General features: G+C 66.6%; 345 protein-coding genes, 12 tRNA genes, 1 other RNA gene and 1 pseudogene (1 of these 359 cut by a window edge). 235 read left to right on the top strand and 124 right to left on the bottom strand.

Features of this window, described 5'->3' with window-relative positions:
- Positions 1–51 precede the first annotated feature (51 nt).
- Positions 52–711 carry a DUF1134 domain-containing protein gene (locus LV475_RS02580; RefSeq protein WP_247709474.1) on the bottom strand — a complete coding sequence of 220 codons (660 nt, stop codon included), beginning with the start codon at positions 709–711 and terminating at the stop codon, positions 52–54.
- A gap of 215 nt (positions 712–926) precedes the next feature.
- On the opposite strand from LV475_RS02580, the gene dcd reads away from it, so the two are divergent.
- Positions 927–1,508 (top strand): dCTP deaminase, encoded by a 582-nt coding sequence (dcd, locus tag LV475_RS02575; protein WP_250105711.1) that lies wholly within the window; start codon positions 927–929, stop codon positions 1,506–1,508.
- Positions 1,509–1,566: 58 nt separating this feature from the next.
- Here the strand turns inward: dcd and LV475_RS02570 are convergent, their stop codons facing one another.
- Positions 1,567–2,241 (bottom strand): histidinol-phosphatase, encoded by a 675-nt coding sequence (locus LV475_RS02570; RefSeq protein ID WP_136866396.1) that lies wholly within the window; start codon positions 2,239–2,241, stop codon positions 1,567–1,569.
- 419 nt (positions 2,242–2,660) lie between these two features.
- Here LV475_RS02570 and LV475_RS02565 point away from each other — a divergent pair, with 419 nt between their 5' ends.
- The 5 genes from LV475_RS02565 (at position 2,661) to LV475_RS02545 (ending at position 5,948) form a co-directional block, all read left to right on the top strand.
- A complete protein-coding gene (locus LV475_RS02565; RefSeq protein WP_136866395.1) occupies positions 2,661–3,239 on the top strand; it encodes an RNA pyrophosphohydrolase in 579 nt (192 codons plus the stop codon).
- The gene (gene ptsP / locus LV475_RS02560; RefSeq protein ID WP_136866394.1) at positions 3,229–5,520 is read left to right on the top strand and encodes a phosphoenolpyruvate--protein phosphotransferase; all 2,292 of its coding nucleotides are present in this window, start codon (positions 3,229–3,231) and stop codon (positions 5,518–5,520) included. Before LV475_RS02565 ends, ptsP begins: the two co-directional genes overlap by 11 nt.
- A gap of 143 nt (positions 5,521–5,663) precedes the next feature.
- A tRNA-Pro gene (locus tag LV475_RS02555) sits at positions 5,664–5,740 on the top strand.
- A gap of 18 nt (positions 5,741–5,758) precedes the next feature.
- Positions 5,759–5,835, top strand: a tRNA-Arg gene (locus LV475_RS02550).
- A gap of 37 nt (positions 5,836–5,872) precedes the next feature.
- Positions 5,873–5,948 (top strand) — tRNA-His (locus tag LV475_RS02545).
- A gap of 62 nt (positions 5,949–6,010) precedes the next feature.
- Here the strand turns inward: LV475_RS02545 and LV475_RS02540 are convergent.
- Positions 6,011–6,358 (bottom strand): EscU/YscU/HrcU family type III secretion system export apparatus switch protein, encoded by a 348-nt coding sequence (locus tag LV475_RS02540; protein WP_156574759.1) that lies wholly within the window; start codon positions 6,356–6,358, stop codon positions 6,011–6,013.
- The gene (gene fliK / locus LV475_RS02535; RefSeq protein WP_250105710.1) at positions 6,355–7,911 is read right to left on the bottom strand and encodes a flagellar hook-length control protein FliK; all 1,557 of its coding nucleotides are present in this window, start codon (positions 7,909–7,911) and stop codon (positions 6,355–6,357) included. Before fliK ends, LV475_RS02540 begins: the two co-directional genes overlap by 4 nt.
- A gap of 297 nt (positions 7,912–8,208) precedes the next feature.
- Between fliK and LV475_RS11020 the strand changes: the two genes are divergently transcribed.
- The 9 genes from LV475_RS11020 to LV475_RS02490 all read left to right on the top strand — a co-directional run bounded on the left by LV475_RS11020 (position 8,209) and on the right by LV475_RS02490 (position 18,208).
- Complete coding sequence (locus LV475_RS11020) at positions 8,209–9,648, top strand: sigma-54 interaction domain-containing protein (RefSeq protein ID WP_284047157.1); 1,440 nt, start codon at positions 8,209–8,211, stop codon at positions 9,646–9,648.
- Between the two features lie 89 nt (positions 9,649–9,737).
- Positions 9,738–10,091: a flagellar hook-basal body complex protein FliE gene (gene fliE / locus LV475_RS02525; RefSeq protein ID WP_197039112.1), complete on the top strand. Its 354-nt coding sequence runs from the start codon at positions 9,738–9,740 to the stop codon at positions 10,089–10,091.
- 50 nt (positions 10,092–10,141) lie between these two features.
- Positions 10,142–11,926, top strand: coding sequence for a flagellar basal-body MS-ring/collar protein FliF (gene fliF / locus LV475_RS02520; protein ID WP_250105709.1), 1,785 nt, complete (start codon positions 10,142–10,144; stop codon positions 11,924–11,926).
- A 5-nt stretch (positions 11,927–11,931) separates the two neighbouring features.
- Positions 11,932–12,972, top strand: a complete 1,041-nt coding sequence (gene fliG, locus LV475_RS02515) for a flagellar motor switch protein FliG (RefSeq protein ID WP_136866389.1) — start codon at positions 11,932–11,934, stop codon at positions 12,970–12,972.
- Positions 12,959–13,816 carry a FliH/SctL family protein gene (locus tag LV475_RS02510; protein WP_250105708.1) on the top strand — a complete coding sequence of 286 codons (858 nt, stop codon included), beginning with the start codon at positions 12,959–12,961 and terminating at the stop codon, positions 13,814–13,816. The genes fliG and LV475_RS02510 overlap by 14 nt, the downstream gene beginning before the upstream one ends.
- On the top strand, positions 13,809–15,173 hold the full coding sequence (gene fliI / locus LV475_RS02505) for a flagellar protein export ATPase FliI (protein ID WP_211238781.1): 1,365 nt from the start codon (positions 13,809–13,811) through the stop codon (positions 15,171–15,173). The genes LV475_RS02510 and fliI overlap by 8 nt, the downstream gene beginning before the upstream one ends.
- A gap of 14 nt (positions 15,174–15,187) precedes the next feature.
- Positions 15,188–15,655: a flagellar export protein FliJ gene (gene fliJ, locus LV475_RS02500; protein WP_156574748.1), complete on the top strand. Its 468-nt coding sequence runs from the start codon at positions 15,188–15,190 to the stop codon at positions 15,653–15,655.
- Positions 15,652–17,385: a flagellar hook-length control protein FliK gene (locus tag LV475_RS02495; protein WP_250105707.1), complete on the top strand. Its 1,734-nt coding sequence runs from the start codon at positions 15,652–15,654 to the stop codon at positions 17,383–17,385. The genes fliJ and LV475_RS02495 overlap by 4 nt, the downstream gene beginning before the upstream one ends.
- A gap of 499 nt (positions 17,386–17,884) precedes the next feature.
- Positions 17,885–18,208: an H-NS histone family protein gene (locus LV475_RS02490; RefSeq protein ID WP_156574744.1), complete on the top strand. Its 324-nt coding sequence runs from the start codon at positions 17,885–17,887 to the stop codon at positions 18,206–18,208.
- Between the two features lie 342 nt (positions 18,209–18,550).
- On the opposite strand, the gene LV475_RS02485 is transcribed toward LV475_RS02490, so the two are convergent.
- A complete protein-coding gene (locus LV475_RS02485) occupies positions 18,551–19,723 on the bottom strand; it encodes a hypothetical protein (RefSeq protein WP_250105706.1) in 1,173 nt (390 codons plus the stop codon).
- A gap of 131 nt (positions 19,724–19,854) precedes the next feature.
- On the opposite strand from LV475_RS02485, the gene rnpB reads away from it, so the two are divergent.
- The 16 genes from rnpB (at position 19,855) to ftsZ (ending at position 37,605) form a co-directional block, all read left to right on the top strand.
- An RNA gene (gene rnpB / locus LV475_RS02480) (RNase P RNA component class A) lies at positions 19,855–20,211 on the top strand.
- Between the two features lie 354 nt (positions 20,212–20,565).
- Positions 20,566–21,018, top strand: coding sequence for a division/cell wall cluster transcriptional repressor MraZ (gene mraZ, locus LV475_RS02475; protein WP_156574738.1), 453 nt, complete (start codon positions 20,566–20,568; stop codon positions 21,016–21,018).
- A complete protein-coding gene (gene rsmH / locus LV475_RS02470) occupies positions 21,015–21,938 on the top strand; it encodes a 16S rRNA (cytosine(1402)-N(4))-methyltransferase RsmH (protein WP_250105705.1) in 924 nt (307 codons plus the stop codon). Before mraZ ends, rsmH begins: the two co-directional genes overlap by 4 nt.
- Entirely contained in the window at positions 21,935–22,195 is a 261-nt protein-coding gene (ftsL, locus tag LV475_RS02465; protein ID WP_136866382.1) for a cell division protein FtsL, read from the top strand. The genes rsmH and ftsL overlap by 4 nt, the downstream gene beginning before the upstream one ends.
- Positions 22,192–23,973: a peptidoglycan D,D-transpeptidase FtsI family protein gene (locus LV475_RS02460; RefSeq protein WP_156574733.1), complete on the top strand. Its 1,782-nt coding sequence runs from the start codon at positions 22,192–22,194 to the stop codon at positions 23,971–23,973. Before ftsL ends, LV475_RS02460 begins: the two co-directional genes overlap by 4 nt.
- Before the next feature lies 1 nt (position 23,974).
- Positions 23,975–25,492: a UDP-N-acetylmuramoyl-L-alanyl-D-glutamate--2,6-diaminopimelate ligase gene (locus tag LV475_RS02455; protein ID WP_136866379.1), complete on the top strand. Its 1,518-nt coding sequence runs from the start codon at positions 23,975–23,977 to the stop codon at positions 25,490–25,492.
- Positions 25,489–26,943 (top strand): UDP-N-acetylmuramoyl-tripeptide--D-alanyl-D-alanine ligase, encoded by a 1,455-nt coding sequence (locus tag LV475_RS02450; protein WP_250105704.1) that lies wholly within the window; start codon positions 25,489–25,491, stop codon positions 26,941–26,943. Before LV475_RS02455 ends, LV475_RS02450 begins: the two co-directional genes overlap by 4 nt.
- On the top strand, positions 26,924–28,006 hold the full coding sequence (gene mraY, locus LV475_RS02445) for a phospho-N-acetylmuramoyl-pentapeptide-transferase (RefSeq protein WP_136866377.1): 1,083 nt from the start codon (positions 26,924–26,926) through the stop codon (positions 28,004–28,006). Before LV475_RS02450 ends, mraY begins: the two co-directional genes overlap by 20 nt.
- Positions 28,006–29,472 carry a UDP-N-acetylmuramoyl-L-alanine--D-glutamate ligase gene (gene murD, locus LV475_RS02440; protein ID WP_136866376.1) on the top strand — a complete coding sequence of 489 codons (1,467 nt, stop codon included), beginning with the start codon at positions 28,006–28,008 and terminating at the stop codon, positions 29,470–29,472. The genes mraY and murD overlap by 1 nt, the downstream gene beginning before the upstream one ends.
- Positions 29,469–30,725, top strand: a complete 1,257-nt coding sequence (gene ftsW, locus LV475_RS02435; RefSeq protein ID WP_136866375.1) for a putative lipid II flippase FtsW — start codon at positions 29,469–29,471, stop codon at positions 30,723–30,725. The genes murD and ftsW overlap by 4 nt, the downstream gene beginning before the upstream one ends.
- On the top strand, positions 30,722–31,852 hold the full coding sequence (gene murG, locus LV475_RS02430; RefSeq protein WP_136866374.1) for an undecaprenyldiphospho-muramoylpentapeptide beta-N-acetylglucosaminyltransferase: 1,131 nt from the start codon (positions 30,722–30,724) through the stop codon (positions 31,850–31,852). The genes ftsW and murG overlap by 4 nt, the downstream gene beginning before the upstream one ends.
- Positions 31,852–33,288, top strand: coding sequence for a UDP-N-acetylmuramate--L-alanine ligase (gene murC / locus LV475_RS02425; RefSeq protein ID WP_247709472.1), 1,437 nt, complete (start codon positions 31,852–31,854; stop codon positions 33,286–33,288). Before murG ends, murC begins: the two co-directional genes overlap by 1 nt.
- Positions 33,285–34,277: a D-alanine--D-alanine ligase gene (locus LV475_RS02420; protein ID WP_136866373.1), complete on the top strand. Its 993-nt coding sequence runs from the start codon at positions 33,285–33,287 to the stop codon at positions 34,275–34,277. The genes murC and LV475_RS02420 overlap by 4 nt, the downstream gene beginning before the upstream one ends.
- On the top strand, positions 34,277–35,092 hold the full coding sequence (locus tag LV475_RS02415) for a cell division protein FtsQ/DivIB (RefSeq protein ID WP_250105703.1): 816 nt from the start codon (positions 34,277–34,279) through the stop codon (positions 35,090–35,092). The genes LV475_RS02420 and LV475_RS02415 overlap by 1 nt, the downstream gene beginning before the upstream one ends.
- A 64-nt stretch (positions 35,093–35,156) precedes the next feature.
- Positions 35,157–36,401, top strand: a complete 1,245-nt coding sequence (ftsA, locus tag LV475_RS02410) for a cell division protein FtsA (RefSeq protein WP_156574716.1) — start codon at positions 35,157–35,159, stop codon at positions 36,399–36,401.
- Between the two features lie 46 nt (positions 36,402–36,447).
- On the top strand, positions 36,448–37,605 hold the full coding sequence (gene ftsZ / locus LV475_RS02405) for a cell division protein FtsZ (protein ID WP_231505758.1): 1,158 nt from the start codon (positions 36,448–36,450) through the stop codon (positions 37,603–37,605).
- 107 nt (positions 37,606–37,712) lie between these two features.
- On the opposite strand, the gene LV475_RS02400 is transcribed toward ftsZ, so the two are convergent.
- The 6 genes from LV475_RS02400 to yhbY form a co-directional block, all read right to left on the bottom strand.
- The gene (locus LV475_RS02400) at positions 37,713–38,165 is read right to left on the bottom strand and encodes an RDD family protein (protein ID WP_156574712.1); all 453 of its coding nucleotides are present in this window, start codon (positions 38,163–38,165) and stop codon (positions 37,713–37,715) included.
- Complete coding sequence (mfd, locus tag LV475_RS02395; RefSeq protein WP_250105702.1) at positions 38,162–41,626, bottom strand: transcription-repair coupling factor; 3,465 nt, start codon at positions 41,624–41,626, stop codon at positions 38,162–38,164. The genes LV475_RS02400 and mfd overlap by 4 nt, the downstream gene beginning before the upstream one ends.
- Before the next feature lie 240 nt (positions 41,627–41,866).
- Complete coding sequence (locus LV475_RS02390; protein WP_156574708.1) at positions 41,867–42,100, bottom strand: hypothetical protein; 234 nt, start codon at positions 42,098–42,100, stop codon at positions 41,867–41,869.
- 112 nt (positions 42,101–42,212) lie between these two features.
- Positions 42,213–44,210 (bottom strand): monovalent cation:proton antiporter family protein, encoded by a 1,998-nt coding sequence (locus tag LV475_RS02385; protein ID WP_136866367.1) that lies wholly within the window; start codon positions 44,208–44,210, stop codon positions 42,213–42,215.
- Between the two features lie 134 nt (positions 44,211–44,344).
- Positions 44,345–45,016 carry a leucyl/phenylalanyl-tRNA--protein transferase gene (aat, locus tag LV475_RS02380; RefSeq protein ID WP_136866366.1) on the bottom strand — a complete coding sequence of 224 codons (672 nt, stop codon included), beginning with the start codon at positions 45,014–45,016 and terminating at the stop codon, positions 44,345–44,347.
- Positions 45,013–45,330, bottom strand: coding sequence for a ribosome assembly RNA-binding protein YhbY (yhbY, locus tag LV475_RS02375; protein ID WP_136866365.1), 318 nt, complete (start codon positions 45,328–45,330; stop codon positions 45,013–45,015). Before yhbY ends, aat begins: the two co-directional genes overlap by 4 nt.
- Positions 45,331–45,433: 103 nt before the next feature.
- On the opposite strand from yhbY, the gene LV475_RS02370 reads away from it, so the two are divergent.
- The 21 genes from LV475_RS02370 to LV475_RS02270 all read left to right on the top strand — a co-directional run bounded on the left by LV475_RS02370 (position 45,434) and on the right by LV475_RS02270 (position 67,246).
- Entirely contained in the window at positions 45,434–46,093 is a 660-nt protein-coding gene (locus LV475_RS02370; RefSeq protein WP_169303539.1) for an SCO family protein, read from the top strand.
- Positions 46,090–46,566 (top strand): copper chaperone PCu(A)C, encoded by a 477-nt coding sequence (locus tag LV475_RS02365; protein ID WP_136866363.1) that lies wholly within the window; start codon positions 46,090–46,092, stop codon positions 46,564–46,566. Before LV475_RS02370 ends, LV475_RS02365 begins: the two co-directional genes overlap by 4 nt.
- Positions 46,567–46,712: 146 nt before the next feature.
- Positions 46,713–47,336, top strand: coding sequence for a 23S rRNA (uridine(2552)-2'-O)-methyltransferase RlmE (gene rlmE, locus LV475_RS02360; protein ID WP_136866362.1), 624 nt, complete (start codon positions 46,713–46,715; stop codon positions 47,334–47,336).
- Between the two features lie 93 nt (positions 47,337–47,429).
- Positions 47,430–49,442 (top strand): ATP-dependent zinc metalloprotease FtsH, encoded by a 2,013-nt coding sequence (ftsH, locus tag LV475_RS02355; protein WP_136866361.1) that lies wholly within the window; start codon positions 47,430–47,432, stop codon positions 49,440–49,442.
- Complete coding sequence (folP, locus tag LV475_RS02350; RefSeq protein WP_250105701.1) at positions 49,439–50,269, top strand: dihydropteroate synthase; 831 nt, start codon at positions 49,439–49,441, stop codon at positions 50,267–50,269. Before ftsH ends, folP begins: the two co-directional genes overlap by 4 nt.
- Positions 50,270–50,543: 274 nt before the next feature.
- On the top strand, positions 50,544–51,182 hold the full coding sequence (locus LV475_RS02345) for a c-type cytochrome (RefSeq protein ID WP_169303526.1): 639 nt from the start codon (positions 50,544–50,546) through the stop codon (positions 51,180–51,182).
- Between the two features lie 152 nt (positions 51,183–51,334).
- Positions 51,335–52,666, top strand: a complete 1,332-nt coding sequence (glmM, locus tag LV475_RS02340) for a phosphoglucosamine mutase (protein WP_169303527.1) — start codon at positions 51,335–51,337, stop codon at positions 52,664–52,666.
- Positions 52,667–52,908: 242 nt separating this feature from the next.
- The gene (gene rpsB, locus LV475_RS02335) at positions 52,909–53,649 is read left to right on the top strand and encodes a 30S ribosomal protein S2 (RefSeq protein ID WP_136866231.1); all 741 of its coding nucleotides are present in this window, start codon (positions 52,909–52,911) and stop codon (positions 53,647–53,649) included.
- 110 nt (positions 53,650–53,759) lie between these two features.
- A complete protein-coding gene (tsf, locus tag LV475_RS02330; RefSeq protein WP_136866232.1) occupies positions 53,760–54,635 on the top strand; it encodes a translation elongation factor Ts in 876 nt (291 codons plus the stop codon).
- Positions 54,636–54,815: 180 nt separating this feature from the next.
- Positions 54,816–55,559 (top strand): UMP kinase, encoded by a 744-nt coding sequence (gene pyrH / locus LV475_RS02325; protein WP_136866233.1) that lies wholly within the window; start codon positions 54,816–54,818, stop codon positions 55,557–55,559.
- Positions 55,552–56,109, top strand: coding sequence for a ribosome recycling factor (gene frr / locus LV475_RS02320; RefSeq protein ID WP_136866234.1), 558 nt, complete (start codon positions 55,552–55,554; stop codon positions 56,107–56,109). Before pyrH ends, frr begins: the two co-directional genes overlap by 8 nt.
- Before the next feature lie 6 nt (positions 56,110–56,115).
- A complete protein-coding gene (gene uppS / locus LV475_RS02315) occupies positions 56,116–56,889 on the top strand; it encodes a polyprenyl diphosphate synthase (protein ID WP_269321138.1) in 774 nt (257 codons plus the stop codon).
- Complete coding sequence (locus tag LV475_RS02310; protein ID WP_136866235.1) at positions 56,886–57,710, top strand: phosphatidate cytidylyltransferase; 825 nt, start codon at positions 56,886–56,888, stop codon at positions 57,708–57,710. Before uppS ends, LV475_RS02310 begins: the two co-directional genes overlap by 4 nt.
- A 1-nt stretch (position 57,711) precedes the next feature.
- Positions 57,712–58,959 carry a 1-deoxy-D-xylulose-5-phosphate reductoisomerase gene (gene dxr, locus LV475_RS02305; RefSeq protein WP_231505757.1) on the top strand — a complete coding sequence of 416 codons (1,248 nt, stop codon included), beginning with the start codon at positions 57,712–57,714 and terminating at the stop codon, positions 58,957–58,959.
- Positions 58,959–60,341, top strand: coding sequence for an RIP metalloprotease RseP (rseP, locus tag LV475_RS02300; protein WP_156574696.1), 1,383 nt, complete (start codon positions 58,959–58,961; stop codon positions 60,339–60,341). The genes dxr and rseP overlap by 1 nt, the downstream gene beginning before the upstream one ends.
- A gap of 114 nt (positions 60,342–60,455) precedes the next feature.
- Positions 60,456–62,798: an outer membrane protein assembly factor BamA gene (bamA, locus tag LV475_RS02295; protein ID WP_136866238.1), complete on the top strand. Its 2,343-nt coding sequence runs from the start codon at positions 60,456–60,458 to the stop codon at positions 62,796–62,798.
- 111 nt (positions 62,799–62,909) lie between these two features.
- Entirely contained in the window at positions 62,910–63,425 is a 516-nt protein-coding gene (locus LV475_RS02290; RefSeq protein WP_231505756.1) for an OmpH/Skp family outer membrane protein, read from the top strand.
- Between the two features lie 22 nt (positions 63,426–63,447).
- A complete protein-coding gene (gene lpxD / locus LV475_RS02285) occupies positions 63,448–64,527 on the top strand; it encodes a UDP-3-O-(3-hydroxymyristoyl)glucosamine N-acyltransferase (protein WP_247709466.1) in 1,080 nt (359 codons plus the stop codon).
- Between the two features lie 14 nt (positions 64,528–64,541).
- The gene (fabZ, locus tag LV475_RS02280; RefSeq protein ID WP_136866344.1) at positions 64,542–64,982 is read left to right on the top strand and encodes a 3-hydroxyacyl-ACP dehydratase FabZ; all 441 of its coding nucleotides are present in this window, start codon (positions 64,542–64,544) and stop codon (positions 64,980–64,982) included.
- Entirely contained in the window at positions 64,979–65,746 is a 768-nt protein-coding gene (lpxA, locus tag LV475_RS02275; protein WP_136866240.1) for an acyl-ACP--UDP-N-acetylglucosamine O-acyltransferase, read from the top strand. Before fabZ ends, lpxA begins: the two co-directional genes overlap by 4 nt.
- A gap of 102 nt (positions 65,747–65,848) precedes the next feature.
- Complete coding sequence (locus LV475_RS02270; protein WP_136866241.1) at positions 65,849–67,246, top strand: class II fumarate hydratase; 1,398 nt, start codon at positions 65,849–65,851, stop codon at positions 67,244–67,246.
- On the opposite strand, the gene lpxB is transcribed toward LV475_RS02270, so the two are convergent.
- Positions 67,243–68,424, bottom strand: a complete 1,182-nt coding sequence (gene lpxB / locus LV475_RS02265; RefSeq protein WP_250105700.1) for a lipid-A-disaccharide synthase — start codon at positions 68,422–68,424, stop codon at positions 67,243–67,245. The genes LV475_RS02270 and lpxB overlap by 4 nt on opposite strands.
- Positions 68,425–68,468: 44 nt before the next feature.
- Here lpxB and rnhB point away from each other — a divergent pair, with 44 nt between their 5' ends.
- Positions 68,469–69,077 (top strand): ribonuclease HII, encoded by a 609-nt coding sequence (rnhB, locus tag LV475_RS02260; protein ID WP_250105699.1) that lies wholly within the window; start codon positions 68,469–68,471, stop codon positions 69,075–69,077.
- Between the two features lie 30 nt (positions 69,078–69,107).
- Here the strand turns inward: rnhB and LV475_RS02255 are convergent, their stop codons facing one another.
- From LV475_RS02255 to LV475_RS02245, 3 genes are all read right to left on the bottom strand, one after another.
- On the bottom strand, positions 69,108–70,277 hold the full coding sequence (locus tag LV475_RS02255; protein WP_250105698.1) for an HD-GYP domain-containing protein: 1,170 nt from the start codon (positions 70,275–70,277) through the stop codon (positions 69,108–69,110).
- Between the two features lie 104 nt (positions 70,278–70,381).
- Positions 70,382–71,668 (bottom strand): alanine racemase, encoded by a 1,287-nt coding sequence (locus tag LV475_RS02250; protein WP_250105697.1) that lies wholly within the window; start codon positions 71,666–71,668, stop codon positions 70,382–70,384.
- Positions 71,669–71,671: 3 nt separating this feature from the next.
- A complete protein-coding gene (locus tag LV475_RS02245) occupies positions 71,672–73,237 on the bottom strand; it encodes an AMP-binding protein (protein ID WP_250105696.1) in 1,566 nt (521 codons plus the stop codon).
- Positions 73,238–73,486: 249 nt separating this feature from the next.
- Between LV475_RS02245 and aroC the strand changes: the two genes are divergently transcribed.
- The 7 genes from aroC to LV475_RS02210 all read left to right on the top strand — a co-directional run bounded on the left by aroC (position 73,487) and on the right by LV475_RS02210 (position 84,250).
- Positions 73,487–74,608 carry a chorismate synthase gene (gene aroC, locus LV475_RS02240; protein ID WP_250105695.1) on the top strand — a complete coding sequence of 374 codons (1,122 nt, stop codon included), beginning with the start codon at positions 73,487–73,489 and terminating at the stop codon, positions 74,606–74,608.
- Positions 74,605–75,813 carry an MFS transporter gene (locus LV475_RS02235; protein ID WP_250105694.1) on the top strand — a complete coding sequence of 403 codons (1,209 nt, stop codon included), beginning with the start codon at positions 74,605–74,607 and terminating at the stop codon, positions 75,811–75,813. The genes aroC and LV475_RS02235 overlap by 4 nt, the downstream gene beginning before the upstream one ends.
- A gap of 44 nt (positions 75,814–75,857) precedes the next feature.
- Entirely contained in the window at positions 75,858–76,664 is an 807-nt protein-coding gene (locus LV475_RS02230) for a class I SAM-dependent methyltransferase (RefSeq protein WP_250105693.1), read from the top strand.
- Positions 76,665–76,674: 10 nt separating this feature from the next.
- The gene (rnhA, locus tag LV475_RS02225) at positions 76,675–77,148 is read left to right on the top strand and encodes a ribonuclease HI (protein WP_250105692.1); all 474 of its coding nucleotides are present in this window, start codon (positions 76,675–76,677) and stop codon (positions 77,146–77,148) included.
- A gap of 90 nt (positions 77,149–77,238) precedes the next feature.
- A complete protein-coding gene (locus LV475_RS02220) occupies positions 77,239–79,947 on the top strand; it encodes an HAD-IC family P-type ATPase (RefSeq protein ID WP_250105691.1) in 2,709 nt (902 codons plus the stop codon).
- A gap of 92 nt (positions 79,948–80,039) precedes the next feature.
- Positions 80,040–81,125, top strand: coding sequence for an efflux RND transporter periplasmic adaptor subunit (locus LV475_RS02215; protein ID WP_136866251.1), 1,086 nt, complete (start codon positions 80,040–80,042; stop codon positions 81,123–81,125).
- Positions 81,122–84,250, top strand: a complete 3,129-nt coding sequence (locus LV475_RS02210) for an efflux RND transporter permease subunit (RefSeq protein WP_250105690.1) — start codon at positions 81,122–81,124, stop codon at positions 84,248–84,250. Before LV475_RS02215 ends, LV475_RS02210 begins: the two co-directional genes overlap by 4 nt.
- On the opposite strand, the gene LV475_RS02205 is transcribed toward LV475_RS02210, so the two are convergent.
- Positions 84,251–85,531, bottom strand: coding sequence for an MgtC/SapB family protein (locus LV475_RS02205; protein WP_136866253.1), 1,281 nt, complete (start codon positions 85,529–85,531; stop codon positions 84,251–84,253).
- Positions 85,532–85,585: 54 nt separating this feature from the next.
- Positions 85,586–86,761 carry a BaiN/RdsA family NAD(P)/FAD-dependent oxidoreductase gene (locus LV475_RS02200; protein ID WP_211238774.1) on the bottom strand — a complete coding sequence of 392 codons (1,176 nt, stop codon included), beginning with the start codon at positions 86,759–86,761 and terminating at the stop codon, positions 85,586–85,588.
- 133 nt (positions 86,762–86,894) lie between these two features.
- Between LV475_RS02200 and LV475_RS02195 the strand changes: the two genes are divergently transcribed.
- From LV475_RS02195 to thrC, 16 genes are all read left to right on the top strand, one after another.
- Complete coding sequence (locus LV475_RS02195) at positions 86,895–88,040, top strand: efflux RND transporter periplasmic adaptor subunit (protein ID WP_136866255.1); 1,146 nt, start codon at positions 86,895–86,897, stop codon at positions 88,038–88,040.
- Positions 88,037–91,147: an efflux RND transporter permease subunit gene (locus LV475_RS02190; RefSeq protein WP_136866256.1), complete on the top strand. Its 3,111-nt coding sequence runs from the start codon at positions 88,037–88,039 to the stop codon at positions 91,145–91,147. The genes LV475_RS02195 and LV475_RS02190 overlap by 4 nt, the downstream gene beginning before the upstream one ends.
- Positions 91,148–91,909: 762 nt before the next feature.
- On the top strand, positions 91,910–92,380 hold the full coding sequence (locus tag LV475_RS02185; protein WP_136866257.1) for a YaiI/YqxD family protein: 471 nt from the start codon (positions 91,910–91,912) through the stop codon (positions 92,378–92,380).
- Positions 92,381–92,382: 2 nt separating this feature from the next.
- Positions 92,383–93,090: a DNA polymerase III subunit epsilon gene (gene dnaQ, locus LV475_RS02180; protein ID WP_197039295.1), complete on the top strand. Its 708-nt coding sequence runs from the start codon at positions 92,383–92,385 to the stop codon at positions 93,088–93,090.
- A 194-nt stretch (positions 93,091–93,284) separates the two neighbouring features.
- Positions 93,285–93,866, top strand: coding sequence for an electron transport complex subunit RsxA (gene rsxA, locus LV475_RS02175; protein WP_250105689.1), 582 nt, complete (start codon positions 93,285–93,287; stop codon positions 93,864–93,866).
- Positions 93,866–94,468: an electron transport complex subunit RsxB gene (gene rsxB, locus LV475_RS02170; protein ID WP_250105688.1), complete on the top strand. Its 603-nt coding sequence runs from the start codon at positions 93,866–93,868 to the stop codon at positions 94,466–94,468. The genes rsxA and rsxB overlap by 1 nt, the downstream gene beginning before the upstream one ends.
- The gene (rsxC, locus tag LV475_RS02165) at positions 94,461–96,212 is read left to right on the top strand and encodes an electron transport complex subunit RsxC (protein WP_250105687.1); all 1,752 of its coding nucleotides are present in this window, start codon (positions 94,461–94,463) and stop codon (positions 96,210–96,212) included. Before rsxB ends, rsxC begins: the two co-directional genes overlap by 8 nt.
- Positions 96,209–97,252: an RnfABCDGE type electron transport complex subunit D gene (locus tag LV475_RS02160; protein ID WP_250105686.1), complete on the top strand. Its 1,044-nt coding sequence runs from the start codon at positions 96,209–96,211 to the stop codon at positions 97,250–97,252. The genes rsxC and LV475_RS02160 overlap by 4 nt, the downstream gene beginning before the upstream one ends.
- Positions 97,253–97,256: 4 nt before the next feature.
- Entirely contained in the window at positions 97,257–97,982 is a 726-nt protein-coding gene (locus LV475_RS02155; protein WP_250105685.1) for an RnfABCDGE type electron transport complex subunit G, read from the top strand.
- Positions 97,975–98,676 (top strand): electron transport complex subunit E, encoded by a 702-nt coding sequence (locus LV475_RS02150; protein WP_250105684.1) that lies wholly within the window; start codon positions 97,975–97,977, stop codon positions 98,674–98,676. Before LV475_RS02155 ends, LV475_RS02150 begins: the two co-directional genes overlap by 8 nt.
- 125 nt (positions 98,677–98,801) lie before the next feature.
- The gene (locus LV475_RS02145; RefSeq protein WP_250105683.1) at positions 98,802–99,536 is read left to right on the top strand and encodes a dienelactone hydrolase family protein; all 735 of its coding nucleotides are present in this window, start codon (positions 98,802–98,804) and stop codon (positions 99,534–99,536) included.
- Between the two features lie 389 nt (positions 99,537–99,925).
- A complete protein-coding gene (locus LV475_RS02140) occupies positions 99,926–100,915 on the top strand; it encodes a PDC sensor domain-containing protein (protein WP_250105682.1) in 990 nt (329 codons plus the stop codon).
- Positions 100,916–100,937: 22 nt separating this feature from the next.
- On the top strand, positions 100,938–101,999 hold the full coding sequence (gene nagZ / locus LV475_RS02135; protein WP_250105681.1) for a beta-N-acetylhexosaminidase: 1,062 nt from the start codon (positions 100,938–100,940) through the stop codon (positions 101,997–101,999).
- A 22-nt stretch (positions 102,000–102,021) separates the two neighbouring features.
- The gene (locus LV475_RS02130; RefSeq protein WP_250105680.1) at positions 102,022–102,597 is read left to right on the top strand and encodes a hypoxanthine-guanine phosphoribosyltransferase; all 576 of its coding nucleotides are present in this window, start codon (positions 102,022–102,024) and stop codon (positions 102,595–102,597) included.
- A gap of 35 nt (positions 102,598–102,632) precedes the next feature.
- Complete coding sequence (locus LV475_RS02125; protein ID WP_136866269.1) at positions 102,633–103,403, top strand: S-methyl-5'-thioinosine phosphorylase; 771 nt, start codon at positions 102,633–102,635, stop codon at positions 103,401–103,403.
- 165 nt (positions 103,404–103,568) lie between these two features.
- On the top strand, positions 103,569–104,735 hold the full coding sequence (gene thrC / locus LV475_RS02120) for a threonine synthase (RefSeq protein ID WP_250105679.1): 1,167 nt from the start codon (positions 103,569–103,571) through the stop codon (positions 104,733–104,735).
- A 350-nt stretch (positions 104,736–105,085) separates the two neighbouring features.
- Here the strand turns inward: thrC and cadR are convergent, their stop codons facing one another.
- Complete coding sequence (gene cadR, locus LV475_RS02115) at positions 105,086–105,493, bottom strand: Cd(II)/Pb(II)-responsive transcriptional regulator (protein WP_250105678.1); 408 nt, start codon at positions 105,491–105,493, stop codon at positions 105,086–105,088.
- Positions 105,494–105,588: 95 nt separating this feature from the next.
- On the opposite strand from cadR, the gene LV475_RS02110 reads away from it, so the two are divergent.
- Genes LV475_RS02110 through LV475_RS02100 form a run of 3 tightly spaced genes read left to right on the top strand, consistent with a single transcriptional unit; the run spans position 105,589 to position 108,312 of the window.
- The gene (locus tag LV475_RS02110; RefSeq protein WP_136866271.1) at positions 105,589–106,485 is read left to right on the top strand and encodes a cation efflux transmembrane domain-containing protein; all 897 of its coding nucleotides are present in this window, start codon (positions 105,589–105,591) and stop codon (positions 106,483–106,485) included.
- Between the two features lie 3 nt (positions 106,486–106,488).
- Positions 106,489–107,001: a signal peptidase II gene (gene lspA, locus LV475_RS02105; protein WP_004863699.1), complete on the top strand. Its 513-nt coding sequence runs from the start codon at positions 106,489–106,491 to the stop codon at positions 106,999–107,001.
- A gap of 21 nt (positions 107,002–107,022) precedes the next feature.
- Entirely contained in the window at positions 107,023–108,312 is a 1,290-nt protein-coding gene (locus tag LV475_RS02100; RefSeq protein ID WP_004574636.1) for an ISL3-like element ISPpu12 family transposase, read from the top strand.
- A 110-nt stretch (positions 108,313–108,422) separates the two neighbouring features.
- Here the strand turns inward: LV475_RS02100 and LV475_RS02095 are convergent, their stop codons facing one another.
- Together LV475_RS02095 and soxC are read right to left on the bottom strand one after the other, a co-directional pair.
- Positions 108,423–109,088, bottom strand: coding sequence for a c-type cytochrome (locus tag LV475_RS02095; protein ID WP_136866272.1), 666 nt, complete (start codon positions 109,086–109,088; stop codon positions 108,423–108,425).
- Positions 109,066–110,439, bottom strand: a complete 1,374-nt coding sequence (gene soxC, locus LV475_RS02090) for a sulfite dehydrogenase (RefSeq protein ID WP_250105677.1) — start codon at positions 110,437–110,439, stop codon at positions 109,066–109,068. Before soxC ends, LV475_RS02095 begins: the two co-directional genes overlap by 23 nt.
- Positions 110,440–110,849: 410 nt before the next feature.
- Here soxC and LV475_RS02085 point away from each other — a divergent pair, with 410 nt between their 5' ends.
- From LV475_RS02085 to LV475_RS02060, 6 genes are all read left to right on the top strand, one after another.
- On the top strand, positions 110,850–111,320 hold the full coding sequence (locus LV475_RS02085) for a molybdenum cofactor biosynthesis protein MoaE (RefSeq protein WP_250105676.1): 471 nt from the start codon (positions 110,850–110,852) through the stop codon (positions 111,318–111,320).
- Between the two features lie 16 nt (positions 111,321–111,336).
- Complete coding sequence (locus LV475_RS02080) at positions 111,337–112,530, top strand: molybdopterin molybdotransferase MoeA (RefSeq protein WP_250105675.1); 1,194 nt, start codon at positions 111,337–111,339, stop codon at positions 112,528–112,530.
- Positions 112,527–113,012: a cyclic pyranopterin monophosphate synthase MoaC gene (gene moaC / locus LV475_RS02075; RefSeq protein ID WP_156574638.1), complete on the top strand. Its 486-nt coding sequence runs from the start codon at positions 112,527–112,529 to the stop codon at positions 113,010–113,012. The genes LV475_RS02080 and moaC overlap by 4 nt, the downstream gene beginning before the upstream one ends.
- A 274-nt stretch (positions 113,013–113,286) precedes the next feature.
- On the top strand, positions 113,287–114,273 hold the full coding sequence (moaA, locus tag LV475_RS02070) for a GTP 3',8-cyclase MoaA (RefSeq protein ID WP_136866276.1): 987 nt from the start codon (positions 113,287–113,289) through the stop codon (positions 114,271–114,273).
- A gap of 171 nt (positions 114,274–114,444) precedes the next feature.
- On the top strand, positions 114,445–115,860 hold the full coding sequence (locus LV475_RS02065) for an NfeD family protein (RefSeq protein ID WP_250105674.1): 1,416 nt from the start codon (positions 114,445–114,447) through the stop codon (positions 115,858–115,860).
- A gap of 44 nt (positions 115,861–115,904) precedes the next feature.
- Positions 115,905–116,690, top strand: a complete 786-nt coding sequence (locus tag LV475_RS02060; RefSeq protein WP_430886858.1) for a slipin family protein — start codon at positions 115,905–115,907, stop codon at positions 116,688–116,690.
- A gap of 103 nt (positions 116,691–116,793) precedes the next feature.
- On the opposite strand, the gene LV475_RS02055 is transcribed toward LV475_RS02060, so the two are convergent.
- Positions 116,794–118,110, bottom strand: coding sequence for an Npt1/Npt2 family nucleotide transporter (locus LV475_RS02055; RefSeq protein WP_250105673.1), 1,317 nt, complete (start codon positions 118,108–118,110; stop codon positions 116,794–116,796).
- A gap of 106 nt (positions 118,111–118,216) precedes the next feature.
- On the opposite strand from LV475_RS02055, the gene LV475_RS02050 reads away from it, so the two are divergent.
- The gene (locus tag LV475_RS02050) at positions 118,217–119,140 is read left to right on the top strand and encodes a serine hydrolase (RefSeq protein WP_250105672.1); all 924 of its coding nucleotides are present in this window, start codon (positions 118,217–118,219) and stop codon (positions 119,138–119,140) included.
- A gap of 1 nt (position 119,141) precedes the next feature.
- On the opposite strand, the gene LV475_RS02045 is transcribed toward LV475_RS02050, so the two are convergent.
- Positions 119,142–120,422, bottom strand: coding sequence for a serine hydrolase (locus LV475_RS02045; RefSeq protein ID WP_247709467.1), 1,281 nt, complete (start codon positions 120,420–120,422; stop codon positions 119,142–119,144).
- A gap of 45 nt (positions 120,423–120,467) precedes the next feature.
- Entirely contained in the window at positions 120,468–123,464 is a 2,997-nt protein-coding gene (locus LV475_RS02040; RefSeq protein ID WP_250105671.1) for a PEP/pyruvate-binding domain-containing protein, read from the bottom strand.
- 256 nt (positions 123,465–123,720) lie between these two features.
- Here LV475_RS02040 and LV475_RS02035 point away from each other — a divergent pair, with 256 nt between their 5' ends.
- Entirely contained in the window at positions 123,721–123,963 is a 243-nt protein-coding gene (locus tag LV475_RS02035) for a hypothetical protein (RefSeq protein ID WP_136866281.1), read from the top strand.
- 78 nt (positions 123,964–124,041) lie between these two features.
- On the opposite strand, the gene LV475_RS02030 is transcribed toward LV475_RS02035, so the two are convergent.
- From LV475_RS02030 to LV475_RS02020, 3 genes are all read right to left on the bottom strand, one after another.
- Positions 124,042–124,845: a dienelactone hydrolase family protein gene (locus tag LV475_RS02030; RefSeq protein WP_197039105.1), complete on the bottom strand. Its 804-nt coding sequence runs from the start codon at positions 124,843–124,845 to the stop codon at positions 124,042–124,044.
- 68 nt (positions 124,846–124,913) lie between these two features.
- Entirely contained in the window at positions 124,914–126,491 is a 1,578-nt protein-coding gene (locus tag LV475_RS02025) for a BCCT family transporter (protein WP_250105670.1), read from the bottom strand.
- Positions 126,492–126,624: 133 nt separating this feature from the next.
- Positions 126,625–128,583 (bottom strand): methyl-accepting chemotaxis protein, encoded by a 1,959-nt coding sequence (locus LV475_RS02020; protein WP_250105669.1) that lies wholly within the window; start codon positions 128,581–128,583, stop codon positions 126,625–126,627.
- A 390-nt stretch (positions 128,584–128,973) separates the two neighbouring features.
- On the opposite strand from LV475_RS02020, the gene alaC reads away from it, so the two are divergent.
- From alaC to LV475_RS02005, 3 genes are read left to right on the top strand one after another with little or no spacing between them, the layout of a single operon-like run.
- Positions 128,974–130,182, top strand: a complete 1,209-nt coding sequence (alaC, locus tag LV475_RS02015) for an alanine transaminase (RefSeq protein WP_136866284.1) — start codon at positions 128,974–128,976, stop codon at positions 130,180–130,182.
- A gap of 29 nt (positions 130,183–130,211) precedes the next feature.
- On the top strand, positions 130,212–131,525 hold the full coding sequence (locus LV475_RS02010) for a homoserine dehydrogenase (protein ID WP_136866349.1): 1,314 nt from the start codon (positions 130,212–130,214) through the stop codon (positions 131,523–131,525).
- A gap of 4 nt (positions 131,526–131,529) precedes the next feature.
- Positions 131,530–132,966, top strand: a complete 1,437-nt coding sequence (locus tag LV475_RS02005) for an exonuclease domain-containing protein (RefSeq protein ID WP_250105668.1) — start codon at positions 131,530–131,532, stop codon at positions 132,964–132,966.
- 172 nt (positions 132,967–133,138) lie between these two features.
- Here LV475_RS02005 and LV475_RS02000 read toward each other — a convergent pair whose 3' ends face one another.
- Complete coding sequence (locus tag LV475_RS02000; RefSeq protein WP_169303531.1) at positions 133,139–134,653, bottom strand: bifunctional aminoglycoside phosphotransferase/ATP-binding protein; 1,515 nt, start codon at positions 134,651–134,653, stop codon at positions 133,139–133,141.
- 402 nt (positions 134,654–135,055) lie between these two features.
- On the opposite strand from LV475_RS02000, the gene mrcB reads away from it, so the two are divergent.
- The 6 genes from mrcB (at position 135,056) to rnt (ending at position 144,556) form a co-directional block, all read left to right on the top strand.
- Entirely contained in the window at positions 135,056–137,515 is a 2,460-nt protein-coding gene (gene mrcB, locus LV475_RS01995) for a penicillin-binding protein 1B (RefSeq protein ID WP_250105667.1), read from the top strand.
- A gap of 119 nt (positions 137,516–137,634) precedes the next feature.
- Positions 137,635–138,222 carry a tetratricopeptide repeat protein gene (locus LV475_RS01990; protein WP_250105666.1) on the top strand — a complete coding sequence of 196 codons (588 nt, stop codon included), beginning with the start codon at positions 137,635–137,637 and terminating at the stop codon, positions 138,220–138,222.
- Positions 138,219–140,216 (top strand): DNA repair helicase YoaA, encoded by a 1,998-nt coding sequence (yoaA, locus tag LV475_RS01985; RefSeq protein ID WP_250105665.1) that lies wholly within the window; start codon positions 138,219–138,221, stop codon positions 140,214–140,216. The genes LV475_RS01990 and yoaA overlap by 4 nt, the downstream gene beginning before the upstream one ends.
- Positions 140,217–140,379: 163 nt before the next feature.
- The gene (locus LV475_RS01980) at positions 140,380–142,941 is read left to right on the top strand and encodes a putative bifunctional diguanylate cyclase/phosphodiesterase (protein ID WP_250105664.1); all 2,562 of its coding nucleotides are present in this window, start codon (positions 140,380–140,382) and stop codon (positions 142,939–142,941) included.
- Between the two features lie 84 nt (positions 142,942–143,025).
- Positions 143,026–143,886 carry a bifunctional methylenetetrahydrofolate dehydrogenase/methenyltetrahydrofolate cyclohydrolase FolD gene (folD, locus tag LV475_RS01975; RefSeq protein ID WP_250105663.1) on the top strand — a complete coding sequence of 287 codons (861 nt, stop codon included), beginning with the start codon at positions 143,026–143,028 and terminating at the stop codon, positions 143,884–143,886.
- 7 nt (positions 143,887–143,893) lie between these two features.
- Positions 143,894–144,556: a ribonuclease T gene (rnt, locus tag LV475_RS01970; protein ID WP_250105662.1), complete on the top strand. Its 663-nt coding sequence runs from the start codon at positions 143,894–143,896 to the stop codon at positions 144,554–144,556.
- Between the two features lie 3 nt (positions 144,557–144,559).
- Here the strand turns inward: rnt and LV475_RS01965 are convergent, their stop codons facing one another.
- Positions 144,560–145,477, bottom strand: a complete 918-nt coding sequence (locus LV475_RS01965; protein ID WP_250105661.1) for an HPP family protein — start codon at positions 145,475–145,477, stop codon at positions 144,560–144,562.
- A gap of 269 nt (positions 145,478–145,746) precedes the next feature.
- Here LV475_RS01965 and LV475_RS01960 point away from each other — a divergent pair, with 269 nt between their 5' ends.
- The 10 genes from LV475_RS01960 (at position 145,747) to LV475_RS01915 (ending at position 155,660) form a co-directional block, all read left to right on the top strand.
- Positions 145,747–146,778, top strand: coding sequence for a metal ABC transporter solute-binding protein, Zn/Mn family (locus LV475_RS01960; protein ID WP_250105660.1), 1,032 nt, complete (start codon positions 145,747–145,749; stop codon positions 146,776–146,778).
- The gene (locus tag LV475_RS01955; RefSeq protein ID WP_284047153.1) at positions 146,775–147,590 is read left to right on the top strand and encodes a metal ABC transporter ATP-binding protein; all 816 of its coding nucleotides are present in this window, start codon (positions 146,775–146,777) and stop codon (positions 147,588–147,590) included. Before LV475_RS01960 ends, LV475_RS01955 begins: the two co-directional genes overlap by 4 nt.
- Positions 147,590–148,807 (top strand): metal ABC transporter permease, encoded by a 1,218-nt coding sequence (locus LV475_RS01950; RefSeq protein WP_197039100.1) that lies wholly within the window; start codon positions 147,590–147,592, stop codon positions 148,805–148,807. Before LV475_RS01955 ends, LV475_RS01950 begins: the two co-directional genes overlap by 1 nt.
- The gene (locus LV475_RS01945) at positions 148,807–149,733 is read left to right on the top strand and encodes a metal ABC transporter permease (protein WP_197039099.1); all 927 of its coding nucleotides are present in this window, start codon (positions 148,807–148,809) and stop codon (positions 149,731–149,733) included. Before LV475_RS01950 ends, LV475_RS01945 begins: the two co-directional genes overlap by 1 nt.
- Before the next feature lie 279 nt (positions 149,734–150,012).
- Positions 150,013–150,966, top strand: a complete 954-nt coding sequence (locus LV475_RS01940; protein WP_250105659.1) for an LbtU family siderophore porin — start codon at positions 150,013–150,015, stop codon at positions 150,964–150,966.
- Positions 150,967–151,083: 117 nt separating this feature from the next.
- Complete coding sequence (locus tag LV475_RS01935; RefSeq protein WP_250105658.1) at positions 151,084–152,184, top strand: imelysin family protein; 1,101 nt, start codon at positions 151,084–151,086, stop codon at positions 152,182–152,184.
- Between the two features lie 107 nt (positions 152,185–152,291).
- A complete protein-coding gene (locus LV475_RS01930) occupies positions 152,292–153,680 on the top strand; it encodes a di-heme oxidoreductase family protein (RefSeq protein WP_250105657.1) in 1,389 nt (462 codons plus the stop codon).
- Positions 153,681–153,962: 282 nt separating this feature from the next.
- Positions 153,963–154,274, top strand: coding sequence for a hypothetical protein (locus tag LV475_RS01925; protein ID WP_197039097.1), 312 nt, complete (start codon positions 153,963–153,965; stop codon positions 154,272–154,274).
- Positions 154,256–154,879: a C40 family peptidase gene (locus LV475_RS01920; protein ID WP_197039096.1), complete on the top strand. Its 624-nt coding sequence runs from the start codon at positions 154,256–154,258 to the stop codon at positions 154,877–154,879. Before LV475_RS01925 ends, LV475_RS01920 begins: the two co-directional genes overlap by 19 nt.
- Positions 154,880–155,006: 127 nt before the next feature.
- Positions 155,007–155,660 carry a DUF1614 domain-containing protein gene (locus LV475_RS01915; protein ID WP_250105656.1) on the top strand — a complete coding sequence of 218 codons (654 nt, stop codon included), beginning with the start codon at positions 155,007–155,009 and terminating at the stop codon, positions 155,658–155,660.
- A gap of 190 nt (positions 155,661–155,850) precedes the next feature.
- Here LV475_RS01915 and LV475_RS01910 read toward each other — a convergent pair whose 3' ends face one another.
- The 5 genes from LV475_RS01910 to LV475_RS01890 form a co-directional block, all read right to left on the bottom strand.
- A complete protein-coding gene (locus tag LV475_RS01910; protein WP_250105655.1) occupies positions 155,851–157,122 on the bottom strand; it encodes an O-acetylhomoserine aminocarboxypropyltransferase/cysteine synthase family protein in 1,272 nt (423 codons plus the stop codon).
- Positions 157,123–157,212: 90 nt separating this feature from the next.
- Entirely contained in the window at positions 157,213–157,845 is a 633-nt protein-coding gene (locus LV475_RS01905) for a YrbL family protein (protein ID WP_250105654.1), read from the bottom strand.
- A 61-nt stretch (positions 157,846–157,906) separates the two neighbouring features.
- Positions 157,907–158,914, bottom strand: a complete 1,008-nt coding sequence (locus tag LV475_RS01900; protein ID WP_250105653.1) for a 2-hydroxyacid dehydrogenase — start codon at positions 158,912–158,914, stop codon at positions 157,907–157,909.
- 94 nt (positions 158,915–159,008) lie between these two features.
- Entirely contained in the window at positions 159,009–161,186 is a 2,178-nt protein-coding gene (locus tag LV475_RS01895) for a tRNA(Met) cytidine acetyltransferase TmcA (protein WP_250105652.1), read from the bottom strand.
- Between the two features lie 26 nt (positions 161,187–161,212).
- Positions 161,213–162,775: an inorganic phosphate transporter gene (locus LV475_RS01890; RefSeq protein ID WP_250105651.1), complete on the bottom strand. Its 1,563-nt coding sequence runs from the start codon at positions 162,773–162,775 to the stop codon at positions 161,213–161,215.
- Between the two features lie 123 nt (positions 162,776–162,898).
- On the opposite strand from LV475_RS01890, the gene recQ reads away from it, so the two are divergent.
- The 4 genes from recQ to LV475_RS01870 all read left to right on the top strand — a co-directional run bounded on the left by recQ (position 162,899) and on the right by LV475_RS01870 (position 170,543).
- Positions 162,899–164,749, top strand: coding sequence for a DNA helicase RecQ (gene recQ, locus LV475_RS01885; protein WP_430886857.1), 1,851 nt, complete (start codon positions 162,899–162,901; stop codon positions 164,747–164,749).
- A 496-nt stretch (positions 164,750–165,245) separates the two neighbouring features.
- Positions 165,246–165,878, top strand: coding sequence for an AraC-like ligand-binding domain-containing protein (locus LV475_RS01880; protein ID WP_250105649.1), 633 nt, complete (start codon positions 165,246–165,248; stop codon positions 165,876–165,878).
- Positions 165,879–165,968: 90 nt separating this feature from the next.
- The gene (locus LV475_RS01875) at positions 165,969–169,112 is read left to right on the top strand and encodes an error-prone DNA polymerase (RefSeq protein ID WP_250105648.1); all 3,144 of its coding nucleotides are present in this window, start codon (positions 165,969–165,971) and stop codon (positions 169,110–169,112) included.
- Between the two features lie 519 nt (positions 169,113–169,631).
- Positions 169,632–170,543, top strand: a complete 912-nt coding sequence (locus LV475_RS01870) for an alpha/beta hydrolase (RefSeq protein WP_250105647.1) — start codon at positions 169,632–169,634, stop codon at positions 170,541–170,543.
- An 89-nt stretch (positions 170,544–170,632) separates the two neighbouring features.
- On the opposite strand, the gene LV475_RS01865 is transcribed toward LV475_RS01870, so the two are convergent.
- Genes LV475_RS01865 through LV475_RS01855 form a run of 3 tightly spaced genes read right to left on the bottom strand, consistent with a single transcriptional unit; the run spans position 170,633 to position 172,910 of the window.
- A complete protein-coding gene (locus LV475_RS01865; protein WP_136866307.1) occupies positions 170,633–171,043 on the bottom strand; it encodes a CBS domain-containing protein in 411 nt (136 codons plus the stop codon).
- Positions 171,033–171,380, bottom strand: coding sequence for a P-II family nitrogen regulator (locus LV475_RS01860; RefSeq protein WP_136866308.1), 348 nt, complete (start codon positions 171,378–171,380; stop codon positions 171,033–171,035). The genes LV475_RS01865 and LV475_RS01860 overlap by 11 nt, the downstream gene beginning before the upstream one ends.
- Positions 171,381–171,395: 15 nt before the next feature.
- Positions 171,396–172,910, bottom strand: coding sequence for a DUF1538 domain-containing protein (locus tag LV475_RS01855; protein ID WP_250105716.1), 1,515 nt, complete (start codon positions 172,908–172,910; stop codon positions 171,396–171,398).
- Positions 172,911–173,059: 149 nt separating this feature from the next.
- On the opposite strand from LV475_RS01855, the gene LV475_RS01850 reads away from it, so the two are divergent.
- The 3 genes from LV475_RS01850 (at position 173,060) to LV475_RS01840 (ending at position 175,627) form a co-directional block, all read left to right on the top strand.
- A complete protein-coding gene (locus LV475_RS01850) occupies positions 173,060–173,959 on the top strand; it encodes a universal stress protein (RefSeq protein ID WP_250105646.1) in 900 nt (299 codons plus the stop codon).
- Positions 173,960–174,096: 137 nt separating this feature from the next.
- Entirely contained in the window at positions 174,097–175,038 is a 942-nt protein-coding gene (locus tag LV475_RS01845; protein ID WP_250105645.1) for a histone deacetylase family protein, read from the top strand.
- Complete coding sequence (locus tag LV475_RS01840) at positions 175,028–175,627, top strand: uracil-DNA glycosylase family protein (RefSeq protein WP_250105644.1); 600 nt, start codon at positions 175,028–175,030, stop codon at positions 175,625–175,627. Before LV475_RS01845 ends, LV475_RS01840 begins: the two co-directional genes overlap by 11 nt.
- A gap of 55 nt (positions 175,628–175,682) precedes the next feature.
- Here LV475_RS01840 and LV475_RS01835 read toward each other — a convergent pair whose 3' ends face one another.
- Together LV475_RS01835 and LV475_RS01830 are read right to left on the bottom strand one after the other, a co-directional pair.
- Complete coding sequence (locus tag LV475_RS01835) at positions 175,683–177,410, bottom strand: potassium/proton antiporter (RefSeq protein ID WP_250105643.1); 1,728 nt, start codon at positions 177,408–177,410, stop codon at positions 175,683–175,685.
- Positions 177,411–177,543: 133 nt separating this feature from the next.
- Complete coding sequence (locus LV475_RS01830; RefSeq protein WP_156574573.1) at positions 177,544–177,858, bottom strand: hypothetical protein; 315 nt, start codon at positions 177,856–177,858, stop codon at positions 177,544–177,546.
- Positions 177,859–178,007: 149 nt separating this feature from the next.
- Between LV475_RS01830 and LV475_RS01825 the strand changes: the two genes are divergently transcribed.
- The gene (locus LV475_RS01825; RefSeq protein ID WP_250105642.1) at positions 178,008–178,886 is read left to right on the top strand and encodes a helix-turn-helix transcriptional regulator; all 879 of its coding nucleotides are present in this window, start codon (positions 178,008–178,010) and stop codon (positions 178,884–178,886) included.
- 21 nt (positions 178,887–178,907) lie between these two features.
- On the opposite strand, the gene LV475_RS01820 is transcribed toward LV475_RS01825, so the two are convergent.
- A complete protein-coding gene (locus LV475_RS01820; RefSeq protein ID WP_250105641.1) occupies positions 178,908–180,296 on the bottom strand; it encodes a GGDEF domain-containing protein in 1,389 nt (462 codons plus the stop codon).
- A gap of 222 nt (positions 180,297–180,518) precedes the next feature.
- On the opposite strand from LV475_RS01820, the gene LV475_RS01815 reads away from it, so the two are divergent.
- The 3 genes from LV475_RS01815 to LV475_RS01805 are packed head-to-tail and all read left to right on the top strand — an operon-like array spanning position 180,519 to position 185,488.
- A complete protein-coding gene (locus LV475_RS01815) occupies positions 180,519–181,595 on the top strand; it encodes an HlyD family secretion protein (RefSeq protein WP_250105640.1) in 1,077 nt (358 codons plus the stop codon).
- Positions 181,595–184,354, top strand: coding sequence for a ribosome-associated ATPase/putative transporter RbbA (rbbA, locus tag LV475_RS01810; protein WP_250105639.1), 2,760 nt, complete (start codon positions 181,595–181,597; stop codon positions 184,352–184,354). The genes LV475_RS01815 and rbbA overlap by 1 nt, the downstream gene beginning before the upstream one ends.
- A 15-nt stretch (positions 184,355–184,369) precedes the next feature.
- Positions 184,370–185,488: an ABC transporter permease gene (locus LV475_RS01805; RefSeq protein WP_430886856.1), complete on the top strand. Its 1,119-nt coding sequence runs from the start codon at positions 184,370–184,372 to the stop codon at positions 185,486–185,488.
- Positions 185,489–185,492: 4 nt separating this feature from the next.
- Here the strand turns inward: LV475_RS01805 and LV475_RS01800 are convergent, their stop codons facing one another.
- Complete coding sequence (locus tag LV475_RS01800) at positions 185,493–186,047, bottom strand: HD domain-containing protein (RefSeq protein ID WP_250105637.1); 555 nt, start codon at positions 186,045–186,047, stop codon at positions 185,493–185,495.
- A 202-nt stretch (positions 186,048–186,249) separates the two neighbouring features.
- On the opposite strand from LV475_RS01800, the gene LV475_RS01795 reads away from it, so the two are divergent.
- Positions 186,250–186,846, top strand: a complete 597-nt coding sequence (locus LV475_RS01795; protein WP_250105636.1) for a thioredoxin family protein — start codon at positions 186,250–186,252, stop codon at positions 186,844–186,846.
- Between the two features lie 105 nt (positions 186,847–186,951).
- Here LV475_RS01795 and LV475_RS01790 read toward each other — a convergent pair whose 3' ends face one another.
- The 7 genes from LV475_RS01790 to LV475_RS01760 all read right to left on the bottom strand — a co-directional run bounded on the left by LV475_RS01790 (position 186,952) and on the right by LV475_RS01760 (position 194,124).
- Positions 186,952–187,188 carry a GDCCVxC domain-containing (seleno)protein gene (locus tag LV475_RS01790; RefSeq protein WP_250105635.1) on the bottom strand — a complete coding sequence of 79 codons (237 nt, stop codon included), beginning with the start codon at positions 187,186–187,188 and terminating at the stop codon, positions 186,952–186,954.
- An 83-nt stretch (positions 187,189–187,271) separates the two neighbouring features.
- On the bottom strand, positions 187,272–188,630 hold the full coding sequence (locus LV475_RS01785) for an APC family permease (protein ID WP_250105634.1): 1,359 nt from the start codon (positions 188,628–188,630) through the stop codon (positions 187,272–187,274).
- 196 nt (positions 188,631–188,826) lie between these two features.
- Positions 188,827–189,612 (bottom strand): copper resistance protein B, encoded by a 786-nt coding sequence (locus LV475_RS01780; protein ID WP_250105633.1) that lies wholly within the window; start codon positions 189,610–189,612, stop codon positions 188,827–188,829.
- 20 nt (positions 189,613–189,632) lie between these two features.
- On the bottom strand, positions 189,633–191,537 hold the full coding sequence (locus LV475_RS01775) for a copper resistance system multicopper oxidase (RefSeq protein ID WP_250105632.1): 1,905 nt from the start codon (positions 191,535–191,537) through the stop codon (positions 189,633–189,635).
- A 51-nt stretch (positions 191,538–191,588) separates the two neighbouring features.
- Entirely contained in the window at positions 191,589–192,062 is a 474-nt protein-coding gene (locus tag LV475_RS01770) for a cupredoxin domain-containing protein (RefSeq protein WP_156574554.1), read from the bottom strand.
- Between the two features lie 286 nt (positions 192,063–192,348).
- The gene (locus LV475_RS01765; RefSeq protein ID WP_136866325.1) at positions 192,349–192,561 is read right to left on the bottom strand and encodes an SHOCT domain-containing protein; all 213 of its coding nucleotides are present in this window, start codon (positions 192,559–192,561) and stop codon (positions 192,349–192,351) included.
- A 60-nt stretch (positions 192,562–192,621) separates the two neighbouring features.
- On the bottom strand, positions 192,622–194,124 hold the full coding sequence (locus LV475_RS01760; protein WP_250105631.1) for a multicopper oxidase domain-containing protein: 1,503 nt from the start codon (positions 194,122–194,124) through the stop codon (positions 192,622–192,624).
- A gap of 169 nt (positions 194,125–194,293) precedes the next feature.
- Here LV475_RS01760 and LV475_RS01755 point away from each other — a divergent pair, with 169 nt between their 5' ends.
- Together LV475_RS01755 and LV475_RS01750 are read left to right on the top strand one after the other, a co-directional pair.
- Complete coding sequence (locus LV475_RS01755; RefSeq protein ID WP_156574550.1) at positions 194,294–194,977, top strand: heavy metal response regulator transcription factor; 684 nt, start codon at positions 194,294–194,296, stop codon at positions 194,975–194,977.
- Positions 194,978–194,979: 2 nt separating this feature from the next.
- The gene (locus LV475_RS01750; RefSeq protein WP_250105630.1) at positions 194,980–196,386 is read left to right on the top strand and encodes a heavy metal sensor histidine kinase; all 1,407 of its coding nucleotides are present in this window, start codon (positions 194,980–194,982) and stop codon (positions 196,384–196,386) included.
- A gap of 89 nt (positions 196,387–196,475) precedes the next feature.
- Here LV475_RS01750 and LV475_RS01745 read toward each other — a convergent pair.
- The 3 genes from LV475_RS01745 to LV475_RS11115 all read right to left on the bottom strand — a co-directional run bounded on the left by LV475_RS01745 (position 196,476) and on the right by LV475_RS11115 (position 200,648).
- Positions 196,476–196,552 (bottom strand) — tRNA-Pro (locus LV475_RS01745).
- 62 nt (positions 196,553–196,614) lie between these two features.
- Complete coding sequence (locus LV475_RS01740) at positions 196,615–198,243, bottom strand: bifunctional diguanylate cyclase/phosphodiesterase (RefSeq protein WP_250105629.1); 1,629 nt, start codon at positions 198,241–198,243, stop codon at positions 196,615–196,617.
- Between the two features lie 122 nt (positions 198,244–198,365).
- Positions 198,366–200,648: a response regulator gene (locus LV475_RS11115; protein WP_250105628.1), complete on the bottom strand. Its 2,283-nt coding sequence runs from the start codon at positions 200,646–200,648 to the stop codon at positions 198,366–198,368.
- Between the two features lie 97 nt (positions 200,649–200,745).
- Between LV475_RS11115 and cysM the strand changes: the two genes are divergently transcribed.
- The 4 genes from cysM to LV475_RS01715 all read left to right on the top strand — a co-directional run bounded on the left by cysM (position 200,746) and on the right by LV475_RS01715 (position 203,781).
- Positions 200,746–201,648 carry a cysteine synthase CysM gene (gene cysM, locus LV475_RS01730; RefSeq protein WP_250105627.1) on the top strand — a complete coding sequence of 301 codons (903 nt, stop codon included), beginning with the start codon at positions 200,746–200,748 and terminating at the stop codon, positions 201,646–201,648.
- A gap of 418 nt (positions 201,649–202,066) precedes the next feature.
- The gene (gene rlmD, locus LV475_RS01725; protein ID WP_250105626.1) at positions 202,067–203,413 is read left to right on the top strand and encodes a 23S rRNA (uracil(1939)-C(5))-methyltransferase RlmD; all 1,347 of its coding nucleotides are present in this window, start codon (positions 202,067–202,069) and stop codon (positions 203,411–203,413) included.
- Between the two features lie 122 nt (positions 203,414–203,535).
- A tRNA-Ser gene (locus LV475_RS01720) sits at positions 203,536–203,626 on the top strand.
- Between the two features lie 64 nt (positions 203,627–203,690).
- Positions 203,691–203,781: transfer RNA gene (locus tag LV475_RS01715), tRNA-Ser, on the top strand.
- A 95-nt stretch (positions 203,782–203,876) separates the two neighbouring features.
- Here LV475_RS01715 and LV475_RS01710 read toward each other — a convergent pair.
- A complete protein-coding gene (locus tag LV475_RS01710) occupies positions 203,877–204,710 on the bottom strand; it encodes a mechanosensitive ion channel family protein (RefSeq protein WP_250105625.1) in 834 nt (277 codons plus the stop codon).
- A 175-nt stretch (positions 204,711–204,885) separates the two neighbouring features.
- Complete coding sequence (locus LV475_RS01705) at positions 204,886–205,500, bottom strand: OmpA family protein (RefSeq protein WP_250105624.1); 615 nt, start codon at positions 205,498–205,500, stop codon at positions 204,886–204,888.
- 227 nt (positions 205,501–205,727) lie between these two features.
- Between LV475_RS01705 and mtnA the strand changes: the two genes are divergently transcribed.
- The 12 genes from mtnA to pyrF all read left to right on the top strand — a co-directional run bounded on the left by mtnA (position 205,728) and on the right by pyrF (position 220,497).
- Complete coding sequence (gene mtnA, locus LV475_RS01700) at positions 205,728–206,786, top strand: S-methyl-5-thioribose-1-phosphate isomerase (protein WP_430886860.1); 1,059 nt, start codon at positions 205,728–205,730, stop codon at positions 206,784–206,786.
- 335 nt (positions 206,787–207,121) lie between these two features.
- Complete coding sequence (gene gyrA, locus LV475_RS01695) at positions 207,122–209,698, top strand: DNA gyrase subunit A (protein WP_136866335.1); 2,577 nt, start codon at positions 207,122–207,124, stop codon at positions 209,696–209,698.
- A 123-nt stretch (positions 209,699–209,821) separates the two neighbouring features.
- Entirely contained in the window at positions 209,822–210,904 is a 1,083-nt protein-coding gene (serC, locus tag LV475_RS01690; protein WP_136866336.1) for a 3-phosphoserine/phosphohydroxythreonine transaminase, read from the top strand.
- Positions 210,905–210,949: 45 nt separating this feature from the next.
- A complete protein-coding gene (locus LV475_RS01685; RefSeq protein ID WP_136866337.1) occupies positions 210,950–212,113 on the top strand; it encodes a 3-phosphoglycerate dehydrogenase family protein in 1,164 nt (387 codons plus the stop codon).
- Positions 212,114–212,128: 15 nt separating this feature from the next.
- Positions 212,129–213,274, top strand: coding sequence for a prephenate dehydratase (pheA, locus tag LV475_RS01680; protein ID WP_136866338.1), 1,146 nt, complete (start codon positions 212,129–212,131; stop codon positions 213,272–213,274).
- A gap of 20 nt (positions 213,275–213,294) precedes the next feature.
- Complete coding sequence (gene hisC, locus LV475_RS01675) at positions 213,295–214,446, top strand: histidinol-phosphate transaminase (RefSeq protein WP_136866357.1); 1,152 nt, start codon at positions 213,295–213,297, stop codon at positions 214,444–214,446.
- Positions 214,446–215,351, top strand: a complete 906-nt coding sequence (locus LV475_RS01670) for a prephenate dehydrogenase (RefSeq protein ID WP_136866358.1) — start codon at positions 214,446–214,448, stop codon at positions 215,349–215,351. The genes hisC and LV475_RS01670 overlap by 1 nt, the downstream gene beginning before the upstream one ends.
- Before the next feature lie 42 nt (positions 215,352–215,393).
- Positions 215,394–216,749, top strand: coding sequence for a 3-phosphoshikimate 1-carboxyvinyltransferase (gene aroA, locus LV475_RS01665; RefSeq protein WP_250105622.1), 1,356 nt, complete (start codon positions 215,394–215,396; stop codon positions 216,747–216,749).
- Between the two features lie 19 nt (positions 216,750–216,768).
- Positions 216,769–217,437 (top strand): (d)CMP kinase, encoded by a 669-nt coding sequence (gene cmk, locus LV475_RS01660; RefSeq protein ID WP_136866340.1) that lies wholly within the window; start codon positions 216,769–216,771, stop codon positions 217,435–217,437.
- Between the two features lie 162 nt (positions 217,438–217,599).
- A complete protein-coding gene (rpsA, locus tag LV475_RS01655) occupies positions 217,600–219,273 on the top strand; it encodes a 30S ribosomal protein S1 (RefSeq protein ID WP_156574508.1) in 1,674 nt (557 codons plus the stop codon).
- 220 nt (positions 219,274–219,493) lie between these two features.
- A complete protein-coding gene (locus LV475_RS01650) occupies positions 219,494–219,790 on the top strand; it encodes an integration host factor subunit beta (RefSeq protein ID WP_250105621.1) in 297 nt (98 codons plus the stop codon).
- Between the two features lie 2 nt (positions 219,791–219,792).
- Positions 219,793–220,497, top strand: coding sequence for an orotidine-5'-phosphate decarboxylase (pyrF, locus tag LV475_RS01645; RefSeq protein ID WP_250105620.1), 705 nt, complete (start codon positions 219,793–219,795; stop codon positions 220,495–220,497).
- Between the two features lie 105 nt (positions 220,498–220,602).
- On the opposite strand, the gene mltF is transcribed toward pyrF, so the two are convergent.
- From mltF to LV475_RS01600, 9 genes are all read right to left on the bottom strand, one after another.
- Positions 220,603–222,072 (bottom strand): membrane-bound lytic murein transglycosylase MltF, encoded by a 1,470-nt coding sequence (gene mltF / locus LV475_RS01640; RefSeq protein WP_197039085.1) that lies wholly within the window; start codon positions 222,070–222,072, stop codon positions 220,603–220,605.
- Entirely contained in the window at positions 222,069–222,812 is a 744-nt protein-coding gene (ubiE, locus tag LV475_RS01635) for a bifunctional demethylmenaquinone methyltransferase/2-methoxy-6-polyprenyl-1,4-benzoquinol methylase UbiE (RefSeq protein WP_250105619.1), read from the bottom strand. The genes mltF and ubiE overlap by 4 nt, the downstream gene beginning before the upstream one ends.
- Before the next feature lie 34 nt (positions 222,813–222,846).
- Positions 222,847–223,275 carry a gamma-butyrobetaine hydroxylase family protein gene (locus tag LV475_RS01630; RefSeq protein WP_250105618.1) on the bottom strand — a complete coding sequence of 143 codons (429 nt, stop codon included), beginning with the start codon at positions 223,273–223,275 and terminating at the stop codon, positions 222,847–222,849.
- Positions 223,276–223,289: 14 nt separating this feature from the next.
- A complete protein-coding gene (gene hslU / locus LV475_RS01625) occupies positions 223,290–224,624 on the bottom strand; it encodes an ATP-dependent protease ATPase subunit HslU (protein ID WP_284047183.1) in 1,335 nt (444 codons plus the stop codon).
- The gene (hslV, locus tag LV475_RS01620) at positions 224,621–225,169 is read right to left on the bottom strand and encodes an ATP-dependent protease subunit HslV (RefSeq protein WP_156574496.1); all 549 of its coding nucleotides are present in this window, start codon (positions 225,167–225,169) and stop codon (positions 224,621–224,623) included. The genes hslU and hslV overlap by 4 nt, the downstream gene beginning before the upstream one ends.
- Positions 225,170–225,249: 80 nt before the next feature.
- Entirely contained in the window at positions 225,250–226,260 is a 1,011-nt protein-coding gene (locus LV475_RS01615) for a tyrosine recombinase XerC (protein WP_250105616.1), read from the bottom strand.
- A 5-nt stretch (positions 226,261–226,265) separates the two neighbouring features.
- On the bottom strand, positions 226,266–226,967 hold the full coding sequence (locus LV475_RS01610) for a DUF484 family protein (protein WP_156574492.1): 702 nt from the start codon (positions 226,965–226,967) through the stop codon (positions 226,266–226,268).
- A 115-nt stretch (positions 226,968–227,082) separates the two neighbouring features.
- On the bottom strand, positions 227,083–227,967 hold the full coding sequence (gene dapF, locus LV475_RS01605) for a diaminopimelate epimerase (RefSeq protein WP_347709470.1): 885 nt from the start codon (positions 227,965–227,967) through the stop codon (positions 227,083–227,085).
- A 172-nt stretch (positions 227,968–228,139) separates the two neighbouring features.
- Positions 228,140–230,230, bottom strand: coding sequence for a BCCT family transporter (locus LV475_RS01600; protein WP_250105615.1), 2,091 nt, complete (start codon positions 230,228–230,230; stop codon positions 228,140–228,142).
- Between the two features lie 491 nt (positions 230,231–230,721).
- Between LV475_RS01600 and LV475_RS01595 the strand changes: the two genes are divergently transcribed.
- Positions 230,722–231,951: a tyrosine-type recombinase/integrase gene (locus LV475_RS01595; protein WP_136867618.1), complete on the top strand. Its 1,230-nt coding sequence runs from the start codon at positions 230,722–230,724 to the stop codon at positions 231,949–231,951.
- A 215-nt stretch (positions 231,952–232,166) separates the two neighbouring features.
- On the opposite strand, the gene LV475_RS01590 is transcribed toward LV475_RS01595, so the two are convergent.
- Entirely contained in the window at positions 232,167–232,349 is a 183-nt protein-coding gene (locus LV475_RS01590) for a helix-turn-helix transcriptional regulator (RefSeq protein WP_211238828.1), read from the bottom strand.
- Positions 232,350–232,919: 570 nt separating this feature from the next.
- Between LV475_RS01590 and LV475_RS01585 the strand changes: the two genes are divergently transcribed.
- The gene (locus tag LV475_RS01585; protein WP_231505750.1) at positions 232,920–233,447 is read left to right on the top strand and encodes a hypothetical protein; all 528 of its coding nucleotides are present in this window, start codon (positions 232,920–232,922) and stop codon (positions 233,445–233,447) included.
- Positions 233,448–234,258: 811 nt separating this feature from the next.
- Positions 234,259–234,957, top strand: a complete 699-nt coding sequence (locus tag LV475_RS01580; protein WP_250105614.1) for a hypothetical protein — start codon at positions 234,259–234,261, stop codon at positions 234,955–234,957.
- 63 nt (positions 234,958–235,020) lie between these two features.
- Here the strand turns inward: LV475_RS01580 and LV475_RS01575 are convergent, their stop codons facing one another.
- From LV475_RS01575 to LV475_RS11010, 13 genes are all read right to left on the bottom strand, one after another.
- A complete protein-coding gene (locus LV475_RS01575) occupies positions 235,021–236,229 on the bottom strand; it encodes a molybdopterin molybdotransferase MoeA (protein WP_136867621.1) in 1,209 nt (402 codons plus the stop codon).
- The gene (mobA, locus tag LV475_RS01570; protein ID WP_136867622.1) at positions 236,226–236,861 is read right to left on the bottom strand and encodes a molybdenum cofactor guanylyltransferase; all 636 of its coding nucleotides are present in this window, start codon (positions 236,859–236,861) and stop codon (positions 236,226–236,228) included. Before mobA ends, LV475_RS01575 begins: the two co-directional genes overlap by 4 nt.
- Positions 236,858–237,781: a uroporphyrinogen-III synthase gene (locus LV475_RS01565; RefSeq protein ID WP_136867623.1), complete on the bottom strand. Its 924-nt coding sequence runs from the start codon at positions 237,779–237,781 to the stop codon at positions 236,858–236,860. Before LV475_RS01565 ends, mobA begins: the two co-directional genes overlap by 4 nt.
- A gap of 73 nt (positions 237,782–237,854) precedes the next feature.
- On the bottom strand, positions 237,855–238,697 hold the full coding sequence (locus LV475_RS01560) for a formate/nitrite transporter family protein (RefSeq protein ID WP_250105613.1): 843 nt from the start codon (positions 238,695–238,697) through the stop codon (positions 237,855–237,857).
- 87 nt (positions 238,698–238,784) lie between these two features.
- Positions 238,785–240,236 carry a siroheme synthase CysG gene (gene cysG, locus LV475_RS01555; RefSeq protein WP_136867624.1) on the bottom strand — a complete coding sequence of 484 codons (1,452 nt, stop codon included), beginning with the start codon at positions 240,234–240,236 and terminating at the stop codon, positions 238,785–238,787.
- Positions 240,237–240,246: 10 nt separating this feature from the next.
- Complete coding sequence (locus LV475_RS01550; protein ID WP_430886859.1) at positions 240,247–242,976, bottom strand: molybdopterin-dependent oxidoreductase; 2,730 nt, start codon at positions 242,974–242,976, stop codon at positions 240,247–240,249.
- Positions 242,973–243,368: a nitrite reductase small subunit NirD gene (nirD, locus tag LV475_RS01545; protein ID WP_136867626.1), complete on the bottom strand. Its 396-nt coding sequence runs from the start codon at positions 243,366–243,368 to the stop codon at positions 242,973–242,975. Before nirD ends, LV475_RS01550 begins: the two co-directional genes overlap by 4 nt.
- Positions 243,365–245,839, bottom strand: a complete 2,475-nt coding sequence (nirB, locus tag LV475_RS01540; RefSeq protein ID WP_136867627.1) for a nitrite reductase large subunit NirB — start codon at positions 245,837–245,839, stop codon at positions 243,365–243,367. The genes nirD and nirB overlap by 4 nt, the downstream gene beginning before the upstream one ends.
- A 55-nt stretch (positions 245,840–245,894) precedes the next feature.
- Positions 245,895–246,797, bottom strand: coding sequence for an ABC transporter ATP-binding protein (locus tag LV475_RS01535; protein ID WP_136867628.1), 903 nt, complete (start codon positions 246,795–246,797; stop codon positions 245,895–245,897).
- Positions 246,798–246,809: 12 nt separating this feature from the next.
- The gene (locus LV475_RS01530; RefSeq protein ID WP_250105612.1) at positions 246,810–247,814 is read right to left on the bottom strand and encodes an ABC transporter permease; all 1,005 of its coding nucleotides are present in this window, start codon (positions 247,812–247,814) and stop codon (positions 246,810–246,812) included.
- A 32-nt stretch (positions 247,815–247,846) separates the two neighbouring features.
- Positions 247,847–249,247: an ABC transporter substrate-binding protein gene (locus tag LV475_RS01525; protein ID WP_136867630.1), complete on the bottom strand. Its 1,401-nt coding sequence runs from the start codon at positions 249,245–249,247 to the stop codon at positions 247,847–247,849.
- Between the two features lie 252 nt (positions 249,248–249,499).
- Positions 249,500–250,756 carry a CmpA/NrtA family ABC transporter substrate-binding protein gene (locus LV475_RS01520; RefSeq protein ID WP_136867833.1) on the bottom strand — a complete coding sequence of 419 codons (1,257 nt, stop codon included), beginning with the start codon at positions 250,754–250,756 and terminating at the stop codon, positions 249,500–249,502.
- 9 nt (positions 250,757–250,765) lie between these two features.
- The gene (locus LV475_RS11010; protein WP_211238837.1) at positions 250,766–251,350 is read right to left on the bottom strand and encodes an ANTAR domain-containing response regulator; all 585 of its coding nucleotides are present in this window, start codon (positions 251,348–251,350) and stop codon (positions 250,766–250,768) included.
- 306 nt (positions 251,351–251,656) lie between these two features.
- On the opposite strand from LV475_RS11010, the gene LV475_RS01505 reads away from it, so the two are divergent.
- Positions 251,657–252,807, top strand: a protein-coding gene (locus LV475_RS01505) for an IS3 family transposase (protein WP_136867834.1) whose coding sequence is annotated in 2 segments (ribosomal slippage) — positions 251,657–251,906 and positions 251,906–252,807 — 1,152 coding nt in all. Because the reading frame shifts where the segments join, the coding sequence is not laid out codon by codon here.
- Between the two features lie 134 nt (positions 252,808–252,941).
- Here the strand turns inward: LV475_RS01505 and LV475_RS01500 are convergent.
- The 13 genes from LV475_RS01500 to LV475_RS01440 all read right to left on the bottom strand — a co-directional run bounded on the left by LV475_RS01500 (position 252,942) and on the right by LV475_RS01440 (position 271,136).
- Positions 252,942–255,095, bottom strand: coding sequence for a TonB-dependent receptor family protein (locus LV475_RS01500; protein ID WP_250105611.1), 2,154 nt, complete (start codon positions 255,093–255,095; stop codon positions 252,942–252,944).
- Between the two features lie 50 nt (positions 255,096–255,145).
- The gene (locus LV475_RS01495; RefSeq protein WP_250105610.1) at positions 255,146–256,042 is read right to left on the bottom strand and encodes an ABC transporter ATP-binding protein; all 897 of its coding nucleotides are present in this window, start codon (positions 256,040–256,042) and stop codon (positions 255,146–255,148) included.
- A gap of 3 nt (positions 256,043–256,045) precedes the next feature.
- Positions 256,046–257,083, bottom strand: coding sequence for a FecCD family ABC transporter permease (locus LV475_RS01490; RefSeq protein ID WP_250105609.1), 1,038 nt, complete (start codon positions 257,081–257,083; stop codon positions 256,046–256,048).
- A gap of 56 nt (positions 257,084–257,139) precedes the next feature.
- On the bottom strand, positions 257,140–258,171 hold the full coding sequence (locus LV475_RS01485) for a FecCD family ABC transporter permease (RefSeq protein WP_250105608.1): 1,032 nt from the start codon (positions 258,169–258,171) through the stop codon (positions 257,140–257,142).
- Positions 258,168–259,130 carry an ABC transporter substrate-binding protein gene (locus LV475_RS01480; RefSeq protein ID WP_250105607.1) on the bottom strand — a complete coding sequence of 321 codons (963 nt, stop codon included), beginning with the start codon at positions 259,128–259,130 and terminating at the stop codon, positions 258,168–258,170. The genes LV475_RS01485 and LV475_RS01480 overlap by 4 nt, the downstream gene beginning before the upstream one ends.
- A gap of 701 nt (positions 259,131–259,831) precedes the next feature.
- Positions 259,832–260,596 (bottom strand): HpcH/HpaI aldolase family protein, encoded by a 765-nt coding sequence (locus LV475_RS01475; RefSeq protein ID WP_250105606.1) that lies wholly within the window; start codon positions 260,594–260,596, stop codon positions 259,832–259,834.
- Complete coding sequence (locus LV475_RS01470) at positions 260,596–261,798, bottom strand: type III PLP-dependent enzyme (RefSeq protein WP_250105605.1); 1,203 nt, start codon at positions 261,796–261,798, stop codon at positions 260,596–260,598. Before LV475_RS01470 ends, LV475_RS01475 begins: the two co-directional genes overlap by 1 nt.
- Complete coding sequence (locus tag LV475_RS01465; protein ID WP_250105604.1) at positions 261,783–263,639, bottom strand: IucA/IucC family protein; 1,857 nt, start codon at positions 263,637–263,639, stop codon at positions 261,783–261,785. Before LV475_RS01465 ends, LV475_RS01470 begins: the two co-directional genes overlap by 16 nt.
- A complete protein-coding gene (locus LV475_RS01460) occupies positions 263,636–264,859 on the bottom strand; it encodes an MFS transporter (protein WP_250105603.1) in 1,224 nt (407 codons plus the stop codon). The genes LV475_RS01465 and LV475_RS01460 overlap by 4 nt, the downstream gene beginning before the upstream one ends.
- Positions 264,856–266,736 (bottom strand): IucA/IucC family protein, encoded by a 1,881-nt coding sequence (locus tag LV475_RS01455; RefSeq protein ID WP_250105602.1) that lies wholly within the window; start codon positions 266,734–266,736, stop codon positions 264,856–264,858. The genes LV475_RS01460 and LV475_RS01455 overlap by 4 nt, the downstream gene beginning before the upstream one ends.
- Positions 266,733–267,944, bottom strand: a complete 1,212-nt coding sequence (locus tag LV475_RS01450; protein ID WP_136867836.1) for an ATP-grasp domain-containing protein — start codon at positions 267,942–267,944, stop codon at positions 266,733–266,735. The genes LV475_RS01455 and LV475_RS01450 overlap by 4 nt, the downstream gene beginning before the upstream one ends.
- Before the next feature lie 1,152 nt (positions 267,945–269,096).
- A complete protein-coding gene (locus tag LV475_RS01445; protein WP_250105601.1) occupies positions 269,097–269,873 on the bottom strand; it encodes an ATP-binding protein in 777 nt (258 codons plus the stop codon).
- Between the two features lie 66 nt (positions 269,874–269,939).
- A complete protein-coding gene (locus LV475_RS01440) occupies positions 269,940–271,136 on the bottom strand; it encodes a RepB family plasmid replication initiator protein (RefSeq protein ID WP_169303674.1) in 1,197 nt (398 codons plus the stop codon).
- 618 nt (positions 271,137–271,754) lie between these two features.
- On the opposite strand from LV475_RS01440, the gene LV475_RS01435 reads away from it, so the two are divergent.
- The 18 genes and pseudogenes from LV475_RS01435 to LV475_RS01350 all read left to right on the top strand — a co-directional run bounded on the left by LV475_RS01435 (position 271,755) and on the right by LV475_RS01350 (position 298,200).
- Positions 271,755–272,009, top strand: coding sequence for a hypothetical protein (locus LV475_RS01435; protein WP_136867839.1), 255 nt, complete (start codon positions 271,755–271,757; stop codon positions 272,007–272,009).
- A 999-nt stretch (positions 272,010–273,008) separates the two neighbouring features.
- Positions 273,009–273,458, top strand: coding sequence for a helix-turn-helix domain-containing protein (locus LV475_RS01430; protein WP_169303675.1), 450 nt, complete (start codon positions 273,009–273,011; stop codon positions 273,456–273,458).
- Positions 273,459–274,402: 944 nt separating this feature from the next.
- A complete protein-coding gene (gene cas3 / locus LV475_RS01425) occupies positions 274,403–277,009 on the top strand; it encodes a CRISPR-associated helicase Cas3' (protein ID WP_250105600.1) in 2,607 nt (868 codons plus the stop codon).
- A gap of 6 nt (positions 277,010–277,015) precedes the next feature.
- Positions 277,016–278,617 (top strand): type I-E CRISPR-associated protein Cse1/CasA, encoded by a 1,602-nt coding sequence (gene casA, locus LV475_RS01420; protein ID WP_250105599.1) that lies wholly within the window; start codon positions 277,016–277,018, stop codon positions 278,615–278,617.
- Entirely contained in the window at positions 278,614–279,177 is a 564-nt protein-coding gene (casB, locus tag LV475_RS01415; RefSeq protein ID WP_250105598.1) for a type I-E CRISPR-associated protein Cse2/CasB, read from the top strand. The genes casA and casB overlap by 4 nt, the downstream gene beginning before the upstream one ends.
- Positions 279,174–279,830, top strand: coding sequence for a type I-E CRISPR-associated protein Cas6/Cse3/CasE (gene cas6e / locus LV475_RS01410; protein WP_250105597.1), 657 nt, complete (start codon positions 279,174–279,176; stop codon positions 279,828–279,830). Before casB ends, cas6e begins: the two co-directional genes overlap by 4 nt.
- Positions 279,831–279,866: 36 nt before the next feature.
- Positions 279,867–280,958, top strand: a complete 1,092-nt coding sequence (gene cas7e / locus LV475_RS01405) for a type I-E CRISPR-associated protein Cas7/Cse4/CasC (protein ID WP_250105596.1) — start codon at positions 279,867–279,869, stop codon at positions 280,956–280,958.
- Between the two features lie 2 nt (positions 280,959–280,960).
- A complete protein-coding gene (gene cas5e, locus LV475_RS01400) occupies positions 280,961–281,674 on the top strand; it encodes a type I-E CRISPR-associated protein Cas5/CasD (RefSeq protein ID WP_250105595.1) in 714 nt (237 codons plus the stop codon).
- Positions 281,675–284,237: 2,563 nt separating this feature from the next.
- Entirely contained in the window at positions 284,238–286,091 is a 1,854-nt protein-coding gene (typA, locus tag LV475_RS01395; protein ID WP_156574410.1) for a translational GTPase TypA, read from the top strand.
- An 83-nt stretch (positions 286,092–286,174) separates the two neighbouring features.
- Positions 286,175–287,530 carry a signal recognition particle protein gene (ffh, locus tag LV475_RS01390; protein ID WP_250105594.1) on the top strand — a complete coding sequence of 452 codons (1,356 nt, stop codon included), beginning with the start codon at positions 286,175–286,177 and terminating at the stop codon, positions 287,528–287,530.
- Between the two features lie 107 nt (positions 287,531–287,637).
- Positions 287,638–287,722 (top strand) — tRNA-Leu (locus LV475_RS01385).
- A 78-nt stretch (positions 287,723–287,800) separates the two neighbouring features.
- Positions 287,801–289,093, top strand: coding sequence for a trigger factor (gene tig / locus LV475_RS01380; RefSeq protein ID WP_136867813.1), 1,293 nt, complete (start codon positions 287,801–287,803; stop codon positions 289,091–289,093).
- A gap of 75 nt (positions 289,094–289,168) precedes the next feature.
- A complete protein-coding gene (gene clpP, locus LV475_RS01375) occupies positions 289,169–289,816 on the top strand; it encodes an ATP-dependent Clp endopeptidase proteolytic subunit ClpP (protein ID WP_136867812.1) in 648 nt (215 codons plus the stop codon).
- 120 nt (positions 289,817–289,936) lie between these two features.
- Complete coding sequence (gene clpX, locus LV475_RS01370; RefSeq protein ID WP_136867811.1) at positions 289,937–291,265, top strand: ATP-dependent Clp protease ATP-binding subunit ClpX; 1,329 nt, start codon at positions 289,937–289,939, stop codon at positions 291,263–291,265.
- A 225-nt stretch (positions 291,266–291,490) separates the two neighbouring features.
- Positions 291,491–293,839, top strand: a pseudogene (lon, locus tag LV475_RS01365) (endopeptidase La); the annotation flags it as partial.
- A gap of 446 nt (positions 293,840–294,285) precedes the next feature.
- Complete coding sequence (locus tag LV475_RS01360; protein ID WP_125197932.1) at positions 294,286–294,558, top strand: HU family DNA-binding protein; 273 nt, start codon at positions 294,286–294,288, stop codon at positions 294,556–294,558.
- Positions 294,559–294,908: 350 nt separating this feature from the next.
- Positions 294,909–296,837, top strand: a complete 1,929-nt coding sequence (locus tag LV475_RS01355; protein ID WP_169303671.1) for a SurA N-terminal domain-containing protein — start codon at positions 294,909–294,911, stop codon at positions 296,835–296,837.
- Between the two features lie 52 nt (positions 296,838–296,889).
- Positions 296,890–298,200 (top strand): dicarboxylate/amino acid:cation symporter, encoded by a 1,311-nt coding sequence (locus LV475_RS01350; protein ID WP_136867808.1) that lies wholly within the window; start codon positions 296,890–296,892, stop codon positions 298,198–298,200.
- 73 nt (positions 298,201–298,273) lie between these two features.
- Here LV475_RS01350 and LV475_RS01345 read toward each other — a convergent pair whose 3' ends face one another.
- Both LV475_RS01345 and LV475_RS01340 read right to left on the bottom strand, forming a co-directional pair.
- Positions 298,274–298,960 (bottom strand): DUF4395 domain-containing protein, encoded by a 687-nt coding sequence (locus LV475_RS01345; protein WP_136867807.1) that lies wholly within the window; start codon positions 298,958–298,960, stop codon positions 298,274–298,276.
- A gap of 195 nt (positions 298,961–299,155) precedes the next feature.
- Complete coding sequence (locus LV475_RS01340; RefSeq protein WP_136867806.1) at positions 299,156–299,947, bottom strand: enoyl-ACP reductase FabI; 792 nt, start codon at positions 299,945–299,947, stop codon at positions 299,156–299,158.
- 110 nt (positions 299,948–300,057) lie between these two features.
- On the opposite strand from LV475_RS01340, the gene LV475_RS01335 reads away from it, so the two are divergent.
- The 14 genes from LV475_RS01335 to LV475_RS01270 all read left to right on the top strand — a co-directional run bounded on the left by LV475_RS01335 (position 300,058) and on the right by LV475_RS01270 (position 317,674).
- On the top strand, positions 300,058–302,019 hold the full coding sequence (locus LV475_RS01335) for an extracellular solute-binding protein (RefSeq protein ID WP_136867805.1): 1,962 nt from the start codon (positions 300,058–300,060) through the stop codon (positions 302,017–302,019).
- A gap of 104 nt (positions 302,020–302,123) precedes the next feature.
- Positions 302,124–302,732 carry a hypothetical protein gene (locus LV475_RS01330; RefSeq protein ID WP_136867804.1) on the top strand — a complete coding sequence of 203 codons (609 nt, stop codon included), beginning with the start codon at positions 302,124–302,126 and terminating at the stop codon, positions 302,730–302,732.
- Positions 302,733–303,791 carry a microcin C ABC transporter permease YejB gene (locus tag LV475_RS01325; RefSeq protein ID WP_136867803.1) on the top strand — a complete coding sequence of 353 codons (1,059 nt, stop codon included), beginning with the start codon at positions 302,733–302,735 and terminating at the stop codon, positions 303,789–303,791.
- Positions 303,792–303,812: 21 nt separating this feature from the next.
- Positions 303,813–304,886, top strand: coding sequence for an ABC transporter permease (locus LV475_RS01320; RefSeq protein ID WP_136867802.1), 1,074 nt, complete (start codon positions 303,813–303,815; stop codon positions 304,884–304,886).
- A 253-nt stretch (positions 304,887–305,139) separates the two neighbouring features.
- On the top strand, positions 305,140–305,538 hold the full coding sequence (locus tag LV475_RS01315) for a winged helix-turn-helix domain-containing protein (RefSeq protein WP_250105593.1): 399 nt from the start codon (positions 305,140–305,142) through the stop codon (positions 305,536–305,538).
- A complete protein-coding gene (locus tag LV475_RS01310; RefSeq protein ID WP_250105592.1) occupies positions 305,535–306,371 on the top strand; it encodes a ferritin-like domain-containing protein in 837 nt (278 codons plus the stop codon). Before LV475_RS01315 ends, LV475_RS01310 begins: the two co-directional genes overlap by 4 nt.
- Before the next feature lie 244 nt (positions 306,372–306,615).
- Positions 306,616–310,146: a DNA polymerase III subunit alpha gene (gene dnaE, locus LV475_RS01305; RefSeq protein WP_250105591.1), complete on the top strand. Its 3,531-nt coding sequence runs from the start codon at positions 306,616–306,618 to the stop codon at positions 310,144–310,146.
- 63 nt (positions 310,147–310,209) lie between these two features.
- On the top strand, positions 310,210–312,000 hold the full coding sequence (locus tag LV475_RS01300; protein WP_250105590.1) for an ATP-binding protein: 1,791 nt from the start codon (positions 310,210–310,212) through the stop codon (positions 311,998–312,000).
- An 897-nt stretch (positions 312,001–312,897) separates the two neighbouring features.
- Positions 312,898–313,134, top strand: a complete 237-nt coding sequence (locus LV475_RS01295) for a DUF4160 domain-containing protein (RefSeq protein WP_250105589.1) — start codon at positions 312,898–312,900, stop codon at positions 313,132–313,134.
- A complete protein-coding gene (locus tag LV475_RS01290) occupies positions 313,115–313,354 on the top strand; it encodes a DUF2442 domain-containing protein (RefSeq protein ID WP_136867964.1) in 240 nt (79 codons plus the stop codon). Before LV475_RS01295 ends, LV475_RS01290 begins: the two co-directional genes overlap by 20 nt.
- 249 nt (positions 313,355–313,603) lie before the next feature.
- Positions 313,604–315,409: an AMP-dependent synthetase/ligase gene (locus LV475_RS01285; protein WP_250105714.1), complete on the top strand. Its 1,806-nt coding sequence runs from the start codon at positions 313,604–313,606 to the stop codon at positions 315,407–315,409.
- A gap of 163 nt (positions 315,410–315,572) precedes the next feature.
- The gene (locus tag LV475_RS01280) at positions 315,573–316,841 is read left to right on the top strand and encodes an OmpP1/FadL family transporter (RefSeq protein ID WP_136867287.1); all 1,269 of its coding nucleotides are present in this window, start codon (positions 315,573–315,575) and stop codon (positions 316,839–316,841) included.
- Positions 316,842–316,966: 125 nt separating this feature from the next.
- The gene (locus tag LV475_RS01275) at positions 316,967–317,203 is read left to right on the top strand and encodes an HP1242/YdcH family protein (RefSeq protein ID WP_136867286.1); all 237 of its coding nucleotides are present in this window, start codon (positions 316,967–316,969) and stop codon (positions 317,201–317,203) included.
- A gap of 75 nt (positions 317,204–317,278) precedes the next feature.
- Positions 317,279–317,674, top strand: a complete 396-nt coding sequence (locus tag LV475_RS01270; RefSeq protein ID WP_136867285.1) for a hypothetical protein — start codon at positions 317,279–317,281, stop codon at positions 317,672–317,674.
- Positions 317,675–317,816: 142 nt separating this feature from the next.
- Here the strand turns inward: LV475_RS01270 and purN are convergent, their stop codons facing one another.
- Complete coding sequence (gene purN, locus LV475_RS01265; RefSeq protein WP_136867284.1) at positions 317,817–318,482, bottom strand: phosphoribosylglycinamide formyltransferase; 666 nt, start codon at positions 318,480–318,482, stop codon at positions 317,817–317,819.
- Complete coding sequence (purM, locus tag LV475_RS01260; protein WP_136867283.1) at positions 318,482–319,531, bottom strand: phosphoribosylformylglycinamidine cyclo-ligase; 1,050 nt, start codon at positions 319,529–319,531, stop codon at positions 318,482–318,484. Before purM ends, purN begins: the two co-directional genes overlap by 1 nt.
- A 114-nt stretch (positions 319,532–319,645) precedes the next feature.
- On the opposite strand from purM, the gene LV475_RS01255 reads away from it, so the two are divergent.
- Positions 319,646–319,990, top strand: coding sequence for a putative signal transducing protein (locus LV475_RS01255; RefSeq protein ID WP_136867282.1), 345 nt, complete (start codon positions 319,646–319,648; stop codon positions 319,988–319,990).
- 132 nt (positions 319,991–320,122) lie between these two features.
- Entirely contained in the window at positions 320,123–320,467 is a 345-nt protein-coding gene (locus LV475_RS01250; RefSeq protein ID WP_136867281.1) for a high-potential iron-sulfur protein, read from the top strand.
- Between the two features lie 219 nt (positions 320,468–320,686).
- On the opposite strand, the gene LV475_RS01245 is transcribed toward LV475_RS01250, so the two are convergent.
- Together LV475_RS01245 and LV475_RS01240 are read right to left on the bottom strand one after the other, a co-directional pair.
- On the bottom strand, positions 320,687–322,402 hold the full coding sequence (locus LV475_RS01245; RefSeq protein ID WP_136867280.1) for a glutamine--tRNA ligase/YqeY domain fusion protein: 1,716 nt from the start codon (positions 322,400–322,402) through the stop codon (positions 320,687–320,689).
- 151 nt (positions 322,403–322,553) lie between these two features.
- Complete coding sequence (locus LV475_RS01240; protein ID WP_169303632.1) at positions 322,554–323,135, bottom strand: nitroreductase family protein; 582 nt, start codon at positions 323,133–323,135, stop codon at positions 322,554–322,556.
- Positions 323,136–323,329: 194 nt separating this feature from the next.
- Here LV475_RS01240 and infA point away from each other — a divergent pair, with 194 nt between their 5' ends.
- Positions 323,330–323,548, top strand: a complete 219-nt coding sequence (gene infA / locus LV475_RS01235; protein WP_058574334.1) for a translation initiation factor IF-1 — start codon at positions 323,330–323,332, stop codon at positions 323,546–323,548.
- Positions 323,549–323,988: 440 nt separating this feature from the next.
- On the opposite strand, the gene clpA is transcribed toward infA, so the two are convergent.
- The 5 genes from clpA to LV475_RS01210 all read right to left on the bottom strand — a co-directional run bounded on the left by clpA (position 323,989) and on the right by LV475_RS01210 (position 329,806).
- Complete coding sequence (gene clpA, locus LV475_RS01230) at positions 323,989–326,277, bottom strand: ATP-dependent Clp protease ATP-binding subunit ClpA (protein WP_136867278.1); 2,289 nt, start codon at positions 326,275–326,277, stop codon at positions 323,989–323,991.
- A 127-nt stretch (positions 326,278–326,404) separates the two neighbouring features.
- Positions 326,405–326,773 (bottom strand): ATP-dependent Clp protease adapter ClpS, encoded by a 369-nt coding sequence (gene clpS, locus LV475_RS01225; RefSeq protein WP_136867277.1) that lies wholly within the window; start codon positions 326,771–326,773, stop codon positions 326,405–326,407.
- 42 nt (positions 326,774–326,815) lie between these two features.
- Entirely contained in the window at positions 326,816–327,883 is a 1,068-nt protein-coding gene (locus tag LV475_RS01220) for a S49 family peptidase (protein ID WP_136867276.1), read from the bottom strand.
- Between the two features lie 89 nt (positions 327,884–327,972).
- Entirely contained in the window at positions 327,973–328,719 is a 747-nt protein-coding gene (locus LV475_RS01215; protein WP_136867275.1) for an HAD family hydrolase, read from the bottom strand.
- 31 nt (positions 328,720–328,750) lie between these two features.
- Positions 328,751–329,806, bottom strand: coding sequence for an RluA family pseudouridine synthase (locus LV475_RS01210; RefSeq protein WP_136867274.1), 1,056 nt, complete (start codon positions 329,804–329,806; stop codon positions 328,751–328,753).
- Positions 329,807–330,347: 541 nt separating this feature from the next.
- Between LV475_RS01210 and rne the strand changes: the two genes are divergently transcribed.
- Positions 330,348–333,215, top strand: a complete 2,868-nt coding sequence (gene rne, locus LV475_RS01205; RefSeq protein WP_250105588.1) for a ribonuclease E — start codon at positions 330,348–330,350, stop codon at positions 333,213–333,215.
- 126 nt (positions 333,216–333,341) lie between these two features.
- On the opposite strand, the gene LV475_RS01200 is transcribed toward rne, so the two are convergent.
- Positions 333,342–333,833 (bottom strand): low molecular weight protein-tyrosine-phosphatase, encoded by a 492-nt coding sequence (locus LV475_RS01200; RefSeq protein ID WP_136867272.1) that lies wholly within the window; start codon positions 333,831–333,833, stop codon positions 333,342–333,344.
- A 236-nt stretch (positions 333,834–334,069) separates the two neighbouring features.
- Here LV475_RS01200 and LV475_RS01195 point away from each other — a divergent pair.
- A tRNA-Ala gene (locus tag LV475_RS01195) sits at positions 334,070–334,145 on the top strand.
- Positions 334,146–334,226: 81 nt separating this feature from the next.
- Here the strand turns inward: LV475_RS01195 and LV475_RS01190 are convergent.
- Positions 334,227–334,751 carry a hypothetical protein gene (locus LV475_RS01190; RefSeq protein WP_250105587.1) on the bottom strand — a complete coding sequence of 175 codons (525 nt, stop codon included), beginning with the start codon at positions 334,749–334,751 and terminating at the stop codon, positions 334,227–334,229.
- 67 nt (positions 334,752–334,818) lie between these two features.
- Between LV475_RS01190 and LV475_RS01185 the strand changes: the two genes are divergently transcribed.
- Both LV475_RS01185 and LV475_RS01180 read left to right on the top strand, forming a co-directional pair.
- Entirely contained in the window at positions 334,819–335,319 is a 501-nt protein-coding gene (locus tag LV475_RS01185; RefSeq protein ID WP_250105586.1) for a CIA30 family protein, read from the top strand.
- Between the two features lie 57 nt (positions 335,320–335,376).
- Positions 335,377–336,063: a DUF2238 domain-containing protein gene (locus tag LV475_RS01180; RefSeq protein ID WP_250105585.1), complete on the top strand. Its 687-nt coding sequence runs from the start codon at positions 335,377–335,379 to the stop codon at positions 336,061–336,063.
- Positions 336,064–336,080: 17 nt separating this feature from the next.
- Here LV475_RS01180 and LV475_RS01175 read toward each other — a convergent pair whose 3' ends face one another.
- A complete protein-coding gene (locus LV475_RS01175; RefSeq protein ID WP_250105584.1) occupies positions 336,081–336,983 on the bottom strand; it encodes a sulfurtransferase in 903 nt (300 codons plus the stop codon).
- Between the two features lie 59 nt (positions 336,984–337,042).
- The gene (locus tag LV475_RS01170; RefSeq protein ID WP_250105583.1) at positions 337,043–337,552 is read right to left on the bottom strand and encodes a zinc ribbon-containing protein; all 510 of its coding nucleotides are present in this window, start codon (positions 337,550–337,552) and stop codon (positions 337,043–337,045) included.
- 434 nt (positions 337,553–337,986) lie between these two features.
- Here LV475_RS01170 and leuS point away from each other — a divergent pair, with 434 nt between their 5' ends.
- From leuS to kdsB, 19 genes are all read left to right on the top strand, one after another.
- Positions 337,987–340,461, top strand: coding sequence for a leucine--tRNA ligase (gene leuS, locus LV475_RS01165; protein WP_250105582.1), 2,475 nt, complete (start codon positions 337,987–337,989; stop codon positions 340,459–340,461).
- Positions 340,461–341,048, top strand: coding sequence for an LPS-assembly lipoprotein LptE (locus LV475_RS01160; protein WP_136867265.1), 588 nt, complete (start codon positions 340,461–340,463; stop codon positions 341,046–341,048). The genes leuS and LV475_RS01160 overlap by 1 nt, the downstream gene beginning before the upstream one ends.
- Before the next feature lie 6 nt (positions 341,049–341,054).
- Complete coding sequence (gene holA, locus LV475_RS01155; protein WP_250105581.1) at positions 341,055–342,080, top strand: DNA polymerase III subunit delta; 1,026 nt, start codon at positions 341,055–341,057, stop codon at positions 342,078–342,080.
- A 108-nt stretch (positions 342,081–342,188) separates the two neighbouring features.
- The gene (locus tag LV475_RS01150) at positions 342,189–343,457 is read left to right on the top strand and encodes a glutamate-5-semialdehyde dehydrogenase (RefSeq protein WP_250105580.1); all 1,269 of its coding nucleotides are present in this window, start codon (positions 342,189–342,191) and stop codon (positions 343,455–343,457) included.
- A 7-nt stretch (positions 343,458–343,464) separates the two neighbouring features.
- Positions 343,465–344,070, top strand: a complete 606-nt coding sequence (gene nadD / locus LV475_RS01145) for a nicotinate-nucleotide adenylyltransferase (protein WP_250105579.1) — start codon at positions 343,465–343,467, stop codon at positions 344,068–344,070.
- A gap of 116 nt (positions 344,071–344,186) precedes the next feature.
- Positions 344,187–344,600 (top strand): ribosome silencing factor, encoded by a 414-nt coding sequence (rsfS, locus tag LV475_RS01140; RefSeq protein WP_250105578.1) that lies wholly within the window; start codon positions 344,187–344,189, stop codon positions 344,598–344,600.
- 7 nt (positions 344,601–344,607) lie between these two features.
- Entirely contained in the window at positions 344,608–345,078 is a 471-nt protein-coding gene (rlmH, locus tag LV475_RS01135) for a 23S rRNA (pseudouridine(1915)-N(3))-methyltransferase RlmH (protein ID WP_156574344.1), read from the top strand.
- A gap of 52 nt (positions 345,079–345,130) precedes the next feature.
- Entirely contained in the window at positions 345,131–345,775 is a 645-nt protein-coding gene (locus LV475_RS01130; RefSeq protein WP_250105577.1) for a Maf family protein, read from the top strand.
- A 16-nt stretch (positions 345,776–345,791) separates the two neighbouring features.
- Positions 345,792–347,276 (top strand): ribonuclease G, encoded by a 1,485-nt coding sequence (rng, locus tag LV475_RS01125; RefSeq protein WP_250105576.1) that lies wholly within the window; start codon positions 345,792–345,794, stop codon positions 347,274–347,276.
- Between the two features lie 66 nt (positions 347,277–347,342).
- Positions 347,343–351,323: a YhdP family phospholipid transporter gene (locus tag LV475_RS01120; protein ID WP_250105575.1), complete on the top strand. Its 3,981-nt coding sequence runs from the start codon at positions 347,343–347,345 to the stop codon at positions 351,321–351,323.
- The gene (locus LV475_RS01115; protein WP_250105574.1) at positions 351,320–352,168 is read left to right on the top strand and encodes a carbon-nitrogen hydrolase family protein; all 849 of its coding nucleotides are present in this window, start codon (positions 351,320–351,322) and stop codon (positions 352,166–352,168) included. Before LV475_RS01120 ends, LV475_RS01115 begins: the two co-directional genes overlap by 4 nt.
- A gap of 107 nt (positions 352,169–352,275) precedes the next feature.
- Positions 352,276–353,364, top strand: a complete 1,089-nt coding sequence (locus LV475_RS01110) for a 3-deoxy-7-phosphoheptulonate synthase (RefSeq protein WP_250105573.1) — start codon at positions 352,276–352,278, stop codon at positions 353,362–353,364.
- On the top strand, positions 353,357–355,060 hold the full coding sequence (locus LV475_RS01105; protein ID WP_250105572.1) for a DUF4139 domain-containing protein: 1,704 nt from the start codon (positions 353,357–353,359) through the stop codon (positions 355,058–355,060). The genes LV475_RS01110 and LV475_RS01105 overlap by 8 nt, the downstream gene beginning before the upstream one ends.
- Before the next feature lie 98 nt (positions 355,061–355,158).
- Positions 355,159–355,791 (top strand): MotA/TolQ/ExbB proton channel family protein, encoded by a 633-nt coding sequence (locus tag LV475_RS01100; RefSeq protein ID WP_136867253.1) that lies wholly within the window; start codon positions 355,159–355,161, stop codon positions 355,789–355,791.
- Positions 355,788–356,189, top strand: a complete 402-nt coding sequence (locus LV475_RS01095) for an ExbD/TolR family protein (RefSeq protein WP_250105571.1) — start codon at positions 355,788–355,790, stop codon at positions 356,187–356,189. The genes LV475_RS01100 and LV475_RS01095 overlap by 4 nt, the downstream gene beginning before the upstream one ends.
- Positions 356,186–357,982 carry a lipid A export permease/ATP-binding protein MsbA gene (msbA, locus tag LV475_RS01090; RefSeq protein WP_250105570.1) on the top strand — a complete coding sequence of 599 codons (1,797 nt, stop codon included), beginning with the start codon at positions 356,186–356,188 and terminating at the stop codon, positions 357,980–357,982. Before LV475_RS01095 ends, msbA begins: the two co-directional genes overlap by 4 nt.
- Positions 357,982–358,974 carry a tetraacyldisaccharide 4'-kinase gene (lpxK, locus tag LV475_RS01085; protein WP_250105569.1) on the top strand — a complete coding sequence of 331 codons (993 nt, stop codon included), beginning with the start codon at positions 357,982–357,984 and terminating at the stop codon, positions 358,972–358,974. The genes msbA and lpxK overlap by 1 nt, the downstream gene beginning before the upstream one ends.
- Before the next feature lie 62 nt (positions 358,975–359,036).
- The gene (locus tag LV475_RS01080) at positions 359,037–359,270 is read left to right on the top strand and encodes a Trm112 family protein (RefSeq protein ID WP_136867249.1); all 234 of its coding nucleotides are present in this window, start codon (positions 359,037–359,039) and stop codon (positions 359,268–359,270) included.
- A complete protein-coding gene (gene kdsB / locus LV475_RS01075; protein ID WP_331281109.1) occupies positions 359,267–360,037 on the top strand; it encodes a 3-deoxy-manno-octulosonate cytidylyltransferase in 771 nt (256 codons plus the stop codon). The genes LV475_RS01080 and kdsB overlap by 4 nt, the downstream gene beginning before the upstream one ends.
- A 1-nt stretch (position 360,038) precedes the next feature.
- Here the strand turns inward: kdsB and LV475_RS01070 are convergent, their stop codons facing one another.
- Positions 360,039–360,227: a hypothetical protein gene (locus LV475_RS01070; protein WP_136867248.1), complete on the bottom strand. Its 189-nt coding sequence runs from the start codon at positions 360,225–360,227 to the stop codon at positions 360,039–360,041.
- On the bottom strand, positions 360,194–360,652 hold the full coding sequence (locus LV475_RS01065; RefSeq protein WP_156574324.1) for a cupin domain-containing protein: 459 nt from the start codon (positions 360,650–360,652) through the stop codon (positions 360,194–360,196). Before LV475_RS01065 ends, LV475_RS01070 begins: the two co-directional genes overlap by 34 nt.
- A gap of 42 nt (positions 360,653–360,694) precedes the next feature.
- On the opposite strand from LV475_RS01065, the gene LV475_RS01060 reads away from it, so the two are divergent.
- From LV475_RS01060 to LV475_RS01030, 7 genes are all read left to right on the top strand, one after another.
- The gene (locus LV475_RS01060) at positions 360,695–361,051 is read left to right on the top strand and encodes a DUF2288 domain-containing protein (RefSeq protein ID WP_136867246.1); all 357 of its coding nucleotides are present in this window, start codon (positions 360,695–360,697) and stop codon (positions 361,049–361,051) included.
- 126 nt (positions 361,052–361,177) lie between these two features.
- A complete protein-coding gene (locus LV475_RS01055) occupies positions 361,178–362,275 on the top strand; it encodes an alkene reductase (protein WP_250105568.1) in 1,098 nt (365 codons plus the stop codon).
- A 340-nt stretch (positions 362,276–362,615) separates the two neighbouring features.
- Positions 362,616–363,125, top strand: coding sequence for a GlcG/HbpS family heme-binding protein (locus LV475_RS01050; protein ID WP_136867244.1), 510 nt, complete (start codon positions 362,616–362,618; stop codon positions 363,123–363,125).
- A 251-nt stretch (positions 363,126–363,376) separates the two neighbouring features.
- A tRNA-Asn gene (locus tag LV475_RS01045) sits at positions 363,377–363,452 on the top strand.
- A gap of 2 nt (positions 363,453–363,454) precedes the next feature.
- Positions 363,455–363,531 (top strand) — tRNA-Arg (locus LV475_RS01040).
- A 5-nt stretch (positions 363,532–363,536) separates the two neighbouring features.
- Positions 363,537–363,612: transfer RNA gene (locus tag LV475_RS01035), tRNA-Glu, on the top strand.
- 95 nt (positions 363,613–363,707) lie between these two features.
- Positions 363,708–363,783: transfer RNA gene (locus tag LV475_RS01030), tRNA-Glu, on the top strand.
- A 74-nt stretch (positions 363,784–363,857) separates the two neighbouring features.
- Here LV475_RS01030 and LV475_RS01025 read toward each other — a convergent pair.
- The gene (locus LV475_RS01025) at positions 363,858–364,139 is read right to left on the bottom strand and encodes a hypothetical protein (protein WP_250105567.1); all 282 of its coding nucleotides are present in this window, start codon (positions 364,137–364,139) and stop codon (positions 363,858–363,860) included.
- Between the two features lie 218 nt (positions 364,140–364,357).
- On the opposite strand from LV475_RS01025, the gene LV475_RS01020 reads away from it, so the two are divergent.
- Positions 364,358–364,906, top strand: a complete 549-nt coding sequence (locus LV475_RS01020; protein WP_250105566.1) for a DNA polymerase ligase N-terminal domain-containing protein — start codon at positions 364,358–364,360, stop codon at positions 364,904–364,906.
- Entirely contained in the window at positions 364,903–365,793 is an 891-nt protein-coding gene (ligD, locus tag LV475_RS01015; protein WP_250105565.1) for a non-homologous end-joining DNA ligase, read from the top strand. The genes LV475_RS01020 and ligD overlap by 4 nt, the downstream gene beginning before the upstream one ends.
- 21 nt (positions 365,794–365,814) lie before the next feature.
- Here the strand turns inward: ligD and LV475_RS01010 are convergent, their stop codons facing one another.
- Positions 365,815–366,483 (bottom strand): META domain-containing protein, encoded by a 669-nt coding sequence (locus LV475_RS01010; protein ID WP_250105564.1) that lies wholly within the window; start codon positions 366,481–366,483, stop codon positions 365,815–365,817.
- Positions 366,484–366,543: 60 nt separating this feature from the next.
- Positions 366,544–366,843, bottom strand: a complete 300-nt coding sequence (locus tag LV475_RS01005) for a hypothetical protein (protein ID WP_136867239.1) — start codon at positions 366,841–366,843, stop codon at positions 366,544–366,546.
- Between the two features lie 166 nt (positions 366,844–367,009).
- Here LV475_RS01005 and LV475_RS01000 point away from each other — a divergent pair, with 166 nt between their 5' ends.
- The 4 genes from LV475_RS01000 (at position 367,010) to cfa (ending at position 374,367) form a co-directional block, all read left to right on the top strand.
- Positions 367,010–367,615, top strand: coding sequence for an NUDIX domain-containing protein (locus LV475_RS01000; RefSeq protein ID WP_136867238.1), 606 nt, complete (start codon positions 367,010–367,012; stop codon positions 367,613–367,615).
- A 198-nt stretch (positions 367,616–367,813) separates the two neighbouring features.
- Positions 367,814–370,396: a bifunctional aconitate hydratase 2/2-methylisocitrate dehydratase gene (acnB, locus tag LV475_RS00995; protein ID WP_136867237.1), complete on the top strand. Its 2,583-nt coding sequence runs from the start codon at positions 367,814–367,816 to the stop codon at positions 370,394–370,396.
- 190 nt (positions 370,397–370,586) lie between these two features.
- Positions 370,587–373,109, top strand: coding sequence for an EAL domain-containing protein (locus LV475_RS00990; protein ID WP_247709516.1), 2,523 nt, complete (start codon positions 370,587–370,589; stop codon positions 373,107–373,109).
- Between the two features lie 94 nt (positions 373,110–373,203).
- Complete coding sequence (cfa, locus tag LV475_RS00985) at positions 373,204–374,367, top strand: cyclopropane fatty acyl phospholipid synthase (RefSeq protein WP_136867235.1); 1,164 nt, start codon at positions 373,204–373,206, stop codon at positions 374,365–374,367.
- Between the two features lie 12 nt (positions 374,368–374,379).
- Here the strand turns inward: cfa and LV475_RS00980 are convergent, their stop codons facing one another.
- Complete coding sequence (locus LV475_RS00980; protein WP_156574309.1) at positions 374,380–374,628, bottom strand: hypothetical protein; 249 nt, start codon at positions 374,626–374,628, stop codon at positions 374,380–374,382.
- Between the two features lie 9 nt (positions 374,629–374,637).
- The gene (locus LV475_RS00975; protein WP_136867710.1) at positions 374,638–376,425 is read right to left on the bottom strand and encodes a GspE/PulE family protein; all 1,788 of its coding nucleotides are present in this window, start codon (positions 376,423–376,425) and stop codon (positions 374,638–374,640) included.
- 148 nt (positions 376,426–376,573) lie between these two features.
- Here LV475_RS00975 and LV475_RS00970 point away from each other — a divergent pair, with 148 nt between their 5' ends.
- Positions 376,574–377,035: a YcgN family cysteine cluster protein gene (locus tag LV475_RS00970; protein ID WP_136867709.1), complete on the top strand. Its 462-nt coding sequence runs from the start codon at positions 376,574–376,576 to the stop codon at positions 377,033–377,035.
- Here LV475_RS00970 and LV475_RS00965 read toward each other — a convergent pair.
- From LV475_RS00965 to nth, 3 genes are all read right to left on the bottom strand, one after another.
- Positions 377,032–379,365 carry a heavy metal translocating P-type ATPase gene (locus LV475_RS00965; RefSeq protein WP_136867708.1) on the bottom strand — a complete coding sequence of 778 codons (2,334 nt, stop codon included), beginning with the start codon at positions 379,363–379,365 and terminating at the stop codon, positions 377,032–377,034. The genes LV475_RS00970 and LV475_RS00965 overlap by 4 nt on opposite strands.
- 439 nt (positions 379,366–379,804) lie before the next feature.
- The gene (locus LV475_RS00960) at positions 379,805–380,239 is read right to left on the bottom strand and encodes a DUF1841 family protein (protein WP_136867707.1); all 435 of its coding nucleotides are present in this window, start codon (positions 380,237–380,239) and stop codon (positions 379,805–379,807) included.
- A gap of 2 nt (positions 380,240–380,241) precedes the next feature.
- Positions 380,242–380,919: an endonuclease III gene (nth, locus tag LV475_RS00955; RefSeq protein ID WP_136867706.1), complete on the bottom strand. Its 678-nt coding sequence runs from the start codon at positions 380,917–380,919 to the stop codon at positions 380,242–380,244.
- Positions 380,920–381,047: 128 nt separating this feature from the next.
- Here nth and LV475_RS00950 point away from each other — a divergent pair, with 128 nt between their 5' ends.
- Both LV475_RS00950 and LV475_RS00945 read left to right on the top strand, forming a co-directional pair.
- On the top strand, positions 381,048–381,620 hold the full coding sequence (locus tag LV475_RS00950; protein WP_136867705.1) for a hypothetical protein: 573 nt from the start codon (positions 381,048–381,050) through the stop codon (positions 381,618–381,620).
- A gap of 11 nt (positions 381,621–381,631) precedes the next feature.
- The gene (locus tag LV475_RS00945) at positions 381,632–382,222 is read left to right on the top strand and encodes a cob(I)yrinic acid a,c-diamide adenosyltransferase (protein WP_136867704.1); all 591 of its coding nucleotides are present in this window, start codon (positions 381,632–381,634) and stop codon (positions 382,220–382,222) included.
- On the opposite strand, the gene LV475_RS00940 is transcribed toward LV475_RS00945, so the two are convergent.
- Complete coding sequence (locus LV475_RS00940) at positions 382,195–383,580, bottom strand: YihY/virulence factor BrkB family protein (RefSeq protein WP_136867703.1); 1,386 nt, start codon at positions 383,578–383,580, stop codon at positions 382,195–382,197. The two genes, LV475_RS00945 and LV475_RS00940, sit on opposite strands and share 28 nt — an antisense overlap.
- A gap of 156 nt (positions 383,581–383,736) precedes the next feature.
- On the opposite strand from LV475_RS00940, the gene thiD reads away from it, so the two are divergent.
- Genes thiD through LV475_RS00925 form a run of 3 tightly spaced genes read left to right on the top strand, consistent with a single transcriptional unit; the run spans position 383,737 to position 386,205 of the window.
- A complete protein-coding gene (gene thiD / locus LV475_RS00935) occupies positions 383,737–384,597 on the top strand; it encodes a bifunctional hydroxymethylpyrimidine kinase/phosphomethylpyrimidine kinase (protein WP_136867702.1) in 861 nt (286 codons plus the stop codon).
- Positions 384,598–384,620: 23 nt separating this feature from the next.
- Complete coding sequence (locus tag LV475_RS00930) at positions 384,621–384,968, top strand: YqcC family protein (protein ID WP_136867701.1); 348 nt, start codon at positions 384,621–384,623, stop codon at positions 384,966–384,968.
- 31 nt (positions 384,969–384,999) lie between these two features.
- Positions 385,000–386,205 carry an O-succinylhomoserine sulfhydrylase gene (locus LV475_RS00925; RefSeq protein ID WP_250105563.1) on the top strand — a complete coding sequence of 402 codons (1,206 nt, stop codon included), beginning with the start codon at positions 385,000–385,002 and terminating at the stop codon, positions 386,203–386,205.
- A 29-nt stretch (positions 386,206–386,234) separates the two neighbouring features.
- On the opposite strand, the gene LV475_RS00920 is transcribed toward LV475_RS00925, so the two are convergent.
- Complete coding sequence (locus tag LV475_RS00920; RefSeq protein ID WP_250105562.1) at positions 386,235–387,356, bottom strand: hypothetical protein; 1,122 nt, start codon at positions 387,354–387,356, stop codon at positions 386,235–386,237.
- A gap of 168 nt (positions 387,357–387,524) precedes the next feature.
- Here LV475_RS00920 and gltX point away from each other — a divergent pair, with 168 nt between their 5' ends.
- Complete coding sequence (gene gltX / locus LV475_RS00915) at positions 387,525–388,928, top strand: glutamate--tRNA ligase (RefSeq protein ID WP_136867698.1); 1,404 nt, start codon at positions 387,525–387,527, stop codon at positions 388,926–388,928.
- Position 388,929: 1 nt separating this feature from the next.
- Positions 388,930–391,077, top strand: a complete 2,148-nt coding sequence (locus LV475_RS00910) for a hypothetical protein (protein ID WP_136867697.1) — start codon at positions 388,930–388,932, stop codon at positions 391,075–391,077.
- A gap of 98 nt (positions 391,078–391,175) precedes the next feature.
- On the opposite strand, the gene LV475_RS00905 is transcribed toward LV475_RS00910, so the two are convergent.
- The 6 genes from LV475_RS00905 to LV475_RS00880 are packed head-to-tail and all read right to left on the bottom strand — an operon-like array spanning position 391,176 to position 397,181.
- On the bottom strand, positions 391,176–391,511 hold the full coding sequence (locus tag LV475_RS00905) for a Na+/H+ antiporter subunit G (protein ID WP_136867696.1): 336 nt from the start codon (positions 391,509–391,511) through the stop codon (positions 391,176–391,178).
- A 13-nt stretch (positions 391,512–391,524) separates the two neighbouring features.
- Positions 391,525–391,794: a K+/H+ antiporter subunit F gene (locus tag LV475_RS00900; RefSeq protein WP_136867695.1), complete on the bottom strand. Its 270-nt coding sequence runs from the start codon at positions 391,792–391,794 to the stop codon at positions 391,525–391,527.
- On the bottom strand, positions 391,791–392,327 hold the full coding sequence (locus LV475_RS00895) for a Na+/H+ antiporter subunit E (protein WP_136867694.1): 537 nt from the start codon (positions 392,325–392,327) through the stop codon (positions 391,791–391,793). Before LV475_RS00895 ends, LV475_RS00900 begins: the two co-directional genes overlap by 4 nt.
- The gene (locus LV475_RS00890) at positions 392,327–393,937 is read right to left on the bottom strand and encodes a monovalent cation/H+ antiporter subunit D (RefSeq protein WP_136867693.1); all 1,611 of its coding nucleotides are present in this window, start codon (positions 393,935–393,937) and stop codon (positions 392,327–392,329) included. The genes LV475_RS00895 and LV475_RS00890 overlap by 1 nt, the downstream gene beginning before the upstream one ends.
- Positions 393,934–394,305, bottom strand: a complete 372-nt coding sequence (locus LV475_RS00885) for a Na+/H+ antiporter subunit C (protein ID WP_136867692.1) — start codon at positions 394,303–394,305, stop codon at positions 393,934–393,936. The genes LV475_RS00890 and LV475_RS00885 overlap by 4 nt, the downstream gene beginning before the upstream one ends.
- Positions 394,302–397,181: a monovalent cation/H+ antiporter subunit A gene (locus LV475_RS00880; protein ID WP_250105561.1), complete on the bottom strand. Its 2,880-nt coding sequence runs from the start codon at positions 397,179–397,181 to the stop codon at positions 394,302–394,304. The genes LV475_RS00885 and LV475_RS00880 overlap by 4 nt, the downstream gene beginning before the upstream one ends.
- 537 nt (positions 397,182–397,718) lie before the next feature.
- On the opposite strand from LV475_RS00880, the gene pcnB reads away from it, so the two are divergent.
- The 6 genes from pcnB to tilS all read left to right on the top strand — a co-directional run bounded on the left by pcnB (position 397,719) and on the right by tilS (position 403,848).
- Positions 397,719–399,074 carry a polynucleotide adenylyltransferase PcnB gene (gene pcnB / locus LV475_RS00875; RefSeq protein ID WP_250105560.1) on the top strand — a complete coding sequence of 452 codons (1,356 nt, stop codon included), beginning with the start codon at positions 397,719–397,721 and terminating at the stop codon, positions 399,072–399,074.
- A gap of 10 nt (positions 399,075–399,084) precedes the next feature.
- Positions 399,085–399,681, top strand: a complete 597-nt coding sequence (gene folK / locus LV475_RS00870) for a 2-amino-4-hydroxy-6-hydroxymethyldihydropteridine diphosphokinase (RefSeq protein WP_250105559.1) — start codon at positions 399,085–399,087, stop codon at positions 399,679–399,681.
- Entirely contained in the window at positions 399,678–400,460 is a 783-nt protein-coding gene (gene panB / locus LV475_RS00865; protein ID WP_250105558.1) for a 3-methyl-2-oxobutanoate hydroxymethyltransferase, read from the top strand. The genes folK and panB overlap by 4 nt, the downstream gene beginning before the upstream one ends.
- Positions 400,460–401,335 carry a pantoate--beta-alanine ligase gene (gene panC / locus LV475_RS00860; RefSeq protein ID WP_250105557.1) on the top strand — a complete coding sequence of 292 codons (876 nt, stop codon included), beginning with the start codon at positions 400,460–400,462 and terminating at the stop codon, positions 401,333–401,335. Before panB ends, panC begins: the two co-directional genes overlap by 1 nt.
- 157 nt (positions 401,336–401,492) lie before the next feature.
- The gene (locus tag LV475_RS00855; protein ID WP_136867686.1) at positions 401,493–402,452 is read left to right on the top strand and encodes an acetyl-CoA carboxylase carboxyltransferase subunit alpha; all 960 of its coding nucleotides are present in this window, start codon (positions 401,493–401,495) and stop codon (positions 402,450–402,452) included.
- Positions 402,433–403,848, top strand: coding sequence for a tRNA lysidine(34) synthetase TilS (gene tilS, locus LV475_RS00850; protein WP_250105556.1), 1,416 nt, complete (start codon positions 402,433–402,435; stop codon positions 403,846–403,848). Before LV475_RS00855 ends, tilS begins: the two co-directional genes overlap by 20 nt.
- Here tilS and LV475_RS00845 read toward each other — a convergent pair.
- The 3 genes from LV475_RS00845 to dacB all read right to left on the bottom strand — a co-directional run bounded on the left by LV475_RS00845 (position 403,845) and on the right by dacB (position 406,358).
- Entirely contained in the window at positions 403,845–404,144 is a 300-nt protein-coding gene (locus tag LV475_RS00845) for an Hsp20/alpha crystallin family protein (RefSeq protein WP_250105555.1), read from the bottom strand. The genes tilS and LV475_RS00845 overlap by 4 nt on opposite strands.
- A gap of 171 nt (positions 404,145–404,315) precedes the next feature.
- Positions 404,316–404,612, bottom strand: a complete 297-nt coding sequence (locus tag LV475_RS00840; RefSeq protein WP_250105554.1) for an Hsp20/alpha crystallin family protein — start codon at positions 404,610–404,612, stop codon at positions 404,316–404,318.
- A gap of 270 nt (positions 404,613–404,882) precedes the next feature.
- A complete protein-coding gene (gene dacB / locus LV475_RS00835; protein ID WP_250105553.1) occupies positions 404,883–406,358 on the bottom strand; it encodes a D-alanyl-D-alanine carboxypeptidase/D-alanyl-D-alanine endopeptidase in 1,476 nt (491 codons plus the stop codon).
- 299 nt (positions 406,359–406,657) lie between these two features.
- Between dacB and prfB the strand changes: the two genes are divergently transcribed.
- The 10 genes from prfB to LV475_RS11110 form a co-directional block, all read left to right on the top strand.
- A protein-coding gene (gene prfB, locus LV475_RS00830) for a peptide chain release factor 2 (protein WP_136867184.1) occupies positions 406,658–407,756 on the top strand; the annotation gives its coding sequence in 2 pieces (ribosomal slippage) (positions 406,658–406,732 and positions 406,734–407,756; 1,098 coding nt in all).
- A gap of 225 nt (positions 407,757–407,981) precedes the next feature.
- Complete coding sequence (gene lysS / locus LV475_RS00825) at positions 407,982–409,478, top strand: lysine--tRNA ligase (protein WP_250105552.1); 1,497 nt, start codon at positions 407,982–407,984, stop codon at positions 409,476–409,478.
- 96 nt (positions 409,479–409,574) lie between these two features.
- Positions 409,575–411,407 (top strand): hypothetical protein, encoded by a 1,833-nt coding sequence (locus tag LV475_RS00820; protein ID WP_136867182.1) that lies wholly within the window; start codon positions 409,575–409,577, stop codon positions 411,405–411,407.
- Between the two features lie 641 nt (positions 411,408–412,048).
- Positions 412,049–412,840 carry a M23 family metallopeptidase gene (locus tag LV475_RS00815; protein ID WP_211238810.1) on the top strand — a complete coding sequence of 264 codons (792 nt, stop codon included), beginning with the start codon at positions 412,049–412,051 and terminating at the stop codon, positions 412,838–412,840.
- A gap of 112 nt (positions 412,841–412,952) precedes the next feature.
- Complete coding sequence (locus LV475_RS00810; protein ID WP_136867180.1) at positions 412,953–413,711, top strand: ATP-binding protein; 759 nt, start codon at positions 412,953–412,955, stop codon at positions 413,709–413,711.
- Between the two features lie 7 nt (positions 413,712–413,718).
- Positions 413,719–414,306 carry a GDSL-type esterase/lipase family protein gene (locus LV475_RS00805; RefSeq protein ID WP_211238809.1) on the top strand — a complete coding sequence of 196 codons (588 nt, stop codon included), beginning with the start codon at positions 413,719–413,721 and terminating at the stop codon, positions 414,304–414,306.
- Positions 414,307–414,444: 138 nt separating this feature from the next.
- Complete coding sequence (locus LV475_RS00800) at positions 414,445–414,969, top strand: GNAT family N-acetyltransferase (RefSeq protein WP_136867179.1); 525 nt, start codon at positions 414,445–414,447, stop codon at positions 414,967–414,969.
- Between the two features lie 265 nt (positions 414,970–415,234).
- On the top strand, positions 415,235–416,551 hold the full coding sequence (locus LV475_RS00795; RefSeq protein ID WP_169303624.1) for a DedA family protein: 1,317 nt from the start codon (positions 415,235–415,237) through the stop codon (positions 416,549–416,551).
- Positions 416,552–416,760: 209 nt separating this feature from the next.
- Positions 416,761–417,072, top strand: coding sequence for a hypothetical protein (locus tag LV475_RS00790; protein WP_136867177.1), 312 nt, complete (start codon positions 416,761–416,763; stop codon positions 417,070–417,072).
- Positions 417,069–417,537, top strand: the 5' portion of a protein-coding gene (locus LV475_RS11110; RefSeq protein ID WP_136867176.1) for a PqqD family protein. The gene runs 761 nt beyond the window's last position; only the first 469 of its 1,230 coding nucleotides appear in the window; the start codon lies at positions 417,069–417,071; its stop codon lies beyond the right edge, outside the window. The genes LV475_RS00790 and LV475_RS11110 overlap by 4 nt, the downstream gene beginning before the upstream one ends.

Here is a 417,537-nt window from a genome sequence, read left to right as displayed (position 1 = left end):
GCCGGCCTCCGGGGAGGTCGGCGCTTTTCGTGGTCAGTGAGTCGGTGCGGGTCAGAACGGGTTGTAGGACTGTTCCTGCGTGAACTGCGTGTAGCCCACGCCGGCCCCCAGTCGCAGGCCGACGCCGACGCGAATCGGGGCGACCACGATCGACTGGCTGCGCAGGTACTGCATGCCGACCCCGCCGACGACGAACGCCGAGCCGTTGACGCCGGCGAAGCGCTGGAAGATCAGGTCCGGGCGCGGCAGGTTGTAGACCAGCATGAACACCCGGCCCGCATCGCCACCGAAGTCCCAGCCGACCGACGGTCCCTGCCAGTAGACGGTCTGTTTCTCGCCGGACTTCGCCATGAACTCGCCCATGCCGTAGCGCAGGCCGACGACGATCGCGCCGCCGCCTTCCTCGCCCTTGATGATGGCGTTGGGACGGCCGTAGTCGGCAAAGGCGCGGTCGACCGCCCGGGCGATGCCCTCGGCCGAACCGCCCAGGAAGTCGACCGCCTCCTGGGTGGTCTCGTACTTGTCGTAGCCCTCGGTCTGATCGCTGGACTGGCTGCCCTGGTCGGCGCCGCCATCGCCGTTCTGGGTTGTCGGCGCGCTCGCGCAGCCGCTCAGGAACAGAGCGACGGCCAGGGCCGCGATCGGCCCCATCAGGCGCGAGCGCGGTGCCGACGGAAAGAGACGGGGAAAGGTGAGGAGAGTGCCTTGCATGTTTCGCATAATCCCTTGTTCAGAGTGAAACGGCATGTCGAACGATATTCCTTCATGCAGACCGGGGGGGCTCGCAAAAGTTGCGTGGTCGCCTCGATCCCGGGCCGACCCGGGCCGGTTGACAACCCGCTGTTTTGTCGCAAGCATACGCGCTTTGCCACGGGAAGGCCCGACGGCATCGCCCCTTGAGGCAACTTCTGCAACGGGATGACCGAATGAGTATCAAGTCCGATCGCTGGATCCGTCGCATGGCCGAGGAGCACGGCATGATCGAGCCGTTCGAGCCCGGTCAGGTGCGCAGCATGCCCGGCCCGGACGGCAAGGCCGAGCCGATGGTGTCCTACGGGACCTCGAGCTACGGCTACGACGTGCGTTGCTCGAACCACTTCAAGGTGTTCACCAACATCAACACCACCATCGTCGACCCCAAGGCCTTCGACGAGCGCAGCTTCGTCGACGTGCATTCCGACGTCTGCATCATCCCGCCCAATTCCTTTGCCCTGGCGCATACGGTCGAGTACTTCCGTATCCCGCGTAACGTGCTGACCATCTGCCTGGGCAAGTCGAGCTACGCCCGCTGCGGGATCATCGTCAACGTCACCCCGCTCGAGCCGGAGTGGGAGGGCCACGTGACGCTGGAGTTCTCCAACACCACGCCCATCCCGGCGAAGATCTACGCCAACGAGGGTGTCGCGCAGATGCTGTTCCTCGAGTCCGACGAGGTCTGCGAGACCTCCTACAAGGACCGGGGCGGCAAGTACCAGGGGCAGCGCGGCGTGACCCTGCCGACCGCCTGATCGCCTCGAGCGCGCCACCGTCAACGCCCCCGGTGTGATGCCGGGGGCGTTTTTCGTCCTACCCCGCCGGTTCCTCGACGACGTTGAGTGCCAGCACCGGCCAGCCGCGCGCCTCGGCCTCGCGGCGCAGCACCGGGTCCGGGTCGACCGCCGCGGGATGGTCGACCTGCTCGAGCAGTGGCAGGTCGTTGCGCGAATCCGAGTAGAACCAGGTCTCCTCCGGGCGCACCTGCTGGGTCTCCAGCCATTCCTCGAGCGCGAGGATCTTGCCGTGCTGGAACGTCGGCGTGCCGGTGTAGCGACCCGTGTAGCGGCCATTACGGCGTTCGGGCTCGGTGGCCAGCAGGTGCGGGATGTCGAACAGCTCGGCGATCGGACCGGTGACGAAGGCGTTCGTCGCGGTGATCAGCATCAGGGTGTGCCCGCGGCGGCGATGGGATTCGACCAGCTCGCGCGCCGCCGGGGTGATCAGCGGGCGGATGTCCCTCTCGATGAACTCGGCCCGCCAGGCCTCCAGGTCCTCGGCCGGGTGCTCGGCCAGTGGTGCCAGCGCAAAGCGCAGGTAGGCGTCGATGTCGAGCGTGCCCTGCTGGTAGTGGCGCAGGAACTCGTCGTTGTGCCGCGCGTAGTCGTCGGCGTCGACAATGCCGTGTTCGGTCATGAAGGCACCCCAGGCGTGATCGGAATCACCGGCGAGCAGGGTGTTGTCGAGGTCGAAGATGGCGAGTTTCACGAAAGGCCTCCTGGCGGCAGGGCGCGGTGCGCCTGCCGTCATGATCGCGTTGCATCCCGGCCGTGGCCGGGTCGACGGGCGCGCATGATACCCCATCCCGTGTGGATCTTGGTCCGACGGGCGGCAAGGCGGTGCGGGGCCGGTCGAGCACGAGGGTTTCGGTCCGGCGAAAGGGCGCCGGCGCGGGGATCGGGAGGAGTGCCGCCGTCGCCGGGTGGCGGGGCGGACAGTCCCCCGGACTCGTCGTGACCCGCGCCTGCCTAGGCGCCCGGTCGCGTCGGTTTATCGCCCCGGGGTTTTGTGAAAGAATCAATGACACTTGGGTGACCGCGGACGGCCTCGTGCCGGCTCGGCGGTTTGCCCCTGCGGGGCCGCGCGCCCCGCCATTTCTGGCGACTGACTTTTGCAAGAGTGGAATCGTGATTGACCGTAGCGGCTTTCGACCCAATGTCGGGATCATCGTGTGCAACCAGCGAGGCGAGGTCTTCTGGGGCAAGCGGGTCGGGCATCGTTCCTGGCAGTTTCCGCAAGGCGGCATCAACGCCGAGGAGCGGCCGCTGGAGGCCATGTACCGTGAGCTGCGCGAGGAGGTGGGGCTGCTGCCCGAGCACGTCTCGGTGATGGCCTGGACCCGCGGCTGGCTCCGCTACCGCCTGCCGCGCAACATGGTGCGTCGTCACGTCCATCCCGTCTGCATCGGTCAGAAGCAGAAATGGTTCCTGCTGCGCCTGCGCACCGACGAGAGCGCCTTCGATCTCAATGCCTCCCACAAGCCCGAATTCGACGGCTGGGAATGGCGTCCGTTCTGGTCGATCCTGCCCGAAGTGATCTACTTCAAGCGCACCGTCTATTTCCAGGCGTTGCACCAGCTCGCCCCTTTCCTCGAGGGCGTGCCCGCCGAATGCCCGGACGAGTGCCTGCCCGAACAGCTCGAGCGGCGCATCGAGCAGGCGTCACCGGCCGGCTTGGCCGCGGCGGGGCATCGCGATGCTCGATGAACTCCGCCAGATCGTCACCGAGGTCTCGAAGTCGGCGGACCTGCGGGCGGCGCTCGACCTGATTGCCCGCCGGGTCCAGTCGGCGCTCGACGTCTCGGTCTGCTCGGTCTACGTGCTGGGCGGCGACGAGGCCGAGGCCGTCGAGCCCAGCCTGGTGCTGCAGGCGACCGAGGGCCTGAACAAGTCGATGGTCGGCCAGGTCTCGCTGGCCCTCGACGAGGGTCTGGTCGGCCTGGTCGCGCGCCGGGCGGAGGTGATCAACCTCGAGGACGCCTCGCTCCACCCGGCCTTCAAGTTCGTCACCGACATCGGCGAGGAGCCCTACCACGGCTTTCTGGGCGTGCCGATCATCCACCGCGGCGACGTGCTGGGCGTGCTGGTCGTCCAGGCCCGCGAGCGCCGCCGCTTCTCAGACGACCAGGAGTCCTTCGTGGTCACCTTGGCCACGCAGCTGGCCTCCGCCATCCGTCACGCCCGCGCCAGCGGCGAGCTGATGCGCACCGGCAACGAGCCGGGCGGCTTCGATTCGGCGTTCTCCGCCCGCGGCCTACCGGGCTCGCCGGGCGTGGTCTTCGGCACCGCGGTGGTGGTCGCCGACGGCCAGTCGCTGGAGATGGTCGAGGATCGCGAGGTCGACGACATCGACCACGAGTTGGGCGTGCTCGACAGCGCCATCGAGGCGGTCCGCCAGGAATTCGAGCAACTCAAGATCGATTTTGCGCGGGCCTCCGGTAGCGAGGAGGAGAACCTGCTGTTCGATGCCTACATCCGCATGCTCTCGGGTGGCTCGCTGGTCGAGGCGATCGAGCAGCACATCCGCGCGGGCCAGTGGGCCGGGGCCGCGTTGCGCGATGCGATCGCCGAGCACGCGGCGGTGTTCGAGCAGATGAGCGATGCCTACCTGCGTGAACGGGCCCAGGACATCCGCGATCTGGGCAACCGGGTGCTGCACAAGCTGCACGCCGAGAGTGCCGGGCCGACCGAGTGGCCGGATCAGATCGTGCTGGTGGGCAATGACCTGTCCGCCTCGCACCTGGCCGAGGTGCCCACCGAGCGGCTGGTCGGCATCGTCTCCTCGACCGGCTCGGGCTCCTCGCATCTCGCGATCCTCGCCCGCGCACTGGGTGTGCCGGCGGCGATGGGTGTGTCCGACCTGCCAATTTCCCGGCTGCGCAACAAGGAGGTGGTGGTCGACGGCTATCGCGGCCTGGTCGTGGTCCGTCCGCGCGGCTCGCTCCGTGAGGAGATGCAGCGGCTGGCCCGCGAGGAGGCGGAGCTGACCGAAGAGCTCGCCGCCCTGCGCGACGAGCCGGCACTGACCTCCGACGGCGTGCGTGTCGCCATGCACGTCAACATCGGCCTGCTCTCGGACATGGCGCCGTCGCTGACCGTCGGTGCCGAGGGCATCGGCCTGTACCGCACCGAGGTGCCGTTCCAGATCCGCAAGCAGTTCCCCGGCGAGGAGGAGCAGGCGCATATCTACCGCGAGGCGCTCGAGACCTTCGCCGGCAAGCCCGTGGTGCTACGCACGCTGGATGTGGGTGGCGACAAGCCGCTGTCGTATTTCCCCATCCGCGAGGACAACCCGTTCCTCGGCTGGCGTGGCATCCGGCTGGTGCTGGACCACCCGGAGATCTTCCTCACCCAGATCCGGGCGATGCTCAAGGCCTCGGCGGGCCTGAACAATTTGCATATCCTGCTGCCGATGATCTCGGCGGTCGACGAGCTCGACCAGTCGCTGGCCTACATCGCCCAGGCGTTCGACGAGGTGTCCGAGGAGGTCGGCGAGATCCAGCGGCCCAAGATCGGGGTGATGATCGAGGTGCCCTCGGCGGTCTACCAGGCCGACGCGCTGGCCAGCCGCTGCGACTTCCTCTCCATCGGCACCAACGATCTGACCCAGTACCTGCTCGCGATCGACCGTAACAACGAGCGGGTCGCCTCGCGCTACGACGCCCTGCATCCGGCGGTGCTCGCCGCGATCCGTGACGTCTGCTCCGCTGGCGCGCGCCAGGACTGCGAAGTGGCCGTTTGCGGCGAGCTTTCCGGCGACCCGCTTGGGGCCGTGTTGCTACTGGGGATGGGCATCCATTCGCTGTCGATGAGCGCCGGGTCGCTGCCGCGGATCAAGTGGGTGATCCGCAGCTTCTCGCACGCCGATGCCCAGGCGTTGCTCGAGGAGGCCATGCGCTGCGAACGGCCCGCCGAGATTCGCACCCTGCTGAACCAGGCGCTGGAGGATCGCGGCCTGGGCGGCCTGATCCGCGCGGGGCGTCACTGACCGCCGATCCGGGGAGATCGGTTCGGAGCTTCCCGGGGGCAATTGACTTGGCCCCGGTCGATGCCTATCATGGCGCACCTTCGTCACCGGCACGGGCCGAAACCGCTCCGGCGGACGAGGCGCGTTTGCGCGATGACGGCGAACGGAGTGTAGCGCAGTCTGGTAGCGCACCTGGTTTGGGACCAGGTGGTCGGGGGTTCGAATCCCTCCACTCCGACCAGTGAATTAGCCGAAACTTGCGCCTGTAGCTCAACCGGATAGAGCATCGGCCTTCTAAGCCGAGGGTTGCGGGTTCGAGTCCTGCCGGGCGCGCCATAAGCGCACCAGGATGAACGGTGAAAACCTTTCGATGGTGACTGTAGCTCAGTTGGTAGAGCCCCGGATTGTGATTCCGGTGGTCGTGGGTTCGAATCCCATCAGTCACCCCACCATAGCGTTGGAAAAGCCCGCCTCTCACGGCGGGCTTTTTCGTGTCCGGCGGCGTTGCGACTCACTCCTGGTCCCGATTGCGGTCGCGTTCATCCACCCGTTCGCGGGCGCGACGCAGTACCTCCTCATGGCGGTCGTTGACGTAGAGCGCGTAGCTGAGCACCTCGGCCACCGCCCGGAACAGGGCTTCGGGGATGCGGTCGCCCAGATCGATCTCCGCCAGGGCCCGAGCGAGCATCGGGTCTTCCACCGCCGGGACGTCGTTCTCGCGGGCCACCTCGATAATGCGACGGGCCAGCTCGTCCTGTCCGGTAGCCACCACCTGCGGCACGTCCGTGCCGTCGTAGGCCAGCGCGATGGCGCGCCGCGGTTTCGACTGGGTATGGCGCGTCTCGTCGCGTTCCGTCATGCCTGCTCACTCAGAAAGCCGTCTGGTGCGGACGTGCCTGCGGCCCCGTTCGTGTCGGGTTCGAGCCGTGCCCGCGCGCTCGCCGGTGGCGGGCCGGGGTAGGTGCCGAGGCGCCCGGGCGTGAGGCCCGAATCGGACAACGCCTGGGCCAGCGTCGGTCGCGTGGTCTCGAGGAGGGTGACCGTCTCTGGTTGATCGGCAAACAGGTCGACGTCGATCCGCTCGCCCTGCATCACCAGCGCCGCGTGCAGGGGCCCCAGCCGGGGCCATTCCATCGCCAGATCGATCCGCCACCGCCCGCCGCCGCTACGCGCCTCGCCCGATTCATCTTCCTCGCGGATGCCCAGGCGCAGCGCGTGGGCCTCGTTGGCCAGCTGCAGCGGGATCTCCAGCAACCAGGTCGGCTGGTTGGGACCGGTCTGCGTCCCGGCCGCCGCACCGGCCGCGCCCTGGGACAGGGCGGTGGCCAGCTGGCTGCGCTCGACCTGGTCGCCGATCCGCTGCATGAACTCGAGGGTGGCCTGGCGTGCGGCCGGGTCACGCGGGGCGAGGTCGGGCTGGGCGCGCAGGCTGCGCGCGGCCTGTTGCAGCAGGCTGCCGAGCGGGGTCTCCGTCAGCCCCTGGCCCGCGGGTGCCGGCATGGGGCCGCCGACCCCGGCCAGCGGGTTGGGTGGTCGCGCGGGGTTGTCCGCCGTGGCAAGCCAACCGGCGACCAGCCCCTGGATCAGGCGCGGTTCGCGTAGCGCCGAGAGCAGTGGCAGGAGGCCATTGAGGCCGGGCGGGACCGTCTGGGCAGAGGGCGACGAGACGGCCGGTGTCGCCAAGGCGGCGGTGGCCTGTGTCGCGGCACCGGGCCCCGTGGTCGCTGTCCCGCTGGTCACGCCCTGGCTGAGCGCCGTGCGCAGCATCGATTCGGTGGCCGCAGCACCGCCTCCGGGGCGGGTGGCCTGCAGGATCGCCGCCGGTATCGACGCGGTTGCCCCGCCCGCCGTGCCGGTTGCCTGGGACGGTGACGGGCTGGCCGGCGGCGCGGGCACCGCGGCGTTGCCTGGAGTGCCCCGGGCCGCGCCTGCCGCGGGCGAGGCCTGGGGGCTGGGCAGCGGGTTGGTCTGTGCCGGGGTGATCTGCGCCTGAGTGAATGGTGTTGGGGCGGTTTGCGCCTGGGCGAGACTGGCCGCCACGGATGTCGGGGTGGCCGGTGCGGCGGCCCCGGGGGTGTTGCTGGCACCTGCCGTGCCCACCCGCGCCAGGGCCTGGAGCAGGTTGCGGGTCAGCTGGGCCTGGTCGAGTTGACGAGGGTCCGGCGGCGGGCCGAGCGGGCGCAGGTGAACCTGTTCGCCCAATCGGGTGACCTCCAGGTCGATCGCCTGGCCCGCCTTGAGTGGGTGCTGGGTGGTGACCTGCAACTGGCCGCCGGCCACCGACAGGGTCGCGCGCTCACCCGGCCGGGCATCCGACAGCGAGATGGCGGCGAGGCGCTGCCCGGTCTGCAGGCGAAGGACCTGTCCCGCGGGGGTGGTCTGACCGGGCTGTTCGACCTTGAGAATCTTCATGCAGGCTCCGGTCGGGGGCGGTTACCGTCGATGGTAGGGCGCGCCGGTGTCGCTCACAAGCCACAGCGAGATTCACGGAATTTCCCTGTGAGTGACAATGTTTTGACATGCCACCAGGGTCACGCTAGTTTTCTCGGGAACTTTTTCGCTCCGTGATTGTCGTGGCTGCCCGCTCAAGGGTTGAGGCAGGCCGCGACGAGCGGATTGCGACAGTTTGCTCGGAACACGCACGAAGAGCCAACAAAAAACGACAAGAATCGGCGGCACCCACGACCGCCGAGCACCCAGGAGAAGAGCATGCCGCGGCCTCAACCCCTTTGCTGGATCGACAGCAAGGCGCCGGAGGCGTCGTTGCTGAACGAGCAACTGACGCTGCTCGGTTTCGACACCTGCGTCGGCTCCGACCCGGCGGGGAGCGACGGGCCGCTGTGTCGCCTGACCTTCGCGGCCGACGGCGTGGCGAACGACGACAAGATCGAGTGTGCACCCTGGGTGGTCCTGGGCGAGCTCGACGGCACCCCGACGCGTCCGCCGCAGGCCCAGCTGCCCTGGCCGGTCCCGCTGGAGACGTTGCAGGCCGTACTCGCGCCGATGAAGAGCCGTTGGCACGGCGAGCGGCTGCGCCAGGAGAACCGGGGGCTGATCGGCAGCAGCCCGGCACTCGAGGGGGTGCGTCACGAGGTGGCCCAGGTGGCGCCGACGGATGCCACCGTGCTGATCCTCGGCGAGACCGGTACCGGCAAGGAAGTGGTCGCCCGCATGATCCACATGCTCTCCGAGCGTGCCGACAAGCCCTTCGTGCCGGTCAACTGCGGCGCCATCCCCGGCGAGCTGCTCGAGTCCGAGTTGTTCGGCCACGAGAAGGGCGCCTTCACCGGGGCGATCACCCAGCGCAAGGGACGCTTCGAGCTGGCCCAGGGCGGCACCATCTTCCTCGACGAGATCGGCGACATGCCGTTCTCCATGCAGGTCAAGATCCTGCGCGTGCTCCAGGAGCGCAAGTTCGAGCGGGTCGGTGGCAGCTCCTCGTTCGATGCCGACGTGCGCATCGTGGCGGCGACGCACCGCGACCTGCTGTCCATGGTCGACGACGGCAAGTTCCGTCAGGATCTGTACTACCGCCTCAACGTCTTCCCGATCCAGACCCAACCGCTGCGCGCCCTGCGCGACGACCTGCCCGAGATCGCCAATGCCCTGGTCGAACGACTGCGGCGCGACGGGCGGCCAGCGCCCGAACTGACCGACGCGGTCATCTCGGTGCTCAAGCAGCACGACTGGCCCGGCAATGTCCGCGAGCTGGCCAACGTGCTCGAGCGCATCGGCATCCTCGCCGCGGACCGTCCGGCACGCGTGGCGGATCTGCCCGCCCACCTGCAGCATCTCGGCCCGGCCGAGCCGGAACCGGCCCCGGCCGCGCGGCAGGAGGCCGCCCAACCGGTCGATCCGCCGGCCGATTACCGGACCACCGAGCGCCTCGACCCGGACCCGCGCAGCATCTGGTCGCTGACCGAGAACATCGGCCCGCGTCTGCCGCTGACCCCGGAGGAGGTCGAGGATTGCGACCTGACCCTGCCGGAAGACGGCATCTCGCTGAAGTCGCAGCTCGAGGCGATCGAGCAGGCCTGGATCCAGGCCGCCCTGGCGCAGGCCGATGCCGTGGTCGCCCGGGCCGCGCGCCTGCTGGGCATCCGGCGGACCACCCTGGTCGAGAAGATGCGTAAGTATCAGATCGGCTGAGCCGCGATCGGTCGATCCCTTGGCCCTTTTGGCACACCTCGTGCAAGTGACTGCGCAAGTCAATCCGCGACAGTCAACGAGGTGGGTCCATGAGCGGCAACGACATGTCCGTCGACCAGATCCTTTCCCAGATGCAGCAGCTGCGTACTCAGGCCACCCAGCGCCCGGCCGGCCCGGAGGCCGTCAATCCGGCGGCGCAGGGCGTCAATGAGGTCGAACGCAGCAATTTCGCCGATGCCCTGACCCAGGCGGTCGGGCAGGTCAACGAGCTGCAGCAGACCACGGGCGATCTCAAAAACCGGCTGCAGGCGGGTGACGACCAGGTGACGCTCACCGAGGTCATGCTCGCCTCGCAACGATCTTCCGTGGCCTTCGAGGCGACCCTGCAGGTGCGCAATCGACTGGTTCAGGCCTACGAGAAGGTCATGAACATGCCGCTCTGATGCCTCGTTCTATCCCGTCACCCGTATTCTCCTGATTCGGACATAACGTCATGGCCCAAGGTTCTGCTATCACCACCACCCCGACCGGCAGCGGCGAGAGCCCGCGCTGGATCCGGCAGATGGATGCGTTCACGCAGTCGTCAAGTTTCCGACAGTTGCTGCTGCTGATCGCGTTGGCGGCGGTGATCTCCTTCATGGTCGGCTTCTTCCTCTGGGGCAGCGGCAAGTCGATGGTGCCGCTGTATCAGTCGCTGGACGCGCAGTCCTCCGCCGAGGTGGTCGAGGCACTCAAGACCGCGGGCGAGCCCTATGAGCTGGCCGCCGACGGCACGGTAATGGTGGGCGCCGATCGCCTGCCGGAGATCCGCATGCTGATGGCCCAGCAGGGGTTGCCGGGCGGTGATGGCGTCGGGCTGGAGATGCTCAACCAGGACCAGTCGCTCGGCACCAGTCAGTTCATCGAGCAGGCGCGCTACCGCCGCGCGATCGAGACCGAGCTGGCCCGTTCGATCCAGACGATCGGTGCGATCCGCGCCGCGCGGGTGCACATCGCCCAGCCGGAGAAGTCGGTGTTCGTGCGCGACCGCAAGACGCCCACCGCCTCGGTCGTGGTCGACATCAAGGGCGGCAGCACGCTCAGCCGAGGCCAGGTCAACGGCATCGTTCACCTGGTGGCGTCCAGCATTAACGACCTCTCGCCCGAGAACGTCAGCGTGGTCGACCAGGGCGGCAACCTGCTGACCAATACCGGCGACGATGCCGCCGGCATGGGTCTGACCAGCCGCCAGTTCCAGTACCGTCAGAATCTTGAACAGGCCTACGCGCGGCGGATCGAGTCGTTGCTCGCCCCGATCGTGGGCTCGGATCGCGTTCGCGCGCAGGTCTCCGCCGAGATCGACTTCTCCCGTCGCGAGGGCACCAGCCAGACCTACGGGCCGGGCGAGGGCGTGCTCCTGAGCGAGCAGGTCAACGAGACCGTCCGCTCGCTGGGGGGAGGCGATGGCGTGGTCGGCATGCCGGGGGCGATCGCCAACCAGCCGCCGGGTGGCGGCGAGGTCAACCCGGACGGTGGCGAGGGTGGCCTGGTGCCGCCGCAGGATCTGACCGTCGAGGAATTCCAGACCCTGGTGCAGACGCCGATCGACAGCGACCGTAACGAGACGCGCAACTACAACGTCGATCGCAACATCGAGCACACCCAGTTCGCCAGCGGCCAGATTGAAAAGCTCAGTGTCGCGGTCCTGCTCGACGAGAACGCAACCAGCGGCGAGGCGCCGGCCGATGCCGAGGACGAGGCCGCCGCGGAGGCGGCCGCCCAGGCCCGCACCGAGCGCCTGGAGAAGATGCGCGCGCTGGTGGCCCAGTCGGTGGGTATCGACGAGGCGCGTGGCGACCAGGTCACGCTGAGCACCTTCCCGTTCGTCGACCAGGACATCGAGCCGGTGACCACGCCGGTCTGGGAACAGGGCTGGTTCTGGGCGACCCTGAAGAACGCCGGCATCGGTCTGGCCATGCTGCTGGTCTTCCTGCTGGTTGCCCGACCGCTGTTGAAGATGCTGGCTGAGAGCCGTCGCGAACGGGTGGCTACCTCGACCGAGCTCACCGACCAGTCCGGACATCAGGGGCCGCAGTACACTATGCCGACGCAGTATCCGGACGAGCGCCGCGCGCAGCCCGAGGGCGAGGACTACGACGAGGATGATCTCTCCAACGTGCCCGAGCTGATCGGCAACGCCAGCTACACCGACAAGCTGCGCCAGCTGCGCAAGAGCGTCAACCACGATCCCAAGGCGGTCGCTGCCGTGATCAAGCAGTGGACCCACGAGGAGAACTGATTTCCATGGCCCAGGCACCCGACACCAACCTCCCGCAGGAAAGCCCGCTCTCCGGCCTGAAAGGCCCGGAAAAGGCGGCCATCCTGATGATGGCGCTGGGCGAGGAATCCGCGGCGCACGTTTTCGGTCACCTCGACCCGCGTGAGGTGCAGAAGATCGGCCAGGCGATGGCCGTTCTCAAGAACGTCACCCGCCCGCAGATCCAGGCCGCCCTGGACGAATTCTCCGACGATCTCGAGAACCAGACCGGTCTCGCGCTGGGCTCGAACGACTACATCCGCAACGTGCTCACCCGGGCGCTGGGCGAGGACAAGGCCGCCGGCCTGCTCGAGCGGATCTCCTCGCAGGGCAACCGCCGCAACCTCGAGTTCCTCAAGTGGATGGACGCGCGCTCGATCGCCGAGATCATCCGCTACGAGCACCCGCAGATCATCGCCATCGTGCTCTCGCACCTGGAAAGCGACCAGGCCGCGGAGATCCTGCAGATGCTGCCGGAGAACACCCGCACCGACATCGTGCTGCGGATCGCGCACCTCGAAGGCGTCTCGCCGCAGGCCCTCGAAGAGCTCGACGACATCATGGAGCGTCAGGCGTCCGGCACCCAGGGTGGCAAGTCCTCCAAGGTCGGCGGCGTGAAGATCGCCGCCGGCATCATGAACTTCCTCGAATCCAACGTCGAAGAGGAGCTGATGGGCCGGGTCAAGGAGACCGACGAGGACCTGGGTACCCAGATCGAGGACCTGATGTTCGTCTTCGCCAACCTGGTCGACGTCGAGGACCGCAGCCTGCAGATCCTGCTGCGCGAGGTGCCGGCCGACAAGCTGCTGCTGGCGATGAAGGGGGCCGACTCCGAGCTCAAGGAGAAGATCTTCCACAACATGTCCCGTCGCGCCGCCGAGATGATGCGCGACGATCTCGAGACCCTGGGTCCGACACGTCTGGCCGACGTGGAGGCCGCGCAGAAGGAAATCCTGCAGGTTGCCCGTCAGTTGTCCGACGAGGGCAAGATCGCCCTGGGTGGCGGAGGTGGCGATGAGTTCATCTGACGACGCCCCGACCCTGACCCGCCCGCTCGAGGCCACCGACTGGCAGGAGCTGGTGGATGCCTGGGAGCTGCCGGATTTCAGCGCCGAGCCGGTCGAGGAGGCGGGCGACCAGGTCGATCCGGCCACCGCCGAGGAACTGGCCGAGGCGCGAGCCGAGGCGGAGAAACGCGGTTACGAGACGGGTCTGAAGAAGGGACGCGATGCCGGCTACCAGGAGGGCCTGGCCGCCGCGCGTGAAGAGATCCAGGCAATCGAGAACCGCCTGCGCGGCTGGCTCTCGCACCTGGAGCGGCCGCTGGCCTTGCTCGACGACGAGGTCACCGAACAGCTCACGGCCCTGGCGACCCAGATCGCCCGGGTGATGGTGGCCCGCGAGGTCCAGGCCGACAACAGTGGCCTGCCGTCGATCGCCCGCGAGGCCCTGGCGGCCCTGCCGGTATCGGTCCGCTCGGTGACCCTGCGCTGCGCACCCGCCGACGAGGCGTCCCTGCGCGAGCTGATCGACGATGCGCGTTTCGAGCGCCTCGATCTGCGCGCCGATGCCACCGTCAGTGCCGGCGGGGTGATCGTCGAGTCGGGCGATGCCCGGGTGGATGCCAGCCTGGCCAATCGCTGGGCGGCCACGCTCGATCACCTGATCGGTCGGGTCTACCCCGGCCCGGACCAGCCCGTCCCGGAAACGGCCGCCACCCCATCGGGGTCGGCTCAATCCGACGAACCGGCCGAGGCCCCGGCACAACCCAACGAGACCTCGTCGGATGGGCCGGATGCCGATCCGGGTACCGATCACGACTCGGCACCCGCGAGCGATGCCCCGCGATCGGAGGAGCGCGACGATGACTGATCCCGGACTGCGCGATCCCAGTGCCGATGTCTCGCTGAACTGGGCGCGACGCCTGATGGGGACGACCGCGCGGGTGGATGCCCCGGCGGCGGCCTCCGAGGGGCGAATCGTGCGCGTGGTGGGCCTGGCGCTGGAGGCCCGCGGTCTCTCGGCGCTGATCGGCGATCAATGCGAGGTGACCGACCCGCAGGGGCGGCGCTTCGAGGCCGAGGTGGTGGGCTTTGCCGAGGAGGCGACCTACCTGATGCCGCTGGAGACCACCCAGGGCGTCGGTCCGGGCTGCCGGGTCAAGAACCTCGGCGCGGCCAGCCGCGTGCCGATGGGCGAACAACTGCTCGGCCGGGTGCTCGACGCCCGTGGCCGGCCGATCGACGACGGCGAGCGGTTGACCGGGGATGCCTCGGTCAACCTGCATGGCCGGCCGATCAACCCCTTGAAGCGCCGCGAGATCACCGAGCCGCTGGACGTCGGCGTGCGAGCGATCAATGCCCTGATGACGGTCGGCCGCGGCCAGCGCATGGGTATCTTCGCGGGCTCCGGTGTGGGCAAGAGTGTGCTGCTCGGCATGATGACCCGCTACACCCGAGCGCAGATCATCGTGGTCGGTCTGGTGGGCGAGCGGGGCCGCGAGGTCGCCGAGTTCGTCAGCGAGATCCTCGACGACGAGGCGCGCGAGCGCGCGGTCGTGGTGGCCGCGCCCGCCGACAGCTCGGCCTTGATGCGTTTGCACGGCGCGAACCTGGCCAGCTCGATCGCCGAGCATTTCCGCGACCAGGGTTTCGACGTGTTGCTCTTGATGGATTCGCTGACCCGCTACGCGCAGGCCCAGCGGGAGATCGGTCTCGCGATCGGCGAGCCGCCGGCGACCAAGGGCTATCCGCCCTCGGTGTTCGCGCACCTGCCCAAGCTGGTCGAGCGTGCCGGCAACAGCGAGAACCGCCAGGGCAGTCTCACCGCCTTTTACACCGTGCTCGTCGAGGGTGACGACCTGAACGACCCGGTGGCCGATGCCGCGCGGGCGATCCTCGATGGGCACATCGTGCTCTCGCGCGAGATCGCCGAGCGCGGTCGATTCCCGGCGATCGACGTCGAGGCCTCGATCTCCCGGCTGATGCCCAAGCTGGTCGACCCGGATCATCTATCCTTGATGCGGCGATTCAAGGAGTTGGCGGCGACCTATCGCGAGAACCGCGACCTGATCGCCGTGGGGGCCTATCGCCGTGGCCAGGACGCGCGCCTCGACCGGGTGATCGACATCCAGCCCGACCTCGAGGCCTTCCTGTCGCAGTCGATGAACGAGCCGGCCGACATGCCTTCGAGCATCGACGCACTGGTCGACCTGCTGCATTCGGATTGACGGGGTGAGCGAGCATGAGTGACACGCAACGTCTGAAATCCCTCGGCAATGCCGGGCGGGTGATGGGCCACCAGGCCGATCTCGCCAGCCGTCGCCGTCGTGAGGTGCAGCGGGAGCTTGACGCCCAGCGCCAGCGGCTGGCCGACCTCGAGGGCTACTTCACTGAATACACCAACAACCTGGGGTTTGCCGCCGAGGGGCGTAATCGCGCCTTCGCGCTGCAGAACTACCGGCAGTTCATGGCCCGGATCGAGGAAACCATCGAGCATCAGCGCAAGGTGGTCCGCGACCTGGAAGAACAACTGAGCCAGCGGTCCAATGATGCCCGCGAGGCGCATGCGCGCAACGAGTCGGTCGACCGTCTGAGCCAGCGCTATCGTGATTCGATCCGGCGCCGTGCCGATCGGGCCGAGCAGCAGGTAATGGATCAGCATGGCGCGGCCAAGGCCGCGCGCGGGGGCGGAACAGGGGGAATGCAATGAGTCAGATCGGCGAAGGCAAGACAGGCATCGAGGGGCTGGGCCGCCTGCTCGGTACGGGCGAGGGCAAGGCCGGCCGGCTGGCCGCGGGTCTTGGTGGCGGGTCGCGCGAGGAATTCGCCCGCCTGATGGCCTCGGCGCAGGGTCGTTTCAAGGCCGATGGTCCGATCGAGGGGGCGGGAGCCGCGACGAAGGGCGGCCCGGGCGCCTCGGGCGGCAAGGCGTTTGCCGAGGCGTTGGAGGGATTGGCCGATCAGCTGGCCAAGCTGCGCGAGGCGCTGGGCGGCGCGGCAGGGAAGGGGGCGTCCGCTGGCCAGGCCGGGGCGGATGCCGAGCCGGCCGGGATCGACTCGTTGCGCTCGGCGCTGGACGATCTGGTCGGTGAGCTTGAGGAACGTATCGCCCGCCTTGAGGGCGGGCCGGGAGCGGGTCGGATGCCGGGTGCCGGCGAGGACCCGGCCGGTGGCCGATCGTTTGTCGGGGGCTGGCCGGGGGCGGAAGGCGCCCGCCAGCCAGGAGTCCCAGATGGTGGCCAAGCTGGTGGCGAGGGTGATGCGTTGCTCGAATCGACGGCCGGGACGTCGTCAACGATGGCCGAACTCGGTGCCCAGGTGGAGGCGCTGACCGAGGCGCTGGCAAGCCTCAGGCAGTCATTCGACACGGACCAGGCGCAAGCGCCCGCTGCGCTGGAGGGCCTGATGGATCGCCTGGCGAGCCTGCGTGACGGTCTGGTCGATGCCCGGGCCGAGCTCCAGGGCGGCCGCGCCGGCGATGCCTCCGCGATGCCTGCCGGCCTCCTGGGGCAGATGCAGGCACTGGAGCAGGCATTGCAGCGGGCCCAGGCGGCTGCCGGTGGCGAGGTCCTGGCGGCCCGCGGCATGGCGGCGTCTCGTGGCGATGGGCAAGCCGGCTGGGACGGGAATTGGCGCTTTGCCGAAACGGGGCGTCGTGCGGCCGGGTCGAACGAGTCCGTGCGGCTGGGTGGTAACGCCGGCGCCGAGTCGGCCCGGAATGCGGATTGGACCGGCGGGCCGGTCAGTGCCGCGCTGGGCCTGACCGGCAGCGAGGCGAGTACCGTGGCACGCGAGCGCGCCCCGCTGACTCGCTGGTCGGCACTCAACGGGTTGCAGGGGCAGGGTGCCCCGCGTGGTGAGTCGGAGTCCGCCTTGAGTGGAAACCCGAATGCCACCACCGGTCTGGCTGGCAGCCCCGCGTCGATGACGTCCAGCGCCGCGCCGGGCTCGGGCATCTTCACCGGGCAGGCGGCGGCCGGGACCCCCAACCCCCAGATGCCGGCGCAGTTGGGCCAGCAGATCCAGTGGATGGTCGGCAAGGGGGTCTCCAAGGCGAGTATCGAACTGCGGCCTGCCGATCTCGGGCCGCTGAAGATCGCGATCGAGACCCAGGGAGACGAGACCCGCATCGCACTGACGGCCACCAACGCCACCGCGCAGGGCCTGCTCGAACAGCAGTTGCCTCGCCTCAAGGAATGGTTGCAGGAGGCCGGCCTTGCCAATAGCGAGGTCGAGGTCGATCTTGGTCAGGAAAGCGACTTCGGCCAGCAATTGGCCGATGCCGACGAGGGTGGCGAGTCCAACACGGGTGAGGCCGGCGGGGGCGCCGGCCAGTCCGGTGATGCGGATGCGGCCGAACTGGCCGCCGTCGGTGCTGACGGGGCGGATGGCAGCGATGATCGAGGCGCCGGGCGTCTGGTCCTCGACCTGTTTGCCTGACGCGCCCCGGGGCGACTCGAGCGGAAGATGGTCCGGTGATGGGGGCGGCGTGCAATACACGCCGTCCCGAGCCAGGCGGGTTTCTTCGGGTTGACTTGGCTGGGGGGGTGATTTACCCGAGTTGGCATGCGCGGGGTGGTTTTTTCCAAGGGGCCGCCAGGCGACCCCTTTTTTGATTCGCGCCCCTGCGGTCATTGCCCGTTCGAGTGGTGGTTGTTGCCGTTTGGAAATAATTCGGGATGCGTTTTCGTGTGTGTGGGGTTCGAAGAAACATGGGCGTTATCAACGTTGACGAGCCGAATGGGCTCGGGAGTGATCTTTCTATTCAACGGGTTTTATCTCCCGGGGCGTTGACCGGTCTGATTTAATGGGCTAGATTTCCGGGGTATCGGGCCGGGCCATGGAAAGCGCGGCTTTCTCCGTCGAGAGTGTCGATTCGATTGAATCCCATTCCGCCCATTACGTTTTCGCCCATTATTTTTCGGGGGTAGTTATCCAGATGAGCCAATTCGACGTAAAGAACCTGTCGGCCGACGAACTCAAGAAACTGGTCAATGACGCCGAGCAGGCCCTGCGCGAGCGCAGCAAGCAACGCGTGATGGAGTTGCGCCGCGAGGCCGAGGCCCTGGCCAACGAGCTCAACACCACCGTGGCCGATATCTTTGGCCTGGAAAAGGGCAGCAAGCAGGCGGGCAAGAAACTGCCGGCCAAGTACATGAACCCGGCCAACCCGTCGCAGACCTGGTCCGGCCGCGGCAAGCGCCCCAACTGGCTGGTCGACGAGCTCAACAAGGGCAAGAAGCTCGAGGACTTCCGCATCTGAGTTGTCGATTCCGGTCGATGACCGGAATGGCACGAATCGAGAGGGCCCTGCCGAACGGCAGGGCCTTTTTTTAAGGAAACTCTGCACGATTTGATGACGTCTCTGCGGGACCTCCAAGGGCCCAGATGCAAGGCGCAGTCCGCCGTGAAGGGCCGTGGGCCCTTTACTAGGGCTGCAACGCCGCAGATGGGGCCCTTGGAGGTCCGCCCGGATGGGGCTTGCGGGTTTGCGCGCACTCGTCGTTGCCGTCCCTCGACGGGCAATGAGCCCGTCTTCGGTTCGGCGCCTCGATTGCGAACAAACCCGCGAGCCAGAGGTGCCATAAAATCGTGCAGAGTTTCCTTAATTGCCTCGGCCTTCCTGCCCAAGATGTTTGACGAGCCATTCGGGTGGCTTGTCGATTTTCTCCAGGCAGTGTCGCGCGGCGCGGTCGATCACGCCGTGTTCGTGATAAAGCCCTTCCTTTTCCGCCCATTCGCGGATTTCCCCTTCCAGGATGCCGTGGTGCTTTGCCACACTGATTAACTGCACCACGCCATCCCGGTGCCACTTGGCCTGCGAGTGGCTTTTTTCTTCCTGGGTTTCGGCGACGGCCACCGACGCGGCGGCGATCAGCGGCGCGCCTTCCTCCTGGCGGGCGGCGTCGCTGGCCAGCAGTCGGGCGGCCAGCGGGCAGGTCACCTCGGCGGGTGCTCGCAATGCCAGCGCGGCGGTGAACGCGAGTCGTAGGCGTTGCGGGTCATCGCCGACCTGGTCGACGAGTCGGTTGAGCACGGTGCGATAGTCGCCTGCCTCGACCATCAGGGCCAGGCCACGCTCGCGCATCGCGGGGTCCAGGTGGCCGCCGAGCCCGTCGAGCACCCGCCGCCACAACCCGAGGCGGTTGTCGTCCAGATGGGGGCAGAGGATCTCGACCGCCTCCTCGGCACCGCCCTGTTCGACCAATTGCTCGATCAGCATCTCGGCCGCCTGCTCGAGCCAGGCCGGCTCGTCGCAGCGCGCGGCGGTTTCCACCGCGTCAGTCAGGGGTCGAACGGCCTTGAACAGGCTGCCCTGACGGCGCAGAAGCGTGGCCAGATCCAGGTGCACCTGGGTGGCGATCTCGGGCGGCAGCGCGGCAAACTCGGGGTGATTGACGAGCTCGCTCAGGCGGTCGATCGCCTCGGCTACCTCGCCCCGCGCGGCCAGGGCCAGCGCCAGGGTATGGGTCAGTCCCGGGTCCCAGGCCTCGGCCAGCAGGCTCTGGGCGAGCGCGGCGGCCTCCTCGAGCCGCCCTTCGCCGATCAACGTCACGGCAAGACCGTCGCCGATCTCGAAGCGGCGCGGGTCGTGGCAGCGGCGCATCCAGTCGAGCAGCCAGGGCATTTGCTCGCGTTCGAGGCGGTCGGCCTGCCAGGCCTGGTCGTAGAACCAGTCGATCACGCCGGCGGCTTGGTCGCAGTCCACGGCGCTGGCGGCGGGATCGGTCATCTGGCTGCGCAGGGTGTCGAGGGGAGCGGGGAGCGATTCGGGCATGGTCGGGCTCGAGGCAAGAGTGTGATTGGAACGAGTGAGGCGTTCGAAGTCTACCCGAGTCCCCCGCGGATGACGGGCTTCAAATCACGCTCGCCTCGACACCGCCTGCGGTTTCTTTATACTCCGCCGCCGGAGTTGGCTAGATTGTCGCGGCGTCCCTAGCGGACGTCGAGGAAAGTCCGGGCTCCATAGGGCACGGTGCCAGGTAACGCCTGGGCGGCGCGAGTCGACGGAAAGTGCAGCAGAGAGTAGACCGCCGATGGCCACCGCAAGGTGGTACAGGTAAGGGTGAAAGGGTGCGGTAAGAGCGCACCGCACGCGTGGTAACACGTCGTGGCACGGTAAACCCCACCGGGAGCAAGGCCAAATAGGGGAACGATGGCGTGGCCCGCGCTGTTCCCGGGTAGGCTGCTCGAGCGCGACGGTGACGTCGCGCCCAGATGAATGGCAATCCACGACAGAACCCGGCTTACCGGCCGACTCCACCCCATTTCGTGCTGCCGGCGGAACGATCCGTTTCCGTCGGCCGACGCGGCGGATCGCCGCCCAGGCGTCACGGCAGGAACGCTCGCCCCCCGACGTCCTTCCGTGCCCGATTTTTCTCCCACTTTCCCCCACCGGCATTCCCGTGCGGCCCGAATGCGGCCCCGCGCATCCTCGTGCGCTTTGTTATCTATGCGTGGTAACCCTCTGTTTTTATCTGAAAACAGGGTCCCGTTTTCTGTTTCTTTGTCGGCTAACTCCTTGTGGTCAAAAGAAAAATCCCGCCATTTGCTTGATCGCCCTGTTGGGTGGGGCTATAGTGCGCGCAGGTGTAGAAAAGTGGGAAAAAGTGGGAAAAAGTGTTCCGGGGCATCACCAACCTGAATCTCGACGCCAAAGGACGTCTGGCCATGCCCACGCGTCACCGGGAGGCGTTTGCCCAGGATGACAACCAACTGATCCTCACCATCGATACCCAGGAGCACTGCCTCCTTATCTACCCGCTGGCGACCTGGCTCGAGATCGAAAAGCAGATCGACGCCCTGCCGTCGTTCAACAAGACCGCCAATCGCATCAAGCGCATGCTGATCGGTCATGCCACCCAGGTGGAATTCGACTCCGCCGGTCGCATCGTCATCCCTCCCGCGCTGCGCGCCCACGCGAAGCTGGAAAAGCCGGCCGTGCTGGTCGGGCAGGGCAAGAAGCTCGAGCTCTGGTCGCAGCCGCTGTGGAGTCAGATGACCGAAGAATTCCTCGATCAGTCGGACGAGGACGACCAATTGCCCACGGCCCTGGAGACCCTGTCGCTATGACGGTCGATGCCAGCCACGACACCGTGCTGCGCGACGAGGCGGTCGACTGCCTGGTCACCGACCCGGCGGGCACCTACGTGGACGGCACCTTCGGTCGCGGCGGCCATAGCCGGGCGATCCTGGCCAAGCTGTCGGCCCAGGGGCGCCTGGTGGGCTTCGATCGCGATGCCGAGGCGGCCGAGCACGCCAGCCGGCTGGCCGACGAGGACCCGCGCTTTTCGTTCATCCGGTCGGCCTTCTCGGGCTGGGGCGAGGCCCTGGCCGCGCACGGAATCGACGAGCCGGTAAACGGGGTGATGTTCGACCTGGGCGTCTCCTCGCCGCAGCTCGACCAGGCCGAGCGGGGTTTCTCGTTCCGTTTCGATGGACCATTGGACATGCGGATGGACCAGAGTCACGGGCCGTCGGCGGCCGACTGGCTGGCGGTCGCCGAGGAAGAGGAGATCCGCGACGTGCTGTTCCGGCTTGGCGAGGAGCGTTTCGCCCGCCGGATTGCCGCGAGCATCGTCGCCCGCCGCGAGCAGGCCCCGCTGACCCGGACGAACGAACTGGTCGACTGTGTCGTCGCGGCCATTCCGAAGCGCGATCCCAACAAGCATCCGGCCACTCGCACCTTCCAGGCCATCCGGCTCTATATCAACAAGGAACTCGACGAGATCACCCAGGCACTGGAGCAGGCGCTCGAGCATCTGGCGCCGGGTGGTCGCCTGGTCGTGATCAGCTTCCATTCGCTGGAGGATCGGATCGTCAAGCGGTTCATCCGCGATCACAGCACCGCCGGCAAGGACTTCTTCGGCAACCCGGTCGGCGCGGTGGCGTTGAAGAAGATCGGCAAGGCCATCCGCGCCGGCCGCGAGGAAACCGCCAGGAACCCGCGGGCGCGCAGCGCGATCATGCGGGTCGCGGAGCGTGCGGCATGAGGGCGGTCAACTTTCTTCTGCTGATGCTGGTGGTCGCGAGCGCGCTCGCGGTGGTGATGCTGGTGGCCGAGGATCGCCGGCTGACCCAGGAGCTTGCCGTGGCCCGTGACGGCATTGAGCGTCTCGAGGGCACCTACGCCGAATTGCAGCTCGAGGAGGGCACGCTGACCGCGCAGGGTCGGATCGAGCGGATCGCGACCGAGGAGCTCGGCATGCTGCCGCCGGCCGAAGACCAGATCACGGTGGTGTTCCGATGAGGGCGGCCTGGGCATTCATCACCCGCTGGGCCTCCTGGCTGGGCGTACGCTGGCGCGCGGGCGTCGTGCTGATGGTGTTCGCGGCCGCGGCCGTGGTGCTGCTCGGGCGGGCGGTGCAGTTGCAGGTCACCGAGCGGGATTTCTACGCCGAGCAGGGTGGCGATCGTCATCAGCGCGTCCAGACGATCGCCGCGCATCGCGGCATGATCACCGATCGTCACGGCGAGCCGCTGGCGATCAGCGTGGCTATGCACGCGATCTGGATCGACCCGAAGGTGATCGGCGCCCATCCGGATGCCGTCAATCGACTGGCGACCATCCTCGATCAACCGGCCGCCGAGCTGCAGCGGCGGGTGCGCGAATACGGCTCGCGCCGTTTCCTTTACGTCGCGCGCCAGGTCCGCCCGAGCCTTGCCGAGGCGGTGCGCGCGGCCAAGCTGCCGGGCGTGGGCCTCAAGCGTGAATACAAGCGCTTCTATCCGACCGCCGACGTCACCGCGCCGCTGCTGGGCTTTGCCAATATCGACGACGAGGGCCTGGCCGGCATCGAGCTGAGTTTCGATGAACTGCTGGCCGGCACCCCGGGCAAGCGCCGCATCCTCAAGGACGGAGATGGCCGCGAGATCGCCGACCTCGGTGTCATCCAGTCCGCCCGGCCGGGACAGGACCTGGCGCTGTCGATCGACCGCCGCCTGCAGTACCTCGCCTACCGGGAACTCGCGCGCGCGGTCGAGGAACACGACGCCCTGGCCGGGTCGGCGACGCTGATGAACGTCGCGACCGGCGAGGTGCTCGCCATGGCCAGCGCGCCATCGTTCAACCCGAACAACCGCGCCTCCATCGATCCCAGCGTCACCCGCAACCACGCCGTGGTCGACCAGTTCGAGCCCGGATCGGCGGTCAAGCCCTTCACCGTGGCCACCGCGCTGGCCAGCGGCCGATGGAAACCCTCCGACACCCTCGACACCGCCCCCGGCTACCGCCGCGTGGGCGGCTTCACCATTCATGACCACCGCAATTACGGCACGCTGGACATGACCGGCCTGCTGGAGAAGTCCAGCAACGTCGGCGCCAGCATGCTGGCCGAGGATCTCGGCGCCCAGGTCATCTGGAACACCTACCGGGGGCTGGGCTTCGGCCAGGTGACCGGGGTGGGCTTCCCCGGCGAGGCCTCCGGTTCCTTGAGCCTGTGGCGCGACTGGCGCGTGGCGGATACCGCCGCGCATAGCTACGGCTACGGGCTGGCGGTCACGCCGCTGCAGCTGGCGACCGCCTACGTGGCACTGGCCAACGGCGGGCAATACGTCGCTCCCAGCCTGTTGCGCCAGGACGGTCCCCCCGATACCCGCGCGGTATTCGAGCCCGAGGTGGCCGATCGCGTGGTCGGCATGTTGCGTTCGGTGGTTTCGCCGACCGGCACCGCGCCCAAGGCGTCCGTGACCGGCTTCCAGGTCGCCGGCAAGACGGGCACCGTGCGGCGCCTCGGCAAGGGCGGCTACTCGCGCACCGATTACAACACCGTGTTCGCCGGCGTCGCCCCGGCAAGCGATCCGCGCCTGGCGCTGGTCGTCGTCCTGCATCGCCCCAATGCCGGCAAGGTCTACGCCGGCGACGTCGCCGCGCCCGTCTTCCAACGGGTGATGAGCGGGGCATTGCGGATGCTCAACATCCGACCGGACAACCTGCCGGAACTGCCCGCCGGGCAGATCGCCGGCGACCGGCCGCCGGCGGTGGCCCCGGCAGTGGCCGAGTCCACTCGATCCAGGGAGGCCGGCTGACATGGCGCGCGTGACCTTTCCCGAGATCGGCCTGAGAGAAATCGCCGCGCTTCGGCATGCCGGCGCCCCGGACCGACAGGTCCGGGCGATCAGCGACGACAGCCGCGACCTGGACGCCGGCACGCTGTTCTATGCCCGCGAAACCCAGTCGCATGACGCCGACCGCTTCGTGGCGGACGCCCTGGCGCGCGGGGCCGCCGGCGTGATCGGTGCCGGTCTGTCCCCGGCCGAGGGCGTGATGCTGCTCGACCGCCCCGAGGAGGCGATCGCCGATCTGATCATCCAGGCCAACGGTTGGGGGCACGAGGCGGTCTCGATTACCGCCGTGACCGGGACCAACGGCAAGACCACCGTCACTCACCTGATCGCCGGGCTGATCGGCCTCGACGGCGAACCGGTGGGCGTGATCGGCACGCTGGGCTGGGGGCTGTGGTCACCGCGGGTCGAGTACCAGTCGACCACCAACACCACCCCCGGGCTGATCGAGAACTGGCGTCTGATCGGCGAGCTGGTCCGCGAGGGCGCGCGAGAGATCGTCATGGAGGTCTCCTCGCATGCCCTGACCCAGGGACGGGTCGAGGGCCTGCCGATTCGCACCGCGGTGTTCACCAACCTCGGTCGCGACCACTTCGATTACCACGGCGACATCGAGGCCTATCTGGGTGCCAAGGCCCGTCTGTTCGCCCTGCCGAGTGTGCGCCAGGCCGTGCTCAACGCGGACCAGTCGGCAACCCGTCGGATGCTCGAGACCCTCGCCGCCCAGGAGGATGCCCCCCGGACGCTTTGCTTCTCGCTGGGCGCATCGGCCGCGCTGGCGGACTGCCAGCCTTGCCTGAACGGTCGACTCGAGGCGCCGGAGGCCGGCCGGATGCGCCTGTCGGTGAGCGGCCCGGGCGAGCGAGCCGAACTCGAGGCCGCGATGGCCGGACGCTTCAACGCCGAGAACCTGCTGGCGGCCCTGGCCGCCCGGCTGGTGGTGGGCGAGACCCTGGACGCCCTCGCGCGGCGTGTCGGTCGACTCAAGACCCCGCCCGGGCGCATGGAGACCTTCACGGTCGGCTGCGGCATGACTGCCGTGGTCGACTACGCCCACACCAGCGATGCCCTGGAAACCGTGCTCGCCAGCCTGCGCGACGGGTTGCCGAAAGGCGCCCGGCTGGGCGTGGTGTTCGGCTGCGGCGGCGACCGGGATGCCGGCAAACGCCCGCTGATGGGCGAGGTGGCCGAACGGCTGGCCGACTGGGTGATCGTGACCAGCGACAACCCGCGCAGCGAATCGCCCGAGGCGATCATCGAGGCGATCGTCGCCGGTATGCGCGCCCCCGAGGCGGTCGAACGGGTGGTGGATCGCCGCGAGGCCATTGCCGCCGGTATCCGCCGGCTTGCCGACGGTGCCCCCGGCGACTGCCTGTTGGTGGCCGGCAAGGGGCACGAGACCGGACAGGAGATCGGCGACGAGGTTCGGCCGTTCGACGACCGGCTGGTGGTGCGCGAGCAGGCCCGGGAGGTGGCGGCATGATCCGGGCCACGCTCGATCAAATCGCTCGTTGGGCCGAGGCGCGGTTGGCCGAGACCGCCGACGGGGCCCTGCCGATTGCCGGGGTGGGCACCGACACGCGCGCCGATCTCACCGGTCGGTTGTTCGTTGCCCTCAAGGGGCCGAACTTCGATGCCCATGACTTCCTCGACCAGGCACGCGAGCAGGGCGCCGTCGCCGCGCTGGTCGAACGCGAGATCGCCGATTGCGATTTGCCGCAGCTGATCGTCGACGATGGGCTCGCGGCATTGGGACGGCTGGCCCGGCGCTGGCGCGAGGCGGTCGACCCGACCGTGATCGGCATTACCGGCAGCAGCGGCAAGACCACCGTGAAGGAATTGCTGGCGGCGATGCTGGGCCAGATCGGCCCCACCGCCGCGACCCGCGGCAACCTCAACAACGACATCGGCGTGCCGCTGACCCTGCTCGACTGGGCCCCCGAAACGCAGTTCGCGGTGGTCGAGATGGGGGCGAACCATGTTGGCGAGATTGCCCGCCTGACCGAACTGGCCGCCCCGGACATCGTGGTGGTCACCATGGCCGGGCGCGCCCACGTGGGCGAGTTCGGGTCGGTCGAGCGGATCATCGAGGCCAAGGGCGAGATCTACCGCCATCGCCCCGCCTCGGCCCGGGCGCTGATCAACCTGGATTCCAACGGCGCCGACCAATGGCTGAAGGCCGCCCCGAACGCCGACACCTTCACCCTCGATGACCGCCATCGCGAATGGGCGACCTGGCTCGGGGAGTACGACGAGTCGGGCCATCAACTGTCGGTGACCGAGCGCGGTCAGCCGCTGTTCGAGCGGCTCCCTGTGCCGATTCCCGGGGCACACAACGCCGTCAACCTGCTGGCCGCCATCGGCCTGGCGCGGCTCGCCGGCGCCTCGGTGGAGGCGATCAACGCCGGTCTGGCGGGTTTCCGGGCGCCGGCGGGCCGCATGGGGCTGGTGGCGTTGGCCAACGGCTGGTCGCTGATCGACGACAGCTACAACGCCAACCCCGAATCGATGCGCGCCGCCCTGCGTTATCTGGCCGGCCGGCCGGGGGCGCGATTTGCCGTCCTCGGCAGCATGGGCGAGCTCGGCGACGAGTCCGAGGCCCTGCACCGTCAGCTGGGCGAATTCGCCGCGGGTCAGGAACTCCGCGGTCTGATCGCGGTCGGTCCGGGGGCCGCGGCGCTCGCCGCGGGCTTCCAGGCCGCCGGTGGTCTCGACACCCGGATCGACGTGGTCGAGGACAGTGGGTCGGCAACCGCCGCGCTACGAAAGCGACTGGCCGCCACCGATGAGGCGCCGGTGACCGTGTTGCTCAAAGGGTCGCGCTTCATGCACATCGAGCGGGTCCGCGAGGACCTCGAACGGGAGATCGGCATCGCGCCGGGGACCGGCAACGAATCGACAGGGAGAGGGCGAGATGCTGCTCTGGCTGACTGAATGGCTCACCCAATACGCCAGCTTCTTCGGCGTATTCGAATACCTCACGTTCCGCGCCATGCTGGGCGTGGCCACGGCGTTGCTGATCTCGTTGGCGATCGGTCCGTTCGTCATTCGCTGGCTGCAGAGCGTCAAGGCCGGCCAGCCGATCCGCGAACTGGGCCCGCAGACCCACCTGGCCAAGGCGGGTACGCCGACCATGGGCGGGGCGCTGATCCTCATTTCGATCGCGATCTCGATGCTGCTGTGGGGCAACCTCGGCAACGTCTACGTCTGGGTCGCGCTGCTGACCACCATGGGCTTTGGCCTGATCGGCGGCTGGGACGACTACCTGAAGCTCTCGCGACGCAACAGCGACGGCCTGGCTGCGCGCTGGAAGTACCTCGGCCAGTCGGTGATCGCGCTGCTCGCCGCCGTCTTCCTGTTCACCATCGCCGAGAGCCCGGCCGAGACCAGCCTCCTGATCCCGCTGGTCAAGGACGCCCTGATCCCGCTGGGTTTCGGCTTCGTGATTCTGACCTACTTCGTCGTGGTGGGCAGTTCGAACGCGGTTAACCTCACCGACGGTCTCGACGGCCTGGCGATCATGCCGACCGTGCTGGTCGCCGGCGGGCTGGGCGCGTTTGCCTACGTGACCGGGCACTACGAGTTCGCCAACTACCTCGGGTTGCCGTTCATCGCCGGGGTGGGCGAGCTGGTGGTCTTCTGCGCGGCGATCGTCGGGGCAGGGCTCGGCTTTCTCTGGTTCAACAGCTATCCCGCGCAGGTGTTCATGGGGGATGTCGGCGCGCTGGCGCTGGGCGCGGCGCTGGGCATCGTCGCCGTGATGGTCCGCCAGGAGATCGTGCTGTTCATCATGGGCGGCATCTTCGTGCTCGAGACCGTCTCCGTGATGCTGCAGGTCGCCTCCTTCAAGCTCACCGGCCGTCGGATCTTCCGCATGGCGCCGATCCACCATCACTTCGAGCTCAAGGGCTGGCCCGAGCCGAAGGTGATCGTCCGCTTCTGGATCATCACCGTGATCCTGGTGCTGATCGGTCTGGCAACGATGAAGGTGCGCTGATGAAACTGATTGTCGGCATGGGACAGACTGGATTCTCCGCGGGGCGCTTCTTCGCCCGTCGCGGTGAGCCGTTCGTCGCCGCCGACACCCGCGGTGCGAACGCCCCGCGGGCGCGCTGGATCGAGTCGTTCGGTCCGGGCACCGTCGTCGAGGGCGAGCTCGGTGCCGGCCTGCTCGATGCCGAGGCGCTGCGTGGCCTCGACGGCATCGTGCTCAGCCCGGGGATCGATCCGGCCGCCGAACCGGTTGCCGGCCTGCTGGCCGAGGCGGCTCGCCGCGGCATCGCGGTGGAAAGCGACATCGCCGTCGCGCTGCGGGAGGCCACCGTGCCCTACGTGCTGATCACCGGCTCGAACGGCAAGAGCACGGTCACGGCCCTGACAGCCGAACTGCTGACGGCCGCGGGCCAACGCGTGGGCATCGGCGGCAATTACGGCACCCCGGCACTGGACTTGCTGGCCGATCCGGTCGACGTGCTGGTGCTCGAGGTGTCGAGCTTCCAGCTCGAGGCCTGCGAGCCGGCCGCCATCCGAGCTCGCGCCGCGACCGTGCTCAACGTCAGTGCCGATCACCTCGACCGCCACGGGTCGATCCAGGCCTACGCCGCCCTCAAACAAAAGATCCTGGTCCACGCCGAGACGGCCGTGATCAATCTCGACGATGCCCGGGTGCGGGCCATGGCTGCCGATTGTCACGGCCGGCTGGTGACCTTCTCCGCCAGCGACGAGAACCCGGCCTTGACCGGCGAGCATCGCTATTACCTCGATGTCGACGGTGAATCGCTCTGCCGCGATGACCAGGTGCTGGTCCGCGGCGACGAGTTGGCCCTGCCGGGCGCGCACAACCGGCTCAACGCGTTGGCCGCCCTGGCGCTGGTCGAGGCTGTCGTCGGCCGGGCCGCGCTGGATCGGCCGGCCCTGCGGAAAGCCCTCGCGCATTTCACCGGATTGCCGCACCGCATGCAGGTGGTCTGCCGCTGGCCGGTCGACGGCGGCGAGGTTCGATTCATCAACGATTCCAAGGCGACCAACGTCGGGGCGGCCATCGCCGCGATCGACGGGCTGGCTGCCGCCGGCATCGCCGGTCAGGTCGTCATCGTCGGTGGCCAGGCCAAGGGACAGTCCTTCGATGAACTGGCCCGGGCCCTGAAGACCCATGCCCTCGGTGTGGCGTTGATCGGCGAGGATGCCGACCGGATCGAGGCGGCGCTGGACGCCTGCCCCGGCAACGCCCCGGCCACGGCGCGCTGCGATTCGCTGGAGCAGGCCGTGCGCTGGTCGGCCGAGCTGGCAGCGGCGCGGGTCTCGGCCGGTCGCGAGGTGGTCGTGCTGCTGTCGCCGGCCTGCGCGAGCTTCGACCAGTTCCGTGGCTACGCCGATCGCGGCGAGCAATTCGCGCGGGCCGCGGAGACGGTCTGCGACGCGGCCGACGTCGCCGCGCCGGTATCGGCGGAGGTGGCCTCATGAGCCTGTGGCAACTCAACAGCCGCGGATGGCAGTGGGTCGGCCGGGCCGGCCAGCAGGGACTGCAATGGCTGGCTGACCGCCGCCCGATCGATGCGGCGGCGGACGTCACCAGCGGCGTTTCCGTGGATCGGTCGTTCCTGATTGCCCTGTTGGCCCTGCTGTCGATCGGCCTGGTGATGGTCGCCTCGGCCACGCTCGGCATGGGCGATTCCGGCGCGGCCGGCCGTGGTCTGCTGATTCGCCAGTCGGGTGCGGTGGGCGTCGGACTGGTCGCGATGGTGGTGCTGATGATGATGCCGCTGCGTCATTTCGTCGCGCTCCGGAACCTGATCCTGTTGGCATCGCTGCTGTTGCTGGCCGTGCTGTTCATCCCCGGCGTGGCGCACACCGTCAACGGCGCGACGCGCTGGATCGATCTGGGTTTCGTCCGGCTGCAGGCCAGCGAGTTCGCCCGCCTGGGCATGATCGTCTGGATGGCCGCCTATCTCGGCGTGCACCTGGACAAGGTGCAGACGCGCATCCGCGGCATGGGCGCGCCCGTTGCCGTGATCATGCTGGCCTCGACCCTGCTGCTGCTCCAACCGGACTACGGCAATACCGTAGTGCTCGGCGCGACGCTGTTCGCCATGGCCTGGCTGATGCGTGCCCAGTTGCAGACGATGCTGATGCTGATCGCCGCCGGCGGCGCGTTGGCCATCGTCGGCGTGTTCTCGGCCCAGTACCGGGTCGACCGCTTGCTGTCGTTCTCCAACCCGTTTGCCGATCCGTTCGGCGACGGCTACCAGCTGGTCAACGCCCTGATCGCCATCGGCACCGGCGGCCTGTTCGGTCGCGGGCTGGGTGAGAGCGTGCAGAAGCTCGCCTACCTGCCCGAGGCGCATACCGATTTCATCTTCGCCGTCTACGCCGAGGAGTTCGGCCTGTTCGGCGTCATCGCCTTGTTGGGGCTCTACGGGGTGCTGGTCTGGCGCGGGTTCGTGATCGCGCGGATGGCCTGGGCGGTGAAGCACTACACCGGTGCGGCGCTGGCCTGGGGCATCAGCACCTGGGTGGGCATGCAGACCCTGATCAACATGGGCGTGAACATGGGGCTCCTGCCCACCAAGGGACTGACCTTGCCGCTGATCAGCTACGGCGGGTCGGCGATGGTCGCGACGCTGCTCGCCATGGGATTGATCCTGCGCGTGCATCACGAGGCCAGCCGGGCGATGGCCGAGGCCGGCATCGAGGACGTGCGGGAGGTGACCCGATGAGCCGCGCGGTGATCTACGTCATGGCCGGTGGCACCGGCGGGCACGTGTTACCGGCACTGGCAGTGGCCGGCATGCTGGCCGAGCGCGGCTACACCATCCGCTGGATGGGCACCGAGCGCGGCATCGAGTCCCGTCTGGTCCCGGAGGCCGGCTACCCGATCGACTACCTCGCCATCGGTGGCCTGCGTGGCAAGGGCCTGTCCACCCGGCTGGCCGCGCCGTTCCGGCTGCTGCATGCCGTCTGGCAGGCCGGCCGACTCCTGCGTCGCCACCGGCCCGCGCTGGTGATCGGCATGGGCGGCTTTGCCGCCGGCCCGGGCGGGCTTGCGGCCTGGTTGCTGCGCCGTCCGCTGGTGATCCACGAACAGAACGCGGTTGCCGGGCTGACCAACCGGGTGCTGTCCCGGCTGGCCCGCGTGACGCTGGCCGCCTACCCGAGAGCCTTCGGCAAGGCACTGCCGTCAGGCCAGATAGTGGGCAACCCGGTGCGTGCCGAGATCGCGGCCCTAGCGGCGCCGGGCAGCCGCTTCAAGGATCACGACGGCCCGGTGCGCGTGCTGGTACTCGGCGGCAGCCTGGGCGCCCAGGCGCTCAACGAGTCGGTGCCCCAGGCCCTGGCACGGATCAGCCAGCAAGCCGATCTGGTCGTTCGTCACCAGGCCGGCCCCCGCCACCTGGAGACGGCGCGTCGCCATTACGAGATGGCCGACTGGGGCGTCGGCAGCCGCCACGAGGTGGCCGGTTACATCGACGACATGGCCGAGGCCTTCGGCTGGGCGGACTTCGTCATCGCCCGGGCCGGGGCCATGACCGTCGCCGAGATCGCGGCGGCGGGTATCGGTGCGCTTTTCATCCCGTTCCCGCACGCCGTCGACGATCACCAACGATTCAACGCCGCCTGGCTGGTGGATCAGGGTGCAGCCCGGCTCCTCAACCAGCGCGAGGCCGACGTCGACACCCTGGCTCGCCTGCTCGGCCCGCTGTTGGCCGATCGTGCCGCCTTGCTCGACATGGCGACACGTGCCCGCGAGGTGGCCGTACCCGACAGCACCGCGCGGATCGCGGCGATCTGCGAGGACGTGGTCGCGGGCAAGACTCCAGACAACCAATCCGGGGAGGGCCGGTAATGGACGCAGTGACAGCCGATTTTGCCCCGGTCGCCCAGGTGCGCATGCGCAAGGTGCGCCACCTGCACTTCGTCGGTATCGGCGGGGCGGGCATGAGCGGTATCGCCGAGGTGCTGCACACGCTGGGCTTCGTGGTTTCCGGTTCGGACATGAACGAATCGCCGGCGGTGCGCCACCTGCGCGAGCTGGGCATCGAGGTGTTCATCGGTCACGCCGCCGAGAACCTCGCCGGGGCCGACGTGCTGGTGGTCTCCACCGCGATCAGTGCGGACAACCCCGAGCTGGTGGCGGCCAACGAGCGGCGCATGCCGGTGGTGCGTCGCGCCGAGATGCTCGCCGAGATCATGCGGTTTCGCATCGGGCTGGCGGTCGCCGGCACCCACGGCAAGACCACCACCACCTCGCTGCTGGCCGCGATCATGGCCGAGGCGGGCCTCGACCCGACCTACGTCATCGGCGGCAAGCTGCTCTCAAGTGCCTCGAACGCGCGCCTGGGTCGGGGCGAGTACCTGATCGCCGAGGCCGACGAGTCGGATGCCTCCTTCCTGCACTTGCAGCCGCACGTGGCGGTGGTCACCAATATCGACGCCGACCACCTCGAGACCTACGACAACGACTTCTCGCGGTTGCTCGATCACTTCGTCGAGTTCCTGCACAACCTGCCGTTCTACGGACTGGCGGTGCTCTGCGCCGACGACGATCACGCCATGAGCATCGTCGAGCGGGTCGGTCGCCAGGTGCTGACCTACGGCATCGATGCGCCGGCCGACGTGCGCGCCACCGATATCCACAGCGATGGCTTCGAGTCGAGCTTCAACGTCAGTCTGCCGGGCGGCGAGTCCTGGCACTGCCGCCTGGCGATGCCGGGGCGGCACAACATCCTCAACGCCCTGGCGGCGATCACCGTGGCGCACGATCTCGGCGTCGAGGGCGAGGCGATCGTCCGGGCGCTGGCGAACTTCAAGGGCGTGGGGCGCCGGCTCGAGCGTCGCGGCACGCTCGCCTTCCCCAACGGTCGGCGCATGCTGCTGGACGACTACGGCCACCACCCGCGCGAGGTCGCCGCGACCCTGGCGGCGGTGCGCGATGCCTGGCCGGACGAGCCGCTGCTCCTGATCTTCCAGCCGCATCGCTACACCCGCACCCGCGACCTGTTCGAGGACTTCGTCGAGGTGCTCTCGCAGGTCGACCAGCTGATCCTGATGGAGGTCTACGCGGCCGGGCAGCAGCCGATCGCCGGGGCCGACGGGCGCAGTCTCGCCCGCGCGATCCGTGCCCGCGGCCAGGTCGATCCGGTGTTCGTTGCCGAGCCGGCGCAGGTGGCCGAGGTGATCGACGACATGGTCCGGGAAGACGGCATCGTGCTGACCCTCGGTGCGGGGAACGTCGGCAGTCTGCCGGGGCTGCTGCTGGAACGCTGGGGGGATCGGTCATGAGCGATCGCACAGACAACCTGGGCCGCGTGATGGTGCTGATGGGCGGCTGGTCGGCCGAGCGCGAGGTCTCCCTCGCTAGCGGCCGGGCGGTCCACGAGGCGCTGGTCTCGCGCGGCGTGGACGCGATCGCCATCGACCTCGACCAGGCCGGTGCCCGCGGGCTCGGCCAGCGACTGATCGACGAGCGCATCGACCGGGTCTTCATCGCCCTGCATGGCCGCGGCGGCGAGGACGGCCAGGTCCAGGCATTGCTCGAGCTGGCCGAGGTGCCCTACACGGGCAGCGGTATGGCCGCCTCGGCGATCGGCATGGACAAGGTGATGTGCAAGCGCATCTGGCAGGGCGCGGGGCTCGATACCCCCGCCTTCGCGGTGGTCGGCGATCTGGCCGCGGCGCGCGAGGCGGCCGGACGACTGGGCTGGCCGGTGATCGTCAAGCCCACCGCCGATGGCTCGAGCGTGGGCGTGAGCAAGGTCGACGACGCGGACGGCATCGAGACTGCATTCCGCGAGGCGGCCGCCTTTGGGGAGGTGATGGTCGAGCAGTTCGTCAACGGCGGCGAATACACCGTGGCGATCCTCGGCGAGCGGAGCCTGCCGGCGATCCGGATCGAGGCGAGTGCCGAGCACGCCTTCTACGACTACCAGGCCAAGTACGAGGCCGAGGACACCGGCTACCGGATCCCCTGCGGTCTCGCCGAGGCGGAAGAGGCCCGGCTGGCCGCGGCGGCGCGTCGGGCATTCGCCCTGATCGGTGCGCGCGGCTGGGGCCGAGTGGATTTCATGCGTGACGCCGAGGGGCGTCACTGGCTGATCGAGGTGAACACGGTGCCCGGGATGACCAGCCATTCGCTGGTGCCCATGGCCGCCCGCGCGGTGGGCATGGACTTTCCCGAGCTGTGCCTCGCCATTCTCGAGCAGACCCTTGATAACCGGGCCCACCTGGTCGGGGCGTTCACGGGAGGTGAGTCGGCTGATGGAGCGCATTGATGGCAACGCGACGAGCCTCCCGGGTCCGGCCACGTGGGCCGAGCTGGCACGAGCGCTGGACGGCGTTCGTGTCCGGGCTGCGGGTGGCGCTGCGCTGGGCGTGGCGAATCGGCCTGTGGCTAGCCTTTGTCGCTGCGGTGGCACTGGTCTCGCAGCGGGTCTGGCTCAAGTTGCAATCGCCGGTCGCGGGCCTGGTGGTCGAGGGGGAGAACCGCTTCGTCACCGCCGAGCGGGTGCAGCAGGAACTCTGGCCCGCGCTCGGGCAGGGCATCTGGTCGGTCGACATCGCCGCGATGCGCGAGCGCCTGCTGGCCGATGGCTGGCTTACCGAGGTGCGCATCACGCGCCAGTGGCCGGATCGCCTGCTGGTGAGCCTCGAGACGCATCAGCCGATCGCCGCCTGGAACGGCGACCGGTTGCTGAGCGCCTCGGGCGCGGTGTTCGCCCCGGAGCGACGACCGGTCGATCTGAGCCTCCCCCGGCTGGCCGGGCCGACCGGCAGTCAATGGACGGTCTGGGAGCGCTACACCAGCTTGAAGCCGGTACTGGCCACGGTCGGACTGGAGCTTTCCGGCGTGACCATGAGCCCGCGCGGCTCGCTGAGTCTCGCGCTCGCCTCCGGGGCGGTGATTCACACCGGGCAGGAGTCACTGGAGGCGCGCCTGCAGCGGCTGCTGGACGTCTACCCGGACACGCTGGCCGGAAAGATGGACCGGGTCGAACGCATCGATCTGCGCTACAGCAACGGCTTTGCCGTGGCCTGGCGCGAGACGGACAGCGAAACGACCGACAAGACAACAAACGACGAAGACTGACAGCAGGGATGTTCCGGAGCCAGGACAGTTCGGAAACCATGGCAATCAAGGGCAGAAACACAGCATGAGCGCGTTGAGAAAAGGGGAGCGGGAGTTCGTTGTCGGACTCGACATCGGCACCAGCAAGGTGGCGGCCCTCGTTGGCGAATGCGACGGCGACGGGCGACTGAGCCTGATCGGCTACGGCTCGCATCCGACCAACAAGGGTCTGCGGCGTGGCTCGGTGGTCGATATCGAATCCACCTCGATGGCCATCCGCCGGGCGATCGACGGGGCGAGCGCCCTGTCGGACTGCGAGATCGGCTCGGCCTGGGTGGGCGTGGCCGGCGATCACGTGCGCAGCATGGACTCGCAGGGCATGACCGGCACCGGGGGGCGCGAGATCACCGACGCCGACGTCAGTCAGGTCATCCAGTCGGCGCGCGCGGTCAAGATCCCCGACGGCCAGCAGATCCTGCACTGCGAGCCGCAGGAATTCCGCATCGACGGCCAGGACGGCATCCGCAAGCCGCAGGGCATGAGTGGCCATCGCCTCGAGGCGAACGTCCACATCGTCACCTCGGCGGCCAACAACGTGCAGAACGTGATCAAGTGCGTCGAGCGCTGTGACGTCCACGTCGAGGGCACCATCCTCGAGCCGATCGCCGCGGCCCGCGCCGTGCTCAACGACGACGAGCGCGAGCTCGGGGTGGTGCTGATCGATATCGGCGGCGGCACCACCGATGTCGCGATCTACACCGGCGGGGCGTTGCGCTACGCCGCGGTCCTGCCGATTGCCGGCGAGCAGATCACCAACGACCTCTCCTACGGCCTGACCACGCCGCCGGCGGAGGCCGAGAAGATCAAGATCAACCACGCCAACTTAGGGACGCTGGACGACCGCGAGGCCTCGCGTGCAATCGAAGTGCCGGGCGTCTCGGGCCGCCCGCCGCGGCGCATCCCGCAGGAGACGATGATGCGCATCGTCCGCCCGCGGGTCGAGGAGCTCCTCTCCTACGTGCAGGAGGAGATCCGCCAGTCGGGCTACCAGAACCTGGTCAATGCCGGCGTGGTGTTGACCGGCGGCACGGCGCAGATGCCGGGCTTCGTCGAGTTGGCCGAAGACTTTCTGCAGATGCCGGCCCGCCTGGGCACGCCCCAGGGGGTGGTCGGCAATCTCGATGCCTTGGGGGACCCGGCAAACGCGGCCGGGATTGGCTTGATGCTGCACGGGCTGGAACAGGCCCGCGAACAAACGGCCCATGGACCGGCAACGGCCCATGGAAATGTTCTGGAACGCCTGAAGGGCTGGTTCCGTGACCACTTCTGATTCACACGATTCATACGAACGCCACGCGAGAGAAGGAGACGACACCATGAGCAACTGGACAATGGCTGAAATGCAGACCGAAAGCGCCAAGATCAAGGTCATCGGCGTTGGGGGCGGCGGTGGTAACGCCGTGGCCCACATGGTTCAGCAGCACATCGAGGGGATCGAGTACATCAGCGCCAATACCGACGCCCAGGCGCTGGTAAAGAGCAACGCGCCCTCGCAGCTGCAGATCGGCGCGAACATCACCAAGGGCCTGGGCGCCGGTGCCGACCCGGAGCTGGGCCGCCAGGCCGCGCTCGAGGACCGCGAGCAGATCCAGGAAGCGATCAGTGATGCCAACATGCTGTTCATCACCACCGGCATGGGCGGCGGCACCGGCACGGGGGCGGCCCCGGTGATCGCGCAGATCGCGCGCGACATGAACATCCTGACCGTGGCGGTCGTCACCCGGCCGTTCTCCTTCGAGGGCAAGAAGCGCACCGCCGTGGCCATGGAGGGCATCCAGGAACTGGAGGACAACGTCGACTCGCTGATCGTTATCCCGAACGACCAGCTCACCGCGGTGATGGGCAAGCAGGCCGCCCTGCGTGACGCCTTCGCCGCCGCCAACGAGGTGCTGTTCACCGCCGTGGCCGGCATCTCCGAGCTGATCACCCGTCCGGGCGAGATCAACCTCGACTTCGCCGACGTGCGCGCGATCATGACCGAGAAGGGCACCGCGATGATGGGCACCGGCATCGGCACCGGCGACAACCGCGCCGCCGAGGCGGCCGAGGCGGCCATCCACAGCCCGCTGCTCGACGACATCAACCTCACCGGTGCCGAGGGCATCCTGGTCAACGTCACCTCCAACGGCGATCTCTCGATCGGCGAGTTCATGGAGATCGGCGAGATGGTCCAGGGCCTGGCCGGCGACGAGGCCGTGGTCAAGGTGGGCACGGCAGTCGACGACGAGCTCGACGGCCAGCTGCGCGTCACCCTGGTGGCCACCGGCTTGTCGCGGATCAAGAACGTCAACGCCGAGTCGAGCAAGCCGCGCGTGGTGATCGACAACGCCCGCCGCGAGGAATCGACCGAGTCGAGCGAGCAGCCGCGCGCCGAGGCCCAGCAGGCCTACGCCGGCACCGCGCATCGCGGCAACACCGCGATCAACCTCGACACCATCGACATCCCGTCGTTCCTGCGCCACCAGGCGGACTGAATGACGGCCCCCGGCTGATCGCCGGGGCAACACTCGCGAGGCAAACCAAAGGCCCCGGGACATACGTCCCGGGGCCTTTCTTTTTGGCTCGTTTCCCTTGGGGTGGGTCAGCCGCCGGGCAGCAACTGCACCACCCGCATGGCCTGTCGGTCGTCGATCCAGCTGCGGCGTTGCGGGTCGCGGACCGTGATGAAGAACAGCAGGCCCAGCGTGGCGAGGCTCAGCAGGCCGAAGCCGAAGCGCGCGAGCATCGGGCCGATGCAGGGGCCGGCACGCTCGCGGATCAGCAGCAGGCGCCAGACCTTCATGCCCGGCGTCTGACCGAAGCGGCACCAGAAGAAGACGAAGTAGGCGGCGATCCAGGCGAGCAGGTAGAGGCGGAACAGCCACTGGAGCGGCCCCTCCGGCGGAACCGGCTCGCCGCCCGTGAAGACCAGGGCGATGAACGTCGCCAGGATCACCACGGCGATCACGAACAGCGTGTCGTAGAACAGGGCGGCGGCGCGTCGCCACAGGGGCGCGGTGCGCGCCGGGCGCTTCGGGGGCGTTTCGGTCGTCATGCCGTGGTTTCCTCGCGCTCGGGCAGGGCGATGTCGGCCAGGATGACCTCGATGGTCTTCAGGCGGTCGTCGAGCGTCGCCATGTCGCGGGTAAAGCGCAGCGTGTCGGCCGACAGGCGATAGGTGTCCGGGGCGGCCTGCACGGCGGCGACCAGCTTGGCCGGGTCGATGCGGGCATTCTCGCCGAAGATCAGCCGGCCGCCACGGGCGGTCAGCTCGATCTTGGTGATGCCGATCCGGCGGGCCCGGATGCGCAGTCGGTGGGTCTCGACCAGGGCGACGACCGGCTCGGGCAGCAGGCCGAAGCGGTCGATCAGTTCCACCTTGAGCTCGTCGAGCGCCTCGTCGCTCTCGGCGGTGGACAGGCGCTTGTAGAGGGTCAGGCGGGTGTGCACGTCACTGACGTAGTCCTCGGGGATCAGGGCTGGCTCGCCCAGGTCGACCTCGGTGCTCGAGGGGGGCAGGGGGGCATCGAGCGCCGGCTCGCGTCCCTCGCGGATGGCGGCCACCGCCCGGTCGAGCAGTTGCATGTAGTAGCGGTAGCCGACCTCGTGCATCTGCCCGGACTGACCCGAGCCCAAGAGCTCGCCGGCGCCACGGATCTCGAGATCGTGGGTGGAGAGCGTGAAGCCCACGCCCAGGTCCTCGAGCGCGGCGATCGCCTCGAGGCGTTTTTGCGCATCCGGGGTGAGCTGACCCGGCTCCGGGGTGATTAGGTAGGCGTAGGCGCGGTGGTGCGAGCGACCCACCCGGCCGCGCAGCTGGTGGAGCTGCGCCAGGCCGAACTTGTCGGCGCGGTGGATCAGGATAGTGTTGGCGGTGGGGATGTCGATCCCCGACTCGATGATCGTGGTCGAGACCAGCACGTTGAAACGCTGGTGGTAGAAGTCCGACATCACCTGCTCGAGCCCGCGTTCGCCCATCTGCCCGTGGGCCACGCCGATGCGCGCCTCCGGCACGATCTCCTCGACCAGGCGCGCCATGCGGTCGATGCTCTTGACCTCGTTGTGCAGGAAGTACACCTGGCCGCCGCGCTTGAGTTCCCGCTGGATCGCCTCGCGGATCTGCACCTCGTCCCAGCGCAGGATCACGGTCTTGACCGCCAGGCGCTCGCGCGGCGGGGTGGCGATGATCGACAGGTCCCGGATGCCCGAGAGCGCCATGTTGAGCGTGCGCGGGATGGGCGTGGCGGTCAGGGTCAGGAGATCCACCTCGGCGCGCAGGGCCTTGAGGCGTTCCTTGTCGCGCACGCCGAAGCGCTGCTCCTCGTCGATGATCACCAGCCCGAGGTTGGCGAACTCGGGCGAGTCGCGCAGCAGCTTGTGCGTGCCGATGACGATGTCGACCTGGCCGGCCTTGATGCGCTCGCGCAGCTCGCCGGTCTTCTTCCCGCCCGACAGGCGCGAGAGGCTCTCGATGGTCACCGGCCAGTTGGCGAAGCGGTCACGGAAGTTTCGCATGTGCTGCTCGGCGAGCAGGGTGGTCGGCACCAGCACGGCGACCTGCGCGCCGTTCTGCACGGCGACGAAGGCCGCGCGCATGGCCACCTCGGTCTTGCCGAAGCCGACGTCGCCGCAGACGACCCGGTCCATCGGCTGGCCGGCCGCCATGTCGGTGAGTACCTGCTCGATCGCCAGGCGTTGATCGTCGGTGGGTTCGAAGGCGAATTCCTCGGCGAACTGGCGATAGTCGGCCTCGTCGGTGGTCAGCGAGGTGCCCTTGCGCGCCGCGCGACGGGCGTGGATGTCCAGCAACTCGGCGGCGACGTCGTGGACCTGCCTGGCCGCGCGTTTTTTCGCCTTCTCCCACTGCCCGGAACCCAGGCGGTGCAGCGGCGCAGTCTCCTCGGAACCACCGGTGTAGCGCGAGATGCGCTCGAGGCCGGAGACCGGCACGTAGAGCTTGTCGTCGTCGGCGTAGGTCAGCAGCAGGTATTCCTGCGGCTGGTCGTTCATCTCCAGCGTGACCAGCCCCTGGAACCGGCCGACCCCGTGATCCTCGTGGACGACGGGTGCCCCGATGGCGAGGTCGTCGAGGTTCTGGATGATGGCATCGGCGTCTCGGCCACGACGGGACTTCGCGCGCCGCTGGGCGACCCGCTCGGCGAACAGGTTGGTCTCGCTGATCACCGCCACCGGGCGACCGGTGGTCGGCAGGATCGCGCCGTGCTCGAGTTCGGCCACCGCGACGGTCACCGGCGCCCGGTCGGCCTGCTCCCAGCCGGTAATGGCCTGCGGCTTGAGGCCGGCGGCGGTGGTCTGCTCGACCAGGGCCTGGCGCCGACCGCTGCTCTCGGCGACCAGCAGGGTGTGGCCGTCGAACTCGCGCGCGAACGCGGCCAGGCGCTCGATCACCGCCGCCTGGGCCGCGCTGCCGCCGGCAAGATCCGGCAGCGGGCGGTCGCCGATGTCGGCGGCCTGCGGGAAGCGCTCGTCGCCGCCGGCCACCAGTTGCCAGCGCGGCAGGCGCTTCAACCGTTCACCGAATTCCCCGGGTGTCTGGTAGAGCGCCTCGGGGGCGAGAATCGGGTGATCGATGTCGCCGGCACGCTGGGCAAAGCGCTGGCTGGTCTCCTCGACGAAGGCGTCGATCGACTGCTCGACCCCGTCGAACAGCAGCAGGCGCGCCGAGTCGGGCAGGAAGTCGAACAGGGTCGCGGTCGAGTCGAAGAACAGCGGCAGGTAGCTCTCGATCCCCGCCGGGACCAGTCCCTCGGAGACCTGCTTGTAGATCGGCGCGCGGCTCGGGTCGCCGGCGAAGGTGTTGCGCCAGTTCTGTCGGAAGGTGGCGATGCCCTTGTCGGTCAGCGGGTACTCGCGCGCCGGTAGCAGGGTGATCGCCTCGACCGTCTCGGTGGAACGCTGCGATTCGGGGTCGAAGTGACGCAGGGTCTCGATCTCGTCGTCGAACAGGTCGATGCGCACCGGCTCGCTGGCGCCCATCGGGAACACGTCGATCAGTCCGCCGCGTAGCGCGTACTCGCCGTGCTGCTCGACGGTGGAGACGAGGCTGTAGCCGGCCTCCTCGAGTTGATGGCGGTAGGCCTCGCGATCCAGCCGTTGCCCGACCTCGAGGACCATGCCCTGGCCGGTGACGAACGCCGGCGGCGGCAGTCGCTGGAGCAGGGTGGGCGCGGCGATCAGGGTCAGCCCGTTCGATTCGCCGGGCAGGCGCCAAAGGCGGGAGAGCCGGTCGGAGATCAGGTCCTGATGCGGCGAGAAGCGGTCGTAGGGCAGTACTTCCCAGTCGGGGAAGACGCTTGCCTCGATGCCGAGGAAGGCGAGCGCCGCGCGGGTGTCGTTGACCACCCGGCTGTCGGGCAGGACGGCCAGCACCGGTCGATCCGCGGCCATGGTCGCCAGGCGCGTGGCCAGTGCCCGGCCGAGCTCGGTGTGCACGCGCAGGTAGATCGGGTTGCCGGGATCGGCGGGTTGGGCGATGGACTGCTTGGCGTCGCTCATGGGGTCGAATCAGGGATCGTGGTCGAGGCAGGCCGTGGCCGGCACGTGGTCGGGAGGCGGGATTGTCGCCCATTTGCCGCGTGCCTGCACAGGGAGGGCTGGCCGGGACGAGACGAGGACGAGTCCGGTCATGGCCCGGGGCATGGCTCGGGGCTGTCAGGAACGGGTGGACAAAAAAATGCGGGCCGGAGCCCGCATCCCGTGGCAGCGCCGGCGCTGCCGTGAGCCGATGTATCCGCGTCAGGCGCGCACGTCGATCATGCTGCCCGGCCCGCCGTCCTGTTGCTCGTCGCCGGCGCGGTTCTGGGTGGCCGTGGTCGGCTCGCCGCCGTTGACGCGGTTCTCGACCGGGTTCTCCACCGGCGTGTTGCGCGTCTGGGCGCTCGGGTTGACCGTCTGCTGGTTGGTCGGCGTGGAGAGCACGCCGTCGGCGGCCGAGATGTTGCTGTAGCCGCTGTCCACATTCGCGATCATGTCGCTTGCCTCCCCTGACCTCGGGATCAGGTCGTTGTCGTTGATAGGCCTATCCTAGTGAAATGCCGCCGGATTTCCAATCTCGCCCGTCTTGCCGAGGGTTTGCCGGCGGTCAGTCCGGTCGGCCGGTCAGCAATAATTGCTCGGCGGTGTCGAGTGCCTCGGGCGAGCCGTAGAGCGTCAGCACGTCGCCTTCCTGGAGTTCGACGTCGTCGCTCGGGCTCTCGCCGCGGATGCCATGGCGGTTGATCGAATCGACCACCACGCCGTCGTGATCGGTCAGGATGACGCCCAGCTGCTTGCCGATGCCCGCGGCCCCCGGCACCAGTGCCACGTTCTTGAGGGTGCGGGGAGCGAGCAGGGCGAAGTCGTCCTCGTCACGGGCGCGGTCGCCGTGGAAGGTGTGACGCAGCGGGGCGTAGTCGGCCTGGCGGATTTCCTGGATCTGGCGCAGGATCTTGGCCAGCGGCACCTCGAGCGTGCGCAACACGTGCCCGCCCAGCGCGAGGCTCATCTCGTAGACCGAGGCGACCACCTCGGTGGCGCCCGCCTCGTGGATGCGATCGAGGTGCTCGTCGGTGCGGGTGCGCACGATCACCGGGATGTCGCGGTTGTGGCCGCGGATCACCTCGATGGTCTTGATGGTCGAGGCGTCGTCGAGGTGGCTGATCACCACGGCGCGCGCCCGATCCAGCCCGGCCGACTGCAGGATGTCGAGGTGCGTGGAGTTGCCGAAGTAGACGCGCAGGCCGGCCTCGTTGGCTTGCTGGACAATGTCGGGGTCGACCTCGATCGCCGTGTAGTCGATCCCTTCGCTCTTCAGCAGGCGGGCGACGTTCTGCCCGACGCGACCGAAGCCGCAGATCAGCACGTGCCGCGAGACGTCGCTGGCATCGGCACGCACCTCCACGTTGTGCTGGCGTCGGCTCTTGGCGTAGCCCGGCACCAGACGCTTGGCGATCGTGCCGTTGTACTTGACCAGGATCGGGGTGAGCACCATCGAGAAGATCACGGTGCCCAGCACGATCTGGTGCTGCATGTCGGTCATCAGGTCGGGGCTGGCGATCGAGAGCATGGCAAAGCCGAATTCGCCCCCCTGGGCCAGGACCAGGCCCGAGCGCAGGGCCACGCCCGGCGCCTCGCCCATCGCGCGGCCGATCAGGAAGATGATGGCCGTCTTGGCGGCGATCAGCAGGGCGAGGAACATCAGCACCCAGTGACCGATCTCCGGCAGGCCGCCGACGTCGAGCATCATGCCGATCGTGATGAAGAACAGCCCCAGCAGCACGTCGCGGAAGGGCCGGATGTCGGCCTCGATCTGGTGCTTGTACTGGGTCTCGGACAGCGCGATGCCGGCGAGGAACGCGCCCAGCTCCCAGGACAGGCCGGCGGCGTTGGTCAGCCAGCCGGCACCCAGCACGGTCAGCAGGACGGCCAGCGTAAACAGCTCGGCCGAGCGGGACTTGGCGATCTCGCGGAACAGCGGGCGCAGCACCCAGCGCCCGCCGAAGAACAGGCCGATCGCGGCGAGCACGCCGGCGCCAAGCGTCAGGGTGATCTCCAGGGTGAGGTTGCCCGCATCGCCCGCCGCGCCCGACACGCCGAGCACCGGGATGACGATCAGGAAGGGGATGACCGCCAGGTCCTGGAACAGCAGGATGCCGACGGCGTTGTTGCCGTGGCGGGAATTGACCTCGAGCTGCTCGCCGAGCTGGCGGATGACGATGGCGGTCGACGAGACGGTCATCACCCCGGCCAGGGTGAAGGCGGCGGCCGGCGAGAAGCCCATCATCAGGGCCGCGCCGCCGGTGATCACGGCGGTGAGGAGTACCTGCGCGCCCCCCATGCCGACCACCGCCCGGCGCATCGCGATCAGGCGCGTGAGCGAGAACTCCAGCCCCAGCATGAACAGCAGGAACACCACGCCGAACTCGGCGATGAGATGGATGTCGTGGATGTCCTTGACCAGCCCGAGCGCATGCGGGCCGGCCACCACGCCCACGGCGAGGTAGCCGAGGATCGCCGGGAGGTTCAGGCGGCGCAACGCCACCACGGCGACGACCGAGATCAGCAGCAGGGAGAGCAGGGTGGCCGTGGTGTCGGCAGGCATGGAATGTCTCGTTCCTTGACGTGGGCGGGCGGCGTGTCGCCGGTATGACTGGTTAACCGGCTAAGCGAATGCCCCCTGTTTTATCACAACCGCCTCGGGCGCGGGCGGGGCGAGTCGCTCGGCAGGCGTGAGGCTCACCCGCCCGGCTCGTTGCGGCGAGCCGCCTCGTCGAGCCAGCGCGTGAACACCGAACGCGGGTATTCCTCGGCACCCAGGCCGAGCAGGTGCTCGGTGGTGAACTGGGCGTCGAGGAAGTCGATCTCTCCCCAGACCCCGTCGACCAGGATGGCGGCCAGCGCGAACTTCGAGGCATTGGGCGCGCGGCTGAACATCGACTCGCCGAAGGCCGCCCGGCCGAGCCGGCTGCCGAACAGTCCGCCCACCAGGGTGTCGCCGGCCCAGACTTCCACCGAGTGGGCGATGCCGGCGGCGTGCAGGTCGAGGAATGCCTGGCGCATGGCCGGCACGATCCAGGTGCCCGGATCGCCGCGGCGCGGCCCGGCGCAGCCGTCGACCACCTCGGCGAAGGCCGTGTCGACCGTGACTCTATAGCGTTCCTGCCGGCGCCACTTGGCCAGGCTGCGCGAGACGTGGAAACGCTCGGGCGTGAACAGGGTGCGCGGGTCCGGGCTCCACCACAGGATCGGGTCGCCCTCGGAGTACCAGGGGAAGATGCCGCGCCGATACGCTTCCGTCAGGCGCTCGACCGACAGATCACCGCCGGCGGCCAACAGGCCATTGGGCTCGGTCAGCGCGCTGGCAACCGGTGGAAAGGCGGCAGGCTCCGGCCCGAGCAGCGGGATCATTGCTGCTTGGGTTTCCCCGGCTTGGGCAGGTTGAAGTCCGAGTAGCTGGCTCGCGGGCGGAACAGCACCGCAATGTGGCCGACCGTCTGCACGAGGGTGGCCTTGGTTTCGTCGGTGATCGCGTCGATGATCTGGCGCTTTTCGTCGCGCTCGACGCCCGGCACGCGCACCTTGATCAGTTCGTGGATCTCGAGGGCCTGCTCGATCTCGGCGAGCACCGCCTCGGTCAGGCCGTGCTGGCCGAGGAGCACCACGGGCTTCAGGTGGTGGGCTTCGGCGCGAAGATACTGTCGCTGGCGGGCGGTGAGATTCATGTCGTCGGGACTCTCCGGGAATCAGGGAGGCGGCTGTGTGAAATCACACATTGCAACGCCGTGGATGACTCGGCAGTTTACCGTTCTGGACTCTCTCGGACCAATGACCGACACCATGTTGCTGCGCGTTCTGCTCCTGCCCGTCGTTATCGTCTCGTTGCTCGCCGGCTGCCAGTCGGATGCCGAGAACGCCGAGGCCAACCCGCTTGCCGGCTACGAGAGCCCCGAGCCGCTGGTGTTACGCACCCCCGAGGCACCCATGCCGGTGCCCGAGGTGACGCTCGATGGCGTGGACGGTCCGGTCCAGACCCCGACGTTGTTTGACGGGCGCTGGACGCTGCTCTACGTGGGTTACAGCTATTGCCCCGACGTCTGCCCGACCGAGCTCGGGCAACTGGCGGTGATCCTCCCGGCATTGCAGTCACGGCTGCCCGAACGCGATTGGCAGGTGGTGTTCCTGTCGGTCGACCCCGAGCGCGACACGCCGGATCACCTGGCCCAGTACACCGCCTTCTTCCACCAGGCATTCGTGCCGGTGACCGGATCGCGCGAGGCGATCGACGCGGTCACCGGCGCGGTAAAGGCCGGTTACCGTATCGGTAAGCACGCGCCGGGTGAACGGCGCTACAGTGTCGATCACGACACCGGCTTTCGCCTGATCGATCCGCAAGGACGGATGCTCGCCCTGTTGCCGGGGCCACATCAGCCTGACCGGATCGTCACGACGCTCCAGTCCTTTCTCTCCGAGGTAGATCCCGAATGAAACGCCTGTCCGCCCTGATCCTAGCCACGCTAGCCTCCGTGGTAACCCTGCCGGCCGTGGCCGCCGAGCTCGACGTGCGCGACCCCTGGGTGGTGCTGTCCCCGCCGGGCGCCTACGCCACGGCCGCGTTCATGGAATGGCGAAACGGCGACGACCAGCCGGTGCACGTGGTCGGGGCCGATGCGCCCGGGTTCGAAACGGTCGAGCTGCATCGGTCGTTCAACGAGGACGGCATGCACCGCATGGTGCGCCAGGATCGGATTACCGTGCCGGCCGGCGAGGCCGTCACGTTGGCACCGGGTGGCCTGCACATCATGCTGATCGGCGCGGAGCGCGCGCCGGCCGAGGGCGATCGCATCGCGATCGAGCTCGAGTTCGAGGACGGCAGCACCCAGACGGTCGAGGCGGTCGTGCGCCCGCGTGCCGCGCAGCCGGCAGGGCACTCTCACGATCATGGCCACCATCATCACTGAAACCCCGCCGCTGAGGCCCGGGCGCCGAGATCGGCTTCCGGTGCCGCTCACCGTCGGCGGTCCTTCGTGATTCGCCGCGCCCGGTTTGGGTGGCAAGGGGGGATGGGGGATAATCCGCCTCCCGCAACATCCCACCCGGAGGCCCCATGGCGCGGTCGGTCAGCAGCAAACGATGGCTCGCCGAGCATTTTCGTGACGAGTTCGTGCAAAAGGCGCAGCGTGAAGGCTGGCGCTCGCGTGCCGTCTACAAGCTGATCGAGCTCAACGAACGCGATCGGTTTCTCAAGCCGGGCATGACGGTAGTCGACCTGGGCGCCGCGCCGGGCGGCTGGACCCAGTACGCCGCCCAGATCGTCGGCAGCAAGGGACACGTCTTCGCCCTCGACCTGTTGCCGATGGATCAGTTCGCCGACACGACCGTGCTGCAGGGCGACTTCACCGAGGACGCCGTGCTGCACGAACTGGAGGCGGCCCTGGGCGAGCGCGAGGTCGACCTTGTGCTTTCCGACATGGCCCCCAACATGAGTGGGGTGGATTCGGTCGACATTCCCCGCTCCATGTATCTCGCGGAACTCGCACTCGATTTCTGCGATCGCATGCTCAAGCCCAAGGGCGCCTTCGTGACCAAGCTGTTCCAGGGCGAGGGCTTCGACGAGTACGTCAAGGAAACGCGTCAGCGCTTCGATCGCGTGGTGGTGCGCAAGCCCAAGGCCTCCCGGCCACGCTCGCGAGAGGTGTATCTGGTGGCAACCGGCAAGCGCGTGAGATAAGGTTGTCCGAACAATATTCGATTCATTGATTCGCCAGGGCAGGCGGGCATCGGGGATGTCCGCCTGTTTGCGGCTGTACGCAGAGGTGTTGCGTTGAACGACTTGACCAAGAACATCCTGATCTGGGTGGTAATCGCGATCGTGCTGATGACGGTGTTCAACAGCTTCGATCAGCGCGCGACCACCACGAGTGCCGTGCCGTACTCGCAGTTCATTCAGGACGTGAAGAGCGGGCGCGTCGACTCGGTCACCATCGAAGGTCAGACCATCAAGGGCACCACCGGCTCGGGCACCCGCTTCGAGACCTACAGCCCGGAGACGGACAACCGTGCCCTGGTCGGTGACCTCCTGAACAACAACGTGGCGATCAACGCCAAGCCGCCGGAGAAGCCGTCGCTGTTGATGACGATCTTCATCCAGTGGTTCCCGTTCATCCTGCTGATCGCGATCTGGATCTTCTTCATGCGCCAGATGCAGGGCGGTGGCGGCCGCGGCGCCATGAGCTTCGGCAAGTCCAAGGCCAAGCTGATGAGCGAGGACCAGGTCAAGGTCACGTTCAACGACGTGGCCGGTGCCGACGAGGCCAAGGAGGAGGTGGTCGAGCTGGTCGACTTCCTCAAGGACCCGGGCAAGTTCCAGCGCCTGGGTGGCAACATCCCGCGCGGTGTGCTGATGGTCGGCCCGCCGGGCACCGGCAAGACGCTCCTGGCCAAGGCGGTTGCCGGCGAGGCCAAGGTGCCGTTCTTCTCGATCTCCGGTTCGGACTTCGTCGAGATGTTCGTGGGCGTGGGCGCCTCGCGTGTCCGCGACATGTTCGAGCAGGCCAAGAAGCATGCGCCGTGCATCATCTTCATCGACGAGATCGACGCGGTCGGCCGTCATCGCGGCTCGGGCATGGGCGGCGGTCACGACGAGCGCGAGCAGACCCTCAACCAGCTGCTGGTCGAGATGGACGGCTTCGAGGGCAACGAGGGCGTGATCGTGGTCGCGGCCACCAACCGCGCCGATGTGCTCGACAAGGCGCTGCTGCGCCCGGGCCGCTTTGATCGCCAGGTCGTGGTCGGCCTGCCGGACGTGCGCGGTCGCGAGCAGATCCTTAACGTTCACCTGCGCAAGGTGCCGGCGGCCAAGGATGTCGAGCCGTCCCTGATCGCGCGTGGCACGCCGGGCTTCTCGGGCGCGGATCTGGCCAACCTGGTCAACGAGGCGGCCCTGTTCGCCGCGCGGGCCAACAAGCCCGACGTCACCATGGCCGACCTCGAACGGGCCAAGGACAAGATCATCATGGGCGCCGAAAGGAAGTCGATGGTGATGAGCGAAGACGAGAAGAAGCTCACCGCCTACCACGAGGCAGGTCACGCGATCGTCGGTCGCCTGGTGCCCGAGCACGACCCGGTCTACAAGGTCTCGATCATCCCGCGCGGCCGGGCGCTCGGCATCACCATGTTCCTGCCGGACGCCGATCGCTACAGCTATTCCAAGCGCAAGCTCGAATCGAACATCTCCAGCCTGTTCGGCGGGCGGATCGCCGAGGAGTTGATCTTCGGTGACGAGGCCGTCACCACCGGCGCCTCGAACGACATCGAGCGGGCCACGGAGCTCGCGCGCAACATGGTGACCAAGTGGGGCATGTCCGAGAAGCTCGGCACGCTCTACTACTCGGAGGATGACGGCGATCCGTTCATGGGTCGGCAGGCCTCGGGCGGTCATTTCTCCGACGAGACCAAGGAGGTCATCGACGTCGAGATCAAGGACGTCATCGACCGCAACTACCAGCGCTGCCGTCAGATCCTGGTGGAAAACATGGACATCCTGCACGCCATGGCCGACGCGCTGATGAAGTACGAGACCATCGACGCCGGCCAGATCGACGACCTGATGGAGCGTCGGCCGGTGCGCGAACCCCAGGACTGGGGCGAGCGTGGTGCCGGTACGGGGGGCGAGCCGCCGAGTTCCGGCGCGCACATCGACACCACCGACGAGGAGGTCGAGGACGACCAGCCCACGCGCGAGGAGGGCGACTCGTCGGATGGCGACCGGACGGATGCCGATGACGGCAACCGCACGCCCAGCGGCGACCCGCTTGGAGGGTCGCGCGGCGGATGAACGCCCCGCGCGCCTGCCCGGACTGGCGGCAGACGGGACGCCCGTTGATCATGGGCATCCTGAATGCCACGCCGGATTCGTTTTCCGACGGCGGTCGATTCAACAGCGTCGACCGGGCGCTCGCGGCGGCCGAGGCGATGCTTGAGGCGGGTGCCGACCTACTCGACATTGGTGGGGAATCGACGCGTCCGGGCGCCACGCCGGTGACCCAAGACGAGGAGCTGGCGCGCGTCATCCCCGTCATCGAGGCGTTGGCGGCTCGGTTCGATTGCCCGCTGTCGGTCGACACCAGCACCCCGAGCGTCATGACGCGCGCGGTCGAGGCGGGCGCCTGCCTGATCAACGACGTGCGGGCGCTGACCCGGCCGGGCGCTGTCGAGGCGGCAGCGGCGAGTGGCGCCTCGGTGTGCGTGATGCACATGCGCGGCGAGCCCGGCGACATGGCGACCTGGACCGACTACCGCGACGTGGTGACCGATGTGATCGACTACCTGGCCGACCGCCTGCGCCTGCTTCGGGAGGCCGGCGTGCCGGCCGAGCGGCTCCTGGTGGACCCGGGCTTCGGCTTTGCCAAGACCCATGAGCAGAACTTCGAGCTGCTGCGCCGGCTCGGCGAGCTCGCGCGACTGGATGCCCCCGTCCTGGTGGGCATGTCGCGCAAGCGCATGATCGGCGAGGCCACCGGCCAGCCGGTGGATCGGCGAGCGGTGGGCAGCGCGGCCGCCGCCCTGCTGGCCGCCGAGCGCGGCGCCGCGGTGATCCGCGTGCACGACGTCGAGGCGACCCGGGACGCCCTGGCGGTCTGGGCGGCCACGAGCCAGGCGTGATCCGGCCGCGGTGGGCGTACAAGCGCGGCTTTCCCGCCATAAAAGCGTTTGCCTTGGAACGAATTAGGGTTTTCTGATATTTTGCCCGGCGGGGTTAATTTGGTTGACTTGAAAACGCCGCCTATCCGCCGGGTTACCGTTTTCCGATGTCATTGACATCGTGGTGTTTTTTGCCCGGCGGGTGTCGCGGGGTGCAACAGTTGAGAGAAAAATCATGAAACAGATGCGTCGTTCACTCATTGCTCTTGCCGCCAGTGGTGCCCTCGCGGCTCCGATGCTGACTTACGCCGCCGGCGACGTCGCCGCGGGCAAGGAAAAGTACGCCTCCTGCGCGGCTTGCCACGGCGCCGCCGGCGATGGTCAGGGCGGGGCCTTCCCGAAGCTGACCGGCCTGGGCCAGGAAGAGACCGCGAAGAAGCTGGCCGCCTACCGCGACGGTGATCAGGACTACCTCAAGAGCGTTGGCCTGGGTGGCCGCTACGGCACCATGGCGCCGAACGCCGCCAGCCTCTCCGACGAGGACATCGCCGACCTGGCCGCCTACATCGCCGACGAGTTCGGTGGTAGCGAAGGCGGTAACGGTGGCGACGAGCAGGCCGCCGCCGAGCCGGCTGCCGAGAGCGGCGCGATCGCCAAGGCCGACGTGGAGCGCGGCCAGGCGCTGTACTCCTCTTGCGCCATCTGCCACGGCGAGCAGGGCGAAGGCGGTCACCTGATGAACGCGCCCAAGCTCAAGGGCCTGCCGGCCTCCCAGGTCGCCTCCCTGCTGAAGGTGTACCGCAAGGGCACCGAGATGGGCCCGTACTCCTACGCGATGATCCCGCAGGCGACCCACCTGTCCGACGCGGACATCAACAACCTGGCCGCGTACATCGCCACCATCGGCGAGGGCGAGGGTGACGACGCGGAGTAAGGCGCTTTCCGCCGCCCGGCCGACCAATCGGGTGGGCGGGTGACGAATGCACCGTGGACGCCGGCTATGTTGCCGGCGTCTTTGCGTTCGGTCGCCGGGATGTCTGACATCCGGTCGGCCGTTCGAGAATCGAGAGTAAAGGGGAATCGATCGTGAGCAGGGTGTTTGGAACCGATGGCGTGCGCGGGGCGGTGGGGCAATACCCCATGACCCCCGAGTTCGTGCTCAAGCTGGGCTGGGCGGCCGGCAAGGTGCTGGGCGATCACGGCCGACGGCGTGTGCTGATCGGCAAGGACACCCGGGTGTCGGGCTACATGTTCGAATCCGCGCTGGAATCCGGCTTTTCCGCCGCGGGGGTGGACGTGCGCCTGCTCGGCCCCATGCCCACGCCGGCGATCGCTTACCTGACCCGCACCCTGCGTGCCTCGGCCGGGGTGGTGATTAGCGCCTCGCACAACCCCTTCCACGACAACGGCGTGAAGTTCTTTTCCGCGCACGGCGAGAAGCTGCCGGATGCCGTCGAGGACGACATCCAGGCGATGCTCGACCGCGAGCTGGAGGTGATCGACAACCGGCAACTGGGCAAGGCGGACCGCATCGGCGACGCGGCCGGGCGCTACATCGAGTTCTGCAAGAGCACCGTGCCGATCGGCATGAGCCTTGCCGGTCTACGCATCGTGGTCGACTGTGCCCATGGCGCCACCTACCAGGTCGCGCCCCGGGTGTTCTCCGAGCTCGGCGCGGAGGTCGAGGTCATCGGTGCCAACCCGGACGGGTTCAACATCAACGAGGGCGTGGGCTCGACCCATCCGGAGGCCCTGCAGTCGGCCGTGCGCGCTTCGGGTGCCGATCTCGGCGTCGCCTTCGACGGCGACGGCGACCGGGTGGTGATGGTGGATGCCGACGGGGCGATCCGCGATGGCGACGAGCTGCTCTACGTGATCGCCGCCGGCCGCGTCGAGCAGGGCTACGCCGGTGGCGTGGTCGGCACGCTGATGAGCAACCTCGGCCTGGAGCAGGCGGTCGAGGCCCTGGGGCGCCCGTTCCTGCGGGCAAAGGTGGGCGACCGCTACGTCCACGAGGCGCTCAAGCGCGAGCATTGGTTGCTCGGGGGCGAGTCCTCGGGGCATCTGCTCTGCCTGGATCGGCACACCACGGGCGACGGCATCGTGGCCGCCCTGCAGGTGCTGGCGGAGATGGCGCGTCGCGAGCGTTCCCTGACCGAGCTGCTGGCGCCGATGACGATCCTGCCCCAGACGCTGGTCAACGTGCGTATCGAGCGGCCACTATCGCTGGAGGACCCGGTGATCGTCGACGCCGTGGCCGATGCCGAGCGCGAGCTGGCGGGGCGGGGTCGGGTCCTGCTGCGGCCGTCGGGCACCGAGCCGCTGATCCGAGTCATGGTCGAGGGGGAGTCGCGCGAGCAGGTCCATGCGGTGGCCGAGGGGCTGGCCGACGTGGTGCGGCGTCACGCGTCCTCCTGATGGCTGGTCGGTCGGCGCGGGGTCGATGCCGCCGCTTGCGCGTCCGGCCGGTTGGCCATATTGGCGGTTCCGTCTGGCGGTGTTCTCCCGTATAATCCGCGCGCCGGGCCGTGACTTGATCGCGTGGTCCCGGAAATTCCACACGCCCATCGAGATGGCAGCGCGGGGTGCCCTACGGTTCGGCCGGGGTTGCGTTGCCAGATGTGGCGGAGGCCTAACCCAATCTAATCAGGTAGTTATCAATGGCTAAAATCACGATGCGTCAGATGATCGAGGCCGGTGTCCACTTCGGTCACCAGACTCGATACTGGAATCCGGGCATGGCGCCCTACATCTTCGGTCAGCGCAACCGCATCCACATCATCAACCTCGAAAAGACGTTGCCGATGTTCGAGGACGCGCTGAACTACGTCGGCAAGCTGGCCGGCAACGGCGGCAAGATCCTGTTCGTCGGCACCAAGCGTTCGGCGCGTGACCTGGTCGAGCAGGAAGCCAAGCGCTGCGGCATGCCGTACGTCAACCACCGCTGGCTCGGCGGCATGATGACCAACTTCCGCACCGTGCGTTCCTCCATCCGTCGCCTCAAGGCGCTCAAGCAGATGGAAGAAGACGGCAGCCTGGCCAAGCTGGTCAAGAAGGAAGCGCTGGAAACCACCCGCGAGCGCGCCAAGCTCGAGCGTTCCATCGGCGGCATCCAGGACATGGAGCGCCTCCCGGACGCGCTGTTCGTCATCGACGTCGGTCACGAGGACATCGCGATCAAGGAAGCCAAGAAGCTGGGCATCCCGGTCGTGGCCGTGGTCGATACCAACAACAGCGCCCAGGGTGTCGATTACGTCATCCCGGGTAACGATGACGCCATCCGCGCCATCCAGCTGTACACCACTGCTGTTGCCGACGCCGTGATGGATGCCAAGGGCGCGTCCAACGTCAGCGAGTCGGACTTCGTCGAGGTGGCCGACGAGGAAGAAGCGGCCAAGTAAGCGCCGCTTGACGCGGGGCGACCTCCGGGTTGGCCCCGTCACAGATTTATGAACAACGGGTCGCCTGACCCGTTGTTTTTGTACAAGACAGATTCGGGAGAAGACAGCTCATGGCAATTACCGCCTCTCTGGTCAAAGAGCTCCGCGAGCGCACTGGCTCGGGCATGATGGAGTGCAAGAAGGCACTGGTCGAGACCGACGGCGACATCGAGGCCGCGATCGAGCAGATGCGCAAGAGCGGTCTGGCCAAGGCCGACAAGAAGGCCGGCCGTGTTGCCGCCGAAGGCCAGGTCACCATCGCCATCAGCGACGACCGCAAGAACGCCGCGATGGTCGAGATCAACTCCGAGACCGACTTCGTCTCCAAGGGTGACGACTTCGCCGGTTTCGCCCAGAACGTCGCCGAGAAGATCCTGGCGGACGACCCGGCCGACATGGACGCGGTCAACGCACTGGACGTCGATGGCGAGCCGGCCGACGACCGCCGCAAGGCGCTGGTCGCCAAGCTGGGCGAGAACATCCAGATCCGGCGCTTCGTGCGCATGGCGACCAGCGGCGTGATCGGCGCCTACCGTCACGGCGAGCGCATCGGCGTGCTGGTCGAGCTCGAGGGTGGCAACGAAGAGCTGGCCCGCGATCTGGCCATGCACGTCGCCGCGACCAAGCCGAGCTGCGTCGACGAGTCGCAAGTCGACGAGGCCACCGTCGAGAAGGAGCGCGAGATCTTCCGTGCCCAGGCCGCCGAATCCGGCAAGCCGCCGGAGATCGTCGAGAAGATGATCGACGGCCGCATCCGCAAGTTCCTCGCCGAGATCACCCTGGTCGGTCAGCCGTTCGTCAAGGATCCCGACCAGACGGTCGGCCAGCTCCTGAAGAAGGAGGGCGCCAAGGTCGTCCGCTTCGAGCGCATGGAGGTCGGCGAAGGCATCGAGAAAGAGGAAGGCGACTTCGCCGCCGAGGTGATGGCGCAGGTCAAGGGGAGCTGATCCCCTTGCCGAAAAGCCGGGGATGCCCCGGCTTTTTTTTGAACCGCGGAATTTCCGCCTAAGCCCCGGCGCCGACCGGGAGGTCGACTCGACGGGGCTTACGCAGAAATATCCGAAAGCCCGACGCGTCATGACGCGAACGGTCCGTCCACGCAAGCTCACAGCCCACAGGTGAATGATATGCAAGCTGCCGGCTCTCCCCGTTATCGACGTGTCCTGCTCAAGCTCAGCGGTGAAGCGCTGATGGGCGACCAGTCATTCGGGATCGACCCGGCCGTGATCAATCGCCTCGGCGACGACATCCAGGCCCTCAAGGACCAGGGCGTCGAGGTGGCCGTGGTCGTCGGTGGCGGCAACATCTTCCGTGGCGAGGGGCTGGCCGGCGCGGGCATGGACCGGGTGACCGGCGATCAGATGGGCATGCTGGCCACCGTGATGAACGGTCTGGCCATGCAGGACGTGCTCGAGCGGCGCGATCTCAAGGTCCGGGTGATGTCGGCGGTGTCCATCCACGCGGTCTGCGAGGACTACATTCGTCGGCGGGCCATCCGTCATCTCGAGAAGGGGCGGGTGGTCGTGCTGGTCGGTGGGACGGGCAATCCGTTCTTCACCACCGACTCCGGCGCGAGCCTGCGGGCGGCCGAGCTCAAGGCCGATCTGATGATCAAGGCGACCAAGGTCGACGGGGTCTACAGTGCCGATCCCACCCTGGATGCGAGTGCAGAACGCTACGATCATTTGACGTACAATGCCGTGCTCGACCAGCGGCTGGGCGTCATGGACGCGACCGCGATCGTGATGTGTCGCGATCAGCACATGCCGCTGATGGTGGTTGACATCAATGAGCCGGGGAACCTGGTGCGCGCCGTGGCCGGCGAAGCCGTGGGAACCCTGGTGACAGCGGAGAACGAGAAGAATGATTGACGACATCGTCAAAGATGCCCGCTCGCGCATGAACAAGAGCATCGAGGCGCTCAAGGGCGAGCTTTCCAAGATCCGCACCGGTCGGGCGCACGTCAGCGTGCTCGACCACATCCACGTGGAGTACTACGGCAGCCAGGTGCCGCTGTCCCAGGTCGCCAAACTGTCGGCCGAGGACGCGCGCACGCTGACCGTCACCCCGTGGGAAAAGGACATGGTCGGCAAGATCGAGAAGGCGATCATGACCTCCGATCTGGGTCTCAACCCCGCGACGGCCGGCACCGTCATCCGTATCCCGATGCCGCCGCTGACCGAAGAGCGTCGCCGTGACCTGGGCAAGGTGGTCCGCCACGAGGGCGAGAACGCCAAGATCGCGATCCGCAACATCCGTCGCGACGCGAACAACGACCTCAAGGGCTTCCTCAAGGAGAAGGAAATCTCCGAGGACGAGGAGCGCCGCGGCCAGGACACCATCCAGAAGCTGACCGACGAACGGGTCGCCGAGGTGGACCAGATCGTGGCGGACAAAGAAAAAGAGCTGATGGAAGTCTGAGGCGACGTGGGGGCGCGTAGCCACGACCACGACGAGTCGGTCGAGATCGATCCGGCGCGCATCCCGCGCCACGTGGCGATCGTCATGGACGGCAACGGCCGGTGGGCCCGCGCGCGCCACCTCCCGCGCACCGTCGGCCACCAGCGCGGGCGCCGTGCGGTGCGCGCCACCATCCGCGCCGCGATGCGTCGCGGAGTGCCCCTGCTGACCCTGTTCGCCTTCTCCTCCGAGAACTGGAAGCGGCCGGCCGACGAGGTCGACGCGCTGATGAAGCTGTTCATCAATGCGCTGGAGAAGGAACTCGACGAGCTCGACGAGAACGGCGTGCGCCTGGCCTTCATCGGCGAGCGCGCCCGGCTCGATGCCACCGTTCGCGAGCTCATGGCGTCCGCCGAGCGACGCACTGCGGGCAACGATCGCCTCCAGTTGCAGATCGCCGTCAGCTACGGCGGGCAGTGGGACATCCTCCAGGCCGCCCGCCGGCTGGCCGAGCGGCATGCCGACTTCCCGTTGTCGCTCGATGACCCCGAGACCCTTCAGTCCGCCTTCGAGAGCGGCCTGGCCACGGCCGGCCAGCCGCCGGTCGACCTGTTCATCCGTACCGGTGGTGAGCGTCGGCTGAGCAATTTCCTGCTCTGGCAGGCGGCCTATGCCGAGCTGTATTTCACCGACGTGCTCTGGCCGTTGTTCGACGAGACCGAATTCGACCGGGCGCTGACCTGGTTCGCCGCGCGCGACCGCCGCTTCGGCCGTATCGATGCCAGCGAGGCGGGCCAATGACCGGCACGCCGCTTCGTCTGCTGACCGGCACCATCGCCGGGCTGGTCTCGCTCGCCGTCATCCTCCTTGCCCCCGAGCGGATCTTTGCCGGGCTTACGCTGGCCCTCGTCGGCTGGGCCGCGGTGGAATGGTTCCGTCTCTGCGGGCTGGCCCCCTGCCAGGTCTGGCCCTGGGTCGTTGCCACCGTTGCCCTGGCCGTTGGCTGGCAGGCGCTGTGGCCTGCCGATCAGCTCGTCTGGCTCATGGGTGCCGTGGCGGTGACCTGGTTGCTGCTGTTCGCCGCGCAGCTGCGCCACCGCCGCGAGCGCCCGGCCAATCGACCGTTCTGGTTGCGGCGTCTGATCGGGCTAACCATCCTGCCGTTGTTCTGGCTTGCCCTGGTCGAGGTGCATTCCGCGCCCGACGGCGAGTGGTTGCTGGTGTTCGGAATTCTGGTGGTGGTCGTGGCCGATTCGCTCGCCTATTTCGCGGGTCGGGCCTTCGGCCGGCGCAAGCTGGCACCGATGATCAGCCCGGGCAAGTCCATCGAGGGCGTGGTCGGTGGCCTGGCCGGCGTGGCCGTGCTGGCGGCCATCGGCGCGGTCTTGCCGCTATTCGCGGCGACGCCCAGCTGGCTGCTCGCCCTGTGGTGCGCGCTGGTGGCCCTGGCCTCGGTGGGCGGGGATCTCGAGGAATCGCGCCTCAAGCGCGAGGCCGGGGCGAAGGACAGCGGCCGTGTCCTGCCGGGGCACGGTGGCGTGCTCGATCGTCTGGATGGTCAGTTCGCCGCCTTGCCGCTGTGGTGGCTGGGGCTCTGGCAGATGCAGCTGCTGGGGGGCTGACGTGGCACGCAACCGGATCGGCATCTTCGGTTCCACCGGCAGCATCGGCGTGAGCACCCTGGATGTGCTCGCCCGTCACCCCGATCGGTTCTCGGTCGAGGTGCTGGTCGCCCATTCGCGGGTCGAGCCCCTGTTCGAGCAGATCAAGCGATTCCGGCCGGCCGTGGTGGGTCTCGTGGATGCCGATCGACGCGCGGCGCTCGAGGAACGGCTCGCGAGCCTCCCCGCCGTCCATCGCCCGGCCGTGGTGGTGGGGCAGGCGGCCGTGGACGAGCTGGCCGGCGAGGCGTCGCTCGACACGGTCGTCGCGGCGGTGGTCGGCACCGCCGGGCTGGGCTCGACCTGGAAGGCACTGGCCGCCGGCAAGCGCGTGTTGCTGGCCAACAAGGAGTCCCTGGTGGCCGCCGGCGAGCTGATGCTCGACGTTGCGCGCCGCGCCGGTGCGACCCTGCTGCCGATCGACAGCGAGCACAACGCGATCTTCCAGTGCCTGCCCGCCGACGAGGCCGCCGTGGTCGGGCGGGGCGGGCTGGTCAGCGACAGCCGCGAGATCGAGCGACTGGTGCTGACCGCCTCCGGCGGGCCGTTCCGCGAGCGTCCGCTGGCCGATTTCGCCGACATCACCCCCGAGCAGGCCTGTGCCCATCCCAACTGGTCGATGGGGCGCAAGATCTCGGTCGACTCGGCGACCATGATGAACAAGGGGCTCGAGGTGATCGAGGCCGCCCGCCTGTTCGGCGTGTCCGCCGATCGCATCGAGGTGCTGGTCCACCCCGAGTCGGTAATCCATTCCATGGTGCGCTTCGTCGACGGCTCGGTGATCGCCGAGCTGGGCGAGCCGGACATGCGCACGCCCATCGCCCACGCGCTGGCCTGGCCGGAGCGGATCGAGTCGGGCGTGGCACCGCTGGACTTCGGCGCGCTGGCGGGGCTGCATTTCGAGTCGCCGGACCCGGAGCGCTTTCCTGCCCTGCGCCTGGCCTTCGAGGCCCTCGCCGCTGGCGGCGCGATGCCGCTGGTATTGAACGCGGCCAACGAGGTGGCGGTGGGCGCGTTCCTCGAACGACGCATCGGGTTCATGGACATCCCCGCCGCGCTCGAGGCGGCGATGGCGCATTTCGTCGGGGATGCCGCCATCGGCGCCCCAATGAGTGTCGAGGCGGTCCTGGCCGCCGACGACCAGGTGCGTGACTGGACGGCCGCGTGGTGCCGGTCACGGCACGGCACCATGGCCGCGAGGGCTGATTGATGGACATCCTGCTCAGCGTGGTCGGCTTTTTGCTGACCATCGGTATCCTGGTGGCCTTCCACGAGTACGGTCATTTCTGGGTGGCGCGCCGCCTGGGCGTGCGCGTGCTGACCTACTCGCTGGGTTTCGGTCGCGCGATCTATTCGACCCGACGTGGCCCCGAGGCGATCGAGTACCGCGTCGGGCTGTTCCCGCTGGGCGGTTACGTGCGCATGCTCGACGAGCGGGAGGGGCCGGTCGACCCCGCCGAGCAGCACCGCGCCTTCAATCGCCAGTCGCTCAAGGTGCGTGCGGCCATCGTGGCCGCCGGCCCGGCGGCCAACGTCGTCCTTGCCCTGGTCTTCTGGTGGCTGATGTTCATGGTGGGTACCCAGGGGGTGCTGCCCAAGGTCGGCGACCTGGCGGGCGAATCGCGCCTGGCCGAGGCGGGGCTGGAGGCCGGGGACGTGATCCGCGCGGTGGACGGCGACCCGGTCATCACCCTGTCGGATCTGCGCCTATCGCTCTTGAACGGGGCGATCGAGCAACAGCGTGTGCCGTTGACGGTCGAGCGTGATGGCCGTGAGCGCGAGCTCATGCTCGACCTGCAGGGGCTCGACCCGCTGGGTGGGGAGATCGGCCGGCAGCCGACGGACATCCTCGATCGGGTCGGTTTCTCGCTGTGGCGCGCACCGGCACATGCCGAGATCGCCGAGGTGCAGCCCGATTCGCCGGCCATGGCGGCGGGACTGGAGGCCGGGGCGCGGATCGTCGCGATCGACGGTCGCGAGTACCAGGACCCCTGGGCCTTGATCGACGCCATCGGCGCCCGCGCGGGCGAGCCGGTCCGGCTGGTGGTCGAGACCGATGCCGGTCGCCGCGAGGTGGTGGTCACCCCGAGGGCCACCGAGGTGGACGGCGAGGTCGTCGGGCGCATCGGGGTGGCCCTGGCCGCCCGGCCGCTCGATCCCGAGGCCGCCGAGTCGATGTTCCTGGTGCAGCATGCCGGGCCCATCGAGGCCATGGGGTTGGCCCTCGAACGCAGCTGGGCGATGACCACGCTGACCTTGTCGGTCTTCCATCGCCTGCTGATCGGCGAGGCGAGTATCGCCAACCTGTCCGGTCCGGTCGCGATCGCCGAGTACGCCGGCAAGAGCCTGCTGCTGGGGCTGTCGACCTTCCTCGGGTTCCTCGCCCTGGTCAGCCTGTCGCTGGCCATCCTCAACCTGCTGCCGATCCCCATGCTCGACGGCGGCCATCTGCTGCTCTACGCGATCGAGGCCATCAAGGGCGGGCCGGTGGGCGCGGCCTTCGAGGAGGTCTTCGCCCGCATCGGGATTCTGGCGCTCGGGCTGTTGATGGTGGTGGTCTTCTACAACGACATCGCGCGGTTGATGCACTAGCACTGCTTGGGCCACAATAGCGCGGATTTACCTATTGCTCGGTGCGGCGACTCCTTCGCGCCCTGCCGGACCCGTTTTCGAAACCCATCCGCCTGACTAGGAAAGCCTTTCGGCATGACCATCACCCAACGCTGCACCTCTCTGGCGCTTGCCGCGCTGCTTCTCTTGCCTTCGCTGGCACAGGCATTCGAAATCACCGACATCCGGGTCGAGGGCTTGCGGACCATCTCGCCGGGGACGGTATTCACCTACATCCCCTACGAGGTCGGCGACGACTTCCAGGCCGGTGACAGTACACGCGTGGTCGAGGCGCTGTACGACACCGGCTTTTTCGAGGATGTCCAGGTGGGACGCGGGCCGGATGACGCGCTGCTGATCCGGTTGCAGGAACGCCCGACCATCACGGCGTTGGAGGTCAACGGCAACGAAAAGGTCGAGACCGAAAAGCTGCAGGAAGCCCTGAAGTCGATCGGTCTGGTTCAGGGCCGCGTGCTCGACCAGCGGGCGCTGGACAAGATGCAGACCGAGCTGCAGCGGGTCTACTACAGCCTGGGCCAGTACGGCGTGCAGATCGAGACCGAGGTCGAGGAACTCGAGGACAACCGCGTCTTCGTCAATATCGATATCTACGAGGGCAAGCCGGCCTCCATCCGCCGTGTGCGCATCATCGGCAACGAGGACTTCGACGAGGACGAGCTGCTCGACCAGTTCGAGTTGGGCCCGGTCTCCTGGTGGCGTTTCTGGTCGAGCGCCGATCAGTACTCCAAGCAGAAGCTGTCCGCGGACATCGAGCGCCTGCGATCGTTCTACCTCGATCGCGGCTACCTCAAGTTTTCGGTGGACTCCACCCAGGTGACCATCACGCCGGACAAGAAGGACATCGAGGTGGTGGTCAACATCACCGAGGGCGAGCGGTACACCGTCACCGACGTCACCTACAGCGGCAACATGCTCCTCAACGAGGAAACCCTCGAGGAGCTCACCCAGGTCGAGGTGGGAGAGTACTTCAACCGCCGCCAGGTGGTCGACACCAGTGATGCCATCGGCCGACGCATGGGCGACTACGGCTACGCCTTCGCACGGGTCGAGCCGCGCCCGGACATCGACGAGGCCGAGAAGACCGTCGTGGTCGACTTCAACCTCGAGCCGGGACGCCGCGTGAGCGTCCGCGAGATCGAGTTCAAGGGTAACTACAACACCAACGAGGTCGTCTATCGTCGCGAAATGCGGCAGATGGAGGGCAGCTGGTATGCCGGCGACAAGCTCGACCGCTCCAAGCAGCGCCTCGAGCGCCTGCCGTCGGTGCAGAACGTCGAGCAAGAGATCAAGCCCGTTCCCGAGGCGCCCGACCAGGTCGATATCGAGTACGACATCACCGAGCAGCTGTCCGGCTCGCTGACCGCCGGCGTGGGCTTCTCCCAGGCCGAGGGCGTGCTGTTCAACGTCGGTCTCAACCAGCCGAACTTCCTCGGTACCGGCAAGGAAGTGGGCTTCAACGTCGAGCGCAGCTCGTACCGCGAGTACTACCAGTTCAACTACCGCGACCCGTACTTCACCGTCAACGGCGTCAGCCAGGGCTTCGGGCTGTTCTACCAGAAGCAGGACGGCACCGAGCTGTCGCTGTCGCGCTACCTGGTCGACTCCTACGGCGGCAACATCAACTTCGGCGTGCCGCTCTCCGAGCTGACCTACGCGTCGATCGCCTTCGGTGTCGAGAGCCAGGAGATCAAGGCCACCACGCGTTCGCCCAGCTGGGTGACCGGCGAGGAAGACGGCGACCAGCCGGGGCCGGGCTTCGACGGCGAGCAGTACTTCACCTACACCATCCGGCCGTCCTGGCGCTACGATTCGCGCAACCGGCACATGTTCCCGACCGCCGGTCAGTACCACCGTCTCTCGGCTACATTGGCCGTGCCGGGTAGCGACCTGACCTACGTGAAGGGCGAGTACGACGGCGAGTTCTACCTGCCGCTGACCGACCTGTTCACCCTGCAGGCGCACGGCAACGTCGGCCAGATCAAGGCCTACGGCGACACCCAGAATGACTACTCGGGTGTCAGCCAGTACTACGACGGTGTGCCGCCGTTCCTGAACTACTTCACCGGCGGCATCCGTTCGGTGCGCGGTTACGAGGACTACTCGCTCGGCCCGCGCGACAACAACGACGATCCGATGGGCGGCACCTTCAAGCTCAACGGTGGTCTCGCGATCTACTCGCCGCTGCCGTTCCTGACCGAGCAGCGCGATTCGGTACGCATGTCGCTGTTCTGGGACGTGGGCAACGCCTATCGTGACCTGGAGAACTTCGAGGCCGATTCGCTGCGCCAGTCGGTGGGCGTGGGCCTGAGCTGGATCTCGCCGGTTGGCCCGCTGATGTTCAGCTTCGCCCAGCCGCTCAACGATGAGCCCGAAGACCGCACCCAGAGCTTCCAGTTCTCGATCGGCGCGTCCTTCTGACGAGGGTTGCCGGGGCTGTGGCATAATGTGCCGCCATGCAGGAGTGGGCATCACCGGTCGGTGATGCCCGTTCGGCCCGTTTCGGGCCTAGATGTTTCAGGAGATGACCGCGTGATTCGCTTGCTTCAACGATTCGCCTTGCTCACGATTGCGCTGCTCGCGCCCCTGGGCGCGCAGGCGGCCGATAACATCAAGATCGGTTTCGTCAATTCCTCGGTCCTGCTGGAGCAGGCCCCGCAGGCCGAACAGGCCAAGCAGAAGCTCGAGCAGGAGTTCTCCGCCCGCGAGGAGGAACTGCGGGGTCTGCGCCAGGAAGTCCAGGAGATGGAGAACCGTCTCAACCGCGACGGCGTGACCATGAACGAGGGCGACCGCGGCAATCTCGAGCGCGAGCTCAACCGCAAGCTGCGTGACTTGCAGCGCCAGCAGAGCAACTTCCGCGACGATCTCAACCTGCGCAAGAACGAGGAACTGGGCAAGTTGCAGCGCCTGGTGCTCGACGCCATCCGCGAGGTCGCCCGGGAGAAGGGCTACGACCTGGTGCTGTCCGAGGGCGTGGTCTACTCGGCCGATCGGGTCGAACTGACCCAGGACGTGCTCGACCGCCTCGAGCAGATGGGCCGCTGATCCGGCCCGGGCCCCACGCACGGTGAGTATTTCGGCCAGCACGAGCGCAACCATCGGCGAGATCGCCGACTGGCTTGATGCCCAGGCCTTGAACGAGGCCCCCGACGAGGCCGCTACCCGCATCACGGGAGCGGCCTCGTTGGCCTGTGCCGGCCCCGGTGACGTCAGCTACTACGACGGGGACCGCCGCAGTGCCAGCCAGGCAGCGGCCACCGGGGCCGGGCTGGTGTTGACCAACCGGGCCGGCCGCGAGCGGCTGCCCGACACGGCGATCTGCCTGTTGGTCGAACAGCCGCGCCTGGCGTTCGCCCGGCTGCTCGAACGGCTCTACGCGCGTCCACAGCAGCCGGCGGGCGTGCATGCCTCGGCCGTGGTCGACGAGACGGCCGTCATCGACGACACCGCGCGCATCGAGGCCCAGGTCACCATCGGTGCCGGCGCGCGCATCGGACCCCGTGCCGTGATCGGTGCGGGCAGCGTGATCGGAGCGAACGTGGCGATCGGCGAGGACACGCGGCTGCTCGCCCGGGTGACGGTGCTCGATGACAGCCTGATCGGGGCGCGCTGCGTGATCCAGCCCGGCGTGGTGATCGGCTCTGATGGCTTTGGTCTCGCCCAGGAAAACGGCGCCTGGCGGCGCGTGCCCCAGGTGGGGCGCGTGGTGATCGGCAACGATGTCGACATCGGCGCCAACACCACCATCGATCGCGGTGCGCTCGACGACACGGTGATTGCCGACGGCGTCAAGCTCGACAACCTGATCCAGATCGCGCACAACGTGCGCATCGGCGAGCATTCGGCGGTAGCCGGTTGCGCCGGGCTGGCCGGCTCGAGCGAGGTCGGTCGTCACTGCACCCTGGGCGGTGGCGTGGGCCTGGCCGGCCACCTGACCCTGGCCGACAACGTGCACGTCACCGGCATGTCGATGGTGACGCGCTCGATTCACCGGCCGGGCATCTACTCGGCCGGCACGCCCCTGGACACCAACGAGCGCTGGCATCGCAATGCCGCGCGATTCAAACAACTCGACCGGCTCGCACGCCGGGTCAAGCAACTGGAAAAACAGCTCGGTGAGACGCCGAGCCCTGAGGAAGACTCGTGAGCGAAGACAACACCATGATGGTGCAGGAGATCATGGAGCTCCTGCCGCACCGATACCCGTTCCTGCTGATCGACCGCGTGGTCGACTGGGCGCCCAACGAGTATCTGGTAGCGATCAAGAACGTCACCTTCAACGAGCCGTTCTTCCAGGGCCACTTCCCGGTCCGTCCCATCATGCCCGGCGTGCTGATCACCGAGGCGATGGCCCAGGCCACCGGCGTGCTCGCCTTCCGTTCCAACGGCGGCAAGCCCAAGGACAACGCCCTGTACATGCTGGTCGGACTGGACGACGTGACGTTCCGCCGCATGGTCGAGCCGGGCGACCAGCTCACCATCCGGGTCGAGATCAAGCGCATGGCCCGCGGCATGGGCATCTTCAACTGCACGGCGCACGTGGGCGACGAGCTGGCGGCGCGGGCCACGGTCAAGTGCGTGGCCAAGGAAGTGATCGAGTGATTCATCCCAGCGCGATCATCAGTGACGAGGCCCGTCTGCACGAGAGCGTGCAGGTCGGCCCCTTTGCGATCATCGAGGGCGAGGTCGAGATCGGTGCCAACACGGTCATCGAGTCCCACGCCGTGATCAAGGGGCCGTGCCGGATCGGGACGGACAACCACATCTTCAGCCACGCGGTGGTGGGCGAGGTGCCGCAGGACCTGAAGTTCGCCGGCGAACGCACCTTTCTCGAGATCGGCGATCGCAACCGCATCCGCGAGTTCTCTACCATCCACCGCGGCACCGCCGGTGGCGGCGGCCTGACCCGGCTGGGGTCGGACATCCTGGTGATGGCCTACGCGCACGTCGCCCACGACTGCCTGGTGGGTGACCACGTCATCCTGGCCAACGCCGCCTCGCTCGCCGGACACGTCGAGGTGGGCGAGCACGCCATCTTCGGCGGCTTCGCGGTCGCGCACCAGTTCTGCCACATCGGGTCGCATGCCTTCATCGGCGGCTTCTCCAAGGTGTCCAAGGACGTGGTGCCGTTCGTCATGGCCGACGGGGCGCGGGCACGGGCCATCGGCCTGAACAAGGAGGGGATGAAGCGGCGCGGTTTCTCGCCCGAGACCATCACGCTGCTCAACCGCTGCTTCCGCCAGCTGGTCAAGCGCCAGGGCGACGATCTGGTCTGGACCGAGTTCGAGCAGGCCGCCGAGACCGAGCCGGCCCTGGCCGAGATGCTCGACTTCATCCGCGAGAGCGAGCGCGGCATCACCCGCTGACCCCCATTCCAACGGCCAGGCACCGGCTTGCCTCGGCCCGAACCCCGCCGGTGCCATCCGGGGCCGGCCTTATCTACCCCGAACACGTCGTCCGACAACGCCATGACAGCCACGCATCCCGCCGAACGCATCGAACACGACAGCCTGGGCGAGGTCCGCCTGCCGGGCGACGCCCTCTACGGTCCACAGACCCAGCGCGCGGTCGACAACTTCCCGGTCAGTGGCCGGCCCATGCCGGTGGCCTTCATCGAGGCGCTGTGTCACCTGAAGGGCGCCTGCGCCCGTGGCAACCAGGCGATCGGCACGCTGGATGCCGGGCGTGGCGAGGCCATCACGGCCGTGGTCGACCGGCTGGTCGCGGGCCTGGCCGAGGGCCGGTTCCTCGAGGCGTTTCCGGTCGACGTCTACCAGACCGGCTCGGGCACCTCGAGCAACATGAACGTCAACGAGGTGATCGCCCATCTGGCGGGCGCATCGGCCGACGTGCACCCCAACGACCACGTCAACATGAGCCAGAGCTCCAACGACATGGTGCCGAGCGCGATTCGGGTGATGTCGGTGCAGCGTGTCGAGCAGGACATGCTCCCGGCGCTGGCGCACCTGGAGACCGTGCTGCTCGGGCGGGCCCGCAACCTGCGTGACGTGGTCAAGACGGGCCGCACGCACCTGATGGATGCCACCCCGGTGCGCTTCGACCAGGTACTCGAGGGTTACGTCGAGCAATTGCGCGGCTGGCGGCTCTCCCTCGAACAGGCCCGTGACCGCAACCTGGCCCTGCCACTGGGCGGCACGGCGGTGGGCACGGGGCTGAATGCGCCGCAGGGCTTTGCCGAGGCGAGCGTCGCGGCGCTCAATACGACGCTGGAGCGTGAGATTCCCTTCAGCCGCCTGGCGCAGCCGACCACCGGCATGAGCGTGCAGGACGACTCGCTCGCGCTCAGCTCCGCCCTGCGCGGGGTGGCGGTGTTCCTGCACAAGCTCGCCAACGACCTGCGCTGGATGAACAGCGGCCCGCTCGCCGGTCTCGGCGAGATCAGCCTGCCGGCGCTGCAACCGGGCAGCTCGATCATGCCGGGCAAGGTCAACCCGGTGGTGCCGGAGTCCGTGGCGATGGTCGCCGTGCAGGTCCAGGGGCTCGATCACGCCGTCGCCATGGCCGCTCAGTCGGGCAACTTCGAGCTCAACGTGATGTTCCCGCTGGTCGCGGCCAATCTCGACGAGATGATCACCCTGGCGGCCAACGCCTCGCGGATGCTGGCCGACAAGGCGATTGCCGGCTTTACCGTCAACCAGGAACGCATCGAGCGCGACCTGGCCGCCAACCCGATCCTGGTGACCGCGCTCAACCCCGTGATCGGCTACGAGGCCGGCGCGGCGATCGCCAAGCGCGCCTATGCCGAGGGACGGGCGGTGATCGACGTGGCCCGCGAGATGACCGACCTCGACGAGGCGCGCCTCACCGAACTCCTCGACCCGAAACGACTGACCGGCGAGGGTTAGCCCGACCGCGTGATCATCTCGGCGGCCAAGTCGGCCAGCCGGTCGAGCGCGCCGCCCGCGCCGAGGCGGCCCCGGATTTCCGCCAGGGCCGTCCGCTGTTCCCGGGCGCGGTCCGTGGTGAGGATCGATTCGAGGTCGTTAGCCAGCCGCGTCGGCGTCGCGTCGTGCTGGATGCGCTCCGGGACGGCTTCGCGGCCGAGGATGATGTTGGGCAGGCCGACGTGCTCGACCCGCACCAGCCGCTTTGCGAGGGCGTAGGTCAGGGCGTTGCTGCGATAGGCAATCACCTGGGGAGTACCGATCAGGGCCGCCTCGAGCGTCGCGGTGCCGCTGGCGACCAGCAGGGCGTCGCTCGCCGCCATCACCTGCCGGGCGCCGCCCTCGGCGATCGTCAGTCGATCACGCAGGGCCGGCGACGGGCCTGCCGCCTCGATCTGCGCGGCCAGCCACTCCGGGTCGATCGATCCGGCGCGCGGCAGCAGAAAGCGCCGCGCGGGACTGGCCGCCAATAGCTGCTCGGCGGTGGCGAGGAATATTGGCAGCAGCCGCTCGATCTCGCCGCGACGACTGCCGGGCAGCAGGCCAATGGTCGGCTCGTCATGGATCGACAGGGCGCGCCGAGCCTTGTCGCGATCCGGCGCCTCGCGATCGATCAGGTCGAGCAACGGGTGACCGACCTGCGTGGTGGGCAGGCCGTGCTGGGCGAACAGCGGCACCTCGAAATCGAACAGCACGGCCATGTGATCGGCGTAGCGGTCAAAGTGCCGTGCCCGACCGGCTCGCCAGGCCCAGACCTGCGGGGCGACGAAGAACAGGACCGGGATGCCGCGCGCCTTGGCGGCCTTCGCCAGGCGCTGGTTGAATTCCTGAAAATCGATCGCGATGACCAGGTCCGGCCGCTCGCGGTCCAGTGCCTCGACCAGGGTGTTCATCGCCGCGCGGAGTTGGCCGTAGTGGCGCAACACCTCGACCAGACCCATCACCGAGACCTGGTCCAGGTCGACGATCGTGTCGATACCGGCGGCGCGCGACTGGGCCCCACCTAGGCCGAAGGCGGTCAGGCCGGTCAGGCGCGCGATTAGGCGGGGCAGCAGCTCGGCGGCGTACATGTCGCCGGAGGCCTCGCCGGCGGCAATCAGGATGCGCGGGTGAGGATGGCGATGAGTCTCGGAATCCAAGCAGCCCCCGGAAACATAGGTGGTAACAACGAATGGGCGCGAGTATGCCGCAAGCCGACTTGTTTGACGATCTGGACCACGCGGGCTGTTACTGCGGTGTCGACGAGGCCGGGCGCGGTCCGCTCGCCGGTCCCGTGGTTGCCGCCGCCGTGATCCTCGACCCCGCCCGCCCGATCCGACTGCTCGACGATTCCAAGAAGCTCACCGAGCGCCGCCGCGAGGCGCTGTTCGACGAGATTCGCGAGCACGCCGCGGGCTGGGCGATTGCCGAGGCGAGCGTCGCCGAGATCGACGAGCTCAATATCCTGCACGCCTCGATGCTCGCCATGCGACGCGCTGTGCTCGCCCTGCTCGACGATGGCCACGCCCTCGATCGGGCGCACATCGACGGCAATCGCTGCCCCGAGCTGCCGGTGCTGGGCCGGGCCCTGATCGGCGGGGACGCCTCCGACCCGGCGATCGCCGCCGCCTCCATCCTGGCCAAGGTCACCCGCGATCGGCAGATCGTCGCGCTGGATGCCGCGCATCCCGGCTACGGTCTGGCGCGGCACAAGGGCTATCCGACCCCCGCCCATCTCGCCGCACTCGCCGAACTGGGCCCCAGCCCGATCCACCGTCGCTCCTTTGCCCCGGTACGTCGCCTGCTCGCCTGAGGTTCCTCGTTGGACCGGTCCCGGCGGTGGTCAGCCGCTGCGCTCGCGCAGGGCGACGAATTCCCCGTAGCGGCCGAGAAACAGGTCGGTCAGCGTGGGGTCAAACTGCCGGCCACGCTCCTTGCTGAACAGCTCGCGGATGGCCCCGTCCTCCCAGGCCGGCTTGTAGGCGCGGGCGAACGACAGCGCGTCGAACACGTCGGCGATCGCCACCACCCGCCCCTCGATCGAGATGGCCTCGCCCGCCAGACCGCGCGGATAGCCGTTGCCGTCCCAGCGTTCGTGGTGCTCGTGGGCAATCGTGGCCGCGGCCTGCAGCAACGGCCGGCCCGAGGCCTTGAGGATGCCGTGGCCGAGGTGCGTGTGCGACTGCATCTCGCGGAACTCCTCGTCGGTCAGGCGCCCGGGCTTGTTCAGGATGCGGTCGGGGATCGCGATCTTGCCGACGTCGTGCAGCGGGGCGGCCTGGTGGATCGAGGTGACGTGATGCTCGGGGAGGCCGGCGAGCGTCGCCAGGTGCCGGGCGTAGGCGGCCACGCGGGCAACGTGGTTGCCGGTCTCCTCCGAGCGGGCCTCGCAGAGTTCACCCAGCAGGCGCACCAGATCGGTCTGGGTCGATTCCAGCTCCCGGTTCAGGCCGCGGATCTGTTTCAGGCCGTCGTCGACCTGCTGTTCGAGCTGCTGGCGAAAGGCGCGCTGCACGTCGGCGAGCCGCGCCTTGTAGCCCTGCATGAACCAGCTGATCACCGCCAGGAAGAACAGCGCGGTCAACTGCGCGCCGAGGGCGATGTCCGTGTACATCAGCGGGTAGAGCCGGGTCCAGTGCAGGCTGTACACGCCGGCCACCAGCGCGAGGAAGCTCGCGTCCCACAGGATCAGGCTGCGCGGGCGTTCGACCAGGAACGCGGCGATCGGCGGGAAGAGCAGCATCCAGAGGATGTCGAAGCTCTCGAGCTGGCCGATGAAGGCGAAGCTGATCAGGTAGGGCATCAAGGCCGCGAGATACCAGCGCTTCGCCACCCGCCAGCCCCAGCGCAACGCCACGGCCCAGCTCGCCGCTACCGCGGCCAGCATCAGCGCATGCACCAGGGAAAACGCTGGGCGCTCGATGGCCAGGTTGGCTACCAGCGAGATCAGCAGGAGTGCCACGTTGACCAGCAGGAACCGGCGAAAGGGCAGGCCGGGATCGGGCTGCGCCATCGATGGACCACGTGATGGGTCGGTCGCGGCGGTGGAGGGGGTGTTCGGCATGTGGGCAGCGCGTGGCAGAGGGAGGGTTGGGCGAGTGTTGGCCAGCGAAGCGGTCAGATCAAGTATTCGATCGCCGGCTCGCGGGAGAGAAAGCCGGTCGGCGAGGCCGAGGCCCCGTAGGCGCCTGATTGCAGCACCGCGATGCGATCGCCGGGGGCGAGTGGCGGCAGCGACTGCTGTTTCCCCAGCACGTCCAGTGGTGTACACAGCGGGCCGGCCAGGTCGACCGTTTCGCTTGCCGGCACGTCGAGCCGGTCGGCGGCCACCAGCGGCCAGTTCCGCCGCAGCACCGCGCCGAGGTTGCCCGACAGGGCCAGGTGGTGGTGCATGCCGCCGTCGCAGACGAGGTAGGTGGTGCCACGAGAGACCTTTCGGTCGACCACCTGCGTGAGATACACGCCGGCGCCGGCGACCAGGAAGCGTCCGATTTCCAGGCGCGTGACGACGCGCCGGCCGCCGGCATCGCCCAGCGCGGCCAGATCGGCGGCGAGCCGCGCGAAGGCCGGTGCCAGGGCATCGAGGTCCAGTGGCCGGTCCCCGGGGTGATAGGCGACCCCGAGGCCCGGGCCGATGATCAGCTCCTCGGGCGTGAAGCCGATGGTCTGTTGCCAGTCGCGCAGCAAGTCGGTCCAGGCAGTCAGGGTCGCGGCGATCGCCTCGGTATCCAGGCTCTGCGAGCCGGCGAACAGGTGCAGCCCGACGAGATCGATGCCGCCCTCGGCAAGCCGGTCGCGCTGCTCGAGCAGGGCGGGGATCGCCTCGCTGTCGATGCCGAACGGGCGGGCGCCGCCGCCCATGTGCATGCCCGACCCCTTCAGCGCGAACGGCGGGTTGACGCGCAGCGCCACCCGGGCGCGTCGGCCGAGGCGGCGCGATTCGGCCAGGATGCGCTCGATCTCGCCGACCGACTCGGCGTTGATGGTGATGCCCGCCTCGATGGCAAACCGGTGCTCGGCCCGTGACTTGGCCGGCCCGGCGATCGAGAGCCGCTGCGCGTCGCTCGCAACGTCGCGGGCCAGTTGCATCTCGGCAAGCGAGGCGCAGTCGAAGCCGTCGACCTGCTCGGCGAGGTGGCGCACCAGCGGCGGGAAGGGGTTGGCCTTGATCGCGTAGTGGATGCCGATCGAGGCCGGCAGGACCGCGCGCAGCGCGGCGACGGACGCATCGAGGCAGCGGCGGCTGTAGAGGTAGGCCGGCGTTTGCGCCACCCGCGCGGAAAGTGGTTGCCCATCGATCGAGAGGTGGCCGTTTTCCCGGCCCCAGCAGTCGCCCAGCGGGCCGAGCGTCTGCTCGAGGACCTCGTGGCCGTTGCTGGGCGTGGTTTCGTCACGTCTCGCCATGGATCAGTGCCTCTCCCTGGTGTTGTCTGCGTTGCCAGTATTGCCTGTCGTGTCCAGCAGGGCCTGCCGGTCGAACTTGCCGTTGGCCGACCGGGGCAGGGCGGCGTGCGCGACGATCGCCGCCGGCTGCTGGTAGGGCGCCAGATGCACGCGCAGGTGATGGCGCAGCGCCTCGATGTCCGCGCGGTCCGGGGCGACGTGCAGAACCAGTCGCTGGTTGCCGCTTTCCGGATCGGACACGCCCACGGCGACCGCCTCGTCGATCCCCGCGGCCGCGTGGGCGACCGACTCGATTTCCTCGGGGCTGATGCGAAAGCCGGCCACCTTGATCTGCTCGTCGAGTCGACCCGCGAAGTACAGGCGTCCCGCATTATCCATGCGCACGCGGTCGCCGCTGAAGACCACCCGTTCGGCCGTCTCGTCCGGCCAGCCGGTCGGTGGGGCACGGAAGCGTTGGGCGCTCGCCTCGGGGTCGTTGATGTAGCCCCGGGTTACCAGCGGCCCACCCTGGACCAGTTCGCCGGTCTCGCCGGCACCCAGCAAGCGGCCGTCGGCATCGACCAGCCCGATGGTGGTGCCCGGCAGCGGGTAGCCGATCGAATCGGGGTGTGCGTCGACTTCATCGGGCGGCAGGAAGGTGGCGCGAAAGGCCTCGGTCAGGCCGTACATCAGGAACAGTTGCGTGGCCGGGCGTGCCTCGCGCACTCGGCGCACGGCCGCGGTCGGCAGGGCCCCGCCGGAATTGGTCAGCACGCGCAGGGCCGGGGCCTCGCTCAGCCAGGATTGGCGCGACAGCGGCACCAGCAGGCCCGGGGTGCCGGCGAACACGGTCACCTGCTCGCGCAGCAGGGGGCGTTTGAGGTCGGCGGGTAGCAGGTAGTCGTCGAGGTAGACCGCCGCCCCGACGGAAAGCCCGGTGGTGACCTGTGAGAAGCCGTAATCGAAGGCCAGCGGCAGCATGGCGGCGATTACGTCGTCCTCGCGCAGGCCGAGGTAGTCGGCGACCACCGCGGTGCCCGCGTCGAGATTGCCCTCGCTGACCATCACGCCCTTGGGCAGGCCGGTGCTGCCGGAGGTGAAGAACAGCATGGCCAGACGGTCGGGGAATCGACCGGTCTCGCGGGGTGGCAGACCAACCGCGCCGTTGGCATCGGGTGAGGGCAGACCCTGCGGGGCATCGACACCGGTGGCCCACCAGCCCCAGTCGGCCTCGAATGCGCTCTGCCCGTAACTCCGTAACCGGGCCCGATCGGCGAGCAGGCCGCGTGCCTCGCAGCGGGCGAGTTGATGGTCGACCTGCTCGGGCTTGAGGCCCGGGTGCGCCGGGGCGGGCACGATGTCCTCGGCCAGCATGGCGAGCAGCCAGACCACCGTGTCGATCGCCTTGCCCGCCCAGAGCACCACCCGGTCGCCCGCGGCGAGATCGAGCCCGCGCAGCGTCGCCCGCGCGGCCTGAAGCCGACCGGCGAGCTCGGCGTAGTCCAGCCACTGGTGCCGGTCGCCCAAGGCACGGGCGCGCGGGCGATCGCGTGCCTGCCGGTCGATGGTGGAGATGAGCGCGATGGGCATGGGCGGCGGGTCTTGGGCAGTGTCCCGAGGGGACAGGTATACTCTGCGGTCTTTGGACTGGGCGATCGTTGCAAGCGGGCGATCGTCGACGGGCGCTTGTCCGATCGGCTCTACCCGTTCGTGATCGCGCGGGCCGGCGCGGCAGCCGGTCCAACGCGAACCGCGCATTTTAGCACGCCCCGCCGGGCACTCGGCGGGACACAACCGGCCGCCGCCAGCGTGGCGGCCCGCGTTTTTGGAACCACAGGTATGGCAGGCAACACCTTCGGCACGCTGTTTCGGGTCACGACCTTCGGCGAATCCCACGGACCGGCGCTCGGCGCGATCGTCGACGGCTGTCCGCCGGGACTCAAGCTCTCCGAGGACGACCTGCAGGCCGACCTCGACCGCCGCCGGCCGGGCACCTCGCGCCACACCACCCAGCGCCGCGAACCCGACCAGGTGCGCATCCTCTCAGGCGTGTTCGAGGGCGAGACCACCGGCACGCCGATCGGCTTGCTGATCGAGAACGTCGACCAGCGCTCCAAGGACTACTCCAAGATCGCCGAGCAGTTCCGCCCGGGACACGCCGACTACAGCTACCGGCAGAAGTACGGCGTGCGCGACTACCGTGGCGGCGGGCGTTCCTCGGCCCGCGAGACGGCCATGCGGGTCGCCGCCGGTGCGATCGCCAAGAAGTGGTTGGCCGAAACGCACGGGGTGACCGTGCGCGGGCATCTCTCCCAGCTCGGCCCCATCGTGCTCAACGACGACTGCTTCGACTGGGCGGCGGTGGGCGAGAACCCGTTCTTCTGGCCCTGTGCCGACCAGGTGGCCGAGCTCGAGACCTTCATGGACGACCTGCGCCGCTCGGGCGATTCGGTCGGCGCCAAGGTCACCGTGCGCGCCGAAGGCTGCCCGCCGGGCTGGGGCGAGCCGGTGTTCGACCGTCTCGATGCCGACATCGCGCATGCCCTGATGGGCATCAACGCGGTCAAGGGCGTGGAGATCGGTGACGGCTTTGACAGCGTGGCCGCGCGTGGCACGGAATTCCGCGACGAGATCACGCCCGAGGGGTTTCTCTCCAACCACGCCGGCGGCGTGCTCGGCGGCATCTCCAGCGGGCAGGACATCGTCGCGCATCTCGCGTTGAAGCCGACCTCGAGCATCCGCCTGCCCGGTCGCAGCGTCGACAAGCAGGGGGAGGCCACCGAGGTGGTCACCACCGGGCGCCACGACCCGTGCGTGGGCATCCGCGCCACGCCGATCGCCGAGGCCATGCTGGCGCTCACCCTGATGGATCACGCCCTGCGCCAGCGCGGGCAATGCGGTGATCTCGCCACCGACACGCCGGTCATCCCGGCCGGGGACGGCTCGACACCCGGTCGATGAGCACGGCCCCGGCAGGACAGGGCGGGGTGGTGCGCCTCAACCCGATCCGGCTCGGGTATTTCGCCTTCTTCCTGGGGCTGGGGATCTACCTGCCCTATTTCAGTCCCTACCTGATCGAACAGGGGTTCGGTCCCGACACGGTCGGGGCCATGCTCGCCATGGTGATGGCCGCCAAGCTCGTCGCGCCACCGCTGCTCGGCTGGGTGGTCGACCACAGTGGCCGGGTGATCGTCTGGCTGATCGCCACCGCCGTGGTCAGCGCCGTGCTGGCCGTGGGGCTGGCGCTGCTGGCCGGCATCGAGGCGGGGCTGGTCGGCTGGATGCTCCTGCTGGTGGCCTTCGGGTTCTTCTGGCAGCCGCTGCTCTCGCAGCTCGACGTGGCCGCGCTGCGCCTGACCGGCCCGGCCCCCGAGCGCTACCCCGCGTTGCGCGCCTGGGGCTCGATCGGTTTCATCGTCGCCTCGGTGGGGTTGGGCGCACTGATCGATCGCATCGGTCTGGGTGCCGTGCCCTGGCTGATGGCCGCGGCCCTGGTCGCCCTGGCGGTGGTGTTGTGGCGCGTCCCCGAGCCGGGCGTGCCGCCCGATACCGGCGCCCGTCCCGTCTCGATCCGCGATCGGCTCCGCGAACCGGCCATGCTGGCATTCTTCGCCGGCTCGTTCCTGATCAACCTCTCCCACGGCGTCTACTACGCGTTCTTCTCCGTGCACCTGGCCGAGCTGGGCTACTCGGCCACGGCCATCGGGTTGCTGTGGGCGCTGGGCGTGGTCGCCGAGATCGTGCTGTTCTTCGCCTTGCCCGGGTTGCGCAATCGCTTCGCGCCCCTGTTCCTGATGCTGCTCGCCATCGGTCTGATGGCATTGCGCTGGTTGCTGATCGGCTACCAGGCCGACGTGCTCGGCTGGCTGCTGTTCGCCCAGCTGCTGCACGCGGCCAGTTTCGGCATGACCCACGCGGTGGGCATCTGGGTGATCGACCACCAGTTCCCGGGTCGCGCCCATGCCCGCGGCCAGGCGATCCTGTCGGCGGCCAGCTACGGCGGTGGCGCGGCGCTCGGCCTGTACCTCGCCGGTCTGCTCTGGGGTAGAGTGGAGCCCGGCCCGGCCTTTGCCGCCATGACGCTCGCCAGCCTGCTGGCGTTTGCGCTGATGCTCGCCGCCCGGCGGGTGGTGCGCTGGTCGCCGGGCGAGCGCGAGGTGGCCTGAACCCAGGCCGGCTCGCGGACGACCCAACGCTGCACGAGGACGCCGTGACACAGACTCCAGCCAGGGACAGCGCGATTGCCGCCAGCGTCGCCGCGGCCGACTGGTACCGCGGGCCGGTCGGTCGGCTGGTGGCCGCCGATCTGGTCGCCATGCTCGCCCGGCGGGCGGAGACGGCCTTCGGCTACCACGCGCTGGTGCTGGGCGAGGCCGGGCTGGAGATCGAGCGGCGTTTCGGCTGGGCGCGGCAGTTGCGCATCGATCACCGCGTGCTCGCCGGACCGCCGGGTGCCGGCGCCGGTGGGCCCTCGGGGGCGTTGCCGGTCGAGCTCGATGCCCTGCCGATCGAGAGCGAGGCGGCCGACCTGGTGATCGCGTTGCACGTGCTCGAGGACCGGCGCAATCCGCACGAGATCCTGCGCGAGATCGATCGGACCCTGCGCCCCGAGGGGCGGCTGCTGATCGTCGGTCTCAATCCGGCGAGCCTGCTGCACCTGCGTTCGCGTTTCTGGCCCGGCTGCCACGCGCCGCTGGCGCTGGGTCACCACCATCCCACCTGGCGGGTGGTCGACTGGCTGCGCGTGCTGGGCTACCGCATCGAGGCGATCGAGCCGGTCGGCGGGGTGATCCCGTGGTGTCGCGATACGGCCTACCAGCGAGGCGAACGTCCACGGCGCTGGAGCGCCGAGTGGGCCTGGTTCCTCAATGGCCTGTACGTCATCGACGCGACCCGGCGGGTGGCGCGTCCCAGCCGACCCAAGCCCACGTTCCGCCTCGCCTCCCTGGTCGGTCAGCCCGTGCGCGGAGAGGTCGCCGGACTGCGCCGCCATTCGTCCATTCTTCAGCAGCGATAAGTTAGCCATCATGGATCACGCCCCGAACGAGACCCCGACCAGCCGCAAGGTGGTACACGCCTGGACCGACGGGGGGTGCCGCGGCAACCCCGGCCCCGGTGGCTGGGGGGCGGTGCTGCGCTTCGGCGAACACGAACGCGACCTCTGGGGCGCGGACACCGAGACCACCAACAACCGCATGGAACTGACCGCGGCGATCGAGGCGCTCGAGGCGCTCAAGGAACCCTGCGAGGTGCACCTGACCACCGACTCGCAGTACGTGCGCCAGGGGATCACCGAGTGGATCCACAACTGGCGGCGACGCAATTGGCGCACGGCGGCCGGCAAGCCGGTCAAGAACGCCGATCTCTGGAAGCGCCTCGAGCAGGCGGCGGGTCGACACCACGTGCATTGGCACTGGACCCGCGGGCACGTTGGCCACCCGGAAAACGAGCGCGCCGACCAGCTCGCCAACCGGGCCATGGACGAGGCGGCCGCCGGCTGACAACCGTGTCGCGTTCATGGGCGATCGGGGTAATACTCTACTGGGGGTTTCCCCTCGGGTGGGTGGTTCACGGAGCGAAGGAGGGCGGCAATGAGCGAGGAGTCCCGATCGAGCCAGTCATGGCATGCCGAGTCGCCCGATGCGGTGTTGGCAGGGCTTGAGACTCGTCCCGACGGCCTGACCGCCGCCGAGGTCACCGGGCGCCGCGAGCGCTTCGGCGCCAATCGCCTGCCCGAGGCCCCGCGCCCGCCTGCCTGGCGACGCCTGCTGCGCCAGTTCCACAACATCCTCATCTACGTCCTGCTGGGCGCGGCCGCCGTGACGGCCCTGCTGGGACACGGCATCGACACCGCCGTCATCCTGGCGGTGGTGCTGGCCAACGCGCTGATCGGTTTCATCCAGGAAGGCCGCGCGGAGCAGGCGATGGACGCCATCCGTCACATGCTGGCCCTCAAGGCGGCCGTGGTGCGTGACGGCCAGCGCCAGGCGATTCCGGGCGATGAGCTGGTGCCGGGCGACATCGTGCTGCTGGAGGCGGGTGACCGGGTGCCGGCCGACCTGCGCCTGCTCGAGGTCCACGACCTGCACGTCGACGAGGCGGTATTGACCGGCGAATCGCTTGCCGAGGAAAAGGCGGCCGAGGCGGTCGAGGCCGACACCCAGCTGGGCGACCGCCGCTCGATGGCCTACAGCGGCACCCTGGTGACCCGTGGCGCGGCCCGCGGCGTGGTCACCGCCACCGGTACCCACACCGAGCTGGGCCGGATCTCCGGGCTGATCGCGGGCGTGCAGACCCTGACCACGCCATTGCTCGAACAGATGAACCGCTTCGGTCGCTGGCTGACGGCCGTGATTCTCCTGGGCGCCGGTCTGATTCTCGCGCTGGGCGTCTGGTGGCGGGGAATGGCATTCGAGGAGACCTTCATGGTCGTGGTCGGATTGTCGGTCGCGGCCATCCCCGAAGGCCTGCCGGCCGTACTGACCATCACCCTGGCCGTCGGCGTGCAGGCGATGGCCCGCCGGCAGGCGATCGTCCGGCGCCTGCCGGCCATCGAGACCATCGGCTCGGTCTCCGTGATCTGTACCGACAAGACCGGCACGCTGACCCGCAACGAGATGGCGGTCTCCGAGGTGGCGCTCGCCGCGGCAACCCTGACGATCACCGGCGAGGGGTATTCGACCAGCGGCGAGGTGTTCCTCGACGGCCAGCCGGCCGGGCCGTCGACGCCGGCGTCATTCGACCGACTCGCGCGCACGGCGCTGTTGTGCAACGACGCCCACCTGCGCAGCGACGAGGGCAACTGGCGGGTCGAGGGCGATCCCATGGAAGGGGCCCTGCTGGCGATGGCCGGGCGGGCCGGCCTGGATCTGCGGGAGGAACGGGCGCGCTGGCGGCGCAACGACGCGATCCCCTTCGACGCGGCGCACCGCTTCATGGCCACCCTCGACCACGATCACGAGGGCCATGCGGCCATCTCGGTCAAGGGCGCCCCCGAGGCGGTGCTGGCGATGTGCGATCGGCAGGCCGCCGACGGGGACGAGACCGAGCCGTTGGACCGGGCATTCTGGGCCGAGCGGGCCGAGGCGCTGGCCGGCGAAGGCCAGCGGGTCCTGGCCCTGGCCTGGCGCCCGGTCGAGCCGTCGCAGACCGTGCTCGAGCGGTCCGAGGTGGGCGATGGGCTGATCCTGCTGGGGCTGGTGGGGCTGTCCGACCCGCCGCGGCCAGAGGCGATCGAGGCGGTGGCCGAATGCCGGCGGGCGGGCATTCGCGTCAAGATGATCACCGGCGATCACGCCGGCACGGCCCGCGCGATCGCCGCCCGGGTCGGTCTGGCGCGACCGGATCGCTCGCTGACCGGCGCGGAGATCGAGCACCTCTCGGACGCCGAGCTGATCGAACGCGTCACCGACGTCGACGTGTTCGCACGCACCAGCCCCGAGCACAAGCTGCGCCTGGTCGAGGCCCTGCAGTCGCTCGGCCAGAGCGTCGCGATGACCGGCGACGGGGTGAACGATGCCCCGGCGCTCAAGCGCGCCGATGCCGGGATTGCCATGGGGCGCAAGGGCAGCGAGGCGGCCAAGGAGGCCGCCGACCTGGTGCTGGTCGACGACAACTTCGCATCGATCGTGGCGGCCGTCCGCGAGGGCCGGACCGTCTACGACAACATCAAGAAGGTGATCAGCTGGACCCTGCCGACCAATGCCGGCGAGGCGCTGACCATCATCGTGGCCCTGCTGGCCGGCCTGACCCTGCCGGTAACACCCATCCAGATCCTGTGGATCAACCTGGTCACCGCGACCACGCTGGGGCTGGCGCTCGCCTTCGAGCCCAGCGAATCGAGCGTGATGAATCGCCCGCCACGACCGCGCAACGAGCCGGTCCTCACCGGCGGCTGGCTGATCTACATCGCGCTGGTGGCGCTGGTCTTTCTCGCGGCGGTCTTCGGCGTCTACCACCACGCGATCGCGCAGGGATATTCCCTGGAACTGGCCCGCACCATGGCGATGAACACCCTGGTGGTGCTCGAGATCTTCCAGCTGTTCTTCATCCGCAACCTGCACGGCTCGTCGCTCAGCCTCGACCTGATTCGCGGCACGCGTCCCGTCTGGCTGGCGGTGATCGTCGTCACGCTCGCGCAGTTGCTGGTGACCTACCTGCCGGCCATGCAGGGGGTGTTCGCCACCGAGGCCGTGCCGCTGGCCGACGGCCTGTTGATCCTCGCGGTCGGGGTGGCCTCGTTCGCCCTGATGGAGGTCTACAAGGCCGTCACCCGTCACATTGTCGGCGGGGTGGGCTGAGCGCCCGTCGCGGGAATTGCTACCATGGGCGTGGGATTGTCTGCGCCTCGGCGTAGCCAGTGATATACCGCCACTGACAGGAATGATTTTCGATGAGGTCTTGGTTATCGCGCAACGTGGGCCGATTGGTCCTCCTGCTGCTTGCCCTATTGCTGTTTGGCTGGGTGTTGAGCGGCGATGACAACGGCGGTGAGGTCGACACGCCCGAGCGCAGCACCACGGTGAAGGTCGGCCTTACCGGCAGTCATGCCGAGTCGGTCGAGCGGGTATTGCAACTCCAGGGGCAGGCCGAACCCGAGCAGGTGGTTCGAGTGCGGGCCAAGACGGGCGGCGAGGTCGCCGAGACTCCGGTGGAGGAAGGCGCGGTAGTCGAGGCCGACCAATTGCTCGCGCGGTTGACGCTGGATGATCGTCCCGCGCGGTTGAGCGAGGCCAAGGCCGCCGAACGGCGTGCCCAGGGTGATTACGATGCGGCGAGCCGACTGGCCGACCAGGGCTTTCAGGCGCGGCTGGCCGCCGAGCGCGCCCGTGCCGAACTCGAGGCCGCGCGGGCGCGGGTGGCCGCCATCGAGCTCGATATCGAACACACGGCAATCCCGACCCCGATCGCCGGGGTGCTCAATCGGCAGATCGCCCGAGTCGGCGACGTGGTCGCGGCGGGCGAACCGGTCGCCGAGATCGTCGAGAACAACCCCCTGCGCGCCGTGGTGCGCATCCCGCAGCACCGTATCCACGAGGTCGAGGAAGGACAGGCCGCCCGGGTGACCTTCCTGGATGGCCAGGTTCGGGAGGGTACGGTGCGTTACGTCTCGACCGTCGCCGAAGACGAGACACGGACCTTCCGGGCGCGGGTGGAGGTGGCCAACCCCGACCGCAACCTGCCGTCGGGCACCAGCGTCACGGTCGAGATTCCCGTCGAGGAGGTGCGTGCGCATGCCATTTCTCCGGCGCTGATCTCGCAGAGCGAGTCGGGCGAACTGGGCGTCAAGATCGCCGTGGACGGAGCGGCGGATGAACTCGAGGCCCGCTTCGTGCCGGTCACGCCGATCCGCGCCGATGCCGAGCAGGTCTGGGTGACCGGCCTGGACGACACGGTCCGCCTGATTTCGCTGGGCCAGGGCTTCGTGCGTGACGGCGATGTCATCGAGGTGGTGCCCACGGCGGAGGGTGAGCGGTGAACGGATTGCTTGCCGCGTTGTTCTCCCGCTCGCGCAGCGTACTGCTGGTCCTGCTGGCGCTGTTGGCCGCCGGCGGGACGGCCTACGTCCAGATCGCCAAGGAGGCCGCGCCCGACGTCGACGTACCGATCTTCTTCGTCACGGTCGCCTACCCGGGTATCTCGCCCGAGGACAGCGAGCGGTTGCTGGTCCGGCCGCTGGAACGCGAGCTGGCGGGGCTGGAGGGACTCGACGAGATGCAGGCCAGTGCCGGGGAGGGCTTTGCCCTGGTCCGGCTCGATTTCGATCCCGGCTACGACAACCGTCGCGCGCTGGCCGACGTGCGCGAGGAGGTGGACCTGGTGCGGCCCGAGCTCCCCCCGGGCGTCGAGGAGCCGGTGGTCACCGAGGTCGACCTGTCGATGTTCCCGGTGCTGATCGCCACCTTGTCCGGCTCGGCACCCGAGCGAACGTTGGTGCAGCGCGCCCGCGAGTTGCGCGACCGGATCGAGGCGCTACCCGGCGTGCTCGAGGTCGAGATCGGCGGCGATCGCGAGGACCTGCTCGAGGTGCTGGTCGACCCGCGCACGCTGGAGACCTACCGCCTGCCGTTCAACGACCTGGTCGCCGCGATCGAGCGCAACAACCAGCTGGTGGCGGCGGGGGCGCTCGATTCCGGGGCCGGGCGGCTGAACATCAAGGTGCCCGGGGTGATCGAATCGGTCAGCGACGTGCTCGAGCTGCCGGTGATCTCGCACGAGGGCACCGTGGTGACCTTCGACGAGGTCGCCGAGGCGCGGCGCACCTTCAAGGACCCGGAGGGATTTGCCCGGATCGACGGTGAGCCGGCCGTGTCGCTGGAGATACGCAAGCGGGCCGGGGCGAACATCCTCGAGACCGTCGCCGCGGCCCGCGAGGTGATCGAGGCCGAGCAGGCCGACTGGCCGGGCGGCATCCAGGTGCGCTACCTGCAGGACAGCGCCGAGGAGATCGACGACCTGCTCGGCGATCTGGAGAACAACGTCCTCACCGCCATCCTGCTGGTGATGCTCACCATCGTCTTTGCGCTGGGCGGGCGTTCGTCCTGGCTGGTGGGGCTGGCCATTCCCGGTGCCTTCCTCGGTGGGGTGCTGGTCCTGTACCTGATGGGCTTCACCCTCAATATCGTGGTGCTGTTCGCCCTGATCCTGGTGGTGGGCATGCTGGTCGACGGGGCGATCGTGGTGATCGAGCAGGCCGACCGGTACCTGGCCGAAGATCGCGGCAAGGGCGCCTACCTGGCGGCAGCGCAGCGCATGGCCTGGCCGATCATCGCCTCGGTGGCCACCACGCTGGCGGTGTTCTTCCCCATGCTCTTCTGGCCGGGGATGGTGGGCGAGTTCATGTTCTACCTGCCGGCCACCGTGATCGTCACCCTGCTGATGTCGCTGGCCATGGCGCTGGTATTCATCCCGGTCCTCGCGGCGATCCTCTCGCGCGGGCAGGGGGCCAGTCGCCCCGAACAAGTGCGCCACATCCAGGCGGCCGAGGCGGGCCGATTCGAGGAACTCGATGGCGGCACGGCCTGGTACGTCCGCCTGCTGCGCTGGGCCGTGGCCTACCCGGGCCAGACATTGGCCGCGGTAGCGCTGTTCACCGCCGCCCTCTACGTCGCCTACGGCGAACTGGGGCGCGGGGTGGATTTCTTCCCGGACGTCGAACCGAGCTTCGCCCAGGTCCAGATCCAGGCGCGCGGTGACCTGTCGGTCTGGGAGGTCGACGAGATGGTCCGTCGGGTCGAGGCACGCCTGTACGATCACCCGGCCTTCGAGAGCGTCTATGCCCGCAGCATTGCCTCGCCGCAGACACGCCTCACCCAGGACTATGCCGAGGACGTGATCGGAGTGATCCAGTTGGACCTTGTCGATTGGCAACGCCGCGGGCCGGCCGACGAGATCCTCGCCGACTTGCGCCAGGCACTGGACGATCTGCCCGGGGTGAAGCTGCAGTTCCTGACCGAGTCCGGTGGCCCTAGTGCCGGCAAGCCGGTGGTGCTCGAGGCATCCGCCACGGACGGCGGCAACGGCGTCGAGCCGCTGGTGGAGGCGATCGAGCATCTGCGTCTTGGCATGGCCGCGGTGGGCGGGTTCGTCGACGTCGAGGACAACCGCCCGTTGCCGGGCATCGAGATGCGTATCGAGGTGGATCATCGCGAGGCGGCCCGTTTCGGCGCCGACGTCAACCTGCTCGGTCGGGCCGTACAGATGCTCACCCGAGGTCTGGCGCTGGGTGGCTATCGCCCCGAGGATGCCGACGAGGAGGTCGACATCCGGGTGCGCTTTCCCTTCGACGAGCGCAACCTCGCCCAGCTGGTGAACCTGCGGGTGCCTACCCAGGCCGGCCTGGTGCCGGTGCGCAATTTCGTCGAGTTCGTGCCCGCCCCGAAGACCGGGGTGATCCACCGCGTCGACGGGCGTCGCACGCTGACACTCGAGGCCGACGTGGCTGCCGGGCAACTGGTCGACGAGCGCATGCGGGCGCTGCAGGACTGGTTGGCCGCCCACCCGATGCCCGAGAACGTCGAGCTCTCGGTGCGGGGTCAGCAGGAGGACCAGGCCGAGGCGGGGCGGTTTCTGTCCCTGGCGTTCCTGACGGCGATCGTGCTGATGGTCCTGATCCTGGTGACCCAGTTCAACAGCGTCTACCAGGCCCTGCTGGTGCTTACCGCGATCGTGTTCTCCACCAGCGGCGTGCTGCTGGGGCTGTTGCTGCGCGCCGAGCCGTTCTCCGTGGTGATGAGCGGCATCGGCGTGATCGCGCTGGCCGGGGTGGTGGTCAACAACAACATCGTGTTGATCGATACCTACAACCAGCTGCGCCGTGACGGGATCGAGCCGGTGGATGCCGCGTTGCGTACCGGTGCCCAGCGACTGCGTCCGGTGTTGCTGACGACCATCACCACGGTACTGGGGCTGATGCCGATGATCTTCGGCCTGACCATCGACGTCTTCGGGCGCGAGTTCTCCATCGGCGCGCCCTCGACCCAGTACTGGGTGCAACTGTCCACGGCAATCGCCGGTGGCCTGCTGGTGGCCACCCCGCTCACCCTGCTGTTCACGCCGGCAATGCTGGCCTGGTGGGATCGAAGGCGGTTCGGGGCGGGTTGATCAGATCAGCCAGGCGGTCACGAGTCCGGCGGCCACGGAGAGGATCATGGGCCCGGCGACGTGCAGGCCGAGCTGGCGGGTGCCGATCGCCCCGGCGATGCCCGTCTTGACCAGGTTGTTGACCGCCGAGGCGATGATGATGCCCATCACGGCGGTCTCGAGCGTGATCGATTCGCGGGCCATGCGGGTCAGGGAGAGGTTGATCGCGTCGACATCGGCCACGCCCGACGAGGCGGCCAGCAGGAAGATGCCGGCGCTGCCCAGCCACTCGCGCAGCCATTCGCCGGCGAGCATGATCGCCGTGAGCAGGGCGCCGAACAGCAGCGCCGAGGTCAGGTCGAGGGGGTTCTGCGTCAGCTCCGGCTGCTTGATCGCATCGATGTTGCGTGCGCGGCGCCACATCCAGATCGCCGGTACGACGATCAGCACGGTCATTACCAGCAGCGGCCAGAGTAGCGCCGAGAAGATCGGGGGATGGACCGCGGTGGCGACCAGCAGCACCCGCGGGAACATGGTGCCGCAGGCGATCAGGATGCCCACGGCCAGCATCGGTCCCAGCCCCGGCGTCTGCTGCGATTGCCGGGCGAACTGCAGGGTCAGGGCGGTCGAGGAACTCAGACCGGCGAACAGGCTGGTGAACAGGATGCCCTTCTCGGCGCCGCCGACGCGGATGGCGAAGTAGCCGACGAACGAGATCGAGGCTATCAGCACCACCATCCACCAGATCTGGTAGGGATTGAGGGCACCACCCGGGCCCAGCGGCTCGTTGGGCAGCAGCGGCAGCATCACCACGCTGATCAGCAGGAGCTTCAGGGCGGCGTCCAGTTCGCGCGCCTCGAGCTTGTGCAGCAGGCCGTGGATCTCGTCCTTGTTGTCGAGGATCATCGCCGTGACCACCGCCGCGGCGGTGGCGATCACCACGTCGACGCCCACGGCGATCGCCCCGAGGCAGAAGGTGATCAGCAGGCCGATGCTGCCCGTGATGCTGAAGTTGCGCACGCTCTGCGCGCGGGTGCGCCAGGCAACCAGCGCAATGGCGGCAACGGCGATCAGCAGGGTGGGGAAGGCCCAGCCGGTCAGCGTCTCGGAAAGCAGGGCGGCCAGCCCGCCCAACAGCCCCACCAGGCTGTGGGTGCGGATGCCGGCGATGCGTTCGCCCGGTTCCTGCTGGCGGGTCGACCAGCCGCGCTCCAGGCCGATCAGCGCGCCGAGCAGCAGGGCGACGGCCAGCAGTGCCAGCGTCTGGTTGTCCTGCAGGAACTGTGAGGTCAGACTGTCCATGTCGGCTCCGGATCGGGGTGGGGCGGGTCAGACCACCGAATCAGGCTGCCCGGTTCAGACAGCCTGGCCGGCGGCGACGCCCGAGGCCCAGGCCCATTGGAAATTGTGCCCGCCGAGGTGGCCGGTCACGTCGACCACCTCGCCGATGAAGAATAGACCCGGTTGCCCCTGGGCTTCCATGGTCTGCGAGGACAATGCCCGGGTATCGACCCCGCCCAGGGTGACCTCGGCCGTCCGGTAGCCCTCGGTGCCGGCGGGGTGCACGGTCCAGCGATGCAAGCGCTCGGCGACTGCCGCGAGATCCTCGCGGGAATACTCCTGCAGCGGGCGCGACCAGCCGTGCCAGTCGCACAGCACCCGACTCAGGCGTCGCGGCAGGTGTTCGTCGAGGTACTGCAACACCGTGCCCTGCGGTCGATGCGCGCGCCGCTCGGCGAGATCCGCGGCCGTGTCCCGCCCGGGCAGCAGGTCGATCACCAGCGGCTCGCCGGGTTGCCAGAAGCTCGAGATCTGCAGCATGGCCGGACCGGACAGGCCGCGGTGGGTGAACAGCATCGGCTCCTCGAAACGCATCCCGTTGGCCGTGGCCGCAACGGGAACGCTGATCCCGGCCAGCGGGGCGAGGCGTTCCTTGAGATCGGGGTGCAGGGTGAAGGGCACCAGCCCGGCGCGGGTGGGCAGGATCGTCAGGCCGAACTGCCGGGCGACCTCGTAGCCGAACGGGGTCGCGCCCATGGTCGGGATCGAGAGTCCGCCGGTCGCGATCACCAGCGATTCGCTCGTGATCGTGTCGCCATCGATAGCCACGTGGTAACCGTCGTCGCTGGCCTCGATCGCCTCGACCGGCGTTTTCATTCGCACCTCCACGCCGGCCCACTCGCATTCGGTGAGCAGCATGTCGACGATTTCCTTCGCCTTGCCGGCACAGAACAGCTGGCCGGCGGCCTTTTCCACATGCTCGATGCCGTGGCGTTCGACCAGCTCGAGGAAGGCCTGCGGCGGGTAGCGCTTGAGCGCGGAAATGCAGAAGCGCGGGTTGGCGGAGAGGAACTGGTTCGGGGTGCTGTTGAGGTTGGTGAAGTTGCAGCGCCCGCCACCGGACATCAGGATCTTCTGCCCCGCCTTGCGGGCGTGGTCGAGCACCAGCACCCGGCGGCCGCGGTAGCCCGCCGTCGCCGCGCACATCAGTCCGGCCGCGCCGGCGCCAACAATCACCACGTCCACCTGCATGGGGCCTCGGTTCGCTCGTTTGCTCGAATGGGACCGCATCATAGCAATGCCGTCGCGAACGCCGCGCCTCGGGGCGGCATGCGTACTATGCTGAACGCTGCATTCGGCCACCTACATGTCCCGTGGAAATCCCATGTCACTGTTTCGTCCGATTGGTTGGCTCGGTCCAGCCGCCAGCCCGACTCGCCCACTCCTGCCGCTGCTCTCCATGCTGTTGGTGGTCCTGGCACCGCCGTCTCTCCACGCCCAGGCCGACCGCCCGGCCACCGCCGTGATCGCCTCGGATGCCGAGCGCCAGACCTGGTCGGACCCGCTCGAGGCGCTGGGCACGGTGCGCGCCGACGAGTCGGTGACCCTGTCGGCGACGGTCACCGAGATCATCGGCGCGGTGCACTTCGATGATGGCCAGCGCGTGGAGCAGGGCGACCTGCTGGTGCACCTCGAGGATCTCGAGGAGCAGGCCGAGCTGGCGGCGGCCCAGGCCCGACTGGTCGAACAGCGGAACGTGCTGGCGCGCGCCCGGGATCTCGCCGAGCGCAACCTCGGTGCCCGTGCGGAGCTCGAGGACGCCCGTGCCCGGGTCCAGCAGGCCCAGGCGGAGATCGAGGCGGCCCAGGCCCGGCTCGCCGCCCATCGTATTCATGCCCCGTTCGACGGCGTGGTGGGGCTGCGCGAGATCAGCCCCGGCATGCTGGTTTCTCCGGGCACGGCGCTGGTGCGGCTCGACAAGCTCGACGTGGTCGACGTGGATTTCACGGTGCCGTCGCGCCACCTCGGCGCCATCTCGCGTGGCCAGACCATCACGGCAAGCACCGATGCCTACCCCGATCGGCGTTTTTCCGGTCGGGTGACGGGCATCGACAACCGCATCGACCCGGCCACGCGCAGCATCACCCTGCGCGCGCGCATCGACAACGACGACGGCGCGCTGCGCCCCGGCCAACTGATGCAGACCATCCTCGAGCGCGACCGCCGTGAGGTGGTGGCCGTGCCCGAATCGGTGCTGCTGCCACAGGGCGAGCACCAGTACCTGTTCGTGATCGACCGGGACGCCATGACCGTCGAGCGCCGCGAAGTCGAGATCGGCGAGCGCCGCGAGGGCTGGGTCGAGGTGACCGGCGGGCTCGAGCCGGGCGAGCGGCTGGTGCGTCACGGCATCCAGAAGGTGCGTGATGGCGATGCCGTGCGCGTGCTGGCCGTGGCCGACGAGGACAACCCGATCCGCGAGATCCTGCGTCGTCATCGCGACACGCTCGAAAGCCCGCGGGGCGAGCCGTGATCCTCTCCGACGTATCCGTTCGCCGGCCGGTGTTGGCCGGGGTGCTGGCCGCGCTGCTGGTCGCCTTCGGCCTGATCGCGCTCGAGCGCCTGCCCCTGCAGGAATACCCGCATATCGACCCGCCCGTGGTCAGCGTCGACACCCGCTATCCCGGTGCCTCGGCCTCCGTGGTCGAGACCCGCATCACCCAGGTGCTCGAGGACCGCATTGCCGGGGTCGAGGGCATCGAGATGATCACCTCCTCGAGCGAGGACGGGCGTTCGTCGATCACCGTGGAATTCGCCCTGTCGCGCGATCTGGACGCCGCGGCCAACGACATGCGCGATCGCATCAACGGTGCGCTCGACAACCTGCCCGAGGAAGCCGACCCACCGGAGGTCGAGAAGGCGGACTCCTCCAGCGAGGTGGTGCTCTGGTTGGGCCTGTCCGGCGAGGAGTATTCCATCGCCGAGCTGACCGACTACGCCGAGCGCTACCTGGTCGATCGCTTCTCCGTGCTGCCCGGGGTGGCGCGGGTGCGGGTCTCGGGCAGCCAGACCTACTCGATGCGGGTCTGGCTGGACCGGCAGGCGCTGGCCGCTCACGGGCTCGCGGTCGGCGACATCGAATCGGCGTTGCGGGCCGAGAACGTGGAATTGCCGGCCGGGTCGATCGAGTCGCGCGAACGCCAGTTCATCGTGCGCCTGCCGCGCAATTTCGAGACGGCGGGCGACTTTCGCGACCTGGTGATCAAGCGCGGCGAGGGCGGCCACCTGGTGCGGCTCGACGACGTCGCCCGCGTGGAGGTGGGCGCGGTCGAGACCCGCAGCATCTTCCGCGAGAACGGCGTGCCGCGTGTCGGCCTCGGCATGATCAAGCAGTCGACGGCCAACGTGCTGGAGATCGCCCGCGGCGCCAAGGCCGAGCGCGAGCGCCTGCTCGACACGCTGCCCGAGGGGATGACGCTCAATCTCAGCTACGACACCTCGGTGTTCGTCGACAGCGCCGTGCGCCAGGTGGTCTCGACCCTGTTCATCGCCATCGGGCTGGTGGTGCTGACCATCTTCCTGTTCCTGGGCAACCTGCGTAGCACCCTGATCCCGGCGATCACCGTGCCCATCGCCCTGATCGGCACCTTCGCCGCGCTCTATCTGTTCGGGTTCACCATCAACCTGCTCACGTTGCTGGCCCTGGTGCTGGCGATCGGGCTGATCGTCGATGACGCGATCATCGTGCTGGAGAACGTCAATCGCCGCATCCAGGAATACGGGGAAACCCCGCTGGTCGCCGCCTTCCGCGGCACTCGCCAGATCGGGTTTGCCGTGGTGGCCACCACCCTGGTGCTGATCGCGGTGTTTGTGCCGCTGACCTTCATCCAGGGCGACATCGGGCGGCTGTTCTCGGAGTTCGCCCTGACCCTCGCGGCGGCCGTGGTGATCTCGAGCTTTCTCGCCCTGACGCTCACCCCGATGATGGCCTCAAAGATCCTCGGCAAGCGCGAGCAGTCCGGACGTCTGGCCGCCCTGGTCCAGACGCTGCTCGATGCCAGTCGGCGCGGCTACCGTGTGCTGCTGCGCGCCGCACTGCGCCTGCGCTGGCTGGTGGTGATCCTGTTTCTCGGCGCGGTCGCCGGGACCGTCTGGCTGGCCGACCAGTTGCCACGCGAATACACGCCGTCAGAGGATCGCGGGGCGTTCTTCATCGTGGTCAACGGGCCCGAGGGGGCGAGTTTCGACTTCATGCTCGACTACATGGACGAGATCGAGGCCCGGCTCGGGCCGCTGATCGAGTCGGGCGAGGTCGAGCGCGCCCTGATCCGCGCGCCGCGTGGCTGGGGCAATATCGAGAACTTCAACACCGGCTTCGGCATCGTGATCCTGGACGACTGGGCCAATCGTCGTTCCGGTTGGGCGATCATGGACGAGGTGCGCACCCTGGTCGCCGACCTGCCCGGGGTGCGCGCCTTCCCGGTGATGCGCCAGGGCTTCGGTCAGCAGGTGCAGAAACCCGTGCAGTTCGTCCTTGGTGGCGGCGAGTACGAGGAACTGGCCGAGTGGCGCGACACGCTGTTTGCCCATATCCGCGACGACAATCCGCGCCTGACCGGACTGGACTCCGACTACAAGGAAACCCAGCCGCAGCTCAAGATCGAGATCGACTACGACCGGGCCGCCGACCTGGGCGTGACGATCACCGAGATCGGCCGCACGCTGGAAACCCTGCTGGGCGGGCGCACGGTGACGCGCTACGTCGATGACGGCGAGGAGTACGACGTCATCCTCGAGGGCGAACGCGAGAACCAGCGCAGCCCGCGGGCGATCGACAACATCTACGTGCGCTCGGCGAGCAGCGGCGAGCTGATTCCCCTGGGCAGCCTGGTGACCCTGACGGACTTCGCCGGTCCGGCGACCCTCAACCGCTTCAACCGGGTGCGCTCGATCACGATCGAGGCCGACCTGGCCGATGGCTACCCGCTGGGCGAGGCGTTGACCTACCTCGAGGACACGGTCGACGAGATCCTGCCGCCCGAGGCCCAGACCGACGTCAAGGGCCAGTCACGCGACTACCGCGAGGCGGGCGGGGCGACCGTGTTCATGCTGGTACTCGGTGCCCTGGTGGTGTTCCTGGTGCTCGCCGCACAGTTCGAGAGCCTGGTCCATCCGTTCGTGATCATGCTGACCGTGCCGCTGGCGATCCTCGGCGCGCTGCTGGGGCTGCATCTGACCGGTCTGTCGCTGAATATCTACAGCCAGGTCGGGCTGGTGATGCTGGTGGGGCTGGCGGCGAAGAACGGCATCCTGATCGTCGAGTTCGCCAACCAGCTGCGCGACGGCGGCCGCGCCTTCGCCGAGGCGCTCGAAGAGGCTGCGGTCACGCGCTTGCGCCCGATCCTGATGACGGCGGTGACCACCATGGCCGGTGCCATCCCGCTGATCGTCTCGTCGGGTGCCGGGGCGGAGACGCGGTTGGTGATCGGGACGGTGATATTCGCCGGGGTGGCGCTGGCGACCGTGCTGACGCTGTTCGTCGTGCCGGTGGCCTACGATCTCTTGGCGCGGCGGACGGGGTCGCCGGGGGATGTGGGGCGGCGACTCGAGCGCGAGATGTCGGAGGATTCGGTGGTCTGAGTATTGTGATTGGGATGGGGTTTCGCACGCCAAGTGTGCGGAGTGGCACGGACTGATCGCCGTGCGCGGCGTGCGAGTCGATTTTCTTGCTTGTCCAAGAAAACCGACGAAAAGAAGACACCCCGATGCCTTGGCCCTCCGGGCCTGATCGCCGCGGATTGCATCCGCGACGATCAGCCTCGCGAACGAGGGATTGCGGACGGGTCGGTTCGACGCGACGTCCTGTCGCGGCGAACCTCGGGCTCGCGTCCATGCGAGCCCGACCCTGCAACCCCTCGCTCGCGAGGCAAGGCACAAGGGGATTTGAACCTTCGATCGCACTTTAAGCACCAGATCCTGGCGTTTGGGTTGCCTTGAGAAGTTGAATCACGCCGCCGGATGGTCGGGAACGACGTCCCCCTTGTGTCCTGCCTCACGGCTGGTGGGTGGCTCGGGGGCGGAGCGACAGGGACGTCGCTCCGAGGCTCGCCGTGACAGGAGGTCACGTCGAGCCGGCCCCGAAGCCGGCCGCCAGTCGTGAGGCTTCGAGTCCGGACACCGTCCGGGCTCGAAGGCCCGCAGGGCCAGGACGCCGGGGTGCCCTTCTTTTCGCCCCTTTTCTTGGGCAAGCAAGAAAAGGGGTTCGCGCGCCGGGCACGGCGGCCAATTCAAGCTGCTGAGCGTAAACGGCGTGCGAAACACACCCCACCGGTCGCTTACCGGTTCGGTGCCACGCACCCGGCATGCGAAACTCCTCACCTCGTCACATCACGGAAACTGCGCATGACCATCTGGGTCGACGCCGACGCCTGCCCCGTCCCCATCAAGCAGATGCTCTTCCGCGCCGCCGATCGCGTCGGCGTGGACGTGGTGCTGGTGGCCAATCACCCCATCGCCGTGCCGCGCTCGAGGCGCGTGCGCTTCATGCAGGTGGCACCGGGCTTCGATGTCGCGGACAATGCCATCGTCGAGGCAGCCTCGCCCGGCGATCTGGTGATCTCGGCGGACATCGAGCTGGCCGCCGACGCGCTGGCCAAGGGCGTGGCGGTGATCGGCCCGCGCGGCGAGGCGTTTTCCGCCGAGTCGATCCGCGGCCGGCAGGTCCAGCGCGAGTTCATGCAGACCCTGCGCGAGAGCGGGGTGGCCACCGGCGGGCCGCCGCCGCTGGGGCCCAAGGACAAGCAGGCCTTCGCCGGCGCGCTCGAGCGCTGGCTGAACCAGTACCAACGAGCACAAGGCGAGAACAAGGCATGACCCTGCGACAGATCGTTCTGGATACCGAGACCACCGGCATGCCGGTCGAGGAGGGCCACCGGCTGATCGAGATCGGCGCGGTCGAGCTGGTCGAGCGCCGTCTGACGCACCGCAACTACCACCAGTACCTCAACCCGGAGCGGGCGGTGGACGCGGGGGCGTTCGCGGTCCACGGCCTGTCGAACGACTTCCTGGAAAACAAACCGCGTTTCCATGAGATCGTCGACGAATTCCTCGACTACGTCCGCGGCGCGGAGCTGATCATTCACAACGCGGCGTTCGACGTCGGCTTTCTCGATGCCGAGCTCAAGCGCGCCGGCTACCCGCCATTGTCCGAGCACGTCGACCTGGTCACGGACTCCCTGGCGATCGCCCGCGACAAGCACCCCGGTCAGCGCAACAGCCTCGATGCCCTGTGCCGTCGTTACCAGATCGACAACTCCGAGCGCACGCTGCACGGCGCGCTCCTGGACTCGGAGATCCTTGCCGACGTGTACCTCGCGCTGACCGGCGGGCAATGGGATCTCTCCTTCGACAACCCCGCCGAGACGGCAACGGGGGCGCAGGCCGCCCTCGGCACCATCCGCGCCGACCGGCCGCGCCTGCGCGTGATCGAGCCCGAGGCGGAGGCCGCCGCGGCCCATGCCGAGTGGGTCGAACGATTGCAGCAGACCGACGAGGGGTTCGCCTGGCCGCGCCTTTCCTCCTGACGACCCCCGACGCGGCCGCGTCGCGTGTCACCGTTCGACTTGAATCAGGCGAATGGTATGCGTGAACATATCGGTTCGTCGGGACGGGTACTTCCTTGCTACCATTCGCGCGCAGCGCGGTATCCGATTTCGTGCAGAGTTTCCCTAGTGCCGGCCCCCGCCGGCGCGGTTTCGCATCATTCCGGTAGGTGGCCTTGACGGAATACATCCTCATCCTGATCAGCACCATCCTGGTCAACAACTTCGTGCTGGTGAAGTTCCTCGGCCTGTGCCCGTTTCTCGGGGTATCGAACAAGGTCGAGACCGCCATCGGCATGTCGTTGGCGACCACCTTCGTGCTGACGCTCTCGGCAATCGCGAGCTACGTCACGCATTCGTGGCTGCTCGAGCCGCTGGGTCTGGGCTACCTGCGCACGATCATGTTCATCGTGGTGATCGCGGTGGTGGTCAATTTCACCGAGATGATGGTGCGAAAGACCAGCCCGCTGCTGCACAACGTGCTGGGTATCTACCTGCCGCTGATCACCACCAACTGCGCGGTGCTGGGCGTGGCGCTGCTCAACGTGCAGGAGGCCAACAGCTTCATCGAGTCGGCCCTGTACGGCTTCGGCGCCTCGGTGGGCTTCTCGATGGTGCTGATCCTGTTCTCCGCCCTGCGTGAACGGCTGGCCGCCGCCGACGTGCCCGCGGCCTTCGAGGGCGTGCCGATTGCCTTGGTGACCGCCGGGCTGATGGCGCTGGGCTTCATGGGCTTTGCCGGCATGGTGACCGTCTGATGTGGGAAGCAATCCTCCTGTCCGTTGGCCTGGCGATCCTGTTCGGGGTGCTGCTCGGCCTGGCCGCGCAATTTTTCCGTGTCGAGGGCAACCCGCTCGCCGAACGCATCGACGAGTTGTTGCCGCAGACCCAGTGCGGCCAGTGCGGCTATCCCGGCTGCAAGCCGTATGCCGAGGCGATGGCCAAGGGCGAGGCGGACATCAACCGCTGCCCGCCGGGCGGCGAGGCGACCATCCGTAACTTGGCCGACCTGCTGGAGGTGGACTTCAAGCCGCTCGACGACGAGCTCGAGGCCCAGGAGGTCAAGACGCTGGCGATCATCGACGAGGAGGTCTGCATCGGCTGCACCAAGTGCATCCAGGCCTGCCCGGTCGATGCCATCCTGGGGGCGGCCAAGCAGATGCACACGGTAATCGAGGACGAGTGCACTGGCTGCGAGCTGTGCGTCGAGCCCTGTCCGGTCGACTGCATCGACATGGTGCCGATCGAGGAGGGCGTCGAGGCCTATCGCTTCCCGATGCCCGAATCCGCCCACCCGGTGCCCACGCGTGGCCCGGCCGCCCGTAGCGAGGGCCTGGGCGAGGGTCTGGCCAATGCCTGAGGCGCGCGCCACGATTACGCCGGGGCTGCACGGGTTCCACGGCGGGCTGGATCTTGACTACCACAAGGCGCCGGCCTGTGATCGCCCGATCGGCGAGATGCCGCTGGTCGACGAGTACGTGCTGCCGCTGCACATGCACATCGGCGCGCCGGCCATCCCGGTGGTCGCCGTCGGTGACCACGTCCGCCGTGGCCAGCTGCTGGCCCGCCCCGACGATTTCATTTCCGCGGCCATCCACGCCCCGACCTCCGGGGTGATCCAGGCGATCGAGCCGCGTGGCCTGCCGCATCCTGGCGGGCTGTCGGCACAGAGCATCGTGCTGGCCGCCGATGGCGAGGACCGCGAGGCCGAGCCGCTCGATCCCTGGCCCGACTACGTCGACAAGAGCCCGGTCGAGATCCGCTCGCGTCTGCGCGAGGCGGGCATCGTCGGCCTGGGCGGGGCGGTGTTCCCCACGGCCGTGAAGCTCGCCACCGCCAACCCCGGCGGGGTCGAGACCCTGGTGCTCAACGGCGCCGAGTGCGAACCCTACATCTCCTGTGACGACCGGCTGATGCAGGAGGCGCCCGAGCCCATCATCCGCGGGGCGCAGATGATGCTGCATGCCGTGGGCGCGAGCCGTTGCCTGATCGGCATCGAGGACAACAAGCCGCGCGCGATCGCGGCCCTGCAGGCGGTGATCGACCGGCTGGCGGCCGAGGAGAACGAGCGGCGCTTCGCGATCAAGGTGGTGCCCAGCATCTACCCGGCCGGCGGCGAGAAACAATTGATTCGCACGCTCACCGGCATCGAGGTGCCGCGCAATCGGCATGTCACCGATTACCAGCTCCTGTGCCTGAACGTCGGCACGGTGGCCAACAGCTGGCACGCCGTGGTCGAGGGCCGGGCGCTGACCGAGCGGGTCGTGACCGTCACCGGCGGCGGGGTGGCCGAGCCCCGGAACTTCCGCGTGCGCATCGGCACGCCGATGGCGAAGGTGATCGAGGCGGCCGGCGGTTACACCGAGGGCGTCGACCGGTTGCTGATGGGCGGGCCGATGATGGGCTTTGCCCTGCACGAGGACGAGGTGCCGGTGGTCAAAGCGACCAACTGCCTGTTGGCGATGCGCCCGGTCGACCGTGATCCGACCCCGCCGCCGCAGCCCTGCATCCGCTGTTCGCGCTGCTCGGAGGCCTGCCCGGCGGATCTGTTGCCGCAGCAGCTCTACTGGTACGCCCGGGCCCAGCAGTTCGAGCGCAGCCACGACTACCACCTGTTCGACTGCATCGAGTGCGGAGTCTGCTCGGCGGTCTGCCCGTCGCACATCCCGCTGGTGCAGTACTTCCGCCACGCCAAGACCGAGATCTGGTCGGCCGAACGCGAGAAGGCCAAGGCCGAACACGCCCGCCGCCGGTTCGAGTTCCACAATGAGCGCATCGAACGCCAGAAGGCCGAGCGCGAGGCCGCGCTGGCCAAGAAGCGCGCCGCGATCAAGGCCGCGCAGGAGAAGGCGGCGAAGCAGGGCGACCAGGCGGGTGACAAGTCGGGCGATTCCACCGCCAAGGCGAAGGCCGGTAACGGTTCGCCCGCCGCGTCATCGGCCGGCGAGGGCAAGTCCGCCGCCGCGCTGAGCATCGAGGCGGCCCGTGCCCGCGCCAAGGAGCGCAAGGCGCGCGCGCAGCAGGCCCAGCCGACACCGGATGACACGACGGGTGCCGAGCCCCGCACCAGCGACGCCCCCGAACGACCGGGAGGGTCGTCATGAAGTTTCCGGTGCAGACCTCGCCGCACGTCGAGGCCCCCTCGAGCGTCGCCGACGTGATGACCGTGGTGCTCTGGGCCCTGGTGCCCGGCACGGTCGCGGCGGTCTGGTTGCTGGGCTGGGGCGTGCTGTTCAACGTGGCCCTGGCAGTCGGCGCGGCCTGGTTGGCCGAGGCCCTGATGCTGTGGCTGCGCGCCCGCCCGTTCAAGCCCGCGCTGACCGACCGCTCGGTGCTGATCACCGGTTGGATACTCGCGTTGTGCCTGCCCAACCTCGCTCCCTGGTGGTTGCCGGTGGTGGGCGCGGTGTTCGCCGTGGTGGTCGCCAAGCAACTCTACGGCGGCATCGGCTACAACCTGTTCAACCCGGCGATGGTCGGCTACGTCGTGTTGTTGGTGTCCTTCCCCGAGGCGATGACGCGCTGGGGCGCACCGGTCGAGGGCGGGGCGGCGAGCCTGGCGCTTGCCGAGGCGGCCCAGTGGACCTTCCTCGGCGTGCTGCCGGGCGCCACCGCGTTCGACGCGCTGAGCCAGGCGACCCCGCTGGACCAGTGGCGCATGGTGGTCACGCAGGGTGGCGACATCACCGGTGCGTCGATCTGGCAGGGCGGGGCCTGGTCGGTGTGGCTGAACCTCGCCTTTCTCGCCGGCGGTGCCTGGATGCTCTACCGCGGCGCGATCCGGTGGCACATCCCGGTCGCGATGATCGCCGGGGTGCTCCTGACGGCCGGCTTGCTCTGGGGTATCGATCCCGAGCGCTTCGCCGATCCGCTCTTTCACCTGGTCGGCGGCGGGGTGATCTTCGGGGCGCTGTTCGTCGCCACCGACCCGGTCACCGCGTCGACCACGCCGCGCGGGCGGCTGGTGTTCGGCTTCGGTATCGGCGTACTGGCCGTGCTGATCCGCAGCTTTGGCAATTATCCCGACGGCGTGGCCTTCGCCATCCTGTTGATGAACCTGGCCGTGCCCCTGATCGACTACTACACCCAGCCGCCGGTCTTTGGCCGCAAGGGTCGGTCGGGCACCAGGACGGAGGGCCGCTGACGTAATGAACCTGGAATGGCGTCGCGTGGTGATCACTGCCGTGGTCCTGGCCGTGTTCTTCGGCCTTGGGGTGGGCTTTGTCGCCTATACCCAGCAGAAGACCGCCGACCAGATCGAGCTCAACCGCCAGGCCGTGCTGCTCGGCCAGATCATGGCCGTCCTGCAGGGCGAGGGTCACGACAACAACCCGGCCGAGGATGCCTTCCTGCTGCCGGATCCCGAGGCCCTTGACCTGGGCGCGCCGGTGATCGAGGCGAGCGCGGGGGAGGTCATGCCCGAGGCGCTGACCGTCGAGGCGCGTGAGCGGGCCATGAACGCCGGTCAGCTGGGTTTTCGTGCTCGCCAGGACGGCGAGGTGGTGGCGGTGGCCATCCCGGTGGTCACCCATCGCGGTTACAGTGGCGATATCCGCCTCCTGGTGGGAATCAAGCCCAACGGCGAGCTCACCGGCGTGCGCGTGCTCGAGCAGAACGAGACCCCGGGGCTGGGCGACAAGATCAAGGCGGACAAGACCGACTGGATCGAGGGCTTTGCCGGGCGTCGCCTGGGCGACCCGCCGGCCGACGCCTGGGCGGTCAAGAAGGACGGCGGGGTGTTCGACCAGTTCACCGGGGCAACGGTCTCGCCGCGCGCGGTGGTGGCGGCGGTCAAGCAGGCCCTGGAATACGCCGAGGACCACCACCGCCTGCTGTTCGACCAGGTCCCGAGGGAGGAAGACGAGCATGAGTAACCCGCGCCTGTCCGAACTGGCCCTCGACGGGCTGTGGAAGAACAACCCCGCGTTGGTGCAGGTGCTGGGGCTGTGCCCGCTGCTCGCGATTTCCAACACCACGATCAACGCGCTGGGGCTGGCGATCGCCACGCTGGTGACCCTACTGGTCTCCAACGGCGTGGTCTCCCTGATCCGCGACTGGGTGCGCGCCGAGGTGCGCCTGCCGGTCTACGTGATGGTGATCGCCTCGGTGGTCACCATCATCGAGCTGACCATGAACGCCCACTTCCACGAGCTCTACAACACGCTCGGCATCTTCATCCCGCTGATCGTCACCAACTGCATCATCATCGCGCGGGCCGAGGGGTTCGCCTCCCGCCACGGCGTCGGCGTGTCGCTGTTCGACGGTTTCGTGATGGGGATGGGCTTCGGCCTTGTGCTGGTCGTGCTGGGCGCAATGCGCGAGTTGATCGGCTTTGGCACCTTGCTCGACGGCGCCGATCAGCTGTTCGGGCCGGTCGCCGTCGACTGGGGCGTGCGGGTGCTGCCCGAGCAGATGACCTTCCTGCTCGCGCTGATGCCGCCCGGCGCCTTCATCGGGCTCGCGCTGCTGGTGGCCTTCAAGCAGGCCGTCGATCAACGCTCTGCCCGCCGTGCCCGGGCCGCCAAGGCAGCCCGGTCGGCCGAGCCGGCCGCCGAGGCTGCCGGCTGATGCCTGCATTTGCCGCGGGCAGCTGCTAAACCCTTTCCCTGATTCTTCCGACGCGTTGCCTCTGCCCGGCTTGGGCCGGGTGGCGGCGTGTTCGTGCCCGTCGAAACGTTCCCAAGGAGAGAGACATGGCCGCAGAAATCAAGACCGAGGAACTCGAGTACCGTTCGGGTGACCTGACCATGAAGGGCCTGGTCGCCTTCGATGCCAACGCGGCCGGGCCGCGGCCGGTCGTGCTGGTGGTACCGGAGTTCTGGGGGCGGACGGCCTACATGGAAAAACGGGCCCGCGACATGGCCGAGGCCGGCTACGTCGGCTTTGCCATCGATCTCTACGGCGACGGCCGGGTGACCGAGGACGCCGGCGAGGCCACCGAGCTGATGAATCAGTCCCTGGCCGATTTCGACGCGCTCAAGACCCGTTACCGACTCGCAATCGAGGCGATCAAGCGCCACGACGCGGTCGATGCCGAGCGCCTCGGCGCGATCGGCTACTGCTTTGGCGGGGCGGTGGGCCTGAGCATGGCGCGCCAGGGCGTTCGCCACGATGCGTTCGCCACCTTCCATGCGGGTATCGAGGGGCTGGCGCCGATCGCCGGGTCGGTGGATACACCCACCTGGATCTTCACCGGCGAGGAGGACCCGATGGCCGACCCGCAGCAGGTCGAACGGGTCGCCGAGGAAATGCGCGCCGCGGGCGCCGAGGTCCACGTCACCCGCTACCCGGGCGTGAGCCACGCCTTCACCAACCCGGGGGCCGACGCGAAGGCCGAGAAATTCGGCCTGCCGCTGTCCTACGACCCGGCTGCCGACCGCGACTCGCTCACCAAGACGCTGAGTTTCTTCGCCGACAAGCTTGGCTGATCGCCGGACCGGATCGGGTCGATCCAGATTGGGGCATGGCCCGGCCCGTCACCCCGGCGGCTGCCCGATTTTGGGGCGTCCATCGCGGGCGCATGGGCTGCGTGCCGCCCGGGACCGTGCGCCATGACTACGGCGAAACGGCGCCCGCGCGCCGGTCGCACGTTGCCATCGGCGTGTCACAAACCGCTGGCACGCTTCTCGCTGATAGTGGTTTGCCAACGCGACGCGTCTTCCTTCATCGGTTCCGGCGTGCCCCGCTTGGTGCTCTTTGACTCCTCCTTGCTGGGCGCCCCTCGTGGGCGCCTCTTTTTTGCCGTGCGCCGGCGCCGGCCGGTCGGCCCGCTCGGGTTACACTGCGCGGCAGTTCGTTCACCTCAATCAGGGAAACCATGCACTCGGCCAACTACATCAGCACCATCGACCGCTACCACGAGCAATCGCGGTCGATCCGCGAACTGATCGAATCGATCATCACCGGCATCGGCGAGCCACGGCTGCTCACCGACCAGGCGGCCCTGCATTCGGTGACCGAGAAGCTGATCGACCTCTACCCGTTCGTCGACCTGGTCTACCTGCTCGACGAGGACGGCGTGCAGATCGCCGAGTACGGTGCCGACGAGACCGGGCAGGTCAATCGCGCGATGGGCCGCGGCAAGGGCACCGATCGCAGCCAGCGACCGTACTTCAAGTTCTTCCACGAGGGCGAGTACGTCCACCTGACCGAGCCGTACCTGTCCTCGGCCTCGCGGGATCTCTGCATCTCGGCGACCCTGCAGATCGAATACCAGGGCCGGGTGGGTTACCTCGTCATCGACGTGGACCTCGAGGCAATGATCAGCTTCCTGCTCGGGGATACCCTGCGCCGGCGGATGGAGCCCTTCTTCCGCGCGCTCTACGGCCTGTTCGCCGCGGCGATGATGCTCGTGGCCGGCGTGCTCTTCTACAGCAGCATGAGCGAGCTGGTGCACGCGCTGCTCGAGCCCGGCTGGGCGGCCGAACTGCGGCTCAAGCCGTTCGAGGTGATCGTCGTGCTCACCCTGGCCATGGCGATCTTCGATCTCGCCAAGACGGTGTTCGAGGAGGAGGTGCTGATGGAGAAGGACGTCCATCGCCACAGCACGGTGAGGCGAACGATGACGCGGTTTGTCGCCGCGATCCTGGTCGCCATCCTGATCGAGGGCCTGCTGACCATGTTCAAGGTGTCGATGGGCTACTCCGACCAGGGTGCGGTCGCCACCCTGATGGTGTTCGCCGCCGCGGCCCTGCTGGTCGCGCTCGGCCTGTACGTCTACCTCGGCGCGCTCGCCGAGAAGGCCCTGCTGGGCAACAATGGCCGCAGTCGCCGATTGCGCAACGTCCGCGATCGCCACGACCACTGACCCTCGGAGCAAGGAAACCGGCATGACCGCACTTGGCCCCCTGATGATCGATCTCGCCGGCCCGGAGATCACCCCGGCCGATCGGCGACGCTTGCAGCACCCCTCCACCGGCGGGGTGATCCTGTTCGCGCGCCATTTCGAGGGGCACGCCCAGCTCGCCGAGTTGATCGCCGAGATCCGCTCGCTGCGTCGCCCGCATCTGCTGATCGCCGTCGACCAGGAAGGCGGGCGCGTGCAGCGCTTTCGCGGCGACGGTTTCGTCCCCCTGCCGGCGATGGGACGCATCGGCAAGCTCTTCGAGCAGGACCGGCAGGCCGGGCTCGAGGCGGCCCGTTCCCTGGGCTGGCTGATGGCCGTGCAGTTGCGCGAGGTCGGGGTGGACCTGAGCTTCGCGCCGGTGCTGGATCTCGACCGCGGCATCAGCGGCGTGATCGGCGACCGGGCCTTCGACGAGCGGCCCGAGGCGGTGATCGCGCTGGCGATCGCCTGGACCGGCGGCATGCAGGAGGCCGGCATGGCTGCCGTGGGCAAGCACTACCCCGGGCACGGGGCGGTGGCGGCCGATTCGCACATCGCCCACCCGGTCGACCCGCGTCCGCTGGCGATCATCGAGAAGACCGACCTGCGACCGTTCCGCGCCATGGCCGATCGCCTGATCCCGGGCCTGATGGTCTCGCACGTGGTCTACCCGGAGGTGGATGCCCGGCCGGCCGGCTTTTCGCCGGTCTGGGTGCGCGAGATCCTGCGCGGACAGTGGGGCTACGAGGGTGCGGTGTTCAGCGACGATCTCACCATGGCGGCCGCCTCGGCGGTGGGCAAGATCGAGGAGCGGGTGGCGCAGTGCCTCGCCGCCGGGGTGGACATGGCGCTGGTCTGCAATCACCCCGAGCTGGTCGACCGGGTACAGAAGTCACTCGACTTCGCGCCCAGTGCCCAGCGCGAGGCGCGCCTGGCCCGGATGTTCGGCCATGGCCCGGTGCCCAGCGAATCGAAGCTGGCCCACTCGCCGCGTTACGCCGAGGCACGGCAATGGATCGAGCGCCTTGGCGTCGACGAGCCGGACCTGTTCCCCGACCGCGCCTGAGCCCCTTCCGACGGAGACAGCCATGCAAACCCGCGACGAGCTGCGCCAGCAGTCCGATCAACTCCAGGCCCTGCTGGGCCGCTGTGACCTGCTGGTCTCGCCGGACGAGATGCAGGCGACCTACGCCCGTCTGGCCGAGGAGATCAATCGGCAGCTCGCCGGTCGATTGCCGGTGGTGCTGGCGGTAATGAACGGCGGGCTGGTCAGCGCCGGGCAGATCGTGCCGCGCCTGACCTTCCCGCTGGAGCTTTCCTACCTGCACGCGACCCGCTACCGCGGGGCGACCACGGGCGGGGCATTGAAGTGGCTTGCCCAGCCGGACATCGAGCTCGCCGGTCGCGAGGTGCTGCTGATCGACGACATCCTCGACGAAGGGCACACGTTGGCGGCGGTGCGCGAGTGGTGCCTCGACGCGGGCGCGGAACGGGTCTGGATCGCCGTGGCCACGGAAAAGGCGCACGAGCGCAAGGTGCCGGACCTGGCGGCGGATTTTCCCGGCATCGTGGTGCCCGACCGCTACATCTTCGGCGAGGGCATGGATTACCATGGCTACTTTCGCAACCTGCCCGGCATCCACGCCCTCCCCGAGGGCGAGTGAGCCGGCGGGCGACATGAATCGAGGGGAGGACTGACGTGCATCTGGCAATCATCGGCGGGACGGGGCTGTCCCAGATCGAGGGCATCGACGAGGTGCGTCACCAGGTGGTGTCCACGCCATTCGGCGAGCCGTCCGGGCCGGTGACCATCGGCCGGATGCAGGGCTGCCAGGTGGTGTTCCTGCCACGACACGGCTACAACCACCGCATCCCGCCACACCAGATCAATTACCGGGCGAACATCTGGGCCCTGCGCGAACTCAAGGTTAGCCGCATTTTGGCGGTGGCCGCCGTCGGCGGTATTCACCCGGACATGGGGCCGGGCTCGCTGGTGGTGCCCGATCAGCTGATCGATTACACCTGGGGGCGGCCGTCGACCTACTACGAGGGCGATCTCGACTCGGTCACCCACGTCGATTTCACCTATCCCTATGATGCCTCGCTGCGCGAGGCCTTCCTGGCGGCGGGCCGGGCGCTGGACCTGCCCATGGTCGACGGCGGCACCTACGGTGCCACCCAGGGGCCGCGCCTGGAGACGGCCGCCGAGATCCGCCGACTGGAACGCGACGGCTGCGACGTCGTCGGCATGACCGGCATGCCCGAGGCCGTGCTCGCCCGCGAGGCCGGTATCGACTACGCGAGTCTCAACGTGGTGGCCAACTGGGCGGCCGGCGTGCACGACGGCGAGACCGTCTCCATGAAGGAGATCGAGAAGACCTTGTCGACGTCGATGCGCCAGGTCCGCCGCGTGCTCAAGGAGATCCTGGGCGGCGAGGACCAGATGCTCTGCCGCATGAAGGTTGGTTGACGAACCCCTCGACCCGGCCCCTTGTTCCCGGATGCCCTGACCTGACAGTCATTCGCTGGCAGGGTAAAATGTCCGCAAATCATCCGCTCGCCGCCGGGCCCGGCTCCGAATCGACGCGTCGATCGGGGCCGGCTCGCGCGGCGCGTCATTCCAAGCGAGATTCCCATGACGCATCAAAGCCGCTACACCGGTCTGCTCGACCGGTTCCGTGACCGTCTGCCGCTGTCCGACGACACCCGCCTGATCAGCCTGGGCGAGGGCGCCACGCCGTTGATCCGGCTGCACAACCTGCCCAAGTTGCTCGGCCGCTCGGTGGACATCTACGTCAAGTACGAGGGGCTGAACCCGACCGGTTCGTTCAAGGACCGCGGCATGACCATGGCGGTCACCAAGGCGGTGGAAGAGGGCTCCAAGGCCATCATCTGCGCCTCGACCGGCAACACCTCGGCGGCGGCCGCCGCCTACGCGGCCCGGGCCGGCATTACTGCCTTCGTCATCATCCCCGACGGCAAGATCGCGATGGGCAAGCTGGCCCAGGCGATGATGTACGGCGCGACCATCCTGCAGATCCGCGGCAACTTCGACGACGGCATGCGCCTGGTCAAGGAAGTCGCCGAAGAGGCGCCGGTCACCATCGTCAACTCGGTCAACCCCTACCGCCTGCAGGGTCAGAAGACCGCGGCCTTCGAGATCGTCGAGGAGCTCGGTCGCGCCCCGGATTACCACTGCCTGCCAGTGGGTAACGCCGGCAACATCACCGCGCACTGGATCGGTTACTGCGAGCTCTCCGCGGTCTCCGGCGAACAGGTGACCGAGTCCTGCGCCTACTGCAACGGCAAGTGCCCGTTCGCCGGTGGCGGCTCGGGTGGCAACCGGCCCAAGATGGTGGGTTACCAGGCGACGGGCTCGGCGCCGTTCATGCGCGGTGCCATGGTCGACGACCCGGATACCGTCGCTACGGCCATTCGTATCGGCCACCCGCAGAGCTGGGACCGGGCCTGGAAGGTGATGGAGGAGAGCGGTGGCTGGTTTGCCGAGGTGACCGACGCCGAGATCCTGGCTGCCCAGCGCATGCTCACTCAGCACGAGGGCATCTTCTGCGAGCCGGCCTCCGCCGCTTCGCTGGCCGGTCTGATCAACGATCTCGAGGCCGGCAAGATCCAGGACGGCTCGAGCATCGTGCTGACCCTGACCGGCAACGGTCTCAAGGACCCGGATACCGCCATCGCCCAATGCACCGGCGACATGCCGGGGGTCGAGAAGGCGACCATGGTCACCATCGACGCCGACCTCGACTCGGTGCGCAACGCGATCCTGGGCTTCATGAAGTAAGCCCGGCTCGTCAACCGACGCTGACCAAAAGACCCCGCCTCGGCGGGGTCTTTTTCGTGTCGGGGGTAGGGCGCCCCAGGAAAGTATCAAGGAAGGCCGCCAGAGGGCCGTCGACGGCATCCGTTTGGCGCAGGCTGACGTTGGGGTGCCTCGGTCGCCTTTCAGCGCAACCGTGCTTGCTGGTCTGCCGACCTTGGCGATCGTGTGTTGCCGGCAGTCGTTCCTTCCCCAAGGTCACCCCGGTTTGGCAGGCACAAAAAAACGGGTAAGCGGATTAAATGGTTGATCTTACCTTTGCATGAGAGTGAGACAGACCGGCATCTCATCGGATTATCTGGTTGATGCTTCACCTACTGCTGGTGCATGTTTCCTTCGCTAATTCCAGCAAGAACCCCACACGCCCCAACTTCCCGGTCATCGTTGCAACTCGCTCTCAGTGAAACGAGTTGTTTCTCAAGCGCTTGCAGAGCGGTTATCTGCGACCGCACATGAGAGATGTGATCATCGAGCAAGGCGTTGACGGCGGTACAAGGCTGATGAGGGTCGTCCTGATAGCTCTGTAGTTCGTGAATCTCAGCCAGTGACAGGCCCAGGATTCTGCAGCGACGGATGAAGGCCAGCCCCTCACCATGCTTCTCGGTATAGACACGGTAACCGTTGTCCTGCCGATCAGGCGGCGGCAACAAGCCCTGCTGTTCATAGAAGCGGATCGTCTGTGTTTCGACCCCTACCAACTGCGCCAACTGACCAATGCGCATCAGCCTCCTCCCCAACGGATTCTTTACTCTATTGACCTTATAGTAGCTTTATAGTTTTAAATGGTACCACAACATTGTTCAAGTGGAGTCGTATCATGAGCAAATCCTGTGGTGGCGCCTGTGGCGGTGATGCAACGTCCGCAGCGGATACCGATATACAGGCCTCCTCCGAGGCGCCAGGGAGATGGGTCAGTGTTTATGCCGTGCCGAAGATGGACTGTCCATCAGAAGAACGAATGATTCGCCTAGCCCTGAACGGCTTTGAGGAGATTCGGGCACTGTCCTTCGACTTGTCGAACCGCCGGTTGAAGGTCGTGCATGACGGCGAGGCTGAGCCCATTACCGCGAAACTGGCGACCTTGGGGCTAGGCGCCTCGCTTCAGGAAACCGTCATTGCCGACCCAGAGACGATCAAGGCCGCTGAGAGCTCGGCAGTCTCTGCTACGCAGGAGTCAGGCACTCTGCGCGTGTTGCTCGGTATCAATGCGATCATGTTCGTGGTGGAAATGACTGCTGGCCTGATCGCCCAGTCTACCGGCCTGATCGCTGATTCCCTGGATATGTTTGCCGATGCAGCCGTCTATGGCCTGGCTCTCTATGCCGTAGGGCGCAGTGCGAAAATGCAGGTACGTGCCGCGCATCTGGCAGGGGTACTGCAACTGATTTTGGCTATCGGCGTACTCGTCGAGGTGGTGCGACGCTTTGTTTTCGGTAGTGAGCCTGAATCGCTGATGATGATGGCGATCGCCTTCGTCGCATTGATTGCCAATACCAGTTGTCTGCTGCTCATATCCAAACATCGGGAGGGCGGGGCGCACATGAAGGCAAGCTGGATATTCTCGGCCAACGACGTGGTGATCAACCTGGGGGTCATCACCGCCGGCGCTCTGGTCGCGTGGACCGGGTCCAATTATCCGGATCTGATTATCGGCACCATCGTGGGGGGCATTGTACTTAACGGTGCCAGACGCATTTTGGCGTTGAAGGGTTAAATAATGCTCATTATTGGCAAAAAGCTCTCGCCGTATGCCCTATTGTCCATATCGGGCCTGCTGGCAGCGTCTGATCAGGCCGTAAAATGGCTGGTGCAACAATCAATGGCCTATGGCGAGTATGTTTCGGTGACCCCGTTCTTTAACTGGGTGCACCTATGGAACACCGGTGCCGCATTCAGTCTTTTTGCGAATGGTGGAGGCTGGCAGCGCTACTTTTTTATCGGAATCGCGGTAGTGGTCTCGATTTTTCTGATCAAGCTGATCCTTGAAAATCGTCATAAAGGAGAAGCCATCGCTTACAGTCTTATCCTCGGTGGCGCCATGGGCAACCTGATTGACCGGGTCTTTCGCGGCTATGTTGTGGATTCCTTTGATTTCTATTGGCGAGACTGGCATTGGCCGGCCTTCAACCTGGCTGATATTGCAATTGTCCTCGGTGCCTTACTTTTCGTTTCCAGCAGCTTGTTGGGTAAAAAAGCAAACACCAATGCCGAGCCGGATGGATCTGACTGACACCTACGCCTATACAACACCATGACCGAACTTCCCGACAACATCCTTCACCTGCCGCAATACCAAGTACTGGGCTGCAAATCAACCGACGACGAAATGCACTTCCAGGTGGACGTGCCCGATCCCATCGCCTGCGAGGAATGCGGCGTGCAGGGTGAGTTCGTACGGTTCGGCAAGCGTGACGTTCCCTATCGTGATCTGCCCATCCACGGCAAGCGGGTCACTCTCTGGGTGGTCCGCCGCCGATACACCTGCCGGGCCTGCAAGACAACATTCAGGCCCCAGCTACCGGAGATGGTGGACGGATTCCGTATGACACTGCGGCTGCATGAGTACGTGGAGAAGGAATCCTTCAACCACCCCTACACCTTTGTGGCGGCACAGACCGGCCTGGACGAGAAGACGGTGCGCGACATCTTCAACGCCCGCGCCGAGTTCCTGGGGCGCTGGCACCGCTTCGAGACGCCCCGCATCCTGGGCATTGACGAGCTATACCTGAACAAGCGCTACCGCTGCATTCTGACCAACATTGAGGAGCGAACCCTGCTCGACCTGCTGGCCACCCGCCGCCAGGACGTGGTGACCAACTACCTGATGAAGCTGAAAGACCGGCAGAAGGTCGAGATCGTCAGCATGGACATGTGGAACCCCTACCGGGCAGCGGTCAAGGCTGTGCTGCCCCAGGCCCGTATCGTGGTCGATAAGTTCCATGTGGTGCGCATGGCCAACGATGCCCTAGAGAGAGTGCGCAAGGGCCTCAGAAAGGAGCTGAAACCGTCCCAGAGCCGGACTCTCAAGGGAGACCGGAAAATCCTGCTGAAACGCGCTCACGAAGTCTCAGACCGGGAGCGCCTCATCATGGAGACCTGGACAGGCGCGTTCCCGCAACTGCTGGCCGCCTACGAGCACAAGGAGCGCTTCTACGGCATCTGGGACGCCACCACACGGCTCCAGGCAGAAGCCGCCCTGGACGAGTGGATAGCCACCATCCCGAAGGGCCAAAAGGAAGTCTGGAGCGATCTGGTCAGGGCAGTGGGAAACTGGCGCGAAGAGACCATGACCTACTTCGAGACGGACATGCCCGTCACCAACGCTTACACGGAGTCCATCAACCGACTGGCCAAGGACAAGAACCGTGAAGGGCGCGGTTACTCCTTCGAGGTGATGCGGGCACGAATGCTCTACACCACGAAGCACAAGAAGAAGGCACCGACTGCGAAGGTCTCTCCTTTCTACAAGAAAACCATCGGTTACGGACTGCCGGACTTCGCAGAGGAACTCAACTACGGAGTCGATCTATCAACCATCTGAGGGTGGTATCAGATTGATGGGGTGAAGGTGCCCCATCAACCATTAAATCCGTATACCCAAAAAAACCCCGCCGAAGCGGGGCCCTTGAGACCGTTGGGTCGGGTCGTGGATTACTCGCTTACGCCAGTAACCGCAGCGCCAACAACCTTCGGCTCGTAGTCGTAGCAGTCGCTCATGCAGCGCTGGTTATCCGTGTCCGGACGGGTGTCGGTCACGTAGTAGTCAGCTGCGGGCATCTTGACGTCGGCCAGGGTCTCGTTGCTGCACGTGAACTCGTAGTCAACGATGTTGGCCAGGTTGAGAACGTAGCAGGTGACTGCGTACGACTCGTCAACACCCATGGTGCCCGGTGCGTAGAACGGCATGTGGCGCTTGATCATGTCGAACAGCGTCGGGGCGTGACCCCAGGCGTTGTTGACACCACGGTTGCCGACGCCATCGAGCCCCTGCTTGAGGGAGGTGATGAACTGCGGCATCGGATCGCCGGCCATCTTCGGGTAGCCCTCGGCGCCTTCACCGAACGCGCCGTGGCACATGGCGCACTGCGTGTCGTACGGCTCCTGGCCAGCCTCGACGGTGCCAGAACCCTTCGGCAGGTTCTCGCCGTCGTAGAACACACTGATGTCCCACGGCTCGATCGCCTTGTCGGTGATGTTCTTGCCAATGCCGTTGAAGCCACTGGCGTGCTCGGCCGCGATGCCGGCGGTGCTCAGGCCCAGGGCCATGGCACCGGCCGCGAGACCCAGGCCGAACTTAGAAGTTTTCAATTTGGACATTCTTCACCTCGCCGGTCTTCTCGATTTTCCAGGCCTGAATGGAGTTCTTGTGGTAGATGCTGTTCGTGCCACGAACCTTGCGCATCTGTGCCAGAGTCGGCTGGACGTAGCCGGTCTCGTCGGTCGCGCGGCTCATGATCAGGTGCTCGTCACCGTTCCACTCGAACGGCAGCTTGAACTTGGTCACGCACTTGCTGAGTACCGGCTCGACCAGCTCGGCCTCTTGCCAGTTCTTGCCGCCATCGACGGAGACGTCGACGTGGGCGATCTTGCCCTGGCCCGACCAGGCGATACCACGGATCTCGTAGCTGCCCTTGCCCTTCATCTGGTTGTCCGGGCAGGGGTAGTTGATGACCGAGTTCGCCATGTTCAGGAACGAGAACTGGCGGATGGTGCCATCCGGCAGCGGCTCGATGTAGTGACGGGTCTCCTGGTAGGTCACCAGCGGCTTGTCGACGAACTTGATGCGGCGCAGCCACTTGATCGACATGTTCGCTTCGCAGCCCGGGAGCAGGAAGCGGATCGGGTAACCGTTCTCCGGACGCAGCGCTTCGCCGTTCTGGGCGTAGGCAATCATCGCGTCCTTGTAGAGCTCGCAGTCGGAAGCCTTGATCGGCTCGCCGAACTGGTCCTTGGCGCCTTCCATCGGGATGGAACGCTGCAGGGCGGAACCGTCGGTGGCCTCGGCGTACAGCCAGGTCGACTTCGGATCGACGCCGACGTATTCCATCAGGTCGGTCAGCTTGACGCCGGTCCACTCGGAGCAGCTCATCATGCCGTGGGTGAACTGCATGGAGTCCATCTGGACGCCGCGCCATTCCATCGCGCCGTTGGCCGGGCACTCGAGGAAGTGGATCGCGGTGTGCGACGGCATGCGCTTGAGATCTTCCATGGAGAAGACCATCGGCTTGTCGACCATGCCGTGGATGACCAGCTGGTGGGTCTCCGGATCGACGTCGACGGCACCGGCGTGGTGACGCTCGAAGTGCAGACCGTTCGGCGTGATGATGCCGTTGAGATCCTGCCACGGGGTGAAGCTGATCGATGCGACGGTGTCGGCGGTCAGCCAGCTGACGTTGCGGCGAACCACGTTCTTCTCGAACTTCGACGGCATGCCGTAGGGAACGGATACCACGCCGCGGCCGAGAATGTTGCGGGTCGGACCGTCCTTCAGCGGCTCCGTGACGGTCTCCAGCTTCACGTCACCCGCGTAGGCATTGCCGGCGGCTGCAGCGGCAGCGCCAGATGCCGCCAGCGCGACGCTCTTGCGGAGGAATTTGCGACGGTCGCTGGAAGCCACGCCCTCGCGGGCATCGCTCTGCGGCGTCTGATCAAGTGTGGTTTCTGACATTGCTCACTCCTGCATCGTAGGCAATTGGTCGGATCATCATTCTTTAGATCCATTCCGTGCCTTCCGGTTCTCCGACAACCGAGAAGGCGCGCATTTTTTTGAGGACAGGCCGGCGGCTTTGCCGATGTCGACAATGGACCCGCTATTGTTCATGGGTCTTCGAGCCGGGTCAATCCGAACGGGGGTTCCTGGTCGATGGCCCGATCAAAAAATTGAACCGGCAGCAATCTACATCAGCGGGTTCTAATTAACAACCGCATGCGGGTTTGATCATTTAATGGGGTATCAGCGCACGTGACCGCTCGTGCGGCGAACCCCGCGGGCGCGCGCCCGAACCATCAACCCTTGGCTCGACTGGGGTGGGCCGTTATAGTTTGCCGGAAATATCCATCAGGGCAGCGACCTCCACCGTGTACCGTTCCATCCGTGTCCAAGAGGCCGATTTCGACATTGGCCACCTCCTCGGCGAGATGCGCTCGCAATGCGCCCATGTCGGCGCCGTCGCCAGTTTTCTCGGCACCGTGCGTGACATCAACGACGACCTCGAGGTCAGCGATCTCGTCCTGGAACATTATCCGGGCATGACCGAACGGGCACTCGAGCGGGTGGCCGATGAGGCGATTTCCCGCTGGCCGCTGGCGGGCGTGAGTATTGTTCACCGCGTGGGGCACCTGCGACCGACCGATCAGATCGTGCTGGTTGCGGTGGCCAGCGCGCACCGCGGTGACGCGCTCGACGCCTGCACCTTCATCATGGATTACCTCAAGACCCACGCGCCGTTCTGGAAAAAGGAGGTCGACCCGGAGGGCAACACCCGCTGGGTGGACGCTCGCGAGAGCGACGAGGTCGCGCGTCGGCGCTGGTTTGCCGAGTTCGATTGAGCCGGGAGGGCCGCGCGTGGAATCCGTCGAACAAGTGATCGAACGACTGATCCAGTGGATCGAGCCCCTCGGGGAGACCGAGCGGGTGCCGGTGCTCGAGTCGGTCGGCCGGGTGCTGGCCGGGCCGCTGAACGCGCCGCGTGACGTGCCCATCGCGCCGCTGAGCCTGTTCGACGGTTACGCCGCCGCCGGCCCGTTGGTCTCGGGCAACTCGTTGCCGGTGGTCGGCAAGCAGTTCGCGGGCGATGCCCCGGCGCGACTCGACCCCGGCACGGCGATGCGCATCTTCACCGGCGCGCTCCTGCCCGAGGGGGCGGATACCGTGATCGCCCAGGAGTCGGTAACGGTCGAGGACGGCCGGGTCCGGTGGGACGAGGACGTGTCGGTCGGCGCCGGCGTGCGCGCCACCGGGGCCGATACCCGGGAAGGGCAGACGCTGCTCGACCGCGGCACCCATATCAACGCGGCCATGCTGGGGCTGATCGCCAGTACGGGCGTCGCCAGCGTTCCGGTCTCCCGACGGGTGCGCGTGGCGCTGCTGACCACCGGTGACGAGCTGCTCGCGCCCGGTGAGCCGTTCGCGCCGGGCAAGATCTACGATGCCAACGGCCCCATGCTCGAGGCGTTGTTGTCGGCCGCCGGCGTGGAGATCGTCCAGCGGGCCGTGCTGCCCGACGACCCGATCGTTACCGACGCGCGCCTGCGCGAGGCGGCCGAGGCCGACCTGATCGTCACCTCCGGCGGTGTCTCGGTGGGCGAGGCCGACCTGGTGCGCGCCGGCGTCGAGGCGCTCGGGCGCATCGATCACTGGCGCATCTTCCTCAAGCCCGGCAAGCCACTGGCGATCGGCGAGGTACTGGGCACGCCGTTTCTCGGCCTGCCGGGGAATCCGGTCTCCACCTTCGTCACCTATCTCCGATTCGTGCGCACGGCGATCGACCGGCTCACCGGTCGAACCGACCCGGGCGCCTGGCCGGTCCAGCCGCTGCCGCTGGCCGCCGCTCGGCGGGGCGGGGATCGCCCCGAGTACATCCGCGTGCGTCGCGTCGAGGTCGACGGGCGGGTTCAACTGGAGGCCTACCCCGACCAGAATTCCGGGCTGTTGAGCTCGCTGGCCTGGGCGGACGGTCTCGCCCTGGTCCCGCCCGATGCCCGTCTTGCCGCCGGCGACACGGTCGAATTCACCGCCTTCAAGGAGCTTGGCCTATGAGCCGTACACTGACCCACCTGGACGAGAAGGGCGAGGCCCGCATGGTCGACGTCGGCGACAAGGCGCACACCCAGCGGGTGGCCGTGGCCGAATCGCGCCTCGTCATGCAGCCCGAGACCCTGGAGCTGATCCTCTCCGGTGGCCACAAGAAGGGCGACGTGCTGGCCACGGCGCGGATCGCCGGGATCATGGCGGCCAAGCGTACCGGCGATCTGATCCCCATGTGCCACCCGCTGATGCTCACCAAGGTGAAGGTCGAGCTGACGCCCGAACCCGAGCACCACGCCGTGCGCATTACCGCCGAGTGCGCCGTGACCGGCCAGACCGGGGTGGAGATGGAGGCGCTGACCGCCGCCTCGGTGGCCGCGCTGACCCTGTATGACATGTGCAAGGCGGTCGACCGCGGCATGGTGATCGAGCAGACCCGCCTGCTGGAGAAGCGCGGCGGCAAGAGCGGTCACTGGCAGGCCGGCGAGGCCTGAGCCGCGAACCCCATTCCGGGGTCACGGCTGGCGTTCGGTTTCTCTCGCCATAACGCTTGCATTTTCGGGCATGGCTGATACCGTTATGTCCAAGTGAACATGACGCACGTTTCACTTGCTCCTGCAGAGCAGGTCCCGGTCGAGGGCGATTCCGACCCCTCGTCCCCGGCCGGGCCCCATTCCCGCGCGGCGGGCCGCCACGCCGGCCGCGTACGTTAGTAGACACCCATGCCACCCGGATGTCGGCATGGTCCAGGCAAGGGCTGACAAGACGATGCAGCAGTTGACCGACCCCTTCGGCCGTTCCATCAACTACCTGCGGCTGTCCGTGACGGACCGCTGCGACCTGCGCTGTTTCTACTGCATGCCCGAGGGCTTCAAGGACTTCGAGGTCCCCGAGCACTGGCTGACCCCCGACGAGATCGAGCGCCTGGTGGGCGTGATGGCCGACATGGGCCTCTCGCATGTCCGCATCACCGGTGGCGAGCCCCTGGTAAGAAAGGGCATCGAGGACATCGTCGGCCGCGTCGCCTCCATGCCCGGCATCCAGGACGTGTCGCTGTCGACCAACGCCACGCGCATGAACAAGATGGCCGAGACGTTGCGCCAGGCGGGGGCCAACCGCATCAACGTCAGTCTGGATACCCTCGACCCCGAGCGCTTCAAGTCGATTACCAAGGGCAAGGTGGACAAGGTCCTCGACGGGTTGGCCGCGGCCAAGGCTGCTGGCTTCGATCCGATCAAGATCAACGCCGTGGTGATGAAGGGGCTCAACGAGTACGACGTCGAGGACCTGCTCGACTACTGCATCGACAACGGCTTTACCTTGCGCATGATCGAGACCATGCCGATGGGCGAGACCGGCCGCGACGCGATCGATCACTACGTCAGCCTGCAGGACGTCAAAAAGCGCCTAAAGGCGAAGTACGACCTGATCCCGGCGGTCAACTCGGTCACCGGCGCCGGCCCGGCGCGCTACCTGCAGGTGGCGGGTACCGACACCATGGTCGGTTTCATTACCCCGATGTCCGAGCATTTCTGTGAGACATGCAACCGCGTGCGCCTGGGCTGCGACGGCACCATGTACATGTGCCTGGGCCAGGAAGAGAGCTTCCCCTTCCGCCCGCTGTTGCGAAAGGGCATCCCCGACGACGAGCTCAAGGAGGCCTTGATGCACGCGATCGCGCTCAAGCCCGAACGCCACGAGTTCACGGAAAAGCCCGAGAAGGTGATCCGCTTCATGTCGATGACCGGCGGCTGATCGCCGAGCCACGCCACCGAGACCTTCCTTAAGGCCGCCCATCGGGCGGCCTTTCTCGTGGTGGGTGCCGACCCGGCTGCCCTGGCTGCCTTGGGCCGGCCAATGACCTATGCTGTTGCCATGTCCCGGCGGCAGACGCCGTCCATTGCCGGATGGGAAGGGGGAGTCCCCATGCAGGTTGCGTTTCCAAAACGTCCATCTCGCGTTGCCTTGCGCCGGCTGGCATGGCCGCTGTTCATCCTGGCCGGGTTGATCTGGCTGGCGGTGGCCGCGGCGCAGCAAGGGGCACGCGAGGCCGTGCTGCTGACGGTGCAGGACGCGATCACGCCGGCGACCGCCGACTACGTGATCCGCGGCATCGAATCGGCCGAAGAGCGCCGTGCCGAGCTGGTCGTGTTGCAGCTCGACACCCCCGGTGGGCTCGATACCAGTATGCGGTCGATGATCCAGGCCATCCTGCAGGCCGACGTGCCAGTGGCAAGCTACGTCCATCCGGCCGGGGCACGCGCCGCCAGCGCGGGCACCTACATCCTCTACGGCTCGCACATCGCGGCGATGACCCCGTCGACCAACCTCGGTTCGGCCACGCCCGTGCAGATGGGCGGAGGCGGCCTGCCCGGCATGACGCCGCCCGAGGAGGGCGGCGACGAGGAAGCCAGCGAGCCCGAATCGGCTAGCGAAGGAACGGAGAACGAGCCACGTCGCGGCGGCGATGCCATGGAGCGCAAGGTGCTCGAGGACGCGGTGGCCTACATCCGCGGACTGGCCGAACGGCACGATCGGAATGCCGACTGGGCCGAGTCGGCGGTGCGTGAAGGATTCAACCTCGGTGCGCGCGAGGCCCTCGAGCAGAACGTCATCGATGTGGTGGCCGAGGATCTCTCGGACCTGCTGGTTCAGCTCGACGGCCGCGAGGTGGTGGTCAACGGGTCGAACCGAACCCTGTCGACCGACGGTATCCAGGTGGTGCGCCAGGACCCGGACTGGCGGACCAAGCTGCTGGCCGTGATCACCGACCCCAACATCGCGTATATCCTGTTGTTGATCGGGATCTACGGCATCATCTTCGAGTTGGCCAACCCGGGCGCGATCGTGCCCGGCACGATCGGCTCGATCGCCCTGATCCTGGCCTTCTTCGCCCTGCAGGTCATGCCCTTGAACTACGCGGGCCTGGCGCTGATCCTGCTCGGCATCATCTTCATGATTGCCGAGGCGTTCGTGCCCAGTTTCGGCGCGCTCGGCATCGGCGGTCTCGCCGCTTTCACCGCAGGATCCATCATGCTCTGGGACGACCCCAACCTGAACGTGGCACTTCCCCTGATCATCGGCGTGGCGATTGCGATCGCCGGCTTCTCGATCTGGGTGCTGGGACGGTTTCTCGACGTGCGTCGCAGACGCCCGGCGACCGGTTACGAGGAGATGATCGGCATGCAGGGCATCGCCAAGGAAGATTTCGAGAGCACCGGGCGGGTGTTCGTTCACAGCGAGTTGTGGACGGCCGACAGCCGCCGCCCCGTACGAGCCGGTCAGGCCGTTCGGGTGGTGGCGATTGACGGCCTGCGCCTGACCGTCGAACCGATTGAGTAGACACGCCATTGCAAGGGCCGTTTGGGCCCATGGAGGGAAGACAGATGCTGGGCAATTTCGGATTTCTGATCGTACCGCTGATCGTGCTGGTCGCGATCATCGCGATGTCGCTCCGGGTGCTGCGCGAGTACGAGCGTGGCGTGGTGTTTTTCCTGGGGCGATTCCAGCGCGTGAAGGGCCCGGGCCTGATCATCGTCATCCCGGTGATCCAGCAGATGGTCAAGGTGGACCTGCGGATCATCACGCTGGACGTGCCCAGCCAGGACGTGATCTCGCAAGACAACGTCACCGTGCGGGTCAACGCGGTGCTCTACTTCCGGGTGGTCGACCCCGAGCGGGCCGTGATCCAGGTGGAGAACTACTACGCGGCGACCAGCCAGCTGGCCCAGACCACCCTGCGCTCGGTGCTCGGCAAGCATGATCTCGATGAGATGCTCTCCGAGCGTGACAAGCTCAACAACGACATCCAGGGCATCCTGGACCAGCAGACGGACGCCTGGGGCATCAAGGTCACCAACGTCGAGATCAAGCACGTCGACCTGGACGAGTCGATGATCCGCGCGATCGCCCGCCAGGCCGAGGCCGAACGCGAGCGGCGCGCCAAGATCATCCACGCCGAGGGCGAGCTGCAGGCCGCCGAGAAGCTGGTCCAGGCCGCCGACATGATGAAGGACAGCCCGGCGGCCCTGCAGCTGCGCTACCTGCAGACCATGGCGGACATGTCCACCAACGGCAAGACCAGCTCGGTGTTCTTCCCGCTGCCGATCGAGCTGACCAACGCTTTCCAGGAACTCACCGGCCACTTCACGCAGAAGCGCCCCGACGCCTGATTGCCGGGCTTCCCGCCAAGGGGGACAGACACGTTGACGGCCCGATCATCCAAGCGGTGATCGGGCCGTTTTCATGTGACCGCACTGTTGCGCTGGGTGCGGGTTACGGGTGACCTTCCGCCTGCGCCTCGGCGCGCTCGAGGATGCCGCGGTACCGTCGGCCCAGCCGGACGAGCACGGCCATCCAGGCTAGGCAGATCGCGACCACCACCCAGGCCAGGTGGGCGGCCTCCAGCGGCCACGGCAGCCACTGGGTCAGTAGCAGGATCAACAGCGAGCCGGCCACCTTGAACAGGCGGTAGCCGAACATGTCGATCCAGGCCTTGGCGCGGAACATCAGCAGGGGCGCGATCGGCACATAGAGGAGTTCCTTGGAGGCGCGGTTGATCGAGTAGGACAGCCCGCGGTCGGCGATCTTGAGAAACGCGCCGGCCTGCAACGTGACCTGCGAGAGGTACCAGAGGCTGCCGAACAGCACCGCGATCGGCTGGACGAACAGGCCGCCGAGCACCCCCAGCCAACGGTGAACCAGGGGCGTGATCAGCAGGTTGATGCCGATCGCCACGGCGCTGAGCACGCCGAAGAAGGCGCCGAGGTAGGCGGTGCGCGCGTCGCGATCGGTGATGGTCGCCTCGACCACCTTCATGAACTGGTATTCGATGATCGGCTCGGCGATCTGCGCCAGGAGCAGGATCAGCGCGATCAGGGCGAGGTAGCGATGGCGCAGGATGGCCCGCCAGTCACCGGTCGACGGGCCCTCGTGGTTGCTCACCCCGGGCTTCTCCCGGTACAGGCCGTAGCGCCCCATCAGCAGGGTCAGTCCGACGATCAGGCCGATGATGGCCGCGGCGATCGGCAGCAGGTCCATGGTCTCCAGCCCCGCCCGGCTGATCCAGGCACTCGAGGCCATGCCGCCGGCGACGCCGCCCACCAGCCCGCCGGTGGCGATGAAGCCATACCAGCGCTTGCCCTCCCGGGTGGAGAAGATCGTGTTGGTCAGGCTCCAGAACTGCTCGACCAGGATCACGCTGACCATGTCGACGAACACGTAGAAGGCGAACGCCGCGGCGAAGCCGCTGCCGTTGAGAAACGGGTAGAAGCCGATCAGCACCGCGATCACCAGCGCGCAGGTGCCCAGGACCACGTGGATGCGCGAGTAATGTGCGATCAGGCGGTGATACAGGCCGATGGTCAGGGCCAGGGCCGTGGCCGTGGCGATCCAGACGTACGGCAGGGCGTCGGCACCCAGGGCGCTCAGGAACAGTGATCGGCTGGCGGGCTTGAGGTGGTAGACCGCGGCGATGATCAGGAAGAAGTTCGTGAACAGCAGCACGCGCCGCAGCAGCCACGGGTGGCGCGAGCCGAAGCCGGGACCAACTGGTCCTGGCGGGCGGGTTTCGGTTCCGGTCAGTCGAGTCACCTGGCGTCCTTCAACGAGACTATCTCCATGACGCTACGGCATTTCTGGGGTATCGTTCAGGGCAATTTTGTTTTTCACCTGGCAGCCGCCGGGTACGGAGGTGGCCATGTGGCGTCGTTTGGCGATGGTAATTGTTTTCTGGTCGGTCGGGCCGGGCCTCGGGCAGGCCGCCCTGCCGGCGGATGCCGTCGCCCTGCGCGATGCCGCTGACCCCGCGCTCCAGGCACGCCTGGAAGAGCGGCTCGAGGCCCTGAAACTGGGCGGGTCGGTCGAGGCCGGCCAGCTTTCCATCGCCCTGGTCGACGTCACGAACCCCGACCGACCGCGACTGGCCGAGGTCAATGGCGATGCCATGCTCTACGCGGCCAGCCTGCCCAAGATCGCCATTCTGCTGGCGGCCTTCCAGCGGATCGACGAGGGGGCGATCGCGCTCGACGACGAGACACGCGACCTGATGACCCGCATGATCCGCAATTCGTCGAACACGGCCGCGACCGAGATGATCCGCCGCGTGGGGCGCGATTACATCAACGACCTGCTGCGCTCGCCCCGCTACCGCCTCTACGACGAGTCGCTCAACGGCGGCCTGTGGGTCGGCAAGGAATACGGCCGAGGCACGGCCTACCAGCGCGACCCGCTGCATCATCTCTCCCATGGGGCGACGGCCTTCCAGGTGGCACGGTTCTACTACCTGCTCGAGACCGGCCAGCTGGTCTCGCCGCAGTCCTCGCGCGAGATGAAGCGGATCCTGGGCGACCCCGCCATCTCGCACAAGTTCGTCGGTGGCCTGCTCGGCGAGGTGCCGGAGGCGCAGATCTATCGCAAGTCCGGCACCTGGCGCGACTGGCATGCCGACAGTGCCATCGTCGAGCACGACGGCCGGACCTACATCGCCGTCGGGCTGGCGCAGAATCCCAGTGGCGGCGAGTGGCTCAAGCGCCTGATCGTCGAGCTCGACGGCCTGATCATGGACGCACCGATCCGCACCGCCGGCCTGGACCCGCGCCTGGACACAGCGGCCGGTCAATAGCTCACTCCCCGGCCTGCAGCAGACGGTGCAGGCGGGTGGCGAACGTCTGGTGGGCCACCGCCGAGTTCACGTTGAGCACGTTGGAGGTCATCGTCACCAGGTAGACCCGTTCCGGGTCGCCGGCCGGGTGCTCGACGATCGCCACCGAGTGCATGTAGTTGTAGACGTTGCCGCGGTACTTGCCGCAATCTGGATTCGCCTCCCGGTCGCACTTGTAGAGCGAACCGGACTTGAAGTAGACCGCCGCCTCGCTGAGTGCCGGTGACGAGGCGTAGCGAATGCGCCGCTGCGTCATGTACAGCAGGCGTTTCAGTTCCCGGCTCGACCACTCGTCGACCAGCTCCCCCTTTTCCATCTTCACCAGTAGTCGCATCAGCTCCCGGGTGGTGCTTAGGCTGTTGGTGCCCGAGACCCGTGCCTTGCCGCCGCTGGTGAAGAACGCCCCCTGGCGCAGCTGCTCGGTGTCCAGCCCGTTGCGCGCGATCGGATCGACCAGTGCCTCGAGCAGGATGTCGCGCCGTTCGGCCGGTGGGCGGTCGAACAGCTCCGCCTCGCGCTCGACCGGCACCGGGTAGTCCTCGCCGAAGTGGTGAAGCAGCATCAACTCCTTCATTACGGCGCTGGCCGCGGCGTTCGAGCTGGCCGACAGGGCCCAGTCGAGGTAGGTCCAGAGATTCGCGGTATCGCCGACCCGCAGCGGGCGACGCGTGAAACGTTTCCTTTCCCCGTCCCAGAACGGCACCGTGTGACTGTCCCACTGGATGAACGCGTCGGCGGTGACCGTCGTCTCGCGCAGCAGGCGCTCGCGCGCCTCGATGTCCTCGGGATGACGGTCGGCGATCGCCTGCAAGAGGGCCGTGACCAGCATGACCTTGCCGACGCTGCCGGGCGTGCGTTTGGTCAGGCCGTTGTGCTCGGCGTAGCGCGGCCGGTCCGGGTCGCTGATCTCGAGCACGCTGACGCTGTAGCGGGAGGCCTCGGCCCCGAGCAGGTCGACCACCCGGCGGGTCAGCCCGGGGTCGCTGGCGGGCAGCTCGAAGCCCGGCCGGTCGGCCAGGCGCAGTTGGATCTGGTCGCGATCGAGCAGGGCCCCGGGTGGCAGGCGGTTGCCCGCGATCTCGCCCTGGCTCGCAAGGCGATAGCCTTCCAGGCGCTCGATGCCGGTCTGATCGGCGGCATCGATGGGGTAGGCCTGCGCGGCACCGCCAACGGCCAGGCCGGCGAGCAGTGCTGCCAGGCCGATGGCTGCCGTGGGTTTGGCGGGTGTGCGGATGGTGTTCATGTCTCGAGCATAGGCCAGTGAAACCGGTTCCGGCCGCGTGTCGTGTTATCGCCGTGGTGGGCGCGCTAGATCGACCGATTCGCCCGCGGTATCGAGGATCGGCCGGTCCAGCGCAACCAGGTAGGCATCGGCGCGGGCACGCCGGTTTTCCACCAACGGGCGGATCTGGAACAGGGCCAGTCGACCGTCGACGAAACCGAACTCGATGTCGGCCACCGGGTGCTGGCCGGTCGCATCGGTCGCCAGCAATCCGCGTGCCTCGACGTCATCGGCCAGGGCGCGCAGTTTGTCGATCTCCGCCGACGAAAGCAGGGTCGACGGGCCGTCGGCGGGGAGTCGCTGAACGCCACCCCCCGGGCCCGGGGCTAGCCGGGTGGGGGCCGTGGCCTGACTGAGCAGGCGCACGGCGCCGCTGTCCCGGTGGACGCGCAATTCCTCGGCGGCCTGCCCCTCGACCGCGCCGCCCAGCCCCTCGCTGGCCGCGATGCTCAGCCATTGCCGATTGCCAGTGTCGAGGTCGGTGGTGACCAATACGCCCGACTTGTCCACCGGCACCGTGGCTTGCAGCAGGACCGCCGGGTAGACGTGTTCCGGCGCCTCCATGTGGGCCTGGCGCCAGGCATAAGCGCGCTCGGTGAACGGCGAGGCCCACACCTCGCGGATGGACCCGATGATCGCCTCGAAGCCGACCACGTTGGCCACGGTGCGATTGAGCCCCGCGCCGGTGAATCCGGGCAGGTCCTCGACGTTGGTGTCGCTGCGCACGAACACGCCGGCGGTGTCCGCCGAGCCGAAGGTCTCGGTCAGCCGCTCGCGCAACCGCTCGCGGAAATCGCCGGGCAACTCGGCCGTCGCGAGCCAGCGACGCATGCGCTCGAGCACCTCGGCGGTGGCGCGTTCACGTGTCCCGCTGTCCTCGATCTGGCGCAGTTGCCGGTATTCGCCGGCCAGCCAGTCGAGCGTGCTGGGCCCGCCGGGTTCGATCGGCTGCTCGACCAGCTCGCGGAAGACGCCGAACGGGATCGCCAGCCCGGCACTGACCTGTTCGGGATAGTGGTGCGCCAGCTCGCCGAGGTTGGCCGCCTTCGGGCCCACCTGCCGGCCGGAGTCGTCGGCACGCAAGTCGTGCAGGCGGCGCAGGGCGGTGGCGTCGAGGTCGAGCTTGTCCCAGTCGGGCTCGATCGGCGGGTCCGTCGCGGGTTCGCCGTCGCCCGCTATCGGTTGCCATCGGGGACCGTCGAGTGCCAGCTCCACGCGCCCGCCCGGGCTGACGGCCAGCACCACCCGGTCGCCGACATGATCCTCGATGCGATCGACCAGGTCGTCCTCGACCACCACATTGGGAATGCCGAGGTTGCGCGCGAGCAGTTGGACGTGCGAGAGCGAGTTGCCTTCGCCGCGGGTGAGGATGCCGGCGACCGGCGGCAGCGTGGCGGTGGTCTCGGGGAGGAGATAGATGCCTTGACGGTCGAACGGTTCGCCATCGGCCGGGGGGAGGTGCAGCACGCCGCGGGCCAGGCCCGGATTGAGCGGGCGCAGCCCGGTGGCGAGCGACGCCCCGAACAGACGATGTCGGGTATCGGTCAGTCGGCCGGCATCGTCGCGCAGGCCGTCGAGCAGGCGGCTGTAGAAAAGCAACGGGCTGTCGCGCAGGCGATCCGGGGTGAAGTGCCTGACCATTGGCGTCAGGTCGGCCCACCGCTCGATGGCACGATCGAAATGAAAGCCGAGCGCGCGCTGTGCCCAGCCGGGGACGCGGGCGAGGTACGCCAGTTCGGTGGCGTATCGCGAGGCGGGTGGTGATGGCCCCTCGAGCAGTCCGTCGATCGCGGTGGCCAGATGCCGCCATTGGCGTGCCGACAGCAGGCCCGCGCCGTACAGGCTTTCGCCCAGGGCGCGGAGCCACGTCAGCTGCTCGCGGCGGCTGGCGGCCGTGTCCGCGTTACGTTCGACCAGCCGGCTGGCGACTGCGAAGCCTTCCTGTTCCAGGGCGAGGCTCGCCTGAAGTAGGCGCAGGGTTGCCGCCGGCGAACGGGTGTTCGTCTCGATGCGTTCGCGCAGGGCGCCCGCGATCCGGCCGGTTTCGGCCAGCCGATCGGTCAGGGAGGCGCTGTGCTCGAGTCGGTCCGCCGCCTCGAGCAGTACGCCGCGCAGGCGGTCGTCCGGGGCGTGTTCGCCCAGGGCGCGCAGGCGGTCGACCGCGGCTCGCGGCGCGTAGAGCGTCTCGAGCGCCCCGGCGAGCTCGGCCAGTGGGGCGTCGAGTGCCGGGTCGCGGTTGGCTTTCGCGTAGTCGCGCACGCGCTGGATGTCGCCGGCATCCGGCATGCCGTGGAGCTTGATGCGCAGCTCCTGGAAGCCCGGGTCGGCCTCGGCGACCTCGATGGCAAGGTCCCGGGCGCGGGTGGCCGCGGGGTGGTCGCCATCGACCGGCAGCAGGCGCACGGCCTCGCGCAGCAGCAGGAACCGGTCGGGCGCTTGCCACCAGGGATCGTCGGCCAAGGCAAGCAACAGCTCGCGCGACTGGCGGGTCTCGTCCTCGAGCTGGATCGCGCCGCGGTAGTAGCGCGCGCGGCGGAAGACCCAGCCGTCGTCGGCGCGCACCAGGAAGCGCTCGATCAGGATCTGACGGAGCCGTTCATGTTGCCCGTCGGGGCCGAGATAGTCGGCCGGCTCGAGTTCGGCGAGCAGCGTGGCGAGCGGGTATCCCTGGGCGCGGATGGCCTGCGTGCGCTCGCTCCACTCGCCGTGCTGGATGCCGCCGCCGTGAGCCCGGCAGGCAAAGGGTTGGGGCGGCAGGATCGTGCCGTCCTCGCAGAACCAGCGAATCCGCGTGAAGGGGCCGCGCGGGGCGGCCTTCATCGCCTCGATCCAGTCGCGCATTTCCGCCAGGCTCGGCGCGGCCGCCGCCTCGTCGGCGCGGGGCGCCTGGCCGGGGATCATGGAGCCGAGGAGCAACAAGGCCAGCGCGACCACCGCGGCGCGGAGGGGCGCGCGACGGGGGCGTCTCGCCGGGGCGAGTGTCGAGGTGACAAGGCCGGACATGATTGCGGGGCTCCTCCGTGCCGGGGCGTGGTCGCCGGGCGTTCTGTTCGCCCTCACGACCAGTCTAGCCGGGTTGATCCGGTTCGATGGCAACGATGCCCGGCACCGTCATCGGGGGAACGTCGGGGCGAGGGGTGTGTCTCACCGCCTGATTCGGTAGGATGCGAACCGTTTTGCCGAAGGGACGATCAAGGACGCTCGGAATTCCCCGACCCGCATGCCGTTAGCCGACCCATTGACCGGAGTTCCCTGATCCATGACCAATCGCGAGATACTCACCAGCGATGCCATCAAGTTCGCCCTCGACTGGCTCGAGCACAATCCGGTCGAGATCGAGCCCTTGAAGACCGCCCTGGCCGAGCGGATGGCCCACTGGGAGCACGCCCAGGGGGTGCCGAAGCTCCAGCGCGAGGCCATCATCCAGACGGCCGCCTCGCGGGCGGTGCGCCAGCACATCGAGAAGTTGAAGTCGCGCACCAGCTGGTGGCAGCGCGCCTGATCCGGCGTGCCGCGCGCCTGAATGCAGAAAGGCCCGACGTGCGTCGGGCCTTTCTCGTCTCGGGGTGAGGGTCGTGGCTCAGAAGGCCTGGTCGAGCAGTTCGGTGAACGCGGTCCAGGACTGCTGGTCGGCGCGTTCCTGGTAGGCCCCGGTGCCGAACACGGTGAAGGCATGCGGGGCGCCCGAGTAGACCTCGATGGTGTAGGTCGCCCCGACGTCCTCGAGCTCGCCGGAAAGCGTGGCCACGTCGTTCATCGAGATCATCGAGTCGGCCCCGCCATGGGCGATCAGGATCGGTGCGCCCGGATCGGACCAGCTCTGGCCTTCCGGCGTGCCGAGGCCGCCGTGGAAGGTGGCGAAACCGCGCGCCTGGTCGACCAGTCCGTTGCGTGCGGCCTCGAGGACCACCGCGCCGCCGAAGCAGTAGCCCATCACGACGGTCTCCTCGGCCACGCCCTGCTGGCGGGCGAATTCCAGCCCGGCGCGCGTGAGCGTCTGCATGCGCTCGCGATCCTGGTAGAGACGCTGGGTTTCCGCCTTCTTCGCGCCGGTCTCCTGGGGACGGTTGCCCTCGCCGTAGAGGTCGACGGCGAAGGCATCGAAGCCCATCGCCGCGATCATGTCGGCGCGCTGGCGTTCGTAGTCGTCGATGCCGTCCCAGTCGTGGATGACCAGCACCGTGCCGCGCGACTCGCCCTCGGCCGGCGAGAGGTAGCCCTCGAAGGTCTCGTTGCCGACCTCGTAGCCGATGTCCTCGCCGCTGGGTTCCCAGCTGCCACCGTGGTTGTCGGCCAGGGCAGGGCCCTGAGCAGCCAGGCCGGCGGCGAGCAGGCTGGCCGGCAACAGGGAGAGGGTCTTTCGAGTCATTTGCGTGGTTTTCATGGGGCTCCTCCAGTGGGGTCAGGGCGTCACCGCCCGGAGTATAGGCAGCCCCGTCGCGCCACGCCGGCTCAATCCTCGGTGAGCAGCTTTTGCGCCCGCGCCATGGCGTAGGCGGTCTTCGGCCCGGTCCACAGCGACGGCAGCAGGATCAGCGACACCGGGATGGCGGTGATGACGATGAACTGCTGGAGCACGCTGATCTGCCCCGAGCCCATGTAGAGGAGCATGGCGGCCATCACGGCCATCACGCCGCCCCAGAAGGCGCGGATCAGCGGGTGGGGGGCATCGTGCCCCGAACCGACCATGGCGATCGAGTAGCTCATGGAGTCGCCGGTGGTGGCGACGAAGATCAGGGTGAGCAGCAGGATCGCCGCGGCCATCCAGGTGCCGCCCGGCAGGGCCTGGGCGACGGTGAGCGTGGCCACGTCGAACTGGAAGTTGTTCAGGGGTTCGGCCAGGTCGAACACGCCGTTCAACTGGTAGTGGATGCCCGAGCCGCCCAGCAGGGTGAACCAGATGGTGGTGGCGATCGGTGCCATCACGGCGACCGCCAGGATCATCTGGCGGATGGTGCGCCCGCGCGAGATGCGCGCGACGAATACCGCCATCAGCGGCGCGTAGCCGATGAACCAGGCGAAGAAGAACACCGTCCACCACTGCATCCACCAGCCCGGCGCGGTCTCGGCGGTCATGGTGGCCATCGCGAAGAACGACGAGACGTAGGTGCCCATGCCCTGCACGTAGGCGTTGAACAGGAACAGGGTGGGGCCGAAGACGAAGATCACCGCGCCGATCGCGATCGCGAGCAGCACGTTGAAGCGGCTGAGCCACTGGATGCCGCGGTGCACGCCGGTGACCGCCGAGGTGATGTAGATCACGCCCAGGAAGGCGAGGATGCCCAGCTGGGTGGCGAAGGTCGCCGGCACACCGAACAGCTCGGACAGGCCGAAGCTCAACTGCGTGGCGAGAAAGCCGATCGGCCCGACGGTACCGGCGACCACCGCGATCACACAGAACGAGTCGACCACGCCGCCGAACCAGCCGCGCATGATGCGCTCGCCGAAGACCGGGTAGAGCAGGGTGCGCGGGCGCAGCGGCTGGCCCTTGATGTAGTGCGCGTAGGCCAGCACCACGGCCGTCAGGGAACCCAGCACCGCCCAGGCGAGAAAGCCCCAATGCATGAACGATTGCGCCAGCGCGCCGGCGACCGCCTCGGCCGTGCCCGCCTCGGTGTCGAAGGCCGGTGGGGTGACCAGGAAGTGGTAGACCGGCTCGCCCGCGGCGAAGAACACCCCGCCCCCGGCCAGCAGGGTGCACATGATGATCGAGAGCCACTTGAACGTGCTCATCTCGGGCCGTTCCAGGTCACCCACCGTTGCCCGGGCGGCCGGCGACAGCGCAACCCCGATGCCGATGAAGAAGGTCAGTAGCAGGAAGGCCTGGAAGTAGGAGCCCAGCACCCGTGCCGTCCAGGCAAAGCCGGTGCCGATGCCGTCGGCTACCCGGTCCATGTCCCAGAGGGACAGGCCGATGAAGGCGATCACGAAACCGATGGTCAGGACCAGGACCAGCGGGTCGCCGAACCGGGCCAGGCCGGTTTCGGCGGTCGTTTCGTTGCTGGGGCGGGAAGGCGAGGTCTGGCTCATGGGGAAGTCCCTCGTGGTGACGGACGTCCCACGGGGGCGGGTCGTCCGTGACCGAGTGAATGTGAATCCGCGTAAATCCCCGCGACCTTAGCATGCGTGGCCGCGAATGCGCTGCTGCCGGGCCCGAATCGGGTCAGGCGGCCTGCGTGCCGCGTTCGACTTCGTCGAGCAGGCTCACGATCCGGTCGGATAGCCGGTCGACCGCGGTCAGTTCCCGCTCGGCCTGCGCCTTGTCGCCGTTGCGGTCGAGGTCGATGATCTGCTTGACCTTCTGGTGGAGCTGCCGGTGCGGTTCCTCGATCGCGGCCATGGCGGGCAGATCGCCGTACTTGCGCTTGCCCTGGCCGAAGTACCAGCGGCCCAGCTGGCAATCGTGGTCGGAGGCGATGTTGTCGGCATCCAGGGCGTCGTGGTCACCGGCGAGATACGCGCGCAGGCGGGTCTTCCAGGCCAGGTGGGCGGCGCGGGCCGAGGCGAAGTCGAAGGTCGCGCTGGCGTCGGTATTGAACTGGGCCAGCAGTGCCTGCAGGTCGGCGGCCATGGCCGAGAGCGCCTGGCCGGCGTCGGCGACCTCGCGGCTGTTCTCGGTGGTTTCCTCGGTCTCGCCGGAGATCGAGGTGATGTTGCGGCTCATTTCCTCGGCCACCGCGCTCTGCTGTTCGGTGGCGGTGGCGATCTGCGTGCTCATCTGGCTGATCTCGTCGACCGCCTCGGTGATCGAGTCGAGCGCGCGGTCGGTGGCACCGGCCTGCTGTTCGACCTCGTCCATGCGCCCGCGTCCCTGCTCGACGCTGTCGACCGCCGACTGGATGCCCTGGCGCAACGTCTCGATCATCTCGCGGATCTCGCCCGCCGAGTCCTGTGTCTTGCTGGCCAGCGAGCGCACCTCCTCGGCGACCACGGCAAAGCCGCGACCGTGTTCGCCGGCACGGGCCGCCTCGATGGCGGCGTTGAGCGCGAGCAGGTTGGTCTGGTCGGCGATGCCGCCGATCACCTGGATGATGCTGTCGATCCGGTCACCGTGCTCGCGCAGCGACTCGATCGACTCGGCCGTGCGCTCGAACTGGCCGGAGAGTTCCTCGACGGCCGCGTGGGTGCGCCGCACCTGTTCCTTGCCGCCGTGGGCCTCGCGGTCGGCCCGCTCGACCGTCTCCGCGGTGCGCGCGGCACTGTGGGCGACTTCCTCGACCGTCTGCGCCATCTCGTTCATGGCCGTGGCGACCTGTTCGACCTCGCGGGTCTGCTGGTCCATGCGCTGCGAGGTCTGCGCGCCGGTGGCGGAGAGCTGGTCGGCCGAGGCGGTCAGCGACAGCGCCGACTCGGTGAACTGGCCGAACACGGTGCTCAGGCGCGCCTGCAACAACTTGGCCGACTGGTTGATCCGGCCGATCTCGTTCTCGCCGCTGACGTGAATGGGCTGGCGCAGCTTGCCGCCGGCGATGCGCCGCAGGATGGTGCTGGTCAGGGCCAGCGGGCGGAAGACACCACGCCAGAGCAGCAGTCCCAGCCCGACGGTGAGCAACAGCTCGATTACCGGCAGGGAGGAGGCCAAGGCGTCGTTCATCCAGTCGGGGGCCAGCAGCTCGTTGAGCTGGACCAGTCCCAACAGGCCCAACACGACCAGCGTGACGTGAAACAGGCTCAGGTCGGCCAGTCGCCGCTTTTTCGGCAGCGATTCGACCTTCTTCTCGTTCATCCAGCGGTAGCAGGCCTCGGCCTTGGCGATATCCGCCTCGCTTGGCTTGGTGCGGATCGACTGGTAGCCGACGATCTCGTCGCCCGCGTAGACCGGCGTGACGTAGGCATCCACCCAGTAGTGATCGCCGTTCTTGCAGCGATTCTTGACCAGTTGATGCCAGACGCGTCCGGCCTTGATGGTCTGCCAGAGGTCCTTGAAGGCGGCCGGGGGCATGTCCGGGTGGCGGATGAGGTTGTGCGGTCGGCCGATGAGCTCGTCCCAGGCGTAGCCGCTGACCTTGATGAAGTCCTGGTTGACGTAGGTGATCTGCCCCTTGAGGTCCGTGGTCGAGATCAGTTGCATGTCCGCGGGGTAGTCGACGTTGTGCTGGGTGACCGGGAGATTGACCTTCATGGTGTTGCGTTCCCTCCGTGGCGACTGGTTTCACGAAATGAGTCGGCGGGGTAAAACGGCGCGAGCCCGCGGCTGGCTTCCTCGGCGCCGATCGATGCCCGACCAAATCCCTTGGTTTTGTGTGGTTTTTATCGACGCGAGCGACCGTAGGTCAGCTTGTTCGTATATGCCAATAAACAGATTTTGTGCAGCCTGCGGTGCGCTGATGGTTCGATCGGCTCGGAGGGGGCGGTCACCCTCGGACGGGGCGGCTTTTCGGGCCGTTCGGGCGGCCACGCGGATTGACAGGATGGGCGCCGCTCCTTACTGTTTGTACCCTTTGCCCGAGCTCGGCCCATCAGCAGGCCGGGCCGCGTTTCGTCCACCCTTCCAAGACGCATCAGAATCCAAGTGAACGAACATTTCGCCCGCATCAAGCGACTGCCGCCCTACGTCTTCAATATCATTGGTGAGCTCAAGGCGAAGGCGCGTGCCGCCGGCGAGGACATCGTCGATTTCGGCATGGGCAATCCCGACCAGCCGACACCGCCGCATATCGTCGAAAAGATGGTCGAGGCCACCCGGCGCGGTGACACGCATCGCTACTCGCAGTCCAAGGGGATCCCGCGCCTGCGCCGGGCGATCGCCAACTGGTACAAGACCCGTTACGAGGTGGAGATCGACCCCGAGTCCGAGGCCATCGTCACCATCGGCTCGAAGGAGGGCCTCGGCCACCTCGCCATGGCGACCATGTCGGCCGGGGATACCGTGCTGGTGCCCAACCCGGCCTACCCGATCCATCCCTACGGGTCGGTGATCGCGGATGCCGATATCCGCCACGTGCGCCTGACCCCGGACGTCGACTTCTTCGAGGAGCTCACCCGGGCGATCAAGGAGACCTGGCCCAAGCCGAAGATGCTGATCCTCAACTTCCCGGCGAACCCCACCACGCAGTGCGTGGACCTGGAGTTCTTCGAGAAGGTGGTCGAGATCTGCCGCGAGGCGGGCATCTGGGTGGTGCACGATCTGGCCTATGCCGACATCGTCTTCGACGGGTACAAGGCGCCGTCGATCATGCAGGTGCCGGGCGCCAAGGACGTGGCGGTCGAGTTCTTCACCCTGTCGAAGAGCTACAACATGCCTGGCTGGCGCGTGGGCTTCATGGTGGGCAACCCGACGCTGGTCAACGCGCTGGCTCGGATCAAGTCGTACTTCGATTACGGCACCTTCACGCCGATCCAGGTGGCGTCGATCCTCGCGCTCGAGGGCGACCAGACCTGCGTCGACGAGATCTGCGACATGTACCGCCGACGCCGCGACGTGCTCTGCGAGGGCCTGAACGCGGCCGGCTGGCCGGTCGAGCCGCCCAAGGCGACCATGTTCGTCTGGGCCAAGATCCCCGAGGCCTTCGCCCACATGGGGTCGCTGGAATTCACCAAGCTCCTGCTGGCCGAGGCCAAGGTGGCCGTCTCGCCGGGCATCGGCTTCGGCGATTACGGCGATGATCACGTGCGTTTCTCCCTGATCGAGAACGAACACCGCACCCGGCAGGCGATCCGTGGCATCAAGGCGATGTTCCGTGCCCACGGAGTGCCCGTGCCGTCGGAGGGAGGACAATGAGCGACATGCAGACGAATCAGTACGAGGAATTGCCGCCGGTGCGCATCGGCCTGTTGGGCCTGGGCACCGTCGGCGGCGGCGTGGTCAATGTGCTGACCCGCAACGCCGAGGAGATCGCCCGCCGCGCCGGCCGTCGCATCGAGGTGGTGCACGCCTCGGCGCGCAATCTCGACGCCCCGCGCATTTGCCCGCTTGAGGGCATCCTGCTGACGACCGACCCGATGGAAGTGGTCGAGAACCCGGAAGTGGACGTGGTGGTCGAGCTGATCGGCGGCATGAAGCCCGCCGGCGACCTGATGCGCCGCGCGCTCGAGCTGGGCAAGCCGGTGGTCACCGCCAACAAGGCACTGATCGCCCACGAGGGCATGGAGCTGTTCGAGCTGGCGCAGCGCCACCACACCATGGTCGCCTTCGAGGCGGCCGTCGCCGGTGGCATCCCGATCATCAAGGCGATCCGCGAGGGCCTGGCGGGCAACCGCATCGAGTGGCTGGCCGGCATCATCAACGGCACCGGCAACTACATCCTCACCGCCATGCGCGACGAGGGGCGGGCGTTCGCCGAGGTGCTCGCCGAGGCCCAGTACCTGGGCTACGCCGAAGCCGACCCCACCTTCGACGTCGAGGGGATCGATGCGGCCCACAAGCTGACCATCCTCGCCGCGATCGCCTTCGGCATGCCGCTCAAGTTCGACGAGGTCTACACCGAGGGCATCTCGGGCATCGAGACCGACGACGTGCGCTACGCCGGCGAGTTCGGCTACCAGGTCAAGCACTTGGGGATAGCGCGCCAGCGCGACGACGGCGTCGAGCTGCGCGTCCACCCCACGCTGATCCCCGAGCGTCGCCTGCTGGCGAACGTCGACGGCGTGCAGAACGCCGTGCTGGTCTGGGGCGACTCGGTCGGTCCGACCATGTACTACGGCGCCGGGGCCGGGGCCGAGCCGACCGCCTCGGCGGTGGTCGCCGATCTGGTCGACGTGGTGCGCACGCTTACCGCCGATCCGACCCACCGCGTGCCGCACTTGGCCGTCGTGCCGGACCAGATCAGCGACATGACGGTCGTGCCGATGGACTCGATCGCCACGGCCTACTACCTGCGCTTTGCCGTCGAGGACAAGCGCGGCGTGCTCGCCAAGATCGCCCAGATCCTGGCCGACCACGAGGTCTCCATCGAGGCGATGATGCAGAAGGAGATGACCGAGGACGAGCGCACGCTGCCGATCGTCATGCTCACCCACCAGGTGCGCGAGAAGGACATGGACGATGCGCTCGCCGAGATCGAGGCGCTGGATACCGTCCGTGCCCCGGTCGTGCGCATGCGCGTGGAGACCCTCGACGGTTGACGCGTTGACCGAGCTGCTGCAACCCGGCACGTGCATCGAGGCGCTGGCATCCCTGCCCGCGCCTTTTGACCGTCTGGCCTTCGTCGACATCGAGACCACCGGCACGCGGCCGACACGGGACCGGATCACCGAGGTCGCGATCATTCCGGTCGACCACGGCGTGGTCGGCGAGCCCTTCCAGAGCCTGGTCGATCCGGGTGTGGCGATCCTGCCGACCATCACCCGCCTGACCGGCATCAGCGACGACATGGTGGCGGGCGCCCCGGTGTTCGCCCGCCTGATCGACGAGCTGCGCGAGCTGCTCGACGGCCGCTGGCTGGTCGCCCACAACGCCCGCTTCGACGCCGGCTTCCTGCGCAATGCCTTTCGTGCCGCCGGCCAGGTGGTCCCGCTGCGCGAGCTGTGCACGGTCAAGCTCTCGCGTCGCCTCGACCGGGGCGAGCGCCGTCACAACCTCGATGCCCTGATCACCCGTCATGCCTTGCCCGTGGGCGACCGTCACCGGGCCATGGGCGACTGCCTGGCCCTGCCGGCCCTGCTGGCCCGCTTTGTCGAGCGCGACGGCGTGGAGGCGGTACTCGAGGCGCTCGGCCGGCAGCACAAGCGCGCCAGCACGCCGCCCAACCTCGACCCCGCCCGCTTGGACGCGGTGCCTGCCGTGCCGGGGGTCTATCGATTCTTCGGCGAGGAGGGGGCGCTCCTTTACGTGGGCAAGAGCGTCAACTTGCGTTCACGGGTGCGCTCGCATTTTGCTGACGACCACCGCAGCGACCGCGAGATGCGCATCGCGCAGCAGACCCATCACATCGACTGGATCGAGACCGCCGGGGAGATCGGGGCATTGCTCACCGAGGCGTGGCTGGTCAAGCGCGAGCAGCCGATCTTCAACCGCCGCCTGCGCGCGCGTCGTGGCCTGTTGGCCTGGTACTGGGACGACGAGTCCGGCGAGCCGCCGCGCCTGGTGCAGGTCGACGAGGTCGACCCCGCGGACCTGGGGCGGGTGCATGGCGTGTTCCGCTCGCGGATGAAGGCGCGCGAACGTCTGGGCGAGCTGGCCAAGGAATACCGGCTCTGTCCGCAGTTTCTCGAGCTGGAGAACGGGGCGGGGCGCGCCTGCTTTGCCCACCAGATCGGGCAGTGTGGCGGCCTGTGCGCCGGGCGCGAGCCCGAGCTCGCGCACCGGCTGCGTCTGAAGCAGGCCCTGGGCCCGCTTGCCTTCGAGGCCTGGCCCTATCCCGGGGCGATGGCGATCCGCGAGACGCGCGAGGAGAGGGAGGAGCGCCACCTGTTCCGCCACTGGCGCTATCTCGGCACGGCCCGCACGGACGCCGACGTGGCCGAGTTGCTGGCCGCCGGCGACGATCACCCGCTGGACATCGACATGTACCGCCTGGCGGTGGATGCCATCCGCGGTGGGGCGAAGGTCGAGCCGGTGGAGTGAGTCGGGCGAGCCAATCGGTTCGGTCGATGGGAAGACCGACGCGATTCGCGGCTAAAGCCGCTCCCACGGTTTCCCGTCACTGGTGTAGGAGCGGCTTTAGCCGCGAAATCTCCAACGGCACCCCGATGTCACCTCATCTCAACGGCGTAGGGGCCAGACGCCGATCAGCCCATCACCCCAACCGCTCGGCGATCTGCGGCCCGAACGGCGCATCGCATTTGAGGCGTACGCAGTGGCGCGCCTCGTCGGGGCCGAGTGACTCGAGCTTCTGCAGCTGATGCTGCAGTACCTGCTCGTCGGCCTCCGAGATGTCGCCGCCGTGTGCCTGGCGCTCGCGCAGGTACTCGAGCAATTGCTCGTTGTCGCACTCGATGAACAGGATGGTGTAGGGCACGCCGAGCTCGTCGGCCAATGACTCGAACTGCGCGCGCCGGGCGCGTTCCAGGAAGGTCGCGTCGATGGCCATCGGCCAGCCGCTCGATGCGCCCAACCGGGCGATCTCCGCCAGCCGATGGTAGGTGCTGTCGCTCGCCATCTGGGTGTAGCGCTCGGCCGGATCGGTGAACATCCGCTGGCGCTCGGCATCCGAGCGTACCCGGATCGCGCCGCGGGCGAGCACCAGTTCGCGGCTGGCCAGCGATTTGCCGCTGCCGCTCACGCCCATGGTGATGAACAGCTCGCCTTGGGCCGGGGTGAAGAAGGCGTTGGCGAGATCGGCGTAGTCGCGAAAGTCCTGCCAGGCCGCCTCGCGTTCCTCGTCGGGCATGCCGTCGCGCAGGCCGAGCAGGGCGATCTTGGCGCGCACCGCGGCGCGGTAGCCCTGGTAGAAGCGCAGGGTCGGCAGCGCCTCGTAGTCCCCACTGAGTTCCAGGTAGCGGTTGAGCAGCTGGCGGGCGGGGCCGATCAGCTTGCGCTTGTGCAGGTCCATCAGCGCAAAGGCGAGATCGTTGGCCGTGTCGGTCCAGCGGAAATCGTCATTGAACTCGATGCCGTCGAAGATGGTCACAACCCCGTCCTGCAGGGCCATGTTGGCCAGGTGCATGTCGCCGTGGCACTCGCGGATGTGCCCCTGGCGCTTGCGTTGCTCGAGGGTGGGGCGGATGGCCTCGAAGGCCGCGCGCGACAGGCGCTCCATCTCGGCCAGTCGCTCGCGATCGGCATCGGTCTCCAACAGGGGGGCGGTCTGCTCGAGGTTCTGCTGCATGGGCGCCCAGACGGTGTCCGGCTCGCCGAAGTGCGTTTCGGCGGCGGCCACCTCGGCCTTGGCGTGGAAGGCGGCGATCTGGCTGGCGATCTGCTCGACCAGCGCCTCGTCCAACCCGATGCGCCGGGCGACGTGGTCGAGCCGGTCGGCCTGGTCGAAACGCCGCATGCGGATGACGAATTCCTCGGCACCGTCGTCGGCCTCGATCAGCTTGCCGTCGGCGTCCAGACCCAGCACCTTGTCGTAGAGCTCCGGGGCCAGACGGGCGTTGAGGCGCAGCTCCTCCTCGCAGAAGTGGCGACGGCGGTCGAGGCTGGAGAAATCCAGAAAACCGAAGTTCATCGGCTTCTTGACCTTGTAGGCCCAGGGGCCGGTCAGGAACACGTGCGAGATATGGGTCTGCAGGTGCTCGAGGGAGGAATCGCTCTCGGCGAGGTTCTCCTTGAACCGTTCGATCAGTCGCTCTTGCGGGTGCTCGGCCATGGGCGCTCCTGGTTGGGTCGAATCGGGAAAGCAGGCGGGGCGACCGGCGAGCGGCAAACCGCCGGGGCGGCGGTCACTCGCCCGTCGTCCGGGCTGATAGACTGGCGTTTCGGGAACCGCTACACGAATGCCATGCCACTCTGGCCTGTAGAGCCGTTCGTGACAAGGCGACGCAACGCCGATCACGGGCGGCTCGACAGGCCCCGCCGGGCGCGCCTTGAGTCGGGCATCTGCTGCGTTGCCGTCCTTGGAAAGGGAGCGACCCTTCCGCGGCGGAAGAACGCTTTGCATCTGCCCGGCTCAAGACGCGCTTCAGCGGCATGGCATTCGTGCAGAGGTTCCCTCGACCGCGCCACATCGCGGTCGGACTCATTTTCAAAAGTGTAACAGCGTGGGTTGAACGTGGCATCCAGAAAGGGCAGTGGCAGCACCAAGGCGAATAGCACCGCAAAGGGGGGCGCCCGGGGCAGCAAGGCGCGCGGTAGCCGGTCGCGCCGGACGACGGCGGGCAAGACCACGAACCGGCGTCAGGCGGCCCGGGGCACGCGCCAGGGGCGCCCGAATCGGGGCTGGCGTGCGCGCCTGTTCGGTTGGGCGCTGCGTGGCGTGCTACTGGCGGCGGCCATCGGTCTGCCGCTGCTGGCCGCCTGGGGTTGGTACCTCAACGAGCGGGTCACCGAGCGGTTCGAGGGTGCGCTGTTCACCATGCCCGCGACCGTCTACGCCGCCCCCGACGAGATCTACGTCGGTCAGTCGATCGACCTCGACAGCCTGACCGCCGCGCTCGAGCGGCTCAACTACGTCGCCGCCGACTCGCTCGAGGAGACCGGCACCTTCCGCCGCCGCGGCAACCAGGTCTCGTTCCACCGGCGGTCGTTCGCCTTCCCGGACGGCGAGCAACCCTCGCGCCGGGTGGACGTGCGAATCGTCGGCGGACAGGTGACCGAACTCGACGGCCCGGACGGCGAGTCGCTCGGCATCGTCCGACTCGAGCCGCGCTCCATCGGGACACTCTATCCGAACCGGGCCGAGGACCGGGTGCTGCTCGCGATCGAGGAGGTCAAGGAGGAGGCGCCCCTGCTGCTCGACACGCTGCTGGCCGTCGAGGACCGCGCCTTCCACGACCACCACGGTGTCGTGCCCACCGCCATCCTGCGCGCCTTCCTGACCAACCTGGTCTCCGGCGAGCGGGTGCAGGGCGGCAGCACGATCACCCAGCAGCTCGCCAAGAACCTCTTCCTCACCCACGAGCGCACCTACCGGCGCAAGTTCGCCGAGATGATCATGGCGCTGGAGATGGAGTGGCACTACCCCAAGGACAAGATCCTCGAGGCCTACCTCAACGAGGTCTACCTCGGCCAGGACGGCGGGCGAGCCATCCACGGCTTCGGTCTGGCGGCGAGCTTTTACTTCGGCCGGCCCATCAACGAACTCAAGCCCGAGCAGGTCGCCCTGCTGGTGGGCATGGTCAAGGGCGCCAACTACTACAACCCGCGCCGCAATCCCGAGCGGGCGCTGGCCCGGCGCAACGTCGTCATCGACGTGATGATCGAGCTGGGCCTGGTCGACCAGACCACCGGTGCCGAATGGCAGGGGCGGCCGCTGGGCGTGCTGGAGGGGGCCGGGTCGCGGGCGCGGCACCCGGCCTTCGTCGACCTGGTGCGGCGCCAGCTCGTCGAGCAGTACGACGCCGAGGACCTGCAGACGCGCGGGCTGAACATCTTCACCACCCTGCGTCCAAGGGTGCAGGAGGCGCTCGAGCAGAGCACGGCCCGGCTCGACGAGGTCGAGGCCAGCCGCGGGCTCGAGGCCGGCACCCTGGAGACCGCCGGGGTGATCGCCTCGGTGAGCACCGGCGAGATCGAGGCGATGATCGGCGGGCGTGACGTGCATTACGAGGGCTACGACCGCGCGCTGGATGCCCGCCGGCAGATCGGCTCGCTGATCAAGCCGGCGATCTACCTGACCGCGCTCTCGCGACCGGCCGAGTACAACCTGATCACCGAGATCGTCGACGAGCCGATTACCATCGAGCAGCGTGGCTCGGACGACTGGGAGCCGCAGAATTACGGCCGCGAATTCCATGGCCCGACCCCGCTGATCGAGGCGCTGGCACACTCGCGCAACGTGCCCAGCGTGCGGCTGGGGATGGACGTCGGGCTCGAGTCGGTCGCCGAGACCATCGAACGACTCGGCGGGCCGCGACCGTCGCCGTTCTACCCCTCGATGCTGCTCGGTTCGATGGGCATGACGCCCTTCGAGGTCGCCCAGATGTACCAGACGCTCTCGGCCGACGGCTTCATGACGCCCCTGCGCGCGATCCGCAGCGTGGTCGATCGCGACGGCAAGCCGCTGTCGCGCTACTCGCTCGACGTGCGTCGCGCCGCCGACCGCGAGCCGCTCTACCTCCTGCAGTACGGCCTGCAGACGGTGGTGGCCGAGGGGACGTCCACCCGACTCAACCAGATGATCCCGCCCTCGGTGGGCGTGGCGGGCAAGACCGGCACCACCAACGACGGGCGTGATGCCTGGTTCGCCGGGTTCACCGGCAACCGGGTCGGCGTGATCTGGGTCGGTCGGGACGACGACCGACCGGCCAACCTGACCGGGTCGACCGCGGCCCTGCCGCTGTGGGGCGCAACCTTCGCGACGCTCGACAACCAGCCCCGCGACATGACCCCGCCGCGCGGCATACGTTTTGCCCGGGTGGACCCGGAGCGCGAATTCGTGGTGCCCGATCGTTGTCCCGGCGAGGCCCTGCCGTTCATTGCCTCGCACCTGCCCGACGCGGCGACCGATTGCGATGGCGGGCGGGGCGGCCGCGACGAGGATGCCGGCACGATCTGGGACTGGTTTCGGTGAATGGCCGCCCCGGGATGCCTGGCCGGTTCGTGTGAGGGCGGCTCCCCGCGCCCGGGCTTGCCGGGTTACGATGACCCCTTTGAAGACTGACCAGGTATCGACTCATGCAAAGCCTCCCCGTGACGAAACCACCTCGTCTGTCGGCCCTTTCCGCTGCCCGCGCCCTGGTGGCGGGCTGCGCCGGCCTGTTGCTGGCCGCCTGCGCGCCGATGACCCCGCCGCCGGGGTCCTCGGAGCCGCGCAGCGAACCGGCACCCCCGCCGCAGCCGGAGGTGCGCTCGACCCCCTTGTCGACCCCGGAGATCCAGGAGGAGGCCCTGCCGACGGATCGCCAGGCCCCGTCGAGCGAGCCGGCGACCTCGCCGGCGGTGCTCGCCCTGGTGCAGCAGGCCGATCAGCGGCGCCAGTCGGGCGATCTGGCCGGTGCGCAGTCGACCCTGGAGCGTGCCGTGCAGATCGAGCCCGGCAACGCGCGCCTGTGGCTCGATCTGGCCCAGCTGCGCCTGGCGCAGAATCAGCCCGAGCAGGCCGAGCAACTGGCCCTGCGCGCCGTCGAGCACGCCCGGGATAACCGCACCCTGTCGGCCGCCTGGCAACTGGTGGCCAAGGCCCGGCGGGCCCAGGGCGACGAGGCCGGGGCGCGCGAGGCCGAGGAACGCGCCGGTAGCGAAGCCGCTCGCCGCGATGGGGCACGCCTGGCGGCATGACCGCAACGAATCGCCGGAGTTCGCTGGGGCTCGAGGACGTCTTCGGCCAGGAGGGGCGCCTGGCCGGTGCCTTCGAGGGCTACCAGCCGCGCGCGGGGCAACGGCGCATGGCCGAGCTGATCCGCGACGCGATCAACGACCAGCACACCCTGGTGCTCGAGGCGGGCACCGGCGTGGGCAAGACCTTCGGCTACCTCGCGCCGGTACTGCTCTCGGGCAAGCGTGCCCTGATTTCCACCGGCACCAAGCACCTGCAGGACCAGCTGTTCGACCGTGACCTGCCGCGCCTGCGCGAGTTGCTGGGCGTCGAGGCCAAGGTGGCCCTGTTGAAGGGGCGGGCGAACTACCTCTGCAAGTATCGCCTCGAACTGGCCGGCGAGCAGGCGCGCCTGCCGCGCCGCGATGACGCGCGGGCCCTGGACCGCATTCGTGACTGGGCGGCCCGGACGATCGACGGCGACCGGGCCGACTGCCCCGGCGTCGGCGACGACCACGAGATCTGGCCGCTGGTCACCTCGACCAACGACAACTGCCTGGGTCGCGAGTGCCCGCTCTATGACGAGTGCTTCGTGGTCAAGGCGCGCGAGAAGGCGCATAAGGCCGACATCGTGGTGATCAACCACCACCTGTTCTGCGCCGACCTGGCCCTGCGCCAGACCGGCTTTGCCGAACTGCTGCCCGAGACCGACGTGGTGGTGCTCGACGAGGCCCACCAGGTGCCGGAAATCGCCTCGATGTTCTTCGGCGAGGCAATCGGTTCGCGCCAGCTGCGCGATCTCGCCGCGGATACCCGCGCCGAGCAGAAGCACGAGGCGCGCGACCAGCCGGGCCTTGCCGAGGCCGCCGATACGCTCAAGGCGTCGACCGACCCGGTGCTCGAGGCCCTGGCGCGCATCGACAACGAGCGTCTGCCGTGGGCGGAGCTGGCCGACCAGGCCAGCGTCACCGAGGCGCTAGATCGCCTGGGCCAGGCCCTCGACGGTCTGGTGCGGGAACTGGAGATCGCTGCCCCCCGGGGCAAGGGTCTGCAGGCGTTGCTGGGCCGGGCGCAGGGACTGCGCGACGAGCTCGCCGCCTTCCGCGAGGGCAAGGCCGAAACCCAGGGCCACGCGGTGCGCTGGGTGGAGCGCCGCACCCGCTCGTTCACCCTGCACACCACGCCGGTCAACGCCGCGGGGCAGCTCAAATCGCACGTCGAATCGGCGCCGCGCGCCTGGATCATGACCTCGGCGACGCTCGCGGCCGGCAAGGACTTCAGTCATTTCACGCGGCGCATGAACCTCGACGATGCCCGCTGCGAGCAGGTCGAGTCACCATTCGACTTCCCCGAGCAGGCCGTGCTCTACCTGCCGCCCAACCTGCCCGAACCCATCGGCCCGGGCGGGGCGCGCGAACACACGCTCGCGTCATTGCGCGCCGTCTACCCGCTGTTGAAGGCCAGCGGCGGGCGGGCGTTCCTGCTGTTCACTTCCCACCGGGCGTTGAAGCTGGCCGCCGAGACACTCGGCGAGCACCTGACCGAATTGCCGCTGTTCGTGCAGGGCACGCAGGCCAAGTCGGCACTGCTCGAGGCGTTTCGCGAGGCGGGCAACGGCGTGCTGCTCGGCACGCAGAGCTTCTGGGAAGGGGTGGACGTGCGCGGCGAGGCGCTGTCGCTGGTGATGATCGACCGCATTCCCTTCGCCGCGCCCGGCGACCCCGTGCGCGCGGCCCGCGAGCAACGCCTGAAGGACAAGGGGCTGGTGCCGTTCGTGCACATGGCGCTGCCCGAGGCGATCATCACCCTCAAGCAGGGCGTCGGTCGGCTGATTCGCGACACGGCCGATACCGGGGTGATGGTGCTCTGCGATCCGCGCCTGCAGTCCAAGGGCTATGGCCGGACCATCCTCGATGCCCTGCCGCCGATGCATCGTACTGGCGACGGCCGGGTGGCGCGTGACATGCTCACCCGCCCGATCGAATCCCACGAAAAGAGCGCCGAAAACGCGATTTGATGCCGTGTCGCGTCGGTATGCCGGTGCAAGGGGTATATCAGTATTCCATTAACTGAGTGTGACGCTGCGTTGAGTGCATCGGTCTGGCTACATACCATCCGTTGATTCGTCCGAGCCAGGGAGGCGCAGCGGATTGGTTCACGGTTATCGCGAAATAACTCGCATGCGCACCATCAAGTCGTTCATCCTCGCGATGTCCCTGCTCGTCTCGCTGTTGTTCTTCGGCGGGGCCTACCTGATCGTCTCCGGCATCTTCAACCAGTCCGTGCAGCAGAGCGCGCTCAAGGACTCGGATCTGCTCGCCCGCTCGACCTTCGCCTCCATGTACCAGCTGATGAGTACCGGCTGGACCCGCGAACAGCTCGAGGACTTCGTCGAGGCCAATCGCCAGGCGCTGGCCGGCAGCGGCTACGATCTGGAGATCTACCGCGGTCCGGTGGTCGCCGCACAGTACGGCCAGATCGACCAGGCCCCGATCGACGACTCGGTGGCGGCGGTCTTCGAATCCGGGCGCACCCTCGAGCACGTCGAGGAGCACGCGGTCCGCTACACCTTCCCGCTGCGCGCCGAGGCCAAGTGCCTTTCCTGCCACGCCACGGCCGAGGAGGGCGACGTGCTGGGCGTGATCGACGTCGAACAGGACTTCTCCGCGGCGATCGCCGAGGCACGCGAAAACTTCTTCTTCTGGCTGATCCTGCTCGCCCCGCTGCCGATCATTGGCGCCGGGCTGATCACGGTATTCGTCAACCGGCGCATCACCCGCTCGGTCGAGTTGCTCGAGGAGAACGCCGCCAAGGTCAACCGCGTCGCCGACCTGCGCAATCTCTCGCTGGGCGACACCGATCTGGGTTTCGACGAGCTCAACCGCGTGTTCCGCAGCTTCGAGGAGCTGGTGGGCAAGTTCCGCAGCGTGGCGGTCGATCGTGACCTGCTCGAATTCGAGATCAAGCTGCTGGAGAAGTTCATCATCACCTCGGAGGTGGTACGCGACTGGCACGACTACATCTGCCGGTTGATGACCGACATCAACGAGGTGATCGAGACCTACACCCTGTTCTCGATCTTCAAGGTCGACGACGAACTGTTCGACCTGGACGTCTTCTGGCGCTCGCCGCCATCGGAGGACAGCCGCAAGCTGCTCGAGCGGGCGGTGCGCGAGCACATGGCCGATCATCCCAACCTGAGCGACGCGACGCTGGTGCATATCAACCACCACGTCGCCGACCATGACGGCGCGCTGATCGAACTCGACGAGTCCGACGTGCGGGTGCAGGTGAAGTCCTTGCTGGTGGACTCGCCCAAGATCGGCGGCATCGTCGGCATCGGCGTGCAGGCCGAGACGGTCAACGACGAGACGCGCCTGCTGGTGATCGAGAGCGTGCTCTCGACGCTCCTGAACGTGGTCGGCTCGGTCAAGGCGATCTTCAAGTACACCCGCGATCTCGAGTACTACGCGACCCGCGACCCGCTCACCAACCTCTACAACCAGCGTGTGTTCTGGGAGCTGATCGGCTACGAGATCGACCGGGCCCAGCGCCACGACCAGCGTTTCGCGTTGCTGCTGATCGACCTGGACAACTTCAAGCTCGTCAATGACAGCTACGGCCACGCCTTTGGCGACTCCTTCCTCAAGGCCTTCGCCGATGCCATCGGCAAGGGTCTCAAGCGCGGCGACATCTTCGCCCGCTACGGTGGCGACGAGTTCGTGGTGGTGCTGCCGGAGACCGATCTGGAGAAGGCCTGCGTGACGGCCAACGCGGTGCTCGCCGAGACCGACGGCATCGTGCTGACCGCGCCGGACGGCGACCCGGTCTCCGCCTCGGTGTCGATCGGCATCGCGGTCTATCCAGACCATGCCCAAGAGCCCAAGGACCTGTTCCTGTTCGCCGACAACATGATGTACAAGGCCAAGGCCGAGGGTAAGGCGCGCGTGGCGGTGCCGAGCGAGGAGGACGTCATGGACGTGTTCCGCTCGATCAGTGAGAAGGGCCTGACCATCCTCCGGGCCGTCGAGGAAAAGCGGATCGTGCCGTACTTCCAGCCGATACTCGCCACCGGGCCCGACCGCATCGAGGCCGTCGAGGTGCTCTCGCGCATCGACCTGGGCGAGACGATCATGGGCGCTTCCGAGTTCATCGAGATCGCCGAGAAGATGGGCGTGATCGACCGGATCGACTACATCATGATCGAGAAGGCCCTCGCGGAGGTGGCCGCCACCGGTTTTGCCGGGCTGGTGTTCATCAATCTCTCGCCGCGGGCGCTGGTGCTCTCCGAGTTCATCCCCACGGTGCGCCGGATCGTGGAAATGGCCGGCGTGGAAAAATCGCGCATCGTCTTCGAGCTGACCGAGCGCGACACGGTCAAGAACATCCAGGTGCTGGAGAAGTTCGTCCAGGAGCTGCGCCTGGAGGGTTTCAAGTTCGCGATCGACGACTTCGGCTCGGGCTTCTCCTCGTTCCACTACCTCAAGCACTTCCCGATCGACTACCTCAAGATCGAGGGCGACTTCATCCTCAATCTGCTCGAGGATTCGCGCGACCGCGCCTTCGTGCGCCTGATCGCCGAGCTATCCCGCGAGCTCGAGATCCACACGGTCGCCGAGTTCGTCGAGAGTGAGGAGGTGCTCGAGCAGGTGCGCGCACTCGGCATCGATTACGCTCAGGGTTTCCTGATCGGCCGGCCGGCGCCATCGCCGATGCGCTACCTGCCCGCCGCGACCGACTGACCGGTCGCGCACCGCGCCGGGCGGCGTTGAGTCGGCCCAACGCGCGTGCGACAATCGCGCCTTTCCCCGCATGTGACACGCCCCATGACTGCAAGACTTCTCGACGGGCGAGCCGTCGGCGCCACCGTGCGCGCCGGGCTTGCCGAGACGATCGCCGCCTATACCGAGAACGGCCACCGTCCGCCCGGGCTGGCGGTGGTGCAGGTGGGGGGGGATCCGGCCTCGTCGGTCTACGTGGCCAACAAGCGCAAGGCCTGCGCCAAGCTCGGCATCGAATCGTTCTCGCACGATCTCAAGGACACGGTCACCCAGGCCGAGCTCGATGCCCTGGTCGACGAGCTCAACGAGGACCCGCGCATCGACGGCATCCTGGTGCAGCTGCCGTTGCCGGAGCACCTGAGCGCCGATTCGATCATCAACCGCATCGACCCGGACAAGGACGTCGACGGCTTTCACCCCACCAACATCGGCCGGCTCGCCATCCGTCAGCCGGGCCTGCGCCCCTGCACGCCCTACGGGGTGATGCGCCTGCTCGAGGAGACCGGGCGCGACCTGCACGGCATGGAGGCCGTCGTGGTGGGGGCGTCGAACATCGTCGGCCGTCCGATGGCCCTCGAGCTGCTGCTGGCCGGGGCCACCGTCACGGTCTGCCACCGCTTCACCGAGGACCTGGCCGCCCACGTCCGTCGTGCCGACCTGGTCGTGGTCGCCGCCGGCAAGCCGGGGCTGGTCAGGGGTGAGTGGATCAAGGAGGGGGCGATCGTGATCGACGTGGGTATCCACCGTCGCGAGGACGGCACGCTGCATGGCGATGTCGACTTCGACACGGCGGCCGAACGGGCCGGGTTCATCACGCCGGTGCCCGGCGGGGTGGGGCCGATGACCATCGCCATGCTGATGCACAACACGGTCACGTCCTGGCGGCGTCGGCTGGGTTTGGGTTGAGCGCCCGATGAGCGAGGCCGCCGCCGACCCGTCCGACTGGACCATCGCGCGTCGCTTTCGCGGCTTCGTGCCGGTGGTCGTCGACGTGGAGACCGGCGGGCTCGACCCGCAGGGGCATGCCCTGCTCGAGCTGGCCGCCGTGCTGCTCGACGTCGACGAGCACGGGCGGCTGTATCCCACCGAGGAGATCGCCGTCTCGGTCCACCCCAGTCACCTGACGGAAGTCGACCCCGTCTCGATCAAGATCCACGGCATCGACCCCTCCGACCCCGAGCGCGAGGCAGTGGAAGAGCGGGCGGCCCTGGACGCCTTCTTCCGCCCGATCCGCCGCCAGGTCAAGGCGCTCAACGCGCGCCGCGCGATCCTGGTGGGCCACAACGCGCCGTTCGACCTCGCGGTAGTCAAGGCCGCCTGCGAACGCACCGGCTACAAGCGCAACCCCTTCCACCCGTTCTCCACGCTCGACACGGTCACGGCCGCCGCCGTGGCGATCGGCGAGACGGTGCTGGCCAAGGCCTGCACCGCCGCGGGTTTCGACTGGGACAACAGTCGCGCCCACGGCGCGCTCTACGACGCGCAGAAGACCGCCGAGCTCTTCTGCCACATCACCAACCGGCTTTCCACCGAGAAAGGGCGCGCCGCGCTGCGGGTGCGCGAGCCGCTCAAGTAGGCATCAAGCGGGGCGATCCGGCCGTCCCGTTGCGCCGACGTCGTCACCCTTGTCCTCGGCCTCGCTCTCGCCCTGGCGGTGGACCACGTTGAGCGTGATCCGTCCCCGCCCGTGCCCGTCGTCCGTGCCCTCGAAGCGCTTGTGGATGGTCACGGAGTCCTTGTCCGTCTTTCCGCCCTCCGCGTGCACGTAGCGCTCGCCTACCGGCACCTGCAGTGGCGAGTTGTCCTGCGTGGCGTGCGCGATGGCGAGTCGCGCGATCGCGTCGAGCTCCGCCGGGGTGATGTCGACCACGACGTTGAGGTCGCGCACCGCGGCCTGCAGGTGCCGCGAGGTCAACGGCGGGGCGGGCGGTTCCTCCCAGCGGGCGAGACCGATGGGATAGCGCCGCCACGGGAACGGGTAATTGGCGATCACCGCCACCGCGAACAGGATCGCGGTGTTCGCCAGTACCGGGACGACGAGATAGAGATACCCCAGCTCGTGGACCGGCGCCCCGCCGATCACGGCGATCAGGGCGGTCGCCCCGCCGGGCGGATGCACGCAGCGCAGCAACTGCATGGCCGCGATCGCCCCACCGACGGCCACCCCGGCCGCCAGGGCCGGATCGGGAATCCAGGCCGCGGCGCTCACGCCGATCGCCGCCGACACGATCTGGCCGCCAAACACCGGCCACGGCTGGGACAATGCCCCGTGCGGCACGGCGAACAGCAGCACGGCCGCCGCACCCATCGAGCCGACCATTAGAAGCGCCGCCCACGGTCCGGCCACCCAGCTGGTCAAGGCATGGACGGCCCATATCCCGACCAGGGCGGCCAGTCCCGCGATCACCATCTCGCGCCAGCCCACCCGGGTGGTGCCGGGGCCGATCAGGTCGCGGATACGAGTCAACAGGGTCTTGTCTAGGGTCGGGTCAGTCATGCCGGTTTCCTGCATTGCATCAAGCGGCGTGGGCCGATCGGCGTCGGTGGAGGAGCGCGGATTCTACCTGCCTAGGGAAACTCTGCCCGAATGCCATGCCACTCTGGCAGAGTTTCCCTAGCCCCGTGATGGTGCAACCGGCCGTCCCGGTGCCCGCGTGCCTCCCGTCATCTGCCGACCGTGCAAGGGGGTATCGCCCGGATTGACGGGGTCCGGGTCGAGCGGATAGAGTAAAAGTTAGTCTTGACTAACTTTGGCGAGGGCAGTCGATGCCGGCAAACGAGAGAGCAGGGTGGGCACGGGCCGGGCGGGTCATTCTGACGGGTGCCGCGAGGCGATACCTACGGCGGTGCGCGCTGGCGATCCCGGCCCTGGTCGTCCTGCTGGCCGCGCCGCTGGTCGGTCAGGCGGGCGAGCGCCTTTCCATTGTCGCGACCACCGGCATGATCGCCGACGCGGCACGCGAGATCGGGGGGGACTCGGTCGAGGTCGAGGGGCTGATGGGCCCGGGGATCGACCCGCACAGCTACCGGCAGACCCGCAGCGACATCGTCGCCATGACGCGAGCCGACCTGGTGCTCTGGCACGGCCTGTACCTCGAGGCACAGATGGAGGAGTTCCTCCAGCGACTGGCCAAGCGCCAGACCGTGGTGGCCGTCGCCGAGCAACTGCCGCGCGAGCGTCTGCTCGGCCACGAGGACTACGACGACAAGCGCGACCCGCACGTCTGGATGGACCCGTCGCTCTGGGCCAAGGTGGTCGTTGCGATCCGCGATGCCATGATCGAGGCGCGCCCCGACCGGGAAGCGATGTTCCGCGAACGCGCGGATGCCTACCTCGAACGCATCGAGCGACTGGGCGACTGGGCCGCCGAGGTGACCTCGAGCGTGCCCGACGAGGCGCGCGTGCTGCTCACCGCCCACGATGCCTTTGCCTACTTCGGTCGGGCCTATGGCTTCGAGGTGATCGGTATCCAGGGCATCTCGACCGAGTCCGAGGCGGGGCTGCGCCGGATTCGTGATCTCGTCGACCTGCTGGTCGAACGCCGCATCGGCGCGGTATTCGTGGAAAGCTCGGTATCCGATCGCAACATCCGCGCGCTGGTGGAAGGCGCGGAGTCGCGCGGTCACGCGGTGCGCATCGCGGGTACGCTCTATTCCGATGCGATGGGCCCGGCGGGGACCTACGAGGGGACGTATATCGGCATGATCGACCACAACATCACCACCATCGTCCGCGCCCTGGGCGGCGAGGCGCCGGCCGACGGCATGCAGGGGCGTCTGGCCGAGGCGTCGCGATGATTGACGCGTTGCGCACGGCCATGGGACGGGGGACGCCGAGCGACCCGCTCGACAGCCTGTCGGACAAGCCGCTCGCGGTGCGTGGCCTGACGGTTTCCTACGGCGACAAGCCGGCCGTGTTCTCGCTCGACATGACGGTCGAGCCGGGGTCGATGACCGCCATTATCGGGCCCAACGGCGCCGGCAAGTCGACCACCCTCAAGGCCGTGTTGGGCATCGTGCCGCGGCTGTCCGGGGTGGTCTCGGTGTTCGGCCAGCCGTTGGCCGCGAGCCGGCGGCGCATTGCCTACGTGCCCCAGCGCGCCTCGGTCGACTGGGATTTTCCCACCCGCGTGATCGACGTGGTGCTGATGGGGCTGGTCCGTGAGCTCGGCCTGCTGCGGCCGGTGCGCGGGCATCATCGCCAGCGTGCCTTCGATTGCCTCGACCGCGTCGGCATGCGCGATTTCGCCGATCGGCAGATCGGCCAGCTGTCCGGCGGCCAGCAGCAGCGGGTCTTTCTCGCGCGTGCCCTGGCCCAGGGGGCGGACCTCTACCTGCTCGACGAGCCGTTCGCCGGGGTCGACGCGGCCACCGAGCGCGCGATCATCGACGTGCTCAAGGGCCTGAAGGCGGAGGGACGCACGGTCGTTGCCGTCCACCACGATCTCTCCACCGTGCGCGACTACTTCGATCACGTCTTGATGATCAACGTGCACAAGGTGGCGGAAGGGCCCGTCGCCGAGGCCTTCACCGAGGACAACCTGCAGCGTGCCTATGGCGGCCGCCTGGCGGCGAACCTGATGGATCAGCTCCAGCTCGGCGGTCACTGATGGGGGCGACCATGCTGCTCGACGCCCTGACCTTGCAACTCGGCTACAACGCCACGCTGGTGGCCATCGGCGCGGCGCTGCTCGGCATTGCCGCCGGGGCGTCGGGCACCTTTCTGTTCCTGCGAAAGCGCGCGCTGGTCTCGGACGCGATCAGTCATTCGACGCTCCCCGGTGTGGGGCTTGCCTTCCTGGTGATGACGGCCTTCGGCGGCGACGGTCGTCACCTGGTCGGCCTGTTGCTGGGCGCCTCGCTGACGGCGGCGCTGGGCCTGTGGGCCATGCACGCGCTGACCCGCCACACGCGCCTGGCCGAGGACGCCGCGATCGGCGCGGTGCTCTCGGTGTTCTTCGGTTTCGGCGTGGTGCTGCTGACCGTCATCCAGACCGTCTCGGTCGGCCGCCCCGCCGGACTCGAGGATTTTCTGCTGGGTGCCACGGCGGGCATGCTCTACCAGGATGCCGTGCTGATCGCGGTGGCCGGGGCACTGGCGGTGCTGGTGGTCTGGGCACTGCGCCGGCCGATGACCCTGGTGGCCTTCGATGCCGGGTTCGCGTCGGCCGCCGGGGTCAATGTCCGGCGCGTGGACCTGGCCATGATGGGCCTGGTGCTGGCGGTGACCATCATCGGGCTGAAGGTGGTCGGTCTCGTGCTGATCGTCGCGCTGCTGATCATTCCGCCGGTAACCGCCCGTTTCTGGAGCAACCGCAGCGATCGCGTGGTGGGCATCGCGGGCGTGTTCGGCGGGGTCTCGGGCTTTGTCGGCGCGGCGATTTCCGCGACGGCCCCGGCGCTGCCGACCGGACCGATCATCGTGCTGACCGCCTTCGCCCTGTTCGCCGTCTCGATGCTGTTCGCCCCCGGTCGTGGGGTACTCGCCGCCTGGCTGCGCCACCGGCGCCAGCAGCGGCGCATCCACCTGCGCCAGGGATTGCTGGCGATCGCCCAGGATTTGCCCATCTACGAGCGCTACACCCTGCAATTGCTGGTGCGCGCCGGGTTGGCCCGCGCGGACGGCGTGCCCACCGAGCTGGGGCGCCGGCGTGCCGAGAAGGCCTGTCGTGACGAATCGCGCTGGGCGGTCGCACGGCGCATGCACTCGCACGAATCGGCGGTCTCCCGCTACGACGGGCTGCTGCCGATCGAGGACGTGTTCACCCGTGACGAGATCCGCGAGATCGATCGTCAGATCGCCGAGTCGGGCGGGGGCTGCGCCTGATGGCTGGTGAATTCGTGATGCTCTCGCTGGTGCCGATCCTGATCGGCGTGCTCGCTGCCGTTGCCTGCGCCCTACCGGGCAACTTTCTGGTCCTGCGCCGTCAGGCCCTGATCGGTGATGCCATCAGTCACGTCGTCCTGCCGGGGATCGTGGTCGGCTTTCTCTTGAGCGGCACGGTCAGTTCCTGGGCGATGATGGCCGGTGCCGCCGGCGCGGCGGTGGTGGCCGTGCTCCTGATCGAACTGATCCGGCGATTGGGGCGGATCGAGCCGGGGGCGGCCATGGGCGTGGCCTTCACCGCGCTGTTCGCCTTCGGCGTACTCCTGCTCGAGCAGTCGGACACCTCGTCGGTGCACCTGGACGTGCAGCACGCGCTCTACGGCAACCTCGAGAGCCTGATCTGGGTGGAGGCCAAGGGCTGGAATTCGCTGTTCGACCCGGTCGCCCTGGCCGGGTTGCCGCCCGAACTGGGCCGCATCGCGATCGTGGCCCTGGTGATGTTGCTGTTCACCCTGGTGTTCTGGCGACCGCTGAAGATCTCTACCTTCGACGAGGACTTTGCCCGCGTGCTGGGCATGCGCACCAATCTGATCGGTTTCGGGCTGGTGATCATGGCGGCCATCGCCGCGGTCGCGGCCTTCGACGCGGTGGGCTCGATCATCGTCATCGCCATGTTCATCTGCCCGCCGGCCGCCGCCCGCCTGATGACCAACCGACTCGAGACCCAGGTGCTCTGGTCGGTGGCCTTTGCCGTCTTTTCGGCGGTGATGGGTTACGTCCTGGCCGGTTACGGCCCGCTGTGGCTGGGGGGTGACGATGCCGTGAGCGCCGCGGGGATGATCGCCACGGTCTCCGGTCTCGTCCTGGGTCTGGCGGCCCTCTACGGTCCACACCGCAAGTGCCGTGGCGCGCCCACTGATCGCTGACCCGGCTCCCGTCCGACCCAGCCTTCTGCTTCTGACCCGCCGGCCTGCGCCCGGTCTTCCTTCGCCGGGATCGAGGTCGTCTATGCCTTCGGCATAACGATCGGACCCCGTGGGAAGGTGAGTAACACGAGTTGCAATAATAACGATTCGTATTTAGTATCGATCATCGTTCACCCGGTGGCCTCCGCGCCGGGTGGGTATCTCGGGGCCAGCCAGCCGTCGCCAGCCAGCCCTCCTTGCAAACGGTCCTTTCCGGACCCGGAACATCGAGGAGTGGACATGACGCAAATCATGCGCGGCGGACGGTTCGCGGCGTTTCCCCTTGCCTTGGCATCTCAGGCGGCGATTGCACAGGGTCACGAGCCCACCCTCGATTACCCGTCGATCTCGTTCGGCGGCGTGGTCGAGGTGGAGGCCTTTCAAAGCAATCCCTATGCCGGCGGTGACGAGAGCGACGTGGTCCTGGCCACGGGCGCGCTCGGGGTGACGGCGGCGATCAACGAGTGGATCCGGGCCGAGGTCTCCACCCTCTACGAGGAGAACGAAACGCCCCTGGAAATCGATACGGCCAGCGTGATGCTTGCCAAGCCGCATGGGGGCTGGTCGATGCGTGCCGGCCAGTTCTACGTCCCCTTCGGTGTGTACGAGACGGCCATGGTCTCCGATCCCCTGACCCTGGAGTTGGGCGAGGCCCGTGAGACCGCAATCGCCGTCGGGATCGATCAGGGCGGCCTGCATGCCGAGGTCTATGCGTTCAACGGCGACCTCGACAACGAGGATTCGATCGGCACCTTCGGCGCGACGGCCGGTTACAGCGGCCGGATTGGTGTCGCCGATTTCGCCCTGACCGCCGGTTACCTCAACAGCCTGGGCGAATCCGACGGTCTCGAGGAGACGGTGCACGTCGCCAACACCGGCACAGACGCCAGCGAGGTGGACGCGTGGACCGCCAGTCTCGTGATCGGAATCGGCGAGATGCGGCTGGTGGGCGAGTACCTGACGGCCAGCGGTGCCTTCGAGGAGGGCGAGATTGCCTATGCCGGGGCTGGCGCCCGGCCTGGCGCCTGGAACGTCGAGGCGAGCTACGCCTTCGACCTGATGGGTCGGCCGGCCCGCGCCGGCATCGGTTACCAGGGCAGCCAGGAGGCAGTGGCGCTCGATTTGCCAGCGCGCCGCGCCATTGCCTCGCTGTCGACCGAGATATTCCCGCGCACCGCGTTGAGCCTCGAATAGCGCCATGACGAGGACTACGGCATCGCCGACGGCGGCAGCGGCGAATCGGCCGGCACCTTCACGACCCAGCTCGCGGTCACGTTCTGAACCCGCTCGACCCGATAGCGAGGCACGACCATGACGAGACGCATCTTTCGACCAATCCCGCTGGCCCTGCTCGCCGGGGCGATCCTGGGCACGCCGAGCGTTCACGCCGCTCCGGCCGCCGAACGCGTGCTGGCCCACACCGCCGCACAGGTGATCACGCGCAACTACGTCCGGCTGGCCTCCGCCACGAGCCGATTGGCCGAGCGACTGGCCGACCTGCAGGAGACCCCCAACGCCGAGGACGTGATTGCCGCGCGGGCGGCCTGGCGCGAGGCCAGGGCGTACTGGGAGACCGGCGAGGCGCACCTGTTCGGCCCGGTGGATATCGACGGTCACGATCCGGCAATGGATTCCTGGCCACTCGATCGGCGCGAGCTCGGCCAGCTGATGGCCGGGTCGGCATCGCTGGACGCTCGAGGCGTCGCGGGTCTCGACGGTGACGTGAAAGGCTTTCACGCCATTGAATTCCTGCTCTGGCATCAGCCGGTGGCCGAGGGGCGCGAGTCGGCCGAACGGGCGGCCGAACGCCTCGCCGAGCAACCACGCCAGCGTGAACTGCTCGCCGCGCTGGGCGTGGATCTGGACGATCACGCCACCGCCATGGCCGCATCCTGGCGAGGGAGTGATGGCCACGCCCGGCAGCTCGCCGGGGCAGGGACGCCGGCCTCGCGGCTGTACCCAGCGGTCCGGGGAGCGCTGCAGGAACTGGCCGAGGGTATGGACGGCATTGCCGACGAGCTGGCGGCCGCCAAGCTGGGCGAACCGCTGGCCTCCGGTCGGCTGGACGGCGTCGAGTCGCCGTATGCCCGCAATACCCGGGCGGACATGCAACACAACGTCGAAGGCATCCGCAATCTCTGGCTCGGCTCACTGGACGGCGTGGATTCGGGTCTGGGCCTGCGCGCGTTGGCAGTGGGGAAAGGTGTCGATGTCGCGGCCGTCGATCGGGCGTTGCTGGTCGCGAACGGCCGACTGGCGGCGATCGGCGAGACCGATGGTGGCAACGCTCGACTGGCCTTCGCCGAGGCGGTCGTCAGCGGCGACGCGGCCCAGCAGGCCCGAATCCAGGCGGCGGTGGATGCGGTGAGGGGGCTGCAGGAGCGACTGGTCGCGGCCCTGGACGAGGAATGAAGATGACGCGTTCGAGCACGCGCGGGATCGATACGGCCCGGCCGGGCATTGCTCCTACCCGGCGCCATCGTCGCTTCGCAGGTCGGGTGTTGTCGTGGATTGCCGCCATGCTGAGCGTAACGGCCGTCACCTGGGCAGATCCGCCTCCGCCGGTGACGGTGGACTCGGCCACCAGCAACGCCTTTTCGCATCCCTTGCCCGGCATGAGCGACGAACAAGTCGCCCGCTTTACCCGTGGGGATGCGGATTTCGAGACTCCGTTCGTCTCCAGCGGCAACGCCATCCGGCCGGGGTTGGGGCCGGTGTTCAATGCCTCGAGCTGCGAGGCCTGTCACCCGCGCGATTCGCGCGGGCAGCCGCCGCCCCATCCGGCTGACGATCGCAGCAATCTGGCGGATGGAGAATCGATGTTACTGCGCGTGAGCGTGGGCAACGATCCCCGGACGGGCCCCATCCCCGTGCCGGGCATGGGCACCCAGCTCCAGCAGCACGCGGTGGCCGGCGCCGTACCGGAGGCGACGGTCATCGTGCACTGGCGCACGACGCGCGGCGAGTACGCCGACGGCACCGCCTACGAGCTGCGCCGGCCCGAGTTCGAGCTGACCGACCTGGCCGATCCGGAAGCGTTGACCGAGGCGGGCTACACGGTCGAGGACATCGAGACCTCGCCCCGGGTGGCGCCGCCAATCCACGGCCGGGGCTACATCGAGGCGATCGCGGACGAGACCCTGCTGGCCCTGGCCGATCCGGACGACGCCGATGGCGACGGCATCAGCGGTCGGGTCAACCGGGTTATCGATGCCGTCTCCGGCGAGCGGGTGATCGGGCGGATCGGCCTGAAGGCCAATAATCCGTCGCTGCGCCAACAGAACGCCGGCGCCTACCACCAGGACATGGGGGTGACCAACCCCGTGTTCCCCCGTGAGGCGCCGGGTGCCGCAGTCAATCGCGATGCGATGGCCGATGATCCCGAGCTGGGCTGGAGCAGTGCGACCGGCAGCCCGGATCCCGAAGCGGGCGAACGCCGACTCGGCGACGTCACCTTCTACACCCAGACACTGGCTGTGCCGTCACGTCGTTTCGTCGACAATCCCGAGGTCCGCCGCGGCGAGCGCCTGTTCGAGCGGTCCGGATGCGCCGCCTGTCACGTGCCGACGATAGAGACCGGCGAGCATCCCGATGGCATCGCGCTGTTGTCGAACCGCGAGATCGCGCCGTACTCGGATTTCCTGCTGCACGACATGGGCGAGGGTCTGGCCGACGGGCGAGGCGATTTCGTCGCCACGGGCCGCGAGTGGCGCACCCCGCCCCTGTGGGGTATCGGCCTGAACGAGCTGGTGACCGGACACCGCTTCTACCTGCACGATGGTCGCGCCCGAGGGTTGGCTGAGGCGATCCTTTGGCATGGTGGCGAGGCCGGGGCTGCCCGCGAGTCCTTCCGACAAATGACCGCGGCCGAGCGTCATGCCATGCTGACATTCTTGCGCAGTCTCTGAACGGCTCGTTCTCGACAGGGCAGGCCGGTAAACTAGGGACACGCCGCACGATTCGAGGGCACCTCTGGCTGGCGGGTTTTCCGTCAACCCCGCCCTTCGGCCCGGTTCGCGCCGATCCGGTTCAGCCCGTGTCGAGGGCGAGGGCCCTTCTGGGCAGACCGCGCCTTGCCTCTAGGCCCGCGAAGGTCCCGCTGAGACGTCATCGAATCGTGCCGAGTGTCCTAACCGCCGCCCGCTTGATGGGCAGGACGTCATCACGTATCGATCCGAGGAAAACTGAAGATGATTCAAGCGAAGACAGGGAAGGTTGCTGGCCTGACCGCCGCGGCCGGCGCGCTGGCATTGGCCGTGGCCGGCTGTTCGAGCCCCAAGGCCGATTTCCAGGCCACCTGCGAGAAGAACTCCGGCGATGTCGAGGGCTGTGCCTGCATGGGCGAGCGGCTGGACAAGAACCTCAGCGAGGAGCAGTTCGGCGAGCTGGTCAAGCTGATGCGCGAGGAGGATGCCTCCCTCGAGCAGATCGGCACCCGCCTGGACCAGAACACCTTCCAGGAGATCATGATCGCCGCCAAGCAGTGCGAAGCGAATCCCTGATCGCCCGCGCGGTCGCGCTGCTCTTGGCCCTGATCGCGTTGCCGCTGCAGGCAGGGGGGACCTCGCCGGACACCCCGACGGCCCCGCCATTGCAGACCGGCGATATCGTGCTGACCGGCAATGACGGGGCCTGGGCGTTCCTGGCCCGCCGTTTTGCCGAGCACGACCCACGCTGGAGCCACGTCGGCATGGTCGTGCGGGACGGGGATGACCTCGAGGTGGTGCACATGGACGGCTCGCCCCTGGGCGGCCACATCCGTCGCGAACCGCTGGCCCGTTTTACCGGACAGGCCCAACTCAGCCGTCTGGTGCGCCCGGCGCTCAACGATGGGCAGCGCCGGCAGTTGCGCGCCTGGCTCGACGGGCACCTGGCCCGAAACACCGCATTCGATACTCGCTTCCGCCTCGACGACCGTCCGGCCATGTACTGCTCGGAACTGGTCTGGCGTGGGCTCCGGCGCGTCGGTGGCTTGCCGGCGGGGTGGGAATTGCCCACGGTGGGGGGGCGCGCCTTCGTGCCGGTCGATCGCCTGGTCGAGCTGGATGCGTCGGGTCGGTCGGCGGCGCGTTCGGTCCCACGGGCGGATCACCTCTCGGCGCGATAGCCCGATGCGATTGCTTCGGGTGGTCGCCCCGGGTGGTCGACTGTGGATTGGTCATCGGTCGTTCGCCCCTGACGCCTGAATCGGGGCCGATGCCAGGACACCCGTGACACGGAGCGAGAGCAGCGATATGCCCAATCCCGGTTTTCTCCTCGCCATGCTCGGCCTGGTGGTGCTGTTCACCCTGATCCAGATCGGGGCGTTGCAGATCGCCTTCGAAAAGCTCGGTCTGGCCCCCGAGTCGGGCATGACCCTGTTGTTCGTCTCGTTGATGGGCAGCCTGGTCAACGTGCCGCTGTTTCGCATGCAGGCCGAGGAGCCCGACCAGCCCGTCCCCGAACCGATCCGGCGCATCCTCGCGCATCGCCAGCAACCCTTCGAGGGTGTCACCACGGTCGCGGTGAACCTGGGCGGCTGTCTGCTACCGGTGACCTTTGCCGCCTACCTCGTGCTCAACGCGGGCGCCCCGCTGGGCAACCACCTGCTGGCCGTGGCCCTGGTCTCTACCGTCGCCTACGTGGCCAGCCGCCCGATACCGGGGCTTGGCATCGGCATGCCCATCCTGGTCGCGCCGCTGGCCGCGGCGGGTTTCGGCCTGTTGATCGATCCGGAACACAGTGCGGCGCTGGCCTACGTGGGCGGGACGATCGGCGTGCTGATCGGCGCCGACCTGCTGCGTCTCAAGGACGTGCGCAAGCTCGGTTCGCCGGTGGCCTCGATCGGCGGGGCGGGCACCTTCGACGGCATCTTCGTCACCGGCATTATCGCGGTGTTGCTGGCCTGAGGCGGTCAAGCCCCTTACCAGAAACCACCGTCATTCGTAGGTCGGGCTTCAGCCCGACATTCCACCCGGATGACAGGTGATTCGGTTTCGGCAGGGGCGGGGTGGTCTGGGCGGCTGTCGGGCTGAAGCCCGACCGACAGTGGCGTCGCTCGCTGGGTAGCGCGAGTGTTCGCGTCCGTCCTCGATTACGTCAGCGTGCCGCCTTGAGCGCCTGGTCGAGATCCTCGATCAGGTCGTCGACGTGTTCGATGCCGATCGACAGGCGCACCATGTCCGGCGGCACGCCGGCGGCGCGAAGTTCCTCGTCGTTGAGCTGGCGGTGGGTGGTCGAGGCGGGGATGGCGGCGCAACTCTTGGCATCGCCGATATTGACCAGCCGCAGGATCAGATCGAGGGCGTCGTAGAACTTCACGCCAGCCTCGCGACCGCCCTTGAGGCCGAAGCTGAGGATGCCGGAGGCGCGCCCGTCCATGTACTTCTGCGCCAGGCGATGGTCCTTGTGCTCGGGCAGGCCCGCGTACTGCACCCAGCCGACCTGCGGGTGACCCTCGAGGAACTCGGCCACCTCCTGGGTGTTCTCGCAAATGCGATCCATGCGCAGCGAGAGCGTCTCCAGCCCCTGCAGCAGGTTCCAGGCGGATTGCGCCGACAGCGCCGCGCCGGTGTTGCGCAAGGGCACGACGCGGGCGCGGGTGATGAAGGCCGCCTCGCCGACGTCGTTGGTGTAGCTCACGCCGTGGTAGGACGGGTCCGGGTCGATCAACAGCGAGAAGCGATCCGGGTGCGCGGCCCAGTCGAAGTTGCCCGAGTCGACGATCACCCCGCCGAGCGTGGTGCCGTGGCCGCCGATGTACTTGGTCGCCGAGTGGATGACGATGTCGGCGCCGTAGTCGATGGGTTTCAACAGGAAGGGCGTGGCCACCGTGTTGTCGACCATCAGCGGCAGGCCATGACGGTGGGCGATGTCGGCCAGGCGCTCGATGTCGGCGACGCTGCCCGAAGGGTTGCCGATCGACTCGCAGTAGATCGCGCGGGTGCGCTCGTCGATCGCCGCCTCGATGCCGGCGAAGTCGTCCTTGTCCTGCATCCGCACCTCGATGTCCTGGCGCGGGAAGGTGTGGGCGAACAGGTTGTAGGTGCCGCCGTAGAGCTCGCTGATGGAGATGATGTTGTCGCCGGCCTGGGCGACGGTCTGGATCGCGTAGGTGATCGCCGCCATGCCGGTGGCCGTGGCCAGTGCGCCCACGCCGCCGTCGAGGGCGGCCATGCGTGCCTCGAGCACCCCGCAGGTGGGGTTCATGATGCGTGAGTAGATGTTCCCCTGGACCTTCAGGTCAAACAGGTCGGCGGCGTGCTGGGCGCTGTCGAAGCTGTAGGAGGTGGTCTGGTGGATCGGCACGGCGACGGCGTGCTGGTCATCCGGCTCGTAGCCTGCGTGCAGGGCGATGGTTTCGGGGCGCATGGTTTCCTCCCAGTGTCGTTCAGCACGGAGAGTAGCAGGGAACCGGTCGTCCGCGCCCTGGATCAGGTACCTGGCATCAGGTCCTTGGGATCAGGCGCCTGGTTGCAGTGAGGCGATTTCCTCGCGCAATTGCCGGATCTTCTTGCGCTTGTAGAGCCGGTTGAGCCAGGGGCTGACCGCGCGGATCGGGATGCCGGCACGATCGCCCAGCCCGTCGATCATCACGAAGTGGCCATCCGGGTGCCAGGCGAGGTTGTCGGCCGACAGGTCGTTAATCAGCACGTTGGAGGTCAGTGCCCAGTCGAGGAATCCCTCGAATGCCTGCTCTTCGCGTTCGCCGTAGCGCCCGGACTCCACCAGATCGCGCAGGGTGGGGGCGAGGTTCCCCTGCTCGTCGAGCACGGCCTCGACCAGCAGGGCTGCGCCCATGTCGGTGTCGATCACGCCGAGGATGTTCTGCATGTGTGGGCAGGAGGCAAGTCGACCGGGCGCCAGCGCTCGCGCGGCGAGGTGCTCGATCATCTCGCGGGCAAACGCCCGGTGATGTCCGATGCGGCGGCACTTCTGGTAGAAGCGATCCTTGCGGTCACGGCGCTCGATAAAGCGCGGGTTGACCACCTTGACCAGCACGCGCGGGTCCTGCGGGTGACGGAAGACCAGCTTCTGGGCGCCCTGGCCGACGGGCTCGAGCGAGGAGAGTTGCAGCGGGGTGATCAGGTCCATGGGCGCTCGGGGCAAAGCCGGGGATTGTACCGCGCCGAGGCGTGTTGCGTTCGCGCCGCGGTCAGTCGGCCTGTTCCTCGGCCGGGGTGATCTCGCGCTCGCAGGCCGTGCCGGTCTCGATGCAGGTGAGGTTCTGCAGGGTCTGGCTCGCGATCTGCTCGAGAGCCTCGTGGGTGAGAAAGGCCTGGTGGCCGGTGATCACCACGTTGTGAAAGCCCAGCAGGCGGGCGAACAGGTCATCGGTCAGGATCTCGTCGCTGCGGTCCTCGAAGTACAGCGGCCCCTCGTGCTCGTAGACGTCCATGCCCAGCCCGCCGATCCGCCCGCTCTTGAGGCCGTCGATGACCGCCGGCGTGTCGACCACCGCGCCACGCGCGGTATTGACGATCACCACGCCCGGCTTCATGCGGGCAATGGCGTCGGCATCGATCAGGTGATGGCTGTCCTCGGTTAGCGGGCAGTGCAGGCTGATCACGTCCGATCGCTCGAACAGTGCATCGAGGGAAACGTACTCCACCCCCATCGCCTCGCAGGTCGGGTTGGGGTAGGGGTCATGGGCGATCACGCGGGCGCCGAAGCCGGCCTTGAGGATCCGGGCGAACACCGCCCCGATCTTGCCCGTGCCGATTACGCCCACCGTCTTGCCGACCACGTCGAAGCCGGCCAGGCCGTGCAGGGCGTAATTGCCCATCGCCACCCGCGCGGTCGCCCGCGGGATCTGTCGGTTGACCGCCATCAGCAGGGCCACGGCGTGTTCGGCCACCGCATTCGGCGAGTAGGCCGGCACGTGGACCACCCGCAGGCCGGTCTCGGCCACCGCATCGAAGTCGACGTGGTTGCAGCCGGCGCAGCGCAGGGCGAGCACCTCGGTACCGCCCTCGGCGAGCGCCCGGATCACCGCGGCGCCGAGCACGTCGTTGGCAAACGCGCAGACGGCCGGGTAGCCCCGCGCGAGATGGACCGTGTCCTCGGTCAGCCGCTGGGGAAAGAAATCGATCTGGTGGTCGTGATCCAGTGCCTCGAAGGATTCGCGGTCATAGGGCTTGGTGGAAAAGAACGCGACTTTCATCTTCGTACTCCTTGGCGAAGGGCGTGACGACGGGCGTGACATCCGGTGGTTCGTCGTGCCTGCCGGCCTGCGCAACGCCCCATCAGCCGGCCCATCAGCGTTGATCCGTCAGCGCGTCGAGCAACCGGGCCAGGGCCTCTCGGCACGTGGCCTCGACGGCACGGCGACCGGCCAGCCCGAATCGCTGGGCCAGCGTTGTCTCGTCCCGCAACTGCAGCATACGACCAATCAGCAATGCGCGCCGCTCCGGCTCGAGGGCCCGCTGGGCCGCCGGTTGCGTCAGGGCCGGTGTCAGCCACGCGCGCAGGGTATCCAGCGCGGCATCCAGGTGATGGCGGTGTCGGGCGCAGGCGATCAGCTGGCGGTGCTGGTCGAGCGTCAATGCGGGCACAGGCCGGGGCGGGGTAACGGCGAGCAGGGTGGCGAGGCGTTCGGGCTCGACGTGCCGCAACGGGCCGGCGGCCCGCGTGGGCAGCCGGTCAACGAAGCCGGCGGCCGCGCGCTCGACCGCCGCCTTGCCCGCGGGGCTCAGGCCCATGGCCATGACCACCGCCTCGCTGCCCGAGGCGTGGTCGCGATGCTGTCCGAGGTGTAGCACCCGCATGCCGGCTGCGGCCCAGAAGGCGACCAGCTCGTCGTCCCCACCGAAACTGGCACCGACGAAGTCGCGCCCCTCGTCGCGGGCGGTCGCGGCGATCGCGGCGACCAGCTCGCCGCCGGCCCCCTGTCGCCGTGCGGCCGGGTGGACGGCGATGCGCTGGATACGTCGACCGGTCAGTCGAGGCCAGTCGGGCCAGCCCGCGTGGGCCGCCAGGGTTTGCGGCAGCAGGTGGCCGCGCAGGCGGCGCTCGCCGTCGAAGACCGCCGCCGCCAGGTCGTCCGGCAGGCCGCCCTCGTCCTGGGTGGCGGCCGTGGCGATCACCGCTCGATCGGTGGCCGCGCCGGTCTCGATCGACCAGAGCTGGCTGGCCGGTCCATCGAGCAGCTGGCGCAGATCGCGCGGGGTGGTGCGGTAATGCGCGGCCACCAGGAGGCCGAACCATTCGCGCAGTCGGCGCTCGTCGCCGGCGAGTGCGCTTGGCTCCAGGCGTGCCGCTGGACGGGGCGTCTGCCGTGTATCGACCGGCAGGGTCTCGGTGGGGTCGGCATCCAGCAGCAACAGCCGATCGACCAATTGCTCGAGCGGGTCGTCCGGTGACCAACGAATGGGCGTGGTCAACCAGTGATGGCGCACGGACACCGCGCTGGCCTCGAGGCGGGGCAGAAAGCGCAGGGTGAACCCGCGACCACTGCCCTCGTAACCGTGTTCGGTCGTGGCGAACACGCAGCGTGGGAACGCGTCGAACAGTGCCTCGAGCACGGCGGTCGGCAGGGCGGCGGCCTCGTCGACCAGGAGCAGCCGCGCCTCGGGGCGTTGCTCGAGCAGCACGTCGGGCGGCAGGAAGCGCAGTCGCTGGCTTCCCAGCCGAACGGCCCCGTCGTTGTCCGCGGCCGTGTCCGCCCTTTCACGCAGGCGGTCGAACAGGGGCGCGACCGCCTCGCGCCGCGGGGCGGTCACCAGCACGTCGCCAAGTCCTTGCTCCAGCACCTGCGCGGCGGCCAGGCCCAGTGCCGAGGTCTTGCCGCGGCCACGGTGCGATCGCAGGACCAGCGGACGGCGCGGACGGCCGCGGGCGACGGCGAGGATGGCCTCGATGGCCTGCGACTGATCAACCGTGCGAGAGGGCAAAGAGGGGGAGGCGTCGGCGCCCCGGCCCTGGACCGGTTCGGGCGATGGCGGCGGGGCAACCGGCTGGCCTTCGGCAAGGTGCCAGAGGCGGGGGGCAATGCCGAGGATACGCACCAGTCGCTCGCGGTAGGCCGGGCCGGCATCGCCTGCCTGGAAGGGATATGGGACCAGCCGCGCCATGTCGGCGTCGGTCAGCGACGGCCAATGCCCAAGCGGCGGGGTTAACAGCACCAGGCAGCCGCCCCCGCGGACCCGCCCGGCCGCCGCGCCGAGGGCATCGGGATCGAAGCCCGTCAGGGCGTTGACGAACAACCGACCGCTTTCGCCACCCAGCGCCTCGCCCGCGCGGCGAAAACCGAGTGACGTCGTATCGGTGGGCGCATCCGGACCGATCCAGAGGCTGTCGTCATCGACCAGCGATTGGGCCTGGGTCATCACCCAGTCGGGCGTGCCGCTGATGAGCACGGCCAGCCGGTGCCCGGCCCGTTGCCAGGCGGGCAGGGCCGCGTCGAGCGTGTCGCGGAGGGTCGGGTGCGCTGGCATAGGGGGATTGTAGCCAGCGAGTGCGCTCAACCGGCGGCGAAGAGGCCGCGGATCAAAAAGAAGAACATCGCGGCCAGCAGCGCGGCGGCCGGCACGGTGATCACCCAGGCGGCGATGACCTTGAGTACCAGCGAGCGCTTGACCAGTTCCCGCTTGTAGATCTTCTTCAGGCCCTTGCGCTGGCGCTTGCTGATGTGGGCCTCGCGGCGCGTGTTCTTGTCCTTGAGTTCCTGGAGCATCTGCTCCTTGACCTTGAGTGGGGCGGCGCGGAAGCGCTCGAGGTATTCCTGCATCACCTCGTCGTCGTCACTGTCCGGGTGCAGGTCGCGCACTTGCTGTTCGAGGCGGTCGTAATTGGACTTGAGATACTCGCGCAGAAAGCCCACGCCGAAGACCGCGCCGATGGTGACGTGGGTGGTCGAGACGGGCAGGCCGAGCTGCGAGGCGAGGATGACGGTCAGCGTGGCGGCCATGGCGATGCAGTAGGCGCGCATCTGGTCGATGTCGGTGATCTCGTGACCGACGGTGCGGATCAGTTTGGGGCCGTAAAGCGCCAGGCCCACCGCCAGGCCCAGGGCGCCGATCAGCATGACCCACAACGGGATGGCCGCCTGGGACGCGGTGCCTGCCTGCGTCAGGGCATCGTTGATCGCGGCTAGCGGGCCGACGGCGTTGGCCACGTCGTTCGAGCCGTGCGCGAAGCTCAGCAGGGCCGCGGCGAAAATCAGCGGCAGGGTGAACAGACGGTTGACGCTCGCCTTGCTGTTCTCCTTCATGCCGTCGGCGGCGCGGGCGACCAGCGGGCGGACGAGGAAGAACACGATCGCGGCGATGACCACGCCAATCAGTGCTGCGCCCAAAAACGGCACCTCGACGATCTTCTTCAGGCCCTTGACCACCAGATAGGTGCCGAACGCCCACGCCATCAGCGCGAGGAACCAGGGCACGCGCTTCTTCGCCGCGGTGAGCAGGTCGCCCTGGTAGGTGATGCTGCGCTTGATCAGGTAGAGCAGGGCGGCGGCGAGCAGGCCGCCCAGCAACGGAGAGATTACCCAGCTGGCCGCGATCTGGCCGACCGTGCCCCAGTTGGCGATGCCCCAGCCGGCCGCGGCGATACCGCCGCCCATGACCCCGCCGACGATCGAATGAGTGGTCGAGACGGGGGCGCCGAAGGCGGTGGCGAGGTTGAGCCAGATCGCCGCGGCCAGCAGCGCGGCCATCATCAGCCAGACGAAGGTCATCGGGTCGCCGATGGCGGCCGGGTCGATGATGCCGCCCTTGATGGTGCTGACCACGTCACCGCCGGCGATGATCGCGCCGGCGGCCTCGAAGATGGCGGCGATCGCGATCGCCCCGCCCAGGGTCAGGGCCTTGGAGCCCACCGCCGGGCCGACATTGTTGGCCACATCGTTCGCGCCGATGTTCATGGCCATGTAGGCACCGATCACCGCAGCGACGACCATCACGAGACTGACGTGGCCCTGGGTGAGCCAGGTGAACAGCGCCACCCCGATCACAAACAGCAGCGCCACGCCGAAGCGCAACAGCTCCCGCCGGGCGGGTGCAGCCACCTTGTCGAATGCGTCCATCTCGTTGAGATCCATATCGAATATGCCTGTCACAATGTCACGGAAGACGGCACGTTAGCCGACCGACGCGGCTTCGTCCATTTCCCGAGCCCCGCGCTCGGGCATGCGGGGCGGTCACCCGGGATGGTGCGGTTCCCTTCCGGGGCCGAATCTGGCCCAATACCCGCCATGTCGAAAAGCCCCCACGAGATACTCAACAGCGTCTTCGGTTACCAGGACTTCCGCCCGCCGCAGGGCGAGGTGATCGAGACGGTCACCTCGGGCCGCGACGCCCTGGTCCTGATGCCCACCGGCGGCGGCAAGTCGCTGTGCTACCAGGTGCCGGCCTTGTCGAGCCCCGGCACGGCGATCGTGGTCTCGCCGCTGATCGCGCTGATGCAGGACCAGGTCGCCGCGCTGCGCCAGTTGGGTGTGGCCGCGGCGTTCCTGAACTCCAGCCTTTCGGCGGAACAATCCCGGGAGGTGATCCGGCAGTTGCACGCCGGCGAGCTGGACCTGCTCTATTTGGCCCCCGAGCGATTGATGACCCCGGCCGCGCTGGAGCGATTGGCGGGCCTGCCGATCAACCTGATCGCGATCGACGAGGCGCACTGCGTCTCGCAGTGGGGCCACGACTTCCGTCCCGAGTACATCCGCCTGGGCGAGCTGGCCGACCACTTCCCTACCGTGCCGCGTATCGCCCTGACGGCCACGGCCGACGAGGCGACCCGCGAGGAAATCGTCAACCGGCTGCGGCTCACCAACGCGCGGCGCTTCGTCTCCGGCTTCGACCGGCCCAATATCCGCTATCGCATCAGCCAGGGCAGCGGCGGCAGCCGCGATCGGTTGTTGCGCTTTATCCGCGAGGAGCACGCCGGCGAGGCGGGCATCGTCTATTGCCTGTCGCGAAAGAAGGTCGAGCAGACCGCCGAGTGGCTGACGGCGCAGGGCCTGGTCGCCCTGCCGTATCACGCCGGGCTGTCCGCCGAGCACCGCCGCGAGGTCCAGGAGCGCTTTCTTGCCGAGGAGGGCGTGATCGTGGTCGCGACCATCGCCTTCGGCATGGGCATCGACAAGCCCGACGTGCGTTTCGTTGCGCACCTCAACCTGCCCAAGAGCATCGAGGCCTACTACCAGGAGACCGGTCGGGCGGGGCGTGACGGGCTGCCGGCGGATGCCTGGATGGACTACGGCCTGCAGGACGTGCTCACCCTGCGTCAGATGATGGCCGGCTCCGAGGCCGACGAGCGCATCAAGCGCATCGAGCGCGCCAAGCTCGACGCCATGCTCGGCCTGACCGAAGAGACCCGCTGCCGGCGCCAGTCTCTGCTGGGCTATTTCGGCGAGACGCTGGCCGAGCCCTGCGGCAATTGCGACAACTGCCTCGAGCCGCCCGAGACCTGGGATGCCACCGAGGCGGCGCAGAAGGCACTGTCCTGCATCCACCGCACCGGGCAGCGCTTCGGCGTGAACTACCTGGTTTCCGTGCTGTGCGGCGAGGCGGACGATCGCATGCGCCGCTTCGGCCACGACCAGATTTCCACCTTCGGTATCGGTGGCGAGTTGTCGGCGACGGGCTGGCGTGGCCTGTTTCGCCAGTTGATCGCGCGCGGCCTGATCGCCGTCGACGCCGAGGGCCACGGCGGGTTGCGCCTCGACCCGAGTGCCCGTGCCGTGCTGCACGGCGAGGAAACCCTGCATCTGCGTCCGGAGAAAAAGCGCACGGCGGGCCGGCGCGGGGCCAAGCCGGGCAGTGCGCCGGTGCCGACGGAAGACGAGCCGCTCTGGGACTCGCTGCGCGCCCACCGCAAGCGCTTGTCCGAAGAGCAGGGCATTCCGCCCTACATGGTGTTCAGCGACGCCACGCTCAAGCACATGCTCGAGATCCGGCCGACCCAGCTCGACGAGATGGCCGCGGTCTCCGGTGTGGGCGAGCACAAGCTGGAGAAATACGGCGAGGGTTTCCTGCGCATCCTGCAGGCGCACGCCGGCTGAGCGACATTGCTGAAGCAACCGGTTGAATTCACCGGCATTTGCCGAGATGATTGCTGACTTGTCTTGAACCGTGATCAGGGGGCAAGTGCGTGTCAGCCGCAGACCAGCCCAAGCCCGTCAATCCTCCACGACGAGGGGTGTTCCGCACGGCCGATCTGCCGCCGGAGGAGCGCAATGCCGCCTGGAACGCGATTGCCGGATCTTTTTTTGATCACGTCGTGCCCGGGGAAGCCCCACCGGGATCCGATGCCCCTCTGCGCCCCTTGAGTCGGTTAGATGCAAGGCGACCGTCCGCCGTGAAAGGGTAATTCCCTTTCCAAGGACGGCAACGCAGCAGATGGCCGACTCAAGGGGCGCCCTTCGGGGCATGTCGAGGTCCCCGTGCTCGGCGTTGCGGCGTCTTGCCGTGGCCACCGGCACGCCTGCGTCGCCGCGCCTTGATCACGGTGACCTCGACACGCCAGAGGGGCATCGGATTCCGGTGGGGCTTCCCTTGGTGGACAAGACGATGGACGGGGAGATCGAGTGCGATCTGCTGGACAACTGGGCGACCTGTCGTATCCGCTTCAACCCCCATTCCTACGCCCGGCGCAAGGCCCGTGACGCCGAAGCCGCGTTCGATCACTACTTCATCCAGCTCTATGTCCGCGGATCGCTGCACGGTGAATGCGCCGGCCGCGGTGTCTACGTGCGCCCGGGCGACATCCTGATCCTCGACGTGCGCGAATCCTCGGTCCTGCGCACGTCGAGCGGCGAAATCATCACCCTGATCATTCCCCACGCCGCGATCGACCGGCTGCCCGCCGACCTGCACGGACAGGTGTTGCGCCACGAGTTGCCCTCGACACGGCGGCTGGCGGCCCAGTTCGAGTCCCTCCAGGCGCGACTGGCCGAGCTGGCCGGTGACGATATCGAGGCCCTGCAGTCGACGATCCTTGATGTGCTGCGTGCCGCAATCGACGACACCATCGGCCAGTCAGTCGAGCCCCGGGCGTCGGGTGATCTCGGCGAGCAGCCCTCGGGCACCCGCCCCGAGCCGGCACAGCGAGGGGCGACGGGCCGATCCGATCCGGCACCGTTGCGAGCGGTCCACGACACCCTGCTCGACTGGGCCCGCCGCGGCGACTGAGCCGTTTTCCGTCCGGCCGCCCGGCGTCGTCCCCCGGCGCCCCCTGGTCGAGCGGCTTGCACAAATGATGTGTAAATATACAGTATCGGCATGAACGCCCATGCCGAGCTGTCCGCCCGCTCCAATTTCAGCTTCCTCGCCGCCACGCCGGACCCCGAGCGGCTGGTGGCGGTGGCGGCCGAGCGTGGCTATGCCGCCATCGCCATCTGCGACGAGTGTTCGCTGGCCGGGGTGGTGCGTGCCCTGCAGGGCTGGCGGGCGTTGCCGGAGGCCGGGCGCCCGCGACTGATCATCGGTACGCGTCTGGTGCTCGAGGAAGGGGACGAGCTGGTACTGCTCGCCGCGAGCCGGGCGGGTTACGCCGCGATCAGCCAGCTGATCACCCGCGGGCGGCGCGCGGCGGCCAAGGGTGAGTACCGGCTCGAGCGGGCGGACGTGTTGGAGGGCCTGGTGGATGGCCCGGTGGATGACATGGGCGCCGGGGTGCGGGTGATCTGGCAGGTGCCGGCCGGCGAGAGCCGCTCGCCGAACTGGCTGCTCGCCGGTGGTATCCGCCCGTGGCTGGGCGTGGTCGCGTGGCTTGACGGGCTGGACGGGCATCGGGTGGCCCACGCCCGGGCGTGGGCCACGGCCCATGGCCTGCCGATCACCGCGCTGGGCGACACGCTGATGGCCGAACGCGAGGAAAAGCCGCTGCTCGACGTGGTCACGGCCCTGCGCCATCGCGTCACCGTGATGGAGGCGGCCGACCGCTTGCCGTCGAACGCCGAGCGCCACCTGCGCCCGGTCGCCGCGCTCGCTTCGCTCTTCCCGGCCGAGTGGCGCGCCGAGGCGCTGCGTCTCGCCGACTCCTGCCACTTCTCGCTCGACGAGCTCTCCTACGAGTACCCGCTCGACGACATCCCCGACGGGGTGACCGGCGCCGAACAGCTACGCCGCCTGACCCTCGAGGGGGCGGCCGTGCGCTGGCCCGAGGGCATCCCCGAACGCGTGTCCGCCCAGATCGAGCGCGAGCTCGGCATCATCGAGGCGATGGCCTTCGAGCCGTACTTTCTCACCGTGCACGACATCGTGCGCTTTGCCCGCTCGCGCGGGATCCTCTGCCAGGGGCGCGGCTCGGCGGCCAATTCGGCGGTGTGCTTCGCGCTCGGCATCACCGCGGTCAACCCGGCCGAGTCCTCGATGCTGTTCGAGCGCTTCATCTCCAGGGAACGGGCCGAGCCGCCGGACATCGACGTCGATTTCGAGCACCACCGCCGCGAGGAGGTGATGCAATACCTCTACCGACGCTACGGGCGCGACCGCGCCGCGCTGGCGGCCACCGTGATCCGCTACCGGCGCAAGTCCGCGCTGCGCGACGCCGCCCGCGCGCTGGGCGTGGGCGAGGACCTCACCGAGCGCGTCAACGAGCAACTGGCCTGGTGGGACCGCGAGGTCAGCGACGAGAATCTGGCGGCGGCCGGCGTCGATGGAAACCTCCGCCAGATTCGCTGGTGGCTGTCGATCGCCCGGCAATTGACCGGCATGCCGCGGCATCTGTCGCAGCACGTCGGCGGCTTCGTCATCGCCCGCGGGCAACTGGCCGATCTGGTGCCGGTGGAGAACGCCTCGATGGCCGATCGCACGGTTATCCAGTGGGACAAGGACGATCTGGATGCCGTCGGTCTGATGAAGATCGACGTACTGGCGCTGGGCATGCTCTCGGCGGTGCGCCGGGCGCTGGAACTGGTCAATCATCACCGCCACCGCGAGCTGGCGCTGTGGTCGATCCCGCGCGAGGACCCGGCCACCTTCGAGATGATCAGCCGGGCGGACACGGTCGGCGTGTTCCAGATCGAGTCGCGCGCGCAGATGAGCATGTTGCCGCGCCTCAAGCCGCGCTCGTTCTACGACCTGGTGATCGAGATCGCCATCGTCCGGCCCGGGCCGATCCAGGGCGAGATGGTCCACCCCTACCTCAAGCGCCGCCAGGGGCTCGAGCGCGAGGAATACCCCAACGAGGCCATCCGGCGGGTGCTGGGCCGCACGCTGGGCGTGCCGATCTTCCAGGAACAGGTGATCGAGCTGGCCATGGTGGCCGCGGGGTTTTCCGCCGGCGAGGCCGACCAGTTGCGCCGGGCACTGGGGGCGTGGCGCAAGCGCGGCACGCTCGAGGACTTTCGCAAGAAGCTCTATGACGGCATGACCGCGCGCGGCTTTGCGCCCGAGTTCGCCGATCGCGTCTATCGCCAGATCCTCGGTTTCGGCGAGTACGGCTTTCCCGAGTCGCACTCGGCAAGTTTCGCCGTGATCGCCTACGCCTCGGCCTGGTTGAAATGCCACGAGCCGGTCGCCTTCTACTGTGCGCTCCTGAACAGCCAGCCGATGGGCTTCTACGGCCCGTCGCAACTGGTGCAGGACGCTCGCCGTCACGGGGTGGTGGTGCGCCCGCCCTGCGTGGTGGCAAGTCGGGACGAGAGCACGCTGGAAGCTCGGGGAGATGAATCACGGGCCGGGAAGGGGGGGGCCGTCGAGACCCACGCCCTGCGCCTGGGCCTGGGACGCATCCACGGACTCTCCGCGGCCGGCATCGAGCGGTTGCTGGCCGCGCGCGACGAGATGCCCTTTCGCGACGTGGCCGACTGTGTGCGACGCGCCCGCCTGGATGCCCGCGATCGGCGCGCGCTGGCCCACGCCGGGGCCTTTGCCGCACTGGAGGCCAATCGCTACGCGGCGCAGTGGTCGGCCAGTGGCATCCCCGCGGACATGGAGCTTGAGGCCGGCCTGCCTGCCGACCGACCGGTGGCGGACTCGGCCATCGACCTGCCCGCGCCGAACCGCGCCGAGACCATCGTCGCCGACTACCGGCGGCTGGGCCTGTCCCTGAACGGCCACCCGCTGGGCCTGCTGCGCGAGCGGCTGCGACGATTGCGCCTGCGACGCAGCGACGAGCTCAAGACCCGCCACGACGGCGCGCACACGCGCTATTGCGGGTTGGTGACCATGCGCCAGCGCCCCGGCACGGCCAAGGGCACGGTGTTCCTCACGCTCGAGGACGAGGTCGGCACGGTCAACGTGATCGTCTGGCCAGATCGCGTCGCCGAGTACCGCCAGGTGGTGGTCAATGCCCGGCTGCTGGAGGTGCGCGGCCAGTGGCAGCAGCGCGAGGGGGTCGCCCACCTCGTCGCGCGCATGCTGGTCGATCACAGCGAGTGGCTGGGCGAGCTGCCCACGCGCTCACGCGACTTTCACTAATCGACTGACATTGGGTCTGATCGGCACCGGCTCTCAACTCCCTACGCAAAAGGTAATGCGAAACGTTTGTATTTGCATAACGAGGCGCTATACTGACCTCGTCAAATGAAGACGAGGAGACGGTGCGGGGCGATCGAGTCGACCCAACCCCAGACACGTCCCAGGCATGCGCCCATGCAACCGATTCACCGAGACCCGGGGAACTCCTGAATCTCGTCCCGGTCATAGCCGGTGAGTCGCGTTGAGATGTCTCTTCGTTTTCATCGACTCCTCCTGCGGTGAGTTTTGCGGGCAGGTCTGTTCCCACGCGGAGCGACCTGCCCATTTTTTTGTCTGCCTGAACCACGCGCGTCACGTCACGGCCTTCAGTCGAGTGCCCGTTGGCGGCAGGGCCGTCATCCTCGACCCGTGAATCCATTAGCCCACGAATCATTTAGCCGGCTTGATTGCTGGGCATGACCTGGCGCCCGGACTACACTCGGTCGCCGGATGACCTAAATCCACCAAGGGGAGATAACAATGAAAAACCTGATGAAACGCATCGCCGCCGCGGTGCTCTGCCTGCCGTTGGTCGGCGCGTTCGGCCTGGCTCAAGCGGCCGATCGCGTCGAGCTCGAGCATGACGACATGACCCTGATCGGGCACATGGAAATGGCGCCCGGCAGCTCGGTCGAGGAGGGCGTGGTGCTCATGGTGCACGGCACGCTCGCCCACGGCGAGATGGAGATCATGCGCAGCATGCAGGAATTGCTGCGGGACGCCGGCTACAACTCGCTGGCCATCAACCTGAGCCTCGGCCAGGACGCCCGTGAAGGCATGTACGACTGCGATTCCACCCATCGTCACAAGCACGAGGATGCCGTCGACGAGATCGCCGCCTGGGTCGAGTGGCTCAAGGGCGAGGGCGCCGAGCGGCTGGCCGTGATGGGTCACTCGCGTGGCGGCAACCAGGTGGCTCGCTACCTCGCCGACCAGGCCGACCCGATGGTCGAGAAGGCCGTGCTGCTCGCCCCGCAGACCTGGTCCGAGGGCTACTACGCCAAGGACTACCAGTCGAACTACGACACCGAGCTCGGCCCGCTGCTGGAGAAGGCCGAGGCCCTGGTCGACGAGGGCCGTGGCGACGAGATCATGGAAATGGATTTCATCTACTGCCCGGACACCCGTGCCGCCGCCTCGAGCGTGGTCAGCTACTACCGCGAGGACCCGCGGATGAACACGCCCACCGTGCTGGGTGAAACCTCGATCGAGACCCTGGTCGTGGTCGCCGGCGCCGATGACACGGTCACCGACCTCGAGGAGAAGATGGGAGAGCGGGTCGAGGACGATCACATCGAGATGACGGTCGTCTCCGGTGCGGATCACATGTTCCGTGACCTGTTCCTCTACGACGCGGCCGATGCCGCCACCGCGTTCATCGGTTGGCAGTAAGCCGAGGTTGAACCGGCCTGACCGGGCCGGGTGGAAACAAAAAAGGCGGGCCCGGACGGGTCCGCCTTTCTCGTTTATTCGTCCATGTGTCAGCGCTCGGCCAGTTCCATGATCGACTCGACGATGTCGCTCATGGTGACGATGCCGACCAGCGTGTCGCCCCGAAGCACGATCACCCGTCGGATCGACTGGGAGACCATCAGGCGCGCGGCGTACTTGATCTCCATGCCCTCGGGCACCGAAATGGCCGGCTTGCTCATCACGTCATAGACGTTGGCGAGATCGATGTCGCCTTCCTCGGCGACGATGGTCCGCAGGATCGAGGTGTAGGTCAGGATCCCGTAGGCGTCGTGCTCGTGGGCCTTCTCGACCACCAGGGATTTCACCTGCCGTTGGCGCATCTGGCGCAGGGCATCGCGCAGGGTGGCCAGCGGCGAGATGGTCGCCACCTCGCGGACCATGACGTCACCGACGAGTCGGGGGCGGGTTTCAGAGGTCATCTTTCAGGTTCTCCTGGAATCGTTCTACCTGCCGGTTCTCGATGCCGGCGATGTGCTCCAGCGGCAGGGTGAACACCACGCCGCGCGAGTGTTCGGTCAGCTCGAGTTCCCGGGTCAGCGCCTTCATCACCTTGAGCGACAGCGAGCGTTCGAGCACGAACAGCAGCACCGACTGGCTGCCCTCGTAGGTCAGGCCGAAGAAGGTCTTCTTCTCCTCGGCGCCGATACCGCGCGCATCGAGCAGGGTAACCCCGCCGGCACCGGCGGCTTTGGCCACCTCGATGGCCTTCTCCTCCATGTCCTCGGCGAGAATGGCGACCAGTACGGAAAATCTCATCGCGGTTCGTCCTCTTTAAGTCGATGTGTCGTTCGGTGGCCGGCGCGTGGGCCGGTTTGCCAGCCAGCGGTTGGCAAGATCGGCGAATATGGCGTAGCCGAGCACGGTCACGATCGGGAAGATCGAGGCAAAGGCGATCAGGCCAAAACCGTCCATCAGCGCGTCGCGCCCCTCGATCTGGGTGGCAAGGCCAATGCCCAGCGCGGTCACCAGCGGCACGGTCACCTCCGAGGTGGTCACCCCGCCGAGATCATAGGCCAGCGCCACGATGTAGCGCGGCGCGATGACCGTCAGCGCGATCACCAGCGCGTAACCGCCGATCACGTAATGGTGGATCGAATCCCCCGCCAGTATGCGGTGCACGCCGATGGTGATGCCGATTGCCACCCCCACGGCCACGAGCAGCCGGATCACGCTGGCACGGATCTGCCCCTGGGCGGCCTGTTCGGCCTGGTCGCCGATCGCGATCAATGCCGGCTCGGCCATGGTGGTGGCAAAGCCGATGGCGAAGGCGAACAGGTAGAGGAAAATCACGTTGTCGCGGGCGATCAGCTGGTCGGCCATGCGCTCGCCGATAGGGAACAACCCCAGCTTGAGGCCGACGACAAAGGCATACAGCCCCAGGATCACCAGCAGAAAGCCGACCACCACGCGCTTGAGATGCGGGATGCGCTGGCGCAGGATCACCAGCTGGAAGAACAGCACGGCGGCGATGATCGGCAGCACGTCGCGCAGCGTGACCAACAGCCCCATCAGGATGCCCATCGGATCGAGATTGGCCTGTTTGGCATCGGCTTGTGCGGCCATGTCCAGCGAGTCGGCACCCGGGTCGACCCCGACGATCTCGAAGACCCAGATGCCGTAGGCCTGCACGGTGATCATGGGCACCATCACGGCCAGTGCCACCAGGCCGAAGCCGTCGGAGAGCACGTTGCGGCCACTGATCGAGGCGGCCAGCCCCATGCCCAGCGCGGCGATCAACGGCACGGTGACGATGTTGGTGGTCACGCCGCCCGAGTCGTAGGCGAGCCCGACGATCTCGGGCGGGGCGAACCAGGTGACGGAAACCACCGCAATGTAGCCGCCGATCATGAACCAGTGGATCGGCCAGCCGAGCAGGGTACGCAGCACCCCCAGGGCGACCACCAGCCCCACGGAGGTGGCGATGATCAGTCGCAGGGTCAGGGCATCGATGTGTCCCTGGCTGATGGTCTGTGCCTGCTCGGCCACCGCGATCAGGGCCGGCTCGGCGATCACCGCCGCAAAACCGAAGGCAAAGCCGAAGCCCAGCAGCAGGGGCAGGGAACCGCGCCGGGCAAAGGCGTTCGACAGGCTCTTGCCGATCGGGAAGATGCCCATCTCCAGGCCCTGAAGGAACAGCGCCACGCCAACGACCACAACCCCTAAACCGATCAGGATGCCGGTCAGCCCCTCGGGCACGGACTGGAGCACGAACAGCTGGAACGCGGCGACCACCAGCACGATCGGCAGCAGGTTGCGGCCGGCGTGCAGCAGGGTGTGCCAGAACATCGTGAGCTCGCGCAAAACCGTGACTGCTCCTCGAGGTGGTGAGCACCGCCGTCGCGACGCCAAACGCTCGCCATGACGCTGATGACGACTGATGGTACCTTCCAATCATCGCCATTGCCGACACCCATCGCCGACTCAAGGAGCGACCCATGGCCGAGTCCTGCCCTATCCTGATTGCCAGTGACCTCTCCGGTGCCAGCGAGGTCGCGGTTACCCGTGCGATGCAGTTGGCCGCGCGTCGTGGCTGTCCCTTGACCGCACTGCACGTCATCCAGGAGGAACCGCTGTGGTGGGTGGTCAAGAGTCGGGACCTCGACCCGGACGACCTGCGTGCCGAACTGTTGCGCGAGGCCCTGGCCGGGTTGCAGTCGCAACTCAAGGACGCGGCGGGGCAGCTGGCCATCGAGCTGCCCGAGTCGGACGTCCAGGCGCGCCTGGGCAAGCCGGCCGCGGTGGCCAGCGAGATGGCGGCGTCCATGGAGGCGAGCCTGATCGTGGTGGGGGCGCACGGTCGACACGCGGTGCGCGACTGGTTCATCGGCACCACCGCGGAGAAGGTGGTGCGGGCCGGCAACGTGCCGGTGCTGGTTGCGCGGGTCGAGCCCACCCACAGCTACCAGAAGGTGGTGGTGGCGGTGGACTTCTCCGAATCCAGCCGGGCGGCCCTGGCTGCGGCATTGGCCTGGGCGCCGCGGGCGCAGTTCACCCTGGTGCATGCCTACGAGACCTGGTTCGAGACCTACCTCGATGCGGACACCTACGAGCGCCTGCGCGACGAACAGGAGCAGGCGTTGCACGACCGGCTGCGCGAATTTGCCCACGAGGTGGGTGTGAGCAGCGACCACGAGCCCGACTACCGCATCATCGCCGGCCACCCCGGTACCGCCGTGGTCGATGCCGCGGTGAATGCCCACGCCGACCTGACCGTCTGTGGCACGCAGGGCGAGACCGGCCTGCGGCACCTGCTGCTCGGCAGCGTCGCCCAGCACATCCTGCGCGAGTCCAAGGGCGACGTGCTGACCGTGCGGGCCGGCGGCACGACGGGCTGATCGGTGGCCCAATCGGTGCGCAATGGGTAGCCCAATCGGTAGTTAAGGCACTCGATACCCGCGGGATTTCCTTTACAACGGCCGGGTCGGGTGCTTGATTTGACCGATGCCCGCCCACCCGTCGACGAGGAATCCTCATGCTGATCTACAGCCACCCGGTCTGCTGGAAGCACGTAAACGAGAACGACGTCATGCTGCCGCACCCGGAGCGCCCCGAGCGCCTGGACGCCGTGATGGCGGCCATCGACCGCTTTCCGGCCGATCGGCACACGCGGGTCGAGGCCCCGTTGGGCGACAAGAGCGACTACGAGCTGGCCCATGACCCGCGCTACGTCGAGGCGATCTTCAGCCAGGCGCCAACAGGCGACGATTTCCAGGCGTTGCGGGTCGACGGCGATACCTCGCTCAACGAGTACACCATCGAGGCCAGTCGGCGGGTGGTGGGCGCGGCCAAGGCGGCGGTCGATGCCGTGTTGCCGGGGCCCGAGCGCCGGGCCTTTCTCGCCACCCGCCCGCCGGGCCATCATGCCGGGCCCTGCCAGCCGCGCGGGTTCTGCGTATTCAACAACGTCTCGATCGCCGCCTACTACGCCATCCGCCACCATGGCCTCGAGCGGGTGGCGATCGTCGATTTCGATGTCCACCACGGCGACGGCACCGAGGAGATCGTGGCCAACAGCGACGCGGTGCGCTTCTTCTCGATCTTCCAGCACCCGTACTACCCGTATGCGGGCATCCCGCCGATCGCCGACAACTGCTTCCCGATCGGCCTGCCCAACATGACCGACGGCAAGGCGTTCCGACAGGGCGTGCGCGACTCGGTCTGGTTCGAGACGCTGCGCGAGTTCCGCCCGCAGCTGCTGCTGTTCTCCGCGGGTTTCGACGCCCACAAGAACGATCCACTGGGCGGCTGGATCCTCGAGGACGAGGACTTTGCCTGGATCACCCGCGAGGTGATCGCCGCGGCCGGCGGGGACGACCTGCCGGTGGTGTCCCTGCTGGAGGGTGGCTACGATCTCGAGGGGCTGGAAGATTCGGTGCTCGCCCACCTCAAGGCCCTGGACGGGGATGCCGGCTGAGCCGGTCGCGCTCGAGCAACTCGAGGCGGAGATTCGCGCCTGCCGGCTGTGCGAGGCGGATCTGCCGCTGGGGCCGCGGCCGGTGTTCATCGCCCACCGTGAGGCCCGCCTGCTGATCGCCGCCCAGGCACCGGGACGACGGGTGCATGAGACCGGCCTGCCGTTCAACGACCCCAGCGGCGACCGGCTGCGCGACTGGCTCGGGATCGACCGCGAGACCTTCTACCACCACCCGGCGATCGCCATCGTGCCGATGGGCTTCTGCTTTCCCGGCACCGGCCGGGGCGGGGACCTGCCACCGCGACCCGAGTGCGCCCCGACCTGGCGTCGGCCGTTGCTGGCGGCCATGCCGGAGGTGGAAACCACGGTCGTGATCGGCCGCTACGCGCTGGCCTGGCACCTCGGGCTCAAGGGCGGTCAGCGACTGACCGACGTCGTCGCCGACTGGCGCCGGCTTGCCCCGACACATTTTCCCCTGCCGCATCCCAGTCCGCGCAACAATCGCTGGCTACGCAACAACCCCTGGTTCGAGGCCGAGGTGGTCCCGGCCCTGCGCGAGCGGGTCGCGCGGCTGCTCGAGCCCGGGTGAGATGTCCCGGCTGAGATGTGCTGGGCGAGATTCCCGGGTGAGCAAGTCCGGGTGATCAACCCTCCTCGCGGAACTTGAGACCTACCTGGGTGATCGTGGGTCCCTCCATCTCGCGCACGGTCAGGCTGACGCGATCGAGATCCACCGAATCGCCCACGACCGGCGGGTTGCGCAACAGCGACTTGATCGCCTCGTCGAGGGTCGCCTCCTGCAACGCCTCGGGCGGTTGGATGCCGTAGACCTGGGCGAGATCGGCGATCCGCGCCCCGCCACGCAGCGAGAAGGCACCGAAGAACGTCTGCTCGGCGAGCGCCGCCTTCTTGCGCCGTTCGCCGGTGAAGAAGCGGTTGAGGTCGTTGATCATGTCTTCGGGGATGATGGTCAGCACGATATCGCCGGCCTGGAAGCGAAAGCCGCGCTCTGCCTTGCGCAACGCGAGGTTGCGCACCACGCCGGCGACCGTGACCGATTCGCCGAACGGCAGCCGGTCGAGGCCGGCGCCGTCGGCGTCCGTGTGCTCGCCCACCACGAACTGCACCATCTCCAGGCGCGGTTCGATCGGCAGGTTCAGATCGGCGCGCTGGCGTGGCTCGGCCAGCGGCGGCACCTCGACCTTGAGCAGGCGGGCGGCCAGCGGCACGGTGCTGCCCTGGATCAACAGCGAGGTGATCACCACCACGTAGGCGATCTCGAAAAAGCGCTCGGCATCGGGGATGCCGTAGATCATCGGGAACAGCGCCAGCACGATGGGCACCGCGCCGCGCAATCCCACCCAGGCGATAAAGGTGGTCTCGCGCCAGTTGAAGTGAAACGGCCACAGCCCGATCCAGATCGCGATCGGCCGGGCCACCAGGAGCAGGGCGAAGGCCAGGATCAGCGCCGGCACGATCTGGTCGAGCACCGCCGTGGGCGTCACCAGCAGCCCCAGGATCAGGAACATGCCCGCCTGCGCCAGCCAGGCCAGTCCGTCCATGATGCGCAGCACGTGGAAGGTACCGCGGTTGCGCGCCGTGCCGATCACCAGCCCGGTGAGATAGACCCCGAGAAAGCCGCTGCCGCCCAGCTCGTTGATCAGCGCGAACGACAGCAAGCCCCCCGAGGCGATCAACAGCGCATATAGCCCCTCGGCCAGTTCGATCCGCCGCAGCACCTCGCGCAGGACAAAGCCGAAGGCGACACCCAGTACCGCGCCGATGCCGAACTGCTGGACCAGGAACACCAGGATCCATGGGTCGAACAGCGACTGGCCGGCCGAGATCACCTCGAGCAGGGTGATGGTGAGGAAGATCGCCATCGGGTCGTTGATGCCCGACTCGATCTCCAGGGTGGAGCCGACCCGTTCGTTCAGTCGGGTGCCGCTGCCCTTCAAGAGTGAGAACACCGCCGCGGCGTCGGTCGAGCCGATGATCGCCCCCATCAGCAGGCCGTAGTACCAGTCGAAACCCATCAGCCAGGTGGCCAGCGCGCCCATGGCCCCGGCGGTGATCATCACGCCGACGGTCGCCAGGGACAGGGCCGGCTTGAGGGCGACGCGGAAGGTGCGGATATGCGTGCGCAGGCCGCCATCGAGCAGGATGATCGCCAGCGCGAGGTTGCCGATCAGGAAGGCGGTTTCGAAGTCGTCGAACTGCACGCCGCCGATGCCGTCCTGGCCGGCGAGCATGCCGACGCCGAGAAAGATCAGCAGCAGCGGGAAGCCGAACCGCGACGAGGCCATGCCGGCGAGGATGCTGGTGAACAGCAGCAGGGCGCCGAGCAGGATAAACGAGTTGGTCGCGTCCATTGCTCTCGGGTCAGGCTCTCGGTTCGGGCGTGGGTGACAGTCACCCAACTATACGCGAGCCCGACCGTCCAGCGGATGCGGCCCGGCGACGCCGCGGAGACTAATTGCCCCGTCGGCGAGGCGAGGGCCGTGATCAGCTCGCGGTGGCGAGGAAGGTCGGTGGCGGGAGAAAGGCGCCCGCCCGGGTGGCCGCTGACTGCGGCACCGGGTTGATTGCGGGGGCGTGGGGGAAGCGGGCGTCGATCTCGCGACGCACCGCGGCCTGTTCGGGCAGCAGCGGCAGGTGGCCGCCGGCGAGCATCTCGACGGCATCCGACAGGCCCAGTCGTTCCAGGTGCTGGGCGGGGGCCTCGAGGAAGGTCTCCAGGTCGAGCCCGGTGGTCGACAGTCGGCAGGCGCGGAAGATGTTGGCCCAGAAATCGATCACGTCGTCGTGGTAGGTCTGCATGGCGGTGCTCCTTTCGTTGACTGCCTACAAACTAGGCATGTCCAGATAGTATGCACACAATTTGGACGTGTCAACAAACTCGCGTCATTTTTATTGACATACCGTCGGGTGGGCGGAGAATGGGAACCATGACTATCGCGACGCCCCTTATGACTGATCCGGCCCCCGATCCGGCCATCGACGACCTCAAGTGGGACCTGCGCCAGCGTCTCAAGCTGCTCGAATGCACCCTGCTGCTCAATGGCTGGCTACGCACCCAGGCGCTGACCGAGACCTTCGGCATCAGCCGCGCGCAGGCCTCCAAGGACTTCGCCGTCTACCAGGCGCTCGCCCCGGGCAACCTCGTCTACAACCGCTCCCAGAAGTATTACGAGCCGGGCGAACACTTCGCCGCGCGGCTGTTGTCGGGGCGGACCTCGGAGCTGCTGGACGTGCTGGGCGCCTTGCCGGGGGCGGATCGGCCGGTGGTCGCACTGGCGGCGGCCGGGCCGAACGTGGAATTGCTGCGCCCGCTCGAGCGCGAGCTGGATCTCGACATCCTGCGGGCGGTCTCGGCGGCGGCCAGCAACGGGCATCGCTTGCGGGTGGACTACCAGTCCATGCGGCGTCCCGAGCCGCGCCCGATCGAGCTCTCGCCGCACACGCTGGTGTTCAGCGGCTTTCGCTGGCACCTGAGGGCGTTCAGTCACGAGCACGAGGAATATCGCGACTTCGTACTGGCGCGGATGGCGAACGCCGAATCGCTGCCGGATCGACCGGGCGCACCGCGCGATGCGGATGGCGACTGGTTCGAGGAGGTGGTGTTGCGCGTGGGCGTGCACCCGGAGCTGCCCGCGGCCCAGCAGGCGGTGATCGCCGCGGATTACGGCATGGTCGACGGCGAGCGGCGGGTGAGCGTGCGTCGGGCGTTGCTGCCCTACCTGCTGCGCCTGATGCAGATCGAGCCCGAGCGCGAACACCCCGACCCATTGATCCAGCAGATTTGCCTGCTCAACCCCGAGGTGGCGCACCGCAAGGGCTGGGACTGACGCCGGGAGATCTCCGGTTCCCTAGCGCGGGCCGATCCGCTGGCAGCGGTTGCCGCCCAGGGTCTTGGCGTGTTGCAGCGCCTCGAGCGCGTGGCGGTAGGCCTCCTCGGAGGTCTGGCCGACCTCCAGTTCGGTCACGCCGCAGGACAGCGTGAGCGACAGGCTCTTGGCGCCATGGCGCAGTCGCGTGCGCATCACGCGCGCCCGGATCGCCTCGGCCAGTTCCATGGCCGCATCCCCGTCCTGTTCCTTCAAGAGGATGGCGAACTCGTCGATGCCGATGCGGGCGAAGTAGTCGCTGTAGTGGATCATCCGCGAGATCGTCTGCACCAGCACGATCAGGATCTTGTCGGCGGTCTGCTGACCGTCGCTCTTGACGATCGTCTTGAGGTGGTCGATGTCGACGAACAGCATCGAGATCGGCGGGCGGCCCGGACGCAGTCGCGCCAGCTCCATGCGCAGCTGCTGCTCGAAGGCAAAGGCGTTGGGCAGGGCGGTGAGCATGCAGCGATTGCGGTCCGCGCATTTCTCCTTGAGCTTGTTCTCGTGCATCTGCGCACGCTTGATCACCGTGGTCAGGTAGCCGCGCAGGCGCAGGTTCTGGCTCTCGAACTCGGCCAGTCGCCGGCCCTCGGTCTCGTGGAATTCGCGTACCTTGCCGTGCAGCTGCTCGATCTGGTCGCGCACCGTCTGCTTGATGGTCTCGATGTCCTCGGCCTGCTCGATCTCCTTCTTGAGCTTGCCGACGGTGCGCCCGAGCATGTTGTCGAAGCGCCGGAGCTTGCCGCGGCGCTCCTCGGCCTGCTTGCCCTGGTGGAAGGCGTCCTCCTCGATCTTCTGCACCGATGACTTGATCTCGTCGAGGAACAGGGTGAGCTCGGTCTTCTCCTGCTCGATCATCTGGCGCATCTCGTTGATCAGCGCCACGGTGCGATCGATCAGCAGGCTGGGGTGGGCATCGAACTGGTGGGCGGCGATCGCCTCGAGCAGCTGGCGCCGATGGCTCTCCAGCGGCCCGATAAAGGCGATGCCCTCGAGCATCTGCGGGATGAACTCGCGCACGAACAGCTTGCGCTGGTACTCGGCGCGCGAGTTGTCGGGCCGCTCCTGGGCGTCGTCGCTGGCTGGCTCGTGGCCGCTTTCCAGCTTGCGCAGCTGCTCGGAGAGCTGCTCGATGTCCACCTGCAGGCGGTCGAGCGGAAAGTCGGCATCGGCCTGGCGGCTGACGTGGCTGCGGATGCGATTGCACAGCGGCACGAGGCTCGGGTAGGCCTTCTCCACCGCGATCAGCGTGCGACTGACGGTCAGCTTGAACAGCTTGACCAGGCGCAGGTCGTGGTCCTCCAGGCGGGTGAATTCCCGGAGCATGCGCTCGTAGCTCTTGCGGTAGAAGTCGCCAGACTCCGCCATGTCATGTCCCCGGAAAATCGTGCCCGCTGGTCATCGATAGCTCGACGAACCGTTTTTCGCGCCAATTTACCCCAGTATGACACCCGGAATAAAGCAGGAAAGTCGATTGCCCCCATGGCCCGTCATGCTGCGGCTTCAAGCGGACCTGCGGGGCTTTTCGTCGGCGGCCGGCTGGCGCATGATGGACGGGTCACGTCGATCCCCGGACAAGGAGCCCGAAACATGTCCCCGATCCGCCGCCGCTGGATGATTCGGATGGCCGCCATCGCCCTGGTGGTGGGCTTTGTCGGCTGGTGGGCCTACCAGCAGCTGACGGTGGTCGAGGATCACCCCGGTCTTGCCAGCGGCAACGGGCGGATCGAGGCGGTCGAGATCGATATCGCGGCCAAGGTGCCGGGGCGCGTCGAATCGATCCGGGTCGAGGAGGGCGAGTTCGTCACCACCGGTCAGCCGGTCGCGACTCTGGACACCAGCACGCTCGAGGCCGAGCTCCATCAGGCGCAGGCGCACCTGCGCCAGGCGAGCAGCGACGTGGTGACCGCTCGCAGCCAGGTGATCCTGCGCGAGGCGGAACGGGCCGCGGCCGAATCCCTGCTGGCCCAGCGGCAGGCCGAGCTCGACATCGCGGAAAAGCGCCTGGCGCGCACCTCGCAGCTGGTCAAGAGCGGCTCGGTCTCCCGCCAGGAGGTGGACAACGACGAGGCCCGGGTGAAGGGCGCGGCGGCCGCGGTCAGTGCCGCGCGTGCCCAGATTGCCGCGGCCGATGCGGCGATCGCGACCGCGCGGGCACAGGTGGTCGGGGCCGAGGAGGCCGTCGCCGCCGCGCGGGCGACCATCGAGCGCATCGAGGCGGACATCGCCGACAGCACCCTGTATGCCCCGCGCGACGGACGCATCCAGTATCTCGTCGCCCAGCCGGGCGAGGTGGTCGGTGCCGGCGGCCGGGTGATGAACATGATCGACCTCAAGGACGTCTACATGACGTTCTTTCTGCCCACCGACGTGGTCGGCCGGATTGCCATCGGCGCCGAGGCCCGCCTGGTAATCGACGCCGCCCCGCAGTACGTCATTCCCGCCCGCATCTCGTTCATCAGCGACGTGGCGCAGTTCACCCCCAAGACGGTCGAGACCCGCGAGGAGCGCCAGAAGCTGATGTTCCGCGTGCGTGCCCGCCTGCCGGTCGACCTGCTCGAGCGCTACATCGTGCAGGTCAAGACCGGCCTGCCGGGGGTGGCCTGGGTGCGCTATGACGACGATCAGCCCTGGCCCGAGCACCTGGCGATACGGGTGCCCGACTGATGGTAAGCCCCGCACCGGTCGCCCGCCTGCGCGGGGTCGGGCTGCGCTACGGCGAGACGGTGGCGCTCGACGGGGTCGACCTCGACATCCCCGCCGGGCAGATGGTCGGCCTGATCGGACCGGACGGCGTGGGCAAGTCCAGCCTGCTCGCGCTGGTCGCCGGGGCCCGCGCGATCCAGTCCGGGACGATCGAGGTGCTCGGTGGCGACATCGGGCGGGCGCGCTTTCGTGGGCAGGTCAGCCCGCGCATTGCCTACATGCCGCAGGGGCTGGGTCGCAACCTCTACCCCACGTTATCGGTGTTCGAGAACGTCGATTTCTTCGGCGGCCTGTTCGGGCACGCCCGGGCCGAGCGCCGGCGACGGATCGACGAGTTGCTGCAGGCCACCGGCCTGGCCCCGTTCGCCGACCGGCCGGTGGGCAAGCTCTCCGGCGGCATGAAGCAGAAGCTGGGGCTGTGCTGTGCGCTGATCCACTCACCGGACCTGCTGATCCTCGACGAGCCGACCACCGGCGTCGACCCGCTCTCGCGTCGCCAGTTCTGGCGCCTGATCGAGCGCATCCGCGCCGAGCACGACGGCATGAGTGTGCTGGTGGCCACCGCCTACATGGAGGAGGCCGAGCGTTTCGATTGCCTGGTGGCGATGAATGCCGGTCGGGTGCTGGCGACGGGCGAGCCGGCGACGCTGCTCGAGCGCACCGGGCAGGAGACGCTCGAGTCGGCCTTCATCTCGCTGCTGCCGGCGGCCGAGCAACATGAGCATCGACCGGTCGACCACAGCGCGCACCCGGATGCCCGAACCGCCCCGGTGGCGATCGAGGCGAGGGGCCTGACCAAGCGCTTCGGCACCTTCACCGCGGTCGAGGACGTCAGCTTCTCCATTCCGCGCGGCGAGATCTTCGGTTTCGTCGGCTCGAACGGCTGCGGCAAGACCACCACCATGAAGATGCTCACCGGTCTCCTGCCGGCAAGCGAGGGCGAGGCGCGACTGCTCGGGCATCGCCTCGACCCGCACGATCTGGCCACCCGCCACCGGGTCGGCTACATGACCCAGGGCTTTTCGCTCTACGGCGAGCTGAGCGTCCGCCAGAACCTCGAACTGCATGCCCGGCTGTTTGGCCTCGATCGATCGGCCCTCGACGCGCGGGTCGCCGCGGTGGCGAGCCGTTTCGGCCTCGACCGCGTGATGGACGCGTTGCCGGACGAACTGCCCCTGGGCGAGCGCCAGCGATTGTCGCTGGCCGTGGCACTGGTACACGAGCCCGAGATCCTGATCCTCGACGAGCCGACCTCCGGCGTCGATCCGATCGCCCGCGATGCCTTCTGGCGCATCCTGATCGAGCTGGCCCGCGAGGAGCAGGTCACCATCTTCATCTCGACGCACTTCATGAACGAGGCCGAGCGCTGCGACCGGCTCTCGCTGATGCACGCCGGGCGGGTGCTGGTCACCGGCACGCCCGAGGAGGTGATCGCCTCGCGTGGCGCGGCCGACCTCGAGGCCGCGTTCATCGACTACCTCGAGGGCGCCGCCGAGAACGAGGAACCCACAGTGCCGCGTAACCGGGAAACCCGCGGCAGCGGCGAGCGCCCGGCGGAACTCGCGGGCAGGCGGTCGCCCCCCCGCCACGGCGTGTTCAGTGCGCGGCGCCTGGCCGCCTACGCCCACCGGGAAGGGCGAGAGCTCACGCGCGACCCGATCCGCCTGACACTGGCCGCGCTGGGCACCGTGCTGCTGATGCTGGTGCTGGGCTACGGCATGAACATGGACGTCGACGACCTGTCCTTCGCGGTACTCGATCGCGACAACACCACCGTCAGCCGGGATTACATCGCCGGCCTGTCCGGCTCGCGGTACTTCATCGAGCACCCGCCGGTGGCAAGCTACGCGGAACTCGACCGGCGCATGCGCTCGGGCGAACTGGGCATGGTGATCGAGATCCCGCCCGGCTTTGCGCGCGACATCGCCCGGGGCGCGCCGGTCGAGGTGGGCGCCTGGGTGGATGGCGCCATGCCCACCCGCGCGGAGACCCTGGCCGGCTACGCCCAGGGCATGCACCAGCACTGGCTGGCCATGCGGGCGCGCGAGTCGGTGGGCGAGGCGGCGTTGGCTGGTGCCGCGTCCATCGAGACACGCTTTCGCTACAACCCCGACGTGAAAAGCCTGCCGGCGATGGTGCCGGCGATGATCCCGCTGCTGCTGATGCTGATCCCCGCGATCCTCAGCGCCTTGTCCGTGGTGCGCGAGAAGGAGCTGGGGTCGATCGTGAACTTCTACGTCACCCCGGTCACGCGCCTGGAATTCCTCCTGGGCAAGCAGTTGCCCTACGTCGTGCTGGCGATGGGCAATTACCTGTTGCTGGTCGCCCTGGCGGTGGTCGTCTTCGGCGTGCCCATCACCGGCAGCTTCCTCGCCCTGAGCCTGGCCGCGGTGCTGTACGTGTTCGCCTCGACCGCGTTGGGGCTGTTGATCTCGACGTTCGTGAAAAGCCAGCTGGCGGCGATCTTCGGCACGTCGATCCTCACCATGATCCCCTCGACGCAGTACTCGGGGCTGATCGACCCGGTCACGGCGCTGGAAGGGATGGGCGCGGTGATCGGGCAGGTCTTCCCGGCCACGCATTTCGTGACCATCGCGCGCGGGACCTTCTCCAAGGCGCTGGGTTTCGAGGACCTGGCCGGGGCCTTCCTGCCCCTGCTGCTGGCCGGTCCGGTGCTGATCGCGATCGCCACCCTGCTGCTTAGGCGACAGGAGCGTTAGGGAGCCTCTATGCGGATGGGAAGCAACATCTGGTATCTGGGGCTGAAGGAGTTCCGCAGCCTGTGGCGGGACACCATCATGCTGGTGCTGATCGTGTTCGCCTTCTCGCTGGCGATCTACACGGCGGCCACCGCCATGCCCGAGACGCTCAACAAGGCCCCGATCGCGATCGTCGACGAGGACCGCTCGCCGCTGTCGCTGCGCATCGCCGATGCCTTCTACCCGCCGTCGTTCCTGCCGCCGCGCTTTATTTCCGCCGTCGAAATGGACGCGCGCATGGACGCCGGGCTCGACACCTTCGCCCTGCACATCCCGGCCGGCTTCCAGCGCGACGTGCTCGCCGGCCGGAGCCCGGCCATCCAGTTGAACGTCGATGCCACCCGCATGAGTCAGGCCTTCGTCGGTAGCGGTCACATCCAGGCGATCGTGCAGGGCGAGATCGATGCCTTTCTCGCCGGCTACCGCGAGGCGCCGTCCCCGCCGGTCGAGCTGGTCTGGCGGGCGCGGTTCAACCCCGAGCTGCAGGTCGCCCGGTTCGGTGCCGTGATGGAGCTGATCAACAACATCACCATGCTCGCGATCGTGCTCACCGGCGCGGCGCTGCTGCGCGAGCGCGAGCACGGCACGGTCGAGCACCTGCTGGTGATGCCGGTCACGCCGTTCGAGATCATGGCGAGCAAGATCTGGTCGATGTCGGTGGTCGTGCTGCTCGCCGCGAGCTTCTCGTTGACCGTGGTAGTCCAGGGGCTACTGGCCATCCCCATTCAGGGATCGGTGTGGCTGTTCCTGGTCGGCGCGTTGCTGCACCTGTTCGCCACCACCTCGCTGGGGATCTTTCTCGCCACCATCGCCCGATCGATGCCGCAGTTCGGGTTGCTGATCCTGCTGGTACTGCTGCCGCTGCAGATCCTCTCTGGCGGCATGACCCCGGCCGAAAGCCTGCCCGACTGGGTTCACCTGCTGATGCAGGCCGCCCCGACCCTGCACTTCGTCGCCATGGCGCAGGCGGTGCTCTACCGCGGCGCGGGCTTCGAGGTGGTCTGGCCGCAATTCCTCGCGCTGGCCGCGATCGGCGGGGTGCTGTTCACGCTGTCGCTGGCGCGTTTTCGGCGCATGCTCGCCGAAGTGGGCTAAGCGACTACGACGCGGGCGATGTGAGTTCGACCAGGCATTGCCAGACACGCCGGCGCAGTACCGGGTGGCCGCGATCGAGTCGACGGATCAGGCTGACCTTCTCGGCGAGATAGGTGGGCGCGAACTCGGGATCGTGGCGGGCGATCGACCGCACGTTGTGCCAGACATCGGCGTACTTGATGGTCTGCGCGCGGGGTTCGGCGCGGGCGACGTGGTCGTGGTCGATCCGCTTGCGGGCCGCGCGATCGCCGTCGTCCGGAGAGGAGGGGTTGGTCAGCGAAAGCACCATGCGCACCACCGAGCTGGGCATCTCGCGGTCGAGATCGGCGGCGGTCACGGGTGTGTCTTCGACCACGTCATGGAGCAGGGCGGTGGCGAGCACCAGCGGGTCGCCGTGGAAGGGACGGACCGTCTGTGCGACGGCGATCGGGTGCGTGACGAACGGCTCGTGGGTGTAGCGACGCACCTGGCCCGCGTGTGCCTCGATCGCGATCGCCAGCGCGCGGCGCACCACGTGCGAGGGGTGTTGGGCGAAGTGGTGGGCATCGGCTGGGGTCATGGCGGCGCGACGATCGTGAAGCGGTTCCGGGAGAGGGGCGCGTGGCGCGACAAGTGTGCCCGCCCAACCCGCTGCGCTCAAGTGGCTGGCCCGCTTGCGGGCCGGCGTGCCTCAGAAACGGTGCCACGATGGATTGCGCGGCTGGTTGGTCGTATCGTGGGTGCCAGGCATATACGCCCCAACACAACCAGCGAGTGTCACCATGCCCGTATCCCGCCACCTCCCTCAGCGATTTCTTTCCGCCCTGAGCCGCCCGCTGGCCGCCCTGCTGTTGGCCTTCGGGCTGGGTGCGGTCACCCCGGTGGTCGCCGCCGATGCCGCTGACTCGACGATGGCCATCTACGAGGAGGTCCGCTTCGTCGACCACCTCGCCGACCTGCCCGCGGATCTCGCCTGGATGCAAAAGCACGACAAGCCGATGATGCTGTTCTTCCACGCGAGCTACTGCGGCTACTGCCAGAAGATCGACGACGAATTCCTGATCCCGATGCGGCTCGACCCGGACTACCAGGGGCGCCTGATCATCCGTCGCGTGCAGATCGACTCCGACGATCGCTTCATCGGCGTGGATGGCAAGTGGAAGGAGCCGGCGGCCTTCGCCGACGAGCTGGACGTGCGGGGCGTGCCCTACGTGCTCTTCTTCTCACCGGACGGCGAGCGGATCGGCGAGATCACCGGCGCGGCCCCGGCGTTCTACAACCATTACCTGGATCGCAACGTCGATCGCGCCGAGCGCTGCGCCAAGGACATGAGCCCGGCCGAATGCCGCGAGTTCATCGACCAGCCCGGGCTGCAATAGGTCCTGGTCGAGTAGTTGCTCCCTGACGCTCGTTGCAGGCGGGGTATGGTCGGACTGGTTTCGGCGATGACGGGCATTCCGATGGCCTTCCGTTGCGTTGCCGGTTTACCCCCCGCTGGATTGCGCCTCGCAGCATCCCTGGCCATCTTGGATCGGTGGACAGGGCACGCTGCCGTATGAGCAGAATACGCAGCAGTCACCTGGCTTCGGCCGCAGCAAGGTCTGACACCCGTCACATTCGTAGAACCACTGACAGGCATCGGTGGGCATGGTCTCGGTTTGCGAGTGCCGGCATTCGGGACACTTGATTGTCGAGTTGTAAGACAACGGGTCGTTGGGCATCACTTGTTCCTTTTATCGTCTTATCGTCGGCGTTTTCTTGGCGGTGGGGCTGAGCTGATCGGCTTGGGTTTTGTCGGCACGCCTTATCCGCGATGATCCGGCGTCTGATGCTCGGCATGCACGGGAGGGTGCCTTCTCCCTGCCTTTCGCAGGAAAACCCACTCTGCCGCCGCGATCGCAATCATCGTGGCCATCGCCGCGCCGATGACAAACGGATCCGTGTTGAGTTTTACCCAGACGAAGCCCAACAGGGCGAGCAGGTTCAGAACGATGGCCGTCGCGGGTATCCACGCCCGCGCATCCACTTCTGTCCTGAGATAACGGAGCACACCCCACTGGATGGCGATGTTCATGATCAGGTAAAAAACGATGCCCAGGGCAGCGATGCGGGAGAGGTCGAAGAAAGCCGTCAAGAAGATACCGAGGACGACGGTGTAGACCAGTGTGTGCTTCTGGATGCTGCCCGGCATGCCGAAATGTCGGTGAGGCACCAGTTCCATCTCGGTCAGCATGGCCAGCATGCGGGAGACGGCGAAGATGCTGGCGAGGATGCCGCCTGCGGTGGCCGTCATCGCAAGGATGACCGTGAACCACACGCCGTATTCGCCCAGCGCCGGTCGGGCTGCCGCCGCCAGAGAATAGTCTCTCGTTTCTATGATCTCGGCCAATGACAGATTGCTGGCGACGGCATAACCAACCAGGGAGTAGATGACGACACAGGCGGCGATGGAAATGACGATGGCGCGACTGACATTTCGATGGGGATTGTTTACCTCGGAGCCGCTATTGGTAATCGTGGTGAATCCCTTGAAGGCCAGGATGCCCAGCGCGGTGGCGCCGAGAAAATTGCCGAGGGTTCCGGCGTCCCCGGTGCTGGAAAAATCAACGGTGATGCTGTCAGCAACCCAGATACCGGCGAGACCGAACAAGAAAATGCCTCCGATCTTGAGAATGCCGATGAGCGAGGCAACTCCCTGAATGAGGCGATTGCCCAAGAGGTTGATCACGAAGGCAGCGATGATGAGTGACACACCCAGAACAGGCACCAAAAGGCCGGATTCATCCCCACCAAAGGGTTGCACCGAATACGAGCCGAAGGTCCGTGCAAGGAAGGCTTGAGCGATTACCATCGAGAAATACATCAACAAGGCGTTGAACGCAGTTGGCAAGCGGTTTCCATAGGCCTTTTGGAGATACATCCCAATGCCGCCGGCAGACGGCCAGGTGTTCGAGATTTTTATGTAGGAATAGGCGCTGAAGCCCACGATGACCGCCGCTGACAGGAAGGCCAAGGGAAACAGTACGCCGGTCATCTCGGCCATTTGCCCCGTCAAGGCAAAGATGCCGGCACCGATCATGACCCCGGTCCCCAGCATCACTGCTCCCGGCAGGGTCAGGCTCCCCTCTTGATAGCGGCTCGTGCGGTCGTTCGCTTTGTTCATCCTGCTCCCCTCTGTAGACATCAGGAGTTGATCGTCACGGCCTCGTCGTGTCGGTCATCCGATAGAAAACTCCGGGTTGACGAGGTCGAGAGCGGTCACGTCATAGCGCAGATGTCGGTGCTCGTTAACGGACAACGGCCCCCATCCTGAAACGGGAGCCTTGCTCATGCTTCTCCAGGGCACTGTTGCGTGGTGGTCAGAACCACATGCGTACGCCGGCGACCAGTCGAAGATCCTCAGTGTCATGGCCTTCCTCTCGGGCCAGGTCGGCGGTGTCTCCCAGTTGCTTCTTCCAACTCACCCCGATGTAGGGGGCGAACTCGCGTTGGATTTCGTAGCGAAGCCGCAGTCCGGCCTTTACGTGGTTCACACCCTGGCCGACGCCGAACTCTTCGACCTCCTGGAAGGCGAAAGATGTCCCGATGCGCGGCTGCAGGACCAGTCGCTGGGTGAGCAGGAAGTCGTACTCGGCCTCAAAGTCGACCGAGGCGTCGCCGTCTTCACTGATCCGCAGGCTGGTATCGATTTCGAACCAGTAGGGCGCCAGGCCCTCCAGGCCCACCACGGCGAAGCCGCGGTCGTGGTTGGGGCCGGGGCCGTATTCGAGCTGGTAGCCGACACCGGCCTGCACGGACCAGTAGGGGGCGATCAGGCGGCCGTAGAGTAGATCGAGGGCCTCGATCTCACCACCGTCTCCACCGGAGACGACGTGTTCCCCCTCGCCCTTGATCACCAGCCGGTTGGTATCGCCGCCGTACCAACCCTTGAACTCCCAGTCGACGCTGTCCTCGTCGTCCCCGGCAGCGTACTCCAGCCGGTCGAACAACAGCATTCCGGTCTGCATGTCGGGGACGGGGGAATCCCATCCCTGTTCGCGGGCGTAGTCACCTCGTCCGTCGGCCATGGCAAGCGCTGGTGTCAGTGCCAGCACGCAGGCGGTCGCCAGCCATCGACTCGGGTGCTTGATCGTCTGAATGGTCATTGGTCAGTTCCTCCCGGTATTCAGGCTACGGACACGACACGGAACATGCCGGCGTCCATGTGATAGAGCAGATGGCAGTGAAAGGCCCAGTCGCCCTTGTGTTCCGGGGTGATCTGCGCGGAGACCATCTCGCCGGGCTTGAGCGACAGGGTGTGTTTGCGCGGCCGGTACTTGCCATGACGGTTTTCCAGCTCCATCCACATGCCGTGGAGGTGAATCGGGTGATCCATCATGGTGTCGTTGACCAGGATCAGGCGCAGCCGTTCGTTGTGGTGGAAGCGGATCGGGCCGTCGACTTCGGAGAACTTTTTGCCGTCGAACGACCACATGTACCGCTCCATGTTGCCGGTCAGGTGAAGTTCGATTTCTCGCTCCGGTTCACGCTGATCCGGCCAAGGGGCGCGTGCCCGCAGGTCGTCGTAGACCAGCACCTTGTGGTCCTCGGTACTTTCGAGCCCGATGCCCGGATCGCTCATGCGATTCTGCGGATTGCTGGCGACCATGGCCGCGCCCGGGCCGTGATCATCGTGGCCGTGGCTGATCTTTCGGCCGGCAAGGGGCCATTCGGAAGGTTCGTCCTCGGCCATGTTCATGCCGCCGGAGTGATCGTCATTCAGGGCCTGACTGCCGCCGCTCATGTCGTGGCCGGCATGCGGGTCGCTAGCGTCGGCTGCCATCTCCACGCCGCCATTCATGTCACCCGACATGTCGTTCCGGCCCATGTCCATGTCGCCGTGGCCCATGTTCATATCCATGTCTCCATGGTCCATGCCCATCGACTCCATGCCGCGCTCGGGCATGGGGCGACGCTCGGGGATCTCGCCGCGTGCGCCCTCTCTGGTCGCCAGGGTGGCGGCGGCATACCCGCTGCGATCCATGGCCTCGGCGAAGATGGTGTAGGCGCGATCCTCGTTCGGCTCGACGATCACGTCGTAGGTCTCGGCAACACCAATACGGAACTCGTCGACCGGCACGGGCTCGATGTCCTGTCCGTCGGCCTGCACCACGGTCATCTTCAATCCCGGGATGCGCACATCGAAGAAGCTCATCGCCGAGCCGTTGATGACCCGCAGCCGCACCTTTTCCCCGGGCTTGAACAGGGCGGTCCAGTTGTCCGCGGGTGAACGCCCGTTGAGCAGGTAGGTGTAGGTGCTGCCGGTCACGTCGAGCAGGTCGCGCGAACTCATGCGCATCTCGCCCCACATCGCCCGCTCGCGCATGGTCTGCTCCCAGCCCTTGGACTTGATGTCCTCGAGCAGGTCCTGGACGGTGCGCTTCTGGTAGTTGTAGTAGCCCTCGGCGACCTTGAGCTTGCGGAAGACGTCGTGCGGATCTTCAAAGGTCCAGTCGGAGAGCATGACCACGTAGTCCCGATCGTACGCGTAGGGCTCCGGCTCGGCTGGGTCGACCACCAGCGGGCCATAGTGGCCGAGCTGTTCCTGGAGCCCCGAATGGCTGTGGTACCAGTAGGTGCCGCTCTGGCGCACCGGGTAGCGGTACTCGAAGGTCTCGCCAGGCTTGATGCCCGGGAAGGTCACGCCCGGCACGCCGTCCATCTCGAAAGGCAGCAGGATGCCGTGCCAGTGGATCGAGGTGTCCTCGTCGAGGTTGTTGGTCACCAGGATGCGCACGTCGCGACCTTCCTTCAGGCGGATCAGGGGCGCGGGCACGGTGCCGTTGACCGTGATCGGGCGCGCGTCCTTGCCATCGATAGGCATTGACGTGCGGTCGATGGTCAGCCGGAAGATGTCGGTGTTGCCGTCGACCTCTTTCTTGGCCTCGAGGTTGCCGCTGCGGGGCCAGGCGAGGGCCGGCTGGAGGGCGCCTACCCCGTAGAGAGCGGCCAGGACGCTCATGGATGTGGCGCTGCGCAAGAACCGGCGACGGGACAGCCCGTCGGCGGTGAGGATGTCGTTGGGCTTCATGGGATCTCCTCCGATTGCGTCGAGAAGGACGGTTTATGGGGGTGCGGCGTTTTACTGGCCCGGTGCCACGTCGATGTGGCCTTTCATGCCGGCCTCGAGGTGGCCGGGCAGCAGGCAGGCAAATTCGACCTGTCCGGGCTGCGTGAATCGCCAGACGAGATCGCCCGATTCGCCGGCGTCGAGCTGGATCATGTTTGGCTCGTCGTGGGCCATGCCCGGGTGCTCTCGCATTTCTTCGGCGTGGGCCTTAAGGTCCTCGATCGATCCGATGACCATCTCATGGGGTTGATTGCCGGTGTTGCTGACGCGGAAACGCACTGTTTCGCCGGCTTTCACTTCGATCGACGACGGCTCGAATCGCATCCGGTCGTCCATCTTCACCACGATGTGGCGATCGACGTTGGTCATCTGCCCCGGCTCGCCGGTGGCCGTGCCTGCACCCCCATGACCGCCGGAGTGTTGACCTGCGCCGAGGGCCGCGAAGGGAAGCAGGAGCGAGGCGATTACTGCGTGTTTCGTTGCCATGGATCTGTTCCTCTTAGTCATGGATCTGTTCCTCTTAGTGTCGGCATTGCCTGCCGTGACGTGCCTGTTTCGATACCCATGACCTTACGCAGCCGGGCTGTCATGGACCTGACGGCGGGATTACGGTTTTGTCATCTACGTGCGCACGCGTCAGGGCCTCTCCCGAGGCGGCCAGGCCAGCGAGTGGTTGGTTCGAAGAGAGAGGGGGGCGGTCGAGGTTGTCGGTATTGGTGCAGCCGCCCCGGAAGGCAATGGCCCCGACCAGGTTGGTCGGGGCGGGAGGTGTTCAGTCGAGCTCGTCCTTCATGCGTTCATAGGTTTCCTTGTCGATCTCGCCCCGAGCGTAGCGGCGATCGAGAATCTCCCGGGGAGACGGCTCTCCTGAGGAACGGCCTTGTCGCGAGAGGGCGACGATCAGCCAGGCGATCACCGCGATTAGCAGTATCCAGACGATCCACATGAAGCCTCCGCCAAATCCCATGGTGTGATCCCATCCCATTTTCTTTTCTCCTGATAACGTTGGGCCGAGGCCCGGGCCCGCCACCGCGGGCGAGCGGGCTCAGGAAACCGTGAAATGACCCATCATCCCGGCATCCTCGTGTTCGAGGATGTGGCAGTGGTACATGAACGGGGTGTCCTTGCCGGCCGGCTGGGTAAAACGCACCGCGATCTCTGCCCGGCCATCGACCAGCAGGGTGTCCTTCGCGCCTCGATTTTCCAGCCGGGGCGACTGCCCCGTCTCGTCGGTCAGCACTTGGAAATGCACGCCATGGATGTGGAACGGGTGCATCAGCATGTCGCTCTCGATGGTCCAGTGTTCGATGGTGCCGAGCGCGACGTCCTCGTTAATGCGATGCGGATCGAACGGCTGGCCGTTGATCCCCATGGAGGGGCCGGAGCCGTCGCCCATCATGCCTCGCATCATCGGCATGCCACCGAGCATCATGTCGAGGCGGAAGTGGCGTCGACGATCGAAGGTTGTCGGCCGCGATGGCAGGGAGTCACCAGTGGCCTCCGGGAGACGATCCACCCGACCCTTGCGGTCATCCGGGTGGAACGACAGCACCCGTTGGTCGCCTTCGACCAGCCCGGAGGCAAACGAGCGGATGTTGCTCATCATCCCCATCATGCCGGGGCCGCCCCGATTTTGATCCGGGCCGGTGATCAGCGCCACCTCGCGCCCGTCGCGGAAATCCACCAGTACCTCGAAGCGTTCGCCCGGTGACAGGCGCAGCTCGTCGGTGGCCACCGGCTTGGGCCAGAACCCGGCGTCGCCCGCGATCACATGCATCGGGCGCCCGTCCTCGAAGCGCAGGTGGAAGATGCGGGCATTCGAGCCGTTGAGCAGGCGTAACCGGACGATGGAGTTCGGCACCGGGCTACGGGGTTGTTCTGCGCCGTTGACGAACAGGCGGTCACCCTGGAAGCCGTGCATGCGATCGAACATGCTCAGCCGGTAATCCAGTCGACCGGCATCGTCGAGGCGTCGGTCCTGGATCACCAGCGTCAGGTCATCGACACCGTGTTCGTGAGGCACGCCCCGGTCGGCATCAAGTCCATCGTCGATCTGGAACACCCCGGCCAGGCCCGCGTAGACCTGGCGAGCCGTATGCGGGAAGGTATGGGCGTGAAACCACGCCGTCGATGCCGGCTGGTCGATCGGCAGGATCGGCTCCCACACCTTGCCGGGGTCGATCGCTTGGTGAGGGCCGCCATCGACCTCCCCGGGGACGAGCAGGCCATGCCAGTGAGTGGCGAGTGGCTCGTCGAGATCGTTCTGCAGCCGGACGGCGACCTCCTGGCCCTGGCGTGCACGGACGAACGGGCCAAGGTAACCCTGGTTGTAGCCGAGCGTCGGTGAGGACGATCCGCCTGCGAACACCGTTTTGCCGGCCTGGGCCGTCAGTTCCAGACGCCCGCTCTGGGTGACGTCGAGGACCTCGGGCATCGGTAGGGTGGGACGGTTGCGGCTGGCCGCCCGGGCGGGTTGCGCGGTAATCGAGCCCAGGCTTGCCGTGGCGGCCACCGCGACGCTGTGCTTCAAGAAACGACGTCGATCCATTGTTGAGTGCTCCCTTGGTTCGCCTGTCGGGATGACTTTTAACGACTTGCCCACGAAGGTAGCCCGGCGAGCTGTCAGGCGCCTGACCCGCTGATTACATCCTTGTAATCTTCATGAGCCAGGTTCGGCGCGGTGGCAGAATGACCCCAGATTATTCGGGAGCTGTCGAATGAAGGTGTTGATCGTCGAAGACGAGAGCAAAACGGGCCAGTACCTGCAGCAGGGTCTGACCGAAGCTGGGTATACCGTCGACCTGTCGCCGGATGGTGTCGAGGGGCTGCATCTGGCGCTTACCGAGCCCTTCGATTTGATGCTGCTGGACGTCATGCTCCCCGGCATGGATGGGTGGCAGGTGCTGGAGACCCTGCGTCGGAACGGTCGAGACATGCCGATTCTTCTGCTCACCGCGAAGGACCAGGTCGAGGATCGCGTGCGAGGCCTCGATCTGGGTGCCGACGATTACCTGATCAAGCCGTTCGCCTTCTCGGAATTGCTGGCCCGCGTGCGCACCCTTTTGCGTCGTGGTCGGGCAGAACCCGAACCGACCACCCTGCGCGTGGCCGACCTCGAGCTCGACCGCCTCGGCCACCGGGCCACACGGGCCGGAGAGCGAATCGATCTGACGGCAAAGGAATTCGCCCTGCTGGAGCTTTTCATGCGTCGAAAAGGCGAGGTGTTGCCGCGCTCGCTGATCGCCTCCCAGGTCTGGGACATGAACTTCGACAGCGACACCAACGTGGTTGAGGTGGCCGTCCGCCGGCTTCGTCGCAAGGTCGACGAGCCATTTGAACGCCGATTGATTCGAACGGTGCGGGGCATGGGCTACGTCATGGAAGACGAGCCCGAGGCATGAAATTGGCCCTCTCCCTCACCGCCCGGCTGACACTGCTGTTCGTCCTGCTGTCGTCTTCGGTGTTGATCGGCCTTGGCTGGCTGCTCAATGCCGCGGTCGAACGTCACTTCATCGAGATGGATCGCAGCCTTCTCGAGGGCAAGGTCGAGGTGCTGGAGCGGTTGCTGGCCAGCCCGCCCGACGCGCAGGAACTGCAGGCGCTGGATGAGGCGGTGCTCGACATGTTCCGTAGCGACCCGAAGCTCAAGGTGTTCGTTCGAACCGACGGTGGCTCGACCATTCTCGCGCCGCCCGACTTGTCGTTCCCCGATCAGGCGATCAACCGGAAACAGGTCGAGCAAGCCGATGTGCTGTTCGCCTGGAGTGAGGGTGACTCGCGTTACCGCGGGCTTGCCACGACCATGCAGACGGCCTTGTCGGATCTCACGCCGTTTCTCGTGGTGGTGGCGATCAATATCGATCACCACGAGCGGTTCATGGAGCGCTATGGTCGGACGTTGAGCGTGTTCATTCCGGTGGCGGCGTTTCTCAGTGGTCTGTTGGGCTGGTGGGCATCGCGGCGTGGGCTTTCACCGCTTCGCTTGCTACAGCAGCGTGCGGCCTCGGTCACCGCCTCGCAGCTCGACTGCCGTTTGCCGGAGGAGTCGGTACCCCGGGAGCTCAGGGGGCTTGCCCACGAACTCAATTGCATGCTGGTTCGCTTGGAGGAGGCGTTCCGGCGATTGTCGAACTTCTCCTCGGACCTGGCCCACGAGATGCGAACGCCGGTGAGCAACCTGCTCACCCAGACCCAGGTCGCCCTGTCGCGATCGCGGACTCAACACGAGTACCAGGAAACGCTTGCCTCCAGCGCCGAGGAGCTTGATCGGCTCTCGCGCATGATCGCCGACATGCTGTTCCTGGCTCAGGCGGACAACGGCCTCTCCTTGCCGTCGATTCAAGAGATTCGCCTGCACGACGAGATTGCTGACCTGCTGGAGTTTTATGACGCGTTGGCCGAGGAGGAGGGCGTTCGTTTGCAGGCGTCGGGCCAGGCCTCGGTCCGCGGGAACCGCCTGATGTTGCGGCGTGCATTCAGCAACTTGCTCTCCAATGCCATCCGCCATGCGGGAGAGGGCGGTGAGGTGCGGATTACTATCGCGGAACAATCGAAAACCGTATCCCTGATCGTCGAGAACACCGGTGATCCCATTCCGCCATCGGAGCTGCCCATGATCTTCGATCGGTTTTATCGGGCCGAGGCGGCAAGGCCTCGCCATGGGAGTACCACCGGCGGGCTGGGGTTGGGTCTGGCGATCACGAGGGCCATCATTCACGCGCATGACGGGGAGATTGCTGCTGACTCGCTCGGGCGTCGAACTCGATTTCACGTCACCCTACCGCGGTCGGCTGCCGCGTCCGCTCCCTGAAAGCGATCCATTGAAACCGGGACGACATTCTCGTCGTCCAAAACGCAGAAAGGCCGCCCATTACAGGCGGCCCAACTGATTGATCGATTTGGTCGGAGTGGAGGGATTTGAACCCCCGACCACCTGCACCCCATGCAGGTGCGCTACCAGGCTGCGCTACACTCCGAAACAGGGCGCGCAGGATAGCGCATTTTGCCGTGCCGAGGAAGGCCGTCGGCAACCGGGCGGTCAGATGTCGTGGACCATGGCCCGGTTGTGGTTCGTCAGGGGGCGGATGATCTCCGGACGGCCGAAATGGAAGCCCTGTCCCCAGTCGATTCCCATCTCGCGCAGCATGTCGGCGGTGCGCGTGTCGCCGATGAATTCGGCGACCGTGATCAGGCCCATGTCCTTCGCCATGGCCTGGATGTGCTGGACGATTTTCTGCGCGCGCACGCTCTCGCTCATGTTCTGCACCAACGCCCCCTCGATCTTGAGGAAGGTGAAGGGCATGTCGAGGAGGTAGCGGTAGGAGGAGTAGCCGCTGCCGAAGTCGTCCAGGGCGAGGCGCAGACCGAAATCGATCAATGGCTTGAGCGCACTGAAGGCATCGGCAGTGTCCTCGAGCACCTCGCGCTCGGTCATCTCCAGGACCAGCGGCTTGACCTCCACCTGGCCCGAACCGCCGATGCACTCGCAGGCGGCCCGGGCGTTGCTGATCACCTGTTCCATCAGCTCCGGGTGCTGCAGGAAGTCCCCGGAGATATTGACGAAGTGCGCCATCGGTCGGTGATCGATCGAGGCCACGCAGTTGGTAATCGTCTGGTTGATGATCTCGAAGTCGATCCGATGGGCCATCTGTAGTCGCGAGGCGGCCTCGATGAACAGCCCGGCGGGGATGACGTCGCCCTCGGGGGTGATCATGCGTGCCAGTGCCTCGTCGGCGACCACCTCGCCGGTCTTGAGATCGACGATCGGCTGACTGGCGGCCACGATGCGGCCCTCGTGGATGGCACGGTCGAGCGCCCCGCCCGTGGTGTAGACGGACGGTTGCTGCAACCGGTCGGCGTTGACCACGCGGTCGCGCCCGGTGCGCTTGGCCTCGTAGACGGCCGCGTTCAGGGAGGAGAGCTGGTCGCGGGGTTGGGTGCGACTGGTCTCGCCGGGGCCGAGCGCGCCGTGGCCGATGCTGACGGTGACGGTGCCCAGCTGGGTGGCCTTTTCCCCGGCATTGAAGCGTACGCTGGCGGCGGCCGAGCGGATGCGCTCGGCGATCTGCGAGCTGTGCTCGGCCTGGCGCGGCGGGATCAGGAGCATGAATTCATGGCCGCTCCAGCGGGAGGCCATGACGTCGTCGGGGACGGCCGCCTGCATGGCGACGGCAAGATCGCGGATCACCCGATCGCCGACGTGATAGCCGAGGTAGTCGTTGACGGTCTTGAGACGGTCGATGTCGATCAGCATCAGGCGGTGGCCGCCTTCCCCGTCGGACTGGATCTCGCGGATGCGTTCGAGCATCGCGCTGCGGTCCGGCAGGCCGGTGAGCGAGTCGAGACTGGTGGGCGGGCAGAGGCTCTCGATCATCACCACCATCCGCTGGTGGTCGTTCAGCGGGGTGACGCCGAGGGTGATCTCGCGGTTGTCCATCAGGCCGACCAGCGAGGTTTCCTCGCCGTCGATCAGCGCGCTGCCCAGCGACGGGGTGGTGTTCAGTCGCAGGCGGCTTTCCAGGCGTTCGCGGAGGGTCTGCTCGCCATCGGCCGGGAACAGCTCCTCGGCCCGGGGGCTGGCGCTCAGGACGCGCCCGGAGGCAGTGCAGAGAAAGACGACCATGCCCGAATCAGCCCCTCCATACGCCGCGACGTTGTCTAGTTGCATCGTCCCTGTTCCTTCCCTGCCTGCGGTTGGCCACCCGACCCTGGGTGACATCTGTCTCACAGCATCCTAGCAGCGAATTCGGGCCAGCTGAATCACGATTCCCTTAAATACGCGGCGGGCGATCAGGACGCGCCGCTGTCGCAGACGGGGTTGGCGTTGATGCCGTCGATGCAGCCGATCAGCGAGTCGAGCAGCGGGTCGATCCGTTTGGCATCGGCATTGGCGTCCAGTGCGTCCTCGAGCTCGCCGGCGAGGGTCTGTAGTTCGGTTTCCCGGCAGCAGGCGGCGGCGCCCCGGAGCTTGTGCGCGGCATGGCGCAGCGCGTCGCGGTCCTCGGTCTGCTCGGTCAGCAGGCGACGGTACCCGGGCAGCTCGTCACAGAGCAGGCGGGTCAGGAAGGGATCGCGCTCGTCCTTGCGGTCGCCGTTGGCGGGGGGGCTGGCCTCCGGGTCGACGCGGCCGTGCGTTTCCAGCGGGAAGAATTCGCCGATCGCGCTCAGCAGGTCGCCGGCGGTCACCGGCTTGGTCAGCACCCGCTCGATGCCGCTGTGCAACAGGTCCTGGTGGACGTTGCCCTGCCGGTTTGCGGTGATCGCGATGATGGGCGTCTCGAGGTGACGCGGCCGCTTTTTGAGGATGCGGGCGACGCCCGCGCCGGTGATGTCCGGCATGTGCATGTCGGTGAAGACCACGTCGATGTCCTCGTGGTCGGCCAGGGCCAGCGCGTGTTTGCCGTTGGTGGCCTCGAGGACGTGAAAGCCCAGTTCACGCAGCGTCTGACCGAGGTGGGCCAGGTAGACCGGGTCGTCGTCGATCACCAGCGCGGTGCGCCCGGCGAACGAATACAGGGCGTGTCGACCGGCCTTGGCCGGACGGGATGGCGCGGTGCTGGCGGTCGGCCGTTGGGATTGCGTCGGTGGCGCCAATCGCGCCGGACGGCGGCCCGGCCCGGGTGCCGGGGCCCCCAGGACGCGCTCCAGCGAGGCGGCCAGGGCTCGGGCGCGGATGAACAGCGGCAGGGTGAAGTCGGCCCAGTGCAGCGGGGCGGCCGGGCGCCCGCGGATGGTCAGGTGGCTGGACAGGCCGATAACGCGCCCGGCGAGCGATACCCACTGGCCGAATGCCGGGTCGTCGTGGTGGCGTTCGACGATCCGCTCGTCGATGAACAGCAGGTCGACCGGCTGACCGAAGTCCGGCTCGACCTGGATGCTCGCCCCGAGCGCGGCGAGATTGCCCTGCCAGGCCCGTCGATGTTGTGGTGAGGCGCAGACCACCGCGATCAGTTGGCCGGCCAGCCGGTCGCTGCTGTCGGGCTCGCCGATCAGGATGGGGGCGCTGAAGGTGGCGGTCATGCCGAAGCGATCGGGCGTGGTTTCGACCACCTCGAGTGCCGAATCGAGGTGATGCGAGATGCAGCGCAGGATCCAGAGATCGATCAGGTCATCGACCAACAGCCCCTCGAGGCCTTCAGGGAGCGGTTGGACGAGGCGCTCGGTGAGCTGTTCGCGATCGAGCGACCCCTCGCGGAGTTGGCCGTCGACGGTCAGCCGAAACCGCCCGATCCGATCGCCGCCGTCGTTCTCGAAATCGTCCTCGAGCTCGAGGGTGATGGCCGGCTCGTGCAGCTGGGCGATGCAGAGGATCTCGTTGAGCAGGCGGTCGAGCAGGCGACGCAGCATCTGCGGATCGAAGACGATCTCGCGCGGCAGGTCCTGGTAGCCGATGAATTGCAGCACCTCGCCGTCGCGCTGGGCCGTGGTCTGCCAGTCGGTGACCAGGTCCTCGCCGGTGGTGCGCAGGTTGACCCGCCCGTCGGTGCGCGTCATGCGTCCGGCGTTGATCTCGTGGTAGTCGATGATGTTCTCGATCGAGATCCGCAGGCGGTGACTGGCGTGGCGCATGAGCTGCAGCGACTTGGCCGGCTCCTGCTGCCCGGGCTCGGCCGGGGGCGCACAGCGGCTCAGCCGGCGCTCGAGGGTGGCGAGCGAGTCGACCGCCGAGCGGATATGACCCAGCGGGGTCACCCATTGCTGGTTGACCAGCTCAAGGACCGACGCGGCCGAGAGCTGGCTTTCCGCACCGGTCCGGCGCGGGGGTTGTGCCGGCGTGTCGTCCGGGGTTCTGGGTTCCCGTGAGGGCGTGCCTCGTCGCATGGAAAACGCTGCGGCCGCCACGACGAGCACGATCCAGGTCGCCCCCCAGCCCAGTGTGACCATCCAGAACCCGGGCGAGGGCAGCGAGCGGCCGGCGAGGGATGCCTCGATGGCCAGCAACACCGGAGGGGCAGCAAGCGCGAGCAGGGCCAGCGCAACCACGACCCGGGGCGCGCCGGCGACCAGCGGTGCCAGGCGGCCGGTGCGGCCCGCTTTCGGCGTGGGTTGTGTTCTGCGGGTCGAAGCGTTCACCGAAGGCCTTTGTGGCATACTCGGGGCGCGGAAAATCCGCCGATCCCCGGTGGGGTTTTGAGATGAAACGGGTAACTGGAGCGAGCCGGCAAAGCGTATGTTAGGTCACCGTCTTGATCAATTGATCGGCAACACGCCGCTGGCGCGAATCCAGCGCCTCGACCCCACCGGCGCGGCACGCGGCAACGTGATCCTCGGCAAGCTCGAGGGAAACAATCCCGCCGGGTCGGTGAAGGACCGGGCCGCCCACTCGATGATCTCGCGCGCCATGGAGCGCGGCGAGATCAAGCCCGGTGACCGATTGGTCGAGGCCACGTCCGGCAATACCGGCATCGCGCTGGCGATGGTGGCCGCGACACTGGGCTTGCGCCTGACCCTGATCATGCCCGAGCACATGTCGATCGAACGCCGCCAGTCGATGGCCGCCTACGGGGCGGAGCTCAAGCTGGTCTCCCGCGAGGAGGGCATGGAGGGCGCGCGCGATCTCGCCGCGGCCATGGCCGCGGGCGGTGAGGGCGTCGTGCTCGACCAATTCGCCAACCCCGACAACCCGCGCGCGCATTATCTGACCACCGGCCCGGAGATCTGGGCGGCCACCGAGGGCCGGGTGACGCATTTCGTTGCGGCCATGGGCACCACCGGCACGATCATGGGCACCTCGCATTACCTCAAGGAGCAGAATCCCGACGTGCAGATCGTCGGCGTCCAGCCGGGCGAGGGGGCGCAGATTCCCGGTATCCGCCGCTGGCCGAAGGAATACCTGCCCAGCATCTTCGAGCCGGCCCGTGTCGATCGCACCCTGGACATCGAGCAGGACGAGGCCGAGGAGATGACCCGACGGCTGGCCCGGGAGGAGGGCATCATGGCCGGGATTTCCTCGGGCGGGGCGATGGCCGCGGCGCTGAAGGTCTCCGCCGAGGTGGAGAACGCGGTGATCGTCACCATCGTCTGCGACCGGGGCGATCGCTACCTATCCACCGGCGTCTTTCCTGCCGGTTGATGCGGGCAGCCGCACTCGCTGTCTTGCTGTCGGTGGCCCTGGCGGCTCCCGCCCAGGCTGGGCCGCCGCTGGCATTCGACCTCTGCCGCGAACGGGTGGAGGCCGTCCGGTTCGTCCCGGCCGAAGACGAGGTGTCGGTGCATGTCCGACTCACCGAGTCGGCGGCACGTGAACTGGCCCGTGAAACGAACGCCGGGCGGCCGGTCGATATCGGGGCCGGTCGCGAATGGTTCGCCCGTTTCGTGGTGCGTGACGCCCTGCGGGACCGGCCACCGCGGACAATCCGGAGCCCCCTGAGACCGCCGAAGCGGGCCCGGGCCCTGGAAGCGGCCCTGCAGCGCCCCTGTGCGCCGGTCGAATCTCGCTGAACCCGGAGCGGCCAGCCGTTTCCGGACCAATCTTCCCGAGAGCGAATCCCATGGCGCGACGCAAGCGCATCAAGCAACTTCCACGGGGCGAGTTTTCCGCCCATATCGAATCACTGACGCTGGAGGGCCGGGGTGTCGCCCACCTCGACGGCAAGGCCACCTTCATCGGCCGGGCCCTGCCGGGCGAGGACGTGCGCTTTGTCTACCGCGACCAGCGCCGGCATTTCGACCTCGGGGATGCCGTGGCCGTGGACACGCCCAGCCCGGAGCGCATCGAGCCGGGGTGTCCGCATTTCCACGTCTGCGGTGGCTGCGCCATGCAGCACCTGGCGGCCGAGGCTCAGGTGGCCCACAAGCAGCAGGCCCTGCTCGATCAGCTCTCGCGTATCGGCCGGGTGGAGCCGGAGCAGGTGCTCGCGCCGCTGACCGGGCCGATCTGGGGGTACCGACGTATGGCCCGTCTGGGCGTGCGGTACGTGCGCAAGAAGGGGCGGGCGCTGGTGGGTTTTCGCGAACTCGGCTCGGCACTGATCACCGACATCGACACCTGCCCGGTACTCGACCCGCGGGTCGGTGAGAAACTGCCGGCCATCGCCGAGTTGATCGGCGCGATGGATGCCCGGCGCGACCTGCCCCAGATCGAGGTGGGTTGTGGTGATACGCACTGCGCGCTGGCGTTCCGGAACATGGTGCCGCTGACCGAGGCCGATCGGGCGCGGCTGGATGCCTTTGCCGACGCGCATGGTTTCGCCGTCTTCCTGCAACCGGGCGGCCCGGAGACGCTCGAGCCGCTGGTGGCCGGCGCGCGCGACGTCTACCCGAGCTACCGCCTGAACGAATTCGACGTCGAGATCCGCTTTTCACCGTTGGATTTCGCCCAGGTCAACGCCGATATCAACCAGCGCATGGTCCACCAGGTACTCGACTGGCTGGCGGTGCAGCCGGGTGATCGCGTGCTGGACCTGTTCGCGGGACTGGGTAACTTCAGCCTGCCGCTGGCCCGAAAGGCGGGGACGGCGGGATCGGTGACCGCCGTGGAGGCCGATGCGGCGATGGTCGAGCGCGGTGCAGCCTGCGCGCGTGACAACGGCATCGAGACGACCCGCCACGTGGTCGGCAACCTGTTCGAGCCGCACGCGGGGCATGGCTGGCTGGGCGAGTCGTTCGAGCGGATCCTGCTCGATCCGCCGCGGGCCGGGGCCGAGGCGATGATGCCCGTGATCGCGCGCATGCGCCCGGAGCGTGTGGTGTACGTGTCCTGCCATCCGGGCTCGCTTGCCCGCGACGTGGGCCGGCTGGTACACGAGTATGGCTGGCGGCTGCTGGCTGCGGGCGTGATGGACATGTTCCCGCACACCGCCCACGTGGAGTCGATGGCGGTGCTCGAGCCGGGGTGATGAAACTCGGGCGCTGAAACTCGTGGCCGGGCGGCCGTCGTCGCTGACCATTGTCATGGCCGGTCGGTTTGGTTAAACTCTGCGCCCTTCCTGACGCGGGTTGCCCGGGTCGGGTGGAAAACGGAGAGGTGTCCGAGCGGTCGAAGGAGCACGCCTGGAAAGCGTGTGTACGGTAACCCCGTACCGAGGGTTCGAATCCCTCTCTCTCCGCCAGTTTCTGTGTGGCCCGGCCTGCGCGCCGGGCGTGGGTGCGACCGCTGTCGCATCCTTCCCGTTTGGAGAGGTGCCGGAGCGGTCGAACGGGGCGGTCTCGAAAACCGTTGACCCCTTCTCGGGGTCCGAGGGTTCGAATCCCTCCCTCTCCGCCAAATCGTCTGACCAGAAAAAGCGAAAGCCCGCCGTTGTCCGGCGGGCTTTTTGCGTTTCGTGGCTTCCTCCCCCGGGGCGGGGGAGGGTGACGGCCTTAGCTCTTGGTCAGCTTGTCGTCGCCGGCGCCTTCCTCGGCCGAACTGATCACCATCTGCGGGAACGGGATGGTGATGCCGTTGGCATCGAAGGTTTCCTTGATCTGCTGTTGCAGGTCGGACTTGATGTGCGGCATGTCGGCCGAGCGGATCCACGGACGGACCAGCAGGTCGACGCTCGAGGCGCCGAACTGGTCGACCAGTACGGCCGGGGCCGGGTCCTTGAGCACGCGATCGTCCTTCTCGAACACCTGCATGATCAGCTCCTTGGCCTTGGCGATGTCGTCGGCGTAGTCGATGCCGATCGCCAGGTCCAGGCGGCGGGTGTCGCGCACGCTGTAGTTGGTGATCGCCGATGCGTAGAGCTGGCCGTTCGGCACGATCAGCTCGACGTTGTCGGGCGTGTTCATGCGGGTGTGGAAAATGCCGATCTCGTTGACGGTGCCCATCAGGCCGCCGGAGATGATGAAATCACCGGCCTTGAAGGGGCGGAAGATCAGGATCATGACACCGGCGGCGAAGTTGGCCAGCGAGTCCTTGAGCGCCAGACCGACGGCAATGCCGGCGCCGGCGACCAGGGCAACCAGCGAGGTGGTGTCCAGGCCGAGCTGGGAAAGCGCGGCAATGGCGACGAACAGCAGGAACGCCGCGCGGGCCAGGGCGACGACAAAGCCCACCAGCATCTGGTCCAGGCCGCTCCGGCCCAGCAGCTTGGCCAGCCAGGGGCTGCCCATCTTGGCGATGAAGTAACCACCGACGGCGATCGCGGCGGCGATCAGGATCTTGATGATCCACGGCACTACGTACAGGGAGAAAAAGCCTGCTTCTTCCATGACGGTTCCTCGATACTTGTGATTATGTGGCGTTCGGGCTCAGGGGCGCCTCGGTGACCAGTATAGGCACCATCGGGTATATCTCGATCGCGTTCGCCTGCGGCGAGATAAAAAGAGCCCCAAACAAAAACACCGCCCGAAGGCGGTGTTTGTCGCGTCGGACGTTGTAGACGCCTTACTGGGCAGTGCCCTGTACGGTGATTTCAACGCGACGGTTCTGAGCGCGACCTTCACGGGTCTGGTTGGTAGCGATCGGGTTCGACTCGCCCATGCCCTGGGTCTCGATCTTGTCGCTCGGAACGCCCTGGTCAACCAGGTAGTTCTTGACGGTCGCGGCGCGACGCTCGGACAGGCCCTGGTTGTACTCGTCGGTACCGATGCTGTCGGTGTGGCCGACGGCTTCGATGTTGGCGACGGCGTTCAGGTCGCCCATGTCGCGTACCAGTGCGTTCAGGGTGTCCTTGCCTTCCGGCTTGAGGTTCGACTTGTCGAAGTCGAAGTAGGTGTCGGCCTCAAGCGTGATGGTCTTGGCTTCCGGTGCCGGAGGCGGCTCGACCAGCGGCTTCGGTGCCGGCGCGGCTTCCTTCTGTACCAGCTCCGGGTTGCACTCTTCGATCGCGGTTTCGCTGTTCAGCGTACCGTGAGCGTTGTACAGGCACGGACCATGACCGGTCTTGACCGGCTCACCGTTGCTGGTGAATACGTACGGGGACTGACCCCCGGCGAAGGTCTGGCCAGAGAAGGCAAACGTGGCTGCAACCGAGGCAGCGATCACGGTCATTTTCTTCATCTGTGAAATCTCCTTGTTTCTTCTGAGGTCAGAGATGACTTTGGTGTCGCTAGGGATAGCGCGATTCAGGTCCGGCAACGGTTGAATCTCACCGGAATAGTAGCCGCCCATTCCGGCAAAGTGCAAAAATAGCGCCGATTGATTGCGTGCCTAGGCATCAAAATCGCGCAACGGGGATTATTCCGCCTTCCGAAGTCGATGCCGACAGGTCATTCCATCAGGGTTTTATCCAGGAGTTTGGTGTGCTTAAAGCGCTGAAATACAAGGACAATATCCTTCACGTGCTCGATCAGCGGCGCCTGCCGCATCGGGTCGAGTGGATCTGTTGTACGGACGCAACGTGCGTGGCAAAAGTGATACGCGAAATGGCGGTGCGTGGTGCGCCGGCGATTGGCGTGGCCGCTGCCTACGGGTATCTGCTGGCGGCGCGGTCGCTCGCCGCGCAGGGCGAGACGCTCACGGTCGACGCGCTCGATGCGGGGTATCGCGAGCTGGCTGCCGCCCGTCCGACGGCGGTGAACCTGGTGTGGGCGCTGGATCGGATGGTCGCGTGCCTGCGCGACGCGGAATCCCTGCCGGACGCGCAGCGGCTCGAGCGACTGAGCGACGAGGCGCGGACCATCGAGGCGCGCGACGTGGAGGCGAACCTCGCCATGAGCCAGCGGGGCGCAGCACTGATCGAACGCGACGGCGACCGCGGCTGGGTGCTGACCCATTGCAACACCGGGGCGCTGGCCACCGCCGGGCAGGGGACGGCACTCGGGGTGATCCGTGATGCCTGGTCGGCGGGTCGGATCGAGGGCGTGTACGTCGATGAAACCCGGCCCTGGCTCCAGGGCTCGCGGCTGACGGCCTGGGAACTGCAGGAAGAGTCGATCGACTACCGGCTGATCTGCGATGGGGCGGCAGCGAGCGTGCTGGCCACCGGGCGCGTCGGCTGGGTGATCGTGGGTGCCGATCGCATCGCCGCGAACGGCGACACGGCAAACAAGATCGGCACCTACTCGCTGGCCGTGCTGGCGCGTCACCACGGGGTGAAGTTCATGGTGGTCGCGCCGCGTTCGACGATCGACCGCGGCTGCCACGACGGCACGGCGATCGAGATCGAGCAGCGGCCGGCCGCCGAGGTGAGCGAGGTCGGCGGCCAGCTGCTCGCCCCGCAGGGTGCCAGCGTCTACAACCCCGCCTTCGACGTCACCCCTGCCGGGCTGATCGATGCCCTGGTCACCGAGGCTGGTGTCGTGCGTCACCCGGATCGGGGCTCGATCGCCCGCCTGTTTGATTGACGTGTCTTGGCTCCGGCCGGCTGCTGGCCGTATCGCCCTTGGCGAATCCTGCCTCGCCCTCCTTTAACGGCCCGCAAGCGGGGCGCGCCCGGGTGGTTGAGGGCGCGCGGTCCACCGCCCGCGCCGAGGGGGCTCTCTGTGGTACCATGCACCGGTTTGCCGGAGCCCCCATTCGGCCGTTGCCCTGACGGGCTTGCGGCGGTGTCGCGGGCTTCGGTGGCCCGGACGGGCCAAGGGTTGCGAGCGGGGCCGTAAGCGGTCGCCGCCATGCGCCGTTTTCGGTGGCAACAGCCGAGCCGATGAATCAGGACACTCGTGGGTACCAGGACACTCGAATGACTCAGTTCGCTTCAGAAATCTTCCCGGTCAATCTCGAAGACGAGATGCGGCAGTCCTACCTCGATTACGCGATGAGCGTGATCGTCGGACGGGCGCTGCCGGATGCCCGCGACGGCTTGAAGCCGGTGCACCGTCGGGTCCTCTACGCGATGCGCGAGTTGGGCAACGAGTGGAACAAGCCCTACAAGAAATCGGCCCGCGTGGTCGGTGACGTTATCGGTAAGTACCATCCGCACGGCGACTCCGCCGTCTACGACGCGCTGGTGCGCATGGCGCAGGACTTCTCCATGCGCAACATGCTCATCGACGGGCAGGGCAACTTCGGCTCGGTCGATGGCGACGCCCCGGCGGCGATGCGTTACACCGAAGTGCGCATGGCGAAGATCGCCCACGAGCTGCTCGCCGACATCGACAAGGAAACCGTCGACTTCATCGATAACTACGACGGCTCGGAATCCGAGCCGCAGGTGCTGCCCGCGCAGTTCCCGAACCTGCTGGTCAACGGCTCGTCGGGCATTGCCGTGGGCATGGCCACCAACATCCCGCCGCATAACCTTGGCGAGGTGCTCGATGCCACGGTCGCGATGATCGACGACCCGGCCATCAACGACGACGACCTGCTCGCCTTTGTTCCGGCGCCGGACTTCCCGACCGCCGGCATCATCAACGGCGCGGCCGGCCTGCGCGACGCCTACCTCACCGGTCGAGGCCGCTGCGTGATGCGCGCCCGCGCCGAGTTCGAGGACAGCGAGAAGACCGACCGCACCTCGATCGTGATCACCGAGCTGCCCTACCAGGTCAACAAGGCCCGCCTGATCGAGCGCATCGCCGAACTGGTGCGCGAGAAGAAGATCGAGGGCATCGCCGAGCTGCGCGACGAGTCCGACAAGGAAGGCATGCGGGTCGTGATCGAGTGCAAGCGCGGCGAGATGCCCGACGTGCTGCTCAACAACCTCTACCAGCAGACCCAGCTGCAGAGCGTCTTCGGCATCAACATGGTCGCGCTGGTCGACGGCCAGCCGCGCACCGTGGGTCTGCGCGAGATCCTCAACGTCTTCCTGCGCCACCGCCGCGAGGTGGTCACCCGGCGGACCATCTTCGAACTGCGCAAGGCGCGCGACCGGGCCCACATCCTCGAGGGTCTGGCCGTGGCGCTGGCGAACATCGATCCGATGATCGCCGTGATCAAGGCCGCGCCCACCCCGGCCGAGGCGAAGGTCAAGCTGCTCGAGGGCACCTGGCAGTCCGGCGTGGTGCGTACCATGCTCGAGAAGGCCGACGCCGCCGCCTCGCGCCCGGAGGCGCTGGGCGACGAGTTCGGCCTGCAGGAAGACGGCAGCTACCGCCTCTCGCCCGAGCAGGCGCAGGCCATCCTGGAGATGCGTCTCAACCGCCTGACCGGTCTCGAGCAGGACAAGATCGTCGAGGAGTACGCCACGCTGCTCGAGCGCATCATCGATCTCCTCGACATCCTGCGCTCCGACGAGCGCCTGATGCAGGTCATCCGCGACGAGCTGATGCGCATCAAGGACGAGTACGCCGACCCGCGTCGCACCGAAATCATCGTCGACTACGAAGATCTCTCGATGGAAGACCTGATCGCCGAGGAAGACCGCGTGGTCACGCTCTCGCGCGAGGGTTACATCAAGACCCAGTCGCTGACCGACTACCGCAGCCAGCGCCGCGGCGGCCGGGGCAAGGCCTCGACCCGCATGAAGGACGAGGACGTCATCGAGCAGCTGCTGGTGGCCAGCACCCACGCCTGGGTGCTGATGTTCACCAACTACGGCCGCGTCTACTGGCGCAAGGTCTACCAGTTGCCGCAGGGCGCGCGCGGTGCGCGTGGTCGTCCGGTGGTCAACGTGCTGCCCCTGCAGGACGGCGAGTGCATCAACACCATGCTGCCGATCCGCGAGTTCGTCGACGATCACTACATCTTCTTTGCCACGCGTAACGGTCAGGTGAAGAAGACCCCGCTGGTCGACTTCTCCCGTCCGCGCCAGGCCGGCATCATCGCCATCGACCTGCGCGAGGGCGACCGCCTGGTGGGCGCGGCGCTGACCGACGGCAGCCGCGAGATCATGCTGTTCTCGAACGCCGGCAAGGCCACGCGCTTCGTCGAGGAAGACGTGCGCTCGATGGGCCGGACGGCGGCCGGCGTGCGCGGCATCCGCCTGCAGGATGACCAGTTCGTGGTGTCCCTGATCGTGGTCGACGAGGGCGAGGTGCTCACCGCGACCGAGAACGGCTACGGCAAGCGCACGCCCACCGACGAGTTCCCGGTCTACAACCGCGGCGGGCAGGGCGTGATCGCGATCAACACCAGCGAGCGCAACGGCGAGCTGGTCGGCGCCGTGCTGGTGCGCGAGGCCGACGAGGTGATTCTGATCTCGAACCGCGGTACACTCGTGCGCACCGAGGTGTCCCAGATTTCCTCCCTGTCGCGCAATACTCAGGGCGTGACGCTGATTCGTCTGGGCAAGGACGAGCGCCTGGTTCAGGTCGAGCCGGTCGCGGCCATGGAAGACGATGGCGAGGACGAGGAACTCGAGGACCAGAACGCGGAGGAGTGATCCCCGCCGTGGCGAAGGACGCCGCCCCACACAGCCCGCCCGAGCGGGCTGTTTCCGATTGAATGATGGACCGGGCGAGGTATCGCCCGGTCGCTTGTTTTCCGTTTCTGTTCAGGAGTAGTCATGGCTCGCGTTTACAACTTCAGCGCCGGTCCGGCGATGTTGCCCACCGAGGTCCTCACCCGCGCACGGGACGAGATGGTCGATTACCAGGGGACCGGCATGTCGGTCATGGAAATGAGCCATCGCGGCAAGCATTTCGTCGGCATCGCCGAGCAGGCCGAAGCGAACCTGCGCAAGCTGATGAACATCCCGGACAACTACAAGGTGCTGTTCCTGCAGGGCGGCGCCTCCACCCAGTTCGGCGCCATCCCGCTGAACCTGGGCAACGGCTCGGGCAAGGCCGACTACCTGAACACCGGTCACTGGTCGGTCAAGGCGATCAAGGAAGCCAAGCGCTTCGTCGACGTTAACGTCGTCGCCGACACCAAGCCGGAGAACTTCACCACGCTGCCGGCCGAGGGCGAGACCCAGTTCTCCCCGGATGCCGACTACGTCCACTACACGCCGAACGAGACCATCGCCGGCGTGGAGTTCCCCTACATCCTGGACACCGGTGACGTGCCGCTGGTCGCGGACATGTCCTCGACCATCCTGTCGCGCCCGATCGACGTCTCCAAGTTCGGCGTCATCTACGCCGGCGCGCAGAAGAACATCGGCCCGGCGGGCCTGACCATCGTCATCGTCCGCGAGGACCTGCTGGGCAAGTCGCGCGAGAACACCCCGGCGATGCTCGACTGGGCCACCCAGGCGGAAGCCGACTCCATGTTCAACACCCCGCCGACCTACGCCTGGTACATGGCCGGTCTGGTGTTCGAGCACCTGCTCGCCAAGGGCGGTCTCGAGGAGATGGGCAAGATCAACCAGCGCAAGGCCGAGAAGCTCTACGCCGCCATTGACGGCAACGACTTCTACCGCAACCCGGTTGAGCCGGCCTACCGCTCCTGGATGAACGTGCCGTTCATGCTGGCCGACGATTCGCTCGACAAGACCTTCCTCGAAGAGGCCGGTCGCCAGGGCCTGGTCACGCTCAACGGCCACCGTTCGGTCGGCGGCATGCGCGCGAGCATCTACAACGCGATGCCGGAAGCCGGCGTCGACGCGCTGATCCATTTCATGAACGACTTCGCCAAGCGCCACGGCTGAGCCCCGCTCGCCTCGCTGCCAGAAACTGTTTTCAAGGAATCCGTCATGTACAAGATTCACACCCTCAACGCCATCTCCAACAAGGGCCTCGAGCGCCTGCCGACCGACAAGTACGACATCGGTGCCGAGCTCAATGACGCCGACGCCATCCTGGTCCGCTCGGCCAAGATGCACGACATGGACCTGCCGGAATCGCTGCTGGCGATCGGTCGCGCCGGCGCCGGCGTGAACAACGTCCCGGTCGACCGCATGACCGAGCAGGGCGTGGTGGTCTTCAACGCCCCGGGCGCGAACGCCAACGCGGTCAAGGAGCTGGTCATCGCCGGCATGCTGATGTCGATCCGCAACATCGGCCCGGCCTGGGACTTCGCCCGCAACCTCGAGGGTTCCGATGAGGAAATCCACAAGGCGACCGAGGCCGGCAAGAAGAACTTCAAGGGCTTCGAGCTGCCGGGACGCACCCTGGGCATCATCGGCCTGGGCGCGATCGGCGTGCGCGTGGCCAACTCGGCCAAGGCGCTGGGCATGCGCGTGATTGGTTTTGACCCGGGCATCAGCGTCGAGCGTGCCTGGGAACTCTCCCCGGACGTCCACCAGGCGGGCAGCGTTGACGAAGTGCTGGCCAAGGCCGACTTCGTCTCTCTGCACGTGCCGCTGATGGAGCAGACCAAGGACCTGATCAACGCCGAGCGCCTGGCGTTCATGAAGGACAACGTCGTGGTCCTGAACTTCGCCCGCGACGGCATCGTCAACGAGCAGGACATGGTCGACGCGCTGGACAACGGCAAGGCGCTGTCCTACGTCTGCGACTTCCCGACCAACCTGACCAAGAACCACCCGAAGTGCCTGACGCTGCCGCACCTGGGCGCGTCCACCGACGAGGCCGAGGACAACTGCGCGATCATGGTCGCCGACCAGGTGCGCGACTACATCGAGAACGGCAACATCAAGAACTCGGTCAACATGCCGCACGTGCAGATGGCCCGTTCCGGTGTGCAGCGCATCGCGATCGCCAACCTCAACCGCCCGGACATGGTCGGCCAGATCTCGCACATCCTCGGCAAGGCCGGCGTCAACATCGAGCACCTGGTCAACGAGTCGCGTGACAAGGTGGCCTACACGCTGCTGGACGTGGACCGTGACGTGCCGGCCGAGACCCGCGACGAGCTCGCGGCGATCGACGGCGTCCTGCGCCTGCGCCTGCTCTGATCATCGTTCGGGCCCATGGGCGGCACTGACGCCAACGCCGCGGTGAACGCGGCACTGCCCGAAAGCCTGGACGAGGTGCGGGTGCTGATCGACTCGATCGATCGGCAGATTCTCGACCTGCTCAGCCAGCGTGCGCGCCTGGCCGAGCAGGTCGCGTTCATCAAGGAACGCGATCCCGCCCACGAGCCGGGGCAGTCTTTCTACCGGCCGGAGCGCGAGGCGCAGGTGCTCTCGCGCATCCGCGAACTCAACCCCGGGCCGCTGGACGACGACACCGTTGCCTGGCTGTTCCGCGAGATCATGTCGGCCTGCCTGGCCCACGAGCGGCCGCTGTCGATCGCCACCCTGGGGCCGTCGGGCACGTTCTCCGAGCTGGCGGCGGTGGCGGCCTTCGGCCACGGGGGCCGGCTGCAGTTCGAGCCGGGCATCCCCGAGGTCTTCCGTGCGGTTGCCGCCGGCAGCGTCGATTACGGCGTGGTGCCGCTGGAGAACTCCACCGAGGGCAGTGTCTCGCTTACGCTCGACTCGCTCGCCGGCAGCGATCTGCTGCTCTGCGGTGAAGTGGCGCTGCGCATCGACCAGCAGTTGATGGCGCACCCCGATGCCGGCAGCACGCCGCGCGTGATCGTCTCGCATGCCCAGTCGCTGGCCCAGTGCCGCGAATGGCTCGATGCGCATTTCCCGGGCATCGAGCGCATAGCGGTGGCCAGCAACAGTGCGGCCGCCCAGCAGGCGGCGTCGGACCCCGAGGTCTTCGCCATCGGGCCGGCGTTCGCCGCCGAGCGGCACGGGTTGGTGGTGCGTGCCGCGAATATCCAGGACAACGTCCAGAACACCACGCGTTTCGCCGTGCTCGGCCGCGAGCCGGTGGCCGTCTCGGGCAACGACAAGACGGCGCTGTTGCTGTCGGTGACCAACGAGCCCGGGGCGTTGACGCGCCTGCTGCTGCCGCTCTCGGAGGCAGGCATCGACGTGCTGCGCATCGAGTCGCGCCCGGCGCGCGACCGGGTCTGGGACTACGTGTTCTTCATCGACATCGCCGGGCATCGCGATGATCCGGCGGTGGCCGCCGCACTCGAGCAGTTGCGACCGCACTGCGGCCAGCTGCGGGTGCTGGGCTCCTATCCGGTGCCGGTGATCAGCCAGCCGGGAGGCGAGTGATGGACTCGAGCGAGACGGCAATGACGTTCGGTCGCGTGCGTGACTGCGTCGCGGCGATCCGCCCGTACGTTCCGGGCAAGCCGGCCGAGGAGGTCGCCCGGGAGTACGGCGTGGCGGACGTGCTCAAGCTGGCCTCCAACGAGAATCCGCTCGGCGCCTCGCCGCGTGCGGTCGAGGCGATCCAGGCGGGCCTGGCCGACCTGCACGTCTACCCCGATGGCAGCGGGTTTCATCTCAAGCGGGCGATCGGCGAGCACTTCGGCGTGCGCTCCGAGCAGGTCACTTTGGGCAACGGCTCGAACGACGTGCTCGAACTGGTCGCGCGCGCCTACCTCGAGCCGGGCGTGAACGCCGTGTTCTCCGAGCACGCCTTCGCCGTCTACGCGCTGGCCACCCAGGCCGCGGGCGCCGAGGCCAAGGTGGTGCCGGCCCGGCCGGCGGACGACCCGGACATGCCCTTCGGGGCGAATCTTGAGGCGATGGCCGCGGCGGTCGACGAGCACACCCGCGTGCTGTTTCTCGCCAACCCCAACAACCCCACCGGCACCTGGGTCGAGGCCGCCGAGCTGCGTGCCCTGCTCGATGCCGTGCCGTCGGACGTGATCGTGGTGCTCGACGAGGCCTACACCGAATACGTCGACGACCCGGGGTTCCCGGATGGCATGGAGCTGTTGGCCCACTACCCGAACCTGGTGGTCACGCGCACCTTCTCCAAGATCTACGGCCTGGCCGCCCTGCGGGTCGGTTTCGCGGTGAGCGATCCGATGATCGCGAGCCTGCTCGACCGGGTGCGTCATCCCTTCAACGTCAACGCGCTCGCCCTGCGCGCCGCCGAGGCGGCACTCGAGGATCACGCGTTCATCGTGGAGAGCCGCGAGGTCAATCGCGCCGGCCTGGCTCAGTGGGCCGCCGCGGCCGAAGCCAATGGCTGGCAGAGCGTGCCCAGCCGGGCGAACTTCATCACCGTGATCACCCCGTTCGCCGCCGGACGCGCATTCGAGGCGCTACTGCGCGAGGGCGTGATCGTTCGGCCGCTCGGGGGTATGGAGGCCAAGGGCAGGTTGTCGCAGGCCTTGCGCGTCACCATCGGCACCGCGGAGCAGAACCGTCGGGCCATCGAGGCGCTCGAGCGGGTGCTGGCCCGTCTGGCTGACGAGGACGGCTCGGCATGATGTTCCGCCGCCTGGCCCTGATCGGCACCGGCCTGATCGGCGGGTCGCTGGCGCTGGCCCTGCGCGAGCGTGGCGAGGTGGGCGAGGTGGTCGGCTACTCGCGGCGCCTCGATACCCGCCTGGCCGCCGAGCGCCTTGGCCTGATCGACCGACCGGCCGACTCGATCTCGGAGGCGGTCGCCGGCGCCGACATCGTCTTTCTGGCCACGCCGGTCAAGGCGATGGACGCGGTACTGGGTGAGCTGGCCACTTGCCTGCCGGACGACGCGTTGGTCACCGACGGCGGCAGCGTCAAGGGCGCGGTGGTCGAGCGGGCGAGGGCGCATCTCTCGGCCTCGCAATTGGCCCGGTTCGTTCCGGGCCACCCGATCGCCGGTCGCGAACGCAGCGGCCCGGAAGCCGCGACGGCGGAGCTCTATCGCGGCCACCGCGTGATCCTGACCCCGATCGCGGAAAACCGTGCCGAGGACGTCGCCCGCATCGAGGCGATGTGGCAGGCGGTGGGTGCCCGGGTAGAGCAACTGGACGTCGCCCACCACGACCACGTGCTCGCGGCCACCTCGCACCTGCCGCACGCCGCGGCCTTCGCCATGGTCTCGTCGCTCGCCCGCCTGGCCGAGCGCTACGAGGTGTTCCGCTACGCCGCCGGCGGCTTTCGCGACTTCACCCGCATCGCGAGTTCCGACCCGGTGATGTGGCGGGACATCTGCCTCGACAACCGCGACGAGATCCTCGCGATGCTCGATCACTACCGCGCCGAGCTCGATTGCCTGCGCGACATGCTCGAGAGCGCGGATGGCGAGGCGATCGAGTCCTACTTTGCCGAGGCCAAGGCCGTGCGCGACGCGCTCTACCCGGCGGCGCAGGCCGACCTGACGAGCCGCCCCGACACGCGTGGCGCCTGACGCCCCGCATTCCTATCCCGTTCAACCTCGGATGACCGCGCCATGACCGCAGCTCATGACCCCGCTTCCCTGACGTTCCGCAGCACCGCGGCCCAGTCCCTCGAGGGCGAGGCGCGCGTGCCGGGGGACAAGTCGATCTCACATCGCTCGATCATGTTCGGTTCGCTCGCCGAGGGCACCACCGAGGTCAGCGGCTTTCTCGAGGGCGAGGACAGCCTCAACACCCTGCGCTGCTTCCGGGCGATGGGGGTATCCATTACCGACCCGGTCGACGGGCGCGTGACCATCGAGGGCGTCGGGCTGCACGGTCTGAAGGCGCCGGCGAAACCGCTGTACGTGGGCAACTCCGGCACCTCGATGCGACTGATGTCGGGCATCCTCGCGGGCCAGGCGTTCGATTCGGTGCTCGAGGGCGATGCCTCGCTCTCGCGCCGGCCGATGAAGCGGGTGATCGACCCGCTTACCGCCATGGGCGCACGGATCGAGTCCGGCCCCGAGGGGCGTTCTCCGCTTAAGATCCACGGCGGCCAGTCGCTCAAGGCGATCGACTACGCCATGCCGATGGCCAGCGCCCAGGTGAAATCCTGCGTGCTGCTCGCGGGCCTGTACGCCGAGGGCCGCACCTGCGTGACCGAACCGGCCCCGACCCGCGATCACACCGAACGCATGCTTTCGGGGCTGGGTGTTGGTATGCAGCGTGACGGGGCGCGGGTCTGCATCGAGCAGGGCGACGCCGGCGAGCGTCGGTTGGTCGGGCGCGCGCTCGAGGTGCCGGCCGACATTTCCTCGGCGGCGTTCTTCCTGGTTGCCGCCAGCATCGTTCCCGATTCGGACATCCTGCTCACCCACGTGGGCCTGAACCCGACCCGCACCGGGGTGATCGACATCCTTCAGGCGATGGGCGCGGACATTCGCATCGAAAACCGCCGCGAAGTGGGCGGCGAGCCGGTCGGTGATCTGCGCGTGAAGAGCGCCGAGCTTCACGGCATCGAGATCGACGAGGCGCTGGTGCCGCTGGCGATCGACGAGTTCCCGGTGATCTTCGTCGCCGCTGCCTGCGCCAAGGGCCGGACGGTGCTGACCGGCGCCGAGGAACTGCGGGTCAAGGAATCCGACCGCATCGCCGTGATGGCCGACGGCCTGCAGAAGCTCGGCATCGACGCGACCCCGACCGAGGACGGCATGATCATCGAGGGGCGCGGCGAGCCGGCCCCGTTTGGCTCGGCGACCATCTACGCCCAGGGCGATCACCGCATCGCGATGGCCTTCGCGGTCGCCGGCCTGAAGGCCCGCGGCGAGGTCACCATCCACGACTGCCAGTTCGTCGAGACCTCGTTCCCGGGGTTTGCCGAGCTGTTCAATCGCCTCGGCGGTTGCCTGGAGCTGTCGCGCCACTGAACACATTGGAGGAGATCCCATGGTCCCCGTCATCACCATCGACGGCCCCAGCGGGTCCGGCAAGGGCACCATCGCCCGTCGACTCGCCGCGCGGCTGGGCTACGGCATGCTCGATTCCGGCGCCCTCTACCGTCTGACGGCTCTGGCCAGCCAGCAGGCCGGCCTGGCGCCGCAGGCCCCGGAGATCATCGACATCGCCCGTCATCTCGCCTGCCGGTTCGACGAGGAGGGCAACGTCTTTCTCAACGAGGAAAACGTCAGCCGGGAACTGCGCACCGAAACCACGGGCGCGATCGCCTCGCAGATCGCCGCCCGCCCCGAGGTGCGCGAGGCGCTGCTGCAGCGCCAGCGCGACTTCGCCCAGGCCCCGGGGCTGGTCGCCGACGGCCGTGACATGGGGACGGTGGTGTTCCCGGACGCGCCGGCGAAGATCTTTCTCGATGCCAGCGCGGAGGTGCGCGCCGATCGCCGTTATAAGCAGTTGATCGAGAATGGATTCGATGCTAGTTTTACCGCCCTCGTCGAGGAGATCCGCCAACGGGATGAGCGGGATCGCAATCGATCGGTCGCGCCGCTGAGGCCGGCCGAGGATGCGCTAGTCGTTGATTCCAGTGATCTTTCGATCGACGAGGTGGAGGCCACGCTGTGGCGCTACATCCAGGATCGGCTTGCCGATCAGGACGCGTAGCGATACGGCGGGGCCATTGACTCGTGTTTTTGTACGGGCAATTCCGCCCGCTCAACAACCCGTCAGTCTGGCAAACCCAGGGATCGGATACGCCAGTGTTTTTTTACCACGACGGACAGCGTTTGGAACGTCCAGTCGTCAACCCTTTGGAAATGCGGATTAATGTCTGAAAGTTTTGCCCAGCTTTTTGAAGAAAGCCTCCAGAATGCCGTCATGCAGGCGGGCTCGATTGTCTACGGCAAGGTCGTGGACATCAACGATGATTACGTCACCGTCGACGCCGGCCTGAAATCGGAAGGGATCATCCCGACCGACCAGTTCCGTGACGAGAACGGCGAGCTGAACATCAACGTCGGCGAAGAGGTCGAAGTGGCCCTCGACGCCGTCGAAGACGGTTTCGGCGAGACCCGCCTGTCGCGCGAGAAGGCCTTGCGTGCCCGTGCGTGGAAGAAGCTGGAGAAGGCTTTCGAGAACGACGAGATCGTCACCGGCCGCATTTCCGGGAAGGTCAAGGGTGGTTTCACCGTCGAGCTCGGCGACGTCCGCGCGTTCCTGCCGGGCTCGCTGGTCGACGTGCGCCCGATCCGGGACACCACCTACCTCGAAGGCAAGGATATCGAGTTCAAGATCATCAAGCTCGATCAGCGCCGCAACAACGTGGTCGTATCCCGCCGCGCGGTTGTCGAGGAAGAGTACAGCGCCGAGCGCGAAGCGCTGCTCGAGCAGCTGCAGGAAGGCATGGTGCTGCGCGGTATCGTCAAGAACCTCACCGACTACGGTGCGTTCCTGGACCTCGGCGGCATCGACGGCCTGCTGCACATCACCGACATGGCGTGGAAGCGCGTCAAGCATCCGTCCGAGATGGTCAACATCGGTGACGAGATCGACGTCAAGGTGCTCAAGTTCGACCGCGAGCGCAACCGCGTTTCGCTGGGCCTCAAGCAGCTGGGCGAAGATCCGTGGAGCGACATCTCCCGTCGCTACCCGACCTCCACCCGCCTGTTCGGCAAGGTCACCAACATCACCGATTACGGCTGCTTCGTCGAGATCGAGGATGGTGTCGAGGGCCTGGTACACGTCTCCGAGATGGACTGGACCAACAAGAACGTCAACCCGGGCAAGCTGGTCAACGTCGGCGACGAGGTCGAGGTGATGATCCTCGATATCGACGAGGACCGCCGCCGGATCTCGCTGGGCATGAAGCAGTGCCAGCCGAACCCGTGGGATGCCTTCGCCGCGTCGCACACCAAGGGCGACAAGGTCGTCGGTCAGATCAAGTCGATCACCGACTTCGGCATCTTCATCGGCCTGGAAGGCGGCATCGACGGTCTGGTTCATCTCTCCGATCTGTCCTGGAGCGAGCCGGGCGAAGAAGCCGTTCGCCAGTTCAAGAAGGGCGAGGAACTCGAGGCGGTCGTCATCGCCATCGACCCGGAGCGCGAGCGCATCTCCCTGGGCCTCAAGCAGCTCGAGGACGACCCGCTGTCCAACTGGGCGGCCGAGCACCCGAAGGGCAGCATCGTCAAGGGCACGCTGCGTGAAGTTGACGCCCGCGGTGCCGTGGTCGAGCTGGCCGAAGGCATCGAAGGCTACATCCGTGCCTCCGATATCGCTCGCGAGCGCATCGACGACGCCCGCACCGTCCTGAAGGAAGGCGAGGAAGTCGAGGCCAAGTTCATGGGTATCGATCGCAAGAACCGCATGATCAGCCTGTCGATCCGCGCCAAGGACCACGCCGAGGAAGCCGAGGCGATGGAAGAGCTGAACAAGGCGCCGAGCACCTCGTCGCCGACCCTGGGCGACTTGCTCAAGGAACAGCTCGGCAAGTCCGAGTAATCCGGATCCTGCGATCCCGGAAAACGCCATCCTTCGTGATGGCGTTTTTTATGGGTAACCCCGACAATCCCTCGGCCACTGGCCGAAGCGAGGCCGAGAATCGGACCTCGTGCACCGGGGACGGGCAACCCTGTGAATTCCCGGCAATCGTCGCCCTGGGCGGCGGTTGCCACCTCATTTCAGCTGTGCGCCTTTCGGGGCGGCAACCGGAGAGTGACCGATGACCAAGTCGGAACTGATCGAACGGCTGGCCGATCGCCAGCAGTACCTGCCCATGCGCGATATCGAGACCTCGGTACGCCTGATGCTCGACGAGATGATGGACGCGTTGAGCGGCGGCGACCGGATCGAGATCCGCGGTTTTGGCAGCTTCTCGCTCAACTACCGTCGCCCGCGCCTGGGCCGTAACCCCAAGACGGGTGAGACCGTCTCGTTGGGGGCGAAGTACGTGCCTCACTTCAAGCCCGGCAAGGAATTGCGCGAGCGGGTCAACGCGGCCGTGAAGCGGGAGGACTGAGCGTGGCTTGCCACCGTTCCCAGCCACGCATCTACGTCGCGCTGGATACTGCCGACGAGGGACGCGTCCGCGATCTGCTTGCGGTGCTCGATCCGTCGCTCTGCGGGGTCAAGATCGGCAAGGAGGCGTTTACCGCCTTGGGCCCGCGCGCGGTCGAATGGGCCCGTGAGCGCGGGTTCCCGGTATTCCTCGATCTCAAGTTCCACGACATCCCCAATACGGTGGCCCAGGCCTGCCGGGCCGCGGCCGATCTGGACGTGGCGCTGGTCAACGTGCATGCCAGCGGCGGGCGACGGATGCTGGAGGCGGCGCGTGAGGCGATCGCCCCGGGCGCGGATGCCCCGGCCTTGATCGCGGTGACGGTGCTGACCTCGATGGAGGACGCCGACCTGGTCGAAGTTGGCGTGATCGATGGTGCCGAGGCGCAGGTTGAGCGGCTTGCGCGCCTGACCGCCGACACGGGGCTGGACGGCGTGGTCTGTTCGGCTCGCGAAGCGGCCGCGATGCGAGCGCTGTTCCCGGGCGAATCCGGCCTGGTCGTGACCCCCGGGGTGCGGCCGGCGGGCAGTGCCCGTGACGATCAGCGGCGTGTGGTCACGCCGGCCGAGGCGCTGGCCAACGGCGCGACCAGCCTGGTCATCGGCCGCCCCGTCACGGCGGCGGCTGAGCCGGGCAAGGCGCTGGAGGCCATCGTCGCCGAGTTGTGACGGTGACTGGCCGCGGCCTTCGCGATCGGTCGAGAACGACGAAACGCCCGCCTCGCGCTGCGAGACGGGCGTTTTTTCATGTCTGGCTCGTGGGTGCTCGAGACGTCAGTTGCGGACGGCGAGCAGGTCCTCGCGGGTCGCCACCCAGATCATCAGGTCATGGAAGGCCCGAATGTTCTCGACGTAATTCACCGTCTCGCTGCCCCGGGCGTAGCCGTAGCGCATCTCGCGGTAGATGGCCGGATCGGACAGTTGTGGCAGCCGCTCGCGCACGTCGGCCCACTGCGTGGGGTTGCCCCCTTGCTGCCGGGTCAGATCCAGGGCGTCGCTCAGGTGACCGATCCCGACGTTGTAGGCCGCGAGCGCGAGATAGGTGCGGTCGGGCTCGGTGGCTTCCTCGGGCACCAGCTCGCGCAGCTGGGCGATGTACTTGGCACCGGCCATGATGTTGGCCGTGGGATCGGCGGGGTTCGCAAGCCCCAGATCCCGGGCCGTGGGCAGGACGATCTGCATCAGCCCGTAGGCGCCCTGGTGCGAGACGGCGTCGGGGCGCCACTTGGATTCCTGATAGCCGAGCGAGGCCAGCAGACGCCAGTCGATCTCGTAGCGTTCGCCGGCCCGCCGGAAGGTGGCCAGATAGGGGCGGGCATGCGTTTCCAGGTCTTCCAGAAACCGCCGCGAGAGCGATTCGTCGAGCCGTTCGAACTGGGCGTAATGGCGGTCGACCAGCATCTTGAGCTGCTGGTCACTGCGCACCTCGGCGAAGAAACGGCGCGCCATGCCATGCAGTGACTCGTCGGCCTGGCGGGAGAATGCCCAGGCCAGCGCGACCGGCGGGCCGACGATCGGGCCGACGGCGACCTCGTCGGAGAGCTTGTGGGCGAGCAGGGCAATGTGCGACAGCGCCAGGGCGTAGTCGATCTTGCCGTGACGAATGCCCTCCAGGATCGCGAGCTTGTCCTGCGCCTCGACCAGCTCAAGACGAACGGAGTCGTCCTGCGCCATGACGCGCTCGAGCCACGACCGGCTTGCGGAGCCGGTCGGCAGGGCCAGCGTGTCTCCATCGATGTCGTCGAGCCCGGTGGGGACAGGGAGGTCCGTGGCATGGATCAATTTGCGGCTGACCGTCAGGTAGGGCGGCCCGAAGCGAAAGCGCTTCATGCGCGCCGGGTCGATGGCGAGCCCGGCCGCGGCCAGGTCGACCCGGTTGTCGGCCACCGCCTGGTAGGCCGCCTCGATCGTCGGCACCACCACGTACTCGACCTCGACCCCCAGCCGATCGGCGAAGCGGCCGGTGAGGTCGTACTCGAGCCCCTGGGGGCGGTAGCTGTCGGGGATGTAGAGGGTCGGCTCGATCAGGGTGGCGACGCGCAGTACGCCACGCTCGCGTACCTGCTCGAGCTGCGGGCTTCGCTTGAAGCTCTCGGCCACGTCGATCGCGGCCAGCCGGGCCGGCCGGTCGGCGGGCGTCCAGGTATGAACCCACCAGGAAAGTGGCGCGGCGAACAGCGCGCCCACGCCGATCAGCGGGATCAGCCAGCGTCCGATCCCACCTCGCGCCCGTGCCTCGGTCAAAATTTGAAGCCCACGTGTATGGCGACCACGCCGAAGGTCAGGTTGTGCACGTCGACGTGATCGAAGCCGTTGTCGAGCATCATGCGCTCGAGCGTCTCCTGGTCGGGGTGCATGCGGATCGACTCCGCCAGATACCGATAGCTGTCGGCGTCGTTGGCCAGCAGCTTGCCCATCACCGGCAGGGCCGAGAACGAGTAGGCGTCATAAACCCGCTCGACCAGCGGGTTGGTCGGCTTGGAGAACTCGAGGATCACCACGCGACCGCCCGGCTTGACCACACGCGCCATCTCGGCAAGCGCACGCGCCTTGTCGGTGACGTTGCGCAGCCCGAAGCCGATGGTCACGCAGTCGAAGCGATTGCTTTCGAACGGCAGGTCCTCGGCATTGGCCAGGCTGTACTCGACGTTGTTGAAGATGCCCTGGTCATCGAGCTTCTCGCGGCCGATCGAGAGCATGCTGGCGTTGATGTCGGAGAGCACCACCAGCCCCGTGTCGCCGACCAGGCGCGCCATGCGCGCGGCCAGATCCCCGGTGCCGGATGCCAGGTCGAGCGCCTGGCCGCCGCGCCGAAGGCCCGTGTACTCGAGGGCCACGCGTTTCCAGATCCGGTGGATGCCCAACGACATCGCGTCGTTCATCAGGTCGTAGCGAGCGGCGACCGAGTCGAAGACGGAACCCACCAGCCGGGACTTTTCCTCGCGCGGGACTTCCCGGTAGCCAAAGTGCGTCTTCTCGGTCATGCGTCGGTTCTCTCGTCAGGGGAACGGGGTGGGATCACTCCGGCTTGGCCGGTCCGGGGGACGATAATACATCGTAGGGCGTGGGCGGTTCTTCACGCTCGGGATCGCGCTCGATGCCTGCGGAAGACAGACGCCCAAGGTAGTAGTTCCAGTGCTCGTCGCGCCGCTCGCCCAGTTCGCGCAGCAGCCCCCAGTCGTAAAGCCCGGAATCGTGGCCGTCGTCGAACACCAGTTTGACCGCGTAGCGGCCCACCGGTTGCACGTCGACGATCTTCACGCGTTCCTTGCCCAGCACCAGCATCATCTCCCCGCCGCCATGACCGCGCACCTCGGCCGACGGGCTGAACACGCGCAGGTACTCGGCGGAGAGGTCGAATGCCGCGTCGTCGGGAAAGACCAGGTGCAGCGAGCGGCGGTCCTTGGCGAGACGGATCTGCTTCGGTGCGGGGTGGTGTTGTGCCATGCGGAACCTCGGACTTACAGGATGTAGCGGCTCAGGTCCTCGTCGCGCGCCAGCTCGCCCAGGCGTTCCTCGACGAAGTCGGCATCCAGCGTGAGGGTCTTGTCCTCGCCGCTTGCCTCGAAGCTGAGTTCCTCGAGCAGGTGCTCCATCACCGTGTGCAGGCGGCGTGCACCGATGTTCTCGGTGCGATGGTTGACCTCGAAGGCGATCTCCGCGATCCGCCGGATGGCCTCATCGCTGAACTGGATGCTCAGGCCGTCGGCGGCCAGCAGGGCAGTGTGCTGACGCGTCAGCGCGGCATCGGGTTCGGTGAGGATGCGCACGAAGTCGTCGCTGGTGAGTGCCTCGAGCTCGACCCGGATCGGCAGGCGACCCTGCAGCTCGGGGATCAGGTCCGAGGGGCTGGAGACGTGAAAGGCCCCCGAGGCGATGAACAGGATGTGGTCGGTGCGCACCATGCCCACCTTGGTGTTGACGGTCGAGCCCTCGATCAGCGGCAGCATGTCGCGCTGCACGCCCTCGCGGGAGACCTCGCCACCGCCATGCTCGGCCCGCTTGGCGACCTTGTCGATCTCGTCGATGAAGACGATGCCGTTCTGCTCGACGCGGTCGGCGGCCTCGGCGCGGATCTCCTCCTCGTTGACCAGATTCGCGGCTTCCTCGTCGGTCAGCGCGGCGAGCGCCTCGGCGACGGTCATGCGCCGCGTCTGGGTCTTGTCCTGGCCCATGTTCTGGAACATCGAGCGCAGCTGGCTGGCCATCTCCTCCATGCCCGGCGGGGTCATCACGTCGATGCCGGCCGGGGCCTGGCGCAGCTCGATCTCCACCTCGCGGTCGTCCATCTCGCCGCGGCGGATCTTGTCGCGGAACTTCTCGCGGGTGTTGCGATAGGCCTCCTGGCCGTGGCTGTCCTCGTTCTGCCACGGGTCGCGCGGGGCGGGCAGCAGGGCATCGAGTACGCGGTCCTCGGCGGCGACCTTGGCCCGGTCGCGTACCTCGACCATGGCCTCCTGGCGCACCATCTTCAGGGCGTACTCGGCCAGGTCGCGGATCATCGACTCGACGTCACGGCCCACGTAGCCCACCTCGGTGAACTTGGTCGCCTCGATCTTCAGGAATGGCGCGTTGGCGAGCTTGGCCAGCCGACGGGCGATCTCGGTCTTGCCCACGCCGGTCGGCCCGATCATCAGGATGTTCTTGGGGGTGATCTCGCTCTTGAGCGGCTCGTCGACCTGCTGGCGACGCCAGCGGTTGCGCAGGGCGATCGCGACCGCCTTCTTGGCGGCCTGCTGGCCAACGATGTGCTTGTCGAGTTCCGAGACGATCTGTGCGGGTGTCAGGTTCATCAGTCGAGTTCTTCGATGGTGAGCTTGTGATTGGTGTAGATGCAGATGTCGCCGGCGATGTGCAGCGCGGTTTCCACGGTCTCGCGGGCGGAGAGCTCGGAGTGGCGCATCAGCGCCGTGGCGGCCGACTGGGCGTAGGCGCCGCCCGAACCGATGGCGATCAGCGCGTCCTCCGGTTCGATCACGTCGCCGTTGCCGCTGATCGTGAGCATGGCGCTGCGATCGGCGACCACCAGCATCGCCTCGAGCCGGCGCATCATCCGGTCGGTGCGCCAGTCCTTGGCCAGCTCCACGGCCGAGCGCAGCAGATTGCCGCTGTACTTCTCCAGCTTGGCCTCGAAACGCTCGAACAGCGTAAAGGCATCGGCGGTGGCGCCGGCAAACCCGGCGAGCACCTTGCCGTCGTAGAGCGTGCGTACCTTGCGGGCGTTGCCCTTGACCACGGTGTGGCCGAGCGTGACCTGGCCGTCGCCGCCGATGACGGTCTGGCCGTTCTTGCGCAGGCAGAGGATGGTGGTGCCGTAGAGGGTGTCTTCGTGGTGAGCCATGGAAAACGGTCGGGTCCGGTTGATGGGTGGGCCGATGGGGCGATCTGAAGGGGAGACAGTGTAGGCGATGGATGGGCTTTTCAACCCGGCTCGTCGTCGCGCTTGGGGTCTTTTGGGGTGTCCTCCTGGATCGCCTCCCGGGTTCGATGCCGGGCCCGCGGATGCGCGCGCTCGTAGACGCCCATCAGGTGCTGGAAATCCAGGTGGGTATAGATCTGGGTAGTCGAGAGGCTCTCGTGGCCCAGCATTTCCTGGACGGCACGCAGGTCGCCAGAGGATTCGAGCACGTGCGTGGCGAAGGCATGGCGGAGCTGGTGGGGGTGCAGGGGGGCCTCGAGGCCGGCCTGGCGCGAGGCGCGGTTGAGTCGCAGCTGCACCGAGCGGGCCGACAGCCGCCGGCCCCGGTCGTTGATGAATACCGCCGGGCTGCCAGTACGGTCCCAGTCGCGACGGGCGCCCAGCCAGTCCTGCATCGCGGCACGGGCCTGCCGTCCGACCGGCACGATGCGCGTCTTGTCGCGCTTGCCGGTGACCCGCGCCTGTCCGGCGGCGAGGTCCAGATCGGTTAGGTCGAGGCCGACGACCTCGGCCAGTCGCAGACCGCTGCCGTAAAGCCACTCGAACAGGCAGCGATCCCGCAGCATGCGGATTTCCGTGGCGTGCCGTTGGGCCGGGGTCCTGGCCGAGTGAGTGGACTGGTCCGTACCCGGGCGGTCGAGCAGGCGGGAGAGCGTCTCGACATCCGGGGCGTCGGGGAGGCGTCGGGGCGCTTTCGGCGCCTTGAGCAGCAGCGGGTCGGCCGCGCAGTCGAGCCCCAGGCGTTTCCAGAAACCCAGCAGGCGCTTGACCGCGCTGACGTGGCGGGCGATCGAGCGGGGCGACTGGCCGGCACGGGCGAGCTCGGCGAGAAAGCGGCGCAGCGACCGGTCGTCGACCGCGGCGCTCGATTCGATGCCCTGGGCGTGGAGATGGTCGGCCAGACGCGCCCACGAGGCCAGGTAGGCCTTGCGGGTCAGCGAGTTGAGTCGGTGGTCGGCGGCCAGTGCCTCGCCGGCCCGTTCAAACGCCGTGTTGAGCGCGGCGGCGGGCACTGGGGTCAGCGGTCGGTGCTGTCGCTCGCGGCCTGCCCGAGAAACGCGCCGGCCAGTTCGCCGATCTGCTCGAGAAAGTGCGTGCCCTGGGCGGGGTTGAAGCCGTCCGGCAGGCGGCGGCCCAGGGCGACGACGTAGCGGGCGGGGCCGGTGGCCGCCGAGGGAATGGCGATCAGGGCCGCCGAGCCGGTTTGCGGAAGTGTGTCACCGAAGAGGGTCTCGCGCACGGTGTCGTGCGGGCGACCACAGAACGGGGTGGGATTGTCCAGCCAGCCGGCGAGCAGGCCGCGGGTCTCGGCGTCGAGCTCGGCCAACGGCACGACGCGGCAGGCGTCGATCTCGAAGTGGGCGCGGAGCTGCCCCTCGAGGGTCGTCGTCGAGCGGTCCGCGGCGGCCAGCAAGCCCTCGCAGAAGCGGTGGAGCAGCCGGTCGGCCGCGGCGTTGTCGGCGGCAACCCGGTGGAGTTGGTCCAGCGCGTCGCGGTGCCGGATCGCCTGGCCGCGCCAGCGGCGCAGCTGCCAGTGGTGCAGCGAGACGGCCGGTTGCGGCGGGCCGGGCAGTTCGATGTGATCGAGGACGTCCGGATGCTCGAGGAACAGGTCCGGGTGGGTGCGCAGGTAGGCAAGCACCGTTTCGGCGCTTACATCCTGGCCGTTGTCGACTCCGGCGTCCGTGTCGGCAAGTTCGAAGGCCACGTTCTCGCTCATGCGTATTCCCTGGTGATTGTTGGCAGCACGGCGCCTCTCCGGGCGCTCTGATCTCCCACCTTACCCCCGCGCGCCGGGCTCGGCAATGCGGTGGCTCGGGCAGGGTCGATGTGGATCATTCGGTCGCGTCGACCGCGACCTCGCCGTCGAAGACGAAGGTGGCGGGGCCGGTCATGAACAGCGAGTCCTCGTCGCGCCCGGACCAGTCGATCGAGAGCGCGCCGCCGCGCAGGTCGACCCGGCAGGGCGAGTCGAGTCGTCCGGCGCGGATGCCCGCGGCGACCGCCGCGCAGGCCCCGGTGCCGCAGGCCAGTGTCTCGCCGGCGCCACGTTCGAACACCCGCAGGGCGATGTGGTCGGGACGATGTTGCTCGACGAAACCGACATTCACCCGACGCGGGAAGGCCGGGTGCGACTCGAGAGCCGTGCCGACGGCCTCGACCGGGAAACGCTCGAGATCCTCGACCTGGACCACCGCGTGCGGGTTGCCCATCGAAACGGCCTCGAGCGTGACCCGATCGAGCCCGCCGGGCAGCCCGCTGAGCATCAGCGTGTAGGGCGATCCGCTTGCCGTGATCGGCGGATTGAAGGGAATGGCCTCGGGGGCGAAGCGCGGCCGGCCCATGTCGACCCGGACGCGATTGTCGTCGGTCAGGTGTAGGACGATTGGCCCGCCGGCGGTCTCGACCCGGATGTCGCGCCGGTCGGTGAGACCGCGTTCGGCCACGAAGCGGGCAAAGCAGCGCGCGCCATTGCCGCATTGCTCCACCTCGCCGCCGTCGGCGTTGAAGATGCGGTAGCGAAAATCGGCGTTCCGGCCGCGGGGCGGCTCGATCAGCAACAGCTGGTCAAAGCCGATGCCGAAATGGCGGTCGGCCCAGGACTGGATGCGGTCGGGGGTCAGCCACTCGGCAACCGGGAGCGGACGACTGACCGCATCGACGACCATAAAGTCGTTTCCCAGTCCGTGCATCTTGGTGAAAGCCAGCCGGTCGGCCATGAAATGCCTCGTCGTGATCGGGTTGGAAACCTGTCGCGATTCTATCATTCGAGGCCACGCCGCGGAGGGGTGACCGCGTCGCGTGGGTCCGTCTTTCACGGGGCGGACACGAAAAAACCCGCCACCGGGGTGACGGGTTGGTTTGAAGCCACCGGTGGGGCCGGGGCTGCGATCAGCTGTCGGCGGTCGGCCCGGCCTTGCCGTTGCCCAGTTGGCGGATGCGCTCGCTGTGCAGGTCCTCGTCATGCTCTTCCATCTTCCACGGCAGGATGGCCGGGGAGGTGTGCAGGAAGTGCATGTACTTCTCGAACTGGTCGAGGATGTCGCTGATGACCGTCTCGCGGTCGTAGCCGTAGATGTTGTAGGAGCGGCCACCGCGGCGCAGGTAGACCTCGGCGCGGTAGTAGTGGCTGTCACCATCGAGCGAGCGGTCCTGCTCCGGGAAAGCGAAGCCCGGCTTGGCGTAGCCGCGCAGGCGCACCTCGTAGATGAACTCCATCGTGCCCGGCTTGGTGACGTTCAGGTGGGCGCGGCAGCGCTCCTCGTCGAAGTCGGTGCCGACCGGCCAGCCCTGGCCCTTCAACTCCTCGCTCACCTGCGCCATCGCCTCGACGACGTCGTTCTTGATGAACGCGGCGACCGGCTCGCGCTTGGGGAAGCTGACCATGTTGGTCACGCGCTTGCGCCAGTTGTCGACCCCGCCAAGGCTGCCGTGGCGGCCGGCGTTCATGTGGTGTTGCAGGCTCACCTCGCGATGACCCTCGATCTGCAGCGCGCGCCACATGCCGACCGCGGCGATCAGCATGATGATCGCGAACGGCAGGGCCGCGGTGATCGAGGCCGTCTGCAGCGCGCCCAGACCGCCGGCGAGCAGCAGCACCGAGGCGACCACGCCCTCGAGCACGGCCCAGAAGACCCGCTGGAGGGCCGGGGTCTGGATCGCGCCGCCCGAGGCCAGCGAGTCGATCACCAGCGAGCCGGAGTCCGAGGAGGTGACGAAGAAGGTGATGATCAGCACGATCGTCAGAAACGAGATGATCGGCGTGAGCGGCAGCATCTCGAACAGTTTGAACAGGGCGATTGCCTTGTCGGTCTGCACCTGGCCGATCAGCGCGTCGGCGCCCTCGTTCATGATCGCGTGGAGCGCGGTGTCACCGAAGACGGTGAACCAGAAGAAGGTGAAGATGGTCGGCACGAACATCACGCCCAGCACGAACTGGCGGATGGTGCGCCCGCGGCTGATCTTCGCGATGAACAGGCCGACGAACGGCGCCCAGGCGATGGTCCAGCCGAAGATGAACAGGGTCCAGTTGCCGATCCAGTCGCTCGACTCGTAGGCCTGCAGGCTGAAGGTGCGCTCGACGATGTTCGACAGGTAGAAGCCGGTGTTCTCGACGAAGGCCTCGAGCAGGAAGATGGTCGGGCCCATGACGAACACGAACAGCACCAGCGCGATCGCCATGATCATGTTCAGCTGCGACAGGCGTTTGATCCCCTTGTCCATGCCCGCGACCACCGAGACGGTGGCGGCCGCGGTGATCACGGCGATCGCGATGATCTGCACGGTGGTGTTCACCGGGATGGTCGGCCACAGGTAGTTCAGGCCCGCGTTGATCTGCGCGACCGACAGGCCCAGCGTGGTGGCGATACCGAACATGGTGCCGAGGATGGCGAACACGTCCACCGTGTGGCCGATCGGGCCGTGGATGCGCTCGCCGATCAGCGGGTAGAGCGCCGAGCGCATCGACAGCGGCAGCCCGTGGCGAAAGGCGAAGTAGGCCAGCACCAGGCCGACCAGCCCGTAGATCGCCCAGATGTGAAAGCCCCAGTGGAAGAACGAGATCTGCAGGGCCTGCTTGGCCGCGTCGATGGTCTCGGCCGAGCCGTTGGGTGGGCTGGCGAAGTGGAGCACCGGCTCGGCCACGCCGAAGAACAGCAGCGCGATGCCGTAGCCGGCCGAGAACAGCATGGCGAACCACGCCGGGAAGCTGTACTCGGGCTCGGAGTGGTCCGGGCCCAGCTTGATCCGCCCCCAGGGCGAGATCGCCACGGCGATGAAAAAGATCAGGAAGATCGCCACGGCCAGCATGTAGAACCAGCCGAAATCGCTGGTGATCCAGTCCAACACCTTGGCGAAGACGTCGCCGGCGCGTTCCGGGTTGATCACCGTGCCGATGACCAGCAGCGCGATGACGATCACCGCGGGCAGAAAGACCGGCATCAACAGCATCGTGCGTTTGCCGGCAGTGGGGGTGGTGCTCATGGAGGGCTCCCTGCGTTCTCGTTCGTTTTTATCGGGCGGCGTCGCCGGATTCCCGAGTGGGATGCTCGGCGACCAGGTCCGTTAGGTATATCACCCAAGGCGCGATCTTGCCGACGTTTGCGGACCTTGCCGGTTTGTTTGCGCCATCGTGGCGGGGTTGGCGCCGACTTTTGGTTTTCCGCCTCGGTCGGTTCGCCTTTTGTGTTTATACTGCGCGCCCTTATTTCAATCCCTTGGACCGTTTTTTGTGATCGCCAATCTTCGTAATATCGCCATTATCGCCCACGTCGATAATCATCACGCGGTATTGGTCGGGGTTGCGCAGGAAAAGAAACGCGTAAAGTATTGATAAATAAGGCTATAAATGCGCCACAAGCGGTCATTGTTGGTCAGCGACAACCTCTGCCGGTAGATGCTTTTGTGTACATGTTCGTGTACATCGTCTTGCTGGTCTGGCATTTTATGTACACACTCGATTCATTGGCCTCCTCATGTCAATCACGAATCTTTGGTTAAAAAACGCCTATCAAAAACATCGTGATTCGGTCCTTGAGAAGTCTGATCGTGATGGGCTGAGTGTGAGGGTCAGCCGTAAGGGCAAGATCGTCTTCCAGTACCGCTTTCGTTACCACGGCAAGGCTGCTCGTATGGATTTGGGTGCCTACCCCGTGATGAGCCTCAAGGAAGCTAGGGAGGAGGTCGTAAGTCGCCGAAAGCAGCTCGAAGAGGGGCATGATCCGCGGGTGCGCCGCGAAGTCGAGAAGAGAGCCGTTCAGGGGCAGCACACTAACGAGACGCTACTTCGTCTTTGGCATGAGAAGTACGTCGTGATTAACAAGGTCGGGGCTGACGAGATTTTACGTAGCTTCGAGAGGTACGTTTTCCCGGAAATCGGTGATCTCCCCGCCGACGACACGACTACGCATGCTTGGATGGGCCTGCTGGAATCCGTGAGGGATGCGTCTCCCTCGATAGCCTCCCGCCTTCTGACGAATGTGCGCCAATGCCACAAGTGGGCGCGTCGCTGGGGCTACATGTCCCAAGAGCCAGTGGCGAACATGACAGCCCGAGCCGACCTCAACATCCACAAGAACAAGGATTCCGGGCGGGCCTTCACTGACCGCGAGTTGTGGGTTGTGTGGCACGCGACCGAGCGTTCTCGCTTGGCCGCCCGCTCCAAGCTATTCGTGAAACTGACCTTGTTCTTCGGCTGCCGTCCTGGCGAGCTTCGCACCGCCGCAGTTTCCGAGTTCGATTTCGAGAACAAGGTGTGGGAAATCCCGCCGGAACGCCACAAGACTGGGCAGAAGACCAAGCGACCGCTCCGCCGACCCCTGATCGACGAAGTGATCCCGTGGATTGAGGAGGCGATGGCGCTCTCGATGAATCCACGAATGCTGTTCAGCGGTGAGAGCAAGCCCACCGAGCTAGGTGATCGATCTACGGTGTCCTTCCATCGCTCGATCCTCAATGCCGCCGAGAGGCAGCTCAACGCGCCGCTGCCGGGTATGTGTCTGTACGACCTACGCAAGACGGCCCGAACGAATTGGAGTTCGCTCGGACCGCCCCATGTGTGCGAAGTGATGCTGGGCCACTCCCTGCCGGGGGTGTGGCAGGTCTACGACCGACACGACTATCTCGAGGAGCAGGCCGAGGTCTATCGGAAGTGGTGGGATCGTCTCATGCAGATTGTTTCCGCAAAGACTCCTCCCACTCCATAACGTCCTGCGCCAGCCAGCGGTGCTCGGTGCCGCCCCCGCCTTGAATCATCGGCTGTGGAAAACCGCGAGTTTCTTGCCAGCGGATGAGTGTGCGAACACTTCGTCCGTATCGTTCGCATAGCTCGCTGGTCTTCATGTAGCGGTCCAAATGCGGCGGCCGGCGTTGAAGCATCGTCGGTGTTGATTCATTTGAGTGCATGGGCATTTGTTGTTCCTCAATCCGTCTGTCTTTCGCTTGCGACCTGAAATTGTTGGTCAAGCCAGGCGTCAACTTCCTCTCGAAGCCATCGTCGTCCCCAGCCGACCATCATTCCTTCGGGGAACTCCCCTGATCTGATCATTTGATAGAGCGTGCTCCGACCCATTCCGCAGTGGGCTGCGACTTCTTGTGCATTCATTGCCCTTGCCTCGATTCCTCTTTCGATTTTCATCAAAACCTCATTGCTAGTGGCAGTTGTCCTCTGACGGGTTGCATGGTGGGCACGCGGGCGTGGCTCCCTTTTGTATAGGCACCAGTTCTTAGTACAGAGCCGCGGGTGCTCTGCACTTCGGCGACAATACCATTGGTGTAAAAAAGATCAACAATGTGTGTGAGTTGCGCTGTGTGTATGCATGGGGCATATGTGGTAAGTTGGCCTAGAGGCGGCAAAGAGGAGCTTTGTGTTGCTAGGAGGGGAGCAAAGAGAGTCCCCCAAAAATCGGTGGGCATCGGGTGTCGATTAACGCTCTGGAGTGAAGTGAAAGGTATTAAAGGCCTTTTGCCAATCCGGGTGGTTGGGCATTGGGGCCTTGTCGAGGATTGCTGCAGGCGAACGCCCGCGCATGGGTCCGTTGGAGCAACACTAAAGTTTTCTTCGCCCCCACGCTGGCCTTTGTCACAACTCATCGCAACTGTTGTTCTGGCTGGGCTTAAGTTGACTTGGAATTCGTTGCCTTACTTTGTGGGGTCATTAACAAGGGGGAAAGTTATGGGAAAAGAAGATGCGGCGAACGAGGAATTGCTCGAGGAAGGTGCCGAAAGCAAGCCGCGATACCTTCCAGGTTCGGCTCTTACCCGAGCGATTCTTGAAAAAGGCGAAGAGCTTGGTCTTGACCGTCACGGCATGGCTGAAGAGTCAGGCCTGACCTACAGCTACCTCATCCTGATCCTGAACGGATCGCGGGAAGTGCCGAAGATTTCCCACAAGCGCCTGCGCTCCATCGGAAAGTTCCTCGGCATCCCCTTTGCGCAAGTCTTGATGCTCGCCGAGATTCTTGAGCCATCCGACTTCGTGATGGAGGAGGAGCGTGATCTCGAGGACCAGCTTGAGGCGGTCTACGCCTCGATGTGTCGCCATCCTGATTGGCGCGACCTGGCCCCGACTCGCAAGGTGTGGGACGCGATGGACGAGCAGGCGAAAGTAACAATGGGGCTCATGTACCAGAAGCTCGCCCAAGAGGCGCTGCTGGACATGACCCCCATTGTCGAGGTGGTCAACGACGAGGACGAAGGCTAACCGGCCTTCCTGCCTCGATTCGACGTACCACTACGGGCGGGCCTTTTGCGGGCCTGCCCTTTTTTACGCCCGGATTTCGTGGCTCCCCCCGGAGATCGATAGGCTCCTTTGGCTATCACTGGCCTATTAGAGGATGTAGGCCACGAAGCGGTTGATGCTGGCCTCGAAGTCGGCCAGTGACATCTTCCCCTACGCGATCTTCTTCAAGTCCATCTCCCACTTGGCCGTGATGTCGGGGTTCACCTGCAGCTGGCGAAGGGTGTGAGCTGTGAATCGGATCGCATGATCACGTTAGTTAGCGTGTTCACGGCGCTCTATTACGGCGGGTGAGGGTGAGGAGCGCGATTTGTTGTGAGGATCAAAGTCGCATGTGATTGTCACTGTGACAGTGACAATCACATGCACAGGCAACATGAACTGTGAGAGTCACAGTCACATTAACTGTCAATGTGACACTCAGAAAAATACATGTGTATGCAAAGCCCCTCTAATCGTCGTGTGTTCATCATGGCGACTGTGACAGTCAGCGTGAACAGCACCATGCGCCGGAAGCCCTAAACACCTGTGCGAGAACCCTGCCGGTTAAGAAGCTCTCCCCGTGCTGCATCCGACTGGCCTCCCCGCCGTTCAGATGGGCCTGTGCTGGCTTTATCTACAACCTGCGGGCAGATGGATGATCGTGTGGCATTGATTGGCTCCTCGCCGTTCAGATGCGCTTCGATTACCCGGTGTGGAATTGATGCCGTGAGTGCTTGTTTCTCCTCGCCGTTCAGATGTCCTTTCCGAACTGCTTGTGGAGGTATTGGCCGCGATGGCTAACGATGACTTTTCCCCGCTCGGATGTGCTTCGAGTGACGCTGGGGATGATGGATACGAGGGTTGTGTTCTTGAGCTTGTGTCCCGTTCGGAGGCTGGCTTTCGTGCCCGCTTGGAGCGTGGTGTTGATGGCCTGCTCTCCTCCGTTCAGATGCTCAACCGAAGCATCCTTGCCGTGGATCGTTTGCTGTGGCGATTGCAGCCCCCGGCGACGGGCCGGATTCGTGTGCTGTGGCGCAAGACTCCTTCCCGTTCGGATGGTGATGCCGTGGAGCCGTACCTGGTGAAGTGGAAGCAGGTGCGCCGTGGGTGGCAGACGATCCGTTTGGGTACGCGGGCGGAAAAGAGCGTGGAGTCATGGGGTGGGTTTGAGCGCCACTCAGATGAGGTGCGCGAGGCGGTGTTGCTGGCGAAGCGACTGATTGCCAGGCGAAGCCAGGTGTTGGCCCGCGGTCGGGAGTTGCAGCTCTCCGGGGAGGAACGGGGCCGGTCGAATGCGATGCACGCCAAGACGGTGCGCCGGGAGATCGAGCGGCTGGTTGACCGTGCTCAGGAGAAGTCGGATGGCGAGGACATGCTGTTGAGCCTGTCGTATGTGCTGGAAGGAAGCCGGGTGAGTAAACTCGGTTCGCATGATTCGGATAACATGTTTGCACACGGCGGGTTGCGGGTGTCTCGAGGAACTAATCGATAGTTTATGAGATCGCACCGAAACCGTACGTATGAGGGTTTATAAAAAAGTTCTAAGGAACTCGATTCAACGGTCTGAAACACAGTTCATTATTAGCACTGATACGCATGCACCCGTCTTGAGAGACATTCGGGCTGGAATCATTGCGAGCGCAGCCGCTTCCTCCGGGTCGATCGACTCACTCCGTGCCCACCATGTGCCCTCTCGTGAGTCGAGTTGGATTGGAACATAGCGGTCGACAGATGCGGATTCGAGAGATTGCGCCAATCGAGCGGTGACTCGAGGGGGCGAGACGCCATCGGTCATCATTTCATATAGAGCCGGTTGAACGACCCCATGCAGTGCGGTCAGCAGTGCGGTCGGTCGGCCAGGTAACGACATGAGGATCGTGCCGCCGATACTCCTGGCTGCGCTGGTGGGACGTCCTGGACGCATTGAGACGCCCTCGAAGAGTGGAGTGCCGAGGCGACGCAGAACGGTGCGTCCGAAGTCATGGACACCCACCGAACTCCCCCCAACGAGCAACACCAGGTCGGCACTGGCGAGGTGCCGTCGTACCTCGGCCTCTATTGTCGGTAGATGGTCGGCGATCGGCCCGAATGGTCCGATAACGTCGGCCCCAAAGCGAACGAGAGTAGTTTCCAGGAGAATGCTGTTGCTGTCATGAATGCCGCCAGGTGAGCAGGGTTGGTCGGGAGAGACCAGCTCGTCGCCGGTCACCAGCACGGCTACTCGTGGCGGTCTGCGTATCGGCAGGGTTGCTAAACCGTGTCGGGCGGCGAGCGAGAGGTGGCCCGGTTGCAGTCGAATGCCTACGGACAGTACGGTCGCGCCCGGCATGTTGATTGCCCCGACGCCCTCACAGTCGGCCCAACGTTTCACCTGGGCCGTTGCCCGCAGTTTTCCTGCCGAGACGGCGACGATTTCCCGACGCAAAACCACGTCGGCCCCGGGCGGCAAGGGTGCGCCCGTGGCAATGGGCACACATTGCCCAGAGTGAAGGGATTCCGGCATGGTGAGGCACGCTTGTGATCCGGTTCGGATGGTTAATTCCCCGCCACAGGTGACGTCCGCCAGGCGGGCGGCATAACCGTCCATCATGGCTCGGTTGAATGGCGGGTAGGCTTGGGGGGCGTGAATCGTACGGGCGAGTACCCGTCCTAGTGCCTGGTCGAGGGGAAGTTCCAGTTCGGAAAGTGCCGGCGCAGCGGCACTCAGCGTCATAATCGCTTCCGCAGCGCTGGGGCTGGACGTGCCGCAATGGCAGTTGGTCATGAGTCGCTTCTCCCTATTCCCAAGCCTGGCATGGCTGATTCCCGCAATAGATCGATCCGGGTGTTGACGTTGAGAAACGCATTTCGGTCCTCGGAGAGATCGCAGCAGGCGTGTGGCCCGCCGGTGAGCAGGTCGGTCAGCCTTTCGGGCACCGGTCCGACTCGCTGGCGGCGGAGCGACGGGACGTGGAAAAGCGCCACGCCGGGTTGCAGGCGATGGCCGTCGTCGGCGATCACTACCGGGGCGCCGGTAGCCCGCTGGCGGGCGATTAAGCGAGCCGGCCACTGCGGCCGATAGTGCGGCGTGTCGCAAGGCGCGAGCAGCACCCAGTCGTGCCGCAACCGGCCCATTGCGGCGTGCACGGCCGCCGCGGGGCCGCGCCGCACCCGGTCCGGGTCGGTGATGGTGCGATGGCCGAGTCCACGGTAGGCATCCAGGTGGCGGTTGGCGACGATCACCAGCTCGGCGACCGACGGGGCGAGCGCCTCGATCACGTGGCTGACCATGGGCTGGCCGAGGAACGGCTCGAGGCCCTTGTCGCGGCCGTCCATTCGCCGACTGGCGCCCCCGGCGAGCACCAGTGCGCTCAACGGGGTCTCGGCCTTGAGTTCTAGCTTGAGGGCGGGCCTCATGAGGTCGCTTCCCGGTCTTGCGGGCGATGATTCGGGTGGTCGGTCGGGGCATTGCCCGGCTGATCGCCCTGGTGATCGCCTTGGTGATCAGCCAAGTGGTGGGCAAGGGCATCCACCAGCGGCTTCATGAAGAAGCGCCCTTCCGGCATCACGTCGACGTCGATCCCCAGTTCCGTCAGCCGGTTGGCCATCACCGGGCCGATGGCGGTGACCGCGGTCCGGTCGGCGAGTGCTTCGCGCAAGGCCGGCTCGCGGTCGTGGGCGCGGGCGACCTTGAGCAGCCGGTCGATCTGCGGCTGGCTGGTGAAGGCCACCGCATCGATCTCCCCGGCGATCAGTCGGTCGACCAGGGACAGCACGGTGTCGGTCTCGCTCTCGCTCGCGTAGATATAGGGCCAGACCGGGAAGGGTTCGGTGCCCAGCGCCTCGATCGCCTCGATCAACGGCCGATTGGGTTCGGTGCCGTACATTGCCAGGCCGACGACCGCTGCCGGATTGTCCAGCCGTTGCAGCGTGGTGATGATCCCGGCCGAAGTCGGCTCGTCGGCGACCACGTCGGCGGCGATACCCCAGTGCTTGAGCACCCGGCCCGGCTTGGGCCCGCGCACGATCAGGCGCACCTCGGCGAGCCGTCGGCGGAAGGCCTCCTGCAGGCCGAATCGCTCGGCCGCGGCGTCCAGGCGCGCGACGCTCTCGCCGGTGAGGATGACCAGGTCGCCAATACGGGAATCGGAGACGAACCGATCGAGCCAGTCGCGGACGGCCGCCTGATCGGGGCTGTCGTGCATGCTGATCAGCGGGCATCGCACCACCTCGGCGCCGCGGCGCAGCAGGAGGTTGGCCAGCACGTCGAGCTGCCGGGTCTCGGGCAGGGCGATGCGTCGGCCGGCGAAGGCATTGGCGTCAAGACGAGCGGTCATGGCAAGTCACTCCTAGGGTCTGCGGCGCCCGGGCGTTTGGCCGGTGGTCGATCGGCCCGGGCAGGCAATGGTTTCAGATCTCCAGTTCCCGCTGCGGGGCGGTCTTGTAGTGGGTGACGTACATGATCAGTCCCACGAACATCAGGCCGCCGACCAGGTTGCCCAGCGCGGTGGGCAGCTCGTTCCACAACAGGTAGTCGCCGAAGGTGAAATCGCCGCCCATGATCAGGGCGAAGGGGAACAGGAACATGTTCACCACCGAGTGCTCGAAGCCCATGTAGAAGAACAGCATGATCGGCATCCACATGGCGAAGATCTTGCCGATGGCCGAGGTCGAGAGCATGGCGGCTGCCACCCCGGTCGAGACCATCCAGTTGCACAGGATCCCGCGGATGAAGATGGTGAACCAGCCCGACAGGCCGTGCTCTTCGTAGCCCAGTGTGCGGGCCATGCCGATATGGCCGACCTTCTCGGCGATCGCGCCTCCCGGGGCCGAGTAGCCAAAGGTGAGGATGAACGAAATCATGAAGGCCACCGTGACCGCGCCGGCGAAGTTGCCCACGAACACGAGGCCCCAGTTACGCAACACCTGGTTGACGGTCACCCCGGGTCGTCGGTCGAGCAGGGCCAGGGGCACCAGCATGAATACGCCGGTCAGCAGGTCGAACCCCAGCAGGTAGAGCAGGATGAAACCCACCGGGAACAGCAGTGCGCCGATCAGCGGCGAGCCGGTGTTGATGGTGACCGTGATCGCGAAGGCCGCGGCCAGTGCGAGGATCGCGCCGGCCATGTAGGCGCGAATCAGGGTGTCGCGGGTCGAGACCCGGATCTTGGCCTCGCCGGCATCGACCATCTTCTTGGCGAGATCGTTGGGCGGGACGTAATCGGCGTGCATGCCTTGCGTGTTGTCGGCCATGGTGGATTCCCCGTGAGTGGCGGATGTGTGTCTGCTGTGTGTCGAACGCGTGTTGAATTCAGATCAGGTGTCGGCTTGTAGCGCGGCTTATGCGGCACTGCGGACCGACAACGGATCGCTCTGCTCGATAGAACCGGAGAGAAAGCTCGGATCGGCACTCGCCGACCCTTCGAACCAGGCGAGTCGCGAGTGCAGGCCGACCACGTCGCCGATGATCAGCAACGCGGGCGACTGGGCGGCGGCGATGCGATCGGGCAGGGTGGCGAGCGTGCCGACGTGCACCTGCTGGCGCGAGGTGGTGCCATGCTCGACCAGCCCCGCCCCCCGGTCCGCGGGCATGCCGTGCGCGATCAGCTGCGCGCAGATCTCGCGGGCATTGCCAAGCCCCATGTAGAACACCAGCGTGTCCTGGCCCGAGGCGAGGTGCTGCCAGTCGAGATCCAGCCGCTCGCCACGCCGGTGGCCGGTGACGAACCGCACCGACTGGGCGTGATCGCGGTGGGTGAGCGGGATGCCGGCATAGGCGGCGCAGCCGCTGGCGGCGGTGATGCCGGGCACCACCTGGAAGGGCAGGCCGGCGCGGGCGAGTACGTCGATCTCCTCGCCGCCGCGGCCGAAGATGAACGGGTCGCCGCCCTTCAGCCGGGCGACGCGCTTGCCCTCGGCGGCGAGGTCGCGCAGCAGACCGCTGATATCGCCCTGCGAACAGCTGTGATTGCCGGCCCGTTTGCCGACGTAGATCCGCTCGGCCTCGCGCCGGGCCAGATCGACGATCGCCGGGGCGACCAGCCGGTCGTAGACGACCACGTCGGCCTTTTGCAGCAGGCGCAGCGCGCGGAAGGTCAGCAGGTCGGGATCGCCGGGGCCGGCGCCGATCAGGTAGACCTCGCCGGTATCGGTGGGCGCCTCGCGGTCGTCGAGCAGACCGGCGAGCTTGTCCTCCGCCTCGCGGTCCTTGCCGGCGAGCACCAGGTTGCCGATCGGCCCGTCGATGACGTCCTCCCAGAACCGCTTGCGGGTCTCCAGGCCGAGAATGCGGTCCTTGGCGCGCTGGCGGTAGCGTCCGAGCAGATCGGCTAGCCGGCCGAATCCGGCCGGGATCAGGGTCTCGAGCCGGGCGCGCATCAGCCGGGCGAGCACCGGCGAGCGCCCGCCGGTCGACAGGGCGATGGTGACCGGGCTGCGATCGACGATGCCCGGCAGGATGAAGCTGCATAGGTCCGGTTCGTCTGCGACGTTGACGGGGATGCCGCGGGCCTCGCAGGCATCGAACACCGAGTGATTGACCTGCGGCTCGTCGGTCGCCGCGATCACCAGCCGGTTGCCGACGACCATGGCCGGGTCGAACACGGCCTCCTGCCAGGTGAGCCGGCCGTCGTCGACCATGCGGCGGGTCTCGCCGGTGATCATGGGGGAGACGACCGTCACCCGGGCGCCGGCGGCGCGCATCAGGTCGGCCTTGCGAGCGGCGACCGCGCCCCCGCCGACGACCAGGCAGGGCTTGCCGCGCAGGTTCATGAAGATGGGAAGCTGGTCCATGGGGGTTCCCTCAGTTGCTGGTTTCGGTCAGGCGCCGGGCAATGAGCTGTTTGAGCTCAGGAATGCACGAGCCGCAGTTGGTGCCCGCCTGGGTGCACTCGCCCAGTTGGCGGGCATCGGTGATCTGTTGGGTGTCGATGGCATCGATCAGGGTGTTTTGACCCACGTCGAAGCAGGCGCAGACGATCGGGCCGCGATCCTCGCCGGGTGTCGCCGGCTTGCCGGCCAGCAGGTCGGCCTGGTCCTGGTCGGAGAGCGGCGCGTGCGAGAACAGGTCGGTCAGCCAGCCGATGTCGGGGCGACGACTGCGGCGGCTGACGAAAAGCACGGACTGCAACCGCCCTTCGGCCAGGCAGGCGACGCGATACTGGCCGCCTTTCGGGTCGGCGAACTCGATCCATTGACGGGCCGTGTCGGCGGGCGGGGCGAGCTCGGTCTGCGCCCAGGCGATCCAGTCGGCCGGTGCGTCGATGCCCGCGAGTTCCAGGCGCTGGAGGCCGGCGCCCTGGATGACGACCCGGTAGTCGCCCGGCCACCCGGCGAGGGCCGGTGGGCGGGTCGCGCCTTCGCACACCAGCGCCCAGCCGTACCAGTGCGCCGCGTAGGGTTCGGCCCAGACGGCCTGGGTCTTGAACTCGGGCTGGCCGGAAACCGGGTCGGTGTCGCTGGCGATCACATTGTTTACGCCGGAACGGCTGGCGGTGAGGTGGCTCCAGTGCATGGGGACGAACAGCGAGCCGCGGCGCTGTTCGTCGTCGAGGCTCACCCGGGCGAGGATCTCGCCCTGGGCGTTGCCGATCCGTGCAATCTGGCCGCCTCGCAACCGGTAGCGGGCAGCGTCGAAGGGGTGCACGCTCACGGTCGGTTCGCCGCGATGGGTGTTGAGTCGCGGCACGGGCCCCGTGCGGGTCATGCCGTGCCACTGGTCGCGCAAGCGGCCGGTGTTAAGACGCAGCGGGAAGGCCGGGGTCAGGGCCGAGGCGGCGCCGCGGTTGTCGACCGGGATCATCCGGGCGCGGCGATCGTCGGTGAAGAAGCGTCCGTCGGCGAACAGGTCGATGGTCTCCCGCTCGCCGTCACGCCCGGCTTGCACCGGCCAGCGGGTCGGTGCCAGCGCCTGGTAATCGTCCCGGCTCAACTCGGCCAGCCCGGCGAGGTCGAGATCGCGGCTGCCGGCGTTCTCGAACGCGGTCTGGCGGGCGTATTCGCGGAACACGCTGGCCGAGTCGGGGAAGTCGAAGGCCGTCGCCCAGCTCGGGTCGATGCGGCGGGCGACCTGGCTCACGATCCACCAGTCCGGTCGGGCCTGGCCCGGCGCGTCGAGGAACGCGCGCTGGCGGCTGATGCAGCGCTCGGAGTTGGTGACCGTGCCGTCGCGCTCGCCCCAGGTGTTGGCCGGCAGCAGCACGTCGGCAAACCCCGCCGTGTCGGTGCCACCGTGGCACTCGGAGAGCACCACCAGCGGGCAGGCGTCGAGTGCCTCGCGCACGGTGGTGGAATCCGGCAGGCTGAAGGCCGGGTTGGTCGCCATGATCCAGACGGCCTTGATCCGCCCGTCGCGCATCGCCTCGAATAGGTCGACGGCCTTGAGGCCCGGTTCGGTCGCCATGTTCGGCGCCTGCCAGAAACGACCGACCCGGTCGATGTCGGCCGGCGTGAAATCCTGGTGGGCGGCAAGCTGATTGGCCAGCCCGCCGACCTCGCGCCCGCCCATGGCGTTGGGCTGGCCGGTGATCGAGAACGGGCCCATGCCCGGCTTGCCGATCCGGCCGGTGGCCAGGTGCAGGTTGATGACCGCATTGCCCTTGTCGGTGCCGCTGGCGGACTGGTTGAGCCCTTGTGACCAGAGGCTGACGCTTCGCTCGGTCGCGGTGAACCAGTCGTAGAACCGCTGGATGTCGTCGACCGGCAGGCCGCAACGTTGGGCGATGTTCTCGATGTCCTGGCTGTCGTGGCGCGCCGCCTCGACGGTGGCATCGAAACCCTCGACGTGGGCTTCGACGAACGACCGATCGATTCGTCCCCGGTCGGCGAGGTGCGCAAGCAGGCCGTTGAGGAGCAGGATGTCGGTGCCCGGGGCGATTGGCAGGTGCAGGTCGGCGATGTCGCAGGTGGCGGTGCGCCTCGGGTCGATCACCACGAACCGCATCTCGGGCCGGGCCTCCTTGGCGGCGATCAACCGCTGGAACACCACGGGATGGGCCCAGGCGGTGTTCGAGCCGATCAGCACGACCAGGTCGGCCTGTTCGAGATCCCGGTAGGAAACCGGCACCGTGTCGCTACCGAAGGCGCGCTTGTAGGCCGCCACCGCCGAGGACATGCACAGGCGCGAGTTGGTGTCGATGTTGGCCGCGCCGATGTAGCCCTTCATCAGCTTGTTGGCGAGGTAGTAGTCCTCGGTCAGCAACTGGCCGGAGACGTAGAAGGCCACCGAGTCCGGGCCGTGCTCGGCGATCGTTTCCCGGAATCCGGTCGCGACGCGCTCGAGTGCGCTCTCCCAGTCGGTGGTTTCGAGCGTGCCATCCGCACCGCGCAGGGTCGGTTCGATGAGCCGCTGCGGCAGATCGAGGGTTTCGGCGAGCGCCGCGCCCTTGGAGCACAGCCGGCCGAGATTGGCCGGGTGGTCCGGGTCGCCGCGGACCGACCACTCGCCATCGGGCGCTTGCCGCTCGGCGAGCACGCCGCAGCCGACGCCGCAGTAGGGACAGGTGGTGCGTACCGAATCCATGGAATCCCTCAGGCGTCGTCGGCCAGATCGTGGACGACGTCGTCGGCTGGCGTGAGCTCGGGGGGCAGTGCGGGCACGCCCAGCGAAATCACCCCCTCGTCATCCACCCGGGTGGGGTAGCGCGGCGTACAGCCGACGTCGGGCTTGACCGCCTCGCCGCTGGCAAGCTCGATCACCCAGCCGTGTAGCGGGCAGGTGACCCGCTGGCCGTGGACGATGCCCTGCGACAGCGGCCCTTCTTTGTGCGGGCACTGATCGCGCACGGCGAAGATCGCATCCCCGTGGGCGCGGAAGATCGCGATACGCACGCCCTGGTGCTGGACTACCCGCGAGCCCAGCGGCGGGATGTCGGAGACCGGGCCGATCCGGTACCAGGTGAGATCGTTGGCGTTCGACTGGCTCATGAAAGCACCATCATCGGTTCGTATTCGTGGTCGTCCTCGGCGGCGACCTGGTCGGCCCAGGGGTCGCGCTGCGCGAACCGCTGGGAGTTGGCGAAACGTTCGGAGAGCGTTTCGCGCCCGGAGGGGTCCTCGAGCAGGCGACGCTTGACGTAGGACAGGCCGACCCGCTCGATCCAGGGCGCGGTCCGTTCGAGGTAGCGCGCCTCTTCGCGGTAGAGCTGGATGAAGGCGGTGGTGAAGTCGATCACCTCGGCCTCGGTGTCGACCTTGCAGAGGAACTCGGTGGGCCGCACCTTCATGCCGCCGTTGCCGCCGACGTGCAGCTCGTAGCCGGAATCGACGCAGACCACGCCGAAGTCCTTGATGGTCGCCTCGGCGCAGTTGCGCGGGCAGCCGGAGACCGCGATCTTGAACTTGTGCGGCATCCACGAGCCCCAGGTGATCTTCTCGAGCTGGATGCCCAGCCCGGTCGAGTCCTGGGTGCCGAAGCGGCACCACTCGCGGCCGACGCAGGTCTTCACCGTCCGCAAGGACTTGCCGTAGGCGTGTCCGGAGACGAAGCCGGCGTCGTTGAGGTCCTTCCACATGGCCGGGAGCTGCTCTTTTTGCACCCCGAGCAGGTCGATGCGCTGCCCGCCGGTGATCTTGACCGTCGGTACCTCGAAGCGCTCGGCGACCTCGGCGATGCTCTTGAGCTGGTTGGGCGTGGTGACCCCGCCCCAGATGCGCGGGATGACCGAGTAGGTGCCGTCCTTCTGGATGTTGGCGTGGACGCGTTCGTTGATGAAGCGCGACTGCGGGTCGTCCTGGTAGGTATCCGGCCAGGCGCAGAGCAGGTAGTAGTTGAGCGCCGGGCGGCATTTCGCGCAGCCGTTATCGGTGCGCCAGTCGAGCGCCGCGAACACCGCCGGGATATCGTGGAGCTCTTGGCGGTAGATCGCCTCGCGCACCTCGTCGTGGCTGTGATCGGTGCATTCGCAGACCGGCTTTTTCGACGGCGCGGCGGAGTAGTCGCCGCCCAAGGTCGAGGCCATCAGGTCCTCGACCATGCCGGTGCACGACCCGCAGGAGGCGGACGCCTTGGTGTGAGCGCGCACCTCGTCGAGCGTGAAGATCTTGTTCTCGTTGATCGCCCGGACGATGTCGCCCTTGCACACGCCGTTGCAGCCGCAAATCTCGGCGTCATCGGGCAGGCTCGCGATGCGCGCGGTCGCGCCGTGGCCCGAGTCCCCGACGTGGGCCTGGCCGAACAGCAGGTGCTCGCGCATGTCGGAGATGTTCGTGCCTTCGCGCATCAACTGGAAGTACCAGGAGCCGTCGAGCGTGTCGCCGTAGAGGACCGCGCCCTCGACCCGGTCGTCGCGCAGGACGAGCTTCTTGTAGACGCCGCGGGCCGCGTCGGCGAAAACCATCTCCTCCTCGGTCTCGTCGTCGCCCGCCGCGATCTTGCCGGCGGAGTAGACGTCCACGCCGGTGACCTTGAGCTTGGTCGAGACCATCGAGCCGCCGTACTTGGCGATGCCGTAGTGCGCCAGGTGGTTGGCACAGACCTTGGCCTGCTCGAACAGCGGCGCGACCAGCCCGTAGGTGTCGCCGCGATGCTGGGCGCATTCGCCCACCGCGTAGATCTTCGGGTCGTAGGTCAGCAGGGTGTCGTCGACGACGATGCCGCGCTCGCAGTAAAGCTTGCTCGCCTCGGCGACGTCGATGTTGGGCCGGATGCCGGTGGCCATCACGACCAGGTCGGCCGGCAACCGCTCGCCGTCGTCGAGTTCCACGCCCGTGACCCGACCGTCGCCCTCGATCCGGCGGGTGTTGGCATTGACGCGCACGTCGATGCCGCGCTCGCAAAGGGTGCGCTCCAGCATGCGGCCGGCGGCCGTGTCGAGTTGCTGGTCCATGATGTGGCCGTTGCGATGCAGCACGGTGACGTGCATGCCGTGGGCGGCGAGCCCCGCGGCGGCTTCCAGCCCGAGCAGGCCACCGCCGATCACCACGGCGCGACGGTCATCGCCGTCTGATGCCTCGACCATCGTCTCGACGTCGGCGACGGTGCGAAAGCCGAGCACGCCGTCCTGGTCGGCGCCGGGAATGGGCGGGATGAACGGTCGCGAGCCGGTGGCGATCAGCACTCGGTCGTAGGGCAGGCGGTCACCATCCTGGGTGAGCACCTCGCGGCGAAGCCGGTCGATGCGCTCGACGCGTTCGCCCTTGCGCAGGGTGATGTCGCGCTCGGCGTACCAGTCCTCGTCGTTGAGCATGATCTCGGGCAGGGTCTGCTCGCCGGAGAGCATTGGCGAGAGCATGATCCGGTTGTAGTTGCCGTAGGGCTCGTCGCCGAACACGGTGATCTCGTACATGTCCGGGGCCAGCTTGAGGAGTTCCTCGAGCGTGCGCATCCCGGCCATGCCGTTGCCGATCAGCACCAGGCGCGGTTTGGTCTCGGGGGTCGATGGAACGGAACGAGTCATGGCGTCGGCTCCCGTTGGATGTTGAAGGGAAAATGGAACGATTCGAGGGGCGGGTTCACGCGGTCGTCTCCCGCGCCTTGCGGCCCGCCTCGCCGGTCGCGGCGCGGGCCGGTTCCGGCGCGGCCGGTGGCGTTTGATTCGTCTCGGGGCGCGCGGTGGCCGGGGCACTTTCGACCTTCTTCTGTTTCTCGTAGAGGAAGGTGAGCACCTCGTGGCGGTAGTGGTTGTAGGCCGGGTCGTCGGCCAGGGCGAGGCGATCGCGCGGACGCGGCAGGTCGACCGAGAGGATCTCGCCGACCGTCGCCGCCGGGCCGTTGGTCATCATCACGATGCGATCGGAGAGCAGGACCGCCTCGTCGACGTCGTGGGTGATCATGATCACGGTGTTGCCGAGATCGGCCTGGATATCCATCAGCGAGTCCTGCAGATGGGCGCGGGTCAGGGCGTCGAGCGCGCCGAACGGCTCGTCCATCAGCAGCACCTTCGGCTGCATCGCCAGTGCCCGGGCAATCCCGACGCGCTGCTTCATGCCGCCGGAAATCTCGTCGGGGCGCTTGTGCGCCGCGTGTTCCATGTGCACCAGGGCGAGGTTGTGGTCGATCCACTCGCGCATCTCCCTGCGGTTCTTGGTCTTGCGAAAGACCCGCTTCACGGCCAGTTCGACGTTCTGGTAGACCGTCAGCCAGGGCAGCAGCGAGTGGTTCTGGAACACCACCGCGCGTTCGGGACCCGGCTGGTCGACCTCGCGGCCGTCGAGGATCACGCCGCCGCGGGTGGCCTGGTGCAGGCCGGCGACGATGTTCATCACCGTCGACTTGCCGCAACCGGAATGGCCGATCAGCGAGACGAATTCGCCGCGGTCGACGCGCAGATTGATGTCGTCGAGGGCCTTGAACGGCCCCTTGGGCGTCGGGAATTCGATGTCGACGCCGCTCAGTTCAAGATGGGATTCGCTCATGGGGAAATTTCCTTAACGCAGTACGGCGGACTTGTCCCAGGACACGACGCGCTGGAGCGCGAGCATGCCGCGGTCGAGGAGAAAGCCGATGAAACCGATCGCCAGCACGGCGACCATGATCCGGGCGAGCGAGTTGGACGATCCGTTCTGGAACTCGTCCCAGACGAACTTGCCGAGACCCGGGCTCTGGGCGAGCATTTCAGCGGCGATCAGCACCATCCAGGCAATGCCCAGCGACAGGCGCAGCCCGGTGAAGATCATCGGGATCGACGAGGGCAGGACGATCTTGATCACGTGGGTCACCCAGCCCAGGCGCAGGACCTTCGAGACGTTGAGCAGGTCGCTGCTGACGGTGTTCACGCCCACGGCGGTGTTGATCATCGTCGGCCACAGGCTGCAGAGCACCACGGTGATCATCGAGACCAGGAACGACTTGTCGAACATCGGCTCGTCGGTGACGTAGACCGCGCTGACCACGATGGTGACCAGCGGCAACCAGGCCAGCGGCGAGACCGGCTTTAGTATCTGGATGATCGGATTGAACGCCGAGTAGAGCTTGTTGCTCAGGCCGATCACGATGCCCACCGGGATGGCGATCACCGAGGCGATCAGAAAGCCCGACAGGACGGTGATCAGACTGGTGATGATCTGGTCGAAGAACGTCGGCTTGCCGGGGTAGTCGTGGATGCGCGGTTCGTAATCCGGGTCGTCGGCCAGCCGTTCGGCGATGCGTTGCTCCTGGCGCTCGTAGAACGCCTCGGCCTTGTCGCGCTCGGCGACGTGCGAGGCATAGAGCGCCTCGGCCTGGTGCCAGACCTGTGTCGGGCCGGGGAACTGGCCCAACGAGGTCTCGATCTTGGCGGCCGCGCCGGCCCAGATCATCAGGAAGACCACCAGGCCGATCAGCGGCAGGCCAAAGGTGCGGAACAGGATGTCGACCTGCTCGCGGCGGTTCTCGCCGCGGACCAGGTTGACGACGGGGGCGATGGCGCCGGGTGTCTTGAGGGACAGATTCATGGAGTCACTCCGGGGGCGGTTGGCCGGGTCGATCAGACCTGATCGTCAGCCTTGAGACCGATGGGGAACTGTTCGAGGTAGGCGTTCGGCTTGCGGCCGTCGTAGGTCACCCCGTCGATGAATTCGTCCTGCGGCGGGCGAAAGCCGGTCTCGCTCCCGAAGTCGGGGAAGTCCTCAGCGCTCATCGCGCCGTCGGCGATCAGTTCCTTAGCCGCCTGGGCGTAGATGTCCGGGCGGTAGACCCGCTTGGCGGTCTCCCGGTACCAGTCGTCGGATTTGTGCTCGGCGATCTGCCCCCAGCGACGCATCTGGGTCAGGTACCAGATGGCATCCGAGTAGTAGGGGTAGGTGGCGTTGTATCGGAAGAAGACGTTGAAGTCCGGTACCGGCCGCTCGTCACCCTTCTCGTACTCGAAGGTGCCGGTCATGGAGTTGGCGATCACCTCCTCGTCGGCGCCGACGTAGTTCGGCTTGGCGAGGATCTTGACCGCCTCGGGCCGATTGGCGTTGTTGTCCTCGTCGAGCCACTTGGCCGCACGGATCAATGCCTTGACCAGGCGCACGGTGGTGTTTGGGTATTTTTCGGCGAACTCGCGGGTGATGCCGAAGACCTTTTCCGGGTTGTTCTTCCAGATCTCGTAATCGGTGATCACCGGCACGCCGATGTCCTTGAACACCGCCTGCTGGTTCCAGGGCTCGCCAACGCAGTAGCCGTCGATGGTGCCGGCCTCCAGGGTGGCCGGCATCTGCGGGGGCGGGGTGACCGAGAGCTGGGCGTCGGCGTCGATGAGCCCAGAGGTATCGCCGTTGCGCGGGTCGTAGTAGCCCGGGTGGATGCCGCCCGACGCCAGCCAGTAGCGCAGCTCGTAGTTGTGGGTCGAGACGGGGAAGACCATGCCCATCTTGAACGGCTTGCCGGCCGCGTTGCGCGCGTCGACCACCGGCTTCAAGTAATCGGCCTTGATCGGGTGGACCGGTTTGCCGTTGTCACGCTTGGGCAGATCGGGACGCATCTGCTCCCAGACCTCGTTGGAAAGCGTGATGCCGTTGCCGTTGAGGTCCATGGAAAACGGCGTGATGATCTCGGCCTTGGTGCCGTAGCCGATGGTGGCGGCAAGCGGCTGGCCGGCGAGCATGTGGGCGCCGTCGAGCTGGCCGGTGATCACGCCGTCGAGCAGCACCTTCCAGTTGGCCTGTGCCTCGAGCGTCACGTACAGCCCCTCGTCCTCGAAATAGCCCTTCTCGTAGGCGATGGCGAGCGGCGCCATGTCGGTCAGCTTGATAAAGCCAAAGGTCAACGCTTCCTTCTCGGGGTAGCCGACCTCGGCATGGGCGGGCAGAGCGGCCAGCCCGCTACCGGCCAGCGCGATGCCGGCCAGACCGGTCGCGGTGTGCTTGAGAAAGCGGCGTCGTGAGGAATTGTTGGTGGTCATGAAACGGTCTCCCGTTGAAAAGGCGTGGACATAAAAAAGGCGCTCACGAGCCGGGGGTTCCCCGGTTGCGTGAGCGCCGTTGCTCGATCGGATTGGTTGCCTCACCGCCATTGGTGAGACCTGCTTGGTTCAAAGCATGGGTCGTGCCACTTTTTCTTTTCCAAATAGAACAGTGGGTTATGAAAATCACCGCCCGATGCGGCGGGGGGAAGTGCCCCGTTTGGGGTCACGTGGCTCGCCATCTTGGTGCAATCAGGGCTCGTCTGATCGGGGCGGGTCGAACGTCTGGCCGTCGATCAGGCGGTCGGCGCCCAGCGGGAATCCACCGGCGTCCCGCCATCCCTGCGAGTGAATGCCCTCGGGCTTGCCGCGAGCGCTCGGCAGCGCCTGGCCGAGGTCCCGCATCAGGTCGCGATAGGGGCGGTCGTCGTAGACCTCGGCGGCCAGGCGGGCCAGTGGAACCAATCCGGTGGCATCTTCAAGCGGCCCACCGGCGAGATCGCCGTTCACGCGCATCCGTTCGAGCATCCACCAGGCCTGCGACCACCAGGGATAGTTCGCCGCGTGGCGATGAAAGACGGTGAAGTCCGGGCATTCGACGATCGGCTCGTCCCGGCCCATTCGCAGGCGACCGGCAAGGGCCGGGGCGATGGCTTCTTCCGGGACGTCGATCACGTGTGCCTCGGCGATCAGTCGGGCTGCCTCGAGGCGATGCGCCGGTTCGTCCAGCCAGGCGCAGGCCTCGTAGAGTGCCGCCATCAGGGCCTTGAGCGTTTGTGGGTGCGCTGCCGCCCAGTCGCGGGTGACGCCGAGCACCTTCTCGGGGCTGTTGTTCCAGATCTCGTAGCCGGTGATCGCGATGTGTCCCACCCCTTCCTGGACGGCTAGGGTGTTCCACGGCTCGCCGACGCAGAACCCGTCGATGTGGCCCTGGTCGAGGTTGGCGACCATCTGCGGCGGCGGGATCACCACGATGCGCACGTCGCGATCCGGGTCGATCCCGTGGTGGCCGAGCCACAGGTGCAGTTGTAGCGTGTGCATGGAGTAGGGGAAGACCGTGGCGAAGGTGCGCTTGGGACGGCCCTCGGCCTGCTCGCGGCCAACGAGTCGCTTGAGCGCCCGTCCGATAGCCGGCTCGTCGCTGCTGCCGGCCTGCTCGAGCAGCTCGCGGTGAAGGCCCGCGGCAAGCGTGATCGCGTTGCCGTTGAGGCTGAGCACTAACGGGGCAAGCATCGGCTTGGTGACCGAGCCCAATCCGGCGCTGCAGGCCAGCGGCATCGGCGCGAGCATCTGCGCGCCGTCGAACTCGCCGACGATCACCCGGTCGCGGATGTTTGCCCAGGAGACTTCGCGCCTGAGCTCGACGTCGAGCCCCCAGCGTTCGAACAGGCCGCGCTCGCGGGCGAGGATCAGCGGGGCGCAGTCGGTCAGCGGGATGAACCCGAGCGTGAGCCGGGTCTTCTCGGGGTGGTAGTCGGGCCGTTGATCGGGGGTCTCGCTTGCGTGCATGCCTGCCTCTCAGATGCCGTTGTCGCCAACCAGGTCGAATATCGCGATCACGTTGCGCGCCGTCTCGACCAGTCGCTGGTTGCGGTCCATCGCCATCTTGCGCATGGCCTTGTAGGCCTGGGCCTCGTCGACATTGCGATGTTTCATCAACAATCCCTTGGCCTTCTCGATCAGCTTCCGGTCCTCGAGTTGGGAACGGGTCTCGTCGAGCTCGTGGCGCAACGCCTGGAACTCCCGGAATCGGGCGACGGCCACGTCGACGATCGGACGAACCCGCTCGGCGCGCATTCCATCGGTGATGTAGGCGCTCACACCGGCCTTGATCGCGCGGGCGATGCCCTCCTCGCTGTCCTCCTCGGAGAACAGCACGATCGGGCGTGGGTTGTCGCGGGAGACCACCGACATGTGCTCAAGCGCGTCGCGGTCGGGCGATTCCATGTCGATGATCACCACGTCGGGCTGGTGGGCCTCGACCTCCTGGGCCAGCCGCTCGACGCTGGCCAGCCGGGCGACGACCTCGTGACCGGCATCCTGCAGGGACTGTTCGACGATCGCGGCCCGACCACGATCCTGATCGATGAGCATCACGCGCATGGGTCGGTAGGCACTTCCTAGTCTTCCGGGGGATTGGCGGTCGGGGACGCCCGCAGCTTATCGGGCGGAGAAGTATATTTCCGCATTGGCAAGCAAATATCATGCCGTGCCCACGCGTTCTGCTGAGACGCGGGTTCGAGGTGCCGGTGCCAGGCGATTTGCTGCCCGCCGGTGCAATCCGAGTCACGGAAGCCCAAAGGTGATGCGTGTGCGTGCGGTTTTCCCAAAGGAAACGTCGGGGACTCAATCGCCCCGACTTTCGTAGATACCTCAAGACCCTCACACTGAGAGTTCCTAGGAGGTGCCATGAGCAGTCAACGTTATCCAGACGAATTCAAGGTCGAGGCGGTCAAGCAGGTGACCGATCGAGGCCGGCGGGTGAAGGAGGTGGCCGAGCATCTCGGTGTCTCCCAGCACAGCCTTTACGCGTGGATCCGGCGGTATCAGCAGCCGGATGAAGAAAAGCAGAAGCAGCAGGCCCAGGCCGACGATATCCGCCGCCTGAATGCGCAACTCCGGGAAGTCACCGAGGAGCGCGACATATTAAAAAAAGCGGCCGCGTACTTCGCCAAGCAGTCCGGGTGAGGTACGCGTTCATCAAAGACCATGAACGCGCCCATCCGGTGCGCCGTCTGTGCCGTTTGATGGATGTCCACCCGAGTGGCTACTACGCCTGGAAGCGTCAGCCGGACTCCCGACGAGAACGGGAAGATCGGCGGCTGCTGGGCGTGATCAAGCAATCCTGGCTGGAGAGCGGTGGCGTCTACGGCTACCGCAAGATCCATCACGACCTGCGGGATTTGGGCGAGCGCTGCGGCAAGCACCGTGTGGCCCGTCTGATGCGTGGAGAGGGATTGAAATCACAGACTGGCTACCGGCGCCGCCCCGACTTTCGTGGTGGACGCCCGGCCGTCGTGGCGCCGAATCACTTGCAGAAGCAATTCGACGTGTCCGCTCCCAACCAGGCCTGGGTCACGGACATCACCTACATCCGGACCCACGAGGGGTGGCTGTACCTGTCGGTGGTTCTGGACCTGTTCTTTCGGCAAGTCGTCGGCTGGTCCATGCGTCCACGCATGGACCGGGAGCTGGCCATGAATGCGTTGATGATGGCCGTGTGGCGACGCCAGCCTGATGGCCCGGTCGTCGTCCACTCCGACCAGGGAAGCCAATTCAGCAGTCACGACTGGCAGGACTTCCTCAAGGCACACGGTCTCGTGGGCAGCATGAGCCGGCGGGGCAACTGTCACGACAACGCCGTGGCGGAGAGCTTCTTCCAGTTGCTCAAACGTGAGCGAATTCGACGACGGATTTACCCGGATCGGGAGGAAGCCCGCCGGGACGTATTCGATTACATCGAGCTCTTCTACAACGCCCGCCGCCGTCATGGCTACATCGGTGGGCTGTCTCCGGTAGAGTTCGAGAAACGCTATTTCAACCGGCTCGCGAGTGTCTAGAAAACCGGGGGCGATTCACGGGGTAGAACCCGACGGAGCCTGTGGGACACAAGGCTTGGACAAAAAATTGAGCATAGAACGGAAAACGGCGGCCTGATGGCCGCCGTTTTCGTATCCGAGCATTGCGAAATGCATCAGAAGTCCAGGCGTGCCTCGAGCATGTAGGCGCGGCCGGGCATTGGGATGCGTCCGACCGGGCTGACGTCTGTGCCACGGAAATAGGCGTCGGCGTCCAGAAGGTTGTTGACAGCCAGTCCAATGTTCAGGTTGGTATCGGGGCCTACCCGGACGTCGTAGCCGACTCGAGCGTTGACGAAGGTGTAACCCGGCAGCTCGCCCGCGTCTCCGTTTGCGGTCTCGTTGTCCGTATTCGCGGCGTCGCTGTAGCTGCTCGAGACCCGATCTATGCTGAGGTTCGCCGCCCAAGGGTTTGCGTCGTAACGCACCTGGGCACCCACTTGATGGCGAGGTGCATTCGGCAGATCGTTACCAGCATATTCACCGCTCAGTTGCTCAGTGTCGAGATGGGTGTAGCTGAGCGCGAAAGCGAGCTGCTCGGTAGCCTGCCAGTCGAGCCCAAGCTCGACACCTGAATGGCGCGTCTCTCCGAGGTTGACGAAGCGATCGTTCGCTTTATCAAACTGGATTTGGTCTTCGTAATCGATGCGGAACAACGTTGCCGACGTACTCACGGTAGGAGTCACGTCCAGTCGCCCGCCAAGCTCGTAGTTCCACGCCGTCTCGTTGGCAACATCGCCATCGCGAGTGGCTTGAGCAATCTGCACCGGCACCAGAGATTTCTGCGCATCCGCAAACAGGAAAAGGTTTTCGGTCGCTTGTAGCCCGACGGTCAGGCCCGGAAGCAGTTCGCTGGTGTCGTTGCTGGAGGTCGATCCGTTGAGTGTGTCCGTGAAATCCATGCGCACGTCTTCGTAGCGCAGTCCCGGCGTGATCTCCAATCGATTATTCAACAGGCTCATCGTGTCACTGACATAGAACGCGATCGCGTCAGTGCTCAGGTCCCATTGGCGGACTTCGTTGTACTGGCCAGTCGCCAACTCTTCGCGATTGACATCGAAATCAACCTCTTCACTTACGTAACGCGTGCCCAGCGTTAGCGTATGGATACCCTTGCGGACGGTCAGGCGTGGCTCCGTGCCCCATACGGTAAACAGGCGAGGTGAGTCGGCGACGTGGGACGATTCGGCCTCTGGGTCTGCCCAGTGCCCACCGCTAACCAGATCCTGGCCGAAGAAGAACGTGCGGTCCGCTTTATGGGCGAAGTTTCGCCAGGTGAATTCCACGTCGTTACTGGGATGAAATGTCCAACCCAGGGTGCCGCGCATCATGTCGGCATCGTACGCATCGTGGGGGCGCTGGGACTGCGTACGGTCACGCTCGTACGCTTGAGGGCTGAGCGCCCCGGGGAGCTCGGCATCGACATCGTAATATTGGACACTTCCGTTCAGCGTGTTGCGATCGTTCAACCAATATTCGGCATCCAGTTGGAAATTCCGAACGTCGGTATTGGAATGCTCCCGGAAACCTTCGCCACCTTGCACGTTGGCTTGGAATTGAAGGCCCAGTTTGTCGTTGACGAACCCGCCAACTCGATAATAGGTGTCGTGGAATACGTGGCCGGTCTCCTCGGCGACGGTGATCCGTTCGGATACCGTCTGTTCCACCTCGCTGGGAATCGGCTTGCTCATGAAATTGACCACGCCGCCGACGTTGTTAGGGCCATAGTGGACGGCCGCGCCACCACGGACGACATCGATTGTGTCAATGCTTTGCATCGTGACCGGGAACAATGACGAGCTGACGTTGCTATAGGGGCCGATGGCGAGCGGGTACCCATCCAGCATCATCATCAGTCGCTCGCTTCGCAGCGGATTGAGTCCACGCAGGCTGATGTTCGGCAATACGCCCGTGCCGGTTTCGTCGAGAACTTGAACGCTAGGTACCGAACGCAGTGCATCCTCGATGTTCAAGGCACCGCTATCCTGGAGCTGCTCGTTTTCGATTACCGTTCGAGACCCGGGGTAGGTCTTGACCTCTTCTTCCGTGGGATTGCCCAGCCAATCGCCCTCAATGACCACTACGTCTAACTCGGTTGATTCCTGAGCAAATGCACCGGTGTTTATCAAGGCGGAAGTGACGCCAATGACTGCAACACTTGCCGTTTTTCGGGAGTGAGCTGCAAGGGCTGTCAGCGGGGACGGAATCGTTATCATGGCATGGTCCTTGTTGATAGCGTGAATGAGAATCGGTCGCAATCGTACACGCATGTGATTCCTAAGCGCAACCCTTGGAGCGCGCCATGGGGGGGTCTCGGGCGCTAGAGCGGTGGCCCGTTGATTGATGACGTGGCGATGAAGTACGGGGCGGTTGCGTCGTGAGCACCCAGATCGGGCAGCGCATCGTCATTGACGATGCGCGCTCGGATTCGGAAGACATCAGCGAGGAGTCGTTCGGTTAGCACGTCGGTCGGTGATCCCGCCTGCACGAGTGCGCCGGCATTCATCGCGACCAGTCTGTGCCCGACCCAAGCCGCCTGATTGAGGTCGTGGAGCGACATGATCACGGTGAGTCCCTGATCACGGTTTAGCGTCTTCAGCAACTCCAGAATCTCAAGTTGGTGGCCGAGATCCAGGTACGTGGTGGGTTCATCCAAGATCAATAGGTCGGCTTGTTGAGCGAGGCAGAGGGCAATCCATGCGCGTTGACGCTCGCCGCCAGACAGCGCCGACAAGGGGCGGCGCTCGTAGCCGGCGAGCCCGGTGACCCGAATCGCCCAGCAAACCTGTTCATGGTCTTGTTCGCCTAGCGCACCAAAGAGCCGTTGGTGCGGAAAGCGCCCAAACCGCACAAGTTGCTCGACGCTAAGTCCCTCGGGGCCCTGAGGGTGTTGAGGGAGCATTGCAAGGCGTCGTGCCAGCGGGCGACGCGGCCAACTCGTGACCGGTTTCCCATCAAGGAGCATGTCCCCGTTCTGAGGGGGGATGAGCCCGGCCAGGGCGCGCAATAACGTGCTCTTGCCGCATCCGTTGGGACCGACCAAGCAGTGAATTCTGGCCGGTTCGAAATCGAGGGTCAGGTCGGGGATGATGACCTTGTCGGCATACCCCAAGCGCAGGTTTCGGGCAGTGAGCATCGGCGGTGTGGCGTCCAAGTCTTCAAAGTGACCATCGGCGGGACGGTGTCGTGTTGGAAAAAAAGGTATGCGGAGCGGCATCTCTTAACGCCTCCTGGCCAGCAGGGCGAGAAAAAAAGGTACGCCGAGGAGTGAGGTCACCACCCCAATGGGGAGTTCGGCGGGCACCAATACGAGACGGCCGATCAGATCGGCGGCGAGCACCAACAGGGCACCTAGCAGCGGGCTGACAATGAGCTGATTCCTGATATCGGGACCGACCATAAGTCGTGCAATGTGCGCGACGATCAACCCGACGAAACCGACGGGGCCAACGACGCCGACGGCACTGGCGGCGAACAGCACCGCGACTAGTAGTAGAGCGAAACGTGAACGTTCGACTCGGAGTCCACGGGTGGCGGCGACCTCGTCGCCTAACTGCAACAGATTTGCTCCACGGAGTAGCAGAGGAAGAAGGCAAAGGCCGGCCACCGTCCAGGGTAGAAGCGTCGAGAGGTGCGCCCAATCTCGGCCATAGAGGCTTCCCGACAGCCACGCCAACGCTGTTTCGGTACTGGCCTGTGCCCAGCCCGCCAGAATCCCGGTTGTCAGGGCGCTGAGCAATCCGGCGACGGCAATCCCGCTGAGGACCAGTCTGACCGGGGTTGACCCACCATTCCAACTTAGCCGGTAGACCACGGCGGCCGCGACGATACCGCCTCCGCAAGCTATCAAGGGCAGCCAATCGAGACTTAACGCCGCATGCAGGTATGGGTTGGCATCGCCGGCAAGGCGCTCGGCGACCGCGAAGGCGAGCACGGCTGCGAGGCCCGCGCCCGCGTTGATGCCGATCACACCGGAGTCGGCCAGAGGATTGCGCAGGACCGCCTGCAATAGCGATCCGGCGATGGCGAAGTGGGCTCCGATCAGGGCACCCACCAAAAGGCGTGGTAAACGCAGGTTCCAGATGATTTCCTCGGCAACCGGATCGTCGATTGCCGATGCCGGGTCTCCGTGCCCGATCATTGCGAACCAGACCCGCTCGGGAGACAGGGTAACCGCACCAAACAGGAGATTCGCGATCGCTGACACGCAAACCAGGCCCAGCAGGAAAATCGCTCCCACCCGCAACCGGTATTGCATGGTTGAGCGTTGGGCCAGATGGACCCATACAGATGAAACTGCGTTAAAGAGGCGAGTCACAGTGTTCTCGACCGAATTAAAACGATGAATAAGGGAGCGCCGATCAAAGCCGTGAACAATCCCAGGGGAAGCTCCTGGGGGGCGGTTAGAGTTCGGGCGAGTAGGTCGCTTAGGGTGACGAGAAGTGCGCCGACCAGGGCCACCAGCGGAAGGGTTGTGCGCTGGTCGACCCCGGCGACGAGACGAACCAGATGGGGGGCGACGAGGCCGATGAAGCCGACGGGGCCGGCCACGGCGACCGCCGCGGCGGTAAGCGCGACGGCAAGCGTCACAAAACCGAGGCGAAGCCATGTAACGGTTCCACCCAAGGAGCGCGCCACGCTATCTTCTAAATGCATCAGGTTAAGCCACCGGGCGGTGGCGAGAGAAAGCGCGAGCCCCGCAAGGGCCCACGGGAGAATCTGGCCGGCGTGGTACCAGCCGCGCCCCTGCAGGCCGCCGGCTAGCCAAGTGTAGAGTAGTTGGGCCTGGGCGCCAGAGAACAATAAAAAGGCGGTCACCAGAGCCGAGGCCAGTGCGGTGACCGCCATGCCAGCCAAGGCCAGCATCAACGGCGAGAATCCGCTGCGCGCGGCCAGGAGAAATGTCAGAGTGGCGGCACCCGCTCCCCCGAGCATGCCGATGATGGGAAGCCAGGTTGCGTCCACCTGCCAGGCCACTTGCGCCATTACCACGGCCATCGAGGCTCCCGCGACCACACCCGTAATGCCGGGTGAAGCTAAAGGATTGCGGGTAACGGTCTGCATGAGTTGGCCGGCTATGCCGAGGCTCGCGCCAACCAGTAGTCCGACAAGAAAGCGCGGCAAGCGCAATTCCAGCACCAGAATGGAGGCCATGCCGCCGTCGCGTCCGGATAGCACATCGAAGAGCTGATGTGACGACAACGGCACGCTGCCGCTGACCATCGCCAGCGCGCCAACACCGAGGATGGCGATGACAAGCCCTACGTTCCACAAGGCGAATGGGATTCGTCCGGGCGCGAGAGCTTCCGGCTCACCGGGAGCGGATGAGTCAAGTGGCTTGTTCATCGGTATGCGTGACTGGTGATGTCGGCCGGTAGCTCGGGGCGATCAAAAGTTTCCGGGTAAAGCCGCCAGGCCATCTCGTCGAGGATCATGCGGCGAGCGATCGGCCCGCCACCCTCCTTCCAATGGGGGCCGACTTCGAAGACCCGGCCGTTTTTCACCGCATCGAGATAAGGCCATACCGGGTTGTTGGCGAAGGCCCGTTCCGTGCCCGTGGCAAACAGGAAGATGACGTCAGGATTGAGGGCGAGCAACTTCTCCAGGCTAATGGTGTAGCCGAAGGGTATGGTTTGCTCCGGCGTTGGCGATGCACCGGCGGCGTTCGTGGCATTGAGGTGTTTTAGTAATGCGGCGCTAAGGAAATGATCGTAGTAAGCGAAGGGTGTTTCGCCGGCGCCCGCTAGGAGAATCGCGCTCACTTCTCCGGGAGCGTCGGCGAATTCGTTGAGCCGTGCGCCGAAAGATCGGTTCAGTGCCTCACCCTCGGCGCGCTGGCCAAGCGCCGCCGCTACGCCTTCAATTGCACGTCGACTGTCTTCCAGGCTGACTACGTCAAAAGCGAGGAACGGTGCGATGGCCTCGATTTGGCGGGCATGGGGTTCGGTGTAGCGGTGTATGCCGATAATCAGATCGGGGTTCAACTCGGCGAGCAGTTCCAGGTTGGTGTTAGCCCGCTGCCCGAGGCTTTGAGTCTCGTCCAGCGACTTCCCAAGAAAATGAGGTAAGGGTTCGCTGCCGAAGGTAGATGCACCCACGGGCGAAACACCGAGTGCCACCAATGTGTCGGCGGCGAAGGTGGAAATGGCCGCGACCCGTTCGGCGTAGATTGCCTTGATCGGGGTGCCCCGATCATCGTGCAAGGATTCGGCGAGAGCATTCTGATCGACGTTGACGCCCAGAACGAGTCCTAGGGTAATGAAGAGAGCCGTATTTCGGACGGCGCGAGTGCTAAAACGTGACATGGCGTGTGCGGCGTGTGCTGAGGAGATGGCTGTTGTGTTGACCGCTCCATGGAGCGTGGGTCGGGTTATCGGAATGTGGGCTTAGGGCCACGAGGTGCGCAGAAACGTGTGGGCAGGGCGTCGCGAAATGAGCCTGGCTCGGGTGCGAGGGAATTGATGGGCGCATGTGTCTCCCTGTCCGGCATGAATGGGCGAAGAATTGTAAGCGAAAGAGGAATGGTTTGCATTACGGCCCTAGCTGAGCTTTCTCGGGGGCCTTCAGAACCTGATGTTGCAACGCCTCGAGCAGCGGTTCAGCCCGATTCACCGGCTGTCTCATACAGTCCAGTGGCTTTTGGACAAAGCCGGTCCATGCATATCGAATCCGATCGGGGCCTTTGCCGATCCTTCGGCTTTCCGTCGGCGACGACAGCACGAACTCCCCCAGGGCAATGTAAATGGCGGAGGCGTTCCTGAAGACGTTCAATCATCCGTGACTATGTGTTCGTCAACGACGGCGCCAGACGCGATGATGGTGATGCGGTTGCTAGTTGAGACTGTCTGTTGCACCTCAACGGGGCTGAGCGATGCGATCGCCGGGGCGGTCCTCAACGGGCTTCTGTCTCGATTCGTCTCCGGTTTGGCGGGGCTCGGCAGCGATAGAAGGCCTGAGAGAACCGGATATTGATCGCGCCTGACAGAGGCTTGGGGAGTGTTATTCATTATGTTTCGAATGAGGAGCGCAGCTCGCAGAGTCGGCGGAAAAGGATGCCACGGTCCTCTCCCACGAGGAACGTCCTCACCCCCCATTCCCGCCAATTCTGGTACTGACCTTTTGCTCGAGGAATCGCGCAGAAGTGACGTCCTGCACGCGTGCAGCTCCAGGCCACTTTCTTCAACGCGTGGCGTACGCTGTCATGACTGGTGTCGGGGGCTACGCCAAGGTTGTGTGCCAGATCCATTGCGCCTTCGAGTATCCAGTCGACCCCTGGCACTTCCACAATGGAGTCGATGTTTTCCACCCCGAGGGACGATTCAATCATCAGAACCACCAAAAGCTCGTCGTTTGCGCGTGCCAGATAATCCTCAAGAGAGAGTCGGCCAAAGCCTGTGGTTCGCCCCCCGGTGATGCCGCGTCGGCCTAGTGGGTGAAAGCGGGCTGCCGCGACGACCTCGCGAGCTTGCTCAGCACTCTCGACTCGCGGCACCACCACCCCCATTGCACCGGCGTCCAAGGCGCGCTGGATTGCCCCGGCATCGACCCCGGTCACGCGTACCAAAGGCGTGATGTCGGCACACTCGGCGGCGCGGATCATATGCTCCACGGTTTCTGGATTGACGCTAAGGTGTTCCATGTCGAGCACCACGAAATCAAAGCCGGCATGGCCCAACATTTCAACGAGCCAAGGTGTGGGTACGGAGTTGAGCACCCCGTAGACGCAGTCTCCCCGGTCAAGACGGCGCTTGACTGGATTGATGCCAAGCATCAGGTGTCCTCCCCGTCGTCGATGAAGTGCATGACGGGTGCAGGGTGGCGCAGGAAGTTCTGATGGGAGATGTTCCACGCGTAGGCGCCGGCGAAGGTGAACATCAGCATGTCGCCGATGGCTAGATGGGTGATCTCGACTCGGCGCGCCAGCACGTCTTTGGGAGTGCACAGCTGGCCCACGATGGTTACCGTGGTGTCGGTCAGCCCTTTTTCGCCGTCACCACCGGACAGTTGCACGAATGGGTGGCTATGCCCTTGCGCTGCCGGGGTGCGGAAGTGATGGGTGCCGCCTCGGCATACGGCGAACCATTCGCCGTGGTTGCGCTTCAGGTCCATTACCTCCATTACGTAATAGCCGCAGGGGGCGGTCAAGTAGCGACCACATTCGAAGCGAATGCGATAGCGTTGCATGGGAGGCTCTGCGAGCCGCCGTTCGAGCCCGTGGCAGAAGCCTGTCCAGTCAAATTGCCGCTCGGGCGTGCGGTAATTGATGCCGATGCCGCCGCCGACGTTGATTTCCTCGATATCCAAGCGATACCGCTTGCGCCATTGCTCCACTTGGTGAAACAGATCGTCGAGCAGCCTCAGATGGGCGTCGGCGTCGAGTTGGTGCGAAACCAGATGAAAATGAAAGCCGCGCAGCTCGATTTTGGGATGTTGCGCGAGGAAAGCGAGGCAGGCCTCGAGGTCGTCGGGGTCAATGCCGAAGGGGGTGGCGGTGCCGCCCATGGTCAGGGATGTCGAGGGCAAGTTGTCGGTGCGAAGGTTCATGCGCAACAAGACCGCTTGGCGGCGCTCGCCGTGTTCCAAGAGGCGGGCTAGACGTTCAAGCTCTGTGAGGCTCTCTACATGGATGAGCTCGACACCGAGATCCAGGGCGAGCGAGAGTTCCGAGACCAGTTTGCCTGGCCCGCCGAACACGAGCGGAGCCGTCGGGAAGCGTTCACGAATCAACGCCAGCTCTCCGCCCGACGCGGCCTCAAATCCCGCAACCCGGCCGTCGAGGGTGTCCAGTATTGGCGTCTCGGCATTTGCCTTCACCGCGTAGAACATCTCGCAGCGTTCGGGCAGTGCAGTGATGACGTCGTTGACGTATTGGCGCAACGCCGGAAGGTCATAGAGATAGGCGCACAGCGGCGTGTCGTTGGCCGCTTGCAGGCGAGTCGCCTCCTGGGCCATGCGGGCTAGTCGAAATTCCATTGCGGGTTCCTGGGGTCTTGTGTGTCGACGGATTTGGCAAAGGGGCTGACCAGCGGCACGTATTCGGAGGCGCTATCGCTGCGCTTGAGGACGCGATTGAGCAGGTTCGTCTTGTTGGGCCAAGGGGCCCCCTTGAGCACCCGGCTGATCAGCCCTGCTGAGAAGGCGTTGCCGTGACGCCGCTGGTATCGTTTCAGGCTCGATCCGAGACATCGCCATAACCGTGTCTCAAGCTCGGCATCGTCGCGCGCCAGGAAGAACACCGCTTGGGCGAGATTGTTGATCAGCAGGCAATAGCCAATGCGCTTGATTCCCAATTCTTCGGGATAGCGCACCGAAGCCTTGGCGCGTTCGGTGAGGCTCGTCAAGCGCGCATCGGGCCACTGGTCAGGCAGCAACTTGGTGCCTTCCAGGTCGCGGATATAGATGTGACTGGGCAGACCCTGTCGTAGTCCGATCACCACGTTCTGCAGATGTGGCTCGAACACCACCCCGAGTCGGCATAGTGCGAACAGCATTGGGTGGACCAGCTGCTCGACATAGGTCTCGAACCAGCACTGTGCCGCTGCGGTTCGGGACAGGCCCTGGTGACGGGCCACGCGCATGACTTCGCGTTCCAGTGGCGATCCTGGTGAGACCGTATCGGAGAACAGCGCTGCCGCCAGTACCGGCGTGTCGTTCTGCCCCCAGGCCGGGGTTTGACGCAGAATCAGACCGAAGGCTTCCTGCAGGGCGACACGCGTCTCCGAGGGGTGGTCGGGAAAATCGACAGTGACGAACCCGGGTTCGCTCATCAGCGTTAGCGTGGGGAAGGTTGCACTCAGGGAGTGCGCCTCTTCATCAAGGAGCCGACTGATGGCGACCGCGCTCTCGAGTTCGTACCACGCATTCTTTCGTACACAATTGGTCAGCCGCACGTGGAGCGAGCACTTCAGGAATCGGTCACGGCCGGGTTGAAACAGCGTGCGGACGGAGGCCGTCGGATACCAAGGAGTGCCGGCCGGTCCCAGGTCCAGTAGCCGACCGTTCTTGAGCGCCCGGCGCACCGCCGCGAGGCTGCGGATATGCTCGACTTGCCAGGGATGCACCGGTACGGCTCGATATCCGGGCGGCAGAGCGAGAGTCGGGAGTTGGCGATCAAGCTGTGTGTAGGCATCTTCTTTGAGATGAGACGCTTGTACGAGATCGGCTGAGGCCACTGCGAAATAGTGCAGTTGGAACGCCGCGCCGAGCTCAGGGGAATAGGCACGGATGGCGTCGAGAGACACGCCTTCGCGGCTCTTGGGGGTGGGATGGAAGGCGTGTCCGAAGGTCAGCGATTGCTCTGAGCGCAGGTAGGCCTCCTCGCCTTGGCCCCAGTCGTCGTCAGGGGCGCCGGCGATGAACTCTTCCATTAACTCGACACTGTTGCCTATCTGGGCTAACAGTTCTTCGTTGAACGGCTGATCGAAACGCAAAGCCAGTTCGTCCAACAGCATGCGTGCCAGGCGCTCCCAGTCCAGTAGCTGCCATGGTTTGCCGAAGCGGGCGCCGTAGGGTGCCGAGCGGTAGGAGTGGTTAAGCGTCACCGAGGGGCGTTCGATTGCTATCAGCACCACCTGGCCACTGCGTGGTAACGAGATCTGCAAGACGTGGCCGCCCCATAAACGTCGATGGTGCTGGATCACCTGGGGCCAAGACCGAGCACCGAAGGGACAGTCCAAGTGGAGATCGGCGACCGGCGCGGCGATCTCGCGGCAATACGTGTTGAGCAGCGCCCAGATCATCCGGGTTTCGGCTTGGTCTTGAATGTCTTGACGTTTGAACGCTTGTTGCAGTACAGCAGACGAGGTGGCGGTCATGTTCGCGTCCTTTGAGAAGACGAAGGAAGAAGAGCAGTGAGCCGGGGGCTCAAGCTCAAGCAGAGCGCGGTTAATACCCCGGTCGCGGCCAGAAAGGGGCTTGCCAGGCCAAAAGCGGAGGCCAGAACGCCGGCACACAGCCCGGCCGAAACACCCGCCCACTTGGCAGCGGCATCGAGGCGCCCAAACATGCGTCCGACCTGCGTCCGTCTGGCTCCGCTCATCAGCTGATGGAGTGCGATGAAGGCGGCAGTCATGGCCAGGCCCATTGCCAGCCGCGCCAGAAACATGCCGAGCTGTGAAAGCCAATGATTCCCAGTCAATCCATACTGCGCGCCGCAGGCGATTGCCATGACGGCGAAGGCGAGTAACAAAGTCCGCCGTGGGCAATGGCGCGTCAGCACCTTGCCAAGGGGGGCGGAAAGCGCGAGATACACCAGATGGGGCAGACTGAACAGGGCAGCTAGCGTGACCGTCGAGAGTCCGGTGAAGCGGACTTGAAGGTCGGGGATGAAGTAGGGGTAGGTGACTACGCAGGCGAAGGAGAAGCCGAATTGCAGCCACAGCAACAGCCACGGAGACACGCTTTCAACCGTATCTTGTGTCTTGTGTTGCGAGCTTCCTTCCGTCGCGTTTCTGGTGTTCGCTCTTTTGTGAGTCGCCCTCCGAGCCGGGAGGGTGGCCATCAACACCGCCGCTGCTAACGGCAACAGCGCGAGCCAAGCGTATAGGTTCAACGGTGATACCGCGCCGATCAGCGCACCGAATAAGATCGGAGCGACGACTAGGGCGGCCCGGGCCGAGGCTTGCATGGCAGTAAGTGCCTGAGTCAGGCGCCGTCCTTCGAGCTCGCGGGCGAGCCAGATGTTGGAGGCTGCGAAGGTGCCACCGAGAAGCCCTTGTATGGCTAACGCTAAAGCGAAGCCACCCACCGAGTCCGCCTGGCTGGCCAGGAGAAAGCCCAAGGCGAGGCCGAGTTGGGCGCGGATCAGGGAGTGCCGGGCGCCATAGCGATCGGCGAAGCGCCCCCACCAAGGTGCGGCCAAGGCGGAAAACACCGTGGGCAGCACATACAACCAACCGATGAGGTGAAGTTGGGTAGAGGCGAATTCTTCACTCAACAGAATGCCAAAGAAGGGTGGCATGCCCAGTACCGCCATGGACGCCACGAAGTGGCTCAACATGACGCTCCGAACCTGCTGTTTTACGTCTTGGTTCAAGGTGAGCCCCTGAGCGATGTATCCGAGGAGGGTGTGGACTCTGCCCCGAAAGTCGCTTCTTTCAGGAAATTCGGCGCCGTCTTGCCGTAGAACTTGTTGATGTCCTTCGCTCCGGTCGTCCTCTTGCTGGTCAGGGTGCCGGCGGTCAGCAAGTACTTGGCATCGAGAACGTCGCTTTCAAAAAGTCGTGTCACTCGCGATCCGTCTTCTGATGGCATGGTGGCGAGGCTTTCAGTCATGGCCTGTCGCACTTCGCCATAGAGATCAGTCCGTTCGCCGTAACCGTGTGCGGCCATGTGCTCGATCAACGGAGCGACGTTGAGCTGCAGGGTGATGGTGACGAACATCTGTTCGAGTGCCTGTGGTGACTCGCACCAGATGCGTTGATCCTCGATCGTCTCTACGAGTCGATATAGCGCCGGCCAACGACTCTCAAGGCTAGCGCGATGGAGTCGGGGTGCATCGTTATCCTTCAGCAACAGACGCATTTCTTCGCCTTCGGATAACAGCAGCATCGAGTTCTGCTGATTGGACTCCAGGGCCACGCCATAACGCAGCCAGAGGGCTAGGTGGATGTCGAAAGTGAGTCGAAGATATTCCCGCAGGAAGCCGCGAACATCGGCGTTGTAGAAACGCTCGGCCAGTTCCGCATAGACCACGGAACCGTTCGCTGAGTTGTGTGTGTTGTTACGGACCGCGTAGGGGCTCGGTGCGGTGAGTCCCGCTACCGAAACGATGGTGGCCGCTTCGACTTCCTTTGGGTAGCGGCGCAGAATGAAACCGAGGAGAGGTTGCTTCGCGACATGGCCCCCTTGGTGTTCATCGGTGAGCAGCAGGCGCCCGCCGATTCGTTCATCTTGTTCTGCAATGGTGCCGAGCAGGCATTGGACTCGATGACCGTCAGCGATGGTGCTGGGCTTGATCGTCCGGATATTTCGGCTGCCCAGGGTGCGAATCGTCAGTGGCAACTTGATGTGCGTGCCGGGGTGCTTGGTAAGCATCAAGCTTCGCACCGACAAAGTGGGTTGGACCTCAACCGCTTGCAGTGGTGCCTTGACGAGGGTCTCGGACAGGCCCGTTTCTCGAAGCATGAGATCGAGGTCAGAGGTCCACAGGAAGGGGTGCACGGGCAGGAGTTGGTGGTCTATGGCTAGATCATTTTCGAGCCCCACTTGTTTGAAGTTTGGCCACCAGTCGGGCAACGCCGTGTCGTTTAGTTGGAAGAGTGCCTTCGGTGCCGCTAGCCAGCGCAGCTTGAAACGCGGTTGGAACTCGGGGGCGAAGCGCTCGAGTGCCGCCGCATCAAAACCGAGTTTTGCTCGCGCGGTGGGGTAGTAGGGGTGATCGACGAAAGACGCCAAGCAGTCGTAGTGGATGAAACGGGTCCACCAGTCATTGGAGAGGAAACGTGGTGTTTCTTGATCTTGGCAGCGGGTGAAGTAATCGCTTTGGGCTTGGCGGCAAGCCACTCGTTGACACTCGGCTTGGCGACATTCGTCGGCAAAGGCTTGGTAGTACTCACGTGATTCGGCCGCCAAGCCCTCGCCGAGCCAATCGACAAGGCTTGCCGCGTCCGTGAATGTTTTCACGCCTTCTGTGTCGACGGCTAGCACTGGGCCCTGACGGTAGCGCCATCGTTGCATGAAGCACTCGGGCGCTACTGGAAGCCACAGAGTGCCGGAGGGAAGTGTCGTGATCTCGAGCCAGCGTCCCCGCCCTATGGAATCGATGTCCCGGCCGTTAGACGCGTGTGGTGCCTCGTTCATCACTCGGGCGTGCTGCGTGATGCCTTGGACATTTTCGCGAAGAAAAGCATTCACGACGCGCTCAAGCATATAGCGATGGGCCTCAACCCTCGCTGTGGCGTTGTGAGTCATGGCTGGATCTCCCACTCAAGTGAGGCAAGCGTCTTTGACACACGTTCCTTGATCGAGCTGGTGGAATCGCCCGAGGCGCGTATTACGCCGAGATAGTCTTTATTCGAATGGCTTAGTTTTAAGCTCTCACCGGTCTGGCGCAGGGGGCGGAAGTCGATGAAACCGTCCTCCCAGCGTCGTCGAAATGGTCCGGGAATTTGCACCAGTCGACCCGACCGGGTTGCCCTGATGTATTCAATGTGAAGTCCCTTACGAGCGATATTGAGTTGGGGTAAAGCCTCGCCAAGGTGCAGGTTCAGGATCGTGCGGAACAGCTCAATGCCGAGAGTCTCATCAAGAAGAAACTCTCGGCCATCGCCGATAGTGCGGTAGTTGATTTCGATCAGGCGGGGGCCGGTTGGTGTCACTACGAATTCGGTATGGCATGAGCCAAAGCCGATGCCGAAACGGCGAATCTGATCGACAACCTCGTCGATTATTTCTGGCGCGAGATCGAGCCCCCAGTGGGCGGCCAACTCTATGAAATGCGGTGGGGGTGATAGATTGACGCGGAAGCCGCCGAGGACCTCAATCCGGTCGCCGTCGCCCAAGGTTTCTAGCGTGTAGAGCTCGCCCTGTAGATACTCCTCGATCAGAAGCGGCTGACCTGAATGCTTCTGCCACAAGTGCTCGCAACCAGCGATTAACGCTTCCTGAGTCTCGACTAGGCTGACATTTAGGCTTGATACGCCCTCTCTAGGTTTGATCACACAGGGGAACGGGCAGTCGGGGAGGATCGCGGTGAGTTCTGCTCGTGTTGTTACCAGCCGGTGCCAGCATGGCGACAGTTCGAGCTCATCGAAGCGCTGACGCATCGCCGCTTTGTTCTTGGCGGCGAAGCATACCCTCCAGTCCTTTCCCGGTAGGCCCAAGTAACCCGCTGCGATGGCCGTCGGGGCCTGCAGGTGATCGCTATGGGAAAACACCGCTTTCGGCTCGATATCGGCTTCTTGTAGCGTTTCGATAATGGCAATCGGGTTGAACACGTCGCAGCCGAGCACTTTTTCTGGGTACGCGGCAAGACCCTCCTGAGAGAAATGTCTACGGTGATCGCCGGGCAGGTCGGTGACGATCACTGGGTCAAGTCCCAGCTCTCGTGCTGCGATTAGAAAGCCTTCATTTAGCGTTTCGGTGACCACGTGTGCGACGAAAACGATTGGCTGTGGCATCCGCTGGATCCTCTGCTGTGGCTTAGGCGCGATGCCTAATGAGGGAACGAGAGCCCCTAGAGGCTCGGCGCTGCAGCTAGGTACGGTATAGAGAAGCCAAATGAGAATCAATAGTATTCAAGTTCGTAGATATTATCCTTCCTCCTCGGTTAGCTGTCCGACCCCTTTGCCAAGGCCGCACCGTTGGTGTGTACTCGTCCATTAACCTGCCGGGGCCAGCGGCGCAGTGCGTCGTCTCTCGATTCGTCTGGTCCAGGATGGTTCGGGCGTGGTGAACCGGAGGCGTGTCCACCAAGCAATCCCCCTCTGGACCCTGCATCCTTGGTCGGGACCATTTGCGTAAGGGGCGCTCTCCGGGGCGAGCTTTGCCACACCTGGCTCGGGTATGTAGGGCAAAAAAGCGCCGAGAGCGCCAAAGGCGATGACTTTGGGCCTGCCGCCCTTGAGGCCGTGGATGCGCCGCAGGCGCTCCTCCTTGCATCGCAGATGCTCCTTCTAGCTGCGATAGCAGCTTCTCTCCCGACCGGAGCAACGGCGGAGGGAGGGCTTAAAGGAAAACCCCCGCCAGGGGTGTCGGGCGGCACGAGTGCCTGCCGCGACCGCACCAGCATGGGCCTTGCGCCCTAGCACGGGTCAGGCAGTGCGATTGCCGTTGCTGCACGGCGTTCGGGCTGATCCTGATATGGTTCGAATGCAAATGGGGCCTGCCCTTCCCCCTGAACCGGGCCTCCCTCCATCCTTGCCCCCGAGGCTTTTCCTGCGCCCCTCGCCATCGCAGCGCGGCACCCCGTCTCGTTCGGAGCGCAGCGGCATTGCGGCACCCGGCGGCCAGTTTGTCGGCCCCGTCGCGGGCCGGAAACTGAGTGGTGTCTTGTCGTGAATCCGTGGTGGGTCATTGGCTGTGCGGTTCTCACGGTCGCCGCCGGAACCAGCGCCAGGGGAGGCTCCGCCATTAGTAATACGCACGGACTTGTCTCGCGCTCATCTGAACCGGGTCACGGGCATGAAAAAGCCCCGCTCGGTGGCGGGGCTGTCGGGTCGAGCGTTGCTGGCTGTCAGCCTTGGAGGAATCGGTAGTCCTCGCCCTTGACCTGCAACACGTCGCCATTGGAGAGCAACCGGCTCACGGCGGGCGATCCACCCACGGCATCCTCAAGCGTCTCGAAGGTCGTGTTGCTCAGGATCACTATGGGAAGGGAGTTCGCCCAGCGACGGTCGATGATCACCGTGCAGGGTGACCCCCTCGTGGTCTGTCTGTGCCGACTTGCCGACCTCATCGAGAACGAGTAGATCAACCTCGATCAGGTGTTCCAGCAGCTCCTTCGGTGTTTCTGTCGTGCGGTGACTATAGGATGCCTTGAATCGCTCCATCAGGCCGTGAACCGTGTCGAGGTATGCGCTGCGCCGGGCCTGACGGGCGTTGCGGTACAGGGCATAGCCGAGGTGCGTCTTCCCCATCCCCACGCTCCCGAGCAGGATGAGGTTCAGTGCGCCGCAAGGCTCGACGGCCACCCGGTCGGCGAGCGCCTGGGCGAGATCGAGGGCTTGTTTCTGCGTGTCGTTATGCGGGCGATAGTTGGCGAGCGAGGCGTTGCGGAATCTCAACGGGAGAGGGCGGGTGCCGAAGAAGTGCTGGATGCGTTCAGCCTTCGCCAGCGCCCGATTTCGCTCCATGTCCTCGACGGCCTTTTGCTCCTCGTGCTCTCTCGCGCACTCCGGGCAGCTTGTCCACCCATCTGCTGTCTCGAGAGCGTCATACATCCCATGTCGCTTGCATACCAGGGGCTTCTCTTCCCAAGGCGCTCCACCGAGCTTTTCCAGCACGAAGTCCATTGTCTTCTTGGCTTTCCGCTTCTCCTCTGGGGTTCGCGGATCGTCCTTCTTCCTCATATTGTATCGGTGGATTGGTTGCTGCATACTTCTTTCCATGGCTTCTTACTCCCGTTGGTTGCCGTTGTCATTGGCATCAACACTGGTCTCCGGGTGCCACCGAGATCAGATGTTGCTGCCCCTTGCTCGTTGAAACGCCAAGGCCCGCTCCATTGTGGTCGGCCCGCCCTCGTCCTCGTACCGCATCCTCTGATGCACCACGTCCATTCCTGATGGCTTAATGCGATTGGCCCCGCGCTTTCGCGGCGGTATCAATGTCCTTGCGTTCCTGATCCAGACGCGCCAGGCTGCTTCCCAGTCGGTCTTTAGTCCACCCTCCCCGGGCTTGCTGTGCCAGTGGTCGGCGAAGTTGTCGCCACACTCGAGTATTTCCGCGTCGGTGAGCGGTTGCTTTTTCGCTTCGAAATACTCCCTGGCCCATTGAAGCCAGCTTTCGGGCAGCGTCCAGTCTTCCGGTAGGCGAGTCCCGGGCCTTGTTTCGTTGGTTCGAATACTCGGGCTTCTTGATGGTGTGGCTTTGAGAGCGCGTGTTGTGGTGCTGCTTTCATGCTGACTCTTGGGTGCTTCAATCTCGGTGTCTCTTCGCTCCGATTTCGTCATGGTGCGGAGTCTGCTCGCCTCGCTGGCCTTGTTGGAAACAACCCAGTTGAGTTTGATCCCGATGATTCTTCGACCCTCATAAATGGGAGTGGAGGTCAGTTTTAACGGAGTGTGCGCATTGATTTGGGCGATTGCTGGGTCAATGACCCGCTGACGAAGCCTCCATGAGGCTCGATATGATGGACACGTCTCTAGCCGTAGTAGCCAAAGCAGCTCATCCAGGGTGTATGACGCGGAGTTTCGGGGTTGGTTGGCCAGACACAACTGATATAGCCGTACCGCGTAAGCACTTGTCATTAAAGAAATGTCTCTCACGTCGTGCTTAAGGAAGTTGCACTTTAGATCGCTCAAATAAGAGCTGATTTTTTGTGACCAGACGATCTCGACGTGTGCAGCTAAGGGTTCGTAGTGACACTGCTCAACCAGCTTGGTCGTGCCGCCGCTTGGAGCACCCGATTCACCGTTTGGGTGTCGGTTCAATGTGATGTGTGCTTCCTGCAGGTTCTTTGCTGCCGCCTGGAGGTTTTCGTACGCGGTTGTTCTGTTTCCTCCAAAAATCTTTCGCCAGTCGTCCATGTGTACTCGGAAGGTGGCGCTGGACGAGATCGGTTGTTGGCGATTGATCTTGGTAATTGCCAACGAGAGTAGGCGGGAACCGTTGAGGGACAGCATGTACCTGCTATTTGCGAGTGCGTTGGCCATGACCACAAGCTCGTCGTTCGCAAGCGTCAACGGCCTGCCAGTGTTTCTGCTGGTGTTCACAATCATGTCTATAGTGCACGCGATTGGTGTGGTTCAAATAACACTAACAGAAAATTAGATGCACTCAACTAGCGTTGCCAAACAACTTTCTATTGCGCTTCAGGCAGTCGCGAATGTGTGGTGTAGGAGTCCTGATTTTGTGGTGAAGATGTCCTGATTTTGTGGTGAAGATGTCCTGATTTTGTGGTGAAGATGTCCTGATTTGGTGGTGACGATGTCCCTGGTTTGTGGTGTGTCTGTCCTGGATCCGTGGTGGGCTAGTCGTGAATCTGTGGTGAGTGGCTGGTATAACCTGTTGTACCCGCGAAGGAAACGTTCGTCCCAAAGTGGAAAGTGAGAAAGGTATTTAAAGGATTGAAAGTGTGTGGCGCCGAGGCGGCGCGAGATAGTGGATGCTTAAAGATCAATCTTCCCGAATTTACTAGACACCTCAAAAGCTTCACATAGAGGTTGTGATGAGGCGCCATGAGCAATCAGCGGTATCCAGACGAATGCGAGGCCGAGGTAATCAATCAAGTGACCGAATGAGGCCGGCAGGTGAGGGGAGGAGCCGAGCACATGGGAAAGCAAAGAGCGTCCAAGCGTAAGCGACTCTCGCCGGAAGCTGTCCTCGCTGTCGGCGTGGTTGGATTCATGTTGTTCTACTTCGTTTTACCGTGGGCGGTCGGGCCGCTTGTGGTCACGATGAAGGAATCTGCTTTGATTCCAGATCGTCTTCCCGACCGGATTGTGCGCCGTCTCGATTGGGCAGCGTGGTTCGTGCTCGTTGCCTCGGCAATCGTGGCTGCTTGGAGGCTGTGGAAGGGGCGGTGACTTCGTGAACTACTACGCAGGTATCGGCTCCAGAGAGACGCCCCAAACGGTTCTCAAGACGATGCGGGCGTCGGCCCGCCGTCTGCGTGAGCTGGGCTTCGTGCTGCGTTCAGTTGCCGCCGGTGCCGACATGGCGTTTTCCGATTGGGCTGGGAGGCAGTGCCGATAGTCACCTGCCGTGGCCTAACTTTCGGGGGGCGGGGCGACTCGCCGTTTTCGTTTCCTCCGGGACGTAAGCGCGAATAGATGGATCCGAAGCCTCTCAAGTGCGTGGAAGGCCGCAAACGCCAGAAAGCGGCGGGCCCAGCGCGAATCGGCCCGAATCGTGGCTTTGGAGTACGGAGTGTCTAAATTTGGCCCTCTGAGCCAGTGAATAAATTCCTCAAGAAGAGCGTCTCGAGCCTCTTCGGTGCTGATCTGACCGGCCAAGGGTGCCGTTTCGGCTTGGTTCTTTTTGATAATGGTGATTATCAAAAATAAATCCATCTGCCTTGGTCTCCTGGTCTGTTTTTGGTTGCAGACATCGTCACTAGTGGCGCGGTGCGTTATCACAAAGAAAGATTTCGGCCCCGCGATTATTGACCCAATTCGTCTGCTTAAAGCGTTTTTCTCCCAGAAAGGGCCTTTTGATCCAAATTTCGTGTTAACCCTGTGTCGGCGGGCTCCCTCAGTTTGTGCCGAGTCTTTTCATGCTCTGGCCGTATGTTGATCTTGAGCCCTCTGGAGTTCTTCGTTGAACGCTGCTCGAGGAGGGGGCTTTACGCTATAGCCGGGTGATCCCTGCACAGATGTGGTTGGTTAAAATTATTACCAGGCTGATACAATGCAGTGCAAATCTATTGCAAAAACGGAAATCTGAACGCTATGGCGCAAGCTTCGAAGAAGACAGTGTCACGTCGGTCCGGGCTGAGTGGTCTCATCACCTCCGGGTCGATTAAACGTGTTTCTAGAGCGGCAGAGGGCCAGTCCAGCGCTTCCGCGAAGACGTCCAGGGGGCGTGTGAAGAGCCGACTTCGCTCTGATGAACAGTTGGAGCTGATTTCGATTCGGGAGCAGGTCGGTTTGTCGCAAACCCAGTTTGCGTTGGCACTTGGAGTAAACCGGTCCCGCATCGTCAACATGGAGAATGGTCGCATTCTGCGCATCCCCGATGATGTCCTGCAGATGGCTCGTGAGATGCTCAATGACGAAGCACGATTAAAGCGTGTTGAGCGCCTTCGCGAGGTGGTTATGGCTGATCTCCTAGATGAATGGCTGGAGCGTTTAGGTCTGAGGCCTGGCGGGTTCAAGCCTCATGACGAGGCATTGGCGGATCTGCTGCAGCTTCACGTGAACACGATTTATCGCTGGCGAAAAGGGATATCGCGACCGGATCTCGAGGTTCTTCTTCAGCTCGACAGGTTGGTTGAGGAACTCGCAATACGAATTGGGGCGTTCTTGGACCGTTAACGTGTATCGAAAAACTTGAGGTAACTAAGTCGTAACTTGTCTAGAAATGTCGGGGCGGGGAAAAGAGCCTTCGTCTTTGCTCGCTCGATATTAGTGTCGAGTCTCGGCAGGGCTCACCGTGGGGCAGGTTTGGCGATTGACCGTACCCAACACGCTGACTTCCAAATTGCACGCTTGGGAGCATCGCATTGAGATCGAACACAGGTGACGTAACCGATGCTGGTCAGCATTGGATAAGACGCAGTGAACTCATCGCTGGAGCGAGCCGACAAATCTCAAATTGCTTGTTTGGGAGTCTTGCGACTCTGCAGTTCCAGGGGGCTCTGTCCAGCCCGCAACCAGAGCTGCCAAGATGACATCGACCGCGGCTCTGGTAGCGAGAGGGCAAAACGACATCTAAGACATCAGGTAGCTTCAGTGGCTACTCCCGCCGACTTTCTAACTCCTCGTACTTGCGGTCTGCCCAGTTGCCGATCCATTTCATTACTTGGATCAAGAGCACCGCGAAGACCGTGCTTACAAGGATGGCTATGGATAGGTTGCTCATTCACCCTTCATTGCTGGTAACTCTGCAAGGTCAAAGATTGAGCTAAGCACACCTCTGCGTCAACTGAATATATCTCAAATATACAATCGGTTACGTCGTTATCTCAATCGTGTTCGGAGCGGGTCGGCGTCTCCCAACCGCGTTCTTTGTCATCGCAACACTGCCGAGTTCTCTCGTGTAGAGTCCAAACATCGGGATTTGAATCGGCACGAAAGTGTTTGGAAAGCTGGGGAGGGCGCGGTAGGAGACCCTCGGCCGCCTGAATAGCCCCTGTCGCTGTCACGAAAAACGCGGCAGAACCCGCATGGACAAGAACATCCCGCGCTACCTCCTAGTATGGAGTGAGTTGTGAACAGTTTGGGGTGGCTCACGATGGAGCCTGTTGCAGGACTAATTGATGCGCCGCAGAAGGAATACAAGGACAGATCCAGAGTTGCCTCTAGGGATTTTCGCTCACTGCCCCGCGAAGACTCGTACGGATCAACTGGGAAGGACATCCATCGGGCGCAATGTCTTGGAGCATTGTCTGACGGTCGGTGCGGTTGCCGCGCGGTTAGAGGTTGCGTTTCCGAAGGCGTTTCGAGAGTTGTTGTTCCCGGATGGATCTCCGTTGGTGGCGGGGGCTCATGACCTAGGAAAAGTCTCCCCTACATTCGTAGCCAAGATCTTGCGTGCGATTGACTCCGAGTGCGCCGTCGACCCCACCTTACTCAGGGCTGTCGCCGGTTTCGATCCTGACATTGAGAAAAATTGGGGTGGGCATGCGGGCGTTAGTCAGTGCGCAGCAACGAGCATGGGGGCCCCTCCACCGGTTCCGGAAATTCTGGGGCAGCACCACGGCTATTCCCCACAGGTCGAGGGCCGATCTGGAGATGACGAGTCGTTTGGTGGTTCGGCCTGGCAACGTGAGCGCGAAGCGCTGGTCGAGGCCCTCAAGAAGGCGATGGCCTCCGACTGGCCGGAGAACATCGATCCCGTTCAAGCCCGCGTCCTCGCGGGGCTGACGACAGTAGCGGACTGGATCGGTTCGGGTCGACACTTCGATGACCCGTCAGAACCATGGGAGGATCGGGTCGATCAGGCGGTTCATGATGCGGGTTATATACCTTTTTCTGTTCGGGCCGGACTGGGGTTCGAGGACATATTCCCCTTCAGTGCCAATGAGGCCCAGGCCCGGCTATCGGAGGCGGTTGAGGGGCCGGGCGTGTATTTGCTCGAGGCCCCGATGGGGATGGGTAAGACGGAAGCCGCTTTGTATGCGGCCTACGGCCAGTTGGCAGCTGGCAAGGCGACCGGTATCTATTTCGCGCTACCGACCCAACTGACTTCCAACCGGATTCATGCTCGGTTCCAGCGGTTTCTGGAAGGAATTTTGGAGCCGGGTGATCCGATGGCGCGTGCCATGCTTCTACACAGCGGTGCCTGGCTGGTGGAATCGGAAATGGGTGAAGAAGGACGCCCGGGTGGTTCCTGGTTCAGCCATGCGAAGCGCGGACTTTTGTTCCCGTTCGCGGTGGGTACGCTCGACCAGGCATTGATGGCCGTGATGAACGTCAAGCATGGCTTTGTTCGGGCCTTCGGACTGGCGGGCAAGGTGGTCGTTCTCGACGAGGTTCATACATACGACGCGTATACGGGCACCTTGCTTGATGAGTTGGTCGACTTTCTTTGCAAGGCCGGCTGCACGGTCATCATCCTCACGGCAACCTTGTCCCGGCCACGACGGAACCAGTTGCTGCATAGAGAGGCTCATCGGGACGATTATCCGTTGGTGACCAGTGCACCGGAAGCCGGTGACGTTGCCGAGATTCCGTTGGAAAGACCACGGAGTCGATCGGTGGAGCTTGCTTGGTGCCGGGAAACGGAACCAGTCATCGAGGAAGCGCTGCGACGGGCGTTCGATGGGCAGCACATCCTTTGGATCGAGAACTCGGTCTTCGAGGCCCAGGAGCGTTTCCGCGTGCTCTCGGCGCGCGCCCGGGATGCAGGCATCGAAATCGGGTTGTTGCATTCCCGCTTTACCGCGTCCGATCGCGAAAGCCTCGAGGATCGATGGGTTGGCCGTTTCGGGCGGGGTGGACGGGCAGGGTCATCTGGGGGTGGCTGCATCCTCGTCGGCACGCAGGTGCTGGAACAGTCCCTAGATATCGATGCCGATTACCTTGTTGCCCGATTTTGCCCCACCGACATGCTGTTCCAGCGTCTGGGTCGGCTTTGGCGCCACGAGGGAACGGCACGGCCCGCCGGTAGCCGGTGCGAGGCGGCCATTTTGGCCCCCGCCCTGGTCGACGCTGTTGAGAATCCGTCGAAGGCTTTTGGTTCCACGGAGGCTGTATACGACGCTTATGTCCTGTGCCGAAGTCTGGGGGTCTGGCAGGACCGCGGTGAGATCAAACTGCCAGAGGATATCCGGCCGATGATCGATGCCACCTATCGAGCCCGGGAAGAGACCGGACCGATGGCTCGATGGCTGCACGAATTGCACGAAGGGAACCGGCGAAAAACGGGCATATCGACCATGAGGCGACTCGCCCGCGGGGCTCTTTCACTCGGTGGCAAGACGCAATCCGAGGACAAGGCGGGCACGCGTTACAGCGACATGGAGTCCACCGAGGTTCTCCTCTTGAGCGATATCCGCTCGCGGCCCGACAACCGCGAGACGATCGTCACCTTGCTCGACGGTAGCCGCCATAAGATTCCATGGGACCGTCATGTCCTGCAAAGGCGCGAGTGGCGGGTTCTGAGTGTCCAGTTGGCTCGACAGAAAGTGAGAGTGGCCGAACATCAGGCTCCAAGGGCGTTGCCGGTGCGGCAACTGCGGCGTTACGGATTGGGAAACTGCTTCTATCTCGGGCAACCGGAGGACGAGGTTTCGTCATTTCGGGTTGGATTGGTGAACGATGCGCGGGAAGTGGTCGGGCTTGATGGTCACGCCGCCAACGATAAGTTCCGGACCTTCTATCGCCATGAACTGGGTTATCAGGCCGAACGCAGAAAGGACTGAAACAGCATGAGAAATGAATACAACCTGATCGACGAGCCTTGGATCCCGGTGGCCGACCACGGCAGGGTAGGTCTGGCAGACATCTTTTCCCGCACGGACATCCGTGCACTGGGCGGAAACCCGATCCAGAAGCTGGCCGTCATGAAGCTGCTCCTTGCCATTGCACAGGCCGCCTGCACGCCCGAAGACGAGGAAGAGTGGCGGAAGATGGGGCCTGAAGGTCTGGCATCGCGCTGTCTCTCTTACCTGGAAAGGTGGCGCCACCGCTTCTTTTTGTTCGGTGAAGTCCCCTTCCTGCAGATGCCAACGGTGGAGTCCTTGGTCGCCGCCCGGACGGACGCCCGATTGAAGAAGGCCAAGACGCGCGGGAAGAAGAAGCAAGAGATACAGAAAGGGGCACCGAAGCCATTCGGTGCCGGCTTCTATCCGGATCTTCCATCGGACAACAACTCGATGCTCTCCCACACCATGCTGGGAAAAGAACTGGATTCGGGTGAACAGGCCCTCTTCATGCTGACCCTGATGAACTTCGCCTTTGCTGGGAAGCGGGTTGAGGGGGGGATGAAATCCCTTGCCGGCACCGTGCTCAGTGACAAGCACAGCGCGCCTGCAGGCCCCAGTCTTGGGGGGTTCGTGGGTCAGCTGCATGGGCTCGTGGTAACCGGAGACCTGCGAAAGGATGTCTGGTTGAATGTGCTGACCAGGGAACAGATTGAAAAGGCGAACCGGTGGCCAGAGGGAGTGGGGTGTCCTGCCTGGGAAGCCATGCCCGCTCACGAGCAGGACGCTCGGGCCAAGGCCATCAGGGAAAGTTACCAGGGGTGTCTGGTTGGGGTCTCGCGGTTTGTCTACCTCAAGGATGGTGGGATTTATTACCTCGATGGCATTCAGTATCCCAAGGTCAGCGAGGGCTGGTTCGAGCCCACCCTGATGCTCGATCAGAGCGACAAGCTGCCGAAAGCGAAATACGTGAACCTGGAAAAACGCCCCTGGAGAGAGCTTCCTGCTTTTCTCTCGTTCTTGGAAAGTGGAAGTACAGCAGGCTTCGAGAATATGGCGTTTCGAGTCGGCGTCCAACGAATGAAGCAGCGGAAAGAGCGACTGTGCGTCTGGACAGGTGGAATCCGGGTAAGCAGCACATCGGGCGATCAGTCGGCCAAGCAGGACGACGACTTTCTTGAATCGACAGTCTGGATTGACGGCGATGACCTCGGCACGGTCTGGCTCAACCACCTCGATCTTGAAATGAAGGGAATGGATAAGCTCGCAAGCACCGTTTACGGCTCCTTGCGCAACTATTTTGCAGACCTTCATGCCACGCCTGAGTATGCCGGTGCACAAGCGGCGCTGGGCTCAAACCTCTTCTGGCAGTTCTGTGAGCGGGATTTCCAGACTCTCGTCGATAACTGCGAGCGAGGGGAGCGGGAGTCGCAGGCCCGAGAGGCATTGAGACACCGCTTTGTGCAGCACGCGCACAAAGTGTTCGACCTGTACGCACCAAGGGAAACAGCTCGGCAATTGGAGGCCTGGGCAAACCGACGTCCGAATCCGCCTGCCGGTTATCTCGAGACCGCCGAACGACAACAACCCACGACCCAAGGGGCATGATGATGGAGAATCAAACCACCGAGGAGGCGACCCGGAGCAAAACGAGTGGCCACGAATCCAGTCGAGGGCACCGCTTCGTCGCTTACCTGCTCGAGAGGGCCCGCAACGACAAGGGTCTCTCGGCACGGTTCCGGCGGGCGGACAACCCCGCTACGGAGTACCAAGTCTGGGAAGTGCTAGCGGATTTTGGCATCGATCTGGAGTGCCGGGATCAGCGACTGCCTTTCGTGACTGTCGGCGCAGCGATGATGCGGGCTCACGCGGAGAAGAATGGTGCGCTTTCGATAGGAGCCGGCCTTGCTCATAGCTATCCGGATGGCAAGGAGAGCGCGCCGGCTCGCGCCCGGCTACGTCGTCTGCTTGCCTGTGATTCCACGGAAGAAGCCTGCGAGGTGTTGCGCCCGATCCTCACGCTGGTGCAGTCACGTCTGGGCGCGAGGCTCGACTATGCCCGCCTGCTCAATGAATTGAGCTGGTTTCATCGCTATGGCGAGCGGACCCGGGCCCGGTGGGCGCAGGATTTTTTTCGGGGTCATTTCAAGGAAGAGGAGGGGGCATGACAGACGCGCTATACGCCAGTGTCCTGCGGCTCGATCGGCGAGCCATCCGAAAACTTGCCATCACCGATCCCTATTCGTTGCATCGAGTCGTCTACAGCTTGTTCGACGATACAAGAACCGAAGCGGAGAAGCGCGGACATGATCCCAGCGGGATCGTATTCGCCGACAAGGGCGGAAATCGCCTGGGAAGAACCATTCTTACCCTTTCCGACCGGGCCGCGGCCCAAGGTGTGATTTGGGACGGGGAAGCCTTCGGTGAAGTCGAATCGCGGCCCATTCCCGAGGACTTTCTGCGCCATCCCCGGTATCGATTCGAAGTGGTCGTCAACCCGACCGTCACGAGCGCCGGCAAGCGCGTACCCATCAAGGGGCGGGATGCCATCGAGAAGTGGTTCGTCGAGCGCAGCGCAGAGAACTGGGGGTTCTCGGCCCCTGCGCAATCACTTCAGGTCGGGCAGGTGAATGTCCAGCAATTCAAAGGAAAACATGGAAACCACATCACGCTGTCTCAGGCCCACCTGACCGGTCTGCTCGAAGTAACGGATGAGGCGCGGTTCCGTGAGAGCTTTGCCCGCGGCATCGGACGAGGGCGAGCCTTTGGCTGCGGCCTCCTGCAGATCAGACCGGTGATCGACAACCCGTTCGGCTCCTGAAGGGGCGGCTACCAGCAATCGAGAAAGGAAGAAGTCATGGAAAACAATTCCCTCAAGAACACTCGCATCGAGTTTCATATTCTCCAGTCGTTTCCGGTGACCTGCCTGAACCGGGATGACGTGGGCGCACCGAAAACCGCCAACATTGGCGGAGTGACCCGGGCCCGGGTTAGTTCTCAGTGCTGGAAACGCCAGGTGCGACTGGCGCTGCGAGACCTGGGTGCAAAGGCCGGGACACGCACCAAGAAAGTCAAAGAGCTTCTGGTGCCAGCCTGCAAGGCACAGGGTGCGGATCATCAGGCGGCCGAGGCTTTTGCGGATCGTCTTGCGGAAATCCTGACCAAGGACACTCTGCTGTTCATCGGTGACAACGAGGTCGAGGCGTTGGCCCGATACGGCAACTCTATCGACTTCGATACCTCTGGCGTAAAGGAAAAGACACTCTGGAAAGAGGCGAAGAAGGTTCTTGACCAGGATCGGAGCCTGAAGCACCTCAACGCCCTGGACATCGCACTCTTTGGCCGCATGGTCGCCAAGCTGCCCGACATGAACGTGGAAGCAGCGTCCTCTTTTGCCCACGCCATCTCTACCCACAAGGTGGCCAACGAAGTGGAGTTTTTCACCGCTCTCGATGATTACGCCGACCCCGATGAAGAGGCCGAGCACGAGAGCGGCTCGGCCCACATGGGAAGCCTCGAGTTCAATTCAGCAACGTATTACCGCTACGTGAGCCTCGATCTCGGGCAACTGGCAGAGCAGATTCCGGCCGATAACCTTGCCGATGCGGTGGAGTCATTCGTCAAGGCGCTGTTCATTGCCGTCCCCGGTGCCCGACAGACGACCATGTCCGGGGCCAGTCCTTGGGATTACGCACGGGTTCTGGTCCGCAAGGGGCAACGGCTCCAAGTGCCGTTCGACCGCCCCGTGCAAGCGCAAGGCCAGGGCTATCTGGAGCCGAGCCTTCGGGAGCTGGACGGTTTCATCGACAGCCGGGAAAAGATGCTCGGCTCCCTTTACGGGAAGCTGGGTGACTATCGCTGGGGTGACCGGGAGGATTTCAGCATTGATGACCTTGTCGGTGCACTGAAGGGCCATGTGGAGGATGCCGCTCCCGTGGAGGAGGCCTGAGGATGGGCGATCGAAACATGCTCTTGTGGCTGGAGGCCCCCCTGCAGTCTTGGGGGCATGATTCCCGCTTCGGTCGTCGGGACACCCTCGATTTCCCGACCCGATCCGGTGTGACCGGTTTGATCTGCTGTGCACTGGGGGCGGCGGGAGAGCAGCACGAACTGCTCTCCCGCCTCGCATCGAGTGATATACGGGTGGAAGCCTACCCCCGCGCGGATGAACAGGGTCGGCCTGTGCCACGGCCTCCGCTGATGCGCGACTTCCACATGGTCGGCAGCGGGTATGACGGCCACGATCCATGGGAAAGTCTTCTGATCCCCAAGAAAGCGGATGGCACGGCCTCCAGCACAGCAATCAAGATGACCTACCGGTATGCCATTCAGGACATGGCATTCGCTGTCGTGCTGGGCTTGCCCGACGACCTAGCCGAGACGATCGCCAAAGCACTCGTCGAGCCTCGATGGGATGTCTTCCTCGGCAGGAAGAGTTTCGTGCCGACGGAAATGATCTTCCAGGGCATCCACGCGACTCATGACGAGGCCCTTTCCGCAGCCCGTGAACTGGCAAGCGCCAAGGGCAGGGCTCCTGCTTTCCGGGTGTTGGAAGGAGAGCATGAGGGAGACGAGGTGATGACCCTCAATGACGTGCCTGTCCAGTTCGGTGAAGACAAGCGTTATCGAGACCGCCGAGTGACAGTTCAGTGGATGATGGAGTAGCCGGCGGGGGCTCCCAACTGACTGGTCGTCAAGGTGCCCCGGGAGTCGCTGTCCCAGACAAGAGGTCCGTACGATCTGCTCGTCGTCGACACCCCGTAATCCCAAAAACCCCAACATATTGAGTTGTGGAGTTTGGCTCTTTAACAAATATATTTCTGGCCTCCCCTCGTAAGCGGGGGTGTTTCTAGGTGGCAGGTATTCGGCCCCCAAGCCACGAGCATCTCCCCGCGCGAGCGGGGGTGTTTCCATCCATTGCGGCACGATCGCCCACGACCGCGATTCCTCTCCGTGCGAGCGGGGGTGTTTCCTACAACGTCCGTGACGGGTGCATCGTCATGCAGTCCTCCTCGCGCCAGCGGGGGTGTTTCCATCACGAAGACCTACATGGAAGACGTGACCGAGTCCTCCCCGCCTGAGCGGGGGTGTTTCCCAGGCCGAGACCAACTTCCAGATCGTGTTTACGCCCTCCCCGCGTGAACGGGGGTGTTTCCCTGATGGACCAGTGGACCCGCTTCCAGCATATGTCCTCCCCGCGCGAGCGGGGGTGTTTCCGGCGTACCGATCCACTCACGAGCCTCGGTGATGTCCTCCCCGCGAGAGCGGGGGTGTTTCCGACACTAAGATCGGCAAGGATTACTTCATGATGTTCTCCCCGCGCTAGTGGGGGTGTTTCCCACGCGCAGATCATGGCGCTGGTCGAGGGGCTGTCCTCCCCGCGAGAGCGGGGGTGTTTCCTACGGCATCACCCTGGCCACTCTGCGCGCAAGGCCTTCCCCGCGCGAGCGGGGGTGTTTCCGACACCCGCATCCACGGCCCGGTCTGGCGCACGTCCTCCCCGCGAGAGCGGGGGTGTTTCCATCTCCGGGCTGATCTCCCCGCCGCTGAATGCGTCCTCCCCGCGAGAGCGGGGGTGTTTCTTGCTGGGCCTCCTCGTAGATGACAATGGACCCGGCTTCCTCGCTCGAGCGGGGGTGTTTCCAAGTACCGGACCCGGCTGATCGACCTGTGGCAGCCTTCCCCGCGCGAGCGGGGTGCTTCTCTTAAGGATTCGCCGTGAGGTAAAAAAGGTGTCGACTTCCCCGCCACGAGCAGGGGTGTTTCCAAGATCGACGGCGTGGTGGCGTTGATTATTGCAACCTCCCCGCGCGAGCGGGGGTGTTTCCCTGTCCAAGCTGCTGACCAGCGACCGCGACGAGTCCTCCCCGCGCGAGCGGGGGTGTTTCCCAGATTCAGCTTGATTCGACCGGCGACACCGCGTCCTCCCCGTGCGAACGGAGGTGTTTCTTGGAATCAGGCTGCTACTGTGGCCGCAGGCGTGATCTCCCCGTGCAAACTGGGGTGTTTCCGGCCACGAAGCGCAGTACTTGGCGTCCGTGAAGACCTCCCCGCGCGAGCGGGGGTGTTTCTGCCGTCCAGGGTCACTTGCACGGGATTGGGCAATCCTCCCCGCGCGAGCGGGGGTGTTTCCGCCAAGAGCCGCAAGCTCAAGGAACTACAGCGGTCCTCCCCGCGCGAGCGGGGGTGTTTCTGCCGTCAACGCCATGGAGCTTGGCCTGCTGAAGTCCTCCCCGCGCGAGCGGGGGTGTTTCCGCTCGCGGGCATTGGGCCAAGAAGGCCACGGCGGTCCTCCCCACGCGAGCGGGGGTGTTTCCTACGAGGATGCCGCCAGCTATTGCGCGCTGATGTCCTCCCCGCGAGAGCGGGGGTGTTTCCCAGATTCAGCTTGATTCGACCGGCGACACCGCGTCCTCCCCGTGCGAACGGAGGTGTTTCTTGGAATCAGGCTGCTACTGTGGCCGCAGGCGTGATCTCCCCGTGCAAACTGGGGTGTTTCCGGCCACGAAGCGCAGTACTTGGCGTCCGTGAAGACCTCCCCGCGCGAGCGGGGGTGTTTCTGCTATCGCCAAGCAGCGCAAGGACACCGCCGAGTCCTCCCCGCGCGAGCGGGGGTGTTTCCGGCACGCGATGACGCAACGGGTTCCCGTCGTCGTCCTCCCCGCGCGAGCGGGGGTGTTTCTTCCTCGGTCTTCCAGCCCAGCGTCGGCAGGGTGTCCTCCCCGCGTCAGCGGGGGTGTTTCCACCGTCGGCGCCAAGGGCATCGAGATCGAGCCGTCCTCCCCGCGCGAGCGGGGGTGTTTCTGGCTGTTTCCGGTGGTTGATCGGTTTCCGAATCGTCCTCCCCGCGCGAGCGGGGTGTCTTCTTTGGAACGATAGGCTCTTTTCAAGCACCTGTTGGCCTTCCCGGTGCGGGCCCCGTGGCAGGCCTTCGGAACGGAAAAGCCCCTCGGTTGAGGCCTGACTTGGATTGCTGGAGTCAGGCGTCGGCCGAGGGGCGTGATCGACATTTAGCCTAGCAGGTTGTTACTTGTTTCGCGGCCTCTGATCCTCGTGAGAATCCGGCGGCGGATTCATGCTTAGACGATTCGTCATTAAGTTCTAATCAATCTCTGTACAATGCCCCTCTTTCAAACCGGTCATGGCGTGACACAAACGCGCGCTACCCGGCGATCGCTCGTGAAAACTTTTGTGTACATATTGGTGTACATAACAACCCGGAATTCGAATGTCAGACCAGAACAAATCTAGCGATGTCAAGAACCTGCGGAACATCGCAATTATCGCCCACGTTGACCACGGCAAGACCACGCTGGTCGACCGCCTCCTGCAGCAATCCGGCACTCTCGATGCCCGCACCGACCACGGTGAACGGGTCATGGACTCAAACCAGATCGAGAAGGAGCGGGGCATCACGATCCTGGCCAAGAACACGGCGATCAAATGGCAGTCTCCCGAGGGTGAAGACTGGCGTATCAACATCGTCGACACCCCGGGACACGCCGACTTCGGCGGCGAGGTCGAGCGGGTCATGTCGATGGTCGACTCGGTGCTGCTGCTGGTCGATGCCGTCGACGGCCCGATGCCGCAGACGCGCTTCGTCACCCAGAAGGCCTTCGAACACGGCTTGAAGCCCATCGTGGTGATCAACAAGATCGACCGCCCGGGCGCGCGCCCGGACTGGGTCATCAACGAGGTGTTCGACCTGTTCGACCGCCTGGGCGCGACCGACGACCAGCTCGACTTCCCGATCGTCTACGCCTCGGCACTGAACGGCTACGCCAGCCTCGACGAGAACGTGCGCGAGGGCGACATGACCCCGCTGTTCGAGACGATCACCAAGCGTGTGCCGGCGCCGGACGTCGATCCCGACGGTCCGTTCCAGATGCAGGTCTCCAGCCTCGACTACAACTCCTACGTCGGCGTGATCGGCGTCGGCCGGATCAAGCGGGGCCGGGTCAAGACCAATACCCAGGTCAAGATCGTCGGCCGCGAGGGTGAGGTGCGTAACGGTCGCATCCTGCAGATCATGGGCTTCCACGGCCTCGATCGCGTCGAGGTCGACTCGGCCCAGGCCGGCGACATCATCGCCTTCTCCGGTGTCGACCCGCTCTATATCTCCGACACGCTCTGCGACCCGGAAAACGTCGAGGCATTGCCGGCGCTGACCGTCGACGAGCCGACCGTGTCCATGACCTTCCAGGTCAACACCTCGCCGTTCGCCGGCCGCGAGGGCAAGTACCTCACCAGTCGCCAGATCCGCGAGCGACTCGAGCGCGAGCTGGTCCACAACGTGGCGCTGCGCGTCGAGCAGGGCGACGACCCGGACAAGTTCCGCGTCTCTGGTCGTGGCGAGCTGCACCTGTCGGTGCTGATCGAGAACATGCGTCGCGAGGGCTACGAGCTGGGCGTTTCGCGCCCCGAGGTCATCGTCCGCGAGGTCGACGGCGAGAAGCAGGAACCCTACGAGCAGCTGGTCGTCGACATCGAGGAGCAGCACCAGGGTGGCGTGATGGAAAAGCTCGGCCTGCGCCGGGGCGAGATGCGCAACATGGAGCCGGACGGCCAGGGCCGCGTGCGCCTGGAGTTCATCATCCCGTCGCGCGGCCTGATCGGCTTCCGTACCGAGTTTCTGACCGCGACCCAGGGCAGCGGCCTGTTGTTCTCGGTCTTCGATCACTACGGTCCGTACCAGCCGGGCATGGTCGGTCAGCGCAACAACGGCGTGCTGATCGCCTCCGACACCGGCAAGGCGCTGGCCTATGCGCTGTACAACCTGCAGGATCGCGGTCGCCTGATGATCGGTCACAGTGACGAGGTCTACGAAGGCCAGGTTGTGGGCATCCACGCCCGCGACAACGACCTGACCGTCAACGTTCTCAAGGGCAAGAAGCTGACCAACGTCCGTGCTGCCGGCACCGACGAGGCACTCACCCTGACCCCGCCGATCCGCTACACCCTTGAGCAGGCGCTCGAGTTCATCGACGATGATGAACTGGTCGAGGTGACCCCCGAGTCGATCCGGATCCGCAAGAAGTACCTGACCGAGAACGAGCGCAAGCGCGCCAGCCGGGGTTCCTGATCGCGGCGCGGTCCGGTTCGGGCGGTCAGGCTCGACAGAGCCCCGCCTGGGACCGGGGGCATCCGCAGTGAGAGAGGCAAGCGATGTTTGACAACCTTTCCCAGCGACTCGGTGGATTGCTCGATGGCCTGAAGGGCCAGGGGCGCCTGACCGAGGACAACATCAAGGATGCCCTGCGCGAGGTGCGCATGGCACTGCTGGAGGCCGACGTGGCCCTGCCGGTGGTGCGCGAGTTCATCAAGGACGTGCGCGAGCGCGCCGTCGGCGCCGAGGTGGCCAAGAGCCTCCAGCCCGGTCAGGTGTTCGTCAAGATCGTCAATGACGAGCTGACGCGCCTGATGGGCTCGGAGAACGCCGAGCTCGATCTTGCCGCGCGTCCGCCGGCCGTGATCCTGATGGCCGGCCTGCAGGGCGCGGGCAAGACCACCACCGCGGGCAAGCTCGGCCGCTGGCTCAAGAACAACCAGAAGAAAAAGGTGCTGGTGGTCTCCGCGGACGTGTATCGCCCGGCGGCGATCGACCAGCTCGAGACGGTGGCCAAGCAGGTCGGCGTCGACTTCTTCCCGTCGACCAGCGATCAGGACCCGGTCGAGATCGCCAAGGCCGCCCGCAAGGAGGCCGAGCTCAAGTTCTACGATGTGCTGATCGTCGACACCGCCGGTCGCCTGCACGTCGACGAGGAGATGATGGGCGAGGTCGCCCGCATCCACGGCGCGGTCGACCCGGTCGAGACGCTGTTCGTCGTCGACGCGATGACCGGCCAGGACGCGGCCAATACGGCGCAGGCCTTCCACGAGCAGCTGCCGCTGACCGGGGTGATCCTGACCAAGGCCGACGGTGATGCCCGGGGCGGCGCGGCGCTGTCGGTGCGTCAGGTCACCGGCAAGCCGATCAAGTTCCTCGGCGTGGGCGAGAAGCTCGACGCGCTCGAGCCGTTCCACCCGGATCGGATCGCCTCGCGCATCCTCGGCATGGGCGACGTGGTCTCGCTGGTGGAACAGGCGCAGGAGACGGTCGACGCCGACAAGGCCAAGGCGCTGGCCGACAAGGTGCGTTCGGGCAAGGGCTTCACCCTCGAGGACATGCGCGACCAGTTCAGCCAGATGCTCAAGATGGGCGGCATGGGTGGCCTGATGGACAAGCTGCCCGGCATGGGCAAGCTCGGTGCCGATGCGCAAAAGCACATCGACGACAAGGACATCGTGCGCATGATCGCGATCATCGACTCGATGACCCCGGGCGAGCGCCAGCGGCCCGACATCATCAAGGGGTCGCGCAAGCGCCGGATCGCGAACGGCTCGGGCATGCAGGTCCAAGACGTCAATCGCCTGCTCAAGCAGTACCGCGACATGCGCGACATGATGAAGAAGCTGTCCGGCGGCGGCATGAAGAAGATGATGCGCGCCATGAAGGGGCGCATGCCCGGCCTGCCGTTCTGACGACAGGCGGCCCCACGGGTAGCGCGCTTTGGGCGCGCGTGCCGCTCCGGTATACTGCCCGGCTTTGAACGTCTGGGAAGCGGTCGTCGCGACCGGTTCCCCAGCCGGCGAGAGTGGCGGAATTGGTAGACGCACTGGTTTTAGGTACCAGCGCCTGACGGCGTGAGAGTTCGAGTCTCTCCTCTCGCACCAGATCCCGATAGGCGTCCCGCCACGCGTTGGCGGGGCGAACAACATTCAGACATTTGTTTTTTTCGAGGTATCGCATCCATGCAGGTTGAATTGCAGCCGGCCGAAGGCCTGACCCGTCGCCTGGCGATCGAGGTTCCCGCCAACGAGATCGACGAGCAGGTCGAGAAGCGTCTCAAGGACATGCGCGGTCGCGTCCGCATCGACGGGTTCCGTCCGGGCAAGGCCCCGCTGTCGGTGATCCGCATGCAGTACGCCGGCCGGGTGCGTGACGACGTGATCGGCGACGTCATGGGCCAGAGCTTCCAGAAGGCCGTCGAGGAAAACGACCTGCGCGTTGCCGGCCAGCCGAGCATCGAGTCGATCGAGAACAACAAGGCCGGCGAGGCCCTGAAGTTCACCGCCGCCGTCGAGGTCTACCCGGAGATCGAGCTGGGCGACCTGTCCAAGCTCAAGATCGAGACCGTGACCAGCGAGGTGTCCGACGAGGACGTCGACGAGATGATCGACACCCTGCGCAAGCAGAACGCGGACTGGAAGAAGGTGCGTCACAAGGCGCGCAAGGGCGAGAAGGTCACCATCAACTTCGTCGGCAAGATCGACGGCGAGGCCTTCGAGGGTGGCTCGGCCGAAGGCGTCGAGGTGATCCTGGGCGAAGGGCAGATGCTGCCGGACTTCGAGAAGGGCCTGAAGGGCATCAAGCCGGGCGAGCCGGTCACGATCGAGGTGAACTTCCCGGAGGAATACCAGGCCGAGCACCTGGCCGGCAAGACCGCCGAATTCGAGATCGAGGCCACCCAGGTCGAAGAGCAGGTGCTGCCCGAGGTCGATGACGAGTTCGCCAAGAAGTTCGGCGCCGATTCGGCCGACAAGCTGCGCGAGGACGTGCGCGAGAACATGGAGCGCGAGCTCAAGCAGACCATGCGTCGTCGCAACAAGGATCGCACCATCGAGGCCCTGACCGACTCGCTCGAGTTCGATGTGCCCTCGACGCTGATCGACGACGAGGCCGTCTCGATGCGCGACCAGTTCGTCCGCAACCAGATGCCGCAGGCGGATGCCTCCAAGCTCGATCCGTCGCTGTTCAAGGAGCAGGCCGAGAAGCGCGTGCGCATGGGTCTGGTGATCATGGAAGTGGTCAAGGAAGCCGACCTCAAGCCGGAAGACGAGCGCGTCGATGCCTTCATCAACGAGATCGCTCAGGCCTACGACGAGCCAGAGCAGGTGGTCGCTCACTACAAGGGCGATCACCAGATGATGAGCAACGCCCGCACCGTGGTCCTTGAAGAACAGGCCGTCGAGCATATCCTTGGCAAGGCCAAGGTCAGCGAGAAGAAGGTTCCCTTCAAGGAACTGATGAACCCGCAGGGCTGAAATCCCGGGTAGTCGATAGCTGACTGGAATCTGGCCGCCCTCGAGGCGGCCGAACCGTTTATACCGAGGTGATGAATGAAAGAGGCGTTTGAAAGCCACCATGGCGGCCAACCGGAAATGAATGCCCTGGTACCGATGGTTGTCGAGCAGAGCTCCCGGGGCGAGCGCGCCTACGACATCTACTCGCGCCTGCTCAAGGAGCGGGTGATCTTCGTGGTCGGTCCGATCGAGGACCAGATGGCCAACCTGATCGTTGCCCAGCTGCTGTTCCTCGAGTCCGAGAACCCGGACAAGGACATCCACCTCTACATCAACTCGCCGGGTGGCGTGGTCACCGCCGGCATGGCGATCTACGACACCATGCAGTTCATCAAGCCCGACGTCTCGACGCTCTGCATCGGCCAGGCGGCCAGCATGGGCTCGTTCCTGCTCGCCGGCGGGGCCGAGGGCAAGCGCTACGCGCTGCCGAACTCGCGCATCATGATCCACCAGCCGCTGGGCGGCTTCCAGGGCCAGGCCTCGGACATCAAGATCCACGCCGAGGAGATCATCAAGCTGCGCGAGCGTCTCAACAGCATCCTGTCGCATCACACCGGCAAGAGCCTCGAGCAGCTCGAGCGCGACACCGATCGCGACAACTTCATGACGGCCGATCAGGCTTGCGACTACAATCTGGTCGACAAGGTACTCACCAGCCGACAGAAGGCCGGCAAGGCGGACTGATCCCCCGGCGGATCGCTCCAGGCCCATCGCGCCCGGAAAACGGTCGCGACCCATTCAGCCGACCGGCCGAGCCGGGTACCGCTCGGCCGCACCGACCCACGAGGTTCGACGAGAACAGCCATGGCTGAGAAGACGAAAGACACGCAGGATCTGATCTGCTCGTTCTGCGGCAAGAGCCAGGACGAGGTCAAGAAACTGATCGCCGGTCCGAACATCTACATCTGCGACGAATGCGTCGAACTGTGCAACGACATTCTGCGTGAAGAGGTGGAGGCCGAGGGCGAGAACGGCCCCGAGCGTCTGCCGACCCCGCACGAGCTGGTCGCCGCACTCGACGAGTACGTCATCGGCCAGATGACCGCCAAGCGCGCGCTGGCCGTGGCCGTCTACAACCACTACAAGCGTCTCAACCTGTTCGGCGAGCGCCACCGTGATGCCGAGGAAGACGACGTCGAGCTGTCGAAGTCGAACATCCTGCTGATCGGCCCGACCGGTTCGGGCAAGACGCTCCTGGCCCAGACCCTGGCGCGCGTGCTGGACGTGCCGTTCACCATCGCCGATGCGACCACGCTCACCGAGGCGGGCTATGTCGGCGAGGACGTCGAGAACATCCTGCAGAAGCTCCTGCAGCGCTGCGACTACGACGTCGAGAAGGCCCAGCACGGCATCATCTACATCGACGAGATCGACAAGATCACGCGCAAGTCCGAGAACCCGTCGATCACCCGCGACGTCTCGGGCGAGGGCGTGCAGCAGGCGCTCCTGAAGATGATCGAGGGCACCACAGCCTCGGTGCCGCCGCAGGGCGGGCGCAAGCACCCGCAGCAGGAATTCGTCCAGATCGATACCAGCAACATGCTGTTCATCGTCGGCGGCGCGTTCGCGGGGCTCGAGAACATCATTCGCCAGCGGGTCGAGAAGGGCGGCATCGGCTTCTCCGCCGAGGTGAAGTCCGAGCTCGACCAGAAGGCCACCGACGAATTGATGGCGCAGATCGAGTCGGAAGACCTGACCCGCTTCGGCCTGATCCCCGAGTTCATCGGCCGCCTGCCGGTCATCGCCACGCTCACGGAGCTCGACGAGGACGCGCTGATCCGCATCCTGACCGAGCCGAAGAACGCGCTGACCAAGCAGTACGAGCGCCTGTTCGAGATGGAGGACGTCGAGCTCGAATTCCGCGAGGACGCCCTGCGCGAGATCGCCAAGAAGGCCATCCGTCGCCGCACCGGCGCGCGTGGTCTGCGCACGATCATGGAGCACATCCTGCTCGACACCATGTACGAGGTGCCGTCGCTCTCGAACGTCGAGAAGGTGGTGGTCGACGGGGCGGTGGTTCGCGCCGAGTCGGAGCCCTACATCGTCTACGGCAAGGGCCGCGGCGAGTCGGCAGAAGAGACGAAGGGCGACGAGACGGCCGCCGAGCACGACAAGGCTTCGTCGGATCGTTGATCCGCTCGCCTTTGCTTGTCCCGACCCCTGCACCCCGGCCTGTCCGGGGTGTTTTCATGTGGGGCACGGCAAGCGTTTTGCGCGCCCGGTTTCTGACAGAACCCGCTTGAAAAGCTATTCTCCGGTCATACGTCAGGGGAAACCCACTGACTTGCGATCCGCGCCCACTCGCGCGCCCGACCACCCGAATACACCGCCATCACGGCGCTACAGGTATACCCCTATATGAGTCACAGCGAAGAAACATCCGCCGTCATCACGGGCTCGCCGCGTCAGGTCGACGTGCTGCCCCTGCGCGATGTCGTCGTCTACCCGCACATGGTGATCCCGCTGTTCGTCGGCCGGCCGAAATCGGTCGCCGCCCTCGACGAGGCGGTCAAGGGCAGCAAGCAGTTGCTGTTGGTCGCGCAGAGGGACGCCGAGAACGACGATCCGGGTGTGGGTGACCTCCACCAGGTCGGCACGCTCGCCTCGATCCTGCAACTGCACAAGCTGCCCGACGGCACCATCAAGGTGCTTGTCGAGGGCATCGAACGGGTCGAGCTCGATCGCGTCCACGAGCTCGACGGTCACCTGACCGCCGAGGTCCACTCGATCGAGTCGACCTCCGAGACCGACGAGCGCGAGGTCGAGCTCGAGGCGCGCGCGCTGCTCAACCAGTTCGAGAGCTACGTCAAGCTCAACAAGAAGACCCCGCCGGAGGTGCTGACCTCGCTGTCCGGCATCGACGACGTCTCGCGCCTGGCCGACACCATCGCCGCGCACATGGCCCTCGGGCTGGAGGAGAAGCAGGCGATCCTCGAGACGATCGACCTGCACCAGCGCATCGAGCGGCTGATGATGCTGATCGAGTCCGAGATCGACACGCTGCAGGTCGAGCGCCGCATCCGCGGGCGCGTCAAGCAGCAGATGGAGAAGAGCCAGCGCGAGTACTACCTCAACGAGCAGATGAAGGCCATCCAGAAGGAGCTCGGCGAACTCGAGGACGGCGGCAACGAGCTGGACGATCTCGAGAACAAGATCGAGAAGGCCGGCATGACCAAGGAGGCCCGCGACAAGGCGCGCTCCGAGCTCAACAAGCTCAAGATGATGTCGCCGATGTCCGCCGAGGCCTCGGTGGTGCGCAGCTACCTCGACTGGATGATCGCAGTGCCGTGGAAGAAGCGCACCCGCATCAAGCACGATCTCGAGGCGGCCGAGGCGGTGCTCGAGGCCGATCACTTCGGCCTGGAAAAGGTCAAGGAGCGGATCATCGAGTACCTCGCGGTCCAGACCCGCGTGCGCAAGATGGCCGGTCCGATCCTGTGCCTCGTCGGCCCGCCGGGCGTGGGCAAGACCTCGCTGGGCCAGTCGATCGCCAAGGCGACCAACCGCAAGTTCGGCCGGATCGCCCTGGGCGGGGTGCGCGACGATGCCGAGATCCGCGGTCACCGTCGGACCTACGTCGGCGCGCTGCCGGGCCGGATCGTGCAGGCGCTGTCCAAGGTCGGCACCAAGAACCCGCTGATCCTGCTCGACGAAATCGACAAGATGGCCTCCGACTTCCGTGGCGATCCGGCCGCGGCCATGCTCGAGGTGCTCGATCCCGAGCAGAACAAGGCCTTTGCCGATCACTACATGGACGTCGACATCGATCTGTCCGAGGTGATGTTCGTCTGCACGGCCAACAGCTACAACATCCCCGGGCCGTTGCTCGACCGGATGGAGACCATCCGCATCGCCGGGTACACCGAGGACGAGAAGACCGAGATCGCCAAGCGCTACCTGCTGCCCAAGCAGATCAAGGCCAACGGCCTGAAGGAGGGCGAGCTCAAGGTCAGCGACAACGCCGTCCGCGACATCATTCGCCACTACACCCGCGAGGCGGGCGTGCGCAATCTCGAGCGCGAACTGGCGAAGATCTGCCGCAAGGTGGTCCGCGAGCTGATCACCGCCAAGGACAAGTCGGGCGTCTCGGTCACGCCGAAGAACCTCGACAAGTACCTTGGCGTGCAGCGCTTCGATTACGGTCGCGCCGAGGAAACCGACCAGGTGGGGCAGGTCACCGGGTTGGCCTGGACCGAGGTCGGCGGTGATCTCCTGACGATCGAGGCGACCACGGTGCCCGGCAAGGGCAACCTCAAGTACACCGGCAAGCTCGGTGAAGTGATGCAGGAGTCCATCCAGGCCGCACTGACCGTCGTGCGCGCCCGTGCCGACACCCTGGGCATCGACACGGACTTCAACCAGAAGTGCGACATCCACGTCCACGTCCCGGAAGGGGCCACGCCGAAGGACGGCCCGTCGGCGGGCAGCGCGATGTGCACGGCGATCGTCTCGGCGCTGACCGGCATCCCGGTCAAGGCCTCGGTGGGCATGACCGGCGAGATCACCCTGCGCGGCGAGGTGCTGCCCATCGGCGGCCTCAAGGAAAAGCTCCTTGCCGCCCAGCGCGGCGGGATCGAGACCGTCCTGATCCCCGAGCAGAACCGCAAGGACCTCGCCGAGATCCCGGACCAGATCAAGAAGAAGCTGGATATCCGTCCGGTGCGCTGGATCGACCAGGTGCTCGAGGCGGCCCTCGTGCGCATGCCAATGCCCAACGAGACCACGCCCTCCGGTGACGTGGGCCTGATCGAGAAGAAAAAGCGCGGCGGCAAGGGCAAGAACCTGGCCCACTGAGGCAGGTCGCGGCCCGCGCCCGGCTCCGGTCGGTCGCGTTGCCGGGACGTGCATGACCGGGTCCAGTACCCCGACGTGCAAGAAAACCACACCGCCCCTCCACAACCGGAGGGGCGGTTTGTTTGTATGGGGCGTGCAGCGATCGTCGGGTTACTGGATGGATTTGGCGGTTTGCCTGCCTACCTGTCGCGCCAGAATGCGCGTTACGCGGGCGATTTGCGTGTTGACACGCCGAAGGTCGCACTTGTATAACTGTTTTCGCTGTTTCCGTGCGGTGGCCAGCTGCGCCGCGTCCTGACGCTGACGCGCGGTGAGCCGGGACCCGAACAGACACTTTTTTCACCAAGGGATGACAAGGTATGAACAAATCTGAACTGATCGATGCGATGGCCGACAACGCTGGCATTTCCAAGTCGGCGGCCGCGAGTGCCCTGGATGGTTTCATCGATGCCGTTGGTGGCGCGCTGAAGAAAGGCGATCAGGTCACGCTGGTGGGTTTCGGGACCTTCCTGGTTCGCGAGCGTGAGGCCCGGACTGGCCGTAACCCGCGCACCGGCGAGACGATCAACATCAAGGCCTCCAAGCTGCCGTCCTTCAAGGCGGGCAAGGGCCTCAAGGACGCGGTCAACTGATCGATCCAGACGGAAAGCATCCGGTGGGCCGGCCGCATTGATGGCCGGCCCACCGACGAGAAGGGGCGGAGACGCCCCTTTCTTTTTGCCCGGCGCTTTTCCCTTGAACCGCGCCTCTGGTCGCGCCCTGACCCGGCCGACGGCCGGTTGAAGGCGCGGCGAGAGAACCGGCGCACCGGTGCCTTGGCTGGCGCCCGGCGCCCGAGGGTGGCCGGGGGAACCCGGGAGCGGCATGGGTTGGCAGGCCCGGCCCTGCTATCATGCCGCTCGGTTTGCACCGATACCGAGCCGTCGGAGCGACGGCCGCGCCCACACCACCAAGACAGACCCGAAGCGGGAGTGACCTAGACATGTTGATGGATATCCGCGAGAAGATTCGCGGCTGGCTGGCCTATGTAATCGTTGGTTTGATCAGCATCCCGTTCGCCTTGTGGGGTGTGGGCGAGTACCTCGGTGGCGGCAAGGAGCAACCGGTCGCCGAGGTCGACGGCGAGGAAATCACGGCCCGTCAACTCGATCAGGCCTTCAGCGAGCGCCGTCAGCAGTTGATCGCCCAGAGCGAGCAGCAGATCACCGCCGAAATGATCGAGCGCATGGGCCTCAAGCGCCAGGTGCTCGACCAGATGATCAACGAGCGCCTGCTGGTCCAGTTCATCCGGGAGCAGGGCTACGCCGTGCCCGATGGCCTGGTCGCCGCCACCATTCGCGGCATTCCCGCCTTCGAGCGCGACGGCGAGTTCGACCGCGAGGCCTACGAACGCCGCCTGGCCCAGCAGGGCATGACGGTCGAGCAGTTCGAGAACGACGTGCGCCGCGACCTGCTGTTCAACACCCTCGACAACGCCTTGATCGGCAGTGCCTTCGTCACCGAGCCCGAGGTGCGCCAACTGGTTGCCCTGCGTGACCAGATGCGCGAGGTCGGCCTGGTGCGTCTCGACCGCGAGACGGTTGCCGCCGGCATCGCCGAGCCCGACGAGTCGACCCTCAAGGCGTATTACGACGAGCGCGTGGATGCCTTCCAGCGGCCGGAGCAGGTGCGCCTGGCGTACGTGGAGATCAGCCCGGAGAAACTGGCGGCCTCCCAGGAAGTCAGTGACGCGGCCCTGCAGGCCGCCTATGACGATTATCGCGAGCGGATGGCCGACGAGGCGGTTCGCCGTGCCCGTCACATCCTGATCCAGCTGCCCAGCGACGCCGACGCGGCCACGGTCGACGAGGCGCGCGAGCGGCTCGAGGCGGCGCGCGAGGCCATCATGGCCGGCGAGGCGAGCTTCGAGGAGAAGGTCGCCGAGCTGAGTGACGACGGCAGCACTCGCGAGAATGGGGGTGACCTGGGTCGCGTGGGCGAAGGGGAGATCGCCGAGTCCTTCGACCGGGCCGTGGCCGAGCTGGGCGAGGGCGAGATCAGCGAGCCGGTGCGCACCCGTTTCGGCTGGCACCTGATCGAGGTCTACGAGGTGGGTCAGGCCGAGGTGCCGCCGCTCGAGCAGGCGCGTGGCGAGCTGATCGAGCAACTCAAGCAGGACGCCGCCGAGCGTGCCTACTACGATGCCGCCGAGCAGCTGGCCAGCATCAGCTACGAGCAGCCGGACAGCCTGGTGCCCGCCGCCGAGGCCGTTGGCCTCGAGATCGAGACCAGCGACTGGATCAGCCGCGAATCCGGCGAGGGCATCGGTGAGCACCGGGCCGTGCGCGACGCCGCCTTCGACGAGGCGGTGCTCGAGGAGCGCTTCAACAGCCAGCTGATCGATCTCGACAACAGCCATGGCGTGGTCGTGCGCGTCGAGGAGTACCGCGAGGCCCAGCCGTTGCCGTTCGAAGAGGTCCGGGACCAGGTGCTCGCGCAATGGCGTGCCGAGCGAATCGAGACGGAGATGGCCGAGCTGGCCGAGGCGATCGAGTCCGATCTGGCCGCCGGCCAGGACCCCGCCGAGCGCGTGGCCGAGGTGGAAGCGGCCAGCTGGAGCGCCCCGGCCTGGGTCGGTCGGGGCGATGCCGGCGCGAGCATGCCGCGCGATGCCCTGGCGGCGGCGTTTGCCCTCACCCCGCCGGAGGGTGATGCCCCGGCCACCGCGACGACCGAGCTCGACAATGGCGATCGGGCCGTGCTGGTCCTGACCGGCGTGCGTGCCGGCGAGCCGGCCGAGCTGGACGCCGAGACGCGCAATCGTCTCGCCGGCCAGTTGGAGAACAACCAGGCCAATCGTCTGATCGACGCCTTCATGCGTTCCCTGCGCGCCGGGGCGGAGGTCGAAATCCGCGAGAGCGCCTTCGACTGACGGCGACCGTGCACGCCCGCCCTGATTCGGGCGGGCGAACCGGAGTGTTTGCATGGCCCTGCACTGGCAGATCCTGACCGCCCTGGCCGCCGCCTTCCTGGTCGGTGCCGTGTTCGGCACCGAGGCGGCCGGCATCCCGTTGCTGTCCATCTACGAGTTCGTCGGCGGCTTGTTCCTCGACGCGCTCAAGATGCTGATCGTGCCCCTGATCACCGCCTCGATCATCACCGGGGTGGCAAGCATCGGCAGTGCCGGCGGGGTGGGGCAGATGGCCGGCCGCACCGTGATCTACTACCTGTTCTCCACCACCCTGGCGGTGACCACTGCCCTGATGGTGATGAACCTGTTCCAGCCGGGCATCTCGGGCGGGCAGCCGCTCTCGGAGACCGTGGCCCTGCCGCCGATCGGCGACGAGGTCAGCGGTCGGCTGGAGGGCAAGGAACTGTCCGAGTTCTTCAATATCCTGCGCGACATGGTGCCGGCGAACATCGTCGAGGCCGGCGCCGAGGCCCAGATGCTCGGCCTGATCTTCTTCTCGGTGCTGTTCGGCATCGCCCTGACGCGGGCGACCTCGCCAGGCATGCAGACGGTCAAGGATTTCTGGGCCGGCGTGCAGGACGTGATGGTCCAGATCACCCACTGGGTGATGAAGGTCGCGCCGATCGGCGTGTTCGCGCTGGTGGCCGGGGTGATCGCGGAGAGCGGCCTGTCGGTGATCCTGCCGATGATCGACTTCTTCCTGGCCGTGGTCATGGGGCTCGCGATCCACGCGCTGGTGGTGTTGCCCCTGGTGCTCTGGCTCGTGACCCGGCGATCGCCGATCCGTTTCATGCGCGCGATCTGGCCGGCACTGCTGGTGGCCTTCTCGACCAGCTCGTCGGCCGGCACCCTGCCGGTCACCCTGCAGGCACTCACCCAGCGTGCCGGCGTCTCGCGCGAGACCTCCTCGTTCGTGCTACCGCTGGGCGCGACCATCAACATGGACGGCACCGCGCTCTACGAATGCGCGGCGGTGCTGTTCATCGCCCAGGCCTACGGCGTGGACCTGTCGCTGTCGATGCAGGTGCTGATCGTCGTGCTCGCCCTGGTCACCTCGGTGGGCGTGGCCGCCGTGCCGTCGGCGAGCCTGGTCGCGATCGCCCTGATCCTGGGCGTACTCGGCCTGCCGCTGGAGGCCATGGGGCTGCTGCTGGTGGTCGACCGGCTGCTGGATATGCTGCGCACCTCGGTCAACGTCTACAGCGACGCGACCGGCGCGGTGATCATTGCCAAGCTGCGTGGCGAGGAGCGTGTCCTGATGGACACCCGTCCCGACGAGGGTGCCGAGACCGGCGAGCCGGCCGGGGCCGCCGAGCGCGGCTAGGATCGGATAACATCCGGACCCGTAAAAAAGCCCGCCGATGGCGGGCTTTTTTCGTGGGGGCCTCTCGGCGGCGTCAGTATTCCAGGGTGTCGAGATCGATCGTGTCGAAGTTGGACTCGTCGACCTCGACGTTGTCCTGGATATTCCAGAGGTTGTATTCCGGGATCGCCCAGAGCAGGCCGAGGAAGGCGACCACCAGGATGACCTGCCACCACTTGACCCGCTGGATCGGCTCGAGCCGCTTGATGCGGCAGGCGCCACCCGGGCAGAGCTGCGCCTGCTTGCCGGTCAGCAGGTTGTAGGCCACGCAGCCCAGGCAGATGCCGAAGGCCGACTCGAAGGCCAGGAACAGCAGGCAGGCCGAGCAGCCGATCAGGTTCATCAGGCCGGTGTTCGCCTCGATGAACACCACCCAGATCATGAACGCCGCGATCAACAGGCCGATGCCCCAGGCCACCCGTTTCTGCGGTGCGCCGACGTACTCGACTTCCTGGTTGCGCGTGATCAATCGCCCCATGATCATGAACGGGGCGTACTGCGGGTTGATCAATACCCGGATGCCGAACTCGACCGTGAAGGCGAGGATCAGCAGGCGTTCCCACATGAAATCGCCGGTGAGAAACCCCTGGGCGAAGGCAAAGCCGGCGAACAGCGCCAGCACGCCGGCGGCGGCCCGCGCCTCGCGCTCGTTGATGACCCGGACCGGGTACTCGTCGACCTGTTCGCCGAAATGAAAGACCTTGCGGATGCCAGTATCCATCGTCCCTGTTTCCTCCAGTATGTCCTGATTAACTGATATTCCTGTTTTAGGAATGGTGGTGGCGGGCAATCCCCTTTTCCAATCAAAGTTTTCTCGGTGGGACCTCGTGTTTTTATCGGTCTTGCCAACGCCGGCGGAGGGCAACGAAAAAGGGCGCCCGAGGGCGCCCTGATCTCGCGTCGTCGCCGACGGGGTTCAGTCCTCGCAACGACCCATGCCGGTGATGAAGTAGCCCGAGTCGACGTGGACGTTCTCGCCGGTCACGCCCGAGGCGAGGTCCGAGCACAGGAAGGCAGCGGTGTTGCCGACCTGCTCGATGGTGACGTTGCGGCGCAGCGGCGCGTTGGTGGCGACGTAATCGAGGAAGCCCTTGAAATCGCCGATGCCCGAGGCGGCCAGCGTCTTGATCGGACCCGCGGAAATCGCGTTGACGCGGATGCCGCGCTCGCCCAGCCGAGAGCCGGCGAGATAGCGCACGGTCGCCTCCAGCGAGGCCTTGGCCACGCCCATGACGTTGTAGTTCTTCATCACGCGCTCGGCGCCCAGGTAGCTCAGGGTCAGCAGCGCGCCCTCGTCGCGGATGTACGTCTCGCCGGCCTTGGCCAGGGCGGCGAGCGAGTAGGCGGAGACGTCGTGGGCCTGAGCGAACGCCTCGCGGGACATCCCGTCGAGGAAGTCGCCGTCGAGTGCCTCGCGCGGGGCGAAGGCCATCGCATGGATGACGATGTCGACACCTTCCGGCCAGTGCTCGGCCAGAGCCGGGAACAGGGCGTCGACCTGTTCGTCGTCGGTGGCATCGAAGGGCAGGTAGATGTCGGAGCCCAGGTCCTTGGTGGCCTTCTCGACCTTCGGCTTGAAGCGCTCACTGAGATAGGTGAAGGCCAGTTCGGCGCCTTCGCGGTGCATGGCCTCGGCGATGCCGTAGGCGATCGAGCGGTTGTTGGCGATGCCGGTGATCAGGGCACGCTTGCCGGATAGGAATCCCATGGGTCTCTCCTTGTGTTCGAAAAGGGGGCGACGGCCGCATCGGGCCGACGGCGAAAACCGCCGGATGATGCTTGGTCTGCGTTCGATTTTCACCGTATTGTATTCGCCTGATGATCAACAAGCATCCCACAGAGCTACATTGCCCCTCGGTTAGGGACGACACGGCCGACCCGCCGCGGGGCGAGAACCTGCTCTCGCCCGACCGGCGCCTGTTCCTGCGTCGACTGGCCGGTATCGGTGGCATCGCCGCGATGGGCGCCGGGCCGGGGCTGTCCCGGGCGGCGGGCTTCGCCGAGGCGCTTGGCTACGACCCCGGTTATTCGGCTGACCTGTCGCACTTCGAGTACGTCAATCCCCGCGCCCCGCGCGAGGGCTCGCTGACCCTGTCGGTATTCGGTACCTTCGATTCGCTCAACCCCTTCGTCCTCAAGGGGCTGGCCGCTACCGGCACCAACAGCCTGCTGTTCGACACCCTGGTGGTGCGGGCCTGGGACGAGCCGTTCTCGGTCTACGGCCTGCTGGCCGACCGGCTGGAACTGGCCGAAGACGGCCTGTCGGCCACGTTCCGCATCAATGCCGACGCCCGGTTCGTCAACGGCCGCCCCGTTACGGCGCATGACGTGGTGTTCAGCTTCGAGACCCTGGTGGGCGAATCGGCCCATCCCCGCTACCGCTACTACTGGGCGGATGTCAGTGGTGCCGAGGCGGTCGATGCGCGGCACGTGCGCTTCGACTTCCGCCGCGTCAATCCCGAACTGCACATGATCATCGGCGAGCTGCCGGTGTTCTCCCGCGATGCACTCGCCGAGGTGGATTTCGCCGATTACTCGCGCACGCCGCTGCCGGGCAGTGGCCCCTACGCGATCGAGGCGATCAATTTCGGTCGCGATATCCGCTATCGCCGCCGGGACGACTACTGGGCGAAGGACCTGGGCGTGAACCGCGGTCAGCACAACTTCCGCACGCTGGGTTTCAAGTACTACAAGGACGAGACGGTCGCGCTCGAGGCATTCAAGGCCGGCGAGTTCGACGTCTTCCACGAGACCAATTCCAAGCGCTGGGCGCGCGCCTACCACGGCAAGCCGTTCGACGAGGGGCGCATCCGTCGCCGCGAGATCCCGCATGACAACAACGCCGGCATGCAGGGCTTCGCCATGAACACGCGCCGGTCACTGTTCGCCGATCGCCGCGTCCGTCGGGCACTGAATCTCGCCTTCGATTTTCACTGGTCGAACGTGCACCTGTTCTACGGCCAGTACAGTCGTTGCGACAGCTACTTCGCCAACAGCGAGCTGGCCGCGCGCGACATCCCGGAGGGCGCCGAGCTCGATCTCCTGGCGCCACACCGGGACCGGTTGCCGCCCGAGCTGTTCGAGCAGGCCCACGTGGTGCCCTTCGCGCCCACCCCTGAGATCCAGCGTCAGCACCTGGTCCAGGCCCAGCAGTTGCTGGCACAGGCCGGCTGGGGGCTGGAGGACGGCAAGCTGCGCAACGCCGACGGCGAACCGTTCGCCTTCGAGATCATGCTGGCGCAGCGCGGCTTCGAGCGGATCGTCGCGCCGTTCGCCTACAACCTGCGCCGGCTGGGGATCGACGTCTCCTACCGCACCATCGACGTGGCGCTCTACCAGCGGCGCATGAACCGCTTCGAGTTCGACATGACCGTGGTCTCCTACGGCCAGTCGCAATCGCCGGGCAACGAGTTGCGCGAGATGTTCGGCAGCGAATCGGCGCACCGCGAGGGGTCGAGGAACTACAGTGGGGTGGATGACCCGGTGGTGGACGCCATGATCGAGGCGGTGATCTACGCCGAGGACCGCGAGGCCCTGGTGACCGCCTGCCGGGCGCTCGACCGGGTGCTGATGTGGAATGAGTACCTGGTGCCGAACTGGTACATCGGCGCGCATCGCCTCGCGTGGTGGAACCGGTTCGGCTACCACGATGAGCCGCTGCCACGTTATTTCAGCGGGGCGGAATGGGTGATGCAGACTTGGTGGGAAACCCATGCCGAACCCCAGCCGGGGCCGGTGGTCAACGACGTGAGCAGCCTGAATGGAGGGAGCCCGTCATGAATCCAATCGTTCCGCCGGTAGCACGCGGCGCATCGTCGGTGTCGATGGGCGCGCGGTTCCGACCCCGCCGGTTGCCACGGCTCGCCACTGGGATGGCCCGGGTAATGGCCTTGGCGATGGGCCTGGCGATGGTCTTGGGGTTCGCCGGCTGCGCCTCGCCGCAGTACGCCACCGAGGTGCGCTACCTGCCACCTGCGACCGAGGCCGGCCGGTCCTGCCTGCGTGGCTGCCAGACCGACATGCAGGCCTGCCAGGCCGATTGCCAGTCGCGTCGCGAGAGCTGCATCGCCGGCATCCAGCCGCAGGTGGAGGCGGCCTTCGACCAGGCCCTGCGCCAGTACGAGGCCGAGCGACGCGTCTACATGCGCGAGCGCCAGTACTACCAGCTCGACCGGGCGATGCAGTTCGGGCTGTACCGTGACCCGTTCTACTACGGCTACCCGGCCTCGTTCTGGTTCACCGACCGCTTCTACGACGACCCGCCGATTCCGCCCGAGGCCCCCAGCCGCGAGGCGATCCGCGCGGCGGTGATCGACCAGGAATGCAACATCGACTGCGGCTGTCAGGCCGCCTTCGACCAGTGCTATGTCGGCTGCGGCGGGCAGGTCGAGCGTCGCGTGGTCTGCGTGGAGAATTGCGACGGCGAGGCGCCGGTCTCGCGCATCCCGTCCAGTCCGACCGCCGAACCGTCATCAAGGGGCGGGGGGCAATAGATGGGCGCCTATATCGCCAAGCGCCTGGCCCTGATGATCCCGACCCTGTTCGGGATCCTGCTGATCTCGTTCGCCGTGATCCAGTTCGTCCCCGGCGGGCCGGTCGAGCAGCTGATGATGCAGTTGAAGGGCGGTGCCCAGGGCGCGGCGGCCGAGTCGGGTGGCCAGTTCACCGGCGGGCTCTACCGCGGCGAGCAGGGGCTGGGCGAGGAGCAGATCGAGCAGTTCCGCGAGTTCTACGGCTTCGACCAGCCGGCCTGGCAGCGTTTCGGCGATATGCTCGGCAACTACCTGACCTTCGACCTGGGCGAGTCCTACTTCTACCAGCGGTCCGTCGGCGAGCTGATCGTCGAGAAGCTGCCGGTCTCGATCAGTCTCGGGGTGTGGACCTTCCTGCTCACGTATCTCGTCTCCATCCCGCTCGGGGTGGCCAAGGCGGTGCGCGACGGCAGCAAGTTCGACTCGATCACCTCGACGGTGATCCTGGTCGGCTACGCCATCCCGGGCTTCGTGCTCGGCCTGGTACTGCTGGTGCTGTTCGGCGGTGGCAGCTTCGTGCAGTGGTTCCCGCTGCGCGGGCTGACCTCGGACAACTTCGAGCAGCTCTCGCTGATGGGCAAGATCCTCGACTATCTCTGGCACCTGGTGCTGCCGATCACCGCGATGGTGGTGGGCAACTTCGCCGTGATGACCATGCTGACCAAGAACAGCTTCCTCGAGGAGATAAGAAAGCAGTACGTGCTTACCGCGCGCGCCAAGGGCCTGGCCGAGCGCACGGTGCTCTACCGCCACGTCTTCCGCAATGCGCTGATTCCGATCGTGACGGGCTTTCCGGCGGCGTTCATCGGTGCGTTCTTCACCGGCAGCCTCCTGATCGAGACCATCTTCTCGCTCGACGGGCTTGGGCTGCTCTCGTACAACGCGGTGCTGCAACGTGACTATCCCGTGGTGCTGGGCACGCTCTACGTCTTCAGCCTGATCGGGCTGTTCGGCAAGCTGCTCTCTGACCTGGTGTATGTCTGGGTCGATCCGCGTATCCACTTCGAGGCGGTACGGTAAATGGGCGAGGAGACCTCGTAGATGTCGATTGTCGATGCCGGAGCGGACACGGCCGTCACCAAGGGCAGTGGCGCCGAAGGGCAGGTTTCCACGGCGGCACGCGCCTGGAAGCGCTTCCGTCGCCATCGGCGCGGCTGGATCAGCCTGTGGGTGTTCCTGGCGCTGTTCGTCCTGAGTCTCGGTGCCGAACTGATCGCCAACGACCGGCCGCTGATCGCCCAGTACCAGGGCGAGCTGCTGTTCCCGCTGTGGAACGACTACCCCGAAACGCGCTTCGGCGGGGATTTCGCCACCGCCGCGGACTACACCGACCCGTACGTGATCGAGCTGATCGAGCGCGAGGGCTGGGTGATCCGCGCGCCGATCCCGTTCTCCTTTGACACCATCGACTACTACAACGAGGAGCCCAACCCGGCCGCGCCCAACAGTCGCCACCTGCTGGGCACCGACGACCGTGGCCGCGACGTGGCCGCCCGGCTGATCTACGGCTTTCGCATCTCGGTGCTGTTCGCGCTGGCCCTGACGGTGATCGGCACGGCGATCGGCGTGCTCGCCGGTGCCGTGCAGGGCTATCTCGGTGGCAAGACCGACCTCGTCTTCCAGCGCTTCATCGAGGTCTGGGCCGCACTGCCGGAGCTGTATCTGCTGATCATCTTCGCCTCGATCTTCGAGCCGTCGATCGGACTGCTGCTGGCCCTGCTGGCCCTGTTCGGCTGGATGGGGCTGTCGGACTACGTGCGCGCCGAGTTCCTCAAGGGGCGCAACCTCGACTACGTCCGGGCCGCCCGCGCGCTGGGGGTCTCGGGCCCGCGGCTGATGTTCCGCCACCTGATGCCCAATGCCATGACCCCGGTGATCACCTTCCTGCCGTTTCGCATCTCCGGGGCGGTGCTGGCCCTGACCAGCCTCGACTTCCTCGGCCTGGGCGTGCCGCCGTCGACGCCCTCGCTGGGCGAGCTGCTCTCGCAGGGCAAGAGCAACATCGACGCCTGGTGGCTGTCGGTCTCGACCTTCTTCGTCCTGGTGGGCACGCTGGTGCTGCTGATCTTCGTCGGCGAGGCCACCCGCGACGCGCTCGACACCCGCCGCGGCTGAGCCGGCCTCCCGGTAGGAGCGGCGTTAGCCGCGAAACCCTCAGGTGCCAGAACCAGACCATCGCGCCTGAAGGCGCTCCTACGGTATTTGTCGGCGAGGTAGGGAGCCGCGTCAGCGGCCGTCCCGGCCAGACCGCGCCCGGCTTCGGATGGGCTCGAATTCATCCGGCTTCCCTTGCCACCCGGCCGACCCGCTCGGGTATCATGGGGCGCATTCATTCTCGCCCACCCGCCCCGTCACGGATCGATCGCGCATGCCCAAGAAATCCCGCCAGAATCGACTTCCCGGCCAGGCCTATGCCCCGGGGATCCACGCCCGCCTGTGGCTGATCGACGAGGCCGGCGAGCACTATCTGGGGGTGGGAAAGGTGCGCCTGATGGAGGCCATCGACGAGCTCGGCTCGATCAGCCACGCCGCCCGTACGCTCGGCATGAGCTACAAGCGCGCCTGGTCGCTGATCCAGGAGGTCAACCAGCTCGAGGACGAGCCCTACGTGTCCAAGGAGGTCGGCGGTGCCGGCGGCGGACACGCCACGGTCACCGAGACCGGCCGTGCCGCCATCGCCCGCTATCGGGAGCTCGAGGACGACCTGCGCGCGTTTCTCGCCCAGCGGGCCGAAACGAAGGCCGGCAAGCGGGGAGGGCAGGCATGACCGACACGCTCCGCGAGCGCGCCGGCCGTGCCCTGCGCGACAACAACCCGGCGGCCAAGGCCGACACCGTGCGCGCACTCTATGACGAGGCGATGGCCATGCCGGACGCCGAGGTGCCGCTGCCGCCCGTATCGGTCGAACCGGTGCCGGACCCGGGCCGCCCCGAGCGCCCGGAACTGGTCGCCCCGCGCGACGTGCCCAAGCGCGGCCCGGCCACGCCCGAGGGCCGCGCGTCGATGGCGCATTCCTTCGCGCATATCGAGTTCAACGCCATGAACATCGGTCTCGATGCCTGCTACCGCTTCGATGCCATGCCCGCGGGCTTCTACCGCGACTGGCTGTCGGTAGCGCGCGACGAGGCCAAGCACTTCGAACTGCTGGACGCCTATCTGCGCGAGCGCGGCTACGAATACGGCGCGTTCCCGGCGCACGCCAGCCTCTGGGAGACCGTGCACGGCACCGAGCACGACGTGCTGGTGCGCATGGCCCTGATCCCGCGCGTGCTCGAGGCGCGCGGCTTGGACGTCACCCCCGGCATCCAGCGCAAGCTCGCCCAGTACGACGACCAGCCGCTGATCGACATCCTGGATGTCATCTACACCGAAGAAATCGAGCACGTGCACATCGGCACGCGCTGGTTCCGCTATGCCTGCGAGCAGCGCGGCGTCGATCCGCGTACCACCTTCCGCGAGCTCTTGCAGCAGTACATGGCCGGGCGCATCCGCGGCCCCTACGACGAGGTCGGCCGCAAGGCCGCCGGCTTCACCGACGGCGAGATGCAGGACTTGAAGGACATGGAAGCCGAGACGCTCGCCATGCTGGAGGGCAAATGAGCGCTTTTCGCATGACGTGTCACCAAGCCGATCCTGCCGCCTCCGCCCGTAGGAGCGCCTTCAGGCGCGATGGTCTGGGATTGGTATCTGCGGGTATCGCGGCTAAAGCCGCTCCTACGGTAATGGCGATGTTCCGTGTGAGCTTGCCCTGCAAGCGAACCGCGCCGCCGGCGCGGGTCCCGGCTTCCGCATGCCGCCGCAGGTTGGGCTGGCACGGCTCGTTCGCGTCGGGGGAGGTGGCCGCATGAGTTTCGTCCACCTGCACGTGCACAGCGAGTACTCGCTGATCGACGGCACCCTGCGCGTCAAGGACGCGGTCAAGCACGCCAAGGAACGCGGCATGCCCGCCATCGCCCTGACCGACCAGGGCAACCTGTTCGCGATGGTGAAGTTCTACAAGGCAGCACTCGGCGCCGGCATCAAGCCGATCTTCGGCGCGGACTGCTTCGTCTACGAGAACGCCCAGACCCCGCCGTCGCGCGTGGTGCTGCTCGCGCAGAACGACACCGGTTTTCTGCATCTGACCGAGCTCTTGTCGCAGGCCTACTGCGAGGGCCAGCACGACGACCGGCCCTGCCTGAACCGCGACTGGCTCACCCCAGAGAAGACCGACGGGCTGATCGCGCTGATCGGGGTGGACAGCGATCTCGGTCGTGGTCTCGTCCACGGGCTCGATCACGTGGTCGACGAGGCGCTCGCCTTCTGGACGGTGCGCTTCCCCGACCGGCTGTATCTCGAGCTCACGCGCACCAACCGTGTCAACGAGGGCGCGTTCATCGAATCCGTCGTGGATCTGGCCATCGCGAAGGACCTGCCGGTGGTCGCCAGCAACGACGTGCGCTTTCTCGACCAGTCGGACTTCGAGGCCCACGAGGTGCGGGTGTGCATCAACCAGGGGCGCACGCTCGAGGACCCGCGCCGCCCGCGCGACTACTCCGACCGCCAGTACCTGCGCACCGCGAACGAGATGCGCGAGCTGTTCAGTGATATCCCCGAGGCGATCGACAACAGTCTGGCCATCGCCGAGCGCTGCAACGTCACGCTGAAACTCGGCGAGAATTTCCTGCCCAACTTCCCGACCCCGGCCGGGCAGACCGAATCCGACTACCTGCGCGAGCTCTCCGCGCAGGGGCTGGAAGAGCGCCTGGAGCGCGTGCCGGCGGAAGACCACCAGACCTACCGCGAGCGGCTCGAGCGCGAGCTGGACGTCATCATCCAGATGGGCTTCCCCGGCTACTTCCTGATCGTCGCGGACTTCATCCAGTGGGCCAAGCGCCAGGACATCCCGGTCGGGCCGGGGCGGGGCTCGGGCGCCGGCTCGATCGTCGCCTGGGCGCTGCTGATCACCGACATCGACCCGATGGCCTACGACCTGCTGTTCGAGCGGTTCCTCAACCCCGAGCGGGTCTCGATGCCCGACTTCGATATCGACTTCTGCATGGAAGGCCGCGACCGGGTGATCGACTACGTCGCCGAGCGCTACGGCCGCGACGCCGTCTCGCAGATCGCCACCCACGGCACCATGGCCGCCAAGGCGGTGGTCCGTGACGTCGGCCGGGTGCTGGGCTACCCCTACGGCTTCGTCGATCGCATCGCCAAGCTGATCCCCTTCAAGCCGGGCATGGACGTCTCGCTCGACGACGCCCTCGGGCGCACCGAGAAGAGCCAGAAGGAACCCGAGCGTTATTCGGCCGACCTCAAGGAGTTCTACGACCGCGACGAGGAAGTCCAGGCGATCGTCGACATGGGCTGCGCCCTGCAGGGCCTGCCGCGCTCGGTGGGCAAGCACGCCGGCGGCGTCTTGATCGCGCCCTCCAAGCTCACCGACTTCACGCCGATGTTCTGCGAGGCCAACCACGCCTCGCCGGCCTCCCAGCTCGACAAGGACGACGTCGAGGCCGTCGGCCTGGTCAAGTTCGACTTCCTTGGCCTGCGGAACCTCACCATCATCGACTGGGCGCTGAAGGCGATCAACGCCACGCGCGAGAAGGCGGGCGAGGAGCCGATCGACATCTCGGCCATCCCGATGGACGACCCCAAGAGCTTCGAGTTGCTCAAGCGCTGCGAGACCACCGCGGTGTTCCAGCTCGAGTCCAAGGGCATGAAGGGCCTGATCAAGAAGCTCCAGCCGGACAACTTCGAGGAGATCATCGCCCTGGTGGCCCTGTTCCGCCCGGGCCCGCTCGATTCGGGCATGGTCGACGACTTCATCCTGCGCAAGAAAGGCGAGCAGCAGGTCGAGTACCTCCACCCGTGGCTCGAGGAGGTCCTCAAGCCCACCTACGGCGTGATCGTCTACCAGGAGCAGGTCATGCAGATCGCGCAGATCCTGGCCGGCTACACCCTGGGCGGCGCGGATCTCTTGCGCCGGGCGATGGGCAAGAAGAAGCCCGAGGAAATGGCCAAGCAGCGCCAGATCTTCCTCGACGGCGCGAAAGAGAAGGGTGTGGACGTCGACGAGGCGGGCTACATCTTCGATCTGGTCGAGAAGTTTGCCGGCTACGGCTTCAACAAGTCGCACTCGGCCGCCTACGCGCTGGTCGCCTACCAGACCGCCTGGCTCAAGGCCCACTACCCGGCGTACTTCATGGCCGCCGTGCTCTCCGCGGACATGGACAACACCGACAAGGTGGTCGGCCTGATCGAGGAATGCCGGCGGATGGAGCTCGAGGTGGTGCCGCCGTCCGTGCAGCGTTGCGCCTACCGCTTCACCGCCGGCGGCGAGCGCGAGATCGTCTACGGCCTCGGCGCGATCCGCGGGGTGGGCGAGGGCGTCATCCAGCGCATCGTCGAGGAGCGCGCCGAGAACGGCCCGTTCCGCGACATGAACGACTTCTGCCAGCGCGTCGGCGCCGGCACGCTCAACAAGCGCGTGCTCGAGGCGATGGTCTGCGCCGGGGCGCTCGACGAGCTCGGTCCCTCACGCGCCGCGCTGCACGCCCACATCCCCGAGGCGATGAAGGCGGCCAGCCAGGTCGCCACGGCCGCCGAGGCCGGCATGAGCGACCTGTTCGGCGGCATGGACGAGCCGGAGACGGCCGTGGCCAGCCCGATCAAGCCATTGCCCGAGTGGTCGGACGACGAGCGCCTGCGTCTCGAGAAGAACATGCTCGGGCTGTATCTCACCGGTCACCCGATCAACCAGTACCTCGACGAGCTGACGCGTTTCATCACCGGGCGGCTCGACACGCTCACCGACAAGGCCGAGTCCGCCGCGGCGGCCGCCGGTGGCGGCTTCGTTCGCGGTACGCCGGCGGTGGTGGCCGGCCTGTGCGTCGCCGAGCGCACCATGCGCACCCAGAGCGGCGACAAGCAGCTGTTCATCACCCTCGACGACGGTCGCGGTCGCGGCGAGATGCGGCTGGTGGGCGACGACATCGAGGTGCTCGCCGACCGCGTCGGTCGCGACCAGCTGGTAATCGTCGAGGGCGACGTCTCCTTCGATTCCTTCAACGGCAACCTGCGCATTCGTCACAAGCGGCTCTACACGCTCGGCGAGGCGCGGGCGCGGTTTGCGCAGTGCGTCACCGTGGCGCTCACCCCCGATTGCGGCATCGAGGCCACCGAGCGGATGCTCGACATCATCGAGCCGTTCCGTGAGGCGGAGGGGTTGCCGGTGATTGTCGAGGTGCAGAGTGAGTTGGGGCGGGGGGCGTTTCGTCTTTCCGATGACTGGCGGGTGGCGCCGGAGGCTACGTTGATGGAGCGGTTGGAGGAACTGGATACCGTTATCCGGGCGGCGGCTTATTACCCTGGTAGAGAAAAAGGCCGGTAGTAACTGCCACGCTCACTTTGTGCTCTTGTGACATGCGGGCCGTTTTTACTCCAAGGAGGGATGATGAAATTAGAAAGGCTGGAAATAAAAAACTTCCGCGCTTATCAAGAAGAAGTTTCAATCAAAATCGGTGATCTTACTGCGTTGATTGGCAGGAATGATGTTGGAAAAACCACGGTGCTAGACGCGCTAGGTGTGTTTTTCAACAATAAGTCCTGCAAATACGATCCAACCGATAAATGTGTATTTGCCTCGGACGATGAGGATGTCGAGATTACATGTGTGTTCTCAGACCTCCCTGAACGTTTGGTGATTGATTCTTCGTCTGAGACTACCTTGCGTGACGAGTACCTCCTTGATAGTGATGGGATGTTGTCACTTTCTCGTGTGTTCAAAAAGGGAAAGGGAGCGGGCGCTTATTTCGTAAATTGCATCCATCCTTCCAGCCAACATGCTAAAGGAACCCTTTTAAAGAAAAATTCAGACCTCAAGTCCACCGCGCAGCATCTAGGTGTCGCGGCCGATGACAATCGGTCAAACGTAAGCCTCCGTCAGGCTATTTATGGCCACTTGGAAGATCTTGAGTTGACTCCACAGAGAGTCTCCCTTTCCAAAGAGGATGGAAAGGAAATTCTTGATCAAGTCCTATCAAAATTGCCACATTTTGCTCTTTTTAGAGCGGATCGGCCAAGTACTGATGAAGAGGCCGAGGTCCAAGATCCGATGAAGGTGGCCGTCTCGCACGCTCTTCAGGAGCTCGACGACGAGCTTGATGCAATTAAGGTCCAGGTGCGTGATCGAGCACTTGATGTTGCTAACAAAACATTAAAACACTTGGCTGGCTTTGATCCTGATCTCGCAATGGATTTGTCACCTGTTTTTAGAGCGGACCCCAAATGGGAAAGTGTATTCAAACTGTCGCTCACTGGGGATGATGACATTCCAATAAACAAGAGAGGAAGTGGGGTGCGTAGGCTGGTCTTGATTAGTTTCTTCAAGGCTGAGGCAGAGAAGATCCGAGAAGAAAGTGAAGGTAACGGGGTTATCTATGCAATAGAGGAGCCTGAGACCTCACAGCACCCTGATAAACAACGTCTCTTGATTGAGTCGTTGGTTGATATGTCTGAGTCGGATGGATGCCAAATTCTGTTGACGACGCATGTCCCTGGGTTGGCAGAACAATTGCCGGTGCAGTCATTGCGTCATGTTCGAAAGAACAGTGGAGGGCATGTTGAGGTTGACTCTGAATCTAGTGAGATGTGCGAGGTTATAGCCCGCGATCTTGGCGTTTTGCCGGACTCTCGAGCCAGAGTGATAGTCTGCGTTGAAGGACCCCATGACGTCAGCTTCCTGAAGGGCATCTCTAAGGTCCTTAGAGATGAGGGTGTAAATGTTCCTGATTTGGCTAATGACCCGCGAATAGTTCTTCTTCCTCTCGGCGGCGACACACTCAGAAATTGGGTAAACAATAATTACCTAAAAAGTTTAGGAAAGCCGGAAGTTCATATTTACGATAGAGACGAGAGTGAGCCTCCTAAATATCAATCCGCGTGCGATGAAGTTAATGCTAGGGGTGATGGGTCCGTTGCATTCCTTACGAGGAAGCGTGAGTGCGAGAACTATTTCCATCCGGACGCAATTAACGAATCGTTGTCCGTTCACGTTTCAATAACTGACAATAATAACGTCCCTCAAGATGTGGCGACAGCTCTTTCGATAAAGGAAAGGACTGCTAAGCGAAAATTGAACCGAGAAGCTGTGTATAGAATGAATCGGGCACGCTTGGAGGAGAGAGACCCGGCGGGCGAGGTTGCTCATTGGTTGGCCGAAATAGACAGTCGTCTGCGTGGGTAAATATTTGACCTAATATGGGGTCGGGCCCAAGTAACTAGCTGATATTCAGCACGATATAGGCGGTGAGCCACGGCTTTGTGTGCCTTGGAATGTCATTTTCGGCGACAAAACTGGTTGCCTAAGGGAGGAGCGGTTCCCCCTATCGTTTGGTGGACCGTTTTCACGCGCCGTTAGCCCGACGCAGTATCAATCTGGCGCTGTGCCCGGCGCGCGAGCCCCTTTTCTTGCTTGTCCAAGAAAAGGGGCGAAAAGAAGGACACCCCGACGCCTTGGCCCTGCGGGCCTGATCGCTGGCGCGATCAGCCTCGCGAACGGGGAATCGCGGACGGGTCGGTTCGACGCGACGTCCTGTCGCGGCGAACCTCGGACCGCCGTCCCTGGCGGCCCGACCCTGCGATTCCCCGCTCGCGAGGCAAGGCGTAAGGGGGACTGGGTCTTCGATTCGAATTGTTGTTGGTGTTTGAGCAGCATGCTTGCCTTAATGTGTAGGCGGACACGTCGTTGCCAGCGTGCGGCACGGCGGGTAACGGAGACTTCCCCCTTTCGGCTTGCCTCACGGCCGGCGGCTGGCCGGGGTCGGAGCGACAGGGACGTCGCTCCGAGGCTCGCCGCGACACGACGTCGCGTCGAGCCGGCCCCGAGACAGCCGTCGGTCGTGAGGCTTCTAGGTCGGACGATGTCCGGCCTAGAAGGCCCGAAGGGCCAAGCCGCGGGGAGTCCTTCTTTTCGGGTATTTTCTTGGACAAGCAAGAAAATACCCTCGCACGCCGCGCAAGGCGGACGGTTTGTGCCATCCCTCGCAAACGGCGTGCGAAACGGTCCTCCACGCCATATTGATGAACGTCAGAATTGTGCAATGATCTTGTGATCGCCCAAGTAGCTAACGCAGGGACGCGTATGCCAACGGTACTTCGGTCCGGACCTTATCGATTCTTCTTCTATAGCAACGAGCACGGTGAGCCGCCGCATATTCACGTGCAGCGGGATCGCCTCTTGGCGAAATGCTGGCTTAAGCCAGTTGCGCTCGCGAGTTCGAGTCACTTTCCGTCCCATGAACTCCGGACCATAATGGACATTGTTCGGAAGAATCAGGACACCTTCCTGGAGGCCTGGAATGAGCACATTGGCGGTTGAGGCGCAGGCCCGTGCCGAGCGGGTTTTTTTTGGTGACGACGACATGACGGTCCAGCTTGTTGATGGTCGCAAGATCAGCGTGCCGTTGGCCTGGTTTCCGTTGCTGGCGGCTGCCGATCGCAAGCAGCTCGAGACATTCGAGCTCCTGGGGGACGGCGAAGGTATTCATTGGCCCGCGCTGGACGAGGACATCAGCGTCAAGGGACTGTTGCGAGGTTAAATGGGCACGGAGCTTGATTCGTGCCGCACCAAGCAACCGGCGTGCGAAACCACCTCCCACGGCAGACCAGCACCATGTCCCCGAGTCCTTGGCCTAGGTGATAAATGGCCTTGCAACAGGCTTTCGCCCTTGATGGGGCATAAAACTCTCTGCCGTTACCTCCCGTAACCGCACTGTTACACTCCGGCAAGTTCAGGATGTTAGCCGGAGGAAATGATGTCCTCGCCCAACCCGACCCACGCCAGTGATTTGGCGGATCACCGCGTCACGCCTGCCCAGGCCGTCAACCTGAGCGGGCTTTTTTTCGAGCGCGTCGCGCGCACGCCGGAGGCGATCGCGTATCGCCAGTACGATCCCGGCTGCCAGGACTGGATCGACACCACCTGGGGCGACATGGCCTACGAGGTGGGGCGCATCCAGGCGGCGATGAGGCGTGACGGTCTCGAAGCCGGTGATCGCATCGCGATGATGCTGAAGAACGCCCGCGAATGGGTGCTGTTCGACCAAGCCGCCCTGGGCCTGGGGCTGGTGACCGTGCCGCTCTACACCGACGACCGGCCGCAGAACGTGGCGAAGATCATCAAGGAGACCGGGGCGAGGCTGCTTGTCGTGGATGGTCGGCGCCAGTGGCGCGGGCTGGAGGCCGTGTCCGACGGCTTCGAGACGCTCAAGCACATCATCACGCTCGCGCCGGTCGACGTGGAGGACGGCGCCAAGGACAAGCACCTGGAGTCCTTCGCCGACTGGACCTTCGGCGCGCGCGGCGAGCCGGTCCGTCTGGAGGCCGATGGCCAGACATTGGCGTCGATCGTCTACACCTCCGGCACGGCCGGGCGGGCCAAGGGCGTGATGCTCACGCACAGCAACATGCTGGAAAACGCGTTTGCCTGCTCGAAGGTCGCCTCGATCACCGGCGACGACCTGTTCCTCTCCTTCCTGCCGCTGTCGCACACCCTCGAGCGCACCGGCGGCTACTACCTGCCGATGATCTGCGGCTCGACCGTCGCCTTTGCCCGCTCGGCGCAGCAGCTGGGCGAGGATCTCGGCATCATCAAGCCGACCCTGCTGATCTCGGTGCCGCGCGTCTACGAGCGCGTCTACGACCGCATCGGCTCGGCGCTGAAAAAGAAGGGCGCGTTCGCCCAGGCCCTGTTCGAACGCACCGTGTCGGTGGGCACGGCGCGGTTCGAGCGCGCGCAGGGGCGGGACGGTAGCGCGATCAAGGCGGCCTTCTGGCCGCTGTTCGATCGGCTGGTGGCGGCGACGCTCCGCGAACGCCTTGGCGGACGGCTGCGCTATGCCATCTGCGGCGGGGCGCCGCTCTCCCCGGAACTGGCGACGGTGTTCACCGGCATCGGCGTGCCGGTGCTGCAGGGCTACGGCCTGACCGAGGCGAGCCCCGTGGTGTCGGTCAACCGCCCGGACGACAACCGCCCCGAGACCATCGGCACGGTACTCGAGGGCGTCGAGGTGCGTCTCGGCGAGCATGACGAGCTCCTGGTCAAGAGCGCCGGCGTGATGCAGGGCTACTGGAAGAACGAGGAGGCCACCGCGGCGGCCATCGACGCGAACGGCTGGCTGCACACCGGCGACCAGGCGGCCATCGACGAGGATGGCCACATCCGCATTACCGGGCGGATCAAGGACATCATCGTCATGGCCAACGGCGAGAAGGTGCCGCCGGCGGCGATGGAGTCGGCCATTGGTCTCGACCCGCTGATCGACCAGGTGCTGGTGCTGGGTGAAGGTCAGCACCAGCTGGCCGCGCTAGTGGTGGTCGAGCCCGAGGCCTTCGCCGGGCTGATGCGCGAGTTCGACATGGACCCCGAGGACCCGGAGACGCTCGTCGACCGCTTCGTCGAACGCCTGGTGTTGAAGCGCGTCAATGCGCGCCTCGAGGACTTCCCCGGATATGCCCAGATCCGTCGCGTGAAGATCCTGACCGAGCCGTGGACGATCGAGGACGGGCTGATGACGCCCACGCAGAAGCTCAAGCGGCCGCTGATCGAGAAGGAACACGCCGAGGACATCGCCGAGCTTTTCGCCGGACGCTAGCGCCATTGTAGGAGCGGCTTTAGCCGCAATTGCTTCGCGACAACCGTGGTTGCAAGTTCAGCCTATCGCGCCTGAAGGCGCTCCTACGGGGCGTTCGCAAGAGACGACCTGTCGTCACGCAAATCAAACAGAAAAACCAAAGGAACGAGAGAGGAGTCCCACCGTGAACCGTATCCACAAGACGACGCTCGCGACCGCCGTATCGCTGTCGATGGCCGCGCTGGGCGGCCAGGCGCAGGCCGCCGGCTTTGCGCTGATGGAAAAGAACGCCACCGACCTCGGCCAGGCCTACGCCAACCTCGCCACCGGGAATGGCCAGGCCAGCGGCATGATCGGCAACCCGGCGGCGATGACGCAGATCGACGGGACCGCGGTGTCCGGTGGCATCAACTACATCCGCCCCTCGTTCGAACTTCAGGCCGGGGCGAACTCGCAGAGCGCCTTTGGCCCGACCGTTGGCGGCCTGGGAGGCGACGCGGGCGAGTCCGCGGCGATCCCCAACGCCTCGATCGTCCACCAACTCAACGAGCGTACCCGCGTGGGCGTGGCGCTGACCGTGCCGTTCGGGCTTGCCACCGAGTACGACGAGGAGTGGCTGGGTCGATACCACGGTATTGAGAGCCGGGTGGAGGTCATCGAGCTCAATCCCGCGCTCAGTTTCGATGTTACGCCCGACCTGTCGGTTGCCGCCGGGCTGGTCGCCCAATACTCGGAGGCCAAGCTCACGTCGGCCACGCCGCCCAACCCTGTTCTGGGTACCCCTGAGGGCACGGCGGAGATCGAGGGCGACGACTGGGCCCTGGGTTTCAACCTCGGCGTGTTGTGGCAAGCCACCGATCAGACTCGCGTGGGCGTCAGCTACCGTTCCGGCGTCGATCATGGGCTTGAGGGAGACATCGAGTATTCGGCCACACCGATGATCGATGGCGACGTGAGTGCAGGTCTGGACCTGCCGGCGTCGATCGCCGCCACCGTCACGCACGAGTTCACCGAATCCGTTCGCGGCTCGCTTGGTTTGTTGTGGACCGGTTGGTCCAGCTTCGACGAACTGCGGGTGCGACAGACCGAGACCGGGCTGGACGATATCGTGACTCGCGAGAACTGGGATGACACGCTGCGCGTGTCGATGGGCGGCGAATGGGAATTTGCCCCGCGCTGGACCCTGCGTGCCGGGGCGGCCTATGATCCGACGCCCGTGCCGAGCGCCGAATTCCGGACGGCTCGTCTGCCCGATGCGGATCGCATCTGGGGGTCCATTGGCCTGGGGTACGCGCTCAACGAGCACTGGTCGGTGGATCTGGGCTATACCCACATCTGGCTCAATGACAGCACGATCGATAACGTGACTTCCGCCCCCCTTTCGGACCGGCTCCAGGGCGAGTACGAAGGCAAGGTCGACATCTTGGGCCTGCAGGTCAACGCCCGGTTCTAAGCCCGCTGGAGGCGCGATTCCCGAGCGATACGCTCGGGGGACGCCTGCCTGATTCGGCGCTATGATCTACGCTGGTGCTGGCCGGAATTCCCGGCAGGCTTTCCATTCCGAAACAGAGGTGACCGATGCAGGTAGACCATCACGATCTCGCCCATGAATTCCCGGAGTTCAAGGAGCGCATTCACGAGCTCAAGACCAGCGACAACCATTTCCACAAGCAGTTCGAGCGTTACAACGAGCTGACCAAGGAAATCGAGCGGTTGGAGAAGCAGGACGAGCCGGTCACCGACGAGCACATGGAAGAGCTCAAGAAGCAGCGCCTCGCGCTCAAGGACGAGCTCTACGCCATGCTCAAGGGCTGAGCGGTCCACCCAATGGCACATGACGAGGGCCCGCCTGGTTCAGGCGGGCCCTTTTCTTTGCTCATGAGAAAAGCGATGAACGTGCTCCGTGCCGGGACGGCCTATTTCCTGTGGGTGTTTGCCGTGGGGTTTTTCCTCGGCGTGCTGCGGGAGTTATGGCTGAGCCCGTGGCTGGGTGCCCGCGTCGCGGAGCTGGTGGAAATGCCGGTGATGCTGGCGGTGATCGTGCTGGCCGCCCGCTGGACGGTACGACGCTTTGTACTGGCTACCGGCCCTGCGCGGCTCGGTGCCGGTCTGCTGGCCGTGGCCTGGCTGCTGCTGGCGGAGATCGCGCTGGTCCTCGGTCTGCGCGGGCTGACGCTGGCGGAATCTGTCGCCGGGCGGGACCCGCTGGCGGGGTCGGCCTACGTGCTCAGTCTGCTGATCATGGCGGTCATGCCGTGGTTGGTCAGCCGGGCAGGGCGGTTGTAACCACGGTAGGAGCGGCTTTAGCCGCGAACGGCTGAGCGTTTACCTTGGGTTATCGCGGCTAAGGCCGCTCCTACGAGAGTTTCTGCCCGTCATTCGCCGACAACGCGGAGAGCGGTACCGGGCGAATGCCGGGAGCTGCCTGCTACGGACTTGGCGGGACGATCAGCGCGCCGGAGGCATCGACCACCGCCGGGCGGCTCTGCTTCTCGGCTCGTTCGAAGTCGATCTTGCCCTTGACCAGCCAGTCGATGGCGAGCGGGTAGAGCCGATGCTCGACACCGTGGATGCGCTGCTTGAGTGACTCGACGTCGTCGTTGTCGAGGATCTCGAGACGGCCCTGCACGATCGGCGGGCCGGCATCGACGGTCGGGGTGACGAAGTGCACGGTCGCGCCATGCTTGAGGTCGCCGGCCTCGAGAGCCCGGGCGTGGGTGTTCATGCCCGGGTACTTCGGCAACAGCGACGGGTGGATGTTGATCAGGCGTCCCTGGAACCGGTCGACGAAGCCGTCGGTGAGGATGCGCATGAAGCCGGCCATGATGATCCAGTCCGGACGCGCCTCGTCGATCACCGCGGCCAGTTCGGCATCGAAGGCCTCGCGGTCGGGGTAGGTCGTGTGATCGATCAGGCGACTGGGGATGCCGTGCGTTCGGGCGCGCTCGAGCGCGTAGGCGCCGGGGCGGTTGACCACCAGCAGCACGACCTCGGCATCCAGTCGGCCACTCTCGCAGGCATCGATGATCGCCTGGAAGTTCGAGCCGTTGCCGGAGGCCAGGACGACCAGCCGGGCCTTCTCTCCCGCCGCCATCAGCGGTAGATGACGGGTTCGCCGTTACCCCGCTCGACGATCTCGCCGATCACCCAGGCGTTCTCGCCGGCTGCCTGCATGGCCGACACGGCCTTCTCGGCCTGGTCGGCGGCGACGATGACCACCATGCCCACGCCGTTGTTGAAGGTCCGGCGCATCTCGGCGATCTCGACGTTGCCCTGTTTGGCCAGCCAGTCGAACACGGTCGGGCGTTCCCAGCTCGACCAGTCGATCACCGCGGCCAGTTCGTCGGGGAAGACGCGCGGCAGGTTCTCGGTCAGCCCGCCACCGGTGATGTGGCTCATCGCGTGGATGTCGACCTGCTCGGCGAGAGCGGCGACCGCACGCGCGTAGATGCGAGTCGGCGCGAGCAGTTGTTCGAGCAGGGTCTTGCCCTCGGCGCTGTTCCAGTCTGGCCGGGCGCGCTCGATGATCTTGCGGATCAGCGAATAGCCATTGGCGTGCGGGCCGGAGGCGGGCAGGGCGATCAGCGTGTCGCCGGCGGCGACCTTGCTGCCGTCGATGAGCTGGTCCTTTTCCACCGCGCCGACGGCAAAGCCGGCCAGGTCGTAGTCGCCGTGCTCGTACATCGACGGCATCTCGGCGGTCTCGCCGCCGATCAGCGCACAGCCGGCCTGCGAGCAGCCCTCGGCGATGCCCTCGACCACCTGCGCGGCCACGTCGACGTCGAGCTTGCCGGTGGCGTAGTAGTCGAGGAAGAACAGCGGCTCGGCGCCGGTGACCAGGATGTCGTTGACGCACATGGCGACGAGATCGATGCCGATCTGGTCGTGCTTGTTCAGATCAATCGCCAGGCGCAGCTTCGTGCCCACGCCGTCGGTGCCCGAAACCAGCACCGGCTGCTTGAACTTGGCAGTATCCAGGGCGAACAGACCGCCGAAGCCGCCCAGGCCGCCCATGACCTCGGGGCGCTGGGTGCGCTTGACCGCCGGCTTGATGCGATCGACCAGGCTGTTGCCGGCATCGATGTCGACGCCCGCGTCGCGGTAGGTCAGGGGGGTGTTTTCCGGGGACTTGTCCTGGGTCATGGCGGTAGGCTGAACGCTTGGATTGAGATGGCGCGTAGTCTACATCAATCTCGGCATCCGGCGCCCCCTTCGGCGGGTCTCGCCAGGGCGCGAATCGCATTGAATGGAGCGGCAATGAAAACCATCTACCGGGCAGCGGACATCCTCGAGGCGCACATCGTCGCCGGCATGCTGAATGCCGAGGGCATCGAGGCCGAGGTGGCCGGGTTCTACCAGCAGGGGGCGGTCGGCCAACTCGCCCCGCAGGACTTCGCGCGGGTGATGCTGATCGACGAGCGCGACGCCGATCGCGCCGAGCGGGTGATCGCGCAATACGAGGAGCGCGAACCACTCCCGCCCGGTGAACGTGGCCAGGCGGAGGCCGAGGACGCCGAGGAGGTGGCCGAATCCTCCCGGCTGGCCTGGTGGCTGGTAGCAGCCGCCTTGTTGCTGCTGGTGTTCAGCTGGGCGATCACGTGAGGCGAAAGCGAATGGACGAACGAATGAGAACCGTTTTTATATTAACGGGTTAGCGTCTTCTAACGTGTTTCCCTCCTTGGAAAAAGCGCGCTACAGTCGGGTTGCTGTCAACTCATCCAAGGGAGAGGAACCATGACGGATAAGCACACACCGAACACCGAGCTGCCGGCAGATCGATCGCGCCGGCGCTTTGTCGGCGGGGCGCTCGCCTCGGCCGTGATCCCGCTGATGGCGATCGCCCCGGCCCGGGCGCAGGAGCTCGAGCAGTTGTCCGAGGACGACCCGATGGCTCAGTCGCTGGACTACAAGCACGAGGCCAGCGAGGTCGAGCACGGCTCGTACAAGAGCGGCCAGACCTGCGCCAACTGCGCGCTCTACAAGGCCGATGCGGCGGGCGAAGGCTGGGGCGGTTGCTCCATCTTCCGTGGCAAGGCGGTCAAGGGCACCGGCTGGTGCAGCTCCTACGTGAAGGGGTGAGTCCGACGGACCAGGTCATCGGATCTGGCCGCGCAACGAGAAAACGGCCCGGGACTCCCGGGCCGTTTTTCGTGTGCATGACGGGCCTGTTCGATCCTGAGGCACCGGTCACGATGCGGTTCGTAGGAGCGGCTTCAGCCGCGAAACCACGCAAATTGCCGCCCGAGCCTTTCGCGCCTGAAGGCGCTCCTACGGTTCGTCACGGCCGCCCCGGCGGCCTTATTTCCCCTGGCCCCAGGAGTCGCGCAAGGTCACGGCCCGGTTGAAGACGGGGCGCTGGTCGGGTGCGTGCTCCTTCTGGTCGGCGACGAAGTAGCCGTGCCGCTCGAACTGGTAGATCGACTCGGGTTCGGCATTCGCCGCACCGGCCTCGATATAGGCGGTCAGCGTGTGGATCGAGTCGGGGTTGATGTCATCGAGGAAATCGCGTTCGACGTCCGGCTCGTCACCCTCGCGGCGCGCGCCCGGGGCGGGCACGTTGAACAGGCGGTCGTACTGGCGGATCTCGGTCTCCACCGCGTCGCGTGCCGACAGCCAGTGGATGTTGCCCTTGACCTTGCGCGAGTCGGCCCCCGGCGTGCCGGACTTGGTGTCCGGGTCGTATTCGGCGTAGACGCAGGTGACGTTGCCGTCCTCGTCCACGTCATGGCCGACGTGCTTGATGATGAAGCCGTAGCGCAGCCGGACCTCGCCGTCGGGCTTGAGGCGGAAGTACTTCTTGGGCGGGTCGAGGGCGAAGTCGCCGCGCTCGATCCACAGCTCGCGGGTCAGTTTCACCTCCCGTTTGCCCCAGTCCGGCTTTTGCGGATGGTTGGGCGCGTAGCAGGTCTCCTCGTGTTCCTCGGGGAAGTTGACCAGCACGAGCTTGAGCGGATCGAGCACGCCGATGCGGCGCTCGGCCGACTCGTTGAGCGTCTCGCGCATGCAGTCCTCGAGCACGCCGAAGTCGATCAGGCTGTCGGACTTGGAGACGCCGATGCGGTCGGTGAACAGCTTGAAGCCGGCCGGGGTGAAGCCGCGACGGCGCGCGCCCTTGAGCGTCGGCATGCGCGGGTCGTCCCAGCCATCGACATGGCCGCCCTCGACCAGCTGGATCAATTTCCGCTTGGACAGCGGCATGTAGGTGAGGTTGAGGCGCGAGAACTCGATCTGCTGCGGCAGCGGGCGCTCGAAGAAGCCGAGATCGGCGAGCTTGTCGATGAACCAGTCGTACAGCGGGCGATGGTCCTCGAACTCGAGCGTGCACAGCGAGTGGGTGACCCCCTCGATGGCATCCGACACGCAGTGGGCGTAGTCGTACATCGGGTAGATCGGCCAGTCGTCGCCGGTGCGGTGGTGATGCGCGTGGCGGATGCGGTAGATGGCCGGGTCGCGCATGTTCAGGTTCGGCGAGGCCATGTCGATCTTGGCCCGCAGGATATGCTCGCCGTCCGGGAACTCGCCGGCGCGCATGCGGGTGAACAGATCCAGGTTCTCGTCGATCGAGCGCTCGCGGTACGGGCTGTTCGTGCCCGGTTCGGTGAGCGTGCCGCGATTGGCGCGCATCTCGTCGGCCGACTGGGAATCGACGTAGGCCAGCCCCGCCTTCACCAAGGCAACCGCGCCCTGGTAGAGGGTCTCGAAGTAATCCGAGGCGAAGTGCTCGTGGGCCGGGTCACGAAAGCCCAGCCAGTCGATGTCCTCGCGGATCGCGTCGACGTACGCCTGTTCTTCCTTGACCGGGTTGGTGTCATCGAAGCGCAGGTGGCAGATGCCGTCGTAGTCCCGCGCCAGGCCGAAGTTCAGAAAGATGCTCTTGGCGTGCCCGAAGTGCAGGTAGCCATTGGGTTCCGGCGGGAAGCGCGTGGTCACCTTGCCGCCGTAGGTGCCCTTGTCCTGATCGGCGTCGATGCGGTTGCGGATGAAGTGGCTGATCGGCTCGTTGGATTCGGACATGCTTGCTCGATGGGCCTCGGCTGGATGGGCGGTGCGTAGATCGGGCCCGCCACGTGTGAGCGGGGGCATCGATCGCGTGTGAAGCGGGCATTGTACGAAAAATCGGGCCGCGCGCCGTGCTCCCGCCCGGATCGGGACACAACGGCCGACGTCAGCCCGCCCAGCGGTCGATCGTGGCCTGGCGCCGGCGCTTGCCCTTGGTCGGGGCGCCTTCCTTGACGGTGCCGATGTTGATCAGGCCGATCAGGCGCTCGTCCTCGGCCAGCCCCAGGGCGGCCATGACGTGCTCGTCGTAGACCCGCAGGCCGGTCAGCCACACCGCGCCGAAACCCGATGCCCGAGCGGCGAGCAGCACGTGGTGGGCGGCGATGCCCGCGGAAAGCAGTTGCTCGACCTCGGGGATCTTGGCGTGTCCCGCCTCTTCCCGAGCGATCGCGGCGATGATCATCGGCGCACGTTGGGCGCGCAGGCGTTCGCGATCAAGCAACTCGTCGCTCGCCTCCGGGTCCTTCCGGCGCATCGCCTCGACGAACACCTCGCCGAGTCGATCGAGGGCCGGGCCGTCGATCACCAGGAAGCGCCACGGGTGCAGGCCGCCGTGATCCGGGGCGCTTTCCGCCGCCTGCAGGATGCGCTGGAGCGTGTCGTCGTCCGGTGCCGGCTCGGTCAGGCAAGTCGCCGGCGTGGAGTGGCGATGGATCAGGGCGTCGACCAGGTCACGGTGTTCGGTCATGTCTGCAGGGTCTCGATATAAGGTTGGGCGGTTTTCGTTCATAATGGCGGGCTTGCGACCAACCGGTTTGGTCATCGAACGAGTCGCCCATGTTGAATGATTCGGCACGGCGCTTGGTCCGACGGGGGCGTTTTCTTGGCGCGAGCTCGGTTTTCGTCGATAATCACGCCCCATTTCAACCTGCTAGAGGATTTATGGCAAAAGAAGATTACATCGAGATGCAGGGCGTGGTGATCGACACCCTGCCGAACACCATGTTCCGGGTCGAGCTGGAAAACGGCCACGTGGTGACCGCCCACATCTCCGGGCGCATGCGCAAGAACTACATCCGCATCCTGACCGGCGACAAGGTCACGGTGCAGCTGACCCCCTACGACCTGACCAAGGGGCGCATCTCCTTCCGCTCCCGCTGATCCCGCGGTAGGTCCGCCCGAGCCGACCGCCACCGATCCCGACGGCCCATCTCCGGGAAACGCTGCACGAATGGCATACCGCTCTGCGTGCCTTGAGCCGGGCAGATGCAAGGCGCTCGTCCGCCGCGGAAGAGTCATTCTCTTTCCAAGGACGACAACGCAGCAGATGCCCGGCTCAAGGCGCGCCCTGCGGGGCCTGTCGAGCCGCCCGTGCTCGGCGTTGCGATGTCTTGACGTGGCCGCCGGCACGCCGGCGACATCGCGCCTTGATCACGAACGGCTCGACAGGCCAGAGTGGCATGCCATTCGTGCAGCGTTTCCCGGTGGCCACGCCTTGCGTGAGCCGGGCGAGCGCGTTTGTGTGCTCGAAAAATAGCCCACCAAGAGAAACGGCGCCCACAAGGGGCGCCGTTCGTCTTTGATCGGTCTATTTACTGACCTCAGGCCGTGGAGGATTCCTCGGCCACGGACTCCGCGGCTGGCGTGGCGATCAGGGCGGGCTCGTCCTCGTCCATGGTGAAGCGCGCCTTGCCGCCGTCGGCGAGATCGCCGAACAGCATCTGCTCGGCGAGCGGGCGCTTGAGCTTGTCCTGGATCAGGCGGGCCATCGGCCGGGCGCCCAGCACCACGTCGTAGCCATGCTCGCCCAGCCAGTGACGCACCTCGTCGTCGACCTGCAGGGTGACGTGGTTTGCCTCGAGCTGCTGCTCGAGCTCCAGCAACAGCTTGTCGACCACGTTGGCGATCTGCCGGGTGCCGAGCGACCGGAACTGGATGATCGCGTCCAGGCGGTTGCGGAACTCGGGGGTAAAGCCGCGCTTGATCGCCTCCATGCCCGACGAGCCGATGTCCTGGGCGACGAAGCCCATGCTGTTCTTCGCCATCTCCTCGGCCCCCATGTTGGAGGTCATGATCAGGATCACGTGGCGGAAGTCGATGCTGCGCCCGTTGGTATCGGTCAGCGAGCCGTTGTCCATCACCTGAAGGAGCACGTTGAACACGTCCGGGTGCGCCTTCTCGATCTCGTCGAGCAGCAGCACGCAGTGCGGGTTCTTGTGCACCTTCTCGGTCAACAGGCCGCCCTCGTCGAAGCCGACGTAGCCCGGCGGGGCGCCGATCAGCCGCGAGACGCTGTGGCGCTCCATGTACTCGGACATGTCGAAGCGCACCAGCTCGATGCCGAGCAGACGCGCGAGCTGCTTGGAGACCTCGGTCTTGCCCACGCCGGTCGGGCCGGCGAACAGGTACGAGCCGATCGGCTTGTTGTCCGGGCGCAGGCCCGAGCGTGCCAGGCGAATCGCGGTGGTGATCTGCGCGATCGCCTCGTCCTGGCCGAAGACCACCATCTTGAGGTTGCGGTCGAGGTTCCTGAGCACCTCGCGATCCGAGGTGGAGACGCTGCGCTCGGGGATGCGTGCCATCCGCGCGACCACGCGCTCGATGTCGCTGGCGGTGATGCGGTTGTCCTCGGGGCGCGGGTGGAGCAGGCGGTACTGCGCGCCCACCTCGTCGATCACGTCGATCGCCTTGTCCGGCAGGTGGCGGTCGTTGATGTGGCGCGTGGAGAGCTTGACCGCCGCCTCGATCGCCTCGTCGGTGTAGACGACGTGGTGGTGCTTCTCGTAGCCCTCGCGCAGGCCGCGGATGATGTCGATCGTCTCCTCCTCGGAGGGTTCGGGGACGTCGATCTTCTGGAAGCGGCGGGTCAGGGCGGCATCCTTCTCGAAGATGCTGCGGTATTCCTGGTGCGTGGTCGAACCGATGCAGCGCAGCTCGCCCGAGGCGAGTGCCGGCTTGATCAGGTTCGAGGCATCCATCGAGCCGCCGGAGGCCGAGCCCGCGCCGATCAGGGTGTGGATCTCGTCGATGAACAGGATCGCGTCGGGCACAGAGCGGACCTTCTTCAAGACGATCTTCAGGCGCTTCTCAAAGTCGCCGCGGTACTTGGTCCCGGCGACCAGCGCGCCCAGGTCGAGCGCGTAGATGGTCGCCTCGGAGAGTGCCTCGGGCACCTCGCCGTCGATGATCTTGCGCGCCAGGCCCTCGGCGATGGCGGTCTTGCCGACGCCGGCCTCGCCGACCAGCAGCGGGTTGTTCTTTCGGCGACGCGAAAGGACCTGCTGGACGCGTTCAAGCTCGGCGGTGCGGCCGATCAGCGGGTCGATCTTGCCCTCGGCCGCCTGCTTGTTGAGGTTGATCGCGAAGTTCTCGAAGGCGTTCTCGTCGGCCGGCTGCTCCTCGGCGGCCTCGACGTCGGCCTGGTTGATCTCCGGCTCCTCGTCGTCGACGCCCTCGTCGTCGGCCTCGGGGCCGTGCGAGATGAAGTTGATCACGTCGAGGCGGGTAACGCCGGCCTTGTGCAGCAGGTGCACGGCATGGGCGTCCTGCTCGCCGAAGATCGCGGCGAGCACGTGCGCGCCGGAGACCTCGCTGCGCTGGGCGGCCTGCACCTGCATCACCGCACGCTGGAGGACGCGCTGAAAGCCCAGCGTGGGCTGGGTCTCGCGCGGGTCGTTCTCCGGGATGCGCGGGGTGGTGCGGCGGATGTGCGCCTCGAGGTCCATGGCGAGCTGGGAGATGTTGGCGTTGCAGCCCTCCAGCACCATGCGCGCGTCGGGGTCCTCGAGCAGCGTGTGCAGCAGGCTCTCGAGGGTGACGAATTCGTAGTTCTGGCGCCGGGCGCGATCGAACACGCGGCTCAGGGTGGTTTCGAGGGATTTGCTCAGCACCGATCCTCTCCTCCGGGGTATCTGCGATGGCCCGTTTCCGGTTCGGTGTCGAACCGTGGGCCTGTGTCCCGATGATACGCCGGATTACGGCGTTGCCAACGGGGCGAGGAATTTTCAGTCTTTCGACTTATTCGGCGCGTTCCATCACGCACATCAGCGGGTATTCGTGTTCCCGCGCGATCTGGTTGACCTGGCTCACGCGTGTCTCGGCGATTTCGCGGGTGAACTCGCCGCAGACGCCACGGCCGTTGTGGTGCACCTCCAGCATCACGGCATTGGCCTGGTCGAAGGTCATGCCGAACAGCTGCATCAGGATCTGCACCACGAAATCCATGGGGGTGAAGTCGTCGTTCAACAAGAGCACCCGGTACATGGGCGGCTCGTCGCTGACCGCCTGCTCGGAGACTTCCTCGGTCTCGAGCGGGCGGTGGGTGGTCTGCGGACCGGCGCTGATGCCGGCGGTGAACGGTAGGCGTGTCTGGCTGGTGTCAGTCATCTGCACAGTCTAACCCGAGCCAACCGTCGCGTGACCGGGTCCTCAGGGCAGCATCATGGGTCGTGCCGGCTCGTTCCTGACGCCGGTGAGGGCCGAGCCGAACTCCTGGGCCGTCGCACCGAGCAGCTTCTCCAGGCGATTGCTGCGCGGGGTGAGATCGATCTGGTGCTCGACGCCGATGCGCTCGCGGATCACGCCGCGCACGCTGTCGATGCCGTCGATCAGCCCCTTCTCCACGGCGGTCTCGCCGGTGTAGAACAGCCCGGAGAAGATCGCCTCGTCGTCATCGAGGCGGTCGCCGCGGCCGGTCTTGACCGCCGCGATGAACTGTTCGTGGATTTCATCCAGTACGCCCTTGAGATACTCGGTCTCCGCCGGGTCGCTGGGGCTGAACGGGTCGCCGAGGGCCTTGTTCTCGCCGGCGGTGAGCAGGCGACGCTCGATGCCGAGCTTCTCCATGGCGTCGACGAAGCCGAAGCTGTCCATGCGCACGCCGATCGAGCCGACGATCGAGGAGGGGTTGGCGTAGATCTCGTCGGCCGCCGCGGCGATGAAGTAGCCGCCCGAGGCCGCCATGTCTTCGGCCACGGCGTAGACCGGCTTGTCCGGGTACTGCGCCTTGAGATCGCGGATGGCATTGAAGATGGCGCTGGACTGGACCGGGCTGCCACCGGGTGTGTTCAGGCGCAGCACGATGCCCTTGACGTTGTCGTCCTTGAACGCCTTCTCCAGCTGCGGGATCACGCGGCGCGCCTCGGTGGTCTCGCCCGCGGCGATCAGGCCGCTGATATCGATTACCGCCGCGGCGGGCTTGCCCACGCCCGGCGCGCTGCGATCGCCGGCCGTGAACAGCAGGGTGATGATGGTCAGCGACCAGATCACCAGCGCCACCGAGACGAAACGGAAGAACACCTTCCAGCGCCGGGCCCGACGCTGCTCGACCAGCCCGTGGCGGGCCATGTCGAGCAGGGCGTCACGTGCCCAGTCCGGCGAGGCCTCGGCCTTCTCGCGCCGGGGGCGTGACGACTCGCCGGAGGGGTCGCCCGGATGGTAGTCCGGGCCACCGGGCGGTTCGATGCGCACGTCGTCTGGCGGGGTGTTCTGGCTCATGGCGGTCTTGCCTGCGTTGTCGTCCGGGGTGATTTTCCAGGGTGATTGGCCGGCGGGGGATCGTCCGGTCGGCGCATTCGATGACCGAGTCAGACGGCCGGGCGGGTCCCGGGTTCCCCTGCCTGATCCGCGATGCCGGGTGGTGCGGGCCGTTGGTCCGGCTCGTGCAGCTGCGCCAGACGCTCGATCAGCCAGTCCGGCCGCGCGGCGGCAAGGCGTTCGATCGGGTGGGCGCCATGGGTGATGCCGATCGCGTGCGTGCCCGCGTTGCGGGCCATCAGCAGGTCGAAGTCGGTGTCACCCACCATCCAGGTCTCGACCGGGCGGCTGCCGGTGTACTCGAGGATGCCCTCGAGCATCTCCGGGTGGGGTTTCGACCGCGTCTCCTCGGCGGTCAGCGTGTGGTGAAAGTAGTTCGCCGCCCCCGTCTGCGCAAGGGCGCGGTCCAGCCCGCGGCGCGACTTGCCGGTCGCCACGGCGAGCAGGCAACCGGATTCGGCCAGGCCCTTGAGCAGCGCCTCGGCCTCCGGGTAGAGCGCGACGGGCTCCTCGTTGGCGAAGTAGCAGTGGTGATAGGCCTGCGCAAGCGCCTCCCGGAAGGCGTCCTCGGCCTCGGGGAACAGTTCGGCGATGGCGTTGGCCAGGGACAGGCCGATGATGCCGCGGATCGAGTCGTCCGGCAGGGGCGGGTGGTCCACCGAGCCCAGCGCCTCCTGGAAGGCGGTGACGATCCGGCCGGTCGAATCGGCCAGCGTGCCGTCCCAGTCGAACACGACCAGGCGGGGCGGGGTGGCCAGGTGGTCCGGGCGGCTCAGGAGTGTGCGGATGTCGGTCATGGGAGCGGTTATCGGGTCGGGTCGGCGATTTTCAAGGTTTCACGGCCAGGCCGGCCTGCTCGAGTAGCGGCTGCCAGCTATCCGGCGGCATGCTGGTGATCGTCAGTCGTCCGCCGTGGTCCGGGTGGGCCAGGGTCAGGCGGTAGGCGTGCAACATCAGCCCGGGCCGCCGGCGGGACAGGGGGCGATCGAGACCGCGATCGCCGTACTTACTGTCGCCGACGATCGGGTGGCCCACGTGACGGCAGTGCACCCGGATCTGGTGGGTGCGCCCGGTGTGCAGGGTGGCCTTCATCAGGCTGAGAGCCGGGCCACGATGGCTGGTGCCGAGGCGTTCGAAATCGGTGCGGGCACTCTTGCCGCGCTGGGTGTCCACGACCACCCGATGGGCCCGCCCCTCGCCCTGGTCCTTGCGCAGCGGGGCATTCACGGTCTGGTGCGCGTCGCGCCAGTGGCCGTGGCACAGGGCCAGATAGTGTTTCTTCGCCGCGCCCTCGGGGCGGAACTGTTCCTGCAGGGCAAGCAGGGCCTCGCGGGACTTGGCCACCACGATCAGGCCGCTGGTCTCGCGGTCGATCCGGTGGGCCAGCTCGAGCATGGCCTCGCTCGGACGCGCGGCGCGCAGCAGCTCGATCAGGCCGAAGTCGTAGCCGCTGCCGGCGTGGGCGGCCAGCCCCGCGGGCTTGTCGACCACCAGCAGGGCCTCGTCCTCGTGTCGGATGAGCGTCTCGATGCGTTCGATCCAGCCGGCGGGAATGCTGGCCGTCGGGCGGGCCGTGTCCGGGTCGCCGCGCAGGTCGCGCACCGGCGGGATGCGCACGATGTCGCCGCTGCGCAGTCGCTGCATCGGCTTGGCGCGCTTCTTGTTCACCCGCACCTGGCCCTTGCGGATCAGGCGATAGACCAGGGCGCGCGGCTGCTTGTCGTGCTGGGCGCCCAGCTCGCGCAACAGGAAGTTGTCGAGCCGTTGGCCATCGCTGCGTGCGTCGACCGTTTCCAGGCGGACCCGGGGACGATCGACAGCGGGTCGATCGGCTGCCTGCTGGGTGGTCTGTCGGTGGTGTTCGGGACGGTTCTCGGCAGTCATCTGGCTGGCTTGCGTGCGGCGGTGAACCGGGGCACCGGTGGGGCGCGGCCGGGGCCTGCGGGCGACGGGTAAATCGCGGCGGTGGGCCGGCGGGGATGTGATAGTATCAGTGGACTGTGGCGAAAGTCAGGTGGAGCGGCAGGTGCCGACCACCCACGGCAGTCAGCGAGCGCTCGGGTTCTTCAAGCCGGCGCCCCGCGCCAGACCATCCCGCTTGCCTTTGACGCGGCCTTGCCAGCACCCCTGGCGGGTCTCGACGGGCACGACAAGCCTCGGGCTGCCGCCCGCTCACAGTTGTCAAGAACGATCAACGGTTATCACGTCCTGTACTCAATGTGCCTTTTCCGGTTTCTCTCCCTGCCGTTCTCCGTCCTGGTTCGCCTCGTGGCAGCCGGGCGGCAGACGTCGTGGTCGCTTGCGGCCCGGCGACTGGCGGGGTGGCCGGCAATCGCGCGTCGGGACGTTCCCCTGAAGTCAAGTCACCTGTCGCGAGCGGCCTGTTGCCAGCCGCGACTCGTGCAGAAACGTCGAGATTTTTTCCATGAAACGAATGCTGATCAACGCAACGCACTCCGAGGAGATCCGCGTTGCGCTAGTAGACGGGCAACGCCTCTATGACATCGACATAGAGACCCCGTCCCGGGAGCAAAAGAAGGCCAACATCTACAAGGCCACCATCACGCGCATCGAGCCCAGCCTCGAGGCCGTGTTCGTCAACTACGGCGCCAATCGCCACGGTTTCCTGCCCTTCAAGGAGATCTCGCCCGAGTACTTCGACCCCAAGGCGGTCGACGACAAGGGGCGTCCGATCATCAAGGACGCGCTCAAGGAAGGTCAGGAACTGATCGTCCAGGTCGAGAAGGAAGAGCGTGGCAACAAGGGCGCGGCCCTGACCACGCTGGTCAGCCTGGCCGGGCGCTACCTGGTGGTCATGCCCAACAACCCCAAGGCCGGTGGCGTCTCGCGCCGCATCGAAGGCGATGACCGCGCCGAGATCAAGGCCGCGCTGGCCCAGCTGAACGTACCGGCGGGCATGGGCCTGATCGTGCGCACTGCCGGGGTGGGGCGTGACGTCGAGGAACTCCAGTGGGACCTCGACTACCTCGTCCAGGTCTGGAGCGCGATCCACGAGGCGGCCGAGGGCCGTCCGGCCCCCTTCCTGATCTACCAGGAAAGCAACCTGATCATCCGGGCGCTGCGCGACTACATGCGCAACGACATCGGCGAAATCCTGATCGACGAGCCGACCATCTACCAGCAGGCGATGGACTTCGTCCAGATGGTCACGCCAAAGGTCGCCGAGAAGATCAAGCTCTACGACGACCCGACCCCGCTGTTCTCCCGCTACCAGATCGAGTCCCAGATCGAGTCCGCCTACCAGCGCAACGTGACGTTGCCCTCGGGCGGTGAACTGGTGTTCGACGTCGCCGAGGCCATGACCGCGGTCGACATCAACTCCGGGCGCAACACCAAGGGCCAGGACATCGAGGACACCGCCTTCAACACCAACCTGGAGGCGGCCGAGGAAATCGCGCGGCAACTGCGCCTGCGGGATCTGGGCGGGCTGATCGTGATCGATTTCATCGACATGGGCTCCTCCAAGCACCAGCGCGAGGTGGAAAACCGCCTGCGCGATTCGTTGAAGTACGACCGCGCCCGGGTACAGACCAGCCGCATCTCGCGCTTCGGCCTGTTGGAGATGTCGCGCCAGCGCCTGCGCGCCTCGCTGGAGGAATCCAGCCAGCACATGTGCCCGCGCTGCAACGGCCAGGGCGTGATCCGTTCGGTCGAGTCGCTGTCGCTCGCCATCCTGCGTCTGCTGGTCGACGAGGCGATGAAGGACAATACCGGCCGCGTGATCGCCCAGGTGCCGATCGATGTCGCCACCTATCTGCTGAACGAGAAACGTGACCAGATCAACGAGATCGAGCAGGCCAACAACGTCGACCTGCTCCTGATCCCGAACATCAATCTCGAGACGCCGCACTACGAGATCGAGCGGGTGCGCGCCGATGACAGCGAGGCCCGCTCGCGCGACGTGCAGCAGCTGATCGAGCCGCTGACCGTCGAGACCCCGTCGCCGGAGCCGCGTCATCGCCAGGCCGAGAAGGCCGCGGTGCAGACCATCCCGCGCCCGGCCCAGCCGGCCCCGGAAAAGGCCGCCGAGCCGGCCCCGGCGCCGGCGGCGACCAAGGCAAAGGCCGTCGAGGCGCCAGCAGCACCGCAGCGTCCGACCGCCAATGGCGCGGTTTCCCTGTTGCGTCGCGTGGTGGGTCAGCTCTTCGGTGCCCGCGCCGACGAGGACGAGGGCGCCGAGACCGCATCGCGCCGGGGCAAGCCGTCCGGCAAGGGCGACGAGAAGTCGGCGGATCGTTCCGGCCGCAAGGGCGGCGGTCGCCGTCAAGCGGCCGGTGACGGTGGCGAGAAGGCGAAGTCCGCCCGCGACGAGTCCCAGGACAAGGGGCAGGGCAAGGGCAAGTCCGGCAGCCGTCGTCGGCGTGGCCGTGGTCGCCGTGGCAACGGTGGCAACGCGGCCCAGCAGACCGGTGGCCAGAAGCCGGAGCAGCAGAAGAGCGAGCAGCCGTCTGATACCACCAAGGCCGACACCCAGGGCAAGGCCGAGTCCTCCGCTGGCAAGCCCTCCGGCGATACCTCCGGCAAGGGTGGCCAAGGCGGCCCGGTCAACAAGGGTCGCGGTCGTGGTGACCGCGGTCCCAAGAGCGAGCCGCGCACGCCGCCCCCGCTGGACGAGCGCGAGCGCCAGATGGTCGAGCAGCAGCTGGCCGCGCCGATCAGCGAAGGCAAGAGCCTGCCGCTCGACGTCGCCAAGAAGAAAGGCGTGGCCGAGGAACTGCCGCCGAACGCCGCCGTCCGGCTCGAAAGCAGTGACCGCCTGGTCAAGGCAAGCGATACCAAGACCAGCAAGGCCGCAGCCCCCGAGTCCGTTACGCCGGCGGCCGCGCCGACCGAGGCCAGTGCCGAGGTGACCGATTCGGGCAAGTCCGAGCAGGCGGCGAGCAAGGCGACGGAAACCGCGCCGACGCAAGGCCAGCCCGTCAAGGAAGACGCCGCGGAAACACCGCCGACGGTCGAGCCGGTCGCCGACGAGGCGAAGCCGGTAGCCGACGAGGCGAAGCCGGTAGCCGAGGAAAAGCCGTCGAACGTGTCCGAGACGGCGGCAAAGGCCGAGAAGCCGAAGGCGGCCGAGCCGGCTGACGCGGCACCCACTGCCGACTCGGCGGCGGAAAAGGCCGAGGCGCCGGCAGCGAAGGCACCGGAAGAGAAGGGCTCCAAGGAGCAGAGCGCGGAGCCGACCGCCGAGGCGAACGCAGCTGAGACGTCGGAAGCCGCGAGCTCCAATGAGTCCGCCGCCGAGTCAACCACCGACGAGGAAAAGCGCGAGCGCTGATCCCGTCGTGAATCGGCCGGAAACAAGAACGCCCCGCTGATCGTAGCGGGGCGTTTTCTTTTGTTCGTTCCGCTCCAGGGCGAAACGCCGTTGGCCGGGTCGAGGAGCCCGGCGGATCGTCGCGGGTTAGCCCAGGTGGCGCCGACGAATGTCTTCCAAGAGGTTGCCGGCGGCGGCCTCGACCATGTCGAGCACCTGCTCGAAACCATTGGTGCCACCGTAGTACGGGTCCGGCACCTCCTCTAGCCCGTAGTCGGGGGCGTAGCTCATGAACAGGTGCGGCTTGTCGCGCAGGGCCTCGTCGGCCAGCGATTGCAGGATCTCGAGATTGGCCAGGTCCATCGCGAGCACGTAGTCGTACTCGGCGATATCTTCCGGACGTACCTGACGCGCGACGAGGTGATCCATGCGGTACTGGCGTGTCATGGCCGCGCGCATGGCGCGTTCGTCAGGCGGATTGCCGACGTGATAGGCATGCGTGCCGGCCGAATCGATACGGATTCGATCGGCCAGATCGGCCTGCTCGACAAGCCGCTCGAACACGGCGTGGGCGGTGGGCGAACGGCAGATGTTGCCCATGCAGACGAACAGGACGCTCGGGGTGTTGCTCGACGTCATGTGATACCTCGTCGCTTTCGAAGGGTGGGGCGGACAGGCGCGGGTGGCTGCCCGATCGTGTGGCGGTAATGTAACCAAAATCCCGATGGCGTGCGCGGCCCCGGCCCAATTCCGGGGCGATGCGATGCCGAGATGTCGGGGAATCAGGGGGTTGTGTCGATCCCGACAAAATCCGCGTGACAGGGTGTTGACAGCCTCCGTTCTGCCGGTACAATGCGCGCATTCCTCAGGCACGAGGGGCCATAGCTCAGCTGGGAGAGCGCCTGCATGGCATGCAGGAGGTCGGCGGTTCGATCCCGCCTGGCTCCACCAAACATCAGAAAATCCCGGGTTCGCACTGGCGACCCGGGATTTTTTCGTTGCATCGGATGTTCGGCTCCGGTGTCGGTGTTCTCAGGGGAAATTGATCGACTGGCTCGTCTGGCCGCTGGTGGGTACCTGCAGCGAGAAGTCGCGGCTGTGCTCCTGGTAGCGGGTCGTGACGTCGTAGCGGCCGGCGGGCAGGTCGATGAAGATCATCGGCCCGTCCGTCGTGGCCTCGAAGCGCGTCTGGCCATCGGGCGTGCGGATCGTCACGCCCACTGACGAGACGAACGCCCCGCGTTCCCCCTTGGAGAATTGCAGGGCCACCGGGTACGAGGCCCCGTGCTGTTGCAGCCAGGCCCGCTCCCCGGCGCCCAGGCCGCCGCTCAAATAGCGAATCCCCTGGGATTCACGGATCTCGACGGCGCTTTCCGCCATCTCGTCGGGGCTGGGCGGTTGGCGCTCCTCGTCGGTGATCGGCTCCCAGCCCGGCTTTTTCCACGGCTCGTCGTCCGCCGCCCACGCCGTCGGCGCAAGCATTGGCAACGTCAGGACGAGGCCCAGGACCAGGCCCGTGGTCCGGGTCGGTTTGAAGGCGTGGGTTGTCATCAGCATGGTGGCACCTCCTGTTTGTCGATTCGACCGGTCAGCGGCGAGCGCGCCGGTGATCTACGTTAGTCCGATGATATCCCGTACAAGTTTCCTCGAGCCGGAGGGCTGGCATGCCGTCAACGATGGCGTGATGGGCGGGGTATCCGCCGGCTCGATGTCGTTCGAGACTGACATTGCGGTCTTCGGTGGGGAGCTGTCGCTCGAACACGGCGGCGGTTTTGCCTCCGTGCGTCGCGAGTTGCGTCCCGGCGTGCTGGCCGGCGCGACGGGGCTGTCGATGCGTGTGCGGGGCGATGGGCGGCGCTACCAGTGTCGTGTGGGAACCGACCAGACCGCGCCGGGCATTTCCTACGCGGCGAGTTTCGATACCGTGGCCGGCCGGTGGCTGGAGGTGAGTCTTGCCTGGCCGGCGTTCGAGGCGGTGTTTCGTGGGCGCGATGTGCCGGATGCGCCGCGCCTGACCCCGGAGCGCATCGACCGGGTGGGGTTCCTGCTCGCCGACCGTCGGCCCGGGCCGTTTCGGCTCGAGATTGCCTCCATCACGGCCGATCGACACGTCGATGATTCCTGATCGGCGTGGCGGTCGCACCCGCGGCAACCCCGCGACAACCGTCTTCCACTCATGCCGATGACGCCTGTTGATCGCAAAGCGCCTGGGCAGCAACGACGCGTCCACCAGCGCGTCACCCTGGTGATCCAGTTGATCATGCTCGCCGAGCTGGGTTTTGCCCTCTGGGAAGGCCTGTGGCTGACGGCGGCAATGACATTTCTCATCCTGCTACTGACGCTGGCGCCGGTGCTGATGTTCCGGCGCTTCGAGGTGTTTATCCCCTCGGAGTTCAAGCTGCTGGCGACCCTGTTCATCTTCGCCTCGCTCTTTCTCGGCGAGGTGCAGGGTTACTACACCCGCTTCTGGTGGTGGGATCTCGTGCTGCACACCGCCTCGGGCTTCCTGCTCGGCATCGTCGGCTTCCTGCTGGTGTACATCCTCAACGAGAAGAAGAGCCTGCGCTTTCACATGACGCCTGGGTTCGTGGCGCTGTTCGCCTACATGTTCGCGCTGGGGATCGGCGCGATGTGGGAGATCGTCGAGTTCACGATGGACCAGTGGTTCGGCTCCGACATGCAGAAGGCGATGCTCGGCGACCCGTCGGGGCTGACCGACACCATGTGGGATCTGATCGTCGATGCCCTGGGGGCGGGGGCGATCGCGATACTCGGTTACGGCTACCTCAAGGTGGCGGCGGGGCGATCGTTTCTGGAGCAGTGGATCGCGGCATTCCTCGAGGCCAACCCGCGGCTGTTCAACCGGTAAGGAAACGCGGCACGGGGCTAGTCGTCCGGCGTGATCAGGGGCAGGTCACGCACGTTCCATTCGCGCAGCCCGGCGTCGTGTACCCGCATGTTGCGGTAGCCCAGGCTGTAGAACATCGCGTAGTCGATGGCCGCGCCCGTGCCGCCCAGGCAGGTGATCAGCATGGGGGTCGACGGGTCGATGCCGTGTTCGACGAAGAAGGGGGCCAGGTCGGTGCGTTCGGTGTAGATCGTCCCGTCGTCGGCGGTCCGGAGAAAATCCGCCCAGGGCTGGCTGATGGTGTCCGGGATGCGTCCGTGGCGCGGGTTGGCGGGGAACTTGTCCTCGCCACTGAAATGCCTGGCCGGTCGGCCGTCGATCACGGGGTAGTGCTCGCGGATGGCGTCGAGCTCCTCGGTCGAGATCTCCAGCGCCGGCAGGGGGCGGGCAACGAAATCCCCCGATTCCGCCGCACCGCCCTCGTCCGATACCGGGCCATTGGCCTGTTGCCAGCCGTGCCAGCCGCCATCGAGCATCCCGACGTTGGTATGACCCAGGTAGTGCAACAGCCAGAAGAGGTAATACGCGCCCAGGACCTCGTCGCGGTCGTTGCCCTTGTAGTAGATCACCACGCCGTCGCCGTCGTTCACCCCCAGCTCACGAAAGCGGCTTTCTAGCGTGTCCACCGGGAGGCGGATCAGCGTGCCGTCGTCGTTCTGCTCGCGCCAGGCGGACTTCGTGGTGAAGCGTGCCCCCGGGATGTGCCCGTCGAAGGTATAGGAGGTTTCGTTGGACATCTCGATGATGGCCAGTCGAGGCGCATCGAGTCGATCGGCCAACCAGCCCGGTTCGACCAATGGCGGGACGCTCGTCGCGTTTGCCGCCCGCACCGGCAGGGCGGTCAGCGTCAGGGCCAGTAGCAGGATCAGTGGTGCTTTCATTGCCAACGACGTGGGTCTGAGTGGTTGCCTCGTGGACGAGGCGGCGAGGGCGGGCGCGCTCAGGCGCGCCGGAAGGACTGGCCGCCACACTCGGGGCAGGTGGGCAGCGGGCCGAAGGTGTCGTGGTGCAGGATCGCCCCGCAATCGACGCATTTGAGGCGCTTGGGGCTGGTGACGTGGCCGGCGACCCATTCGCGCGGGCGGGTGCGCTCGGCCTCGTTGCGGATCTGTTCCAGGGTCACGTCGGTGTGATCGGCGATCGACAGGAGCTTCGCGCCGATGTCGCCGGCCCAGTCGCGCAGGGTCTCGCGGATGCTTTCGCCTTCATGCGCCAGGTTCTCGCGGGTGTGCTCGAGGTCGTCCTTCACCGCCTCGACGATCTCGTGGCGGAAATCCTCGGTGTCCAGTGCCGATGCCTCCTCCTCGGCCAATTGGGCAATCCGGGCCCGGTCGGCCGGCTTGTGCCCGGGCTCGTCTAGCAGGCGGGCGTAGATCCGTTCGAGCAGCTGGTAGTAGCCGTGTCGCAGGGCTTCGTATGTCTCGCTGTGCTCCTGGCGGGTATCGGTCATTCGCTTTGGTCTCCGTGTGCCTTCTGGGCTTGTCGGGTCCTGCCCGATGGCGTGCTCGCCGAGTCGTGCAGGGGGTGGTTCCTTTCGGTATTCTAGTGCGCTGGGGAAGGTCTGCACGAATCCGATACCGCTGAAGCGTGCCTTGAGCCGGGCGATGCAAGGCGTTCGTCCGCCGGCGACATGGCGTCCTGATCACGCACCACTCGCCAAGCCCTCAGTGGCAACGGATTCGTGCAGACCTTCCCCGGTCAGCCCCCGGTGGCGCTGTCGTGGAGAGCCCGACGCCGCACCGGGGGCGTTGCCATTGAATGCACCGATTCCATCGTGGCCGAGGGTCGGCCTCGGACGCAACATGGCCCGACGATCGGTACGTCGCGATTATCGCGGCGATCCGGCCGGGCAGACGCTCAAAACCAAGGTAGAAACAGTCCCACATGCACGAGCAATACAACCCCGCGAAAGTCGAGGACGAGGCACAACGCTTCTGGGAAGACACCAAGGCATTCCACGTTCGCGAGGATCCCACCCGCGAGAAGTTCTACTGCCTGTCGATGTTCCCGTATCCCTCCGGCCGACTGCACATGGGGCACGTGCGCAACTACACCATCGGCGACGTCATCAGCCGCTACCAGCGCATGCTGGGCAAGAATGTCTTGCAGCCGATGGGGTGGGACGCCTTCGGCCTGCCGGCGGAGAACGCCGCGCTCAAGAACAAGGCCGCCCCGGCGCGCTGGACCTTCGAGAACATCGACTACATGCGTGGCCAGCTCCAGCGCCTCGGCTTTGCCTACGACTGGGACCGGGAGCTCGCCACCTGCGACCCGGACTACTACCGCTGGGAGCAGTGGCTGTTCACCCGCCTGGTGAAGAAGGGTCTGGCCTACAAGAAGACGGCGGTCGTCAACTGGGACCCGGTCGACCAGACGGTGCTCGCCAACGAGCAGGTCATCGACGGCTGCGGCTGGCGCTCGGGCGCGCCGGTCGAGCGCCGCGAGATCCCGCAGTGGTTCATCCGCATCACCGACTACGCCGACCAGCTGCTCGAGGATCTCGACAAGCTCGAGCAGTGGCCCGAGCAGGTACGCACCATGCAGGCCAACTGGATTGGCCGTTCGCGCGGGGTGCAGCTCGACTTTAGCGTCGACAACGGCGAGCCGTTGCGCGTGTTCACCACCCGTCCGGACACCCTGTTTGGCGTCACCTATCTGGCCGTGGCCGCCGACCATCCGCTGGCGGTCGCCGCCGCGGAGGACGACGAGAAGGTCGCCGCCTTCCGCGAGGAGTGCCGCCACACCAAGGTCGCCGAGGCGGACATGGCGACCATGGAGAAGAAGGGCCTGCCGCTGGGCGTGACCGCCACGCACCCGCTGACCGGCGAGCCGGTGCCGGTCTGGGTGGCGAACTTCGTGCTGATGGAATACGGCACCGGCGCGGTGATGTCCGTACCCGCCCATGACGATCGCGACTGGGAATTCGCCCGCAAGCACGATCTACCCATCAAGCCGGTGATCGAGGGCAGCGACCCCGCGCACGACTATTCGCAAGGGGCGATGACCGAGAAAGGCACGCTGATCGATTCGGCCGAGTTCGACGGGCTTTCCAGCGACGCGGCCTTCGACCGGATCGTGGAAAAGCTGGCCGCCGACGGTCGTGGCGAGGAGACCATCAACTACCGCCTGCGCGACTGGGGTGTCTCGCGCCAGCGCTACTGGGGCTGCCCGATCCCGATCATCAACTGCGAGCACTGCGGTGCCGTGCCGGTGCCCGACGCGGACCTGCCGGTGGTGCTGCCCACCGACGTGGTGATGGACGGCCCGGGCTCGCCGATCAAGTCCGACCGCGCATTCATCGACACCACCTGCCCGGAATGCGGTGGCGCGGCCGAGCGCGAAACCGACACCTTCGACACCTTCTTCGAGTCGAGCTGGTACTACGCGCGCTTCGCCAGTGCCGGTTCGGAGCAGGCGATGCTCGACGAGCGCGCCGGCTACTGGCTGCCGGTCGACCAGTACGTCGGCGGCATCGAGCATGCCGTGCTGCATCTGTTGTACGCGCGCTTCTTCCACAAGCTGATGCGCGACGAGGGCCTGATCCCGGCCGACTGCCCCGAGCCGTTCACCCGCCTGCTCACCCAGGGCATGGTGAACAAGGACGGTGCGAAGATGAGCAAGTCCAAGGGCAACACCGTCGACCCGCAGGAGCTGATCGAGGAATACGGCGCGGACACCGTGCGGCTGTTCATGATGTTCGCCGCGCCGCCCGACCAAGGGCTGGAGTGGTCCGACTCGGGCGTGGAGGGCGCGCACCGGTTCCTCAAGCGCCTGTGGCGCCAGGTCGCCGAGCGCAAGGCCGCCGGTATCGACCTCACGCGGCGCCTCGAGTCGGCCGATGAGCTGGCCGATGCCGATGGCGCGGCGAAGGACCTGTACCGCAAGCTCCACGAGACCATCGGCCGGGTCACCGAGGACATCGACAAGCGCCAGACCTTCAACACGGTCATCGCGGCGAACATGGAATTGTTCAACGACCTGGCCCGGTTCGAGGCGACCGACGAGCGCGGTCAGGCGGTGGTCGCGGCCGTCATCCAGGACATGCTGCGCATGCTCGCGCCGATCGTGCCGCACATCACCCACGCGCTCTGGCATGAAGTCGGCGGGCAGGGCACCATTGCGGATGCCGCTTGGCCGACGATCGACGAGGCCGCGCTGGTGCGCGACGAAATCGAGATGGTCGTGCAGGTCAACGGCAAGCTGCGCGCGAAGATCAACGTGCCGGCCGCCGCGGACAAGGCGGCCATCGAGGCGCAGGCGCTGGCCAACGAGGATGTGCAGCGCTTCACCAATGAGGGCGAGATCAAGCGCGTGATCGTGGTCCCCAACAAACTGGTCAATATCGTGGTGGCAACGTAATGGATACGACTTGGGTCAGGACGTCCCGTCAATCGGCCGGCATGCGTGGCTTGTCGCGTGCCCTTTCCCTGGGGGTGGCCATGGCGTTGGCGGCGGCCATGGTGGTCACTTCGGGCTGCGGCTACCACCTGCGAGGCGTGACGGAAGTCGACCCGAGTTTCGAGCGGGTGTACGTCTCGGGACTGTCGAGCTCGGATCCCGTCTACCGGACACTGGCCGCCGAGATCGACAAATCGGAGGCCGTGCTGGTCGATGATCGCCGCGACGCGACGGCCCGACTGGTGGTCGAGGGCAATTCGGTCGAGCAGCGCGCCTCGGTGGTCGACCCGAGCGCCGACGTGCGTCAGTACGAGTTGCTCCACGAGCTGCGCTACCACATCGAACTGCCGGACGGTTCGCGCACGCCCAGCCGCCAGATCAGTCAGGCGCGCAACTACAACTACGATCCGACCGGCGTGCTGGCCTCGTCGAGCAACGAGGGGCAGATTCGCCGCGAGCTGGGCGAGCTGGTGGGGCAGTTGCTGTTTTACCGCCTGCTCGCGCCGATCGATCCCGACACCCTGATCGCGCCCGACGACGGTCGCTGAGGCCACGTGCTCGCCAAGCCACAGGAATTCGAGCAGGGCCTGGCCCGGGGGCTGGAACCCCTGTACGTGATCGGCGGCGATCAGCCGCTGCTGGTCCAGGAGGCGCGTGATGCCATCGTCGCCAAGGCCCGCGAGGCGGGGTGCGAGGAGCGGCTGCGCTTCGAGGTGGACGGCAAGTTCGACTGGGGCGCGCTGGAAAGCCAGGGCGCGAGCCTGTCGCTGTTCGCCAGCCAGCGCATCATCGACCTGCGCATGCCGGACGGCAAGCCTGGCCGCGTCGGCTCCAAGGCCCTGAGTACGCTCGCCGAGCGGGTCAAGGGGGGCGGCGAGTCGGATATCTGGATCGTCAGCCTGCCGCGGCTGGACAACCAGCTGCAGAAGAGCGCCTGGTTCAAGGCGCTGGCCGGCGCGGGGCTGGCGGTACGGTTCAACGACGTGCCGCTGGGGCAGTTGCCGGCCTGGATCACCCGGCGCGCCGCCACGCACGGCGTGCGCCTGGAGCGGGACGCCGCCGAGCTGATCGCCGGGCGCGTGGAGGGCAACCTGTTGGCCGCCGCCCAGGAAATCGAGAAGCTCGCGTTGATGGACCTCGAGGGGCCGGTCGATGCCGCCCGGGTTGCCCAGGGCTTGGCCAACCAGTCGCGAGTCGATACCTTCGCATTGAGCGACGCGGTGCTGGATGCCGACCGCGAGCGCGGCCTGTACCTGCTCTCGCGCCTGCGCGCCGAGGGCACCGAGCCGCTCTTGATCCTGTGGGTGATCGCGCGCGACCTGCGCGCGCTGGTGGCGCTGGCCGGCAACGACCAGGCGGGTTTCAAGAAGACCCGGATTCCGGCGTTCCTCGCGCGTCGCTACCAGGCACGAGCCCGTGCGATGCCGCCCGGAAACTGGCAGCGCCTGCTTGCCGGTTGTGCGGAGGTGGATCGCTGCATCAAGGGCCTGGGCGAGGGCTGCAACACCGCGGACGGCGGCGGCCGGGTCTGGGCCTTGCTCGACCGGGTGATGTTGCACGCGACCCGCCCGGGACGTTGACTCTCGTGGCTGGCCTAATGGGTGGCCCGGGCCAGCGGCTCGAGCCGTAACCGAATCCATGACGAGTGCGCCCCGGCGGCTCGTCTCGAACTTAGGAGAGAGCTACCGATGGCCAATGACAAGAGCGTCACCGAGACCATTCAGGCGATGGGGCAAGCGGCTCGCCGCGCGGCACGAGCGCTGTCCCGTGTCGACACGCAGAAGAAGAACGCCGCCTTGCTGGCCATCGCCGACCAGTTGGTTCAACACACCGGTACCCTGATCGAGGCCAACAAGAAGGATCTCGAGGCCGGACGCGCCAACGGGCTCGACGAGGCGATGATCGACCGCCTTGCCTTCGATGCCGCCGGCATCGAGAAGATGGCCGAGGGCGTGCGACAGATCGCCGCACTGCCGGACCCGGTCGGCGAGATCAGCGACACCGTCTTCCGCCCGTCGGGCATCCAGGTCGGGCGCATGCGCGTACCGCTGGGCGTGATCGGCATCATTTACGAGTCGCGTCCCAACGTGACCATCGATGCCGCCGCGCTGTGCCTGAAATCCGGCAACGCCACCATCCTGCGCGGCGGCTCCGAGGCGATCCACAGCAACCACGCCCTGGCCGCCTGCATCCGTGACGGCCTGGAGGCCGCTGGCCTGCCCGCCGAGACCGTGCAGATCGTCGGTACCACCGACCGCGAGGCGGTCACGGCGATGTTGCACAGCCCCGAGGCGCTCGACGTGATCATCCCGCGCGGCGGCAAAGGGCTGGTGGCGCTGGTCTCGCGCGAGGCGCGCATGCCGGTGATCAAGCACCTCGACGGCGTCTGTCACGTCTACATCGATCGGGATGCCGATCTGGACAAGGCCAAGGCGATCGCGATCAATGCCAAGACGCATCGCTACGGCGTCTGCAACGCCATGGAGACGCTCCTGGTCGATCAGTCGGTGGCGGAAACGGTATTGCCGGATCTGGCCAAGCGATTCGGCGAGCTCGACGTCGAGCTGCGCGGCTGCGAGCGCTCGCGGGCGATCGTCTCGTCGATGACCGCGGCCACCGAGGCCGACTGGGGCGAGGAATACCTCGGCCCGATCCTCGCCGTCGCCGTGGTCGACGGGCTGGATGCAGCGATCGAGCACATCGAGACCTACGGGTCGCATCACACCGACTCGATCGTCACCGAGAACTACACCACCGCGCGGCGTTTCCTGCGCGAGGTGGATTCGGCGTCGGTGATGATCAATGCCTCGACGCGCTTCGCCGACGGCATGGAATACGGCCTGGGTGCCGAGATCGGCATCTCCACCGACAAGATACACGCCCGCGGCCCGGTGGGCCTGGAGGGGCTGACCTCGCAGAAGTTCATCGTGCTGGGCAACGGCGAGACGCGGCACTGAGCCGGTCATGATCGGCATTTTTGGCGGGACGTTCGACCCGGTCCATATCGGTCATCTGCGCCTAGCGACCGAGGTGGCCGAGACCCTCGATCTTTCGCGGGTGCACCTGGTGCCGGCGGCCATCCCGCCCCATCGGGGCGAGCCGCTCCTGGATCCGGCCACGCGCCTCGACCTGGTGGCGCAATCGATCGCCGACGAACCGCGATTCGTTCTCGATGACCGCGAGCACCGCCGGGCCGGGCCGTCCTACACGGCCGACACCCTGGCCGAGTTCGCCGCCGAGTACCCGGGCGAGCCGCTGGTATTGATGATGGGCATGGATGCCTTCAATGGCTTGCCGGGCTGGCACGAGGTCGAACGCATCCTCGATCTCGCGCACATCGCGGTCGCGACCCGGCCGGGCTCGGAGGCGACCGGCACGGCCGCCCGGTGGCTGGCCGAACGGCAGGTCGTCCCCGGCGCGCTGGCCGAGTCACCAGTCGGCCGGATCGTGCCGGTGGCCATCACCCGGCTGGATATCTCGGCGACCATCCTGCGCGGGTTCATCGAACAGGGCCGCTCGCTGCGTTACCTCGTGCCCGAGCCGGTGGTCCGTCATTTCTGCCGTGGTTGACCGCATCCCCGGTTGCGCCGACCATTGCCCGTTTTCAACGCTGATTTCACTCCGATTTCATTTCGTTTTTAACTTCCATTGGTGGCCCGGTGCCGCCAGGCAACAGGTTTCCCAACATGAGCGCGAATCAACCGCCATCCACCCGCAACCAGCCGGTCGACCAGACCCCGCCGATGCCGGCCGAGGAGATCCTCAAGCACGCCATCGAGGCACTTGAGGGACTCAAGGCCGTCGATCTGGTCACCCTCGACGTGCGCGAACGCTGCAATTTCACCGACTACATGGTGTTCGCCTCCGGGACCTCCGATCGCCACCTGAAGGCGATGGCGCAGGAGGTGGTCAAGACCCTCAAGGAGCACGGCATGCGCCCGATGAACGTCGAGGGCGACGACACGCCGCAGACCGAATGGGTGCTGGTCGACTTCATCGACGTGATCGTCCACCTGATGATGCCCGAGACGCGCGCGCTGTATCAGCTCGAGAAGCTCTGGTCGGCGCCGGCCGCCGACCCGTCGGCCACGAAATCGTAAATTCGGGGTGCGGATCGAACTGATCAGCGTCGGGCACAAGCTGCCCGGCTGGGCGGAGGAGGGCACGCAGGAATACCTCAAGCGCCTGCCCGCCGGCTGCCCGGTGCGCCTGACCGAGATCCCGGCCGCGCCGCGCGGCAAGAACGTCGACATCGATCGCGTCAAGACGATGGAGGCCGAACGCATCGAGCGGGCGATCCCGAAGGGCGCGCGCGTGATCCTGTTCGACGAGCGTGGTCGCGACCGGGACACTCGCCAGTGGGCGGCCTCGCTGGGCGACTGGCTGGTCGAGGGGCGCGATGTGGCGCTGGTCATCGGCGGACCCGACGGGGTGGCCAAATCCCTGCGCCAGCGCGCCGACGAGACCTGGCGACTGTCGGCCCTGACCCTGCCGCACCCCCTGGTGCGCGTGCTGGTGGCCGAGCAGCTCTACCGCGCCTGGTCCCTGCACCAGAATCACCCCTATCACCGCGAGTGACGGACGGGAAACCGGACCCCCGCGGCTCGGGTCGAATCGTTAGAATGAAACGATGAGACCCGAATTCGATCCCCGTCCCGCCTTGTGGTTGGCCAGCGGCTCACCTCGCCGCCGGGAATTGCTCGAACAGGCCGGTTTCGTCATTGCCGGGTGGGCACGGCCAGCGCGGGAGGTGGACGAGTCGCTCCTGCCGGGCGAGGCGGCCGAGTCGGCTGTCCTGCGCCTTGCCCGGGCGAAGCTCGATGCCGCGCTGGCGGTACCGTCATGGCCGCCCGGTGGCGTGTTGCTGGCGGCCGATACCCTAGTGGCCGGGCCGGACGGGCGGCCGATGGGCAAGCCCGTCGACGCGGCCGAGGCCGAGGCCATGCTCGCCAGCCTGAGTGGCCAGTGGCACCAGGTGATCACCGCCGTTGCCGTGGGCGACGGCGGGCAGCGCCACGACGTGGTGGTCGCCTCGCGGTTGCGCTTTGCGCGATTGTCGACCGAGGCGATCCGCGCCTACGTGGCCACCGGCGAGCCACTCGACAAGGCGGGTGGCTACGGCCTGCAGGGGCGGGCCGGCGGTTTCGTCGAGGCGATCGAGGGCGATTGCAGTGCCGTGATCGGCCTGCCGCTGGCGGCCACGTGCCGCCTGCTCGCCCTGTTCGGCATCCGGCCGGCCTGGATGGATCGGGATGACGGGGACGACACGGAATAACAACGAGAATTGAGTCATGAGCGAAGAAGTCCTGATCAACATCACCCCGCAGGAGACCCGCATCGCGATGGTCGAGAACGGGGTGCTCCAGGAGATCAACATCGAGCGTTCGCGTTCGCGTGGGATGGTGGGCAACATCTACCGTGGCCGCGTGACCCGCGTGCTGCCGGGCATGGAGGCGGCCTTCATCGACATCGGCGAGGAGCGCGCGGCCTTCCTGCACGTCTCCGATGTCGAGCTGAAGATGGATGATCCGGACACCGAGCTCGAGTCCTCGCCCCCGTCGATCGAGATGCTGTTGCGCACCGGCCAGAACCTGCTGGTGCAGGTGATCAAGGACCCGATCGGCACCAAGGGCGCCCGCCTGACCACCGAGATCACCATCCCGTCGCGCTATCTCGTCTACGTGCCCAATGGGCGCAACATCGGCGTTTCCAGCCGGATCGAGGACAAGAACGAACGCGACCGCCTCAAGACCGGCCTGACCGAGATCATCCTCGAGGAAGAGGGAACGCTCGAGGGGGTCGGCGGCCTGATCCTGCGTACCGCGGCCGAGGGCGTCGAGGGCGAGCAGCTGCGCCATGACTACCGCTTCCTGCGCCGGTTGTGGAGCAATCTCGCCGAGCGGCGCCAGCAGATGACCGACCCGGGGCTGGTCTACGAGGACCTGCCACTGGCGCTCAGGACCCTGCGCGACACCCTCGGCCAGTTCGTCGAGAAGATCCGCATCGACTCGCGCGAGACCTACCACCGCGCGATCGCGTTTGCCGAGGAGATGGTCCCGGACATCCTGCCGATCGTCGAGCACTATCCCGGCGAGCGACCGATCTTCGAGCTGCACAACATCGAGGAAGAGATCCAGCGCGCGCTGGAAAAACGGGTCGCGCTCAAGTCCGGCGGCTACATCGTCATCGACCAGACCGAGGCGATGACCACCATCGACGTCAATACCGGCGCGTTCGTCGGCCACAAGACGCTCGAGGAGACCATCTTCAAGACCAACCTCGAGGCGGCCGCGGCGATCGCGCGCCAGCTGCGCCTGCGCAACCTCGGCGGGATCATCATCATCGACTTCATCGACATGGCCGAGCCCGAGCACCGCGTGCAGGTGCACCAGGCGCTCAACCGGGCGCTCGAGCGCGACCATGCCCGCACCAAGGTCTGCGACGTCTCCACGCTCGGCCTGGTCGAGATGACGCGCAAGCGCACCCGCGAATCGCTCGAGCACGTGCTCTGCGAGACCTGCCCGGTGTGCGCCGGGCGTGGTTCGGTCAAGACCGCCGAGACGGTCTGCTACGAGATCTTCCGCGAAGTCACCCGGGATGCGCGCCAGTACCAACCCAAGTCGATGCTGGTGATCGCCAGTGCCTCGGTGATCGACCGCTTGCGCGAGGAGGATTCCACCTCCCTGGCCGAATTGCAGGAATTCACCGGCGTTCCGCTTAAACTCCAGATTGACCTGCACTACCAGCCCGAGCAGTACGATATCGTCCTGATGTGATCGGACATGGCCGACCGGCTGGTCGGCAATCGGCGGGCTGGCGGAGGTACGCGGAGTGGCCAGTTAATGGAGACAAGCAGCGCACAACGGGAACGTCGGATTCGCCTGGCGTTCCGTCGCCTGTTGATGGTGGGCGCCGTGCTGCTGGTGCTGGTCGCGGCGATCAGTGCCGTTTCCCGGGCGCTGCTGCCCTGGGTGGAACGCTACCAGCCCGATTTCGAGGCGATGGTCAGCGAAGCGCTCGACGTGCCGGTGCGCTTCGGTTCGCTCGACCTGCGCTGGCAGGGCTATCAGCCGCAGGTGATCTTTCGCGACGTGCGCATCGACGCCGGGCCGCGTGCCGATGCCCTGAGCCTGGGGCTTTCCTGGTGGCGCAGCCTGACCGAATGGCGCCTGGTCGCCGACAAGATCACCCTCGATGCCCCCCGATTCACCCTGATTCGCGACCGCGAGGGCTGGTCGGTGGCCGACCTCTCGCTCGAGGGACGCGCCGGCGTGACCGCCCAGCGGGTCTCCTGGTCAGAGGTGGAGGACCAGCTGGCGCGACTCGGGCACCTGTCGGTGCGCGACGCGGTGGTCGAATTCCGCGATCCGACCGGCCGCGGTGATCGCCTGACCTTCAGCCTGGCCGCCGAGCTCGACCGCGAGCACTGGCGCGCCTCCGGCAATGCCAGGCTCGGCGGGATCGGTGACAAGCCCATGCGCTTTGCCGGCGAGGGGCGCTTCGGCGAGCAGAGCGAGGTCTCGCTGTTCCTGCAGGTGACCGGTTGGGAGCTGCCCGCGGTGCAGCGACGGCTGGATCGATACGGGGGCCCCACCGTGCGGCGCACGCTGGGCGGCTGTCCGGGGGATGGCAACCCGGCCCGCTGCGAGGTGGGCATGCCCCGCATCGACTCGGGCCGCCTGGAGGGCCGGTTGTGGCTGGAGTGGCGCGAGATGCGCCTGACCGAACTTACCGTGCAGGCGGACGTGCGCGATCTGGCCGTGACACGTGAGCACCTGCTGGGCGAGGACGATGCCCGTCAGGCGTCGCTAGATCGCGTCTCGGCCACGCTTGCCTGGGCGCGCGATGCCGACGGCTGGCACCTCGATGCCGAGAACGTCAAGCTGCGCCCCTCGCGCGAAGAGCCGTTGCCGACCGAGTTCGTGCGCCTGCGCGCGATCGGCGACGAGCTCCTGTTCGCCACGGACCACGCCGACCTTGGCCACCTGGCCGTCTGGCTGGCCGCCGCGCCATTGCCGACCGATTTCCTCGAACTGCTCGACCAGAACGTGCCGCGCGGCCAGGCCCGCGACGTGCGCCTGCGGTTTCTCGACGGCGAGCTGGTCGAGGGCTTTCTCGATCTCGCCGGCTTCGGCAACACCACCGGCGTGCCGCTGCGCCCGGTCATCGGCACCCGTGCGGGGCGCGGCGGCGCCGACCTGACCCTGTATCGCCAGCCGGGCGGCTGGCTCGCCCGCGTCGATCAGCAGGACCTCATCCTGGCCGTGCCCGGCATGTTCCGCGAGCCGGTGGGCATCGATCGCCTGCAGGGGGATCTCTACTGGTTCGACCGAATCGCGGGGACTGGCGGCGTGGACCAGACCGCCCCCGGCTTGGCGCTCTACAGTCCGAACCTGGTGCTCGAATCGCCGGGACTGGACGTGGCCGGGCGATTCTTCTACCGCCAGGCGGCGGGTGACCGGCCGGGGTATCTCGGCATCGACAGCGGCTTTTCCGTTGATGACACGCGCCAGGCGCCGGGGTACCTGCCGCGACACGTGATCGGTCCGGGGACGCTCGACTGGCTGGATGCCGCGCTGGAAGGCGAGGGGGCGCAGGGCCGGGTCGATGCGGGGCGTTTCATCTTTCATGGCGATCCCGCCCGCGCGCCGTTTACCGACGGCGGAGGCTACTTCTCGATCGTCTTCGACTACCACGACGTGACCTTGCCGTACCGCCCGGGCTGGCCCGCGCTCACGGGGGCCGACGGCAGCATGGCGTTCATCAACGAGCAGTATCACGTCGACGTCGAGCAGGGCCATGTCGGCCCGGTGCCGGTCGGCGATTCGCGCGTGAGCATCTTCGACCTCGATGCGCCCAAGTTGCAGATCGCCGTCGATCGGCCGGTCGCGATCGACGCACTGCTCGAGGGGCTCGGCCAGACGCCGTTGATCGATGCCGGGGCCCTGGCGGGGGTGTCCGGGCGTGGTGACGGCCAATTCACCCTCGACGTGCTGATCGGTCTGACCAAGGGGGCTCCACCACCCACGGCAAGCGGTTCCTATCGGTTCGCCGGTCATCAATTGGCGGTGGCCGACGGGCGCTTCGTGTTCAAGGACGTCAGCGGGCCGTTACGCTTTGCCGATACCCGTTTCTCCGCCGATGCCCTCGAAGGACGTTTTCTCGGCAAGCCTTTCCATGCCCGGGTCGATCGGGCGCCCGACCGGGCGGCGACCCGTGTCCGAGCAACCACCCGTTTCACGCCGACGGGCCTTGCCTCGGTGCTGGGCCAGGCGGGCCAGACGCCGGTGGCCGAGGCCCTGATTGCCTCCCTCGAGGGCGAGACGGACGTGGGCGTGCGTGTCGACGTGCCGCACGGCGAGGGCGGTGTCGAGATCGGCGTGGAGACCGGATTGGTGGGCTGGCAGAGCCGCCTGCCCGAGCCGCTGGCAAAGCCGGCCCCGATCAGCTGGCCGCTGAGCGTCGACATGTCGGTGCGCAACGGCGGGTTGCGGACGCTCTCGGCCCGACTTGACGGCCCGCAGACCTGGCGTGCGGAACTGGCCTTCGGCGACAACGGGGCGCTGGCCGAGAGCCGGATCGGCAACCGGGCGCTGGACGGGATTCCGGGTGGCGAGGGTGACTCGGCGCCTCATCGCGTCGGCGTGACCCTCGGCGAGCTGGCACTCGATCCCTGGCTTGACTGGTGGGGGTCGATTGCCTCGAACGGCGCGGGCGCCACCTCGGGGAGCGAGGGCGAGTCCTGGTGGGTGGATGCCCGCATCGATCGACTTCGTCTCGGTGACTGGTGGCTCGATGGGGTCACGGCCGGCTGGGCGACCCGGGGCGACGGTTGGTGGCTGGGCGTTTCCGGCGAGGAGAACCGGGGCGAGCTGCGGTTCGCCGCGGGGCCGTCGACCGGCCGGCTGGAGGGGCAGTTCGACCGCCTGCGGCTGCATCGCGAGGCGAGCCCGGCCGATCGGGACCCCGCTCCCCCGCAGGCCTGGGACCTGGCAACGCTGCCCGCGGCCAGCCTGGTAGTCGATGCCCTGACGGTCGACGAGCTCGCGCTGGGCCGGTTGCGCGTCGAATCCCTGCCGGAGAACGCGCATTACCGGATCGAGGACGTGGACTGGCAACCGACGCCGAGCCTGAGCGTTTCCGGCAGTGGTCGCGTGGAGGACGGGGTCAGCGAGGGGCCGAAGGGGCAGCGCACGCGGCTGTCGCTGGCCATCGACGGCACCGACCTGGGGGGCGCGATCGAGGCGATCAACGGCGATTCGCCCATCCAGGGCGGCGAGGTCGAGGAGGGGCAGCTCACCATCGCCTGGCCGGGCAGTCCGACGAGCTTCTTTGTCGGTCGGGCGGCCGGCAACGGTCGATTCCTGTTGTCCGAGGGGCAGTTGAAGCGCATCGACCCGGGCGCCGGCCGCCTGGTGGGTTTGATGAGCCTGGGGGCGCTGACCGACCGGTTGCGTCTCGATTTCCGCGACGTGACCAAGGAGGGGCTGTATTTCGAGACGCTCGCCGGGCAGTGGCGCCTGGATCGCGGGCGACTGATGGTCGATCCGCTCGAGCTGACCAACCCGTCGCTGAGCGCCCTGATCGACGGCGAGCTCCAGCTGGTCGAGCGGCGCCTGGATCTGACCGCGCGCATCTACGCCGATTTCGGCATGCTCCTGCCCCTGATCGGCACGGTCGCCGGCGGCCCGCTGGTCGGCGGAGCGGTACTGGCCTTGCAGGAGACCTTCCGGCAACTCGACCAGGCCCCGGAGCCATCGGTCACCTACCATATCGGGGGATCGTTCGACGAGCCCGTGGTGACGAGAGGAGAGGCCCAATGAGCGAAACGACACCGACCGTCGCGGTCGCCCAGCTCAATGGCCGGGCCGACTGGGCTGCCAATCGCCCCGTGGTCGAGGCATTGATTGCCCGGGCGGGCGAGGGCGGCGCAAGCGTGCTGGTGCTGCCGGAGAACCTCCTGGCGATGCCGGCCGACCCGCGCGAGTTGGTCCGCATGGCGCGGGCGGACACCCCGAGCGCGGTCGACGATCTCGCGACCTGGGCGGCGCGTCACGGCGTCTGGCTGGTGGCCGGCACCCTGCCGTTCGTCCCCGACGAGCCGGCCGAGGTGGATCGCGTCGCCTCGCGCAGCCTCGTGATCGACGCGGCGGGCCGGATTGTCACCCACTATGACAAGATCCACCTGTTCGACGTGGTGCTGCCGGACGGCGAGAGCTACCGCGAATCGAACACCTTCGTCGCCGGCGACCGGCCCGTGGTCGTGGACACGCCGGCCGGCCGCCTCGGGATGGCGACCTGCTTCGACCTGCGGTTCCCCGAGCAATTTGCCCAGCTCGCCGATGCCGGCGCCGACTGGTTCTGCCTGCCGTCGGCCTTCACCCGGGCCACCGGCCAGGCGCACTGGCACGTGCTTTTACGCGCCCGGGCGATCGAGAACAGCGCCTGGATGGTGGCCGCCGCCCAGGTCGGACGTCACGCCGACGGGCGCGAGACCTACGGGCACAGCCTGATCGTCGACCCCTGGGGGCGGGTACTGGAGGATGCCGAGGAGCAGGCCGATTGCCTGCGATTCGCCCGGTTCGACTACCCCTGGCTTGCCGGGCTACGCGAGCGCTTTCCCGTCCGGCAGCTGCATCGTCCGACGGTGTTCTCCGGCGGCCAGTAAGTTGGTCGCGCGCCCATGGCGCAAATCGCGCTTGGCCTTTACCATGGAGACCCTGAATCTCCGCCCGGTGTACCGTCCGGGCGCCCATAGCCAATAGTTGAGCGAAGATGACCGTACAGACCGACGACCTGCGTATCGAGGAGATCCACCAGCTGACCCCGCCCGAGGTCTTCCGGGCCGAGTACGTGCTCTCGGAACAGGGCGCGGAGACGGTGGCCCACGCGCGCCGGACCATCCAGAACATTCTCGATCGCCGCGACGACCGGCTGATGGTGGTGATGGGGCCGTGCTCGATCCACGACGTGGATGCCGCGCGCGACTACGCCGCCCGCCTGCGCGAGCTGGCCGACGAGGTCAAGGAAGACGTCTTCCTGGTGATGCGGGTCTACTTCGAGAAGCCGCGCACCACCGTCGGCTGGAAGGGCCTGATTAACGATCCGGACCTCGACGGCAGCTTCAACATCAACAAGGGCCTGGGCGTGGCGCGCCACCTGCTGGTCGACCTGGCCGACATGGGCGTGCCCACTGCCACCGAATACCTCGACCTGATCAGCCCGCAGTACATCTCCGATTCGATCAGCTGGGGCGCGATCGGCGCGCGGACCACCGAGTCGCAGGTTCACCGCGAGCTGGCCTCGGGGCTGTCCTGCCCGGTCGGCTTCAAGAACGGCACCGATGGTGGCCTACGGGTGGCCATCGACGCGATTCGCGCCTCCGCGCGCCCGCACCACTTCCTGTCGGTGACCAAGGCCGGCCGTTCGGCGATCTTTGCGACCAGCGGCAATCCGGACTGCCACATCATCCTGCGCGGCGGGCGCAGCACCAACTACGACGCGGCGAGCGTCAGCGAGGCGCTCGAGCAACTGCGTCAGACCGAGATGCCCGAACGGCTGATGATCGATTTCTCGCATGCCAACAGCCAGAAGCAGCATGCCCGCCAGATCCAGGTGGCCGAGGACGTCGCCGGTCAGATTGCCGGTGGTAACGCCGGCATCGTCGGCGCCATGATCGAGAGCCACCTGGTCGCCGGTCGCCAAGACGTGGTGCCGGGCAAGCCGCTCCACTACGGCCAGAGCATCACCGATGCCTGTATCGGCTGGGACGACAGCCGCGCGGTCATCCACCGTCTGGCCGAGGCGGTGCGCATCCGTCGTGCCGGCGGCGGCGTGCTCGACGAGCTGCCGGAACATGGCTGATCGGGCAGTCGCTGGTCGGCTTTGTGTCCCGGCCCGGCGGCGGGCCGGCGCCTTGTTGCTGGCCTGCAGCGCCTCGTGGCTCGGCTGGGCGGGCGGTCTGCAGGCCGCCTCGCCGGAGGTCGATGCCCTGATCGAGTCGGTTGACGACCACGCGATGGGCATCGACCAGCTGACGGTCGCCCCGGCGGGTGCCTGGGTAAGCCGGTCGCTGACCGCCGAATCGCTGGCCAACCTCGACCGGACCGATGCCTCGCTGTTGCGTCGAGATCCGGCCGAGCAGGGTGGGCGGCTCTGGATCGGTGGCCTGCCGGCCGATCTCGACGGCGACAGCCTCCGGGTGCAGGGGCCGCGGGTCGATACCGAGTCGGGCATCCGCCTCGAGCGCGAGGTGGTGCGAGAGACACCGCGCTACCAACGACTGTCCGAACGGCTCGAGGAGGTGCGCGCCGACGCGCGGGTCGTGGCCGTCGAGCTCGAGGAAAACAGCCTGCGCCGGCGGATCGCCCGTGACCAGCTCGCGGCGCTCGTGCCGGAAGACGGCGAGATCGCCGGACTCTGGAAGGAAAACGGCGCGGTCGACACGTTGATGTCGCGGCTGAGCGAAGAACGGCAAGCCCTGCTCGAGCGTCAGGCCCGGATCGACGAGGACGTCGACGCCCTGCAGGCCGCCCTCGACGAATTGGCGGGCCAGCCCCCCGGCTGGCAGGTCGGGATTGCCCTGAACGGAACGGACCTGGAGCCGGGCGACGAGGCCCTGCACCTGGCTTACCGGGTCGCCAATGCCGGCTGGGAGCCGATCTACCGCGCCCGGCTGGATACCGCCGAGCGCCGCATTGACTGGCGGATGACGGCCCGGGTGCATCAACAGACCGGCGAGGACTGGCCGGCGGTGCCGATGACGCTCGTGACCAGCGATCAGCGTCGCTTCTACCCGGTACCGGAACTCCTGCCGTTGACGATCGGCTTTGTCGACCCGGAGGATGGCGCCCCGGTGCAACCCCTGGCCAAGAGCTCGCTGATGCGTGCCGATGTCGCCGGCATGGCGGAGGCGGCACGGGTCGAGGACGAGACCGGCTTTGCCACGAGTATCGCGGTGAACAAGCCCGCCGCCATTCCCAGCGGTGAGGGCGGGGTGAGCCTGGCCGTGCTCGACCAGGGCCTGGATGCCACGATGGCACTCCGCGTTGCCCCGCAGCAAAGTCGGGATGCCGTGGTGGTCGCCCGCTTCGTGCCGAGCATCGTCAACCCGCTTCCGGCCGGCCGCTGGGAGATACATCGCGACGGTCAGCAGCAGGCCAGTACCTCGCGCCCGGCGCTTCAGCCGGACGAGCCGGTGGAGTTGAGTTTCGGCGTCGATCCCCGGCTGGTGGTCGACTACCAGGCCCCACCGGACGAACGCGCCGGTCACGGCCTGATCGGCAAAGTCCACCAGATCGAGCGCCGTCGCCAGGTCACGGTGACCAGCCGTCATGGCGAGGCCGTGCCGGTGACCGTGCTGATGCGGATGCCGACACCGCTCGATGCCGACATCGTCGTCGAGGCACTGGCAGATACCGACACGCCCGCCGAGCGCGCCTTCGACGACCAGAAGGGGGTGTGGGCCTATCAGCGTGAGCTGGCACCCGACGAGCCCTGGCAGATCGACTTCGGCTACCGCGTGCGCTGGCCCGAGGGCAAGCGGATCACGCCGTTCTGACACGCCCGGCGTGACCACCACGGCAGTCGCTCGAGCGGGACCGAACCGGTTGCGCCAACCCGAACCCATCACTCCACGGACAAGGACCTACCACGAACATGCTTGATCTCGTTCTGGCCGGTGGTGGCATGATGCTGCCCATCATCATTGCCTCGGTGATTGCCATGGCAATCATCTTCGAGCGTCTCTACACCCTGCGTCGCGGGCGCATCATGGCGGGCGACCCGGTCGAGATGGTCCGTTCCTGGCAGGGCCACGGCGGGATCACCGCGGCGCGACTGGACGAGCTCTCCCGGGTCTCGCCGCTCGGGCGCATCCTCGCCGCCGGGCTGGCGGGCAGTCATTCGGCCGACAGCATGCGCGTGCGCATCGAGGATGCCGGCCGTCACGTCGCCCACCAGATGGAGCGATACCTGAACACGCTGGGTACGATCGCGCTGATCTCGCCGCTGCTCGGCCTGCTGGGCACGGTGATCGGCATCATCGACGTGTTCCAGGCGATCACCGCGCACAGCGGCGCCGGCGCGGTGGCGCCCGAGCTCCTCGCCGGCGGGATCGCCAAGGCGCTGATCACCACCGCCGCAGGCATCATGGTCGCCGTGCCGGCGTTCATCTTCCATCGCTACTTCCGCGGGCTGATCGACGAACTGGTCATCGACATGGAGGCCGAGGCCATCCGTCTGGTCGACCTGATCCACCCGGCCGGCCTGGGACGGAGGCAGGCGGCATGAACTTTCGGCAGCGTGCTCGCGAACCGCTCGAGCTCAACCTGATCCCGTTGATCGACGTGGTCTTCATGCTGTTGATCTTCTTCATGCTGACCACCACCTTCGTGCATGACCGCGCCCTCAAGGTGGACCTGCCGGTGTCCGAGTCGGGCAGCAGCGAGCGGGCCGAACTGGAGAATCACGTGATCGAACTCGACGCCCGCGGCGAGATCGCCGTCGACGGCCGCCGTGTTTCCGAGCAGGAGCTTGGCGGCGTCTTGGCCGAGATTGCCGACGACGGCCGACCGGTGGTGCTCTGGGCGGATGCCCAGGTGGTCAACCAGCGGGTGGTCACGGTGCTGGATCAGGCCCGCCGCGCCGGCATCGACAAGATCGGCATGGGGACGACGCCACCACGATGAATCCCGAGTCGCTCAAGCAACGCGCCCGCACCGAGGCCGGGTGGGCCACCTACCGCCGCCTGCTCAACTACACCTGGCGCTATACCCGGGTGTTGGTGATCGCCATCGTCGGCATGGTGGTCGCGGGCCTGTCCGAGGTCGGCTTCGCCGCCCTGATGAAGCCGCTGCTCGACGGCAGTTTCGTCGAGCGCGACCCGACCCTGGTCACCTGGATGCCGCTGGCACTGCTGGGCGTGTTCCTGTTCCGCGTGATCGGTGAATTCGCCTCGAACTACGGCATGGCCTGGGTGGGGCGGTCGGTGATCCGCGACCTGCGCCACGACACCTTCGCCCAGGTATTGCATCTGCCGCCGCGTTACTTCGACCGGGTGCCGTCGACCGAGGTGCTGACCCGCCTCAATTACCAGAGCGAACAGGTCTCCGAGGCCGCCTCGAAGGCGCTGACGATCCTGATTCGCGACAGCGTGACCGTGATCGGTCTGCTGGTGTGGATGCTGTATCTCTCCTGGCAACTGACGCTGTTCATCCTGGTGCTGCTGCCGTTGCTGGTGGGGATGGTTGCCGGCATCTCGCGCGCCTTCCGTCGCTACGCCCGGCGGATACAGGAATCGATGGGGCAGGTCTCGCACGTGGCCGAGGAGACCATCAGCGGCCATCGCGTGGTCAAGCTCTACGGTGGCGAGGACTACGAGAGCGCGCGCTTCGATCGCCAGAACCAGTACAACTTCCGCGCGTTCATGAAGATGCAGGCGGTGCAGGCCGCCTCCTCGCCGCTGACGCAGTTCGTGCTCGCGATCGGCGTCGCCGGCGTGGTCTGGTTCGCCACCAGCGGCGATCGCATGGACGACATCACCGTCGGCACCTTCGTCTCCTTCATCACCGCGTTGGCCATGACGCTCGCCCCGGCCAAGCGCCTGATCAACCTCAACGCCATCATCCAGAAAGGCATTGCCGCCGGCGAAAGCCTGTTCGCCCTGCTCGATGAGCCGCGCGAGACCGAGTCGGGCACCCAGTCGGTCGGTCGGGTCAGCGGGCGCATCGCGATGGAGGATGTCTGGCTCAGCTACCGCGATCCCGCGCCAACCGATAGCCGCGATCCTGACTGGGTGCTCAAGGGCGTGAGCCTGGAGATCGCCGCGGGTGAGACGGTGGCCTTCGTCGGCCAGTCGGGTGCCGGCAAGTCGAGCCTCATGGGCGCGCTGCCACGCTTCGTCGAGATCCAGCGTGGCGCGATCCGCCTGGACGAGATGCGTCACGACGACGTGCCGTTGGCCGATCTGCGGCGCCAGTTTGCCTACGTCTCGCAGGAGACGGTGCTGTTCAATACCACCATCGCCGCGAACATCGGCTACGCCGACGGCGCGGACTTCGACATGGAGCGGGTGCGCGAGGCCGCGAAGGCCGCGTTTGCCGAGGAGTTCATCGAGCAACTGGCCGAGGGCTTCGAGACCAACATCGGCGAGAACGGCGTGCTGCTCTCGGGCGGCCAGCGCCAGCGCATCGCCATCGCCCGTGCCCTGTACCGCGACGCCCCGATCCTGCTGCTCGACGAGGCGACCTCGGCGCTCGATACCCGCTCGGAAGGCTTCATCCAGCGGGCGCTGGAGAACCTCACCCGTGGGCGGACCACCTTGGTGATCGCCCACCGGCTGTCGACCATCGAGCATGCCGACCGTATCGTCGTGATGGAGGGCGGGCGCGTGGTCGAGCAGGGGCGCCACGAGGAGCTGCTGGCCGCTGACGGCGCCTACGCCGGTCTCTACCGGCTGCAATTCGCCGACCAGGCCGACTGATGCGTTATCCCGCCTTCTGGCAGCGCCGTGGTCTGCTTGCCCGCCTGTTCTGGCCGCTGGGTTGGCTGGTCTGTGCCGAGGCGGCCCGTCGCCGACGGAAAGCGGCCGGCCGTCAGCCCGAATGCCCCGTGATCGTGGTGGGCAATCTCACCGTCGGTGGCACGGGCAAGACGCCGGTGGTGATCGCGCTGGTCGAGGCCCTGCGCCGGGCCGGTCACACCCCGGGCGTGATCAGCCGCGGCTTTGGCGTGAAGGTCGGTATCGAGCCGGTCGACCTCGCCGAGGCAGTCGACCCGTCCAGCTGCGGCGACGAGCCCTGGCTGATCCATCAGCGCACCGGTGCCCCGGTGGTCGTCCACCCCTACCGGCGCGAGGCGGCCAGGCAGCTCAAGGCCCGTTACCCCGAGGTCGACGTGATCGTCAGCGACGATGGCCTGCAGCATCACCGGCTCGCGCGGACGATCGAATGGGTGGTGGTCGACGGTCATCGAGGGCTGGGCAACGGCTGGTGCCTGCCGGCCGGGCCCCTGCGCGAGTCGCCGGCGGTGATGGACGAAGTGGACGCGGTGCTGGTCAACGGCGCCGAGCCGGCCCGCCATGGGGCGGGGGCGCATGGTGTGCCCGCCTGGCGGATCGACTTTCGCCCCCAGGGGCTGCTCGACCGCTTCGATCAGACCGAGCGGCCGATCACGGATCTCGCCGGCCGGGAGGTGATCGCGCTGGCGGGTATTGGCAACCCCGAACGATTCTTCGCCATGCTCGAGGCCGAGGGGGTCGAGGTCGAGGCGCACCCCCTGGACGATCACGCCGCGCCCACCCGGACCCAGGCCCGCGCCTGGCTCGATGACGGTCGTCCGGTTGTCATGACCGAGAAGGATGCGGTCAAATGGCCCGAGCCCCCGGTTCGTCCCGGGCAGCTCCTGGTGGTGCGCGGTGGTATCGATCTGCCGCCCGCGCTGATCGAGGCCACGCTGAAACGACTGGAAACCTGATGCACGCGCGGTGATCGACCCGAGGTCGCTGGACCGCGCTGCCCGACGAGGTGTAACCCCCGATGGACAAGAAGCTGCTGGATATTCTCGTGTGCCCCGTGACCAAGGGACCGCTGATCTACGACAAGTCGAACGACGAGCTGATTTCGCTCTCGGCCCACCTGGCCTATCCCGTTCGGGACGGCATTCCGGTGATGCTCGAGGACGAGGCTCGCCGGCTGGAGGACGAGGAATACCAGGCCTGGCGCAAGAAGCACCCGGCAACGACCGACACCAGGGGGGATGCCGGGGCATGATGGACGAGAGCGACTGGATCATCATCCCGGCACGGCACGACTCCAGTCGTCTGCCGGGCAAGCCGTTGGCCGAGATTGCCGGGCGCCCCATGATCCACTGGGTCTACGAGCGTGGCGTGGCGGCCGGCAGCGAGCACGTGGTCGTCGCCACCGATGACGAGCGCATCCAGGAGGCCGCGGCCGAGATCGGCGCACGCGCGGTGCTGACCAGCGAGGGTCATGCCTCGGGCACCGATCGGCTGGCCGAGGTGATCGACTTCCTCGAGCTCCCCGACGAGACGGTGGTGGTCAATCTGCAGGGCGACGAGCCGATGATGCCGCCCGTGCTGCTTGCCCAGGTGGCCAAGCTGCTGCGCGCCAAGCCCGAGGCGGCGATGGCCACCCTGATGGTGCCGATCGCCGATCGCGAGGAGTTTCTCTCGCCCGACGCGGTCAAGGTGGTCGCCAACGAGCGCGCCGAGGCGATGTACTTCTCCCGCGCCCCGATCCCGTTCCATCGCGACGGCCTGCCCGAGGCCGGCGAGGCGGGCATCTTCGGTTTTCGCCACCTGGGCCTGTACGCCTACCGGGCGGGTTTCCTGCGCCGGTTCGTGGCCACGGGCAGCCCGGAGATCGAACGCCTGGAGAAGCTGGAACAGCTGCGTGCCCTGTCGATGGGCGAGACCATCGCGATCGAGATCGCCGAGGTCACGCCGCCGCCCGGGGTGGATACCGAGGCGGATCTCGAGCGGGTGCGGCGGCTGATGGCCGAGGAGATGGCGGACTGAGTCAGTCCGTCGAGTCGTCGTGTCCCTTGGTGCGGGGCGACTTGCGCTTGAGGTAGATGAAGCCGGCGACGCCCCAGGCGATCAGTACCAGCACGCCGGCGCCGTGGCCGAGCCAGAGCGTCGCGGCGAGGATGGTGCCCAGGACCAGGGCGATAATCAGGAATTCGAGTGTGCTGCGCTGGATGACCATGTCGTTCCGGTGTCGCTGGGGTCGGGGGTGTCGAGGAATTCGGTATCCTCGTCGCGGTAGGCCGGCTGGCAGATGCACAACAGCCGCAACGGGACCTCGCTCCTCGCTTCGATCCGGTGCGGCTGGCCGGGGGCGATGCGGATGATATCACCCGGCACCACCGCGAGCCGTTCGTCGCCGAGTTCCATCAGGCCGGCGCCGTCGAGGATCTGGTAGACCTCCTCGGCCACGGGGTGGCGATGCAGACGCGTCGATTCGCCGGGATCGATGCTGGCCTCCGCCACGCTCAGGCGCTCGATGGCGTGACGGGACGGATGCAGCAGCTCGCGCACGGACGAGCCGTCGGGGGCGCGGATCGGCTCGACGCGGCTGCGGTGATTCAGGTAGCTCGAGCGGTCCGGTCCCGGGCGGCGGCGCTTGGCCATCGGCAGGCTCTCCTCTCCGAATACAGTGAACAAGGGCAGATCATGACAGAAATCTCCTCCAATCTCCCCGAGACCGGCGCCGCGGCGCTTGACGACGAAACGCTCTACGCCGAGCTGGTCGGGCAGACCGCCCGGATCGAGTGGCCGGAACTCGAGCGCTTCTTCGCCAAGGGCCAGATCCTGAAGATCGCCCCGAGCCTGGACCTGGTCGACGTCGCCATGGCGATGGTGCGTGACCGCGCCGAAGCGGTGGGCGCCTGGCGGGATGCCGGCGAGATCGACGCGCTCGACACCGGTACCGCCCGTCGCTGGGCCAGTGGCGAGCCGACCCTGTGGGCGGTGGTCACGCCGCCGTGGATCCTGGTCCAGGAGTCGGCGGGGGCACCCGCCCGGCACTGAGGTGCCCATCCGGGTGGCATTCGACGGCCATGTGGACTACAAGTTAGCCGGCTAACCAACTTGTCGTAGCGGATGCCGGGCCGGATCGAACGCTCGGCACCCGACAACAACCGTGTTCGAGGTTCCATGAGTCAGGATTCCGCATTGCTTACCCCGGTCAACCTCGGGGCCCTTTCCCTGCCCAACCGCGCCATCATGGCGCCGCTGACCCGCTGCCGGGCGACCGTGCCGGGCAACGTCCCCAACGAGATGATGCGCGCCTATTACCGGCAGCGCGCCGGGGCCGGCCTGATCATCAGCGAGGCGACCCAGGTCGTGCCCGAAGGGCAGGGGTATCCGGCCACGCCCGGTATCCACAGCGACGAGCAGCAGGCCGGTTGGGAGATGATCACTCGGGCCGTGCATGACGAGGGCGGCCGCATCGTGCTCCAGCTCTGGCACGTCGGCCGCGTCTCGCACTCCGACTTCCAGCCCGGTGGCAAGCTGCCGGTGGCGCCGTCGGCGATCGCCATCGACGGGGAAGGCTACGTCCCCTCCGGCGAGAAGAAGCCCTTCGAAACCCCGCGCGCGCTGGAAACCGAGGAGATCCCCGAGCTGGTCGAGGCCTACGCCCGCGCCACCGAGCGCGCCCTGGCGGCCGGTTTCGACGGGGTCGAGGTGCACGCGGCCAACGGCTATCTCATCGACGAGTTCCTGCGTGACGGCACCAACAAGCGCACGGACCGTTACGGCGGAACGCTGGAAAACCGCATGCGGCTGCTGCGCGAGGTGCTGGCGGCCGTGATCCGCGTGGCCGGTGCCGAGCGCACCGGGGTACGCATCTCGCCGCTGCAACCGTTCAACGGCATGCACGACAGCGACCCCTGGGGCACCTTCTCCTACGTGGTGCGCGAGCTAAACCCCTTCGGCCTGGCCTACCTGCACATCGCGGGGATGGGCGAGGACGCGCCCGGCGATGCCGGCCCGGCCTTCGACCTGGCCGAGCTGGTGCCGTTGTTCGAGGGTCCGGTGATCCGCAACTACCAGTACGACCAGGCCCGGGCCGAAAGGGATATCGAGGCAGGCCGTGCCGCGGCCGTGGCCTTCGGCGTGCCGTTTATCGCCAACCCGGACCTGGTCGAGCGCTTCCGCCTCGATGCACCGCTGAATGAACCCGACACCTCGACCTTCTACGGTGGAGGGGAGAAGGGGTATATCGATTACCCCACCCTGGACCAGGCGTAAGCCGGTCCAAGATAAAAAATGGGCCGACAGAGCCCAAGGGAACTCTGCACGATTCGATGGCGTCTCTGCGGGACCTCCAAGGGCCCAGATGCAAGGCGCAGTCCGCCGCGAAGGGCCGTTGCCCTTTGCAAGGGCTGCAACGCCGCAGATGGGTCCTTGGAGGCCCGCCCGGACGGGGGTCGCGGGTTTGACCGCACTCGGCGTTGCCGCCCCTCGACGGGCAATGAGCCCGCCTTCGGGCCGGTGCCTTGCTTGCGAACAAACCCGCGAGCCAGAGATGCCATCGAATCGTGCAGAATTTCCCAAGACCACCAGCAAGCCAAACGAAGAGGAAGAACCCATGCAATTCACCAAGAACGCGATTCGCGGTGCCGTCGTCGCCACCGGCCTGGCCCTGGCCGGCAATGCCGCGATGGCGCAGTCCGACCAGCCGATGACCGTCAGCGTCGACCGCCTGTCCATGGAAATGGCCTTGAAGGCCGCCCAGGCGACGATGGAGGCCTGCCGCGAGGAGGGTATCCAGGTGGGCGTGACGGTCGTCGACCGCGGCGGCAACGAGCAGGTGGTGCTGCGTGACGTGCTGGCACCGGACCTGACCCTGCGCATCTCCAAGCTCAAGGCCTACACCGCCATGTCGTTCAACTCGGCCACCTCGGCGATCGAGGATCGCGGTGCCGGGGCCCTGGGCCACGTGCCGGGGCTGATGTTCGGCGCCGGTGGTGTCACCATCGAGGCCGGTGGCAAGACCTACGGGGCGATCGGTGTCTCGGGCGCCCCGTCCGGCGAGACCGACGAAATGTGCGCGCGCAAGGGCGCCGAGGCCGTGGCCATGGACCTCGAGTTCCTCTGATCGCCCACCGATGAACCCTGCCCCGGAACGGGGCGTGAGGTGTTGCGACCCGGCCCGGCCGGGTCGTTTTCGTTCTGGGGGGCGGGCCAGGTCGCGACGTCGAGGATTGCCACGGGGAGTGCCGCCGCCTCGCGCAACCGCGTTTCAAGGGCTTAGCCCGGCAGGGCGCTCATGGGCGCATTTTTCTGGTCGTGGGTGTTGACGCACCCGGGGTGGATCATTAATATGCCGCCCCACGTCGCGAGACGTATTCCCCGATAGCTCAGTTGGTAGAGCAAGTGACTGTTAATCACTGGGTCGCTGGTTCGAGTCCAGCTCGGGGAGCCAAAGCGCCCGTAGCTCAGTTGGATAGAGCGTCTGGCTACGAACCAGAAGGTCGGGAGTTCGAATCTTCCCGGGCGCGCCAATCAGGTCCCCATCGTCTAGAGGCCTAGGACACCGCCCTTTCACGGCGGTAACAGGGGTTCGAATCCCCTTGGGGACGCCATATGGTCGGGCAGTGCGTGTCACGCGTGCTGCCCTACTTGTTGGTCACCTTGAAACGTGATCAATTGGTCGGGTAGGCTCCGACCTTTCAACTAGGTCCCCATCGTCTAGAGGCCTAGGACACCGCCCTTTCACGGCGGTAACAGGGGTTCGAATCCCCTTGGGGACGCCACACAACGAAAAAAGCCCGCGCGGGTCTGCCGCGCGGGCTTTTTTCGTTTCCGGGAATTCCGTTCCGGGCCGGGATCAGCGGCCGCCGCCGACCCCGGGGTTGCCGCCACCCACGCCGGCGCCGGCGCCCGGGCCGCCGGTCGTCGGGGAGCCGCCCAGCTTGCCGTAGGCGCCTTGCTCCATCACGCCGAGCATTTCGTCCTCGCCCGGGGTGTCCACGCTCTGTTCCAGGTTCTCGTCGTGGTATTGCATCAGCAGGTCGTCTTTCGGGGTGGCCCAGGGATTGGCGTGCCCGGCGTGGGCGGCGCCGGCGGCCAGGAAGGTGCCGAGCAGGGTGTAAAGAAGGGTGGATCGCATAAGGAAACCTCGTTGTGCTTGATCTCGTTTGCCGTCTGCGACCAGGTGCTCTGGCCAGACAGACTGGTTAGTCCGACCCATAGATGTATGAATGGTTCCATAATCGTACCTTATCGGCGTGCTGAAATCGGTTCGGCAGCCGGAACGGTGGACTGCTTTACTCCGGGCTAGCGCCAGAAACATGTACCGAGCAACGTCCAACACGGGGGAGCGGTGTCATGGGCAAAACAGCTGGGGGCAACGCAACCAGGGGCAACGCAGCTCGGGGCCAGTCGCCGAGTTTCGTCATTCAGTGGCATGACGCCAGCCAGCGCCATTTCGACGTTCGCCTCGAGGTGGGTGGGGTCCTGAAGTCCTGGGCCGTGCCCAAGGGGCCATCCACCGATCCGTCCGAGAAGCGACTGGCGATCGAGGTCGAGGACCACAAGCTGGACTACGCTGATTTCGAGGGCGTGATCCCGGAGGGCCAATACGGCGCCGGCACGGTGATGGTCTGGGATCGGGGCGGGTACCGCAATCTCGACTCGTCGCACTCGGTGGCCGAGGGGCTCAAGCGCGGGCTGATCGAGGTATGGCTCGACGGCGAAAAGATCCGTGGCGGCTACGCCTTCAAACGTATCGAGGGCGGCGACAAGCCGCAGTGGTTGATGATCAAGATGCGCGATGAGGGGGCCGACGCGCGACGCAACCCGGTCTCCACGCAGGATCGCTCGGTCAAGACGGGGCGAACGCTGGCCCAGATCCGTGATGCCGAGGCTTCGACATGACCGCGCCGGATGACGTCAGCCGCCCGGACAAGGCGCTCTACCCGGAGGCCGGCTGGACCAAGGCCGACGTGGTCGGCTACTACCGGCGCGTGGCCGAGTACATGTTGCCGCATCTGGCCGGCCGGCCCCTGACCCTGCACCGCTTCCCCGACGGTCTCGACGGCGAGGGGTTCTTCCAGCAGGCCTGGGCCGAGCACTTCGGTGAGCGGGTCGAGCGATTGGCGATCCGTCACGAAAAGCCCACGGGGTGGGTCGAGCACATGCGCTGCGATGATGCCGATTGCCTGGCGTTTCTCGCCGATCAGGGAACGCTGACCTTTCATCGCTGGGCTGCACGCTCGCGCGCGCTCGACCGACCCGACCTGATGATCTTCGATCTCGACCCACCCGATGGCGACATGGGGGAGCTCAAGCGCGCGGCCAGACGGGTAGCCGCGCTGATGCGCGACTGCCAGCTCTCGCCTTTCGTGATGACCACGGGGTCGACCGGACTGCACGTGGTCGCGCCATTGCGTCCGCAAGCCGATTTCGACGCGGTTCGGACCCTGGCGGGCCGGATGGCCGGACGACTCGCGACGGAGTTTCCCGACGAGCTGACTACCGAGCAGCGCATCGAGGCTCGCGAGGGGCGGTTGTACCTTGACGTGATGCGCAATGCCTTCGGCCAGACGGCCGTGGCGCCGTACTCCCTGCGCGCCCGACCCGGGGCGCCCGTGGCCACCCCGCTCGACTGGGTCGAGCTGGACAAGGGCGGGCTGCGTTCGGACAGCTACACGCTCGAGAACGTGTTCCGCCGCCTGGGCCAGAAGGGCGACCCCTGGGCGCGGATGTTCGACCACGCCGGTGACCTGGCCGCCGCACGGCAGGCCTTCGAGGCGCTGGATTGAATCCCGAGCCGCCGGTGGCGGTCAGTCGTTGATCGGGTAGGCATCCGGCGGCGGGACCTGCTGGCACTCGCGGGTTTCATCGCCCTGGGTCAATCGTCCCTCGGTGCCCTTGCCCCAGAACGTCATCGCCCCGTCCTCGTCGCGATAGCGCGAGCCCGAGGCACTCTCCTCGCGCTGCATCAGAACGGTCTGGTCGTCCACGGTCAGGCGGATCTGCCCACGGCGGATCACGTCGAAGACCACCGCCTTGCCCTGGCAGTCGAAGTGGTAGGTGCGGGTGATCGGCTCGAGCATCATCGCGAGCGTGCGGCCTTCGGCATCACGCAACAGCAGGCGCTCGCCGTCATGGTCCCAGTGACGGGTTTGCTCGAGTGCCTGCAGGAAGGCGGCTTCCTGTTTCATCTGCGCCTCGGAGCAGCTCTTGCGCGTCACGATCGTCTCGCCGTAGCCCTCGTCGCCAAGTTCGCGCCGGTACTGGTTGCAGCCGGCCACCCCGCTGAGATTGCCCTCGCTGTCCACCACGAGATCGGTGATGGTGGGGTCGATGCTCTGGATGCCGACCGCGTTGGCCAGCCGCCAGTGCGTGTCGGTCGGCGGGGTGGGGGCCGCGTTGGCCGGCGCGGTGACCAGTCCCAGCGCGAGACCCAGGCCAATGGCACGCAGGCCGGAGGAGGAGAAAGGGGTTCCCATGAGACGTGACTCCTTGTCGAGGGGTGAGTGATGGATGGACGGTCGGGGGGCGTCGCGATGCTATGGCTGCTGCGACTTGATGAAATCGTCGAGGGCGAGGGCGGTTTCCCGCGGCAACTGCCGTTGCAGGTCGGGATGCAGTCCGCGGCCCGATTCGCCCGTGATCGGCTGTGTCCAGGTCGGCTGGGCCATCGAGCGCGGCCGGCCGAGATAGTCGACCTGGAAGGCATCGGGACTGCCCTCGGCGCGCAGGATCAGGGACGGCGGCGCGTCGTGGATCTCGATCACGGTGCCGCGCTGGTCCCCGATCTGGATTTCGCGCCCGATCAGGGGCTCGAGCAGGGTGAGAATCGTATTCATGGCATCCGTCGATCGGGCGAGCGTGCTCGCCGAAATGTAGGCTAGTCTTGAGATTCTGGATAACCCACCCGACTGCCGAGCGGCTTTCGCGCAAGCCGCCTGTCGGCGGTTCGGATCGGTTGTGCCAGCCTGATTAATCCGTGGATGGTAGCAGGACCCAGCACCGATGCGTTTCGACCTCTTGGCCAATGAGACCCTGTACCGGGGTTTTTTCTCCCTGCAGCGCTATCGATTGCGTTTCGAGTATTTCGACGGCAGCTGGTCGGAGCCGATCGAGCGCGAGATCTTCGAACGCGGTCACGCCGTCGCCGTGCTGCCCTACGACCCGGGGCGCGGCGAGGTGGTGCTGATCGAGCAGTTCCGCCCCGGGGCGCTGGATGCGCCGACCGGCCCGTGGCTGGCCGAGATCGTCGCGGGCATGATCGAGCCGGGCGAGTCGGCCGAGGACGTCGCCCGCCGCGAGTCCGACGAGGAGGCGGGACTGACCATCGACGAGCTCTACCCGTTGACCCGCTACTGGGTCAGCCCCGGTGGCACCACCGAGAGCATCTACCTGTTCCTGGCCCGCGTGGATACCGGGTCGATCGATCGCGACGGTGACGGGCTGGTCGACGGGCGCTTCGGCCTCGACCACGAGCACGAGGACATCCGCGTACGGGTGGTGCCGATCGACCAGGCGCTCGCCGACGTCGAGGCGGGTCGGATCGTGGCCGCTGCCCCGGTGATCGCCTTGCTCTGGCTCGACCGCCTGCGACTGGCGGGAAAGCTCTGAGGGCGTTCGGCGGATTGGGGCGCCGGATTTGATAGAATCCGGCCTCTTCGAAACAGCCAACCGGGTCGGTCGGTCACACCGGCTCGAAAAACCGAACAACCAGGGCGTCTCGAAACACCGTCCCGGCTCCGCCGTCCACGCGGCAGCCGGTTGTCGAGGCGCTCCGAATCCATGATCACAAGCCGTTGAGGATCCCCCATGCTTGAAGCCTATCGCGAACACAAGGCCGAACGTGCCGAGCAGGACATTCCGCCGCTGGCGCTGAACGCCGAGCAGACAGCCGAGCTGATCGAGCTGATCAAGAACCCGCCGGCCGACGTCGACGGCGAAGAGCTCAAGTACCTGCTCTCCCAGCGCGTGCCGCCGGGCGTGGACAAGGCCGCCTACGTCAAGGCCGCCTTTCTCGCGGCCCTGGCCAAGGGCGAGGCCGAGTCGCCGCTGATCGATCGGCATCAGGCCGTCGAGCTGCTGGGCACCATGATGGGTGGCTACAACGTCGACCCGCTGATCGAGGTGCTCGATGACGAGACCGTCGGTGAGGATGCGGTCAAGGCGCTCTCGCGGCTGGTGATGGTCTACGACGCCTTCCGCGACGTCGAGGACAAGTACCGCGAGGGCAGCAAGAATGCCGGTCGCGTGCTCGAGTCCTGGGCCAACGCCGACTGGTTCAAGGCCAAGCCCAAGCTCGAGGAGGAGATCGAGGTGATCGTCCTCAAGGTGCCGGGCGAGACCAACACCGACGACCTCTCCCCGGCCCAGGAGGCCTGGAGCCGCCCGGACATCCCGTTGCACGCCTGCTCGATGCTCCAATCCAAGATGCCGGAGGCACTCGACACCATCAAGAAGCTCAAGGAGAGCGGCCACAAGATCGCCTACGTCGGCGACGTGGTCGGTACCGGCTCCTCGCGCAAGTCGGCGATCAACTCCGTGCAGTGGCACATCGGCCGTGACATCCCGAACGTGCCCAACAAGCGCACCGGCGGCGTGGTCCTGGGCGGCAAGATCGCCCCGATCTTCTTCAACACCGCCGAGGACTCGGGCGCGTTTCCGATCGAGTGCGACGTCGACTCGATGGAGACGGGTGACGTGCTCACCATCCGCCCGTTCAAGGGCGAGATCCTCAAGAACGGCGAGGTGATCACCACCTTCAACATGCGCCCGAGCACACTGCCCGACGAGGTGCGTGCTGGCGGCCGCATCCCGCTGATCGTCGGCCGTGGCCTGACGGCCAAGGCCCGCGAGGCGCTCAAGATGGAGCCGTCCGACGAGTTCCTGCGCGCCGAGCAGCCGGAAGACACCGGCAAGGGCTTCACGCTCGCGCAGAAGATGGTCGGCCGGGCCTGCGGCGTCGAGGGCGTGCGCCCGGGCACCTACTGTGAGCCGCGGATGACCACGGTGGGCAGCCAGGACACCACCGGCGCGATGACCCGCGACGAGTTGAAGGAACTGGCCTGCCTGGGCTTCTCCGCGGATCTCGTCATGCAGTCGTTCTGCCACACTGCCGCCTACCCGCGCCCGGTGGACATCGCCCTGCAGCACGAGCTGCCGGAGTTCATCTCCACCCGCGGCGGCGTCTCGCTGCGTGCCGGTGACGGCGTGATCCACTCCTGGCTCAACCGCATGATCCTGCCGGATACCGTCGGCACCGGCGGTGACTCGCACACCCGCTTCCCACTGGGGATCTCCTTTCCGGCCGGTTCCGGCCTGGTCGCCTTCGCCGCCGCGCTGGGCGTGATGCCGCTGGACATGCCGGAATCCGTGCTGGTGCGCTTCAAGGGCGAGATGCAGCCGGGCATCACCCTGCGTGATCTCGTCAATGCCATCCCCTACAAGGCGATCCAGAACGGCCAGCTGACCGTCGAGAAGAAGGGCAAGCAGAACGTCTTCAACGGCCGCGTGCTCGAGATCGAGGGCCTGCCGGACCTCAAGGTCGAGCAGGCGTTCGAATTCGCCGACGCCTCGGCCGAGCGCTCGGCCAACGGCTGCACCGTCCGCCTCGGCCCCGAGCCGATCAAGGAGTTCCTCAAGAGCAACATCACCCTGCTTGAGTGGATGATCAGCCAGGGCTACGAGGACAAGCGCACCCTGGGTCGCCGCATCGAGGCGATGCAGGAATGGCTCGACAACCCCGAGCTGCTCGAGCCGGACGCGGACGCCGAGTACGCCGAGATCATCGAGATCGATCTCAACGAGATCAAAGAGCCGCTCTTGGCCTGCCCGAACGACCCGGATGACATCAAGCCGTTGTCCGAGGTCGCCGGCGACGAGGTACAGGAAGTGTTCATCGGTTCCTGCATGACCAACATCGGTCACTACCGCGCCGCGGGCAAGGTGCTCGAGTCCTACGGCGGGTCGGTGCCGACTCGCCTGTGGATCGCGCCGCCGACCCGCATGGACCAGCACCAGCTGACCGAGGAGGGCTACTACAACGTCTTCGGTCGCGCCGGTGCGCGCGTCGAGATGCCGGGCTGCTCGCTGTGCATGGGCAACCAGGCGCGCGTGGCCGACGGCGCCACCGTCATGTCGACCTCGACCCGCAACTTCCCCAACCGCATGGGCAAGGACGCGCGCGTCTACCTCGGCTCGGCCGAGCTCTCCGCGGTGACCGCGATCCTCGGCAAGTTGCCGTCGGTCGAGGAGTACCAGGAGCACGTCGCCCACCTGGCCACGATGTCCGCCGACATCTACCGCTACCTCAACTTCAACGAGATCGAGGAGTACCAGGAAGAGGCCACCAAGGGGCTGCAGATGCTCAAGGACATCCCGGTGGTGACCGCCTGATGACATGAGCGCGGGGCGCTTCCGGTCGGTCGTGGTTGGATCGACGCGTCGGGAGTGACCCTGCCCAACAATGCGCGCCGGGCGTTTCCTGGTTCTCGAGGTGAGAATCATGGAGCGACCCGGCGTTGCTGTTTCTCTGTTCCAGCCCCGCCATGTCGGGGTGCTTTCCACGACACATGACAGGCCGCCCGTGAACGCCAGCCAACTCGACTTCGATCCGAAAATCGTCGACATCCTGCCGCCCGGCCGCGAGGTGCTGACCTGCCCGCCGGACACGCCCGTCTTCGAGGCCGCCGGCCTCATGCGGTCGGCCGGCGTGAGTTCGATCGTGGTCGCCGACGAGGACGGGCCGGTCGGCATCTGGACCGAGCACGACGCCCTGGCGTTGGATCTGTCGTCGTCGAGCGTGTTCGATCGACCGGTGAGGACCGTGATGAGCTCGCCGGTGCGATCGATTCCTTCGACCGCCACCCTGACCGATGCGGCACACTTGTTTCGCGAACGCCATATCCGTCACCTGCTGGTCGGCGATGGCGGGGATGGGCAGGCCGCCTTGCGCGGGATCATCTCGTTGACCGACGTGGTGCTCAACCAGGGCATCGAGCATTACCTGCATTTCCGCACGGTAGGCACGCTGGTCGGACACGAATCCGTCGTGATACGGGAGACGGACACGCTCTCGCAGGCCTCGCGGCGCATGCGCGAGGCGCGCGTGGATGCCGTGCTGGTCGCCCTCGACGAGGGCGGGCACGGCATCCTCACCGAGCGGGACCTGGTCGGCCTGATCGCGAACCGGCACGAGGACGTTGCCGTGGGCGGGGTGTGCACCCGAGAACTGTTCACCGTCCCGGCGGACGCCAGCCTGTTTCACGTGCGCCGCATGATGAACGAGCGCGGTGTCCGCCACATCGGGGTCGAGCGCGACGGCGACGTGGAGGGCCTGGTCAGCTTCGCGGACCTGCTTTCCGGCATCGAGCTGGCCTACGTGGACGAGCTGCGCTCGGCGCTGCAGGCGCGCGACTCGGCGCTGGCCAGCTCCGAGCGCAACCTGCAGCTGGCGGAAAAGGTGATCCAGACCTCGCTCGAAGGGATCATGATCACCGATGCCAAGGGCCGCATCATGCGGGTCAACCCGGCGTTCACCGACCTGACCGGCTATCGGCCCGAGGAGGTGATCGGGCACTCGCCGGCCGTGCTGCAGTCCGGCCGTCACGATAAGGCGTTCTACGACCGCATGTGGGCCACGCTCAACCGGGACGGGCAATGGCGCGGGGAGATCTGGAACCGACGCAAGAACGGCGAAATCTACCCCGAGCTCCTGACGATCAAGGCGATCACCGACGAGGACGGCGCGATCAGTCACTACGCGGCCTTGTTCTCGGACATCACCGAGCTCAAGGAGAACGAGCGCCAGATCCGGCACCTGGCCTACTACGACCCCCTGACCGGTCTGCCCAACCGCCGGCTGTTCCACGACCGGCTCGATCTGGCGATCGCGCATGCCCATCGCAGTGGCGGGCGGCTGGCAGTGCTGTTCATCGATCTCGATCACTTCAAGAAGATCAACGACACCCTGGGTCATGCCGTGGGCGACGAGCTGCTGGAGGTGGTGGCCGGCAAGCTGACCGCGTGCCTGCGCGAGGACGACTCGGTCGCCCGCACCGGCGGTGACGAGTTCCTCGCGCTGTTGCCGGAGATCGAGGACTTCGAGCCGGTGGCGGATATCGCGCAGCGCATCATCGAATCACTGAGTCGTCCCGTGGTCCTCGAGGGCCGCGAGCTGGTGATCGGTTGTTCCGTCGGCGTGGCCTTCTACCCCGACGACGGCATCGACAGCGAGACCCTGCTCAAGCACGCCGACATCGCGATGTACCGGGCGAAACAGAGTGGGCGCAATACCTACAGCCTGTTCACCCCGGCGATGAACGAGGCGGCCCGCCGGCGCCTCGATCTCGAGACCGGTCTGCGCCAGGCGATCGAGCACCAGCAGTTCCGCCTGCATTACCAACCGGTGGTCGACGGCGCGGGCGAACTCGTCGGCGCGGAGGCGCTGTTGCGCTGGGATCATCCCGAGTGGGGGGCGGTCGGGCCGGGCGAGTTCATCCCGCTCGCCGAGGAAACGGGGCTGATCCTGCCGATCGGCGAGCAGGTGGTGCACGAGGCGGTGAGCCAGTCGGCGCGCTGGGGCGGACGCGTCAAGATATCGGTCAATCTCTCGGCCCGGCAGTTCGCCGAACCCGATCTGGCCCGGTCGCTGATCGACACCTGCACGACGCTGGGCGTGCCCGGTACCGCACTGACCCTCGAGATCACCGAAACGGCGCTGATGCAGGACGTGGATGCGCACGTGGCCACGATGAGCGAATTGCGCGAGGCGGGATTCCGTTTCTCGATCGATGATTTCGGTACCGGGTATTCGTCGCTTGCCTACCTGCGTCGTTTTCCGCTCGATTGCTTGAAGATCGATCGCGGCTTTACCGCGGACATGATCGCAAGCGGTGATGCCCGCGCGATCGTCTCGGCAACCATTGCCCTGGCCCACAACCTGCGCCTGCGGGTCATCGCCGAAGGGGTCGAGACCGTCGAACAGGCCCGCCTGCTGGCCGAGCTCGGGGCCGACCTGCAACAGGGCTATTACCATGGCCGACCGATGCCCGCCGAGGCCTTCGCCCGACACTGGGGGTTGGGCCAGCCAGCGCGTCGCGCGGATTGAAAACCGCCCCGTGGCTAGCTAGATTGTTGATTCGGGGTGCAAAGCGCGGGCGTTGAGCGCGGGCACCCGGTCAAGCCAGGCACGGAGGTGCTCGATGAGCAGGCGAATGACCATGGAGGCGGAAGCGGCCGACGATCACGTGATCGATCCCGGTTCCCGCTTTGCGCAACTGCTGGCGAGGGCGGACATCCACGTCGGTGGCGAGCGACCCTGGGACATCCGTATCCGTGACCCGCGCGCCGTCGACCGTATCCTCGGCTGGGGCAATCTCGGCCTGGGCGAGGCGTTCATGGCCGGCTGGGTGGATATCGACCGGGTCGACGAGTTCGTCGAGCGCGTGTTGCGCGCCGAGCTGGCGCGCGAGGTCGGTCGCTCGCCGCGCCTGTGGCTGCCGGCGCTCAAGGCGCGCCTGCTCAACTGCCAGACCCGTTCGCGCTGCTGGGAGGTGGGCGAGCGTCACTACGATCTCGGCAACGACTTCTACCGCGACATGCTCGACCCGCGCATGACCTACACCTGCGGGTTCTGGGGCGACGGGGCCCAGACGCTTGCCGAGGCCCAGGAACACAAGCTGGACATGATCTGCCGCAAGCTCGGCCTCCGGCCCGGCCAGCGGGTGCTCGACATCGGCTGCGGCTGGGGCAGCTTCATGATCTATGCGGCCGAACACTACGGCGTGGAATGCGTGGGGCTGACCGTCTCGAAGGAGCAGACGGCGCTCGGCCGCGAGCTTGCCGGCGATCTGCCGGTGGAATTCCGCCTGATGGATTACCGCGATATCGACGAGCCGTTCGACCACGTGGTGTCGGTCGGCATGTTCGAGCACGTCGGCCGTCACAACTACGACGAATACATGCAAGTCGCCCGTCGCTGCCTCAAGCCCGACGGGCTTTTTCTGCTGCACACCATCGGCACGAACCGCGAAGGCTCGCCGCCCGATCCGTGGATCAGCAAGTACATCTTTCCCAACGGCGAGTTGCCGGCCATGCAGCAGGTGATCGATGCCTGCGAAGGGCGTTTCGTGGTCGAGGACATGCACAACTTCGGTGCCGACTACGACCGCACGCTGATGGCCTGGTACGAGAACTTCGAGCGCGCCTGGCCGCGGTGGCGCGAGCGGTACGGGGAGTCGTTCGGCCGGATGTGGACCTACTACCTGCAGTCCTGCGCCGGCGGGTTCCGCGCCCGCCAGATCCAGCTGTGGCAGTTCGTGCTGTCGCCCACGGGGGCCCGTGGCGGTTATCGTCGTCCGGTCTAATCCCGACCCGGGTCAGGCGTAGCGCGTGCCGATGAACGCGGTGGCAATGAGCAGCAGCAACACCAGGGCAATCACGATCGCGAGATCTCGCCAGTAACGCCAGTCCTCGCGCGGGTAGCGCGAGAACGAGCGCCGACGCGCCGGGCGGGCCGACGCGGGGCCCGGCGCGCGGCGTGGGGCGGGGCGGCGGCGTTTCTGTCGGCCACGCAGCGCGAGCAGGAGCATGGCGATGGCCACCAGGACGATCAGCAACAGGTCCATGACGCCGCTCTAGTGGCCGTTGCCGTTCTCGGGACCACCCAGGTCCTCGAGGCGAACGCGGTAGGCCTCTTCGAGCGAGGTGATGCCCGCCCGCGCCATTTCCAGGCCGTGGCGGGTCAGCGTGCGCATGCCCTTGTCGACGGCGAACTGGCGGAGTTCCTCGGTGGTGATGCCGTGGGCGATGCGGTTGGCCATGTCGCGGTCCACCACGATCAGCTCATAGGCCATGGTGCGGCCGACGTAGCCGGTCTGGTCACAGTGATCGCAACCGGTGGATCGCCAGAAGGTCTCGTCCTTGTCCACGCCCATCGTCTCGCAGACCAGGGGCTCGGGCTGGTGTTTCTTCTTGCAGTGAGAGCAGAGGATGCGCACCAGTCGCTGGGCCAGCACCGCCATCACGGTCGAGCTGACGAGGTAGGGCGCCACGCCCATGTCGACCAGGCGGGTCACCGCGCTGGGGGCGTCGTTGGTGTGCAGGGTGGAGAACACCAGGTGGCCGGTCAGCGCGGCCTTCACGCCGCTCTCGGCGGTCTCGAGATCGCGCATCTCGCCGATCATAATCACGTCCGGGTCGTGGCGCAGGATGTTGCGCAACGCCCGGCCGAAGGTGTAGCCGATGCCGGCATGCACCTGCACCTGGTCGATGCCGTCCATGTCGTATTCGACCGGATCTTCCACCGTGATGATGTGCGGGTCGCCGGCCTTCACCTCCTGGAGCAGCGAGTAGAGCGTGGTGGTCTTGCCCGAACCGGTCGGCCCGGTCACCAGGATCATGCCCTGGGCACGGGCGATCAGGTTGCGGATGATGCGCTCGTCGCCCTTCGAAAAGCCCAGCGCGTCGAGCGGTTTTAAGCCCATGTTCTTGTTCAGGATGCGGATGACGACGCTCTCGCCGTTGAACGTCGGCATCACCGAGATGCGCAGGTCGACCTCGTTCTTGCCCATGTGCACGCGGGCGTGGCCGTCCTGGGGCAGGCGGTGCTCGGCGATGTTCATCCGGCCGAGGATCTTGATGCGCGCGACCACGGCCGCCAGCTGGGACTTGTCGATGGAGCGGATCGTCTGCAGCGCGCCGTCGAGGCGAAAGCGCACCAGGACATTCTCGCGTCGCGGCAGGAAATGAATGTCCGAGGCGCCGCGACTGATGGCCTGCATCAATAGCGTGTTGACCATCTTGACCACCGGCGGACTGGTGGCCTCGTTCTCGATCTCGGGCTCGCGGTTCTGCGCCGCGTCTTCGCCTTCGTGGCGCAGGAAGGCCTCGCGGTCCTCGCCGACCGATTCCACCCGGTAGGCACGATTGATCCCGCTGGCGACCTGGTGCGCCGAGGCCAGCACCGGTTCGATGCCCAGCCCGGTGTAGAACCGCAGGATGGAGAGCAACTCCTGGTCGGTCGGCCGGGCCGAGGCGACCACCAGCACCGAGTTCCGCCGTGCCAGCGGCAGCACGTTCAGGCGCAGGGCCATCTCGTAGGGGATCAGCGCGGCGACCTCCGGCGGCGGCACGAACGCCCCCAGGTTTACCTGCGGGATGCCCAGCTGCGAGCACAGGGCCTGCTCGAGCTGCTCGGCCGAAATGATCTTGCGCTCGACCAGCCAGTCGCCCAGGTGCGTGGCCGGGTGGTGGCGCAACGAGTCCAGGGCGCTTTCCAGTGCCTCGCGGCTCAGTGCGCCGCGCTGCACCAGCACCTCGCCCAGCCGCTGGACACGGGCATTGCGTGCCGAATGCAGTGCCTGGTTGATGTCCGTTTCGCTGCCGATGCGCATCACCGGCATGGCCTGGGCCGTTTCCGTCATCGCGTTACCTCGTTGCGTGATGGACGAATCATCGCATACCGTCGGTCATATCCGCAGGCGTCGAGGCCCGGCGTGATAGGCTGCCGGCCCCGATCTCGACCCGGATTGCCCGCCCCCACGATTCACCACCGTTACCCGACCCTAGCCGATGAGCGACCAGCTGCCATTCTGGCGCGAGAAGCGCCTGACCGAGATGACCCCGTCCGAGTGGGAATCCCTTTGCGACGGTTGTGCCAAGTGTTGTCTCGAGAAGGTGGAAGACGAGGGCGGCGACGTCTACTACACGGACGTGGCCTGCCACCTGCTGGACGCCGGTACCTGCCAGTGCACGGACTACCTCAATCGCCAGACCCGCGTGCCCGGTTGCGTCTGGCTGCGCCCCGAGGACGTCGAGGAATTCGATTGGCTGCCGCCCACCTGCGCCTACCGGCGCATCGCGGAGGGGCGTGACCTGCCGCCCTGGCACCCGCTGCTCACCGGTGATCCCGCCAGCACCATGAAAAGCGGTTACTCGGTCGCCGGGCGGGCCGTGATCGCCGAGAACGCGGACCGGGACTCGATCGACTGGGAGGTCCACGTGGTCGACTGGCCGCTCGAAGAGAGTGACTAGTCCAGTTGAACCACGCGCAGCCGGAGGGCGTTGCCGATCACGCTCACCGAGGAAAACGACATCGCGGCCGCCGCGATGATCGGCGAGAGCAGCACGCCGAAGACCGGGTAGAGCAGGCCGGCGGCGATCGGGATGCCGGCCGTGTTGTAGGCGAAGGCGAAGAATAGGTTCTGGCGGATGTTCCGCATGGTCGCCTTGGACAGCCGATGCGCTTGCACCAGCCCGTCCAGATCGCCGCGCAGCAACGTGATCCCGGCGCTCTCGATGGCCACGTCCGTGCCGCTGCCCATGGCGATGCCGACGTCGGCGGCGGCAAGTGCCGGGGCATCGTTCACCCCGTCGCCGGCCATCGCAACGACCCGCCCTTCCGAGCGCATCCGTTCGACCACCTCGCTCTTGCCCTCCGGCAGGACATTGGCGCGCACCTGGTCGATGTCGAGTTGTCGGGCGACGGCGCGGGCGGTCTCCTCGGAATCGCCGGTGAGCATGACCACCTCGAGTCCGGCCCGCTGCAGACGGTGAACGGCATCGGCGGTCGACTCGCGGATCGGGTCGGCGATCGCCAGCAGCCCGGCGGGCTGACCGTCGACGGCCACGCTGATCACGGTCGCGCCCTCATGGCGCCACGACGTCGCCGACCCCTCCAGCGTTTTCGTGTCGATGTCGTGGCCCTCCATGAGGGTCCGGTTGCCGACCAGCACCGTTTTCCCGTCCACGCGGCCGGTAACCCCCTTGCCGTTCTCGGCATCGAAGTCGGAGGCCTCGGGCAGGTCGAGCCCGCGTTCGCGAGCCTCGGCGACGATCCCCTCGGCCAGCGGGTGCTCGCTGCCTTGTTCGAGTCCGGCGACCAGGCGCAGCAGCTCGTCCTCCCCGAGCTCGCCGGTTGCCGCGCCGGTGGCATGAATGCGGGTCACGCGCGGGCGGCCTTCGGTGAGCGTGCCGGTCTTGTCGATCACCACCGTGTCGACCTGTTCGAGGCGTTGCAGGGATTCGGCATCACGGATCAACACCCCGGCGCGCGCACCGCGACCGACACCGACCATGATCGACATCGGGGTGGCGAGCCCCAGCGCGCAGGGGCAGGCGATGATCAGCACGCTGACCGCCGCGATCAGGGCGTAGGCCATGGGTGGCTCGGGACCGACCACCGACCAGATGACGAAGGCAACCACCGCCGCGGCGATGACGCTGGGCACGAACCAGGCAGCCACGCGGTCAGCCAGCCCCTGGATGGGCGCGCGACTGCGTTGGGCCTTGGCCACCATCTGCACGATGCGCGAGAGCATCGTGTCGCGCCCGACCTTGTCGGCACGCATCACGAAGCTGCCCTGGCCATTGATGCTGCCGCCGATGACGGTGTCGCCTGCCTTGCGGGTCACCGCCATCGGCTCGCCGGTGATCATCGACTCGTCGATATTGGAGCGACCCTCGAGGATCTCGCCGTCCAGCGGCACGCGATCGCCGGGGCGCACCCGCAGGTGATCGCCGATCTCGACCTCGTCGAGCGACACGTCCTCCTCGCCACTGTCGGTGATGCGCCGGGCGGTGGTCGGGGCCAGGTCGAGCAGGGCGCGAATGGCCCCGGAGGTCTTCTCGCGGGCGCGCAGTTCGAGGACCTGGCCCAGCAGGACCAGTACCGTGATCATCGCCGCGGCCTCGAAATAGACTGCGACCGAGCCGTCGGACTGGCGGAAGGCATCCGGGAAGATGCCGGGCGCGGCCGTGGCGACCAGGCTATAGGCCCACGCCACGCCGGTGCCCAGCGCGATCAGGGTGAACATGTTGAGCTGGCGGTCGACCACCGATCGCCAGCCGCGCACGAAGAACGGTTTGCCGGCCCACAGGACCACCGGGGTGGCCAGCAGCAACTGGAGCCAGTGGTTCACCTGCGGGGCGATCCAGCGATCGATACCGAGGAAGTGGCCACCCATGGCCATGAGGAACAGCGGCAGGGTCAGCAGCGCGCCGATCCAGAACCGCCGGGTCATGTCGATCAGTTCCGGGTTGGGGCCATCGTCGCGGCTGACGGTCTCCGGTTCCAGTGCCATGCCGCAGATCGGACAGCTCCCCGGGCCCTGCTGACGGATCTCGGGGTGCATCGGGCAGGTGTAGATGGCCTCCGGGTCCTCGGCGGCCGAATCGTCCGATGGGTCATCGCCGGACAGGTAGCGCTCGGGGTCGTCCTCGAAGCGCTCCCGGCAGTGGGCCGAGCAGAAGTGGAAGGTCTCGCCGTGATACTCGCTGCGATGCTCGCTCGTCGCCGGATCGACCTGCATGCCACAGACCGGGTCGGTGACGGGCTCGTGGCGTTGGTTTGTCGACTCGCTCATCGGGGCCTACCTCGAATGGATGGGAGACGGCTGTCTCGTTCGAGCCTAGACCCTCAATCTATTTCATGCACGGGCAGACGCAGTCACCCGCGTGCACGGGGTCAGCGCTTGAGCTTGTCCCCCAGGGAAGTCTGCACGAGTCGATGGCATCTCTGGCTCGCGGGTTTGTTCGCAATCAAGGCGCCGGAGCGAAGACGGGCTCGTTGCCCGTCGAGGGACGGCAACGCCGAGTGCGGGAAAACCCGCGAGCCCCATCCGGGCGGGCCTCCAAGGGCCCATCTGCGGCGTCGCGGGGTTCGTCCGTGAACCCCGCCCTTCGGGCCGGCTCGCGCCGGCCGGATCGGCGTCGTGCCGATCCGGTCCAGCCCTTGTAAAGGGCCACGGCCCTTCACGGCGGACGGCGCCTTGCATCCGGACCCTTGGAGGTCCCGCAGAGACGTCATCGCCTCGTGCAGAGTTCCCTTAGGCATTCCATGAGCTTGACCTCGTCCGGCGGGCCGCCGTTCTGCTGGGCCTGCCAGAGGGCCTCGCCGAGACAATCGATCATCTCGTGTTCGGCCTCGAGCGGATCGGCCTTCTTCAGGGACAGTTCCGAGTGCACCGAGCGGATGCCGGCCGGGCGGTCGGTCTGCACCATCTCGCGCAGGGAAAGGTGCATGCTCATGTGCAGGAAGGGGTTGGTCACGCCCATCTCCGGCGGCCAGTCGGCCTCCAGGGCGAACTCGGGCTGGTCGAGCAGCGAATGGTATTCGGGATGATCGCGGATCACCTCGAAGATCATCTGCTCGATCGGCGCCAGGGGCTTTTTCTGCTTTCCCTTGGTCCAGGCATCGAGAAACGGCTGGCGCATACGGCGGCGGTCACTGGAGTACATGCTCAAATCTCTTCGGTAGCGTAGCGGGCGATCAGCTCGGGGCTGCAGTCCTCGGTCTTGTCGCGGAAATCGCACAGGTCGCAGACGATACAGGCCCCGCAGTCGGGTTTCCGCGCCTTGCACACGTAGCGCCCGTGCAGGATCAGCCAGTGGTGGGCATCGAGCTGGTATTCCCTGGGGATCACCTTGAGGAGTCGGTCCTCGACCGCGCGCACCGTCTTGCCCTTGGCCAGCCCGGTGCGGTTGGCGACGCGGAAGATATGCGTGTCGACCGCCATGGTCGGCTGGCGGAATACGGTGTTGAGCACGACATTGGCGGTCTTTCGGCCCACGCCGGGCAGCGCCTCGAGCGCCTCGCGGTCGGCGGGTACCTCGCCATCGTGCTTGTCGATCAGCTGCTGGCACAGGGCGTAGACGTTCTTCGCCTTGGTCTTGTACAGCCCGATGGTGCGGATCGCCTCGGTGAGCTCATCCAGTCCCAGGTCGAGGACGGCCTGCGGCGTGTTGGCCCGGGCGAACAGGGGGCGGGTCGCCTTGTTGACGCCGGCGTCGGTCGCCTGGGCGGAGAGTACGACCGCCACCAGCAGCTCGAAGGGGCTGCGGTACTCGAGCTCGGTGGTCGGCTCGGGTCGCTGGCGCTGGAAACGGGCGAACATCTCGCGGCGGGTGCGGGGATTCATCGGGGCCGGTCACTCGGGAATCGGGTGGTGGGCTGCATGATAAACTCCGCGCCCTCGGTCATCGAGCTCATGCAGAGTTTTCCAACCAACGAACCACCAGTCGGACAGGCGTCCGGGAGAATCGATACGTGGAGAAGTCATCGCAAGCCGGGTTGCCACAGCCCACACCACTGGGGATTGTCGGTGCCCTGTGGGGCGTGCTGGGCCTGTGCGCGTTGCTGCTCTGGGCCATCTATCGCCTGTCGTTCTACGGCATCGAGGCCTGGGGCGCGTCCTGGGCCTGGTGGCACTGGGCCTTCTTCGTCGGCTGGATGGTGTTCATGGTCTACAGCGAAGGCTACAAGGGGTTTCAGAAGGGGTTCTCGCCGCGGGTGGTCGCCCGCGCGGCGCACCTCTCGCGCCATCCGGTGGGTTGGCACGTGGCCCTCGCGCCGCTGTATTGCATGGGGTACATCCACGCGACCCGGAAGCGTCGCATCGTCTCCCTGTCGGTGACTGCCGGGGTGGTGCTGCTGGTGATCCTGGTCGGTTTCCTGCCCCAGCCCTGGCACGGCATCGTCGACTTGGGCGTGGTCGCCGGGCTTGGCTACGGGGTGGTCGCGATTCTCGCCTTTGCGCTCAAGGTGCTCTCCGGTCGGCCGCATGACTGGCCCGCCGACGTGCCGGCCGACGAGTACCGCGCGCAGCCCGAGCCGGGATGAGGCGGACCGACATGACGGATTCGAACGACAGTCGTGATCGCCTCTCGCGGGTGGTGACCCGCAGCGGCGATCGCGGCGAGACGGGGCTGGCCGATGGGCAGCGCCTGGCCAAGGAGGCGCTCGCCATCGAGCTGCTGGGCGAACTCGACGAGCTCAATGCCCGCCTGGGCAGCCTGAGTGTCGCGCTGACCGACGAGCCCGATGCCCTGTCGTTCGTGCGCGAGCAGCAGCAGGCGGTATTCGACCTGGGCGGTTTCGTCGCGATGGGCGAGATGGCCGCGGCGAGCCAGTTGCCGTCGCTCGATCGCCTGGACGACTGGATCGAGGCGGCCAATCGCGAGCTGCCGCCGCTCAAGGAATTCATCCTGCCCGGCGGCACCGAGGCGATGGCGCGCGCGCACCTGGTGCGCACGGGGACCCGTCGCGCCGAACGGCTGGCCTGGGCGTGGTGTCACGAGGTCGATGACGCCGAACGCGGTGGCGAACGCGCGGCGCTGGCCACCTACCTCAACCGGCTGTCCGATGCCTGGTTCGTGTTCGCCCGCCGGCTCGATCCGGCCGGCGAGCACACCGTCTACTGGCGCGGCTCCGCGCCCGGTTGATTCGCCCCGTTGCCGGCGCCTTCGGCCGGCGCCCTCGAGTCGCTACCGGCGGCCAGCGTGGTCGCGCCGATATCCTCCTCCCACTGCCGGTGGCGCCGGGCGAATCGGTCCAGGGCCGGGATGGCATCCACCAGCGGGCGGGGCAGCCGCGCCGGCTCGCCCTCGATGGCCCGTTCCACCTCGGCGAGGCTGATGCGCTCGCCCGGCCGTGCCGGCAGGAAACAGGTGGCGTCGCTCGGTTCGGTAATGCGCAGCAGTTCGGCCTCCACCAGTTTTTCCAGCAAGGGGTCGATCCAGACTGGTGCGAGCTCGGGATAGGGGTCGACCCGCTCGGCCAGCCGGTCCCGGTCGGGCGGGGTCTGGCCGGCCTCGAAGCGACGCTCGATCTCGTCGAGCAGCACGATGGCGGTAGCCAGCCGGGTCGCCGGATGCACCGGGGCGGGCTTGCCCAGGGTCAGGCGGTCGCTGTGCTGCCAGGCGTAGCTGATGCCCGCACCAACCAGCACGATCATCCAGGCAATCTGCAGCCAGACCAGGAACAGCACCAGCGAGGCGAAGGCCGAGTAGACGGCCGTGTAGCTGGTCGAACCGGCGATCAGCCCGCCGAACAGCAGGCCCAGCAGGTTCCAGAGCACCGCCGCGACCAGCCCGCCGACCAGGGCCGAGCCGGGCCGGACGCGCGTGTTGGGGATGAACAGGTAGAGAAACGCGAAGGCGCCGGTCCAGATCGCGAGCGGCACCAGGTAGCCCAGCCACTTGAGCACGGTGGCCAGCACCGAGAGTTCCGCCACGTCGCTGATCCAGGGCGCGGCCAACAGGGTGGCGGTGAGACTGCCCGCGGCGATCACCAACACCGGCCCCACCATCAGCACCGACAGGTAGTTGGCGAATCGCGCCGACATCGAGCGCATCTGGTGGACGTTCCAGATGCGGTTGAACACCCGCTCGATCTTCTGCATCAGGGCGATGACGGTATAGAAGAGCAGGGCGACGCCCACGGCCCCGAGCACGCCGACGCGGATGTTGTCGACGAAATCCAGGATGCGCAGGGTGAGCTCGTCGGCGGCATCGCCCAGCGGCGCCATCACCGAGAGCAGGAACGGCTCGATCACCGATGCCGAGCCGAACGCCTTGAGGACCGAGAACGTCACGGCCAGCAGCGGCACCATCGACAGCAGGGTGGTGTAGGACAGGCTCATCGCGTTGAGCTGCAGGTCGCCGCGCGAGGCGGACGACATCACGCTCAGCATGGCGCGTACCAGGCGTTGTGCCGTGCGCCCGAGGCGACTGGCGGGCCGGTCGTGCCAGATCCAGCGCGTGACCGGTTTGAGCCATTGGCGGGGCGTGAAGGGGATCATCGAACGGCCGGGTCCTTGTCGTGGCGGGTGACGGGTGGGGTCGCGGCGGCGCGCCGGATCAATGCGTGTGGCACTGGCTGCGTTATCATGCTCGGCCCGGCGCCATCACGACGCCGCTGCCGCCACGGCCTTATCTGCGAGGGAGCTTAGCACCAGATGGAAACCACACCGACGCTCACCGACGCCCCCGAGGTTCCCGTCGTCCTGGCCATTGCCGGACACGATCCCAGTGGCGGGGCCGGCATCCACGCGGACATCGAGGCGATCATCAGCCAGGGCGTGCACCCGGCCACGGCGATCACGGCGTTGACCGTGCAGGACACGGTCAACGTGCATGGCTTCGTGGCCAGCGACCCGAAGCTCGTGATCGACCAGTCGTTGGCGGTGCTAAACGACATGCCGGTCGGCGCGATCAAGATCGGCATGCTTGGCACCGTCGAGCTGGTCGAGGCGGTCGCCTCCGTGCTGGCACGCTTCCCGGATATCCCGGTGGTGCTCGATCCGGTGCTGGTGGCCGGCGGCGGCGGGTCGCTGGCCGACAACGCCGTGGCCGCGGCGATCGCCGAGCATCTCTTCCCGCGAGCGACCGTCGTCACCCCCAACGCCCACGAGGCCCGGGTGCTGGCGCCGGATGCCGCCAACCGCGACCAGCGTGGCCAGATGCTCTCGGCGCTGGGGGCGGAGTACGTGCTGCTCAAGGGCGGCGACGAGCCGGGCGAGAAGGTCGAGAATTGGCTGTTCGGCGTCGAGCCGCCGCGGCGCTTCGTCTACGAGCGTTTGGCCGGCCAGTTCCACGGCTCGGGCTGCACGCTCTCCTCGGCGATCGCCGGATTGATCGCGCAGGGCAGCGACCCGGTCAATGCCGTCCACGAAGGGCTCGAATACACCCACCAGACCCTGATGCACGCCGCGGCGATCGGCCGTGGCCAGTTGATCCCGCACCGCCTGTTCTGGGCCGATGACGAGGGCGGTGCGGACATGAACGACGAACCGCCCGGTTCATCGCGAGTCCATTGAACAGACCTGACGAGACGTGACCGATGGAGACCGTTCGCCCCAGCACCGACATGATGCTGCGCCAGCTCGACCAGATCGCCCACGAGATGCAGCGGGCCGGGCTCTGGTCGGATCAGCGCCCCAGCGAGCAGGCGCTGGCCAGCCCCAACCCGTTCTGCTTCGACACGCTGGCGTTCGAGGAATGGCTGCAGTGGAAATTCCTGCCGCAGATGCGCGAGTTGCTCGACCGGTTCGGCACGCCGCCGGAGAACTGCTCGATGGCGCCGTTGGCCGAGCACCAGTTCGCCGAGCTCGAGGAAGAGACCGATCGCCTGCTCGCGGCGATCGCCGAGTTCGACAACCTCGCCTGGCATTTCTTCAACGCCCGCTGAGCGCGGCCTCACGACACCCAACGGATAGCCCATGACCGATTCGCACCGCCGCCCCGATCCCGACTGGTCGCTCGCGACCCAGGCCATCCGCGTCGGCCATCACCCGACGCCCGAGCGCGAGCACGGCGAGCCGATCTTCACCACCTCGAGCTTCACCTTCGAGTCGGCCGAGCAGGCCGCGGCGCGCTTCGCCGGCGACGAGCCGGGCAATATCTACGCCCGCTTCACCAATCCCACCACGCGCATCTTCGAGGAGCGCCTGGCGGCGATGGAAGGCGGCGAGGACTGCGTCGCCACCGCCTCGGGCATGGCCGCGATCCTGACCACCTTCATGGCCCTGTGCGAGGCCGGTGACGAAGTGGTGATCGCCCGCCAGGTCTTCGGCACCACCAAGGTGCTGTTTGACAAGTACCTGGCCAAGTTCGGCCTGGTGGTGCATTGGGTGAACCTGACCGACGGGTCGCAGTGGGAGGCCGCCGTCAACGAGCGCACCCGCCTGCTGTTCATCGAGACGCCGTCGAACCCGCTCACCGAGGTCGCCGACATCCGGTGGCTGGCGGACCTGGCCCACCGGTTCGATGCCGCACTGGTGGTGGACAACTGCTTCTGCACCCCGGCCCTGCAACGCCCGCTGAGCCTCGGCGCGGACATCGTCATCCACTCGGCGACCAAGTTCCTCGACGGGCAGGGGCGCGCCATCGGTGGGGCGGTCGTGGGGGATGCCGAGCGCGTCGGCAAGGAAGTGCGCGGTTTCCTGCGGACCTGCGGACCGACCATGGCGCCGTTCAATGCCTGGATCTTCGCCAAGGGCCTGGAGACCCTGAACCTGCGCATGGAGGCCCACAGCCGCCATGCCCGCGAGGTGGCCGACTGGCTGGTCGCCCACGAAGGGGTCGCCCGGGTGCATTTTCCGGGGCTGGCCGACCACCCGCAGGCCGAGATCATCGCCGCGCAGCAGACCGGCCCCGGGGCGATCGTCTCGTTCGTGGTCGAGGGCGGGCGCGAAAAGGCCTGGGAGGTGATCAACCGCACCCGGATGCTCTCGATCACCGCGAACCTCGGTGACACCAAGACCACCATCACGCACCCGGCGAGCACCACCCACGGCCGGCTGAGTCCCGAGGCGCGTGCCGAGGCGGGCATCGACGAGGGCCTGATTCGGCTGTCGGTCGGTCTCGAGGACCCTCAGGACATCATCGCCGACCTGGCGCGGGGCTTGGGCGAACAGCTCGACTGAGGGGCGCGTGAGCGTGCCGCCCTCGCGGCTTAGTCCGGCACGCGCTCGAGGCGGTCGCGACCCGGCGTGACCTGCACCAGGTCGCCACTCTCCACGCTGTGACCGCCCTGGTAGCGCAGGGTGCTGTCACGCTCTCCCAGGTAGGAAACCCGCGCGTCACCCAACGCACGCGGCTCGCGGATCGGCCCGGCCGTCGTTTCCAGGTCTGGGCGAGTCAAGAGATTGACGCCCAGCCAGTCGGCCGGCATACCCGGGTCGATGACCTGCAATCGGTCGCCGGCCGACAGGCCGTCGCGTCGGCCCAGGTCGATCCGCAGGTCCGTGCTGCCACCCCGGCCCTCGGTCGAAAGAACGCGGCCCACCAGCGGGCGACAGCCGACGGTGTCGAGCACGTTGCCCGCCAGGGTGTCGATCGCCGCGTCCATCGACTGGCCCCAGTCGCTTTCCCAGAACCGCGCCGAGTCGGCCGCCACCTCGGGCGAGAAGGGCTTGCCGTCGGCGGCAGATAGGTCGATCTGCCAACTGTCCAGCCGCGCCCCGCGCGCCCCGTCGTCCAGCGTGGCGCTCAGCTCACCGGCCCGCGGGGCGAAGCGATCGGGCAACAGCACGATCCCCGACGGGCGTCCTTCGGTACCCAGGTCGCGCGCGACCAGCCGCAGGAAGTAGGGGGCGCCGTGACGGGAGAAGGCGTCCATGGCCGGCTCGAGGCCACCGCTGCGGGTCGGTCGCACGACGTCCACCACCTGTTGGCCATCCTGTTCGAGGCGAGCGGCCAGGCGTTCCGCGATTGCCCCGGGCAGGCCGATGACGTCGCCCGGTTCGTGGCCGACATGGGCCTCGCTGATCACGATCCGATGCGATGCCGGGCACGCCTCGTTGGGCTGCTGTGCCTGGGCGGGTGCGCTGGCCATGATCGCGGCCGCCGCGATCAGGCCCGGCAGCACGGCAAGGGCTCGGCGTGGTCGGCGGGTGGGTGCCGGCATCGTGGTCCGGCTGTCTGCCAGGCTTTCTGCCCAGCGATCGGTCTGGCTACGGGCCCGGGTATCGGTAATGGATCGGTGCATGGTGGCTGGCCTGTCGGCAAGGGTGATGTTCGCCGGGCGCGCGGTCGCCTCGCTGCCCCGGATTGAATCGGTGTCGTTGGGCTGCATGAAGCAATTGCCATGCCATGGGGCTTGCCTCGCCAACGCGATGCGTAGTCGGGCCAGCGGTTCAGTCATCCGCCGGCAAAACGCTATACTCCTCACCCACGTTTTCCGCACCCGTCCCTGCCGATCGTCTGCGCAGGGAGGCCGCATTTCGCTCGCAACGAGGTATCGATGACCGTTCGCACCCGCTTCGCCCCGTCGCCCACCGGCTACCTGCACATTGGCGGCGCCCGCACGGCCCTGTTCAGTTACCTGTTCGCACGCCGTCACGGTGGCGAGTTCGTGCTGCGCGTGGAGGACACCGACCGCGAGCGGTCCACCGCCGAGTCCGTCAACGCGATCCTCGAGGGCATGACCTGGCTGGGGCTCGACTACGACGAGGGGCCGTTCTACCAGACCGAGCGCATGGAACGGTACCGCGAGGTGATCGACCAGTTGCTCGCCGAGGACAAGGCGTATTACTGCTATGCCACCCGCGAGGAGCTCGACGAGCTGCGCGAGGCGCAGATGAAGCGCGGCGAGAAACCTCGCTACGACCGTCGTTACCGCGATTTCACCGGCACCCCGCCGGCGGGCATCAAGCCGGTGGTGCGCTTCAAGAACCCGCTGGACGGCCTGGTGGTGGTCGAGGACGCCATCCGCGGCCGGGTGACCTTCCGCAACGACGAGCTCGACGACCTGATCATCGCCCGCGGCGACGGCACCCCGACCTACAACCTCACCGTAGTGGTCGACGACATGGACATGCGGATCACGCACGTCGTGCGCGGTGACGACCACCTCAACAACACCCCGCGCCAGATCAACCTGTACCGGGCGCTGGGCGTCGAGCCGCCGGCGTTCGCGCACCTGCCGATGATCCACGGCCCGGACGGGGCGAAGCTCTCCAAGCGCCACGGCGCGGTCAGCGTGGTCCAGTATCGCCACGACGGGTTCCTGCCCGAGGCGTTGCTCAACTACCTGGTGCGCCTGGGTTGGTCGCACGGCGACGAGGAGATCTTCTCGCGTGCCGAGCTGGTCCAGCTGTTCGACCTCAAGGACGTCAACCACTCGGCCTCGAGTATCAACCCCGAGAAGCTGCGCTGGCTCAACCAGCACTACATGCGCGAGCTGCCGGTCGCCGACGTCGCCGCCGAGCTACGCTGGCACCTTGGCCAGTTGGGCATCGACCCGGACGAGCTCGGCCCCAAGCCCGCGTCGATCGTCCCGGCCTACGTCGACCGGGTACACACCCTGGTCGAGATGGCCGAGCAGGCCAAACCCTTCTACCAGGACGCCGTCGAGCCCGATCCCGCCGCGATGGCGAAGCTGGACGCCTCGGCCGCGATGGTGGTCGACGCGCTGATCGTCGCCCTCGAGGATGACGCGGTCTGGGAGAGCGCCGACACCCTCGAGGCGGCGGTCAAGGGCGTCGCCAAGACGCTCGATCTCAAGCTCGGCAAGGTCGGGCCGGTGTTGCGCCTCGCCTTGCTGGGGCACACCTCCTCGCCCAGCTTCGGCGTTATCCTCGAGTTGATGGGGCGCGTGCGCAGCATCCAGCGCCTCAACGCCTTCCGGGACCGGATCGGCGCCTGATATGAAGATCGGGGCCATGCGACCGGCATTGCCGATCACGGTCGCCTACCTGTTGCTGGCCTCGTTGTGGATCTGGGTGACCCAGTGGCTGCTCGGCCGACTGGGTGGTGCCCACTGGGAAATCTCCACCGCCGGCCTGGTGTTCGGCGAGATCTTCGTGCTGGTCACCGGCGCGATGCTCTACGTGCTGGTCGACCGTCTGACCGCCGCACGCCAGGGGGTGGTCGATTTCGGTCACGAGCGTGCCCGCCCCCGCCAGGGCTGGCTGACCGCCATGCTGGTCGCCCTGGTGCTGATCGCCGTGATGCAGATCTTCATCGCCGCGGTCGCCGCTCGCCAGTACGCCCCGCTGCTGCTCGACAAGGCGCAGCGCGAGGTCGCCAACCTCGCCGCCATCCGCGCCATCGAGCTGGAGAACTGGGTCGAGGAGCGTGACCAGCAGGTCGACGCGCTGGCCCAGCGCAGCGAGTGGCTCCAGGCCTGGGTGACGAGACTGGACGAGGGCGAGGTCGACGGGTTCCCCGATGACCTGCGTCGCGGCAGCCTGCTCAGCCGGTTCCGCTCAATCACCTTGCTCGACCCCGACCGCAACCCGCAGCTGCAGACGGGGGCGACCAACGTCGTGCCACCGGACATGCTGCAGTTCGACCAGGCGGCGGTCACCGGCGACGTGCACACCGTGACCCGCTTCACCCGCGGCCGCGGTGGCGTCGACCTGTTCTGGATCCTGCCCATCTACGACGAGCGCACCGCGGTCTCCCGCGGTCCGTGGTACCTGTTGCTCTGGACGCGGTTGAATACCGAGAGCCTGTTGGCCGATGCCGAGAGCGACGGGCGGCGCGTGCGTGCCGCCGAGGGGCTGCGCACCCTGCTGATCAACGCCCCGGCCGATCCCGGCAGTGGCTCGAGCTTCTGGCCCATGCTGGTCCTCGATCCGAGACAGGAATCCTCGACGGTTGCCGAGACCCCGTCGGGCATCGTCGATCGGATCCGCGTCGGGCTGTCGGAGATCGAGGGCGACCCGGACGCCGAAGAGGGCGTGACCCGCATCGAGGGCGCCGATCGGGTCTACGCGACGGTCGAGTTGCCCCGCCTGTCGGCCCGCCTGCTGGTGCTCCAGGATCGCCGCGACGTGCTCGCGCCGGTCGACCAGCTGGAAAAGTGGCTCAGCCTGACGGCGCTGCTCTCGACGCTGGGCCTGTTCGCGGCCCTGCTGTTCCTCTGGCGCTTTCTGCGCGGGCGCTACCGTGCCCGCAGCGCGGACATCCTGCGCGAGCGCGAGTTCTGGCACCACGCCTGGCTCGAGATGCCGTCATTGGGCCTGATCGAGATCGACCCGAGGCGGTTGCAGGTGATCGTTGCCAACCGCCAGGCGGCCGAATGGTTCGGCCGGGCGCGCGAGGACCTGGTCGGCAGCGCGCTCTTTGACCTGTTCGAACCCACGGACCCCGCCTCGCCGCTCGCCGGTGATCCGGAAACGGCGTTGCCGGCGTATTTCGCCCGCGGGGCGGTCGACCGGCTGGCGCTGGAGGGGCGCCTGCCCGGCGCGGAGGCCGTCGGCCCGATGTGGCTCGAGCTGCGCGTCCTGCGTGACGGCGAGGGGCGGCCGGAGCGGATGATCGGCATGCTGCGTCCGGCGCGCGCCACGGACGACATCGCCTTGCGGGCGCAGATCGACCATCTGACCTCGCGCTGCGCCTCGGTGTCACCGGCCGAACGCCAATCACTCGGCGCCACGTTGGCCGAGCAGCCGGCCAGTCCGTTCTTCGACGTGCGCACGATCTCGCTCGCCGCCGCCGAGATCCACGATCGCGCCGCGTTGATCGCGTATCTCGAGGCGCATCTCCCCGAGAGTCTGCGCCATCACCAGGCACTGCTCCGGCCGCTGGCCGACGAGCTCGGACGGGTGCTGGTGAGCGGCGAGGGGCGCTGGGTGCACAGCGATGCCGCCGAGCCGGCGGAGGCCGGCGATGGCCACCCCGCGGTGATCAACGCCGTCGGCCACAGCGTCGTAATGCTGCCCGAGCCGATCGGCGAGCCCGGCATCGTCGCGGTACGCCTCTACATCAGCCAGGATCGCTGGGAGATGACCCCCGGTCTGCTCGAGGCCATCGAGCGGTTGCATCGGGTTTGCTGCACGGTCGACTGATTCGGGTCAACGCCAGCCAGCGCCGTCCAAACGAAAACACCCCGCGTCGAGGCGATCGACACGGGGTGTTTTCGGTTCCGGGCGGCTACGAGATGAATCTAGTCCTTGTCACCGTCCCGATCGTTGTCACCGAAGCGGGGGTTGTCACCCGGCAGTTCGCGGTGGATGCCCGCGCGCGCCATCAAGAGGGCGCTGATCGGCGCGGTCAGGAACAGGAAGACCAGGATCAGGATCTCGTGGACCGAGAGGCTGCCGCGGCTGGAGAAGTACACCGCCGAGGCGAGCAGGATGCTGCCCACGCCCAGCGTGGAGGCCTTCGTCGGGCCGTGCAGGCGCATGAAGAAGCTCGGCAGCTTGGCCAGGCCCAGCGAGCCCAGCAGCACGAACGCGGCGCCGAACAGGATCAGGAAACTGACGATGAGTTCGAAAAGCATGATGGCCTCCGGGCTATTCGACGATGTCGCCGCGAATCAGGTACTTGCTCAAGGCCACCGTGGTGATGAACCCCAGCACGGCGATCAGGAGCGCGGCCTCGAAGTTGATCGAGGTCTCGAACCAGATGCCCAGGGCGATCAGCAGGGCGATCGCGTTGATCGACATGGTGTCGAGTGCCAGCACCCGGTCGGTCTGGTCGGGGCCCTTGAACAGGCGGTAGGTGGCGAGTCCCATCGCGATGACGATCAGGACCAGGGCAATGCCGAGACTGACGTGGATCATGATTCCGTCCCCGGGGTTGATGAGGAACGCGCGGTGCGCTGGTCGGTCTGGCCGAAGATCCGCATCAGGCGCGACTCGTAGCGCTGCTTGATCTCGGCGATCTCCTCGGCGACGTCGTCGGCGTGCAGGGCATGCACCCACAGGCGACTCTGATCGGGGCTGATGCGGCAGGAGACCGTGCCCGGCGTGAGCGTGATGGTCGCGGCCAGGATGCTCACCGGCAGCGCGCCCTCGAGGTCGAGTTCCATCTCGAACAGCTGCGAGCGCAACGCGCGGTTGGGGCCCAGCACCTGGCGGGCAACCACGAAGTTGGCGCGGATGATGTCGATCACCACGATGCCGAGGTAGCCCAGCAGGGCGACGGGGCTTTTCACCCCGGCGCGAATCTCCCAGAAGCGATGCGTGATCCAGGGGATCACCAGGGCGACGATCGCGCCCATGACGATCGAGCCGGGGTGGATGCTGTTGTTGATCACCAGCCAGCTGACCAGCAGCACGAGGCTCAGCAGGGGTTGAGGCAGGATGCGGCGCATTAGTGTTTACCTCCCTCGTACTCCTGGCCCAGTTTGCCGGGCGCGGTCTCCGGCGACAGGATGCCATCCGGCATCACCGCGTCCAGGTAGCCCGACGGCGTCGTGATCTGCTGGGCGGTCCCATCGAGCCAGTCGGACAGCGGCTGGGCACCCACGACCATGACCGTGGCGACGGCCAGCGGCGCGATGGTCAGCGCCAGCCCCGGCAGGGCCGTGCGCGCACCCCGCGGCATGGCGTGCGCCGGGTGGCCCGGCGTGGCCTGCGACTGGTAGAACAGCCGGCTGCCGGCGCGCGCCAGGGCGATCACCATGATCAACCCGCTGGTCAGCACCACCGCGAAGATCGGGGCCATCAGCGGACTGTCGAGTGCCGCGGCGAGGATCATCACCTTGCCGAAGAAGCCGGTCAGAGGCGGCAAGCCGGCCATGGCGATCGCGTAGGCGAAGAACAGCGAGCCTACCAGCACGGCATGCGGCATGGGCGGGGCGGCCTCGATGCCGTCGCCGGCCTCGGGACGATGGCGGATCAACAGCCCGGCCAGCAGGAAGAACCCGGCGCTGAGCACCGTGGTGTGGATCCAGTAATACAGCGCGCCGCTGATGGCCAGTTCGCGCTCGGAACCGGTGACCAGGCCCAGGGCGATCAGGATCGTGCCCACCGAGGCGACGATCAGGTAGGCAATCTGCCGGCGCAGGAACCGTCCGGCCACCACGCCCAGGGCGGCGAGCAGCAGGGTGATCAGCCCCAGCCACAACAGCCAGGGGGCGATCAGCGCGGTGGTCTCGACCAGCCCGCCGATGGTATTGCCCGAGAGCATGACCGAATCGACCCGCAGCACCGAGTACAGGCCCACCTTGGTCATGATCGCGAACAGGGCGGCCACCGGGATCGAGGCGTAGCCGTAGGCCCCCGGCAGCCAGAGATACAGCGGGAAGGCCGCGCCCTTGATCAGGAACACCACGAACAGCAGGAAGATCGCCGTGGTGACGATCGGCACCGCGTCCGGGGCGACTTGCGGAAGCTTGAGCGTGATGTCGGCGAGATTCAGGCTGCCGACCGTGCCGTAGAGCGCGCCGACGGCGAACAGGAACAGCGTCGACCCGATCAGGTTGACCACCACGTAATGGAAACCCGCCCGGGTCCGCTTGCGACCGTCGCCGTGCAGCAGCAGGCCGTAGGAGGCCAGCAGCAGAACCTCGAAGAACACGAACAGGTTGAACAGGTCGCCGGTCAGGAACGCGCCGTTCAGGCCGAACAGCTGCGCCTGGAACAGGGCGTGGAAGTGCGGCCCGGCCGAATCCTCGTCGCGACGCACGGCATAGAGCAGCGAGAGCACCGCGACGATCGAGGTGAGCACGACCATCAGCCCCGAGAGCCGATCGAACACCAGCACGATGCCGAACGGCGCCGACCAGCCCCCGAGCTCGATGACCTGTGCGGTGTTGCCGAATCCGCCCAGCAGCAGCCAGGCGCTGACGATCAGCAACGTGGCCGCGCCGGCGAGGCTGATGGCCCGCGAGAGCGCCGGGGCGCGCTGCCCGGTCATGGCGAGGATCGCCGCCAGGGCGACCGGCAGGAAGACCAGCAGGGAAATCAGGTTGTCGGTCATGCGCGCGGCTCCTTGCGGCGATCGATCACCCGGTCGGCCTGCGGGATGTGCGTGCCGTCGACATGGTCATTGCCGAGCGCGGCCCGGGCCTTCAGTGCCAGCACGATCACGAAGGCGGTCATGGCGAACGCGATCACGATGGCCGTCAGCACCAGCGCCTGGGGCAGGGCATCGGCCGATTGCTCGGTTGCGCCCACCACGGCCGGGGCGGCGGTGTGCAGCCGGCCCATGGTGAACAGGAACAGATTGACCCCGTAGGACATCAGGGTCAGCCCCAGCACCACCGGGAAGGTCTGGGCGCGCAGCACCAGGTACACGCCGGCGCCGGTGAGCACGCCGATGAGCAGGGAAATGGCCAGGTTGGTCATGCGTCTCTCCCCCCACGGCTATCGCCGTCCGCGGGGCTTGCCTCGATGGATGCGTAGTCGGGATGCTCGATCGCGTGGTCGGTCAGCCGGCCGAGATTCAGCAGGATCAGCATGGTCGAGCCGACCACCACCAGGAACACGCCCAGGTCGAAGCCGAGTGCCGAGGCGAGGTGGATCTCACCGATCAGGGGCAGCGTGAAGTGCCAGGTGTTGGAGGTGAGGAACGGCACGCCCGCCGCCATGGCGACCAGCCCGGTCCCCAGCGAGATCAGGAGCCCGGCGCCGATGATGCCGTGGATCGGCAGATGCAGCTTGCGTTCGGTGTTCTCGATGCCGAAGGCCATGTACTGCGCCACCAGCGCGCTGGCCACGATCAGCCCGGCGATGAAGCCGCCGCCCGGTTCGTTGTGCCCGCGCAGGAACACGTAGACGCCGAACAGCAGGGTCAGCGGCAGGATGATCTGCGCGAAGGTGCGCAGCATCAGCGGGTGCGGGTCGTCGCTCCAGGCGCGCCCGAACGGGTCGCGTCGCGAGGAGGGCAGCGACAGGTTGTGCAGCATGGCGAAGATACCGAGTGCGGCCAGCGCCAGCACCGTGATCTCGCCGAAGGTGTCGTAGCCCCGGAAGTCGACCAGGATCACGTTGACCACGTTGGTGCCGCCACCCCCGGGCACGGAATGCTCCAGGAAGTAGCCGGAGATGGTCTCGAACGGCCGACTGATGATCGCGTAGGTCAGTGCCGCGATCCCGCCGCCGATCCCCGTGGCAATACCGGCATCACGCCAGCGCCGGGCCGGCGAGGAGAGCTTGCGGCTCTGCTGCGGCAGGTAGAACAGGGCCAGCAGCAACAGGATCATGGTGACCACCTCGACCGAGAGCTGGGTCATGGCCAGGTCCGGTGCCGAGAAGCGGGCGAAGATCATCGCCACACCCAGGCCGACCACGCTCATCGAGATCAGCGCGAACAGGCGCTGGCGATGACCGACGGCCGTGACCACGGTGGCGATGATGATCAGGAGCATCCCGAGCCAGGTCACCCAGTCGCCGCTGTCCTCGACCGTGCCGCGATCGAGCGCCGCCTGCACGCCCGGCAGACCCGCGGTCTGAAGGTAGCCCGCCAGGCCCGCGAGCAACGAGAACAGCAGGGTCAGCAGCACGATCCGACCCAGCCGGCCGTTGTCGAGCCCGCCGGTCACGCCGGCGCCGGCGCGCATCAGCAGTTCCATGAGGCGGTTGTAGACGGCGCGCGCATCCAGGTGTGCCAGCGACCGGGCATGCCAGCGGAAGATGGGCGCGCGGTAGAGGTAGATCAGAAGACCACCGACCAGGGCGATCGCGCTCATCAGCAGCGGCAGGTTGAGGCCGTGCCACAGCGACAGGCTGTAGTAGGGCGGCTCGGCCTGCAGCACCCCGGTCACGGCGATGTGCAGCAGCGGGCCGACCACCAGCGCCGGCAGGATGCCCACGGCGAGACACAGCACCACCAGCAGGTCGACCGGACGCTTCATCATGCCGGGCGGCTCGTGGGGTTTCTTCGGCAGGTCGCCGTCGGGCTTGCCGAAGAAGGTGTCGTGCACGAAGCGCAGGGAATAGGCCACCGACAACAGGCCACCCAGCGAGACCAGGATCGGCAGCAGCCAGACCGGGCCGATGTCGCCAGCGACGCGCACCGACTCGGTGAAGAACATCTCCTTGGAGAGAAAGCCGTTGAACAGCGGCACGCCCGCCATCGCCATCGCCGCGATCATGCCCAGTGCCGCCGTGTGCGGCATGTACTTGACCAGCCCGCCCAGGCGGCGCATGTCGCGGGTGCCGGTCTCGTGGTCGACGATGCCGGCGACCATGAACAGGCTGGCCTTGAAGGTGGCGTGGTTGATGATGTGGAAGATGCCCGCCACGGCGGCCAGCGGCGTGCCGAAGCCGAACAGCAGCGTGATCAGGCCCAGATGACTGATGGTCGAGTAGGCCAGCAGTCCCTTGAGGTCATGGCGGAACAGGGCCGTGTAGGCGCCCAGCAGGAACGTGATCAGGCCCGCGGTGGAGACGATGATCACCCACAGCTCCGTGCCGGCCAGCGCCGGGAAGAAGCGCGCCAGCAGGAAGATGCCGGCCTTCACCATCGTCGCCGAGTGCAGGTAGGCCGAGACCGGCGTCGGCGCGGCCATGGCGTTGGGCAGCCAGAAGTGGAACGGGAACTGCGCGGATTTCGTGAACACGCCCAGCAGGATCAGGATCAGTGCCGGGGCGTAGAGCTCATGGTTCTTGATCAGCTCGCCGTTGGCCAGCACGTCGGTCAGCTCGTAGGAGCCGACGATGTGGCCGAGGATCAGCACCCCGCCGAGCAGGGCCAGCCCGCCGGCCCCGGTGATCGCCAGCGCGAGACGCGCGCCGTAGCGGGCCTCCTTGCGATGCTGCCAGTAGCTGATCAGCAGGAAGGAGGCCAGCGAGGTCAGCTCCCAGAAGATGACCAGGTTGATCATGTTCTCGGAGAGCACCACGCCCAGCATCGCGCCCATGAACATCATCATGTAGGCGAAGAAGCGCCCCATCGAGTCGTTGGGCGAGAGGTAGTAGCGGGCGTAGATGACGATCAGCAGGCCGATCACCAAGATCAGGCCGGTGAACAACAGCGACAGGCCGTCGAGGCGGAAACCGAACGTCAGGCCCGCGGCCTCGATCCAGGCGTGCGAGGTGGCCACCGGCATCTGGCCGATGTGCCCGGCGACCAGCCAGGCGAACAGCGCCAGCGCGAGCAGCGTCGCGCCACCGGCCACCCAGGCGGCCGCGTAGCGATTGATGCGGGCGCTCCAGGCCGCCACCGGGGCGGCCAGGAACGGCAGCAAGACGACTGCGGCCAAGAGTTCGATCGGGTTCACGAACACCGTCCTTATGCGGGTGAATGGGGGCCTGCGGCCGTCAAGCAACGGACGCAATCAGCCGAAAATCCTAGCATAGAAGTTTCCGATCAACGGCCGATCGATGCCGCGAAAGCCGCGACAGCACGCGATTTGCGGTGGGTCGCACGTGTTTATCCTGCGGGCGCGCGCGAGGTGCTATAAGGAAACTCTGCATGACTGCCATACCGCCCTGCGCGCCTTGATCACGAACGACTCGCCAAGCCAGGGTGGCATGGCATTCGTGCAGAGTTTCCTTAACGAAGGCGATCGCGGCCGGCCGGGGCGGTGGATCACGAGATCAGGGCCATAGTGATAGACTCCGGTTTTCTCAAGGAGCCTCTGCACGAATGGCACTTCCCCCGGTACCCCCGGCGTGGCGCTGCAATCCGTACAGAGGTTCCATAATCCACCCGTGGCCTGTCGGTGCGTTGATGTGACGCGACCGGCCCGCTGGCCGCCCGAATGTGGGGCGACGCCGGCCACGGCGAGCAATGGCAGACCGTTTTGACGGACAACGTGACAGCAACCCAGACCCGAATACCCGCCGAGACCCACGGCATCTCGATCAACGACCTGAGCGACAACGCCCGGTTCGTCCTTGAGCGACTGCACGAGGCCGGCTTCGAGGCCTACGCCGTCGGCGGGTGCGTGCGCGATCTCTTGCGCGGGCGCAGCCCCAAGGACTTCGACGTGGTCACCGACGCGCGCCCCGAAGAGGTCAAGCGCCTGTTCAAGCGCGCGCGCATCATCGGCCGGCGCTTCAAGATCGTCCACGTGGTCTTCCGCGACGAGCTGATCGAGGTGACCACCTTCCGGGGCGGCGACGCCGACGAGGTCAAGCGCGCCGACGGCGGCATGATCACGCGCGACAACGTCTTCGGCAGCATCGACGAGGACGTCTGGCGGCGCGATTTCGCCTGCAACGCCCTCTATCTCGACTTCGCCTCCGGCGAGCTGGTCGACTACGTCGAGGGCCTGACCGACATCCACAGCGGTCGCCTGCGCGTGATCGGCGAGCCGGAAGCGCGCTACCGCGAGGACCCGGTGCGGATGCTGCGCGCGGCACGCTTTGCCGCCAAGCTCGGCTTCCACCTCACCCCCGACAGCGAGCAGGCGATCGCGCATTGCCGCGAGACGCTCGCCGACATCTCGCCGGCCCGCCTGTTCGACGAGACCGTCAAGCTGCTTCAGGGCGGCGCCGGGCGCCAGACCGTGCTCGAGCTCAAGCGCCTCGGCCTGCTCGAGTACCTGTTCGATAGCCTCTCGACCTGGATCGAGCCCAACGACCCGGCCAGCGACTGGGTGCTGATCGAGCCGGTGCTCGAGGCCACCGACGAGCGGGTCGCCAAGGACTTGCCGGTCAACCCGGCCTTCCTGTTCGCCGGCCTGTTCTGGCGCATGCTGGGCCGCCACCGCGTCCAGTGGATGCACCAGCGCGTGCCGATGGAGGACGCGCTCGTCCTGGCCGCCGACGAGGTGCTGGCCGTCGCCGCCCGGCGCCTGATGATCCCGCGCCGCCTGGCCGAGATCATCCGCGCGATCTGGGCGTTGCAGCCGGACCTCGAGCGCCATGCCCCGGCCGCGAACGCCCCGGGCAAGGGCAAGGACGCGGACACGCTCACCGAGGAACAACGCGCGCTGACCGAGGCGCCGTGGTTCCGCGCGGCGGTGGACTTCCTCTGCCTGCGCTCGCGCACCAACGAGGTCGACGAGTCGGTCTGCACCTTCTGGCGTCGTCACGCCCCGGAGCGAGGCAGCCGCGACGAGGCGCCGATCGAGGCGCTGCAGCCCTCGGACTTCGGCAAGAAGCGTCGCCGCCGTCGCCCGCGCCGGCGCAAGCCGGGTGGCAAGCCGCAGTCCGCCAACAGCTGATTGCGGGGGAATGATGGTTCGGGAAGTCGCGACCATCGGCCTGGGGGCCAACCTCGGTGACCCGGTCGACCAGATCGAGCGTGCCGTCGAGGCGATCGACAGCCTGCCCTTGTGCCAGGTGCGCGCCGTCTCCGGCCTGTACGCCAACCCGCCGATCGGCCCGCAGGACCAGCCCGACTACGTCAACGCCGTGGCCGAGATCGAGACAGCCTTGGCCCCGGAGGCGCTGCTGCGGGCCCTGAAGGGCCTGGAGCGCGCGGCGGGGCGTTCCTACACGCGCCACTGGGGCGAGCGCATGCTCGACCTGGACATCCTCGCCTTCGGCGATCGCCGGATCGACACGGCCGAGCTGACCGTGCCGCACCCGGAAATCGCCCGCCGGCACTTCGTGCTCGCCCCCTGGCTCGAGATTCGCCCCGACGCCCGCCTGCCCGACGGCACCGCCCTGGCCGGCTGGCTCGAGGCGGTTGCCGATCACCCGCTGCGGTTCCTGCGCGCCATGCGCTGGCAGCGGCGGGCGGACGAGCCGCGCGCCACTAGTGCGGCAAGTCGTCGGCCGGACGCGCCGCGCCACCCACGCACCACCCCCACGCGGAGGTCGTCATGACCCGTACCCGATTGCGTCAGGCCAAGACCGACCGCCAGCCCATCGCCATGCTGACCGCCTACGACGCGGGTTTCGCGCGCGTTGCCGCTGCCGCCGGGGTCGATGCCTTCCTGGTGGGCGATTCACTCGGCATGGTGGTTCAGGGGCAGCGTGACACCCTGGCGGTCACCGTCGAGGACGTCGCCTACCACGCCGCCATGGTCCGCCGCGGCGTGGGCGAGGCCCTGGTGGTCGCCGACATGCCGTTTCTCAGTGACGCGACCGTCGAGCGGGCGCTGGATGCTGCCGGCGTGCTGATGGGCGAGGGCGGCGCGGACATGGTCAAGCTCGAGGGCGGCGCCGAGAAGGCCGAGATCGTGCGTGCCCTGACCGACAGCGGCGTGCCGGTCTGCGGCCACGTCGGCTTGCTGCCCCAGCGCGTGCGCAAGCTGGGCGGCTACCGGGTGCAGGGCCGCGAGGCCGCCGACGCGCGCCGCATCCTCGAGGATGCCCAGGCCCTGGTCGCCGCCGGCATCGATCTCCTGGTGGTCGAATGCGTGCCCAGCGAACTCGGCCGGGCGCTGGCCGAGGCGGTCGACGTGCCGGTGATCGGCATCGGCGCCGGGGCCGACACCGACGGCCAGGTGCTGGTGATGCACGACATGCTGGGGCTGACCGACAAGCCACCGCGCTTCGTCCGCGATTTCCTCGCCGAGGGTGGCTCGATCCACGGGGCGTTTGCCGCCTACGTCGAGGCCGTGCGTGCGCGTCGCTTCCCCACCGCCGAGGAAAGCTTCTGATGCAGGTGATCCGCGACATCGAGACGTTGCGCGACTGGCGCGAATCGGAGGGGTTCGATGCCCGTCGCGTGGGCTTCGTGCCCACGATGGGCAACCTCCACGCCGGCCACCTGGCGCTGATCGATCACGCCAAGCAGCGCGCCGAAGCCGTGATCGTGAGCGTGTTCGTCAATCCGCTGCAGTTCGAGGACCCGGACGACCTCGCCCGCTACCCGCGTACCGAGGAGCGCGACCTCGAACTTCTCGAGCAGGCCGGCGTCGCGGCGGTCTTCCTGCCCACCGAGGCGGTGCTCTATCCGCGCGGTCAAAAGGACATCGTGCGCGTCGATGCCGGCCCGCTGGGCGAGCGCCTCGAGGGGGCGGCCCGGCCGGGACACTTCACCGGCGTGGCCACCGTGGTCACCAAGCTGTTCAATCTGGTGCGCCCGGACGTGGCCGTGTTCGGCGAGAAGGATGCCCAGCAGGTCGCCGTGATCCGGCGGCTGGTCGCCGACCTCGACATGAACGTGGAGCTGGCCATCGAGCCCACCCATCGCGAGCCCGATGGGCTGGCGATCAGCTCGCGCAACCGCTTTCTCGACCCCGAGCAGCGTCGCCAGGCCCCGGCGGTGCACCGAGCCCTCAAGCGCGCGGCCGAGTCGCTGGCCGGCGGCCACACGGTGCCCGCGACGCTCGCCGGTGCCCGGCACTGGCTGACCCAGCAGGGCTTCGTGGTCGACTACCTGGTCTACTGTGACGACGAGCGTCTCGAGGAACAGGCCCGGCTGGTCCCGCACGGGCGCCTGCTGGTCGCCGCGAGGCTGGGCAAGGTGCGCCTGATCGACAACCTCGCGGTTCACACCCCGCACCCGGCCAGCGACGAAAGCGACCGCTGACCGACCCGAAACGCCCCGGATTTACGCTGCGGGCGCAATTTCGGCACAATACGCGTCTGTCTCGCCGCCCGGTCCGAACCGTCAGGGCGTTTGTTTCGGCCCCGGTACCGACCGCGAGACGGTATACCGACTACCCGCCCACACCGCGCAGCCGTCTATGAATCCGAACTATCTCGACTTTGAACAGCCGATCGCCGAACTCGAGGCCAAGATCCGCGAGCTCCAGCTCATGGACGACGACCAGGGCCTGGACATCGACGAGGAAATCGAGCGGCTGCGCACCAAGTCGACGGACCTGACGCGCTCGATCTTCGCCAATCTCGGCGCCTGGCAGGTCAACCAGCTCGCGCGCCACCCGCAGCGTCCCTACCTCACCGACTATCTCCAGCGGGTGTTCACCGACTTCCGCGAACTGCACGGCGATCGTGCCTTCGGCGACGACCCGGCGATCATCGGCGGCATGGCGCGCCTCGACGGCCTGCCGGTGATGGTGATCGGCCAGCAGAAGGGTCGGGACACCAAGGAGAAGATCCGCCGCAACTTCGGCATGCCGCGTCCGGAGGGCTACCGCAAGGCCAAGCGCCTGATGGAGCTGGCCGAGAAGTTCGGCCTGCCGGTCCTGACCTTCATCGACACCCCGGGCGCCTACCCGGGCATCGACGCCGAGGCGCGCGGCCAGAGCGAGGCGATCGCCCGCAACCTCTACGTGATGGCCGAGCTCGAGACCCCGATCATCGTCACGGTGATCGGCGAGGGCGGCTCCGGTGGCGCGCTGGCCATCGGCGTGGGCGACCACGTGATGATGCTCCAGTACAGCACCTACTCGGTGATCTCCCCGGAGGGCTGCGCCTCGATCCTCTACAAGAGCGCCGAGAAGGCCCCGGAAGCCGCCGAGGCGCTGGGCGTCACCGCCGACCGGCTCAAGAGCCTGGGCCTGATCGACGAGATCATCCCCGAGCCCTGTGGCGGCGCGCACCGCGACGTGCCGGCCATGGCCCGCTCGCTCAAGAGCAGCCTCAAGAAGGCGGTGCTCGCCCAGATCGACCGACCCACCCAGGCGCTGCTCGAGCGGCGCTACGAGCGCCTGATGAGCTACGGTGAGTTCACCGAACGCTGATTTCGCGCCGGGCACGGTGGTCGGCCCGGACGGCATGCCGCGCCCGGTGGCCCCCGATCCGGCCGCCCACGTCCTGCTCGCCAGCTCCGGCGGGCGCGATTCCCTCGGCGCCCTGACGCGCCTGTCGCAATGGCGCGAGCAAGGACGATTTGCCCGCCTGTCGGTGATCCATGTCGATCACGGCCTGCACCCCGATGCCCCCGCGTGGGCCGAGGTCGCCCGCGAACAGGCCGAGGCGTTCGACTGCGCGTTCGACGCCCGCCAGGTCCGCGTCAAGCGGAGTGCCGCGGCGGCCGGACGGGGGTCGACCGAGGCGGCCGCCCGCGACGCGCGTTACCGAGCCTTCGATGCCGCGCTCGCCGAGGCGGCGACCGACGACCCCGCCCATCCCCCGGTGCTGGTGACCGCGCACCACGCCGAGGACCAGGCCGAGACCATCCTGCTGGCCCTGATGCGCGGCTCCGGTGGGCGAGGACTGTCGGGCATGTCGGCCTGGCGGCCGCGGGCGGCCTTCGCGCACTGGCGTCCCTTCCTGGACACGCCCCGGGCCGAGCTCGAGGCCGCCGCCCGCTCGAGCGGGCTCTCGTGGGTCGACGACCCGGCCAACGACGACCCGGGGTTTGCCCGCAACCACCTGCGCCACCACGTCCTGCCGGCGCTGCGCGCCTTCTGGCCGGATGCCGTCTCACGGGTGCGCACCAGCGCCCAGCGCCTGACGATGGAGCAGGGCCTGCTCGGCGAGCTGGCCGAGCTGGACGCCGGCCAGCCGCTCGACCGGACCACGCTGGACTGGCGCCGGGCCTCGGCCCTGCCGCCGCATCGCCAGTGCAACCTGCTGCGCCAGTGGCTGGCCCGCCTGGGTTGCCTGCCGCCGCCCCCGGAACGGCTGGGCGAATGGCTTGCCCAGCTGCGTACCGCCGCGGCCGACCGCCAGCCGCTGCTCGAGTGGCCCGGCGGCCAGTTGCGTCGCTACCGGGAGCGTATTCACTGGCTGCAATCGCTACCCGAGCCGACGCGGCCGCGGGACTGGCCCGACGACCAGTCCTGCCTGTCGCTGGACGAAGGCGGGGCACTGTGTCGACGGCCGGTCAGCGCCGAGTCCGACGACGACGGGGGGCGGCTGAGAAAGACCACGGAGGCGTGGCGCCTGCGGCCGGTGGGCGGCAGTGAACGGCTGCGGCCGGCCGTCGGTCGACCGAGCCTGCCGGTCAAGCAATGGTTCCAGGATCAGGGCATCCCGCCCTGGGAGCGTCCCGCGGCGATCGGGGTGGAGATCGGCGGGCAGCTCGCCGCGGTGCGGGCCGGCGGGCACTGGCTGGTGGACGTGGCGTTCCGGCCGCAAGCGGGGGAGCCCGCCTGGCTTTTGGTCGAGGGAGGCCAGCCGGGTCAGGTCTAACCGTTCTGGACCTCGATGCGCCGGCGGCGGCTGTCCTCGGCCTTGTCCAGGGTCACGCTGAGTACGCCGTTCCGGTAGCGGGCCTGCGCTGAGTCGGCCTTGACCGCCGCCGGCAGCGGCACCAGTCGGGCAAAACAGCCGTAGGCACACTCGGCCACGTGGTATTCCCCCTGCCGGTGTTCGCGCTCGACGCGCTTCTCGCCGGCGATGCGCAAGGGAACCTCTGCATGAATCGATGGTGCCTCTGGCTCGCGGGTTTGTTCGCAATCGAGGCGCCGGGCCGAAGGCGGGCTCATTGCCCGTCGAGGGCCGGCAACGACGAGTGCGGGCAAACCCGCGAGCCCCTCTCGGGCGGGCCGCCAAGGGCCCATCTGCGGCGTTGCGGCGCTTGCGAATGGCGACCGCCATTCACGGCGCACCGCGCCTTGCATCTGGACCCTTGGCGGTCCCGCAGAGGCACTATCGATTCATGCAGAGGTTCCCGCGTGATCGTCGACCACCTCCACCTCGATGTCCTCGCGCTCGAGCCCGGGCGCCTCCAGGCGCACCTCGATCCGGCCGCCCTGGTCGAACACCTCCACCGGCAACAGGCCCCAGCCGATGTTGCGTCGATCCAGGTCATGACTGCCCTCGGCGGACTCGCGATGGCTCGGGGTAAAGCGGGTGACCGCCTGGCCGGCCGCGTCGGTCAGGCGGCGCCAGCCCTCGGTAATTGACGTGCCGATCTGTTCGAAGCGGTCACGAATACGATCGATAGCAGCCATGTCTCACCTCCAATCAAACCAGTTTCCTACCGGAATGATTGGATGCGAATCGCCGGGATTCAAGTGGTTGGGGTGGGATGTTGAAGCCGTGCTCGATCGCGCCGGCGTGCGTCCCGAACGAGTGGAACGGCAGTCCGAACCGGGAGCTTGCGAGGCCGAGCAATTGATCGGCAAGGCTGCGTAGGAGCGGCTTTAGCCGCGAAACGCAACCACCGGTCGCCCCATCGCGCCTGAAGGCGCTCCTACGGTCGGGTCAGGTGCCGGCGGCGTTCAGCCGTTCTCGTACAACCAGGTCAGCAGGGCGTCCTGCACGCGCGTGCCGCCGCCGTACTGCACGCCCTGTTCGTTGTGCAGCATGACAACCACGTAGCGCCGGCCGGACTTGGCCAGCAGGTAGCCCGCGCCGGCGCGCACGTCGCGCAGGGTGCCGGTCTTGATGTGGGCGTGGCCGCGGATCGAGCCGTCGGTCAGCCGCTTTCTCATCGTGCCGTCGATGCCGGCGATGGGCAGGGTGGACATCACCTCGGCCATGTACGGGCTCGTCCAGACCGAGAGCAGCATCTGGCCGATCTGGCGCGGGGAGAGCCGCGAGATGCGCGACAGGCCCGAGCCGTTCTCGACCACCGCCCCGTCCCAGTTCAGGCCGCGGTCCTCGGCCCAGCGCTCGATCACGCGCGCGGCCTTGAGCTCGGTGGCCGGGGTGCCCTCGATCTCCGCGCCCATGGTCAGCATGATCTGCCGCGCCATGACGTTGTTCGACCACTTGTTCATCAGCCACAGGTAGTTCGACAGCGGCCGGGAGTCGTGGGTGAGCAGCCGGGTCGCGCCGGCCTGCACCAGCCCCTGGCGCCAGGTGCCGGTGATGCTGCCGCCGGCGGACTCGAACAGTTCCTTGAAGGCGTGGAAGAAGGCATCGTGCGGGTCGCCCGCGACGCGGTAGTAGAGATGCGGCGCGCACTGGCGCGAGACGGTGCCACGCACCTGGATCTCCGCGCCCGGATCGGTCGGGTTGCGGATGTCGATCACGGGGCGATTGGTGTCCGAGCGGCAGGGCTGGTTGACCAGGTTGAGGCTGTTGTCCAGCGCCATGCGCGGGTTCGGCGGCCAGGTGCTCACCGCCGATTCGCCCTGGCCGTGCGGCGTGATGCTGATGCGCACGGCGCGGTTGTCCAGCAACAGGGCGTTGGGCAGGGCGTTGTAGACGCGGTCCGGGCGGTTGTCGAAGTCGCCCGGGTCGGCGGCGATCGGCGCGAAGTACGAATCGTCGAGGATCACGTCGCCGCGGATCTCCTGCACGCCCAGTTCGCGCAGGCGTCGCACGGCGTCCCAGAGGTCCTCGCTGCGAAACCACGGGTCGCCGTAGCCCTTGATGTAGAGATCGCCGTTGATCACGCCGTTGACCGGCTTGGTATCGGCCAGGAACTCGGTCTTCCACTGGAAGGTCGGGCCGAGCACGTCCAGCGAGGCGACCGTGGTCACCAATTTCATCACCGAGGCCGGGTTGAACAGCCGGTCGCCCTGGTGGTTGATCAGCGGGGTGTCGCTGTCGACCGCCTGCACCCACAGTCCCAGGTGGTTGGCATCCAGCTTCTGCGCGGCGAGCTCGGCGTTCACCTTGGCGGGCAGGGCGTCGTTCGCCGCCGTCGCGGCGAGTGGCAGGAGCAGCAGGCCGGTGAGGGCCGCGGCGGCCAGCCGACCGATTGAACGCCGGGCGGCGGGGCAAAGGGGCTGTTGCTGGTGTTCCATAGTCGGTAGTCGTCGTCCGTTGGCCGGGCAATTCGCGTGGGGTCGAACTGGGCGATTCGCCGGCGGGTATATAGCTGAAACGGCATGCCTTGGGCGCGTGGCCGAGCCTCATCATGCCACAGGGAAAACGCTTGGGAATATGGCGATGGCGCTCCCTCGTTTTCCCGTCGCCATGCGCTTTGAGGTAACCGTGGGCATTCAGTAAACTACCGCACTTCCTGTCGAATCCGGGCGTCACCCGGATTGGATCGGATGACGCTTGCTTCAACTCTTATCGACTACCAGCGACACCGCATTCCATGGCCGAAATCAACCCGATCCTGAATCGTATCGACAACCTCATCGAGCGCTCCGAGTCGCTCCGGGGGTATCTTTAACTACGATGAGAAGAAAGAACGCCTGGAAGAGGTCGATCGCGAGCTGGAAGTGCCCGACGTCTGGAACGACCCGGATCGCGCCCAGGCACTGAACAAGGAGCGCGCCTCGCTGGTGCGCATCGTCGACACCCTCTCCGAGATGCGCGACGGCCTGACCGACGCGCGTGAGCTCGTGGAGATGGCCGGCGAGGAAGACGACGAGGACACCATCGCCTCGGTCGAGTCCGACGTCCAGGAGTTCGAGAAGCGGATCGAGGACCTCGAGTTCCGCCGCATGTTCTCCGGCGAGATGGACGAGTCCAACGCCTTCATGGACATCCAGGCCGGCGCCGGCGGCACCGAGGCGCAGGACTGGGCCTCCATCCTGCTGCGCATGTACCTGCGCTGGGGCGAGAAGCACGGCTTCAAGACCGAGATCATCGAGATCTCCGACGGCGAGGTCGCCGGCATCAAGTCGGCCACCATCCGCTTCGAGGGCGAGTTCGCCTTCGGCTGGCTGCGCACCGAGACCGGCGTGCATCGCCTGGTACGCAAGTCGCCGTTCGACTCGGACAACCGCCGGCACACCTCGTTTGCCTCGGTGTTCGTCTCCCCCGAGGTGGACGACAACATCGAGATCGAGATCAACCCGGCGGACATCCGTACCGACGTCTACCGTGCCTCCGGGGCCGGCGGTCAGCACGTCAACCGGACCGAGTCGGCGGTGCGCTTCACGCACATCCCCACCGGCGTGGTGGTGGCGTGCCAGTCCGAGCGCTCGCAGATCCAGAACCGGGATCGGGCGATGAAGCAGCTCAAGGCCAAGCTCTACGAGCTGGAGATGCAGAAGCGCCGCGCCGAGGCCCAGGCCGTCGAGGACACCAAGGCCGACGTCGGCTGGGGCAGCCAGATCCGCTCCTACGTGCTCGACCAGAGCCGCATCAAGGACCTGCGCACCAGCCACGAGACCGGCAACACGCAGGCGGTGCTCGACGGCGATCTCGACCCGTTCATCGAGGCCAGCCTCAAGAGCGGCCTGTAAGACACGACGAAGCCCCACTGTGGGAGCGAGCCCCGCTCGCGAAGGCCGCGGTAGCGGCCGTCCCCGTTCAGGCCGGGCACAAGGCCGAAACGGGAACTCGCGCCCCGCTCAACGAACCAGGGCGCGATTCGCTTGCAAGGCAAGCTCCCACAGCGACGTTGCCAATTGCCGAACACGATTCCGCCGGGCACGCCCGGCCCCAACACATCACAAAGAGCCGACACCATGGCCGAGCAAAAGCCCGAACTCGACGAGAACCAACTGATTGCCGAGCGCCGCGAGAAGCTCAAGAAGCTGCGCGAGACCGGCAACCCGTTCCCCAACGACTTCGACCGGGAACACATGGCAGGCGAACTGCAGGCCGAGTACGGCGAGCACGACAAGCCGTGGTTCGAGGAGAACACCGTGCGCGTCGCGGTTGCCGGCCGCGTCATGGCCAAGCGGGTGATGGGCAAGGCAAGCTTCCTCTCCATCCTCGACCAGTCCGGCCGCATCCAGTTCTACGTCGCCCGCGACGACGTCGGCGCGGACGTCTACCAGGACTTCAAGACCTGGGACATCGGCGACATCGTCGGCGGCGAGGGCGTGCTCTTCAAGACCAACAAGGGCGAGCTCTCCGTGCGCGTGGATTCCATCCGCATGCTCACCAAGAGCCTGCGCCCGCTGCCGGACAAGTACCACGGCCTGTCCGACACCGAGGCCCGCTATCGCCAGCGCTACCTCGATCTCGTCATGAACGAGTCGGCGCGCGAGACCTTCCGCCTGCGCAGCCGCGTGATCCGCTTCATCCGCGACTACCTCGACGGCCACGGCTTCCTGGAAGTCGAGACGCCGATGATGCAGGCCATCCCGGGCGGGGCGTCGGCCAAGCCGTTCGTCACCCACCACAACGCGCTCGACATGCCGCTGTACCTGCGCATCGCGCCGGAGCTGTTCCTCAAGCGCCTGGTGGTCGGCGGCTTCGAGCGGGTCTACGAGATCAACCGCAACTTCCGTAACGAGGGCCTGTCCACGCGGCACAACCCCGAATTCACCATGGTCGAGTTCTACCAGGCCTACGCCGACTACAACGACCTGATGAACCTCACCGAGGACCTGCTGCGCCGCTGCGCCGAAGAAGTCCACGGTGGCACCTCGATCGAGTACCAGGGCGACACCTTCGAGTTCGGCAAGCCCTTCGAGCGCCTGACCGTCCGCGAGGCGATCCTGCGCCATAACCCGGATCTCACCGCCGCCGACATCGACGACCTCGATAACGCGCGTGCCGTCGCGAAGAAGCTCGGCATCCCGCTCAAGGACTCGTATGGCCTCGGCAAGGTGCAGATCGAGATCTTCGAGAAGACCGCCGAGCACAAGCTGCACGACCCGACCTTCATCACCGAGTACCCGGCCGAGGTCTCACCGCTGGCCCGCCGCAAGGACGACGACCCGTTCGTCACCGAGCGCTTCGAATTCTTCGTCGGCGGCCGCGAGATTGCCAACGGCTTCTCGGAGCTGAACGATGCCGAGGATCAGGCCGAGCGCTTCGCCCAGCAGGTCAACGAGAAGGAAGCCGGTGACGAGGAGGCCATGCACTTCGACGCCGACTACATCCGCGCGCTGGAGCACGGCATGCCGCCGACGGCGGGGGAGGGGATCGGCATCGATCGGTTGATCATGTTGTTGACCGATTCGGCGTCGATTCGGGATGTGCTGCTCTTCCCGCATATGCGGCCGGAGTGATTCCTCCACCGTATTTGAAATAAGTATGCCAAGCCCGCTTTGAGCGGGCTTTTATTTTGTTATATCGACGCATTGCTGCTCATCAGAGGGATCTGAATGTTAATTATTATTGCTTTATTGAGTCTGATTGTTATTTCAATTTTATATAAAATGAGAAAACAAAGAGTGACGATGCGAGAAACCTCCGGTCCTGCCTCTGTCTTTTTGGCTAATGTTGTTGGCCTTTCATTAGTGATTGGCACCGGACCCGTTGTTTATATATATATTTCCCAGTTCTTCCTCCCGTCTCCTGAGTCCGTCAGTCGAATGTTAGTGACGCCAGTATCCGGATTAGGTGATTGGCTGAGCGCGTCATTTGTCTGGTATTCGTTGGCGTTGGCTTTTGTGTTGATATTTGCGGCTTTTAACGCTGTTTCTTATAGATTCGTTTTTGCCGTCTCTTTTTCTCTAAACTTTGTTATTCAGGTTGCGGTTGGGGCGGTATATCAGGCGATATCTGACGGCTTATCACTAGACATTTTGTGGATCCTTCTTGTTTTGTCACTATTTGGATCGGTTTTTGTGGCCGGTTTTGTTGTTATCTTGAAGCATCTTGGTGAAATGGCGGTGGGTCAGCGCCACTTATCATTTCGCGTTAGGCGGAGTATAGAGGTGATGGCCCCAGTTGTTTCTGGGTTTGTCTTTAATGTGTTTGTCTACATTGCTGTTTGGCTCCTTTTTTACGTTCAGCCTGTGTATATCGAGGGAAGCCTTAAGGGAGAGTTTTATATTACGTATGTTCTTCAAGATGGTTTCGACGAAAAAGCGGATGACTCTTCATTTGGTCCCACGTCGAATTCACTAATTTTTTCTAAAAAAGAATTCGAGTCAGACAGGGTCAGGTGGCTCAGTCCCAAAAGTGTTCATTCTTTGGAATGGCGCAAAGATGTCCCTGAGTCAACCTGGGACCTTCAGGTTTACTTTCCAGTCGAGTGCCATCAGGACTTAGATCAGCTTGAAATCTCCGAAGGAGACAGGCCTTATTGGGTATTTCCTGACGTGCAGAATTTTTCCGCTCAATATCTCTCTGGGGGTTCGGATTTAACTCTAGGGGTGGTGTCGGAAGATGATGATAAATTTGGCCTTGATACAAAAGAAAATATTCGGATGTTACGGTTTGACGAAAGTGAAGATGGTCGCACAAAAGCTTCGCTTTTTATTACTGGCGGCGCGTTGCGTTATTGGACAGCATCGAGTGATATGTCAGCATTTATGTCGTCGATAATGGTTGATTATGATTCCTCTGGTATGGTGCCCGCGGTTCGTGACCTTGTGATCGAAGTGGATGGGGAGGAGCGCCGAATAAGCTTTAACCCTGTGCCTTTTTCAAGAGCAGACTCCAAGCTCGATTGTCGGATGGCGGGTCTTGATGATCTGGGTGAAGGCAATTTTGAAGTGGACACCGAGGTTGCCATGTCGGGTGTTCTTTTTCAGCTCGTTAGAAAAGATGAGTTCTCGTTTTTAAAAATCAGTGAAGATAATACCTTGAATGTGTATGGAGGAGGCGGTTGGCTTGTTATTCCGGATTACGATTCTGTTAGCGTGCCGCGCAATGTGGCGCATATAGAGTTTGCGCAAATTGGAGCCCTTGATAGTCAAGAAGTCCGAATTGAAGGCGAAACTCATGAGTTGGAATCAGGTGCGGCTATGGAGCTTCGTGGCGCGCGCTCCTCTTTTCGACCCTTGAGCGCCGACGAGATCAAATATAATGGCACCGTCGATATCGTCTATATGGAAGGAGTAAGGCTCAATGAGACGTGGTGGGAACGCATGGGGGGAGAAACGAAGATTTTTGTAGCGGGTATTCTTTTGAATATGATTGGCGCTTTTCTATGGTTTGTTCATAAACTCTTGAAAAATCATGGGGTGCCGTCGGGTGGAAACGGATAGCCTGTCTTCAGGTGGAAGGGGTTACTTGGGGGCGCACGCCCTTAACCGCGAAAAAGGGGTGAGAACCCTTTAGCGTGATGGGCTCTTCTTCGCACGCTCTTACGTGAAGCGATTTCTCTGCTGTGCAGTGCTCAGCGCGCGAGGCACTTTCTCTTGCTTGCCCAAGAGAAAGTGCCCAAAGAGAAGGGCACCCCTCGCCTTGGCCCTGCGGGCTTCCCTCCCGTCCGGGGTACCGCGGACGGGTCGGTTCGACGCGACGTCCTGTCGCGGCGAACCTCGGGGCGGCGTCCATGCCGCCCCGACCCTGCGGCACCCCGGCCGCTCGGCAAGGCGAAGGGGACTTCCCCGCCCGATGACTCCCTGCCATGTATATTTAAGCTGTGAGTTCCACCGTTCTTGGTAGCTGATGTCAGATATTGTTTGGAAGAACATCCGCGCAGCGAACGATGCACTGCTGTGGGGCTCGCGCGGGACACCTACTCGTTGCTCCAGTTGCCTTTCACCACACCGTTGTGCACTTCTGGATCAGCGCTGTGAGTGAAAGTCTTCCTATTGCGTTCGCGGCTTACCCATTGCTCCTTTCGGGGGCCGCTCTTGTTTGGCTGATTAGCCGTGGGCGCCGGGATCGGCTCGATTGGGCAGTGCTGGTGTTGACCAGTGGCAGCATCATGGCCTTCGCCTTCCTCGCGGGCAGCTGGGCCTTCACAAGCTATTACCTGCGGTACGTTTTTCCTGGGTTGTTCGCCGTTGTCGCGGTGTTCCTGTTCTTCCGGATATGGCACGGCAGCCCTCATGGCCGGGCTCGCGTCGGCGGGATCACGGTCCTGCGTGCGTCGGTATTTCTCCTGTTCTCGGTGCTCAACGCTCTGGCGATCGCGTCGTATTATCCCTCGGGCGAGACCCTTGATGTCGATTTCCCGCTCGGCTCCGGCACTTATTACGTGCTCCAGGGCGGGGGCAGTGCCGTCACCAACCCCTTCCACGCCCTGAGTGGCGACAGGAAGGCTGTCGACATCGTCAAGCTCAACCGGTTTGGCAATCGCGCGGACGGTATTGCTCCGCGTGCGTTGAGCGCCTACGAAATCTTCGGCGAGAGACTCCATAGCCCATGCCAAGGGCCCATCGACCGGGTTCGTGCCGGTCTGCCGGACAACCCGCCGGGACACCCGGACACGGAGCAGTCGGAGGGCAACTATGTCGTAGTGCGGTGTGATGAGGCGGATATCTTCATGGCCCACTTGAAGCAAGGCAGCATCAGAGTGGCGCCAGGGGAGGTCGTTACGGCGGGGCAACCGTTGGCCGAAGTCGGCAACTCGGGAAACAGCCTCGAACCGCACCTCCACATCAGTGCGAGCGAGAACGGCAGGGAGATCGGGCTTCGATTCGGTGGCCGGTCGGTCGCGATCAACAGCGTGATCCGCCGAGGGGAATAAGTGCACGACGAGGGGCTTTAGCCGGCCGCTCGGCAAGGCGAAGGGGGCTCTCGGCTCGAGGGTTCCATGCCATGTATATTTCAGGTCTCACTCCCACCGATCCTGGTAGCTGATGTCGGATATTGATTGGCATAACACCCACGCGGCCATCTGGCGCGCCGGTTCGCAACGACTGCGCCCGGTGCACCGGGTCGATCCGGTCGTCCCCGAGCAGTTGCTGGGTGTCGAGCGCCAGAAGGGCGCGCTGTTAGAGAACACCCGGCGCTTTCTTCACGGTCGCGGCGCGAACAATGCGCTGCTGTGGGGGTCGCGCGGGACGGGCAAGTCGTCGCTGATCAAGGCGATGCTCAATGCTTACGGCGAGCAGGGCCTGCGGATGATCGAGGTGGACGCCGATGACCTGGGTGATCTGCCGGAGATCATCGACCCGCTGCTGGACCTGCCGCAGCGCTTCGTCATCTTCTGCGACGACCTCTCCTTCGAGCAGGGTGATTCCCGCTATAAGGGTCTCAAGCGCGTGCTGGAGGGTTCGCTGGAGCTGCCGCCGGAGAACGTGGTGGTCTATGCCAGCTCCAACCGCCGGCACCTGTTGCCCGAGCAGGCGAGCGACAACGACGGGGCGCGGGTGGTCGACACCGAGCTGCACCACACCGATGCCGTCGAGGAGAAGATCTCGCTCTCCGACCGGTTCGGCCTGTGGCTGTCGTTCTACCCGATCAGCCAGCCGGAGTACCTGGAGATCGTCGACTTCTACTTCCGCGACTGGACAGGCGACCGCGACGAGCTGCACGCGGAAGCCATCAAGTTCGCCCAGACCCGCGGCGTGCGCAGCGGCCGGGTCGCGCGGCAGTTCTTCAATCACTGGGGTTGAACGGCGAGTGAGCGATATCCGTATTTGCTACGTGGGCGATTCCTTGGTCAACGGCACCGGCGACGAGTCGGTGCTGGGCTGGGTCGGGCGGCTATGTCGTGATGCCCACGGCCAGGGCGTTCCCGTGACCAGTTACAACCTCGGCGTGCGCCGGGATACCAGTCGTGATTTGTGGCGGCGGCTGGAGGCCGAGTGCGCGCCCAGGCTGCCTCCCCAGTGTGATGGGCGCATCGTCCTGTCCTGCGGGGTCAATGACACTACGTGGGAAGGCGGAGAGACGCGCGTGCCGTTCGAGGAGTCGGTCACGAATCTTGATGCGATGCTCGCGTTCGCGAGCCGCTATCCCTGCCTGTTCGTGGGGCCGCCACCGGTCGACGATGACGGCCATAATGGGCGGATCGGCCACCTGTCGGATGCCTTTGCCGAGCGGTGCGGGGAACGCGGCGTGACCTTCATCGATCTCTTCGGCCCGCTGGTCGATGATGCCGTCTACCGGATCGCGGTGCGAGCGGGGGACGGAGCCCACCCGGACAGCCGTGGGTATGAGCGCCTGGCGGCGGTGGTCGGCGCCAACCCGGGCTGGTGGTTCCGTTAGGGCATCTTGGCTCGGTCCGACCCCCCATCGTCGGATCGTCGGGGCGAGTTGCATGCCGAGGCGCTCACGTTCGCCCAGACCCGTGGCGTGCGCAGCGACCGCGTCGTATCCGAGCTCTTCAACGCCTATGGTTGAGCCATGAACACACCGGTCACCATCCGTCCCGAGACCGCGGCTGATATCGAGGCGATCGCCGCGGTCACCCAGGCCGCCTTCGCCGCGGTGGAGATCAGCGAGCACACCGAGCAGTACATCGTCGAGGCCCTGCGCGCCGTCGATGCGCTGACCGTCTCGCTGGTCGCCGAACGGGGCGGGCGGGTCGTCGGTCACATTGCCTTCTCCCCGGTGACGATCTCCGACGGCACGTCCGGCTGGTACGGCCTCGGACCGGTCTCGGTCCTGCCGGCGTATCAGCGTCAGGGCATCGGGGCGGCCTTGATCCGCGAGGGTCTGACGCACTTGCAATCCCTCGATGCTCAGGGTTGCTGCCTGGTCGGCCATCCGGACTACTACCCGCGCTTCGGCTTCAAGAACCCATCCGATCTCGCGGTCGAGGGCGTCCCGCCCGACGTCTTCTTCGTCCTGCCGTTCGACGGCCCTGTCCCGCACGGCACCGTCCGCTTTCATGAGGCGTTTCGGGCGACTGGGCCCGTCGATCGGTGACCGTAAGGGTGTTGCCTGACGCCGGGCGCACTGAATCATTTCCTGCGATACCCGTTCCTGCGATACCCGCCTCCGTATGAAGAGCCACCGGCTTTGAGGAAACCAATAAGGGCCGGCCGAGTCTTCAACCTAGCTCAAGGCGCGGCTGAATCGCGCCGGGTTTCCCTGGCTATACTTTTTCGTTCCCGCTCAACCGCACACGGGTGAAGTCATCGACAAGCTTCTTCAGTCGGCCCTGGAGCTCTCTCCCCTGACGATCTATGTCGTGCTTGGGGTGCTCTGCTGGGCCGAGGCCGCGTTCTTTCTCGGTTTCTTCACGCCCGGCGAGGTGGCCGTGGTGATCGGCGGCATCCTCGCCTCTCGGGGGCAGGTCGAGATGGGGCCGCTGCTCGGGGTCGTGCTGTCGGCGACGCTGCTGGGGAATGCGACCGGGTTTTATGTCGGCCGTCGCTGGGGTGTGAGGATGCTGCACTGGGCGCCGCTGGAGCGTTACTTCGGCCGGTCGATCCAGCGGGTGCAGGAATTCATGCAGCGACGGGGCGAGTGGGCCATCGTGCTGGGGCGGGTCTCGACGCCCACCCGCATCATCGTGCCGTTTCTCGCCGGCGCGTCGCAGCTCTCCTACCGGCGTTTCCTGCTGTTCGACGTGCCGGCGAGCCTGATCTGGGCCGCCACCTACCTCACGCTTGGTGTCGTGCTGGGGGCGTCCTGGAAGGTGCTGCAGGACGTCACCGGGACCGCCGCGCTGCTGGTGCTGATCCTGTTCATCACGGCCCTGCTCATCCGCTGGGCGGCCGCCCGCATCGCGGCCAACCGCTATCGCGTGGAGCAGGCGTTTCTGTGGGCATTGCGGATCACCGGCACGCGGGGCGTCGTCCTCCGGCTGGCGCCGGGGTTCTACTGGCTCAGCCGCCGCTTCAACCCGAGCCTGGCCCAGGGGTTGAGCCTGACCCTCGGTTTCCTCGTGCTGCTGATGGCCGCCGGTGCGATCGGCCTCGTGGTCAGCCAGACGCGGGCGGTCGCGGGCCTGGCGCTGATCGATTTTCCGGTCCTCGAATGGATGGGGGCGGTGAAAACCGAGGAGGCCGTCGCGGTTGCGCGCGGCGCGCTGTGGGCCTTCCAGTGGCCGGGCATCCTCGTCGTGGTCATGCCGTTGATGGCGTTCGTGTGCTGGCGCGCCGGGTGGGCGGCGGCGCTGCGTATCGGGGTGGGTGTCCTCGGTGCGGCCGGTGGCGCCCATGTCCTCGATCACTTCGTGCTCGAAGGCGTGGTCCCCAACGCGGAATTCCCGTCGGTGCCGGTCGCGGCGGCCGCCGCGCTCCTGGTGCAGACGACGGCATTCACCTTCCGAGTGTCGAATTGGCAGCCGGCGGTGGTCTACGCCGGCATCGGCACCTTCGTGCTCTTTACGCTCTCGCTGGCCACCCTCGTGGCGGGCTGGTCCGCCCCCTCGGGCATCGTGTTGGGGCTGGCGCTGGGCATGGCGTGGGCCACGATGGTGGAGCTGCTGATGCGCATCCTGGGCTCGGCACGCGTCCATCACGTGCCCGCACCGGAACCCCCGCCGGCATCCGATGACTGAGGGCGGGTCGCCATGGGCGTGAGCCGCGGGCAGGGCCTGCGGTGGCCGTGGCGTTGCGTCGCCCCTCGTCTGGCACTTTTGCCGGTCCTCCCTGTCAGAAACGGAAGATCGTGACCCACGTTATGTGTCTGGCTATGTATCTGGCAAAGCCGATGGCCAGGCGTCCGGGTCGCGAGGTTTCTTCCACTGACTGAAACGGGGGATGGTCCATGAGTGATCACCAGTCTGATGCAACCTATCGCCGCCGTCGTCGCCTGCTCATTACCCTCGGCGCCGGCCTGGCCGGGGCCTACGTGGCACCGACGCTGGTCAACGTGGCCGGGGCGCATCCGGGGCCGCATCGACACGGCAGTGGGAGCTTCTCGCGACCCAGCTACAGCCGGCCCAGCGGCAAGCACCATCATCACCACGGCCACCACGAGTACCGCGAGCGTCGCTACTATCGGGATGACCGGCGGCATCACCACCATCGTGATTCCGAGCTGCGGCTGAACATCCTCCTGCATCCCAGCCGGTGGTGACGCGCGTCGGCACCGCCATCGAGGCGCACGATCTCGTCCTGCCGGGGATTGGCCCGGCGGTGCGCGTGTCGGGCTGCCCGGATGTCGTCGCCGCGTTCACGGCGGCCCTGCCGGGCTGGTCGATCGACGCGGTGCCGGCGACCGGGCTGGCCCCGTCGATTCGACTGGAGGCCGTGGACGGGGGATGTCGTCACGTCTCGCCGTCCTACCCCCGGGGGCTGACCCACCAGTCGCCGGTGTCGGCGGCCTGCGCCGTCGTCGCCGACGTCATCGAGCGTTTCCTCGAGCTCAACCCGCAATGGGTCGGGCTGCATTGCGCCTCGGTGGAGTTGAACGGGCGGCTGGTCCTGTTCCCGGAGACCCACCGGGCGGGCAAGAGCACCCTGGTGGCCGCGTTGGCCGGCGGGGGATTGCGGGTATTCGGCGACGACGTGCTGGTGCTCGACGACGAGGGGCCGGGCCGTA

The sequence above is a fragment of the Guyparkeria hydrothermalis genome (assembly GCF_023555375.1).
GTDB lineage: Bacteria > Pseudomonadota > Gammaproteobacteria > Halothiobacillales > Halothiobacillaceae > Guyparkeria > Guyparkeria hydrothermalis.
This window is presented reverse-complemented; position numbering and strand designations above follow the sequence as displayed.

Excerpts from the sequence above, each read along its gene's own strand:
- LV475_RS02580 (WP_247709474.1), bottom strand. The coding sequence starts at position 711 with ATGCAAGGCACTCTCCTCACCTTTCCCCGTCTCTTTCCGTCGGCACCG.
- dcd (WP_250105711.1), top strand. The coding sequence starts at position 927 with ATGAGTATCAAGTCCGATCGCTGGATCCGTCGCATGGCCGAGGAGCAC.
- ptsP (WP_136866394.1), top strand. The coding sequence starts at position 3,229 with ATGCTCGATGAACTCCGCCAGATCGTCACCGAGGTCTCGAAGTCGGCG.
- LV475_RS02540 (WP_156574759.1), bottom strand. The coding sequence starts at position 6,358 with ATGACGGAACGCGACGAGACGCGCCATACCCAGTCGAAACCGCGGCGC.
- fliK (WP_250105710.1), bottom strand. The coding sequence starts at position 7,911 with ATGAAGATTCTCAAGGTCGAACAGCCCGGTCAGACCACCCCCGCGGGA.
- LV475_RS11020 (WP_284047157.1), top strand. The coding sequence starts at position 8,209 with ATGCCGCGGCCTCAACCCCTTTGCTGGATCGACAGCAAGGCGCCGGAG.
- fliE (WP_197039112.1), top strand. The coding sequence starts at position 9,738 with ATGAGCGGCAACGACATGTCCGTCGACCAGATCCTTTCCCAGATGCAG.
- fliF (WP_250105709.1), top strand. The coding sequence starts at position 10,142 with ATGGCCCAAGGTTCTGCTATCACCACCACCCCGACCGGCAGCGGCGAG.
- fliG (WP_136866389.1), top strand. The coding sequence starts at position 11,932 with ATGGCCCAGGCACCCGACACCAACCTCCCGCAGGAAAGCCCGCTCTCC.
- LV475_RS02510 (WP_250105708.1), top strand. The coding sequence starts at position 12,959 with ATGAGTTCATCTGACGACGCCCCGACCCTGACCCGCCCGCTCGAGGCC.
- fliI (WP_211238781.1), top strand. The coding sequence starts at position 13,809 with ATGACTGATCCCGGACTGCGCGATCCCAGTGCCGATGTCTCGCTGAAC.
- fliJ (WP_156574748.1), top strand. The coding sequence starts at position 15,188 with ATGAGTGACACGCAACGTCTGAAATCCCTCGGCAATGCCGGGCGGGTG.
- LV475_RS02495 (WP_250105707.1), top strand. The coding sequence starts at position 15,652 with ATGAGTCAGATCGGCGAAGGCAAGACAGGCATCGAGGGGCTGGGCCGC.
- LV475_RS02490 (WP_156574744.1), top strand. The coding sequence starts at position 17,885 with ATGAGCCAATTCGACGTAAAGAACCTGTCGGCCGACGAACTCAAGAAA.
- LV475_RS02485 (WP_250105706.1), bottom strand. The coding sequence starts at position 19,723 with ATGCCCGAATCGCTCCCCGCTCCCCTCGACACCCTGCGCAGCCAGATG.
- rsmH (WP_250105705.1), top strand. The coding sequence starts at position 21,015 with ATGACGGTCGATGCCAGCCACGACACCGTGCTGCGCGACGAGGCGGTC.
- ftsL (WP_136866382.1), top strand. The coding sequence starts at position 21,935 with ATGAGGGCGGTCAACTTTCTTCTGCTGATGCTGGTGGTCGCGAGCGCG.
- LV475_RS02460 (WP_156574733.1), top strand. The coding sequence starts at position 22,192 with ATGAGGGCGGCCTGGGCATTCATCACCCGCTGGGCCTCCTGGCTGGGC.
- LV475_RS02455 (WP_136866379.1), top strand. The coding sequence starts at position 23,975 with ATGGCGCGCGTGACCTTTCCCGAGATCGGCCTGAGAGAAATCGCCGCG.
- LV475_RS02450 (WP_250105704.1), top strand. The coding sequence starts at position 25,489 with ATGATCCGGGCCACGCTCGATCAAATCGCTCGTTGGGCCGAGGCGCGG.
- mraY (WP_136866377.1), top strand. The coding sequence starts at position 26,924 with ATGCTGCTCTGGCTGACTGAATGGCTCACCCAATACGCCAGCTTCTTC.
- murD (WP_136866376.1), top strand. The coding sequence starts at position 28,006 with ATGAAACTGATTGTCGGCATGGGACAGACTGGATTCTCCGCGGGGCGC.
- ftsW (WP_136866375.1), top strand. The coding sequence starts at position 29,469 with ATGAGCCTGTGGCAACTCAACAGCCGCGGATGGCAGTGGGTCGGCCGG.
- murG (WP_136866374.1), top strand. The coding sequence starts at position 30,722 with ATGAGCCGCGCGGTGATCTACGTCATGGCCGGTGGCACCGGCGGGCAC.
- murC (WP_247709472.1), top strand. The coding sequence starts at position 31,852 with ATGGACGCAGTGACAGCCGATTTTGCCCCGGTCGCCCAGGTGCGCATG.
- LV475_RS02420 (WP_136866373.1), top strand. The coding sequence starts at position 33,285 with ATGAGCGATCGCACAGACAACCTGGGCCGCGTGATGGTGCTGATGGGC.
- LV475_RS02415 (WP_250105703.1), top strand. The coding sequence starts at position 34,277 with ATGGCAACGCGACGAGCCTCCCGGGTCCGGCCACGTGGGCCGAGCTGG.
- ftsA (WP_156574716.1), top strand. The coding sequence starts at position 35,157 with ATGAGCGCGTTGAGAAAAGGGGAGCGGGAGTTCGTTGTCGGACTCGAC.
- ftsZ (WP_231505758.1), top strand. The coding sequence starts at position 36,448 with ATGAGCAACTGGACAATGGCTGAAATGCAGACCGAAAGCGCCAAGATC.
- LV475_RS02400 (WP_156574712.1), bottom strand. The coding sequence starts at position 38,165 with ATGACGACCGAAACGCCCCCGAAGCGCCCGGCGCGCACCGCGCCCCTG.
- mfd (WP_250105702.1), bottom strand. The coding sequence starts at position 41,626 with ATGAGCGACGCCAAGCAGTCCATCGCCCAACCCGCCGATCCCGGCAAC.
- LV475_RS02390 (WP_156574708.1), bottom strand. The coding sequence starts at position 42,100 with ATGATCGCGAATGTGGACAGCGGCTACAGCAACATCTCGGCCGCCGAC.
- LV475_RS02385 (WP_136866367.1), bottom strand. The coding sequence starts at position 44,210 with ATGCCTGCCGACACCACGGCCACCCTGCTCTCCCTGCTGCTGATCTCG.
- aat (WP_136866366.1), bottom strand. The coding sequence starts at position 45,016 with ATGATCCCGCTGCTCGGGCCGGAGCCTGCCGCCTTTCCACCGGTTGCC.
- yhbY (WP_136866365.1), bottom strand. The coding sequence starts at position 45,330 with ATGAATCTCACCGCCCGCCAGCGACAGTATCTTCGCGCCGAAGCCCAC.
- LV475_RS02370 (WP_169303539.1), top strand. The coding sequence starts at position 45,434 with ATGACCGACACCATGTTGCTGCGCGTTCTGCTCCTGCCCGTCGTTATC.
- LV475_RS02365 (WP_136866363.1), top strand. The coding sequence starts at position 46,090 with ATGAAACGCCTGTCCGCCCTGATCCTAGCCACGCTAGCCTCCGTGGTA.
- rlmE (WP_136866362.1), top strand. The coding sequence starts at position 46,713 with ATGGCGCGGTCGGTCAGCAGCAAACGATGGCTCGCCGAGCATTTTCGT.
- folP (WP_250105701.1), top strand. The coding sequence starts at position 49,439 with ATGAACGCCCCGCGCGCCTGCCCGGACTGGCGGCAGACGGGACGCCCG.
- LV475_RS02345 (WP_169303526.1), top strand. The coding sequence starts at position 50,544 with ATGCTGACTTACGCCGCCGGCGACGTCGCCGCGGGCAAGGAAAAGTAC.
- rpsB (WP_136866231.1), top strand. The coding sequence starts at position 52,909 with ATGGCTAAAATCACGATGCGTCAGATGATCGAGGCCGGTGTCCACTTC.
- tsf (WP_136866232.1), top strand. The coding sequence starts at position 53,760 with ATGGCAATTACCGCCTCTCTGGTCAAAGAGCTCCGCGAGCGCACTGGC.
- pyrH (WP_136866233.1), top strand. The coding sequence starts at position 54,816 with ATGCAAGCTGCCGGCTCTCCCCGTTATCGACGTGTCCTGCTCAAGCTC.
- frr (WP_136866234.1), top strand. The coding sequence starts at position 55,552 with ATGATTGACGACATCGTCAAAGATGCCCGCTCGCGCATGAACAAGAGC.
- LV475_RS02310 (WP_136866235.1), top strand. The coding sequence starts at position 56,886 with ATGACCGGCACGCCGCTTCGTCTGCTGACCGGCACCATCGCCGGGCTG.
- rseP (WP_156574696.1), top strand. The coding sequence starts at position 58,959 with ATGGACATCCTGCTCAGCGTGGTCGGCTTTTTGCTGACCATCGGTATC.
- bamA (WP_136866238.1), top strand. The coding sequence starts at position 60,456 with ATGACCATCACCCAACGCTGCACCTCTCTGGCGCTTGCCGCGCTGCTT.
- fabZ (WP_136866344.1), top strand. The coding sequence starts at position 64,542 with ATGATGGTGCAGGAGATCATGGAGCTCCTGCCGCACCGATACCCGTTC.
- LV475_RS02270 (WP_136866241.1), top strand. The coding sequence starts at position 65,849 with ATGACAGCCACGCATCCCGCCGAACGCATCGAACACGACAGCCTGGGC.
- rnhB (WP_250105699.1), top strand. The coding sequence starts at position 68,469 with ATGCCGCAAGCCGACTTGTTTGACGATCTGGACCACGCGGGCTGTTAC.
- LV475_RS02255 (WP_250105698.1), bottom strand. The coding sequence starts at position 70,277 with ATGGCGCAGCCCGATCCCGGCCTGCCCTTTCGCCGGTTCCTGCTGGTC.
- LV475_RS02250 (WP_250105697.1), bottom strand. The coding sequence starts at position 71,668 with ATGGCGAGACGTGACGAAACCACGCCCAGCAACGGCCACGAGGTCCTC.
- LV475_RS02245 (WP_250105696.1), bottom strand. The coding sequence starts at position 73,237 with ATGCCCATCGCGCTCATCTCCACCATCGACCGGCAGGCACGCGATCGC.
- aroC (WP_250105695.1), top strand. The coding sequence starts at position 73,487 with ATGGCAGGCAACACCTTCGGCACGCTGTTTCGGGTCACGACCTTCGGC.
- LV475_RS02235 (WP_250105694.1), top strand. The coding sequence starts at position 74,605 with ATGAGCACGGCCCCGGCAGGACAGGGCGGGGTGGTGCGCCTCAACCCG.
- rnhA (WP_250105692.1), top strand. The coding sequence starts at position 76,675 with ATGGATCACGCCCCGAACGAGACCCCGACCAGCCGCAAGGTGGTACAC.
- LV475_RS02220 (WP_250105691.1), top strand. The coding sequence starts at position 77,239 with ATGAGCGAGGAGTCCCGATCGAGCCAGTCATGGCATGCCGAGTCGCCC.
- LV475_RS02215 (WP_136866251.1), top strand. The coding sequence starts at position 80,040 with ATGAGGTCTTGGTTATCGCGCAACGTGGGCCGATTGGTCCTCCTGCTG.
- LV475_RS02205 (WP_136866253.1), bottom strand. The coding sequence starts at position 85,531 with ATGGACAGTCTGACCTCACAGTTCCTGCAGGACAACCAGACGCTGGCA.
- LV475_RS02200 (WP_211238774.1), bottom strand. The coding sequence starts at position 86,761 with ATGCAGGTGGACGTGGTGATTGTTGGCGCCGGCGCGGCCGGACTGATG.
- LV475_RS02195 (WP_136866255.1), top strand. The coding sequence starts at position 86,895 with ATGTCACTGTTTCGTCCGATTGGTTGGCTCGGTCCAGCCGCCAGCCCG.
- LV475_RS02185 (WP_136866257.1), top strand. The coding sequence starts at position 91,910 with ATGACCATCTGGGTCGACGCCGACGCCTGCCCCGTCCCCATCAAGCAG.
- rsxB (WP_250105688.1), top strand. The coding sequence starts at position 93,866 with ATGTGGGAAGCAATCCTCCTGTCCGTTGGCCTGGCGATCCTGTTCGGG.
- rsxC (WP_250105687.1), top strand. The coding sequence starts at position 94,461 with ATGCCTGAGGCGCGCGCCACGATTACGCCGGGGCTGCACGGGTTCCAC.
- LV475_RS02160 (WP_250105686.1), top strand. The coding sequence starts at position 96,209 with ATGAAGTTTCCGGTGCAGACCTCGCCGCACGTCGAGGCCCCCTCGAGC.
- LV475_RS02155 (WP_250105685.1), top strand. The coding sequence starts at position 97,257 with ATGAACCTGGAATGGCGTCGCGTGGTGATCACTGCCGTGGTCCTGGCC.
- LV475_RS02150 (WP_250105684.1), top strand. The coding sequence starts at position 97,975 with ATGAGTAACCCGCGCCTGTCCGAACTGGCCCTCGACGGGCTGTGGAAG.
- LV475_RS02145 (WP_250105683.1), top strand. The coding sequence starts at position 98,802 with ATGGCCGCAGAAATCAAGACCGAGGAACTCGAGTACCGTTCGGGTGAC.
- LV475_RS02140 (WP_250105682.1), top strand. The coding sequence starts at position 99,926 with ATGCACTCGGCCAACTACATCAGCACCATCGACCGCTACCACGAGCAA.
- nagZ (WP_250105681.1), top strand. The coding sequence starts at position 100,938 with ATGACCGCACTTGGCCCCCTGATGATCGATCTCGCCGGCCCGGAGATC.
- LV475_RS02130 (WP_250105680.1), top strand. The coding sequence starts at position 102,022 with ATGCAAACCCGCGACGAGCTGCGCCAGCAGTCCGATCAACTCCAGGCC.
- thrC (WP_250105679.1), top strand. The coding sequence starts at position 103,569 with ATGACGCATCAAAGCCGCTACACCGGTCTGCTCGACCGGTTCCGTGAC.
- cadR (WP_250105678.1), bottom strand. The coding sequence starts at position 105,493 with ATGCGCATTGGTCAGTTGGCGCAGTTGGTAGGGGTCGAAACACAGACG.
- LV475_RS02110 (WP_136866271.1), top strand. The coding sequence starts at position 105,589 with ATGAGCAAATCCTGTGGTGGCGCCTGTGGCGGTGATGCAACGTCCGCA.
- lspA (WP_004863699.1), top strand. The coding sequence starts at position 106,489 with ATGCTCATTATTGGCAAAAAGCTCTCGCCGTATGCCCTATTGTCCATA.
- LV475_RS02100 (WP_004574636.1), top strand. The coding sequence starts at position 107,023 with ATGACCGAACTTCCCGACAACATCCTTCACCTGCCGCAATACCAAGTA.
- LV475_RS02095 (WP_136866272.1), bottom strand. The coding sequence starts at position 109,088 with ATGTCCAAATTGAAAACTTCTAAGTTCGGCCTGGGTCTCGCGGCCGGT.
- soxC (WP_250105677.1), bottom strand. The coding sequence starts at position 110,439 with ATGTCAGAAACCACACTTGATCAGACGCCGCAGAGCGATGCCCGCGAG.
- moaC (WP_156574638.1), top strand. The coding sequence starts at position 112,527 with ATGAGCCGTACACTGACCCACCTGGACGAGAAGGGCGAGGCCCGCATG.
- moaA (WP_136866276.1), top strand. The coding sequence starts at position 113,287 with ATGCAGCAGTTGACCGACCCCTTCGGCCGTTCCATCAACTACCTGCGG.
- LV475_RS02065 (WP_250105674.1), top strand. The coding sequence starts at position 114,445 with ATGCAGGTTGCGTTTCCAAAACGTCCATCTCGCGTTGCCTTGCGCCGG.
- LV475_RS02060 (WP_430886858.1), top strand. The coding sequence starts at position 115,905 with ATGCTGGGCAATTTCGGATTTCTGATCGTACCGCTGATCGTGCTGGTC.
- LV475_RS02050 (WP_250105672.1), top strand. The coding sequence starts at position 118,217 with ATGTGGCGTCGTTTGGCGATGGTAATTGTTTTCTGGTCGGTCGGGCCG.
- LV475_RS02045 (WP_247709467.1), bottom strand. The coding sequence starts at position 120,422 with ATGAACACCATCCGCACACCCGCCAAACCCACGGCAGCCATCGGCCTG.
- LV475_RS02040 (WP_250105671.1), bottom strand. The coding sequence starts at position 123,464 with ATGTCCGGCCTTGTCACCTCGACACTCGCCCCGGCGAGACGCCCCCGT.
- LV475_RS02035 (WP_136866281.1), top strand. The coding sequence starts at position 123,721 with ATGACCAATCGCGAGATACTCACCAGCGATGCCATCAAGTTCGCCCTC.
- LV475_RS02030 (WP_197039105.1), bottom strand. The coding sequence starts at position 124,845 with ATGAAAACCACGCAAATGACTCGAAAGACCCTCTCCCTGTTGCCGGCC.
- LV475_RS02025 (WP_250105670.1), bottom strand. The coding sequence starts at position 126,491 with ATGAGCCAGACCTCGCCTTCCCGCCCCAGCAACGAAACGACCGCCGAA.
- LV475_RS02020 (WP_250105669.1), bottom strand. The coding sequence starts at position 128,583 with ATGAAGGTCAATCTCCCGGTCACCCAGCACAACGTCGACTACCCCGCG.
- LV475_RS02000 (WP_169303531.1), bottom strand. The coding sequence starts at position 134,653 with ATGGCCGAGCACCCGCAAGAGCGACTGATCGAACGGTTCAAGGAGAAC.
- yoaA (WP_250105665.1), top strand. The coding sequence starts at position 138,219 with ATGACCGCAACGAATCGCCGGAGTTCGCTGGGGCTCGAGGACGTCTTC.
- LV475_RS01980 (WP_250105664.1), top strand. The coding sequence starts at position 140,380 with ATGCGCACCATCAAGTCGTTCATCCTCGCGATGTCCCTGCTCGTCTCG.
- folD (WP_250105663.1), top strand. The coding sequence starts at position 143,026 with ATGACTGCAAGACTTCTCGACGGGCGAGCCGTCGGCGCCACCGTGCGC.
- rnt (WP_250105662.1), top strand. The coding sequence starts at position 143,894 with ATGAGCGAGGCCGCCGCCGACCCGTCCGACTGGACCATCGCGCGTCGC.
- LV475_RS01965 (WP_250105661.1), bottom strand. The coding sequence starts at position 145,477 with ATGACTGACCCGACCCTAGACAAGACCCTGTTGACTCGTATCCGCGAC.
- LV475_RS01960 (WP_250105660.1), top strand. The coding sequence starts at position 145,747 with ATGCCGGCAAACGAGAGAGCAGGGTGGGCACGGGCCGGGCGGGTCATT.
- LV475_RS01955 (WP_284047153.1), top strand. The coding sequence starts at position 146,775 with ATGATTGACGCGTTGCGCACGGCCATGGGACGGGGGACGCCGAGCGAC.
- LV475_RS01950 (WP_197039100.1), top strand. The coding sequence starts at position 147,590 with ATGGGGGCGACCATGCTGCTCGACGCCCTGACCTTGCAACTCGGCTAC.
- LV475_RS01945 (WP_197039099.1), top strand. The coding sequence starts at position 148,807 with ATGGCTGGTGAATTCGTGATGCTCTCGCTGGTGCCGATCCTGATCGGC.
- LV475_RS01940 (WP_250105659.1), top strand. The coding sequence starts at position 150,013 with ATGACGCAAATCATGCGCGGCGGACGGTTCGCGGCGTTTCCCCTTGCC.
- LV475_RS01935 (WP_250105658.1), top strand. The coding sequence starts at position 151,084 with ATGACGAGACGCATCTTTCGACCAATCCCGCTGGCCCTGCTCGCCGGG.
- LV475_RS01930 (WP_250105657.1), top strand. The coding sequence starts at position 152,292 with ATGCTGAGCGTAACGGCCGTCACCTGGGCAGATCCGCCTCCGCCGGTG.
- LV475_RS01925 (WP_197039097.1), top strand. The coding sequence starts at position 153,963 with ATGATTCAAGCGAAGACAGGGAAGGTTGCTGGCCTGACCGCCGCGGCC.
- LV475_RS01915 (WP_250105656.1), top strand. The coding sequence starts at position 155,007 with ATGCCCAATCCCGGTTTTCTCCTCGCCATGCTCGGCCTGGTGGTGCTG.
- LV475_RS01910 (WP_250105655.1), bottom strand. The coding sequence starts at position 157,122 with ATGCGCCCCGAAACCATCGCCCTGCACGCAGGCTACGAGCCGGATGAC.
- LV475_RS01905 (WP_250105654.1), bottom strand. The coding sequence starts at position 157,845 with ATGGACCTGATCACCCCGCTGCAACTCTCCTCGCTCGAGCCCGTCGGC.
- LV475_RS01900 (WP_250105653.1), bottom strand. The coding sequence starts at position 158,914 with ATGAAAGTCGCGTTCTTTTCCACCAAGCCCTATGACCGCGAATCCTTC.
- LV475_RS01895 (WP_250105652.1), bottom strand. The coding sequence starts at position 161,186 with ATGCCAGCGCACCCGACCCTCCGCGACACGCTCGACGCGGCCCTGCCC.
- LV475_RS01890 (WP_250105651.1), bottom strand. The coding sequence starts at position 162,775 with ATGGACGCATTCGACAAGGTGGCTGCACCCGCCCGGCGGGAGCTGTTG.
- recQ (WP_430886857.1), top strand. The coding sequence starts at position 162,899 with ATGGTGCGGTTCCCTTCCGGGGCCGAATCTGGCCCAATACCCGCCATG.
- LV475_RS01875 (WP_250105648.1), top strand. The coding sequence starts at position 165,969 with ATGAACGCCCATGCCGAGCTGTCCGCCCGCTCCAATTTCAGCTTCCTC.
- LV475_RS01870 (WP_250105647.1), top strand. The coding sequence starts at position 169,632 with ATGAAAAACCTGATGAAACGCATCGCCGCCGCGGTGCTCTGCCTGCCG.
- LV475_RS01865 (WP_136866307.1), bottom strand. The coding sequence starts at position 171,043 with ATGACCTCTGAAACCCGCCCCCGACTCGTCGGTGACGTCATGGTCCGC.
- LV475_RS01860 (WP_136866308.1), bottom strand. The coding sequence starts at position 171,380 with ATGAGATTTTCCGTACTGGTCGCCATTCTCGCCGAGGACATGGAGGAG.
- LV475_RS01855 (WP_250105716.1), bottom strand. The coding sequence starts at position 172,910 with ATGTTCTGGCACACCCTGCTGCACGCCGGCCGCAACCTGCTGCCGATC.
- LV475_RS01850 (WP_250105646.1), top strand. The coding sequence starts at position 173,060 with ATGGCCGAGTCCTGCCCTATCCTGATTGCCAGTGACCTCTCCGGTGCC.
- LV475_RS01845 (WP_250105645.1), top strand. The coding sequence starts at position 174,097 with ATGCTGATCTACAGCCACCCGGTCTGCTGGAAGCACGTAAACGAGAAC.
- LV475_RS01840 (WP_250105644.1), top strand. The coding sequence starts at position 175,028 with ATGCCGGCTGAGCCGGTCGCGCTCGAGCAACTCGAGGCGGAGATTCGC.
- LV475_RS01835 (WP_250105643.1), bottom strand. The coding sequence starts at position 177,410 with ATGGACGCGACCAACTCGTTTATCCTGCTCGGCGCCCTGCTGCTGTTC.
- LV475_RS01830 (WP_156574573.1), bottom strand. The coding sequence starts at position 177,858 with ATGCAGACCTACCACGACGACGTGATCGATTTCTGGGCCAACATCTTC.
- LV475_RS01825 (WP_250105642.1), top strand. The coding sequence starts at position 178,008 with ATGACTGATCCGGCCCCCGATCCGGCCATCGACGACCTCAAGTGGGAC.
- LV475_RS01820 (WP_250105641.1), bottom strand. The coding sequence starts at position 180,296 with ATGGCGGAGTCTGGCGACTTCTACCGCAAGAGCTACGAGCGCATGCTC.
- LV475_RS01815 (WP_250105640.1), top strand. The coding sequence starts at position 180,519 with ATGTCCCCGATCCGCCGCCGCTGGATGATTCGGATGGCCGCCATCGCC.
- rbbA (WP_250105639.1), top strand. The coding sequence starts at position 181,595 with ATGGTAAGCCCCGCACCGGTCGCCCGCCTGCGCGGGGTCGGGCTGCGC.
- LV475_RS01805 (WP_430886856.1), top strand. The coding sequence starts at position 184,370 with ATGGGAAGCAACATCTGGTATCTGGGGCTGAAGGAGTTCCGCAGCCTG.
- LV475_RS01800 (WP_250105637.1), bottom strand. The coding sequence starts at position 186,047 with ATGACCCCAGCCGATGCCCACCACTTCGCCCAACACCCCTCGCACGTG.
- LV475_RS01795 (WP_250105636.1), top strand. The coding sequence starts at position 186,250 with ATGCCCGTATCCCGCCACCTCCCTCAGCGATTTCTTTCCGCCCTGAGC.
- LV475_RS01790 (WP_250105635.1), bottom strand. The coding sequence starts at position 187,188 with ATGCCCAACGACCCGTTGTCTTACAACTCGACAATCAAGTGTCCCGAA.
- LV475_RS01785 (WP_250105634.1), bottom strand. The coding sequence starts at position 188,630 with ATGAACAAAGCGAACGACCGCACGAGCCGCTATCAAGAGGGGAGCCTG.
- LV475_RS01780 (WP_250105633.1), bottom strand. The coding sequence starts at position 189,612 with ATGACCATTCAGACGATCAAGCACCCGAGTCGATGGCTGGCGACCGCC.
- LV475_RS01775 (WP_250105632.1), bottom strand. The coding sequence starts at position 191,537 with ATGAAGCCCAACGACATCCTCACCGCCGACGGGCTGTCCCGTCGCCGG.
- LV475_RS01770 (WP_156574554.1), bottom strand. The coding sequence starts at position 192,062 with ATGGCAACGAAACACGCAGTAATCGCCTCGCTCCTGCTTCCCTTCGCG.
- LV475_RS01765 (WP_136866325.1), bottom strand. The coding sequence starts at position 192,561 with ATGGGATGGGATCACACCATGGGATTTGGCGGAGGCTTCATGTGGATC.
- LV475_RS01760 (WP_250105631.1), bottom strand. The coding sequence starts at position 194,124 with ATGGATCGACGTCGTTTCTTGAAGCACAGCGTCGCGGTGGCCGCCACG.
- LV475_RS01755 (WP_156574550.1), top strand. The coding sequence starts at position 194,294 with ATGAAGGTGTTGATCGTCGAAGACGAGAGCAAAACGGGCCAGTACCTG.
- LV475_RS01740 (WP_250105629.1), bottom strand. The coding sequence starts at position 198,243 with ATGCAACTAGACAACGTCGCGGCGTATGGAGGGGCTGATTCGGGCATG.
- cysM (WP_250105627.1), top strand. The coding sequence starts at position 200,746 with ATGTTAGGTCACCGTCTTGATCAATTGATCGGCAACACGCCGCTGGCG.
- rlmD (WP_250105626.1), top strand. The coding sequence starts at position 202,067 with ATGGCGCGACGCAAGCGCATCAAGCAACTTCCACGGGGCGAGTTTTCC.
- LV475_RS01710 (WP_250105625.1), bottom strand. The coding sequence starts at position 204,710 with ATGGAAGAAGCAGGCTTTTTCTCCCTGTACGTAGTGCCGTGGATCATC.
- LV475_RS01705 (WP_250105624.1), bottom strand. The coding sequence starts at position 205,500 with ATGAAGAAAATGACCGTGATCGCTGCCTCGGTTGCAGCCACGTTTGCC.
- gyrA (WP_136866335.1), top strand. The coding sequence starts at position 207,122 with ATGACTCAGTTCGCTTCAGAAATCTTCCCGGTCAATCTCGAAGACGAG.
- serC (WP_136866336.1), top strand. The coding sequence starts at position 209,822 with ATGGCTCGCGTTTACAACTTCAGCGCCGGTCCGGCGATGTTGCCCACC.
- LV475_RS01685 (WP_136866337.1), top strand. The coding sequence starts at position 210,950 with ATGTACAAGATTCACACCCTCAACGCCATCTCCAACAAGGGCCTCGAG.
- pheA (WP_136866338.1), top strand. The coding sequence starts at position 212,129 with ATGGGCGGCACTGACGCCAACGCCGCGGTGAACGCGGCACTGCCCGAA.
- hisC (WP_136866357.1), top strand. The coding sequence starts at position 213,295 with ATGACGTTCGGTCGCGTGCGTGACTGCGTCGCGGCGATCCGCCCGTAC.
- LV475_RS01670 (WP_136866358.1), top strand. The coding sequence starts at position 214,446 with ATGTTCCGCCGCCTGGCCCTGATCGGCACCGGCCTGATCGGCGGGTCG.
- aroA (WP_250105622.1), top strand. The coding sequence starts at position 215,394 with ATGACCGCAGCTCATGACCCCGCTTCCCTGACGTTCCGCAGCACCGCG.
- cmk (WP_136866340.1), top strand. The coding sequence starts at position 216,769 with ATGGTCCCCGTCATCACCATCGACGGCCCCAGCGGGTCCGGCAAGGGC.
- rpsA (WP_156574508.1), top strand. The coding sequence starts at position 217,600 with ATGTCTGAAAGTTTTGCCCAGCTTTTTGAAGAAAGCCTCCAGAATGCC.
- LV475_RS01650 (WP_250105621.1), top strand. The coding sequence starts at position 219,494 with ATGACCAAGTCGGAACTGATCGAACGGCTGGCCGATCGCCAGCAGTAC.
- ubiE (WP_250105619.1), bottom strand. The coding sequence starts at position 222,812 with ATGACCGAGAAGACGCACTTTGGCTACCGGGAAGTCCCGCGCGAGGAA.
- LV475_RS01630 (WP_250105618.1), bottom strand. The coding sequence starts at position 223,275 with ATGGCACAACACCACCCCGCACCGAAGCAGATCCGTCTCGCCAAGGAC.
- hslV (WP_156574496.1), bottom strand. The coding sequence starts at position 225,169 with ATGGCTCACCACGAAGACACCCTCTACGGCACCACCATCCTCTGCCTG.
- LV475_RS01610 (WP_156574492.1), bottom strand. The coding sequence starts at position 226,967 with ATGAGCGAGAACGTGGCCTTCGAACTTGCCGACACGGACGCCGGAGTC.
- dapF (WP_347709470.1), bottom strand. The coding sequence starts at position 227,967 with ATGGCCGACCGGCTGGCTTTCACCAAGATGCACGGACTGGGAAACGAC.
- LV475_RS01600 (WP_250105615.1), bottom strand. The coding sequence starts at position 230,230 with ATGAGCACCACCCCCACTGCCGGCAAACGCACGATGCTGTTGATGCCG.
- LV475_RS01595 (WP_136867618.1), top strand. The coding sequence starts at position 230,722 with ATGTCAATCACGAATCTTTGGTTAAAAAACGCCTATCAAAAACATCGT.
- LV475_RS01590 (WP_211238828.1), bottom strand. The coding sequence starts at position 232,349 with ATGAATGCACAAGAAGTCGCAGCCCACTGCGGAATGGGTCGGAGCACG.
- LV475_RS01585 (WP_231505750.1), top strand. The coding sequence starts at position 232,920 with ATGGGAAAAGAAGATGCGGCGAACGAGGAATTGCTCGAGGAAGGTGCC.
- LV475_RS01580 (WP_250105614.1), top strand. The coding sequence starts at position 234,259 with ATGGCTAACGATGACTTTTCCCCGCTCGGATGTGCTTCGAGTGACGCT.
- LV475_RS01575 (WP_136867621.1), bottom strand. The coding sequence starts at position 236,229 with ATGACCAACTGCCATTGCGGCACGTCCAGCCCCAGCGCTGCGGAAGCG.
- mobA (WP_136867622.1), bottom strand. The coding sequence starts at position 236,861 with ATGAGGCCCGCCCTCAAGCTAGAACTCAAGGCCGAGACCCCGTTGAGC.
- LV475_RS01565 (WP_136867623.1), bottom strand. The coding sequence starts at position 237,781 with ATGACCGCTCGTCTTGACGCCAATGCCTTCGCCGGCCGACGCATCGCC.
- LV475_RS01560 (WP_250105613.1), bottom strand. The coding sequence starts at position 238,697 with ATGGCCGACAACACGCAAGGCATGCACGCCGATTACGTCCCGCCCAAC.
- cysG (WP_136867624.1), bottom strand. The coding sequence starts at position 240,236 with ATGGACCAGCTTCCCATCTTCATGAACCTGCGCGGCAAGCCCTGCCTG.
- nirD (WP_136867626.1), bottom strand. The coding sequence starts at position 243,368 with ATGAGCCAGTCGAACGCCAACGATCTCACCTGGTACCGGATCGGCCCG.
- nirB (WP_136867627.1), bottom strand. The coding sequence starts at position 245,839 with ATGACTCGTTCCGTTCCATCGACCCCCGAGACCAAACCGCGCCTGGTG.
- LV475_RS01535 (WP_136867628.1), bottom strand. The coding sequence starts at position 246,797 with ATGAGCGAATCCCATCTTGAACTGAGCGGCGTCGACATCGAATTCCCG.
- LV475_RS01530 (WP_250105612.1), bottom strand. The coding sequence starts at position 247,814 with ATGAATCTGTCCCTCAAGACACCCGGCGCCATCGCCCCCGTCGTCAAC.
- LV475_RS01525 (WP_136867630.1), bottom strand. The coding sequence starts at position 249,247 with ATGACCACCAACAATTCCTCACGACGCCGCTTTCTCAAGCACACCGCG.
- LV475_RS01520 (WP_136867833.1), bottom strand. The coding sequence starts at position 250,756 with ATGCACGCAAGCGAGACCCCCGATCAACGGCCCGACTACCACCCCGAG.
- LV475_RS11010 (WP_211238837.1), bottom strand. The coding sequence starts at position 251,350 with ATGCGCGTGATGCTCATCGATCAGGATCGTGGTCGGGCCGCGATCGTC.
- LV475_RS01500 (WP_250105611.1), bottom strand. The coding sequence starts at position 255,095 with ATGCGTGTACGATTGCGACCGATTCTCATTCACGCTATCAACAAGGAC.
- LV475_RS01495 (WP_250105610.1), bottom strand. The coding sequence starts at position 256,042 with ATGCCGCTCCGCATACCTTTTTTTCCAACACGACACCGTCCCGCCGAT.
- LV475_RS01490 (WP_250105609.1), bottom strand. The coding sequence starts at position 257,083 with ATGCAATACCGGTTGCGGGTGGGAGCGATTTTCCTGCTGGGCCTGGTT.
- LV475_RS01485 (WP_250105608.1), bottom strand. The coding sequence starts at position 258,171 with ATGAACAAGCCACTTGACTCATCCGCTCCCGGTGAGCCGGAAGCTCTC.
- LV475_RS01480 (WP_250105607.1), bottom strand. The coding sequence starts at position 259,130 with ATGTCACGTTTTAGCACTCGCGCCGTCCGAAATACGGCTCTCTTCATT.
- LV475_RS01475 (WP_250105606.1), bottom strand. The coding sequence starts at position 260,596 with ATGCTTGGCATCAATCCAGTCAAGCGCCGTCTTGACCGGGGAGACTGC.
- LV475_RS01470 (WP_250105605.1), bottom strand. The coding sequence starts at position 261,798 with ATGGAATTTCGACTAGCCCGCATGGCCCAGGAGGCGACTCGCCTGCAA.
- LV475_RS01465 (WP_250105604.1), bottom strand. The coding sequence starts at position 263,639 with ATGACCGCCACCTCGTCTGCTGTACTGCAACAAGCGTTCAAACGTCAA.
- LV475_RS01455 (WP_250105602.1), bottom strand. The coding sequence starts at position 266,736 with ATGACTCACAACGCCACAGCGAGGGTTGAGGCCCATCGCTATATGCTT.
- LV475_RS01450 (WP_136867836.1), bottom strand. The coding sequence starts at position 267,944 with ATGCCACAGCCAATCGTTTTCGTCGCACACGTGGTCACCGAAACGCTA.
- LV475_RS01445 (WP_250105601.1), bottom strand. The coding sequence starts at position 269,873 with ATGGAAAGAAGTATGCAGCAACCAATCCACCGATACAATATGAGGAAG.
- LV475_RS01440 (WP_169303674.1), bottom strand. The coding sequence starts at position 271,136 with ATGGCCAACGCACTCGCAAATAGCAGGTACATGCTGTCCCTCAACGGT.
- LV475_RS01435 (WP_136867839.1), top strand. The coding sequence starts at position 271,755 with ATGGGAAAGCAAAGAGCGTCCAAGCGTAAGCGACTCTCGCCGGAAGCT.
- cas3 (WP_250105600.1), top strand. The coding sequence starts at position 274,403 with ATGCGCCGCAGAAGGAATACAAGGACAGATCCAGAGTTGCCTCTAGGG.
- casA (WP_250105599.1), top strand. The coding sequence starts at position 277,016 with ATGAGAAATGAATACAACCTGATCGACGAGCCTTGGATCCCGGTGGCC.
- casB (WP_250105598.1), top strand. The coding sequence starts at position 278,614 with ATGATGATGGAGAATCAAACCACCGAGGAGGCGACCCGGAGCAAAACG.
- cas6e (WP_250105597.1), top strand. The coding sequence starts at position 279,174 with ATGACAGACGCGCTATACGCCAGTGTCCTGCGGCTCGATCGGCGAGCC.
- cas7e (WP_250105596.1), top strand. The coding sequence starts at position 279,867 with ATGGAAAACAATTCCCTCAAGAACACTCGCATCGAGTTTCATATTCTC.
- cas5e (WP_250105595.1), top strand. The coding sequence starts at position 280,961 with ATGGGCGATCGAAACATGCTCTTGTGGCTGGAGGCCCCCCTGCAGTCT.
- typA (WP_156574410.1), top strand. The coding sequence starts at position 284,238 with ATGTCAGACCAGAACAAATCTAGCGATGTCAAGAACCTGCGGAACATC.
- ffh (WP_250105594.1), top strand. The coding sequence starts at position 286,175 with ATGTTTGACAACCTTTCCCAGCGACTCGGTGGATTGCTCGATGGCCTG.
- tig (WP_136867813.1), top strand. The coding sequence starts at position 287,801 with ATGCAGGTTGAATTGCAGCCGGCCGAAGGCCTGACCCGTCGCCTGGCG.
- clpP (WP_136867812.1), top strand. The coding sequence starts at position 289,169 with ATGAAAGAGGCGTTTGAAAGCCACCATGGCGGCCAACCGGAAATGAAT.
- clpX (WP_136867811.1), top strand. The coding sequence starts at position 289,937 with ATGGCTGAGAAGACGAAAGACACGCAGGATCTGATCTGCTCGTTCTGC.
- LV475_RS01360 (WP_125197932.1), top strand. The coding sequence starts at position 294,286 with ATGAACAAATCTGAACTGATCGATGCGATGGCCGACAACGCTGGCATT.
- LV475_RS01355 (WP_169303671.1), top strand. The coding sequence starts at position 294,909 with ATGTTGATGGATATCCGCGAGAAGATTCGCGGCTGGCTGGCCTATGTA.
- LV475_RS01350 (WP_136867808.1), top strand. The coding sequence starts at position 296,890 with ATGGCCCTGCACTGGCAGATCCTGACCGCCCTGGCCGCCGCCTTCCTG.
- LV475_RS01345 (WP_136867807.1), bottom strand. The coding sequence starts at position 298,960 with ATGGATACTGGCATCCGCAAGGTCTTTCATTTCGGCGAACAGGTCGAC.
- LV475_RS01340 (WP_136867806.1), bottom strand. The coding sequence starts at position 299,947 with ATGGGATTCCTATCCGGCAAGCGTGCCCTGATCACCGGCATCGCCAAC.
- LV475_RS01335 (WP_136867805.1), top strand. The coding sequence starts at position 300,058 with ATGATCAACAAGCATCCCACAGAGCTACATTGCCCCTCGGTTAGGGAC.
- LV475_RS01330 (WP_136867804.1), top strand. The coding sequence starts at position 302,124 with ATGGCCTTGGCGATGGGCCTGGCGATGGTCTTGGGGTTCGCCGGCTGC.
- LV475_RS01325 (WP_136867803.1), top strand. The coding sequence starts at position 302,733 with ATGGGCGCCTATATCGCCAAGCGCCTGGCCCTGATGATCCCGACCCTG.
- LV475_RS01320 (WP_136867802.1), top strand. The coding sequence starts at position 303,813 with ATGTCGATTGTCGATGCCGGAGCGGACACGGCCGTCACCAAGGGCAGT.
- LV475_RS01315 (WP_250105593.1), top strand. The coding sequence starts at position 305,140 with ATGCCCAAGAAATCCCGCCAGAATCGACTTCCCGGCCAGGCCTATGCC.
- LV475_RS01310 (WP_250105592.1), top strand. The coding sequence starts at position 305,535 with ATGACCGACACGCTCCGCGAGCGCGCCGGCCGTGCCCTGCGCGACAAC.
- dnaE (WP_250105591.1), top strand. The coding sequence starts at position 306,616 with ATGAGTTTCGTCCACCTGCACGTGCACAGCGAGTACTCGCTGATCGAC.
- LV475_RS01300 (WP_250105590.1), top strand. The coding sequence starts at position 310,210 with ATGAAATTAGAAAGGCTGGAAATAAAAAACTTCCGCGCTTATCAAGAA.
- LV475_RS01295 (WP_250105589.1), top strand. The coding sequence starts at position 312,898 with ATGCCAACGGTACTTCGGTCCGGACCTTATCGATTCTTCTTCTATAGC.
- LV475_RS01290 (WP_136867964.1), top strand. The coding sequence starts at position 313,115 with ATGAGCACATTGGCGGTTGAGGCGCAGGCCCGTGCCGAGCGGGTTTTT.
- LV475_RS01275 (WP_136867286.1), top strand. The coding sequence starts at position 316,967 with ATGCAGGTAGACCATCACGATCTCGCCCATGAATTCCCGGAGTTCAAG.
- LV475_RS01270 (WP_136867285.1), top strand. The coding sequence starts at position 317,279 with ATGAACGTGCTCCGTGCCGGGACGGCCTATTTCCTGTGGGTGTTTGCC.
- purN (WP_136867284.1), bottom strand. The coding sequence starts at position 318,482 with ATGGCGGCGGGAGAGAAGGCCCGGCTGGTCGTCCTGGCCTCCGGCAAC.
- purM (WP_136867283.1), bottom strand. The coding sequence starts at position 319,531 with ATGACCCAGGACAAGTCCCCGGAAAACACCCCCCTGACCTACCGCGAC.
- LV475_RS01255 (WP_136867282.1), top strand. The coding sequence starts at position 319,646 with ATGAAAACCATCTACCGGGCAGCGGACATCCTCGAGGCGCACATCGTC.
- LV475_RS01250 (WP_136867281.1), top strand. The coding sequence starts at position 320,123 with ATGACGGATAAGCACACACCGAACACCGAGCTGCCGGCAGATCGATCG.
- LV475_RS01245 (WP_136867280.1), bottom strand. The coding sequence starts at position 322,402 with ATGTCCGAATCCAACGAGCCGATCAGCCACTTCATCCGCAACCGCATC.
- LV475_RS01240 (WP_169303632.1), bottom strand. The coding sequence starts at position 323,135 with ATGACCGAACACCGTGACCTGGTCGACGCCCTGATCCATCGCCACTCC.
- infA (WP_058574334.1), top strand. The coding sequence starts at position 323,330 with ATGGCAAAAGAAGATTACATCGAGATGCAGGGCGTGGTGATCGACACC.
- clpS (WP_136867277.1), bottom strand. The coding sequence starts at position 326,773 with ATGACTGACACCAGCCAGACACGCCTACCGTTCACCGCCGGCATCAGC.
- LV475_RS01220 (WP_136867276.1), bottom strand. The coding sequence starts at position 327,883 with ATGAGCCAGAACACCCCGCCAGACGACGTGCGCATCGAACCGCCCGGT.
- LV475_RS01215 (WP_136867275.1), bottom strand. The coding sequence starts at position 328,719 with ATGACCGACATCCGCACACTCCTGAGCCGCCCGGACCACCTGGCCACC.
- LV475_RS01210 (WP_136867274.1), bottom strand. The coding sequence starts at position 329,806 with ATGACTGCCGAGAACCGTCCCGAACACCACCGACAGACCACCCAGCAG.
- rne (WP_250105588.1), top strand. The coding sequence starts at position 330,348 with ATGAAACGAATGCTGATCAACGCAACGCACTCCGAGGAGATCCGCGTT.
- LV475_RS01200 (WP_136867272.1), bottom strand. The coding sequence starts at position 333,833 with ATGACGTCGAGCAACACCCCGAGCGTCCTGTTCGTCTGCATGGGCAAC.
- LV475_RS01190 (WP_250105587.1), bottom strand. The coding sequence starts at position 334,751 with ATGCTGATGACAACCCACGCCTTCAAACCGACCCGGACCACGGGCCTG.
- LV475_RS01185 (WP_250105586.1), top strand. The coding sequence starts at position 334,819 with ATGATATCCCGTACAAGTTTCCTCGAGCCGGAGGGCTGGCATGCCGTC.
- LV475_RS01180 (WP_250105585.1), top strand. The coding sequence starts at position 335,377 with ATGACGCCTGTTGATCGCAAAGCGCCTGGGCAGCAACGACGCGTCCAC.
- LV475_RS01175 (WP_250105584.1), bottom strand. The coding sequence starts at position 336,983 with ATGAAAGCACCACTGATCCTGCTACTGGCCCTGACGCTGACCGCCCTG.
- LV475_RS01170 (WP_250105583.1), bottom strand. The coding sequence starts at position 337,552 with ATGACCGATACCCGCCAGGAGCACAGCGAGACATACGAAGCCCTGCGA.
- leuS (WP_250105582.1), top strand. The coding sequence starts at position 337,987 with ATGCACGAGCAATACAACCCCGCGAAAGTCGAGGACGAGGCACAACGC.
- LV475_RS01160 (WP_136867265.1), top strand. The coding sequence starts at position 340,461 with ATGGATACGACTTGGGTCAGGACGTCCCGTCAATCGGCCGGCATGCGT.
- LV475_RS01150 (WP_250105580.1), top strand. The coding sequence starts at position 342,189 with ATGGCCAATGACAAGAGCGTCACCGAGACCATTCAGGCGATGGGGCAA.
- nadD (WP_250105579.1), top strand. The coding sequence starts at position 343,465 with ATGATCGGCATTTTTGGCGGGACGTTCGACCCGGTCCATATCGGTCAT.
- rsfS (WP_250105578.1), top strand. The coding sequence starts at position 344,187 with ATGAGCGCGAATCAACCGCCATCCACCCGCAACCAGCCGGTCGACCAG.
- LV475_RS01130 (WP_250105577.1), top strand. The coding sequence starts at position 345,131 with ATGAGACCCGAATTCGATCCCCGTCCCGCCTTGTGGTTGGCCAGCGGC.
- rng (WP_250105576.1), top strand. The coding sequence starts at position 345,792 with ATGAGCGAAGAAGTCCTGATCAACATCACCCCGCAGGAGACCCGCATC.
- LV475_RS01120 (WP_250105575.1), top strand. The coding sequence starts at position 347,343 with ATGGAGACAAGCAGCGCACAACGGGAACGTCGGATTCGCCTGGCGTTC.
- LV475_RS01115 (WP_250105574.1), top strand. The coding sequence starts at position 351,320 with ATGAGCGAAACGACACCGACCGTCGCGGTCGCCCAGCTCAATGGCCGG.
- LV475_RS01110 (WP_250105573.1), top strand. The coding sequence starts at position 352,276 with ATGACCGTACAGACCGACGACCTGCGTATCGAGGAGATCCACCAGCTG.
- LV475_RS01105 (WP_250105572.1), top strand. The coding sequence starts at position 353,357 with ATGGCTGATCGGGCAGTCGCTGGTCGGCTTTGTGTCCCGGCCCGGCGG.
- LV475_RS01100 (WP_136867253.1), top strand. The coding sequence starts at position 355,159 with ATGCTTGATCTCGTTCTGGCCGGTGGTGGCATGATGCTGCCCATCATC.
- LV475_RS01095 (WP_250105571.1), top strand. The coding sequence starts at position 355,788 with ATGAACTTTCGGCAGCGTGCTCGCGAACCGCTCGAGCTCAACCTGATC.
- msbA (WP_250105570.1), top strand. The coding sequence starts at position 356,186 with ATGAATCCCGAGTCGCTCAAGCAACGCGCCCGCACCGAGGCCGGGTGG.
- lpxK (WP_250105569.1), top strand. The coding sequence starts at position 357,982 with ATGCGTTATCCCGCCTTCTGGCAGCGCCGTGGTCTGCTTGCCCGCCTG.
- LV475_RS01080 (WP_136867249.1), top strand. The coding sequence starts at position 359,037 with ATGGACAAGAAGCTGCTGGATATTCTCGTGTGCCCCGTGACCAAGGGA.
- kdsB (WP_331281109.1), top strand. The coding sequence starts at position 359,267 with ATGATGGACGAGAGCGACTGGATCATCATCCCGGCACGGCACGACTCC.
- LV475_RS01070 (WP_136867248.1), bottom strand. The coding sequence starts at position 360,227 with ATGGTCATCCAGCGCAGCACACTCGAATTCCTGATTATCGCCCTGGTC.
- LV475_RS01065 (WP_156574324.1), bottom strand. The coding sequence starts at position 360,652 with ATGGCCAAGCGCCGCCGCCCGGGACCGGACCGCTCGAGCTACCTGAAT.
- LV475_RS01060 (WP_136867246.1), top strand. The coding sequence starts at position 360,695 with ATGACAGAAATCTCCTCCAATCTCCCCGAGACCGGCGCCGCGGCGCTT.
- LV475_RS01055 (WP_250105568.1), top strand. The coding sequence starts at position 361,178 with ATGAGTCAGGATTCCGCATTGCTTACCCCGGTCAACCTCGGGGCCCTT.
- LV475_RS01050 (WP_136867244.1), top strand. The coding sequence starts at position 362,616 with ATGCAATTCACCAAGAACGCGATTCGCGGTGCCGTCGTCGCCACCGGC.
- LV475_RS01025 (WP_250105567.1), bottom strand. The coding sequence starts at position 364,139 with ATGCGATCCACCCTTCTTTACACCCTGCTCGGCACCTTCCTGGCCGCC.
- LV475_RS01020 (WP_250105566.1), top strand. The coding sequence starts at position 364,358 with ATGGGCAAAACAGCTGGGGGCAACGCAACCAGGGGCAACGCAGCTCGG.
- ligD (WP_250105565.1), top strand. The coding sequence starts at position 364,903 with ATGACCGCGCCGGATGACGTCAGCCGCCCGGACAAGGCGCTCTACCCG.
- LV475_RS01010 (WP_250105564.1), bottom strand. The coding sequence starts at position 366,483 with ATGGGAACCCCTTTCTCCTCCTCCGGCCTGCGTGCCATTGGCCTGGGT.
- LV475_RS01005 (WP_136867239.1), bottom strand. The coding sequence starts at position 366,843 with ATGAATACGATTCTCACCCTGCTCGAGCCCCTGATCGGGCGCGAAATC.
- LV475_RS01000 (WP_136867238.1), top strand. The coding sequence starts at position 367,010 with ATGCGTTTCGACCTCTTGGCCAATGAGACCCTGTACCGGGGTTTTTTC.
- acnB (WP_136867237.1), top strand. The coding sequence starts at position 367,814 with ATGCTTGAAGCCTATCGCGAACACAAGGCCGAACGTGCCGAGCAGGAC.
- cfa (WP_136867235.1), top strand. The coding sequence starts at position 373,204 with ATGAGCAGGCGAATGACCATGGAGGCGGAAGCGGCCGACGATCACGTG.
- LV475_RS00980 (WP_156574309.1), bottom strand. The coding sequence starts at position 374,628 with ATGGACCTGTTGCTGATCGTCCTGGTGGCCATCGCCATGCTCCTGCTC.
- LV475_RS00975 (WP_136867710.1), bottom strand. The coding sequence starts at position 376,425 with ATGACGGAAACGGCCCAGGCCATGCCGGTGATGCGCATCGGCAGCGAA.
- LV475_RS00970 (WP_136867709.1), top strand. The coding sequence starts at position 376,574 with ATGAGCGACCAGCTGCCATTCTGGCGCGAGAAGCGCCTGACCGAGATG.
- LV475_RS00965 (WP_136867708.1), bottom strand. The coding sequence starts at position 379,365 with ATGAGCGAGTCGACAAACCAACGCCACGAGCCCGTCACCGACCCGGTC.
- LV475_RS00960 (WP_136867707.1), bottom strand. The coding sequence starts at position 380,239 with ATGTACTCCAGTGACCGCCGCCGTATGCGCCAGCCGTTTCTCGATGCC.
- nth (WP_136867706.1), bottom strand. The coding sequence starts at position 380,919 with ATGAATCCCCGCACCCGCCGCGAGATGTTCGCCCGTTTCCAGCGCCAG.
- LV475_RS00945 (WP_136867704.1), top strand. The coding sequence starts at position 381,632 with ATGACGGATTCGAACGACAGTCGTGATCGCCTCTCGCGGGTGGTGACC.
- LV475_RS00940 (WP_136867703.1), bottom strand. The coding sequence starts at position 383,580 with ATGATCCCCTTCACGCCCCGCCAATGGCTCAAACCGGTCACGCGCTGG.
- thiD (WP_136867702.1), top strand. The coding sequence starts at position 383,737 with ATGGAAACCACACCGACGCTCACCGACGCCCCCGAGGTTCCCGTCGTC.
- LV475_RS00930 (WP_136867701.1), top strand. The coding sequence starts at position 384,621 with ATGGAGACCGTTCGCCCCAGCACCGACATGATGCTGCGCCAGCTCGAC.
- LV475_RS00925 (WP_250105563.1), top strand. The coding sequence starts at position 385,000 with ATGACCGATTCGCACCGCCGCCCCGATCCCGACTGGTCGCTCGCGACC.
- LV475_RS00920 (WP_250105562.1), bottom strand. The coding sequence starts at position 387,356 with ATGCAGCCCAACGACACCGATTCAATCCGGGGCAGCGAGGCGACCGCG.
- gltX (WP_136867698.1), top strand. The coding sequence starts at position 387,525 with ATGACCGTTCGCACCCGCTTCGCCCCGTCGCCCACCGGCTACCTGCAC.
- LV475_RS00910 (WP_136867697.1), top strand. The coding sequence starts at position 388,930 with ATGAAGATCGGGGCCATGCGACCGGCATTGCCGATCACGGTCGCCTAC.
- LV475_RS00905 (WP_136867696.1), bottom strand. The coding sequence starts at position 391,511 with ATGCTTTTCGAACTCATCGTCAGTTTCCTGATCCTGTTCGGCGCCGCG.
- LV475_RS00900 (WP_136867695.1), bottom strand. The coding sequence starts at position 391,794 with ATGATCCACGTCAGTCTCGGCATTGCCCTGGTCCTGATCGTCATCGCG.
- LV475_RS00895 (WP_136867694.1), bottom strand. The coding sequence starts at position 392,327 with ATGCGCCGCATCCTGCCTCAACCCCTGCTGAGCCTCGTGCTGCTGGTC.
- LV475_RS00890 (WP_136867693.1), bottom strand. The coding sequence starts at position 393,937 with ATGACCGACAACCTGATTTCCCTGCTGGTCTTCCTGCCGGTCGCCCTG.
- LV475_RS00885 (WP_136867692.1), bottom strand. The coding sequence starts at position 394,305 with ATGACCAACCTGGCCATTTCCCTGCTCATCGGCGTGCTCACCGGCGCC.
- folK (WP_250105559.1), top strand. The coding sequence starts at position 399,085 with ATGATGGTTCGGGAAGTCGCGACCATCGGCCTGGGGGCCAACCTCGGT.
- panB (WP_250105558.1), top strand. The coding sequence starts at position 399,678 with ATGACCCGTACCCGATTGCGTCAGGCCAAGACCGACCGCCAGCCCATC.
- panC (WP_250105557.1), top strand. The coding sequence starts at position 400,460 with ATGCAGGTGATCCGCGACATCGAGACGTTGCGCGACTGGCGCGAATCG.
- LV475_RS00855 (WP_136867686.1), top strand. The coding sequence starts at position 401,493 with ATGAATCCGAACTATCTCGACTTTGAACAGCCGATCGCCGAACTCGAG.
- LV475_RS00845 (WP_250105555.1), bottom strand. The coding sequence starts at position 404,144 with ATGAGCCCGCCTTCGGCCCGGCGCCTCGATTGCGAACAAACCCGCGAG.
- LV475_RS00840 (WP_250105554.1), bottom strand. The coding sequence starts at position 404,612 with ATGGCTGCTATCGATCGTATTCGTGACCGCTTCGAACAGATCGGCACG.
- dacB (WP_250105553.1), bottom strand. The coding sequence starts at position 406,358 with ATGGAACACCAGCAACAGCCCCTTTGCCCCGCCGCCCGGCGTTCAATC.
- lysS (WP_250105552.1), top strand. The coding sequence starts at position 407,982 with ATGGCCGAGCAAAAGCCCGAACTCGACGAGAACCAACTGATTGCCGAG.
- LV475_RS00820 (WP_136867182.1), top strand. The coding sequence starts at position 409,575 with ATGTTAATTATTATTGCTTTATTGAGTCTGATTGTTATTTCAATTTTA.
- LV475_RS00810 (WP_136867180.1), top strand. The coding sequence starts at position 412,953 with ATGTCGGATATTGATTGGCATAACACCCACGCGGCCATCTGGCGCGCC.
- LV475_RS00800 (WP_136867179.1), top strand. The coding sequence starts at position 414,445 with ATGAACACACCGGTCACCATCCGTCCCGAGACCGCGGCTGATATCGAG.
- LV475_RS00790 (WP_136867177.1), top strand. The coding sequence starts at position 416,761 with ATGAGTGATCACCAGTCTGATGCAACCTATCGCCGCCGTCGTCGCCTG.